This is a genomic window from Bifidobacterium sp. LH_416 (assembly GCF_056357055.1).
Genome location: NZ_JBKEVJ010000001.1, coordinates 460,906 through 922,278 on the forward strand (window position 1 = coordinate 460,906; position 461,373 = coordinate 922,278).

Below are 461,373 nucleotides of genomic sequence, written 5' to 3' on the forward strand. Positions count from 1 at the left end.
TCCTTGAGCGTAAACGCGCCAGAAGCACCAGGGAACACCAACACCTCGAGATGCACCGGATTATCGACGGAGTTCTCGCGACCATTCAGCTCATCCAGCTGCTGCAACGGCACGATGCCGCCCGCCTTGGCAAACACCGGCATACCATCAAGCCCGCGCCACACCTCGAATTTACGACCGTTGGCCGAACGGGATTCATAGCGACGCCCGGTAAAGAAGTCGAACCAGGTGCCCTGCGGCAACCAGACATCCGCTTTGGCCAACTGCACATCACGGTCGGCAGGCGTGACAATCGGAGCTACAACCAGTTCCGTACCGAAGCGGAATTCCTGCTCCACACCGTAGGCGTTCGCATTCTCAGGAGATTGCCAATACATCGGCTCAACCAGAGGGCGGCCTTCAGCCGCAGCACGCCAATTCATCGTGTACAAGTACGGCAGGAGCATGTGGCGAAGTCGCAGCGCCATATCCATTGCCGCTTCCGCCTCAGCATGGAAGTTCCAGGGTTCCTTGCCATTGAACGGCGAATCAGTGGAGTGAAGTCGGTTAATCGGGCTGAATGTGCCGAGCTGATACCAGCGGGCTTCGAGCTCCTCATCGCGGTAGCCGAACATGTGGCCGCCGATGTCGTGGCTCCACCAGCCATAGCCGATGTTGGATGCGGTGGAGGTGAAGTACGGCTGGAATTTCAGCGATTCCCAGGTAACCACCGTGTCGCCGGAGAAACCGACCGGATAACGATGCGAGCCCGGGCCTGCGTAGCGGGAGAAGGTGAGCGGCCAATGGCCATCACGCCCAGAATCAAGGTAATGCATATGGTTAAGCATCCACAATGGATCCAAACCCTTTTGACGGGTCACACCGCCCTGCTGCCAGTCAAGCCACCAGAAATCGGTGCCCATGTTTTCAAGCTTATGATGCAGCTGGAAGTACGCATCCATGAATCGTGGGCTGGTCAAATCGAATTCCACCGGCTCTTCGCTCTTGGGGTCGATTCCCATATGCTCAGCCACTTCGGCGTAGCCATCTTCGAAAGCACGAATGCCATCGCGCGGATGAACGTTCAGCGTGGTTTTGAGGCCGTGCTCGTGCAGAGTGTGCTGGAATCGTTCGGGATCGGGGAAGAACTTGCGGTTCCAGGTGTATCCGGTCCAACCGGAACCGTATTTGGAATCCACGTCATCCACGAGATGCCAATCCATGTCGATAACGGCGGTGGTGAACGGCAAACCCTCCTGTTCGAAGCGATCTACCAGCTCCAGATATTCGGCCCCGGTGTAGCGATGGTAGCGGCTCCACCAGTTGCCAAGAGCGAAACGCGGCAACAGCGGAGTCGGACCGGTCAGGCGATAGAAATCCTGCACAGCTTCAATGAAATGGAGACCATAACCAAAGAAGTACAGGTCGATGCCATCGTTGTCACGCGGAACCACCCAAGTGCCGAACGGATTGGTCTCGCCTTTGACTTCGGCAGCCTCATCGCCATCAACGATGATGTTGGAAGCTGAGTCGTCGATAACCGCCCAGCCATCATGCGAGATCACGCCGAGGCCAAGCTCCGTCTCGCCATTCACTTCATCGAGCGTGCGAGCCGTTCCCCTTAAGTTACCGCGCTGCACATCCCCGTAATGCCAGGTGTTCATCTGGGAGTTGGACACGCCTTTGACCACAATGCTCAGGCCTTCCTTGCTGAAAGGCCGCATATCATAAGTCAAACGCAAAGACGGCGTATCAACGATAAGCAGCCCATCGCGAACGGCTTGAGTGAAGCATGGGGTCTCACCAGCAAAGTTACGGTCGACGACCATTTGCGTGGCATGATTCTCGAAGTGGCCGTCGCCTTGCCATTCGAGGCGGATAAGCGATTCCGTAAGGATGCCAATACGCCAGTGGTCACCTTGAATCACCGCAGCCTGGTTCATGCCGGGATTAGTCGCAAGTTTCGGAAAGGCCATGCCGAGCTCCTTCGCATAGTGACGCCTGAATTCATGACAACGATATCATTCACAGTCGCCAAATCATGGCATCAAACATATCGCGCAACAGTGCAACTCGATTATAAAGTTGTTCATCATATTGTTCAATTATCCTGCATATAGTAATATCGAATAATATATTTGACATTTTATAAAATCAGGAGGATAAAATGAATCAGCTCAATAACCCTATTACCCCTGGTTACATTCCCCGCCCGGATTTATTGAATCGAGTGCTCGCCCATCGAAACACACCGGATATCAAGGTCATTATCGGAGTCAGGCGCTGCGGTAAATCGACGGTGCTCGCCATGCTGGCCGACGCTTTGACTTCCGATGGCGTTCCGAGCCAAAACCTGTTCTACAAGCGATTCGACGCATTCGACATTCCTCTTGATTACGATGCCACAGATTTACATGAGGAACTTATCCAGGCGACCGAACGCGCCGATACAGCCTACCCCTTTACCGTAATGCTCGACGAAATCCAAGACGTCCCCGGATGGGAAAAGGTCGTCAGACGTCTGCATACGCGCGAAAACACTGACGTCTATATCACTGGATCCAATGCCAACCTGCTTTCCAGCGATCTGGCCACCTATCTCACCGGTCGATATATTGAAATTCCCACATTCCCTTTGTCGTTCAGCGAATACCTTGATTTCTCGCACAGCACCAAAGAAGCACAGGACCGTTCCCAAGACGATTTACTCGCCGACTACTTACTCTATGGCGGCATGCCAGGCCTCTTCGCACTGCGAGAAAGAACCACGGAATCCATAGGAGCCGAGCTACGCGATATCTATCAATCTATCTTGTTCAAAGACGTTGCCCAGCGATACAACATACGCGATCTTAATAGTCTAGAAAAACTGAGTCGGTTCTTGTTCTCCACCTCTGGTTCGCTATTTTCCGCGCGCAACGTGGCCAATACCATGACCAGTGCCGGACAGTCCATCAGCGCTGGAACCGTCATCACCCAAGTTGATGCTCTATGCCGCGCATTTCTGCTGTATCGGGCCAACCAAGAAGGCATGCAAGGTAAAACAGTGCTACGCCCGCTGAGCAAATACTACCCAGTCGATAATGGTTTCAGGGGACTCGCAACAGGATTCTCTCCACGCGATGTTGGCGCCCGTTTGGAATGTGCCGTGTACATGGAACTAATCCGCCGTGGATATACGGTCAGCATCGGGACCAGCGATACATCGGAAATCGACTTCATCGCATCGCGCATTGCATCAGGTGGCATGCAAAAGCAATATATTCAGGTCACCGCAAGTTTATTGGACGAAAACACCCGTGCACGTGAATTTGCCCCACTTGTATCCCTCACCGACGCCTTCCCCCGAATCATCATCACCCTTGACCCGTACTCGGCCGGAATCAGCGAGGAAGGCATCACCGTGGTCAACGCTAAAGATTGGCTACTCCGCGATTAGACAATATACACATACTGCCCATAAGAAACTGCGCCCTGATTGTTGGGTCGCAGTACTGCAACAACAATCAGGGCGCGGTTCATTCAGGATGCTGAAATCAATCAGTCAAGCACGAAGGTGTTGAAGGAGCGCGGGGCGAGCGTGACCTTGAGGCCGCGGGATGCGTCGGCCGGGTCGGCGAACTCGAACGGCATCTCGTTTTCGAGTGCGTTCTGGGCCACCACGACCACCGTGCCGTCCGGGTTGCGGAAAGCGATGGCCATTGAGTTGAAGTGGCCGGTGGTGCCGAGCAGCTTGGCGCCTGGACGCACGTACTTGGAGAAGTGGCGCATCACGTAGTATTCGGGGTTGCGGCGCACTTCGTGCGTGTCGGCGGTGATGGTGAACAGGGAGTTCTGCCACCAGCCCCAAGTGGAATCCTGATCGTCCAGGATCATGTTCCAGTAGGTGTAGGCGGTGGCGCCGTTGCGGAAGTAGTGGTTGATCAGGTGGAATACGTATTCCGCGTACTCCCAAGTGTTCTGACCGTCGCCGCACTCGGATTCGGACTGGATGAGCTCAATCTCCGGCCAGGATTCGTGGGTGCGGGCGATGCAGTTCTGGCCAGCCCACTGGTAGGCAATGCCCTTGATGTAATGGCGGGCGCCGTCATCGAAGAGAATGTTGTCCACAAAACGGTTGTAGTTGTTGAGGGCCATGCCGTAGCCACCGCCGGTCCACTTCATGTCTTCCGGGCCGTTGAGGGTGCCCAGCCAGATGTCGGTGTCGAGGCCGGCTTCATCGAAAGCGGGGCCGAGGTAGTCGCGAATGAAGACCTTCAGGGCTTCAGCGTCCCACAGGGCGCTCGGGAACTTCTGGTCGGCGAACACCTCGTTCTGCACATGCAGCTGGTTCACGGTGATACCGTGCTCGGCGTAGGCCTGAATGTACTTGACCAGGTACTTCGCGTAGGCCTTGAGGTTTTCCGGAGTCTGGATAAGGCGACCGTAGTTGTAGGCCTTCGGGCGCTTCATCCAGGTCGGCGGAGACCACGGGCTGGAGAACAGGCGCATATCCGGTTGCCATTCCTGAGCACGGTGGATGTATGGAATCAGAGTTTCCTCGTCGCGCTCGACGGAGAAGTGCTCCATGTCATAGTCGCCTTCGACCTCGTCGTAGCTGTACCAGTGGTCAGCGAAGTCGTTGGCGGCCACGGGTGCGCGGTTGAACGTGAAGTTCATTTCTTCGGGGTCGAAGAGCTCCTTGATAATCTGATCGCGTTCAGCTTCGGTCACGGTCTGCAGCGGCAACCAGCCGAGTTCGTTGAAGCAGCCGCCGAAGCCGCGCAACGACTGGTATTCGTTGCCGTCGAGCTGCAAATCGGCAGCGGCAGTCGCACCAGTGGCTGCGACTTCGGCCGAACGATCCACAAGCTTGGCGTCCGGGATGGTGGCGATCCATGTGGTCATGATGGATTTCCTTTCTTTACTATGACTTTGCGCGGCGAATCAGTCGCGCACTCTTCGTTGAGTTATGTCATTCGTCACTAGCTGACTTCTTTATCTAGTAACTACTAGATAAATGATAGCGCAAGAAAACAGTACGACACAACGGCGTGTCTTAATAAAAGCAATATCAGCGATTATTTTTATCTACTTTTTAGTAGTTACCAATGCTGACTGATATCTGCAGGTAAGAAAAAGGCTCCCCTTCTCTCGAAAGGGAGCCAGTGAGGCGGATTGTTATGCGAGCGCGATGCGTACCGTGTTTACGGAAGCCGGAGCCAGTTGCACGGTGACTTCGCAGGTCGAACCGGAAGCCGGGCGTACGGTGACGCGGTCGTCAACGGGCACGTTGTGCACACGCACCAAATCGGGCTCGTCAACCGTATTGCAGTCGTGCGGGTCAGCCGAAGCGAGCTCTTGCATTTCCTTGACTTGCGCACCAGCCGGCAGCACCAGCGTTGTCCCGGCCGCATCAGCCATATGCGCATTAGTAAGGTTGATAAGAATCTCACTGCCATCGGCGGACTTGGACGCAAACACATACACGGACTCATCATCAGCGTCAGAGCGAGGAATATCGAGAGCCACTGCCCCACGATGTGCCTGATACATCATGAACACGTCGTAGTTCGGCGTCAGGATGGTGGACTCGCCTTCGGTCAGAATCAGCGAATTGAGCACGTTGATGGTTTGCGCATTGCAGGCCATCGACACCTTGTCGCAGTTGCGCTGCAGCAGGTCCAGCGTCAGAGCGGTGGTCACTGCGTCACGCATGGTGACTTGCTGCTTCAACGCCGGGCGCGCGAAGAAGGCCGGCTTATGCCAGTTGCCCCATTCGCCGATAATCAGATCGACATGTTCGAGCTTGGTATCCATGGCCACTTCAGGCTCGTGAATCAAGGCCAAACCATCGTTCATCAGACGCCATTGGTCGCGCAGAATGTCTTCCAGTTCAAGGCATCCGGCGATGACCTTGTTCCAGCCGGCTTCGTCGAATTCCGTAGGCGTATCCGCGTCATTATCCACATTCCAGTTATAGAAGTGCAGATCGTAGCCGTTGATGGGCGGCTGGCGATATTCGGCGAGACCACGGAAGAAGTCCTCGGTCCACTTCACACGTTCGCGCGGCTTGTTGCCGTCCGGACCGCAGGCGATGGCGTACATCGGCGAGGGCGCAAACACATCCGTAGTGAACGATGGCATGGCCGAAGCAAAACGACGGTATTCATCAAGGTAGGTGGACGGGGTCATGGTGCCGCCGCCTGCCCACACTTCGTTGCCGATACCCCAGTATTTGACGCCATATGGAGCCGGGTGGCCATTCGCCGCACGCTCGCGAGCCAGATCGGTGGGCTGCTCGCGGTTGCAGTACTCCATCCAATCCTTCATTTCGGCAACGGTACCGGACAGCATGTTGATGTTGATCCACGGTTCGGCACCGAGCATCTCGCACAGGCGCAGGAATTCATCCGTACCGAATGAGTGGTCATCCAGCTCATAGGTGGCGAAATTCTCGTTGAACGTGGTCTTGCGCTCCTCGCGCGGGCCCACGCCGTCATGCCAATGATAGGTGTCGGCGTAGCAACCGCCAGGCCAGCGGATGACCGGTGGCTTCAGGGCGCGAAGTGCATCCAGCGTGGCCTTGCGGTAGCCGTTTTCGTTCTCGATCGGGGAATCCTCCCCCACCCACAATCCTTCATCGATGCATTCGCCGAGGAATTCAATGAATTGACCGTGGAGTTTGGGGTCAATACGCCCAATCTCTTGGTTGGGGTTGATGAATACCGTCATGATGAAATCACTTCACCTTCTTGATGAGCATGATGAACACGCAGCCAACCACAGCCAGGGCGATGGCGGTCGGGAACACCAGTGCATAGGATGCGGTTGCCACAACGATCGAGGAGGTGACGATCGGGCCAACCATCTGACCAAGCGTGGTGGCGATGTTGAGGATACCGAGGTCCTTGCCGGCTTCTTCCTCATTCGGCAGCACATCGACGTTCAGAGCCTGATCCACGGAACCGTACATGCCATAGCCGAAGCCACCGATGGCGGAGAAGAGAATCATACCCATGGCGTTGTGCAGCAGCCACGGCATAGCGTAACCAACGGCGAGCAGGAGGCTGGCGGCCACAACCGGCACCTTACGGCGGCCGATCTTATCGGAGATTGGGCCGGCAGACAGTGCGGAAATCAGGGAGACGATCATCAGCACGATGGACATGATGGACAGGGTGGAGCCAGCGGACTTGTCATCGAGACCGATGTAATCCTGCAGAATGTAGAGCTGGTAGTTGAGGATCATGTAGTAGCTGAAGAGCAGCAGGGAGCGGCCCACGAAGGCCAGCCAGAAGTCGCGAGCGCCCTTGACCGGGGGCTTGAAGCTCACGAGGATGCTCTTGAAATCAGCCTTCTGCTTGGGCATATCCTTGCTGGAAGCCTCGCGCGGCCAGAAGATGACGGTCAGAATGCCGGAGAGCGCCATCACCACACCGGAAACAACGAAGCCAGGCATCATCATGGTGATGAACTGGGCGCCAACGATCTGGCCCAGAGCGGAACCGAACAGAGTACCAGCGGAGATGAATGCGGACATGGTGCCGCGCATATCTTCAGGAACACGATCAGACAGGGACGCAACGACCGGAGCGATCATCATGTTGAGGCCGACCATAGCAAGGCAGTAGCTCACGCCGATGCTCACACCATCCGGCAGGAAGCCGATGAGGAACAGGGTGACGCCTGCCAGCAGACCACCGGAGGCAATCCACGGGGTGCGGCGGCCGAAAACGGAGCGCGTGCGGTCGGACATGTTGCCGACAACAAGGTTGGAAATGAGGGAAGCCAGTGCGGTGGCTGAGTTCAGTACACCGAAGATCGCGTCCTTGGAATCAGGGGCGATGATAGACAGACGCTGCGGCAGCAGCACGGCGGCAACGACCTGCAGTGCCAGCATCCAGCAGAACGAGAACACGAAGAACGCAACGCAGAAGCGGGTCTTGTCGATCTTCGAGAGTGGATTGGAAGCGGGCTGCACAGCAGCTTCCTGAGTTTCCTGAGACATGCTATCTCCTTATACTTCTTTTTCCCTACGGCATTGCACCCTTCTTCGGGCGGAGCGATTTGCCATAGCTCAGACAAACATCCTTGATCTGTCTGACTCATGTATCTTATATCTTAAAAATATAAGATAGCGCATCGGCGTGTCGAAAATAGTGCTTAATTCGCCCATATAGCACAGCGCAGTAAGCCATACTGACTGCATCATTACAGCCTTACGCCTCCGCATACATCATCTAGACAATTGCCGGTGATACCCTCGTGGACGAACAAGAAGGAGTCTCTGATGGTTTCAATTCCCAACCCACTGCGACGCCGTACGCGGCTCACACCGGAGCAACGCCGGGAACAGATCGCGCAGGAGGCTGTGAAAATCATCGCTCAATATGGGTCGTACGGATTCTCCATGCAATTGCTTGCCGACGCTGTGCACATGACGGTTCCCGGGCTCAACCATTACGTTTCCAGCCGCGAGGAAGTGCTGTCGCTTGTTATTGAGACGTACTACGATTCCGGAACCGGCTCCTATGCCCCATTGCCGGAAACAACGCCCAGTGCTGCCGCTGGCACGCATCGCGTCAGCATGCCTGCATATATGCGCGCCCTGGTCGAGAGCAACGCCAAACGCCCGGAAATGGTGGCGCTGTTCATGCAGCTGGCTATTGAATCAGCAGATCCGCATCATCCCGCCCACGCGTTCTATCGGGATCGACATATCACCATTCTCAAAGACATGATGAAGGTCGATTGGAATCTGCCGGAATGCTATCGCGAACCGGAAGCGCTGCATGATCTCATCGTCACGGTATTCTTCGCCATGGATGGCGTTCAGGTGCAGGCGATGACCAATCCCAACGAATCGATGACCGATCTGTGGAAGCGAGCCGAGCGGATTCTCTTCCCTTCTCCCCTCTGGGATGATTATCGGTAAGTGATATTGGTATGCCGCTGGCAAATTACCAGCGGCATACCAATATCAAGAAGTGTTACCTCATCAGTCGATTCAGTCGATGATGACGGCAAGGTTCCAACGCGGGATAGTCAGCTCATCGCCAACCTCAACCAGATTGCCAGACTGGACGGCAAGCGCGGCAGATGCGACTTCATCCACAGTGCCGTCAGCTCCAATAACCTGCGGGGCCACGACTACGGAACCAGCCACCGGGCTCGGGAATACAGCATCCTTATCAGAGTAGTTGAGCAGGTAGGTCACGGTTTCGCTAGCTTGGTTCACACCTTGACGCACAGTAACAGTGCCGGCAAGCGGCAGACCGACCGGTTCAAGACCGGCATTGGTCACAGCTTCGCGAATCACAGCACGCATGGTATCGGCATCGAGCAGCGTGCCAATCCATTCGGCACTACCCTGACCAAACTGGTGACGAGTCACGGCAGCATAGGATTCCCAAGCATAGTGACCATAGCGGGCAAGCACCTGAGTATCAGCCTCAGCATTCACCTTCAACAGTTCGATCAGCGCCTCAGCCGAAGCGGATGGCGTACCAGCGAGCGCGGCATCATCCGCAAATTCAACTGAAACACGGCCCTTCGGACGGGTGAACTGGTTGTACGTCAGGCCAAATACATCCGTCAAATTATGCGGCGCACGGTCGTTCCACACAGTCACTTCATCATCGGTGACGAACGAACGCATCGTGGAAACCAAATGACCGCCATTTGCCACGAATTCGCGCAGGTTGGCGATGGTTTCCGCCGGAGTGCAGTAGAGCGCCGGGGTCACAATCATGGAGTATTGCGCAATGCGATCGGCCGGTGCATCCACTGGCAGGAAGTCGCATTCCACATTGAGCTGGAAGAATGCATCGTAGACACGGCGAACAATGTCGTTGTAGTTGACGCCCTGACCATCCGGGAAGCCGGTTTCCACACGGAACCATTCCAGTGCGGAAAGCGCCTCGTTGGAGACCATGATGGCAACCTTGTTGCGCTTGGCCAAATGGACCAGCCTACCGCCCACGGCCACATCTGCGACCTCGCGACCGAAGACGCCAGCTTCCTCATAGGTTGGGTTCGGCTCCATATCGTGGGAGAGCAGACCCTTCCAGTAGGTTTCGAACGAGTTGTGGATGGAATGCCAGTGCCAGTACTCCACCATATCCGCGCCGGAAGCAAGATGCGAGTAAGCCTGCAAGCGCAACTGGCCCGGGAACGGCACCCATCCGTGCTGGCCCTGCGCCTCGGTTTCGAGCACCAGATAGTTGGCACCGTTCTTAGTGGAACGGGTCACGTCGCCGCCGAAAGCGATTTCGGTGCCGGTCAGCTCATCTTCAGTGGGGTGATAAATATCCACGCCGGTGATGTCCACGGCCTTGGACGCCTTGAAATGGTCGACGGCCGGCTGAATGCCGTAGGAGTAGCCTCGCCATTCGAAGTCGAAGTTCTGCGTGACGAACTGGTCATCACGAGCGTATTCGCGCACGATATCCGCCTGCCAGGCCAGGAATTCGGCAACCTGAGCACGGCGGAATCGATCAAATTCACCGCGCAGCGACTGATTGATGGTGTTGGTCACATCCGGGAAGTCCTCCCAGGAATCCACACGATTCGACCAATAGTCAAGACCAAAGTGAGCGTTCAGCGCATCAAGATCATCATTGAACTTGTCTCGCAGGTACTTGATGAACAGCGCCTGCATATCGCGGCTCACGGAATCGTAATACTTGGTTTCATTGTCCACCTGATAGCCGATGACAGCCGGGTGAGTGGCCACGTGAGCGATCAGCTTGCGAATCACGCGCTCACCGTAGTAACGGTAGGCTGGATTGACAATATCCATAATCTGGCGTGGGCCGTACTTGCCTGGGCCAGCAGGAGTGTCTGCGAGCACATCCGGATGCATCCTGACCAGCCATGCAGGCACTGCATAGGTTGGCGTGCCGACGATGACAGCGACATTGTGGCGCTGTGCTGCCTCCAATGCACGGTCAACATGGCTGAAATCGAATACGCCCGGCTGCGGCTCGCAAGTGCTCCAAGTCGATTCGGCGATACGGATTACATTGATGCCGGCCGCATCCATCATGCGCATATCAGTTTCGATGCGATCGGTGCCCTTCGGCATGTATTCGTCATAATATGCCGCACCAAACAGAATGCGGTCTACGCTGTGCTTGCTCATCGGTAGGTCACTCCCCTGTGTTTGTACTACGTGGATTTGTGAGTTGTGCTGTTTTTCGAATACGGCAACGGCCGGTCCACAGGATTGGATTCGAGCGGACCGGCCGAAGCCGTAGATGGTGTGTGAGGCTTACTTGACGCTCTTGATCATCATGATGAACACGCAGCCGAGCAGCGCGAACACGATGGAGATCGGGAAGGCAGCGGCGTAGCCGATGGTTACGGTGATGACGGACATGAGGACCGGGCCGAGCATCTGGCCCAAAGTGGTGGCGAGGTTCAGCACGCCGAGATCCTTGCCAGCCTCTTCCTTGTTCGGCAAGACGTCCACGTTCAGAGCCTGATCCACGGAGGAGTAGACGCCGTAGCCAAGGCCTGCGATGCCTGCGTAGAGGAACATACCCATGGTGGTCGGCATAATCCACGGCATTGCCATACCGATGGCGAACAGCACGGAGGCTGCGACAACCGGAATCTTACGGCGGCCAATGAGGTCGGAGATCGGGCCAGCGACCACAGAACCAGCGAGAGAAACAACCATGGTGATGACGGACATGGTGGCCATGGCGGCGCCAGCGGCGGTGTCATCGAGACCGATGTACTTCTGGAAGATGAGCAGCTGGTAGACGGTGATCATCTGGTAGCTCAGGAGCATGCAGATACGGCCAGCGAATGCCTTGTAGAAGTCGTGAGCGGTGGAGAACTTCGGCGGGGTGAAGCTGCGGAGCACGTCGGATGCCTTGCCTTCGTCCTTCGGCAGGAAGTCAGCGGAGGATTCCTTCGGCACAATGATCACGGCGACAATACCGCCGAGGAACATGAGGATGCCTGCGAGGATGAAGCCCGGGAACGGGTTCAAGATGAAAGCGGAGCCAATGAGGGTACCAATCGGGGCACCGCAGGTCTGGCCAGCACCGAAGAATGCGGACATGGTGCCACGCACGTTCATCGGGATACGGTCGGAAATCATGGCGACCAACGGGGCGATCATGGCGTTCAGACCGAACATGCACAGGCAGTAGATGATGGTGATGGCCACGGCGTTAGAGACCATGCCGGTCAGGAACAGGGTCACACCACCGAGGATGGCGCCGAGCACGATGAACGGAGTACGGCGGCCCCACTTGGAACGGGAGCGGTCAGACAGCGTACCGAACAGCAGGTTGGAAACCAGGGACGCCACTGCGGTACATGCGTTGATCACACCAGTCAGACCTTCGACATCCGGTCCGAAGATGGACTGCAGGTGCTTGGTGAGCAGCACAGCGGAAACGATTGCCAGACCGCTCATCCACAGCAGACCGAAGACCAGAAAGCCTGCACCAAAGCGGAACAGGGTGACCTTGCTCATCTGCTTGCCGGTTTCAGGAGACAGCGACGGATTCTTATCCGCCGCCTCGATGTTTGCATTAAAGGCCGCCAGACGCTCGTCTGCGGACATTGCGGTTGAAGCACTCATCCTTGACCTCGTGTTTCCTTGCTTCCATTGTCTACTTTGACATGTATCTAACATGCATTAGATATGCAATAAGCATAAAACCGAATCGAGCGATTGTCAAATTTATATATAACAATTATTAGATAATGGAAAAGCCTGAAATTCCAATGGATTTCAGGCTACTATGCAGTATCTCGACACGCCCGAGCGCAATTATCTACTAGAAATTATTTGCCCAGACAGTGAAGAGTTATCTTCGTGCAGTATCAGCGATAGTTGTCCCACAACGGCGAGGGGAAAATCAACGTTTCAAACGTCAGCCATTCGTCATACAAATCCACCGGAGGTTGGCGCATCCAGCGCAGCTGAACGCCATCCATGGCTTCGATGCACTGACGCACAATAGGCTTCATGGAGTCCTCCCACGCCCCCAATTCAGGCGGAATCACCCACGGGAAACGGGAGTAATGGTCCCAGACTGCGGACGGCCTGTTCTCAAAGTAATCAAACAGCGGATGTTCCGGGCTGAATGCCTCGGATTCAAGATTCATATACAAACGAACCATTTCGCGGCGTTGCGCATTAAAGCGAACCAGATAGCGCAGGTATGAAGGGAACAGCAGTCGATCAGGGTCGCTACCCGGCAAACCGGATTGCATAAAGTCGTCAGGCGTGCCATATGTATCGTAATTGTCGGTGATAAGCATCGACAGCAGGCCTTCTTTATTGCCGATATAATGCAACAGGCCCGGCTGGCTCATGCCTACCGCATCAGCCACGTCTTTTAGGGATGTGCCATAATAGCCCTTCTCCCCCACCAGACGTACTGCGGCTTGCGCAATCTCGCTGCGCCTTTCCTCGGGACTTTTACGCACCCTCTTCTGCTTCGCTGCTACCATGCGAGCCATTATATCGAATGTTTATTCGATAAGCGTCATTCTCTACAAAAAGATGTGGCTCTCCTTAGACCGAGGAGAGCCACAAAGTCAGCTTTCAATCGTCAACTACAGACGAACAAGCTCGCCACCGTCCGCCGCCTGTTTGACGGCGTTCAGCACTTCCAATGTTTTAATCGCATCCTCAGGAGTGACCAGCGGCTCCTCCTCTGCACGAATCACACGCTCGAAATGCTTCAGTTGCAAACGGTGCGGCAGTCCTTCGCGCACGCCCTGCACCTCGCATACGAACGGCTTGGTCCAATCGCTCACGCCACCGGCATGAGAGAACAGGTGCAAGCGCGGCAGGGAAAGCGAGGCCTTGGTGCCCATGATGTAGTAGGCGTCGGTGTCATATGGGGCAAAGAATGGATTCTCGCGCGCGGTGGATTCCCAATTCCACGGGCTGGCCGCCGAATCAGACAAGGTAATGGTACCCAATGTGCCGTTGGCGAATCGCACGGTGGCCACAGCGGAATCCTCCACTTCGAAGCCACGCGCCGAATTTGCGGACATGCCTTGGATTTCCACCGGCTCGCCGATGAGATAGCGCATGAGATCCACATCGTGCACCATGTTCACCAGAATCGGTCCCGCGCCTTTTTGCCTGCGCCACGGAATGTCATAGTAGGTATCCGGCTTGTACAGGTTGTACAGGATTGCAACGGTCACGATTGTGCCGAGTGCACCAGATTCGATGATTTCCTTGGCACGGCGAACCTTGGGATTATGGCGGCGATGCTGGCCCACCAGCACCGGTACGCCGGAGGCACGTGCTTTGTCGGCAAACGCGCGGGCGTCATCCAAATCATCGCTGATCGGCTTCTCCACCAAGGTCGGAATGCCACGCTTTACGGTTTCGCGGGCCATCGGCACATGCAGATGGTTCGGGGATGCGATGACCACACCATCCAGTGCGGTGCATTCCAGCATTTCCTTATAATCAGCGAACCACGGCACTCCGGCATCCTTGGCCACTTGCTCGGTGGCGGGTACCGGATCGGCGATAGCCACCAATCGCGCGTCGGCATCGTCCTGAATGTAACGGATATGGTCGCGTCCCATAGCGCCTGCGCCAATAACGGCCAGTCGAAGTTGTTCTGTCATCATTGCTCCTTAATTGACACTTCTTTACTTCCTCACCGGCATCATCGTGCCGGCTTTCTTAACGTGGGCGGCAAGCAGCAGCACAATCACCAAGCCAAGTACGGTGATGCCGGCAGCCGCATAGAACGCGATGCGGTATCCGTAAGCTTCGGAGTGCAGGCCGGTGGCTAAGCGGGGACCAATCCATGCGCCGAGCGCATAGCCGAGGAACATGATGCCGTAATTGACACCAAGATGCTTGGTACCGAAAGTTTCACCGGTCAACGGCGGATAGATCACCAGCAGTGCGCCGAATGCGAAGCCGAGCACAATCACGCAGATCATGAAGAACACAGCGTTATAGGCGAACGACATGGCAATCATGGCGAGCGCGGTGACTACCAGCATGAGCGATAGGCATTTGAATGCGCCGAACTTGTCATACAGTGCACCGAACGTCAGGCGGCCTAGGAAATTGGAGATGGTGGAGATGGATACAGCCATTGCGCCGAATGCGGCCGCGGTCATGGTACCCACAGCTCCAACATGCTCCTGTGAGATGGAGGAGACGGCACCCACGAGCATGGTGCCAGAGGATGCCGCCATAGCATAGACGGCGAGCAGAATGTAGAAGCGCGGCGAGGCGAGCATGGCTTTGAAATCAAAGCTTCCATCATCGCCGGCCTTGGTCGAAGCAGCAGCTGCCGGCTTGTCGGCGACTGGCGGCTCCCAACCCTTGGGGCGGTAGTCTGCCGGAGCTGGATGCACGAACAGCGAGCCCAAGGTGATGGTCACCCAGAAGGTGACGCCGAGAATCTTCAGCGCATTGGATACGCCGAATGCACTGGACAGGGCGTTGGCCACCGGAGCAAGCGTAGCCGGTCCGATGGCAGCTGCGGCCAAGAGGATGCCGGATGCTTTGCCTCGAATATCCGGGAACCAGCGCTGTGCGGTGGTGAGCGCCGGGTTGTACACCAAACCGTTGCCCACAGCTGCAATCAAACCGTGGCAGATATACAGCATTGGCAGACTGTCGGCAATGCCGGTCAGGAACCAACCGAGACCGAAGACGAAACCGCCGACAAGCATGACTGTACGCGGGCCGAATTTATCGGAGATGCGCCCGGAGAAGATGCCGGTGACGGCCATAACCGTCTGGAAAATAGAGTATGAGAGGCTGACTTCGGCGGGCGTCCACCCGTGTTGTTCGGAAAGCGGGTTCAGGAAGACACTGAACAGTGCAATGGAGGCCACGAAGAACATGACCACGAATGCGGCAGACAAGACGCCGTAACGGTTGGGCTCATGTTTGGCAGCCGCATTGGAGCCGGAAACTGCTGTAAGGGAAGTCATTAAACAATCCTTTCTGCGCTGTGGTGGAATTGCGATCCAAGCGTTGACTTTGGTGGGGTGGATTACAGCAGTCCGCGCTGCTTCAGGGAATTGATGGCGAACTGACGGCGGCCGCCCGGCTTGGGTGTGAGATCTCCCATCATGAGATGGAATCCGCCGTCTACGCTGATTTCATCGCCGTTGACGAAGTCGGAGCGCTTGGATGCGAGGAACGCCACTGCATTGGCGATATCCTGAACTTCGCCGATACGGCGGGATGCAATCAATCGTTCGCGCTCTTCGGTCACCTTGGGGTCGGCGTAGAAGGATGCGCTCATCGGCGTTTTAACGAAGCATGGGCATACGCAGTTGGAACGAATGCCAAACGGTCCCCATTCCGCGGCGATCATTTTTGAGAGCATGCCAAGGCCGGCTTTGGCGCATGAATAGGCACCGGAGAAGGTTTCCGGCGAATGCGAGGCCACGGTAGAGATGTGCACAATGCGTCCGGTCTTATGCTCCAGCATCACTTTGCCGAAGGCTTGCGAAAGAATGAATGCACCAGTCAGATTCACATTGATGACATCCTTCCAATCGGAAAGCGGCAGATCTTCCAACGGAGCGAAACGCAGAATACCAACCGTATTGACGAGCACATCTACAGTGCCGAAATCCTCAACGACCTTATTTTTAAGAATCTCCACATCATCGGCATCGGAAACGTCGCAACCGTAGCCTCGCGCTTCAACACCATATTCGTCGGCAAGTTGCGCTGCATATGCGGCAGTATGTTCTTCGCTGATATCAACCAATGTCAATCGGGCTCCGGCGTGAGCCAGCTCGGCTGCAATAGCGGTACCCATGCCGCCTACCGCTCCGATGACTACGCATACATCACCGGATAATCCCAGCCAACTATTGTCTTTGTGCTCCTCCATGAGCGAACCTCCTGTGTTCGATCACTGTTGTCAGCGCACGCCACCGTGCGCTTATGTGCCAGGCTCGGCCGCATCCTCATTGATACTGCCGGGCTTGGTAGCTGCGATGCTAAACTTTGCCCCGAGGGTAAGGTCAAATTCACAAGGGTGACAAAGGAGTGTCATCAATGCGCGATGATGATGAGCTGCTGACCATCGGCGAAGTCTCCAAGCTTGATGGCACCAGCGCCAAAGCGTTGCGCTATTACGATGCACACGGCATTTTGACGCCTTTTGCAACCGACTCGCGTACTGGCTACCGGTATTACACGCCCGATCAGATGCTGGAAATGGATGTGATTCGACTGTGTCTGGACGCTGGCATGCCGTTGGAGTCTATTGAATCCTTCCGCGCGAAGGACGGCATGCTTGATTGGCGTGCGCTGATGGAAACCGGGCGTGAACGGGTGGCACGGGAAATCACACGCTTGCGCACCTTGGAGACGAGCCTCAATGATTATTTGGGCGAAGTGACGCGTAAAGCTCGCACACCTGCCGATGGCATCGTATGCTCAGATCTGCCACCCACATGGATGCTAGGCAAGCCTTGGCCGTTTTTTGGCGGTTCATTCCAGTTGAAACCGTATTTGAGGGCGATGACCGCGCTGCGTGCGGCCGTGCATGAGGCTGGATTGCCGAGGCTTTTGCGACGAGGCATTCTGGTGGACCTTTTGGAGCATAAGGCATACGCCTATCAGCAGTTCGAAGCTGACGCTCCAGATGCATCCGCATCATCAAACTCATCGCATGATGGCCACAGCGTCTCCGCCACCGAATCGTGCGGTTCGGATAATGCCGTTGATTTCGAATTCGACTCTTCATTGACCGTTTTCCATCCCACGGGAGGGCCGGCAGAAGGTCAGGTCATCGAACGGGAATCCTTAACCGCATGCTTCGATGAAGCGCTCACAATGGCCACGAAACTTGATTCCAATGAATGGCGGCATGTCACCATCTGCGAGATCTGGGGCAGTCATACGCCGGAAGGCTCAATGCGAGTACGCTACACCCGGCACCATTGCGATGCCGGGCGCATGTAGGAATCCGTATTACTCCTGGAAGACGTCCGGGTGATTCGGATCGCCGGGGATGTCCGCGAGCAGACCTTCGAGCCCCAGGAATTCCTTCCAGAATTCAAGCGGCTGGCCATACGGCGAAGCCTGACGACCGTGAGCTTGAATATTGGCCTTGGCCTCGTACACTTCTTCTTCGGTGATGCCGTCGAAGTAGCTTTCGAGTCGTTCACGGTTCTCCGGCACGTAGAACAGCGAGGAGACGATTTCCGTCAGACGTTCCGCACGCTCGATCGGCAGCGAGTCCCAGTGGCGCAGTTCCACGAAGTTCTTCAAGCGCACATCATTGAAGTGCGTGGAAATGATGTGGTTGATCTCGTATGGGTTGAGCTCACGATCCGGGTACACGTCGCCGGCGTTCTCACGGAAGGCCGGACGATGCAGCTCTTTCGGGCTGGCTCCGGAAGCCACAGCTTCGGGTGTATGCGTCAAATCGGCGAACATCAATGGCGTGGAGAGCACATCAATCGCGTAATCCTCCCAGCCAAATCGCGGGTCAAAGAGCCCCGGAATCACATTGGTGCGCTGGAAGTCAAGGTAGTCCCACATGCGCTGGCGCAGCAGCGGCCACGGGTTCGGTTCGCCTTCAAAGTATGGGGTATTGCGGAAGAAGTATGCCAAAATCGGGCCGATCACCGTGCCCAAACGCATCTTCTCGATGGCATCATGCTCATCCACAAAGTCGATGCTGACCTGCGTGGAGGCAGAGCAACGCATCATGCATGGGCCGAACTGGCCAACGCGGCCTAGATAGTCGGTCATTGCATCGTAACGGTCCTTGGGATTCACCGGCACATCGGCGAAGCTTGACTTGGGCTGGTAGCCATAGTTGACCAAGCGGAAGTCGAGATCCTCCAGAATCGGATCTACTTCGCGGCGGAACTTGGTATACAGGGTAATCAGATCACTCGGCTTTTTCAGGATGCCGATGGAGGTTTCCACCTGGCCACCAGGCTCCAAAGAAACCGAGACCCCCGGGCGCCCCAGACCTACCAGATGACCGTTCTCCCAATACTCCTTCTCTTCGTCATAGTAAGGAGCGAGTCGTTTGAGCAGCGTCTCAATACCATTCGGCTCGTAATAGCTGACGGCGGTATCGCTGCCGTTATGCACCGGCAGATGCTCGATTTCCACACCGAATCCACCCGTGCCTCGCTGGGCGCGGCCGCTTTCGAAGAACTTCAGCAGGCTTTCGACATGCTTGGGGTTCGGCTTGGCAAGCAAATGCGCATAACTAATCCTCGGAGTAACCATAATCGGTATGGTAAGCGAGACAGGCTCTGGCCGCGCCCGAATGCCCGCCAATCGGCTATATGAAAAACCGATAGCGAGCACTATGCAATTCGGCGGCGTTGAACCCACAACACCCCCGAAAATATCTCAATAGATTTTCCGCTATACTTACTACTTTGTAAAGTTTATTTACATATATCGGCAACGTAGCTGATTACGACGTCCCTGCATCACCTCTTTGTCCATCTCGATTACCCGCATCTCACACAGTAAGGAAGCTCCTATCACGCGGGCCACAGCAATGTTGCATTCGATCTACACGCAGAGGACGCCCACACGAAAGGAAGAAGACATGTCACTGCCCACTTCTGGGCATGGCCCTAAAACCATTGCGGCAGTAGTCGCTTTGGGAACTGCGCTCGCCTTCGCCACACCAACGGCGGCATTTGCGCAGCAAACCACCTCCACCAAGGATTCCTCCAAGGGCACCACCTACTACGTGTCATCCGAACACGGTAGCGACGACAATGCCGGCACCAGCCAGAAGAGCCCGTGGAAGACACTCAACAAAGTTAACGAAATCGCTTCCGATCTTGAACCTGGCGACAGCGTTCTGCTGGAGTACGGTTCCGAGTTCAATGATCAATGGCTGCATATCCACGATACAGCCGGCACCCCGGATGCTCCGATCACCATTTCCGCCTATGGCGATGAAGCTGAAGGCAAGCCGCTTATCGCCTCCAATGGCGTGGAAGGCAGCCAATGGTACCAGGATTACCGTGCGAACGTAGGCAACCATAAGACCCGAGGCACCGTATCCACAACGTTGCTGCTCAAGGACGTCTCATATATTACGGTCTCGAATCTGGAGATCACCAACGATGATGAGAGCGTTTACGATCCCATCGATACCTGGCAGTGGACCGACACCGCCGACGCAGACGGCACGAGCCTTGACCGCAGCGCCGATCGTATGGATCGCACCGGTGTGGCCGGCATCGCCGAAAACGGCAGCACGATGAGCCACGTCACACTCGACAACCTCAACATCCACGACGTGGACGGCAACCTGTACAACAAGCACATGGCCAACGGTGGCATCTACTTCATGGCCCACCTGCCCAAAGAGCGCACTTCGGCCGCCGACGATGCATGGCTCAAGGAACATGTCTCTCGCTTCGATCACATCACCATTCGCAACAGCACCGTCAAGGATGTTGACCGTTGGGGCATCGCCGTGGGATACACCGCGTACCTCAACTACATCGATAAGTCGTCCAGGTGGCAGAACGACTTCGATTACGGCGACGGCACCATCGATGATGATCTGATCGCCAAATACGGCGCAACGAACGTGCTGATTGAAAACAACACGATCATCGGCGCTGGCGGCGACGCCATCACCACCATGTACTGCGACCGTCCGGTCATTCAGCACAACGTCGGCGATCGCGTCTCCAAGCACATCAATTCGGTTGATTACACGGCGAACGTGCTCAACAACACTGGTAACGCGGGCGTTGGCTATGGTCGAGTCGCTGCCGGCATCTGGCCGTGGCGTTGCAAGGATCCTGTGTTCCAGTACAACGAAGTGTACTCGAATCTCAACGCCGACCACGGCAATGGAGACGGCCAGGCATGGGATGCCGACTATGGCGACGGCACTCTGTACCAGTACAACTATTCGTACGGCAACAGCTTCGCTTCGCTGATGATCTGCAACTGGAAGGCCGTCAACACGACGTTCCGCTACAACATCTCGCAAAACGATAAGCGTGGCGTGTTCGATCTGCCCTCCAACGGCCCGGGCAACCACATCTACAACAATACTGTTTACGTAGATGCCGATAGCCGCGTGCTGACCACCCGCTCCAATTCGCAGGCACAGTTCGAGAACAACATCTTCATCAACGCGACCGACGAGAAGAAGACCGAAGAGTGGAACATCGGCGGCTACTACGGTGGTCAGGTGTACGACAACAACCTGTACGTCAACTATGCGAATACGCCGGCTTCCGACGCCAATGCCATTGTTGCCGATGATGTGGCCGACGTGCTCGAAGACGCTGGTTCCGCGCCGACTGCCGCACAGGCTTCCGGTGCCGAATACTCCCGCAAGGGCAGCACTACCGTGTTCGATGGCTACAAGCCGACCACCAACTCCCCTGCGATCAACGCAGGCAAGGTTGTCTCCGATCTCAATGATTACGCAGTAGAGCATGATTTCTTCGGCAACACCATCAAGGGCAAGCCTGATCTGGGTGCCGTAGAAAGCGGCGTGGCCTCGGCCTCAATGACCTCTTCGAAGTACGAGACAACAACCGTTGACGGCACGAAGGTCATGTACGTGACCTTCACCGACAAAAATCCGGTGACCGTCAAGAAGCTGCTGTCCAACGTTTCCGCTGATACCGGTGCGGACAAGGCCGTCTACCGCAAGTCCACCGGAGTGCTCAAGCAACTGTTCTCTCTGCTGGCTGGTTCGGATGCGGCATTGACCAAGCTCGACAATAATGAAGCCATTCAGGAGGGCGATATTCTGCGCTTCTCTGTCGATGGTTCGACGGCAACCGATGACTACACGATTGTGCAGCGCATCAACTGGGATTGGGTCGCCGATTACGAGCAGGGCACTGCCGACCATGATTGGAAGGCACAACGTCAGACCAGTGCAGGCGGCGCTTGGCAGACCATCACCACGTACGACAGTGACTGGCCGCAGACCAGCTACAACCAGTGGTATGGCGTGGGCTTGGATTACGACGCCTTCAACACCAATGGTCATAAGCTGCCGGCTTCCGATCAGCGTGGCTCCATCCACGGTCTTATTGCCGAGGATCCAGCCACTGCAGGCGGTGCTGCAATGGCTTGGAAGGCTCCGGAATCCGGCACGGTGAAGGTGTCCATCAAGGATGACGAACCGTATCTGCGCCAAACCGGCAACAATGGCAAGGCCATGACGTTGAAGCTCATGCATAACGACAAGGAAATCTGCTCGGCCGACCTGACCGTCTCCAAGCAGCAGTCCACTGACTTCGCACAGTGCGTCGCACAGCATGGCACCATCACCGTCAATGAGGGCGATTGGATTCGCATCACCGCCGATGCCGAAACCGGCATGACAAAGTCGTCCGCGCATATCAGCCCTGTCATCTCCTATGAAGATGTTGAGCCACCTGCTGAAGCTGAAGCCAAGCAGTACACGGTTTCCTACGATTCCGTAGCGGCAACCGTGGGTGCCGAGGCCAAGGCAGTGGCCGCGTTCACCAAAGACGGCAAGACGGTCAACGCTCCGGCTGGCGTCACGTATGCCATTGCCGGCGAGAGCGATGGTGTGACCATTGACGAGAACAGTGGTGTGGCTACGTTGACTCCTTCCGCCGACCAGTACGGCGCAACCGTCACCCGAACGGTGACCGTTACGTATGCGGATGGTTCTTCCACCACCACTACCGTCACGTTCACTGTGGCTCAGTCGTACGCACAGCGTTATGACGTGCGCTACACGAATGTTGCGATGAACGCGGGCTCCACCGCATCCACTCGCGCACCTCGCTTCTTCGTCAAGTCTGATGGCGCTGCGGCCGCTAAGCCGGAAGGCACTGTTTTCGCTCTTGACGGCAGCGTTGAGGGAGCAAGCATCGACACTGAAACCGGTGCAGTGACGTTCACAGCCGGCGCTGTTTCCGGAACTGTGTCGGTACCGGTCACCGTGACCTATCCGGGTACGCAGGGTGCTACGAGCACCAGCGTGACGTTTACCGTCAAGCAGCCGGCCGCTCTCAGCTCGTCCGAGCTGGAAACCGGTACTGCCAATGGCGTCAAGGTCATGTATGTGCCGATTGCCGCCGACAGTCCGATGAGCGTTGCCCAGCTGCTTGCCAAGGTGAAGACCGATCCGGCTAACGCCGATAAGGCCGTCTACCGCAACGGTGAGGCTCTTGATGGCACTGCCAACCTCGCGGCCGGCGATGTGCTGCGCATCTCCATTGCTGGTTCCACCGTGGCTGACGAGTATGTGGTGACTGCGAAGACCAGCTGGAACTGGGTCAATGATTTCAAGATCAACGAACAGGGCCCCATCTGGTACGGCCAGCGTCAGACTGCCAAAGACGGCGAATGGACTAACATCTCCGGCTTTGACGGCACGTATCCGAACTGGATGTACGAAACCTACTATGGCCCAGGCGTCGATTATGCCAACCATGATCTGCCTGCCGACCGCAGCGCCATCCACGGTCTGATCAGCGACTCCCCTGCTTCCGCAGGTGGTGCCGCGATGGCTTGGAAGGCGCCGAAGTCCGGCACGGTGAAGGTGTCCATCAAGGATGACGAACCGTACCTGCGTCAGGATAACAACAACGGCAAAGCTCTCACGTTGAAGCTGATGCACAATGATGAGGAAATCTGCTCGGCTGATCTCACCGTTTCCAAGCAGCAGTCCACTGACTTCGCACAGTGCGTTGCCGAACATGGCACCATCACCATCAGCGAAGGCGATTGGATTCGTATCACTGCTGAAGCTGCGAGTGGCATGAGCAGGCCGTCCGCGCACATCAGCCCGGTTATTGACTATGTGGCTGGAGAAACTCCGAAGCCGGAAGTCAATAAGGATGAGCTTCAGACTGAGTATGAGAAGGCTCTGCAGTTTGATGAGTCGAAATACACGGCGGATTCCTGGGCTGATTTCAAGGCAGCCCGTGATGCCGCCAAGGTGACGCTCGATAACGCCGATGCTTCTCAGGAGGATGTCAACACCGCGCTGAAGACACTCAAGGCAGCCATTGAATCCCTCGAGGAGGAAAAGCAGCCGGAGCCCGAGCCGGAGCCGAAGCTCAACGAACAGTATGAGCCTTCCTACCCGACCACTGTGGAAGCAACGGTTGGTAAGGAAGCCACTGCCGAGGTGTCGTTCGTCAAGGATGGTGAAGCAGCCGAGGCTCCCCAGGGCACCGCGTATGCCGTGGCTGGTGATGGTTTCACCGTGGCTAAGAACGGTACGGTGACCTTCACTCCGAGCGAAGCCGACTACGGTCAGTCCCGTACGGCGCAAGTCACTGTTACCTACAGTGATGGCACCACGGACACCGCTACGGTGGTGTTCAAGGTGGCAGACAAGGCAGTGACGCCGGACCCGGATCCTGACCCGACGCCAGACCCGGATCCTACCCCAACTCCGGACCCGGACAATAAGCCAACGCAGCCGACTGACAAGCCCACGACCAAGCCGACCGACACCAAGAAGCCGACTATCAGCGATACCGGCTCCAATGTCGCCGCGGCAGCCATCGCGGTTGTACTGACCACGCTTGCCGGTCTCAGCCTTGCAACGGTTGCCCGTCGCCGCAAGTAATCGCATCATGCAGGTGGCCAATATCGCATAATCGACGGCGGTCACCTGCATGACCGGCAAACCTGTCCGCCACGGGGCTTTCGCGGATCATTCCACGAAAGCCCCGTTTCTTATATCACTTACTTCCAAGGAATACAGTTAGCATGAATCGCATGAACCATCAGCACCATGTCATCATCGGCATTATCGCAGCCCTGCTCGTTATAGCACTAGCGGCAGGATTGGCCATTGCCTATGTTGCGCGCTCCGGCACCAATGCCGGCAATCATGCGGATATCAATGATGCATCGACCTCAGCCAGCGGTTTTCCCACCATCACATTTGGCAAAACCGTTATCGAACAACAGGAATACGTTAAAGCAATGAAAACGCAGCGCGCAGCCGCGCTGAACCATTTCAAGCAACAATACGATGTGAGCCTCAGTTCTGCCGGCTGGACCGGCGACTACGACGGCGAAATCCCTTATCAGTGGCTCGCCAAACAAACCATTGAAACGCTGAAAAGGCGCCACGCCGCTTATCTCATCGGAGTGGAACAAGGACTTGTGGATGATGATTCATATGCCGCCATCGTGCAGCGCATGAAGAACGTCAACCAGGGCAACGCCTCCGCCAAGGCCAACGGGAACATCGTATATGGTCGAACAACGTTTGATATTGACTCATATATCAGTTACGAGGTCAGTGCATTAAAGAACAGCTACACCAGCAACGATTCCAACCCGGATATGTCGTTAAGCGACGAAGACGTGCAAGCCTATTACGACGCCCATGATTGGACACTCGAAGGAGTGGAGGGCAAAGCCCCGCTCGATGAGATACGCGGCAACGTCAAAGCCCAAATGCGTTCCGAACGATATGACGCCTTAGTGCAATCCAAGGCTGATGCAATCGCTGTCACCATAGCGTGGAAAAAGCTATACAATTTCACGCTTCAGAAAGTTGCCTGATTATGTGTTGGGCCCCGCCACTGAACAGTGGCGGGGCCCAACACATAGTGTATGCATAGTGCTATCAGTCAGCGGAGGTGAATCCCTGCGGCTCTCCCGCTTCTGAGAACTTCGCCAGATGGGCTTTCTTCGCGGCTGCAATCATCAGCTTGATGCGGTTGAGCTGGTTCGCCTCGGAGGCACCCGGATCATAGTCGATGGAGACAATGTTGGCTTCCGGATGCAGTCGGCGAATCTTACCGAACATGCCGCGGCCGGTCACATGGTTCGGCAGGCAGGCGAACGGCTGCGCGCAAATCACATTCGGGCAGCCCTGTTCGATAAGTTCCAGAATCTCAGCCGTAAGCAGCCAGCCTTCGCCGGCCTGTACGCCGATGGAGGTGACTTCGCCGGCCTTCTGAACGAGTTCAGGCATTGGATCATCCTGCTTGAACTTGCCATGAGCCAGCGCAATGGCCTTCTTGATCGGCGCATTGTACATGTCAAGGCCCCAGCGCATCAGTGCGTACAGCTGCTGGTTGCCGCCCATGCCGAGGTTCTTCTCGTTCCAGTCGGTGATATAGGGGCGGGTGGTCATGAATTCCATGATGCCGGGCACCACGGCCTCGCAATCCTGCGATTCGATGACGTCCACCACATGATTGTTCGCATCAGGCTGGTACTTGACCAAGATCTCGCCCACCACTCCGACGCGCACCTTGCGCGGGATATTCTTAAGCGGCAACGCATCGAAGCTCTTCACGATCTCCTTGGCGAGCGTGCCGTACGGCAGGTAGCCCTTCTTGAGCCACGGGGTCTTGGCCGCGGTCTTGGAGAAGCCGTGATGCTCGATGGTTTCGCGCACAATGGTGTCCCACTGCTCGTAGAGCTTGTTGGCAGAGCCCTGCTCGGCTTCATACGGACGCACGCGGTACAGGCATTTCATCAGCAGATCGCCGAGAATCAGTGCCTTGATGGCGCGATGCAGCAACGGCACCGTGGCCTTGAAGCCTGGATTGTCTTCCAAACCCTGAGTCGAGATGGCGATGACCGGAATCTGCGGGTACCCGGCATCAATCAAAGCCTTGCGAATCAGACCGAAGTAGTTGGTTGCACGGCACATGCCACCAGTTTGGGTGATGGCGAGGCACACTTTATCCGGATCGTATTTGCCCTGCTGAATGGCGTCGATCAGCTGACCGATCACCATGATGGCCGGGTAGCAGGCATCATTGTTCACGTATTTCAAGCCGGTTTCCACGTCGTCGCGGGAAGCGTGCTTCAAAATATCGAACTTATAGCCACCGGAACGGATCACGGATTCCACGAGCGAGAAATGAATCGGGCTCATCTGCGGGGCCACGATGGTGTAGTCGTGCTTCATGTTCTTCAGGAACTTCTGGCGATGGGCGTAGCGGCTCATCGTGGCATTGTTATGCGCGTTCTTCTTGGCCTTGCCCTGCTGGGAAGCAGACTGGTCGATGGTGCCATTCGAGCCGGCGAGCACGTTCTTGGCGTTCACTGCCTCTGTGAGATCACGCTGTGCGGCCTTCTTGGAAGCCTCACGCATGGCTTTGGTGAGCTTCGGGTTGGCTGCCATTGTGGTGTCGAGCAATACCTGACGACCTGGAGTCGGCGCCTTGGAGCCGGTTTTGCGGAAGCCCATCGGCTTGGGACCAGCGGCCGGCTGGGTTTCGGCCTGCTCGGCTTTGACCTTGGCTTCGGCGGCTTCGACTGCGGCTTGTGCTTCGGCAAGCGCGGCCTTGGCAGCAGCCAAGTCGGCTTCAGCCTTGGCGGCTTCGCGAGCCTTGACTGCTGCCTGATCTTCCGCTTGAGCCGCGGCAGCTTCGCGAGCCTTGTTCGCCTCACGCTCCTCGACTGCGGCCTTGAGCGAACGCAGTCGAATCTTGGCGGCACCAAGGTTGGAGACCTCATCAATCTTCAGCAGCGTGTACACGTCGGCCTTGTCGGCGAGGATTTCGGCCACCTGATCGGTGGTAATGGCATCGAGGCCGCAGCCGAAGGAGTTGAGCTGCACGAGCTCGAGCCCCGGATAGGAGGCCACGAAGTGTGCCGCCGCGTACAGGCGGGAGTGGTATGCCCACTGGTTAGTGACGCGCAACGGCATCTTGGTCACCGTGCGATCGCCCACATGGCGGAATCCTGCCGCGTTCTTGGCGCGCGGATCGGATTCACCTTCCGAAAGGAATGCAGTGAGGTTGAGCTTCTCCCCCGGCTGCAGTTCGCAGATGGAATCCTCGGAAAGCACCACCATGCCGAGCGAGCAGATGGTTTCCGGGATGCCGTGGTTGATTTCGGGGTCGATGTGGTATGGACGACCTGCGAGCACGATGCCTCGGCAGCCGTGCTCCTTCATGTAGGCGAGCGCGGCGAGGCCTTCCTGCTGCACGTCGTGCTTGAAGACCTTGTCTTCGGCGTAGGCGGCCTTGACTGCGGTTTCGGCTTCCTCGCGGGTCACGTTGGCCCACGCGAATTCCTCAACGATGCGGTCCACCATGAGTTCATGGTTGGCAAGGTTGAAGTACGGGTGCATGTAGCGCACGTCCGGGTCGCGCAGTTCAGGCATGTTCGCACCAACAACCAACGGATAATTGGCCACCACCGGGCAGTTGTAGTGATTGTCAGTGTTGGGGACCAGATTGTCCTCGTAGCTCACGCACGGGTAGAAGATGGTCTTTACACCCTTGTTGAGCAGCCACTTGATGTGGCCGTGCACCAGTTTCGCCGGATAGCAAATGTTCTCAGAGGCGATGGATTCGATACCTGTTTCAAACAGCTCATGGGAGCTGCGGCCGGAAATCATCACCTTGAAACCGAGTGAGGTGAGGAGTGTGAACCAGAACGGGTAGTTCTCGTACATGTTGAGCGCGCGCGGAATGCCGATTTCGCCACGAGTGGCCTTCTTGTCGGTCAGGCGACGGTAGGCGAAGCAGCGCTTGTACTTGTAGTCGTAGAGGTTCGGGCGGTCGGAACGCTTCTTCTTGGCGTCGCCGCCGCGTTCGCAGCGGTTGCCGGTCACGAAACGGGAACCATCGGAGAACGTGGTGATGGTGAGCTTGCAGTGGTTCTGGCATAGCTTGCACACGTCACGCTCGGTGGTCATCGACATGTTGTCGAGCGCTTCGCCGGTCAGAATGGAGCTGGCGGTGTGTGCCACACCGTCCACAATCACGGTATGGGTTTCCGGCTCGGCTGCAGCAGCGGTTTTCTTGAAACCTTCAGTCTGAGTGTCGTTGGTCGGCTGCGGCTCTTCTTCGCTACCGTCAGCCTTGACCACTGCATCCAGATGGTCAGCCTCGTCCTGATAGTGCATGCGGGCAGTCAGAGCAGCGCCGAATGCACCCATCAAGCCAGCAATATTAGGACGGGTAACCTCGCGCTCAGTCAAGAGTTCGAAAGCTCGTAGCACGGCATCGTTGAGGAACGTTCCGCCCTGCACCACCACAGTGTCACCAAGCTCGCCGGAATCACGCAGCTTAATGACCTTATATAGTGCGTTGCGCACCACGGAATAGCACAGGCCAGCCGCGATATCTTCAATCGAGGCGCCTTCCTTCTGCGCCTGCTTGACCGAGGAGTTCATGAACACGGTGCAACGGGAGCCCAGATCCACCGGATGCGTGGATGCAAGCGCCTTCTGCGTGAATTCCTGAATCGTCAAACCCATTGACATGGCGAAGGTCTGCAGGAACGAGCCGCAGCCGGAAGAGCAAGCTTCGTTGACAGCGATGGAATCAATCACACCATCAGTGATGGCAAGATACTTCATATCCTGGCCGCCGATGTCAATGACGGCGGTGACGCCGGGGCTCACCATTTCGGCACCGCGATAGTGGGCCATAGTTTCCACCACGCCCTCATCCAAGTGCAGGCCGGTGGTGATGAGGCCTTCACCATAGCCGGTAGCACAGGAGCGCGCAATCCACGCGCCTTCAGGCAGTTCGGCTTGAATCTTCTTGACGATATTGATGGCGGCGGTCAGCGGGCTGCCTTCATTGTTGGCATAGCTGGACCAAACGATTTCGCGATCGTCGTTGACGAGCGTTGCCTTGATGGTGGTGGAGCCTGCGTCGATGCCGAGGAAGTGCGGACCATGAGCGCCTTCGAGCGTACCGATGTGGATGTGTTCCTTATGGTGGCGCTTGTTGAACGCTTCGCGGTCGGCTTCGGTGGGGAACAGTGGTGGCATGGTGGGCGTATTGGAAGGCAGGTTTTCCAGCTCTTCCAAACGTTTCAGGATTTCGGCACAGGTGTGTGCTTCGAAATGATGACCTTCATCGTCGGCATCGATATCCGCCTGCAATGCGGCACCATAGGCTACATACAGGTGTGCGTTGGTGGGCACGATGAACTCGTCCACCTTGCCTTCAAGTGCGCGCTGGAATGCGGCGCGTAGTTCGGACATGAAGAACAGCGGACCACCGAGGAATATCACAGTGCCGTGAATCGGGCGGCCGGATGCGAGGCCGGCGATGGTTTGCGTGGCAACTGCGGTGAAAATGGATGCTGCAAGGTCCGGCTTGGCGGCACCATCGTTGATGAGCGGCTGCAAATCGGTTTTGGCGAACACGCCACAGCGTGATGCGATCGGGTACAGGTTCTCGTAGCTCTTGGCCATCTCGTTGAGGCCGGCTGCATCAGTGTCCAGCAGCGTGGACATCTGATCGATGAACGCACCGGTACCGCCAGCGCAGGAGCCGTTCATGCGCTGCTCGGGAGTAGGCTTCAGATACGTGATCTTGGCATCTTCGCCACCGAGCTCGATGATGACATCTGCCTGCGGGTATTCCTTATCGATAGCTTCGGTTTCAGCGATGACCTCTTGGATGAACGGCACATGCATGTTGTCGGCCAGCGCCAAACCGCCAGAACCGGTAATGGCCAAACGAATCGGCTCATCACCGCGACCAAGCTCTTCAAGCTTCTTATGAATATCTACGAGCAGGCCAGCCACGGTGGCACGCACATTGGCGTGGTGGCGGCGATAGTCGGAGAACAGGGTGGATTTGAGGGAATCAGACTGGTCAAGCACTACGGCCTTGACCGTGGTGGATCCAATATCCAGTCCCACGCGCAACGGCTTGACGGTCTTCGGAGCCGCCGCGTTGGCGTTTGCGGTGTCCGTGGTGCCCTCAGTCACGTTCGATGCGGTATCAACCATGTATTCCTCTTAGCTTCGGCCTCCGGGATGGTGCTTTGCCCCTCAGGCACCATGAAACCGTCTCGGACGGCTGGCAGGCACCCTGCGGACGGCTTCGCCCGGCTACTTCTTTGGGTTAGCTTAGTCTGACCACCTGCCCAACATGACACTCCCTATCGTGATTTCGCTCACGGAAAGCATGTTTCCCAACACTTTTCAAGATATTGCCGGTGTCGTGCACACAATATCCATAACTGCGCCGTTGCACCTCTCACCGCCAGGCCATTCCGTCATTGCGCGACGATGGCTTCGTCCACGTCCACCACGGAACCCAGCGAACCGAACCCGTGAACGCAAAGCCGCCTTCCCGGTAGCACCGTCGACACCGCCGGACGGCACACACCGGAAAGGCACTGTTCAGAAATGGAACCGATCATTCGCAGGATGGTTCCGGAAAACCGCAAGGACCAATCTTGCCTCCCGAATCACCCCTTCACCGATCCGGCAACCAGTCCGGAGACAATCCACTTCTGGCAGAAGATGAAGAAGACGAACACCGGAACCAGCGCGATCACCGTGATGGCCATGAACGCCGGCCAGTTGGTCGTGAACTGGCTCATGGAGTTGAACACCTGCAGGATGATCGTGCGATTGTCCGTGGAGGACAAGAACACATTCGGCTGCAAGAAGTCGTTCCACGTGGACAGTGTCTGGAACACGACCACGGTCGCCAGAATCGGCGTGATCATCGGAAGGACGATCGTGTAATAGATCCTGAACGGGCCAGCGCCATCGATGCGAGCCGCTTCCAGCACCTCCATCGGCAGCTTGCGCATGTATCCGACAATCAGGAAGTAGCAGAAAATCGAGTTGACCAGGTACAGCGCGATCAGACCCCATAATGTGTTGACAAGATGGAGGTTGGCTTCCATGCGGTACTGCGGGATCAGCGTGGCCTGCAACGGGATGCAGAAGGCTATCATCAGCACCGCGCCAACTCCGGCTGTGAACCAGCTTTTACGCAGGATCATGCCGTATGCGGCCAGGGAACCGATGAACAGCTGAAGGAATACCGCCACGACCGTGACGATCAGCGAGTTCAGGAAGCTGCGGGCGATCGGTAGGTTGGCGAAAGTGTCGATGTAGTTCTGGATGGACCATGTCTCAGGCAATCCGAACGGAGACTTCGCCATATCAATGGAGGTCTTGAACGAGTTGACGATGATGTAGTACAGCGGGAGCGCCATCACGATCGCTACGGCGTTGATGAGAATCGTACGCACCCACACGCCGATCTTCGCCCTGGTGCTTGGCTTGAGCTTATTCATATTACGCGAACCTCCTAGAGATAGCGCTGGTGAGAGCTGTCTGTCCGAGAACCACGATCAGACATGCCAGCGTGAACAGCACCGCCAGCGCCGAACCGAGACCATACTGCGACTGCGAAATACCGTGGACGATGATCGCCTGAGTGATGGTGTTGGTGGAATATCCGGGACCGCCCTTGGTCATGCCGAAGGGCAGGTCGTACACCTTCAGACCATTGGTGATGAGCAGGAACGTGGAGACCACGATTCCGGGGATGAGCTGCGGCAGCGTGATGTGGATGAACTTCTGGAATCCGCTGGCGCCGTCGACGGCGGCCTGCTCGTAAAGGTCTGCGGGAATCGCCTGCAGATACGCCAGATACAGCGTGGCATGCCAACCCACGGCAGCCCAGATGGCCACGAAGATCACACAGCCGCGAGCCAGGGTCTCATTGGCCAGCCACGGTACGGAATCCAGTCCCATCGACACCAGCACGGAATTGAGCGCGCCCGTCTTGAGCGGGGAGAGGATGAAGCTCCACACCATGCCCAGCACGATCAGCGAGGGGACACCCAAGAAGAAGAACAGTGAGCGGGCAAACGAGCGGCCGTAGAACTTCGTGTTGAGCAGCACCGCCAGGGGGATGGCGATAATCGTAGTGATCAGCGTGGTGGAAAGCGCGAACAGGATAGTGAATCCCAAGCCCACCAGCAGGGAGGGATCGGTGAATACCTTGCGGTAGTTGTCGAAGCCGACGAAATTCACATCGGGGTTGAATCCGGTATAGTCGGTAAAGGAGTAATACACCGTCTGGATCAAGGGGATCAGCGTCAGCACGACGAACACCGCGAGGACGGGAATCAGGAATCCGGTGGACGATGCCGATTCAACGAATCCGCGGGTCTTGTACCACGGCGTCTTGCGGACGCCATCGCGTCCACCGACCTTGACGTCGCCGCTGCTGTCGGACTGCCGCATCATTGCGGGGTTGCATGTTTGTGCCGTCATGTCTTTATTGCCTTTCCATAAGGAGTGTGTCGGGGCGAAACTTTCGAGGCGCAAAGGAGAGGAGAATCGTCAGGAGATTCACCCCGACCGGAGCGGCGGCTGGCACTGGAGTGCGGAACCCCAGCACCCAGAGAACCGGTCGCCGCTGATTTGCGCATTCGCTTTGATTGCGCATTCACACCAATCGAGTTACTTGGCGTTGGCCTTCCATGTCTCGTCCATGTGCTTGGCCACCGAAGCGGCGTCCGTGCTGCCCTGGATGAGAAGCTGCCACTGGGAGGTCATTTCCGTGGCCATCACGTTGCCGTTCTGGGACCAGTTGGTCCAGTAGTACTTGCCGGTGGCCACGTACTCGTCGTAGATGTCCTGCAGCTGCGGAGCCACGTCGGCGGCGTATTCGGAGGAGACGGAAATCTGACCGATGTTCTTTTCCTCGAGTTTGAGTCCTTCTTTGGAATTCATGAAGGCGAGGAACTTCTCGGCAGCCTTGAGCTTATCGCCATCGATCTTCGAGGAGATGGCGAACGGGGAGTCCGGCCCACCGCCCACGTACGGTTCGCCGCCTTCCACCGCGGGGAACGGAGCAGTGGCGTAGTCGACGCCGGAGGAGTTCAGATCAGGGAAGTCCCACGGGCCGGAACGGAACATGGCCAGCTGGCCGGTCATGAATTGCTGCTTGATCTGGTCGTTGTTCACGCCCACGACCTCCTTGGGCATGGTGCCGGATTCGATGAGCTTCTGCCATTCCTTGATAATCGGGGTCCACTGCTTTTCGAAGCTTCCACCTTCGCCCATTTCCGGCCATTCACTGGTATCGATGCCCTGCTTGGCGTAGTAGCCACCAAGCATCGGCTGGAACGAGCCGGAAACGACGGTCGGATCGTCCATGTACGGCGTGATTCCCGCAGCCTGCAGTTTCTTGCCCAACTCGCAGAATTCATCGATCGTCTCAGGCACGGAATCGTATCCCACCTGCTTGAGCAGGTCTTTGTTATATACAATGACGCCGACCCATGCGGTGGGGCTCATGCCATAGACCTTGCCGTCACGGGTATAGAGGTCCTTATTGGTGTCCGGAATGGAATCCATGAACGACTCATTAGTCAAGTCCTTGGCCAGTCCGGCGTCCAGCACTTCGTTGCGCGTCTCGATAGACATGTGGAACACATCGGGCAGCTGGTTTCCTGCAGCACGTGTGGTCAGCGTCTGCGCGTAATCAGCGGCTTCGCCCTGTGCGGTACTCAGATCGACCTTAATATCGGGGTTGGCTTTCTCGAAGGCCTCGATGATGGGCTTGACCTGATTCTCGTTGTTCCACGAGAAGTAGGTGATGGTAGTTTTGCCAGAATCAGCTGTTCCACTACCGCATGCGGCCAAAGGAACGATCATCGCCGCTGCCGCTACAGCCGCAATGACGGTCTTGGAGAACTTCATGGTGTTTCTTCCTTCCTGCGGCACCCGCTTTGGCGTCGCCAAGAACGTTGTGATCAAGCTCGGCTCGAACCGTGGGCCACTATGCCCCTCCATTGTGCACCGTCTTGATTTGTTAATACGTATTAGTGAATACGTGACTTCAGTATGCCACCAAGGGGCCGCGGCAGCAAAGCGGCGTGTCGCAATGGCACTAATTCCATAAAAGCCTTAAATATAGCCATTTAGAGCAGACCGCACCTCAGCAACCACTCTCCGGTTCACCCGAAGAGAAACACGCCACGCCGGATTTTGTAAATCGATGTCTTCATCGTAATAATACGTATTAGTTACATGCGGCACTGCAGCCGCGTCAGATGTTTACTGCACATAGGAAAGATCACCATGAACAACACGGCTCAATACACAACAATCGACCTTCTTCCCAATGAACTCTGGTGGGGAGGCCGCGCGGCGGACGGCCGACTCATGCCATTCGGCGCACAGCCGTTCTCCTGCGACCTGTCCACCTGGAAGCACGAGGACGGTCAGCTGCCCGAAGCCTCGAACCAGAGCGCGCCATTGCTGGTCTCCACCCGCGGCCGCTATGTATGGTGCGACAAGCCGTTCGCGTTCTCCTTTGAAGGCAAGCACCTAACCGTGCAGGCCGATCATGCCGTCACCGTGCATGGCGACGGCGACGGCACGTTGCGAGACGCCTTCCTCGCCGCAAGCCGGAGCCACTTCCCCCCGTCCGGCGCGACTCCCGCCAAGGCCATGTTCTCCAAGCCGCAATACAACACGTGGATCGAAATGCCCTACCGACCGACCCAGCAGGCGGTGCTCGCCTACGCCGACGCGATGCTGGCCGCCGACATGCCCCCGGGCGTGCTGATGATCGACGACAAGTGGAGCCCCGACTACGGAACCTGGACATTCGATCCGGCCACATTCCCGGATCCGCGGGAGATGCTCCGTCAGTTGCACGACAAGGGATTCGACGTCATCGTCTGGCTGGTGCCGTTCGTCAGTCCCGATTCCGCGGTGTTCCGCGAGCTTGAGACACGTGGGCTCATGCTGCGCGACCGCCACGGCCGCACGGCCATCCGCCGCTGGTGGAACGGGTTGAGCGCCGTGCTTGACCTGAGCAACCCCGAGGCGAGGCAGTGGATTCGCAGCCGGCTCGACGCGCTGTGCGAGCTCGGCGTGGACGGCTTCAAGTTCGACGGTGCCGACCTGTACGATTTCCACGACGACGATCTGCCGTCCACTCCGATGACGTCCAACGACATGTGCGAACAGTGGGCAGCTATCGGCGTGCACTACCCATTCAACGAGTTCCGCGCCTGCTGGAAGATGGGCGGTCAGCCGCTCGCACAGAGGCTTCAAGACAAGCCCGCCGCTTGGGATGGGCACGGCATCGGCTCGCTGATTCCGGAGATGCTGGCACAAGGCATGATCGGACAGCCGTTCGTCTGTCCCGATATGATCGGCGGCGGCGAGGTCAACAGCACCAAGCATTCGGACGTGGACCAGGAGTTCTTCGTCCGCTACGCACAAATCGCCGCGCTTTCCCCGATGATGCAGTTCTCCACCACCCCCTCCCGTGTACTAGACGCCGATCATCTCGAAGCCGTGCGCAAGGCATTGGCCATTCGCGAGGAATATCTGCCAACGATTCTGCGGCTTGCCGATCATGCGGCGCATACCGGCGAGCCGATCATCCGCCCGATGGCCTACCACTTCCCTGATATGGACACCGTCACCGACCAGTTCCTTCTGGGCAGTGACATCATCGTCGCCCCCTGCACACAACGACATGCGGTCTCTCGACGAGTATCGATTCCCGAGGGGCGCTGGCGTTCGGACGACGGGCAGATCATCGAGGGACCTGTCGTCATCAACACACCTTGCCCGCTCGACCGGCTGCCGCGTTTCACACGCGAAGGCTGATCGCATGACTCGCAAAGACCATCCCCTTCAGTCGATTGGATACAGCTAGCCAAAGAGGCCGGCAACGTAAGGGGTTAGCCGTACGAGCTAATATCGAATAGCGGCGTGGCGATGACGCGACCGCCGGCGCATCCCGCCGAAATACAACGCAAGAGGACCTCATGACCACCAGACAAGCCGGAACCCGACCGCCGACCAGCAAGGACGTTGCCGCCTTGGCAGGCGTATCCCAAAGCACGGTGTCGTTCGTCATCAACGGCAAGAACACCGTGTCCGAGGCTACACGACGGCGGGTCGAAGAGGCGATGCGCAAGCTCAACTACCAGCCGAACGCCGGCGCACGCACGTTGAAGACGAACCGCACCAACATCATCGCACTGTTCGTGGAGATGAGTGAGGCGATCGACGCCAACGAGACCACGCCGTACATCGACGCCATCGTGCGCAGTGCGCGTGCACGCGATTATGACGTCATCCTCACCACCACGCACGACGGCGTGGCCGCTCTCAAGCGCATGGCCGGCAAATCGATTTGTGACGGCTTCATTCTCATGGACGTCAGCCGTGAGGATCCCCGCATCCCCATCGCCGCCGAGCTCAGTCAGCCCGTCACGCTTGTGGGCCGCGCGAACAACGCACGCGGGTTGGACTGCGTGGACGCTGACGCCCGTCAGGCCGCACTGTTGGCCGTGGACGAGCTCGCCGACACCGGACATCACCATGTGACGATGGTTGGCGCGCAACTGGGAACCGATCTGAACGAGTACAACTTCGTTGACGAGTTCTACGACACCGCGCACCGGCGCGCGGACGAACGCGGGTTGGGATTCTCCATCGTGCAGCGACTCGGCGAAGGCTGGCTCGGCATTGAGAAGACCGTCGACCAACTGCTGCTGCACGCCGACGATCGGCTTGGCATTATCGTCCGCCAGCCCCAACCGACCGAATGGTTGCTGCGCACATTGCGCCGGCACGACGTGATTCCCGGGCAGGATGTCTCCGTAGTGTCGTACTGCTCGGACTACGCCGCAACATCATTCGAATGGCAGGTCACCAACGTATCCACCACACCTGAGCGGCTGTCCGAACGAGCCGCCGACTTGCTCTTCGACCGTCTCGAAGGCAATCGCGACCGTGACGCGCGATGCGAGCTGATCGCGCCGGCAGGCATCACACGACGTGCCACCACCATCGATTGGGACGCTCTCGATTAGGTCGCTTCTTCTGGTTTCCATCGCCCACAATGGGGCCGCTGGAAGCCTGGGAGTCAGTTGAACGTTCCTGAACCACCCCTGATATGGCATGATTCAGGACGCCTGCGAACCTTCGCCAGCTTCGCGGTCCTTCAGGTAGATTTCCGGGATGTCTCGCTCTTGATCGTGGAGCTTGGCCCAGATGATGGGTTTGCCGGCTTCGAGGGACTTCGGTACGTCGAGGATGCGCTGGTTTCTTGAGCCGCGAAATTGCAGCAGGGAGTCCTTCTGGTCTTTGAGGTAACGGCCATCAACCAGAATGTCGATAAGGTTCAACAGCTCGAGCTTGTCTGGTGTTTCGCCGGGGCGCATGAGTTCTTCCCACGTATACCCGGTCCAGGACCAGATGTCTTTGGTGTGACCGAATTCCGCACGAATACGCTGTGCAAGCGGCAGCAATACCGGAGTATTGAGGAATGGTTCACCGCCAAGGAATGTGATGCCCTGCACCCAAGGAGCTTTGAGATCGTCTATGATCTTGTCCTCGAGCTTCTGGGTGTATTCGTGACCAGCTTGGAAGTCCCAGATGGAGGAATTGAAACAGTCGACGCAGTGGAATGGGCAACCGGAGACATACAGGGAATTGCGTACGCCTTCCCCATCGGTGACGATAAAAGTCTTATAGTCGGCGATCATCCGCTTGGACATACGCCGCCCATCCCATTGGCCGGCCTTAGGATCGTTGGCAAGTCCACTGGAAGGAACGGAGGGCCCGCGTCCGGTCTCGCCCGCCGCAAAATCATGACGTTTTGTTTCATGTCTTTTAACGAGTTGAAACTCTTCCATCGACGGTTCTCCCTTTCGCTTCCGCCTAATCATAACGTTGAAGAACGGCAAACGCCGGTCGGCTGGGATGCATTGCTGGACCGTAAGCTTGGCCGAACGGCCTTGAGTGTGTCCAGCAATGCATCCCAGCCGACCGGCGCGACCAGATGATACCAGTAGTTACTTAACCTCTTCGAACCACTCACGCGTGGTGCCGTCGTTCAGGGTCACATGACCAGTTTCACCGCTCATGTGCTTGACGCGGTGGGCGATTTCCTCGTGGCGTCCGTGCACCATCGGGCGCTGAACCGGGCTGCCGAGGTAGCCGCAGGTGCGCTTGGTCACGTTGCACTTGTCCGGATCGGAGTTGCCGCACTCCGGGCACTTGAAGCCTTCCTCAGTGGGCTCGAAATCACCCTGGAAGCCACACACGAAGCAGTGGTCAATCGGAGTGTTGGTGCCGAGGTAGCCAATGCCGATGTTGTAGGCGTAATCCCACACGGCTTCGAGGGCCTTCGGATTGTCCTGCAGGCACGGGTACTCGCAGTAGTTGATGAAGCCACCGGAAGCGTAGTACGGGAAGTCCTTCTCATAGTTGAGCTTCTCCATCGGGGTGGGCTGCAGCCACACCGGGTAGTGGAAGGAGTTGGTGTAGAAGTCGTGGTCGGTCACGCCTTCAATACGCCCGAACTTCTCACGATCCATACGGTTGAAGCGGTCGGTCAGGGATTCTGCCGGCGTGGAGTACACGGAGTAGTGGTAACCCTCAGCCTTGCTCCACTGCTTGCACAGCTCGTTCATGCGCTTGACGATGGACAGCGCGAACTCCTTGCCTTCCGGATCCCAACCGTGATCACGAATCCAGTTCTTGCCGTAGAAGACAGCGGTGGTTTCAGCTAGACCGATGTAACCCAGGGACACGGTGGCGCGCTCGTTCTTGAAGAGCTGGTCCACGTTGTCGTTAGCTCCAAGGCGGCCGAATGCGCCGAAGCGGAACAGAGTCGGAGCGTTGACCGGGGTGGCTTCCTTGCAGCGCATGATGCGGAACTGCAGGGCCTGGTGAGCCACTTCCATACGCTCGTTGAACAGCTTCCAGAAGCGGTTCTTGTCGCCGTGGGATTCAATGGCGATACGCGGCACGTTCACGGTGACCACACCGAGGTTCATACGGCCGTCTTCCTCATCCTTGCCGGTTTCCGGGTTAATCCAACCCTGCAGGAAGGAACGGCAGCCCATCGGGGCCTTGAAGGAGCCGGTGATCTTAATGATGTTCTCATAGAACACCACGTCCGGGTACATGCGCTTGGTAGCGGATTCGAGAGCGAGCTGCTTCAAGTCGTAGTTCGGGTCGCTCGGGTCGCAGTTCACACCACGCTTGATGGTAAACACCAGCTTCGGGAAGATGGCGGTATGGTGTTCCTTGCCGAGGCCGCGGATACGGTTCAGCAGGATGGCACGCTGAATCTCACGGGAGAACCAATCGGTACCGAGACCGAAGCCCACGGTGACGAACGGGGTCTGACCGTTGGAGACTCGGTTGGAGTTGATTTGGTACTCCATAGTCTGCATAGCGTCGTAAATGGCCTTGCGAGTACGAATCTTGGCGAGGATTTCACGCTCCTGCTCAAGTTCGTCAACGTCCGTGTGGAATGGAACATCCATCGGCAGCGGTGCTCGGTTACCGAAGTGCAGCTTGGAAGGCTCGTTCTTCTTGGCGTTCTCAACCTGGCGGCGAGCGAACTCGACCGGCATACCATCCGGAATGGTTTCGCGAGCTTCCTCGAGGAACTTCTCATAGTCCTTGCGCGCATACTGGGCCAGGTGCTCGTCAGCACGGTTGGCGGTCTGGCCACCGTACTGGCTGGATGCCACATCCTTCATGATCTGGGTGATCTGGGTGGCTGCAATGGCGATGGACTTCGGGGATGCCATCGGAGCGTTGCCCAGAGTGAAGCCATTGGCCAGCATGTCCCAGAAGTTCGGCAGGGAGCAGTTGGACTGTGCAGTGAACGGGGAGTAATCAGCGTCGTGGAAGTGAATGTCGCCCTTCATGTGTGCGTTGGACACTGCCGGAGGCAGCATGTTGAAGGCAGCGGCCTTAGACACAGCGCCAGCGAGCAAATCACGCTGAGTGGCGTATACGTTGGAGTCCTTGTTCGCGTTCTCGTGAATCAGGGAAGGATCATGATTCATGAAGCGAGCCACGGCTTCGTTCACGTCAGTGGCCTTAGCACGCTGGATGTCCTTATCCAGGCGATAGTTCGTGTAGGCACGAGCCACGTCGTACAGGTGAGCGTCAATGAGGGCATGCTCAACAAGGTTCTGAATGTCCTCAATCTTGGCGGGGCCAGCGTAGCGCTCCTTGATCTCGCCTTCAACCTGGTTGGCGAAACCGCGAATCATGGCCTCTTCTTCTGGGCCCACTTCCTTGTCGAGATCACCGAAAGCGGACTTGACTGCGGAGATGATGTTGATCGGGTCAAAATCGACCACTCGACCATCACGCTTCTCCACGAGCACCACGCCGCCACGGACAGCGCCTCTCGTCTTGGTGGCGGTCTCTTCCATCACCTCTGCGCCCATCGGGCACCCCTTTCATCTCTACAACAAACAACTCACAGACACTCATTTTTGGCCGTGCTTACGCCAGCCAAGCATAATTACATGGGTGTCGTTTTCTTGAACCTCTAGAACAATACGGCAACCCCACCCCTATATCTAGTACCCCACTAAGGCGTGTTGAACTATTTATAGTGTTCTTCGGCTATTTTCCGCCAAAATCACAAGTGTGTGATTAAGGTAACGATTTTCCACTCGCGTGTTGTACTTGAAGTATCTCACAGCTTTTCAGAGGGGGTAAATTTTTTCCCTCACCCAAAAACGCACTTATAGTGGAAAGCATGACTACTGGAATGGGTTACTCTCACGCACCGGCAGCACCAACCGCTGCCTCATTAGCGGCTGCCGGATTTAACGCCGGGCAGGCCGCAGGCTCGAGCGACGCTATTAATCTGCCTGAAGGTCCACGCCCATTGGATCAGCTGCCGGCGCGTGCTGCGGAAACTACCGCACAGAACCCGTGGCCGGTCAGCGTATTGAGTCAGAAGTTCTACGGTGCCGTGGACCGCTGGCCTTCAGCTTGGGTGACCGGTCAGATCACGCAGATCAACACCCGCCGCGCTGGGTCAGCATATCTGACGTTGCGCGACGATTTCGAAGACATTGCCATGGAAGTCAACGGCTTCGGCCGGTTCGCCCAAGCAGCCAGCGAATTCGTACAGGGCGATCGTGTAGTCATTCACGGTAAGCCGAATTTGTGGATGAAGCGCACCTCATTGTCATTGCGAGGCGACACTATTCTGCGAGTCGGTGCAGGCGGCAGCCTCAAGGCCATGATTGATGAGCTGCGCAAGCGGCTTAAGGGCGAAGGTCTGTTCGACGCCGACCATAAGCTGCCATTACCGGAATTCCCGAAGACCATCGGCCTTATCTGCGCACCGCAGGCTCGCGCTGAGGGAGACGTAATCACTAATGTGAACCTTCGCTGGCCCGCAGTCTCATTCAAAGTGAAGCATGTTCATGTACAAGGTGAGCAATGCCCCGCTGACGTGGTACAAGCCATTCAGAACCTGGATGCGGACCCTGAAGTGGACGTCATTATTGTGGCGCGTGGCGGCGGTTCGTTCGAGGATTTGATGGGATTCTCCGATGAGCGCGTGGTACGTGCGGCATACGCCTGCACCACACCATTGATTTCCTCCATCGGACATGAAGACGATTGGACACTGCTGGATTTGGTGGCTGATTTGCGAGCCTCCACGCCTACCGATGCGGCAAAGCGCGTGGTGCCAGACGTGTTCGAGCAGTCGCAGCTTATTGAAGGAGCTATTGATCGCATGCGTTTGCGGGTGCGTTCTCGCGTTGAGAACGAAATCCGTTTGGTAGAGGGCTATGCTAATCGACCCAGTCTCACGCAACCTCACACCATGCTTGAGCCACATCAGCGACTTATCGATGATTCCTTGCAGCGGCTCGATATTGGATTACGCAGAATCGTCGATGACGCACAACTCACCATTGAGAAAGCCCATGCGTCATTGACCGCGTTAAGCCCCCAATCCACGCTGAATCGTGGATATGCGGTGGTACAGAATGCGGATGGACATGTGGTGGATGACGCATCACAAGTAGCAGTTGGAGACAACATCACCGTGACTCTGAAGAAGGGTACGGTTGTGGCCACAGCTAACACCATCGACCACGAGTAATCGACATCTTTCGTAAAGAACTACCCTCAGCATCGCTTCGTGAAGCAGCTTCACCGGTACGGGGAGCCAAGAAAAAGGAGAACATAATGACCGAACAGAAGACCACGAACACCGCTCCGGCTTCGTCTCTGAGCGACGAAGAACGCAAGCTCATCGCCCAAATGCCGTACGAAGAAGCACGCGACAAGCTTATTCAAGCCGTGCAGGCATTGGAAACCGGTGGATTGAATCTGGACCAGTCCATGCGTCAGTGGGAAATCGGCGAAGCATTGGCTCAGCGCGCACAGGGTCTGCTCAACGACGTGCGCGCTAAGCTCGATCAGGCTCAGGCCAACCAAGCCGCCAACGAAGCCACTGCGGGAACTCAGTCGAATCTCGACTGAGTTCCCCGTCGCGGCACAGCCGCTCCCCTCGCCTACGGACAGTCCACCGGACTGTCCGCCATACGGCTCGGCCCAGTCAACTTGGATTAACTCTTTGGCTCCCCTCGAGGAGGGGAGCCAAAGTGAGGGGATTACTTCTTCAGCGGTACGTAGATGACCTTGTCAATCAACTCCTGATAGTGCTTGACGATCTGCGCACGGCGGGTCTTCAGGCTTGGCGTCAACATGCCGTTGGCCTCAGTGAATTCGTCGGGCAAAATCTCGAACTTGCGGATAGACTCCGCACGGGAAACACCCTCATTGGCGGCGTTCACCGCACGCTCCACTTCGGCATGCACAATGGCGTTCTCGGCAAGCGAAGCCAAATCAGGTTCCGGCTTGGCACCCTGTGCTTCCAGCCACGCATTGGCATCCGCCAAATCCAAGGTCACCAATGCGGCCACGAACGGCTTCTTATCGCCAATCACCAGGCACTGATTCACCACTGGAGAGGTCATCACCGAAGCCTCAAGCAGTCCCGGAGACACATTCTTGCCGCCAGCGGTAATAATAAGATCCTTTTTACGACCGGTGATGGAGATGAACCCATCCTCGTTGATATCACCCAGATCGCCAGTGTGCAGCCAGCCATCAGTGATCTGCTGCGCGGTAACCTCAGGATTGTTGTGGTATCCCTTGCACACCAGCGGACCCTTGACCACCAGTTCGCCATCTTCAGCAATACCAGCGGTAATGCCGCACATCGGCATGCCGATAGTGCCGATGCGGTTATCTTCCGGCAGGCTCACACACACTGGTCCGCAGGTTTCGGTCATGCCGTAGCCTTCCAACACCGGCATGCCGATGCCGTTGAAGAAGTGGGACAATTCAGAATCCATCGGAGCGCCGCCAGTAATGGCAAAATCAGCGTTCGGACCAAAAATCGTACGAATCTTCTTATACACCACCTGCTCATAGAAGGCATGCGCAATACGCCCAGGCAGCGGCAGCTTCTCCCCCTGCTGCTCAGCACGCGACCACGCGCGAGCATTCTCAGCAGCACGAGCGAACATCTTGCCAGCAAAACCAGTACCAGCACGCTGAGAAGCCGCGTTATATACCTTCTCGTACACGCGCGGCACGGCCAGCAATAGGGTCGGGCCAAAGGTTTCGAAATCCTTGACCATTGTCTTCATATTGGAGCTCAATGCCAGCGTGATAGTGCCACCGAAGCTAAAGAACTCCATGAAGCGCGCGAACACATGGCTCAACGGCAGGAACAGCAGCAGACGGCGATCCGGCCAAGCACCAGCTCGCGGCATGTACTGCAATGCGGAAAGCACGAGGAACGCGAAGTTGCGGTGAGTCAGTTCCACACCCTTCGGAGTGCCAGTGGAACCGGACGTATACACAATAGTGGCCAAATCATCGCCATGGGAGGCGTTCTTATACTCCCAGAATTCCGCATCAGTCACCGATTCGCCGTATGCCTTGATAGCATCCAAGCCACCGGCCTCAATCACGAATACATTGCGCAGAGTCGGCACCTCATCGCGCACGGATTCAATCTTGTCGCGCTGGCCATCATCTTCGGCAATGGCAATGGTTACTTGAGAATCATTGAAAATCCAGCTGACCTGGCTGGCGGAATTGGTTTCGTACACCGGCACGGTGAGCGCACCAATAGACATAATTGCCAAATCAAGCGCGGTCCACTCCCAGCGAGTGTGCGACACAATGGACACCGAGTCGCCTTTCTTGACGCCAAGTCCAATCAGGCCCTTGGCCAAGTCGATGACCATGCGGCGGAATACTTCCGCGCTGTATGGATGCCATGAGCCATCCTCGCCCTTGTATTCAATCATGGCCCCTTCAGGGTCACGCTCGGCACGGCGATCAAGAAAATCGAACAGATTGATGTCGCTGTCGATCGGTTCCTTAACCGGGTTGGTGAATTGTTTGACGATCGTGGTGTCATTGTGCGCCACATCAGCGATATTTTCAGTCATACCTACTATGTAACTCCACAGAGGTTACAAAAAGGCCACATGCCCTCGACAGTCGACGTTATTTGAGCATGTGGCCTACCAAATCAATCGATTATTGATTATTTGTTGGATTCCGGCGTTGCAGCGGTCTCAATGCAGCGAATGGCGTTCAAGGTGCGCGGATAGCCGATGAACGGCAGGCATGCCGAAGCAATCTTCAGCAGGAATGCCTTGGTATTGCCGATGCGCATATTCGCCTTGGCATGAGCAATCAGCTGAGGTTCCACCCCGCCCTGTGCAGCCAGATAGCAGTAAGTGATTAGCTCACGTTCGCGCAGATTCAACGCACCGCGCGTGTAATAGTCGCCAAAGCAGTTCGCTGCGAGCCAACGGTTGATTTGCGGATATTCCGGATTGCCGGAAGTGGCAAATCCTTTCATCCCCTCACCGAAAATATCTACCTGAGCTTGTTCGCCAGCGGTCACGCGGCTCTCGAAATTCGGCTCGGTTGTCGCCTGGTTTTCAAGCGGCACAGTGATTCCAAGGGCAGTCAGTACGGCGTTCAATGCCTCGAAAAACGGGAATACACGTCCAATGCCGAGGTAGTCAACCGCCTGATAGACGATCTCTCTGGCTTCGGCTGGCTTTACACCCATATTCAACGCCGCGTCCAGCATTACACGGAATTGATCGACTCCTTGGCAGCCAAGCAAGGTAGCCAAGATTGCTATGAATCGCGTGCGGTCATCCAACGTCTCTTCACCATCTGGAGCACCACCGCTGATTACTTCGTCGAATGCGAAGTTGGCGAACCGCTCAGCGAATTCTGGATCGGTTGCGGCAAGTCCGGTTGCATCCCCATTAGGGAACATGCGGGAACAATAGTCACGCGCGGCATCGGTGAAGCGCGGCTCATACGCAGTATTTGACTCAGTATCTTGCACAGTCATGGAAGGTCCTTTCAATGGATTCCTTTCCATCGAACTGCGGATGGGTCATATAATCAAATACCTTTTATCTGTACCGCGGTATGCATTTCATGCATGCACAAATGCATAATGCCTGATTCGAGAACCAACTCGAATCAGGCATCCACAACAAAGACCAATGTCAGAACTGGATGTAATCCACTTCCGTATGCTCGCCGGTTTCCAGATACTTTGCCACGTCTTCCGGCCCGGCAAATACCATTTCCACCGCCTGCGCAACCATAAGGTTCACGCGATCCATCGGCGTCAATCCTTCGAAATAGCCATACACCGGGATGCCCAGTGCATGCGCATAGCCGATTTCAAACATGGTGCCAGCATCCTCATCCATGAGGTTGGCAATTACTGCATTGGCGGAATTAATACCGCGGATATCATCGTCGAAGCAGCCTTCTGGGCCCACTTCTTCGATTTGGCTGACGAATCGCGGCTTGAACAGCTTCTTGCCATGTTCTTCCAGCACCTTTTCCAGACGCTCCATACTCGAGGTCTGTTCAGGATCGAAGAACGGGCCGGCCACGTAAAAGTCATATTCCTTTTCGCTCATGACCTCCAGTCATAGCGCAGCGAAGGCAAGTTCCATACCAATAGCTCATTGTGTGGACAATATATCAGTATGCGAACACGCTAGGGCGTTTCGTCCAACAGACACGCATAATGCCCGCTCAACTCACGCAATCGACCCACTACTCAGCGCAGCCGACCCAATTCTCGAGTTCAGCCACGATTGACGATCTGCATAGCGCGACCATCTTCCATGAGATGGAACCCATGCTTTTGGTAGAACGGTGCGTTCTTGCTCTCCTCAGGCATGACCTCGAGGAACAGGTAATCGTGATACTTAGCCTTGACTCGTTCCACAAGCGCGCCGCCAATGCCGTGGCCGTGATACGCCGGGTCAACCAGCACCCAATGCATGTATGCCACCATCTCAGTGTCATCCAGCACACGCACCAGTCCTGCCAGATGGTCGCCATCCCACGCGCTAATCACCGTGTCAGAATGCTGCAAAGCCTTGAACAAGCGCTCAGGGTAATTCGCCGATTCCCAACCTACAGAACGGAACAACGCCTGAACCTGATCTTGAGTAAAACGCTTCTCTTCTGTGTATTCGATAGCCATGTGCGCTTATGTTAGCCTTCACATTCCGGCTGGATTAACATGATTCCGCATAGCGAAGCAATAATCAACGCCTCAAACTTATCCTCAAATCAGCGCACACAGCAGCTTCAATGCATGCTCTTGTGCGGCAATTCATACGCAACACAAAGTGCCCGAGACGCGATTCGAACGCGCGACACCCGCTTTAGGAGAGCGGTGCTCTATCCACTGAGCTACCCGGGCAACGACGTTTCATTGTACACGGCCTACAGCCCAGCAGGCAATTCGTACAATTCGTGCCGGTTTGGTGCGAACATCGGACAGCCCATGCCAAATCAGCGATGCATGCAGACTTACACGGTACAGTGGCAACTCGCAGAGTTGGTTCAGGCTGCCCAGCACAGCACATGCGAAGAAAAAGAACTCTGCAACAGCCAAATAATGCTAGTTCGCACAACGAGCAGGAAGGATGATATGGCACGAACAAGAAGCCTGCCGCAAGGCACGACGGGCACAACATCATCCCGCAAGCGCAATACCCGTGCCACCAATGCCCGCTCCACCAATGCTCGTTCCTCGGCATCAGCAAAGTCATATGCCAAGAAACAACCGGCTCCTCGCAAACAGCGTCGATTTCTTGGCTTAATTGCAGGGATTTTCGCGATTGCAGCACTGATATGCACAGCAGCACGCGCGCTGCCCTCCGATTTACAGGAACTGCCGTATGTGCCGATTATTATCTCGGCAACTCCTTGGTTCGCGTTGCTCGGTCTTGTCGCACTACTGCTGGCTATTCTGTCTCGCAAAGTGCTCGCAGCCTTGATTGCTATTGCTGCAGTAGGGCTTAACGGCTACTGGCAGTACCCGTTCTTCTATTCCACAACTCCGCTTCCCCAGGCTGCTTACAATGCCGTGGCTGCAAGTGAGGCGAATACTTCCGATGCATTTGCTCGCGTGATGACCTTCAATGTCTATAAAGGGCAAGCAGATGCACAGTCCATCGTGGATACGGTACGCGATCAACGAGTCGAAGTGCTCGCTTTGCAGGAAACTACCGATGATTTTGTGAAAGCCTTGAAAGACGCAGGCCTTGAACACTACCTGCCATACTCCAATATCTCGTCCTCCGATGGCGTGTATGGCAATGGTTTATGGTCCGCCACTCCCCTCGCTCAGCCGGTGGATGACGAAGTGAATTCCAGTGCTTCGTTTATGCCATCAGGCACTGTGGATATGGGAGGCAATGCGATTCGATTCGTCTCCGTGCACACCACAGCCCCTGTACCTGGTTACTGGCGGCAGTGGAAACGTTCGCTGGACGAGCTCGGGTTGATGAGATCGCACACTGATACGCGCTACATTTTCATGGGCGACTTCAATGCCACCTATGATCATGCATCATTCCGAGAGTTCCTAGGCAACCGGTTTATCGATGCCGCACGAATCTCCGGGCACGGATTCACGTTCTCTTGGCCCACGAACAAGACTGGATTGCCAATGTTCGCCGGCATTGACCATGTGGTACTCGATCAGAGCATGCGAGCCGGCCAGTGCAAGGTAGTGAAAATTGCCGGCTCAGATCATGCGGCATTGCTGGTTACTGTGGATGTGATGCAGTAGCGGCTAGAAGCCGAGGCGGGTGCGGCCGAACTGGTCGAGCCAGCGCAGGATGGCACCTTCACGCAGAGCCCATGGGCAGATTTCCACTTCCTGAATGTTCAGGGCTTTCATGATTTCGTCGGCTACTACGGCACCGCCCACAATCTGCATCGTGCGTTCGGGCGTAATACCAGGCAATGCCACACGCTGCTCAGGGGAAATCGCCGCAAGGCGCGGGATCCAATCCTCCAACTGTTCACGCGTCATAATCGACGTATCCTCACGCCCCGGCTGGCGTACCACGGCACCACACAGGCGAGCCAGCGAACGGAAGGTCTTCGAAGTGCCCACAGCATGATTCGGATGCTTGGACTGCGGGAATACCTTAACCATCGGCTCCAAAATCTTGCGCACGTTCTTGCGCACATCTTCCAGTTCCTCGGGCGTTGCCATACCGGACGGCAGGAATTCCGTGGTCACACGGCCCGCGCCGGCCGGCACAGACAAGGCCACAGTCGGTTCCTCATCAGAACCCATGGCCACTTCCAGCGAGCCACCACCGATATCCAGCACCAGCAGACGGCCGGCATCCCAGCCATACCAACGGCGTGCGGCGAGGAAGGTCAGTCGCGCTTCATCAGTGCCGGAAAGCACAGTGACACCTTGTCCAATCATTTCCTCGATCTTGTGAATCACCTTGTTACCATTCGGCGCTTCACGCAGTGCAGACGTGGCCATAACCAGCAGCTGAGTAATCTCATATTCCTCAGCAAGCTTCATGCATTCGGATACCGCCTCGAGAATCGCCTCGATACCGGACTTCTTGATGGAACCGTCTTCCTTGAGGTATTTCATCAAGCGCACGGTGGACTTGGTGCTGGCTTCAGGATCAGGACGAGCGCCAGGAGCCGCATCCACAATCAGCATGTGAATGGTGTTCGAGCCGATATCCAAGACGCCAAGTCGGGTGGTATGCGAACGCAGATTGACCATGGTTTCTGTCCTCAATTCACACTGCGACGTACCGATGCGGAAACCGACGACCGCAGTAAGCCTCTCAACAACCGCACGTGTCTGATCTCATCACCGCATATCAGGCACGCCGGTATTCCTAACATTCCAAACGTGATTACTGTACACCACGCACGCCGGTTACAGCGATTTCACAAACCGTCCCAAGCGCTCCAATCCTTCACTCAATGCTTCACGAGAAGCCGCATAGCTCAAACGCACATGCGTATCAGCAGTGGCGGCACCGAAATCACGGCCTGGAGTCAATGCCACATGAGCTTCGTCCAAGGCTCGCTCGCAGAACGTCCATGCACCCAAACCGGTGCGGGAAATATTGAAGTACGCATAGAATGCGCCATTCGGTTCCACTTCGACTGGCAGTCCGATGCGTTGCAATCCGTCAATCACAATACGGCGACGAGCCAACAACTCCTGACGACGCGCCTCACATTCAGCGAGGCTTTCCGGAGTAAAGCATGCGAGCGCCGCATGCTGGGTCGGCGTGTGAGCGCACAGATAGTAATTAGTGGCCAAATCATCCACGGCTTCCAGCACAGTGGAATCGTCAGGCAGAATGGCCCAACCGAGTCGCCATCCGGTCATGCCGAAGAACTTGGAGAAGCTGTTGCACACAATGGCGCCTGGGTCGCAGGCCAATACGGACTTGACTTCAGTGCCGTCCGGTTCGCGGTCCGCCAAATCCAGATAGGTTTCGTCCACAATGCGCCATGCACCGCGCGTTGCGGCAAAGCGGCATACCGCGTCCAGCACGTTGAAATCAATGGTTGTTCCCGTAGGATTGGATGGCGAGGTGATCATCACGGCCTTGGTGCGGTCGGTCCAATACTGTTCGCACAGCGCGGCATTCAAATGGAATCGAGTCGCCGCCGAAGTCGGCACATCAATCACATTGCCTTCAAAGGAACGCACCAGTTCGCGGTTGCATGGATAGGAGGGATCGGCCACCATCACATCATCGCCAGGATCGACAGTAAGTGCGGTTGCGAGCAGCAACGCCGCAGAACCGCCGGCGGTTACGCAAATGCGCTTGGGGTCGATATCCACATCATGACGATCATGGTAGAAATCGGCAATCGCCTGACGCAATTCCGGCAATCCCATGGCTGCAGTGTATGGCAGTGCACGGCCATCATATTGTTCTCGCATCGCGTCGCGCACTGCGGGTGGCGCACCGAAATCCGGCTCGCCAAGGCTGAGCTTGATCACACTAATACCGGATGCAATCATCTTGTCGGCTTTTTCGCCGAAAACCATGGCTCGGAATGGATTGGCCTCACGCGCGCGACGGGACATAACTGGAACCGGTGGAACCGGCGAGATAGGCTGCTGCACTGCTTCATTTTCCATATCTCGGTTTTATCCGTCTGTTGGGACAAGAGGCTTCTTCTATAATTTTCTTGGGGAACATCCCAATTCGAGGAGGAATAATGAGCAGACTTAATGGTAAGCGAGCCGAATTCGAGGCCAGTGGAGACAAGGTCAATGTCGCGATTCTTGGCGCTGGCAATATCGCCCATACCATGGCCGATACGTTGACACAGATGGCCGCGAATTCTCAGTACGCGCATCTGATTCACCCGTATGCGGTGGCGGCGCGTAGTGCGGACCGCGCTCAAGCGTTCGCTGATCAATGGCATTTGGATAAGGCATACGGCTCCTATGAGGAGCTGATGGAAGACCCGAATGTGGATTTGGTGTATATCGCCACGCCGCATAGCCTGCATGCCGAGCAATCGATTGCTTGCATGCGCGCCGGCAAGAATGTGTTGGTGGAAAAGTCCTTCACTGCGAATACTGAGCAGGCTCGTGAAACCCTTGATGTGGCCAAGGAAACCGGCATGCTGTGCACTGAGGCCATTTGGACGCGCTATATGCCAAGCCGTGCGCTGATTAACGAAATCATCGAATCCGGTGAGATTGGTGAAGTACAGTCGGCGAGCGCCAACCTGTGCTACCCGGTGTGGCGAGTGCCGCGTATGACCGATCCGGAGTGTGCCGGCGGCGCATTACTGGATGTTGGCGTTTATCCACTGAACTTCTTGGATATGGCTATTGGTGCCGATCATGGCCGCAACGTTGCACGCATCAGCACGTCGATGGTGCCGTATGAAACCGGCGTGGATGCTCAGAATTCCACTACGTTGTATTACAACGACGGCACGATGGGCGTGGCCACCAGTTCGATGATGGTTACTTCTGATCGCGGCGGATATGTATGGGGCACTGAAGGCTACTTGGTGGTGACCAATATCAACAATCCTGAAGCCATTGATATTTATGACAATGACCATAAGCCTGTGCGCAGTGTTGCGGTGCCGCCACAGTTGACCGGTTATGAGTATGAGGTAGCGGACGCCGCAAACGCTCTGCTTGATGGCAAGATTGAGTGTGAGGCTATGCCGCATGCGGATACGATTCGCATTATGGAGCTTATGGACCAGATTCGTGACGAATGGGGTTTGAAGTTCCCGTTTGAAGCGTAAGCGTGGGCACAGCAATCGCACTGCGTGCCATACCGTGACCGCACTGTGACTAGACTTGCGAACCATGACTGATCTTACGATTCGCAGGGCCACGGCGGCCGATATGCCTCGCATCAACGATTTGCTGTTCCAAGTGGCGCAGGTGCATCATCAGGGGCGGCCCGATCTGTTCAAAGGCGGGGCCAAGAAATACACGGATAGCGAGCTTGCCGGCATTCTCCGCGACGATACCACTCCAGTATTCGTGGCAGAGAATGCCGATGGGCTTGTGCTCGGATACGCGTTCTGCGTTTTCCAGCATCATCCGGATAATCATGTGCTCACGGATATCACAACGTTGTATATCGATGATTTGTGCGTGGATGAGCAGGCTCGCGGTGAACATGTGGGTTCTGCTTTGTACCATTATGTGCTTGATTTTGCGCGCGAATCCGGCTGCTATAACGTGACGCTGAACGTGTGGTCCTGCAATCCCAGTGCTCAGGCGTTCTATGAGCGCATGGGATTAACGCCTTACAAAATCGGCATGGAGCAGATTCTGTAAGGCTTCAGCCCAACAAATCGAGCAAATCGTCGCGGGTGAGAGAGGCGATGGATGGCGTGCTGGCTGCGGTGAACGAGCCGGTTGCAGCCTCTTCGGAGGCCAGTGATGCGTCGGTGAATTGCCGTGCCAGTTCGCTTTTCGTATGTTGCAGCTCCACAATACGTTCTTCGATGGTGTCCTTGGCCACCACCTGATACACGTTCACGTCTTCGGTCTGCCCGATACGATGCGCACGATCGGTGGCCTGATCCTGCGCAGCCGCATTCCACCACGGATCGGCATGAATCACCACACTGGCTCCGGTCAGGTTCAGACCGGTGTTACCGGCCTTCAAGGAAATCAGGAACGCCGGAGTATCGTCCGCATTGAAGCGATCCACCAGTTCCAAACGGTGTTTCTTCGGCGTGGAACCGGTGATGGTGTAATACCGCAACCCCTGACTGTCGAAACGTGCGGCAATCAGTTCCAAGAAACTCGTGAACTGCGAGAAAATCAGAGCCTTCTTGCCCTCGTTCACGCAGGTTTCCACCAATTCCGCGATAGCAGCAAGCTTGGCAGACTGGTCCTTGGCATCGGCGTACACCAGTCGCGGATCGCAGCAAATCTGACGCAATCTGGTCAGTTCAGCCAAGATACGAATCTTCGACGTGTTGAAGTCCACTTCCTCACTATGTTCCAGTTGCATACGCAAGCGCTGCTCATGCGCGGCATACAGTTTGCGCTGCTCACCTTCCAGCTGCACAGTCAGCGTGGTTTCCAACTTGTCCGGCAGATCGGTAAGCACCTGACGCTTCAGTCGACGTTTGATAAATACGCCTACCAAAGCCTGCAACTTATGTGCCACGCGCGCGGATTCCGGGTTGACTTCGGCTGCCGCTCGCCCTTCGGCAGTAGTACTGTCTGCCGCGCGAGCGTTGGAAATCGGCAATTCGTACCGTTCACGGAATCGCTTATACGAGCCCAGCAATCCGGGCATCAGGAAGTCGAAAATGCTCCACAGCTCCGACAGTCGGTTCTCAATCGGAGTACCGGTAAGCGCAAATCGATGGTCTGCGGCCACAGATTTGACGGCTTTCGCGATTTTCGTAGTGTGATTCTTAATGTACTGGGCTTCATCCAAGGCCATAATCGCGCACCGGCGCACACCATCCGACTCATCATCGGCAGTCACACTGCCGGCATCATCAGCCGTGTATTCCTCCACATCGCGGCGCAGGAGATCATATGAAGTGATCAGCACGGTTGGCTCATCGGCATGGAATGCGCGGGCGATCGCGTTGCGACGTTCCGTTTTTGAACCAGCCACTACTACTGCGTTAAAACTCGGCGCGAATTTAGCGAACTCAGCCGCCCAGTTATAGACCAGCGATGCCGGGCATACAATCAGCGATGGCTGCAATGGCTCTGCCTTACCTGACGCCTTAGCCTGCTGATATCGCGAAAGAATCAATGCAATCAGCTGCACTGATTTACCCAGGCCCATTTCATCGGCCAGAATACCGCCAAATCCCTTATCGCATAACGTATTCAGCCAACGGAAACCATCCGCCTGATATGGGCGCAGCACGGATTTCAAACTGTCCGGCACTTCGTAAGATGCTGGATCAATCACCGCCAAATCATCAATGTATTGAGTAAAGGACGCGTCTTTGACCACATCCGAACCATCATCCGGCAGCTCACCATCCAGCAGGAATGCCTGATTGCCGGGTAGTTCAATCGGCCCCGCATCAAGCTGCTTCTCACTGAGATCCAAGTCCGTGGCGAGTTTGTCCAATGTGCTTAAGTCAGCGCCATCAAGCCGAACCAGAGTACCGTCCTTCAGCTGATGGAACTTTTGACGCCTGCGATACGACGCTAATAACGCACCGACTTCATTCGGCGGCACTTCGTCTGCAATCGGCGAGATTTCCACCAGATTGCCTTTGATGGACAATCCCACGGTCACGCGTGGCGCTCTAGGTGCCACCAGCCGGTCGAACGCCGGCGTAGTGAACACACTGCCTACCTCATGCAAGGCTTGCAAGCCGTCATCGAACAGGCGCACGATTTGCTCGGTATTGTCTCGGTCGATGGTTGCGGCACCCGATTGTGCAGCCCGCAATTTAGCAGCCCGGCGTTGAGCGGAAATGCGCGCAGTTTTAGTGGTAAATCCTTTGGCACCAGCGTTCGCACCGGCAGCAGCACGGATTGCGGCCTCCGGCATATCGAAGAACTCTCGCACCACATCCATAGCCAAATGCTCGGCATCATAATCACGGCCAACAGCACCTGCTGAGCGGGCCGAGCCATCTGCCGAAACTGCTGCACCAGACGGCAGCAGCGGCACAATCACATTGCCGTATCGGGCTTTGACTTCGCATTCCACACCATGCTCGGTGCGGTCCAGATAAAACTCACTCTGACATTCCGCAGGGCTCAGTTCAACCAGTTCGCGAGGAATCTCCTGCTCATCCAACAATCCCGCTTCAACCAATTGCGGCAGCAACGTTCGAGCGAACAGTGCCATATCATCGCCAGCAATAACCTGACCTTCACTGTCTGGTGCGAACAGTTCGCCAATAAGTCCGCGAATCGGCAGCAATGATTGAGGGCAGCGCACAAACCGGCATCCTGCCGCACTTTTGCGCTGCGATTGCACCATCATATGAGATACAGCAGCTGCCGGCTGTTGCGCCGCCAGCAATAACCACGATTGATTGCCTGCATTGATGACGGTTTCCACACTAGGCATACCTTGTAGCAGGTAGCCAGCATCGTCGCCGTATACACGATAGTCCCGGCGCGTAAGGGTCATCGATAATTCCGGGTCGCCGCCATCTACTGGCACTGCAGCCGGTTGGCTGGAAAACCATGTATCCAGCACAAGGTGCACACCCTTGCCCTCGCACAAGGTGAGCAGCGCTGCAACCTCCTGCTCGGAAAGCGTCAACCGCCGATCAATGGCGATATGCCCGTAATAACGATCCTGTTGTTCCGCTGCATGGCGCACGGCGAGCGCGGTTTGCAGGAATCCCAGCAACGGTTCGGAATCCGCATCCAGCATTTCCGGAGTATGCGTGAAAGCAAGCTTTTTGCCGTATTCCACATGCTCTCCATGTTCCATGGCCAGCACGAACTGAGGAATTGCTTTCATCACATAGCTTGAACCGTTGGCCGGAGAGCCGATCTTGAATTCCACGCTCCAGATGCCTTCGATGAAGCTCAGGATAGGGGTCAATTGCACTTGCCCCGGCAATACGGTTTGTTGAGGCCCCTGATAGCCTTGCCGACTGCGCCCAGCACGACCGGCAGAACCTCGTTTTGCGGATTGAGTATCACCAAAGCGCTGCAGCACAGCCGTGCGCCGGCGTTCCTTGGCCTGCGTTTGGCGCTTATCCAAACGTTCCATGTATGTGATTACCGCTCGCGATGGGCGTATTGCTCCCGCATGGTAGCCGTCGAAGCGTTGCGGATCGTCGCAAAAAGCCAGCGCGACTGCCACCATATGCTTGCAGATACCGTATCCACGGTCATATGCGGGGCAGGTGCAGGAGCCGCCGTTCACTTCACCAGTGTCCAACGAAAACATCAGCTCCGTGCGGTACCGGCTCGATGGACTGGTCGAGCCTCGCAACGTGGCATTGAGCTGAGCATAACCAATACGTTCGTTACTGCTATACGTAGGCCCAATCATCATGATGCCGGCATTATTGGCAATCGTGCGAGCTCTCATAATCACCGCTCGCGATGTGGAGGCCAGCACATCCTTGCGCAGCGCATCCACAGGAATCTGATGCTGCACCGGCGCACGCGTTGGAATCTGCATCATCGATTCAGCGGAATCATCATCAAACCATACGGATTTGCCAGATCCGTGAGCATACGGAACCGGATAATCCTCTGCAGTCAGTTGGCTATTACTGCCGAACACAGCAGTATCAGCAGAGTCAGTCGCATCGGCAGAGTCGATATCAGCATCCGAATCATTCTTGCCTCGCGAATTGCGCCGGCGTTGAATCCAACGACGTGCAGATTCATCGAACTCGTCGCCCAAGTCATCGCCTAGCGCATCGCCGTATGCATAATCATCGTTAGCATCATCAAAGGCATCGGAGACATGCCCGAACACACCATAGCCGCTCACCACAGGCGCATCTCCTCTCCCCTCAGTCTTATCCAAACTCAATCAGAAGCCCAACATTCCTATCCTAGACGAAACCGCGGTAGCCTTGGCAGTATGAATGCGGAACATGCGAATGATTCAACCAAGCGCAAAACCTATGCGGGCAATAGCGCATTGGAAATCTTCGAAGTGTTGTGGAAGCACAGTTATTTTGGCCATGGGCTTAGTGTGCGTCAGATTCTTGATGAGTTAGCGAAGCTGCATCATATCGATGATCCTAGCGAACTGCCCACGCCAAAAACTGTGCGCAATCAGCTGAAGAAACTTGCCAACAGTGATTTTCTCGGACGCCATGTTGGCTATCTGACTGAAAACGATGCTGAAAACATTGAATGCAAAGACCCGCAACCCGGCTGGTATCTGGACGCGTTTCTTTCGCCTGCAGAAATGCGGTTACTTGCCGACAGCCTCACACTGTCGCGCATCAACAGCGAGACGTTAGACGAATTGGTGGGCAAAATCCGCGAACTTGCCGGAGCTGCTGGAGACTCTATTGATTATTTGGAACATGTGACCACATATACACATATCAATAACGAATTCCTGTCAACCATCGATCAGCTCAACCAAGCCATTGAAGATGGGTATGCAGTCACCTTCCAATACTGCGACTATGGCCCGGATGGCACTATGGTGCCGCATACCAGTCATTCGGGTCTTACTGGCAAGGCTGCTCATGCTGGCTATGCCAGTCATGCTGACTATGCTGGCCATGCGAGTGGCCGCGACGGCATGTACACCGTTGATCCGTATCAAATGGTGTATAAGAACGGCCGATATTACCTCATCTGCCATCTGCACGGAGAACAAGGCTTACGTATTTTTGTGGTCAATCGCATTGCGGAAGTCAGTATGCAAGGGGCGCATGGCCCAATTCCTCTTGAGCAACCAGCCCCAGATGATTTCGACGCCGTGGAATTCATGCGGCACCGGCCCTACCCTGTGGCCGACGATCCGGTACGCATTCGCATGGCCATACGAGATAAATCCATGCTAAACAATGTGTTTGAATGGTTCGATACTCCGCATATTAAGCATTCGCGCGATGGCGAACAATTCGAGGTTATTGTAGACGCCCCAGAGCGAGCCGTATTCTGGTGGGCGCTGCAATATTCCTGGGACGGACGCGTAGTGATTGTCGAACCTGAATCGTTGCGAAATCGCCTGTACGAGGCGGGCATGCACATGGCCACCATCTACAAACCCGCGCCATAACCTGAACACCGCTTATGCCGGTGCTGCACCACCCATTAAGCTGGGCAACAGTGATTCGTTTCACATACGCGCAATACACAAAGGAGCAATACATGAGCGAACAGCGCACAGCATGGGGCTGGGGTCTGGCCAGCGTAGATGCTGCCGGCAACACCCTGGATGTTTGGTATCCGGAACTCACCCTCGGCGAGGCATCGGCAGAAGCCGACCGGCCAAACCATAACTTCGGCACTCTGGCACACGAGGAAGCTGATGCCCGCGGCATTCGCCGCATTCCCGTGTTCGCTGTCAGCCAGTTGGATGAGCCGATCAGCTCCGCAGCCGACGCCTATCTGAAGCTGCACCTGCTCAGTATGCGCATGGCCAAGCCGAACACGCTGAACCTAGACGGCATTTTCGCGCAACTCAACAATGTGGTGTGGACCAACTATGGCCCGTTCGCCGTGGAAGACTTCACTCTGCGCAAGGCCGATGTGGAACGCGTGGCCACCGACGCTGCTCTGGCATTCGCCACTCAGGCAGGTCTTCCGGCCGCTGCCCCTGCCGCAACCGTTAACGTGTTCGGTGTCGACAAGTTCCCGCGCATGATTGATTACGTGGTTCCTACTGGCGTTCGTATCGGCGACGCCGACCGTGTGCGTTTGGGTGCATACCTCTCCGCAGGCACCACCGTGATGCACGCCGGTTTCGTGAACTTCAACGCCGGCACCCTCGGTGTTTCCATGGTTGAAGGCCGCGTTTCCCAAGGTGTTGTGGTGGGTAACGGCTCCGATATCGGCGGCGGCGCATCCATCATGGGCACCCTGTCTGGCGGCGGCAAGCTGCGCAATTCCATCGGCGAGCATTCCCTGCTCGGCGCCAACGCCGGTATTGGTATTTCCCTGGGCGACAACTGCGTCGTTGAAGCCGGTCTGTACGTGACCGCTGGCACCAAGGTAACCATCTGGGACAAGGCCAAGGCCGCAGCCGGCGAACCGCTCGACGTGGTCAAGGGTGCCGACCTCTCCGGCAAGGACAATATCCTCTTCATCCGCAACTCGGTAAATGGCCGTATTGAAGCCCGCTACCGCAAGGTGGGAATTGAGCTCAACGAAAAGCTGCATAAGAACTAACGAAGTCAGTTCTTATGCAGCCGTCGCAGCATAGCTGCTCCCCCTCGCCTGAGGACAGCCCACTGGGCTGTCCTCTATACGGCTCGGCATAAGAACTGAAATTGGAATAATGGAGCGTTAGCTTCGTTGCTCCTCGGTCGACGTACCTTCGTACGCCTTCCCTCGGTGTGCCTCGCTACCGCACACATTATTCCAATTCCACGCGCATGCAGCAGCGCGCGCTCCACCTGTTGATTAAACGCCTCGCTGAATCTCTCAGCGAGGCGTTTATTCATATAGCTCGAGGTTTTGCCCCGCTGAGAGGTTCTCAGTGAGGCAAAGCCTCAAGTAAGTCAATGAATCGGCCCGCTCATGCTCGTCAGCAGGGCATAACAACAATTAACCCGAGATTTTGCCTTGCTGAGACTATGCTCAGTGGGGCGAAACCTCGGGTGAACCGATATTTCATACGCTTAGTACCACATATCGAGCAAAAGCCGATCGCTTATTGGATTCACAACCGGTGAGGCGACTTATCGCTCCTCGAGTGGCACGTAATCGCGTTCCACTGGGCCGGTGTAGACCTGGCGAGGACGGCCAATCTTCGTGTTCGGATCGGCAAGCATCTCGCGGTATTGTGCAATCCAGCCCGGAATACGACCCAACGCGAACAGTGTTGTGAACATAGCCGGGTCGAATCCGATGGCACGGTAAATCAAGCCGGTATAGAAGTCCACGTTCGGGTACAGATTGCGGGAGACGAAGTATTCATCGCTCAAAGCAATGCGTTCCAGCTCCACGGCCACATCGAACAATGCACGCTCATCAGCTGGCAGCTTGGACGTATCCTCACGTTCCATAATCTTCTCGAGATACTTCTTCGCGATGGCTGCACGAGGATCATAGGACTTGTAGACGCGGTGGCCAAGACCGGAAATCTTTTGACCGTTCTTCTTGGCTTCTTCCACAAACTCGGCCACGGTCTTGCCGGAATCGCGAATTGCCTTCAACTGGCGGAGCACAGCCTCATTCGCGCCACCGTGCAATGGGCCCGACAGTGCGTTGACGCCGGCGGCCACTGCGGAATATAGATTGGCGTGAGCGGAACCAGCGATACGCACCACGGAAGTGGAGCAGTTCTGCTCATGGTCGGCATGAATAATCAGCAAACGGCCCAACGCGTGCACATACAGCGGATCGGATTCAAACGGCTCGTACGGTACGGCAAAGCACATGCGCAGGAAATCATCGACGTAACCGCGCGCATAATCCGGGTACAGCATCGGCTCATCACGGCGACGACGGAAAATATACGACACAATCGTACGCACTTTAGCCATGATGATGACCGCGGCCTCGTCCAACTGGTCAGAGTCGGAGATATCCGTGGTATCCGGGTAGAACGTGGCAAGCGCATTGATGGCGGAGGCAAGCACGCTCATCGGATGCGCGGTGCGCGGGAAGGAGCCCATGAAGGTACGGAAGTCCTCGCCCACCATCGTGCGATGGTTGATGTCCGAAACGAACCTCTCGTACTGCTCCTTGTTCGGCAGCTCACCGTGGCGCAACAGCCATGCTACTTCCAGAAAATCAGATTGGTCACACAGCTGCTCGATTGGGTAGCCGCGGTAGCGCAGAATCGAATGTTTGCCATCAATATAGGTGATTTTCGATTCGCACTGAGCAGTGGTCAAGAATCCGGGGTCAAGTGTCACCCAACCGTCATTGCGCAGCTTGGAGACCACGATGCCATCCGCACCCGCAGTTGCTTTCACCACGGGCAGGGTGTACTTGCTCTCGTCCACATTCAGTTGGGCTGTTGCCATACTTGTCGCTCCCTCATAACTGGGGCCATTCGGCTCAAAAGTATGGCTTACTATATGGCACAAGTGTTTCTACGCAAGTCAGCGTCTCAAAAATAGCTGCATATGGAATCGGCCTTCATAGGCCGATAGATTTTTCACGCGGTTTGCAACCGCTACACTGCTACCCCTCAGTCGGCTCCGCCGACAGCTCCCCTGTCAAGGGGAGCCTAAGAATCCGAGAATAAGCATTACATACGACTGAGGGGAGTTCTGTTTGATACAGAACTCCCCTCAACACTAATCTGCTAAATCACAGGTTGGTGCGATCGGTGAAGATGATCGGGCCGTTTTCAGTGATGGCGATGGTGTGCTCGGAGTGAGCACCACGAGAGCCATCCTCGGAACGCAGCGTCCAGCCATCCTTCGGATCCTGGTAGATCTCGTCGGTGGTCTTCAGGAACCACGGTTCGATGGCGATGACCAAGCCTTCGCGCAGCTTGTAGCCGTGGTGAGCCTTGCCGTCGTTCGGCACGTGCGGGTCGCCGTGCATGATGTGGCCCACGCCGTGACCGCCGAATTCGAGGTTGATCGGGTAGCCGTAGGTGCGGGCTACATCACCGATGGTGGAGGAGATATCTCCCAGACGGTTGCCCGGCTTGGCCACGTCGATGGCGGCGGCGAGCGCCTCTTCGGTGCACTTGATGAGTCGCAGATCTTCAGGATCAGGATCCTTGCCCACCACGAAGCTGATAGCGGAATCAGCGACCCAACCGTCTACGGAGATGGCGAGATCTAGAGAAACCAGATCGCCGTCCTTCAGGTTGTAGTCATACGGAATGCCGTGCAGTACAGCATCGTTGACGGAGGTGCAGATGTAATGCGCGAACGGGCCGGTGCCGAAATCCGGAGCGTAATCCACGTAGCAGGATTCCGCACCCTTACGGTCCACGATCTTCTTGTGAACGAATTCGTCGATTTCCAGCAGGTTGGTGCCCACCTTGGTGGTTTCCTGCAGTTCCTTCAAAATGCCGCCGACAAAACGGCCGGCAGGCTTCATTTCCTCGATTTCACGAGGGGTTTTCAGTTCGATCATGCCTGCCAGCCTACTCAGCCCGCCCTACTTGCGCGGTTTGCCGAAAGTGAATGCACGCACAACGGCTGTAATTCCCATGACCACCATGGCGCAACCGCCGAAGACGATCATGAACACCGTGGAGTCCAAAGGACTCATCAGCACCACGAAACCAGCAATGATGGAGATAATCGCATACGCGATGGCCCAGCCGGAACGCGGGATGCGCCAGGATTCCACCAGCGCCATCACACCTTCCACAATCCAGCCGAAGCCTACCATCAGTGTGATGAGCAGCGCCAAAGTCTGGCCGGTAAGGCCATAATTGCGCACTACTACCATGCCGCCGAAGGTAAGCAATATGCCCACCAGCACATCAAGCACACGCCAGCCGCCCGGCAATCCTGGTGTTACCAGGGAGCTCACGATGCGCACTACGCCGGAGATGACGAAGTACACACCCAGCAGCAACGCCGCCAATGCCAGCGTCTTGTTCGGCACCAGCAGCAGCGCGACGCCCAGCGCAATAGCGGCAATACCCACTACACCGTAAATCACGCGAATGGTGGTCTTGGCGCGCTGTGGCAACCATTCCTCAATCAAGCGGAATGGATTGAAATTGCCGGCGTACCAGTTTGGCTGGCCGGCAAACGGATTGAAGTCTTGGCCGCCATCATTGCCTCCGCCATTGGGCGAAGATGGTCCGGACTGGCCATAGCCACCGTACGGCTGCTGACCGTACGGTGCATACTGACCGTACGGCTGACCATTAGGATTGGTGGCATAGGGGCCGTAATACGGATTTTGCGCACCTTGGCCCGGCTGAGACTGGGACTGGGACGCATTGTCTTGCGGTGGGTACTGACCGCCATGATTAGTGTCACAGGCGCCATATTGCGGCTGGCCCGGCTGCTGCGAGCCATATGGATTCTGGTTGTTGATGTTCGGGTCGCTCATTGCAAGCTCCTTCCAATTCATGTTCCAGTCACCGATTTTAGACAAACTGCCTAATTCGCACCATCGACATCATTAGGCAGAGTGTCTAATTATTGAATTCAGCACTGCAGAATAAGCCCACAGCCCAATATTCTTCGCCCGCTTCTCCCCCATCATGGTTTAGGCTTGGGAACATGACTAACGAAACCGCAACAACGAAGTCGGGCATCGACCCGTCATCCTTCTCATCCACCATCAAACCGGTCAATGATTTGTTCCGCTATGTTAACGGGCCATGGATTGACACGTATCGGCTGCCTGACGACCGTTCTCGTTACGGCTCGTTCGATAAGCTCGCCGAAGATGCCGAAAATCAGGTACGCGACATTTTGGAAGACAATGATTCTTCCGCCGTGAAATCTCAGGCCCTGTATCGTTCTTTCCTTAACACTGAAGCCATCGAGGCAGCCGGCCTTGATCCGATTCGTGATGAGCTTGACCTCATCGATTCCGCCATTGACAAGGCTGCACTGACCCGTGTGCTCGGCACCATCAATCCCGCTGGCGGCCCTGACCTGTTCGGTTTGGCCGTGTATGGCGATCCAGGTAATCCTGACCTGAATATCGCGCATATCGAACAGGGCGGCATCCTGCTGCCTGATGAAGCGTACTACCGCGAGGATCATTATGCTCCTGTTCGTGAAGCCTATGTAGCCATGGTGGCCGCTCAGTTGGTCAACGCCGGTTATGCTCCTGCCGCCGAATCTAATGGTGGCGATGAACTACCGCAATCTGAGGAATCTGACGGAGAAGCCCTAGCAGTGGTTCCGAGCGAAGCCGCACTGGCCATGGCCCGTCACTTCCTTGCAGTGGAGACCAAGATTGCCTCTCATCACTGGGATAATGTGGCAACCCGCGATTCCGTAAAGACTTACAACCCCACTGACTATGCCGATCTGGCCGCAACACTGAAGAGCTTCGATCTGGCATCGTGGATTGACGCATGGCAGTCCGCGTATGACGCAACCACCGCAGCCAAGGCTCAGCCGATTGATTTCAAGTCAGTGTTCGCTCGCACGATTGTGCATGAACCAAGCTTCCTGACTGGCCTTGATGCCTTCTGGACCGAGGCTGATTTGGCTGAGCTTAAGCTCTGGGCTCGCGTGCATGTGATTGTGGGTTCTGCAAGCATGCTTTCGCACGTGTTCGATTCCACGAACTTTGACTTCTTCGGCAAGGTGCTTTCCGGCGCTAAGAAGCAGCGCGACCGTTGGAAGCGCGGCGTCAGCCTGGTTAACAGCATCTGCGGCGAAGACGTTGGCCGCGAATATGTGCGCCGCCACTTCCCGGAAAGTTCCAAGAAGCGTATGGAGCAACTGGTGGCCAACCTCATCGACGCATACCGCGTATCGATCACGAACTCCGATTGGCTGGGCGAGGCCACCAAGGCCAAGGCATTGGAAAAGCTTTCCAAGTTCACGCCGAAGATCGGATACACCAACCACTGGCGTGATTATGCGGCATTGGATATGCATGCGGACACGGTGCTTGCCGAGAACATGAAGGCCGCAGCCTTGTATGAGACCGGTTATCAGCTGGCCAAGGTGGGCAAGCCCGCTGATAAGGACGAGTGGCTGATGAACCCGCAGACTGTGAACGCCTACTATGAGCCGAGCATGAACGTCATCGTGTTCCCGGCCGCTATTCTGCAGCCTCCGTTCTTTGATCCAGAAGCCGATGACGCCGCTAACTATGGCGGTATCGGCGCTGTTATCGGCCACGAAATCGGCCACGGCTTCGACGATCAAGGCTCACAGTATGACGGCGACGGCAAGCTCAACAACTGGTGGACCGACGAAGATCGAAAGAACTTCGAGGAACGCACTAAGGCGCTTATCGAACAGTACAACGCCTTCGTACCGCAGCAGCTGGCTGAAAAGTATGCTGACGAACCGGATAAGGCTCCGCATGTCAATGGCGCACTGACCATCGGCGAAAACATTGGCGACTTGGGCGGTGTGAATATCGCGCTCAAGGCATATGCGTTTGCTCTTGGCAAGGAAGAAGGCACCATTACCAGCAGCGGTGATGAAGACGGATCTCCTGAGGCCATCAAGGCATTACTTGATACAGCTCCGGAAATCGACGGCTTCACTGGTTTGCAGCGCTTCTTCCTGAGCTATGCCTCCATCTGGCGTACCAAGAACCGCGATGAGCTGGCCGAGCAGTACCTGCAAATCGACCCGCACTCCCCTGCGGAGTTCCGCACCAATGGCATCGCCAGCAATGTGGACCTGTTCTACGATGCGTTCGGCGTGCATGAAGGCGACGCCATGTGGCTCGCACCAGACAAGCGCGTGCGCATCTGGTAAGCCCGCCAAACATTCACGGCGGCCAGCGCACTAAATGAATTGATGGTGTGGTGTAAATCAGCTCCCAGATTTACACCACACCATCATGTTTCTCACTACATCCCAGGATTGTCTCCAAACTCATCGTCAACTGGCGCGTCTTGCCGCTGATTCGGCTGATTCGACTGATTCAGCTCTTCCTCCGGTCGAGCCGAGAGCGTAACGCCCTGAACTACGGAGTTTTCGGTTTTATTCTCCTGATTGGTACGAGGCACCTTCGTCAACGTGGTCGTTGCATAGTTGAAATCGTGGCCGATGTTGCTGGCTTCCAGCACCGTACGACTGCGCGTCTCACCTTGCTCCGTTTTCCATTGTTCGGTGGTCAGCGTTCCAAGAACAATGAGCTTATCCCCCTTGCGAATGGATTTGTGGGTGTTTATTGCCAATGCTCGGAAGGCTTTAACAGAAATCCAGCATGAACCGAAGTCCTTCCACTCTCCTGTAGTCATGTCAAGACGTGTTCTGCTCGATCCGATGCGGAAGTTCAATACGGAAAAATTCGGTGTTTCCGTCAGCACGGGATCGGTTGCCACAAAACCGGTTATCGTAACTGTTGCCTGTTGTATTGCCATGATTGGTCCTTTCGTTGATTATTACGCCTTGGACCGCCAGATGATTCGCTATCGTCATCGATCAACGAATTCGGCGGTACCTCCACTGTGAGGCATGTTGATTCAACAGCACAAGGGCAACTGGCAAATGTGGATACTATGACGGGGTTTGAAGCCCTGTGGATAACTTTTAGTTATCCACAATAACGAAAGCGTCACCTTGCATTACTGCAAAGTGACGCTTTTCAACCCCTCCTTGAGGGGAGCACATAGCCGTATTACAGACGCTCGAGCAGCGTCTTCACAGCCTCGTCAGCCGGAACGGCGACCTTGTTTTCGCCATTGCGGTCGCGAATCTCGATCGTGCCGTCGTTGACGAAGTCACGGCCCACCACGGCGATAGTCGGCACACCGATCAGCTCGGCATCCTTGAACTTCACGCCCGGAGAGACCTTCTTGCGATCGTCGTAAATCACTTCAACGCCGTTAGCCTCAAGTTCTTCGACCAGCTTTTCGGCGCCTTCGAATGCCTGAGCATCCTTACCGGTGGCTACCACGTGCACCTGAGCCGGAGCAATCACTGACGGCCAGGCCAGGCCAGCCTCGTCATGATGCGTTTCGGCGATGCAGGCCAGCACGCGGGACACACCAATGCCGTAGCAGCCCATCCACACCGGCACAGCCTTGCCGTTCTGGTCCAGAACCTTCAAGTCCAAGGCCTTGGAGTACTTCAAACCAAGCTGGAACACCTGACCGATTTCCACGCCGCGTTCGAAGCTCAACGGACCGGAACCATCCGGGCTCATATCGCCGTGGCGAACCTCAACGGCCTCAACCACGCCGTCAGCCTTGAAATCACGGCCATAGACCAGGTTGTAGTAGTCCACTTCATGCTCATCAGCACCGGTGTACCATGCGGAACCCTTGACCACGTGAGCGTCCACGAAGTAACGGCACGGGTTCTTAACACCGGCAGCTTCAGCCTGAGGGCCAAGCACCATAGGTCCGATGTAACCAAGCACCAGTTCCGGATGAGCTTTCAGGTCATCCTCATTGGCTTCTTCGATTTCAGCCGGAGCGAACTGAGCCTCAAGACGCTTCATATCAACCGTGCGGTCGCCGGGCACACCGACCACCACGACTTCGCGCCACGGCTTGTCGTGATCCTCGTCCTCAGCATGCTTGATGGTGATGGCCACGTTCTTCAGAATGTCGGAAGCAGCCCATTCGCGACCATCGGTACGCGGATGATCGGCGTTGGCGCGTTCAATCATCTTGTCGATGGTCTTGGCATCCGGCGTGCTTTCCTTGGTGGCAGCCGGAGTGTTGGAAGCGTCAATCTCCGGCAGTTCCGGAGTGTGCAGCGCCTCAACATTCCAAGCCTTGCCGGAAGGGGCAAGTGCAAAGGTATCCTCACCAATCGGCATCGGAGCCAGGAACTCTTCGGATGCGGAACCGCCCATCGGGCCGGACATGGCGAACACCGGCACATACCTCAGGTCAAGACGCTGGAAGACACGCTCGTAAGCGCCACGCTCGTCGTAGTAAGCCTTCTTCAGGCCCTCTTCATCGATGCTGAAGGAGTAGGCGTCCTTCATCACGAACTCACGGCCGCGAATCAGGCCTGCACGCGGGCGGAATTCATCGCGGTACTTGGTCTGAATCTGGTACAGAGTCAGCGGCAGGTCCTTATAAGACGAGTACATGTCCTTGACCAGCAGGGTAAACATTTCCTCATGAGTAGGGGCCAGCAGGTAATCAGCCTGGTGACGATCCTTCAAACGGAAGATATTGTCACCGTATTCCTCCCAGCGGTGGGTGGCCTCATACGGTTCACGCGGCAGCAGAGCCGGGAAATGCACTTCCTGAGCGCCGATACCATTCATCTCCTCACGGATGATGGCCTCAATCTTGTTCAGGACGCGCAAGCCGAGCGGCAGCCAAGTCCAAATGCCAGGAGCAGCCTTACGAATATAACCAGCACGCTGCAGGAGCTTGGCGGAATCAACGTCCGCGTCTGCCGGGTCTTCGCGCAAAGTGCGCAGGAACAAAGTAGACATACGAAGAGTATTGGAAGTCATAGGTTTAAAGATATTCAGTCGAACCGACAAGCCTGCATATGTCGGCTGCTAACCTTCCGCGCTGTACCAACGTACAGGAATCACGGATAACTCATGTAGGATTCACCATCTTGGTTTTCAGCCCTCGCCATGCGACAATGAAATGGCAATGAAGGGGCAGGGGGCATACAATGACGCAGCCGCAATATTCTCCATTCCAGCCACAACCTGAGCCGGAACATCCGCCGATAAACAGTCAGACACAGCCGTCGCCATATTTTTCACCGCAGACGCAATTGGCACAACAATCGGTACGACAATCGGCACCACAATCAGTGCCGCAACCTCTGCCGCCAACCGCGCAAGGGCCATTCCCGCAGCAGCCAAATCAGCCAAATCAACCCACGCATTCCAGCATTCAAATATTGTTGCTGATTCTTGGCGTAGCTTTGGTGACTATTGCAGTATTGGCGTTTGCTTCGTTCGCTTATGGACTGCTTGGCGATATCGGGCGTGCTGTATGCATTGGTGTTGTCGGCATAGCGGCACTTATCGTCGGCATGCTACTCACCAAACGTCTTCGAGTCACCGCCGAGGGCCTCACCTGGGCTGGTTTGGCCGCCTTGACTATTGACGCAGTGCTTATTAGCGATATTCCGCCAGTGGCGCTTCTGGTTTCCGATGGCATTTCCTCAGGCATCATTATTTTGCTGATTACTGCGCTGGCATATGTTTTGCGCTTGATTGCAGCGCATATGCCTGATGCGTCACGGACCGCAAACACAGACAGCAATCAACCCGCCGCCCACGAATTCAGCAACGAAAAAGGTTCGGCACAATCCTTGCCGCTCAGAGCCACCACACTGTACGCGATGTGCGCACTGCCATTCGCCGTCATGTCTCTGTTTTCCGCGCTGCATATTCCCAATCGCGATGTGCAGTGGGTATTGGCACTTTCTGCTGGAGCTGCGGCTTCCATGCTATGTGCTGTTCTCGTGCGCGTATCTCCTCGCGCCCGATATGCAGATTTTGAATGGATGGCTTCCATCATCGCTGCCATGATTGCACTGGGCATTATTTCCATCTTCGGATACACGCCAATCGTTGATGCCGATCCCCTCTGGTTGGCAGTAATCGTCTGCGCTATTCCGCCAGTACTTTGGGCTGTGATCCTAGTGATACTGCACACCAAGAAAGCAGCCCATACTGGCGCATTACTGCATCCGGGGCATCGCGTTGCGCCGGTGCTCGGATTCTTCTGGTCGTTGGCTGAGGGAACGGAATCACTATTGCGCCGCGTATTAAGCGATGCTTTAGCTGATAACCAAGCCGGTCGTACTATTGCCGATCTTGTTATGGTTGCCATCTGCATATTCGCGATAACAGCTGGCGCACTGATGGCACGACAATCCTCTCGTATCAGCACGCAGGAACGCGTTTCCGCTAGCATCATCGGCTCTTTGATGCTGCTGATTATCACTGCCGGCGATTTCCCCAATGGCAGTCCTCTGCCGATGGTGGTGTCCATTGTGGGATATACGGCGATACTCGCGGTGTGCACTATCTCGTGGATGCTTGCCGCACGGCCGGCAATTGTTCAACCTGTTGAAACTGCTCCGTATATTCCTGATATCACGATGATGCAAGTACCGCAGCAGAACGTACCGGTACGCCCTGCTTCCGGCTCATTCATACCATCGCCATTTATTCCGGCACGAAGCACCCAGCCGAATCCGGAAACAATGCGAACGCGCCCATATCCACCAGCTCCAGAATTTGTTGCGCCCCAATCGCAGCCTGCCGTGGGCCAGTCGCGGCCAGCCGTGCCTTGGCCTGCGCAGCCTATGGCTCAACCCCAGTCGATACGGCAAGTGCCTCCAGCACCTGCACCATCGCCAGCATCATCCCAAAGCAGAATCACTCACTTGCTGACGCCTGCGCAGATTATTGTGACGTGCGCCACCGTAATCATTGGCATAGTGCTACTTTTCCTGGCTGGAACTAATCCGCAACCGTATGCTCCAGTGGATCTTTTCTCGATTCTTTCCGGTGCTGCAGCGTTGATTATTGGCATCCGTTGGCTGCGGGTGAGGCCGAGCTTGCGCAGTTGGCCTGCACTGTGGCCGGCGCTAACACTGCTGATGGTGCCGTCGCTCCTGATGAGCTGGACTGAGACGCCGTCATTGCCGCGCACGCTTGCGCTGTTCACCATCGCTGTGTGTGCGCTGCTGGTCGGTGCGATTATTGGTTTGCAGGCACCGTTGATATACGGCACGGTAGTGCTCATCCTCCATATATTGACGGTGATTTGGCCCTGGCTGGCAGAATTCTCCCGCCACTATTGGTGGGTATGGTTGCTCATCGGCGGTGTGATTCTGATTGCAGCCGCGGCGCGGTATGAAGCCAGTCTCAAATCCATGCGCACGTTGGCTTCCCGCATCAGCGATTTGCGGTAGCTGACTGAGCGTCCGAATCCACGCCGCACTCTTGAAATAGGTTCGTCATTATGAATGGCGAACCTATTGTGGTATCGCAGTCGTTTCGCAATCGCTTACCGCTGTTATAGAGAGCCGCACAATGTGCGTTACCAGCGCCCGGCAATAGACGTGCCACATTCAGGGCAACGACCATCTGTGCCGCTGAGCTTATCAGTGATAATGCGATACCAGTCGCGTTCAATCAGCACTGCCTTGCAGTGTGCGTTCGGACAATATGTGGTGTCTCCCTCGCGATCATGCACGTTGCCGGTATACACGTAATGCAGCCCTTCAGCAAGCGCAATATTCCGAGCCCGCGTAAGCGTCTCATGCGGTGTGGGCGGCACATTCTGCATCTTCCAGGCAGGGTGGAATGCCGAAAAATGCAATGGCACGTCAGGCCCCAGATGTTCACGAATCCACGTGCATTCGGCGTGCAATTGCGCATCATCGTCATTTAATCCCGGGATAAGTAACGTGGTGAGCTCCACCCACACATGCTCGCCGTTCGGAGTGCGTGCTTCGTTGACCGCGTAATCAATAGTGTCCAGCACATCCTGAAGATGCGTACCGGTCACTTTCCAATAGAAATCCTCAGTAAAGCCTTTCAAATCAATGTTCGCCGCGTCCATTACCGCATAAAAATCAGGCCGAGCTGCGGCACTCATATATCCTGCAGTCACAGCAATTGGATGGATACCGAGCGCGCGGCAGGCTACCGCTGTGTCTATGGCATATTCGGCGAACACAATCGGATCATTGTAAGTAAACGCCACCGAATCGATGCCGCGAGCATGCGCCACCTGCGCAATCTTCTCAGGGCTTGCCTCAACACCAAGCCTATCGAAATCGCGAGCCTTGGAAATATCCCAATTCTGGCAGAATCGACACCCGGAATTGCAGCCGGCAGTACCGAAACTCAGCACGCTGGAGCCGGGATGGAAGTGATTCAATGGCTTCTTTTCCACCGGATCGATGGCGAATCCGGAGCTGCGGCCGTAGGTGTCGGAAACAATGGTTCCGTTGTGATTCGAACGAACAAAGCAGAAGCCGCGTTGCCCAGGTTTCAGCACACATCGACGCGGGCAGAGTTCGCAACGAGCGCGCTGGCTGCCGTTGTTGAATCGGGTTTGCCAGCGACCGATGGCGGCGTGCGGTATTGAGCCTAGTCCTGCGTCCGGTACGGCAGTGGTTTTCGCGGTGTCACCGAGCGGCCGAGAAGATTGCATATCAATGCTCGGCATATGCTCTCACCTCGTACCGTTCGCATTCAATTTCGCCGTTATTCCAGTCATATGAGGGATTGATACCGGCTTTGGCCAGCAGATGAGAAACGAAATCATGCGGGTCGGGCAATTGCTCCCATACTTGTGGCAGGAAGGTGGCTCGCCTGCCGCTGCGATCGGAGAGAATCACACCATCATGATCTGGTTGCAGTGTTCTTTCCAGTTCAGCACGTGAGTTCACGGCCATGGGAATCGGCTTGCCGAGTACGGAAACCTCTACTTCCAGCAACGGATATTCTTCCGGTTCAACGGGGAAGAATCGCGGATCGTGAGCCGAGGCATCAACGGCATGGTCTGCCACATCCCTGCCGAGGGAACGATACGCTTCAAGCGTGCCGATGCATCCGCGCAGCTGGCCATGCTCGGTCAACGTGACGAAACTGGCACCAAGCTCGTTTAGCCAAGGATGCTGTTTGATAATGGTGTCCGGCTTGTCTTCAGCAGTGTCATCCAATCCCAGGTGCTCACGAATCGCGGCGCGAGCAAGACCGAGCAGAGTCTTGCCACGTTCTGTCTCTATTGCCTGAGCCGCTGACGTAGCCATATCTTCAATCTCCTCCGCCGACTGGTTCTCCAAATCTTCAGTCTTATCTCCGTTGCCCTTGTCGCCCTGCCCCTGCCATACGGCAAACGATGCATAGCCCACTACTGGTTCATCGGGGTCATTCATCGCTGGACGCGGATGGCCTGCGAGCGCCACTACCCCATCGTCGCCAGACGTGCTGCAGCCCAGCAACCGCAAGTCAAAATGCGTTGCGTTGCTACTTTCAGCAAAATAGCCCTCGGTTTCATCAGCATTCGTTGTTTCACGGCTTGTTCCACGATTCGCTGGTTGCAATCCGCGCACTAGCACGTCCAACAATCCATTAATTGGATACGCTCCGCATGCGCGCCTCGGGTGGATGGGCAGCTGCTGATGCGCAATATCGTCGATGGTTTCATCGTCAAGCTGCCGTGCATATGCTTCGGGATGATAGTGCGACAAATCGGAGCTGATGATGATTACCGTCTCCGGCCCGCCCCACAATGCGCGCAACACATCTCCCACTTCATCTGGAGTTGCGTCACCGGCATTCAATGGCACAATGCCCAAATCCGGACCGAAAATAGTTTGCAGGAACGGAATCTGCACTTCCACCGCATGCTCTTGCGCATGCGTTGGATCATTGACAATCATTGCCAAATCCAAGCCCAGCGCTTGACGCTCAGCCTGTATATCCACCGGCACGATGCCCAGCGGCGTCTTAAATGCACTGGCACTCGAGCAGGCCACTCCGCGCACGGCCACACGATGAGTCGGGCCAACAATCACCGCGTGAGTTATTGTTCCGCGCCCGCGCTCGAGCAACGCGTAAGCAAGCGCTGCAGTTGTACCGGAGTACACGTATCCGGCATGTGGCACAATCACCGCCTTCGGAATCCCTGCCGGCAGCTGCTGTTCTAGTTGCTTCAATAAACCTCGGCCATAATCAAGCTGCTGATTGATGAGCTGCTTGAGCGCAACCCTGTCCGCTGGATAAAACGCACCAGCCACCGCCGGCTCACGCACATAGCCTTGCCTATCTCGCCTACTGCTTTCGCCCTGAACATCATCGTCCAGCAGGAAGCTCTTACGAAACATATCGGAACGCATCATAACGACCACCCCTACTCCCCATGGTAGTCGTTCTGATATTGGCGTATACCGTTGAAGAAATTATCTAGGCGGAATAATTCGGGAACCTGTTAACGGATAAAGCATCGTGCCAGCCTGCTGAATCGAGCGGCTGGAAATGCTTACGTTGCGTACTGTTCTCGGTGCATAAACATCAGCATCTGGATCAACCGGCTGTTCATCAGTCAGAGTCACACCAACGCACCAGTTATCGGAACCAAAGAAATACCGATAATCCTTACTAACTGAGTCTGCTATACGCTCCACACTTTCTGGAGTTTGTAACATCAATGGCAGCACAGACAACTTATCTTTGGTAATACCTTTGTTATGCGCGTGGCGAATACCTAATTCTTTATATTTGCCCGAAATCAACGAATCGAAAAACACTTCGGACTTCACGGGCCTTGCACCTTGCCTATAGAAACGTTGCGAAACACTACAGTCCAAACCGCACAGATGCATAAAGTGATGTTTCTTCCAATAGACATCAAATGCAGTGTTACTAAATTCCAGAATTACATGGTGGTCAAGGAAATCGCTAGCATAAATTTCAGCTAAAAGGCGTAGCCGATTAAGCAATATAGGAATATCATCATCCCTGCGGTTCACCATCGAATGCCCCTTCACCCCTAAAAAATATAAGCCGGAGGAACGCGACCTTTCCCCCGGCCCCGCTGTTGGGAATCCATATTTATATTGCCCTCTGCTAGGCGATCCGTGACGTGAACGGATCTACGGGAGGTTCACCCTTTCAGATGTTTCGCCTTCTCCCAAGACTAGATGTTCCTTCGTGGCTGCCGACGACAACAGCTGCGAACATCACGGCAGAGGATTCCATTTTGCGGTAAGCTCAAGCTACAGCCCCGACCTCCCGGACGGAAAGAGGAGCATGGGCTAAGCTATATCTTCAAACTACCGTGCACTGTTCCTACCGTCAAGCAGCTATGCTCAAGGCGTCAAATAATGTATCGCGACTTTTTGGTGTAATTGGTTTGGATGGTAACGCGTACGCATGGGGACTGGGAATTAGCATTCACCCTTCTTGATAAGCTTGTGATCCGCGACGACGACACGGGAGCCATGCTGGGAATTAGCATTCACCCTTCTTGATAAGCTTGTAATCGTCAACCGCGCGTTGTTGTTCGGGCTGGGAATTAGCATTCACCCTTCTTGATAAGCTTGATCATGGCCTGCCTGTTCGCTATCAGATGCTGGGAATTAGCATTCACCCTTCTTGATAAGCTTGTAATCGTCAACCGCGCGTTGTTGTTCGGGCTGGGAATTAGCATTCACCCTTCTTGATAAGCTTGGCCCGGCAACTGCATGCCTTGGGCTTACGCTGGGAATTAGCATTCACCCTTCTTGATAAGCTTGTTAACGGCATTGCACCACCTTTCAAACTGCTGGGAATTAGCATTCACCCTTCTTGATAAGCTTGGTTCTGACCTTTTATCGGCGCGTTGTTTGCTGGGAATTAGCATTCACCCTTCTTGATAAGCTTGAGGGTGTGCGTGACCACGCCGTTCGGAGGCTGGGAATTAGCATTCACCCTTCTTGATAAGCTTGGTCCGAACGAAAGCCCGCAGCGGCTCGCGCTGGGAATTAGCATTCACCCTTCTTGATAAGCTTGCCTGACCTCGTTGGCCTTCTTCAGACCGGCTGGGAATTAGCATTCACCCTTCTTGATAAGCTTGAGCCGACGGACATGGATCAAACGATGGCGCTGGGAATTAGCATTCACCCTTCTTGATAAGCTTGCCGGCGTCAAACGGGTCATCATCGCCGCGCTGGGAATTAGCATTCACCCTTCTTGATAAGCTTGCCGTCATGGAGACCGAACCCAACGAATTGCTGGGAATTAGCATTCACCCTTCTTGATAAGCTTGATAGCCTATCAAGAAGGGCTATTTTTCAATCTTTTCAGACTTTCCTACGTTCAAAAAAGCGTGAGAAAGTCAGGCGTTTCTTCCTCAATTTCACGTTTTCCAGAAGAAAATCGGGCCGCCGTGGACCATTGATGATCACTAATATGCAAAATTCTAACTAAGCCGTTAGCTGGCAGATTGTCTTTAATCATTTTGACCGTCGCCCTATTACCCGATTGCGTAGGCGTATACCGCACATATACGGAATACTGCACCATTCCATATCCCATGTCGAGCAACATATTTCTAAAGACAGTTGCAGCATGCCGTTGCCGTTTTGTCTTGACCGGCAAATCAAACATCACCAAGCACCACATGCCGCCACTGTCCTCATCGCGTTTCATGACTCGCCTACATATTCGGGAACCTGCAACCTGTCGATTTTGCCTTCGCAATATAAACCAAATTGCTGCGCAAAATCATTCAATGAGCTCGGTATAGTCAAACCGGAACCGTTGAATTGTTGATTCACAGCATCTACCAAATGCTTCTTTACTGCCTTCTCCTGCAACGAGTCTTCATCATTCAGCAGTGAGACTCTGTAATCCACTGCCGGCCTGTATACCTCCAACAGATCATCTGCAAGACAGAAATAATTGCCGCGCCCGTGATGATTCACACCCAAAGATGGGATCAATCCTGCCGCTATCACCGCTTTAACCGCGAATCCTCGCAGCACCATATAGGCATAATCCAACTGTGCATTCCGACCATAACCCTGACCCGGAATCCTTCTGAATTCCTCATCTTGAGGAAACATTCGCTTCCAATATTCACGTGCAGCATGACCTTCGCAATTGGAAGGATCACCCGAACGAACAGAGGCTGCAATACCTCGTAGCAAGCCTCCACCTTCGAGTTTTGATGAATCGAGGCAAGCAGCTTGTCCACGAATCTTCATCTGTACAATACGAGCCCACGCACTTTTCTTGCGAGGAAGAGACATGTTCGACTGCGCCAATTGCCGCGTGGTAACTGTGGTAGGCGTGTCAGTCCATGCATGCAACGCAGCGTCAGGAACACCACGCCAATCACAGAGCATGACTGACACGCCATACCGTGCCATCTCATGTAATACCGCAGCCGAACATCGTACATGCAACCCCAGTAGCACTACTGCAATCTGAGCAAGTGGCACATCTGTGCACTCTCCTGTATCGTTCTTGACGACTCGCATCCTTCCTCGTTCATAGGAAATGGAGCCGTCAAGATCGGTACAGTCGATTACACGCCACTGATTTTGCATGATTTACTCATGCTTCCACGGCCACGAGCAAGGCATATGGCTTTTGACAGACATTCTCGGCTCGCCAAACACATTACGTCTTATGGTATATGCAGCGGCCCCGCCTGCTACATTAACTTCAGCAATCCACCCTTGTCCAGCTATAATCTTCGATACCCCGTCAGGAATATCAATATCGGTAAAGGCTTTTGTTAAACCTTCTGCTGCAATATACCGAGGGCGTAATCGTAACTTTGATTCTGTGGAGAACCCATCAATCACCCAGTGCCTGCACGCAATATCACCCCCGCCAAATTGCGAGAAGAACTGCACATAGTCCTTTATTTTTCCGCTGCCTGTTGTCGACGAGAAATCCATTTCAATCTCATCACCAACAACCAATGATCCAAGATATTGCGCTTCACCGCTTCGTATCGCTTGCACTACCTTAGTATCGCCATACCGCATCGAAATAGACTGCGGGGGCAACGGCACCGTAAATAAATCATCATGCCTAGCCCGCAGTAAATCATTTTGGAACACACGAATCATGCCATAGAAATATTTACGGACTCCCTTAGCATTCGTCTTCCAGCACCGATACACACGGGCATGATGAATCGCCGAGCCGATATCGGCAGACCCTTGTTGTACAGCAATCTGCGCAGCTTGGGACGCAAAGAATCCCATCTCATCGTCAGCGGAATACCAAGTATCATGCACTCGTATTTCACGATGCAAATCTTCCGGCAATCCCTCATGCTCGTCATAATCCGGCAAACGTGTCAATGCACACCACAAGGCAGGTGTGGAAGCACGTCGAATAAGATCAGCACTCATCGCCGAGCCTAACGGCACTTTTTCGAGTGAATGAATAGTGGCATCATGCGCTATAGAGTTGCCAAGGACATAGCGTTGTGGCTGCATGACAACAATGCGATCATTGTCTAACGCATCATTAAGCAGCTCAAGCAAAACGTCCATATTATCCAGCCAATGATGGAACGATTCATACCGTGAAGTGCCCTCATAAGGGTATTCCTTCCATGATCGTTCACCCGGCATAAGACGTCCAATCAAACGCTGCGATTCTCTCAATGATTCACGTTCCATCAACGTCTGCGCAGCAGCCGTGTTCATCATCGCGATAACGGAAGCGTCCACCGCATGATGTCGGCGGTCCAAACGAGTCTTTGCTTGCTGGCCAATAAAGTGTATCTTCCCTTCAATGCCAGCAGCACGCCTTGCAGATGCCGTGACACGACCCTGGAATACAGACACCGTGGTTTTCATCGTCTCGACTTCAGCATCATCGATCGAATCAGGATTTATATACTGCTTCGCATTAAAATACCAATCGATACGGCGGTGAAGCTCATCAGCCATCCACGCCACCGATTCGATGGAACGATTGTCAATAGCGTCATCGTCTTCTGTTTGCTGCAACCTTGCAACGACTGCTTGCTTAAACGCTTTTATTTCCCGAGGAGCATACGACTTGGGATTAAAGGTAAACATTGCTACACGTTTTTTAGCCTCAGCAAGACTTACTCCTCGAGCTTGGGCCTCCTCACTTCTTACCCAAACCGCAAATGGAATATTCGATTTCATACGGTTGCATTCAGCACACACCGCAGCAAAATTGGTTCTTGTGTTAGTAGAACCAACACCTTTCCTGGGAACAATATGATCCATTTCGCAAGTATGGAATGTAATCGTTCGACCGCAATATAGGCACTGACCGTTTTGCCGCTGAATGGCTTCTAATCTCCGCAAATCGGATTCACGCACTTTTTCAATCTGCTCATCCACGCGAAGTTGTTCATTCAACGAACGGCGGAATATCGAACGCTTCTCATTGTTCTTTTCATATTCACGTTTGTCTTTGCGGGCAAAGGCAACCGACGAAAACGAAGACCGCACATGTTCAATGTTCACTGAAATGGGATTACCCCAACGTTGCTGGCAGTTGACAAGATAGCGGTTGACGATTTTCAGTACACGGTCAACTGATGGATTTCCTAGAGGTTCTCCGATTGGCTCTGCCGGCGGCCGCCAATTATCCGTAACGTTGAATAATGTCTTACGAGCTTCATGCAAATCATCATCAGTAGTCAGCATCTGACGAGTTAGTTTTTGCAGGGTTCCAACACTATATGCGGCACGGCCGGAGGGAAGATCAACGGAGTCAAGCTTGGTTAAAGCATCATCATCCAATCCATCGATGAATTCAATTGCGGAAGCGTACGCCACGTCTTCACGCACTTTATCGATATCCACCGTATTAGACAGCAGACGAATCATCGCCTCATGCTCATTGTCAGACGCGGATTTCCACCAGATCACCAAAGGCTTACGAATCTTATTGTCTGAATCATAAATACGCTGGACTGAAGTCAATCGAGGCGGACGGCTTGAGATACGTTCCTCTCCATCCTCGGTAAGACTACCCACTCCTTTCAGCTGACTCCGTTTGAGACCAAGAAAATCACATAAATCAGACCACGAGATATCTTCCGAAGAAGGCGACACAAGTTGATCAAAAATGCTTTGCTTCTCATCAACAGTAAGTTTGCGGAGATCCGCAGAGGCATCCTTGATTCTTAGGTTCGTAATCACATTCGCGATACGATACTCCTGAAAAGCCAAAGAAGCCTTTAACGCTCGTGGCTGTCCCAGCGCCAGAGGGTCTTGACCGACACGTTGTTCTGCGGAACCTTTAGGAGACACCGCATAAAATACACAACGGAACAGCGACTTCCACTCATCTGCAGGAACCCTCTGAACCTTGAATATTTGCTTCAATTCGTTAGCGTTATCTTCCTGCATTAAACGTACCGGCAAATAGCCCTCTGCATCCGGTTTTTTGGAACCAGTACGCCAGCGCAGTCGTGGAGCTTCAGCATATCCAGCATTCAACATCGCTACTACTAATTGAGCAGGAGTACTCTCTTCCGCAGAGGCTGCGTCATTGTACGCCTTTGCTTTTTCTTGTAGTTCGCCATACTGCTTTGAATATGGGTTATCGCTGATTAACGAGTCCACCTGGCGATAAGGATTGCGCCATCCACGATGTCTCGCTATATGCCTCAGCGCAATAGAAATATTCTCTCGACGCAATTCATCATCTTCGATGTATCGTGTAGCCAGTTCAGCCCTTACATACCACTCTTCAAATGGCTTATCCAAGGTTTCCGACTCAATAATGGGGTACCCGAATTGGTTGAGAAGCACATCGAGCTTATGCAAGCGTTCACGCTTCCGACGCCTCATACGCCGCGTACGACGAGCAACACCCGACATGTTCTTTCGAGTAATCGCTTCCTTATTCTTTTGAGGATCTACACCGCCATCGTGAATCACACTTTGTGCATTCAAGACACGCACCGGAACATCTGTATCCGACACTTCTATCGCAGCAAGTCCTACCGAATTCAGCCCTACATCGATTCCAATCCGATAGCGCTTCCCGTGCATAAAAACCCTTTCACCGCAGTTACAATGCACATCATTGTTTTGAACATTGTAACTATATGGAACGGGGCGAGCTGGATAAGCTCGCCCCTAGCAGTTGCCTGCTGAGCATTCAAAGTGGCTATCAAGTCCACTCTTACTGAGAATTAGCTGTATTAGTATATCGCAAATTCTCTTATTGTCATAACACGAATCAATCAGAACAATGCTTCTTGGGCGAAGTCATCGTCTTCGCTATCTAACGCGGTGGCGGATGGTTTGAAGGCTGAAACACCGTCTTGAGCCAATTGGTCGCTGGCAGTGGCGGACGCTTCGCGTAGATCACCGTCCAGCACCACCGCATCCGGTGAGACCAGGAACATGCGCTCGTTAACGCCGGCCAAATACAAACCGCCCAACGACTCCACGCGAGACAATGCCACGTATCCCATGCCGGGAGCAAATGTGCGGCGCAAATCCATAACCGCACGGTCGAGCGTCATGCCCTGCGATTTGTGGATTGTGATGCCCCACGCGCAACGCAATGGCACCTGCGAAACTGATGCCAGAACGGTCTCACCATCCATCATTTCCCATGTGGCCGGCTTCATCGTGACGATATTACCGTTCTCGAATTCCACAATCGGCCAGCCGCCTTTAGCCTCCGGTGCAAAGCCGCGCACAGTACCGAGCGAACCATTCACGAATTGGCGGTCAGCATCATTACGCAAAGCCATGACGGCAGCGCCTTCCTTCAGCACCAATCGTTCCGGGGCCAGCATGTTCTTTTTCAGCCTGTCCACCAAGTTCGCGGGACCAGCTGTTTGGGCAAAGTACTCATGACTTTCACTAGCGATCTGCTGCAATCGCAGATTATTCAGTCCATCAGCTTGCCGATTTACCGGAAACAGATGAACCGCCACCTTACCGGGCTCAGGTACGGCACCCAAGCGGGTGACCAGCACATCACGGTCGGCTTGCGTCACAGCACTGCGGCGAATATCGGTCAACACCGTGAGCAGGTCACCGGTATCCTGACGATGCTGCTCAGTGAGATAGCAAATAACAGGATTCAGCTCATCCCATACCAGCGATTCAGTAACAAAGCCTTCTGGATTCTTACCAGCCTTGGCATACTGCTCACGAGCAGCCACAAATTCCGGCGTCGGCGCAATCACATCATTATTGCGTCCTGATACGGAAACGGGCGGTAGCTGGAAAAAATCACCGGAAAGCACCACTTGGATGCCACCAAACGGCCTGGGATTGCGGCGAACCGCGCGGCATACCTGATCGATCATGTCGAACAACCAAGCATGCAGCATGGAGACTTCGTCGATAACCAAAATATCGGTGGCTTGAATCTTGCGTTTACGGCGCGAGCGGATGAGCTTCAGAAGATTGGAAGTCAGCGAAGTGGCCACACCAATACCACTCCATGAGTGAATGGTCTGGCCGTTGATATGCGTCGAAGCAATACCAGTAGATGCAGTGACCGCTACTTGAGCGCCATCTGCGCGCGCCTGACGAATGAATTCGTTCAGCGTATAGGTTTTACCTGCACCCGGAGCACCGGTAAGAAAGACATTGGCTCCGGCGCTCAGAATGGACAGGGCTTCGCTTTGACGCATAATCTCAAACTTTCTACCGCAGTGAATGGTTCTCAATTCTTGATATACAGCAATATGAAGTAATTAAGAATCATTCACTGCGGGGAGCTCACTTATTCAGCAGGCTGGTCGCCACGATTTCGGCGGAAATGGCTTTAGCCTCAGCCTCATCCGGACCTGGAACCGGAGCCATGAACGCCTTGCGATAGTAACGCAGCTCATCCAAGGATTCGATGATGTCTGCAAGCGCGCGGTGGCCGCCGTTCTTTGGCGGGCGGTTCTCATACACAGCCGGGTACCAGCGGCGAGCGAGCTCCTTGAACGTGCTCACGTCTACGCTGCGGTAATGCAGATGGCTCATGAGATTCGGCATGTAATGGTCGAGGAACTTCTTATCGGAGCCGATGGTGTTGCCGGCGAGCAGGGGCTTGACGCCTTCCGGAGTGAAGCGCAGCACATAATCGGTGACCTTCTGCTCGGCCTCGGCCAGGCTCAGACCGTGCTCCCACTCATTGATCAGGCCGGAGCGGGTGTGCATGTTGCGCACGAAGTCGTTCATGTGATCGACTGCCTTCTGGCTCGGCTTGATGACGAAGTCCACGCCTTCATCCAGCACATTGAGATCAAAATCTGTAGGGACCACGGATACTTCGACCAGCTCGTCGCCGCCGAAAATATCCAGTCCGGTCATTTCGCAATCAATCCAAATCAGGCGCGAATCCTTCGCGCTGTAGGTTTCTGCATCATGGCTGTCAACCATGCCTGTGCCTCTTTTCGTCATGTCGCCCATTAGGTAAGAACAGTTCAGACTATACCCCAGCGCATACAAGCCGATGTGTGCTCACATATTCGCAACATCCCTCCAATCTCCCTCTGACTGTAGGTTTTCCGCCACCGACTGACGGTTTTTCTTCATTGACTGTAGGTTTTCCAACACTGACTGTAGGTTTTCCAACGTATTTTGTCCGAAACCCTACAGTCAGTGTCAGATTCCCTACAGTCAATGTTGGAACTCCTACAGTCGGTGTTGGAAAACCTACAGTGATGGTGCGATTGCTTGCAGTCAACAGGTCAACAAAGCAACAGATCAACAAAACCGCAAATCAACAAACCCGCAAATCAACAAACCCGCAAATCAACAAACCAACAAACCCGCAAGTCAACAAATCAATCAATTAGTTCTTGCCCATATACGCAAAAAGGGCCCGCAAAGGGCCCTTTCCGTCAATCAGCTTCGGTCAGCAAGAACCGAAACCAGTCAGATCAGTCAGATCAGTTGTGGAAACCGGAGTAGTTCGGAGCTTCCGCGGTCATCACGATGTCGTGCGGGTGGGATTCGCGCAGACCGGCGTCGGTGATGCGGATGAACTTGCCGCGTTCCGGCATTTCGGCGATGTTGTGGGCGCCGATGTAGAACATGGACTGGTGCAGGCCGCCGAGCATCTGGTAGAGCACGGCGTTCAGCGGTCCGCGGTACGGCACTTCGCCTTCCACGCCTTCCGGCACAACCTTATCGCTGGAGGTCACGTCGGCCTGGAAGTAACGGTCCTTGGAGTAGGACTTCTTGCCACGCGGAGCCATAGCGCCGAGGGAGCCCATGCCACGGTACAGCTTGTACTGTTTGCCGTGCAGCAGGACCTTCTCACCCGGAGCTTCCTCGCAGCCTGCGAGGGCGCCACCGAGCATCACAGAGGATGCGCCAGCAACCAGAGCCTTGGCGATATCACCGGAGTAGTGAATACCACCGTCGGCGATGCACGGCACGCCAGCGGCACGGCAGGCCTGAGCGGCCTCGTACACGGCGGTGAGCTGCGGCACGCCAACACCAGCAACCACGCGGGTAGTGCAGATGGAGCCCGGGCCGATGCCGACCTTCACAGCGTCAGCGCCAGCATCGATCATGGCCTGAGCACCAGAACGGGTGCCGACGTTGCCGCCGATGATCTGAACGTTGTCGAATGCGGAGTCATGCTTCAGGCGGGAAATCATGTCCAGAGCCAGACGGGCCTCACCGTTAGCGGTGTCGACCACGAGCACATCCACGCCAGCTTCCATCAGAGCGGAAGCGCGCTGCCAAGCGTCACCGAGGAAGCCAACGCCAGCAGCCACACGCAGACGACCCTGCTCATCCTTGGTGGCATCCGGGTACTGTTCGGTCTTAACGAAGTCCTTTACGGTAATCAGACCGGTCAGATGACCTTCGGAATCAACCAGCGGCAGCTTCTCAACCTTGTGCTGGGCAAGCAGACGATGAGCGTCATCCTTGGAAATGTTGGACGGACCGGTGACCAGATTCTCCTTGGTCATCACGTCCTTAACCTTCAGGGTGTCGTAATCCTCGGAAGCGATGAAGCGCATATCACGGTTGGTGATAATGCCAACGAGCTTGTTTTCCTTGTCCACCACTGGCAGACCGGAAATGTGGAACTTGCCGCACAGCTTATCAAGATCAGCCAGAGTGACTTCCGGGCTAACGGTCAGCGGATCGGTAATCATACCGGACTCGGAACGCTTGACCACATCGACCTGAGCGGCCTGATCATCGATGGAAAGATTACGGTGCAGCACACCAATGCCGCCGTTACGAGCCATAGCGATAGCCATCTCGGACTCGGTCACGGTATCCATAGCTGCGGAGAGCACTGGGGCCTTCATCGTGATCTTACGGGTCAGATGGGTGCTGGTATCCACCTCGGAAGGAATGACATCCGTCTCGTTCGGCAGCAGCAGCACATCGTCATAGGCAAGGCCGAGCTTGGCGAAAATCGGGGGAAGAGGGGCGTACGCCGATTGGGCGTTCAATTCATCAAGGTTTGTAGCCATGTAAACACTATATGAACATGCGCTGACCTCTGGCGACACACTGCTGTTAGCGGTCACGATATCGACAAATTATAGCTATTTGTCAGTACGCTCTGGCTGAGCGATCTCAACAACCTCAGTCTTTTCGGGAGCCTTTCCAGCAACTTCTGTCATCTCAGCCGTGTGCATTGGTGCAGCTATATGCTGCGCCCCTTCACGCGCCGCTTCCATTGCACGGCCTTCAGCCTGCATTTCCGGAATACGATGCTTGAGATACGGATACATAGTGGCTACAGTCAGCACCACCACGGCAATTATCATGCCGATCAACACATGCTGCGCTTTAAAGAACAGAATCATCAGCGAACCAAAGGCGATAAGCGCCGCCCAACCCCATAGAATCAGCACAGCGCCTCGCACCGAGTGACCGATGCGCAACATTCGATGATGCAAATGCATGCGGTCCGGATGCATCGGCGATTGTCCCTTGGCCAGTCGGCGCACAATTGCCAGGCACATGTCAAGCACCGGCAGGAACAGTACCAGAATCGGCAGCAGAATCGGCATGAACACCGGCAGATAGATACTCGGATGAATGGATGCCGGATCGAGGCGACCCGTCATCACAATCGAAGCGCAGGTAATGAGATATCCCAGTAGCATTGAGCCGGAATCACCCATGAAGAGTTTGGCGGGATGCCAATTGTGAAGAATGAATCCCACGCAAATGCCAACCATCATCACATCAATCAGGGTGGCCAGAGAAGCATAACTCGGCGAATAGCGGGCAATGATATAGGAGTAAATCGCAAATGCGATGCCGCCGATGGCCACAATGCCGGAAGCCAGACCATCCAAACCATCTACAAAGTTCACCGCGTTGATCGAAGCCACAATCAGGAATGCGGTGATAGCCATAGACAGGCTTGGCGAAGCGGTAATCAGCGAGCCTCCAAGCGGCAGGGAGATAATCTGCAGACCGCCCCACGCCACGAACACCGAGATGAGCAGCTGGCCAGCTAGCTTGAGCATCCAATCCAGATCCCAAAGATCATCGGCCATGCCCAGCAGACTGATCATGATGCCACCTGCCAGAATCACCCACATCTGGTAATTGCCAGTGAACAATCCGGAAAGGAACATGGTTTTACTGGCGAACACGGTAGCTACGGTAAATCCAATGAGCATGGCGAGGCCGCCCATGCGCGGCGTTGGAATCGTGTGCACATCGCGTGCACGGACTTCACCCACAGCACCGATTTCAATAGCCACATGACGTATCAGCGGAGTCACCAACCAAGTAACACCGCCGGCAATAGCCGCAATCAGCAGATAGATTCTCACGCGCCCAGTCCTCCGCCGTTCAGGTGAAGAGCCTTGCGAATCATGCTTTGCGCAATGACTCCCTCACGCAGGATTTCAATGCCGTCGCGCCCATAAGGGTCGGCTTTTACCACAGTGCTGGAAACATGCCCCGGAGTCGGGCCGCCGTCCAGATACAAATCAACATCGCCGCCAAATGCGCGCATGGCTTCTTCAACACTTTGCGCACTTTCCTCACCCGAACGGTTCGCGCTGGATGCGGCAAGCGGACCTGTGGCGCGCAGAATGCTCAAGCACAACGCCGAGTTGGGAATACGAATACCTTGGGTTCCCGGTCGGCCTTCCCCGGTATCAGCCAACGTTGCCAATGTGCAATCTGGGCGGGCAACGGCAATCGGAGAGAATGCGCCGGGCAGAAAAGCCGCAGACAGACGGTTCAATGGCGACGGCAAATCCAGTCCAAGCTCGTCAAGTTGGTCGATGGAAGCCAGCAGCACCTGCAACGCCTTATACCGCGGACGGTGCTTCAGCTCATAGACGCGCGAAATAGCGTCGGTATTGCGCGGGTCGCAGGCCACACCATACACGGTATCCGTAGGAATAACGACCAGTCCACCCTCATTCACGATGCGCGACGCCAACGCCAGCGACTCATCCGTGACTTTCAATGTTTGCGTGGACCCCATGCCTGTCATCTCCGTTCACTACCGTATGCAACAATCTACCATTGCATCATCGAACCACGACGTGCGTCAAGCATACGCTTGCCCGCATTGCATGACTTCAACACATGGTCACCCCATCGCCCGCACTCCCCTGCACTTATACAATGGACAAGATTTTTGTTTCTCAAGGCAAATAAAGGAGTGACGTTGTGAGCAACGAATCCATGAACGAGCTGCCTCCCGTTGAACCGCGTATGCCGCGTGCCAGCGAGCGCGAAGAGATGCTAGCTGGCAAACTCTATAATCCCGCCGACCCTGAGCTTGTTGCTCTGCGCGATAAAGCCGCCGATCTGTGCACTCGATTCAACGCCACCTCTCGCGCCGATCATGCCACCCGCAACGCGATTCTTGACGAACTGCTGCCAGGACACGGTAAGGGACTAGATGTGCTTGGACCGATTTTCTTTGATTACGGCTGCAATACCACTATCGGTGAGCGCGTGTTCGCCAACTTCAATTTCACTGTGCTTGATTGCAATCCAGTGACCATCGGCGATGATGTACTCTTCGGCCCGAATGTTTCTCTACTGCCGCCGATGCATCCGCTGCGCTGGCAGGATCGCAATGTGCGCCAGGCCGCTGATGGTTCGATGTATGACTATGAATACGGCAAGCCGATTGTGATTGGCTCGAACTGCTGGTTTGGCGGCAATGTGACCGTGATTGGTGGTGTGACGATTGGCGAGGGCTGCGTAATCGGTGCCGGCTCGGTGGTAACGCGCGATATTCCGCCGCACACGGTGGCCGTGGGCAATCCTGCGCGCCCGATTAAGGAAATCACCGATAAGGACGCGTCTGTTCTGCAGTATTACGCGCAGTGAGTGATCATATTAATGATGATTGTGGGACGCAATTGCAATTTCGACACAATTGCAATTGCGTCCCACAAATCATAAGAAGCAACTATTTTTCCGCGAACAGGTATCGATCGCGTCCGGTCCAATCCTTGCCAGTGGAAGCGTTAGCAAACCCAGTGGCTCGTGCATAAGCCACAAGACGATCGCCTTGGCTGATATCATGCTCCATAACCAGCGCACCACCCGGCTTCAACAGACGGAAAGCACGCTCGATGATGCGCTCGGGAATCAATGTGCCATCCGCTGAGCCACCATATAATGCCAATTCCGGATCCCAATCACGCACTTCAGGCTGCTCGGGAATATCAGTTTCGGGAATATATGGCGGATTGGTAATCACCATGTCCACAGTGCCGTCAAGCTGCGCCAAAGTCGCCAATGATGTGGCATCGCCGACTTCCAGCTGATAATTTGAGGCGATGGAAGGATACTGCTTGGCAGTGCGCACCAGATTCTTCTGCGTCCACTCAGCAGTTCTCGGCGAAAGTTCCACAGCCCACACCTGACTGCCCGGTACTTCCGTAACCACGGCAAGTCCGATAGCACCAGAACCGGCGCACAGATCAACTACGCGAGGATGCATGAGTCCGCGCTGGGTCATCCAATCAAGCCCTGCCTGTACTACGGTTTCCGTTTCCGGGCGAGGGATGAACACACCGGGACCGACTGCAAGATCCAGATATCTGAACGGAGCATGGCCCACGATGTATTGCAACGGCTCACGTTTGGCACGGCGTTCAAGCATCGTTTGGAATCGCGCAGTGTCAAAGTCGATTGGCTCCCCCATCAGCAGAGCCTTGTCGATATCGCGCAGTTCGATGTCTGCGGCCTCAGCCAACAGCAGTTTCGCATCATGCTCGGGCGTTTCAATTCCAGCTTCGCGCAGCTGAGCCGTTGCGTTCTGAATCACATCACTGACGGTCGTCACTCATTCATCCCATCCGGCCGCAGATGTTATATATCAGCACAGGAGGGGTTGGCGGGGCATGTGATGTGAGACCGTAAGCTTGGCCGAACGGCCTTGAGTGTGTCGAACATCATATGCCCCGCCAACCCCGGCCAAACTACTCTGCTGAACTTAATAAGGAATTACTTCTGATTGGCCAGACGATCGGCTTCGTCAGCCTGAATATCCGAGTCGATGACGGCCTGGAGATCGCCATCGAGCACAGCATCCAAGTTGTATGCCTTGTAATTGGTGCGATGATCGACGATACGGTTCTCCGGGAAGTTGTAGGTACGGATTCGCTCGGAACGGTCCAGCGAACGCACCTGGGAGTGACGCATATCGGCGGCTTCGGCGGCTTCCTGCTCATGCTTCATGGCGAGCAAGCGGCTCTTGAGCACGCGCAAAGCAGCAGCACGATTCTGGATCTGCGACTTCTCATCCTGCATGCTCACCACGATGCCGGTGGGAATATGGGTCATACGCACGGCGGAATACGTGGTGTTCACCGACTGGCCACCGGGGCCAGAGCTCATGAAGATATCAATCTTCAGATCCTTCGGATCGATCTCGATCTCATCATCGTCTTCATCGGCTTCCGGGAACACAATCACGCCAGCGGCGGAGGTCTGAATACGCCCCTGCGATTCGGTAACCGGCACGCGCTGCACACGATGCACGCCGCCCTCATACTTCATGGATGCCCACACACCATCTTCCGGAGCGGGGGTGCCCTTGGCGCGGATGGCAATCTGTACGTCCTTGACACCGCCAAGCTCGGTGGTGTTCTCGGACTGAATGTTCACGGTCCAACCGCGCTTTTCGGCGTAACGCGTGTACATGCGCAGCAGGTCGCCGGCGAACAGTGCGGCCTCCTCGCCACCAGTGCCAGCCTTGATTTCCATGATGGTATCGCGCGCGTCATCCGGGTCACGCGGAATCAATGCGGTGCGCAGCTTCTCTTCGGCAGCAGGCAACTCGGCTTCCAGCCTCTTGGCCTCCTCGGCGAAGTCGGCATCTTCGCCGGCCATTTCCTGAGCGGCTTCAAGATCATCCTTAATCTGCAGCCATGTTTTATAAGCGCTTACAATAGCGCCCAGTTCGGCGTGACGACGGCCCAGCTTGCGCAGCTTATCAGGATTCGACACGATTTCGGGGCTTGCCATCTGCTCTTCGATGGACTGGTACTCCTCAAGTGCGGTTGCCGCCGCTGGGAACTGTTCGTCTGCCATAACGTTTCTTTCCAAAGTCAACAATCAGTCAACAATCAATACTGAACGGTTTCAGATGCCTATAGATACAAAAACGCCAGTCCTCGGAAGGCATGCCGAAGCATGCCAAACCCATCGGACTGGCGTGAAGTATGCTACTTGCTCTTCTTGCCGTAGCGCTTCTCGAAGCGAGCAACACGACCACCGGTGTCGAGAATCTTCTGCTTGCCGGTGTAGAACGGGTGGCACTGAGAGCACACGTCAACGAACATGTGATCTTCCTTGCCAGCGGTGCGGGTCACGAAGGTGTTGCCGCAAGAGCAAGTCACCTCAACTGGGTGATAATCAGGATGGATACCCTGCTGCATTTTACGTCTCCTATGGATTCGGGGGACCCGGGTCGCAATGCCCCTATGGCAAAGCGTGAACCGGAACCTGAAAGATAATACTCGCGTACATGGACGTGCAGTCCATGCCCCGCTGAAAAAAATGAGTGGGGCCGCAGGGGCTTGAACCCTGGACCGGGCGATTATGAGTCGCATGCTCTAACCGACTGAGCTACGGCCCCACATTGGTTTGCATCGGCAAAAGCCAACTTGGATAGTGTAGCATGCCCCTGCCCCGCCGACTTACTCCATGTATTGCAACGGATTCTCAATGAAACGCCGGAGTCCCATTTCCGCTGCTCCATAGAGTGACGGATGTTCCGCAACAGGCGGCACGAAAACGCGGATTTTCACGTTCGGGTAGCCAAGAATCTCGGAGCGCAATCGGCCTTCAAGCACATTGCCAAGCTCGTCTCCGAAATGCGTCCACAATCCGCCGAGCAATACGGTATCCACATCCACCATGTTGACGGCGGACGCAATGGCGGAAACCAGCGCATCTGTAGCCTCATCCACCACCTTGGCCACCACCGGGTCACCTTGCCTCCATCGTTTCAGGAATTCCTCGATGGCCTTGGTGCTCGTGGCCTCCTCGTCTTCAGCGATTTCCGCAGCTTCCACCAGTGCTCGGCGGCCCGCGAATGCTTCCAAGCAACCGTGGCGACCGCAGCGGCAAAGTGGCCCATCGATGGATACGGACATGTGGCCGATCTCCCCGGCGAACCCATGCGAGCCGGACACCACGGCACCATCGCGAACCACAGCGCCACCGATGCCGATATCAGTGGAAAGGTAGATGAATGAATCCATACGGTCCACCACGTTTAAAAAGTCCGCTCGCTTGGTGGCATACCCTGGAATCTGCGCAATAGCAGCCATTTTGGCCTCATTGCCGGCCACCACATCCAGCCTGCGCACAACATTGAATCGAGTCAGATTCACATTTTCCCAGCCAAGGTTGCGGGCCACGAGCAGCCACATGTCTTCAGTCACAATACCGGGTAAGGCGAGTCCGGCACCTACCACTTTGCAGCCACGCCTTTTGAGACGGTTTTCCAAAGGAAAAGTCATCGCATCAAGTTTGGCGAAAATCTCATATGGATCAGTACCGGTCATGTCTTCGCTGACCCATTCCTGACCTAAGGTATCGCCGTTCAGATCAAGAGCCAAGCACCCATAGCCGTCGGTATTGATCTGCAATCCAATGCCGGCCACGCTGCCGCCTCGAATTTCCAGCGGTGTGCTAGGGCGTCCATATGCCGTGGAAACTACCGGATCACCTTCACTGATTACTTTGCTTTCCAGTAGCATTGAAGACAGCAATGACATCGTAGCTTTGGTCAGACCGGTTTCCTTAGCCAAATCAGCGCGGCTCATCGGCTTGGGCGCACGCAGCAAGGCATCGAGCGTTACCGAAAGATTATGATTGCGCAGATCTTCCTGATTGATTCTGCGTAGATTCGTCATGGTACCTCACCCCTTCGTTGCTGTTGCATTATGAACCGCTGACTTCTAGTGAACGCTCACATCTGTTCGACTCATTATGCATTATGCGTCATCCCACGCATAGGAAAGCGCATCGTTGCGTGTTTCCGTTTGCATTCAGACGTTGGAATACAGTATAGTTTAATCGTCTAACTTATTGGTCAAGACGCGCCGAACACAAGCGCTTTAGCCTCATTGAGGAGGAATTCATGGCAACGATTTTGGTCGCTGGCGTCGATACGTCAACCCAATCAACAAAAGTTCGCATTACAGACGCCGCAACCGGCAAATTGGTCCGTTTCGGTCAGGCCAAGCACCCAGATGGCACTTCAGTCAACCCTGAGTTCTGGTGGAAGGCATTCCAGGAAGCCGCCGAACAGGCTGGCGGGCTGGACGATGTGGCCGCTTTGGCCGTGGGCGGCCAGCAGCATGGCATGGTGATCCTGGACAAGCAGGGCAATGTTATTCGCGACGCCATGCTGTGGAATGACATCAGCTCTGCACCGCAGGCTGCCGCTTTGATTGAGAAGCTTGGCGAAGCTCCTGCCGAAGACGGCGAACCGGAAGATGTCATCGCTCGCGGCAAGCAGCGCTGGGTCAAGGCAGTCGGCTCCTCCCCTGTGGCTTCCTACACCCTCACCAAGGTGGCTTGGGTTGCCGAAAACGAGCCGGAGAACGCTAAGAAGATTGCGGCCGTCTGCCTGCCACACGACTGGTTGAGCTGGCGCATTGCCGGCTATGGCCCTGTGGCCGAAGGTGAGGACGCTCATCTGGAGGCCCTGTTCACCGATCGTTCCGACGCCTCCGGCACCATTTACTACGATGCCGCACACAACGAATACCGCCGCGATTTGATTGCTATGGTGTTGGCCGCAGCAGAAGGCGAAGAGGCGGCCAAGGCTCACGCTGACGCCATCGTGCTTCCCACCGTGCTCGGACCGACCGAAGCCGCCGCCGTCAAGGCATCTCCTGCCATTGCCGGCAAGGATGTTGAAGGTGGCTGCATTCTGGGCCCTGGCGGCGGTGATAACGCTATGGCTTCTCTGGGCCTTGGCATGGGCGTCGGCGACGTGTCCATATCGCTGGGCACCTCCGGCGTGGCCGCAGCCATCGCCGAGAACCCCGTCTATGACCTGACCGGCGCCGTGTCCGGCTTCGCCGACTGCACCGGCCACTATCTGCCGCTGGCCTGCACCATCAACGGCTCGCGCATTCTGGACGCCGGCCGCGCGGCGCTCGGTGTGGATTACGACGAGCTGGCCGATCTGGCGTTCAAGTCCGAGCCGGGCGCAGGCGGCATCACGTTGGTGCCGTATTTCGACGGCGAGCGCACGCCGAACCGCCCGGATGCCACGGCGAGCCTGACCGGTCTGACCTTGCACAACACCACCAAGGAGAATCTGGCGCGCGCGTTCGTTGAGGGCCTGCTCTGCTCCCAGCGCGACTGCCTTGAGCTGATCCGTTCGCTCGGCGCCGAGATCAACCGCATTCTGCTGATCGGCGGCGGCGCAAAGTCCGTGGCGATTCGCACGCTGGCCCCCTCTATCCTCGGCATGGATGTGACCCGTCCCGCCACCGACGAGTATGTGGCCATCGGTGCTGCACGTCAGGCCGCATGGGTGCTTTCCGGCGAATCCGAGCCGTCGGCTTGGAAGCTCACCATCGAGGGCGTGGAAACCGGAGAGCCCACCGAAGCCGTGTACGCCACCTACGCCAAGGCACGTGGCTGAACCTGACTCGCAACGCTGATAACAACTGCTGATAACAACTGAATAACGATTGCCCCACCGATGCCGCCGAGTGAGTCCCTTTGCAGCAGCCATTCTCCGTGATGGCCTGCCGCAGAGGGTTCGCTCGGCGGCATTGCCATATGCACAGAGTCAGGCGATGCGGCCTATAATCAAGTCATTTGGATAACGTCTGGAGAAATCGATGAATGATCGCTCACGCATGATGACGTATGCCCTGGTCGCCATGGCATGCATCGTCTGGATCTGGCAGTCCGTCAAAGAAGCGGTATCGAACGGTACCGCATTGGGCACCACGACCATCATCTTCCTGGTGTGCATCGGCATCGCCGCCGTCTATTGCATCGTCAGCGCATTGGTATTGTGGTGGCGCCAGCCCGGTAGGAATGACGAGGATTCCGCTAGCCAAGACAACGAAAAGAACACCCAAGCCGGAAGCGGAGCGGAAGACGGCAACGAAGAAGACAGGGCCAGCTCCGACATCTCCGATCACGCTTCCCGGCAGGAACACTAAACGCAATGGAGGCAACTGCAACCATGTCAACCATCATCAGCATCGTTTTGGCCGTTGTCTGCATTCCATGCGGACTGTTTCTGGGACTGATCCCGATGAAGGCCAGCGAAGTGACCACCAAGCAATCCAAGGCGTCGCAGCTCATCAGCTTCGTCATCGCACTGGTATTCATCGGCCTGCTGGTCGCCGGCCACGATCTGGAGACCTGGGGCATCGTCATCGGTCTGGTCATCGGCTTCGCCATCGGCAAGATTCCGCCGCTGCACGCGTGGGCGCTGGCCAAGTGGCCGTTCCTTGAGCCCAAGAAGCCCACCGCCGCGCCGAAGCGCGTGAAGAAAGCCAAGAAGAAGTAGGCTTCTTCCTGTTTTATATATAACAAGGCGTTATGCGCGTGGTTTCATGAGATACCATGCGCATAACGCCTTTTCGCATCTGAATTATTGCCGCACCCGCCACATCCTCATCCGAGACCGGCGCGAAGCAATACCTCGAGACAGTTCAGCAGGATTCCTCCGCTTCGAACAGCGCGAGGAACTTGGGCCTCCAGACATACCGGGTCGAGACAAGCACAAGGCCGGCGGCGGTGAGCACAGCACCGACCGGAGCTGCGATCGGCGCCACAAACAGCAGCACGACATAGACCACGGCAAGTACAGCGAGCGCGAACAGCAGCTTCTGATGAGCGTTCATGACATTATCTCCATTGACGTTGCAGGTGTTGCTTGAATGATCACGTATTTAGTTCGATGATTTAACCATATAGCATGATTGCAATCAACGCAAGCCGAAACGCCCTGCCGTCCACCCGTATAATCCGGCAGACGGCAGTGAATCATTCGGCTATCATCAGCGGCTGCAAATGACCCGGGCGCCTGCAAGGCATCCCACGAATCCTCCCGCCCACTCTGTACTTAGGAAACGCGCATCGCATTGTCCCAGCAGGCGAGCCTTCGAACCATCGGCATGGATGATCATCGCCACATCTCGATCAGCATTGTCGACGTCCGCAGCCGATACCCGACTGGCGAGAAATTGCAGACAGTTATTCCGCAAACGCACACCGAACCATTCTCCTGGTTCGGCATGTCCCAAATCCAACAGGGATTCTTCGCCCCGATCAACAATGGATGCCTGCAGCCGGTCATCAACAAGTCTCATCGTCACGGCATGCGTAGAATCCTGATGCAGCATCAGCTCATGCCCCGGGCGAACCATAACCGCATAGTCCAGTGAATCCACGCGCATGAACCGATAGCCGTCACGTCCGCGGACGCTGACCGAGCGATTGTCTTCCGAACCGATACGTTCAGCGCAGATGTACGAGCCACGAGCATCATCCGTGGTTTTCCCCCTCCCCTGCACAAGAGAGTCCACGGCATGCAGCGAACCGTCGTCGTCCACAGTAACGAAGATTACGTCCGGTAGACGTCCTAGACCGGGAGCGACCACCGGCCAACCGGGATCCGCAGCATCGTCCTGCTTGGTGGGGCCATTGCCCTCCAGCTTCCATGAAACAGGGTTACGCTCCCAAACAACCGGCGCGACGAATGTCTCCCTGCCCAGATAGCTGAATAACTCCCCTTGCTCAGCCCCGGGCGTTTCACGCACACCAAGGCAAGCGAGCAACCAGCCAGCCTGAGGATGGCACAGCAGATCGGCATGGCCCACACACTGAATCAGTTCGTCATTGCCCAGATGACGATGCGTAAGTATCGGATTCTTCTTGCACGCTTCGAACAGGCGATCATATTGCCCCACGACGCTGTGTTCGGTTTCGCGCGCCGGCTCGATCCATGTATCGCGAGCGGCAAGCTCACGCTCGAACCCATGAAGCGCCGCCGCAAATCCACGGGGCGCATAGGTGCGCATCATCATCTCGCTATGCTCGAAACTCGTGCCACCTTCGGCGGTCATCAGATACAGCCATTCACCCAAACGATACAGATGCGGCCCTTCAGCCCATACCGCGTTGACGCCATATCCACGCCAGATCACGGTTTTATGGCCTTGCAGCATCCATGTGTCTGGGTCGATGGGTTGCGTCCAAACCTCGGTTTGCCCCTCCCACTGCGGCTTGACCGCCGGACGGGTCTGTGTCCACCAGACCGTGCCATCACTGTCTTCGAAGATATCCGGGTCGATGCCTTCCGCACCCGCAACCCAATACGGGCCATGCCATGGGCCCTCCAACGCATCCGACGTAATCACGAAATTGCCTTGCGCGGCACGGCACTGTTCGATGTCTTCCGGCGCACATCCGGCGGCAAGCGCCTTCGGCTCGTTCACACGCGCCACAGTGCAAACAATCGCATATCGCTTGCCGATGCGCCGAATGGTCGGCGCGTACAGGCCACCGGAATCCTCGACCCCGTCGATCAGCAGCCGATGGGCCATCGCAGCATCCACCGCATCGCCAACATGTTCCCAAGACACCAGGTCCCGCGTCACATGAATAGGCAGCCCCGGCGTCAGCTCGAATGACGAGTTGACCAGCACGATTTCACCACGCATGTCATCCCATATCCATGAGGGATCCGGATACATGCCCCGCAGCACCGGATTGGCTGCTATGCGCGGGCGCACGTCTGAAGACAATGATTGAAATGTTTCGTTATGCATACAGATAGAACCTTTCTCTCATATCGACGTATGCGATGCTCTGTTCTCGTTTACAGCAATTCAGGTGTTGCTTCCGGCCCAAAGAAACGAAAAGCGCTGAAGGCGGCCGAACCGCCGCATTCCTCGGTCGGCAGCAGAAACAGACCTATTCGACAGCCGATGAAGTAGTCCAGCGTGTAATACAGGGGGTGTATGCCGCCCAGACGCGTCCAGCATGGAATTGGTGATGCGGGATCCAAATACTCGAAAGCGACCTTGTCTTTCTTGTCGGTGAAGTCATAAATGGCTTTCAACACCACTGAAGAACCACGTAATTCCGCCGCATCATATTCGGTAGCGGGGCTGTCGTAATCACCATCGCCCCAGATGGACTCATCCGTACGAGGTTTGCCCTGCACACTCACTCTGAATACGCCGTCGCTGGCTTTGGTCACTGCAATGAACCGGTAATACCCCTGCACTGCCGCCAAACCTGCGAAGTCACCGGTCTTCAGCATGGAGGCGTCGACTGCAACCTCCGCCATGCACCGTGGACCGACTGTACGCTGTGTCAACGTATTCCAGGCATGGCTGAAACTCTGAGTCACTGTGCCGCCGCGCAATAGCAATGAGCCAGGTTGATCAGTAACCGACCAAGCGTCACGATGAGGATTGTGGTTGAACTGCCAGAACGGCTTCAGCATACCGGACGAGACTTCACCATCCGCATTGGAGTCATAGAGGAAATCATCATCGCCGTTCAGCGGCTCATAGCATCGTTCCGCATCATTGGTTGGCGTATGTATTTCAAACGGAACTTTTCCGTTGATGCCAAGTACTGGAAAACCATCCTTTCCAAACCGCATCGGCATGATCGTAGGCACTCTGCCGACCGCTCCCCGATCATGCATCATGAAGGCATACCATTGGCCGTCCGGCGTATCGACCATGCCGCCCTGAGCATCGCCCAGACCGTGGAATCCAAGATCGTCATCAAGGATCTCCCGTGATACAAACCGCCCGTCCAAAGCATCAGACATCAGACACACTTCGGTTTTGCGGTGCCCCCGTCTGTAATGGCAGGTCCATACGTAGTAACGGCCTCCATGCTTGTAGATGTGGCTCCCTTCATAACCAAGATCGGATTCGGGATCGTCCTGTGCGATGACCCGATTGAGCCCTCCTGGCTTTGGCCGGCTCAGATCCGGCTCCAATTCCGTCAGATGCAGCTGCATATTGCCGTAGACGATATATACGCGGCCATCGTCGTCGTACAACACGCTGTTGTCATGGTAGAAGCCTTCAATCACGCGCTTCGACCATGGGCCTGCCGGATCGGCGGCTTCCAGCACATATGTCTTCTGCGTATCGTTGGCGGTGAACACAATGGAGAACGTCCCATCGTGATAACGCAACGAAGGCGCCCACATTCCGCAGCCGTACGCGTTACGCCCAGGCTCCTCCAGTCGTTCGGCAGCGGTGCTTTCAAGTTCGTCATAGGCATGCGCCACAAATTCCCAATGAATCAGATCAAAGGACCGAAGAATGTCGCACCCAGGCATAAGGAACATCGTGGTGGACGCCATGTAGTAGACGTCATTGACCCGAATAATGTCAGGATCCGGGAAATCACTGTATATGACCGGATTACGGCCGGCAATACCAGTCGCCGCGATGGTCCCTTTGGCGCCGCTCATATCCGCTCCCCGACACCATTCGAACCGATAGACGCCACTCAACGCCAGAACGGCAAAGGCATAGAGGAAATTGTCATAGTAACGACGATGTCCCACACGCATAGGCGTGTTCCACAACATATGAACCCAGACCCGCGCATTGGCCACAGCATCCGGTTCCGCCGAATGCATCGCCGCCAAAGACCCCTGGGCCGTAGCGGCAAGGAACCCGACCGGGTGCAGCACCCGCTCATCAATCGGAGTGCCATCCACCGCATATGCGCACGTACGATCGTGAGTCAGGAAGAAACGCTGCAATGCGGCAACACGATCGCACAGTATCGGATCGGTGACGCCATTCCAGCTTGCATCCAGACCGATATTGGCTGCGGTCCGGTAGGCATCCGAAAAGAACCAATCATGCCGCCCGAATCGTGCTTCGGTATGCGGCGTGCCATCATAGAGCGCATATTCAGGATTCATGCCGGTCCGGGCGTCACACGCCGCCTCCAGATATGCGCGACTTGCGGAAGCCGCCTCATGCCAGAATTCACGATCCTGTTCATCTGCATGCGCAGCGAATACTTCATAGAAATGTGGCAGATGATATGACGGATCACTCCATTCGGTTTCGGGAATGAACTTGATGAGCTTGTTGCCGGCATTCCACATCGGTTCGCCGGATTCGTCACGCCCTTTGTGCACGCAATAGTGCAATAGCTCACGAGCGCAGGCGGCGTAATCATAGATGCCATCACGGCTACCCCAACGGCGGTCGGCAAGGAACAGATCCATTGCGAAGTATTCCTCGCCATCCGGCGCCGGACCGTCCGCACGCTCGGAACCATCCGGCCGCACCGACCAGGAGAAGTAATGGGCGTGATGTCCGTCGGCCATGTACATGTACTTCATGACCCAGCCCCATAAACGGTCGAACACATCCTGTCGGTCGTATTGCACAGCGAGCATCATCGCATAGCTCATGCCTTCGGTGCGTACATCATTGTTGCCGGTGTCCATCACATAACCGAGGCCATCATCTGTCTGCCAATAGAATTTGTTCGGCCCCTCGAAAATCTCATGCCAGACCTGCGCCACACGCGCGTCGATCTGGCTGCGAGAGTATCCGCATGTGGCGAACAGCGACTGCACCGCACCGTTGGTAGTCATCACGATCTCCTTACCGTAACTTCCTTGTTGTTCTTATTGTTCCTCACAGGATTGCCGCGGCCACCCTGCGGCAAGGTCGCGCAAACGCAATCGGAACGGTGCCACCAAGACGCCATATTCATTGCAGAGCAACCCGTCATCCGGATTGTTGCGCCACGCATAGCGCAATTCATCAGGCGTGCGACTCGGCATCGACAAGGTTACTTGACTGCCTTCTATTGTTGCGTTTGCCGACACAGTACCGCCATCGGACCAGACAAAGGTGAATTCTCCGGGTTCGTGTCCGTCAATGGTGGATATGCGGCTGGGTGCCGATTCCGCAGCAGTAGCAGCAGCGACCCTGTTCGAGGCAATCGGACAATCCCCGAAAGTAAGCACCATGGACCCATCTGATGCCTTGGCTTCGGCCAGTCGAGGCTGCCTGACCGACAACGGTTCGCCGTACACCAGTTGCCGAGCCGCTTGGAAGAGACGCTCTGCAATCGGTTTTTTGTGCGCCGGATGCAGGTCATTCCAATCGCCGGCATCAAGAGTGACGACAGTGGCCGCGTCAGGCACCATTTGGGAAACCTCCCACTGCGCCTCGCGCACTACCGGCCAGCCACCATCCTCTCCAACACAGTCGATGGCAAAGTTCGGTAGCTGGACGATCAGGAACGGCAAACGCTCCTGATTCCACCCGACCCGCCACATCCCAATCATGGAGGCGAGCATATCCCGATAGAGATCCGCCCAATCACCGGTGTTCGACTCGCCTTGGTACCACAGCACCGCACGGATACGGTACGGCAGGCATGGGGCAAGCATGGCATTGTACAATCCGACCGGCTTCCATCGGACAAAATCCTCCCACGGACAATCCTGATCCGCCTCGTGAAGCACGGCATAGCGCCATCTGCCGCCAAGATCATGCACATCATCGCCAATGGCCATGGTCATGGCCTTTCCGGGCGTCACACGGCCGGCATCATGCTCGCATACAAGTCTGATGAGCAGTTCATTGCGGCCTTCTCGCAGTACGCCGGCTGGAATGCTGTAATCGCGGGGCTCATACTGGTTCGTCCGCCCGCCCAGCAGCTGGCCGTTCAGCCACGTGTGTTCGGCGTCGGACATGGTGCCCAGTTGCAACGACGCCGGCTGTCCATCCGCAGAGGCCGGAAGATATATGGTTTTTCGCAATTCGAGTTCACCACGGAAGCCCGCTAGGCCTTGATCCGAGAAGAAGTTCGGCAATGACATCGAACGCCACTGCAGGAGCTTCGGATCCGTATCAACGCTCGTGTCATGCTGCCAATCCCATTGACCCAACGGCAGCCAGCTTCCTGTCTGGGGCGCCTGGTCATATCCAAGCTGCCGATACCAATGGTCCCGAGCCGCTATGCTCTTGCGGCTGCGCGCTTCGGCAACGCCTTTCCCCATATATGGCTGCAGCGTCTGCAGTATTTCCGGGAAATCCTGCAACGACTCTGCGCTCATCCACGATTCAATGGGAGACCCTCCCAAGGAGACGTTCAATAGTCCCACCGGAACACCGAGATGCTCTCGTAGCATGCGGCCGAAGAAATAACCGATCGCACTGAAGCCAGGCAGACCTTGTTCATCGCATACCGACCAAGCCGCCTGCTCATGATCTTGCCGAGGCCCCTCGAAATCGTACCGGGGAGCGACCTTGTATTGCCGTAGCAGAGCATCAGGTTCACGTTTGAATTCGCCGGGATATTCCGCTTTCACCCATGCCATGGGAAGTTCCATGTTGGACTGACCGGCGCACAGGTAGACCTCACCCACATAGACTTCACGGTCCATGCGCTCGGAATCCTCAGCCTGCACGGAGAGCGTATATGGGCCGCCGCTAGTCAACGGGTCCAATTCCACGGACCAGGAGCCATGTCGGTCTGCCGTCCCGGCAACGGTTTGACCTTGCAATCCAACCGATACGCGGCATCCGGGCTCCGCCCACCCCCATATGGCGACCGGCATGGACGATTGCAGTACGCAACCGTCATCCAACAGCTTTGGCAATCGCAGCATATGTCTTTCCTTCCGTACGAAGAGACCGGCGAGCGGCGTGTTTGTGCGTCATGCAATCCGTCGGCTGCGGCCATCTGCCGCACAGTGTGCGCGAGCAGACGGCCGCAGTCAATCGAATCAATTCCGGATACTCAACTGTTTCACAGCGAATGCCTACGCAAGGCAGTCAGCGCACCGGCAACGGCGAGCAGCGCAATCGCACCCGCCAGCAATGGCAGCACACTGGAACCGGTGTCGGCGATGGACACGCCATCCTGCTTGGCGGCGGTGTTGGAATGTTTGTTGTCCGCATCGCCGGCATTGTTATCGCCGGCATCTTCCTTGCCGTCATCAGGGTTGACTGGCTGCGTCTGCTTCTCGGTGACAAGACGGGCGACACCCCAATCTTCGGCGGTCTTGTAGCCGTCGCTCTTGAGATTGGCCCAGTTGAGAGTGCCCACTCGGGCGCCGTCCTTGGCATCGTTGATCTGGAAATCAAGACCCTGGAAGGTTCCCGCATGGTCGCCTTCGCCCAGGTCAATGGCCATTTCGACCGAATAGCCACCATCCACGATCTTCGCACCATAAGCGACCCTTGCGGCTTGCACATCCGTTGCGGCGCCGGAGCCGAAGGAGAGTTCCTTGCCGTCCGCGGAGACACGAATCTGCTGGATGTCATCGGTGTATGCCGTGCCCTTGGTATTGCCACGGTCGATGAACACTTCGACGGAGTCCTTCTCCCACGGGTTGCTGTTGGTCAGGCTCACATTCGGATCCTTGACCTGCACCAGCGCATAGAGCTTGTTGCCTTTCCACAGTGTTTTGGCAGTGGCCTGGGCTTCTACCTGACCGACACCTGAGGTGACCGCGTCCAGCGATACCTCATTCGCCTGCTGCCACACGGCATCCGTACCATCACCGTCAACAACCGGCGCTTGCGCATCCGCCGGCACCGCATTGGTCTCGGTGTAGTACAGCTGCTGAATCAGCGACATGGTGCCCTTGACGTTACCTGCATTCCACCCATTGGTCTCATTGGTGGCGGCATCAGTGGCTTGCACATTGGCGTCGATGGTCGTGTTTTCGGCAGTGGCCGCAGGTACGGTCACCACGGTCTGATATCCAGTGCCGTCAGCACGCTCGACGACAGCAGCAGTGGCACCGTTGTCGGCCTTGCTGGTAAGACGGTCGACCACATATCGCGCATCGCCGACCGTAATGGTCACGGCATCGCCTTCGGATCTGGTCGCGTCGTTGATATCCGCATAAGTGGTCAAAGTGCCGTCATTCCAGTACGACAGGAACTTGCCGGTCACCGCGCCCTCGCTCTTGGAGAACGGTACCGAAGGAAGCTTCGACCAGATGGAGGCCGATCCTGCCGTGGTGCCATCGGAAGGCAGCGCCGCATCCACAGTGGCTTCGGCGGATTTGAACACATTCATCGTCTTGATGGTCTCAGGCAGATTGTCCTTGTCGCCAATGAAACCGGTGTAGGCCGGCTTGGCCCGATACTCGTCGTTGAACAGCAACGGCGCGCCTTCGGAGTTTCGCCATGACCTGCCATCATTGACGCCCCACACGCTCACCGAGAAGAACTGGTGATGCTTCTCCTGTTGCTCTTTGATGATCTGGTTCATCTTGTAGTAGAACTGGCCTTGCTCAACCAGTTTGGCCTGTGTGACGGGAGTGCCGGTGGCAACATCCAGCTCGGTGATGGCCTGCTTCTTGCCGAAAGCGCTCATGGTCTCAAAAGCGTTCTCCACATTGGCCGTGCTGGTGGTCAATTGGATGTGCATCTGATGACCGATGCCGTCGAAAGGCACGTTGCGCTCGACCAGTCGTTTGATCAATGACTGATAACGTCCCAGCTTGCCGGCGCTGTCGGTGTTGTAGTCGTTGATGAACAGCGTCACCGGATGGGTTACGCCAGGTTCGGCGTATTCGCCGTTCAGGTACTGGTTGGCGTATTCGAATGATTTGTCGATGTAATCCTCGCCGGTGATTTGGTACCACAGCGAGTTACGCATGCCGTTGGTTTCCGGACTATCACCGTCATTGATGGTCTCGTTCACCACGTCGAATGCCTTGATCGGATTCGTGTCACTGCCGAATTTGCCGAACTCGTCAGTGATGGCCTTCGCGACATTTTCGATGTGCACACGCTCACGCTCCAGCATCTGGTCCTTGCTGGCCAACGCGCAGCCTTCGATAACGCCCGCAGTCGGATTCTGATCCTCGCAGTTCTCGTCAGCCTGGAAGAACCAATCCGGTGTCTGACTGTGCCAAGCCAACACGTGACCATATACCGCCAGACCGTTGTCCGCAGCGAAATGAAGCAGCGTCTTCGCGTTTTCGGGCATGCTGAACTCGTGAGCATCGTTGTACCAGTATTCAGGCTTCATATCGTTTTCCGCCGTAATCTGGTTGAAGTTCTTCAGCACGACCTGTTTGGCCGCATCATTGCCGACCTCACGGGTATCGATGGCCACGCCGGCATTCATACCGAGCGCGCCATAGGCGTCCTTGATCGAACTTGGAGTCTCGAACACCGCCGTCGGCTCTTGTGCATAGACGCTGGGAGCAAGTGCGCCACCCATCAGCAACAACGCCGTGGATGCGGCGATCGCAATGCGGGACCATCGTCGCATCCCACCATTCCGATACTCTTGACTGTGCTCCATGCTTGTCTCCTTTCATTTTGGCAACATGGATGCGTTGTTCCGGCTCCATCGGAACAACGCTTGGAGTCATGCCCCACGCACGGCTCCAAGCTTGCGGATTCCATAGGAATCCTTTTATTCGGCTTCGGTCTCCCGGTAATCGAAGTAATCGAATACGGCCTCCTTGCCATAGCCGGCGAGATCCACTGCGGCAAGGCCCACAAAGGCACCGGTGAAGAAGCCTCCATAATGGCTGGCCACATAATCATCGGAAAGCACTGCGGCATCCAGCGTGACCGGAATCTCATGCCAGGATTCTCCGTCGAACGAGTACTCGTAGGTGTAGGTCTTGGTGCGCACCTTGGTACGAAGCCATATGGATTCGACGTCATCCGGTATTGCGATGGCCTTGTCTTTGAGGAATGAGGTATACCCGTCGAAATCGTTCTGGGCGACTTCAATTACCCGCTTGCCGCAGTCCTCGCACCAAGTGACGAATGCCCACGACCAGCAGATATGGTTGTAGAAGTTCACGAGTCCGGCCATTTGCATGTAGTTGTCCGGGGTGAAGGTCACCTTGGTTTCGGCATCAAAGTCGAAGGCCTGCCAACGGCGGCCGATCAGCGAAAGCTCGAACAGGTTGGACAGCGACCCCTGCCCGCGTAAGGTCAGCGCACCGCCGCCCACACGTCCCATGGCGTCAGTAAACGGCACACGCAGAGTGTTCCAATTAGGATCGAGAACATCCGACTCGAACTCATCATGCTGGGAATGGTCTATAGGGGCATCAGTGACGATGGCATCATGCGGCGCTTCGACAAACCGTTCACCGGCATGTCCACCGACCACATATGGCCAACCGTCTTCATCCCATTCGACTTTCTGGATTGAGGTTTCCCGTCCGAGCGTGCACCATCCGCGCACTCCGTGGGACGATTCCGTATCATGTCTCCAAGGACGCCCGCACAGGGAGGCGTAATACCATTCGCCACCGGTGGTCTCCACCAATGCGCCATGTCCTTGCTTCTGCAGGTAAGTGTCAGGCGTATCGAAATTGGAGATGAACGGGTTATGCGGGTCGCCCTCGAAGGACTCGGCATCCAGCGTACGGGAGCGGGCCACGGATTCCTGATGCTCATACTGGGTGCCGCCCTCGGCGCAGAACAGGTAATACCAACCGTTGATCTTGTACAGATGCGGCCCTTCGACAAGTTTCACTGCCGTGCCCTGCCAGATGGTACGAGCCGTCTCCGGTTTCAGACGCATGGTAGCAGTGTCGAATTCGGTCAGCGTGATGCCATCGAACGCATGATGGTATTCGCGGAAATCCCAGGTCTGCTGAACCAGATACTTGCGGCCATCGTCGTCATGGAAGAGGCTGGCGTCGAAGCCCACCCCGTTGATGCGGATCGGTTCGCTCCATGGGCCGTGGATGTCTTCGGCGGTGACCAGATAATTCGCACAATCCTTGAACGCCCCGTTGACGATTTTCACGTTCGAGTAGACCAGCCAGAACCTTCCGTCCGCATATGACAAGTCCGGGGCCCAGACACCTCCACCGGATGGGTTGCCTTTCATGTCCAATTGGGAGACGCGGTTTAGGGGGCTGGGCAGCAGATTCCAATGGACCATGTCCTTGGACTCATGCAGCCTCACGCCCGGCCACCAGTCGAATGTGGAGTTGGCGATGTAATAGGTGTCGCCTACACGGATCATCGAGGGGTCGGCATTGAATCCGGGAAGCACCGGGTTGGAGATTTTCATGTTCTTCTCCTCATTGAAAAGAATCGGCCGTGCCGCGGGAAGGTTCCGAGAAAGGAGGAGGCGCAAAGGAATCACCCCGAAAACAGCTCGGAAGCCGTCCTTCCCGCAGCACAGGTATGGAATGTGATGATTGATGGGCGAAGTGTGATTGCCGGTCACACGATTCAGCCCTTGACCGCTCCGGTCAGACCGCCCACGATCTTCTTCTGGAAGATGGTGAAGCAGATCAAGGCGGGCAGCATGGCAAGCGAGGTGAAGGCCAGCACTCGGGCGGTGTCTACGGAGTGTTCCGAGCTGAACATCTGCACACCGAGCGGCAAAGTGTATTTGCTGTCGCTACTGAGCACGAAGAGCGGGAGCATGTACGAATTCCAGCTGCCGACGAATGTCAGAATGCCTGTGGTCGCCACACCGGGCATGGACAGCGGAATGACCATGCGGGCGAAGAATCCGAGACGCGAGCAGCCATCCAGAAGCGCCGCCTCCTCGAGCTCCATCGGAATGGATTGGAGGAATGGCACCAGAATGATGATGGTCTGCGGCAGACCAAAGGCGATCTGCGGCAGAATGATGCCTGCAAGCGAGTTTGACAGTCCTAGGTTGCGAATCATCAGATACAGCGGAGTGATACCGACCGTCATCGGGAACATCAGGCCTGCGGAGAACAGCGCATACATCAGCGGCGCGTAGCGGAAACGGTATCGGGCGATGACGAAGCTCACCATGATGCCGAGCACTACCACACCTATCATCGTCGAGATGCCGACGATCAGAGAGTTGACCAATTCACCCCAGAAGATGTCGCTGGTGATCACCTCGACGTAGTTGTCGATCACCCAAGGATTCGGCAGTCCGGCAGGATCGTTCGTGATCTGGGAATTGGTGCGGAAACCGCCGAAGATGATATACAGCACCGGAGTGACGCAGATGGCGACCAGAACCAGCGAGAAGAAATACACGGCAGGGTTGCCCCAAGGTGTCTTGGATGAAAGCCGGTATCCGTTCTTGGCGGTGTATTTTGTTGACGTGGAGATTGCAGCTGACATTTCACTTACCTCGTTCACTGTGCGGCCTCAGCAAGACGCTGGGCTTCCTTGGCGCGCTTCGCCGCGCGCTTCTTCGCTTGCTTCTGCTCGGTCAGTGCACCGTCCAGATCACGGCTCAACACGAAGCGCTGATATGTCAAAGCCACAATCAGGGAGATGATGAAGATGATGAGGGCGACTGCGGAACCATAGCCGTAGTTGCCGGCCCCTCGGCCTTCACGCACCATGTAGGTGGCCATGGTGGACACTCCTGCCGTGGTGGATACGTACTGACCCCAGATGATGTAGACCAAATCGAACAGCTGCAGGGAGCCGATCATCGACAAGAACACCCAGATGCGCAGGGTCGGTGCCAGCAGCGGCAGCGTGATGCTCTTCTGCATCTGCCAGAAACCGGCGCCATCCACCCTGGCGGCCTCATACAGCTCCTCGGGGATGGACTGCATGCCGGCGAGCATGAGGATGACGGCAAAACCGATGTATTTCCAGCTGATCAGCAACAGCAGCGTCCAGATTGCGATTTTCGGATCGGCCAGCCAGTCCGGCCCTTCGATGCCGATTTTGCCGAGCAGCTGGTTGACTGCTCCGGTCTTCTGCAGCAGCAGGCTCCAACCAGTGCCGACGATGACTTCGGACACCACATAGGGTACGAAGATGAGGGTGCGGATCAATGCGCGGCCTTTGAATTTCTGGTTGAGCAGCAATGCGAACAGAATCGCCAGCGGCGCTTGGATGACTAAGGAGCCGACGACGATTTCGAAGGTGTGCAGGATGGCCGCTTGGAAGTTGGGATCGCTCAGAGCGGTGACGTAGTTCTGCAACCCGACGAACTTTCCGTTCTTCGAGGGGGTGCCGAAGCCCTTCCACTTATAGAATCCGTAGTACGCGCCCAAAATGATGGGAAGAATCACAAAGGCACAGAACAGGATGATGGCCGGTGCGGAAAGAATGAAGATCTCGATGTTGCGGCGTACCTTGCCGTCGGTGACGCGCTTGCTCCGATGTTTCACGGATACGTTGGTGTTGCTTGTACTCGTCATGCTCTTACTCCACAGATGTTGTTAGCGATTCATCGAATGGCGGCTGCGGAAACGGTGTGACAACCGCATCCGCAGCCAGCCTTGCGATGGTGATCAGCCCTTGGCCGCAGCGTCCTGCATAGCCTTGACGATGTCTTGCGAAGAGCCCTTGCCAGACAGCATGTTGACCACGCCAGAGTTCAAAGCGGTACCGATATTGGTGCCCAGATCGGTGTCCATCCACAGCTGCATGGAAGAGGACTGGTTGAGGAACTCGAGCACCGCCTTGAGGGATTCATCAGTCACGGCTCCGCGGGCTGCGGTCGAGGCGGGGATGGTGGAGAACGCGGTCGCGTACTTCTCCTGATTGTCCTTTTCGGCCATGAAGTTCACGAAGTCGACGGCGATGTCGGGAGCTTCGGGGTTCACCTGGAAGTAGGTGACGCCACCCATCAGAGCACCGTCTTCGCCCTTGCCGCCGTCAACGGAGGGGAAAGCGAAGAAGCCGAGATCGGCCATCGGCTGCTGGTCAGGGGTGAGATCCTTCAGCACGCCCGGCTCCCATGCGCCCATCAGTTCCATAGCGGCCTTGTGGTTTGCCAGCAAGCCGGCGGAGGAGTTGGCGCCCTGCTGGGCCGTGGTGGTCATGTATCCTTCGTTGAAGACATCCATGTCCGCCAATTCCTTCAGATCGTCACCGGCCCGAGTCCAGCACTTGTCGGAGAAGTCCTGCTTTTCTGTGCCCTTGGAGTATACGGACGGCGAGCATTCGCGCAATGCCAGCCAGTAATACCAGTGCGCCGCCGGCCATGCGTCCTTGCCGCCCAGTGCAATCGGCGTGATGCCCGCATCCTTGAGCTTCTGCGCGTCGTCCTTGAGCTCGGAGAAGGTGGTGGGAGCCTCTGTGATTCCCGCCTGCGTGAACAGGTCCTTCGAATACCAGATGCCGCCCGGCTCAACGGAGACCGGAACGCCATAGACCTTGCCGTCAAAAGTGGCTGCGGAAAGGGTGGTCTTCATATCGGTCTTGACGGTATCGGAGATCTTGTCCGTCAAATCCAAGGACTGGCCTGCGTCAATCATCTCCTGGGTCTTCGCGCCGCCAAGAGACATGTACACATCAGGGCCGGATGCAGGATCCTGCATGGCGGTCTGGAGCTTGCCAGCGAAGTCTTCGTTCTGGATGGCCTGGATCTCGATCTTCACGCCCGGGTTCTTCTTTTCGAACGCAGCGGCAAGATCGGCCCAATACTGCTTGCCGTCACCGGACGAGGCATTGTGCCAGAACGTGATGGTCTTATCGTCATTGGCATTGCTTGAAGTGCCGCAGCCAGCCATGCCGATCAGCGTCGCAACGGCCAACGTAGCAGCTGCAATGGTCTTGAACTTCATTGTCGTCTCCTTTGTATGTTCACGCCATTAGACATGTACATTATCGAAAGTTTCGAAGTGTTTTCAGCAGCGGATTTATTGAGCAATGCAAGTAATTACGCGGATTACGCAATAACCAACAGGCCTCGTTCACCATCTGTGCCGTTGACACCTTCTTCAACTCTGTCGAAAACCAACTTTGTATTTTCGATATCTCTATCATAAAACCGACTTAGTTTAATGAGCAAACTAGAGCGGTACGTGTTTACAATCAGAAAAATGGCTTAATATCAACCTTTTTGAAGTATCGAACTACTCAAATACCGAAAATTGACTTTCCGAAAGTTTCGAATATACTATTGCGTAGTACAACGATAAGGGTGATTACCAATGAGCGCTACACCGCAGAAACCAACAGCCGAAAACAAAGTCAAACTTTCGGACATCGCCAAACAGACCGGATATTCCCTGGCCACGGTCTCCAAAGCGCTTAACGGCAAGGCGGACATCTCGGACACCGCACGCAGGACCATCGACAAAGCGCTCAAAGACAGCGGATATGTCCGCAGAATCTCCCCCGAGCGCAAGCAACAGACCATCGAGGTGGTATTCAGGGATTTTGAGACCATCTGGGCCTTGGAGGTGCTCAGAGGCATCATCCGGGAGACCAAGCAGCATGGCATCAACGTAATGGTGGCCGAAAGCGGCGACCGTCAGCATCCCGATTCAGCATGGGCGGAGGGGCTCATCGAGCGTCATCCGATTGGCGCCATCCTCGTGTTTTCCAACCTTACCGAAAAGGAACGCGATCTCTTCAAATCACACAACATCCCATTCGTCGTTTTCGATCCGTCCGGCAGCCCGACATTGGATGACCTCTCCGTGCAGGCGGACAACTGGACAGGAAGCGTCATCGCCACACGTCATCTGCTGGAGCTAGGCCATAAAAGAATCGGCATCATCACCGGACCGGACGAGATGCTATGCTCTCGCGCCAGGTTGGACGGCTATTCCGCGGTGTTGGCCGAACGCGGCATCCCCACATCCCCTGAACTCATCGCAGAGGGGGATTTCACCACGCCCGGCGGCTACGAAGGGGCAATGGCGCTGCTCGAAGACGAACACAACCGCCCCACCGCCATCTTCGCCGGTAGCGATCTGCAGGCCATGGGAGTGTATGAAGCGGCAAGGCAGCTGAAAATCCGCATACCCGAAGACTTGTCCGTCATCGGCTTCGACGACATCCAGACCTCCGCTTATATGGGCCCGGCACTTACCACAGTCCGCCAACCGCTGCAAGACATGGCGTCCACCGCAACCCGGATGATCATCGACACCACTGAAGGCCGCACAATTCAGAAACGTGTGATTCTTTCCACCTCGCTTGTGGTTCGCGACAGCACGCGGCGTCTAACCCACGCCAAGGCATAGCTCCCTGATCATTCGGGCGTACAACGAGAGCCGCTGCCGACAACAGTGTCGGCAGCGGCTCTCGCGGAGGAAGGAAGAAGAAAGGAAGAAATCAGAGAAGATCTTGAGCGGTCATGAATCCACCAGACAGACCCACGACCTATTACCGTTGGTATGTGCGCGGCTCAACGATTGCGACGCGCACATATAAACGATTTTGCTGTCATTATCCTTTGTATGTGCGCACCGCCTTCGTGATGGTGCGCACATACAAAGGAATTCAATTCATAGACGAGTCAGTCGCAGCTCACTCGACTTCGGACAGGGCGTCGATGATGTAGTTGTTGATCGTCGCCTTGACGGACTCGAGGTGATCGGACTTGGTGGCGGCGATGAGCTCGGACTGCGGCTTGTCAAGGCTGTAGGCCTCGAGGTCGGCCAGGGTGACGTTGCCCTCGTCGATGTCCTTGCCGATGCCGGAATCGTAGGAGCTGTAACGCTCGGCCATGAGATCCTGGATGAAGTGATCCTGGTTCATTTTGTCGGCGACCAGCAGGCCTGCGGCGTAGGAATCCATGCCGGCCACGTGGGAGCGGAACAGATCCTCGGCGTAGAAGGAGGTACGACGCGGCTTGGCGTCGAAGTTCAGGCCACCGCGCGGGCCGATGGAGCCGGCCTGCAGGACCTCCCACATCACGGCCACGGTCTCGTAGAGGTCGGTCGGGAACTCATCCATATCCCAGCCGATGAGCTTGTCGCCCTGGTTGGCGTCGAGGGAGCCGAGGAAGCCGGATTCGCGGGCCACGCGGATCTCGTGCTGGTAGGTGTGGCCGGCCAGGTTGGCGTGGTTGCCTTCGAGGTTCAGCTTGAACACGTCGGTCAGGTCGTAGGTGCGCAGGAAGTTGATGGCGGTGGCTGCATCGAAGTCGTACTGGTGCAGCGTCGGCTCCTTCGGCTTCGGCTCGATGAGGAACTGGGCGTCGAAGCCGATCTCCTTGGCGTAGTCGGCGCACATGTGGAAGAACTTGGCGATGTGGTCGGTCTCGCGCTTCATCTCGGTGTTCCACAGGTTCTCATAGCCTTCGCGGCCGCCCCAGAACACGTAGTTCTCGGCACCCAGGCGCTTGCCGATCTCGAGGCTCTTCTTGAGCTGGCCGCCGGCATAGGCGTAGATGTCGGCGAACGGGGAGGTGGCGGCGCCGGACACGAAGCGCGGGTTGGTGAACAGGGAGGAGGTGTTCCACAACAGCTTGACGCCGGTGGCCTTCATGTTCTCCTCGATCTTGTCGACGACCTTGTCGAGGTTGGCGTCGGTCTCGCGCAGGGTGTCGCCTTCAGGGGCGATGTCGCGATCGTGGAAGCAGAAGTACTCGACGCCGAGCTTCTGGAACAGTTCGAAAGCGTAATCGACCTTGGCCAGAGCCTGATCCATCGGATCGGTGTACTTGTAGTACGGACGGTGTGCGGTGCCGGTGCCGAACGGGTCGACGAGCTCCTGGTTGAAGGTGTGCCACCAGGCGACGCCGAAGCGCAGCCAGTCCTTCATCTTCTTGCCGGCGACGACCTTATCGGCGTCGTAGTAGTGGAAGGCGAGGCCCTCCTGAGGTCCCTTTTCGCGACCAACGTACTCAACCTTGTCAACATCCCACAGACCCATTTGGGCGCTCCTTTGCAGTAGTGGTTCAACGGATTACGGGATAAATAATAAAACGAATGAACTATGTTTGTCAAATGATTGAATTAATCTCGCTCCACTCAGCGTGTTGCCTGCATTTCCAACGATTTGGGCATGTCTAGATTACTTACACAACACTCTGCATCAACAAAAATGGCGGACTATCCCCCTCCGATAATCCGCCACACCTCGCAGTAGAGCCTTCCCCGCAACTTATCTCAAATAATCCACCTCAAGCGCTCCACCCAATCAGCAACTGAGGCAATCGGACTTCATAAGACTTTTAACTGCGGGCACGCTCCATAATGGCTCGCAATGTGCCATTCTTACGCGCAAGCTCCATATCTTCCCAATCAAGACCGGTGTCTTTTGCGCGGCCATAGTAGAACCGCACCAATCCCGGGAAATCAGGCCGGTACCCGGTATCTCGGAAACTCTGCGCTATGGCTTCGCCCACCTCCGGCCCATCCGGCTGCCGTGCTTCATAAATAGGAATTGCGCAGAACCGCCATACGCCACGCACACGTGCGATACGGTTGGCAATCATTCCGCCATGAGCACCGTCATATTTCGCCACGGACTCACCACCAAACACCTGGTAACGCCCGCCGTGAATCACATCCTCCAGTACCATTCGGCCTTGTGCCGCATTGGCATCATGGATCCAGAAAATCGACGTGAAATTGGTTTCATCCACTTCGCGCAAATCATGAATCTCACGGTCGCCAATTCGCGGATCAGTCTCATACAGGTATTCGCTCATCGAACGAAAAGGCGATACACCGTCAACGGAATCAGGCTGCAACAGCATGCGCATATTCTCTGATTCATCATCGCTGATGTCACTGCTCACCGCGCAATCATAAGCAAACCAATCCCAGAACATCCATTCAAGAAAGCGCATCAAACCCTCGGAATATGACTTGAATGGATTGAGATTCACTTCGCGATAAAACTTACGCCGCGCTTCGGCATATACGGCAAGACTGCATCGTTTGAATATCTCGGCAATATCTTTGGTATCCAGCATTACCGGAGAATCAGAATCATCAACAGCGGTCATAGTCATGGTCATCAGCCCCTTCAACAACGATGTGGACGGCGGGCTTCGTTGCCCGCCGTGAAGCACACTGTACGAGGCTTGGAACTCTCAATACAAGGACGATTGCCGAATCAGTGGATAAGTGGAAAACCTGCCATCTGCAACATTGCATACTTGTGCATAACTGCATTGCGTAGCAGTGGATAACCCTCTCTTATGCACCATCACATGAAGTAGTTATCCGAGTATCCACCGCCTCATCGGCGTGTTATCCACCGTTTGCCCTCGCTAGATGTTTCAGATGATAACGCCGTTGCAGTGATCGACCTCATGCTGAATAATCTGCGCGGTCCACCCAGTGAATGTGGCGTGATGCGAGCGGAATCGACGGTCTTCAAAATCGACCTCAATACGGCGATACCGCATCGTATGGCGTTCACCGGTTAAGGAGAGGCATCCTTCCTCGGTTTCAAATGCACCATCCGAGGCAGTGATCTTTGGATTGAGCATCACGGTGATGCGTCCGCCGAGCTCATCATCCACAAAAGCGATGATGCGTTTGTTCACGCCGATCATGTTGGCGGCCATACCTACACAACGTGAACGATTAGCTTCCAAAGTGTCCACAAGATCCTGAACGGTTGCCGAGTCATTGAGCCCGGCAGTCTCACCTGGCATACGCAGGAATGAACGTGACGTCATAATCGGTCGTTGCATATCTTGCTCTTTTCTCTACTTTCACTGTTTTCAGGCAGAACTCGACAGAAAACGAAGACGGCCCTGGCGAGCGTATCGCACAGGGCCGTCAGAAGGAATGAGTCGCCAGCGTTATTAGCGCAATGCCAGGTTGGCTGCACCAATCAGACCAGCATCCTGGCCAGCAGTGGCAGCCACAATCTTGGCGTGGCCACGGTAGGCGCTACCTTCCAGGAAGCGCTGGTAGTTGTAGCGAGCCGGCTCAAGCAGAATGTCGCCAACGGCCACCACGCCGCCGCCGATTACGAACAGGTCCGGATCCAGCACAGCGGAGACGGCAGCCATGGTACGGCCAAGCCATTCGCCAATCTTGCCGAATGCATACAGACCCAGCTCATCACCTTCCTGAGCAGCCTGGGAAACCATCGGGCCTTCCAGCTTGGTCACGTCACCGCCGCACAGCTCCAGCAGACGCTTGGCATCCTGCGGGCGACGACGCACAGCGGACTTGGCGAAGTTTTCCAGCGAGGTGCCGGAGGTGTAACGCTCGGCGCAACCGCGCAGACCGCAACCGCAATGATCACCATCCGGAACCATCGGCAGGTGGCCGATTTCCGCTGCCATACCGAAGGAACCACGGTAGAGCTGGCCGTTGATGACGATAGCGCCACCGAGGCCAGTGCCCACCGTCAGAGCCACCATGTTTCGGCTGCCCTGACCGGCACCATGCACGTATTCGCCCCAACCAGCGCAGTTGGCGTCGTTCTCCACAACCACCGGCACAGCGTGATCAATCAGTGCACCGACGTGCTCAGACAGGTTGTAATCAATCCAAGCCGGGATATTTGCGGCGAAGGTCAGCGTCTTACGGTCGGCGCCCACGTTGCCTGCAGCAGAGATGCCGATGGCCTGAATATCAGTGTGGCCAGCAGCAACAGCTTCGTTGTACACATTGGCGATGTGCTGGTTGATAGCATCCGCATCCATCGGCGTGGGAACACGCCAACGCTGAACAATGTTATCGTTTTCATCGCACACAGCAGCGGCGATCTTGGTTCCTCCGATGTCTACGGCCAGTGTAGTCATGACTCGCTCCTTGAGTACAAAATAACTGTTAAGATACCGGAATGATAACGAAAAGCACTGACTTAATTACCACTAGGTACATAATCTGCACCATAGGCAGCATGTTCTGTTGTGCATGCCCAGCACCTTCAGCCTTGCAAAACCAACGGTTGTTAACGCAAACGTTAGCATTCGGTTTTGCACCAGATTCATGACGCAATGGCGTGTCGCGCAGAAGGATAGTTTGCCGCTGCGCTGCCGCACCGAAGGCATCGAAGACACGGCGAACATGAAAGAACAGGAATCAGACAAAAACAAAAAAGCTTCCGAATGATTCGGAAGCTTGGTGGCGACCCCGGCCGGACTTGAACCGGTGACCTCCGCCGTGACAGGGCGGCGCTCTAACCAACTGAGCTACGGGGCCGTTGTGTTTCGCAATGAAGCACGAGTGGATATATTACAGAAGAACGCCCCGTACGCCAACTCTCGGCGTGTCGCGCCATAATCTGCCATTTGCGGCAACAATCACCACTCTGTCCAGACACACCACAACGACATGCCACAATACATGCCTCGACAATATGCTGAATGTATGCTGAATCTCAAACCCTCCATGAGGTAGAAGGAGACGATCGTGCGTGAACTTAATTGGGCTACGCTAGGATGCGGTGTCATCGCCAACCAACTCGAACAGGCATTGGAGGGCGAAGGTCGAAAACTGTATTCGGTGGCGAACCGAACCCACGATAAGGGTGTTGCTTTCGCTGAGAAATACGGAATCGGCAAGGTGTACGACACTATTGATGACGTGTTCGACGACCCGAACGTGGATGTCATCTACATTTCCACCCCGCATAACACGCATATTGAATTCCTGCGCAAAGCACTTGGCTTGGGCAAGCATGTGCTGTGCGAGAAATCCATCACGTTGAACAGCGAGGAGCTGAACGAGGCCGTTGCCCTCGCCGCCGCGAATAATGTGGTGCTCGCCGAGGCAATGACGCTGTACCACATGCCGCTGTATAAGAAGCTCAACGAGGTTATTAGCTCAGGCAAGCTCGGCGACCTGAAGCTGATTCAGATGAACTTCGGCTCCTATAAGGAGTACGACATGGCGAACCGCTTCTTCAACCGCAATCTTGCCGGTGGCGCCATGCTGGATATCGGCGTTTACGCGCTTTCCTTCGTGCGCTGGTTCATGAGCTCCACACCGAATCAGATTCTTTCCCAAGTCAAGCTGGCACCCACCGGAGTAGATGAGCAGGCCGGCATTCTGCTGACCAATCCGGACGGTCAGATGGCTACGGTCACACTGTCGCTGCACGCCAAGCAACCGAAGCGTGGCACTATGTCGTTCGATAAGGGATATGTGGAAATCTACGATTACCCTCGCGGCGAGCGCGCCACCATCACGTATGTAGAGGACGGCCATACCGAGGTAATCGAGGCCGGAGAAACCGCTAAGGCACTGGCGTATGAGGTGGCCGATATGGAGGCCGCTATCGCCGGCGACCGCAGCATCATGCATCTTGACTACACGCGTGACGTGATGGACATGATGACGCTGATTCGCCGCGCCCAGTGGGGCCTGACCTATCCGGAAGAAGAGCAGGATTAACGTTTCCGTTTTCTTATGAAATAGTGGACAGCGCGCTCCTCATCAAAGAGAAGCGCGCTGTCCACTTTTTTATTGCGGCGTCACTTCCGTCAATTCCGGCGGCCGGCGCGTGGAGTAACGGAACATCAGCGAGGCAAGCAGTACGCCAACGATGGCCATAGCACCAATCACCCACATACTTTGTGAGAATGCGTGCACATAAGCATTGGCTGCGTTATCTCCAGCAGCACTTCGCGCCGCCGCAAATTCAGTAATCAATGTACTGGCCACAGCAGTACCGATTGCGCCGGCCATCTGCTGCACAGTGTTCATTACTGCCGAACCATCAGCATTCAATTGGCGCGGCAGCTGATTCAATGCGTGCGTCTGATCAGGCACCAGCACAAAGCCGGAGAACGCCATGAATACTGCGTACGCCACGGCAATCAGCCATATATTGCCGGTCGCGATGATAAATACCGCATCCATTACCGTGACCACAATAAAACCAATCACAATAAACTTTGGCGGAAAATGATTCTTCAGTGAATTGCCGATCAACGGTGCTGAAATCGCACCGACCACAGCGCCCGGCAGTAGAGTCAAAGCTGCCGCCAAACTGCTCATTGCAAATCCGCGTTGCAGCAGAATAGGCAGCAGGAAGTTCAAGCCCAATACTCCACCGGAAGCCATCAGCAGAATGAGCATGCCAAGCGAGAATCCTGAATAGGTGAATACGCGAACTTCCACGAGCGGCTTGCTCATCTTCAGCTGCACAATCACAAATACTGCGAGCACAGCTACGCTCACAGCAAGCACCAGCCAGAATCGCCAATCGCCATTCCAACTGGCGAAGAAGCTTACTGCCACAATCAATGCGGACAATCCAACAGCAGCCAAAAGCAACGATGGCACGCTGATGCTCGCCTGTTCTTTATCGCCAGGATGGCGGATTTCCGGCACTGTAGCCATGCCAAGCAGGAACGATACAACCAGGAATGGCAGCATCGTATAGAAAATCCAATGCCAATTGGCGTATTCCATAACAATGCCACCGAACACCGGGCCAATGGCAGGAGCGGCACAGGTCACGAGGCTCACAATGCCGAGCATGGCTCCTCGCTGCTCAAGCGGCGCTTTCTCGAGAATAATGTTGGTGATCAGCGGCAGCGAAATACCTGTGCCTAATGCCATCACCAATCGTGCGGCGAGCAGCATCGGGAAGTTGACGGCAAATGCACCGAGCACTGTGCCGGCAGTGAAAATCGCCACTGCGGCGACAAACAGCGCTTTCGTGGCAAAGCGACGCACCATGAATGGAGAGGCTGGAATCGCAACGGACAGCAATAGCAAATAACCAGTGGTCAGCCACTGCACTACGGAGGCATCGATTGCAAACTCCTGCATCAACGTGGAGTATGCAATGTTCAGCGATGTTTCCGAAAGAATCCCCAAAAACGTGAGTATCGCCAAGGAAACCACTGCGATAACCAGCTTTGACTGCACTGGCTGCTTACCACCATCAGGCAACTGTTCGGACGCACTGCGTTCGTTCATTGGACTCCGTTCGCCTTAGATTGTTGTATATCAAACAATTGGATATCCTATCGCCAAATGTTTCGCGAAACTACATGCATCGCCGCGCGCCGCAGCATTCCAGCCCTTCCGATAGCATGGTGGGCGGTAGTTTGACGGGGATTCGATCGTAATGTGGACAGGCAGAGCACCGCTTGGGCCAGTACGCCGAAATCTCACGGAAGCATCACGAGTTATGCTGCAACGCACCGGATGCCCGTGCTCCGATCAGACAACACGACAAGACTAGAAACGGCGAAATTCCAACCTTTCTAAGGAGCAACTGCACCAATGGCAGAATTCGTATTCCAGATGATCAAGGCACGCAAGGCATTCGGCGACCGCGTGATTCTTGATGACGTGACCCTGAGCTTCCTGCCGGGCGCGAAGATCGGCGTGGTGGGCCCCAACGGTATGGGTAAGTCCACCCTGCTCAAGATCATGGCCGGCCTGGAGACCGTGAGCAACGGTGAAGCCACGCTGACTCCGGGCTTTACCGTGGGCATCCTGCAGCAGGAGCCGCCGCTGGACGATACCAAGACCGTGGGCGAGAACATCAAGATGGCATTCGGCCCGATTGCGGAGAAGGTCGCTCGCTTCAACGAAATCGGCGAAGAGATGGCCAACCCGGATGCTGACTTCGACTCCCTGATGGAGGAGATGGGTAAGCTCCAGACCGAGATTGATGCCGCCAACGGTTGGGATCTCGATTCCCAGCTCGAGCAGGCTATGGATGCTCTGCAGTGCCCGGACCCGGACACTCCGGTGAACGTGTGCTCCGGTGGTGAACGCCGCCGTGTGGCACTGTGCAAGCTGCTGCTCGAAGCCCCCGATCTGCTGCTCCTCGACGAGCCCACCAACCACTTGGATGCTGAGTCCATCCTGTGGCTGGAACAGTTCCTGCACCAGTACAAGGGTGCCGTCATCGCCGTCACCCACGATCGTTACTTCATGGACAACGTGGCCGAGTGGATCTGCGAGGTCGACCGCGGCCACCTGTACCCGTACAAGGGCAATTACTCCACCTACCTGGAGACCAAGGCCAAGCGTATGGAAATCCAGGGTGCCAAGGACGCCAAGCTGGCCAAGCGCCTCAAGGACGAACTCGACTGGGTGCGTTCCTCCCCCAAGGCCCGTCAGGCCAAGAACAAGGCTCGTCTGGAGCGTTACGACCAGATGGAGCAGGAGGCACGTAACAACAAGAAGCTCGACTTCTCCGAGATTCAGATTCCGGCCGGCCCGCGTCTGGGTTCGATGGTGCTCGAAGCCAACCATATTCACAAGGCATTCGGCGACCGCGTGCTTATCGACGATCTTTCCTTCACCCTGCCGCGTAACGGCATTGTGGGTGTGATCGGCCCGAACGGTGTGGGTAAGTCCACCCTGTTCAAGACCATCGTTGGCTTGGAACCGCTCACCAGTGGCGAACTGAAGATCGGCGATACCGTCAAGATCAGCTACGTGGATCAGAACCGCGAAGGCCTCGACCCGAACAAGAACCTGTGGGAAGCCGTTTCCGGTGGCCTCGACTTCATTGAGGTGGCTGGCGTGGAAGTGCCGACCCGTGCCTACGTGGCCAGCTTCGGCTTCAAGGGTTCCGATCAGCAGAAGCTCACCGGCGTACTCTCCGGTGGTGAGCGCAACCGTCTGAACCTGGCCTTGACCTTGAAGCAGGGCGGCAACCTGCTGCTCCTCGACGAGCCCACCAACGATTTGGATGTGGAGACCCTGGAAAGCCTCGAAAACGCACTGCTCGGCTTCCCGGGCTGCGCTGTGGTAATCTCCCACGATCGTTGGTTCCTCGACCGCGTGGCCACCCACATCCTCGCTTGGGAAGGCGACGATGAGAACCCGGCCAAGTGGTACTGGTTCGAAGGCAACTTCCAGGCCTATCAGGAGAACCGTGTGGCTCGTCTCGGTGAGGACGCTGCTCGTCCGCACCGTCTGCACAAGAAGCTTGTGCGTGGCTGATTCATTCCGTAATTAGCCTTGCAAGGCCGTCATCGTTCTGCGATGACGGCCTTCATTATTACCGTAGGCCGTTTCATGCCCTCAGCACGGGCACAATTCCCTCCCACAATCCTCCCACAATCCCTTCCACAATCCCCCTTGACTGTCATCGGTTTTATTGACTGTCGGTTTTCCAACACTGACTGTAGGAGAACCAACATTGACTGTAGGAAACCTGACACTGACTGTAGGGAAACCGACGTTTTTCGTCGTAAAACCTACAGTCAGTGTTGGTTCCCCGACAGTCAGTGTCAGATTCCCTACAGTCAATGTTGGAAAACCGACAGTCAGTAAGGGTAACGGCAGGGAAATCAATGGGACGCGGGAATAAAGAAACATATGCGGCCACAATCGGGACCGCATTGTGGAACATGACCATATCTAACCGGTAATTAACCTTCCTCACAGGCTCGTTACATCATGCTGCCATGACTCTTAATCCCCTATGCGTAAACTGCCAAGCAGTATCGCAATACGACCGCTATCTGAATCGAGGAACGCCATGACGCAAGCAGCCACCGTCACTCCATTGGACCATCTGGTGAAGGTGTTGCAGTTAGGCGAACCTTCCGCCTACCGCAATCACACCTATATCAACGGCGAAAGCATGTTCTTCCCCACCGGTCGCGTATATGGCGGCCAAGTCATCGCCCAATCGGTAATTGCCGCTTCCAAAACCGTGCCAGCTTCCCGCCTGCCGCACTCCATTCATGGCTACTTCATTGCGGCCGGCGATATTCGCCAGGATCTGCTGTTCGATGTGGAAACCTTGCGCGACGGACGTTCATTCTCCGCTCGCCGGGTAAACGTCACGCAGGCTGAAGGCTCGATATTGACCGCCATCGCTTCCTTCCAGGAAACCGGTCAGGAAGGCGTGGAATTCGCCGACCCGATGCCGGAGAATCTTCCCGATCCGGAAACGCTGACCTCGGCGAAGAAACTAATGGAACCGTTTGCCGAGAAATCACCGTTCGCCAATTATTATGCGGAAAAATCTCCGTTTGATATTCGCCATATCACCCCAACGGTGATGCTTAAGGCTGATAAAGATTCCGCTCAGCATGATTCCGGTAAGCAGATGGTATGGATGCGCGCTGATGGTCATGCCGAGGTACCGCAGGTGATGCATCGTGCGCTGTTGGCTCTCGGCTGCGATCAGCTCATGATGGAGCCAGTACTACGCCGCGCTGGACTGTCGATTTCCACTCCGGGTATTTCCTACGCGTCCATTGATCATTCGATGTGGTGGTATCGCGATATCGATATCAATGAATGGCATTTGTATGTGCAGGATACGCCGATTGCCGCGCATGGCCGCGGCCTCGGCACCGCGAAAGTGTATTCACAGGATGGCGAATTGGTCGCTGTGATCTCACAGGAGGCTATGGTTCGCGTACCTCAGCAGTGAGGTAACACACTGGGGCTCCCCTCAGTCTCACTATGTTCGACAGCTCCCCTCTCTTGAGGGGAGCCAATAAAGGTAATTACTGCTTGCGATAGGCCTGGGCCACGCCTTGACGGCGCTTGGCCTCGGCCATCTTAGGATTCTCTGGGCCTTCGTTTGGCGGCAATTGGCAAAGCCATTCGCCGATGATGCCGATAATCATGTCTGCAATGCAAATCACTGCGGTGACTGCGCACTCGATAATCGCATCATGGTAGAACGGCGCTTCAAAATGACTGACGCTCATCAGAATCTGCCCCGCATACCATCCAGCAAGCGTGGCACCGGCCAATCCCAGTGCTTTGGACAGCACCAGCGTATTCACTGCGATGGTCGGGTTAATAAAGCTATGTGGACGCTTCTTGGGGTCGGTATTGGCATACTTATGCACCTGAAGCGCCAATATCAGCACAATCAATCCCAGTATGGCGAGCAGACCAGCAACCACCCAAGGGGTGCCGATCAGCGACAATCCTGACTGTTCGCCATAGGATGCAAGCCCCATACCGGCCAACAATCCCAGCGCGGCACCAATTGCATACTGCCACCACGGTGTTCGACGTACTTTCACGCCCACGCTCCTTGTTTACGCTTCACTTAACGCCAGCATATGCAGCGTCACTCGCCCATAATCCAATTATCAGACAGCATTCCCACCTGGCCAGCATCCGGTGCCATAGCCAAAAGGAACGATACCGGCTCTGAACCCAGAGTAGCTTCCGGATCCATATCCATCCAAGGAGCCAGCACAGACGCATGCTCCTTAGCGCTTGGCCACGGTACTCGGCATGTCGGCGTATCCGAAGTCACACCATCCATGTCCACCAAATCAAGATCGATGCGCCCGTCATGCGCTGTTTCAATACTGCCGAGCACGGCAATCACATCAGCGGCTGGCAGCTTGGTTTCAATCTGAATGACTGCGCTCAATGCATCTGGACCATCAAAATGACTCACATGGTACAGCGGCGAAATACCCTGCACTTGGTTGCCGGGAACGCTGTCTATAGAGACGATGGATTCGCGAAACAGTCGCTCGGCCTCCTGCGCGGTGGAATCCATGGAAATCACAGCCTTGCGCGAAATTGGCGCAGTCTCGGCAGGAGCGTTGGCAGTAACCGAAGATTCTTGAGCGACTGCATTGTCCGCGCGACCACCGAGCATCCAATCCTCGCTAGCCAATTGCACGGCGTCCCGATCGGCGGCGGCAGCCAGCAAATCGGAAACCAATCCACCATGTGCACCAGCAAGTCGTGCAGAAGGATTCAACGCCAGCCATGGGGCAAGCACGAATGCTCGCTGCCATGCACGCGGATGTGGCAAAGACAGGTCAGGATCCGCGCTGGTAACGCCATCAAAATCGATAATGTCAAGGTCAAGAGGGCGGGAATCCCAATGATTTTCTCGATTACGACCATGAGCACGTTCAATGCCCTGCAACGCATCCAATAATTCATGACTGCCAAGCGTGGTTTCCAGTTCCACCACTGCGTTCAGAAAGTCCGGAGTGCCCTCAGCCATACCCCACGCAGCTGTGCGATACAGCGGCGAAATACCAGCAACCTGAGTGCCCGGCAAACCATCCATTTCACGCACTGCGGCACGCAACGTGGATTCCACATCTCCTACATTGCCGCCAAGTGCTATTACCGCCTGATGCACAGCATTCTGAGTATTCCGGCCAATTTCACGGCTCTGCTCCCCCGCTGCTGCATCCGACAGTGGAACTACAGCACCTTGTGCGTCGCGCACACGAGTGATGGAAACGGCAACATCAGCAAACGGTACGGTGATCGGTGCGTGCGGCTTATGCACTGTGACATCAACCTTGGCGATGGCGGGAACAGCGAGAATGCGCTCGGCAATACGCTGTGCCAGCTTTTCAATCAGGTCGACGTGCTCGCCTTCAATAACCGCCACAATATCTTTGGCCACACGACCGTAATCAACGGTATCGTTCAGGGCATCGGACTGCCCAGCCGCGAACAAATCAAGGTACAGCGTGGCATCCACGATGAACGGCTGTGCACGTTGATGTTCGAAATCAAGCACGCCGTGAGTACCGTTGGCGCTCACGCCAGTCAGTCGAATTATGTCCATGATTGACTCCTATCGTCTTCCGCGGTTCGTCTCCTTGGAGCTGACCGCCGTTGGGTTGAGGGGTCCTGCATCATATCCCTCAACCCAACGCCTCCAACCAGTTACTGTGCGGTGTAATCGCGCCACAGGTTGCCGGCGATGACTGCTGCACGGCTCTTGGCAACATCGTGTACGCGCACAGCCCATGCGCCATGTTCGGCACTCAATGCGGAAAGTGCTGCAGTCACATCGTCACGCTGCGCCATTGTGGGCTCGGCAATACCGTTATCGGCAAGCATGGCTGAGATGAAACGCTTGCGAGACTGACCAATCAGCACTGGGTATCCGGTAGCGCGGAAAGTATCGAGACCAGCCAACAGCGGCATGTTATGTTCGATGCCCGGCTTGGAGAATCCCAGACCCGGATCAATAATGATGCGTTCTGGTTTGACGCCTGCAGCAAGCACCCCATCCACTTGCCGCATCAGTTCATCATGCACATCAGTCAATACGCCATGTTCGTACACGGACGTGTCCTGATCAGGGTTGGCACCCTTGGAACCAGCCAACCAGCCACGCCAATGCTGCACGATATACAGACAGTCGTGATCAGCGACCACATGCGGCAGCTCGACGTCCAATGTGCCACCGGAAACGTCATTGATGATTTGAGCCCCGCCTTGAAGCGCGGCAGCAGCCACTGAAGCACGCGTGGTATCGATGGAAAGCACAGCTCCTGCCGGAATCAGAGCGTTTACCGCTCCTGTGATGCGGTACAGTTCGTCTTCCTCGGATACGCGCTTAGCGCCAGGCCTTGTGGATTCGGCACCGATGTCAATGATGTCGGCGCCGGCTTCCATCATGTCACGGCCATGCTGGGCTGCCTTATCCGGATCGAGCCAGAGGCCGCCATCCGAGAAGGAGTCCTCGGTGATATTGAGCACGCCCATTACTAGCGTGTGTGGCGCGTCATGTAGCGCTTGCAAATCGGTCATCGTTCCCCTTTCACTCCCGCTGGCGGGAGCCATTTCTTATGATGAGTCTCTCCCCCACCCGGCCTACGGCCGGGAGCCCCCTCGTCAGATGGGGCCGAGACTATGGTCATTTATCCAGAATCAAGCTCATGGCTTCGGCGCGGGTGGCGGGATTGCGGAGCAATCCGCGCACTGCAGAAGTCACCGTGCGGGCGGAAGACTTTTTGATGCCACGCATCGACATGCACAGGTGCTCACATTCGGTTACCACAATTACGCCACGGGCACCCGCATACTCCACCAAGGCGTCGGCAATCTGCTGCGTCAAGCGTTCCTGCACTTGCGGGCGGCGAGCATATACTTCAACAAGTCGTGCCAGCTTGCTTAAACCCATCACGCCATCTTTGGCCGGAATATAGCCCACATGCGCAACGCCGTGGAACGGCAGCAGATGGTGTTCGCAGACGGAATATAGTTCAATGTCCTTCACTAGCACCAGCTCATCGGTATCGACATCGAAGTGCTTTTCCAGCACATCAGCCGGGGAAGAGTGCAAGCCGGAGAACAATTCCTTGCAGGCTCGGGCAATACGATCCGGCGTTTCCACCAGTCCCTCACGTTCCGGATCTTCGCCAATGGATTTCAAGAACAAGCGGACGGCTTGGCGCACACCTTCCTCATCGTACTGAGCGGCGCGCTCGATGCCTGTCGATTCCTCGGTCATATCTTCTCCATCCACGTTGTCTCAATGAGTAAGCCCACAGCCTATCCTGCAAGACAGGTTAGACTGCGGGCTTGTTACTGCATTACAAGGTGCTTTACTTGTCTTCAGGTTTCATGCCCACGGAGCGCTTCAGGCTTTCGGGGATTTCCACCGGCGGTTTATCGGAATCAGGACGACGATCGTTAGACAGCCACACCTGACGTTCCGGAGCCTTCTTAATTGGAGCGAAGATCTCCGCGAGTTCCTTCTCGTTCAGCGTTTCCTTCACCAGAAGCTGGCGAACGAGCTCATCGAGAATTTCACGGTTGTCGTTGATGATGTTCCATGCTTCAGTGTGTGCGGTTTCCACCAGCTGGAGCACTTCTTCATCAATGATCTCAGCAGTGCGGTTCGAGTAGTTGTGCGGAGCAAGGCTGCCCAAATCACCGCTCTGATCTTCGTCATCAGCCCACTTGATGGCACCAAGCTGCTTCGAGAAGCCATACTGAGTCACCATCGTGCGAGCGATATTCGTGGCCTTCTCAATATCGTTGGAAGCACCAGTGGTCGGATCGTGGAACACGATTTCCTCTGCGGTACGGCCACCCATGGCGTATGCCATTTGATCGAGCAGCTGGTTGCGGGACTGCGAATAACGATCCGAAGTCGGCATCACAGCGGTGTAGCCCAAAGCACGGCCACGCGGCAGAATCGTCACCTTGGTCACCGGATCGGTGTTGTGCAGGGCTGCGGCAACCAGTGCATGACCACCTTCGTGATATGCGGTGTTGCGCAACTCATCCAGAGCCATGCCCTTGGACTTGCGGCGAGGACCAGCCTGAACACGGTCGATGGCCTCATCGATAGCGCGGTTGTCGATCAGCTGAGCACCAGCACGAGCGCACAGCAAAGCGGCTTCGTTCAGCACGTTGGCCAAATCAGCACCGGTGAAGCCCGGCGTGCGTACGGCCACCATGTGCAGATCCACATCAGGCACGAACGGCTTGCCCTTGGCGTGAACCTTCAGGATTGCCTCGCGGCCTTCCAGATCAGGAGCGGCCACACCCACCTGGCGATCGAATCGACCAGGACGCAGCAGTGCCGGATCGAGCACATCAGGACGGTTGGTTGCAGCGATGATGATGAGGTTGGTGTCGTTATCGAAACCATCCATCTCCACCAGCAGCTGGTTCAGCGTCTGCTCGCGTTCATCATGGCCACCGCCCATACCGGAGCCACGCTTGCGGCCCACAGCATCAATCTCATCAATGAAGATGATGGCAGGAGCGTTCTTCTTGGCCTCATCGAACAGGTCACGCACACGGGAAGCACCAAGGCCCACGAACATCTCAACGAAGTCGGAACCAGCCATAGCGTAGAACGGCACGCCAGCCTCGCCTGCGATAGCGCGAGCCAGCAGCGTCTTACCAGTTCCAGGAGGGCCGTACAGCAGCACACCGCGAGGAATGCGAGCGCCCAGCGCCTTGTACTTGGACGGATCCTTCAAGAAGTCCTTGATTTCCTCCACTTCGGCGAGCGCTTCATCTTCGCCAGCCACATCGGAGAACTTGGTGGTAGGCGTCTGGCCTTCGAGCAGCTTGCCGTTGTTCTTCTTGCCGCCCATGCCCAGCATGCCGCCTGCACCGCCCATGCGGCTCATCAGCCACCAGAACAGTGCAAAGAAGATAAGGAACGGCACAATGGAGGTGATCAGATAGCTGATCATGCTGGTTTGCTCGATATTCGAGGTCCAGCCCTTCTCCAAATCACCGTCTTCCACAGCCTTGGCTACCTGTGCACCTTGGGCGAAGGTGTAGTAGAACTGCACGTCCTTGCCATAGTTGGTGGTCTTGCCAGTATCCGGATTCTTCTTGGTGAAGTCATCCTTCAGCTCAAGACGCACCACTTGCTTGTTATCGGTGATTTCTGCATAGGTGGCTTTGCCCTGCTTGATCAGCGCGAAGCCGTCCTTGGTGTCGATGGTTTTGGTTGCACCGGTGGTGAACATCTGGAACATCAGCACAGCCATAACCACCAGCACCGCGCCCCACAACCACGGCGACTGCCAGAATGGGCGGTTCTCATTGTTGCCGCCGTTCTTCTTGTTGCCGTTATCGCCACGATTGAACGGATTAGTAAATGGGTTGCCGTTATTACGGTTATTCGGGTTCGGATTGTTTCCGTTGCCCTGCCCAGGACCCTGGGGGAAGGTCATGCTTGTTCTCCTTGGTAAACGGACGGCTTCAGTACCGCAATCGATTCGAGATTGCGGTAATGCTCGTTATAATCGAGGCCGAAGCCTACAACGAATTCGTCCGGAATCTCATAGCCCGGGTACTTCACATCCACGTCCACTTCTCGGCGAGAAGGCTTGTTCAGCAGTGCGAATACTTCCACGGAAGCGGCACCGCGACGCTTCAGTTCGTCAACGAGCCATGCGAGCGTACGCCCTGAATCGATAATATCTTCCACAATTAAAATGTGCCGGCCGCGAACATCGGCAGACAAATCCTGGCGAACTGTCACAGTACCGCTGGACTTGGTTCCAGCGCCATAACTGGACAAGCTCATGAAATCAATTTGTACTGGGATGCTCAAGGCTTCGGTAAACGCCACTAGCGTGTTCACGGCACCCTTCAGCACTGCGACGACCAGCGGATTCTTATCGCGATAATCATCGCTTACCCGCGCAGCCATCTCCTGAATTTTGGCATCGATCTGTTCCCTGCTGACCAGCTCGTGGTCAATATCTTCCTTAACGTCAGCGATTCGCATGCGCTCTATCTTGGCACACGCGAATGACGTGTTTCTTGCGGTTCGCTGAATATCCACTGGGAAGATACACAGCTGACTGGCCATGCCAATCAGTAATCAAACGGTCAACGGCTTCGACTTGTGCAGCACTGGCTTCGATTCCCGCTTCGCTGAACGCATGAGCCAGTACGCGCAGGCGAATCGCAGCGGGCTCGTTCTCCAAAAGGAGAGCGTTAATCGCAACTGTCATATCGCGCGAAGTTGCGGCATCAGCAGTAAGAGTTACTGCCTCAGCTTTCACCGCATCAGCCTGCTCGTCAAGATACGCCTTGTCTATTTGCATGAATCGTGCACTGTCTGCAAGATGACGTGCCACATCAGCGCCGGCAAACTGCGCGATAGCAGGCAACAGATCATGCCTGATCCGCGATCGCAGCGGGTAATTGCTTGGCAGTGGACCTTCCCAACCCTCGCCATTGGTTGGATCATCCCAATATGCAAGGTTGAGATCCTCGCAGATGCCCGTGGTGTCCGCACGGGTCAGGTTCAACAGCGGGCGCACAAAACGTACGTTGTCTCGAACGGTTACTGGCGGCATACCGGCAGCCATGTCAAGACCATGCCCGCGCAGCAGTCCAATAAGCACGGTTTCAGCCTGATCATCAATCGTGTGCGCCAGCAATACACAGTCGGCTTGCTGCTCATGTGCCGCATCACACAGTTGGCGGTATCGCGCTGATCGAGCAGCAGCTTCCAGCCCTTCTCCCCCATCATGCACGTCAGCTGTACGAACTAGTACCGGCTCGAGGCCCAGTTTGCGGCAGCGTTCAGCTGTCTCTTCAGCAACCTGGCTGGAACCTGGCTGGAGTTGATGATCCACAACAACGGCTCCGCAACGCACTCCCAGAGATGCGCATACGATCTGGCTGACCGCAGCCAAAGCCGTCGAATCACGACCGCCCGAGCAGGCGACTAGCACCAGAGGTGCGTCTGGCAACGGCTTATGTTCGCCATGCCGCGCAAATTCAGGAGACTGACGCTCCAATCCAATACTCGCCAATGACGCACGCACCGCGCCTACCGCTTTGCGCAGTCGAGGTGAATACACCATAGGAATCCTTACAAATCGGCAAGTTTGGTAATAAACATATTGATAGCAGTGCGAGCAGCCTCATAATCAGCGGGATTATTGACTACTACTGCAAAGGCCAAGGCTCCCCCATTGGTTCGGGAAATGTTGCCGGCCATGGAAGTTACCTGTTCGAGGCTTCCGGTTTTCACACGAATCAGGCCAGCTACCTTGTCATCGGTGTAGCGGTTTGCTGCCGTGCCGGTCAAACCAGTAATAGACAGTCCTTCCGCTGCCGCTGCTCCGCTGCTTTCGCTCAGGTTATGTTGCTGTACTGCGGCCAGCGTGCGCACGGTCAGCTGTGACCCTGGTGACAGGCCTGAGCAATCGGCCATCGTGAGACCGACTGTGTTCAGTCCTAATGATTCCAATTGTGTGCGTACTGCTCGAGCGGCACCTTGCGGATCATTCGACGGATTGCTATCGGCAAGTGCTACGAGTCGGCCAAATTCTTCAGCCAACGTATTGTCAGAATGACGCAGCGTATAGGCGAGCACTTCCGCAAGCGTCGCAGAGCTGACTGACGCGACTGCGCTCACTCCGCTGGGAACGGCAGCAGCCACCGGTTCGCCTTCCACGGTTATGCCATTAGCTTGCATTAATTGCACAAACTGTTCGGCGGTATCGATTGCTGTATGTTGGGAAAGTTCAGGGTAGCCGATTGGCTCATCGGGATTACTCGGCGCTGGGTTGGCATCGCTGTATTGGCGTCCGCCATCAATCGCCATGGATGAGATGGGCGTGTAATACATGGTGTATGCGCCAAGTACTGCGGAACCATCAGACAAGCCTTGTGGAATGCGCTGATCTCCGAATAGCGTGTCGTCATAATGGAGGGCGATGCTACTAATACCGCGCTGGGCAAGGGCTGCAGCCGTGGCTTGAGCCAATGTTGCCAGACCAGCTCGTCCGTTGATGTGGTCGGGATCGGATTGGCCGGCAGACAGCAGCATATCGCCGTTGCCTTTTAGCGTTACCACAGTGCCGTTGTCATTGAAATCGATGAAGGTCTGCGTATCTAATGTTGCGGCCATGTTGAGCTTGGTGGATGCGGCGAGCGCAGTAAGGGTTTTCATCGTCGACGCCGGTTCGCGCGGGGTATCCGCCTCATGTTCCGCGGCAACATGGCCTTGCGCGTCTTCAATAACCACCGATACATCCTGCCCGACACCTTCAGCGGACAGCAGCTCATTCATCAGGTTTCCAGCCTGTGATGAATCGATGGTTTTGCTGCGATCCAGCTGGGCAACAATGGTGCCGCCAGCTTTGGCTTGTTGAGCATCGGGAAAGCTGACTTCCGCGACCGGCTTCAATGTAAGCAGTCCGGGAACAACATCAGCGATATCTGCTATGCAGTAGCCCGCAAACAATGCGACCGTGATAATCGAGGAAAGCGCCACTGTGAGTCGACGTCCAGCGCGAATTCGATTCAGTGACGTGTACTGGCGGTTGCCGGGCCTCGCCTTGGAAACCATGAAGGTACTCTCCCTGATGACGTTTGCTAATGCTGCAATGATGCGAATGAATCAAGAGTGCTAACAATCGACAGCATTCGCGCATCCATTAGCTTACCGCCCAGCCATGTCCCCAATATCAACATGCCGACACCATTAATCAACGTAACCGGAATCAATAGCCAGAACATTGCGCTCAACATGCCGGTAAGGAACAGCACCAGAGCCACAATACCGGTGGGAATCAGCAGCAGGAATGTTCCGAACAAATAGATGAATGGGAAGAATCCCTGTGCCATAGCGCGGCCTTGCGGAGAAGAGAACGGCTTATCCATGGAAGGTACCGGATACATCAGTATCGTGGACGTCACCTCAGCCAAACCAATACCGCACAGTGCCACAGCAATACCAAGTGCCCAGAACAGCAGCGCCACCATGCGGCGTATGGGATGAGACCAGTCACCGGTAGCAATCATGAGCACAACGCCCAGCACAATAAGGTATGTCAGCGCAATGATTGCATAGATGCGCACGCGTCCGATTCTGTCTTGCACGCCGCGAACGCCGGCAATCACCTGCATAGTGAATCCGCGACCGTCATAGGCGATGCCATTGCTTTCCGCGATGGCGAGCAACCAGCCAGCCGTGATCAACGACGGCCATATAGCCAGACTTTCACCACGTGACTGCACAGCAAACAGTACGACGAACAGCACCGGCATGATGAACAGCATTGCTTGGCGCGGATCACGCTTGAGATAGGTGATCAGTCGAGCTGATATTGCACCGGACACGGAATCCGGCATGTGCTTGAAGGCACCAAGACCAGCAATGGTGACTGTGCGAGACGCGGCACCGGCAATGGTCCGTTCATGCCGCAAGCACCACGTGCATCCGGCAAAGCACAATGCCCACGTGACCGCCAACACAACAAGGTGCCCGGCCAATGCCAGTATGTTTCCAGTGGCTGCATCGAACGGCAGTTGGAACGCCGCTCCAAACGGAGTCCAAGACACCACGGTGGCTAGCATCGCAATGCCGGTTCCACGTTCTGCCAGACTGGCTGAATATAGAGCATCGGAGCTGAGTACCAGACTCGGCATCTGGCATAGAACTATGAATACCAGCAATGTGACGATGTAGAACAAGGCTTTGCCGCGCTTGGAGGTGACCAATGTGGTGCACAGTGAAATCAGTAATTTCGACAGACTGATCATGGTGAACACGGCGAGCACGGCCGATATCACTGATACGGCGACGGCGGCGAATCCCATATGCCTGTAGGATAACGTCCACAGCCATAACGAAAGCACGCCGGTTATGGCCGGCAGACCCGACATACCTGAGAGCAGCAGGCCTAGTTGCAAGGTGCGGTCCGGGATGCCGTACAACGCGAATTTCTTAGGGCTCATGGTGGAGCCATCGCCGAGCATCATCAGTTGGATGAAAGCCGCCATAAAAGTGACAACAGCGCCCACAATAATGGTCAAGCTTCGCACGAACGCGAAATGGCCATAGTCGGCAGGAAGCAGACCCTGCTCAACGGCACGGTCCAAGCCGCCAATGAACCAGGCACCCATGCCTACACTGATTACAGTAGCGGCAGCAATAATAATCGCAATCACATAGCCAACAGTCTGCCATACCGATCTGCGCAGTGTAGCCCAGGTCAGCGCCCATCGCAGTCGTACCAGAATTAATGCGGTACTCATACGCTGACCTTTCCGTTGTCAGCTCCGCCATCCAGCCAGGCCAAGTGCGCTGCCTCATGGCGACCGCCAACCAGTTGGAGGAAACGATCTTCCAGGTCTTCACCGGCAGCCACTTGTTCAACTGTTCCCGCGGCACATACCTGCCCGTTATTGATTACGGCCACATGCGTGCACATTTTCTCGACCAGTGCCATCACATGCGAGGAGATGATAACCGTGCCGCCAGTTTGTGCATATTCGATAAGGATGTCTTTGAGATTGGCGCTGGATACCGGATCGACGGATTCAAAAGGCTCGTCCAGTACCAGAATGCGGGGGCTGTGAATCATAGCTGAAGCCAAGCAAATCTTTTTGGTCATGCCGGCTGAATAATCGGTGACCATCGTGCTGGCAGCACCCTGCAAATCGAAGGCGGCGAGGAGATCATGGGCACGAGCTGTGGCTTCCACACGCTTCATGCCGCGCAGCATGCCGGCATATACCAGCAGTTGAAGCCCGGTGAGGCGGTCGAAAATCTGATCGGGTTGCGGCATAACGCCAATAGAGCGTTTGATCGCGTTAACGTCTTGCCATACGTTTCGACCCAGAATCATGGCAAGACCAGCATCCGGGGTGAGTAGGCCGGTCACCATATTCAGCGTGGTGGTTTTGCCGGCACCGTTCGGCCCTACCAACCCGTAGAACGAGCCCACTGGAATATCCAGCGATAGGCCATTGACAGCAATTTTGTTGCCGAATCGTTTGAACAATCCTCGTATCGATACCGCAGCCTCAGGGTTCGGCGGTATTTGCTGCGGTGCATAGTGCGGTTGAACCGGCTGCGGCATCGGAACCGGCGAAAAATTGACATTTCCTTGGGGAGTGTCTGTGCTCATAGTCTTAACTCTAGCCTACGAGCACAGCAAACCCAGGAATATTCAGCAGTATCAACCTTTGTGGGTAATCGGCTTCCACTGAGCCTTGGCGAAAATCGCCTGGAAGGAAATCGGCACATAGCTGAGCATATAAATCGGGAAGCTCAGCACATATGCAAGCAGCTCCTTATTCGAAGCACCAATTTGACCGCGTTCCACAATAATGGTTAATGCGGCGAGCGCCATCAGACCAAGCACGGACGTGATAATGCCGTTCGACCATCCCACCAGCGACTGCCATTGGCTTGCCCAGCTGACGAAGCCAAAAGCCGCAAACAGCACGCCCAACAGAACGCGCGCCACACCCAGCACGGTGAACGGGCAAAGCATCAGCGTGAAGTCAATGCAGGAGAAATCACGTTCGCGAACAGCTCGCTTCAATAAAGCCGGTCCATAGTAGCGGAACACTTGCAGGAATCCCTTGCTCCAACGCAAACGCTGACGCCAACTTTGGGCGAAAGTGACCGGCTGCTCATCGTAGAGAATTGCGTTACCGCAGTATCCGATGCGGTCGCCGTGCAGAATCGAATCCATCGTGAATTCAAGATCCTCGGTGAGCAGATGGAATTTCCAGCCACTGTTACGCTTCATCACTTCGCGGGAGAACATGAAGCCCGTGCCACCCACATGGCAGGAGGAGCCCAGAATCATGCGGGAATTCGAAAGGAATCGTGATTCACGAATGAACCACAAGGCAGAGCCGGAAGAGACCCAATTGTCGGCAAGATTGACTGAATTGCGGTAGCTGGTCAGAATCTTGAAGCCGGCGCAGAAGCCCTTGTTCATTTCTTCGAAGTAATGCTTATCGAGCTTGTTATCAGCGTCGAAGACAAAGTACGCATCGTAATCATCGGCTACGCCAGTGTCGAGCATATGGCCGAGCAGATAGGTCAGAGCATAACCTTTACCGACCTGCTCCATATTATGGCGTTCCAGCACATGGCAGCCGCGAGCGCGTACTACGTCGGCGGTATTATCCGTGCAATTGTCTGCCACCAACCAGATATCAATCAATTCAGATGGGTAGGTTTGTGCACGAATCGAATCAATGAGGTTGCCGATAACGTTCTCCTCATTTCGGGCGGAAATCAGCACGGCATACCGATTGGTCATGGGGGCTTCCGGGAATCGCACAGGCTTGGCGAACAGGGACATCACAATGCAGACGCCTTGATACACCATGCCTGCGCCGCCTACGATGAATAGCAGTACATCAAGTACGGTAAGCAGTGTCATTAGCGCCACCCCGCTCTCGGATTGCTCGATACAGTTGAATCGTCTTCCGTATTCTTGTCGTTCTTGTCGACTGCTTCAGTAGTTTCTGGCTCTTTAGCGTCCTCTTCAGCTTCCTCGGTGCCGCGCAATCCCTTCTCGGTTTTGCCGGACAGCACATGCTTCGGAATGGCCACAGTCGCAGAATCCTCATCGTCCGGAGGCAGCGGACCGCCCTGTTCGATGGCATACAGTTCCTGTTGCAGTCTACGCAGCTCCTCATCCATAGGCACCTTCTTGGTGGAGCCCTTGGCGGCACGCGGCACATGTTCGCCAATCGGATGCAGCACGTGTTCACCGAACGCTTCAGATGCCTCGACGATCTTGGATTTCTTCTCCGGCACCGGGTCATACATCAGTGGCGAGTCAACCAGTTCGTACCGTCTGGTGTAAGCGCGGAAAATCACCTGAATCGAAGCAGTGACCGGCAAAGCAAGGAAGGCGCCCAAAGCGCCGAACAGCGAGCCGAACGCGAGCACGGCGAGGAAGGCCAATGCTGCATTGATGTCCATAGTGCGCTGGGAAATCTTCGGGGAAAGAATCAGGTTTTCGATCTGCTGGTAGATGATGATGAATACCAGCACAGCAAGCGCATAGGTCCAACCGCGGTTACCCCAGGCGAACAGCACCGGCAGCGCACCGCCGATATACGTACCCACAGTAGGAATGAACTGGGAAACCACACCGCAGAACAGGGCTAGCGGCAACCAGTATGGCACTTGCAGCACTTCGAGGAATATTGCCGTGCATGCGGCATTAATCAACGCCAGAATCGAGCGCGAGAACAGGAAGGAGGAAATCTGATCCTGAGCCACAGTCCACACCAGTAGGAATCGACGCTGTGTGTTCGGGGCCAGCCAACGGCAGAATGAACGGCGCAGTTTTGGACCAGCTGCGGAAATATAGTAAGTGGTCATCACTACGGTCATCAGATCCAGCAGGAAGCTCAGTAATCCGCCCACAGTGCTCATGGCAGTACCAGCAAAGTCGGTAACCCATGAGGTTTGAATATTATTGAGAATTTCCGAACCGAGACTATTGATTTCCGGCAGCTCAAAACTACTGTACTGGCCGACGAAATCACGAATCTGATCGTACATGGCCGGCAATCCGCTGACCATGGCGATCATCTGGGAAACAAACATGTTGCCGAACAGGGTCAAGAGTACGCAGATGATGATGGCAAGACCCACAAGGCCCACTGCTGATGCCACTCCGCGCTTCCAGCCATGTTCCACCAGCGCCACCACCAACGGTTCAATGGCGAGCGCTAGGAACAGCGAGATAATAATGTCCAGCACCAGGTAGGAGATCTGGCCCCACGAGCGCCAGCAGAAGCTGAACACAACAATGGCGATGGCCACATATAGTAATGCGCGTCCGAACCATTCCGGTGGTCTGCGAGGGTCTCCGTGTGCGGGGAATAATGATCCTAAATCGATACGGTTCTCGTCTGGGGACTGGCTGACGGACTGAGAGGTATTGCCCTCATTGCTACCGGAGCCGAATGCATTCATGGTACGCGCGCTTTCGCTCATGGCTCCCCATTGTAGCGACTGGTTCGATGTTGGCTTTGCTCTAGCCGTAAATGGTATTGGGTGTATCGCTGAAATCCAACATCGCCAATGCGACTGTCTGGTCACTGTCTGGCTACTGACTGGATAGTTGAACATCAGTTGAATATCAGCTGGATATCGGCTCGGCGTACACCCGCTTTCCTATTCTTGAAGTCATGCTTACCGTTTCGATCATCATCCCAGCATGGAACGAAGCCGAACGTATTCGCGATTGCCTGCTGAACGCTACTCGGCAAACCATCATGCCACATGAAGTGCTCGTGGTGGATAACCGCTCCACTGACAACACATGCGAAATCGTGGAACAGTTCATTGCCGAGCATCCCGAAGCTCCAGTCAAGCTGCTGCATCAGGATGATGAACAAGGATTGATTCCTACTCGCAATTTCGGGCTGAACCATGCCACTGGCGATGTGTTGGGCCGTTTTGATGCCGATTGCATGATTCGACCGGATTGGGTGGAGGTTGTCAGCGGCATCTTTACCGAGGATCCCGAGGCCATGGGAGCCACCGGCCCGGTGATGTATTACGATATGCCGTCGCGTCATTTCGGTCTTCGTGGCGATAATTCATTGCGCAAGCGCATCTATCGTGCCGATGGTGGCCAGCCTCTGCTGTTCGGTTCGAATATGGCGTTGCGCGCTTCGGCTTGGCATCAGATTGCGGATGAAGTGTGCCGTGATAAGGCCGATATGATGCATGAGGATATTGATATTTCCCTGCATTTGATGGGCAAGGATTTGAAGACTGTGTATTCGCCGCGCATGATTGCTGCGATGAGCGCCCGCCGCATGGATACGTCGCTGAGCTCGTTCCTTACCTACATGCGCCGCTTCAAGAACACGTTCAATGCGCATCCGCAGCATTGGCGCAAGCACAAGCCGGAGATTCTGTTCACCGCTATGTATCCGGCAATGCACCTGTTCTATCCGGTATGGCAGAAGGTTTTGAATAGCGCTGATATCAATCCAGCTGAAGCAGCCTGGATTAACGAGCAGATGGAACTTGCCGAGGCTGAAGGCAAGAAGCTCTATGATGAGACTCCCACTGATGAGGAGTACGACGAAAAGCACGAAAAGTAGAGCACATATGCGCGCGTTTGAATGCGCATATGTGCTCTGATACCAGTAATGGCCCGCTCGAATGAAGCGGGCCATTACTGTATTTACATAAGCAGCATCATGTGATTCATCACATCAGCGACTTGTAGATGGCGAGGATGTCCTCTTCGGTGGCCTTGCGCGGGTTGCCCGGAGTGCACACGTCGTTGAATGCGTCGTGAGCGAGCGGCTCCAGATCAGCCTCGGTGGCACCAACTTCGGAAATCGTGGTCGGGTTCTTCAGGTCGACGGTCAGCTTGTGCACGGCCTGAACAGCCTCTTCGCGAACCTTCTCGAGATCGCCGGTGTAGGCGTCCTCAACACCGAAGGCATCAGCGATGTCACGGTACTTCTCGCCGGTGAAGTCCTTGTTGTATTCCATAACCGGAGCCAGCAGGATGCCGTTGGCAACACCGTGGGCAACGCCCAGACGGCCGCCCAGCGGGTGTGCCATGCCGTGCACCAGGCCGAGGCCGACGTTGGAGTAGGCCATACCGGTGATGTAGGAAGCGTATGCCATCTGCTCGCCGGCCGGAACGTCACCGTTTGCGGACTTGGCGAGGTTCTTGGCAATCATGCGGATGGTCTGCATGGACAGGCAATCAGACAGGCTCCAAGCGCCAGGGGTGATGTAGCCTTCGATGGCGTGGGTCAGAGCGTCGAGACCCGTGGCGACCTTCAGGCCGCGCGGCATGGAGTCGGTCAGATCAGGATCAACGAATGCGACAATCGGGATGTCGTGAGGATCGACGGCCACAAACTTGCGCTTGTTGGCGGTGTCGGTGATCACGTAGTTAATGGTGGTCTCGGATGCGGTGCCTGCGGTGGTCGGCACGCCGAAGATCGGGACGGACGGGTTCTTGGTGTCGGCAACGCCTTCGAGGGACAGCACGTCGGAGAACTCCGGGTTGGCGGTGATAATGCCGATGCCCTTGCAGGTATCCTGCGGGGAGCCGCCACCCAGGCCAATCAGGAAGTCGGCACCGGAGGCGGCGAACTTCTCGACGCCATCCTTGATGCACTCGACCGGCGGGTTCGGCTTAACGTTGGAGAAGACCTCGTACGGCAGTCCTGCCTCATCCAGAACCTTGGTCACCTTTTCTGCGGTGCCAGTTTCCAGCAGAACCGGATCGGTAACAATAAATGCCTTGGTGAAGCCGTGCTGCTTAGCGACAGCGGGGATTTCCTTGATGGCGCCGCGACCGAAATATGCAGTCTGGTTGAAAATCATGCGATAGACCATAGGTGCTCTCCTTTTGAGCTCGTACCTGTTTCAAGCCATTCGTTCATTGAATGACCTAACGGTTTCTTAGTCTAGCGCCGTCTGTGAGCGTTAACCTGAGAACACGCTGAAAACATACTTTACAATTTGCATTTCTCTGAACGATGAGATTGCAACGTTGAGTCTTGTCGGGCAAATATTTCCCGAATGCCTAAGCATTGTTCCGCCGATAGCGATCGCTCAACCTGACGCTGGATGTAACGACCCTAACCGCACAAACGCGGACTAGGATACGAACACAGTTGGGGTTTCAAGTTCATCTAGTCATCTAGAAGAAATCGAGGTGGGGTGTATGGCAAACGGTAAATCAATGACCGTGGCGGAAATGGTGGAACTCTTCGTGGACCGTGCAGCGCCGGTACGCGTCGATGCGTTCGATGGCTCGCATTTCGGGCCCAGCAACGCCGATCTGCATATTCGTATTACCAGTCCGAACTGCATGTACCAGCTTTTGGCGCATCCGAATGAAATCGGCGTAGTTCGCGCCTATGTGCTTGGCGACTTTGATGTGGATGGCATCGATTATGCCGACCCTTACCCTGCTATGCGCAAGCTAATCGCTTTGGCTAAGTACGTCAAGCCGATTACGCCGCTATCAATGGCGCGCGTATCCGCAGGCATTTTGAGCCACGGATTCAAGAAGCCTCCTGTGCCCACCACTGAAGGGCCGAGCAAGTTCGCCCGCATCAAACAAGGACTCATGCCGCACACCGAGAAGGCTGATTCCGAAACGGTGAGCTTCCATTACGACATGTCCAACGAGTTCTATGCAGATTTTCTAGGTCCATCCATGACCTACACCTGCGCGGTATTTGACGATGAGCAGATGAGTTTGGAAGATGCACAGGCCAATAAGCTACGACTGATTCTGGATAAGCTCGGATTGCAGCCCGGAGAACGATTGCTGGATATCGGCTGCGGCTGGGGCTCGATGGTAATCACCGCAGCTCGCCGCGGCATCAAGGCGCTTGGCGTCACACTATCCAAGGAGCAGGCAGCATATGCCAATGATTGGATTCAGCGTGAGGGACTGCAGGATTTGGCTGAAGTGCGCGTGCAGGATTATCGCGAAGTACCGGAGCGCGATTTCGACGGCATTTGCTCAATCGGAATGATGGAGCATGTGGGTACCAAGAACTATCAAAGCTACTTTGAGGAAATGTTCCGCCTGTTGAAGCCGATGGGCCGACTGCTCAACCATCAAATCACCATTAGTCATGACAAGCCGAACGGCAAACCTGGCACTGACGAATTCCTTGACCGCTATATCTTCCCCGATGGAGATCTCGGCGCCCCGGGATTCATCGAATCCTGCATTCATGATGCTGGTTTTAACGTGGTGCATCAGGAGAATCTGCGCCAGCATTATGCGCTGACCCTGCATCATTGGAATCATAATCTTTCCGAACATTGGGATGATGCGGTTAAGCAGGTTGGTTTCGAGCGTGCCAAAGTCTGGGGTCTCTATATGGCCGCCTGCGCACTGAACTTTGAGCTTGACGGCATTCAGATTCATCAGTTCCTGGCAGTCAAGCCGGATCGCGTAGGTCATCCGGACGGCAAGTGGTATCCGCTGCGTCCGTGGTGGAAGGCCTGAGACGAAAAAAGCCCTGCACTGTACAGGGCTTTTCTTGTGGTGGCTCCGAACGGCGTCGATCCGTTGACCTAGCGATTTTCAGTCGCTCGCTCTACCAACTGAGCTACAGAGCCATTTGAACGGCATAAACTTGAGAATCAAGTTAATCCCATCCAAGCGACCCCGGCCGGACTTGAACCGGTGACCTCCGCCGTGACAGGGCGGCGCTCTAACCAACTGAGCTACGGGGCCGTGTTGTTCCGTCTTGCGACAGGCAACAGATAGATATAATACTGAAAATCAGAACTTACGCAAACTTCGGCGTGTCCATTGAATTTTCAACGTTTTACTGCACTTCACACTCATTCATCGCTCATAGCAATGCTTCACCACATCAACCAGCTTGGCATGGCGGGTGGCACAATGGTCAGATAGCGAATCACCCATTAAGCAGCCCGCGGGCAATATTTGTGACGAAAGGCCAAGCATCATTATGACCGACTCCCAAGCCCCCATCGAATCAGCGCAAGACAGCGTCAACGCAGCGCACGTCAGCGATGGAGCCGCAGTACCATCTCACCCAATCCACAAAGTACTGTCCTTCGTCCGCCGTTCCGCACGACTTGACACCCGCCTGCAGCGCGCATGGGACAACTATGCGGATACCTATCTGCTGAACATTGCCGCCGGCAACGCTCGACTCGACGTGCGCGAAGGTTTCTCCCTGACCAAGGCATACATCCAGTCCACATGGGGCAATAACAACCCGCTGATTGTGGAAATCGGAACCGGGCAGGGCGAGAACGTCGTAGCCGCGGCCGCAGCCCACCCAGAAATTAATTTCCTGGCACTTGAGGTCTACGATCCTGGCGTGGCGCACACACTGCTGCTTGCAGGCAAGCAAGGGCTCACCAACATTCGCATAGCCCAGGTCAATGCAGCCGAGCTGTTCAAGGTCACCGAGCCGGGAACCCTTGCCGAGGTGTGGACCTTCTTCCCCGACCCTTGGCCGAAGAAGAAGCATCACAAGCGACGCATTGTGCAGCCCGAGCTGGCTGGAAATATTCATAACGCGCTTACCGAAGACGGCGTATGGCGTATCGCCACTGACATCGAAGACTACGCCCTCCACGTGCATGAGGTTATGGATCACCTCACCGGATGGAAGAATATCGGCACTGTGACCGTCAGCCTGCCATTGGAGCATGTCGGCAAGGGCAACGCCGACCTGGCCGCCGATATGCCGCACGCCGACTTCACTGAGTCCGAACGGTTTGACGGCCGCGTGCTGACCAACTTCGAGAAGAAGGGCCTTGACGCCGGCCGCGTGATTCACGACTTCACGTATCAGGCAATCGCACTCCAGTAAAACTCAGCTCCGCACCTCAACGCAATCGCAGCGGAAGCACAGCGGATATGCCTGCAAAATATGCCCACAAATGGCTAATTTGCAGGCATATCCCGGTATGAACACACAGCGCGACACGCCGAAGCGCCGTCAGATTTGCACGAATAGCAAACCCTCACTATAGTTAGACGAGTTGTCCGCCCCCATCGTCTAACGGTTAGGACACCAGACTTTCAATCTGACAACGAGAGTTCGACTCTCTCTGGGGGTACTTCAACAAAACCCTTGAAAACATTGGTTTTCAAGGGTTTTTCTTTTTGCTTTTGATACAGGTTTGATACAACCGTCCACGGTCCCAGCACGAGGCGCAATCCGCCCCCACTTCATTCGGAGCGCAATCGGAACACAATCAGAACAGCAGAAATGGCGGAATTCCGCGTTTAGCACATTCGGAACACTTGGAACACCGGTCACTCGCCGCCTGCGTCCATCTTCCTCGCGTATTCCTCCATGTCGCTGTCGTAGAGGTCGGCGTAGGTCTCCATCGTCTGGGAGAACGTCTTGTGGCCCGCCACGCGCTGAACGAGCTTCGGGCTGACCTGCATGTGGATCGCCAGGCTCACCGCCGTATGGCGCAGATCGTGCAGCGTCATCCAGTCGGGCACCCCGTCCGTCAGCCTCACGGAGGTCGTGAACCATCCGGTGCGGGAGTCGGGATGACGCATGTAGTCGTCCTGGGTCAGCGATCCGCCATCGTTGACCGCTCCGGGGCGCTCGAACACCAGAGCATCATGGTCCTTGCCCTCCATGCGTTCCCTGAGCCTCTCCTGAAGCCGGTTCGGAGGGAAGGGGACCGTCCTTTCCTCATGGTTCTTCAACGCCCCGACCTCGAGCCCGCCACCGGTCCACACCGCATTCTCCCTGACCCGTATGCGGTGGTTCTTCAGATCGACGTCTCCGACCCTGAGAGCGGTTGCCTCGCCTATGCGAAGTCCCGTCAGCCCCATGAAAAGCACCAAGGTGCCGTATTTGTTGCGTCTCCTGTCGGCTTCGGCGCTAAGGGCCTCCAACTGGGGCATCTCCAGATACACCCTTCTTTTCTCGGTATGAGGGACCGGGACTCGGACCCCTTTGCATGGGTTGGACGGAATCCTTCGGTCGTATACCGCCGATTCGCATATCTGACGCAGGACCCCCAACGCGTAGCCAACCTGTTTTGCGCCGACCGACTCGCTGATCTCGCTCACCCACTGCTGCACGTCGCTACGGCGAATCTCGGAGACACGGGCCAACCGCCACTTCGGCATCACCCAGTTCTTCCACACCCCGGCATCCTTGACGTAGCTCGACGGGGCCACGACGCCCTTGCGACCGAGAAGCCAGGCTTCGCCGAGCTCCCCTATCGTCACGCGCCCGCTGTCCGGATCCCTGTAGCTGCCATTGTTGAGAGATGAGCGGATTTCCGCAAGAAACGCTTCGGCGTCACGCTTGAGCCGGAAACCGCGTTTAACCCGCTGCCGATGCTGGTTGTCGGTGTACTTGACCATCCAGCCGATGCCGCCAGGAAACTTCTTGGCCTTGTAGGAGTAAACGCCCGTGGTCATCGAGGCGTCCTCTCACCGGTAGCGGGAACAGGGGACGAGCGGCGTCTGAACAGGGCATCCTGAGCCTCATCGCCGGAATCCGGAAGTATCCCATGACGGGACAGGCAGAGGCCCCATCTCCAAACGTCAAGCGAATTCGGGGATTCCGGCAGCCCGGTAATCATGCAGTCCACCTCGGCGGAGGCCGTTTCGGGAAGCAGTAGCGACAGCGGCGACACCTCGAGAGCCACGGCAAGCGCTGTCAGGTCATCGACCGTGACGCGGCGAAGCCCTATTTCGATGTTTCGCAGCTGGGTGTGGACGATGGGATGGCCGGCATCCGCCAGCCTTCCAGCCAATGTTCTGTATGAGAGCCCCAACGCCTTCCTGTACCTCGACACGTTCGCGGCGACTATGCTGCCCGTGGCCTCGTTTTCTCTCTGCGTCATGCCATCCATCATAAGACACCGATATCGAATGGCCCGTGCGTGAGCTACGTGACAATTGACCACCATACGTAATGTATGTAATATAGTTACATTCGTTACTGTTTTAGTTACATTTAGGAGGCAGTTCATGTCGGAGCAGCTGATAACCCGTTCCGAAGCCGCGAAAATGATGGGGAGGACACCGGGATACCTCGCAACGATGGCCTATCGGAAGAAGGGGCCGCGCTTCATCCGCATGTCACGTAGATGCGTGATGTATGACCCGAACGACGTGAGGGAATGGATCGAATCCCACAAGGTTGAGACCGAGGAGTAACCGTGCTGGACCAGAAGAGCGCCGGGGCGGCACGCGAGTTGACCGGAGCGGCGGACGGATCGGACGGCTTGGTCTTCAAGTTGGAGAGCCGAGCGGATGTGCACGTCACCAGCCTCTACTACATCATGTATCCGTGGCTTGTGAGAGGCGGGCTCAATGTGCTGTCCGGAGCTGGGGGCAGCAGGAAGACGATGTGGGCGCTGTTCGTTCTCGCCCAGGCCACACGGGGGCTTCTGAAGGATGAGAACGGCGACAGGGTTCCTCCGATGAAGGTGCTCTACGTCCACCAGTACGAGGACGTGCCCGAGTCGATCATCTATCCCAGATTGGATATGATGCATGCGGACTCGTCAAAATACCGCCTGTTCTCGATGAAGCAGAGATCACCGATAGACGGTTCCCTCATTCCCGCCTATCCACAGGCTGAGGAAATCAAAAAAGGGCTTGAAAAAGCCGTTCTCGAATGGGATCCGGATTTCATCATCATCGACCCGATTACCCTTCTCATCGATGGGGACACGAATTCGAGAAAGGACGTGCAGCCCGCTCTTGTCTTCTGCAACGCCCTGGCTCAGGCGAAACGGCCGAGGGCCATACTCGGAATACACCACTGGAACAAGGCAGGGATATTCTCCGGAAGCCAGAAATTCGAGGACACCTCGCGTTCGTTCATGGATATAGCCGTTGACCCAACAAAACCGGAGTCGTCCATCGTGACCATCGGGAAGGCCAACAACAATGGGAAACGTTCGATGCGAATCATATCCGTCACCCGCCCGTATACCTTCGACGACGGCAATGTAAGGAATATCCAGATCATCGAAGGAATGGAGGACACGGAACTGACGGTGGATGCAATCCGTCAGATAAGAGCCAGCGGCGATGATACGGATGATGTTCTGGAGCAGGATGCATGGCTCCGTGATTATCTGGGAAGTCACGGGCGAAACGGGGCACCGAGAAAACAGGTGATTGAAGAGGGGGCGAAGAACGGATTCTCCGAATCACAGCTTAAACACGCGCTAAACCGGATAGGTGGGAAATCGCAACGAGTGCGGAAAGTCGGGGCGGGATGCCTCTGGGTACTACCGCAGAGACAAGAGCCATAAGAAGAAAGCTGCCACCAAAGCCGTTGGCGTCCAGACAAGACCCGGAATCGGGAGGGTGCAGGAACGTGGACGGTTCAAGACTTTCCCGACTGCTTGGTGGCGTCAAAGACCATGTTAATCAGGCACTCCACGCCATTGATATCGGTTCCAATCTTGACGCAACGCTCCCAGAGATCCTGCTGCATCCCCTTCCGCAGCTCAGCCAGCTGCTCTTCCCATTTCTCGGTGGAGGGGAACAACGCGTAATTCCCGAGCAGTTCGCTCTTCTCTCCCTGGGGGAGCATCACATCAAGGTCGTGCGGCAGCACAGGACCCCTGTGGCGTCTAGCGGCGAGTCTGCGCCGGTTCGGCCGACCATCACGTCGTGACAACCGGTGCTCGAGGTCTATGACGCCCTTCTCTTCGAGCCTCCTCGCGGCCCTGCGCAGGCTCGAAGCCTTCGACGACGGGGTGGAATCAGAGATGAGGTAGACCCACTTGCCGGGATGTCTGTCAAGTATCGTCAGGATCTGGCTCTCCCTCGAAATTCGATGGCGAGGCATAAACGACCTCCATAATGTTCCATGAAGCATTAATTTAATGTTTCATGGAACATTTTAAGCCAATTAGTTCGACATCAAGTCTTTCCAGTCATATCCAGCCACCCTCCAACGCAGTAGCCGGTGTGCTTTTCGTCTGGTTTCCGTGATGGCGTGGCTCTCGTGGCCCTCGTGGCCCTCGTGGCCCTCGTGGCCCTCGTGGCCCTCGTGGCCCTCGTGGCCCTCGTGGCCCTCTTGGATCATTGGTGGCCCTTTGGCTCGAGGCTCCACCATCCGTGGTCCAACCGGTTTCTGCCGTGGTGGTCCTCGTTCCAGATGCGGTCCACGACCTGGACCATGTCGATGACGGTGCCTTGGTCGTCGGCGTGGTCCAGGTCCGCGGTGTAGGCGGGCCAGTCGTCTGGCCCGATATCGGGCCAGAGGGCCACGAGCCTCGTGGATCCCTCTGGCTCGATATCGGGGTCGATGGTCCAGGGCCTGGCATCGATCCATCCGGTGAGGTCCGCGATCCGGTCCATGCCGTTCCGGCCGATATCGCGCGCGAGGGCCACGAGCCATTCCTCGCGCCAGTCGACCAGGATCATGGGCGTGAGAGCCATGACCTCGATCATGAGCCTGACCTTCCAGTAGCATTCCTCCACCGCGGCCCGGTTGGCCTCGTCCGCCTTCCGGTTGCGCTCCCTCACAGCGCGAACCAGGCCCTTCGCCGCGAGAGCCGCGTCCCTTCTCGCTGCCAGCAGCTCGGCCTCGGCCCTCATGCGACGCCGATACTCCCTTTCGTCCTCTCGGCGGTGAGCGTCCCGTCTTTCACAGATTCGGTGCACTCTCCTATACCCGGGCTTCCTCCTGTACATCTCCAGCACTTCCAGCCCGCATACGGGGCACACGGGAGGCTTTTCCACGCTGTTTTCATCGTTCATGAGCCTTCCACCCGAGCCTCCTGCGGACCCCGTTCGATATCGTTTCCCCGATATCGGGGTCGAAACTCACGAGGGACGCTAATTTCGTTGGAATTCCGCCGAAAGGCGGTGCCCTGAAGGGCATGGGTGCAAGAAGTGCATGTCGTTTGATTTTGAGGTTGGGTTCTCTTATTTTGATGGATTTTTCTTTGTGATGTGGTTTTGATTGGCTGTTCTTGTTGTTTGGTTGGCTTGTCTGTGTTCTTTTGGTCTGGTTCTCGCTGTTGTATTGGTCTGGCTTGTTTCCTTTGGGATGGTGCTTTTCTTCACTCCCCTGACATGACCCCGTTGGCCTTCGTTTTCTCCCGGTGCCGGAACGCTCCGGCTTGTCGTCTGCGCCGGGGTGTTGGGATGCCGTTGTCCGCTGGTGCGTGATTGTTCGCCCGATGCCTGCGGTTTCCTGTTTATGCCACGTCATCGCATGCCCGCGTTTCCGTTTCCGACCTACGGCAGTTGGATATGCCAGCTGCCGCGCGAAAGCCCTACGGCCTGACGGCCTCCGGTCTGCTTTCGCTTGCCTCCAATATTCCTCGGTTCCAAAGCGTAAACAGCTTTAATTCGTTCTGAATGCGAAAACGCATACGAACACTACAGAGCCAAATATGTACTAATTGCTCTATATGTTGTTATTACTTACTTTCTTGGTGTTCTGATTGGTGTTCTGATTGCGTTCTGAATGGGCTGATTGTTTAGAACACGTTCCGTTTCGGAGTCATTCACTTTTTGATACAGATTTGATACAGATAGACGTGATTTACTATGCTTTGCGTCATATATGTAACATATGAAATCCTTGATATGGCGGGGTTTTACGGAATCACGAAGCCACCTTCACGAGTTCGACTCTCTCTGGGGGTACTTCAACGAAAAGACCTCGACCAAACGGTCGAGGTCTTTTCGTATGTTCGCATGCGTATTGCATCGCGGCACACATGGTACTGATTACACACAGTTGGGGAACATATGGCACAAGAACAGGAAACATCCGCCGAGCCCACTTCACCCGCCAGCAATCGAGCTGAGAGCCGCGGCACCGGCGCGTGCCTTACTGCGTTCAAAACCGCGTTCCCGCTCACCATTCCTATTTGCCTGGGGTTCCTGTTCCTAGGCGCCTCATACGGCATTCTGATGGGCACCAAGGGCTTCTCCTTCGTGTGGCCCATGTGCATGAGCGCGTTCATCTTCGCCGGCTCCATGGAATTCGTCACCGTGAACCTGCTACTCTCCGCGTTCAACCCGATTGCCGGTTTTCTGCTGGCGCTGATGGTGAATGCACGACACTTGTTCTATGGCCTGTCCATGCTGGGAAAGTTCAAGGGACTTGGCTGGAAACGCCCGTACCTGATTTTCGGCATGTGCGATGAAACCTATGCCATTAACTCCACTGCGCGCATCCCGAACACGGTTGACCGCGGCTGGTTTTATTTCTGGGTGACCGCGCTCAACCAATGCTATTGGGTAACCGGTGCCACGGTAGGCGGCATTATCGGCTCGCATCTGCCATTCGACACCACTGGTCTTGATTTTGTGCTGACCGCCCTGTTTCTGGTGATTTTCCTCGACCAATGGATTGGCGGCAAGCATCGCGAACGAATCTCCGCTGTTATTGGCGTGCTTGCCGCACTCGCATGCCTCGTGGTATTCGGCGCGGATGATTTCATGATCCCCGCATTGATTACCATGCTGGTGTTGTTCACTGTGCTACGCCCTCATCTGGATACGCTCAACATCGAATCTGCCGACAACGCCGGCGATAGTGGCAATGAGCAGCGCGCTCATGCACAGGGTAAGGAGGTCCGCTAATTATGACTATGACCATCTGGCAAGGCATATTCACCATCGTGGCTGTTGCAGCTGGCACTATGCTTACCCGATTCCTGCCGTTTATAGTGTTCCCCGAGTCCAAGGAACCGCCGCGGTTCATCAGTTATCTCGGTGCCGTACTGCCTTATGCAATGACTGGTCTGTTGGTGGTATATGCGCTGCGCAATACGCCGATTCTCACCGGTTCTCATGGTATTCCTGAGCTGATTGCTTGCGCGGTGATTGTGGTACTGCACTACTGGAAGCGCAATATGCTGCTTTCGATTGCCAGTGGCACGATTGTGTACATGCTGCTCGTACAGCTGGTGTTCTGATTGTTTTGATGCGTAGATACCGAAAAAGGCTCCATATGGAGCCTTTTTCATTGCATCAGTTAGTTTGCATCAGTCCTTGAGCTGCTTTTCCACCCAATCAACGATGTAGGGAGCAACTTCTTCGATCTGGTCGATGGCGACCTCAAACTCATGCTGGCCGCCGTACCAGGGGTCGACCAGATCGATCTGATCTTCGCGGCCCGGCTTCGGCTTAGGCAGGTTCGGGTCGAAACTGCGGTACATGTGCACTTCGGCGCGCTTGCCAGCCGGCAACATGCGCAGCAGGGCGCGCATATGTGAAGCGGTCATCGGCAGGAACAGATCCGTGCGATTGATTTCATCACGAGAAATACGGTGCGCGAAATGGTCACGCGGAATCTCATCGCCATAACCGCGCTCACGCAACACGCGCACAGCGCGAGGATCAATCGGATGGCTCCATTCCTCATCGGATACGCCGCTGGATTCCACGTTCACCTTATCACCCAGACCACGTTCGTTGAAGAAGTGGCGCAGGATAATCTCTCCCATTGGAGAGCGGCAAATATTGCCGGTGCAAACGGTCATGACGGTATAAGGATGGGTCGTGGTGCTCATCGGCTCTCAATCTTGTTGTAATGCGGCCCGATAGGCCTTGTACTACTTGGTTTTCGTCAGAATGAAGAACTGGTAGGACGCAATACCGCAATCGGGATTGGCTGGCGTAAGCTTCTCCCCTACTTCAGCTTCCTGCCACAAGCCAGCTTCAATCAGCGACTTCATATCAGGAGCGTAGGAGTCGGCATCCACCTGAGCGTCCAGCAACGTTATGTATGCCTTATTGGCGAACGGCAGTGCCTCAGCGAACAGCTGAGCCCCACCAATCACCCAGATTTCAGAACGATCCAGACCGTCATCCGGAATCGCTTCCTGACGGGCGAGGTCAAGGGCATCATCAAGGCTCGTCACCACTGTGGCACCGGGGGCGCTGTACAGCGGGTCGCGAGAGACAACGATATTGTCTCGGTTCGGCAGCGGACGATACTTCAATCCCAATGATTCCCAGGTCTTACGACCCATAATCACCGGGTGAGAGACGGTCAGCTCCTTGAAATGCTTCATGTCTTCGGCGCAATGCCATGGCATGCCACCGTTAAAGCCGATGGCACCCGGACGACCTTCTTTGTCTCGTGCCTCAGCCCAAATCAAATTCACCGAAAAGGTCTTGGGGAAATCATCTCCCCAATCCTCTTCGCTAGCAGACAGCCCGGCAGATCCGGGCTCGGGTTCGTGATAGCCGCTACGGCTACTGTCATGCTCCATTTCGCTTTACTCCTCCTGGAATTCACGGAACTGGGCTTTAGTGTAGTTGATGTGTCAGACTGCCGAACCATCAAAGGAACAGTCCAGTGGACTGTTCCTAGGTGAGGTGAGGCCCCGCACCACAAGCGGGGCCGAAGGTTGCGGGCTGACGAAGTCAGACCGCAACGGGTGCTTTGATGGTGGGGTGATGCTGGTAGCCGACGATGGTGAAGTCTTCGTACTGGTAGTCGAAGAGCGAGTCGGCCTTACGGATTTCAATCTGCGGGTACGGATACGGCTCGCGGCCCAGCTGTTCCAGCACCTGCTCAATGTGATTGTCATACACATGGCAATCACCGCCGGTCCAGACGAATTCGCCCGGTTCAAGACCGGCCTGTTGAGCCATCATCAAAGTCAGCAGCGAATAGGACGCCACGTTAAACGGCACGCCCAGGAACATATCGCAGGAACGCTGATACAGCTGGCAGGAAAGTTTGCCATTGGCCACATAGAACTGGAACAGTGCGTGGCACGGAGGCAATGCCATGTTCTCCACTTCAGCCGGATTCCAAGCGGAAACTACCATGCGGCGGGAATCCGGATGGTTCTTGATCAAATCCATCACATTGGCAATCTGATCGATGGTGCGGTTCGGATCGTCAGGCGTGGGAGCCGGCCATGAACGCCATTGCGCGCCATACACCGGACCCAAATCGCCGTTCTCATCCGCCCATTCATCCCAAATATGCACATTATGCTCCTGCAACCAGCGCACATTGGTAGAACCCTTCAGGAACCAGAGCAGCTCATATGCCAGGCCCTTGAAAAACACTGTTTTGGTGGTCAGCAGCGGGAAATAATTGGAAATATCAAATCGCATTTGCTGGCCGAATAAAGAAATGGTGCCAGTGCCGGTACGATCGGATTTCAACGTACCTTCGGTCAAAATCTTACGAACCAAATCCTCATAGGGCATAGGGATGCCGGTTTGAGGACGAGCGGGAATACGCGAACGGATTTCTGCAAGTTGTTCTTCGGTCAAAGCCATGCCCACCATGGTAGCGGCAGGGGCTCGACCTCGACGAGTCTCGTGCGCCATGAACGACAACATATCACGCTAACAGTGGACCATACTGCCCGAAAAGCCGCACTCGAGGCATAATGGAACAGTCAATCAATGCCATGAGATGCCGTAAGGAGGCACACTATGGGTAAGCGACTGTGGGTGGAGCGCAACAAGGACGGTTCATGGGATGCGTTCAGCGATGATGGCGCACATATCAAGTTCGGCAAGGACCGCGGTCAGTTCACGCCCGGCGATCTGATGAAGGTGGCTCTGGCCGGTTGTGCAGCGCTGTCCAGCCAGTTCGCCATTGAGCACACGCTCGGCGAAGGCAAGGGCGCCAAGATTGTGGTAGATGGCTCTTACGATCCAGAAAATGACGCTTACACCGGCTTTGACGAACAGGTTGTAGTAGATGCTTCCGATGCCGGTCTTTCGGATGAGGATGCCGAAAAGCTCAAGGAGCGTATTACGCGCCATATCGATAAGGGTTGCACGGTAAAGCACACTTACGTGCAGGAAACCCCCGTGCGCATGAATGTGACTATCAAGCGCTAAGCACGAGACAAAATAGGCTCCCACCAGCGGGAGCCTATTTTTATTCATGCAGACCTTTACTGACGCTCAGGATCGATAGTCTTTTCGATCTGCTGAGCGACTTCCGGCTCGGCCTTGTCGACCGGAATTTCCTCGACGCCGGCAATCTCCTCCAGCGACTTGGTCGGCACTTCAGCCGGCGAGCTTGGCACCGTATCAAGACGAGACTCTGCAGCCTCCACATACTTGCGCGGCACCACATATACCGGGCCCACAGCGTGCTGCAGCAGGCCTTGGCTGGTAGAGCCAAGCAGCAGGCCGGTGAAGCCGCCACGACCGCGAGAGCCGACTACAACAACATCATGGTCATAGCTGGCCTTGGTCAAAGCGCTCACTGCCGGACCGGACACAATACGCTTGTTGATCTTCAGGTTCGGATGAGATTCCTGCAGAGGCTTGATGCGCACTTCCAAATCATCCTCATAGGACTTCAACACATCATCCTCACCGTCCACACCCTTCAGGTTTGGCACAGCGGAGAGCACATCAAGCTCGGCATCCCAGCACGTGGCGAAGTCGGCGGCAATCTCCAGAGCCTTCAGACCCCACTTGGATTCATCGGAACCGACTGCCACCTTGGTGATGGTGTTGTTCAAATGCATCAGGTTGCCATCATCATCGGTGTACGGCACCACGACGATCGGGCAGTATGCATATGCCGGCAGCGAGGACGAAGTAGTGCCCAACAGGCGTTCAGCCAAACCGCCCTTGCCACGGTTACCGATAACAATCAGGTTGTAGTTGCGGGAAAGTTCCACGAACACGGATGCCGGGTCCCCGGTCACAATCAGCGTGGCTGCTTCTACACCCTGTTCGTCTGCGATGGCCTTGGCCTTGGACAAAATCTCCTGAGCATCGGAATGCGCGGCGTTATCGTCCCCCATCGCCGTGTATGTAGCATCAAAGGACACAGCAGCATAGCTGGGCAGGGAATACGCACAGACAATCTGCAGCGTGAGCCCGGCATGCTTGGCATAATTTGCGGCCCACCATGTTGCCTTATAGCTCGCATGCGACCCGTCAACACCGACGAGAATGGCCTTGTCGTTAATCATGACGACCTCCTTGAAGTTATTACGGCATCAATACCGCATAGCTCCAACAATACCCCGCGACACTCGCATTAGCCGGTAACGAATATGCAAAATCGTTCACAAAAACAGTGAGCTGGGCCATAATCACGACCATAAGCAAAGGGCTCTGCAACCATGTTTCCATGCTCGCAGAGACCTTGCATCAAGCTTTATCAGCTGAAAAAACTTACGGAATACGCACCACAGTGGTGAGCTTATTCGGAAGAGTGCCAGCCAATGCCACTACGCCACCGGTCCAGCCACCGTGAATGGCCTTACCGCCGCCAACATACAGTGCCACGTGATCATAGTGCACGCCACCGTTAGTACCATTGGTGTACTTGTAAATCAGAATGTCGCCAGGCTGCAGAGAACCGTCAGTCACCACATAACCGCCCGGCACATTGACATATTCTTCAGGCCAACCATGGAAGCTGATACCACGTGCAGCAAGCGCCTGAGTCACAAGTGCCGTGCAGTCCATGTACGAGCCAATCAGCGAATATGCACGATCAATTGAAGCAGCAGCACCGGCAGAAGCTTCGGTACCCGAATCAGAGTAGCTCAGCGTAGAACGGGAGTCGCTACGGCTGGCTGCCTGAGATTGAGTTTGAGTCTGTTCAGAGGCCTTCTTTGCGGCTTCTTCCTGAGCCTTCTTTTGAGCCTCAGCATCCTTCTCCGCCTGAGACTGGGTCTGCGGAACGTTCAGACTTTCCACATCGCCCCAGCTGGCGTCGCTGTCCACATCCGTAGAAGTGGCTTCAGCGGTGAAATCCTTACGCACCTGCGTATATGCGGGGAAGGATTTGGTGGAAGTGACGGTTGTTCCCTCCGAAGCTGCAGAAGCAGCCGGAGCGAAAGCAAATAGGCAAGCAGCTGCGGCGCACACCGCCACCACAGAAGAAATCACAGATTTGGTCTTCATAGAGCCCCCACTTTACACTGCACCACTTAACAAGCCTTGCTCAGAGCGGAATGCCAGACCATGCAAGAGCACATGTTCTCCGGCGTGTCGCGCAGCAAAGTCAGCATAACCACTGCTATACGAAAAATAAATAAAAGAATCATCTCAATGCCGGCAAGCAATACCAGCAGCGGAGATCAGTAATGAATGTACTGGAACGTGCTTGCCTGCTCGGCGGTGAACGAACGGCTGGAGATTACACCCAAACCCTTGTAGTTGGATTCGGAAATCTCGATGGAACCGTCGGAATTCACCTTCTCCACCACGCCGACATGGCCGTAATAGGAATCAGCATTTTCCTGGCCAGGTGCAAACACCACTACATCGCCAACATGGCGAGGCGTGTTATCCACCCAGTATCCGCGAGAGCTTGCAGAGTTGGCCCATGAACGGGCGTCACCGAAGCTACCGCCAATCGGCAATCCCAGCTCGGTACGGCGCTGGTATGCATACCAAGTGCACTGACCCCACGGGTAGGTGTTCTGATTCTTGCCAGCATCGTGATTCGGGTTGAAGCCAGCGGGCAACGAACCTTGATCCTGGTCCATCAGAGCAGCCACTACAGCATTATTAGCCGTATTACGGTTCATCAGATTGGTATCCAATGATCCATCGGAATTGCTCAAATCCCAGCTGCTGGAAGATGAAGCCGAAGTGGACTGCGTATTAGACGAGCTTAAATCCGTACGAGCCTCGGAACGGGAAGCCGAACCTGCATCGCTCACACGCTTGATCTGCGTAGTTGTAGTGGCGTTATCAGCAAGAGTCAAATCTTCTTCAGGGCTAGCGAAAGCCATGGCACCAGCTGCAGTGCCCACCAAAGCAGCCAACGAAGCGGAAGCCAGAATATGGCTGCGGCGTTCGGCAGCACGTGCAGCTTGACGAATGGAGCGGCGAGTCTGCGGAGCGATCTCGTTAATCTTTGCGGCTACTGCGGGATCCAGACCCAGCACGGCAGCGTCATCACCAGCAGACTGTACGGCACGAACAGCACGGATGGAATGCCCACCCTTGCCGGAAGCGAATAGCGCTTTCGCTAAGCTAAACTTCTGGCGCGAAACCTTGGTCGCTTTATGCGAAGCATGCTTCATACTTAATAAACTCCTTGAATGGCTTACCAGCCACGCTTCATAATCAAGCGCGCTGTACCGGCACTGCCCACTACTGTACAACAGATATGAGTCATTCGGGAATCGATTGCCGGTTTCTGAGGTTACGTCAAACGATATACCTGGGTCTCTACCGAACTGAATCAATCCGGTAATCGAGCAGACTCTGGTGTTCTTCGCACTTACTGATTACCCTTGTTTCCCGTGACTATGACAGTAAAGATTCCTGATTCCATAAAGCCTGAAGACGGCCGTTTCGGCTCTGGCCCCAGCAAGGTGCGCGCAGAGCAGGTTGCTGCGCTCGATGCCGGCGCAACCACGCTTTTGGGCACCTCTCACCGTCAAGCACCAGTGAAGCAGCTTGTCGGCTCTATTCGCGAAGGACTGCATGATTTCTTCCGCTTGCCTGACGGCTATGAGATTGCTTTAGGCAACGGTGGCGCCAGCGCATTCTGGGAAATCGCCTGCGCATCTTTGATTACCCGCCGAGCGGCATTCGGCACCTACGGTTCGTTCAGCTCTAAATTCGCCGCATCCGCTGCCAACGCACCATTCTTGGAAGAGCCGGTAATCTTCTCATCGGAACCCGGCACATACCGACTTCCTGAGCTCACTGACGATGTGGACACGTATTGCTGGGCGCATAATGAGACCTCCACTGGCGTTGCCGCACCAGTGCGCCGCATTCCCGGCAGCGAACAGGCCGGCGCCTTAACCGTTATCGATGGCACCAGCGCAGCCGGAGCACTGCCTGTGGATATCAGCCAGACCGACGTGTACTACTTCTCTCCGCAGAAGGCTTTTGGTTCCGATGGAGGACTCTGGATTGCCGTTCTCTCCCCTGCCGCCATCGAACGTGCTGCAGGAGTGGAATCCAGCGCCCATTTGGATGGCGCACGCCGTTGGGTACCGCCATTCCTGTCGCTGACCAAGGCATTGGAGAATTCTCGTAAGGATCAAACACTGAATACGCCTTCCGTGGCGAACCTTATTCTCATGGAAAATCAGGTTCGTTGGCTCAACGATAACGGCGGCCTTGATTGGGCCACTACACGCTGCGCGAAATCCGCTTCGCTGCTGTATTCGTGGGCCGAGCATTCTGATTACGCGCAACCGTTCGTCTCAGATCCTGAAGCACGTTCACATGCTGTGGTCACTATTGATTTGGATGAGCGCGTGCCCGCCAATCAGATATTGGCATTGTTGCGCGAAAACGGCATTGTGGATTGCGCCGGTTACCGCAAGCTCGGCCGCAATCAGCTGCGCATCGGCGTGTTCCCCTCAGTGGAACCTGCGGATGTGGTGAATCTGACCAAGTGCATCGACTACGTGGTTGAGCAACTGTAAATTCAGCACCTATTAAGGAAACGTAGTAAAGAGGAATGTTTGACGTTCCTCTTTACTACAGTCTGTGACTATGAAGTTTGCGCCTATTATCGATCCAGCCGTTCGCAAACCCGCCCCTAAGCCGGTGCGGGTTGATTTGCGTAAGGTTTTTGGCATCGGCACCGGCCTGTGGGCTGTGGCGCTTATCGTCGCCCTGATTCTCACGTCCTTAGGGCACGGCACAGAATCATTGGTTATTTTGTGCGCGTCCGGCGTCATCATCGGACTACTGCTGCTTATCTGGGAATTCTTCGACCGCTGGGACTATCGACGCTTGGGCCTGTAGTTCCGCTTACTGAGCAATCGGCAGGCTCAGGCTGAACGTACTCCCCTGGCCTTCTGCGCTCCATACGGTAACGTCACCATGATGCGTGAGGGCAACATGCTTGACGATGGCCAGACCGAGTCCCACACCGTCTGCAGTACGGTCAGTTTGCGAAGCACCGCGATAGAATCGCTCGAAAATACGAGATTGATCGTTTTTGGCAATTCCTGCACCCTGATCAATCACACGAATCACAGCACGGTTGCCATCTTTGGATGGCGATGCCGACACACTGACCACACCATTTTCCTTGGAATAGCCAATGGCATTCTCCACCAGCTTGGTCACCGCGCTATCGATTTGGTCAGCCAATCCATTGATTACCAAAGAATCATCGCCCTTAAGATGCAGCTGCACACCAGCCTGTTCAGCTTCAGGCTGCAGACGAGATATCGTAGCTCGCAACTGCTCCATAACATTCAATCGGTTCGCAGAAGATGGTGTAATCGGCTCCTGCGCACGAATCAGCAGCAGTAAATCAGACACCATATGATTCAGTTTGTTGCAGCTGGATCGCACTTGGCGAGCATCAGCAGTGATGCGCTCACGGTCAAGGCCGCCTTGTTCCAGCGAATCAGCCAACTGTGAGAGCGCTTGCGTAGGCTTGAGCAACTGTTCCGACACATTCGTAATGAATGAATCGCGAACCTGACCAAATCGCACTATCTCGCTGACATCAGTGATCAGCACAATGACGAATTTCTCACTGATGCGCGCCACCGTAACTTTCAGCCAATTGGGCCGGCTCACGGACTTCGTCTGCACATGATCAGACTTGGATCGCTCTTCGACATACCGTTCAGGAGTGGATGTAGTCAAGTCAAACTGGCGCTTGCCACCGGATTTGCGCGCTTCATGCACGGCATCAAGCACCGTGGCGTCCACGATGGCATCTTCCTCTACCACACCAAAGTGATAGGCAGCCGGACTGCACCGCACTACTCCATCATTGGAGTCCACCACAATCGAGGCCCCCGGCATCATGGACAGCAACGCAGCAGTATCGTCCGATAAATCATCGGTATCGTCGCCATCATCATGGCCAAAGTTCAATGTTATTTTTTGCGTAATCACTCCGACAACCACAAGAGCAATCACAATCAACAGCGCAACGGATAAGACAATAAGTGCGACCACGGCGGCGAACGGCATCTGTGACATGCCTACTATTGTTCCACACTCGGCGCGCCGGACATTACTTATAGCCACGGCGCGCCGATAAGATGAATAGCGAGTGAACAACCCAATGAACAGTTGAACAACTTGAGGTTGCGTTTAACTACGTTGATGTAGCGAGCATGAGTTGGAATAATAAACTGGTACAGGTTGCAACAAGCAAGCATGAAAGGCTAGAGAAATGCGCGTTATTTTCAACGAGGAGCTGAAGCAGGTTGCCGACGACCTCGACCATATGGCGCAGGATGTACGCAAGGCGATTAACGGTGCCGGCGAAGCCCTGCTCAAGCAGGACGTCGAGGCTGCACAGACCGTAATCGACGGCGACATCGAGATTGACGCCCTTGAATCCTCCGTCATCGACCAGTGCGTGAAGCTGCTCGCCAAGCAGAACCCGGTGGCCACTGATTTGCGCGTGGTGGTTTCCACGCTGCGTCTGGCCTCCACCTTCGAGCGTATGGGCGATTTGGCCCGTCACGTGGCAGAAGCTGCTCGCCGCACGTACCCGGCTTCCCCGCTGCCTGAGTCCGCTCAGCCGGTGTTTGCCGAGATGATTGCTTTCCTCAACAACACCGCGGATGAGCTGGTCAATCTGCTCAACAACCGTGATGAGCAGCATGCGGAAAGCATCATCCTGAACGATGACAAGCTCGACGACCTGCATCACAAGACCTTCGAGCTGGCTCTCTCCGATGATGTGACCCGTCAGCAGACCGTGGATATCGTGCTGCTGGGCCGCTTCCTGGAGCGTCTTGGCGATCACGCCGTCTCCGCTGCACGCCGCGTGGCTTACATTGTTTCCGGCTTCGATCCGTCCAAGAAGCCGACCCGCGATGAAGGCACCGACATCGACTGAATAGCGATAGCTACTGATAATTCAAGACCAATCCCCTAGGGGATGCCCGAAACGGCGATCCGGTTACGACTGGACGCCGTTTTCTTTTTGCCCTCCCCTCAGGCTCCCCTTGTCAGGGGAGCTGTCGGCGACAGCCGACTGAGGGGTAGTCACACTGAATATGTCAGCCAAACCGTACTTTGCCAGCATTTGCTGCTCACATAGAAAAAGGGACTGCACACGGATGTGCAGTCCCTTAATGTCTTGCAAGCGCCAGGCGCTTCAGATCACTTCTGGCCCTGAGCAGCGACGGCAGCGGCACCGGCAGCAGCAGCTTCCGGATCCAGGTACTCGCCACGCGGCTTGATCGGCTTGAAGTCCTCGTCCAGCTCGTACAGCAGCGGGATAGCAGTCGGGATGTTGACCTTGGCGATCTCTTCCTCGGACAGGTTATCCAGCATCTTGACGATGGCACGCAGGGAGTTGCCGTGAGCAGCAATCAGAACGGTCTTGCCAGCCTTCAGCTCCGGCTCAATAGCGGACTTGAAGTACGGCTCAACGCGCTTGACCACATCGGCCAGGCACTCAGCTTCCGGAACCGGGTCGCCGGTGTAACGCGGGTCGTGGTTCTGGGCGTACTGATCGTTCGGATCGATCTCGGGCGGCGGGGTGGCGTAGGAACGACGCCACAGCATGAACTTCTCGTCACCGTACTCTTCACGGATCTCGGTCTTGTTCTTGCCCTGCAGAGCGCCGTAGTGACGCTCGTTGAGACGCCAGTTACGCTCAACCGGAATCCACAGACGATCTGCGGCATCCAGTGCGATGTTGGCGGTGTTGATGGCGCGACGCAGCAGGGAGGTGAACACGATGTCCGGAAGGACGTTCTTCTCCTTGAGCAGCTCGCCACCGCGCTTGGCTTCGGCTTCACCCTGCTCGGTCAGCGGTACGTCGACCCAGCCGGTGAACTGGTTGGTTTTATTCCATGCGCTCTGTCCATGACGGAGCAGTACTAGTTTGTAAGACATACGGCCAGTCTACCGCCCAAACACGCCAAATGCGAGCATTCATCTTATGTTTTATGCATCGAAACCGTAACGTTACGAGATAATCGCGGCAATGGCCACAATCACCGCAAACAGCAGCGTTTGGAATCCTGCATCGCTTAACGCCGTACGGAATTGATGCTTTGGCACACTGGAAATCATACGAATGGGCACAGCAATGCCAGAAAGCAGCAAAATACCGCCCCATGGCATCCATAGATACATGCAGAGGAACAATCCGAGAATCCAAGCCACAATGCAACAGACCATCAGCAGTATCGTGGCTCCATGCTCTCCAAGGCGCACGGCCACCGTGAGCTTACCATGCTCACGATCGCTATCAATATCACGCAGATTATTGACCATCAGCAACATAGCAGCATTAAGACCACAGCAGATGGCCGCCGCAATACCCAATGCATCAACCGTGCCAGCCAATGCATATTCGGTACCCAAAACTGCGGCAAGTCCGAAGAACAGGAATACTGCCACTTCGCCGAACCCGGCATAGCCATACGGATGCTTGCCGCCGGTGTAGAACCAACCGGCAATCAAACCGAGCACACCAACCACCAGCAGCCACCATGCCTGCGAAATCAGCACTGCTGCCAATCCGCAGATGGCAGCCAGCGCCGCAGCAATGCCGGCAGCAGTCAGCACCTGCTTCGGCGGCACGCCAGAAGCCACCAAACGCTGCGGCTTTGCGCCTCGCTCATTCGGCGCTGATGTTGACTGCGATGCCGATTCCGCAGTATCCCGCCCGTCATCAGTGCCACGGATGCCATCGGAGTAGTCATTGGCGAAATTCACGGCAATCTGCAGGAACAGCGCCACGAGCATACATAGTATGGCGACTGGCCAAAAATGCGCAGATAGCACATCAGCTACAGCGCGATTATCAACACATTCCTGCGGCATTGGGGAAACTTCAATGCATGTGCCTAATTGGTTTATATGCTGCGAAGCCAGTGCCACACCGACCAACACCGGCGCAATCGAAGCGGGCAGGGTTTTAGGGCGAAGTCCGCTCAACCACAAACGTAGATTCATGCTTCCCAGCGTAGACCATGCAACCTGCTCAATATGCAAAAACCTCTCATCCACAGCAATCGGATGAGAGGCTTTTGCTTAAGTAAATCAGCTATATCAGCTGAACATCAGCCAACCAGCGGCTTGACCAGCGGGAAGGTGATGGTTTCACGAATCGTAGCACCGGTCAGTGCGATGAGCAGTCGGTCGATGCCCATGCCCATGCCGCCTGCCGGAGGCATGCCGACGCCGAGGGCCTCCAGGAAGTCCTCATCGATATCACATGCTTCCTCATCGCCGGCGAGCGCATCCTTGGCCTGGGCCACGAAGCGCTCACGCTGTACAACCGGATCGTTCAACTCGGAGTAGCCAGTGGCCAGCTCGAAGCCGCGCACGTAGAGATCCCACTTCTCCACCACGCCCGGCTTAGTACGGTGGCCCTTGACCAGCGGGGAAGTTTCAACCGGGAAGTCGCGCACGAAGGTGGGCTCGTAGAGCTTGTCCTCGTAGAAGTGCTCCCACAGGTGTTCGACAAGCTTGCCGTGGTTCTCTACGTCGTCACGCTCCACGCCGAGCTTGTCGGCGATTTCACCGAGGTGCTCAACGGAGGTGCCGGGGTGCTCAGGGCCGCCGTTCGGAATGATCTCCTCGCCGAGGGCTTCGGAAAGGGAATCGTACATGCTGATGGTCTTCCACTCGCCGCCGAAGTCGTATTCGGTGCCGTCGAGCAGGGTGACCTTGTGAGAGCCGTAGACGTCCATGGCGGTCTTCTGCACCAGTTCCTTGACCAGCTGGCCAATGGAATCGTAAGTGCCGTAAGCCTGGTATGCCTCGACCATCGTGAACTCGGGGGCGTGCGTAGCGTCGACGCCCTCGTTGCGGAAGTCGCGGTTGATTTCGAACACGCGATCAATGCCGCCCACCAAGCAACGCTTCAGGAACAGTTCCGGAGCAATACGCAGGTAGAGGTCAAGGTCAAAGGCGTTCATATGCGTGGTGAACGGGCGAGCAGCCGCGCCACCGTGCAGGGTCTGCAGCATCGGGGTTTCAACCTCGAGGAAGTCATGGCTGGCGAACGTGTTGCGCAGGGAAGCCACGGCCTTAGAACGGTTGCGCACCATGTTGCGAGTCTTCTCGTCCGCGATCATGGCGATATACGGCTTGCGAGTGCGGGTGTCTTCGTTCAGATCCTTATGCAGGGCCGGCAACGGCTGCAGAGCCTTGGAAGCGATGGCCCATTCAGTGGCGAATACGGACAGTTCACCAGTCTTGGATGCGATTACGCGGCCCTTCAAGTACAGGTGATCACCAAGATCCACCAGCTGCTTGAACTGCTTCAAGGAATCAGCGCCAATCTCCTTCTTGGAGATCATGCCCTGAATCTTCGTGCCGTCGCCTGCAGCCAGCTGCACGAAGCACAGGCCACCGGCGTTGCGCAGGAACAGCACACGACCAGCGATGCCGACCATGTCTTCGGTTTCCTGACCGGCTTCGAGCTTGCCGTCATACTTAGCGCGCACAGCTTCAATAGTGCTCGTCACATCCAGATGCACCGGGTAAGGGGCAATGCCGGCGTCCAGCATCATCGCGCGCTTAGCCACGCGCATCTGTACCTGCTCCGGGTGGGCCAGCGGACCAAATTCCTTGTTGGACGGGTCCACAGCTTCATCCAGCGTGGCACCAGCCTTGATCTTTTCAGTAATAGTGGCGTCCTGCTTGAGCAGCATTTCCGCACACTCAACGGTAGTCATCTGCGGGACTGCCGGGGTTTCGTTCTCGATATTTTCGGTATTTTCTACAACTTCAGCCATGGTTCTTCAGTGTACGCAAGACCGGCGATTAAGAATTCGCCCCAAAATCCTGCCGCGACACGCCGATTTTGCAACCCAACCAAAATACTGTAATATCTACGTCTGTTGCCAAAACGGGCTGTAGCGCAGCTTGGTAGCGCGCTTCGTTCGGGACGAAGAGGCCGCGGGTTCAAATCCCGCCAGCCCGACAACTCAGAGGGCCATCGGTGAAAGCCGGTGGCCCTTTTGCTATGTTTGCTACGTGTTTGCTATGTGCCCCATGGCACAATCACAGAGGAGAATCAGAATGAAGAAAAGCTTGCTTGCACTTGCTTCGGGCGCCTTCATCCTCGGCGCGGCCGAATTCGTCATGATGGGCATCTTGCCGCAGGCCGCCGAAGCCACACACGTTTCCATTCCAACCGCGGGCAACTACATCTCCGCCTACGCCATCGGCGTGTGCATCGGCACGCTGATCTTGGTGTTCGGTCGCAAAGTTCCGCCACGCAATCTGATTGTGCTGTTTATGGTGATTGCGCTCGTGGGCAATACCATGTCCGCATTCGCGCCGAACGCCGCTATTCTGATCGTAGCTCGCTTCATCTCCGGCCTACCTCATGGCGCATTCTTCGGCACCGCTACATTAATCGCCAAAACACTTGCCGATAAGGGCAAAGAGGCACAGGCCGTATCAATCATGGTGACCGGTCAGACCGTAGCCAATATGCTCGGCGTACCGGCTGGAACCTTGCTGGCCGAATATCTGAATTGGCGACTGGCTTTCGGCGTGCTTGCCGCTTGGGCCGCCATGACCATCGTGCTCACTATCACGATGATTCCGTATGTGGCACCAATCAAGGATGCCGGCATCGCCGGTCAGTTCAAGTTCCTAACTCGCCGTGGCCCGTGGGTGATTCTGGCCGCCGTCTTCACCGGCAATGCCGGCGTATTCTGCTGGTGGAGCTACGTCTCCCCCTGGCTGCAAAAGACCGGCGGATGGCCGTCTTCTCTCGTGCCGTTGATGATGATGCTCGCTGGCTTCGGCATGGTGGTCGGCGGACTGATCGGTGGCCGTATTACCGATCGTTGGCGTCACGCCGGTACTGCCGCGCTTGGCCAGACTATTTCTGGCATCGGTCTGCTTATGGTGCTGCTCTTGCCGGGCAATCATTTCACTACGGCTTTGCTCACGTTCTGGATTGCGTTCGGCCTGTTCTTTATTTCCGCTCCGCAGCAGTTGTTGATGACGGAAGCCGGCCAGGGCGGCGGCGAGCTTATCGCAGGCGCTGCCGTGCAGGTGGCGTTCAACTTCGGTAATGCAGTCGGTTCGATTATCGGCGGCGCCATGTTGACCGGATTCTCGATGAATTACCGATTCACTGGCTTGGGCGGCCTGCCACTGGCCATTTTGTCGGTCGGTTTGCTCACCTTCTACTCCTGGCGTTGCGAGGGAGACACCGAAGCCGTTCACCGCATGCGCGAAATCAAAGTCGACTGACGGTTGACTGTAGGTTTTTCGACACTGACTGTAGGTTTTCTAGCATCGACTGTAGGGAAACCAACACTGACTGACGGTTTTTGGACAGAAAACGTCGGTTTCCCTACAGTCGATGTTGGTTTTCCTACAGTCAGTGTCAGCTTCCCTACAGTCAGTGTCGAAAAACCTACAGTCATGGATAAAAGTCACAGATAAAAGCCCTAGATAAGCCACAGATAAGTCAAGGATAGACAGACAGAAGTGTTGGCTAGGGGCTAAGCCACAGGTTTATGGCGCAAAATGCTGAGGCTGCTACAGACAGAAGCGTCGGCTGAGAGCTAAGTCACAGGTGATTATGGGTATGCACACTTCCGCCTGCCTCTAGACTGGTACAGGAATCGGTCCAAGGAGGTACATGGTGGTTGACGAAGACGCATTGCTCGAGCAGTTTGCCGCACAGTTCGCACATGGTCCCGGAGATCTGGACGATACGGCCGGTCTTCAGGATTCAGCCGAGGCAACTGAAAACACTGAAGAGGCGCCTGCCACCTTTGATGTCAATGATTTTCTGCATGGTCTGGACGATATTTTCAACCGTCACGCCGCTTCCACCGAAGCCGGTCCATATTTAGAGCAGGCAGCCATCGATGCGGAGAACGCTGGCGATGAAGCGGGTCTTCTGACCGTATTAAACGAAACTTTGGGTTTCAATCGTTCGCAAGGCAAGCACAAGGAAAACCAGTGGATTGTGCAACGCACCATTGAGCTGGCGTTACGCATGGGTTTGGAAGGCTCCGAAGTCTGGGCCACCACGCTGATTAATTGCGCTACAGCCATGCGCGCGGCTCACCAGTACGATCAGGCCGAAGACCTGTATGGCCAAGCGTTGACCTGCGCCCAAAAGGTGTATCAATCCAACGACCGCCGCCTGGCTGCACTTCACAATAATTATTCCATGCTCTACAGCGAAACCAATCGTTTGCCGCAAGCTGAAGATGAATTGCGTAAGGCTCTGCATATCATCGAAGCATCAAGCGTCAACCCGGATGAAGATATTGATGTAGCTTCGTCCAACACCAATCTGGCATTAGTTCTGCTGCAGGAAAACAAACTCCAAGATGCGCACGTGCACGCGGCCAAGGCCCTGACCATCTATGAAAACGGCAAGCTGACCCATAGTGCTCATTATGCTTCTGCATTGGCTGGATTCGCCCAAGTCCTGTACGCCGAAAAGCATTACAGCGAGGCAGTTGCACATTATCGCAGCGCTTTGGCTGTAATTGCCGAATGCTATGGCGAGGATACGGATTATTACCGTATTACCGCAGAGAATCTGCACGAGGCTGAGGCAAAAGCCGGTAGTACGGATGATCTCTCGGATACGAACACGGCAGATAACATAGCAGACAACACATCCAATGTGCACAATGCTGGTATCGCAGCATCTTCTGCCGTCTGCCCGGTATCTGGTCTCAAATTGGCTCGTGAATTCTGGACACAGGTTGGCAAACCAATGGTTGCACAGCGTTACCCAGACTATGCTTCCCGCATTGCAACCGGTTTGGTTGGCCATGGTTCAGAATGCTATGGGTTCGATGATCAATATTCTCAGGATCATGATTTTGGTCCGCGATTCTGCCTGTGGTTGTCTGACGAGGATTACGCGGCTATTGGAGAACAGCTGCAGGCCGATTATGAGGATCTGCCACGTGACTTTGCCGTAGATGCAAACGGTACTGTACGTTTCGAGGGTTCAGATAGCAACAACAGTACTGCTGCGAACAAATCTGATTCCGCTACTCAGCACTTCTCCCCCGCCACTCCGCGCGCACAGGGCGCAAACCGACGCGATGGCGTATTCCGCATCGGTGATTTCTTCGCATCGATTACTGGCTACGCTGCCGCTCCCGCTCAAGATAAACCCCACGAATGGCTCATGATTGATGAGGCTACGCTCGCAGCGGCGACGAATGGAGCAATATTCCAAGACCCGACCGGCGCATTTTCCAAAGTTCGTCAAGGGTTCAAGGACATGCCGGAAGACGTGCGTTTGTCGCTTATTTCCAAGAGGCTCGGCATGATTGCACAAGCCGGGCAATACAATCTGCCGCGTTCCTTGAAGCGTGGTGATTCAGCCGCGGCTTGGCTGTCCATCAGCGAGTTCGTGAATGCCACAGCTTCGTTGGTCTTCCTTATTAATAAGCCATTGGTGGCAGGTTACTTGCCGTATTACAAGTGGCAGTTTGCCGCATTACGTAAACTGTCCGGTTCAATGTTCGCGCTCCTGCCGGATATCTGTGAACAATTGGAGACGGTGATGCGCCTGAGTTCGGCAGCCTGCTTTGGCGGAGCTGGATTCGGTGAAGGCGGCAAGGGAGCAGGGCCCGCTGCGGCCACCATTCAGGAGACAGTGGAACGCATTGCTGCTGCCATCGTCAAGGAATTGCGGCGCGAAGGACTCACTACGTCTGAGGAAACATTCCTTGAATGGCAGAGACCGTATGTAGAGGAGCATATTCAGTCCGATAATCCTGTATTGAGGAGTTTATGATGACCATCGAGCTCAATGATGAGGAACTGCGCGAGAATATTGTGCGCCATGAATGGAACCAGTTCCAGAACACTAATAATGAAGGCGGTCGCGCGGCCTGCCAAGGCAATTGGCCAGTGTTCCATCAGATGCGATTGGCTCAATTCCTCACGTGGAATCATGATTTGCTGATCAGCTATGAGGCCGATTTAACGGCCGCGGATACTGTAGATCGCAACCTTATTACCGAGAAATACGGTCGTATGATGGCATCTACCGCGCCGGAAGAATTCAAGCGCAATATTGAGCCGTTCATTCCGCAACTGCCTGCAGAACGCATTGCACGCCAAGAGCAGGTTATCAAACAGCAAGTGGCGTGGGCTGCTGATTTTCGTGCACGATATCCTAAGCTTGGGCAAGCCATGCGCGTACTGACTACCGATGAGGACACTGCTCAGGCAACCTCGTTTGAGACCTATCTGCGTGGCGAACTTGGCACCTATTCGGCCGCCACGTTCAATCTGTATGAGGCGATGATTCGCGAACGCGCTGCAGCTACTCCCGCACGCAATATCACCGAGGAAACACTACTCCACACCGTGCAGCTCGGTGGATTCTCCAGTCTTGAGGAGGCAGAAGCCATTCAAGCGGCTCACTAACTGAACAATCCCCAGAAAGCCATGGATAGTAGGGTGCAGCAGGCGGCGGCAACAACCAGTAGACAGACCGCACGGCGCATACCGGTAATAACGTGTCGTTCCGACCACAGGTATTCTCCACCCCAGGCGAGCATGACAACCACGAATACGGCGATCAACTGCAACACATGCCATCCTATGGAGAACATGTGCGGTGCCGGCGTCATGGCAAACACCGCCGCGGTACCTACAGCAGCCAAATAGCCATACAGCAATACGGACGCTGCTGCCAGTGCAATTCCCACTGCCCAGCAAGGTTCAGCGATACTAATCACTGCTGTGTCATGCATAGGCAATTCGGATGCCGTGTGCAGGGATGCGCGCTTGCCACGCATCCAAACATCTGCGCTGCTTCGTCTGCGCAGCATTGTTTGAACCGCCACAATACCGCCGAGCACTACTGCGGCCGCCAATAATGCCGGGCCTGCGATCATAACGCCGACCAGTACTCCTAAAGATCCGATGATTCCGGAATTCGTTCGGCGCGGTGCTGCAAATTGTTGGTTTGGCGTAGCACCAGCCACCTGCGGTGTGGCCCAACCGGTGGTTTCCGCACCAGCAGCGACACCGTTCACCCAATTTTCCAATGCTTGCGTATATCCGTCAGCCAATGGCAAACCTGGAGCGAACAGTCCTTTGCCGGCACGCATCTGATGGTTACCGGCAAAATAGCGCACAGTGACGTGATTATTGCCGTGACGCGCCGCCACTCGCATAATGCGCTGTGCGCCCTGCTCGATAGGCATGGCAGTGTCGTATATGCCGTAGCTCACCAGCACCGGCATCGTGAGGGATTGCAAGTATTCGTCAGCATCAAAATCGGCATATTGCAAGCCGAAAGGCCGGTAATCCAAAGACAGCAGTTTCATCGTGTCTGTAATTACCGGCCGCGGAGCGCCAGCCTCGGAAGTATAGGCGCTCATGGCCATGGCCATCTGCTCGCGCCCTTTGAACACAGGCGCTGATGTGAGTGCGGCGAAAGCGATATCATGCCGCTCAGATGCCAGAATCGTGGCAATCCATGTACCTTCTGATTCCGCATAGATACCAGTGCTGGATTGATTTACACTGTCAACTTCTCGCAGAACATCCAATGCTTTACTGTATTCGCGGGCGAATCGTTGGTAGTCACGGTGGAACACCGTATAGTTTTCATTGCTTTTGGCTGGGACTAATGTCACGATGCCTGAGGAGGCCATCGCATTGGCAATATCACCGAAATCTTCGGCACCGCTGGTTCCGGAACCGTGAATGAATAAACATGCCGGACGCTTGCCAGGTGCATTCACTGGCTCGCGCAATACTGCGGGTAATACCATGCCGCCGCCAACATTGATGGATAGCTGGGTTTCGCGGGTTTTATACCGCCCCTCATGATTGATATTCGCTTGAGCGGGAATGATGGAGGGATCAGATGATGCCACAGTGATGTGGTCAGTATATGGTTTGGTATTCCACCGTGGCATCATCGCCCAGCCGAGTAATGCGCAGATCAGCAGAAGTATCAGCGCAACACCAGCAATGCGCACTACTCGTTTCATCTATCCTCCCAATGCATGAACCAGGCACAGGTGTACTCGCATCACTGCCCAGATGACCGTTGTTTCTTTTTGGCGGATCCCATAACGGCCCAGATAATGGCCACAAGAACCAGAATCACACCCATGGCACCGCAGATAACGGCAATCAATACGCGCGGATCAATGTAGAAGCTTTCAATCAGCAGGCCTGGGAATGCCCAGCCGAATGCCAGTCCGACAACACCGATCAGCATGCCCAGCACACCGAAAATAACAGTCGGAATACTGGCTCCGCGTTTAGGCGCCTGCGTATCTTGAGGCTTCGGCTGCACAGGTTCCGATTGCACAGGTTCCGATTGCGCAGGTTCCGATTGCGCAGGTTCCGGCTGAGCAAATGCTTCTGTCAGAGGGACGTTCAAGTCAGGCTTGGCTGCAGGTTCAGATGCTGCTGGAATCTTCTCTGCGGCAGTACCCTCGAGCTTTTCGGCATCTGCTGACTCTTCCATGTCAGCCACTGATTGCAGCGCAATAGTGTCTGCTTCTGGTTGCCCATCAGCTTGTCCATCAGTCGGCAGTACCTGAGTTTGCTGCTCATCATCCGCCGTTGGCAATACCTGAGTCTCACTGCCATCGGCCACGGACTCGAACACCTTGGTCTCGCCATCCTCCGACTCCATAGGAATCGTCTGGGTTTGAGAGATGTCCTGAACGGACTGGAACACCTTGGTTTCGTTGACTTCGTTGCTCATTGTTCCGTCTCCTTATTGGAGCTATTGGAGGATTTGGAGTCTTGGCCGCTGTTGGCGTAACCGGATTCAGCATCTAGATAGCGTTGACGTTCTTTATCTCCGGATTCGGTGCCGTAGCGGTCGGCGTATTCACGGAAGGTGTAATCCTCCCAATCAGAGGCATAGACCACGTTGATACGGCCTTCTACGGTATAAGGCACATTGATCAGTAATTCCGGACCGTTTTCCGGCATCAGATCACCGTTCATCATCCATTCGTAATTCTTCCCGGCGTTGGAATTGTAATCCCACGCGCCACTGTCATCCAATGAAATATTGAAATGACTGTTCAGATCATAGACCAGCGAGTATTTGCCACCTACGCCGGTCGGTCCGACTATGTAGCCATAGGTGCCGGAACCAAAGCCATAAGAGCAGCCGTCCGGCAGGATGATATGCGTCTGCGCGCGTACCGCACCCACCGTAATCGTGCCCACAGGGCAGTTGCTGGTAATGGTATTGCCGTTATACAGCTTCACCTGATGAGGCTGATGGGTATCCGACCAAGCAGACATGTCAAGGATCGCTTTGCTTTCCTCATAACTATCACCATGGAACGTAACGCCTTGCTTCAATGTGTTGAAGGTGCGATCGCTGGAATCAGCCACAAGGGTACGGCCAACCTGAACCTCATTCATGTCATATGCGTTTTCAGAACCATAGTTTTTTGTGAGCTCAATAGACTGCAGCGTATATTGCCTGTCTGCAAGCGTGTAGTTGTACCAAGAGGCAGAGTATGTGCCGCACAACATAATCATGCAGACTGCGCAGAACCCAGCGATAAGTCCCAGTGGAATCAAGCCTCCGGCACGCCGGCCTTTCATGCCCAAAACCACTACGACGATGCCCATAACAACGCACAAGGCAGAGATCCACAGTGTGCCGATACGGACCAATGATTCAACGCCGAGATTATCGAACCATACCCATCCCATAATCGCAGAGAACGAGATGAAGGCAATGCCCAGTATGCTCAGCACCACAATGGGTCCAGCTGGCTTGCGCCGGGTGGATTTGGCAGATGGCGAGGAGTTCGCGGAAGCCACAGGATACGCTGAGGCAACCGGAACAGAACGTGAAACACCCTGTGAAACATAAGGTGGCGTTACTGGGGTAGCCGGTGGAATTGGCGCGGTCGGTGGAATCTGAGGTGAGAATGGCCCTGCAGTACCCTGCGGCATAACCGGATTCGACTGTGGTGCAACCGGATTCGACTGTGGTGCAACCGGATTCGGCATAACCGGCTGCGGCTGCGGCTGCGGTGGCATGCCATACCCATTATTTTGCGCGTACGACTGGGGAGAGCCATACGGAGCAAACGGCCCGCCAGTCATGCCGCCTTGCATCATGCCAGGATTGCCTGCGTAATTCGGACCAGCTGGCCCAGACTGGTTAAATGGCATGTTCTTTCGCGCCCTGCGATACCCGAAACCGTATCCTTCGCGCTGCCGAATACCGCTTTTAGCCAACCACCAGAGGGTAGCCGCCGCCAGCACAATGCATATCCAACCTGCTCCCGGAATCACCAGAGCCACAGCGAGGAATACAAAGCAACCGAGGCAAGTCCAATCCCATCGCCCAGCAATAAGTTCTTCAGCAAGGATGCGCCCGTCTCTCGAATCCGGCATCAGGAACCATCCGAATGCATACAATGCTGCACCAAATCCAAAGAGCAAAGTGGCGACAATAATCAGTGCGCGCACCAGCGTAGGACTCCAACCCAGCCGAGCGGCAATACCACTGCATACACCGCCAATCCACCGGTCATCGCCGCGCATCAGACCGCTGGACCGGATCCAAGTAAAGAATCGCTGCGCAATACCTTTGCGCGGCGGTTTGTTGTAATTCATATTGGAAGTGCTCATGGTTCCATTACAGCGCGCGGAACGTGCCATACTCCCCGTGAAACACCCTGATTCATCCCTGAACCTTGGCTTAAAACCCCGTGATGAATCCCTCAGCGCGGCACAATAGACATATGACCTCCCGTACTTTGTCAGCTGCTAAGCCCTTGCTGCCAGCTCGCCTACCGCTTATGCGGCCGAAACATGGCCGCTGGCTGACAGGCGTATGCCAAGGTATCGCCTTGCACTTGGGTATTTCCGTATCATGGGTGCGTTTGGCGTTCATCGTTTTAACAATGCTGTACGGGGTAGGCATTATCGGCTATGTATTCCTGTGGATTTTCGTCCCCGCCGGCGATCCCATAGCTGCCGCAGCAGCCCGAACGGGAGCCATTCCAACCGATCAGGCGCCGCTGTCCAAAGGCAATCAACCTGTAGATGCACGCGGATCAGCGATTCCTATCGAAGACACCGTTGCCGGAACTAATGAATCCCTTGCCGAAGCAGTACAGCGAGCGCCAAAACCAGCACTTGTTGCTTTGGGCGGATTCGCATTGATGGCCATTGGTATGGTGCTGATGAGCGCGGGTGTTGACAATGCCATTATCATGCCCCTGCTGTTGGCGTTCGCCGGCATTGCCTTGGCTTGGATGAATTTGGCTCCTCGAGGCATACAACTGCTTTCCATGCTCGGCGGCTTAACCCTGATTTTTATTGGCTGGACTACGTATGTGTCCAATGTGTCGTTCATTGGATGGGGCACTTCGCCAAGACGCATTATGGTTTCCGGTTTGGTGATGATTATTGCCATGGTGGTGGCTGTGCTGCCTTGGGCTAATGCGATGATTCAGCAGCTTTCACGCGAACAATCTTTGAAAGAGCGCGAAGAAGAACGTGCTGATATGGCTGCTCATTTGCATGATGGCGTGCTGCAAACGCTGGCTTTGATTCAGCTGCATTCAACTGAGCCTGAAAGCGTGTTCACTTTGGCTCGCGCGCAGGAACGCGAACTGCGCGAATGGTTGTATCAGGAGCGAGTCACATCCGATCGTTCGGTCAGCGCAGGCCTGAAGGAAATCGCCGCTGAAGTTGAAGACGGGCACGGCAAACCTATTGAAGTGGTGACTGTGGGCGACGCTCGCCCCAGTGCGCAAACCGATGCGCTGCTGGATGCCACCCGCCAAGCGCTGGTTAATGCGGTGACTCATGGTGCTGAGCCGATTTCCTTGTATTGCGAGGCGAATGCTTCACTGATTGAGGTGTTCGTGCGTGATCATGGCAATGGCTTTGACATCAATGCCGTGCCGAAAGATCGGTTGGGTATCCGGGAATCAATTATCGGCCGAGTTGAACGCCGTGGCGGTACAGTGGAAATCGTGTCCAGAGCAGGATGGGGAACCGAAGTGCGCATGCATATGCCGATTGCGCCAGTACATCAGGGAGAGAAGGAATGAGCGAGGAAACCAGTACCAAGATTCGTATTGCCGTGGTGGATGACCACGAGATGTTTCGCGCGGGCGTTATCGCTACATTGCGTGATTCGTTCGATATCGTGGGTCAGGCCGCCGATGTGCCGACTTCAGTATCGATGATTGCTCAAGTTAAACCGCAGGTCGTGTTGTTGGATGTGCATGTGCCGGGCGGTGAAGGCGGAGGCGGCGCTGAAATCCTGCTGAAATCACGCCCCTACTCCCCCGATACCGTGTTCTTGGCATTGTCTGTTTCGGATGCGCCTCAGGATGTGGGCTCGGTGATTCGCGCCGGAGCGCAAGGATATGTGACCAAAACCATCACCGGAGCTGATCTGATTTCCTCCATCAAGCAAGTGCATGAAGGATACGCCGTGTTCTCTCCGAAACTGGCTGGTTTTGTGCTTTCCGCATTCCAAGGCGGTTCTTTTGGTTCCTCTGATGCGCCTGTGCATGATGAGGAATTGGATAGGCTTTCCGCTCGAGAACAGGAAGTAATGCGATTGATTGCCCGTGGATACACGTATAAGGAAGTGGCTGCGGAGCTGTTTATTTCGATTAAAACCGTGGAAACGCATGTGAGCTCGGTGCTCAGAAAGCTGCAGCTTTCGAATCGCACCGAGCTCACGCGCTGGGCCGCCGATAGGCGGATTGTGTGATGGCTCCCTGTTTTTGTTAGGTCTCTCCCTCAGTCAGCTACGCTGACAGCTCCCTCGTCAGAGGGAGCCAGAAGGGGATAATCACTTGGCGTCGCGGAAACCGTTGGGGTTCTTGGTCTGCCAGTTCAAGGAGGACTTGGCCATATCGTCGATGGTCAGCTCAGCCTTCCAATCCAGCTCACGGGCCGCCTTGGAGGCATCAGCGTAGCAAGCAGCGATGTCACCGGGGCGGCGAGGCTTGATCACGTACGGAATCGCGTGGCCAGCTGCCTTTTCGTAAGCCTTGATGACCTCAAGCACGGAGTAGCCATGGCCAGTGCCCAGGTTGTAGGTGAACACGCCGGACTTCTCGATGTGATCGATAACGGCCACATGACCCTTGGCCAGATCAACCACGTGGATGTAATCGCGTACGCCAGTGCCGTCAGGGGTGTCGTAATCGTCGCCGAAGACCTGCACAGCCTTGAGCTCGCCGATGGCGACCTTGGCCACGTACGGGGTCAGGTTGGCTGGGATACCCTTCGGATCCTCGCCCAGCAGGCCGGACTCGTGAGCACCAACTGGGTTGAAGTAACGCAGCAATACGATAGTCCACTCCGGATCAGCAACGTGCACGTCACGCAGAATCTGCTCCTGGAACAGCTTGGAGGTGCCGTATGGGTTGGTGGTGCCGCCAGTCGGAGTTTCCTCGGTAATCGGCAGTTCCTTCGGAGTGCCGTACACGGTGGCGGAAGACGAGAAGATAATCTTCTTAACGTTGTGTGCGCGCATCACCTTAAGCAGCACCAGCGTGGAGTACAGGTTGTTGTCATAGTACTCGATCGGCTTGGCCACGGACTCGCCCACGGCCTTGAGGCCAGCGAAGTGGATAACCCAGTCAATCGGATTCTCGTCGAAGATCTTGTTCATCAAGGCTTCGTCACGCACGTCGCCGTCGTAACGCTTGATCTTCTTGCCGGTGATCTGCTCAACGCGGTCGAGAGCAATCGGAGACGAGTTGCCGTAGTTGTCTACGGACACCACATCGTATCCCTTATTCAACAGCTCAACGTCAGTATGGGTGGCAATGAAGCCCGCGCCGCCCGTAACCAGAACAGTGGTCATGTCTTCTCCTTGAAGAATGTGCACTTCTGTTTCCACAATGTGCACTTTTGTTCTTTCATGTATGAGTTTACTGCACTCGGTGACAAAATCAAGCGCAGTAAGCGGTTCTTGTGTTCCTTTTTGTTCACAAAAACAACATTGGCTCCCCTTCCGAAGAACAGGGAGCCAATGAGTAGATCAGGCGTTGCGCCAGGCGATGCCGCTGCCTTCAAGGTCGAAGGTCTCGCTGCTGCCATCGGCAAGCGTGACGGTGGTGGTCTGTGGCTGATCCGTGTTGTTGATCACGCAGTACAGACCCTGCTCCGGGAAGTGAGCGACTTCGCACTCCGGGTTCGAGGAGCTCCAAGCCGCGTACTTGTCTTCGTTGTGGGAAGCCCAGAAGAGAATACGCTCCAGCAGGCGTGCGTTGGCCGCCGAATACGGCAGACCGGACACATATACGCCACGACCCTTACCGTACTCGTTGGTTGCAAGCTGCACCTGGCCGTTATCGGCACGCAGCAGCGTCACATCCTCGTTAATCGGATACGTGTTCAGCACCGGCTCACCGAAATCGATGCCACCCAGCGGCTCGATGCCCTGACCGCCACCGCAACCGGACAGCGGGATGCGGTAACCGGCCTTCTGCCATGCTTCACGAGCCTCGGCGTCCACCGGCACATCTTCGGTGATGAAGTGGTCCGGGGTGACCGGCGGGAAGTACTTGTCCACAGACAGAGTCTGGTAACGCTCTTCGTCCACACCGAACACGTCGGCCAGCTGGAAGAAACGACCAGCCTGGAAGCGCGGCAGAGAGCTCGGCTCCCCCACGCCGACCAGTGCGCCACCGCCACGCACCCATGCACGCAGCGTTTCGGCCAGCTTCGGATTGTCCCACACATCACCGCCAGTGAACGCGGTGTCGACCGGACCACCGGTGACAACAACGTCGATATCGTCATCAACGCCATGCTCGAGCACGTCATCGAAGCTGATGAAGCGCACGTTCACACGCATACCGGAGAGGGATTCCAGAATGCCGTAGTACGAGTAGGTCTGCTTGTTCGGCAGCGCGTGGGCCACGGTGAATGCCATCCAGGAGCGCATCTTGCCCCAAGAGTTGAGGATGGCCACGTTCAGTTCGCCTTCTGCAGCCTTGCCCTCCGTACGATCGTGAATATCACGGAACTCATTAGCGATATGGGTAACCGTGTCCACGAACTTCGGGAACTTGGCGGCCAGAGACAGGTAGCCGCCGTATCCCATGCGGGAGATCGGGGAACGCAGGATGGCGCGACGAGCCTTGCGCCAGTTATCCAGGCCTTCAATACTCGGATCGTTGCCCTCATAGAAGGTATCCGGGAAGAAGTACGGCAGGAAGCGACCTTCCGTGTACTTGACGCCTGGGATATCAGCGATCATACGAGTCGTGGTGCCGTCGCCGATGGAGCCGACCACTGCGTCGAGGCCAAGCTCGTCGAAACCGTCCTTGTACGGCTCGGTACCGATCCACTGGTCACCGAGGAACATCATCGCTTCCTTGCCTGCAGCATGGGACATGTCGGCAAGCTGCTTCACGTTCTTGCGAACGAATCCGGACAGGAAGTCAATCCAATCGCGCTGGGCCTTGCGCGGCACGCGCCATGCGGAGTTGTAGGCACCGCCGTCCACGAAGTCTTCCGGGCGCAGACGGTAACCGTATTCCTTCTCGAAATCATCGAGGGCAGCCGGGCTCACCGTGCAGGCGCAGCCGAACCAGTCGACGATCTTTTCGCGATGCTTCGGATCGAACAGCAGCGTGAACTGGTAGAAGAAGGTGGTGAAACGCACCACATCCACCTGCGGATTGTCCTTGAGCCACTGCTCGAACGTATCGAACACGAACTTGCGGGTGGCCGGGTGGTAGATGTCGAACGGAATCTCGTGTTCCTTATCACCCCAGTTGTTGGTCAGGTGGTTGTACATCTCCACCGGATCCCAGATGATATAGGCCAGGAAGCTCACCGTGTACTCATGCCATGCAGTTACGCCGGATACATGTACGGTATCGGTATCCGCATCAAGGGTCCAATTGCTCGGATCCACGACCTCGCCGGTGGTACGATCCACCACTTCCCAATACTTATGCGGGTCGGCATCACGGTTCGGCTTGAGCTGCTCGGCAAAGAACGATTCCATCAGCGGAATATCCACAGAATCGGACTCGGCAAGAATACGATCGGTCAACAGATATACCTGCGGGGTTTCATCCATGTGCAGGGTAATCCACTCGTTATGCGCACGAGTCGGGAAGTAAGCGCTGTAAATCTTCTTACCGAGGGCAAGTACAGCCTCATCCAAGTGCGTACCATCAGAGTTGCGGATTGCATCCGCACCCCACAGCTCGGCAAGTTCCTTAGTCTTCTCGGCAAAATTCTCCTCGCTAGGCAAGGTGAAGCGGCCGGTACTGGTCATGGTCTCTCCTTTGAGGGCATTTGTTTATTGGATAATTAAATTGTAAACAATATATGCATATAAACAAAACAGCCGGCGCCGCCATCGGGCGTCGAGGATTCTGACTGCATAAATCCTGGTGCGCCCTACGGCAACGCCGGAAGAGCGAATCAAGCATTGCCGAACTTTCCCGTTGACTTTTCCATAACAACAAACCGGAAAAGTCAACGGTTCAGCGATGCATGTGCGTGCTACTTGATTGGGAAGAAGCCGCCCGGCACCGGAAGGAGTAGCACGAGATGCCGGGCGGCGGAATTGATGGGATTGGACGTGCGCTTAACGCGTCAGCCAGCAAGAACAGACTTCGCTACGCGAAGACTCAAACCGACCTTCGCTCGACTACCGTCTCGCTCAGGCTGAGCCTACGGACAGTCCACCGGACTGTCCGTTTACGACTCAGCCTTTGACTGCACCTGCGGCGAGGCCGGCCTGCCAGTAGCGCTGGAGGCCGAGGAAGAGCACGATTACCGGCAGCACGCCGAGCAGAGCACCCATCATCAGAGCGCCACGATCAGTGAACGTAGCCAGCGAGACCATGCCGTACAGACCCAAGGTCACCGGCTTCAGCGTGTCAGAAGACACCATCATCAACGGCAGCAGGAAGTTGTTCCACGTGGCCACAAACAGGAACAGGAAGATCGTGACCATTGCCGGAGCCAGAATCCTCAACACAATCGTGAAGAAGATTCGAGCTTCACTAGCACCATCAATACGGGCTGCCTCAAGCAGTTCGTTCGGCACTGAAGTCTGTGCGTACACACGGCCCAGGAAGAAGCCGAACGGAGAGACGCAGCACGGGATGATGATGGACAGCATCGTGTTGGTCAGGTGCAGGGCATGGAAGATGGAGTACTGCGGAATAGTCAACAGGGCAGCCGGCATAAGCATGCAGCCCATGATGATGCCGATAGCAAGATTCTTGCCACGGAAGTTGAACTTGGCAGTAGCATAGCCAGCCATCACGGCGACCAAAGTACCCACAAAAGCGGAGACACCTGAGTACACCAGGGAGTTGAACACCCAGCGCCAGAACTGGCCGCGGGTCCAGCCAATCAGTTTGCCGTAGTTCGTGGCGATTGCATCAGGCAAATCACCGAGGCCTACAGCAAACCACAGACCATTGCTACCGGTCATCTGGCTCGGAGTCTTGGTCGATGCGATGATTGCCCAGTAAATCGGGAAGAGGAAGTAAATCAGCGCAAAGACCAGAATAATGATGGTAATGGTTTTGACCAATGCGGAAGGCTGCATGGAACGAGGCAAGTCGTTAGCATGCTTGTCGCGAATCTTATCAGCCTTCTTACGCGCGCGTGCGGCAGCGCGAGATTCCTTATCAACTGCTTCTACGGAGCTCATTCTGCGTTCACCTTCCTTTCAACAAGCGTGTACACCACAGCAAGCACGCCGGCGATCAATGCCATAACAATTGCCACTGCAGATGCCGGACCATCACCACCCGGGGTCAACGTGCCCTGAGAAGTATTGAGTGCCATCATCATTGGCGTGTACGACTTCGAGATACTCGGGTCGGAAATAGACATCACCTGAGGCTCGTTGAACAGCTGGATAGTACCCACGATGGAGAGCAGCATGGCCAGCAGGGCGGCAGCGCGCACATTCGGCAGCTTAATCTTCATGGCAATCTGGAAACCGTTGGCACCATCGATACGGGCGGCCTCATACAGATCATGCGGAATAGCCTGCAATGCAGCGAGGAAGATCAGCATGTTGTAGCCGGTAAACGTCCATGTAGTGATGTTAGCCATCGAACCGAGGACAACATTATCGGCGAAGAAATCAACCTTAATGCCGATGGCAGCAAGACCCTTGACAATCGGGGAAATCTGACCGTTGTACAGGTACACCCAGATGATGGATGCCACAACGCCCGGAATTGCGTACGGCAGGAAGTAGCTCAAGCGGAATGCGGTGATGTGCTTAACAATGTAGGAATCGATGAGCATTGCCAGAGCCAATGCACCGATAATCATGACCGGCACCTGAACCAAGGTGTAGAGGATAACCCTTCCCACACCAGCCCAGAAGTTGCTCGAGGTGATTACGTACTGGAAGTTCTGGAAACCAACGAACTTGTTGACCAGCTCGCCGCCACCGTATGCGCCACCACCCGTGGTGACCTGGCGGAAGAAGCTGGAATAGATAGCCCAAATAATCGGAAGAATAAACACAAGAGCGAAGAGGATACCGAACGGTGCCATAAAGGCCCAGCCGGTGCGGTTCTCGCGCTTGGCGGCATTTGAAGCCTTTGGCTTCGCGGCACGCCTGGCGACTCCCGTCTTCGCCGTTTTAGTTGTTGCAGTCATAGGGAAAACCTGTCTTTCAAAAGAACAGTGAAAACAGTGAAAGATGAAAGCAATGCGTACGACTCTCAGTGCAGTCAGTTATAGAGATCCGTACTGTGGTGCATAAGGAAAGGCCGGAGTGTCGAGCTCCGGCCTTTCGATGTGTGATTGAGGAGATTAGCGGCTGGAAGGAACCTTAGCCGTTAATGTCACTCGGAAACAGACAGGCCGAGGTTCTTCAGCGTATCCACGGAAGTGGTCTGTGCTTCGGAGAAGATGTCTGCAACCTTGCCGGAGCCATCGGTGGCCTTGGCAGCGGTTTCGTTCATCTTGGCGGCAACTGCGGAGAAGCCAGGCATGTAGGTGAAGTCACCCATGTTGTTGTTGGCGTCCTTGAATTCCTTCATGATGTCCTGGCCGCCGAAGAAGGTGGACCACTCTTCAGGGGTCTTGGCGTCTTCAGTGGTAGCAGCCGGAACGAGGCCCTGGGAAACCAGATCGGAAATCTGAGTGTTGAACCAGTCCAGGAACTCCATAGCTTCCTTCGGGTGCTTGGTGTTCTTCAGCACGGCCACAGCGGAACCACCGTCAGGGCCGGTCTTGCCGGAGTTGCCGAACCAATCGCCGACCTGGGCGACCTGCCACTCACCGGAGCCAGTGCCACCGGAGGAGGTCCTGAACAGCGGGGCTTCCCAAGCGGCAGCCACGGTGCCGATCAGCGAGCCATCCTTGATGGAAGCATCGAAGGACGGATCCCAACGCGGGTTGGTGGTTGCGGCGTTGGCGTCGAGCAGCTGCTGGTAGAAGTCAGCAACGGCCTTGGAGCCATCGGTCTCGGTGTTGACGACCCAGGAGTCGCCCTTCACCTTGTACCAGCCACCGGAAGCACCGGCCAGACCGGAAATCATGTTGCCGGCCTCATCAGGCTGGTAGGACATGATGTACTTGCCAGAGGCGGCAGCGGTCTTGGCCGCGGCGATGAACTCGTCGGCAGTCTGCGGGATCTCAGTGATGCCGAGCTTCTCGAACTCGGCCTTGTTGTAGAAGTACACGAGCGGGCCGGTGTCCTGCGGCAGACCGTAAGCCTTGCCGTTCACCTGAACCAGGCTGTACGGGCCGGATGCGAAGTCACCCTTGTACTGCTCGGCGTACTGGGTCACGTCCTGGAGCAGGCCCTTGGTGAAGACCTCAGGCAGCTCAGCGTAACCGACCTGAGCCAGATCCGGAGCCTCGCCGGACTTAACGTCGGTCTCAAGCTTCTTGATCATTTCAGAGGCCTTGCCATCGAACTTGGTGGCCTTAACCTGAATATCCGGATGCTCCTTGTTCCACTTGGCAACGATATCGTTGACCAGAACCATGCCGTCGGAATCCGGAAGACGGTGCATGTAGGTAATCGTGACCTTGCCACCGTCGTCGCTGCTGTCGGTGTTGGCGGTGTCGCTACCGCAACCAGCAAGACCCATACCCATAGCAGCCACTGCGGCCAGTGCGGCCACCAGACGCTTGTTATGCGATACCATATCTCTACTCCTTCGTTATATGGTCTCATCACTTCCCTGTGACGAACAATTGCTAATTTATGCCCTCCGCAGCGAATTGTCAACTTTGCTAACAATTTCCGCGCGCCTCCCGCAAAAACGTTGTGTTTCAACGGTTCAGCGCACATAAGGTCAGTTAACATAGCTGACTTCACGGCACATAAATTTTTTATTCGCTTGGTTGTGTGACCGGTTACATGGTATCACAATGCTTTACCTTAGCAACAACGGCGTGTGTCCAAATTATGAAGAAACCGTGAAGGCGCCTACATGTGAGCAGCGCTCCCCTCGACGCGCACATCATTATGTACGCGTCTCAACGAAGCACCCGCAAACATAATGACGATTTGAAGACCAAAAACGTCATTATGTTTGCGTGGCACTCGTTGGGCCGCATACTTAGTGATGCTTTACCCGCCAAAATCGTCATTATGTACGCGGCATACACGTTGGCACGCGTACTTAGTGACGATTGCCCCCCTCGCAACAGAGCCTCGGAACCCTATATCCCGAATCTGGAAGCATCACAGCCCGCGGGCCACAAACGAAAAAGGCTCCGAACTGCTGTTCGGAGCCTTAATATGCGGACAGAGCGAGATTCGAACTCGCGGAGGGTTGCCCCTCAACGGTTTTCAAGACCGTCTCTTTAGACCGCTCAGACATCTGTCCCTTGCGCGCTTCTGCGGAACACCGCGAAGCGCACGATGTTCAATTATACATATGGTAGGGAGAATGCTGCTGATCTATCGCGATAATCAGCGACAAATCTGCGGCTTCGCCGGCTTCTCTCCCTCCGGCTCTTCGAGCCACCTCCCTCATCAGAGGGAGGCAACAGCGGAAACCAGCCTGATGAAATCAGGCCTTCCATGTGACGGACAGTCCAGTGGAGTGTCCGTAGCAGCGTGCAGCGATAGCGTCGCGCGCGTCGCAGGGAAACAGCAGGCCTAATGAAATCAGGCCTCCCATTTAGTGGGCTCGATGACTTCCTTGCCGCCCATGTACGGACGCATGGCCTTCGGAATCTCGATGGAGCCATCCTTCTGCTGGTGGTTCTCAAGGATGGCGACCAGCCAACGGGTGGTGGCCAGCGTGCCGTTCAGCGTGGAAACCGGGCGGGTGCCGCCGTCTTCCATGCGTTCGCGGATGTTCAGGCGGCGAGCCTGGTACTCGGTGCAGTTGGAGGTGGAGGTCAGCTCACGGTAACGGCCCTGAGTCGGCACCCAAGCCTCGCAATCGAACTTACGGGCTGCGGAGGAACCGAGGTCGCCGGCAGCGGTATCGATGATGCGGTACGGCACCTCGACCTTGGCGAGCATTTCCTGCTCCATAGCCAGCAGGTGCTCATGCTCCTTGTAGGAGTCCTCCTGCTTGGCGTAGACGAACATTTCCACCTTGTCGAACTGGTGGACGCGGATGATGCCGGAAGTGTCCTTGCCAGCAGCGCCAGCCTCACGGCGGTAGCAGGAGCTCCAACCGCAGTAACGCAGCGGGCCGTTGCCGAGGTCGAGAATCTCGTTCTCGTGCATGCCGGCCAGAGCCACTTCGGAAGTACCGACCAGATACTGCTCATCAGGTTCACGCAGACGGTAAATCTCATCGGCGTGGGAGTTCAAAAAGCCAGTGCCGCGCATCACTTCAGGACGCACCAGCGTCGGGGTGATGGCCAGCACGAAACCGTGCTCTTCAGCCTGATCCACAGCCATGGTCAGCATGGCGATCTGCATACGAGCCACAGCACCGCGAAGGAAGTAGAAGCGGGAGCCGCCAACCTTCACACCACGACGCATATCGATACCGGCAACTTCAGTGCCGAGAGTCAGATGATCCTTCGGTTCGAAGCCTTCAGCTGCGAAGTCACGAATCTGGCCAACCTTCTTGACCACCACGTAATCATCCTCGCCGCCTTCGGGAGCTTCCGGCTCCACGATGTTGGAGAGCTTCCACATGGCGGTGGTGTATTCCTCGGCAGCGGAGTCCGCAGCGGACTTGTATTCGGCAACCTTCTGGGAGAGTTCCTTGGTTTCGGCAATCAGCTTGGCCTTTTCTTCTGCCGGAGCTGCGGCAACCTTCTTGCCGATTTCCTTCTGCTGGGCGCGAGCCTCTTCAAAAGCCTTCAGCGCCTCACGACGTGCGGTATCGGAGGAAAGAACCTCATCAACGAGTTCCACGGACTCGCCGCGCTTGCGCTGGGATTCCTTGACGATATCAGTATGTTCACGGATGAATTGAATATCAAGCATGCGCCCAACACTACCGCCGTAAGCCGACACGCAACAGCCTATTTACCCCATTAATCTCACTAACCGTGCAGGAAATGTTCACGAACGGCGTGGCATTAGACGCAACAATCAATCTGCCACTACAAATAGGAGTCATGTCTCAAACCGCTTCCACAGTGATCATCGTCATCGTTGCAGTGCTCATCCTTGCGGCGTTCATTGCAGCCATAGTGCTGGCCGTCCGCGCTGAGCGCCGCCGCCGTCTTGCCTTGACACTGGAAAAGCGTAGGGATGACGAAGTGCAATACGCCTTCGTTATCAACCCGTCCAAGCCTCAGGCCGCCACTCAGCGTCTGCATATTCAAGAGTTCTGCCGCTCCAAAGGCTTGAATCGTATTCGTTTCTACGATACGCAGCTCGATAAGGATGGCCGCGCCTGCGCTTTGGAAGCCCTCGAAGATGGCGCTGATGTGGTGATTGCAGTCGGCGGCGACGGCACTGTGCGCACGGTGGCGAGCGCGGTGTCCGGTACCGGTCATGCACTTGGCATTATTCCGATTGGCACCGGCAATTTATTCGCCCGCAATATGGGCATTCCTGTAGATGATATTGATGCGGCTTTGACCGTGGCCACTTCGCACGGCTCTCGCTTGGTGGATATGGGCCGACTCCATTTGCTGGATCATCCTGAAGATGATCATGGCCATGCCTTCCTCATCATCGCTGGCATTGGATTCGACGCGGCCATGATCGATGACACTGACCCTGCTTTGAAGGCTAATATCAGCTGGCTTGCATACTTCGTGGGCGGTATTAAGAATCTCTTTGCTCCAAAGTTCCGTGGTGATCTGACTATCACCAGCGCTGATGGTTCCACTCACTCCATTAGAAACCTTGATTTTCGCACGATTATGGCCGGCAACTGCGGTCAGATTCCTGTGTTTTCTCTGATGCCGGCAGCCTCGTATGACGATGGCATTCTTGACTTTGAAATCATCGATACCACTGGCGGCATTCTTGGCTGGGCAAACCTGTTCGGCGACGTAGTGCATCAAACCATTACTGGCAAGCCGGAGCAGAACCCGTTGTCTACCAATTCCACGGTGGAGCAGGTGCAGGGTATTACTGCGGAAATTACGCTGGAGAAGCCGGCTAAGGCTCAGGTGGATGGCGATATGCTGCCGGAAACCAGGCACATTCGTTTCGCAGTGGATCAGCGGGCGTTGATTGTGCGTGTACCGGATGCCTCCACGCTCAAGACTGCACAAGCTGCGGCCGCGAATGCTACGTCTGATTTTGCGGAGACAACGAGTATTTTAGAGCCGGTGAAGTAGGGCACTACCCCTCAGACAGCTTCACCGCCAGCTCCTCTGACAAGGGGAGCCAGAAATCAGGAACGCGCGTCGGCGGTGACTCGAGCTACGTGCATGGCGAGGTAGGCCACTTCGTCGTCGCTCACGTCGGCGTCCAGACGAAGTTCCAGAAGCCGGCCGATGGTTGAGGCACAGCGCAAGGCTTCCGGATAGGCTTCACGAATCGCCGCAACTATTGGTGCCGGCTCATCCGTAAGCTGCTTCTGCTGATGAATACGGATGAACAGGTACCGCAAATGGGTGATAAATCGCCCCACATTCACTGATTCGCGGTCTAATTTCAGCCCATACGCATGCTCGATAATGTCAAGCATCTGTTGGATTACGCCGGTCATCGTATACGTGTACGTCAAATCCCCGGTAGCAAAACCAGCGTTCACCAAATGCATAGCCAATGAAGTCGCTTCACCAGCCGGCAGTGGAGCGGCCAGCTTACTATTCAGCTTCTGCAGCAGTACCTGGCCCTGCTCATATTCCTTTGGATAGAGGTTGCTGACCTCTCCGACCAGTGGATATTCGACGGTAATACCTCGCTTGAGTCGTGCAATCGCACCGGCGATGTGATCAGATAGTGCCATAACCAGTGTGGTACTGCCGATTTCGCGCTCCCCTAGCCCGGCTTCCTTCATCGCAGTGACTACTATGCGAATGATTTCAGGGTCGATATCGGAAAGCATCTGCGCCAAATGATCCGGGTCGCGGCCGTCCGATGGCACAAAGGTGCGCACGATTTTTGATTCGTCAACGCTCTGACCAGGCTTGGCCTGGAATCCCAATCCACGGCCGGTCAGAATTACTTCACCGCCATCGCCATCTTTGGCGAGCACCACATTATTGTTGAATACTCTCAGTATTTCCATGACGCACCTCCCTTCCGCTTACCGTTCTACATCGATAATAGGTTCTCCAGCGGCCACTTTGCGCAGCTCACGATTGGATACCAACGGAGTTACCGAAGTCATCGCTGATGTATTGACTACTGTCACCACTGTCACCGGATTATGCCCGGCACGCACGATGGCGGAGATATCCACATCCAACAATGGTTGCCCGGCCGCAACACGATCGCCTTTTGCCGCATGTACCGCGAATCCTTCACCGTTCATGTCCACGGTGTCAAGCCCCACATGCACCAGCACTTCCACGCCATCCTCGGTTTTGATACCGAATGCATGGCCCGTTTTTGCCACGGTTTTCAATATGCCGCTTACTGGAGCGTGCACTGTCGCCATGCCAGACGTGCCGGAATCATCCGGCATGATGCCCACACCTTCGCCAAGTGCTTTGGACGCAAACACTGGATCGCCTACTGCATTCAAGTCAATAACCGTGCCAGCAATCGGGGCAACTACTGCATGGGAAATAGACTGAGCGGCAATGCCGGCGCTTTCTCCAGTAGCTCCCGCAATCGGAGTAGAGGAATCTCCAGACTCGGTATCGCTGGACTCCTCTGCGCTGTGCTGCCTCACACCTTGCGGTGCGCGATAACCGCAAACGATCACCAGAATCATCGCTACAGCGAATGCGACTGCAATCGAAATCGCGTACACCCAGGCACGATTGAACACAGGGATGGTCAGCAGCGAAGAGAACGCGAATGCTGTAGTCGTCACCCCGTGAATCACCTGACCGGAAGCCAATACGGAGGGAAACAGCCAGCTCAGCACTGCACTTGATAAACCGCCTGCCGCACAACCGACGAGCAGCCAGCGGTAAATGCGTCGATGCTGCAAGTGAATCCCATACAGGCTGAGTTCGGAAACGCCGCCGAGCAAACCGGCGAGCAACGCGCTGAGCGAAGTTTGCCGCATCGCTGAATCCTTATCGCGAATCGCGAGCACCAGCACGCCAGCGGTCGCCCCAAAACAGGCGAAATTCCATACGCCCATCGGGCCTTGGACGAAGTCGTACCCCAAAGTCTGAATGTTCATCAGCATCAATGCGTTCAATGGCCAGTGCAATCCCAGCGGCACCAAGAACGGGTAGAGCATCGGAATACACAAGGCGAAAAGGAATGGCACATGCGCATTCAGCCAGGCGATGCCTGTTCCCAAGCCATTCCCAAGCCACACACCCAGCGGACCAATCAGCAGCACAGACAGCAGATAGACTGCAACCAGCGAGATGAACGGCACAAACACCAATTGCACACTGTCGGGAATCACCCGCTTCAAACCGTGGTAAATCAGTCCCAGCACAGCCACCATAAGCAACGGCACAACAATGCTGCCGCTGTAGTCATGAATCGGCACGCGGACGCCGAATACCGTGACATCGCCGGTCATACCGGCCAACTGTGGAGCCAGTAGAGCCGACATGATTGCGCCGCCGAGCCAAGGATCCACATTCAGTTTGCGCGAGGCATTCGTGGCGATCATGATCGGCAGCATCACGAACATGACTTCCCAGATTGCTTTGAGCGCCTTCCAGCCATCGGCAGTGTTGCCATCCGGAATCAGACCAAGGGCCACTGCAACGTTTGCCAATGCTATGACAATAGATGCACCCAGCAGCACGCCTAGTAACGGTCGGAAGGAATCGGAAACATAGTCAAGAATGGCGCTAATCCATGCGCGCGGAGAACGAGGCACTTGGAATTCAGCAGATTGCTGCGGCTGGGTCTGCTTCTGAGACTGCGCTTGCTGCGAGTCGGCAGGAGGCAAAGCAGCAGACACTGTTGCACTGGGCGAGTGCGCCGCACGCATGCTCATTATGCTTATCATGCGTTCATATACCGCAGCCACTGCGCCGCCAATGATGATTTGATAACGATTGCTGCCACGCGGGAATGCACCCAGTACGCCTGGAATGGATTCAATGCGGTGCGCATTGGTTTGCGATGCGTCGACCAAGGTGACATGCAGTCGCGTGGCACAATGGGTGAGCTCCTGAATATTGCCCACACCACCAAGAGCGTCGATAATCTGCGAGGCCAGTGATACTGGCTCACCAACTGCAGCGTTCACAGCCCCTCCTCTTCCACGGTTCCCGCCATTGTCCCGCATTGGTTCCACGTTGTCCATTTGACGAATTCGTCAGACAACAAACGTTTGCAAAAAATGCGACGCTTCGGAGTGTCGCGGTAAGAAAAGTCGTATTCTTTTCTTCACACGTTGCGTAGCAGGGTTGTTACTTGGAAACGAGGCAAGACCTGGAGTGATGTGGAATTTGCGTACCCAAATCATTATGGATTTGGCATATGCATGTTCCACATTGTTCCAGGTCTTTTTTGTTTTCAAGCAACATGTGGCAATCGGAGCCAACTGCACGCGGCACAGGGGCACGGCGAGCGTGCCCGTCAATGGCGATGAAAGGAACAGGACATGACGACGGCAACCACACCGGCAGCAGCAACGCAGGCTGCAACCGAAGCCATCGAACAGGGCGCTAGCACTGTGGCAAATATTGCAACGAACACTATCGAGACCATTGAAGCCGCAGAATCACGCGGATTCTCCTCTCGTTTCCCGCTCAACAGCTCGTTTATTTTCACATTCGGCGCATTGGGCGGCATGCTCTTCGGCTTCGACACCGGTATTATTTCCGGCGCTTCCCCGCTGATTGAATCCGACTTCGGTCTAAGCGTTTCCCAGACCGGCTTTATCACCTCGTCCGTGTTGATTGGCTCCTGCGCTGGCGCACTGTCCATCGGCGCATTGTCCGATAAGTTCGGCCGCAAGAAGCTGCTTATTGTTTCCGCCATCCTGTTCCTCATCGGTTCCGGCATGTGCGCTACTTCCACCGGCTTCCTGATGATGGTTGCCGCACGCATCATCCTGGGTCTTGCCGTGGGTGCCGCCTCCGCTTTGACTCCGGCTTACCTGGCTGAGCTCGCGCCGAAGGAGCGCCGCGGCTCGCTTTCCACGCTGTTCCAGCTCATGATCACGTTCGGCATTCTGCTGGCCTATGCATCCAACCTCGGCTTCCTGGGCCACAATCTGCTCGGCGCCCGTGATTGGCGTTGGATGCTCGGTTCCGCACTAGTGCCGGCCGCACTGCTGCTCATCGGTGGTATTCTGCTGCCGGAATCCCCGCGTTACTTGGTGAATAAGGGTGACGAGCGCAACGCATTCAAGGTGCTGACCCTGATTCGCAAGGATGTTGATCAGGCACAGGTGCAGCTCGAGCTCGACGAAATCAAGGCTGTCGCCGCCCAGGACACCAAGGGTGGCGTGCGCGAACTGTTCCGCATCGCCCGCCCGGCACTCATCGCTGCCATCGGCATCATGCTCTTCCAGCAGCTCGTTGGCATCAACTCCGTGATCTACTTCCTGCCGCAGGTGTTCATCAAGGGCTTCGGCTTCCCTGAAGCAGACGCCATCTGGGTTTCCGTGGGCATCGGCGTGGTGAACTTCGTCTCCACCATCGTGGCCACCATGATCATGGACAAGTTCCCACGCAAGGGCATGCTGATCTTCGGATCCATCGTGATGACCGTTTCCCTGGCCATTCTCGCTGTGATGAACTTCGTGGGCGACGTTGCTGTGCTCGCCGTGCCGACCATGATTCTGATCGCCTTCTATATCCTCGGTTTCGCCATCTCCTGGGGTCCGATCGCCTGGGTGCTGATCGGTGAGATCTTCCCGCTGTCCGTGCGCGGCATCGGCTCCTCCTTCGGCTCCGCCGCCAACTGGCTGGGCAACTTCATCGTCTCCCAGTTCTTCCTCGTGCTGCTCGACGCGTTCGGCAACAACGTAGGTGGCCCGTTCGCCATCTTCGGCGTGTTCGCCGCGCTCTCCATCCCGTTCGTGCTGCGCTTCGTGCCTGAGACCAAGGGCAAGTCGCTGGAGGAAATCGAGAAGGAAATATCCCGCCACTGATTCCTTATCACCATTAGCTGATAGCCGGTATTGCCTCGATTATTTCGGGATGCAGTACCGGCATTACTTATTTTTGCCATGTTTTGCAGAGGAAGTTGGCGCTTCTCGGCCGCATGTCACCGCCTCTTTTTTCGCCATTCGCACAGAAGTTGACAACTCTTAACATAGCTTCGCCCAAAACGTTGAAATCCGTGGCACAATAGGGAAGCATGGTAGCAAAAAATGCGGGCTTACCCGCCACCCCAGCAGATCTGATCAACGTCGATGAGGTCATCGGCAAGTACTATGACCTTGTCCCCGATCCGTCCGTTCCGGAGCAGCGTGTCATCTTCGGCACCTCCGGCCACCGCGGATCGTCCCTGAAGACCTCGTTCAACGAGGCTCACATCATCGCCATCTCCCAGGCCATCGCCGAATACCGCAAGAAGGCCGGCGTCACCGGCCCGCTGTACCTCGGCTCCGACACCCACGCGCTCTCCGGCCCGGCCAAGAAGACCGCCATCGAAGTGCTCGTGGCCAACGGCGTGCACGTTCGCGTCGATTCCCGCGATGATTTCGTGCCGACCCCTGTGGTTTCTCAGGCCATCCTGACCCACAACCGCGCGGCCGACGGCACCCAGCGCTTTGAGGGCGAGGGCCTTGCCGACGGTATCGTCGTCACCCCGTCCCACAACCCGCCGACCGATGGTGGCTTCAAGTACGACCCGGTCACCGGCGGCCCGGCTCCGGCTGAGACCACCAACGCCATCGCCGCTCGCGCCAACGAGCTGCTCGGCGACTACAAGAACATCAAGCGCGTGCCTTACGAGGAAGCCATCAAGTCCGAGTACGTCGAGGGCTTCGACTTCCGCGAGCACTACGTTGACGATCTGAAGAACGTCATCGACTTCGATGTGATCCGCAACTCCGGCGTGCGCCTCGGCATCGACCCGCTCGGCGGCGCTTCCGTGAACTACTGGCCGCTCATCAACGAGAAGTACGGCCTGAACATCGGCGTCGTGCGCCCTGAGGTCGATCCGACCTGGCGCTTCATGACCATCGATCACGATGGCAAGATCCGCATGGATCCGTCTTCCCCGTACGCCATGAAGGGCTTGGTTGATGAGCTCAACGCCGGCGCTTGGGATAAGTACGATCTGGTTGGCGGCACTGACCCGGATGCTGATCGTCACGGCATTGTCTGCCCGAACTGGGGCGTTATGAACCCGAACCACTACATCGCTGTGGTTGTGGAATACCTGTTCGGCGGCAATCGCCCGGATTGGCCTGCTGGCGCCGGCATCGGCAAGACACTGGTCTCCTCCTCCCTGATTGACCGCGTGGCCGCTTCCATCAACGCCAAGCTGGTCGAGGTTCCGGTCGGCTTCAAGTGGTTCGTTGACCCGCTGTTCACCGGTGAGGTTGCCTTCGGCGGCGAGGAAAGCTCCGGCATGAGCTTCCTGCGTCGTGACGGCCGCGTGTGGACCACCGATAAGGATGGTCTGATTCCTGACCTGCTGGCAGCTGAGATCACCGCCAAGACTGGCAAGAACCCGGCTGAACTGCACAAGGATCAGGTGGCTCGCTTCGGCGAATCCTGGTACAAGCGCGTTGACACCCCGACCACCCTTGAGCAGAAGCAGAAGTTCGCCAAGCTCACCGGTGACGATGTAACTGCCACCCAGCTTGCCGGCGAAGACATCACCGCCAAGCTCACCGAAGCTCCTGGTAACCACGCCAAGATCGGTGGTCTGAAGGTCACCACCAAGGACAACTGGTTCGCAGCCCGTCCTTCCGGCACCGAGAACATCTACAAGGTGTACGCCGAGTCCTTCGAGAGCCCTGAAGCTCTCGACAAGGTGCTCGACGAGGCCAAGCTCGTGGTCGATAAGGCTCTGAGCGAGTGATGTCCCGCTAAATCCTAGAGCGTTAGGGCGTTGGATTGTGATTCACAGTCCAACGCCCTTTTACTGTTGCGAGCATTCTCACAACGCATCAGCCGCATCCGACGCCCTATGCGATAGTGTGGGCACATGACTATTACCGTATCTACAGACGGAAGCGCGTTGGGCAATCCTAATGGTCCAATGGGGTGGGCGTGGGCCGACCATGCGAAGAATGCAGGCGGCACACCTGGCCACGAGCATGACGAGCATGGCTATGATGCAGGCGGCGCCACAAACGGCACGAATCAAATCGGCGAGTTGTGCGCGGTGCTTGAAGCACTGCGAGCGCACCCCGGTTCCGAACCGCTGCTCATCGAATCCGATTCACAGTATGCGATCAACTGCTCCACCACTTGGGTGAAGGGTTGGAAGCGCAACGGTTGGAAGAATTCACAGAAGAAGCCGGTCAAGAATGTAGAGCTGATCAAAGCAATTGACGCTGAGATTTCACGCAGGCCGGGACCTGTGAATTTCAAATGGGTTAAAGGTCATGCTGGCAACGCCGGCAACGAGCTGGTAGACGAATTGGCTCGAACATACGCTGGTGACTGCCGTTCGGGTGCACGCGATGGATATCTGCCGATTGAAGGCTGGCAGTCGCTGCTGAATTCTGAATATGCGCATGGCACTGATGTTCCACCTGATGTACAGCTGGTGTTGGATGGTAAGGCTGACGCGGCTGATCTGCGCAAACCTGAAACCGGCTCATCACCTTCTGCCGGTGCCGGATCACAGGAACCAACCACACGAAAGCAATCAATCGCTGACCTACTGAGCGAGCCTGAGGGCGTACCGGATTTGGACTTTAGCGGTTCCACTGCCAAGCCGGCGGCAGATGCACCAGCAGAAGAGACTGATGCTGCACAGGTAGCCATCACAGCAGAACACAGCACACCAGCAGCTTCTGTAGCATCACGCTCAGCAACACCAAGCGGACTTACCGTCTCCGGCAACCTAATCTTCTCCCCCGCGCCAAAGACCAGCCCGTACTTCAACGGTCAGCCGATGCCAATCTCTGGCACCATTGCGATTGAAGGCTATGTAGACGGCGATGGGAATCTGACTATCACTAATGCACCCTTCTTCCGCAAATAAGCTTCCCATGTGTGCGACTCTGCGATAAATCTCACATCACACAGCCGCACGCATACGCATAGGAAACGGACACGAGGGCACAAATTCGCTCATCCGCGTTAGGATAAGAGAGAAGGCTTTACACCGTTAATACATACGGTTGACCCCAGAGAAAACAAAGGAGAACAACTCATGGATAAGGCTCAGCAGGACGCGCTGAAGAAGGCCGCCGGCATCGAAGCCGCCAAGCTCATTCAGGATGGCATGATCGCAGGCCTCGGCACCGGCTCCACCGTGAAGTTCCTGGTGGACGAGCTTGGCCGCCGCCATCAGGAGGAAGGCCTGGAGTTCACCGGTGTGACCACCTCCCGCCGCACCCAGGCTCAGGCTGAGAGCTACGGCATCAAGATCGTGGACATCGACGATGTGGACTTCGTCGACATCACCATCGATGGTGCCGACGAAGTGGACAAGAACTTCAACGGCATCAAGGGTGGCGGCGCTGCCCTGCTGTGGGAGAAGATCGTGGCCACCAACTCCAACCAGATCGTCTGGATTGTGGATGAGTCCAAGGTTGTGGACACCATCGGCAAGTTCCCGCTGCCGGTCGAGGTGATTCCGTTCGGTGCCGGCCACGTCATCAAGAAGTTCGAAGCCAAGGGCTACAAGCCGGTGCTGCGTCTTGATGCCGAGGGCAAGGAAGTGCGCACCGACGAGAACAACTTCGTGGTTGATCTACACCTGGATCGCATCGACCATCCGCAGGAGCTGGCCGAGGATCTCATCACCACTGTTGGCGTGGTGGAGCACGGCCTGTTCCTCAACATGGTGGACAAGGTCATCGTCGGCGACCCGAACGGTCCGCGCGTCATGACCAACTCCAACAAGTGAGCCGTTGCGGGCGCGATGCCCGCTACTAGCTGACGCAACACCAAGAGCCGCATCTGCACAACGCAGGTGCGGCTCTTTGCATTACTCGGCACAGCAGACGGAAGATAAAGAAACCCCGCAGCCAAACGGCTCGCGGGGTTTTCAATGCCTTAAATCGCTAAGTAAGACTACTTGCGCTGGTGGCGGGTCTTACGCAGCAGTTTGCGGTGCTTCTTCTTGCTCATCCGCTTGCGGCGCTTCTTGATGACAGAACCCATCTGAAGCCTCCATTTCGATTAATCGTAAAAGTTGCAACTCGCACTATAGTACACGTCTTGCCAGACAGAGAAAACCTGTGTGGCGCACAACGTAGTTGAGCGAGTCATCAGACGGTTTACAGCGGGAACTTCTGGTAGAAACGCTCAAGCGCCTGCTTGTTACCGCTGGCCTGGAACACCACCGTATCGTTCTGCCAAGTGGCCACAGCTTTCTTAGCATCTGATGCATCAGCCTTGACGGTGTACGAACCAGTTGCGTCACCGGACACCTTCACATTGCCGGAAGCCAGTTCTTCGCCAGTTTGAGCGGCAGCCAAAGCATCATATTGTGTCTTGGCATTGTCGGCGGTGGACCACTGGGCCACAATCAACGTAATATCCTTGGCCGTATCCCCAGTGGAGTAGGTCACCGTGTATTCCTCAAGAGGGGAAGCACTGCTCCATGAGGTAGAAGCCTCAGCCTTGGTACGAGCAAAGTTCAATACACTGTCCGGCATGGCCTTCAACAGCTCGCTTGCGTCATCCGGCAAAGCGGTAGGATCGATGGTCGGCTTAGTAGGCTCAGTATCCGTAGACTGCTGCTGAGTGGTCTGTGTAGCGTTGGTATCGTTTTTCGAAACGATTGCCCAGCCCGGCCAGATGAACGCCGAAAGTACTGCCAAAACGATAACCACAGCGGCTGCGATGACGACTGCGATCAACTTGCCGTGGGATTGTGTAGTCGAAACATTCTCGGAGTTAGTCATGCCCTTGATTCTCTCACAGCCGTGTGACGCTGCTCGATATATCAAGAGCATTACGGCGATTGTTGGAATCTTCACGCAGCATTGATCCCCTGAGGGGCTAGCAGGGAAAAATTTTACCGCGCCTCATATTCGGCGTTAGGGTGGAAGCATGGCGAAATCAACTGTGCAATACGTATGTTCCGAATGCGGGTGGAACGGCTCGAAGTGGTATGGCAAATGCCCTGAGTGCGGGCAATGGGGCACCGTGGAGGAATTCCACGAGGCTCGACCGGCTGCGGGTTCCAAAACGGCAGCCCCCGGCCGCACCTCGCGTACACAGTCGATTACCGTAGCCGATACTTCCCGTTCAGCAGCAAAACCCATTACTGAGATCGGCACAGAGACTGTGGAGCGGCTATCCACTGGGTTCAGCGAGTTCGATCGAGTACTCGGCGGCGGCGTGGTGCCTGGTTCGGTGACATTAATCGCCGGAGAGCCAGGCATCGGCAAATCAACTCTGCTGTTGCAAACGGCGGGCAATGTGGCCAGAGCTGTAGCAAGCGTTGATAACAGCAATGCGCACACCGTGCTGTATATTTCCGGCGAGGAATCACAAGCTCAGGTTCGACTTCGCGCCTCGCGCATCAACGCCGTGGAGCCGAATCTGCTGCTGGCTTCCACCACTGATTTGGCCACCGCGTTAGGATTGATTGAACAAACCAAGCCGGCTTTGGTTATTGTTGATTCCGCGCAAACCATTGTCTCTCAAGAGGTTGATGGCATTTCAGGCGGTTCCACACAAGTGCGCGAAGTGGCAAGCGCGCTTATCGATACTGCTAAAACTCTGGATATTCCAGTGTTTTTAGTGGGACATGTAACCAAGGATGGTTCTATTGCTGGCCCACGCACGCTTGAGCATTTGGTTGATGTGGTGTGCCAATTTGAGGGTGATAGCGAAACAGCGCTCCGTATGTTGCGCGCAATCAAGAATCGCTTTGGACCGACCGATGAGATCGGATGTTTTGATATGAGCGGCGAGGGTATTGAGGAAGTCACTGATCCATCAGGATTGTTCCTGTCTGGAGGCGGCCCTTCTACCACTGATTCCACACCGGTAGAAGGTACTTGTGTGACGTTCACGCTCGATGGTCATCGCAGTCTGCCTATCGAAGTGCAGGCATTGGTAACCAAATCAGTGTTGCCTACGCCTCGCAGAGCGGTTAATGGCGTGGATCCCAGCCGTATTGCCATGCTGACGGCGGTGTTATATCGTCACAGCAAGCTCAATCTATTGGCCAATGACCTCTACGTATCCACTATCGCCGGAGGGCAGGCTAAAGAACCCGGCTCGGATTTAGCCATTGTGAGCGCGTTGGCGAGCGCCGCAACCGCAAAGCCTATTGCGAAAACCACATGCGCGATTGGCGAGATTTCCCTAACCGGTCAGGTGAGGCCCGCACCACGTATGGAATATAGGCTGCGAGAAGCAGCTCGTTTGGGTTTTACCACGGCAGTTATTCCTCCGCTGCGTAAACCAGTGCACATCGATGGGCTCCGGTTGATTGAGGTGGGAACACTGACCGATGCTTTGGAGGCATTAGGCATTAAGAAATAAAAGAAGCTATTGGAACGATTATCAGCTCCAACAGCTTATATGCCTTTCTCAGCGTGAATCATAGGCGGCCGCTACGCGGTCAGACGCTTGGTTTCCTCAACGTTACGCTTGAGCTCTACAGTCAGTGCATCTACACCGTCAAACTTGACTTGTGGGCGGAGGAATCCGGTGAATTCCACGCGCACCTTGTGCCCATAAAGGTCAAGCCAATCATCGGTGATGCAGTAGGACTCCACCACGCGTTCGTTGAGACCGGTCTTCTCACTGAACGTGGGCTTGGTGCCGATGGAAATGGCGGCCGGCCAGCGTCGAGCAGACTGCTCCTCGGGTGACGCATCGGTTTCGGGCCGCTCGCTGGAATCAGCGTTTTTCACGCCCAAATCCACCAGCCAGCCGGCATATACGCCGTCCACGGGAATGTAGCCTTCGATATCAGTGCCAAGGTTCGCAGTTGGGAAGCCAATGGTACGGCCACGCTCTTCGCCATGCACTACTTCGCCTTCAATGGCATGAGGCGCACCCAAAATGGCGTTAGCTTCCTGAATACGGCCATGCGCCAAGAGGTAGCGCACATTGGTGGAGCTCCAGGCACGCATGGCCTTGGCTTGATGCTTCTTGCTCCAAGAGCGACGTTCCGCCTTGCTCAGCCCAGCCAGCGGATCGGCCGGCTCCCCCCATTCAGACGGCATTTGCGGCTTGAAATCACGGGGAATACGCACCTCGCCCGGACCACGATCATCCACCACATCCAGCTCGAACACGCCAGCGCCAGCAGCCAGATTGGCAATATGCTTGATGTCGCCTGCACGGTCTTTGCCCAAAGCAGCATCCTGACCAAGCACCAGCGTGCGCATGCCCAGCTTGCCAACCAGTCGGCCAAGGAAGAAAATGTACGACTTTGAAGCAAACGCCAACGTATAACGGACCACAAGCACATGATCCACACCAAGCTGCTCAATACGCTGCAGACGCTCATGCACACTGGTCAAAGCTTCGGCATCGATATTGGCCTCCGTAGGTTCCTGTCCATCGTGCTTGGCGGCCCATCCGTGCACAAAAGCCGGGCGCGGTTCAAAAAGAATCACCACGGAGAATGAATCGTGTTTCTTGGCAAGCTCCACTACACGCTTGATAACGGCTTGATGCCCCAGATGCATGCCGTCGAACGCACCGAGCGTCACCACGGCCTTCTTATCGTTATCGAACGAGGGCCAAGCGACTTCGCCCTGTTCATCCGGAGTCAGATAAGTAATTTCCATATCTCGTAGGATTCCTTTTATTCAAACTGGGCCGTACATGTTGTGCGGTCACGCTTTCGCGTGATCGCTTCCCTCATAAAGAGGAGCCCGAAGCATCAAACTAACCGCGTCTACTTTACGCGATGGGGAATACGGTAGCGGGCTTCGCCTGATGCGCATTGGCTCGCTCAACAATTGCCACTACATCATGAGTCTGCGGAACAATGGCGGCCGTAGGTTCGCTGATGGTGCGCTCGATGCGGCGTCCGAACCGCAGTTCCGCAGCCTCCTCGGTGGTGATATCCAATGCCGGCATAGCGCCTCGAGCGGCTTGTTCCATCGTCAGAGCATGATCCAGCAACCAAGTACGGCGATCATCACCAGATAACTCAGCGGGAGTATCCAACACGCATTTACTACGAGTGATGGTTTCGCCTTCGCGAGTGGTGAATGTTTTCGACTCCGTATGGGCAGTAATCGTATGTGTATGAGTTTCGCTCATGGCGCTATCACTAATCAGCCCGCTCGTATCGTCCGGCAACGCGAACCTACCGACTCGTGTGCGACGCAAACGAATCAAATGTCCGCCTACGCCAAGTTCAGCACCCAAGTCACGGGCCAGCGCACGGATATATGTGCCGGACGAACAACTGACTCGAACATCGACATCCACTACTGGAACCATGCCGGAAGGCATGTTCGTCTCGGCTTGCATAAGTGGTTCACCAGCGCATTTGCCCGGTACGAAGCCTCGGCGAACGGCCAAAACCGTAAACTCACCTATCGTCACCGGCCTGGCCTTCAACTCCACGTCCTTGCCTTCACGAGCCAAATCGTAAGCTCGCTTGCCATCGATTTTGATGGCGGAGAAGGTATTTGGCACTTGTTCAATATCACCTGTGAAACGACTCTCGATCGTCTCACGAATCAGTGATTCAGTAAGACCTTGCACATCAGTAGAAGCAGCCGCATGCACCAATTCGCCTTCGGCGTCATCGGTAGTGGTACCGAGGCCAAGGCGAATCGTAGCCTCATAGGTTTTATCGTGTGCCACAATCGCGTTCAATAAGCGCGTAGCATGACCGAATGCAATCACCAACGCACCAGTGGCCATAGGGTCAAGCGTGCCCGCATGGCCTACTTTTTTGATATGCAGTGCGCCACGTACTGCGGCCACCGCATCAAAACTGGTCACACCCTGCGGCTTGTCAATAATAAGCAGGCCGGATGGAGTGGATTGTGGCATGGTTCTCCTTCGCAAGAACAGAGGCGAGCTTCGCTCGATATGGTGTTCTTCGCCTTCGGCTGGGTTGACAGTTTATTCTTCGGAGGAGTCCACGGAATCGTCTTCGAAGTCGTCCGCATCATCATCGGAATCAAGGTCGTCTTCGAAGTTCGAATCGTCTTCAGGCTCATCATCGTGCTTGTATGGGTCGGCATCACCAGCGTATTGGGCGGTGGCGCGAGCCTTTGCGAGTTCCTCATCACGCTTGCGAGCCAAAGCCAGAATATCTTCGATCTCGTGAGCCTCGCCGGGCACTTCATCGAACACGAACTGCAGCTGAGGGGTCAGACGCAGGCCAGCTTTGTGACCGACCAGGGAACGCAGATGGCCTTTGGCCTGGTCAAGAGCCTGCTGAGCGCGCTTGCGTTCTCCTGCTTCCTTGCCTTCGTGGCCAAGCTGAGTCCAGTAAATCTTGGCAATCTGCAAATCGTTGGTCACACGCACTTCGGTGACGGTGATGTTGGTCAGACGCTTATCATGCAGCTCACGCTCGATGGAGGAGGCTACAACGCGCTGAATCAACGCTGCAATGCGTGCGGCACGGGGGTTGGTTCCTGCCATAAGGGTTTCCTTTCAATAATTTGGCCCCCTCTGATCGGAGAGGGCTGCCGAACGTAGGCCAGATGTGGGAAGAACCTATGAGAAAGGGCTCTCCCCCAGTCTGCCTGCGGCTGACAGCCCCCTCGTCAGAGGGGGCCTATACGCATCATGAACTACTTGCGTTCAACCTCGCGCATCTCGAAAGTCTCGATAATGTCGCCAAGTTCGATGTCGTTGAAGGTACCGAGGTTGATACCGGCCTCGTAGCCTTCCTTGACGGACTGGACATCGTCCTTGAAGCGACGCAGCGAGGAGATCTCGAGGTCGTTGACGGTGGCAACGCCATTGCGCAGAATACGGCACTTCGTACCACGCTTGACCTCGCCGTCCTGCACCATAACGCCGGCGATGTTGCCGAACTTGGAGGAGCGGAAGATCTCGCGAATCTCGGAGTGAGAGGTGACGACCTCTTCATATTCCGGCTTGAGCATGCCCTTGAGGGATGCCTCAATGTCTTCGATCGCACGGTAGATGACCGAGTAGTACTTGATCTCCACGCCCTCGCGCTCGGCGAGGTCGGCGACCTGACGGTTCGGGCGCACGTTGAAGCCGATGATAACGGCCTTGTCGACCGTAGCCAGGTTGACATCGTTCTGGGTAATCGCACCAACGCCGCGGTGGATAACCTGGATGCCGACTTCGTCGGACACCTCGATCTTCATCAAGGAATCTTCCAGCGCCTCGACAGAACCGGAGGAATCGCCCTTGATGACGATGTTGAGCATGTCGATCTCGGACTCGGCGAACTTCTTCTTGAAGTCCTCGAGGGAAACGACCTTGCGGCGCTTTGCCAGCTGGGCGGCGCGCTCGGTAGCCTGACGCTTCTCAGCAATCTGGCGGGCCGCACGATCATCGGAAGCCACGAGGAAGAGATCGCCTGCGGTAGGCACGGAAGTCAGGCCAAGCACCTGAACAGGTGTGGACGGACCTGCGGCCTCCATCGTGTGACCATTCTCGTCGAGCATGGCACGGACGCGGCCGTAGGAGGTGCCGGCCACGATGGCATCGCCAACGTGCAGCGTACCCTGCTGAACCAGCACAGTGGCCACAGCACCACGACCCTTGTCGAGTCGGGCTTCGACGGTGGCACCACGGGCGTCCATGTTCGGATTGGCACGAAGATCGAGCTCTGCATCGGCCGTGAGCAGCACAGCTTCGAGGAGCTTGTCCACGTTGATGTTCTGTTTGGCGGAAATGTCGACGAACATGGTGTCGCCACCGTATTCTTCCGGAACCAAACCGAACTCGGTGAGCTGGCCGCGAACCTTATCAGGGTTGGCGCCAGGCACATCGATCTTGTTCACAGCCACGACAATCGGCACCTTAGCTGCCTGAGCGTGGTTGATGGCCTCAACGGTCTGAGGCATCACACCATCGTCAGCGGCAACCACAAGGATGGCAACGTCAGTGAGCTCTGCACCACGGGCACGCATTGCGGTGAATGCTTCGTGGCCAGGGGTATCGAGGAAGGTAATCTTGCGGGCTTCGCCGTCAAGATCCACCGTAACCTGATATGCACCGATGCGCTGGGTAATACCACCGGCCTCGCGTGCGATGACGTTGGTCTTACGGATAGTATCCAGCAGTCGGGTCTTACCGTGATCGACATGGCCCATAACGGTGACAACCGGCGGACGAGGCTTCAGATCCTTATCATCCTGCAGTTCTTCCTCATCAAGGTTGATGTCAAACTGCTGGAGCAGCTCCTTATCCTCTTCCTCAGCGGAAACCAGCTGAATCTTCCAACCGATCTCATCGCCCAGAATCTGGAAAGTCTCTTCATCCAGTGACTGGGTAGCGGTAGCCATCTGGCCCAAGTGGAAGAGCACGGTCACCAGGGCAGCCTGATTGACGTTGATCTTCTCGGCCAAATCAGCCAGAGAAGCACCCTGACGCAGACGAATAACCTGACCATTGCCGTTCGGAATGCGAACGCCGCCAATGGTCGGTGCTTTCAGCTCCTCATATTCCTGACGCTTTGCCAGACGGTTCTTACGAGCCTTGGAGGACTTACCGCCCTGACGGCCGAATGCACCTGCAGCACCGCCGCGACCACCGCGGCCGCCACCGCGTGCGGGACCGTTGCTCGGAGCACCGCCGCCCTGGAAGTTGTTGCCACCGGCACCGCCGCGGAAACCACCGCGTGCGCCGCCCTGGGCACCGCCTTGAGCGCCAGCGCCCTGACCCGGACGGTTATGGCCCCACTGGCCTGGACGAGGACCGCCCTGGCCCGGACGACCGCCACGGAAGCCACGGCCCTGGCCTTGTCCCTGGCCCGGACGGCCTGGACGACCATTACGGCCACCTTCAGCAGTCGGACGAGCCATCGGATGCGGACGCGGAATATCACCCGGCGTAGGCGTATGCATGCCCTGCTTGCGGGAGAACGGATTATTGCCCGGACGCGGACCCTGAGCGTGCGGACGCGGAATAGCATTGGAGGCAGCGTTGTTGCCACCATTATTACCGTTGCCGCCAGCGTTGCCGTGCGGAGCCGGACGAGCGGAACCATTGCGGTTGTTCTGATGCTGACCAGGCTGGCCACCGTTCGGACGACCTTGGCCTGGACGTGCCGGACGAGCACCTTCACGGTTTTCGTGCTGACCGCCATGACGTGCCGGAGACGGAGCTGCCGGGCGAGCACCGCTCTGCGGGCGTGCATTGCCCTGGCCCGGACGTGCAGGACGAGCACCCGGAGTCGGCGTTGCGTGATGATTTTGAGTATTCTGGCTATTCTGCTGAGCAGCCGGCGTAGCCTGTGCGCTCTTGGCGCTGCGTGCAGCGGCAGCCGGAGTCGTATTCGGTGCAGCTGGCTTATGCGGATCTGCAGCTGCGGGCTTAGCATTGCCCTTATCGCCGCTCTTATCGTTATCCTTGGCGAATGCAGCCTTCAGACGACGAGCCACCGGCGGCTCAATGGTGGAAGAAGCGGACTTGACGAACTCTCCCATGTCCTTGAGCTTCTCAAGAACGGTCTTGCTGTCGACGTGCAAGTCCTTGGCTAATTCATAAACGCGTGGTTTCCCCACTAATTACTCCTATTCTGTGACCACGCGTACAAGAGCGCGGTCAGTTGGTGATGACGGCAAGCCTACCCTGTCTCATCGTTCGACCATGATCGTGTTACCTCGCTTTTGTGCGGGCGATTTTACGCACACTGCGACAACCCACATACGCCAATCAAGCATACTCATAGCGCTGGATAGCATAACAAAGACCGCGAGCCGTACCATTGTCGGTACAATTCGCGGTCTTTGGGCAGTCTATATACCTAACTTGCAGCAGATCACTCAGTTCTGCGGCTCGGCAGCCTCACGAGCTGCCTGCTCAGCGGCAACCTTCTTCGCATGAGCCTCAGCGGATTCGATGCCGATCTTCCAGCCGGTGAGCTTCGCGGCAAGACGAGCATTCTGGCCTTCCTTGCCGATAGCCAACGAAAGCTGATCGTCATGGATGAAGGCGATGGCGGTCTTGTTCTTTTCGCTAATCACCTGCACACCGGTTGCCACGGCCGGGGAAAGTGCAGCGGCCACGAACTTGGCCGGATCATCGGAGTAGTCAACAATATCGATCTTCTCCGGGCCAAGGTTTTCCATCACCGCACGCACGCGGGAGCCACCGGGGCCAATCAGTGCGCCCTTCGGGTTCACACCCTCGGTGTTGGCCTTGACGGCAATCTTGGTACGAGCGCCGGCCTCACGAGCAATGGCCATGATGGACACAGCACCGGAAACCAGTTCCGGCACCTCACGCTCGAACAGCTTGCGCACCAGCTCCGGATGAGAGCGGGATACCACGATTTCCGGGCCACGAATACCACGAGCCACGTTCACCACGTACACGCGAATACGCTCGCCGTGGCGGTAACGCTCACCCGGCACCTGCTCGCGGCGAGGCAGCAGGGCTTCAACATCGCCCATAGCCACATGCACGTTAGAGGAATCGGAAACATCCTGCTGCACAATACCGGTAATCAGCTTGCCCTTCTGACCGGAGAATGCACCGAAGATCTTTTCATCTTCTGCCTTACGGAACAGCTGGGTGATGACCTGACGCGCGGTGGCAGCGGCAAGACGGCCGAAATCATGCGGGGTGTCATCATATTCTTCACCCAGCTTCGGAGCAGGGTACGGGTCTTCTTCAGTGGGTTCCACCGGAATCTCATCGGCGGCCCACACGGTGAAGCTACCGGAACGCTCGTCCAGCTCCACGCGCGCATGCTTGGCCGCGTGCGGGGTCTTGAGGTAAGCGAGGCGAAGAGCTTCAGCCAGCGCCTCATCAAGAGTCTCCGGTTCGATTCCTTGCTCGGCTGCGAGCTTGTGCATTCCTGTCAGGTCCAGTTCCATCGATCCGTACCTCCTATGAAGTTATGTGGCGCATGGCCTTGAATGGTCACAGTTTGCTATTAGTCTAGTTTTCCATGCAGACACACTCCCCTAGTTCCGATTCGGCATCGCCCTGCACCGCCATTCGCAGGAGTGAAGACCCACACATCGGGAGTGCTCTATCATCTCTCATGCGTTATACCCAGCGCCACGGCGAACAACTAGTGGCCGCACTATGCGCCAGCGCTATGCTGTGCGCGTTATCCGCATGCTCCATGCCTCGTCTGGCTGGGCGCGCCGAAGCCGAACAACAGCTCAGTCCCTGCGAAAAAGCTCTGACCACGGCACGTGCCGGCAATACGCCGCCTCAAGGTACGCCGCAATTGCAGTATTACGTCACCGAGCTTGCCGCGCCATTGGCTTGGATTGATGTTGCCGGCCACTGCACGGATCGCTTTGCCGAAGGCACCTTGCACAATGCCCAATCCAAGATGGTAGTTGCTCTATTGGCGGATAAGTATGGCCAGTCTGCTCCTGAGGTGACTCCTGCTCGCCTTGATGGTGTCACCACTGCTTCCATCAGTGCATCGGCGCTGGATGCTATGGCTCTTGCTGAAGACCGTGCCGGCTTCGCTATTGAAGTTCTTGCCGCGCGCGGAGCAACCGCTGGAGCAACCTTGCCGTTGAGCGATATGCACAAAACCGCAGCCCAGCAATTGGTATCTCTAGTTGACACCATGCACTCCTCGGCGCATACCGATCCTCGTCAAAAGGTGTATGCCATCGAAAATCTGCTCGCCAATCCGGTCACCATTGCGGACAAAGCCAGTGAGCAGAACGTACCTACCACGGCGGCTATCGAAATGGATTGCGCCCGCGCCGAGATAGAGGCCGTGACCAGCACCAAAGCGAAGCCTGATACCGATACCACGATGATTCTGGCTGCATTGGTGGCCAAGCATGCCTATACGGCCATGCAGCTCGGCTATCCCAGCAGCGATGCCGCATTGTTTGAGTAACGAAACTCATAAACACAAAAAAGGGCCCCGGAAACCGGGACCCTTAAAGGCGGATGAAGCGAGATTCGAACTCGCGGAGGCTTTCACCTCACACGCTTTCGAGGCGTGCTCCTTAGACCGCTCGGACATTCATCCATGCTGCCCATAAAGGCAACTTGTTTATTATGCCATACTTTGCCGACGAGGCAAGTCGGGTTTGTCGCTCATCACGAAATCTGCTCATGCACCGAAGCATTGACCCATTGGGATTGCTCAACGTTATATCCAGAGAAGATACCGATATCGAGCATGCAATCACGGTAATCGCGACCATGAGCGATGGTGATGTAGTTATCGTCAACCATGCGGTTATGAGTCGGATCCAAGCCAATCCAACGACCGCCCTGATAGACCTCCACCCACGCGTGTGTGGCGCCTTCTCCCCCAAGCAGACCGGCGATGTATCGGGCGGTGAGCCCAACATGGCGGCATACGGACAGCATCACATGGGCATAATCCTGGCAGACGCCCTTGCGCTGAGCGAGCGCCTGTTCGGCGGTGGTACGAATCGTTGTGGAACCTGGCGTATACACGAAGGCCTTATAGACTTCGTCCATCACTTCAACGGCGCGCTGCACTGGAGTTGCATCCTCCGGGAGCTTGGCCAGACGCTTGCCGCACACATCAATCATCGCTTCCACGCACGGGCCGGGAATGGTCAGGGCGGAATTGAAGCGATACAGCGGCTTGTAGATTTCCTTCTTGATGTGCGCGTTGTCCACAAACGCAATACCAGTTACCGAGTAGCTGAACACATCATGCGGCTCAGGAATAAAACCTGTCATGACCACGGAATCAAAGGAATCAATCGTGGTATCAAGTTCAACGTCAGGCTGGAGTTTAACCTCCACATCAATCACCTGCTGGCGAGGGCCGGTAGCCGGAATGCAACGCAGCTGGAATCGATGATCGGTAACAGGAGAGCTGAACGAGAGCTTCATCTCATAGTCGAATACGAGTTTTTTCACAACTTCTCCTGCGATATCAGCAATATAGGTGATGCAATTCCAGTGGATGCGGCTCGCAAAGCTCCATTATTATGAGTAGCCCAGCCTGCCGCATCTCACCATAGCATTGCAACGCGTCAGAAGCGCTTGGCATCCATATTCATGGCGCTCAACGAGCCCATGTCCTTGATTGCCAAAGCGCTGACACGACCTGAATAGTCATCGAGATACTTCTTGAGCAGCGTAGCTACCTGATCGTAGCCGCGAGCCGGCAGCTGGCCCACCAGCCAGCTCAAGCCATCTGCGAAGCAGCTCGGCAATGGCATGCCGTCCAGCACCATCGAATAAGACGCGAGCTTCCGCAGCGGAGCATCCATTTCTTCCATCGACAGGCCGAAGCGCGTATACAGGTCGATACGCTCCAAGTACTTGCCAATGAATACGAACGCTTTCAGTGTGGGATCGACCGGCGAGTTTTCAATGCCTCCCCAGAAGGCGAGCATGTCGTCGGCGATGTCGCGCTGATTGTAAATATCATCCGCATCGGCGGCCTTCTTGGCTGCATCGGTGATGTTGGTCATGGCCAGCTCCACATACTGCAGCAGGCGAGAGCTCAGTTCCGGACGCAGGATCACCGCGTTATTGAATGCTGCGGTGACCGCGGAACGCACGGAATCGGGATTGGAGCCGTCGTAAAGGAAGCTCTTGACGAACTCGTCGAAGTCTTCAAAGTCTTCCGGCAAATCAAGCGCATGAGCAAACGGGCGGAAGGCATCCACATCAGTATCCATCACACGGTCATAGAACGGGAAGAACTGGTTCAGTGTAGTGAAGGCGCGTTCGGTGTAACGGCCTAGCCAGTACAGGTTGTCCGCCTTGGAAGCGGTCACCAAGGAGAGCGAATGGTGGCGGGACTGGCTCAACAGGTTCGCGATCTGTACCTCGGCACCGAGCTCATGTTCCACACCGGTTTCAGGAGCCAACACCCAAGTATCCTTGAAACCGCCGCCTTGAGAGGAGTTCACGATCATCTGGCCGGGTACCGACGAGTAGCGAGTCAGACCGGAATACCATACGTGAGTGCTCTTGCCGGTCACCACAAAAGCACGCAAATCGCATTTGCGCGGCGACATTTCGCCAGTTTGCGGGTCAACCACATCAATATCACGGAACTGGATGACCTCTTGTGCAATGAATCGGCGCGGATCTTCCTTGATGCGATCGGCCAGTTCCTCGCGTGCGGCGGCATCCAGAGAAGAGCCAAACACCACACCATAACCACCGGCCTCAGCCACATCCTTAATGACCAGCTCACCCATGCGATCGAGCACTTCCTTACGGTCAGCCTCGAACATTGGCATATATGTGGGCGCATTGTGCAGAATAGGCTCCTCACCGAGGTAGTACTTAATCATCTGCGGCACGAAGTAATAGATGGCCTTATCATCTGCAGCACCATTACCGGGCGCATTGACAATGGCCACATTGCCCGCGCGGTAGGCAGACAGGATTCCCGGCACACCGATCACAGAATCCGGGTTGAAAGCGAACGGATCCAAATACTCATCGGACAGACGGCGATACACCACGCCTACGCGGTGACGCTTGCCGGCGTAGTCAAGGAAGAACACCTTGTTGTTCACAACCTCAAGATCTTCGGGGAAGGCAAGGGCGGCACCGGTTTTCTCCGCCAAATAGGCGTGCTCAAAGAACGCAGAATTGTAGCGCCCTGGAGTCAACACCACAGCGATGCCTTCAGTGGAGACGAAATCCATAGCTTTGCGCAGCAGTCGAGGGTATTCACGATTGTCTCGAATACGCACATCGCGGAACAGTCGTGGAGAGATGCGGCGCTCGATATCGCGCACGAACAACGGGTAGCTGGCACCGGAAGGAATGCGCAGGTTATCTTCAAGCACCCACCAGCGCCCGTCCTCGCCCTGTACCAGATCCTCACCGGCGATATGCGCAAAAATCCCACCGGGAGGAGTGACGCCGTTCACCTGTGGGAAGTAACCAGCCGATGTGTACACATATTCTTCCGGCACTACGCCATCGTGGATGATTGATTTATCCGAATAGATGTCTTTCAGATAGGCGTTCAACGCATTGACGCGCTGCTTCAAGCCCTTCTCCAGCTCATCGAATTCATCGGATTCGATGATGCGCGGAACCGGATCATAAGGAAACAGTCGGTCGTGATACTCGTTGTTCTTATAAATGCCGAAACGCACACCGTTTCGAGACAACTCACGGTTGATCGCTTCGCGGCGGTTCACCAATTCATGGGCCAGCTTGTGTGCGGCTGATTCAATCATCGTGCCATGCTCCTTGCTGTTGCGGCTTTGGCGCGCGCTCACGCCTACCCACCGCGACTGGGTTTGATGGTTATAACCTAGGGCCGCACCGTTTCATCAAATGTGCTGGTTTGTTACGGGCAGGTCACTCGCGGCGCTGCTCTCGTTAAGATGGTGGGCTATGACACGACTGCGAATTGACCTTGCATATGATGGCGGCGGATTCTTCGGCTGGGCTCGCCAGCCCGAACTTCGTACCGTTCAGGGCACGATTGAAGACGCGTTGCATAAAGTACTGCGAGTGCCTGTAAATGATACCGATGAACCGTTGCGTCTCACGGTGGCCGGTCGCACGGATACCGGCGTGCATGCCTCGCATCAGGTGGCGCATTTGGACGTCAGCGATGATGTGTTGGCCCGCTGCATGGGTCATATGAATGTGTCGGTCTGCGAGGCTTTGGCACGACGTTTGAAGGCTGTACTGCCTGCTGACATTGTGATCCATCAGGTATCCGCGGCACCAGATGGTTTTGATGCACGATTCTCTGCTTTGGAACGCACATATGTGTATCGTGTGGCCGATCGCTCAAGTGAGGTTGATCCACGGTTGCGAGGCTGTGTACTGCGCGTGGATGAATCGCTGGATATCGATGTGATGAATCAAGCTGCAGCAATGACGATAGGGCTGCATGATTTTGGCTCGTTTGCAACGCCGAATCCTGGAGGTACGACGATACGCGAAGTGAAAACCGCATATTGGCGGCGGGTGCCGGCTACTCCACTGGTACCGGATGGTTTGGCGATGGGTGAAACGTATCGGACACCTTCGTTGGAGTCCGGTTTACTGGTATTTACGATTGTGGCTGATGCCTTTGCGCGCAATATGGTGCGCTCTTTGGTCGGTTCATGCGTCAAGGTTGGCTCCGGCCGTAAATCTTTGGATTGGTTCGCCGGAAAAATGGCTGACCCAGTGCGCGAGGGATCAAGTGGTCCGATTGCGCCGCAGGGATTGACGTTAGAGCACATTGCCTATCCTGCTGATGACCAGTTGGCCACGCGAGCCGAAGCCATCCGCGCCGTGCGCACACTGCCGTAGGCTCACCATGCAGCAAAAGCTCCACGGTGTGGTAAACCATTTATTCGCGGAACAGCATAAACCGCAGAATAAAGCCGTTTTGCAATACCACACCGTGGGAAAATTGCCACACCGTGGGAAAATTGCAGAGCTTTATGTGCGCATACGCAAAAGAGGGTTGGAATCACTTGGATTCCAACCCTCTTTGCTTAGCTAAGCGCTAATTCAGCGAGATGCTCACTCGGCGTTCTCGGCCGGAGCCTCAGCAGCAGCGGTCTCCTCAGCCGGAGCCTCGGTAGCAGCAGCTTCAGCAGCCGGAGCTTCGTCAGCAACCTTGGTAGCAGCTTCAGCTTCCTTCACGACAGCCTTCTTAGCCACCGGCTCGGTCACGAGCTCGATGATGGCAGCCGGGGAGGAATCGCCAACGCGCGGAGCGATCTTGACGATACGGGTGTAGCCACCTTCACGCTGTTCCATCTGCTCGGCAATCTGGGTGAACAGAACGTGCACCACGGACTTGTTGCGGATGACGCGCATCACACGACGGCGGGAGTGCAGATCACCACGCTTGGCGAAGGTGATCAGACGCTCAGCCAGCGGACGAAGACGCTTGGCCTTCGGCAGGGTGGTGGTGATGCGGCCGTTCTGGAACAGGCTGGTCGCCATGTTTGCCAGCATGAGGCGCTCGTGCGCAGGGCTGGAAGCCAGACGCGGGCCCTTCTTAGGTGTAGGCATTGGGTTTACTCCTTATTATCCGCCTGGCATGCAGGTGGGCACATGCCCGAACATCCGCATGCCATTACGGACGGTTTGTCAAAAGAGGCAGATCACTCGTCTTCCGGCGAGAAGAAAGTGCCACCTTCGAGATTATTGGTGTCGAAGGCCATCGGCGAGGACTTGAGGCTCAGGCCCAAAGCCTGCAGCTTCTCCTTGACCTCATCGATCGACTTCATACCGAAATTGCGGATGTCGAGCAGGTCCTGCTCGGTGTGGGAGACAAGCTCACCGATGGTGTGGATACCCTCGCGCTTGAGGCAGTTGTAAGAACGCTGCGTCAAGTTGAGGTCCTCAATCGGAACAGCCATCTCAGGGTTGGTCTCCTCGGCCACCGGGGCCGGACCAACTTCAACGCCTTCGGCCTGAGTGTTGAGCTCACGGCACAGGCCGAAGAGCTCCACCAGGGTCGAACCAGCGGAAGCCACCGCATCACGCGGGGAGATGGCGGGCTTGGTCTCCACGTCCAGAATGAGCTTGTCGAAGTCCGTGCGCTGTTCCACACGGGTGGCCTCAACCTTGTAGCTCACCTTGAGCACCGGGGAGTAGATGGAATCAACCGGAATGCGGCCAATTTCACCATTGTCCTGCTTGTTCATCTGAGCCGGCACATAGCCACGGCCACGCTCGACGGTGAACTCAATCTCGAGCTCGCCATCTTCAGCGAGGGTAGCGATGTGCTGATCCGGATTGGCAATGGTGACGCCGGCCGGCGGGGTGATATCCCCGGCGGTAGCTTCGCCCTTGCCGCTCTTGCGCAGGTACATGACCACAGGCTCGTCGTATTCGCTGGTGAGCACAATGCCCTTGATGTTGAGCAGAATCTCGGTGACGTCTTCCTGGACGCCCGGCAGAGTGGTGAACTCATGCAGAGCACCGGAGATACGCACAGAGGTCACAGCCGCACCAGGGATGGAGCTCAACAGCGTGCGACGCAGCGAGTTGCCGAGCGTATAGCCGAAGCCAGGCTCGAGCGGCTCGATGGTGAAGCGGGAGCGCTGCGGATTCAGGGATTCCTCGGTCAGAGTCGGACGCTGTGCAATAAGCACTGTGGTTATCCTTTCAGCTTGAACTCGGTGGTGCACTCACCGGTTAAGCGGTTTTGGATTGATTTGGTATTGCTGAGTGCTCAGACGCGACGACGCTTCGGAGGACGAACGCCGTTGTGGGCTTGCGGGGTGACGTCGGTGATGGAACCGACTTCGAGGCCCGCGGACTGCAGGGAGCGGATAGCGGTTTCACGACCGGAACCCGGGCCCTTGACGAACACGTCGACCTTCTTGACACCGTGTTCCATTGCCTTGCGAGCAGCGGACTCGGCAGCCATACCAGCAGCGTACGGCGTGGACTTACGGGAGCCCTTGAAACCGACATCGCCACCGGAGGCCCAGGACACCACAGCGCCGGACGGATCGGTGATGGAAATGATCGTGTTGTTGAAAGTGGACTTGATGTGAGCCTGGCCGACCGGGACCGACTTGCGATCGCGACGACGAGGCTTACGAGCGGCTTGCTTTGGAGCTGCCATTGACCCTCGTTTCCTAGTAACGAACTTTGTTGATTGTGCCCGGGCGATGGGATGACATTCATCCCGTGGCTCGGATCATGCCACTCTTACTTGGTGGCCTTCTTCTTTCCGGCGACCGTGCGCTTCGGGCCCTTGCGGGTGCGAGCGTTGGTCTTGGTGCGCTGACCGCGCACAGGAAGTCCCTTACGGTGACGCTGGCCTTGGTAGCAGTTGATCTGAATCTTGCGACGAATGTCCGCATCGATTTCACGACGCAGATCACCCTCAATCTTGTAGTTGGCCTCGAGGTAGTCACGCAGCGTAATCAGCTGCTCGTCGGTAAGATCCTTGACGCGGATGTCCGGGTTGATACCGGTCGCGGCAAGCGTTTCCTTGGCACGAGTGCGACCCACACCGAAAATGTAGGTGAGGGCGATCTCGATGCGCTTCTCATTGGGGATGTCGACTCCGGCAAGACGTGCCATTGCGATTCCTTCTTGTTGCCGTAGGTCTTGCACCCGCTCGCCCGGTAATCCGGCACGGGCCTACGTACCCGTGGTTCAGTGTCGTTCCCTTTCGGGAAGCACTGTGAGTGAGTGCCTTATTTACTTGTGCCGCTGGAGAATCTGCTCTCAGCCCTGACGCTGCTTGTGGCGAGGGTTGGTGCAGATCACCATGACGCGGCCGTGACGACGAATCACGCGGCAGTTTTCGCAGATTCGCTTCACACTAGGGCTGACCTTCATGGTTATCCTTTACTTGTACCTTTACTTATAGCGGTACGTAATGCGTCCGCGGTTCAGGTCGTAGGGGCTCATTTCAAGCACCACGCGATCCTGAGGCAGAATGCGGATGTAGTTCTTACGCATCTTGCCGGAGATAGTGGCGAGCACGATGTGCTTGTTTTCGAGCTCAACGCGGAACATCGCGTTCGGCAATGCCTCCACTACCTGACCTTCGACTTCAATCACACCGTCTTTTGCCATGTGCCTCTGGTTTCCTATCGTTGGACGAATTACTACGGGTGCATACGAAGACACACCAAATGTCAAATATATACAAGGGCGTATACAGAGGTACCCCTGCGCAACACTCGGCGTGTCGCACAGGGGTACGGAAAAGATTCTATGGTAATCGTATCGATTACTTCAAATCGGAAATGATGCGCTGGCTGATTTCGCTGATTTCACCTACGCCGTTCTCGAGAACCAGCAGGCCGCGGGACTTGTAGATGTCCAGCAGAGGGGCGGTTTCCTTCTCGTAAGTTTCCAGACGCTTAGCAATGGCCTCCGGCGTATCGTCGGCACGGCCCTGCTCGGCGGCACGCTTCTTCATGCGCTCCAGCAGCACTTCGCGGTCGGCTTCGAGAGCCACGACATGGTCAAGCGGAGTGCCCAGCTCTTCGAGCATCTGGTCGAGGGCTTCGACCTGGGCAGCGTTACGCGGGTAGCCATCAAGAATCCAGCCGTTGGCGCAATCTTCCTTGGCGAGACGATCCTTGACGATCTTATTGGTCAGGGAGTCCGGAACCAGCTCACCCTTGTCGGTGTAGCTCATGGCTTCAAGACCCAGTTCGGTCTTGTTCTTGATGTTGTAACGGAAGATATCGCCAGTGGAGATAGTCGGGATATTGAAGTGCTCGGCGAGCAGAGCAGCCTGAGTGCCCTTGCCAACGCCCTGAGGTCCCATGATGAGCAGACGCATGGTGGTCTCCTTTGTGTTTCGTTATCGGTTATGAGTTACGTAAAACGGCACGACGGTCTTTTTGACCTATCGTGCCGTCATCGTTACAGACTATTTGCCTTCGACGTGATCCACGTTCTCAAGCAGGAAGCCGGTGTACTGGAACTGCTCGGTCTGGGCCTTGGCCTGGCGCAGAGTATCGAGGCCGACGCCGGCAATAATCAGGATTGTAGTACCGCCGAACGGCAGCTGGGCGTTGAGGCCAAGAGCCATAATCAACACGGTAGGAATCAGTGCCACGAACAGCAGGTAGACGGCACCGACGGTGTTGAGACGGTTCATTACGTAGGTCAGGTAGCGGCTAGTGGCGTTGCCAGCGCGAATGCCGGGGATAAAGCCACCGTACTGCTTCATGTTGTCTGCGGTCTCGTCCGGGTTGAAGGTAATCGAGGTGTAGAAGAAGCAGAAGAACACAATCATCAGTGCGTACAGTGCGATGTACCACACGGAAGTGGTGTTTGCCAGGTTGGAGTTGATCCACTTGACCCAAGACTGGTCAGACTTGCCGAACTGAGCGATCAGCGTCGGGATGGCCAGAATGGAGGATGCGAAGATCGGCGGGATCACGCCAGACATGTTAATCTTCAGCGGCAGGTAGGTGGAGGAGCCACCGTACATCTTGCGACCAATCATGCGGCGGGTGTACTGAACCGGCACGCGGCGCTGGCACAGTTCCACGAAGTCGACGAAGATCAGGATAACGACGAGCACGGAAACCACGATGGCGAACTTACCCCAATTGCCATCGGTACCGTTGGTGCCGTAACCAATCTCCCACAGCTGAGGCAGGAAGCCGGCGCAGATGGACATGAAGATCAAGATGGACATACCCTGACCGATACCCTTATCGGTCACGAGCTCTGCCATCCACATGATGAAGCCCGTGCCACCGGTCATAACAAGTACCATCACAACAAGGTTCCACACGGAACCGTCCGGAATAACCTGATCGCACTGGTAGTTGAAGAGCGCGCCGGAGCGGGCGGTAACCAGAATGGTGGTGGACTGCAGCACAGCCAGACCGATGGTGAGGTAACGCGTGTACTGAGTGAGCTTGGCCTCGCCGGACTGTCCTTCCTTGTGCAAAGCCTCGAAGCGCGGAATAACCACGCGAAGCAGCTGCACAACGATGGATGCGGTGATGTACGGCATCACGCCCAAAGCAAAGATGGACAGCTGCAACATTGCGCCACCGGAGAAGAGATTCACCAATCCGATGAAGTTCTCTTGGGACGTGCTGCCAATCTTAGACATGCAGGAGTTGACCACATTGTAATCCACGCCCGGAGTTGGGATGAACGATCCAATACGGTAAATGATGATGATGAACAGGACGAAGAGAATCTTCTTCCTGAGTTCCTTGGTCTTCAGGGCCTGGATTAGTGTCCTCACCTGGGTTTCCTCCCCTATAACGTGCGACAAAGCACGCGAAATACACAAACTATCGAACGAGCATAGTCTAACGTACCTACTTAAAACACCGATGTCTCGAGATTTGTTATCAGACTATACAAATAAACCCCCGCTCACCAATCGGCGATCGGGGGTTTATTACTGAGCTATTTCAGCTCCCCGTAGGACTCTCAGTCCTCGGAGATGGAGCCGCCAGCAGCTTCAATCTTGGACTTTGCGGAAGCCGAAGCCTTCACACCCTTGAGGTTGAAAGCAACGGTGGTCTCGCCTTCGCCCAGAATCTTGACCGGGGCGTTGCCGCGAACGGCACCCTTAGCCGCCAGGTCAGCTGCGGTCACGTCGCCGCCCTCGGGGAAGATCTCCACGAGCTTGGCGATGTTGATGACCTGAGCCTCAACCTTGAACGGGTTCTTGAAGCCACGGAGCTTCGGCAGGCGCATGTACAGCGGCAGCTGGCCACCTTCGAAGCCAGGACGCACATGATTGCGCTTGGTCTGGCCCTTGGCGCCACGACCGGCGGTCTTGCCCTTGGAGCCTTCACCGCGGCCCACGCGGGTGCGGTCCTTGTTGGCGCCCGGAGCAGGCTTCAGGTCGTGCATCTGCAGGATTTCGTTATCTGCCATAATCAGTCAACCTCCTCAACGGTGACCAGGTGACGCACGGCGTTCACCAGACCACGGTTAGCCGGGGTGTCCGGACGGACAACGGTCTTGCCGATCTTGTTCAGACCGAGGGTCTTGGCGGTAGCACGCTGAGCCGGGGTACGGTTCACGAGGCCGTGGTGCAGGGTAATCTTCAGGTTCTTAGCCATGATAATCACTCACCGTCCTTCTCTTCGGCAGCCTTGGCAGCAGCCTCTTCACGAGCCTTGCGAGCCTCGGCAATGCCTTCGGCGCGGGCACGCAGCAGTGCATCAGGAGCGACTTCGTTGAGGGAGAGGCCACGACGAGCGGCGATCTCCTCCGGCTCCTCAAGCTGCTTGAGGGCGTCCACAGTAGCGCGAACAACGTTCACAGCGGTGGCGGAGCCCATAGACTTGGACAGCACGTCGGTGATGCCGGCGCATTCCATGACGGCGCGCACGGAGCCACCGGCGATTACGCCGGTACCCGGGGCAGCCGGACGCAGCAGAACGGTGCCTGCAGCATCGTGGCCCTGAACCGGGTGGGTGATGGTGCCGCGAACGCGAGGCACAGAGAACATGTGCTTCTTGGCGTCCAGCTGGCCCTTAGCGATGGCGGCCGGGACTTCACGGGACTTGCCGTAGCCGACGCCCACGGTGCCGTTACCATCGCCAACCACCACGAGGGCGGCAAAGCTGAAGGTACGACCACCCTTGTGGGTCTTGGACACACGGTTGATGGTCACCACGCGATCGAGCAGTTCGTCGCCGCGGTTTTCCTCACGACGGTTACGACGCTCGCCACGACGGCCTTCACCGCGCTGGCCACGACGACCCTTGCGGTCCTCGTTGTTGGATTCGGTCGCCACAGTGTTCTGAGTTTCTTCAGCCACTTGGGTTTCCTTTGCTTCGTTGTCGCTCACAGTGCAAGACCTCCCTCGCGGGCGCCTTCAGCCACAGCTGCGACGCGACCGGTGTACTTGTTGCCACCGCGGTCGAAGACGACCTCGGTGATGCCGGCAGCCTTGGCCTTGTCAGCGATCAGCTCGCCGACCTTCTTGGCAGCCTCAACCTTGGTGCCCTGGAAGCCGGCGAAGTCGGCCTGCAGGGTGGAGGCGGACACCAGGGTAATGCCCTTGGTATCGTCGACCACCTGGGCAACCATGTGGCGGTTGGAGCGGGTGACCACCAGGCGCGGACGCTCGGCGGTACCGGAGATGCGCTTGCGGATACGTGCGTGACGGCGCTTGAGGGCGACCTTCTTGCCCTTTCCGAGAATTGCAACGCTCATATCACTTACCAGCCTTTCCAGCCTTGCGCAGGATGCGCTCATCGGCGTACTTGACGCCCTTGCCCTTGTAGGGTTCCGGAGCGCGCAGCTTGCGGATGTTGGCGGCAACCTGGCCCACGGCCTGCTTGTCGGTGCCCTCGACGACCACGTGAGTGGGGTCGGTGACCTTCAGCGTGATGCCTTCAGGCGGGTTGACGGTGATGGTGTGGGAGTAGCCGAGGAAGAACTCGATGCCCTGGCCCTTGGCGACGGCGCGGTAACCGGTGCCGACGATCTCGAGGGTCTTGGAGTAGCCATCGTGCACACCCTTGACCATGCTGGCCATGATGGAACGAGCCAGACCGTGCTTTGCACGGGTCGGACGCAGGTCATCAGCCGGGGTAACGATGATCTCGTTGCCTTCAACAGCAGCGGAGACGCCTTCCGGAATCACGTAGGAATCAGAACCCTTGGCGCCCTTGGCCGAGAAGTTCTGACCTTCAATCTTGACTTCAACGCCAGCAGGAATGGCGATGGGGAGCTTACCAATATGCGATGCCATGTTTCAGCTCTCCTTTCTCACCACACGAAGGCGACAATCTCGCCGCCAATGCCTCGGTCGAGGCATTCCTTCTGAGTCAACAGTCCCGAGGAAGTCGAGATGATGGCGATGCCCAGGCCACCGAGCGGCATCGGCAGGGAGTCAGACTTCGCGTAACGGCGAAGGCCCGGCTTGGAGATGCGCTTGATGCCCTGAATGGAACGCTCACCGTTCGGACCGTACTTGAGGGTGACCTCAAGAGTCTGGCCGACCTTGGCTTCCTTGGCGGTGAAGTCCTTGATGTAGCCTTCACGCTTCAGGATCTCGGCGATGTTCGCCTTGAACTTCGAGTACGGCATATCCACGGTTTCGTGCTTGGCCGCGCTCGCGTTACGCAGACGCGTCAGCATGTCTGCGATCGGATCTGTCATTGTCATTTTGGGCTTCATGCCCTTTCTCGCCGTGGTTTCCGCCGCTGTTCCGCCCTCACGGGCGGAACGGGCCGCGGACCTTCAGCGTCGATGTTTACCAACTGGACTTCGTAACTCCGGGCAGCTCGCCGCGGTGAGCCTTCTCACGAAGGCAGATGCGGCACAGGCCGAACTTGCGGTAGACGGAGTGGGGACGACCGCAGACCTGGCAGCGCGTGTAAGCGCGGACCTTGAACTTCGGCTTGCCGGCCGCCTTGTTCTTAAGAGCGGTTTTTGCCATATCAGTTCTCCTTGAAGGGGAAGCCGAGGTGCTTAAGCAGTGCGTAGGCTTCCTTGTCGTCCTTGGTGGAGGTCACAACAGTGATGTCCATACCGCGCACATGATCGATCGAATCAGGATCGATCTCGTGGAACATGGACTGCTCGGTGAGACCAAAGTTGTAGTTGCCCTGGCCATCGAACTGGTGGCCGTTGATGCCGCGGAAGTCGCGGATACGAGGCAGCGCCAGAGTCAGCAGACGATCCAGGAACTCCCACATACGATCGCCACGCAGGGTGACGTATGCGCCAATGGCCTGGCCTTCGCGCAGGTGGAACTGAGCGACAGACTTCTTAGCCTTGGTGATCTTCGGCTTCTGACCGGTGATCAGGGTGAGGTCCTTGACAGCGCCTTCGATGAGCTTGGAGTCGCGAGCTGCGGCACCGACACCCATAGAGACGACGACCTTCTGGACACGAGCGACCTGCATCGGGTTGGAGTACTTGAACTCCTTCTCGAGCTCAGGAATGATCTGCTCGTTGTACTTGACCTTCAAGCGCGGGGTGGCCGGCGCTTCGACAGTGGTATCGGTCATGCCAGCTCCTTTCCGGACTTCTTGGCAACGCGCACACGCACGGTCTTGACCTTGCCGTCACGCGCTTCTTCCTTGATGGTGACACCCACGCGGGTAGGCTGCTTGGTCTCCGGGTCGATGACCATCACGTTGGAGCGATGGATCGGAGCCTCGGTGGCCACGATGCCAGCCTGCTGGCCCTGCTGGGTAGCACGCACATGCTTCTTGACGATCTGAACGCCTTCAACGATCAGTCGGTCGTTGGAGAGCACCTGCTTGACGGTGCCTTCCTTACCACGGTCCTTGCCGCGGATGACCTTGACCAGATCGCCGCTCTTAATCTTGGCTACCATGTCAGATCACCTCCGGGGCGAGGGACACGATCTTCATGAACTTGTGCTCACGCAGTTCACGACCAACCGGTCCGAAGATACGAGTGCCCTTCGGTTCACGGCCGGAGCCGAGAATAACGGCAGCGTTCTCGTCGAACTTGATGTAGGAACCGTCCGCACGACGGGATTCCTTGACAGTACGGACGACGACAGCCTTCACCACATCGCCCTTCTTGACCGACCCGCCAGGAATGGCGTCCTTGACGGAGGCGACGATCACGTCGCCGATGCCGGCATAGCGTCGCTTCGATCCGCCGAGCACTCGGATGGCGAGGAGTTCCTTCGCACCCGTGTTGTCGGCGACATGAAGCCGCGTTTCCTGCTGAATCATTGATTCTCCTTAGCCGAGCTGGTTCTCCCCATTTACCGGGGCACTTTGGTTTCCCGTAGTGCCCCGGTAAATGGCGAGCCTTGCCGAACTTTACTTACTTAGCGCGCTCGATAATGCTTTCGAGACGCCAGCGCTTGGTCTTGCTCAGAGGCCGAGTCTCCATAATACTCACGAGGTCGCCAATGTGGGCGTCGTTGTGTTCATCATGGGCCTTGACCTTGCTGGTGGAACGAACGACCTTGCCGTACAGCGGGTGGGTCGAACGCTGCTCGAGCTCGACGGTAATCGTCTTGTCCATCTTGTCGGACACGACGTAGCCGCGGCGAACCTTACGGAAGTTACGCTCTTCAGCCATAATCACTTCTCCTTGGATTCGGTAGCGGCCGGCTCCTGGCTGATGCCAAGCTCACGCTCACGAAGCACAGTGTACATGCGAGCAATGTCACGCTTGACAGCCTTGAGACGGGCGGTGTTGTCGAGCTGACCGGTCGCGTGCTGGAAGCGCAGGTTGAACAGCTCTTCCTTGGACTTCTTGAGGAAGTCTTCGATCTCCGCGTTGGTCTTCTCGTTCAGATTCTTGATGGAGTATTCAGCGGTACCGTTAGCCATCAGATGTCACCACCTTCACGTGCGATAATGCGGCACTTCATCGGGAGCTTGTCGATGGCGCGACGCAGAGCTTCCTTGGCGACGTCATCAGACACGCCACCGATTTCGAACATCACGCGACCAGGGCGAATGTTCGCAATCCAGAACTCCGGGGCACCCTTACCGGAACCCATTCGGGCGCCGAGAGCGTGCTTGGTCAGCGGACGGTCCGGGAAGATCGTGATCCACACGCGGCCACCACGCTTGATGTAGCGGGTCATGGCGATACGTGCAGCTTCGATCTGGCGGTTGGTCACGTAAGCCGGGGCAAGAGCCTGGATACCGAAATCACCGAAGTTGATCTCGTTGCCGCCCTTGGACATGCCAGAACGCACGGGGCGGTGCTGCTTGCGGTACTTAGTCCTCTTGGGGATAAGCATTCTTGCTCACTCCTTCGTTTCTGCTGCAGGAGCGGCCTCGGCTGCAGGAGCCTCAGCCTTGGCTGCGGACTGCTGCTGGGCGGCAGAACGGTTGCCACGGCGCGGACGGCGATCGCCGCGACGGCTCGGGCGGTTGTTCTGCTGAGCCTGCTGCTCTTCGAACTCGGATTCGGTCATGTCGCCCTTGTAGATCCACACCTTGACGCCGATGCGGCCGTAGGTGGTACGAGCCTCAAAGAAGCCGTAATCGATGAGGGCGCGGAGGGTCTGCAGCGGAACGCGGCCCTCGCGGTAGAACTCGGAACGGCTCATTTCCGCACCGCCGAGGCGGCCGGAGAGCTTGATGCGGATACCCTTGGCACCAGCGTGCATGGCGTCCTGCTGAGCCTTGCGCATTGCACGGCGGAAGGTGACGCGGTTGGTCAGCTGCTCTGCGATGCCCTGAGCGACGAGCTGGGCATCCAGCGCGGCGTTCTTGACTTCGAAGATGTTGAGCTGAACCTGCTTGCCAGTCATCTTCTCGAGCTTGGCGCGAACCTTCTCAGCTTCGGCGCCGCGGCGGCCAATCACAATGCCCGGACGGGCGGTGTGAATGTCCACGCGAACGCGGTCACGAGTACGCTCGATCACGATCTTGCTCACGCCAGCGCGCTCGAGGTCCTTGTTCATCTCCTTGCGGATCTGATCATCTTCCAGGACGAAGTCGCGGTAGCGTTCGCCGGCCTTGTTGGAGTCGGAGAACCACTTGGAGCGGTGGTTCTCAGTGATGCCCAGACGGTAGCCAAACGGATTGATCTTCTGACCCATCTTTAGCGGGCTCCTTCCTTGTTAGCCACGACGACCGTGATGTGGGAGGTGCGCTTGTTGATGCGAGCTGCACGGCCCTGAGCACGAGCGCGGAAGCGCTTGAGGGTCACGCCTTCATCAACGTAGGTCTCCTTGATGTACAGGTCGTTCTCGCGGAACGGCTCGCCGGCCTTGTCGGCCTTCACGCGAGCGTTGGCGATGGCGCTCTCCAGGGTCTTGCGAACCGGCAGGGCTGCAGACTGGGGGGCGAACTTCAAAATGGTGACGGCTTCGGTCGCCTTCTTGCCGCGGATGAGGTCGACCATGCGGCGAGCCTTGCGCGGCGTCACGCGGACGTGACGAGCGATTGCTTTAGCTTCCATGTTCTATTCCTTATCCTTTAGCGGCGGGCCTTCTTGTCGTCCTTCACGTGACCCTTGAAGGTCTTCGTGGGGGCGAACTCACCCAGCTTGTGACCAACCATGGCTTCGGTGACGAACACCGGCACATGCTTGCGACCATCATGAACGGCGAAGGTGTGTCCGATGAAATCAGGGGTGATCATCGAACGACGAGACCAAGTCTTAATGACGTTCTTGGTGCCCTTCTCGTTCTGCTCGTCGACTTTCTTCTGCAAGTGGGCGTCGACGAAGGGGCCCTTCTTGATGCTACGAGTCATCTTCTCGATACTCCCTTACTTGCGGTTCTTGCCAGACGGACGACGACGAACAATCATCTTGTTCGAAGCCTTCTTCGGACGACGAGTACGAACCTCGCCCTTGCCCCACGGGGAAACCGGCGGCTTGCCACCGCGGGTACGACCGCCGTGCGGGTGGTCAACCGGGTTCATGGACTCACCACGGGTAATCGGACGGTGGCCGATCCAACGAGCGCGGCCAGCCTTGCCGAGCTGAATGTTGGCGTGATCCTCATTGCCGACTTCGCCGACGGTTGCACGGCAGCGAGCATCGACGTTGCGGATTTCGCCGGACGGCATACGCAGCTGAGCGTAAGCGCCATCCTTAGCGACGAGCTGCACGGAAGCACCAGCGGAGCGGGCGATCTTAGCGCCACCCAGCGGCTTCAGCTCGATGTTGTGGACCACGGTACCGGTCGGGATGTTGGCCAGCGGCAGGTTGTTGCCCGGCTTGATATCAGCCTGGGCACCGGTCTCGATGACGTCGCCCTGCTTGATGCCCTTCGGTGCAATGATGTAGCGCTTCTCGCCATCTGCGAAGTGCAGGAGGGCGATACGAGCGGAACGGTTCGGATCGTATTCGATCTCGGCAACCTTTGCGGGCACGCCGTCCTTGTCCCAACGCTTGAAGTCGATGAGACGGTACTGGCGCTTGTGACCGCCGCCGCGATGGCGGGAAGTGATACGGCCGTAAGAGTTACGACCGCCGGTCTTGGACTTCTTGCGAACCAGCGACTTCTCAGGCGTGGAGCGCGTCAAATCGGAGAAATCCGAAACGGACGCGTTGCGGCGGCCTGCAGTCGTCGGCTTGTAAACGCGGATAGCCATAATGTAGTTCTTCCTTTAACTTTTCTCGGCTAGCCTTCAGTTGCCAAAGATGTCGATCGTCTGGCCCTCGGCAACGGTCACGATGGCGCGCTTCTGGGAAGCACGCTGGCCGAAACCAGTGCGGGTGCGCTGCTTCTTGCCAGCGCGGTTGAGGGTGTTGACGTTCGTCACCTTGACCTTGAAGATCTCTTCAATTGCCTGCTTGATCTGAACCTTGTTCGCATCCTTGGCCACCACGAAGGTGTACTGGCCACGATCGGAAGCGGCGTAGCTCTTCTCGGAGACGACGGGCTTCAGGATCACGTCGTATGCGGGCTTGTGAATAGCGACCATCTAAATCAGGCCTCCTTCGGCTCGGTCTTAGCAGCCACGAAAGCTTCGAAAGCTTCCTTGGTGAAGACCACGTACTGAGCGGTAACCACGTCGTACGTGTTGAGCTGATCGACGAAAATCGGGTGAACGGTCGGGATGTTACGCACGGACATCCACTCGTTGATGTTGTCGCGAGTGAACACAACCGTGGCGAACTTGTCCGAAGTGACCGGGGTCAGAGCGGCGAGAGCTGCCTTGGTGGACGGGGTATCGGTGATGCCGAAGTCCACAACGGCAACGCGGCCGGCGTTGGCGCGGTCGGAAAGCACGTAGCGCAGAGCTGCGGCCTTCATCTTCTTCGGGGTGCGCTGAGAGTAGTCGCGCGGCTGCGGACCGAACACGGTGCCGCCGTGGTACCACTGCGGGGCGCGGATGGAGCCCTGGCGAGCACGACCGGTGCCCTTCTGCTTCCACGGCTTCTTGCCGCCGCCGGAAACCATGCCACGAGTCTTGGTGGCGTGGGTGCCCTGGCGAGCAGCAGCGAGCTGAGCGATAACGACCTGGTGAATCAGCGGGACGTGAGCCTGCACGTCCTCAGCGGAAACGCCGAAGATCTCAGCAGGAGCTTCAACGGTACCAGCGGCCTGGCCCTTGGCGTCAGTGACGTTCAGAGTAACGTTTGCCATGGTTTATCAGGCTCCCTTCACTGCCGAACGGACGAGAACGATGCCGCCCTTCGGGCCCGGAATGGCGCCCTTGATGGCGAGAATGCCGTTCTCCACATCGGCGGAGACAACAGTCAGGTTCTGGGTGGTGGCGGTCACATGACCCATGCGGCCAGCCATACGCTTGCCCTTGAGAATGCGGCTCGGGGTAGCGCATGCGCCCACAGAGCCAGGACGGCGCTCGTTCTTGTGAGAGCCGTGAGAACGACGGTAGGACTTGAAGCCCCAACGCTTGATGGTGCCGGCGAAGCCCTTACCCTTGGTGGTGCCGGTAACATCGACTTCTGCACCCTCAGCGAACACTTCGGCGGTCAGCTCCTGGCCGGCCTCGAACTGATCGACATCGTCGGTACGCACCTCAACGAGGTGACGACGAGGGGTGACACCAGCCTTGGCGAAGTGGCCGGCGAGCGGCTTGGTTACCTTGGTCGGGTCGATGGCGCCGTAGCCGAGCTGGACAGCCTTGTAGCCGTCGGTTTCCTCGGTCTTAACGGCGGTCACCACGTTGGTGGACACGTCGACGAGAGTAACGGGCACGAAGAAGCCGTTCTCGTCCCACACCTGGGACATGCCGAGCTTCTTGCCCAGCAGAGCCTTGCGATTAGACATAATGCTTCCTCCTCCCTTTACAGCTTGATCTCGATGTTGACGTCTGCAGGCAGATCGATGTGCATCAGAGAATCCACGGCCTTAGGGGTCGGGTCTACGATGTCAATGAGGCGCTTGTGAGTGCGCATCTCGAAGTGCTCGCGAGAATCCTTGTACTTGTGAGGAGAACGAATAACAACAAAAACGTTCTTCTCAGTCGGCAGCGGAACGGGGCCAACCACAGTTGCGCCCGCGTTCGTCACCGTTTCGACGATTTTCTTCGCCGATTGGTCGATGACCTCATGGTCATAGGACTTAAGCCTGATGCGGATTTTCTGTCCCGCCATTGCCGTCCGCCCTTTCTAGCGATATTCGTTGTACTGTTTACCAACCTGCTTCTTCAGGGCACCGGCGCGCATGGCCTCCCTTGGACATACGTCCTCTGGCGGTCATCCGACATCAGTGCGCGGCTTCTGGTTTTCACCCTGAGGTGTTTTCTCCAGCCCGCGCTCGCTTTTTTTAATTCCAATTTGCGAGCCCAAATCAGGCAACTTGTTTATTGAACCATTGAGGCCGGACTAAATCCCAGCTCCATCCTTTCGGCGTGTTGCCTCATCAATCTGTAGGTGATTCGTGCACGCGAAAATACAGCACAGGTACTTTATTGAAGAGTGATACAAGTCACGACGAATTCCTAAGCCAAGCATTGTGAGCAGCCGCTTGCCGCATTAGGGTGAGCATCGTGACACAATCACTAGCCAAGAACATTCATCCGATTACCGAACATGGTGCCAATGTGCTGTATCAGCACGGCACGCTTGCTCTGCTCGTTCCAGGTCTGCTTGAAGGCACCACCACTATCGGCGAGCTGCTTAAGCACGGCGATACCGGAATCGGTACCGGCGAGGGATTGGATGGTGAGCTTATTATTCTCGATGGCATTGCCTATAAAGTCGGTCAGTCTGGTGTTGCCGAACGGATTCCCGATGATTTCACTATGCCATTCGCCAACAGCCATCGCGCTGCTTTCCAATATCAGTGCGAACGCAGCGATATCGGCCTTGAAGAGTTGAATAAGAAAATCGTCGAAGCTAATGGGCGCGCGAATACATTCTTTTCGGTGATTGTGCGCGGCACATTCAGTTTTATTAAAACTCGCGCTGTGATTAAACAGCAGGCTCCCTACCCCACATTGCTGGAAGTAGCTGACCGGCAAGCAATATTTCTGCGGCATGACGTCAAAGGCACTATGCTCGGCTACTTCTCTCCTGTGATGTTCCATGGTGCGGCCGTAGCCGGATTCCATGAACACTTCCTTTCCGATGACCATACGTTCGGCGGCCACGTGCTTGATGCAGTACTCGAGCGCGGCAAAATCTATAGTCAGGTATTCGATACGCTGGTCACTCACTTGCCAGTAGATGATCCGCAGTATCGCAATCATGATTTCAGCCAAGACAATATTGCCGAGGCAATCACCAGCGCTGAAGGCGATACGCACGCCAAATAGTTCTTTCTGATATTGTTCGCGTCTGCTCGGCTCTGGGCTCTGTTGTATTCAAGGCTCAATTGATACCTTATATATATGAGTGAGCAGTCTTTCCCGCAGCAACGCCGCACGAAGCGCCGTACTAGTGCCCGCGATTGGATTCCTGATCAGCCTGGCGCATGGGTGATGGCTCTTATGCCGGCTCTGGCAGGAGCGATATGGGGCACTGTATGGTCAATTACCAAGCCTGATTCATCCGTAACGTTAGCCGGTTGGTGGCTCGTAATGTGTTGGGCATTGTGCTATTGCGTGGAATTCACGGCTGCCCGTTGGCTGAAATCCAGATTCGCGCAACGATATCTCCCACCGGTTATCGGTTACTGCGTTGCACTCGCCGTTGCAGGACTTCCATTCCTTATTATTCATTCCGATATTGTGGTTTGGGCTCCTTTATATATAGTCCTGGCAGCGCTGGCATTCGTTGCTGCATGGTTGCGACGGGAGCGCTCGCTATGGGCCAATGCTGTTGCGGTAATCGCGGCAAGTATGATGTCAACCATCACATTCCATTATGGGTCCGGTTCGCCGAGCATTCCTCAGATATCGCTGCCCGGCTTGGTACTGGTGCTCTGCTTCGCCGCTACGCAGTTCGGCTCGGTACTGTTTGTTAAAACGATGATTCGCGAACGTGGCAAACGAGCTTACGTTGCCGCATCCTGGATTTGGCATATCGCGATGCTGGTTTGGTGGATTGCCCCACCTAATCGCAGCCCATATTTAGTCATCATGGGAGCGATACTACTGCTGCGCGCCATCGTACTGCCGATGGTCGCGCTCAAACGCCAGGTGAAACCGATGGTCGTCGGTATGACCGAATGCGTGACCAGCGTAATTGCGTTCGGTTGCATTCTTGCCAACGGGCTGCTTTACATAACCGTATGAGACTTCCGCTAGTAAATGAAATGAGTAAAGCCCATCCGTATGTGGATGGGCTTTACTCATGATTGGCTAGCAATCAGCTTCGCATCAAACGAATCAGGCTCAGACGCGCTCGGAGGCTTCCTCAGTGGCGGCCTCGCCTTCGCGCTCGACGCGAATCTGGTGACCTTCGGCCTGAGAGACACCGTAGTATGCAGCGATGGCGATGTCCTTCATGTCGTTGATCAGCGGGATGCGCGGGTTAGCCGGGGTGCACTGATCCTCGTAGGCGCGCATACCAATCTGGTCGAGCACGCTCCAGAAGTAGTCCTCGTCCACGCCGCAATCCTGGAAGCTCTTGTTCATGCCAAGCTTGTTATCGCGGTAGTCCTCGACTGCCTTGGCCAGGTTCTCAACGGCTTCAGCCGGGGTCTTGCCGGTGTCGATGCCGAGGTTGCGGGCGATGTCCTGGTAGCGCTCCGGAGCGATGTACTTGTTGTACTTCGGCCAGGAGGTGGGCTCCTCAGGAATCTGGCCGTTGTAGCGGATCACGTACGGCAGCAGGATGGAGTTGGTACGGCCGTGAGCGATGTGGCACAGAGCACCGATGGTGTGAGCCATGCCGTGGCACATGCCGAGGAACGCGGAACCGAATGCCATGCCGGCCATGGTGGCGGCGTTGTGCATCTTCTCCTGGGCGTTGGTCTTGGCCAGGCCGGGCTCGCCGTTGACGGACTCAGCCAGGTTGTCCCAGATGAGCTTGGCTGCGTGCAGTGCCATGCCGTCGGTGAAATCGTTGGCGTACACGGACACGTAAGCTTCGAAGCTGTGGGTCAGGGCATCGAAGCCGGCGTCGGAAGCCAGCTTGCGCGGCTGGGTGCGAGCCAGTACCGGATCAACGATGGCCACAGACGGGGTCAGGGCGTAATCGGTAATCGGGTACTTGTAGCCGGTCTTGTGATCGGTGATCACAGCGAACGGGGTGACTTCGGAACCGGTACCGGAGGAAGTCGGGATGCACACGAGCTTGGCCTTCTTGCCCAGCGGCGGAATCTTGAAGGCGCGCTTACGGATATCGAAGAACTTCTCGCGAACGTCGGAGAAGGCGATTTCCGGGTGCTCGTAGAGCAGCCACATGATCTTGGAGGCGTCCATCGGGGAACCGCCACCGACTGCGATGATGGTATCCGGCTCGAACTCCTCGCGCATCATCTCAGCGCCCTTTTCGACGGTCTCAACGGATGGCTCCGGCTCGACGTAGTCGATGATACGGAAGGTCACGCGGTTGGAACGTGCGCGCAGCTGGTCGATGATCTTATCAACAATGCCGAGCTGCTCCATGACCTTATCGCACACGATGACGGCCTTCTCGATGCCGTACATGTCGCGCAGGTACTTGATGGCGTTCGGCTCGAAGTAGGTCTTCGGCGGGATCTTGAACCACTGCATGTTGTTGTTCCTCCGAGCAATGCGCTTAATGTTGACGAGGTTCACGGCCTGCACGTTACCGGACACCGAGTTGCCGCCGTAGGAGCCGCAGCCGAGGGTCAGGGACGGAGCGATGGCATTGTAGATATCGCCGATGCCGCCGAGGGAGGACGGCTGGTTCCAGATGATGCGGCAAGCGTGCATACGGACGCCGTATTCGCGCACGAGCTCCTGGTTGTTGGTGTGGATGGCGGCGGTGTGGCCGGCACCCAGCTTGAGCATCTGCTCGCACATCTCGAAGGCCTGCTCCTTGTTGTCGGCCTTCAGAACGGCCTGCACCGGAGCGAGCTTCTCGTGGGTCAGCGGTTCGTTGTCGGAGACTTCCTTGCACTCGGCAGCCAAGATGGTGGCATCAGCCGGGATTTCGAAGCCTGCGGCCTTGGCGATGAACTGCGGGGACTTGCCCGGCACCACGGAGTTGAGCTTCGGGGTCTGGCCGGAACCTGCAGTGCAGCCGAACATGTACTGCTCAAGCTTGGCCTTCTCTTCAGCGTTCACGAAGTAGGCCTTGCGCAGCTTCAGTTCCTTGATGAGCGGAGCGTAGACGTCCTTGTGAGCGATGATGGCCTGCTCGGTGGCGCAGATCATGCCGTAATCGAAGTGCTTGGAGAGCACCAGATCGTTAGCGGCGCGCACAATGTCCACGTCGGAATCGACGTAGGCGGGGGCATTGCCAGCGCCGACGCCGAGGGCCGGCTTGCCGGAGGAGTAAGCGGCCTTCACCATGCCCGGACCACCGGTGGCAAGGATGGTGGCCACGCCCGGGTGCTTCATCAGGGCGCCAGTGGCTTCGATGGACGGGTGCTCAATCCACTGAATACAGTTTTCAGGAGCGCCGGCTGCGATGGCGGCATCGCGCACAATCTTGGCGGCTTCAACGGAGCACTTCTGTGCGCCAGGGTGGAAGCCGAAGACGATCGGGCAGCGAGTCTTCAGGGCGATCAGGGACTTGAAGATGGCGGTAGAGGTCGGGTTGGTGACCGGGGTGACGCCGGCGACCACGCCAACCGGCTCGGCCACTTCGTCGATACCCATAACATCGTCTTCGCGGATGATGCCTACGGTCTTCTGGCCGGCGAGGTAGTTGGTCACGTGCTCGCAAGCGAAGATGTTCTTGGTGGCCTTATCTTCCACGAGACCACGACCGGTCTCGTCCACGGCCATCTTGGCCAGAACCAGGTGCTTGTTCAGAGCGGCAATGGAAGCCTTGGCAACGATACGGTCAACCTGCTTCTGATCCAGCTCCTCGAAGGCGACCAGAGCCTTCTGTGCTTTCTCAACCAGTGCATTGACCTCAGCCTCAGCTGCTGCCTGCTTCTCTTCCGGGGTCGGCTTAGTGGCTTCGACCTTCTTTGCTTCTGCCAATTCGGGTCCTCCTCGATCTAACTTGGGGTGTTTGGCAAAGTATTCTGTTGTGTCACAGTCGCTGTGACCTGAGTCACAATATACCGAAGCCTTTTCTGGTCTGCACTCGCACAAAATCAACGGCGTTTCATGTTTGTTTTTGATTGATATTTGTTTGATTCTGTTATCTTTGACGTAAAAATACCCGAAAAAGGCCTCTTTTTGACCACTTTTGTTCGTTTTATTGCAAAATGAACAATCATTTTCAACCATCTACTTCGCAACTTTTATAAAGCTGTTTTCTAAAAGTTAGCTTTTCTTGCATATTTTCATAAAACGTGTTTATATAAGTGCCTGTAACCTACAGTATTGCAATGGTTTACGGCCTGTCCATACTTCGCGTATGCACTTGACGATTGCAATCCAGCCCAATGGAGGACATTATGAAGGCGCTGCCGCCCACACATGTAAAAGCGCATAATCGCAGTGCCATCATCCAGTATTTATATGCTCACAAGAGCGCCACCAAGCAAGATTTGGAACATGATCTTGGTTTGAGCCTGCCCACTATCACGCAAAATCTTCGAACCCTTGAAGTTGACCATATTGCAGTACAAGGCAGTTTGCAGGATTCTACGGGAGGCCGTAAAGCTCGAAATTACGAATTTAACCCCAACCACTGCATCGCCATCGGCGCAGGCATGTATCCGCATGAACTACGGCTACAGGCAGTCAACCTGTACGGAGCCGTTGTTGCTCAGCTCACTACCCCACTGCCCTATCGCAATACCAACGTGTATTACCAGCGCATTGGCGGCATTATCGATAACTTCGCCGGAGATATTAACCGCAAATTCGGGCAAGTGCTCGGTGTGGCATTCTCCATCCGCGGCATCATCGCACCAGACGGCTCACACGTTACTTTCGGCCCTGTTATGGGCAATACCGGACTCACACTCAGCACGTTGAGCCAATCAGTGCATCATCCATGCCTGATGATTCATGATTCAGATGCCTCTGCAATGGCAGAGCTTTGGTTCGATACTACGTTACGCGATGCAGTCTGCATGTATCTCGACCGCAGGCCTGGCGGTGCACTGATCATTGACGGCAAACTACATCAAGGGCCCAATCAGTGCAACGGCACCATCGAACACATGATATTGGTTCCGGATGGAAAAGCCTGCTACTGCGGTCAGCACGGCTGCATGGATACATACTGTTCTCTAGAAACACTTCCCGAAGATTACGAAAGCATTCCCGGCTTCTTTAGTGTGCTCGAACAGGGCGAGAGGCATCATCGCGAACGCATGAGCCAATGGCTTGACTACGTGGCTCAGGCTATTGTGAACGCGCGAGCAATCATTGCTGGAGACATTATTATCGGCGGAGAAGCGGCATCGTTGCTTTCCGATACGGAAATCAACGAGCTGCGCAACCGTGTTATTCAACGTAGCCCATTTGGAACCGAACATTTTACGCTCCGAAAAAGCTACTGCGCCGATGATTCTGACATCACCGGCGCAGCGTTGCGATATGCTCAGCAGTATCTCAATGAGCTGTTCAGCAGCTACTTCACTATCTGACAGAATTCGATGGTCTCGCCATTGGGTCCAAAGACATTGAAATACCGGATGCCATGCTCCCAAAACGTTGGAATTGACTGAATTTCAGTTTCACTGCACTTAAGCCCTAGTTCCTGAGCATTAGCCCATGCTGCTTCAATATCAGGAGTGTCAAAGGCCCAATGGTTGATAGCGCCTGCAATTCCAGGAGCGGGGTCTCCTTCCCAGGTTTCGATTGTCAAATGACCATATCGAAGAAATGCGCACCGATTCTCACCATTGGGGAATACGCCTAACAGCTCGAATCCAAGCACTTTGGTGTAAAACTCAATGGTTTCATCCAAATGTTCAGTAGGCATGCCTGAATGTTGCAGGTCAGTGGTGAATGCGGTCATGGGCTTAGCCATCGTGCTCTCCTTTGAACAATGAACGTGCATCGGCTTGTTTTAAGAATACTGATGCATACCCCATGTTGGCAGCATCAACATAGCTTCTCATTCCTAAAACGCCCGCACATACCCACGTCTACAATGGAGTCATGAGAAATCCACCGTTGCATCGTTATGCCACCCGCCCAGGTTTGTACTTCACTGATGACGGTGGAGCGGACGTCGTGGTGCGTTCAGAAACCGCCGACCAAGTCTGGCTGTGTGTGCTTGAGCCTATTGATAAGCCCAGCGCATTCTTCCAAGATGCGATTCGTCTGTTTTCAGACCCGAATACCTCTTTTATTCAACAAATTCATGAATTCCCCGTTTGCACTCGCATTCTTGAGCATCTGTATTTACGCGAAACTTTATTCCGCATGACCGGCCCCAATTACGGACTGTGGTATGTGCATCTGCCCAAGGCTTGGGATGGTATGCAGTACGGATACCGCGTGGATGGTGCGTGGGATCCGAAGCACGGCGTGCGATTCAATCCTTACAAATTCTTGCTTGACACATATGGCAAGGGTATTGAGGGCTCCATGGATCTCGACCCGGCAGCATTCTCGTATGAGTGCACGGTACAAGATCGCAAGGTAATCGGCTCCGCATATGGCACAATGAGCACCATCGATTCGCTGGGACATGTGCCTGTGTCTGTAGCCATTGATGATCGTGATGTGCATAAGCATGAAGGCGATCCGGATCATCCGCATGTGCCGTGGCGCAAAACCGTGATTTATGAGATGCATGTCAAAGGCTTTACCGCCAATGCTCCTTGGCTTCCCGAGGAGCTTCGCGGCACCTACGCCGGCCTTGCCCATCCTATTACACTGGCATATCTGCAGAACCTTGGCGTTACCTCTATTGAACTATTGCCGATTCAGGCTAAGCAGGACGAACTGTTCCTGCAAGAGCATGGGCGCAAGAATTATTGGGGCTACTCCACGCTCAGCTACTTCTCTCCCGAGCCCTCCTATGCCACCAAGGCAGCACAGGAGAAGGGTGCCACGGCTGTGCGGCAGGAAGTCATCGACATGGTGCGTGCCCTGCACGAGGCCGGCTTTGAAGTGATTATGGATGTGGTCTACAACCATACTTGCGAGGGCGGTGTGGAAGGCCCGACTGTCTGCTGGCGCGGTTTGGACGATCTAGCGTACTACCGCCATCAAAAGTCCAATGCCGGACGTCTTGAAGACACCACTGGCTGCGGCAATACGTTTGATTTCACTAACACTCATGTGGTGACATTCGCTATTGATTCGTTGCGCTACTGGGCCAAGCGCATCGGCATTGATGGTTTCCGCTTCGATTTGGGCGTGACTTTGGCCCGTTTGAACGGAGAATTCACCCAACATCATCCGTTCCTCTATGCCCTGCGCTCCGACCTGTTGCTTGGCAATCTCAAGCTCATTATGGAGCCGTGGGATCTCGGCAATCTTGGCTGGCGCACCGGCCAGTTCGGCATTCCGTTCGCTGAATGGAACGATCGATTCCGTGATACTGCTCGTACATTCTGGCTTGAGGATGTGGACGGCAGCATGGATTATGGGCGTACCAGTTTGCAGGAAATGGCTACACGACTGTGTGGCTCTGCTGATCTCTACGCCACCGACCCGGGCCGTGGCGCAACAGCATCGATCAACTTCGTGAGTTGCCATGACGGCTTCACTCTGACTGATTTGACTCGCTACCGTACTAAGCACAATGAAGCCAACGGCGAGCATAACAACGATGGTTCTTCAGTGAATCACTCCGCTAACTTCGGTGTGGAGGGTGTTACTGATGAGCCGGAAATCATTGCGGCACGCGAACAGGCCGCTATGAATCTGACCGGTATGCTTATGCTCTCGCTGGGCACTCCAATGATGCTTGCCGGCGATGAGTTCCGCAATACGCAGGATGGTAATAACAATGCGTATTGCCAAGACAATAACCTGACTTGGCTGAACTGGGATTGGCTGTATTCGCCGCATAAGACCCGTGAAATGCGTCGTCTTGAAACGGTTTCTCACCTGGTTTCGCTGCGCAAATCCCTTGATTTGTATCATCACGAGGACTTCTTCACCAGGCTCACTCAGCTTGGATTATTGAAGCCTTCAAGCCGTGTGAAGTGGTTCCTGCCTGATGGCTCCTCCCCTGTGGAACGCGATTGGTTTGATCTTGGCATCCGCAGCTTCACGATGCGGCTTCTCTCCAATACAGAAGTTGACGTGTGCATTGTGGTCAATGGCGTGGCGGAAAACCGCGACTTCCATCTGCCTGATGACAGCACATGGATTCCCAAGTGGTGCTCTGCCGAAGTCAACGGCCTGTGGCCTGGACAGGATGGACATATTCAGGCTGACAATGATGCGGAAGACATTAGTGTCTGGATGCAGCACGTTCAGAATGCTGATGAGACTGTGCGTCGCTTGGCTGAGGAGGCACGTGCCAAAGAGCAAGAGCGAGCCGCTCAGCAGGCCAAGAATGCTGCTGCTAGCCCAGCTCAGTCCACATCTTCGGTGACTACGCGTACTGCGCAATCGCATAGTTCTGCTCAAGATGATGATGCAGCATCTGCAGTGACTGCTCAGTTCGCTATTGTGAAATCTTCTGATAAAAGCACTGATAAGGCTGTTGATGACCAGGTTGCCGCTGCAGACAAGCCGATGACGGAAACCGAGCAACTGATGCGCGTTACTGAAGCGCTGAATGCGGTCGGCCAGTCCTCGGCGAAGCTCGTCAACAATGACGAACCAATTCAACCGGATGATACTGCGCGCGCCAATGTATGGACCATGCCAGCCTTGAGCATCACGCTGATGAAGCAGGTGTGAGCCCGCTCGGCGCTGAAACCAAAAAACCCCTTCGTGGATTTCCACGAAGGGGTTCTTTGTGCTCGGTAGAAACAGTTCGCAGCGAAATTAACGCTTGGAGAACTGCGGTGCGCGACGTGCCTTGTGCAGACCAGCCTTCTTGCGCTCCACGACACGGGAGTCGCGGGTCAGGAAGCCAGCCTTCTTCAGGGCGGCGCGGTTGGCGTCACGATCGATAGCGTTCAGAGCGCGGGCAACGCCGAGGCGGATAGCGCCGGCCTGGCCGGTGGTGCCGCCGCCGTCAACGAGAACGATGACGTCGAACTTGCCTTCGAGCTTGAGCAGAACGATCGGGGAGTTGACCTCACGCTGCTGCAGCTTGGAGGGGAAGTACTCCTCCAGGGTGCGGCCGTTGATGGTCCACTTACCGGAGCCCGGAACCAGACGCACGCGAGCGACGGCTTCCTTACGACGACCGGTGCCGTAGCCCGGCTCGATAGCGGAAGTACCGGTGCCAGCGCCAGCGTTGGTCTCGGTGGTGTAGTTGGTGAGCTCCTCTTCGGTCTCGACAACCTGGGAGTCGTTGGTGTTTTCAGCCATGATATCTATCTCCTCTCAGGTTTCACTTGGCCTGCTGCGAGATCTGAGCGATCTCGAAGGTCTTCGGCTGCTGCGGGGTGTGCGGGTGCTCGGCGCCGCGGAAGACGCGGAGACGGTCGAGCTGCACCTTAGCCAGACGGTTCTTCGGCAGCATGCCCTTGACGGCGGCCTTGATGATGCGCTCGGGGTTGTTCTCGAGCAGCTCGGCGTAGGAATCACGACGCAGACCACCGGGACGACCGGAGTGAGAGTAGAGTTCCTTGCCCATCTTGTTGCCGGTGAGAGCGATCTTGTCGGCGTTGATGACGATAACGTAATCGCCGAGATCAGCGTGCGGAGCGTAGGTCGGCTTGTTCTTGCCGCGCAGCAGGGTTGCAACCTGGGAGGCAAGACGGCCCAGCACCACGTCGGTGGCGTCGACGATGTACCAGTCGTGAGTCAGATCAGCTGGCTTCGGAGTGAAAGTTTTCACTGGAGTACCTTTTCTATATATTGTGTTCCGGGTCTCCGCTGTTTGGCGTGACTTGGTCAGGGCCGCATCCAAAAAGCTTTGAACCTCATTATCCGTGGGCTCCCTGAAAGTCCTCGATGGCGAGTGGGATAGCGCTTTGAAGGACCCCTTAGGGAAACACAACAATCCACTAGTATATCGCTATGCCTGACATTCCACACGCCGAGCCATAATCGGAACCGTCCTTGCGTCCGGTGCTATTTTTCCGCAGCCTACGGCCGCTCTCCTACTACCCCTCAGTCCCGCGTTCGCGGGCCAGCTCAGCAGCAATTAAGGACAGGCTACGCCTGCTTCTTGTTTGCTCACTGTCGTTCGCCTTCGCCTACAAACAGCACACCGTGCTGTTTGCTTTACGGCTCAGCCCAACAAGGGGAGCCAGAGTGGTCAGCTGTTGAAGATTTGGGCGAAGCGTTGGGCGCCTGGGGTGTCAAAGACTGCTTCGAGCGGCACTACATTGCCCTTGGCATCAGCGAGCGGAATGCGCCAGTTCGGATACTCATTATTGGTACCGGGCTGGTTCTGAGCACGCTTCTCCCCTACTGCATCAGTAATAGAAGCAGCAAACAGCTTGCACGGCGCACCCTTAAGCGCACGGTACAGCGCATCCACAATCTCCGATTCGTGAGCCTCGCGATCCTGCGCATAATCCGGATTCAGATAACCCTGATCAACCAGCATGGCAATCATGGAATCCTGCTCCGCCTTAGCAGAAGCTTCGAATTCCTCAGCCGGTCCGGTCAGCAGACCCAACCGTTCACGAATCTTGACATGCTCATACTCAAGGTATCCGGCAGCCGGCGGCAGATCATGAGTGTTCACCGAAGCCAGTGCATACGGGCGATACTCAGACGGCTTACGGAACACGCCATCATACTGCTCGAACCATTCCACAGCGCAGCCGAGAATGCCGTGGCCAGCCAACGAATCGGCAACATATTCAGGCACCACGCCCAAATCCTCGCCAACTACCACACCGTTTGCACGGCTGGCTTCAATAGCCAGAATGCCAAGCATGATGTTGGAGTTGTAGTACACATAGGCACCGTCCACGGCAGAATGACCTTCCGGAATCCACCAGAGACGGAACAGACCGAGGATATGGTCGATGCGCACAGCACCGGCACGAGCGAACATATCGTGCACCATGTTGCGGTACGTCTGATAACCAGTGGCCTCAAGATCCAACGGGCTTAACGGTGGCTGACTCCAGTTTTGACCCTGCTGGTTAAACATATCCGGCGGCGCACCAACCGTGGCTCCCTTAGCGAAGCGTTCCGGATTCCACCACACGTCAGCACCATACGGGTGCACGCCAACAGCCATATCAGACATGATGCCGATATGCATGCCAGCATCCTTAGCGGCCTGCTGAGCAGCAGCCAATTGCTCCACAGCCACCCATTCAAGCCAACGATAGAAGTCCAACGTGTCCGGGAACTGATTCTTCAGATTCGCGATTTCCTGAGAATCACGGTTCAGCGCCTGCTCCCAACCGTTCTTATCATCGGTGGGCGCACCCCACTTGTCGTAGCAGAGGCACCAAGTGGCATACGCTTCGAGATCAGAGCCGCTGTTCGCTTTGAAATCATCAAAAGCGGCCTGGCGTTCTGCAGTACGGCCAGACTTGAAGATAATCCACAATGCGTGCATCTTGCTACGCCACATGGCGTCGCGATCGATGAGCTGAGCATCACCATTCAACGGTTCCACATCAGCATGCAAGGCGTCTACCTGCTGCTTGACGTCAGCAGCAAGCGAAGCATACTCCGGCACGGATTCCGGTCGAATATACGTAAAGTTCACCAGTCGGCGGCTTACCGGCAGATACGGGGATGGCGTCAGCGGAGAAACCGGTTCGGCCGCATGCACCGGGTTGATGAGAATGAAATCAGCCCCGGTCTTCTTCTTGGCGTCAACCAGCATGGTCTTCAGATCTTCGTAATCTCCCACGCCCCACGAGCCAGAGGAACGAATCGAATACAGCTGAGCCATCCAGCCCCACAAGCTGCCATTCTTCATCGGATCGATAAGATCCACCTTGCTTGGTGCACTGATAAGCGTAGCGTCCTGAGTGCGGTTACCCACAGTGACGTGCAGCTTGTGGTAGCCGACCGGCACATCGGCAGGAATGATCAGCGCTGCAGTGGAAACGAATCGATCACCAAGATCAAAAGCCTGTGAACCGTCACCTGGGCCAACGCCCACAGTGCCGCTGTATGTTTCACCGCTTTCCAATGTGATGGTGGCGCTTGGAGTCTCCAGAATTCCCGTGTTCACCAGGACTTGGTCTTCCACACCTGCGGTATGCAGCACGGTAGGTGCCACCAGTCTGGAGTAACGTTCCTTCAGGATGCGCCGGATGGCGGCGTCTTGGCTATCTTCATCTCGGGCCTCAATGCCCAGAGCGGCCAGTATCTCGATCAGGACTTCGTCGTCGATTTCGTGATAATCATGGCTCATACCCACATAGCTGGTTCCGATGCCGACCAACTTGGCCAGACGAATCAGCGGGCGTGCCAGCCGCTCTTCATTCTCGGTATTCTCACTCATAGCCCCAGTCTAACGCCCTTTATGCGCGCCACACTGTAACGCAAACGCCTCAATGAGCTGAAATTTCCCTGTTATTCAATTGATTGGCATAATTTATCGCTCTGCGATGGCATTACGGACCTCTTGAGAGGGGTCGTTAGCCAATTTTTCTAACATCTGAGCGGAGGTATTCGGGTTCAGCGCCACTGCACGACGAACCATCGAAGCGAGCACTGCGGGAGCGCCTTCTTCAAGCTCGGTGCCAAGTTTGCCAAGGAAGTCCAACGTCTCCGCATCAGCGGTCGGATCTTGCGCGCCTTCGAGACGCATTTTCCAGCTCGTTCGCTTATTGCGCAGCGCATGGTCGCGCACAGCTGGCACTGGATCTTTGGTAAGTCGCCCTACAAGCCAATTCTTATCATCTTCGTTGGCGGCCACGGCTTGACGAACCGAGTCATCGGGATCTTCAGACAGCTTAACCAGCACATTCGGGAATGGCATGGTCGTAGCGAGGAACACTCGATCTTCAACCGGCGTATGACGATTGCCGGCCACAGCTTCCAACAATGCGGTAGCACGAGAGAACGCTGCCTGATTGGAACGGTCCGGCAATGGACGGCGCGCAAACTCCGAAAGTTCAGCGGAATCAGTAGAGTGACGCAGACGCTCATAGGCCACAGTCAGCGGTTCGAAGTCCTTGATTTCTTGTTCGTCAGTCATAGTTCTTCAGCTTAGTTGGTTGTTATTGACAATGCACAGCTCACGCACTCCGAGCTGTGCGAATGCCTCTCAATCAGGCAAAAGCACCGCAGCAATGCGGCTTAGTCAAGCGGAACAGGAATGTTGACTCTATCGAATGGGTCAGGAACCACCGCCGCATTGAACGTTTCCCGCACACGCTCCTCGAATCGCGTTGCGGCCTCCAATGGCACAACAGCAGTGAGTTCCACGTTCATGGTATACGACTCATCTTCTTGGTGGCCATCCACCTGTGCGAGCAACTGCTGGAAGCGGGCGAGCTGTGGATATTCCAATCGGATGCGGTACCGTTGAGCGGTCATGATTCGAGCCACATTCGCGGCCTTCATCGCCAACGATGCAGCCGATGAATACGCACGAACCAATCCTCCAGAGCCCAGCAGAATGCCGCCAAAGTATCGGGTTACCGCTACTACACAGTCTGTAGTGCCAGACTGCTTCAGCACATCAAGAATAGGTTTGCCAGCGGTACCGGAAGGCTCACCATCATCGCTCATACGTTCGGAGAGTCGCCCATCTGCACCACCGCACACGGCGGCATACGCCACGTGACGAGCCTTGGGATGCTGCTCACGGATGGATGCCACAAATGCGAGCGCCTCATCCAAAGTGTCCACGTGAGCGGCATCACCAATGAATTCGGATTTCTTCTCGACCAGAGCGTCATGTGCGGGAGCGTCAGGGGTGTTGAGAATCGTCTGCATATGAGTCAACAATCACATTCAATAATCATCAATGGATAGCTTGCCAGCTAATGTCAGCGTTCGGAGACAACGACGTTATAGTCTTCGCCAGCAAAGTAGGCGGTCAGGCATGCGATCATCTGGCGCGTAAGTTCCTTGAAAGCGCCATCGGTACGCCAGCCAACATGAGGCGTGAGCACAATGCCGGGCACCTGGCAAATTGCATCAGAGGCGGCTAACGGCTCATGATCGAACACGTCAAGTCCGGCAGGAATATCGCCTTTGCTCAGTCGCGCGAGCAGAGCACCAGATTCAATGACTTCAGAGCGAGCGGTATTGATGAACAGCGTGCCAGGCTTCAAATGCGCGAGATTCTCAGCGGTGACGATGCCGCGCGTGGCATTGTTCAGCGGCAAATGCACGGACACGATGTCGCTACTAGCAATGAGCTCGTTCAAATCATCAACCGGTTTGGCGCCTGAACGTTCAAAATGTTCGGCTGGCACATGCGAGTTCCATGCGCTGACTTCCATGCCGAAAGCGCGAGCGATACCGGCCACAGTGGACCCGATACCACCGAGACCGATGATGCCAAGCTTACGACCCGCGAGCTGTAAGCCATCGCCGCCAGCCCACGCCCAGTTACCAGCTTTGACATCTGCATCCAGCTGACCGGTGCGGCGAACCAGCTCAAGCATCAGCGCGAACGTGTGCTCGGCTACAGCATGGTCACCGTAATGTTCGGCATTGCAGATTCGAATATGAAGCGTGCGAGCAAGGTCCAGATTGATATAGCTAGCCACTCCAGTGCCGCAGAATACGATGCATTTGATATGGCTATGCTGGCTGAACGTGTTCAGCAAATCATCCGAGATATGATATCCGCCCACCAGCAGAGCGTCCGCATCAGCGCAACGTTCGGCGATAGTCGCCTCATCCGAAGTAAATTCCTCGAACATGCGCACTCGCGCAACATCCTTCAATGCCGGAAAATGCGCCTTAATAGGCTCAATCATCGATTCCAGTACGGAAGGCATAACCACCAGCGGCAAATCAGTGCGCTCAGGTTGCGTTTCAAAGATCTCGGTCATGGCCACCACATTAGGCGGGCGGTGGGAGAAAATCAGCTTATTCCAGCACCATTCAGGATTATTCCTGTGTGATATTCCACTCACGAACAACGTTCTGATCGGCACCCATGGAATAAATGACATTCCATATTCGCTGCCGAACCTGAGCATCTTGGCTTTCTGACCAGCATGTGCCTATGGGATGGTCACTGGAAATCGGACACCATCGATACGTGCCTTGCTGCTGATTTGCCGTGGGCAGCCAGTCGATGCGATTGACGCGCCACGAACCCTTGACGCCCTTCTTGCCGGCAAACTGAATACGCGCGGTAACGCCTTGATTATTCACAATGGTTGCAGCGGAAGCATTTTCGGTAACCGCATTGCCGAGGCCGTAAATAATCCATGTACCGTTATAGTTCTCGATGGGCTGCGCGCAATGGCATCCAGCGCCATAAATCACATCGAATGCACCAGTATCGGCAAGTTCGTGGGCTTCAGTAACCTGCCATGAATCAGCGTAATCAATGTATTCCACGACTGAATGCATAGCGATAGCCACCACATCAGCGCCCTGCTCACGAGCTTTGTTCGCCTTATCTACCGCTCGTTGAATATCGCTGGCATGATGAGGATCATCTGTGTCACGAAGTCGATCGACTCGCCAGTCAGCGTCTGCCACCTGCCCGTTCAGCGATACCGTTCCCGAAATCAAGCCAAGCTTGCCGCCACCAGTCGGAGAATCGATAACCAATGGCTTAAGGGAATCTTCTTCGGTTTTGTATGAACCAGTTTGGGCAATACCGTCAGCCTCGAGCGTGTCCCAGAGCCTGGCGATACCGTCAGCGCCTTGATCCCACGAATGATTCGTGGCATGCGTACAAGCGTTATAGCCCACATTGCGGGCGGCATCCGCCACCTCGGGAGGAACATTGAACACCGGATACGCTGCATACGGACCGCCACGTTGGGAAATCGGAGTTTCAAAATTGCACACTGCTATGTCAGAAGCTTGAATGTACTGCTTCATCGGCTCAAACAGTGGATCAAAATTGAATGCGGTACCGTCGGTCGCATTGATATTCGCGCCACGGAACTGGTTCCAAAGCCCCTCATGGAACAGCAAATCACCGTTGACCAGAAGAGCAATGCAATCTTGGTCCGGACAGTCCGGCGAATTGCCATGATGCTCAGCCACCGGCGTGGGCACATTCTGCGTTTTATTCAAAGTGGCATCTGACGCAGTATTGGACACAGTATTCGACATCTGCCTTGCATCCGACTGCGATGCCTGCTGATGATGCATGCCAAGCCACAATCCCACTGCCAGTGCAATAACCACTGCGCATACAAATACAATGCATACAGTCAAACGACTCTTGCCTGTTGGCGCCGGCCGGTGCTGCCCTTGACCGCGAATATGACCCATAGCGTTCATCCTTAAACGTGGCTGTTCAAACTTCTCTCATAGTCAGAATATGACACATTCAAGTCAAATGATGGTCTTTTTTCGTCGTGCCGTATTTGTCTGATGACTAGAATAAATCACGGAGACGGGCGGACAATGGCGTACCTCCGGCTCCGCTACATAAGAGGCAAGTGCAATCGGCACAGTCTACAGCAGGGCTGATTCCGCCCCCTGTTGGTTTATACTGAGATTGCCGCAAATCGCGGTGATTCATTTTGCAACCTTCGGTTAGAGGCTCAAGCCGATAACCTAGTAAAGGCCCGATGTTGGTAGCGTCGGGCCTTTATTTATTTCAGGTCATATGGGCGCCATTTTCGGCATGAAAAAAGGGTTTCGGGCGGATGCCTAAAACCCTTGATGGCGGAGTCAGAGGGATTCGAACCCTCGAGCCGCATACACGACTAACACCTTAGCAGGGTGCCCCTATCGGCCACTCAGGCATGACTCCACGTTGCACCTTGAGCGCAACAGCACATTACTGTATCACGACCTGCGGATACGGCATGCCGAACGTTGCAGCTTTTCCACGAATTGCATGCATTGCATGCACCGGCCGCATTATTTTCCTTTGGCCGGTGCGGCATCACCGGAGAAGGTGACAATCACCGCGAATATCACCAAAGCCACGCCCACAAGCTCACCAATGCCTGGAATCTCACCGAAAACCAGCCCCACAGCCACAGCAACCGCGGGGTTGATGGATTGCATTACCGAGAAAGCACCAGAGGTGGTGCGGCGCAATGTAATCTGTTCCACCACGTATGGGATAAACGATGCCATCAGCGAAATAACAAACAGCAACGCCAACAGCTTGAGCGAACCACCAGGCTCCAGCGCCCATGTGGCATCAGACTTAGGCCAAATCACATGCTTCACAGCCGGTACACCCAAGAACACAGACTGCACAATCCAACCAATAGTTACCGCAATGCACAGGTTGTCGAGCGAATTGCCGCCCGCAGCTACTCGCCGCCCGGTAACAATGTAAACACCCCACATCGAACCGCCGATCAGAATAGCAATCAAACCGACGAGGAAGCTACCGCTGCCGGCCGGGTTTGATAATGAGATACCAGCGAGCAGCACTACGCCAACTGCGGCGATGCTAATACCCAACCGCTCGCGCCAACTGCGGCCGGTAATCACCGCTACAGATAAGGGGCCGATAAATTCAATGGATACGGCAATGCCCATGTCCATATTGCTGATGGCAACGTAAAACATCGTATTCATCAGCACCAATGCACACCCGAGCAACACCACTAATCCCCAGCTGCGAGCGCTGCGATGGAATAAAGCGTTTCGCTTAGCTCGTTGCCAAGGTCTGCGCCAAGCGAGCAGCAGCAATGTCATGAATCCCACGCGATACCAGACCGAATACAGAGGATCGAGCTGGGTGAACGCCAGTTTGGCAATGGCCGTGGCCGTATAGATAATCAGTGCCTCTGCGATAACAATCAGTACTACAGGAACACGATTGAGGATGCTCACCACTGCCTTCTTCATATGACTCACGCTACTCGGAGAGTCGGGACAGTGTGGATTAGGCATGGACTGCGCCGGCATGCGGACATAGGCGTGAGATAAGACACGAGATTCGGACGGCATACCCTACCCGCACTACGTGCGCTGAAACGCATCCGTTTCACCGTGCAAGAACGTTTGCCGCAGCACAACTTACAATGAATGGCATGAGTACTGCACCAAGGCTGGCCGCTGCAAAACGCGATTGGGGTCATGATGAGACCGGCTGCACGGTGTTGCATATCGATATGGATGCATTTTATGCCTCACTCGAGGTGGCACGTAATCCTAAACTCAAAGGCAAGCCTGTGATTATTGGCACCGGACCGCGTTCAGTGGTGTCTGCCGCGAGTTATGAGGCACGGCGTTACGGCATCAATTCGGCCATGCCTTCGGCCCGGGCTCGTCAACTGTGTCCAGACGGCATTTTCCTGCCGGTGGATATGCGCTATTACCGCATGATGTCGCATCGCATCATGCATGAGGTGTTCCTGACTATCACCGATCGTTTTGAACAAGTGTCGGTGGATGAGGGATATATGGACGTTTCCGCTGCCCTGCTTCAATGGGGTAAGCCCAGTGCGATTGGCGCATGGATTCGCCAGCAAGTGTCCGAACGTTTTCATGTGACCTGCTCGGTGGGCATTGCCGCTAACAAGTTGGTTGCCAAAATGGCGTCTACGAACGCCAAGCCGGATGGCATGTTGCTGATTCCGGCAGCCCGTTCAGTGGAATTTGTGCAAATGATGCCTTTACGTGGCATTCCCGGCATCGGGCCTTCATTAGAGAAACGGTTGAATGCCTGGGGCGTTACTTCCGTGGCTGAGCTGGCGCAGATGGATGAAGCAGCGCTGACGCGCGCCACCGGCTCCCCCGCTACCGCGCGTGGATTATGGGCAGCCTCGCATGGATTGGATTCGCGTGAAATCACAACAGTTCGCGAGGAAAAATCCATTGGTTCCGAACGAACACTGCTGCAAGATACCCGCAGTATGCGCGTGGTGTGCAATGTGCTGCGTGCTGCCTGTGACGAGGTGGCTGCCACGCTACGGCGTAAAGGGTTGGTGGCGCGCACGGTTACGGTGAAACTGCGGTTCGCTGATCTCAGTTACCAAACCCGTTCGTTCACTATGGAGCGCCCGACTGATACGGCAGGAGCACTGTACCCCGAATGCGTACGGCAATTGCGTCTTATGCTTGGGATTTCCGCTGCCGCTGGGCCGGACGCCGTGCTGCCGAAATTAATACGTTTGGCTGGCATGAGCACATCGTCATTAAGTGAGGCTGCTACTACCGCCATACAACCATCATTAGATGACATGCTCGAAGAGGCTTCAGATACCCGCGGTCAGACCTCGCAGGCACGCCGGCATGATGCCGAGGCTGCTTTGGATGCCGTGCGCCGCAAATTCGGCAACAGCGCAGTGCAGTTTGGAGCGTGACGCTTCACCGCTACGAAAGCGTTATAGCGTCACAGCTGCATCACCGCATCACTACATCTGTGCAAGGCGCTGGCAGGCAGACTGGATGGCCTCGTCAGTAGCGGTGGCGGAGAATCGCAGGTATGCAGGGGCGCCGTAGAACTCGCCAGGGCTTGGAATAATGCCGATTTTCGCCAGCTCAGCCATATCCGCCCAGCAATCGCCTGACTTGGCCTTGACCCACACATACAATGCTCCAGCAGGCATGCGCACGCTATAGCCGTATGCCTTCAACGCCTCTACCAGTGCAGCCAAACGGTTGCGATAACGAGTCCATTGCTGGTGCACGGCGGCAGTATCACGCAAACCAGCAGCCATTGCCGCCTGCACGGGGCCAGGAATAATCTCGCCGATTTGCTTGCGATATTCGCTCATCTCTCGCACCAGACGGTAATCGCCAGCAATCAATGCCGTGCGATAGCCAGCCATGTTGGACTGCTTCGAGAGCGAGTACAGCACCAGAATGCCATCTGCCGAACCTTCGCAGACCTGCGGGCTCAGGGCGCATGGTGTGGCAGACAAGGTGAATGCACGATCTGCTGCTGCCGGTTCGTTGTTTTCCGGTTCAGCAGCAGATGAGCGTGCCGAACGCCAGTCCATCAGCGCATAGCATTCGTCGGATAGCACTGTTGCGCCAATACGACGAGCGGCAGCCACAATTTCCGCCAGCCAATCCGCGCTAATCACTTCGCCGGTCGGGTTGCACGGCGAATTTACCCAGATTGCCTTGACATTCGGCACATTGGCCCAAGAATCAACGTCAGTAACATCATCGACTTTAAGAACAGTCGCGCCGGCAAGCTGCGTGCCGATTTCGTAAGTCGGGTATGAGACGCGTGGCTGCACCACCACGTCGCCTGGCCCCAAATGTAGCAAGCTGGCCATTAACGCCACAGCTTCCTTGGAGCCGACGGTCGGCACTGCCGCGGCATTAATGGTTTTAAGATTCACGCCGCGCATGCTACGGAACCAAGTGTCAATAGCTTCTTTGAGATCTGCTGTGCCGGCAGTCACCGGGTAGCCATGTGCGTTCGCAGCATCTGCGGAAGCAATAAGAGCCTGTTGCACACTGGCAGGCACTGGGTCCACAGGAGAACCAACCGAAAGATCGATCATGCCCCCTGGCACGGCCTTGGCTGTGGTTTTGTAGCCGGCGATGCGAGACCAATCGTACGGGGAGGAATATGCGTGGAAGCCCATGAGAACCCTTTCTTCAATATGTTCCTAAGATACGACGAACCCCCGGCCTATCAGGCCGGGGGTTCGAGATGTGTCGTGAGGCTCCCCTCAGTCAACTCTGTTGACAGCTCCTCTCGCAGAGGGAAACCGGGAGCCAAAGGAAAACAAAATCACTGATTCTGCGGAGGCAGGGCAGCTACCTGCTCAGGATCCTTACCGATGGGGCCGTTGGCGGAAGCACCACCCAAATCGCCCACTTCAGCGAAGAAGCTCACAGCAGCGTCCTTGTACCAAGCCCACTCCTCCGGCAGATCATCCTCGTAGAAGATGGCTTCAGTGGGGCAGACCGGCTCGCATGCGCCGCAGTCAACGCATTCGTTCGGATTGATGTACAGGGAACGGGAGCCCTCATAAATGCAATCGACCGGGCACTCGTCCACACAAGCCTTGTCTTTGACGTCCACGCAAGGCTGAGCAACAACGTATGGCATGGAATCCTCCTTGAAAATAACGCTGTGTCAATTCTAGGCTCGCGGCCGGACTCGTTGACACAGCGTTAGTTTAAGGTTCAGGCGTCAGCCACGTCAGCCGTTGATGGCCTTGTCGGTTTCGTCGGAGAGCTTGTCAGTCAAGTCCCCAGTGCCGAGACGTGCGTGCCAGTATCCGTAGCCGAAGTAGATGGCGAAGCCCACCACAAGCCACACAATGAAACGGATCCAAGTGAGCACAGTGAGGTTCAGCATAAGCCACAGGTTTGCCAGACCAATCAGAATCGGCACCCACGGGTTGCCCGGAATCTTGAAGGCACGCGGCAGGTCAGGGCGCTTCTTACGCATGATCGGAATGGAGATGGCCACCAGCGTGAAGGCGGAGAGCGTACCGATGTTCACCATGTCGGAGAGCACGCCGATATCAAACAGGGCGGCGACCAGGGCCACCACAATGCCCACAGCGATCTGCAGGCCAGCCGGAGTGCCGTGCTTGCCGGTCTTGGACAGGCTGCGCGGCAGCAAACCGTCGCGGCTCATAGCAAAGACAATACGAGTCAGGCCGAGCAGCAGCACCATCACCACGGTGGCAAGGCCGAGCACAATACCGAAGCTGATAATCTTGGCAGCCCAGTTAGCGCCTACGAGCTCGAAGGCGGTGGCCAGAGACGGGCTGTCTTGCTTGGCGAGATCCTTGTACGACACCATACCGGTGGTCACAATGGCCACGAGCATGTACATCACAATGATCAAAGCCATGCCCACGCCGATGCCGAGCGGCACGTTCTTGTGCGGGTTCTTGGTTTCCTCAGAAGCAGTGGCCACCACGTCGAAGCCAATGAATGCGAAGAACACGAGGGCCGCACCAGACAGAATGCCAGGCACACCATAAATAGAAGGCACCATGCCAGTGGCCCACTGCCACAGCGGCTGACCCATCACACCGGAAACAGCGGCAGAGCTTTCCACGCTGGAAGCTGGTTCAGCCGGCGGAATGAACGGCGTGAAGTTGGAAGCCTTCACATAGAAGAAGCCTACAATCACCACGAAGAACACAATGGCAATCTTGAGCACAGTCATCGCACCATCCACGCGCGCACCAATCTTGGTGCCGAACACCAGCAACGTGGTGAAGAATGCCACGATGATAATCGGCGCTATATCAACGTGGAATGAGCCGATGGTCAGATTAGTGTTGGCATTCCAACCCATCAAACGCATGAAATCATTGAGGTAGACGCCCCAATACTTGGAAATCACGGAACCTGCCATCAGCATTTCCAGAATCAAATCCCAGCCGATAATCCAGGCCATGAGCTCACCCACTGTGGTGTAGGTGAAGGTGTAAGCAGAGCCTGCCACTGGAATCATCGAAGCAAACTCGGCATAGCACATCACTGCAGCGCCGCAGACGATGCCTGCAATCAGGAAGCTGATGATCACGGCCGGACCCGCGTGGAAGGCAGCTGCCTGCGCGCCCACGGAGAAGATGCCGGCGCCCACGGCGACGGCCACGCCCATAATAGACAGATCCCACCAAGTCAGGTTGCGCTTGAGCTTGCGGCCCTCTTCACCTGTTTCGGCAATGGTCTGTTCGACGGATTTCGTACGGAACAGTTGCATAAAGCCTTCTCTTTTCTCTCGGTAGCGCACCTGGAGCACGCAAAAAACATCGAGAATCGAGTATAGAAGAGGCCGTGTGACTTGTCTATTACCTTGTTGGCAACTTCCGCTTCTTATGCGCCAAGTACGCCCACGCAAACCGGCTCAGGAACCAGTTCGACACCGAATGCGTCACGCACGCGCTGCTGCACGGTACGCGCCAGTTGTTCGATATCTTCAGCGGTTGCCTTCCCTCGATTGGTTAATGCCAATGTGTGCTGGGTAGAGAGGCTGGCCGCCGCATTAGCTTCGATTGCGAACCCCTTATGGCATCCGGCATGGTCGATAAGCCATGCTGCGGAAGTCTTGATTCCGGGTTCACCGTTCGGCAGCACGGCATTGAATCGTGGCGCGTCCTCAGGAAAGTTCGATGCCTGTTCCGCAGTAAGAATCGGATTCATAAAGAATGATCCGCAACTGTGACGATTGTAGTCGGGAGCCGGCAAGCCATCGCTATCAAGAGCGATGCCAGCAGCATCATTGATTGCTGCCAGACGCTGCAAATCAGCCAGGATATTGGCTTCACGCTTAGCATGCGTCATGACCGGCAATGCGTAACGCGTGGGATCCTCGAGCATGCCTTTGGCCGCACGAACCTTGAGTACAGCTTCACGAATATCCTTGGTAGCCATGCGATCGCCGACTTCAACGCCGAGGGCCTTAGCAAGCTGACCATAGCCGACTGTGCCCTGCGCGCTGTGAGTCAGCGCGAATGTGACTGAAAGCACTACGTAGCGTGGGGTTGGGAAGAATTCTGCAGCAGGTTTGCCTGGAGCAGCGTACATGCTGGCTTTGAGCGCGGAGTATCGGTAGCCGAAGTGGAGATCTTCAGGCGTCAGATCTTGTGTGGTTTTGGTTTTGCGATCCCAAACTTCCACCGACTCTACTGAGGTGGCCACTTCCTGGCCGTATGCACCAATGTTCTGTACCACGGAAGCGCCAACTGTTCCAGGAATGCCAGACAGTCCTTCCACGCCTTCGAGTCCGATTTCAACGGTGAAAGCCACGAAATCATCCCAATTGGCACCCGCTTCAGCATTCACGTGCACGGTGCGGTCTTCGCCTTCTACAGGTGCGGCTTCATCCGGTACGGTGATGAGACGACGAGCGTCACGTACCACCACGCCGTTGAACGGCTTATCCGAGATAAGCATGTTGGAGCCGCCGCCGATCACCACCAACGGCAGGCCTTTGGAGTCAGCGTCTTCCACGGCCTCAATCAAGCCGACTCGCGTAGTCGGTTCTACGAAATGAGCGATTTCGCCGCCCACGCCCATAGTGGTGATATCTGCAAAGCTAGTCATGGTTCTCTATCCTACTGGTGCCGGAGGCATTTGCCGCTCAGCGCATAACAAAAAACCCGACCGGTAAGGGTCGGGTTTGAAGCTTAATGCTATGCGATCAACGAGTCTCGCGATGCACGGTCTGCTTGCCGCAGCGCGGGCAGAACTTCTTGAGCTCAAGACGATCTGGGGTGTTACGACGGTTCTTGGTCGTAATGTAGTTGCGCTCCTTGCACTCGGTGCAGGCCAGCGTGATGCCCGGACGGATGTCGGCGCTCTTAGCCATTCTCATTCACCTCTGTGTTACTAGGTATAATAAGCGCCCACCGGTTAGCGGGCGCAATTGTAGCGAGGAAGAGGCTCGAACTCTTGACCTTACGATTATGAGTCGTACGCTCTAGCCAGCTGAGCTACCCCGCCAGAGAGCCCCGAGTGAGAATTGGACTCACGACCTCTTCCTTACCAAGGAAGTGCTCTACCACTGAGCTATCGGGGCGTGGCGGATAGTGGATTCGAACCACTGAAGCACGAAGCGGCTGATTTACAGTCAGCTCCCTTTGACCGCTTGGGAAATCCGCCAGTCTGTTTCCCGCTGCGGTGTTTGACCTCAACAGGCAACTCGGATATATAAACACATCTGGCGGACGCACGCAACTCTGGAGTGGGTTTCGGCGTGTCGCGCAGCTCCCCTCAGAGAGGGGAGCCAGATTCTTTGCTTCTCTCCCTCAGTCAGCTTCGCTGACAGCTCCCTCATCAGAGGGAGCCGGAAAACCGAGCTGTCCGTCTCACGGCTCGGTCCCATCAGAGGGGGCACAGAGAGGGTTAGAAACCGAGGTCTTTGAGCTTGGCGCAGACGTCGATGACCAGATCGTTGGCTTCGGCCTCGCCGATGGAGATGCGAATGCCTTCGCCGGAGAATACGCGCGTCGACAAGCCTGCTGCCAGGAACTGGGCTGCGGCTTCGTCCGTCTTCTCCCCCAGCGGCAGCCAGAAGAAGTTGGCATACGGCTCCGGGAATTCCCAACCCTGATCCTTCAGTGCGGCAACCACACGGTTACGCTCGGAAATAATCGACTTCACTCGATCGGTCAGTTCATCGTAAGCATCCAGGCTGGCGAGCGCGGCAGTCTGCGCCACATCGGTCACGCCGAAGGGCAGCGCCACCTTGCGCATACCGTCAATCACATCCTCAGGAGCGATGCCATAGCCGATACGCAGACCTGCCAGGCCATATGCCTTGGAGAAGGTGTGTGCCACCACCACGTTCGGGAATTCACGGAACAGGTCCATGGCCACCGAGGTGTCGGCATCCGTGTTGAACTGGAAGTAAGCTTCGTCGAACAGCACCAGCACGTCGGACGGAATGGCTTCCATCAGTCGATGAGCATCTTCGGCCGCCACGGAAGTAGAGGTCGGGTTGTTCGGATTGTTGACAATCACCAGGCGAGTCTTCTCATTGACGGCGTTGATCAGTCCGTCGATATCATGAGAGCCGTCCGGCAGATTCGGCACTTGCACGCTGGTGGCACCCGCACCGGCCACAATAATCGGATATGCCTCGAAGCTGCGCCACGGGTAGACGACCTCGTCACCGGGGCCGGCCACTAGCTGCACCAGCTGAGTGATGACCTCAGTGGAGCCGCAGCCCAACACAATGTTCTCCGGCTTGACGCCGATTTCCTCAGCCAGACGTTCCACCACGGCCCAGCCGCGCATATCCGGGTAACGGTTCAGATGCGGCAGCGCGTGATCTTCAATAGCCTTGACCACGCTGGGCAGCGGGTCGAATGCGTTCTCGTTGCTGGAAATTTTGAAGGAGCGCTGACCCTCAACCTTGGGGGCCGGCTTTCCCTGCTTGTAGGAGGGGATGGTATCAATAATGCTGCGATGTTTGAAACTCATGGCCCTATCCTATACCGTTTTTCTTATACAGCGCTCAAAAAGCACGAATTCAAGCGGTTTTGGAGTGATTAGCCATACTTGCGCATCACGGTTGGCCGCTGGCATGCTAGGCACATGACTTCAGATCTTGTACATCACGGCCAATCCTTCGACGATAAGCCGCTCGGCTTCGGTACACTCTCCATTCATCTCGGCAACGGTGTTGACGCAGAAACCGGCGCAATCCGCCGCCCTATAACGCTTGCTAACGCCTACGCCCTGCCTTATGACCCTTCAGATATCAATTGGTCCAGCTCGGACGTGAACCTCTACACCCGTAACGGCCACCCAAATCAGCGGTACCTTGAAGAAAAGCTGGCCCGTTTGGAAGGCGCCGAAGACGCGGTAGTGCTGGCTTCCGGCGTGGCCGCGCTTTCCGCCACGTTCACCACGTTCCTTAATCGCGGCGATCATGCGATTTTCTCTGACACCACGTATATCGCCGCATATCGTCTGCTGAACCAGATTCTGCCGGAAAAGTACGGTATCGAGACCTCGATTGTGGACACTTCGGATCCGCAGAACGTGGCCGATGCCCTGCGCCCGAACACCAAATTGGTGCATATCGAGACGCCGGCGAACCCTACGCTGAAGGTGTCGGATATCAAGGCGATTGCCGATTTGGTGCATGAGCATGGCGAGCGGACCGGTACCGAGACGCTGGTCAGTGTGGATAACACGTTTAACACACCGTACAATGTGCGCCCGCTCGACTTGGGCGCGGATATCGTCATCGAATCGCTCACCAAATACATCAATGGCCATGGCGATGCACTCGGCGGTGTAATCGCCACTACTAAGGCACGCACTGACGAGATTCGCTTCACCGCGCAAGTGAACTTCGGCGGCATTATTTCGCCATTCAATGCTTGGCTGATTAACCGCGGTTCAGTGACGCTGCCGTTGCGTATCCGTCAACATAATGCGTCCGCGCTGGCTGTGGCCAAGCATTTGGAGTCGATTCCCGCGGTTCGTTTTGTGGCGTATCCGGGATTGGAATCGCACCCGCATCATGATGTAGCGGTGAGCCAGCTTGCCCGCCCGGATTCCGGCTTCGGCGGCGTGCTTTCGTTTGGCTTGGATACCGACCATGACGGACATAATCGGTTTGTTTCCAAACTCAATGTGATTACGTCAGCGGTGTCGCTCGGCCATGATGAAAGCCTTATTGTGTTCCTCGGCGAAGATGACGAACGCCAGTATCTGTATCCGCCGGAGTTCCACCGCGGCTTCTTCCGTTTGGCCATCGGCTTGGAGGATACCGATGATTTGATTCGCGATATCGATCACGCGCTCGCAGAAGCCGGATTTGCAGGCTGAGCTCCTCTGAAATGGAATCGGCCGCAGGCCGATTCTGTTTTTTCCACGGCCTGCGGCCGTTCTTCTACTACCCCTCAGTCCCGCTTCGCGGGCCAGCTCCCCTGGCAAGGGGAGCCAAATGAAGGTGCCATCAGTCGCCGGCTTCTCTGACAAGGGGAGCCGTAAGGGGTTCGGGGGTGCCGCCGAAGGCTTGGGCGGTGGCGTTGCGCGCGGCGCGGCGCGCAATATCAGCCCAAGCGGGGTATTGCGTGGCGATTCGTTGCGCGATATCCATATCGGTGTCGGTGGGCTTTGGTCGAGGGCGCAATTTAGCGGATACGCGAATCTCCCGCCATATAGCCTTCCAAGCCCGAGCCGCGAGCGCCAAATCATCCGGATGAGCTTTGGCTCGAGCAACAATATGCTTCACTCGTCGGCGACGCAGCCAACGCCACAGGTGAGGTGTTCCAGCACCAATGCCTGCGAGCGCCAGCGCAACGGCAATCGCCACAAGTACTCTCACCCACATCGGCCATGCCAAGAATCCTGCTGAGACCCGGTTCCACCAGTTCGAAGAACCATCAGCTGCCGCAGTAGTGTCAGCAGTCTGCTGATTATTGGCATTGTCAGATTTCTTATCAGCAGAATCATTCTGAGCGGAACTATTATTCGAGGATTCCTCAGACTGGCTGGTATCCGGACTAATAGTTGTCACTAGATCATTAGCATCATTGGAAGAATCAGCAGTGTTCGAGCTGCTCGCAGTATCGGAAGATGCCGAACCATTTTCCTCAGTGGCCGGCGTCACATCGAACGGAACCCAGCCCACACCATCCAAATACGCTTCAGTCCAAGCGTGCAACTGCTTGGACTGCACAGCAAAGAACCCGTCTTTGTTACGTTCCTCCACACCAGCGTTGTAGCCAAGCACAATGCGCGTGGGCACGCCCAGCGCGCGGCCAAGTACCGCCAATGCGGACGCGTAATGCTGGCAGTAGCCGGAATGCCCGCCATCATCCACGGAAGCGAGGAAATTATTGATGACTTCCAGATTGTCTCGCCCATCACCATCCGGAGCATCCAACGAATAAGTGAACTTATTGTCCGGATTGGTGAAGTATTCCACAAGCCAGCGCATCGCACGCACCTGATCGTCATAGCTTGCGCCCTTGGTCGGGATGCCAGCCGCTTTGGCCTGATTGATGACCGCACGGACGTTGGTGGGCAGCTGTGAAGGCAGCGACGTGTACCGTTCGGCATGCGCACGTTTGTCACTGCGCTCAACGTATTCTCTGAGTCGATCGGAGAACGGGGAGCTGGCATCAGTATCGCTCCCCTGCATCATCGTGTAGCCGGACAAATCAAAGTCGTTTTGCTCCAGCACAGCTATGGCCTGGCTCGCCCACAAATCCTGGCCGTAGAACGTGGCAATGCCGCCCTCCATGGTCTGATTATTGGATTGGGATTGGGCCGAAGCGGGGAATGCCAGTACAAGCCTGTTCCCAGTGCCTACGCCGATCACATAATCGTCTCGGCCGAAGCCAAGCTGATTGACAACAGTATCGTCGAAAATGATGCCGCCAGGCATGGAGATACGCTCCCCATCGCTGGTTTGTGTCTCACCGCCAGCGCCGCTAATTTTGCCGAGATGCCAGCCTGACGGGCCAGTAACGCTGTTGTCGCTGCCTATAGTGGCATTGATAATCAGCATATCGTCGCGGATTTCACCCAGTCCAGTATCTGTGAGATTGCTACGAGCCTGATACCAGGCCTTCTTTTCCGCTTCTCCAGCCACAGATCGATCACTGATCAGACTGTCTTTGGCGGCCACGATAGTGGAAAGCTCGCTGAAACCATTCGAGTTGGTGATTGGATCGATATACGACCCGTATGCCATGTATTCGGTGTCGGCGGATGTGCCAGCCGTACGGTTATATACCGTACCGTCCTGGTACATGAGCCAATCGTCGCCAGCGCCTTCTATATAGCTTGCCATGCCGGGAACGGGCAGGAATCGGGATTTGAGAGTGCTGATGCGCACATTGGCATTCATCATGAACTGTTCAAGTGTGTTCGAAGTAGCGGTGGCCACTATATAGCCGTCATAGCCGAGCACGTACATATACATGCTCAGCGGGCTCATACCGCGGCGCTGCTCGCGGGTCAGCTCGTCTTCGCTGTTACGACCAAGCTGGATGCCGGAACCGTATAGGCCGGCGTCCAGCGCGAGTTCACGATCATAGCCCCAGGAGTCGCCGTCGAAATTATCCAGCGTGGTCAGGCGCAGGTACGTGCGTTTGTATGCCTGGTAAGTAAGCACTGTGGTGTCTGAACCAGAGGTGATGTTTCGCTTCAGGTCAATCATCGGGCTGACGGTGTTCGATGTGAACATACCGCCACCTTCACCTATGGATAGTGGCACCCGATATGCCAGAGCCGCAGCCGGTGCGGTAAGCGGCAACGTGATGATTACAGCAAGCATGGCGGCGATTGCAGGGGTTGCGGCAAGAACAGCAGCACGCGGGTTCTGTATACGTACAGGCCAAGTGATGTTTATGCGCTTAAGCGTGTGCGCGCGAGACGCTCGACTGAGCAAATTCGCGCGAGATGTGCGCGTACGTTCAGGATGAGCCGCCCATAGCAGCCACGGGAATGCAACAATGCTCAACGCGATAGCCCACAATGGGGCCGTGTGACCGGCTAACGCATAATCCGCAGCGAGCGCGGACACCGGGAGAACCGCTATCACCGGGATAATAACTCGGCGAACAGGCTCCACAATGGTAAACAGGCGGAGGATGATTGCCGTTGCAGCGACTAACGCGATTACGAATAAATCAGCATGACCAGTGACCTTAAGCGGCGGCAATTGAAGGTTCAGTGTTTCAAAACCACTCTCGCATGTGGACACATAGAGTCTCCACGAATCCACAAGATTTGAGAAGGGGCTCCCTGATGTCCAGATTGCCGCAAGCGAAGTCCGCAGATGAATTGCAGACAGAATGCCCACTGCTAATACCGTCGCGGATACGAATGCAGCATATCGAATCAGCGAGCGCTTCATATTTATACTCGGAATTGCTGCGCTGATTGAGAAAACGGCGAACACCGCTGCGGCGAACGCGATCCACATGCCATCGGGGTCAATAAGGCCCGAAAGAGCGTAAAGGGTAATGAAAAAGGAAATGAACAGCGGGAGGCAGCCCCTCGTACGCAAGATAGCCTCGGTTGAAAGCGCTTTCTTGGGGGTGAACTTCGTTACAAGGGGCTGTACCGCGGTAACATCCCCCTTCATCAGCGACGCATTTTCCAAAATGTCGCACACGAGGACCTTCGTCGGCCCTTCGATGAGCCCCAAACGCGTTATGTCTACAACGTTGCTTTCCGGACGAACGGCCGCCAGGAATCGTTCAGCCTCGCCGGTCCCTTCATGCATGTGCGTGCCATCCGTAACGATAATGCGCTGCGAACGGTTCGCATGCCGAACAATGGGCAATAGCGTTGCCACCTGTACGTCGAGCTGGGTTTCGCTCACATCTGTATTCACTACAAGCACCAGTGTCGAGCGCGTATCACGGCCAGTTTCGCGGGTCATCAACTCACCACGGCGAGCTGTGTGCTTCCATGAAATAAGTTTTAGCGGATCGCCCGGCGTATAGGCACGTATACCGCCAGACTGCTCGTTCTGACTCAGTCCGGCTTTGCGTGCATCCCCAGCCATGTCGTTGACACTGTTTGCAGAATCAACCTCCGGCAAAATCAGCGTCTCATCCGTAGAGGGAACGATCTTTGTTGCCGAGAACAATCCCAATGGAGCTTGCCACCGCACAGCTTCGCTCACCATCACGTATCTGCCACGGCGATCGTAAGGAGGATCCCCAGCAAAACGAGATACAACATGTCCATGATGATCTCGTTGTTCAAACTGCGGGGTATGACGAGAACCACCGATGGCAATACTGCCAAACCATTGCAGCACTATCATCACCAGTGCACACAGCAGCACTACGGCGATGGCTATGGTGGCGTCCATCAGTGTGCGATCATCCAGCAGTAAGCCGCCAAAACAGCATCCGGCACCCACTGCCAGCAGAACCAGCCCACCAATAGTTGGCCTAATCAATCCGTGACGGCGGAATCGCTTTCCTCTCATCATTGCTGACCTTGTTGCAGTCAATCGGACATCACACGCGAGGCACAGCGGTGTTCGCCACGATATCAGCGATAATGCTGCGCGCACGGCTCAAATCCGTTGAGCCAAATCCAGCATCTTCCAGCACAAGACGATGCGCGAGCACTGGCGATGCTAATACTTGTACATCGTCTGGCAGCACATAATCACGCCCGTCGATGAACGCGCGAGCCCTCGCCATGGCAGCCAAATGCAAGCTGGCGCGCGGCGAAGCACCAAAGCGTACATCGTCACGCGTTCTAGTGGCACGGGCCAATGCCACGATATAGTTGGCTACCGTATCGGCAATAGTGACATCGCGCACAGCATCGCGAATCGCATTGGCTTCTTCAGCGCTGCAGATCTGATGTACGCGTTCAAGAGGATTGGACCAATCAGCGGAAGTAAGCATGGCCGCCTCTGCTTTGGCGGATGGGTACCCGAAACTCGTGCAGGCCATAAAACGGTCGAGCTGGGCTTCCGGCAACGGGTACGTGCCCTCAAGTTCGATGGGGTTTTGAGTGGCGATAACGAAATATGGGGTGGGAAGCGGGTGGCTTATGCCGTCAACGCTGACCTGCCCCTCGTTCATGGCCTCCAACATGGCCGATTGGGTTTTGGGATTAGCGCGATTGATCTCATCGGCTATGACGATATTGGTGAACAAGGGGCCAGGATGGAATTCGAAGGCCTTGGAATCCTGCGAATAGATGCTGACGCCGGTTAAATCGCTGGGCAGCAGGTCGGGAGTGAATTGGATGCGGCTCGCTTTGCCGCCGATAGTCTGGCTCATGGCACGAGCCAATGTGGTTTTGCCCACGCCCGGCACGTCCTCAAGCAGCAAATGGCCACCGGCCGCAAAGGTAGTGACGACCAGATCGATTACCTCACGCGAGCTGGATAATGCGGATTCCAGCGCATCGGCAATATGAGTAAGCGTATCTGCAGTGGCGTTCATCACAGCCTCTTCCATAGGGACCCCAATCCAAACCCAGTGTATGCGTCGAGTTACCACGAACTCAACTACGTCGCGCACATATGCTGCCATGCATATCAGGCATAGCTGAACGTTTGGTGGGAAATTTTCTGCGGTCCTGCTGCGCGGTTCGGCTCCCCTGCCATTAACTCCCCTCAGTCATCTACGATGACAGCTCCCCTCAGAGAGGGGAGCCGGAGAGGCGAACAAATAAAAAATCCCGACTGCTCGTGGAGAACAGTCGGGATGTAAGAAGTTCGCTACGCGATTACTCAGCCGAGGATGGCCAGCACGTCGCGGGCGCCGATGATGAGGTAATCCTCACCCTCGTAGTGCACTTCGGTGCCGCCGTACTTGGAGTACAGCACCTTGTCGCCAACCTTGACGTCCATCGGGATACGCTCGCCCTTGTCGTCACGACGGCCCGGGCCAACGGCCAGCACTTCACCCTGCTGCGGCTTCTCCTTGGCGTTGTCCGGAATGTACAGGCCGGATGCGGTCTGGGTCTGGGCTTCTGCCTGCTTGACGATGATCTTGTCTTCCAACGGTGTGAGCTTAATCGACACTGTGGGTCACCTCGTATCTGCTTGTAGTTCAGTTCGATAATGCCGCGCCAGAACGCCTCAAGAGGCTGACGATCACTTGCGTTGTCCCTTTGCGCTAGAACACATGGTAGCGCGATTGTTAGCACTCTGCCAACTCGAGTGCTAACGCTGTGAGAGAAAAATCAATCAGACGGTCAGTTGCCGCGGCGGGCCAGAATGGAATCAAGCCCAACGCTCAGCGATTCTGAAGTTGCTGCAGGAGCTTCGACTTCAGCATGTGCCTCACGCTCGCTGAAGGATTCCTGAGCTTCTTCTTGAGTCTTATCAGCAACCTCAACCGGCTGTTTTTCTTCGCTTTGAGCATCACTGGAAGTCTGGGCCGTAGCCTTCACCTTGGCCGCAGCCTGAGCATCATCAGCAGCCTTCACCTCACGAGCCTCATTAATCAGCTTGTCGGCGACTTCAGGAGCCACAGGTTCAGCCTTGGACACCTGACGAGTGGACTTGATTTCCAGGCTCTCGGGAGCATTGCCTTCATTACGAGGTTCGCCCAACGAGAAGGAGATGAGATCCTGAGAAGTGGCCATGTCGAAAACATCCAAAGCGCGAGCAGGCTTAACGGAAGCAAGCTCGGATGTGGCATCAGCAGCCTCGGCATCACGTTCATCACGAACCGTAAGCGACGGCTTCACCTTAGCCTGTTCGCCACCTTCGTTGCCAGCCTGTGCCGTAGAAGCTTGCTCGGTCTTATGCTCTGCAACTGCATCATTCTTCGAGGTCTCGCCAGCCTCCGCCTTCAACTGTGCTGCAGCATCACGGGCTGCTTTGGCTTTGGCCTGCTCGATTTCCGCCGCACGCAGTGCACGGCGAATCTGACGCTGCTCCATAACTTCAGTGGACACCTCATCGGTGGCATTCTGGCTTGACGATGCAGTATTCTTGCTGGCTTCAGCAGGTTCAGTCTCAGTCGCAGCAATTTGAGTCGATTCTGCAGCAGCCTTCTGCTGCTGGCGCTTAGCCAACTGAGCAGAACGACGGCGTGCCTGCTCGTAACGATGTACCTTACGTTCCCATTCACGGGCCTGGCGCGCAGCATTAGCACCCAAAGCCAGTACCACAACAGTCAAAGCAAACGGAATCAGGGCGAACAGCAGGCTGAAGTGCCATACAAACGAAAGCACTGCCACCACGACCGTTACAGCGAGCAATACACCGACCAGAATCTGACGACGCTTGATGGACTGCTTGCGCAGCTCACGCACATGTGCAATATGCGCCGGTGTCAGTTTTGCTGACGTTGTAGATGCTGGCATTGCTGCCCCTTTCGCCTCACGCGGCTTGACATCGCCAAATCGCCTGCCGTCCTCCGCTTCTACTATGCGTAGCGAAGGCGAGTAGCGATCCTGCCGGTGTTCGGCTGCACGCTTCATACCGTTGGCCGTACGCGCGGGCAGCCATACGGCAATCACAATCACCGCGATCACCAGCACGATAATGGTGCTTAATGACTCGTAACCCATAGAGTTAAGAATAGGAGACACCCCGACGAAGTTGGGGGTTACTCGCCGGGCGTGTCGGACGATGAACGCGATTGCAGCAGACGCGCCGAGAATCCAGGGCCAGCATCTTCGGCCAATAAGGCGAACGTAACATGGTCTCGCCAATGACCATTCACATACATATACCGCTCACGAAGCCCCTCATGGTGAGCTCCTACTTTACGTACCACCGCTAGCGAGCGCGCATTATCAGGCAAAATCGCAATCTCCAGCCGGTGCAGTGCCGGACCGAATGGGTCGGTAAGCGCCCAGTCCGCAAGCATGGATAAGGCCATTGGCGCAAAACCGCGACCGGCATAGCGCTGATCGACCCAGTACCCCACTACTCCAGTGCGCATAGCTCCATATGAGATAGCACCAAGAGAGATCTGACCCACAATACGCATCTGATATTCAATGGCGAACAAGGCACCCGAACCATGCTGCTCATTGCGGCGCATACGCTGCACCCATTGGTTGAAGGTAATTGCCCCAGAGTGCATCGGGTCTCCCGATTCCCATGGCGCCAACCATTCATTGTTGCGCCAACGCACTTCATTCCAAGCTTCCTCATCATCCATGGTCAGAGGACGCAGAACAATAGGAAAACCGGGATAGCTCAAACGGGGCATACGAATCTGATTATCCGGTCTGAGCGCCTCTTTTATGGACTGGAAAACTGACACGGCCTTTATTCTAGCCGTGCTAGGTTGTGCGATATGAGCGATGTAGAGATGGCGGACATGGATACTCACAATGCCGGCAACAAGGCGGCGCTGCGGCATACTGCCTTGGCTCGGCGAAAGCTCACATCACGTGACGAGCGTAGTGCGGCAGGGCAGCAACTGGTTCAGGCCATACCGGACTCTTTGGCGCAGCATATGCAGCCGAAAACTGTTGTGGCAGCGTATGTGTCGATGGGTACTGAGATTGAAACTCGTCCTTTACTGAGCTGGCTGTTGAAACGGCAGTGCACTGTATTGGTTCCAAATCTTGGAACGGGATTGGATATTGGCTGGAGTGTGCTGACTTCCATGGATGCCTTGCATGCGGTCGATGGGCATGGTCATCTGCGCCCAGATGAATCCGACGGTACCGTATTGCCGCCTGACGCGTTAGCTCAGGCTGATGTTGTGTTCGCTCCAGCTCTCGGCGTTGATTCGCGCGGCTATCGCCTTGGGCGCGGGGCGGGCTGGTATGACCGCGCTTTGGGCTCACGCAAAGACGGATGCCCGTTGATTGCCGTGTGCTGGCCGTGGGAGGTTTCAGAAGTCGACTTGCCCGCCGAGGAGCACGATGTTCCTGCGGACGCGGTATTGACGCCTGATACTTGGTTATCTCTGAATGAACTGTCATGGCAATGACTAGGATATGAACGGTTGCTTGGCACGGTATTGGACCGTGCAGAAAAATACTTGTGTGGAGGATTCCGTTGCCTACTTATCATTACCGCTGCAAGAACTGCGGATACGATTTCACTGAACAGCAGTCATTCTCTGATGACCCTATTACCGTGTGCCCGAAGTGCTCTGAAGAGCAGGTGCACAAGGTGTATTCTGCCGTGCCGATTGAGTTCAAGGGTCATGGCTTCTACCGTACGGATAAGTCTTCCAAGTAGTAGAGCGTAGTGAACTTTTAGCATCCGCATTTATATATGTGGATAACTTGGCAAGCTAGAACCACATAGGTCGGTTGGGCTTGCTTAGGTAACGATATTCAGGTCACCATGGATTCATGGTGACCTTTTCTGTTTTGGCAAAGCTCGGACTTCCACCGACTGGCTCATTGAAGTACCGCAGATGGATGCATGTGTTGCATCGAACTGCCGTTGCCTTATGCGTAGGGCTCGCAGTGTTGTTTGGGCTAGAAGCTGTGCTGAGGCACATTGCCACAGTACCGGTTGTGGTGGCGTCAGAGCATATTGCACGCGGCAACACTATTCAATCTGACAATGTAGCAATACGGTTCTTTCCCTCATCAGCCGTGAGTTCTTCGATGATCAGTTCGATTGATGATGTAGCAGGGCGCATCGCATATGTCGAAATAGAAAGTAGTGATCCCATACTGACACATATGGCTCGGGACGCTCCTGTGGTACCGAAAGGTACCACAGTGGTGGAAGTACGATTATTCAGCTCCGTTAATGAGCTGATGGTTGGAGACAGCGTGCAGTTGGTATCCGCTTGGGGATGTGATGCCAAAGCTGACAATGACGACTATGACGGCTGTGTGCTCGCCGAGAATGCTCTGGTGATGGAAATCAGTATGACTGCTGATACACCATATGGTGAAGAACGGCATTCTGTGTCGTTTGCAATGAAGCCTGATGCCGCCATGCACATTATGCAACTGCAAGAAGCCGGCGCCATCATAGCAGTAATGCAGTGAGCGTGGTTGAGGTTGACTACCCCTCAGTCCCGCTTCGCGGTCCAGCTCGTCCTGCAATTACGGACAAACTTCGTTTGCATTTTACTGGCGAGACTGTCGTCTCGCACATTGCCTACAAACAGCTCTGCTGTCTGTTTTCACGGCAATGTCCTGACAAGGGGAGCCAATTGGGGGGGCACTGGGGTGTGCTCAACGCTTTTCGTTGAACACAGCCCAGTGAGGCGGCAACTCGCCTAGGATGCGATTGTCGTCGTCTGCTTGGCGTTGCTGAGCGGTTTGCATGTCTCCGGGTTCAAGCTTGACGCCATCAGCATCAAACCGCTCAGTACCTTTCATCACCACGCGCTTGTGCTTACGCGGCGTACGCCTCGTTGCCGAATATTCAGCCATTGCTATTGGACCTCACGGTACATGTCGCTGATACGAGCCACGATGCGATCGACTTCCTTATCCGGGTTGACGAATGCAGCCACGCTCCAGACGGTCATAACGTTCCAGCCTAAAGACATCAAATCCTGGCTGCTCAAACGATGACGTCTACGCGTGGATTGCACAGACATGAAGTTCGCATCATCGGTTTCCACCGCGAGCGCGAACGGCTTGTCTTTAAGACCCACAACGAGAGGAATCTTTACGCCCTTATCGAAGCCGTAATTCACCGCTGCATCAAGTCCACGCGCACGCAAACGATCAGCAATGTCGTTGAACAATACATTGTCTCCAACCGCAGTGCGCACTGGCAGCACCGGACGATCGTCAAGCTGGCTGACCCAGCTCAACACGGTCTTCAGGAACTTCGGACCAGCTTGATGCAGACGCTCATCATCCATATCTTCCGGACCAAAAGCGGACACGATATCCAAGTTGCGATCAGCCAATGCCAGAGCATCGAGCAGCATGCCGCGTCCGCCATCGTTTTCAAGCACACCGAACTGCTGCAGCAAGCGTCCATGAACGGTTTTGGCATAGCACATGGAAAGAATCACATCAGTGGCCTGAGTGCCGGCAACATCGCGCAAAGGAACCAGACGAACATGGCGCAAGAATCGGCCCATTGGCTTGTTCTTAGAGGCCAGCGACTTTAATTCAGCGCCCAAACGAGTGCGGAACACGTCGGTCAACACCACAACCGCGAGAATGTAGCGCGATGGCACCACAGTGAAGCTGGCAGCACGCTCGGTAATAATGCGCACTACTTCTTCGATTTCCTGCTGGCTTGATTCCACCAAACCAGTAGTCATCACAGGCACACCATTGGCTTCGATGCGGTGGAATCGCACCATACCGGTTGCCGGTTCGGTAGCCACATCGTAATCCACCGAACCGTAGCCTTCAGATTCAAGGAATGCGGCAAGACGCGGAGCACGGCAGGATGGCTGAGATGCGATCTCAACGTGGGGCAGCATACCAATCAATTCCTTGACTGATTCGCTGGTCACCGTTGCGCAATGGCCAATAACCACCACTTGATGCACACGACTCAAGATTGACAGCAGTTCAATCGAGGGGATATGCGCGCAAGCGTCGATAATAGCCACATCGGCAAGCACACCGGGCTCGGTCAGTGCCGCCAAAGTGCCAGGAGCAGCCACAAGGATAGGCTTGGCGGCAGCCAGAATCTCCGGATGATCCCGGCGAATACGGCTGAGCGTCACATTCGTGCGGCCAGCAAGCACAGTGTGCAACTGGTTGGCTTCCTGCGTGCGGGAGAAGAGCATATCGCACAGTCGGCGCATGGATTCCTGTGCCACCATCGGACCAACAGAACGCACATGCTCAACATCCACCTGAATAAAACGATCGGATGCGGTTTGCAGTGCAGAACCATCCTGATTCGAGATGATTGCCGAAGAATGGACAATGTCATCGAACACCGTGGTCCACCAGGCGAGCTGCAGTTCGCCGCGCACCTGATCGACGCCCACATGGCGAATAGTCAAATCGTTGACAAGCTCAGTAAGGCCCACTGCGGCAAGCTCCTGCTCCAAACGGCAGCGCTCAGGCAGCATATCCAAAGCCTTACGATCGTCCAGCAATGACTTCAACCGTTCTTCAACGGTATTGAAGTCCGCGGTCTCCAGATTGCCGCCTATTGGCGTGGTCGCCAGAACGGTATCCAACGAGGTCATATTGCCGAGGAGACCATCCAGCGTAGTGATAATGTCATCCAACTTGGTAGGCAGCACCGGCCAGCCGCCGTGAGGCACAAACTGGCGCCACTGTTCACCTTGCTTGGCCACTACCTTCAAAGCTTCGTGCAGGTCTTCCACCTGAGCACCGACACGCAGCAGCGACTTGGCTTCCTTGATATGACGACGGCGCTCCCAGAAGCCCATCGCCGTACCTTCGGCCTTGCGCTGCGCCTTAGACATGGTGGCTTCAATCATCGAATCCACGTCACGTTCGAAGATTTCCGGCTGGAATACATCCAGCACGCGCCTCAAATTCTTGAGTACGGTAACCTGACGTTCCCATTCGCGCGTAGTGGTCGGAATGGGGAAACCGCAGGTCTGCACTGTACGAGTCACCTGCTCGCGAGTGGCTGGCAAGTAGCGGCGCAGCAAATCATCTACACGCTGGTACGCGTCAATAGCCTGATCTTCAGTAGTCAGATTAGCCTTATACCAAGCAGTGTCCTTGGGGCTAATCGTAAATTCGCCAAGCTCGCCAGCACGTTCCAGCTTGCTAATCCATGCTTCCATATCGCCGCCAACGGTGAGCGCGCTTTGTTCGCGAAGCCTCACATGGGTGGCAGGATGCGTAGGAAGTACGGAAATACGAGCCAGATTTTGGATTGTCTCGTATGCGGAAACATTCCACTTCTCATTCACACCGTGAAGGTCACCCAGATAGCGGGTCAGGCGAGAACGGACGCCTACAAGCTCATCCGCAAGCTGATCGAATCGCTGGGTGGCAACTCCCGGCTGGAATCCGACGGCAGAAATAAGCTGGCGGTCAATAACAGCATTGGCATGCTCATCAGCCACATCAAGCAGTTGAGCCTTCAGCTCATTGGCAGATGCAGCTTGCATGAAGCGACGCTTCTGCTCAGTGACGCCTGGCACATACAACACAGAGCGACCACTCATCAAGCAGCGGGAAGCAATAGCCACAGATTGCTCAGCAGCCCCCTTGGGGAAGGCGCCATCCACGACGATGCTATGGCCTGCAGCGGCAAGAGATGCAGCATACCGCACGGTATTATCCACATCGCCAACCTCGAATTCAGAATGCGGGTCGGAATCGAAGGGGCTGTATTGCGGCGGGTTCGTATCCTTCAATGAAGCGCGAGCGCTCTCATCGCCAGCAAGTGCATCAAGCAGCACGTTACCGGTAGCACCGTTTTCCAACTGATCAATAATCTGCTGGCTTTCGGCAACAATCAGTGCCGAAGGATCCATGAAGCAACCGACTACAATGTGGCGCTCAATAGCAAAGTCAGAAATATAATCGCGAGCCTCAGCGGTAATGCGAGCGAACATGGCAGAGGTTTCCGGAGTACCGCTCTCATAGCTGGAGCCGTCAAACAGGGAATCCTCGTCAAGATATACGCGCTGTTCACGCAGCACGTTCACAAACGCGCTGTTCAGCGTGACTCGGCCAGCGAATTGGATAGTCGGCGCAGAGCCTTCCTTAGGCACGAACACAGTAACCGGGTAGAGCAACACCGGCAGCGCATTGCCCTTCCACGTGGCTACACCCACGGCCATGGAGAGTTCCGCCACGCCTGCAATGCGGCGCTTGGCGGTCTGATCATCCAAAACGCGCGTAAGATGGCGTTCCGCCGCCTTGAGCATGCCGGTATCGCGGAACAGCGAATCCAGACGCACATGGCCTGACGCAAAAAGCTGGGCAATGCCCGAAGGATGGGCATGAGTCATGTCCAGCTTGGCCACCAACTGGTTCACGTCCTCCAATGGCGAGGGAGCCAGCATGGCACGATATTTATCACGCCAGCCACGAATACGGTTCAGTCCCAGAGCAACCTTCATGGGCTGCCCTGATTCTGACGTCTGGGATGTAGCAGCATTAGCAACAGAATCCGGCATGTTCTCTGCACTCAATTCGGGAGTCTGCGTTTGAGTCATCTCTCGGCTCACTTTCCAACCGCTTCGCGGTATTCCTGATAGCCCTTGTTGTGGGCCAGAGCTTCGTCAATATCAGCTTCACCACGGGCGGCAAGCCAAGCATACATATCGTCGTACAGATACGGGTTCATAGCCAGGAACACCAACAGTTCTGTATGGCGTGCGATCTCGAACTGAAGAGAGAAGTCCTGTGTGGTCTTCGCATCGTTGGAGTTCAGTCCATCAACTTCAACTACCGGCTCCTGAGCCTTCAGCTCGCCCTTGGCCACGCGATCGAACACTGACCCCGGCTCGAATGCTGGCGTATACGTGCCAGTGGCATCAGCATAATCTGCACTGTCTTGAGACACTGCTGCGCCTGCGCTAGCGCCGTCCGCCGCAGATTCTTGGACTGGTTCGTTTGCACCAGACTGTTCTTCCATGGGTACGAATACCAATGACTGCGGTGTTTCTGCCGGCGATTCAGCCTGCGGCTGCGGCTCTGTATGAGTCGGTTCCTCAGTAGCAGCATCAGAGCTAGCCTCAGCGTTGCTTTCTTCTGCGGATTGCTCTTCAGCCGAGGAAGTTGCGGAAGCCACTGTTTCTTCGGCTTGGGTAGTTTCAACCGTTGCTTCAGTATCCTGTGCCTCAGCGGCCTGCGTATCGGCATTGGTCTCACCTTGAGCCACATCAGCCTGAGGTGATACTGCTTCAGGTACGGCAGCATCCGGCTGCGTCTCAGATACCTGCTGTGCCTCGGACGCCTGCGGTGTCTCGGATACCGGCTCATTCACGGCTGCCGTTTGTTCCGCGGCCTGCTGAGCAGATGGTTCAGTGGCAGTCTGCGATTCGCTCGGTGAAGCTGCAGCTACGACTGGTTGTTCAGCATGCACCGGACGGACAGGATGCGCAATAGCATCAACCGGCACCAAACCGGAGATACGTACGCCTGGACGCAGCGTCGTCTGCGGATGCGATGTATGTTGCGGCTGCTCAGGCAGTGCCACAGCTTCCATTGCTGCCTTAGCTTTGTTCTGCTCCTCATCTTTCTGCTGTTGAGCTTCTGCGTCGGCAAACAAATCACGCGGAAGAGCCGGCTCTTCCGTCTTGCGATCCAGCTGCACAATATTCAGGCTGCCCAGCTCAAGCTCATCGACCTTATGCTTGACGCTTGCCGCACTGAAAATAGCGGTAGGCTCACCTGCTCGCAAATCAAGAATATCGTCTACAGACATGTCAGCAGCATCTGGCTCCTGCGGTACGTCGGAAGGAGCATAGCCAAACAAATCCGGCACCGGCTGACTGTCATCACTGTCCACAGTATCGTCGATACGAATAAAATCAGCCGGTACATCACCGAACTGCATACGCATCGGGGAAGCTGGCAGCAGAAAATCTGCATTCGGAGGCAAGCGCAGCAAGTCTCCATTATCGCGCACTACATATGAGCCATTCGTAGATCCGAGGTCACGTATGCTGGCTGAACCGTTCTCCTTAACGGTTAGCAGAGCGTGACGCTTCGACATTGATTTAGTCTGATCTGCAACGTCCAAACGTGCATTGCCATCTGAAGCAAGAGGACGCAACGGTTTACGACCTATCTCCAAGCTATTGCCAGGCTTGACGCTGACCTGATCAACCCCATTGATCCGCACCGTCCACTCGCTCACCGTGACCGCCTTCCTAAACACACTACTGACCACATTACGTGCAATTGTGTCATCTTGTGCTGATTTTCCGCGAATTATCAGACGAAGAGTTGCTAAGTTTTCGTATTATGGCGATTCGCCGCCATACAATACGCGACTGCATGCCTGCAGGGCAAGAATGTAGCCGCACAAATACGGGAAACCCCGCAACCCGAAAAGTTCAGGTGCGGGGTTCCTTAAGCTAACGAAAGCTTGTGATATGCGGCTTATGCCGCCAAAATCACTTGAGCTCGACGGTAGCGCCAGCCTCTTCCAGCTGGGACTTAGCCTTCTCAGCGTCTTCCTTCTTGGCCTTCTCGAGGATAGCCTTCGGAGCGCCGTCAACCATAGCCTTAGCCTCAGCCAGGCCAGCGTTGGTGATGGCCTTGACAGCCTTGATGACCTGGATCTTCTTGTCGCCGACAGCGGTCAGGACGACGTCGAACTCGGTCTTCTCTTCTTCTTCAGCGCCAGCGCCCGGAGCAGCAACAGCGGCAACAGCAGCAACCGGAGCAGCAGCTTCGACGTCGAACTTCTCTTCGAAGGCCTTGACGAACTCGGAGAGCTCGACGAGGGTCATTTCACCAAAAGCTTCCAGGAGCTCTTCGTTGGTGTACTTAGCCATGATGGCTTCCTTTCATTCTGGCGGTGGTCTACGCGACTTGGTGGACGCACCGTCTCAATGTTTTGTTTGTTTTCCGAATTATTCATGCGGCAAGCCGCATGGAAATCAAGCTGCCTTTTCCTGCTTCTCGCGCAGAGCGTCGATAGTACGCACAGCCTTGGTCGGCAGAGCGACGAACAGGTACGCGGCCTTGGAGGTCGTGGCCTTGAGGTCGCCAGCAAACTTGGACAGGAGCTGCGGGCGAGACATCATGTCTGCCAGCTTCTTTGCACCCTCGCCGTCGTAGACGGTGCCATCGGCATAGCCGCCCGAGATAACGAGAGCCTTGTTGGTCTTGGCAAAGTCACGCAGGACCTTTGCAGCCTCAATGAAGTCGCCCTTCACGAAGGTGATGGCGGTCGGGCCCTTGAGCAGGTCGTCGAGACCCTCAATGCCCGCTTCCTTGGCGGCAATACGTGCCAGCGTGTTCTTAGCCACAGTGTAGGAAGTATCGCGGCCTAGCTTTTCGCGCAGTTCGGAAACCTGCGGAACGGTAAGCCCGCGGTACTCGGTCAGGTAGACAGCGTCAGCGTTACGGAACTGCTCCGTAAGCTGTGCGACCACCGCTTCCTTTTCGGGCCTCTTCATGGCGTTCCTTCCTAAATCGGCCGTTGACTTGAAATCGGAACGCGCGCTGGGCAATAAAAAAGCCCTGCACGCAGGCAGAGCAACATAATCTCGTGAAGTGACTTGCACGAGCCCTTTACGGGCTTATATCTCTCAACCTGCGCTGGCTTGGCGAACCAAACTTCCGAAATGCGCTCACGCGCACTTCAACCAACGGTCTGTGGTTTACGGTCTGATAATTTACGTGCGACCGGCGACAACATCCACATCGGCGTGTCGCACTTGCAGAGGTCCCGATCAGCTATCACAGCGTGGCAGCATACTGCGCCACGGATGCGGTAACTTCCTTCAAATAGTCAAGGGAACGACGCCAATGGCCCGGTACTTCAATCGAATGATTGGCATCCGGATATTCATGCACATGCGGAGTCAATGCATTGGCACGAATGCGATCATAGAACGGGTCCGCGGTTCCGGCGCAAATCAGCGGAGCCGGACCGTTATAGCGTGAGCCTCGCGCATGAGAATTGCCAGCATGTTCGGAGCGAATCACCTGTGCTGCCTCATCTACGCTCGGCGCTTCATTCTCACCGACGATGTCATCACCCACAGCAGGTACAGGAATAACCCGGGCAGATGGGTCAAAGTCAGCATGATGCAGCACCGGAGTAAGCAATACAAACGGCAGACCATAGCGAGCGGACACATGAGGGTAAGTCATTGTTGTGAGCGATTTGCCGATAAGCAACAGTCGTGAAGCATCCACGGATTCAACCCAACCATCAATGGCCTCATTCAGTACCGGAATCACAGTGGATAAATCATCTGAAGCATTGCGCACATTCATGCGATCAATACGCCAGCCATTTTCCACCAATGCCTGTGCCGCCCAGTACAGGAGCGGACGGTCACAGTTGTATCCAGTGCCGGGCATCAGCAGCACGCGACCATGCTCCTGCCCGGGCTTTACTGTGTTTTTGCGCCACGATGTAATGCTGACTTCCACTGCTGGCTTCATGTTCGCTGTTGCTCCTTATTATTTGGCTTCGCCTCACAATATAGGTGCGCAATGTCACAAGGCACAAGCGAGGAGGAAGACTGAGGCTGACTACCCCTCAGTCGGCTTCGCCGCCAGCTCCCCCGACAAGGGAGTCAAGGTAAGGGGTAGCGCTGCGCAATGCCAGCGTTATAGGCGCAGGTTATAATCAGCCACGGTTCTGATTGAGTGGGCGTGCCGAGCGCGTGCGCCTAGGCCAATCAGGGCGAGTCGCAATTCTCGCCGGAGCCGCCGATGCAATCACTGCGCACAGACGTGCCAGCTGACGCGACAGGCTCCGCACAACCCAAGGAAGTAGAGAGTAATGGAGAAGTTCTTCCATTTGAAGGAGAACGGCACGACCGTCTCGACTGAGATTCTGGCCGGTCTGACCACGTTCTTCGCAATGGCGTATATCATCGTCGTCAATCCGCAGATTCTGAGCCAGACTGGTATGCCGTGGGGCGGCGTATTCCTGGCTACCATTATCGCAGCCATCATCGGCACCCTGGTTATGGGTCTGTTCGCCAATGTGCCGTACGCACAGGCTGCAGGCATGGGCCTCAACGCATTCTTCACCTACACGGTGTGCTTCGGCCTCGGTTTCACCTGGCAGCAGACCATGTGCATGGTGTTCCTGTGCGGTTTGATTAACATTCTGATCACCGTCACCAAGATTCGTAAGATGATCATCATGGCCATCCCTGAGGTGCTGCAGCAGGCTATCGGCGGCGGCATCGGCTTGTTCGTGGCCTACGTGGGCATGCTGAACGTCGGCCTTATTAAGTTCACTCCGGGCGACCCGAAGGCTGCCGCTAAGGGCGGTGCCGTGGCTGCAACGCCGGGTCTTGCCACGTTCAACGACAAGGTGCTGTGGGTCTTCCTCATCGGCCTGATTCTGTCCATCGTGTTCACCGTTATGAAGGTGAAGGGCGGCCTGCTGCTGGCCATCGCTATCACCACGGTGATTGGCATTCCGTTCGGCGTGACCAACTTCGGTTCCTCCGTGTCCATCGCCGACACCTTCGCTCAGCTGCCGCAGACCTTCGGTGCAATCTTCACCGCTGACGGCTTCCCGGCGCTGTTCTCTGACCCGGCCAAGCTGCCGCTGGTTATCGTGACCATCTTCGCTTTCTCCATGTCTGATACGTTCGACACGCTCGGTACCTTCATCGGTACCGGTCGCCGCACCGGCATCTTCTCCGCCGCTGACGAAGAGGCTCTGGAGAATGGCCACGGCTTCTCCTCCAAGATGGATAAGGCTCTGTTCGCCGACTCCATCGCCACCTCCATCGGCGCTATCTGCGGTACCTCCAACACCACCACGTACGTGGAATCCTCTGCCGGTATCGCTGCGGGTGGCCGCACTGGTCTGACTTCTGTGGTCGTGGCCATCTGCTTCGCACTGTCTGCATTCCTGGCTCCGGTGATTTCCGCTGTGCCGTCCGCCGCTACTGCAGGCGTGCTGGTGATTGTGGGCTGCATGATGGCAGCTTCGCTGAAGGAAGTCGATTGGGCCAACATCGATGACGCGATTCCGGCATTCTTCGCCGCCGTGTTCATGGCCTTCTCCTACTCCATCTCCTACGGCATCGCAGGCGGCTTCATCATGTACTGCATCGTGAAGACCTGCAAGGGCAAGGCCAAGGAAGTTCATCCGATTCTGTGGATCGTCTCCGCACTGTTCATTCTGGACTTCGTGTGCATGGCGATTCTGTAGTATTGCTAGTAATTGATTACTGAATAACTCCTTTGCAGTATTTCTGCAGAGGAGTTTTCTTATGGCCAGACAACTGCACCGTGTATTGGTTCGGGATTATAGGCTGTAATCAATCATCACTACATAAAATTTGTCTCGGTAGCAACGTCAAACGATTAATGTGCGAACCGGGACAGAAAAAATTGTCCCGGTTCTCGATTTTAGCTTTTTTACAATCACCGAGACAAAAGCAAAAAATAACGTGATACAAGGAATGGCGGAATAAAGCCAATCTTGTATTTTCGTTGCCGTCCCGGAAGATAATTATTGTGTCCCGGTTCATGAAAAACACTCGAAATTCTGTACCGGGACAACATAATTTGCCACGATATGTTAATCAAACGATTAGAACGCAAACCGGGACAGACTGGCTGGCACACTACATACGAGGAAAGCCCTCGCAACCGAATGATTGCGAGGGCTTTCCTATACCGAAAACCAATAACGGATCAGTCCTGTAATAAAAGACCGCCTTGCGGCGGGCTTCGGCTACCGCCTCGCTCAGGCTGATCCTACAGACAGTCCACTGGACTGTCTGCTTCACAGATCAGTCCTGTAATAAAAGACCGCCTTGCGGCGGTCTCAACATACCTTCGCTCGGCTACCGCCTCACTCAGGCTGATCCTACAGACAGTCCACTGGACTGTCTGCTTCACGGATCAGCCAAAGCGACCGGAGATGTAGCGCTCGGCTTCTTCGTTCTGCGGGTTGTTGAACATCGTGGTGGTGTCTGCGAAGTACTCGAGGTGACCCGGCTGGCCGACAGCCTTCAGGTTGAAGAAGGCGGTGTAGTCAGCGATACGAGCAGCCTGCTGCATGTTGTGGGTCACGATCACGATGGTGTAATCGTCCTTGAGCTCATTGATCAAATCCTCAACGGCCAAGGTGGAGATCGGGTCCAGAGCGGAGCAAGGCTCATCCATCAGCACGACCTGCGGGTGCACAGCCACAGCGCGGGCGATGCACAGACGCTGCTGCTGGCCACCGGACAGACCGATACCAGGGTTGTCCAGACGATCCTTGACCTCGTTCCACAGGTTGGCACCACGCAGTGCCCACTCAACCAGATCATCGGCGTCGGACTTGCTGATGTGCTTGTTGTTCAGGCGCACACCGGCGAGCACGTTCTCGCGGATGGACATGGTCGGGAACGGGTTCGGACGCTGGAAGACCATGCCGACGTCACGACGGACGGAGACCGGGTCCACATCCTTGTCGTACAGGTTCTTGCCTTCGAGCAGCACCTCACCCTCGACATGAGCGCCCGGGATGAGCTCATGCATACGATCCAGAGTGCGCAGCACGGTGGACTTGCCGCAGCCGGACGGGCCGATGAAGGCGGTAACCTTGTTCGCCTCAATATTGATATTCACATCTTCCACAGCAAGGAAGTCACCGTAGTAGATGTTCTCGTGGTTGACGTCAATACGTTGTCCCATGATGTTTCCTTATTCCTTGTATTTGAACGTTTTTAGCGCTCGGTCTTGACTGCGAAGATCTTGGCGACCAGACGGCCGATAAGGTTGAGCAGCAGCACGATAATGATCAGCACCAGAGCGGCGGCCCAGGAGCGTTCCATCGGGATGGTGGTCACGCAGGTGGCGTCGGCGCCGGCCGGGCAGTTAGCGTTGAGCTTGGAGTATTCCTGGTAGACATACACCGGCAGGGTGGTCATCTGGCCAGCGAACAGGTTCACGTTGGTGCTGGCGATGTAGCCTGCGGTCATCAGCAACGGAGCGGTCTCACCAATCACACGAGCGATTGCGAGGATGCAGCCGGAAACGATGCCAGGCAGTGCGGTACGCAGCACAATCTTGGTGATGGTGCGCTGCTTGGTGACGCCCAGAGCCAGGGAAGCTTCGCGCAAATCGTTCGGCACGATCTTCAGCATTTCCTCGCAGGACTTCACCACGGTAGGCAGCATCAGCAGGGACAATGCCACGGAACCTTCGAAGCCGTTGATGGTACCAGGTCCGAACACGATGGTGAACATCGAGAATGCGAACAAACCTGCAACGATGGAAGGAATACCGCTCATCACGTCGACCAGCAGGGAGATGGTCATGGCCAGCTTACCGCCGTGAGCGTACTCAACCAGGTACACAGCGCACATGATGCCGATCGGGATGGAGATGATCATTGCACCACCGGTAATCTCAAGAGTACCGATGATGGCGTGGAGCACACCACCATAGCCACCGGACGGAGTCTGGTTACCACCGACCACGCCAGTCATGTTGAAGGTCAAGAAGTTCAGGTTCAGTCGCTTAGCACCATTGATGATGGTGGTCCACAACACGGAGACCAGTGGAACACAAGCAATGACGAAGGCCAGAGCGATAACACCGTTCATTACCTTGTCTTTGATGTTGCGACGCTGCTCAGAGGAACGGGAAGGACGGAACTTATCGAAGTCGATGACGGGAGCGCCGTCAAGGTTCTTCTTCTTAGTTTCTTCGGCCATCAGGCACCCGCTTTCTCAGTGATCTTACGAGCCACGAAGTTCACGACGAAGGTGATGAGGAACAGGATCAGACCAGTTCCAATCAACACGGACACGCCGAGATCGTTGGCTTCAGGGTACTGGGCGGCAATGTTGGCTGCGATGGTCTGGTTCTGAGAAGCCTGCAGCAGCTTGAAGGAGTAGCTCAGGCCAGGAGACAGAATCATCAACACAGCCATCGTCTCGCCGAGTGCACGGCCAAGGGCCAGCATGGAAGCGGAGACGATACCGGACTTACCAAACGGAATTACTGCAAGCTTGATCATTTCCCACTTGGTTGCGCCCAGACCGTAAGCGGCTTCCTGCTGGAGGGTCGGGGTCTGGAGGAAGATGTCGCGGGACATGGAGGTGATAATCGGCAGCACCATAACGGCGAGCACCACGGCAACGGTGGCAACGGTGCGCTGTGGATTGGCGGCCGGGCCTTCAAACAGCGGGATGAAGCCCAGATGGTTGGCTACCCAGTTCCAGAACGGGTAGATGGCCGGCACCAGAATCAAGCCACCCCACAGACCGTAGATAACGGAAGGAATTGCGGCGAGCAGGTCGATGACGTAGCTCAAACCGGTAGCAATCTTCTTGGGGGCGTAGTGGGAGATGAACAGTGCAATGCCGATGGAGACAAAGAATGCGATCAGCAGGGCCAGCAGGGAAACAAGCACCGTACCGAAGAGCAGCGGCAGCACATAGCCCCAGAAGTTGGAAGCCTTGCCACCGGTAAAGCTGGAGATGGTCTCACTGTTGGCAGCCTGGTCACCGCCAATCAGCGGCCACGCGCGGAAGAAGAGGAAGAGGAACACGGCGGCAAGCACCACAAGGATCAGGATGCCGCAGGCGTATGCCACACCGCGGAACACCTTGTCGGCAGTTTTGCCGCCCGATGGTGCGAGAGCCGTTTTGTCTTGCGAACTCACGGATTCTCCTTAGCGAATGAACGAAGGAAATTGATAAGGATGAGGTCGGTCAGGGTTCGCGCGAGGCGCATGCCCCTTGACCCGCTTTGAGCCGCAGCCGTGATACTTACGACTGCGGCTCAAAGTTTAGACCATTGTGGTCTTATTCAGTTATCGGATCAATGATTCATGCGGATGGAACCCGCGTGGCTCACTTGGTCTTGATGGCTTCGATGGACTTGCTGATCTTGGAGGTCAGGCTGGACGGCAGCGGAGCGGAACCAGCGGCATCCTGAGCAGCCTTCTGGCCTTCGTCGGAGGTGACGTAGGTCAGCCAAGCCTTGGCGAACTCAGCCTGCTTGGTGTCCTTGTATGCCGGGCAGACGATGTCGTAGGAGACCAGCACGATCGGGTAAGCGCCCTTAGCCTCAGTGGCGTGGTTGATCTTGACGACCACACGGTTCTCACCGGTAGCGGTTTCGTCGAGCTGGGAATCCTCAATAACCTTGGAGCCAGCCTCAGCGGAGATCTCGTTGTAGGAGTCGCCAACCTTGATAGCAGCAGTACCGAGGTCGCCAACCTGGGAGAAGTCAGCATAGCCGATGGTGCCATCAGCCTGCTTGACGGTGGAGATCACGCCGGAAGTACCCTTAGCGCCCTGGCCAACTTCGTTCGGCCAGTTCTCGGACAGGTCGTAGGTCCAAGCGTCAGGAGCCTGATCCTTGAAGTAGGAGACGAAGTTCTGGGTGGTGCCGGACTTATCGGAACGGTGAACCACGGTGATCGGGGTGCTCGGCAGGGTCAGGTCCTTGTTCTGTTCCTGAATGGCCGGGTCGTTCCAAGTGGTGATCTTGCCGTCGAAGATCTTGGCAGCGGTGGTGGCATCAAGGTTGATGTGCTTGCCAGCGTCGGAAACGCCCTTCAGGTTGAAGACGATAGCAATCGGGGAAATGTAAACCGGCACGTCGAAGGCCTGGCCGGAAGCGCAGACAGCCTTAGACTTGGCGATATCGTCATCGGACAGAGCCTTATCGGAACCAGCCCAAGCGGTAGCACCGGTCAGGAAGGTGGTCACGCCAGCGCCAGAACCAGTCGGGTTGTAAGCAATCTTGGCATCCGGGTTGGTGCTCTGGAAGCCAGCGATCCAAGCCTCAACAGCAGCCTGCTGAGAGGTAGCGCCAGCGCCCTGGAAGTCGCCGGAAATCGGAGCGGCCTTGGTGGTCGACTCGGTAGAAGAGTTAGTGTTAGAAGCGGTGTTATCGCCGCAGGCAGCGACGGTGGCGAGCATCGCGATGCCGGACAGAGCGGCAAGGGAGCGAACGAAAATGTTCTTCTGCATGATTATTTCTTATTCCCTCTATCAATAAATCTCGGGCCAATGTTTAGCGATGTTTGAATTGCCGCACATCACCCGGTCTTTTGTGACAACTACAAGCGTATTGGCGATTTCGGGGGCTACAGAACGAAATCAGTAAACAGAAGATGAACACTTGCTGATATATGAAACTACGTAAATACTACGTAGTTTGCAGTTGTGCACAGCGATTAGCGGCGAATTGATATGTCATCTGATGTAACTACCTCTCAGCCGGTCCCTCGATAGAGAAATCAAAGCGCTGATGTACTACGAAAAAAGCGGCCGATAAAGGCCGCTTTTCTTAAGTAGCACTGAGTAGAAATAGTAATCCTGATTACTCAGCAGGAGTATCGATTTTGTATCCCAAGCCACGCACGGTGGTCAGGTATTTGGGATGTGCCGGATCCTCCTCGATTTTGGAGCGCACGCGCTTGACATGCACATCCAGAGTCTTGGTATCGCCCACATAATCGGAGCCCCAAATACGATCAATCAGCTGATGACGGGTCATTACACGACCCTTGTTCTGCATCAGGTATTCCAGCAGCTCGAATTCCTTCAGCGGGAAGAACACGGTTTCGCCGCGTACAGTCACCTGATGCTGACCAACCTGCATCGAAATATCGCCGCACACCAGTGGAATATCATCATCCACAGAACCAGCTGCCTGCGCAGTCGCTTGATTGCGGCGCAGCACAGCGCGGATTCGAGCCAACAGCTCGCGGAATGAGTACGGCTTGGTCACGTAATCATCGGCACCAATTTCCAAGCCAACAACCTTATCGATTTCCGCACTCTTAGCAGTGAGCATAATAATCGGCACTCGGCTCTGCTCGCGAATACGGCGGCACAATGCCGTGCCATCAATGCCCGGAAGCATCAAATCAAGCAGCACCAAGTCAATACCACCCTTGGTGAACAGTTCCAAGCCTTCCTCACCAGTGGCTGCAGCAGACACGTCATACCCTTCGCGGGTAAGTTGGTAGACCAGTGGTTCGCGATAGGATTCCTCGTCTTCGACGATAAGAATGCGTGTCATAGTTGCCTTTCTCGGGTAGGTGCCCGTTCGAGTCGGCGCAAAAATCTCAGATACCATCGTAACCATCTATTCTCTGTTAGCCTGCTGTTTGCCTAAAGTACGTAATTTATTGGTATACGCTACGCTTCATCCGTCGATGCGGCAGCAGGGAGCTCAATGGTGAACGTGGAGCCCTCACCCTGCCTTGACCATACTGAGATTTTGCCACCATTTTCCTGCACGCAATGCTTGGTGATAGCGAGGCCCAAGCCAGAACCGCCTGTCTGGCGCGAGCGGGCAGGATCGACGCGGTAGAAGCGCTCGAAAACGCGATCCAAAGACTCCTCAGGAATACCAATGCCCTGATCGACCACGCGAATGGTTACCTTGCCATCGCGCTCCCCCACATCGACTGCCACCGTGGTGTGTTCCGGCGAGTAATGGATGGCGTTTTCCACCAGGTTCTTGACGGCAGTTTGCATGGCATCAACGTCAGCGAGAATCATCAGATTCTTGGCTCGCTCAATATCTTCTGGAGTTTCATCACTGGAATCGAGCGGCGCGGGTTTGCCGTTGGCATTCAGGCGAATCTCCACATGATGAGCCTCAGCCTGCACTTGATTGTCTGCAATGCCAGCTCGTGCCACAGCCAGAGCAGAGATACGCTTCGCATTCACGATGCCTTGAGAGTTCTGTGCCCGCTGCAAATCAATCAGATGATGCACCAGTTCGGTAAGGCGAGCTGATTCCTTGGAAATACGGCCGGAGAAATACCGCACGGCATCCGGATCGTCGGCGGCATCAGTCACGGTTTCCGCCAGCAAGGAAATGGCACCAGCCGGAGTTTTCAGCTCGTGCGACACATTGGTCACAAAGTCGCGGCGCACGGCTTCAAATCGGCGCTGCTCAGACATATCGCTGATGAAAATGGCGTACAGGTCGTCACCGATATCTCCAATGCGCACACGCAAGTACAGGGTGTTCGAGGGGCGCAGCTGGCCAGCTTCAATGCCTTTGCCGGTCAGGGATGGGAATGGTCCGCGGTCAACCGGGAGTTGCACCTCACGTTCGCGCACACCGCCGTCAGAGGCCGCTTGGGTCAGGATATCTTCGACTTCACGCGAATTGATGCGCTTGCCGGAAACCAATCCGAACGGCACCGAGCCCGGGCTGGCATAGTGAACGAGGCCGTTACGATCAGTGACGATAACCGCTTCCGGCAACACTTCGATAAGACGACGCTCGGTGGGGCGCACAGGAACATCGTCGCCGAACAGGGACTTCGCATCCTCGTCTTCGGCTAACGCTTCCAATGCTGCAGCACGGCCTGCTGCACGGCCTTTGCCGTACGCGATGACGACGGCCCACGCCAACGCCAGCGCGACAATCGCCACGATCACAATGATTTGCCAGACATTCATGATTCCTAGAGTAAAACGAGAGACACGTAGCATTCCAGATAAACTACGTAAGTTCGCCTATTGTTCATTTGCGCGCACGCATGCTCATTGGCTGCACTTGGTGTATTACTTCATACAACGCAAAAGGCGCCTCCCAGATGGGAGACGCCATAGCGAAGGACCACTGAATCTATAACAAATACAGGCAGCTACAGATTCAGCGAATCAAATGATCACAGCTCGTAATCCTTGTCCTTGCTTTCCTTGATCAGGAACAGGGCGAGCAAAGCCAGAGCAGCCATCACAGCCACGTACCAGCCCACACCGGCGATGCCGAACTTGGAGGTGACCAGAGCCTGGGCGATGGTCGGAGCGAAAGCGCCACCGAAGATAGCGGCAAGGTTGTAGCTCAGGCCTGCACCGGAGTAGCGCACGTTCACGGGGAACAGCTCAGGCAGGTAGGCGCCGCACGGTCCGAACAGGCTGCCCATGAAGATGAAGCCCACGCACAGGAAGATCATGATGTGAGTGGCGGAGTGCACGAGCAGCATCGGGATGAAGAAGCTGAAAATCAGCGTACCGGTGGTAGCAACAAACAGCACCTTCTTGCGGCCAACCTTGTCGGCGTACAGGCAGGAGATGACGATGAATGCTGCGAAGAACACGGTGGAGCACATCTGCATAGCCAGATATTCAGGCTGCGAGAAGCCCAGGCCCTTGACGCCGTAAGCCAGCGACCAAGTACCGAGGATGTAGAAGATCGTGTAGGTGATGCCCATGGCCACAGTGCCGAGAAGGACTTCCTTCCAGTACGGCAGCAGGTCGGTCAGCGGGTGCTTGGAAGTACGCTTCTCTTCGGAAGCCTTCTGGAACACCGGGGTCTCAGACATGCGGGCACGCACGTACAGACCGATAATCACCAGCACTGCAGAGCAGAGGAACGGAATACGCCAGCCGAAGGAGACCATCTGCTCCTGGCTCAGGTTGGATTCGAGCAGCAGGTTCAGGCCGTAAGCGCAGAAGAAGCCAATCGGAGCACCGAGGTTCGGGAAGGAACCGTAGAGAGCGCGCTTATCAGCAGGAGCGTTCTCGGTTGCCACCAGTGCCGCACCGGACCATTCGCCGGCGAGGCCAATGCCCTGGCAAGCGCGGCAGATGCACAGGATGACCACAGACCATGCGCCGATCTGGTCATAACCCGGCAGGCAGCCGACCAGGAAGGTGGCGATACCCATGGTCATCAGAGCGACGACCAGCGTCTTCTTACGACCCATCTTGTCGCCGAAGTGGCCGAACAGCATAGAGCCGAACGGGCGGGCCAGGAAGGAGACAGCGAAGGTGACGAATGCCATCAGCGTAGCCAGTGCCTGGTTGGACTTGGCGACTTCAGTGAAGAACACCATGCCGAAGTAGCTAGCGGCTGCGATGGAGTAACAGTAGTTATCGTAGAATTCGATGGCCGTGCCGACCATGGATGCGGCGATGATCTCAGGAACCGAATCCTTCTTCACGGGTTCCTTGGATGCCGCGGTTGCGGTTGCAGTTGACATAATCCCTCTTCTCTCATGCTGCGGATGCTTGCAGCATCCCGGTTCAGCACGTGCCATGCACATGTGACATGTATGACATGTATGTGTTGATGCATGGCGTACAAGCGTGGAGCACAACGACCGGCATGCGGAGAGAAGACAGCTATTACGGCTTGTGGCCACAGCGACGTTCCTCCACACATCGCTGTGCCTGATGCATGAGTATGGCTCACAGAGCGAGGAGGGATGTGAGCGCGTTCACATAGTGAACGCACTGAGATGAAGTTTGTGGAATGTGATTGAAGTCGGGAGGCGACTCCAGGCTCCCCTCAGAAAGGGGAGCCTGAAACAATGGTTTTTACAGTCGCTTGACGATGTCTACAGCAAGGCGAGCAGCAGTGTCGGCGTATTCGGAGATATCGAACTCCTTGAACACTTCATAATCAGTATCAGCATTGTCGGAAAGCGCACGAATCACCAGCGCCGGCACATCATTGCGAGCGGCAACCTGAGCCACGGCAGCACCTTCCATCTCCACCGCATCGGCGCCAGTCAGTCGAATCACTTCCTCCACTTTTTCAGGAGTGTCCACAAAGTAATTGCCGGACGCAATAATGCCGGTGATATGCGTAATGCCAGCGTTGCTCAGCGCCTGATCGGCGACTTCCAGCAGCTTTGAATCAGAGAAGAATTCCTGAACCGGCTTATCTTCCGTGCCAGGCTTCCACTGACCGACCAAACGCATATCAGTGTCGAGGTAACGCAGCGTACCGCCAAGCACTACATCATTAATATGCAAATGCTTGTTGAGGTTGCCGGCAATACCGCTAAAAATCACGGCATCCGGGTTGAATTCATCAATCAGCAGCTGAGCAGTAGCCGCAGCATTGACCAAGCCCATGCCACCCACGGTAGCCGCAACCTTAATTACATCGGCACCGAAGGAATCCACCGTTCCCACAGCAATATCAAGGCTGCCTTTGGTCACATGAGTAACGTGAGTGAGTGACTTGGCAATCAGTGCCACTTCCTCATGCAAAGCACCAATAATCGCAACTGTTTTCATACCCATATATAAGCTCCTTTCACAACGCTTTACGTCTCGGATTAGAAGAACTACCCCTCAGTCTCACTCCGTTCGACAGCTCCCCTGACAAGGGGAGCCAAGAGGGCGGGGATGACGTCAAATCATCATGACCCTGACAGCTCTCACAGGGAGCCGAGAGGGCTCACTTCCAGCGACGGGCAGCTACGGCTTCGGCCAGCTCGTGCAGCAGCGCCTCAGTATCCGGCCAACTAATGCACTTATCGGTGATGGACTTGCCATACACCAGCTGGTCAAGCGGCGCTGCAGGCTGATTGCCGCCTTCGATGAAACTTTCCATCATGATGCCGGTGATGCCGCGCTCCCCCGCTGCAATACGGCGAGCGATATCGCGCACCACTTCAGCCTGACGATGCTCATCCTTGCCGGAATTACCATGCGAGCAATCCACAATCAGACCATGCGAAGCTGCAGAGTCGGCAGGCATTTCATCGCGGATAGTTTCCATAGCCTTGGCCACGGATTCAGCGTCATAATTAGGCCCATGAATTGAACCGCGCAGCACCACATGGCAATCGGGGTTACCAAGCGTCTCAACAGCACAGGCACGACCCAAATGATCAATACCAAAGAATGTATGCTGCTGAGCTGCAGCGAAACAGCCGTTCACCGCAGCCTTCACCGAACCATCCGTAGCATTTTTGAAGCCCACCGGCATCGACAGGCCGCTAGCCAGCTGACGATGCACCTGGCTTTCCGTATTGCGCGCACCAATCGCACCCCAGCTCACCGCATCAGCGATGAACTGCGGGCTCGTCGGCTCCAGGAATTCAGTTGCCGCAGCCAAGCCTTCGCCCAGTACGCCAAGCAACGTCTTGCGAGCCAGCAGCAAACCCTTCTTAATATGGTGACTGCCGTCAATATCCGGGTCGTTAATCAAACCCTTCCAGCCCACAGTCGTGCGCGGCTTCTCGAAGTACACGCGCATCACAATCAGCAGCTCGCTCTCAGTCTCCTTCATCACCTTGGCCAGACGATGCGCATAATCAAGCGCAGCAGCTGGATCATGAACCGAACAGGGACCCACAATCACCAGCAGGCGATCATCCTGGCCATAGAGACAAGCACGAATTTCATCGCGCGAATACGCGACGATTTCCTGAGCCGCAGCGGTAAGCGGCAATTCTGCCAATACCTGAGCCGGCGTGGGCAATGGTTCTAATTCCAGAACGCGACGGTTAATAATGCGGCTGACGCCAACCTGATCTTCCCATCGCGGCACATCGGTGGCAATCAGCGGATTCTTGCCCTCGCCCATAGCTTGACGAATGGCGCGAAGCTCCTCAGGCGTATTCAATGGCTGCGGGCCAACCTGCAATGGATTCTCGGCTGGCACGGCGCCTTGCTGCTGCTGCATGTCTTGTACTCCTTGTGACTATCCACACCAAGGATACATAACCATAGCGGCAAGGGTGCTGTGCCCAGCAACCGAAACTGCTGCCGCGACAGTTTACAGCGCGCGACGGGCGGTGACGGCGTCGGCCAGTGTATGCAGGAGCTCGTTGGTACGGTCCCACGGCACGCAGGAATCGGTGACGGACTGGCCGTAGACCAGCTGGTCAAGCGGAGCTGGCTTCTGATGGCCACCAACGAGGAAGCTTTCCATCATTACGCCGCTGATGCCCGGTTCGCCCTGAGCAATGCGAGCAGCGATTTCCTCAATGACTTCAGCTTCACGGTTCTCATCCTTGCCGCAGTTACCATGCGCGGCATCAATGACCAAACCATGCTCGCTCGGGCCGGAAGCCTTGGAAGCCTTCAATGATTCCAATGCCTTGCGCACCGATTCGGCATCATAGTTCGGGCCGGAGCTGGAGCCACGCAGCACCAGATGGCAGTCGGGATTGCCCTTGGTTTCAGCAGAAATCACACGACCATCCAAGTTGATGGACAGGAAATGATGCTCGAAACCAGCGGTATAGCAAGAATCAGCGGCAGCCTTGATAGAACCGTCAGTGGAATTCTTGAAACCCACCGGCATGGACAGGCCGCTGGCCAGTTCGCGGTGAACCTGGCTTTCCGTATTACGTGCGCCGATAGCGCCCCAGCTAATGGCGTCGCAGATGTACTGCGGAGTAATCGGATCAAGCCATTCGGTGGCAGCCGGCAAGCCCAGGCTCAACACATCAGTCAAAACCTTACGAGCCAGCCACATGCCCTTACGAATATTGAAACGACCATCCAAATCAGGGTCGTTAATCAGGCCCTTCCAGCCGATAGTGGTGCGCGGCTTCTCGAAGTACACGCGCATCACAATCACAAGTCGATCTTCAAGCTCACGCTTGACGGCGGCCAGCTTTTCGGCATACTCGTGCGCAGCCTTGGGGTCATGAATGGAGCATGGGCCGACGATAACCAGCAGACGATCGTCGCGACCATTGAGTACGTCGCGGATCTCCTGGCGGGAATGCAGTACCAGTTCGCTCATTGCGTCAGTGAGCGGCTGCTCCTTCAGGAATGCGCGAGGCGCAGGAATCGGGTCAAGCTGACGAATATTAACATCAACCGTCTCAGGAAAGACGGCCTGCTCCCCCAAACGACGTTCGTCCTCGGAACTATCCGGACCACGAAGTGCTGCCATGCCGACTCTCCTCTCTTTGTATCACATAAAGTCAGGCCTTCGCGCGCTTTGCACGAAGGCCTAATATAGCAGCTATCAGGCGAGCGCGCCCATCGGGTCCCATGCAGGGAGCATGGTGGCGGGCTCTTCTAGAGCGGCCTGGTACTCGGCGGGGAGCATGGTCTTCGGGACGGCTACCTCGTAGACGTACTCGGTGAACCAGTCGTCGGACATAGTGAAGTAGCCCTTGTCGGCAATCTTGGAGCCCCAAGAGTTCTCCACACGCCAACGACGAGTGGAACCATCATCGGCCACATCCACGCCAGCAAACGCCATGGCATGGTTCATTGCGGAATCACCAAAGCGCACGCGGGCTTCCTTATCGAGATCGAAGTCCACGTCGTAGACCTTGCCGTACTCGAACAGATCGGTGGCCCAAGCGCCATTCTCACGATCCATGAACGGGTGGCAGTCAGCGCCAAACCAAACCGGAATACCCTGCTCGACGAGAATCTTCTTCACGCAGTCCTTCATGAACTGGTTCGGTACGTTGAGATACTCGGTGGCGTCACCGCCAGCCACGTTGCCCAGATGCTCGATGCCAATCTTCTTGCCCTTGGCATGCTCAGCACGCGGATCATCCACGAGGCACACGTAATCTTCGAGACCAGCCGGGCCCACATACTTCTTCCAGAACTCCACCGGCGTGATTTCGCCGTCACGGTGGAACTCGCCGTCCTTATCGGTCCACTCCCAATCGAAGGAAACCGGCGGCTCACCCAGATGAATGGTAAGGATGCGGTGACCAGCAGCAGTGGTATCAGCAACAATCTGATCGATCTTGGCCTGATCGCCTTCAGCGGCGTACATGTGAGCCACAGCGGTGTGCAGCAGAGCACGCAGCTGAACGTTCATTTCGCGGGTGTTCTTGGAGGATTCGGTCTCCGGGAACAGGTCCTTCGGCACAGCGCCATACTTCTTGTACACGTTCATAGCCATGGTCCACTGACCACCATCGCCCATCACGTCAGCGAGCAGGTGCTGCAGCAGACGGGAATCGGACGGTTCACCAGCCTCAACCAGAGCGGCAACATCCTTGAGGAAGTAGTTCACGCGTTCGAGCTTGTCGTAGTACATCGCATAGTTCTGGGAGAACTCGAACTCCTTCAGGTTCATGTTCTTCTTGGCGATGAAACGAGCCACGTTCAGAGAGCTGAACAGCCAGCAGCGACCGGAACGATCCTGATGGGTGGCTTCGCCGTTGTCGACCACGGTGGAGAAGCGGCGCTGCAGCAGGCGGGCGCGGTCATAGTTACGGGCCACCTTTTCAATGCCAGCTGCGGTCACGGCGTTCATAGCCAGACGGCTGGTACCATCGGCATCGAATTCGTCACGCAGAGCGTTCAGTGCTTCGCCAGTCAACGGCGTCAGTTCACTCATGTCTACTCCTTCTTCGGATCAGTGCGCTTATGGCGCGGTTTTACAACGACTGCGGCACCTGGCGAAAGTGCACAGGTGCCGCAGTTCTTTGCCTCTAGCAGTGTAGTCGAAGGCTTGTCATTGGTTCTTAGTTTTCGGATTCGCCCTCAGACTGCTGCTCAATGGCCTGCGTGGATTCCGTATCCTCTGCCGATTCAGCGGATTCAGCAGCGTCCTGCTGCTCCGGAACCGGGTTGACTACCGGCAGGGACTGAGCGGATTCGTTCTTGTTGACGGCGTCAAATGCGAAGCCGGAGAAAGCCTGAGCGAACATGGAGCGCAGTTCGGAAACGCGCTGAGTAATAGTAGCCTCACGCTCCTGAAGATCAGCAATATGCTTGGTCAAGCTGTCAAGCTCGCTCTGAGCAGCAGCGCGACGCTCCTCAACCTGAGCATCTGCATCCTCGCCAGCCTTGTGCACAATAGCCGCAGCCTGCGCATCAGCTTCCTGACGCTTGTTAGCAGCGTAGGAATCAGCCTCTTCACGAGTGGTCTTAGCCTGGCCCACCAGTTCGTCGGCTTCCTTCTTAGCAGCTGCACGGCGCTCCTCAAGATGAGCGAGCAGTTCGTTGACCTTCTTGGTGGCCTCATCCTGCTGAGCGGCGATATCCGAGCGAATCTGCTCCACCTCGGCGCTGACCTGGCTGATGGTGTTCGTACGGTTCACCTCAGCCTCATCGGTGATCTCCTGAGCCTTGGACTTAGCAGTATCGATGATTTCGCCAGCCTTACGCTGAGCTTCGGTCATCATCTTGGAAACCTGCTCGCGCACGTCAGCCAGCTTCTTGTTGGCCTCGGCGAGAGCAGCTTCGATCTGATCATTGGAATCGGACTTCAGCTTGGAAATCTCTTCGTTAGCGTTCTTGCGCTGCTCAGCGATCTTGGCGGTAGCTTCAGCCTTCATTTCAGCCAGTTCGCGTTCCTGGGTGGCGCGCTCGGAGGAGAGCTTCTTATTATGCTCTTCACGAGCGTTGCTCAGCTCAAGTTCCACGGCCTGACGCTGTTCGGTGATGTTCTTGGTGGTTTCCGAACGCAGCTGATCAGTCTCCTCCTTGGCGGAAGAGGTCAGAGAATCAGCCTGGTTGTTGGCATTCTGCAGGATGGAGGAAGCCTTGGCGTTAGCGTCATCGAGAATATGCTGGGCATCGAGCTTGGCATTGTTGATCAGTGTCTCAGCCTGAGCTTGAGCAGCCATACGAGTTGCAGAAGCGTCCTGCTTGGCACGGTTCAGCAGCTCAGTGCTGGTCTGCTCAGCGGAAGCCAGCATCTGCTGAGCGTTGGCGCCAAGAGATGCAAAGCTATTGTTCTGCGGCTTCTTATTACGCTCCTCCTGCAACTGAGCCTGCAGCTGCAGAATACGGTCATCGTCTGCAGCAATCTGCTCGCGCATGCTGGCCAGCGTCTTCTGAGCTTGGTTCAGGCTGTCCTGGGCGGCGTCGAACGCTAAATCGACCTTCTCTTTGTCATATCCTCGCAACACCACCGGGAAACGATCCACCATGGCTGAATATCCTTTCACATCCATAAGCCTTTGGCATGTCCTCATGCACTGTAGCGCATGAGGACTCTGAAGACACCCATTGATATGCAATCGTTACAATGCGTGCGAATGATGTTCTAGTTTAGCGCCATTCGCGGCACTCCCCTCCGCCCCTACGGGGCACCTCCCCTCAGAGAGGGGAGGCAGAGAGAACCTGGAATAATGTTCTGATTTGAGCACCATCCGTGATACTCCCCTCCACCCCTCTTCGGGGCACCCCCTCAACGAGGGGAGGCAAGGGGAATCTGGGATGATGCTCTAATTCATCCCATGCGCAGAGAGACACGTTATGCGATGAGGATGTCGGAGCTGGAGGGCTTGAGATAGTAGCGCACGGCTTCGCGTACCACGTCTCGTCCTGCGGCAATCTGCTGGTCAAGTGTCAAGCCTTGCTGCGCGGAACCGGCCGGACGCACAGGTGGGAAGCTCACAAAACCACCCAAAACACGCTCCTGAGTGGCTGTCCAGTTGAGCAGGTTGTAGAACAGCGAGTTGCACACGAAGGTGCCAGCATCAGAGCTCAATGATGCCGCAATCGAATCATCAGTAAAATCCTGCAAAATCGAACGCAATGGCAAACGTGTCCAGTATGCGGCCGGACCATTGGGATCAATAGGTTTGCGACGCGGAATCACATTGTCTGCATCAGGGCGTTCCGCATCCATCAGATTCGTGGCGCAACGCTCCAGCATGACGCTTCGCGCAGAATGCTTCAGTCCTGTGGCGATAACGATATCCGGCTTGGCAACTTCGATGGCTTCCTTCAACATGGGCCAGGCCTTGGCAAAACTTACCGGCAACTGCACAGTATGAATATTCACCGAAACCTGATTCAGCACATCATCAACCCCGGCAGGAGCTCCAATTCCTTGCTCAGCAATGGCCTTGGGCACTTCGTATGCCGGATTGACGTCAACGCCGTCATAATGGTCGAATCCGGAAATCACCACATTGAGTTCGCGCATAGCATTCAGTGTAGCGTCTTATGTATCACATCGACTTATCGCATCTGACCAGCAGCCTGGGCAAGCAGCGCGTGCATGCGAGCGCGGGCCGCTTCCTTAGGATCAAAGCCTTCCAACTGCTCGGCAATACGCTCAGCGGTGGGAATATCTTCCAACGTGGTGATTTTCAGATTGGTTTCCGCACCGGAGACAATGGCCACAGGTTCGCCCGGCATGTAATCGACCACTACGCGCGTATCGTCCGTAGGGTGGAAGTCCGGATCGGCTGCCGCAAGCTCGTAGGCTTTGCGAATCGTGGCAAAGCGGAAGGACTGAGGCGTTTGCGCACGGTAGGTATTCGGGCGGTCAGGCACGGATTTGACTACCTTGAGATCGCCTAAGTCTTCAGTCAGCAACACAGTATCGGTAGAGGCAAAAGCCACGGTTGCCGCGTTGAACTGATCCAGCGCGTCAATCGAACCGTCGATGGCAGACTGCGCAACGAACGGACGCACAGCATCATGGATAAGAATCTTGGCATTGTCAGGAATACCGGCTGCAGCCAAGGTATCTAATGCTGCAGCCGTACTATCCACGCGTTCTGCACCGCCATCGATTACCACGCGTACTTTGCTGTAGCCCTGCTGATCGATTAACGATTCAACCTCGTTACGCACTTTGCTATTGACCACTACGACAATGTCACTCACGCGTGCGCACCGCTCAAAGGCTTCAATACTCCAACACACGATGGGCTTGCCGCCCACGGAGACAAGTTGCTTGGGATTCTCCGGGTCGAAGCGCGTGCCGAAGCCAGCAGCAAGCACTACAGCAACCACCGGCGCAGTCTGCGCTTTAGCCTGCGTCTCGGGGACGGCGGTCATCTCATCGTTAGAAGTCTCGTTCGTTCTCTCAGTCTCAGTCATAGGCACAACCGTAGGGTGAGGCATGGCCGTTCGTGACCTGCGTCACATGTTCTCCACGGAATGTGCGCGCTAGTGGCGCACAATGAGGGCGAGGAGACGGCCTTCGTGGGCTTTGCCAGCCAGAGCGGCGCGGCGATGCGAATACCACAGCGGGTTCTCAAGCGTGCACATGCTGTGGCTAATGTTGCCAATACGCTCAGCCAATTCGGCAGAGCCTTCGCCATCGGTACGGCACAGTTCGGCAAGCTCCGCGTCTGCTTCCAGATATTCGGTGGCGGCATGTACGCGAGGCATGGAATCAACTACCTGATGTACACCGGCGAATGCCAAGTCAATCATTGCGGCCTCGGCAATATCAATGCCAGCACCACCGAATCGGGTCTGGGTTTTGGTCAGAGGGAATCGCTTGATGAACTGATCGGCGATATCGTCACCGACTTCATAGCACTCACCGCAAATACGGGGGCCCAGCGTGGCGATAATACGGCTCGGCTCGGCACCCTTGAGCTTCATCAGTTCCACCGTGGCACCAATAATGCCGCGTTCCAGACCACGGCGACCACAGTGAGCAGCACCGATGATGCCGGTTTCCGGATCAGCCATCAGCACCGGCAAGCAGTCGGCAGCAAACATGCCCAGAGCAATGTCTGCACGCGAAGTAACCTGACCATCCGCTTCAATAACGGCTGCTGCCTCCTCACCGTGTGTGCCTGAGGCGTCGAAACCAAAATCAGTGTTCGGCTCATGGCCAGGCTCGTCGATATCAACGGCCACACCAGAGTGCACTTGGGAAACAAGCGACAGCGGAGCATGAATCGCATCGGCGAGCGCAATACGGTTCGACAACACAGCCTCAGGATCATCGCCGGACTTGCCGCCAAGGTTCAGATTGCCGTAATCGCCGGTAGACAGGCCACCGAGTCGAGTGGTGTAGACCACGGTGATGCCAGGCGCCAGAGCGATAGGAATGGTTACCGGAATCGGGCGACCATTGCGGTCGGTGGAGCTCATAGCACTGGAATCAATGATTTCTTCAGAGTATTCGGTCATAACTATCGGTCTTTCTTGCCAGAAGGCGAATTACTCAGCCTTCAACGTCGGTTTCTTGGTACGCGAGCGAATGGCGGCATTAATCGGAACCTGATGCGGGCATGGCATCGAGAACACGTGCGCCGGATTATTGATGGCGGGAACCGGCAATCCTTCGGCGTCACGCAATCCGTCTGCCGGCACGGTAAAGACCAGCGGACGTTCGCCGGGCAGCAGGAATTCGACTTCCTGGCCGGGCTCGATTTTATTGCGGCTCATCAGCGTTACGCGCCCGCCTTCATCGGCACTCCAGCTCAGCACTTCGCCAACCACCAGCCAGGAACGGAAGTAGGCGGAGCGATCGGTGTTCTGCGTCACCTTGTGCTCGGGGTAGTAGAAACCGGTGGAGTAGTCGCGATGAGCCACCTTATCGGTTTCCTCAAGCAGCCACTGCGGCAATTCGACATGCGGCGCCGGGCGTACTGCCGCATGCTTCCAATCGCTTTCAATGATTTCCACGGCCCTATTGGCCTTGCGACGAGTGGAGCGAGCGTGGGAGCTCATGCCGTCAGGCTCCGGCTTCGACTCCGACTTTGGCTGCTCGGTAGCAGCAGCACCATCGGCAACCTCAATCGATTCCGATTCCGGCGCGCGATCGTAGCCCTCATCTGCCACACCGGCGAATGCGGCGTCCGCATTGCGCATCACGGCATCCTCGGTATGCGACTCCTCATAATCAGGGTCGCTCGGGCGAATCACCCGGTCGCGGAAAGGCTTCAGCACTATGCCATCAGCGGTTTCGAATCCGCGTTGAATCATGTATTCGTTCACCGCTGTTTTATAGGCGTTGGTCATAGCGGCGATATAGTAGGCGCTTTTCGCACGACCTTCGATCTTCAAGCTTGTGGCACCGGAGTCAATCAAATCATCCAGATGCTCAAGCATGTTCATATCCTGCGAGTTGAACAGGTAGGCACCATCCTTGGTCTGTTCAATCGGGAAGTACTGACCAGGGCGCTTTTCTTCCACAATCGAATACTTCCAACGGCATGGCTGTGCACATTCACCATGATTGCCATCGCGACCGGTCAAATAATTGGAGAACAGACAACGACCGGAGAAGGCCATGCACATGGCACCGTGCACAAAGCATTCGATATCAAGATCATCGGGGATGTTCGCGCGAATATCGCGCACGGCCTGCAAATCCATTTCACGCGCCAGCACCACGCGGCGAGCACCGAGTTCATAGAACGCATTCGCAGCCTGGTAATTAGTGACGCCGGCCTGCGTGGACACATGCAATTCGAGGTTCGGAGCCACTTGGCGGGCCATCATCATCACACCGATATCAGAGACGATCAGCGCGTCCACACCGGTGTCTTTCAACTGACCCACATACTCACGCATGGCTTCAATCTCATTGTTGCGCGGCAGTACATTGCAGGTCACATATACGCGAGCGCCACGCTCATGCGCATAGCGAGAGCCTTCTTCGAAATCCTCGAGGCTCAGGTTCTTGGGAGCCGAGCGCATGCCGAAAGCCTTGCCACCGCAGTACACGGCGTCCGCGCCATAATCGACTGCAGCTTTAAGGCCGCGCAGGTTACCGGCTGGAGACAGCACTTCGGGCTTTTTACGTGTGGGGATTCTCATCGTCGTATTCATCAGGGTAATAGTGTAATGGCGGGTCTGTAATGCGCTGCCATGAGGCAGCCTCACACTCTTGCAAACGACTCTTCACGAGCGCGAAACCGCTATCCACGTTGATGGCCCCACGTTGATGGTCCCACACTGATGGTCATACGCTGATGGTCATACCGTCCCAATTTCATGACTGTCGGATTTCCAACACAAACTGTAGGTTTCCTGACTTTGACTGTAGGATTTCCAACACCGACTGTAGGGAATCGGACAAATAACGTCGGAAAACCTACAGTCGGTGTTGGAAATCCTACAGTCAAAGTCAGAAATCCTACAGTCAGGCCACATGATTCTTTATGGAAGGGTGACTGTAAGCTTAATGTCATGAAAATCGATATTGTGAGTGTGTTCCCCGAATACTTCGAGGTGCTCAATCTGAGCCTGATGGGTAAGGCCCAGTCCAAGGGTCTGCTGGAGATTACCGCGCATAATCTGCGCGACTGGACCCACGACGTGCATCATTCGGTGGACGATACTCCGGTCGGCGGTGGTGCAGGCATGGTAATGAAGCCTGAAGTGTGGGCGGAATGCTTAGATGAGCTGCTCGGATTGGAAACCCCCGCCGAGGACGATTCGTCAGAGGAACTCGTATTCCCCACTTCTGAATCTGCGGATTCCCCCGATGAAGAAATCCTTGATTTCTCTGAAATTCACGATGATACAGACGATGCTGTTGCTGATGATAATTCCGCAGATATCATCACGGAAGATGGATCCGTAGACAGTAGCAACAGCGACTCTGCAGACAGCGATGACACTGCAGTATCTCAGGAATCTGCACCCGTGCTGATTTTCCCGAACCCATCTGCTCCGCTGTTTACTCAGCGCGATGCCACTGAATTAAGCCGCGCTGATCATTTGCTGTTCGGCTGCGGTCGCTATGAGGGTTACGATTCGCGTATTCCTGATTATTACCGTGCGCAAGGCATTGATGTACGCGAATATTCCATCGGTGATTATGTGCTCAACGGCGGTGAAGTGGCGGTTTCCGTAATGCTTGAGGCGATTACGCGCCTCATGCCGGGATTCATGGGCAATCCTGATTCGATTGTGGAGGAATCCTATACCGGTGAGGGTGCGCTGCTGGAGCATCGTCAGTACACAAAGCCGGCTGTATGGCGCGGCTTGAAGGTTCCGGATGTGCTGCTTTCCGGTGACCATGGCAAGGTGGATCGCTTCCGCCGCGATGAAGCATTGACTCGCACCAATGAAATTCGTCCGGATCTTATTAAAGCGTTGGATTGCAAGGCTTTGGATAAGGCCGATCGTAAAACGCTGATGGCTCTGGGCTGGGAGGTTTCCGCCGCTCACCCGCGCAAACTGAACTAATACATACTGAGCACATACAAGAAGTGCGGTTCTCCAGATGATTGGAGAACCGCACTTCTTGTATAGCCGATATGCGTCTTACAGTCGTTCGGCGAGCCAGTCGAGCACTAAGCCAACAGCACGCTCACTGCGGAAGCCATAGGCAGCATGGCTGGCATTACCAAGCTTGTAGAAGGTTACGTCCTTACCGAGCGCCTTCATCGTGGCATACAGACGGCAACTCTGATTGAACGGTACCAGCAGATCACGGCCGCCGTGCATGATGAGCGTCGGCGGAGTCGGACGATCAGCATCCAAATAGGTCATAGGCGAGGCGTTGCGGCTTAAATCACGATGTTCCAGCACATTCACGCCACCGATTTCCATGCCCTCTGGGCATTCGGCCGGCGCATGGTTCTGGGAGCTCGGATAGTAGTTCATCATGGCGAAGTCGGTCGGACCATACCAGTCCACAATGCACTTCACCTCAGCGCTCACCGGCTGATAATCCGGAGTATCCGGCGCAGTATCCCCAGTAAAACCAGCCATCAGCACCGTGTGACCACCTGCGGAATCACCGAACAGACCAATGCGGTCTGCATCAATGCCAAGGCGTTCGGCATTGGCGCGCACATAGCGTACTGCGGTTTTGCAATCCTGCATTTGAGCCGGGAATGGCGCAACATCGCTCGGGCGGTATTCAGGAACCACTACCACATAACCCTTTTCCGCCAGTCGGATATACAGACTGTTGAAGCTTGACGGGTTCGGCTTGTGGAAGGCAGCTCCTCGCATGTATACAATCACCGGCCAGCCAGCGTCGGGCCTGCCATTCGGCATATTGCCGTCATCGTGGAACGGTGTGTAGATATCCATGGAAAGCGGCAGTTCCTCACCGTTTTCAAGCGTTCGAGTTACGTATGTTTCCTGGGTGATGTAGGTGGAATACAGGAAGTCATCCGTAGCAAGATTGTCAATGACGATGCAGCCTTCGGGTGTTTCCTCAGTCCGCGGGAACTGTGCAACCCGGTCGGGCGGCGTGGGAATAGGCGTGAGCGGCTCGGCAGCAGGCGCATCAACCATAGATTCGATATCAATGTAGGTCATGGGAATTTCCTTATTCAACATGTAATGCTCGGGAACGTACTGTCTTCGCGGAATCTACAGTCGATTCTTCAGCCAGTCGAACACAATGCCCAGTGCCGCATCGCTGCGGAAGCCGTAGCAAGCGTGGCAGGAATTGTCAAGCTTGTAGAAGGTTACGTCCTTGCCGAGCGCCTTCATCGTGGCATACAGACGGCAGCTCTGATTGAACGGCACGAGTTGATCGCGGCCACCGTGCATGATGAGCGTCGGCGGAGTCGGACGATCAGCGCTCAGATAAGTCATCGGAGAGGCTGCACGGTTCAGATCTGGGTGTTCGAGCACATCGACGCCACCGATTTCCACGCCTTCCGGGCATTCGGGAACATGATGATTCTGGGAGCTGGGGTAATGGTTCATCATGGCGAAGTCGGTCGGGCCATACCAGTCCACAATGCACTTCACCTCAGCGCTCACCGGCTGATAATCCGGAGTATCCGGCGCAGTATCACCAGTAAAACCAGCCATCAGAACCGTGTGACCACCGGAGGAGTCGCCCCACAGTGCCACGCGATCCTTGTTGGCGTGGAATCGTTCGGCATTGGCGCGCATGAAACGCACTGCGGTCTTGCAATCCTGCATTTGCGCGGGGAATGGGGCGTCATCGCTCGGGCGGTATTTGACTGCGGCCACCACATAGCCCTGTTCGGCGATACGCACATAGTAGTTGAGATAGTCGAGCACATTCTGCTCATGGAATGCGGAACCGCGCACGAAGACGATTACCGGCCAGCCGCCCTCTGGAATCTGGCCTTCAGGCATGTTATCTACACCAGGAGTGAACACCCACAACGGCATATCAACGGAGGTTCCGTCTGCGAGCTCACGGGTGACGTAAGTGACCTGTTCCATATCAACCGGGTAACCGAAGGAATCCTCAGTAGGTTCATCGAGCACGATGCAGCCTTCCGGCACTTCATCAGTATGGGGGAAGTTCTTGGTTTCCGGAATCGGAGTTGGGATGGGGTCAAGCGGCTGAGCAGACGGCGGTGCCACCATGGATTCGATATCGGGGGCAGTGTGGTCAGTGGTTGGGCAGTTCATGATGATAGTTCCTTAGCTTCGTTGCTGATAAACAATTCATTCAGGCGGACGTATTGGCGTATTGGATTGGCAGTGGCGTACCTGTTTATGAAGGTGGCGGCCATATGACCGCCACCTGTTGGGAATTCAATGCATAGGGCGGATGCCCTTACGATTCTTGGGTTTTGGGTTACTTGGCTGGCTCGGCTTCGACGGCTGCCGGCTTCTTCTTATCGAAGGCGTTGAAGACAAGCACCATGACGATGCAGATGATCATCATCACGCCGGCCTCGTTCAGCGACTTCCAAGTGCTGGTCAGACCAGTGAGAGCGCCAAGTGCAGCAAATGCGTACGTCGGCAGGAAGGAGCCAACCGAGTTGCCGAAGAAGGCGTAGGAGGTAGCCTGAGCGGAGATAGTCGGATCAGTGTGCTCGTTGACCAGGAAGTTCACGTATGGCATGAACCAGCAGAAGCCGACACCGAAGAGCACTGCAGCGGCATACCATGCGCCCAGGGATGCGGTGTTGGCCCAGAGGAACAGGCCTGCTGCTTCCATGGCGATGGCGATGATGCCGATGAACATGCCGACGAAGCGCTTGGCGAAGCCAAACAGGAAGCCACCGATGAAGGAGGAGATGGACACGACGGTCATCACGGTAGCGGCCTGGACGGCGGTGATAACACCGGTTTCCTCAGCGGCCAGGGACAGGTTCACCGTGTAGAAGCCGTAACCGGTGGCGAACACGATCTGCAGAATCATGCCGAAGTAGGCGCCGAACGGCATCTTGGTGCGCTTCGGCTTTGCTTCGCCGGCCTGCTCGCTCTTGTGGACCTTACCGATTTCGTTCACGCTGTTCGGCACGAACACCAGCACGAAGAAGAAGACCAGCAGAGCGAAGAAGTAGACGAAGTAGAAGTAGTGCCAGTCGAAGGTCATGATGCCGGCGATGGCGGAGGAGAAGATGGTGGCGCCCAAGCCCACCATGGCGGACTGGATGCCCATCATCGTATCGGCTTCACGGCCCTTGAAGCAATCGACGATCAGCGATGCGGACAATGGCTGAATCAGGCCAACGCCGAAGCCGCAGATAACTCGCAGCACAATCTTCAAAGTGAGCGACGGCACGAACATCGGCAGGAAACCACCAGCGAAGCACAGCAGCGTGCCCAGCAAGCACAGGTTCTTCTTACCAACCTTGTTAGCCAGGAAGCCGCCGACCAGCGTGGCGATGATACCGCCGATAACCGGCACGTTAACGAATGACTGCAGCTCCATAGTGGAGGCGTTCGGGAAGTCCTGCTTGAGGCTGGAGACCACGGCCATGGTCACGGAAACACTGCACAGCAGCAGGGACAGGGACAGAATCGCGCTTTTCAGCAGGGCGCGTGCGCCACCGCTTTGCGGCAGCGCGGCCACGGCATCCTGAGTGCCGGCGATTGCGGGTTCGTTGCTCATTATGAAGCTCCTTTGCTTTCAACCTATTTGCTTTCTTCTGCAAATGTGTTTTCAGCATACGGAGTTCACATAGTGTCAACTGGGCAAAAAATTGACCCTAATCCGTCACTTTGTGACTTGTTCGCGATAATGGCGGCGGAATACAGCCGGAGTCATGCCAAATCTGGCGGCAAAAGCACGAGCCAGCGAGCGCGGATGGGAGAATCCGTTGCGCTCGGCAACCTGTGCGATGGTGAAGTCGCCGTTCAATAAATCATCAACTGATGATTGCAATCGAATCTCCGTCAAATATTGGTCAGGGGTGATGCCAGAGCAACGTTTGAACATGCGAGAGAAATATTCACGCGAATATCCGAACTGTTGTGCGATATCGGCGATGGTAACATCGCTGGCAAAATGAGTGCTCATATAGTCGGTGATGTGCTGGATATCGCCGATGGCAGCAGTCGTAGAGGCTTCGTTATCATCAATGGTCCACTCATCATCGATGTGGCACAGCATCGCAAACAGCAGTTGGTTCATGCGAATCAACTGCATATCGGATTCATCGAATACGCAGTTAATCATGCGTTCGCATAGGCTGACCAGCTCATCAGCGGTACGTTTGCAGCCGCGGCCCAATGCCACACCTTGCAGCAGTTGCCGGTTGGATAGGCCAGTATTCAATCGGGACAGATATTCACCATCGAACGTGATGGATAGCGAACATTGCCCATCCTGATATGGGCGGGGATGAATGGAATGCAGGCTTTTCGGGCTGATGAGGCACAGCTGGCCATCATCAACAGTTGTTTGTTCACCATCCAGGAATATATCCACTCGCCCATGCCTGGAATAGATAAGCTCACTGCCTAAATGCCAGTGCAGTGGCACATCTTGTGCCGGCATTTCCGTATGCACGCGAACAATAGCGGGGCAAATCGGAGAGCATCCCCATGATTCGTGGCGGTCGCCATCGATAACCGCGTCATAATCAAGGTTCTGATCAATGTGGAACATCCGCTGCGAGGCTTCTGGCGTGAACATGAGGTCACTCGCCTTGTTCGGCTTGATCAGCTTGATCAGCTTGCGTTTCCGGCACAGCAGGCTCAATATAGAAGACTGCGGTTTCGCCATAGTTGCGTTGCTCGGTGATTTCCCAGCCTTCCGGAGCGGAAGGGTCATCAGAGCGAATCGAACGTTCGAGCATAATCACCGTATGCTCATTGGTGGCGGAACCGGCTGCCAAATCGGCAAGCAACTGGTCGCAGGCTTCGGTTTCGTAGGCGTACGGCGGATCGATGAAAATCACGTCGAACGGCTCGCCGAAGCCATCCGCCACCGCCTCAGCTTTTTTCACCAGCACGCGAGCGCGAAGATTATCGCTCCACGAACGATTCTTCTTAAGATCAGCCAACGTTTTGGTGATCAGCGCGGCAGCCGGGCGGGAGCTTTCCACGGCCACCAGTTCGCACGCGCCTCGGCTCAACGCCTCGATGCCAAGCGCACCGGTGCCGGCGAACAGGTCCAACACGCGGGCATCATCCAACACTCCCCATGAGTCAAGGTGGGAGAAAATAGCCTCCTTGGTACGGTCCGTGGTGGGGCGGGTGCCGGTTTTCGGGGTGGCCAGTGCCACGCCTTTGAATCGTCCAGAAATTACGCGCATGGCTATTAGCTTAGCCCGTGCCTATTCCTGATCGTCTTGGACGTAGATGGCCTGGGTGATTTCCTCGCGCAGCTTCACGAATTCGGGGGTGGCGCGAACCTTTTCCATATTGTCCGGATCATCCGGATCGCGCGGAATAGTGATTGGGATGTCCATTTTCACCGTGCCGGGATGTGCGCTCATCACGATGACGCGTGTGGCCAGGAAAATCGCCTCATCCACGCTGTGAGTGATGAAGAATACGGTGCTGTGGCGCTCACGCCAGATGCGCAGCAGTTCGTTTTGCAGCTTTTCACGGGTCAGGGCGTCCAAAGCGCCGTACGGCTCATCCATCAGAATCAAATCCGGTTCGGTGGCGAGCACGCGGGCGATCTGCGCACGCTGCTGCATACCACCGGACAGCTCGTACGGGCGGCGGTCCGCCGCAGACGTCAAGCCCACCAGATCAAGGAAGTGATCGGCCTTCTTCTTGCGCTCACCAGCCGGCACGCCCTGCATTTTCATGCCGAATTCCACGTTCTTGCGCACGGTGAGCCATGGGTAGAGCGGCGGCTTCTGGAATACCACGCCGCGCTTCGGGCTTGGGCCGTTGATGGCTACGCCGCCGGAGACCAGCTCGCCATCGGTGGGCTTTTCGAAACCGGCCAGCATGTTGAGCAACGTGGTTTTGCCGCAACCGGAGCGGCCCACCACGCAGATGAAATCATGCTTGTTGATGGTCAGGTTGATGTCGTGGAGGGCGGTGACCTGATCGCCCTGCTGGGTGATGAAGCGCTTGTTGACGCCTCGAATGTCGACGGCCACGCCCTGATCGTCCATGGTCTTCTTCTCGGTGAGCTCACCCCAGGTGAGTGCGTTGTTGTCAGCCATGATTACGTCCTTTCAATATTTCCTAAACAACTACCCCTCAGTCCGCTTCGCGGCCAGCTCCCCTGACAAGGAGAGCCTAAGAACATGCCCGGGGAGCCAGATATTGTGTTATTGCTTGGCTATTTGGTCGATGGCGTCGGTGTAGAGCACGCTGGAGTAGTCGTCGCTCACCTTGTCCAAGCTGCCTTGGGTTTTCAGGAATTCAGCGGTGTCTTTGAAGATGCCGGGCAGCTGGCCGTGGAAGATGTCGCTCTGTTCCTTGGCCTGCGGGTAGGTGTAACCCTTGAACTGCTTCTTCACGTCGGACACGGAATTGCCCAGAATCGTGGAGATGGATTCGGCAGAATCATCCGTCTTGCTGGAGATCAGGCCAGCTGCGTAGTTCTCCATGGCGGTCCAGGTTTCCATGACTTTCGGGTTGGCCTTGATGAACGAGTCAGTGGCGAGTTCCATGTCGTAGGTGGCGGAACCGGTTTTTGCGGTGGCCGCGCTGGAGGTCACGATGGTGCCGCCGTCTGCCTTCAAGGTGCTCAGCACCGGATCCCACACCCATGCCGCGTCGATTTCGCCACGGGTCCATGCGGCGGACATCTTATCCGGGTCCAGGTTGATGAGGTTCACGCTGGTCTCGTTCATGCCGGCGTTATGCAGCGCGGACAGCAGCGAGAAGTGCGATGTGGAACCGAACGGCACAGCGATGTTCTTGCCGGCGAGGTCCTTAATGGACTTGTAGTCACCACCGCGGGCCACGAGCGATTCCGCGTCACCGATGATGTCGTGAATCCAAATCACCTTGACCGGCAGGTTCAGCGGAGCGGATGCCGCACGCACAGCCGGGGAGGAACCGGCAAGGCCGATATCCAGCGAATTCGAGCCGAAGGCCTGAATCACATCACCACCGGAGTTGAACTGGCTCCACTGAATAGTGGCGTTCGGCAGGCATGCCTCCAGCAGACCCTTGTCTTTGACGATGAGGTCCGCGTTCGGAATGGCCTGCCATGCGATGCGGATAGTGCCCTTGAAGTCCTCGTTCTTGGCGGATGGCACTGGGCAATCGGTGACTGCTGCGCCCGAGGTGTTGCCGACGAGCTCATCGGCGGTGGGCATTTTGCCGCAGCCGGCAAGGCTGGTGAGCAAAGTGGCCGCTACCAGCAAGGCGCCAGCTTTGCGGATTGTTTCACGATGTGTTCCACGAATCATGCGTGAGGTTTCACGCGATGTTTCACGTTCATTGATTGCCGCAGTTGCGGTTGTGTTCTCAAGCATTTCCAAGTTCCTCTCTGATGACGCCCTACGTAGAGTCGAAAGGCGGTTGTTATTCCTTGCCCACCCACGGCGTTACGAGATGGGTGATGCCGAGAATCAGCCAATCAAGCAGCAGAGCCGCGATGCCGATGACGAAGATGCAGGCGATGGTCAGCGGCGTATTGAGCTCGGTACCAGAGAGATAGGCGAGTGCACCGATGCCCGGAATACCGTTGTTCAATTCGGCGGCCACCACGGTGGTCCATGCGAAGCCGACTGCCAGGCGGATGCCGTTCATAATGGAAGGCAATGCGCTCGGGAACACGACGAACAGGAATGCTTTGGGGCGGGAAGCGCCGAGGGAGAGCGCCGAATTCACACGGTCGCGGTTCACTCCGTTGATGCCGTCAACGGTAGCCAGCACAATCGGCGGGAATGCTGCGAGGAACAGCAACCAAATCTTGGTGGTGTCACCGATGCCGAACCAGACAATCAACAGACCGATGTATCCCAGCGGCGGCAGGGCACGAATGAAGTTGATGTACGGCAGGATGATGCGGTTGAGCCAGCCGATTTCAGCCAGAATGAAACCAACCAGCACGCCGACCACAATACCCAAGGCCATGCCAATGCCGATACGCTCCAACGACACCACCAGATGCTGCCAGAGGAAGTACTGCTGCTCGCCGCACACGATACGCGAGGAGCCTTCCGAGGCCGGGCGGCAGCTGTTGGCTTCGATAAACGCATCCCACACGGCCTTCGGGCCGGGCAGATACAGCGAGTTGATGAGCCCTGCCGAAGTGACTGCCCACCATACGGCGATGAGCAGTATCAGCGAAATCAGCGGCTGGATTTTCTTCGACTTCATCCATGCCGGCATAGGCTTGCGCTTAACCGTAGCCGCATTCTCCACAATCGAAGTGCCAGCTACTGCCGTACCGGCTACCACAGGAGTATCTGAGGCATTGGTGGTATTGGGAGTCGGTGTTGTTGCATCGCTCATAATCGTTCCTCTCTCCGTCGCATCTGCCTTATCGATATCGGAATCAATCGGTCAGTCGGTTGCCGCGAGGTGCTCGTACATGTCCTGCAGCATCTCATCAGTGATTTCGACTGGGTTGTTGTACAGGTTCGGGTGGCGGCTGATGCGCACTAGATCGGCAATCTGCTCAGCGCTCAGGTTGAGGTCTTTCAGTCCTGTGCGCAGTCCGATCTTGACCTTCAAGTCGTGGATGGCGTCCGCCATTGCGTCCACGTCCGCGAAACCGATGGCCTTGGCGAATTCCTGCACGCGGTCATGCTGGGCATCCTTGTTGATGCGGGCGAACCAGTCCAAGGTCAAGCCGCAAGCCTCACCATGCGGAATGCCGTGGATGTTGGTCAGCGGGAAGGAGCAGGCGTGCGATGAGGTGGTCTTCGGCAAAGTGAACGCCAGTCCAGCGATAACCGAGGCTTCGCACATCTTCTGACGGGCTTCAACGTTGTCCGGCTCGGCCACGGCGATGGGCAGGTACTTGAAGACCAGCGGAGCCGCGTGAATGGCGCAGGCGTCGCAGATGGGCTGGTGGCCTTTGCTCCAGTAGCCTTCAATGGCCTGGCTTAGCACGTCCATGCCGGTGGATGCGGTGACATGCGGCGGTACTGAGTAGGTGAGTTCCGGGTCGATGATGGCCACGGATGGGAAGAAGCCATCCGAGACAATCGGTGCTTTCTTGCCAAGGGCTCGGTTGGTGAGCACGGATACGCAGGTGACTTCGGAGCCGGTGCCCGCCGTGGTCGGTACGGCGATGATTGGCAGATGCTCCTGCGGCATAGGCTTTCCAGTACCGTGGTATTCGGTGATGGAGTCGTTCGTCAAGGCAATGCTGGCGGCCGACTTGGCAAGATCCATCGCGCTGCCGCCGCCCATGGCCACTACGAACTTCAGGTTCTTCTCGCGAATCAGGGCTGCGGCCTTGTCCACTTCGGTGACGTCCGGGTTGGGCGAGAAGTCAGAGAAGATTTCGGTGATGGCACCTTCGGAATCCTTGACGATTTTTTCGGCGGTGCCGTTCTGGGCGAAGAGGCGTTCGGAGACGAGCAGGCCACCTTCCGTCAGTCCCATTTCGGCTGCTACATCCTTGATTTCACGGACGCGACCATTACCGAAGCGTATCGCCACCGGCTGTTGATAATCCCAAAGCATTGTTATTCCTTTCTGCCTGTATTGGCTCCCCTCGTCAGGGGAGCTGTCACGAAGTGACTGAGGGGTAGTCAAATGTCATGACGTGCACCCTCCGACTACCCCTCAGTCAGCCTTCGGCTGCCAGCTCCCCTGACAAGGGGAGCCACAATAAGGTCTCAGTCGCAGAAGTTTTCGTCGACCCAGGTGAGCACTTCGTCGACCTTGGGCAGTTCGGCCTTGAGTTCTTCGGCGGTGATGGTCAGCGGCGGGCAGATGTTCACGTTGGTTTCACGGCCGAAGGTCAGGAAGCCCTTGTCTTTCAGCGCGCCCATGATCTTGCCCATCACCGGGTTGGCGGTGTGGTACGGGCTCATCAGTTCACGGGTTTCCTTGTTCTTGACAATGGTCATGGCAGAGAACAGGCCGACGCAACGGGATTCACCCACGCACTTGTGCTTGGCTTCCATCTCCTCGAGGAATGGTTTCAGAATGCCTTCCATCTCCTTGACGTGGCCAGCAATATCATGCTCGACGTAGTAGTTCACAGCGGCGACGCCAGCGGCGCAGGCCAGCGTGTGGCCGGAGTAGGTCAGGCCGCACTGCAGCACGTGATCGGTGAAGTAGTCGGAAATCTGCTTGGAGACCACCACGCCGCCCAGCGGCACGTAACCGCAGGTGACGCCCTTCGCGAAGGTGAAGATATCGGGCTTGATATCGAAGTTTTGCCAGGCGAACATCTTGCCGGTGCGGCACCAGCCGGCCATAACCTCGTCGCAGATCATCAGAATGCCGTACTTGTCGCACAGGGCGCGCACACCTTCCATGTAGCCTTCCGGCGGCAGAATCACGCCGTTTGCACCGACGATGGATTCCATCAGGATGGCGGCCACGTCGTCCGGGTTCTCATAGATGAGCTGGTCTTCAAGGCGCTTCAGATACAGGGCGGTGACCTTGGCGTCATCCTTGCCGCGCTCGAAGCCGTCCTCATACATGTTCGGGTTCATGAAGTGCACGAAGCTCAGAGCTGCACCACCGGCCTCAGTGGCGAAACGACGCCAATCGCCGGAGGCGAAGGATGCGCCGAGAGTAGAGCCGTGGTAAGAGCGGTAGCAGCTGAAGATCTTCTGACGGCCGGTGACCATGCGGGCCATCTTGATAGCGTTCTCGTTGGAATCGGCACCACCGTTGGTGAAGAACACACGCTGGTAGAAGTCGGAGCCAGCCAAATCCACAATCATCTTGGCGAGCTTGGACTTCGGTTCGGAAGCGTAGGCCGGTGCCATGAAGCACATCTTGTCGGCCTGTTCCTTGATGGCGTCCACAATCTCAGGCAGTTCGTGACCGAGGTTGGAACACACCAGCAGGGATGACATGTCGGCGTACTTGTTGCCGTCGTAATCGTAGACGTAGATGCCCTTGGCGGACTTGACCGGCATCACCGGCTCGCCCTGCTTGTGCCAGGACTGCATCACATACTCGCGGTGCAGCTCGGCAACTTCTTCGCCGGTCAGTTCCTTGGTCGCCAGTGATTCGCTCATCGTCTCATCCTTTCGTGGGCTTGTTCAGCCGAACGAATGAGAACAACGAGACAGAAATGTGCATGATACACAATCGAAACATTTGCTTCGCTGTGCACTACGTTGCGTTTCTGCATGTCATCCGTTCGGCGACTGCATGAAATCCTTGTGGATTCCGTGATTGCTTTGCAGTCTACGAGCGGACGAGCTCACGTTCTATATTGCAGAACCTAAAGATGATTGTGCTCCAGCACAATCACTGTGTTAGGCTCCCTCCTAACAATCCAGTACTTCGCGCACTTGCAATCCCACCGAAAGGAACTCGCGCGTGCGGAAATCAGACAAGCTGACACCCAGAATGTCTTCGATTTTGTTGAGTTTGTAGCTCACTGTGTTGCGATGCACAAACATGCTGGCCGCGGTTTCTTTCACCGACCCAGAGAACTGGAAATACGCATGCAGCGTTTCAGTCAAATCAGTACCGTTCACGCGGTCGTATTCCACCAAAGGCCCGATGCTGTCTTGGTAATAGTCTTCTAAGATCGCACGGTCGGAAACAGCCAGCAGCAGTTTGTCGATGCCGGAATTGTCATACAACGCCACTTCGCCCACGCGGCCACGCAAATGCTGCAATCGTTCGAGTTTGAGCGCCTGATTGTAACTTTTGCCAATGCATCGCGCGGATTTGGTGACTTTACCAACTCCGATATATGTGCGCTCCAGCACAATGCCACGGGCTCGAATCGCCGCCATGATCTCACGAACCATCATTTCCACTTGTTCGGCGGTATAGCGAGCGAACACCAGCACCAGTCGGTCTTCGATATGCACCACGGCCACTCGCCACTGATTTCTGGTAATCAGCGACTCCGCTTCACGCGAGTACTTGGCGATGCGATCGGCGTCATGCCCGCCTGCCTCACCGCAGGCGCTGAACACGGTGACGCAATAGTTCCAGTCTTTGCCGAATCCGGATTGTTCGAGATATTCGAGGTACATTTCTTCGCGGTCCGGGTGGAAAATGGCGTTTTCCAATGCCGCGGCCAGCTCCATGCTGTGTTTTTCACTCATCGTGATTGCCAAGCTGAAACTGTGCATGATCTGCGCCATATGCACACTCCACGGCACTTTAAACAGCGGAAAGTCATGTTCGTCACAGAAACGAATGGTTTCCGGGCTGATCTGGTGGATGAATGGGCCGATGTTCACCACCACACCTGTAGCACCGGATTCGTAAGCGCTTTTGACCAGCGGATAGAGGTCTTCCTGCATTTCCAAACCGATGCCTGTGGTGAAGGCGATCTCCTGGCCTTCCAGAAAGCTCGCAATCTCCTCGTTTTCAACCATATGCACCCAGCGCACCGGTCGTTCGAGACCGTTTTTGCCGGCCACCAATACCATGTCGCGGTCGGCGGCCTGCTCCACCAGATCCTTCAGTCGAACCGTCATTGTTCGCTCCTTACCACCTACAGCACAATTGAGGCGCCGGAAATCACCAATAGCACATATGTCAGTTTCAGGAATGCCTGCTGGCTGACGTGCCGCTGCAATCGATTGCCGATGATAATAGCCACAATCAACGGCGGAATCGACACCGCGCTGAGCATAAGCGCATGCGGCGTGATCACACCGGCCACACCTTGCTGCACAGTGAGCACCGAGTTCAATGCCACCCACACGCACGCCATCGTGGCGCGGAACTCATCCTTATCTTTGAGCCGCACTGCCGCATAGATCACCAGCAGCGCGCCACCGGAGATAAACATGCCATGAATCACGCCGGCCAGCAGCACAATAATAATCAGCAGCCAATGCGGCGGCTCACCATGCGAAGGCCAGATAAGGTTCTTCAGCGCAATCACGATGATGAATACGCCATACGCCTTCTGCAATGGAGCCAATGGCAGCACGGCATACAAGGCGATGCCGGCGGCCATACCGATGGCCATCAAACCCACCATTTCGCCGAGAATCCTCCAGCGAATATGCGCATGATGCTGTGCGGCGAGCCATAGGCAAGCTAATAATGTGGTGATATTCAACACTACTTTGGCGGTATCAGTGCCAAGCAGCAGCATGGAGAACGGCATGGCGAGCACGGTTCCCGCGAATCCTGTGATTGCTTGAATCACGTTCGCGGCAAACAACACGACCAAAAACAGCACATCGCGCGCAGTCTCGCCCATTGTTACTCCTTGAGACAAGTGTGAATGTTCGCAAGCTCACCGTAGCGAGCTCGCGTAAACAGGCGCGTTACCGTCTCAGCTGGAGGTCAGGAAGGTTTCGTTACCGCGAGTGAAGTCGAGCACGGCACCGGCAAGCTGCACGTCGTTCGCGAGCTCGGGGTCGGCGGCAAGCACTTGCTCAGCGCGAGCGCGGGCATCGGCAATCATGTCCGCATCCTTGACCACGCGCAGCAGCTTAAGACTGGACTTGCCACCGGATTGAGCGTCACCCAGCACATCGCCGGCACCGCGGAATTCCAAGTCCGCTTGGGCGATTTCCGCACCATCAAGCGAATTATGGATGACTTCGAGTCGCTGTTCGGCAACCGACCCGGGTTCGGCGCGGGAAATCAGGAACGCCCACGAATTGGTGCCGCCACGCCCCACGCGACCGCGCAGCTGATGCAACTGCGACAACCCGTATCGGTCGGCGTCAAAAATCACGATGCAGCTGGCTTGTTTGACGTCCACGCCGACTTCGATCACCGTGGTGGAAACCAGAATCGGCGTCTTGCCGGATGCAAAATCAGCCATAACCTGGGTTTTGACTTCATCTTTATCCCGTCCGGTCAACGTAGCGAACGCAATACCGGCGAATTGCGGGAGTTTCTGTAGTCTGCCGGCGATCTCCTCCACCGAGTGCAGTGGCGGGCGCGCCACGGTTTCGCCGTTGTCGTCGTAGGTTTCATACGGATTATCGATGCCGATAGCATCCGCTTCGCTCTGGATGCGGGAGCGGGATGAACCAGTGCGGGCAGAAGCAGAACTACCGCGCGCCGCAGCGGAAGCAGACTCCGCGGTGTCAGTATCGTCCTCATCAATACGCGGGCAGACGATATACGCCCGCTCCCCTGCGTCCACTCGCGCACGAATATGTTGGAACATGCGTACCATGGTCGGAGCATCGGCCTCGTTCACCACAACCGTGCGAATCGGCTTGCGGCCGCCCGGCAGCTCGGTAAGCCATGAAATATCCAAATCACCGAACCAAGTCATGGCGGCGGTGCGTGGAATCGGGGTTGCAGTCATCACTAGCAGATGCGGTGTGGTACCGTCATCGGTTTTGGCGTTAAGGCTTTCACGCTGTTCCACACCGAAACGATGTTGCTCATCGATCACCACCAAGGCCAGATGCGGGGCCTGGAAGGTTTTGGAGAACGCTGCATGCGTTGCCACGATAATGCCCGGCTCACCACTGGCCGCAGCAGCGAGCGCTTTACGGCGAGCGGCAAGTTTCATGCCGCCAGTCAGCAATGTGACCGGGACTGTTGGCGTGAGATGCTCGACCATCCGTCCAATGGTTTCGGCATGCTGTTCGGCCAGCACCTGAGTTGGGGCGACCAACACAGCTTGATAGCCGGCGTCTACGGATTGAAGCATGGCGGCGAGCGCCACTACGGTTTTTCCTGAGCCCACCTCGCCTTGGAGCAGGCGCTGCATCGGCCAGTCGCGGGCCAAGTCGGCGTCGATATCATCAATAACTTGCTGCTGCCCTGCAGTGAGTGTAAATGGCAAGGACGCGATGAACTGGTTGCGCAGACTATCGGTTGTCAGCGGGCAGGGGTGGGCCGCGGACTTATGAGCATGTGATCTGGCTTTGAGCAGCGATACTTGGGAGATAAACGCTTCCTCGTAGCGCAAGGTTTCGATAGCTTCGTTGAACCGGGCGCGCGAGTCAGGATCATGGATAGCGAGGAATGCCTCGGCGCGATGCATGAGATGCTTAGCTTCGCGCACTGTTTCAGGCAGAATATCGGGAATAGAGCGACTCAATGTGCCAGCTGATGATGTCTCGGCTGCATCAGATTCCGCGCTGTCATTTGGCTTCTCACCTTCGGCTAGATACTCCTCCCCCGGCTGCACAGCGATGCTATCGGTGGATGGCGGCGCCAGCGCTACAGCTCCCGGCGTGCCAAGCGCCTCCGGCGAAGTCGAGGTGCGCGCGCCCATCATCCACAGGATGTTCAAAATCGTCTCATGAATATGCTCCGAGGAAATGCGCGAACTGGCATGGTACACCGGTCGTGGACGGGTGACGCGCAGTAGTGCCTCATCCAAAGAATCCGCATCATATTTCAGCTTGACACCACCAGACTGCATCTGCGCAGCCATTTCAGGAGGTGCCACGGAAAGAAAATCAGGGTGCGTGAACTGCAATTGCCCCATGTATTCGCTGGGTGTGCCGGATACGACGAGTATCGGGCTTGTTTTAAGCCGCATGCTGACCCAGTCAATGTAATTTTTACGGCCACCGAAGAACGTGAGTTGCGCTGTGCCACCGGGCATATTGCGCGTCCGAGCGAAGTCAGCATCATCTACAGTGGCTACTACGCGAAACGTGCGGCCGGGCACCACGCGAACGTCGCGCACGGTAGCCATGAATGCCATCTGTTGGCCGATTTGTGCCTCGCGAATGGTCTGCAAACGTACTGGATCGGTCACACGGAAGGGATAATAGGTCAGCGCCTCCCCCACAGTGGTGATGCCAAGTGATTTGAGCGCGGACACGCGTCGCTTATTCGTAATCAGCGATGCCAATGCGGTGCTCAACGTGATGCTCATAGGGACCTATTCTATGCACAACAGATGAGCCACTACCATCAGCTTATGCCGATACCGTATGCATGCCCATGGCCGGCACTATATACATGCTCATGCCAGCACCATATGCCGCATGCACATTCTTCGCTCAACATGACTGTAGGTTTTCCAACACTGACTGTAGGAAATCCAACTTCAACTGTAGGTTTTCCAACACCAACTGTAGGTTTTCCAACGTTTTTCGTCGGATTCCCTACAGTCAGTGTTCGATTCCCGACAGTCAGTGTTGGAACTCCTACAGTCAATGTTGGAAAACCGACAGTCTTGGCCTATAACCGACAGTCTTAGAGTCGAGAAACCGCAAAACTAAAAAACAAAACCCGCCGAGCCGAAGCTCAAGCGGGTTTTGCATACGTTAGTACGTGATTCACGCGGCCACGCGCTGAACCTTGCCGGCCTTGAGGCACTTGCCGCACACGCGCAGACGAGTGTTCTCGCCGTCGATCGTGGTGCGCACAGACTGCAGGTTCGGGCGGAAGCTACGCTTGGTACGACGGTGCGAATGGGAAACGGTGTAACCGGTCTGCGGACCCTTACCGCACACTGCGCAACGAGCTGCCATGATGGACTCCCTTAAACCTTGATGTTTCAAGTCTTTCACGCGTTCAACCGTCGGTTTTGCCCGACATGCCGAACACACAACTTCACAAATATATAGCCCAATACCGACAACCGCAACCCTTGCGTGTATCATGCCGCAGCGATGGCGACTTGTCGGCTTGTCTGCGCCCTTACGCTACAGCATGCACTGGAATTCACGCAACACGCGCATCCCATCAGCCCTCACACCAGCTCGGCAAGCGTGGCTGTAGCCGCAGAGAACTCCTCAGGAGTCACATATGCATAGCTCAACCGCAGTGCGTTATTGCTCTCGAAGTCATAGATATCACCTGGATTAAGCAACACATCGTGTTCGAGCGCACGCTGGAACAATCGTCCCATCTTCACAGGTTCCTCGAATGTCAACCAAATATAGAAACCGCCGCGCGGCACATTCCAATGCGCACGCCCTGCGAACAATCGATCCAGGGTTTCCAATGCCGCATCCCGTCGGCGGCGCAGTTCAGCGCGCAGCATGTCTAAATATTCGGCATACATCCCGGAAGTCAGGAATCGCGCGAATACCCATTGGCTGAGCGTGCTCGCGCCATAATCCATCTGCATTTTGACGTCAGCCAAGCGATGCACAATGCGCTCATCCGCCACAATCCAGCCGATGCGCAGCCCCGGCGCCAATGATTTCGAAGCGCTGCCCAAAGTGATCACCATGCCAGTGGTATCAAAGGTTTTCAACGATTGCACCGGTTCTTCATCGAATACCAAGTCCTGATATGCGCAATCCTCAATAACCGGCAACCGTCGCTCCGCGCACGTTTCCATCAAAGCGCGGCGTCGCGGCAATGACATCGTAAGCCCTGTTGGATTGTGATTGGTCGGAATGGTGTACAGCACCGCGCCACCGCGCGCCTGAGCACTCAGCGTGGCGTCCGGCAAAGCGTCGCGCAATGCGTCCACATCCAATCCCTGAGCATCCATGGGCACTCCGGCAAGCTTCATTCCCGCTGATTGGAACACTTGCAGCGATTTGATATAGCTGGGCGCCTCAGCGTACACCGTCGAGCCCGAAGACAGCAGACTCACCGAAATCATTTGCAAGCCCTGCAGTGCACCGGAGGAAATCAGCACCTGCTCCGGCCGGCAGTCAATCCCCCACTGCCGCATATGCACGGCAATCGCCTCGCGCAGCACATCCAATCCTTCAGGCGGCGGATAGCCGAGCGCATCGATTTCTTCAGCCGCCTGCCCTGCCACGCGCCGCCACATATCGTGGGGAAACAGTCGCGGGTCGAGCTCGCCGGTTCCTAATCGCACTTTGGCGGAGTCGAATTCAAACCGATTGATGGCTTGGATGGTGGCATTGTTCGCTTTGAAGAAGCCAGACGATACGTAATCCGCCCAGTCTGGCGCACTGGACAGCATCAACGACCATGTATTACTGACAATGCGCGTGCCCGCACCATGGCAGCCTTCCACAATGCCGTAGTCGGCAAGTTCTTCGATCGCCGCGATGACGGTGGATCTGTTCACGCCGAATTTCTCGGCCATCGCACGCTGACTTGGCAGTCTGGAGCCGATGGGCCATGCGCCGGAAGCGATGCGCTCGCACAGGAAATCAACGATCTGGTCGGTAATCGGCTTGTCACTGGAGCGATCAGGCCGCCATTCGATATCCAATGGCGCAGTGCGTGCCATAGTCTCCTCCCAACATGTGCTGCAAATCGCCGGCAAATCACAGCGCTAAACCAATACCCAACCATGTCATCATATTTGGTTGGCTATCATTATCAGCATTTGGCTGGTTGCTCAACATAATCTACTGCATATCATAGAGCAACAGCATTGGAAAATAGCGATTTATCCACTAATTCCAAACAGATAACAAATAACACAGCAATACTATTTGGTTGGTTTTGGTTGGGTGACTATCAACCAACCAAATAGAGAACAGAGCAGAGGAAGCATCATGGGTCTGTATATTCAAGGATTGACTTTGGGACTGGCATACGTTGCCCCCATTGGCATGCAGAATCTGTTCGTCATCAATTCGGCGCTGACTCGCACGCGTCGCAATGCTGTTATTACCGCTTTTATCGTCATCTTCTTCGACATGGCGCTTTCGCTCTCCTGCTTCTTCGGCATCGGAGTATTGATGCAGGCACACCCGTGGCTGGAGACCATTGTGCTGGGACTAGGCGGACTGGTTGTGGTGCGCATCGGCATGGGCCTGGTACTGCCGAAGCGTGTGAGTAGCACCTCTGCAAACAACGAGGCTGTGCCCGCTCCGAGCAGCGCGGCCACAGCCAACGCCAACGCACAGTCTGCTCCGGCTAAGCATCTCGGCATGCGCGGCTTACTGGATACCATCGGCACCGCCTGCGCCGTAACCTGGTTCAACCCACAGGCCATCATCGACGGCACATTGATGCTCGGCGCGTTTGCCGCCACACTGAACGCACAGCAGACCACCCCGTTTATCACCGGAGTGGAAACCGCTTCTGTGTTCTGGTTCCTTGGCATCACGCTGATCGTCAACGCCTTCGCGCATAAATTCAGCCCAAAGATTATTGAGATTCTGAACCGTGTGTGCGGCGGAGTCATTACGTTATATGGCATCAAACTGCTGGTGGACTTTGCTTTTGCCCTGCTGTAAGCCCAGCAGCAGCTCCCTGAAATTCCCCTGAAACACCGCTGAACCATACACCTTATCCAATAAATTCAGCGCGTCTGTCCGTTTCCATTCCAGCGCGCTCTCATATAATTCGTTATAAGAACAGAGAGCGAAGGGGCTATCTGACCTTAAGCAACGAAGGAGACCGCAATGTTGGATCTCAGACGAGGTATTGGCACCCACCAGCCAAGTGTGATTTCGCTGGGGCAGGTGTGGGTAGACATCATGATGAACGTGGATGACATACCACCCCAGGGCGGATTCGCCGTAGCCGACCACCCCAAGCCGGCGATCGGCGGCAGCTACCGTGTTTTGGAAGCCGTTAGCCGCATGGGCATGCAGGCTGAGCATGCTGGCATTCTCGGCAACGGGCTGTGGGCTAATTTCATTCGCCAATCATTCCAAGACAACGGCATTACTCATGTTGGCCAGGATCGATTGGATGAAGATTCCGGATTCCGCGTAGTGCTGAGCTCGGGAGCACCAAAGAAAACCTTTATCGCCTCATATGGTGCCGAAGCTCACGGTGACGCTGATACGTTTGTGATGCTGGAGCCTCAAAATCATGATGTGGTGCATATCAGCGGCAATACTCTGATGGACCATACGGCAGCCGGCGTAGATAACTTCTTGCTGCGCGCAGGAACCGATCCGGCCACGCGCGATTATGCACTGGTCATTAACCCCACCAATACGCTGCGGCTCGTGAACGACCACATGCTCGAAGACCTGGTGTTAGCCCGCCCGATTTGGTCCTGCAACCGTCAGGAAGCCATGACACTGGCTGAGCGTCTTGGCGCGCCGATTGACGATAGCAAAGTCACTATCGGCGGCGGCTTGGATGATTTCATGCATCAGCTCTGTGAAGGACTTGGCACCACATTGCGCGCCCCGCTGGTAGTGCGCGTTGGTTCGCTGGGTGCCTGGGTGCGCGAGCCAGGTGGCGAAACCATGCATATCACCGGCTTCCCCACCAAGGCCGTGCACACCCGTTCGGCAGGCGGCTGCCATACCGGCGTGATGTGTGCGATGCTGGCCGAGGGTCGCGAACTTGCGGATGCGGTCAAACTGGCGAATGCTGCAACCTCTATCGCTATCTCCCGCAGCGTCAATGGCGTGCCGCAGTGCCCTGATTATGACGAGGCCGTTGCTTTGCTGAAAAGCTGACCGAACAAAGCTGATTCGGCAATCAGGCATAATACGAAAATAGGCTGGTTATCGATGGCGCAGAACCATCGATAACCAGCCTATTTATTTTCATGACTTACTGACTATTGCAGGCAAGCCTCGATATTGTTGCCATCCGGATCATGGATGAACGCGGCATAATATGTCGGGCTATAGTTCGGGCGCGGACCAGGCTGACCATTATCAACGCCGCCTGCTGCCAAACCAGCCGCGTGGAACGCCTTGACCACATCTTCACTAGCCGCATGGAAGGCCACATGAGTAGGAATCACCGGATTACCATCCTTCGGGGATTCCAGCCACACACTGTCGCCATCCTTCTCATTGGCGAAGCACACAGCACCCGGGAAATCACATACCTTCGCATATCCCAGCGGAGCCAGCAGCTTCTCATAGAAGGCGGCACGTTCGTTAGCATCCTTTACAAACAATCCAACATGATCAATCATGGCAACCTCCTTGCTGCAATTGGCCCACGAATCTCATAAGCCAACCTGACCACCATATCTAGTGTAGTGGGTCACGCCGTTTTCGTCGGATCCTTTTGGAGGAGGAGGAAGACAAGGGCCACGACCAGCAGAATGGCGATGGACAGCACACCGACACTCGCGTTGCCGGTCAAGCTCGTAGTGGTGGCCACCAAGAACGTGCCCAGAATCGAGGCAGTCTTGCCGAAGATATCGTAGAAACCGTAGTATTCGTTGGCGTGATCCTTCGGGATGATCTTGCCGTAGTACGAGCGGGACAGCGCCTGGATACCACCCTGGAACATGCCCACCAGAATCGCAAGAATCCAGAACTCAACCGCAGACTTCAGGAAGAACGTGGCAAAGAACACGATGCCCATGTAAGCCACCACAGCCGCGGTAATCATCGGTTTGCAGCCAAAACGACCAGCCAAGCGGCCGTACAGAATCGCGCACGGGAAGGCCACGAACTGCGTAACCAGCAGAGCCACCACCAGCTGCGTGGAATCAATGCCGAGCTGCGTGCCATACGAGGTGCTCATCGAAATCACCGTGTTCACAGCGTCGATGTAGAAGAAGAACGCAATCATGAACATCCACAACGGCTTGTTCTTCACAATCTTGCCGAACGTGGAACCAAGTTCGCTGAAGGTACCGCGAATGGCTTCGCGCGCATGCTCACGAGTAGCACGATAATGCACTTGACGATAGCTGGTGATCAGCGGCACAGTGAACGCCACCCACCACACCGCAGTAATCACGAACGAGGCGCGCGTGCAGGCAACAGTCGACCAACCAAACAGCGCAGGACCGCCGAAAATCAGCGCAATGCAGACGATGAATGGCACAGTGGAACCGACGTATCCCCAGCCATAGCCGTGCGAGGAAACCTTATCCATACGCTCGTTGGTGGTGGTGTCAATAAGCATCGAATCATAGAACGTCAGTGAACCGTTAAGGCCAATCGTGGCCAGCACGTACACCACGAGGAACGGCAGCCAAGTCAGCGGCAGCGCCATCGCGCAGCACATCACCACGCCAGTGCCGAAGAATCCAAGGAAGAACTTGATCTTCATACCCTGAACGTCGGCAATGGAACCGAGCAATGGCATCAGCAAGGCAATCACCAACGAAGCGATGGTTTGCGCATAGCCCCAAGCGGACACAATATTGCCGTCCGAAGGCATCAGCGACTTCGCATAAATCGGGATAACCGCCGTGGAAAGCAGCACGAATGCCGAGTTGCCCACATCGTAGACAATCCACTTCTTTTCGCGGGCAGACAGTTTGCCATTCGATGGCTGTGCCACAGTGCTGGCAGCGCTCATATAATCTCCTCACAAGTTCACAACTGAATCAATCGTAAAAGCGCCAAGCGCCAGCACAGCGCCGTTTTAGTTGAACGGAACGTGAACAATCCCGATGAAATGGCACCACGCGATACAAGCCTCGCCATTGCAAACACTGGTATGACGCTCACTATAAACAAGAATATGAAAAGATAGAAAAAGATATACAAAGATAAAAAAGGATAAACAAGGATATGAAAAGATAAAACACATCAGGGAGAAAGAGACATTATGATTAATCCGTTCAGGCCATCCGCAGGAGCAAACCCTCCTTATCTTGTTGGTCGAGATGCCACGCTTGATGAATTTGAAGAATCATTGGTCTCTGGCCCCGGCTCCCCTAACCGTCTTCTACGCATCACTGGAAGCCGAGGCTCCGGGAAAACCGTACTACTCAATGCCCTCGGCAAAAGGGCACATCAACATCACTGGGAAGTCATCGATGAAACGGCCACGCCCGGTTTTGTCAACAATCTTATTCTCACTTTGCGGGCGTCACAGTCGCGCAGCGTAAAATCCGTGGAGTTTCCCAGCATCGGCATTGATGGGTTAGGCAGCGCCGCTTTAGGCAAGGTGGAGTTTAATGAACAGACTCTTCCACTTACCTTGCGAACCACTCTGACCGAGTACATTGATCACATCAGTAAACGACATAACGATCGCGGATTGCTCATTACCATCGATGAAACCCAAGGAGCTTCTCCTGCGGAATTACGGGCACTGGCTACAGCCGTTCAACACCTCATCAGAGAAGACCGGAACATCGCCGTGGCATTCGCTGGCTTGCCTGGCATGACATCTACATTGCTACACGACAATATCATCACTTTTTTACGACGCGCAACACCCATTGAGCTAACGGACATTCCCTTAGATTTGGTCAGCGACGCTTTTGAAAGTGTCATCACTGATAATGGTCGCATGATTACCGAAGACGCACTGCGTATCGCAACGGAATCAACACACGGCTATCCATTCATGGTGCAACTTGTTGGATACAACATCTGGCGCAAAGCAACCGGTGACACCATAGATGCCAACGCCGCCCGTGCAGGTGCCGAAGCAGCGCGTATTCGCCTGGGAGGCACCGTACACGAACCTGCAATCGAGGATTTGTCCAGCGTGGATAAAACATATCTACTCGCCATGGCCCAAGACTCAGGACCTTCAAAAACCGGCGATATTGCACAGCGCATGGGTAAAGATCTCCAATATGCAGGACGTTACCGTGAGCGGCTTATTCAGGCCGGCATCATTTACGCTTCCTCATACGGATACGTCGATTACACCATTCCTTATCTTCGCCAGTGGCTACAGGAGCATGCTGCGACGTTGGTGATGGGCAGCATAGAGAACGGCGCGCCAACGGCGTAGCCCCTTACGCGTATACTGTTCCGGGCCGTATTGCGCGGCCATTTACGGAACGCACGCATGTCAGAGAGAGCAACATGAGTCAACCCGAGACCAACCAGGCGGTGCAGTCGCCGTCCGCACAGTCCGACAAGAGCACTGGCCCCACCGATACCGGCACTGAGCCGAACCATATCAGCGACAAGCACACCAAGCACGCGCTGCACACGAACCTGAAGCGCGGCATGGAATCCCGCCATCTTCAAATGATTTCGCTCGGCGGCGTGATTGGTACCGGTCTGTTTTTAAGCTCCGGATACACGATTCAGCAGGCTGGCCCGATTGGCACCATTCTGGCGTACGCCATTGGCGCGGTCATCGTTTACCTGGTGATGCTGACTCTTGGCGAACTTTCCGTGGCCATGCCAGTGACCGGCTCGTTCCATGTGTACGCTGAAAAGTTCATTGGCCCCGGCACTGGCTTCGTGATCGCCATTCAATATTGGATGACATGGACGGTGGCGCTCGGCTCAGAATTCACGGCAGCCGGCCTATTGATGCAGCGATGGTTCCCGGATACGCCTACTTGGGCATGGTCGGCGGCCTGCATTGTGCTTATCTTTACGCTGAACGCTCTATCTGTGCGGTTCTTCGCTGAGGCCGAATTCTGGTTCGCGTCCATCAAAGTGTTCGCCATCTGCGCATTCATTGTGATTGGTCTGCTCGCTATTTTCGGCATTATCCCGATGAAGGGCTATACGCATGCCCCAATGTTCGGCAATCTGGTGAAAGACGGCATCTTCCCGAACGGTTTCATGCCAGTGTTCGCCACGATTCTGACTGTTAATTTCGCCTTCTCCGGCACCGAGCTGATCGGCGTGACCGCTGGTGAGACGCGTGATCCGGAGACCGCTGTGCCGAAGGCCATTCACACCACGCTGTGGCGTTTGGTACTGTTCTTCATCGGCTCCATCGTGGTGATGTGCGCCTTGATTCCGTGGCGTCAGGCCGGTGTGGGCGAAAGCCCGTTCGTGCTGGTGTTCAGCTCCATCGGCATTCCGTACGCTGCTGACATTATGAACTTCGTGGTGCTGACCGCTGTGCTCTCCGCCTCCAACTCCGGTCTCTACGCTTCCACACGTATGGTGTGGTCGATGGGTCACGAAGGCATGATTCCGCGCTGGTTTGCCAAAACCAACCGTCATGGTGTACCGGTGCTGGCACTCTGCACTGCGATGGCTGGTGGCTTGCTGGCTCTGCTCTCTTCCGTGGTTGCCGCGTCCACTGTGTATCTGGTGCTGGTGGCGCTCTCCGGCTTGTCCGCCGTGGTGGTATGGATCGCCATCGCCTACTGCCAGATCGTGTTCCGTAAGCGTTGGATCGCCTCGGGCCACACTACTGAGGAGCTGAAGTACCGCACTCCTGGCTATCCGTGGACCTCCTGGGGCGCGTTCATCCTGTGCACCGCCTCGTTCCTGCTGGTCTTCTTTGACAAGGAGCAGCGGTTCGCATTGGTAGCGGAGCTGGTGTTTATCGTGTTGTGCTATGGCGCGTATTTTGTGCAGCGTTGGTGGCGGAAGAGTCATCCTCTCGAAGAAGATACGCCACTTCAGCTGCCATAAAGCCGTACAGCCGCCCTGCAGGGAGTTCGGAACTATAACCTCGCATGTTCCGAACTCCTCAATCAATATTCCTTTCGTCTCTGTCAAAGAAGCCAGAGGCAAAGGAATGCGAGGAAATAATAATTATGCAAATAGCTGGGCTCGCAATGAAGCAGCATCAGTGAAACGAATACCGTGAAGTCCGGCTGCAGTGCCAGCTTCAGCATTCCACGGTTTATCGTCCACGAATGCAGTACGGGCCGGATTCACGCCGAATCGCGCAATGGCGCGCTGGAAAATTTCAAGATCGGGCTTGTGAATCTCTTCAGCACTGGAAACCACTACATCGTTGAGCAGCTGCAGTGCCGGGAACATTGCACGGGCCGCTTCCACGTATTTGACCGTGAAATTGGTCAAACCCCAGCAGCGCACGCCAGCCGCATTCAGATCCTCGAGGATCTCAGGCATGCCCGGAAGCATGCCGACCAATGCCAGTTTTTGCCGATCAAAGTAAAGGCGGAATGCCTCGAGCGCCGAAGCATCCAGTCCCGTTCCGTCCTGCCCGTCAGCAGCAGCCACAGTCAAACCATGATGCTCGGCATAGTCAGCCAAAACCCGCTCTTCGCTCCAGCCCAAATCCGAGAGCTCATCGTAATGCCAGAAACCATACGGGTCATTGCGATCGAATAAACGGCTCATTACTGCCGCCGAAACCTGCCCCTCCAACGGCACCTGAGGTTTCCAATCAACCAAAACATCACAGAAATCGAAAATAACATCGGAATAGCGAGCCATAAACGGTAATCTACCGCACAATAATCCTCACTGTGTGAACTGAGGGTAGAGACAGCTCTACCATAAGTTGTATGACCGGTCGCATTAGCGCATGCCATTTTGGCGTCATCATGCTCAAGATATTCTGGTGGACCACACTTATCGCCACCATTGCACTTGGCACTTCCCTAATCACCATGCTCGCCACCGGCTGGCCTGCAGTCTGGAACACCGGCTGGCCCGTCTGGGCAATCGCGCTCGCCGCTACCATCATCATCGAATCCATCATCTTCTGGATTGGCATTATTACCGTTTACGTCACGTCCGTGCAGCTCGGCATCAAAATCCGCGTTATCGGCGTACTGTGCGGCTGGATTCCGATAGCAAATCTTATTGCACTGCGACTTATCATCCGCACAGTAGACGAAGAAGTCCGATTTGAGAGTGCCAAAGAGCAACTCAATCGCTCCCGAGCTGCAGCGCGCATTTGCGCCACGCGATACCCTGTGCTGCTCGTGCATGGCGTTTTCTTCCGCGACACCAATGTGCTGAATTATTGGGGCCGCATTCCCGCCGAACTGCAACGCAATGGTGCCACGATCTTCTATGGCAACCATCAGTCCGCAGCTTCTGTGCCAGATGCCGCACGTGAGCTTACAGAGCGAATTCGTCAGATTGTTGCCCAAACCGGCTGCGGCAAGGTGAACGTTATCGCACATTCCAAGGGCGGTCTTGATATGCGATACGCCATCGCCCGCTGTGGAGCTGCCCCGTATGTTGCCTCGCTGACCACTATCAACACACCTCACCGCGGATGTGGTTTTGCGGATTATTTGCTGGAGAAGATTCCTCTACCCGTTCAGCAGCAAGTGGAGGCCACGTATAACGCGGCGGCCTCACGACTTGGCGATGTGAAGCCTGATTTTATGGCTGCTGTACATGATTTGACTCAAGCTGGCTGTGCACGGCTGAATGCTGAGATTGGCGATGGGAATGAGCTCAGTGGCTCTGCGGCTCTTGCCGGCCCATTCGCCGGCATTGTTTGCCAAAGTGTAGGTTCCAAACTTGCGCATGCCACCACCGGTAAGTTCCCACTGAACTTCACGTATCCGCTGGTCAAATGGTTCGACGGGCCCAATGATGGCTTAGTGGCGCAACCGTCATTCCCATGGGGAGAACGATTCACGTGGCTTGAGCCCAATGGCAAGCGCGGTATTTCTCATGCGGACATGATTGATCTCAACCGTGAGAATATTCCCGGTTTCGATGTGCGTGAGTTCTATGTGCAGATTGTCGCAGCGCTGAAGCAACGCGGACTGTAGGGCGGTAGCGGACACACAATCGAGCACTGGCGGAAAACAAAAAATCCCGCCGAAACTGGCGGGATACGAAGGGTGGGCGATGTAGGAATCGAACCTACGACCCCTTCGGTGTGAACGAAGTGCGCTAGCCGCTGCGCCAATCGCCCGGTCTGCATAGAAAAACCGGCATAAAGCCGGTCTTATGCGAGTGGGCGATACAAGATTCGAACTTGTGACCCCTTCCGTGTCAGGGAAGTGCGCTACCACTGCGCCAACCGCCCGGGTCATCCTTCAGCCTTCCGGCAAAAAGAGAGCGGACAACGGGACTCGAACCCGCGGTCTCAACCTTGGCAAGGTTGCGCTTTACCAACTAAGCTATGTCCGCATATGTTGTTTTGAAGCAACAGGTGAATAAGATACGCTATTTGGCGGAAAAATGCATCATCCCCGCGTGTCTCCGCAGAATTTCAACGTTTTTGATATTGGCCGGACGCACATCAGCGAACCGACACACCCCTCCTCACATATGTTCATTTGTGGCTTTGACCACATCAACGGCGACACACGCCGAGCACTACGCTCAACGCGAAGACATTGTCAGGTAGAGCGGAGCACAATAGTGAGTGGTAAACACCTAAAGTACCGCGCAACGCAGCTGCACGAACGGCATACCGCTGGAATCATCAGCTGGGTTTCGCACCAAACATAAAGGGGATGCAATGACCAAGCTTCTGTTTGTTGTGGGCAGCCTGCACAAGAACGGCTTCAACCACCAGCTGGCCGAGGAGGCCAAGGCTCTTATCGGCGATCGCGCTGAAGTTGAGTTCCTGGACTACACCGATGTTCCATTCTTCGATCAGGATGTGGAGTTCCCGAACCCGCCGGCAGCCGTGAACGCTGCTCGCAAGGCTGTTGTTGAGGCCGATGGCGTGTGGATCTTCTCCCCTGAGTACAACTACAGCTACCCGGGCGTGCTGAAGAACCTGCTGGATTGGCTGTCCCGCCCGCTGGAGCCGTTCCCGGCTGAATCCGCTTCCGTGCTGGCTGGCAAGAAGGTTGCCATCTCCTCCGTGGCCGGCCAGTCCGCTGGTGCTGGCACCCGCGCCAAGCTCAACGAGGTTCTGGGCTTCAACAAGGCTGAGCTGCTGCCGGTTGACGAGCAGGCTGGCTTCACCCTGGCTCCTGAGTCTTGGGGCACCGGCGAGCTGAACCTGTCTGACGACGACAAGGCTAAGCTGGGCGCCGAAGCTGACGCTTTCCTCAAGTTCGTTGAGGCGTGAGCAATAGCTTTATAAAGCAACACATAGGAATCCCTGCCAGTCACTGACTGACAGGGATTTTCTTATTACGTGCGGAATATGAACAATAATGGACGCATGACACAATTGCCACAGTCTTCCTCAGTGTTTCGAGCCACCGCCGAAACGCCAATCGGCCAAATGATAATGGCTTCGGACGGCATATCACTCACCGAACTTTGCTTGGAAGATTGGTGGTGGGCACAACCTTCAGAAACCGCAGACACAGTAGCAAATGCCGTAGCAGACCCCGACTTGCCAGTATTCCAACAGACCCGCACATGGCTCGACGCTTATTTTGCCGGCGAGCGCCCAAGCATTGACGTCACTCCCCCACTTGCAGCACATGGCACACCTTTCCAGCATGAAGTCTGGCAACTGGTCGCTGAGATTCCTTATGGTCAAACCGTAAGTTACGGCGAGCTCGCCGCTGAGCTTGCCGAACGACGCGGCGGCGGCCGCATGGCTGCTCAGGCGGTAGGCGGCGCGGTAAAGCACAATCCAATCACGATTATTGTGCCATGCCACCGCGTAGTCGGATCAGGCCGATCATTCGGTGGATATGGGGGCCGTCTAGACGTTAAGGCCGAACTACTCGAGCATGAAGGCGTAGATCTCTCCCGATTCAACCTCGGCTAAACATTGCCCACACCCAACATCATCGCTAAAAATGATGGGAAAACCCATTGCGCTGTTCGCCGTGGGAGCACTCGCCGCAAGATTCAACCAGCAAAATCGTAATATTTTGATTTTAAGAGTGAATAATAGGCAGCAACGGTACGCATCACCAAGGAGGGCACGGCATGAGCGACATCATTGACTACGTGCACACCGAGGAACGCCCGTTCACCGAGCTGGCGTTCAATGAAGTTGATGCGCTTATCATTGCCACGCTGATTTACGAAGATGTGGCCAGTATCAGCCCCACGCTTATGCTGGATGAAACTCAGCCGCAGCAATCAGGGCGCTCATTCGCATCACGCCTGCGCGCTTTTGAGCCGAAACATCCGCTCATGTGGCTCAAAAACCTGTGGCATCCGGCCCTTGAATCGGTCAGTCTTGCTGAGGCGAATGAAGAACTGCACCATTCGCTCGGCACTCCCGATGGTGATAAGTCTCATGAGCCGCAAGTAATTTCCGTCATCGACCCTCATCTGACGCATACTTTATTCCAGGCATGTGCCGAATCGTCTCGCTTCCGCGATATTCAGCTTGGCGCAGTAGTGGAGCATGTCAACCGCGGCGAACAAACGCAGTTTGCTGCCGCGACTTTCCAGTTGCCGGACGGCCGCAACCGCCGCAATCCAACGCATAAAGGCACGCTGGTGATTTCCTTCCGCGGCACCGATGATTCCCTCATCGGCTGGAAGGAAGATTTCAACATGACGTTCCAGTACCCGGTTCCGGCTCAACGTGCTGCGAGCGCCTATTTGGATACGGTTGCACGGCTATGGGCTGGGCCGATTATTCTTGTGGGGCATTCTAAAGGCGGCAATCTGGCTATTTATGCGGCGATGAACGCCGAAGCCAATGTGCAGCGCCGCATTCAGCATGTGTATTCGCTGGACAGTCCTGGGTTTCCTTCGTATGTGGTGGCCAGCCCTGCCTATCTGGCTATTCAGCCGAAGGTGACGAAGATTGTGCCAAGCTCTTCGATTGTGGGCATGATTTTCGATACGCCGGAACCTTGCCGCGTGGTGGCTTCTGATTCGGAAGGCATTATGCAGCATTCCGCCTATACCTGGCAGGTGGATGGCGATGCATTCGTCACCGAGCCTGATGTGAGCTCGAGTTCTCAACTGTTCAACGAGGAACTGAATCAGTGGATAACGAATCTGACTACTGAGCAGCGCGAGCGCGCAGTCGACGCTTTGTTCACTGTTCTGCACGCTACTGGGGCCAGCAGTTTCAGTGAGATGATGAGCAAATTCCCTGCTTCGATTCCTTCTATGCTGGGAGCCTTTGTGGGTCTTACACCTGAGGATCGCCGTCATTTGACGTCTGCATTGATGATTTTGTTCCGCGCTTCCATGACCAAGTCGAAGCGCACGGCAACGGCGCAAACGCCAGCATCGCCATCACCAACATCAACGGCACAGACTCCAGCATCGCAGACTCCAGCAGCCGATTCCGCCCCTGCGCCTGAAACCCAACAACCAGCCGCGCAATAACGTACACATTCTTTCCTTATTGTCGCTTGCCAAAAATTAGTTGGACTGTATAATAATTCCCAAAATTAGACAGTATGACTACACGCCGTGAGGCTGACAGCCATAACGGAACCAGCAAGAGAGAGGGAACCAATGCCACGTCCACGCCATGACTCCGAAGTGCTCCCCGCCAAAGACAGGCTTGAAAACGCATTTTGGAACTTACTGCAAGACCGCGATTACCGTAAAATCACCGTCACCGACGTTGTGCACGAAGCCGGCGTAAATCGCAATTCCTTCTACTATCATTTCGCCAGTCTTCCTGAGTTGGCGGATTTCGCAATCATGCATCAGGTGGAATCCATTCCAATCAATCAGGCACCTGACCCGGACCGTAACCCTGAAGAACAGTGGCATGAGCGCGTCAGCGCATTGCTGTCTGATCCGAATCAGCGCCGGCGTCTTGACCGACTGGCTCTTATCGCCGGCCCACACAGCACTATTGAGCTCGGAGAATCACTCCGCGATTTTGCTCGTTTGCAAATGATCAGCATGCTGCAAAAAGATCCTGACCACCTTGATCTCAAAACCGATCTGATGGTCGAATTCTCCGTGGGCGGCATGCTGGCCGTATTGCAGCGCTGGCCAAAGCTCAACGGCACTATTGAGCTCAAGGACTTGCTTAAGGAAGATGTGGCAGTACTGGCCATGGGTATTTACTTGGCAATGAGCCGTGAGAATATGCTCACCTACTGGAATCGTATCTTCGCGCACGCCTCAATCGACTAACTGAGAGGTTTCTCACAAGGCGCAATCCGCGCTCAATGCTGGCGTTTCAGCCCCTAACACAGGAAGATGGGAACTATGAGCGAACAGACTAGAACCCGTGTAGAACATGATTGCATTGGCACGCTGGAAGTGCCGAACAACGTGTATTGGGGTATTCATACGCAACGCGCCATCGCGAATTTCCCGGTCTCCGGAATCACCGATGGCCAGCATCCTGAGCTGATTCGAGCCTATGCCACCGTCAAGCGAGCCTGTGCTATCGCTAACGAGGAACTGGGCCTGCTCGACCATACCAAAGCCGAGGCGATTCGCCAGGCTTGCCATGAGATCGAGCTCGGCAAACTTGCCGACCAGTTCCCGGTTGATGTGATGCAGGGCGGTGCCGGCACATCGGCGAATATGAACATGAATGAGGTTATCGCCAATCGTGCGCTGGAAATCGCCGGCCACAAGCGCGGCGAATACACGTACATTCATCCCAATGACGACGTCAACGAGTCCCAATCAACCAACGACACCTATCCGGCAGCCTGCAAGCTCGCGCTGATTGACGCGATCGGACCGTTGGCTGAGGCCACCAAGAAGCTCGCCAAAGCATTCCACGATTTGGCAGATAAGCATATCAATGATGTGACTATTGGCCGCACGCAGCTGCAGGATGCAGTGCCGATGACCTATGGACAGGAATTCCACTCTTTTGCCACACTGCTGAAGTCTGATTTGGCTGCATTTGACCGTGTGGTGCCGTTGCTGGCTCAGCTGAATCTTGGCGCAACCGCTATCGGAACCGGCATTTGCGCCGACTTGCGCTTCCGCAAATCCGCCACCCAGCATCTGGCGAACATCACTGGACTGCCTATTACTGCCGCCCCAGATCCGGTGGCAGCCATGACCGATATGGGCGCTTATGTGGCTACATCTGCCGCGATTAAAAGCCTCGCCGTGCATTTGAAGAAGGCCGCTGACGATTTGCGTCTGCTGAATTCCGGCCCTCGCTGTGGTTTCAATGATCTCAATGTGCCGGCCCGTCAGGCTGGCTCGTCGATTATGCCGGCCAAGGTCAACCCAGTGATTCCCGAATGCGTTAACCAGTGCTGCTTCAGCATTTTCGGCATGGATGTCACGGTGAATTGGGCTGTTGCTGAAGGTCAGTTGCAGCTCAACGCGTTCGACCCGCTCATGGTGCACGAACTGCTCACTGGCATGGCGCTACTGACCCGCGCTATGACCATCTTCCGCACCAATTGTGTGGAAGGCATTGAGATCAATGCTGAAATCGGGCGCGCATATGCACAATCTTCGCCGTCAATTTCCGCAGCACTCAACCATTACATTGGCTACGAGAAGGCTGCCGACATCGCCGCAGAAGCCGTGCATTCGGGTCGTTCGGTCCGCGAGGTAGCCGGCGAACGCACTGATCTGCCCGCAGAGCAGCTTGATGAGATTCTTGACCCGATTCGCTTGGCGCGTGGGCTTGGCCAAACCTGCCGCGAACATCAGGAGTAGCGATATGCGGCAGCTGTGACTCAACACAATCACTGCACGGCTGCCGTATCTGCCGCTGTATATTCAGAGAACCTCCACCATTCTCCATTGCTTCCACGAAAACGCCCGATACAGTGGGCACTATGGATAATTTTGAAGCAACTATTGCGCAATGGTTCCAAGCCAATACCGGCCGGTTGATTTGGTTGGTATTAATGATTGTGGTCGCCTGTGTGGCAGACCGTGTTTTAAGCCGACTGCTGAGAACGGTCTTGGATAACTCCCAGATTCCTAGTGCATCGATTTTCGTCAATCTGGCGCGTGTGCTTATTTGGGTAGCTGCCATCGCCATGGTGCTGCAACCAGTTTTCGGCATTAATCCAACTACTTTGGTTACTGCTCTTGGCGTCGGCGGCGTTGCCCTCTCCTTGGGCCTGAAAGATACGATTGCTAACGTTATCGGCGGCTTTGGCCTGATGCTTGGCCGTGTGATTCAGCCCGGCGATTTGGTAACGGTACAGGGCGTTACCGGCGTGGTGCATGATATTACGTGGCGCCATACCGCGGTTCGCACGCGTGGCGGCGACATTATGGTTATCCCGAATTCTGTGTTGAATACTGCTGCGCTCACCAAACTTGCGCCCCTGACTGAGAGCATGACGACGCTTGAATTCACTGCTAAAGCTTCCAGCGACCCGGATAAGGTGAGCCACGATATTCTCAATCTCGTCACTCGTGCAACCGAAGATATCGCTTTGGAAGGCCAGCCGCCACTAGTGAAGTTCACCGGATTCTCGCCCTACGGCATCACCGGTCAGGTATTGCTTTTCGCTCGCCAAGGCGTACTGCTGTCTACGATTCGCGACAAGGCAGCTCGCGCCATTGCTGAATCTGATCAGGATTATCTGGTTGAAGACGGTGGTTCTGCCGATAATCTATAAAACTCATACCTTCACACAATGAAATAGCCGAGGCCTCAATCAGGTCTCGGCTATTTCATTTCTCTTTCAATGATGTGATTGCTACGCTATGAGCATCCAGAGGGTAAGCGCCAAGGTAAGCAGCACATAGACGATAACGCCTGGGTTGAGGTATGCGGTACGGATTTTCAGCCCAGCAGGCAGCTCCTCAGGAGTCGGATAGAATTCCCAAAGCCGGCGCTTGAACCAACGCACTAGTAGCACAATGCCTGCAATAATCAGTGCGAACAGCGCCATGCCATACATGCCCAAAATTTCCAAGCCGCCTGAATTGCCGCTTTCCGCCATACGCATGATTTCCGCCTGAGTCAGGCTGCCATCAAACATTTTTGGATCCACTGCACGCAGCAGTAATGGCGCAACCACCGCGCCGTTCAGATTAATGATCATATGCATTGCTATGGTGTAGCGAATCTTCGATGTGCGCGTGTACACGTATCCAAGAATCAGACCGAGACCGAAAGCATAGAAGAACTGGAATAGATTCAGATGGAACAGCGCGAATGCAATGGACGAGAAGACAATCGCGGTTTTCTCACCATACCGGCGTAAACGTGAGATGATTTCCTTGCGGAAAATCCATTCTTCAAATATCGGCGCAAGAATGCCGATATACAGCGCGTTCACCCACCAATCGGAACCAAGAACCACGCTTTGCAGCCGGTTTGTGGCTTGCCCATCACTAAGCACAGCGGACATAATCTGGCCGATAATATTGCCCGCATACATCACCGGCACGCACATGATGAGCAATTGGATGAATTCATTGGGCTTCATCGAATATTGACGCGTGGCAATAGAAGGCACCAATGTAAAAACCAGCATGCTCAGCGGCATCGCCACGGCATACAAAGGGCCGGAAGACGCCAGCAAACTGGCCCAAGTAGGAACGTTGCCGCCAAACACATGATGCAGCGCTTCAAGAGCCAATACATTCAGCCCAATCCAGAACATCACCATCAGGCACAGCGCAGCTCCTACGAGAGTGAAGCGGCGGTGGGCCACGAACCACCAGTTGCGCTGTGGCTGAGGCTGCGATTGAGGCTGAAGCTGAGGCGCTGAGCCAAAATTAGTGTTGTTTCCCGTTGGCTGGCTCATACTTATCCCCTATTTCAGTACGGCATTATCTCTTCTACTTAGGATACGGCACAACATACGGCGACTTTCGAAAAAATAAGCCACTGAGTAGTACTCAGTGGCTTATATTCACGAAATCAGGACTCGCTGCGACTCAGCAGGCAAGTGCCGCAACCGGGCGCGGAGTGATAACGACTTCATCGCCCGAGGCAAGACCAGCCGGAAGCTCGTTAGCAGGCAGCTGCACGGTAACCTTGAGCTGCTCGCCCTTGTTCCAGCGCTGGAATTCACCGGAGGTAATCACAGTGTCCACACGAACCAGGGAACCCAGGAAGTGAATCACTTCCACGCGTGCGTGCTCGCCAACCTTGGAGTCGGTTTGGTCAGGCAGGCTCAGCGCAAGGTTCTCCGGGCGGACCAGCACGGCGACCGAGTCGCCAGTGGCGGAACCGGCGATCAGCGGCAGACGCTGGCCGAAGACCACAGCCTCCTCACCATTGGAAGCGCCAGGCAGACGGTTGGTCAGGCCGATGAAGGTAGCCACATATTCGGTGGCCGGACGCTGGTAGAGATCCTGAGGGGCTGCAATCTGCTCGATCTTGCCCTTGTTCATCACACCAATGCGATCGGCAACAGCCAGAGCCTCTTCCTGATCGTGGGTCACGAACACGGTGGTGGTGCCGGTGCTCAGCTGAATGCGGCGAATCTGATCACGCAGCTGCACACGCACCTTGGCGTCCAATGCGGAAAGCGGCTCATCGAGCAGCAGCACACGCGGCTTGATGGCCAGAGCGCGAGCCAAAGCCACACGCTGCTGCTGGCCACCAGACATCTGCTGGGTGTACTTCTTCGCCTGATCAGCCAAGCCGACCAGCTCAAGCTGCTCCATGGCGATCTTGCGACGCTCTTCCTTGCTGACACCACGCACTTCGAGGCCGAATTCCACGTTCTCCAGTGCGGTCATGTGCGGGAAGAGGGAGTAGGCCTGGAACACCATGGCCATCTCACGCTTGTTGACCGGCACGCCAGTCACATCCTGGCCACCGACCATGATGCGGCCGCCCTGAATGTCTTCCAGGCCAGCGAGGGAACGCAGAGCCGTGGACTTGCCGCAGCCGGAGCCACCGAGCAAAACAACCATTTCGCCAGGCTTGATGTCCAGGTTGAAATCGTCCAGAGCACGCTTGGTGGAACCGGGGTAGATCTTGACGACATCCTGCATCTGGATGGAGCCGCCACCGCGCTTGGCAGAGTCCTTAAGCAAAGCCTTGGCAGCCTTGGTTACGTCCTTGGCCTTCACGCCTTCAAGCGTGGCGGTTGGGTCGTTCTTAAAAGCGTCTTCGGCAGCAGCAGCGCTAGCGGCCACAGGAGCTGCAGTATTGCGTTCGAAAGTCATGGTTTACTTACCTTCCTTTGATTTGCGCATCGCGTCGGAAATCAAATCGAGCGCAACGAGCAGCACCACGCCGAAGAGCAGAGCAAGCAGCGACATGGCAGTAGAGATTTGAGAATTGGACTGGCCGAGCTGGTAGAGCGCGACCTGGAGGTTCATACGGCCAAGCAGCGAGGCGACAGTGTATTCGCCCAGCACCACGGCGATAGAGATGAAGGATGCCGAAAGAATGGACTGCCACAGGTTCGGGATAATCACACGGAAGAACACCTTGGGCCATGAAGCACCCAATGAACGAGAGGCTTCCACCAAGGTCTTGACGTCGATGGAGTTCAGGCCCACGGCAATCGCGCGGAAGGCGAACGGCATTACCAGAATCACGTAAGCGAAGCACAGCCAAATCGGGTTGGTGCTCAACACATCGGCAGACAGCCAACGGTAAATCGGCCCCAGGCCTACCACAAGCACGATGGCCGGAATGGTCAACGGCAGCGTAGCAACCCATTCAATAGCGCGCTCCAAAGCCTTGGAGCGAATGTGCACAATCACCATGGTCGGCACCATAAGCAGCAGCATGATCACCACAGTGACCACACACAGAGCAAGCGACGTGCCAAGGCCCTGCCACAGCACGGTCAGATCAGCGCCCAAGGATTCGCCGTTACCGGTGAAAATCGCAACCCATGGAGCCAGCGACCAGCGTCCAGACAGCGGGTGACGCAGCGTGAAGACAAGCATGGCCAGCAACGGCACGAACAGGAACGCCAGAGTCACAAACAGAATCACAAACTTGATGATGCTCTGCTTGCGAACGCGGGCGGCGCGCAGCTGCGGCGGCTTGGTTTCAGCGGAAGTTTCGGTAGTTACAGAAGTTTCAGTCACTGCCAACGTCCAGCCCTCTTTTCTACAGCGTGGCTCAGCAGCATCACAATGGCCACAACCACGATCATGGCGAATGCCAGCACCTGGGCGAAGCCCTGCTGGTTGGCATCCATTTCGTTACGCATAGCGCCCTGAATCATCAACGGCACCAGAATCGAACGCTGAGAGAACAGCGCGGCCGCAGTGGCGTAGGCGGAGAATGCGGAAGCAAACAGCAGCAGGAATGCGGAAATGAAGCGAGGCGTCAGAATCGGCAGCGCCACACGAGTCCAGTACTGGAACGTGTTGCCGCCCAAGGATTCGCAGGCCTCACGCCACTGCGGGCGAATGGAATCCACAGCAGGCAGGAAGATGATAATCATCAGCGGAATCTGGAAGTAGCAGTACACGGTCACCAGGCCAGGCAGTGAGCTCAACCAGTTGGGGTTGACCGTGAATCCAGTCAGGGTTTTGATCAGCATCGTACCGATACCGTTAATGCCGATAGTGGCGATGAATGCGAACGCAAGCATCACGCCACCGAACTGGGCCAGTACCGAAGAAATAGCGGAAACCAGTCGGCGCAACAGTCCATTCGGCTTGGCACCAATCACCAGCGCGTATGAGGCAAGGCCACCCACCACTGCGCCAATCACCGAGGAAGCAATAGAAACCAGAATCGAGGTGACGAATGCGGAGATGGTGTTCGGCGCGAACAGATTATTGAAGTTTGCAAGCGTAAATGCACCGTTGCGATCCTGGAACGCACCGATGATCACAATCACCGTTGGAGCCAGCAGGAAGCATGCAGTGTAGGCGAAGAACGGCAGGGTGACGGCAAAAGTGCCGAGTTCCTGACGATGCTTGGCCAGCGTGGAAGAAGCGGAAGTAGCGGATGGACCAGTAGCCTTGGAGGCAGCAGGCCCATTCTGTGCAATTGCGGCAGTCATAGATAATGCCTTTGCTTTCACAATGCTCGACTCCCCTCAGTCAGCTGCGCTAATCATTCAACTATGCTGACAGCTCCCCTCGTGAAGAGGGGAGCCGAGAGAGGAGTCAAACGTTAGACTCAGTTGCCGATGGTCTTGTCCCAGTTGTTCTGGAGCCATTCGGTGATGCGGTTGGCATCATCGTTGGAGTAGGAAACCGGAGTACCTTCGATGGTGATGGCATCCTTCAGCGTGGCTTGGTCAACAGTGCCATCCTGCTTCATGGAGTCGAGCAGCACCGGGTTTGCACCACCCTTGAACCACAGGTTCTGAGCTTCAGCGGTGTACAGGTACTCTTCCCAGAGGCGAGCGGCGGCCGGGTGCGGAGCATCCTTGTTGATGGCCTGGTTGTAGTAGCTGACAACCTGAGCCTTCGGGAAGGTCTTGTACTCCCAGTTCACACCCTTGGACTTGAGGTCCTTCTTGTAGGAAGCCTGGTTGTAGGTCCAGTCGAACACCACACCGGTCTGGCCGGAGTCGATGGTGCCGTTGGTCACGTCAACGGTGGTCAGGTTGCCGGCGTTCTTCAGCTTGACGAAGAAGTCAAGGCCAGGCTGCAGGTTGTTGATGTCGCCGCCAGCGAGCTGGTTGACCATCAGGTAGCCGTTGAAGGCTGCGCCAGCCTCAGCAGGCTTACCGTTCAGAGCCACAGTGCCAGCGAACTTCGGATCGAGCAGGTCGTCAAGCTTGGTGATCTCACCGTACTTGTCCTTGTTCCAGCCCACGGACATGATGCCGGTGTAGTCAGCGTAGTAAGCGCCGTTGGCGTCCTTGTTGGCATCCGGAATCTTGTCCCAAGCCTGGACCTTGTACGGAGCGAAGGAGTCGGTGGAGGTGGCGGCGATGGACTGGCCAACGTCGAACACGTCAGGAGCAGCGTCGGTGCCCTTGTTGGTCTTGGCAGCGTCGAGCTCTTCCTTGGAGGAAGCGTTCGGGTTGAGCTCGGTGATCTTGATCTTCGGGTACTTCTTCTTGAAGGTGCTGATGACTTCGCCGTAGTTGGACCAATCGTGCGGCAGAGCGATGACGTTCAGAGCGCCTTCTTCTTCAGCGGCCTTGACCAGGTCATCCATGGTGCCGAAGTCGGAGAGGGAGGTGGCCTTGGCGGACTTCTCGTTCACCGTTACAGCCTTGCCGGTGGAACCGTTGCCATCGGAGGAAGCATTGGAGGAGCCGCAGGCGGCCATAGAGAATGCGAGTACGGCCGCAACCGAAGCAACCGCAATCTTACGCAGGTTATTCATGTTCTTCTTTTTCCTTCTATTCATCAGGATTGTCAGGAAACGAACATAAGCGCCCATAATGTACCGACATTAGCCTTGAGATGAACATCGTTCATCATTTGAAGTACAGCTGCTGAACAAAAGAAAACTAAAAGTGAACTAGTGACAGTTGGTGATGATGTGTCAATGATGGAATCCCGAAAATTTAAGCCACTGACGGTCTGCCAGTGGCTTAATTTCACGAGATTAGGACTTTTCTCGAAATTTTAGGACGCTTAGCGCAGCACGCCTTCGATAAGACGAGTGATGAGCTCGGTGTAGCTCACTCCGGTGGCTTCCCATGCCTTGGGGTACATGGAAATCGGCGTGAAGCCCGGCATGGTGTTGATTTCGTTAACCATCACCGTACCGTCCGGAGTCACGAAGGTATCCACTCGGCTCAGGCCGGCACCATCTACAGCCTTGAACGCACGGCGGGCCACGTCACGCACATCTTCAAGCACGCTAACCGGCAGGTTAGCCGGCACTTCCACATGGCTTGCGGATGCATCCATGTACTTGGAATCGAAGTCATAGAACTGATCATCATCCTGATGATCGAGCACAATCTCACCCGGCCAGCTTGCCTCAGGCTCTTCACCAGCCTTCGGGCACAGCACTGCACATTCGATTTCACGGCCATCGATACCCTGCTCGATGAGCACCTTCCAGTCGTGCTCGCCAGCAGTGGCTACTGCGGCAGCCAGCTTATCCTGCTGAGTTTCGCGATCGTCAGCCTGCTCAACCTTGGTTACACCAAAGCTGGAGCCAGCACGAGATGGCTTGACGAACAGCGGGTAAGCCAATCCTGCGGCCTCAATCTGATCCAGCACATCGGACGCAGTGAAGTTGCGAGCATCCACCATAATGCCCGGAGCTGTAGGAATGCCAGCAGCGTTAAGCACAATCTTGGTGTAGTGCTTATCCATGCAAGCGGCGGAAGCAAAGACGCCACAGCCCACGTACGGCACACCCATCATTTCCAGCAGACCCTGCACAGTACCGTCTTCGCCATAAGGGCCATGCAGAATCGGCAGTACAGCATCGACATGACCAAGAGAAGTCAGTACATGATGCATTTCCGGATCATTGAGGCTCACAAAGCTGGTGCCAAAACCGGCATCGCCACTGTTGGCGCTGCTCAAATGCTCCGGCTCACCAGCAAAGAAGCCATCCTTGCCACGGGAGGGATCAATCATCACAGGGCGGGATTCCGGCGTGATCTTCACCGTCGGCAGTTCGCCGCCGTCCAGTGCCCATCCGCGCGGATCCTCACCGTTCACAATCCACTTGCCGTCTTTGGTGATGCCGACCGGAATCGGCTCAAAACGTTCGGTATCCAATGCGTTGAGCACACCAGCAGTGGAGATGCACGAAATAGAATGCTCGTCCGCGCGACCGCCGTACAGGACCACAATACGCTTCTTGGCCATAACCATCCTTTGAATAACTACTTGAGATTACTCGTGACTATTAGCGAATCAACCTACTGGTAGCCTACTCGGCTGTGATCTCACGACCAAACAATCCAGATAACATTTCCGCACAAGAAATGCCTTCGTTGAGTACGCGGCTCATCTGGTAGGCCAGCGGAGTCGGCACGCCAAGCTCCTTGCCAAGCGCCACAACAGCGTCAGTGGTGGGCACGCCTTCAGCAACACCATTGCTCACCTTGGTGGCTTCTTCCACGCTCATGCCCTTACCGAGGTTGGAACCGAACGTGTAGTTGCGGGACAATGGCGAGCCGCAGGTGGCGATCAAATCGCCCACGCCAGCAAGACCAGCGAACGTCTTCGGATCGGCGCCAGCAGCAGCACCGAGCGCAGTCAGCTCCGCGAGGCCGCGGGTTTCAATCATGGCTGCAGTGTTTTCGCCATAGCCGGCGCCACGAGCCATGCCCACAGCGAGCGCGGTCACGTTCTTCAGACTGCCGCACATTTCCAGACCGATAACATCATTGGTCACAAACGGCTTGAAATAGCTGGTAGTGCAGGTTTCGGCAACCTTCTTGGCATTGTCAAGGTTTGCACAACCCACCACGGTGGCTGCAGGGTGGCGGTCAGCGATTTCCTTAGAAAGATTCGGGCCGGAGATAGCAGCGAAACGCTCGGCTGGCAGATCAAGGGCTTCACGCACCACTTCATCCATGCGCTTGTTGGTCTTGCGCTCAATGCCCTTCATCAGGCTCACCACAATGGCGTTCTCAGGAATCAGACCCTTGAATTCAGTCAGTGCCACGCGAGCGAACTGGGCGGCAATGGCTACCACAATGATTTCAGCGTCTTTGACGGCTTCAGCGCGATCGCTGGTAGCGGTCATGTTGCTCGGCAACTGCTCAACGGATGGCAGTCGGACCGCATTGCGGTGATGATCGCGAATACCTTCCACGATTTCTGGCTCAATAGCCCACATAGTCACATCGTTGCCGGCGTCGGCCAACACCTGGCCGAAGGCGGTACCCCATGCTCCTGCACCAAGAACCGTTACTTTTTTACCCATACTATTGTTCCTCCGTTTATTGCATGGAGTACCCTCGGCTCCCCTTGTCAGGGGAGCTGCCATCGACAGATGACTGAGGGGTAGTTACTCGCTGTGCACTGTTATACAGCATTTGGCTGTATTGACGCTATTCCCTATGCCTACTCCACTTGGCCAGCTGGGAAAGGGCCACCAGCTTCTGGCCATGGTTTGCGAGACATGCTGCGGTAATCCCAGTAGCCTTCGGCAGGGAACTGCTCGCCGCGAATCTCCGCCAAAACCGTATTCATGCGCTTCAGTACACGCCACATCAGCTCATTAACCAGCTCGGCAGGAGGCTCTTCGCCCCAAGAATCCATATCCGTGAGCAGATCGGAGTAATCAAGCTGCTGGTCATAGCACATGACCACATTCTTGCGCGGCCATGGCCACCAGTGGTTAATCGAAGCCGCACCCCACGTTACCGCTGGGAACAACGGCACCTGATGCCCGAGTCGACGAGAAGATTCCAGTGCGATATAAGCCGCACCTTCCTTGATGCTCATCACCCATTTCTTCGGATCACGAGTCACTGTACCCTCCGGCCAGACCGTGAGCGGACGGCCAGAAGTCAGAATATCGATAGAGGTTTCCTCAATTTGCTTAGCTTTGCCCGAATGGCGCTGCACCGGCTGCATACCGACTAATTGGAACCATTTGCCAATCAATGGCCACTTTGCCATCTCAGCTTTGGCCATATACCGCGGACGGCGACCCATATGAAACAGGCTTGCCATTGGCACGAATACATCAAACATCGTTACATGGCTAGCGGCAGTAATAAATGGACCGTCTTCGGGCACGCGGTCAAGCCCCCAGGCACGCGTTTTGCAACTGGCGTTGAACACTACATCCACACCAGTGAGCAGACGCTTAGTGGCTTTAGGATTCTGCGCATTGATTTCTTCGATTTTGGCTTTGCGATTCGGGCCGGTGGGGAAATCATGCATGGGATCAACAAGCTCATGCGTTTTCGCTAGCGTAGCGACTTGTGCGTCAGATAGTGGGCTGACCGCAGAACGCGGTGACGGTTTTCCTTTGGATGCCATGCCCACTATTGTTGCACGCCCCGGGCCCGAAGCCGAGCCCGGAACTCATAATCATTGTTACAGCGCTGCGATGGCGTCGATTTCTACGAGAGCACCCTTAGGAATCATGTTGTTGCCGAATGCCACACGAGCCGGCTTCACCGAGCCAATGAACACTTCGGCATAACGAGCATCCACTTCCTTGAAGTCTTCAACGTTCTTCAGGTAGATGGTTGCGCGCACCACATGCTCAATGCCCGTACCAGCCGTATCGAGAATATGCTTGATGTTCTTCAGTGCCTGAGCAGCCTGCTCACCAGCGGTTTTGCCAGCCAGCTCACCGGTAGCCGGATCAATGCCCAGCTGACCGGACACGAACACAAAACCGTTCGCCTTGACTGCTTGGCTGTATGCGCCCAGAGCGGCCGGCGCCTCAGAAGTAGCTACTGCTTCCATCTTTTCACTCATGATGAGTCCTCTCGTTGACTATGCCGATTATGGAGCAGTTTAATTGCTTCTGCTATACCCGCGATCGTCGATGCCCGCCATACGGCCATGCCACGGCGAACATCGGCAATCACCAGAGAAACTTAGCGCCACACCGGATGAGGCATACCTGATTCGGTTTCGCCGGCGTGCATGGTAATTGCAAAGCGGCCAGCAAGCTTGCGTACGCTCTTAGCGCTGGAACCCAGCACACCATCCGCACCCATTTTCAGGCACCGGCCGCCTTCCGCGTAGTTGCCGCTCACACCAGCATAAATAGGAACATTGTCGCGGCTAGCGCGTTGCACAACAGCATTATCCATGCGATCGCCACGCATCACCACAAAGCTCGCATCCTGCGGCCAGCCTACTTCCGGATGCCCAGCCGGGCTTACGCATTTGCCGATCTGCCAGTCAGGATGCAGTTTGCGCATATCTTGAATCGCGTCATCGTTCACAGCCATAACCATCACCCGGTCAGCAAAATCACGCTGTTCAATCACCTTTGCAACTGCATGGGTGAGTTCAGGAGCACCTGCAGAGCCAGTCTTCAAATCAAGCAACAAACCCAGATGATCATTGGCATGCTGCGCGGCCATAATGGCTTCATCCAATGTAGGCACATGGAAGTTCTCATCGTGCTGACGCATAATCATATGCTGCAATTCGTGGGTGTGCAGCGAGCTCACCGGCACATTGCTCCCATCGGCGGCAAGACGGCCGGTCAGTCGATCATGGAATACCACGGGCACACCATCGGCATCCAAACGCACATCGATTTCAGCGTAATCAGCGCCATTTGCACCAGCATTCGCAATAGCATGTGTGGAATTCTCAGGCGCTGAATCATCGCCCCTATGAGCAATAGCAAGCGGCTGCACCTGCCAGCTGCCCAGTCCGTCCTGTTCCTTGCGACGCGTACGAATTGCGGACATCATGCCTACGCCAAGTACCAAAGCCAACGACAGCGCCAGAATCAGAATCTGCGCAATCCAACGCCGATTCATACGCTGAGTCAATCCTCGAAAACCGCCGAATCCCGCCATCTTGCACCTCCATCAATGGCATCCGGACATGCGCTATTGCGCGTATCAATACCACCTTCATTATGTGATGAAAAGCCAGTCTCAACGCCGGCTTTCATGGCAAACTCATGGTTATCTCAGGGAAATCTCAGGGTATGGATTTGGCTGCAATAATGCACAAATCAACCATGCGCAAACAAGCAGAAAGTCCTGCCTCTGCGCAAGAGATATGCAAAGACAGGACCTTATTCGTGGGCTCGAAGGGGTTCGAACCCTCGACCTTCTGTTCCGGAGACAGACGCTCTATCCACTGAGCTACGAACCCGAACAAACTCATTACTGTACACCACGCAGCGGCCAGACTCCACAATATGCAAGCCAGTTCCCCAGCAATCGTGCGCGTTCGCTCTACAATGGGGCTATGTCGGAACTTACAGATGACTTCGAATACGAACGCCGGTTCTTCTGCCGCGAGCTGCCGGCAGAATATGACGACGGCGATACGCCTACGCTCATCATCCAAAGCTATTATGTGCACGCCGACAATTACGCATTACGCATACGCCTGGCTTCGCATACGCTGCACCTTGATATGACGCCAGATGTTGATCCGCTTGATGTTCTCGAACAGTACCGTGAGCGTTTCACCGAAGCCTATGTGACAGTTAAAGGTCCGTCCGTAGGCGGTACGCGATACGAAGTAGAACGCGAAATCGATACGCGTATCGCCGCGGAATTAGTTAAACGCGGCGGCGAAGTGATTATTAAGAATCGTTACTCCGTATGGATTGCCGAAGATGGCTGGAGTATTGACGTGTTCGGCGGCGCTAATGCACCGCTCGTGGTGGCCGAAGCTGAACGTTCAGGGCCTGTAACGAATCTTACGATTCCGAAATTCTGCATTACTGAAATTACCGATCAACCCCGTTTTAACAATGACGGGCTTGCTGCGCGACCATTCAACGAGTGGGCCTCCGATTTCGAGGCCGAACTCGCTGAAAACGGCCCGCAATTCCAGCCATACTTCGGCAAAAACCGTATGGTGTAACTACTTCTAGTACATCAGCGTGGCAAGGCGGCGACGAGCGCGCTTGAGTCGCTCATCGGTCGGCTCAGGAATAGCGAAGTATTCGAGCAGACGCTTACGTACTGGCTCGATATCGGCCTTGTGGCCGGCAGCGAGGAAGTCCAGCAAACGGTCGAAAGCATCCTGAATCTGGCCGCCAATCATGTCAATATCAGCCACGGCCAGCTGTGCTTCCACATCATCGGGAGCGGCAGCTGCGGCGGCTCGTACTTCACGTACATTGGCCTGACCCGAGCGAGCCAACAGCAGTGCCTTCGCGCGTTCACGAGCGGCCAGAGTATCTCCCGGATTCATTTCCAATACACGGCTATATTCAGCTGCCGCGCCGGCATAATCGCCTTCTTCGGCCAGACGATGTGCCTCGGCATGCTCAGGCGGCACCTGAGCAGCGGCACCAGCTGCGCCAGCACTCTTGGCGGCATCAGAATCCGGATCGCCGGAATAGGGAGCAGTACCACTTACACCGGCTTGGGCTGCGGCCTGAATAATCTTCGGAATCACTTCGTCGCACAGCTGCTTGAGTTCATCGTCGCCGGGCAATCCCTGCAGCAACGGCATCGGACGGCCGCCAATCAATGCGAACAAAGCCGGCGCACCGGTAACCTGCAATGCCTGTGCAATGGATGGATTGGAAGCGATATCAATACGAGACAGCTGAATCTTGCCGTCCAAAGTGTTCACTGCGTCGCCCAGTGCACGTGCCATCGGGAAGAGACGATCATCGGTCGGCACCCACAGCAGCATCAAAATCGGGAAGGTCGCAGACGTCTGCACCATGGCCTGGAAGGTGTTCTCATTGGTGTCGATTACATAGCCGCCAGCTGCAGGAGCGCCACCAGCTTGACCCGGTTCAGCTTTTACCTGATGCTTCAACGCTTCCAAATCGACAGCACCTGCCAAAGACACTCCAGGATTGAACTGCTGCTGATCAGCCATACTTTGCCTCCACATATGCACGCGGCGTATGCAATGCGCCTAACTCAAGCGCATACACCGCATATAACAAAACGATGCTGGAACTGATTGTAGTTCCAGCATCGAAATTGAGCGATGATTCGCTCTCCACTCAGCGATAGGCGGACAGAACACGAGCGGCTATGCCGCCGCTGTATTCCATCAACTACCCCTCAGACCCGCTTTGCGGGCCAGCTCCCCTGACAAGGGGAGCCAAAAGTTGCCGTTACAGTGCCTCAACCTTTACGGGCTGTCGGTCAGCACCTACGGCAGTGATCTGTGCACCGTCGCCAGCCTGCGGAATATACAGGGCCACCACATTCACATACGTGACCTTCATCGTGCTGGTGTATTGGTCGCTGTTATAGAGAATCTTTTCGTCATCGGAAGCCGGCTGCGATTCACGGCCGTCGCCGGCTTGGCGCGTCCATACAGAATCGATACGGCCCACAACCAGATCACCGCCGTCAGCCGTACGCATAATCCACATCTGATCCGGCACTGCAGTAAACGTCTGCTCCTGGGTACCGTTGTTGCGTGCGATGCCTTCCTGAACGGTGCTGGTCAACGTGGCAATGCGCTGACGCAGCATATCGTCGGTGAAGGTCGATGCGTACTTGCTGTCCGAGCCGTTCTGCAGCACGTCAGCATATTGCGTCAGCGCTTCAGTAGGCGTAGTTACCAGACCCTCATCTTTGGCGGTTCCCATCTGAGAGCCGGAAGTAGGCACTTCGAACTTCGGCATGCTCACACCGTCAAACAGGCGGGCCATAGCCACCAGTTTGTAGTTTTCGCGTGCACTGTTCTGATCCAGTACCAGCAGACGCTGCGATTGCTGGTCTTCAGTGGTCGTAGTAATCGTGAACACCGAGCGAGGCCAGCCATCATCCGTAGGAATCACTACCTGAGCGATATCCTTCGGAATTGTGGCGTATTTGTTCATACTGCCGCTCTTTTGAGCGATAGTTACCTGGCTCGTACGAATTTCAAGCTGCGGGCCGCCCATCACCGCTTTGTATCCATCGGCAGAGCGCGCTTCATCAGCCTGATCCAATGTTTTCAGGATCTTGGTACGAATCTTCTTTTCCTGCGCCTCAGTCAAATCTGGAGTGGCTTTGGAAGAAGTTGAAGCAGTTACGGTTGGCAGCTGACCTTCGCATGCGCCTAGGGGCAGAACCAAAGCCACGATTGCGGTGGCAGCTACGCCAAGTCTTTTCAGATTATTCCAGCGTTTGCTCATCGGTTCCCCTCCTCTGCTTCAAACTGTTGGCCATCAGACTGTTGATTATCGCCGGAATCATCACCGCTACCGGCACCGGCTGCAGCCTCATTAGCGTTCTGTACTTCCTGAGCCAAGCGCGCGAAGTAGGCTTGCAATTCATCGTTTGTAATAACCGAAGTCGCTTCATCATCAGGAGCGCTGAACGTTGTTTCCGCTGCAGCATCAGACGAAGCAGCACCAGATTCGGCTACCGACTCAGTACCCAACACCTCTGCCGCAGAAATAGGCTCCCCGCCAGCAGCCTGCTGATCGGCAACCAAATTGCGAGCAGCCGGATCAATAATCACCGGAGATTCGACCGGTGATTCCTGAGCCTCAACCACAGACTTACCGCCACGGCGATGTGCTGCATGACGATGACGCTTACGAGCCGGCACAGAATCAGGCAACTTAGCGCCAATAAGACCCTGCTCGGCACGTTCAGCGAACGACAGATCAGTATGAATAGTGGCCTTGCCTTCCACCACGCGCTTGCGGCGCTTATGCGGCGGCATGGCGAACACGGAAGCGCACAGCACAGCCACTACAGCCAGCAAGCCACCAGACAGATAGAACGGCATAGCAAAATCAGGAACCTGCGAGCGAACCCATCGCATCGACACATCCGCGCCCCTGCTGCCGCCACCTTGGCCGAGATCAATAATCGCCATGGTGGAGTCGCTGGTTTTCGTGCTGGTCAGCGTCACGCTGCTCTTGCCACATTTAACCTGAGACCACATGTCTGAATCCTTGAATGCAACAGCATCCGACTCATCAGGAGCTGCAGTCTGGCTCGTGGACTTACCTTGCTGTGTGGCAAGTGTGGACCACGAAGCCAATCCGGTAATGCGCTGGTATGACGTTTCAGAGGCCACCCAACCGGCCACGTCTTTTGCGGAGCCCAGCGCCACGCAAGCCTGCGTTGAGGAAGAAGCCGGGTTTACCGTCACCGTGACGGTTTGGTCCAGCAAAGGCAGCACACCAGGATCGGTCACAATATAACGCGAACCGGTAATGGTGGAGGTAGCCGTAATCTGCGAGGACGGCTTCCATATCGTGGCGTTCAAAATCCCCAACACCACGGACGCCACAGCCAGCAGGCCGAAAATCGGCGTCACAATACCGCGCATGATCATGGCATGACGAGTCGGACGCGCGGCACGCTTGGGCTCGCCGTCCTTGTTCTCTCTGGAGTCGCTCACAGCGGAATCATGCTCCACGGAGTCGTTCTTCAGAGGATCGATGACGTCCTGATCAGGACTCATGGTCTGTTCTTGAGCACTCATAACGTCACCATTCTACAATCTTCACCTGTCTATTACCTTAGAACGCGAAAAATCAGGGTTTGCCGGTACTGTGGTATGCCATGCGTAAGTCTTACTTCCAACCCTTGCTCAAAGCCGCCGCTTTGGCATGCTCGCTGGTCATGTGTGTATCGCTGGCCGCTTGCTCCAGCTCTTCCTCTTCTTCTTCCGATTCCAAGGATTCTTCGAAGTCTTCCGCCAATCAGATTGCTGGCGTAACCGCTAAGGGCAAGCTTGGCGAAAAGCCGACCATCTCCTTCAATACTCCGATGACAGTGTCTGATGGCTCTTATGTAGTGCTGCAAAAGGGCGATGGAGACACTATTGAAGATGGCGACCGCGTCTGCGCTCAGGGCATTGCTCTTAATGTCAAGGACGGCACCGAGCTGATGGACACCTGGACCAAGAACACTCCGGATTGCTCGCTTAAGGTGGATTCCTCCACGCTCTCCTCCACCTACTACAACCAGATCAAGGGTGCCAAGATCAACACCACTATCGGTTTCGGCGTCAATGATTCCGATTCTTCCGGCTACTCCTATATTCTGGCGATGACCTTCGTCTCCAAGTCCAAGGATCTTGAGAAGGCCACCGGCGAGGAGGTCAAGGATGTGCCCGCCAATCTGCCGAAGGTGACTCGCGCCAAGAACGGCCAGCCTTCGATTGATATGAATGGTCAGGGTTCCGTGGATTCGTTGATTTCCCAGACGCTGATCAAGGGTTCCGGCAAGGAGTTGACCGATAAGAACACTGTGGTGGTCAAGTACACTGGCTGGCTTACCGATGGCACCCAGTTCGATTCCTCCTGGACCAAGAACACCACCATTGATGCTGATCTGTACTCTGGTGGTCAGCACACGGTAATCACCGGCTGGCAGAAGGGTTTGATTGGTCAGACCGTTGGCTCTCAGGTGCTGCTGGTGATTCCGCCAGATGATGGCTACGGTACTTCTGCTCAGAGTTCGATTCCCGCGAATTCTACACTGGTGTTCGTCATCGATATTCTCGCTGCGTACTGATTGCTGTAATCGTTCTGCAGTCTTTTGACTTTGGGCTCCCTTAACGGGAGCCCTTTTGTTATGGATTACGTTACAGTGGGTGCCTATGCGCATTATTGTTGCCGACTGCTCGGCCGAATATTCCGGCCGACTCAACGCCACACTTCCGCTGGCCAAACGTGTACTGTTGATTAAGGCTGATTCAAGCCTGCTGATTTTCTCTGAGTTGGGCTCCTATAAACCGCTCAACTGGATGACCGCGCCATGCACGATCAAGGAAATTGTGCCGGATACGCAGGATGTGCAAGAGGCCGGAGACGAACAAAAGGTTGCCGAGAAAGTGCTTCGCGTCACTGCGGATAAGGGCTCGGATGTTTTGGAAGTCACGCTGAATCATGTCTATTCCGACCAAACCTATGATTTAGGCGAAGACCCAGGCCTGATCAAAGATGGTGTGGAGGATCATTTGCAGCGTTATCTTGCCGAGCAGATCGAGCGCATCGGCAAGGGTGCGAAGCTGGTGCGTCGCGAATACCCAACTGCTATTGGCCCGGTGGATATTATGGCCATCAATGCTGAGGGTGAGCATGTGGCCGTGGAAATCAAGCGTCACGGCGGTATTGACGGCGTTGAGCAACTGACCCGTTACTGCGAACTGCTCAATCGTGACCCGCTGCTGGCCCCTGTGCATGGCATCTTCGCCGCGCAAACCATCACACCGCAGGCCCAGGTCTTGGCCAAGGATCGCGGTTTCACCTGTCTGATTCTTGACTATGACGATATGAAAGGCACCGAAGACGATTCGCTGCGTTTGTTCTAACGCGGCTAACGTGGCTGTTCCAACATGAAAGAGGGGCTTTCTCTGATGGTTCAGAGAAAGCCCCTCTTTACGCTATGTCGCGCTAGCTGCGAGCTCAGTCCTCCGTGCTGGAGTACTGCACGTCACGGCCGCGCTCGACCGCCACGGTGAGCTTGTTCGAGTCGAAGGAGATGAATCCGTCTGTCACCTCGAACATATGGCGATTGCCATCGGGCTCAACCACGGTGAGCGTACCCTGCTTGATTACCGTGAGCACAGGCTCGTGATCCGGCAGGATACCCATGCCGCCCTCAGAGGCGGGAATGGTCACGCTGGATGCTTCGCCGTGCCACACAGGATGGTCGGCAGCGACGATGTTCACCTTCATCGTGGTCTTTTCCGATTCAGCCATCACTCACCCAGTTCCTTCTGCATGTTGTGCCACTTCTCTTCGAGATCGTCGATGCCGCCGATGCCGGAGAATGCCTGCTCAGGAACGTCGTCGTACACGCCGTCGCAGATGCGGGTGAAGGCTTCGATGGTCTCATCGGCCGGCACGTAGGAACCCGGACGACCGGTGAACTTCTCAGCCACGTAGAAGTTCTGGCCAAGGAACTGCTCGATACGACGAGCACGGTTCACAGTGGTCTTATCTTCCTCGGAGAGCTCGTCGATACCGATCAGGGCGATGATGTCCTGCAGCTCCTTGTTACGCTGCAGAATGGCCTTGACGCGGTTGGCGCACTCGTAGTGAGCCTGGCCCACGTAACGCGGATCGAGGATTCGCGAGGTGGAGCTCAGCGGGTCCACTGCCGGGTAGATACCCTTGGAAGCAATGTCACGAGAAAGCTCGGTGGTTGCATCCAAGTGAGCGAAGGTCGTGGCCGGGGCCGGGTCGGTGTAATCATCGGCCGGCACGTAGATGGCCTGCAGCGAGGTGATGGAGTGGCCTCGCGTAGAGGTGATGCGCTCCTGCAGAGCACCCATCTCATCGGCCAGGTTCGGCTGGTAACCCACAGCGGAAGGCATACGGCCCAGCAGCGTGGACACCTCGGAACCTGCCTGCGTGAAGCGGAAGATGTTATCGATGAACAGCAGCACGTCCTGGTTCTGCACGTCACGGAAGTACTCTGCCATAGTCAGTGCGGTCAGCGGCACGCGCAGACGGGTACCCGGCTGCTCATCCATCTGACCGAAGACCAGAGCGGTCTTCTCAAGCACGCCAGCCTCGTCCATTTCGCCAATCAGATCGTTACCCTCACGGGTACGCTCGCCGACGCCTGCGAACACGGACACACCGCCGTGGTTCTGGGCCACGCGCTGAATCATTTCCTGAATCAGCACGGTCTTGCCCACGCCTGCACCACCGAACAGACCGATCTTGCCGCCCTGCACGTACGGGGTCAGCAGGTCGATGACCTTAATACCAGTCTCGAACATCTGGGTCTTGGATTCCAGCTGATCGAATGCCGGCGGGTTGCGGTGGATAGGCCAGCGCTCGGTAACGGTGATCTGCTCATCCGGCTTCTTGTTGAGGATGTTGCCGGACACGTCGAAAACGTGGCCCTTGGTCACATCGCCGACCGGCACGGAAATCGGAGCACCGGTGTCGTACACAGCGGCGCCGCGCACCAGGCCGTCAGTCGGCTTCAGTGCCACGCAGCGCACGGTGGAGTCACCGAGGTGCTGTTCGACCTCGAGAGTGATCTCGGTCGCCTTGGCCTCGCCTTCCTCCTTGGCGCCCGTGTTGACGATGGTCACATGGAGGGCGTTGTAGATGTCGGGCATATGGCCGACCGGAAACTCAACGTCGATAACCGAACCCTGGACTCGGGTGACGCGTCCGTGAATCGGCTCGCCGTTGGTCTCGGAAGCCACAGTGGTCTGATTCTCAGCCATAGTGCGTTCCTACTCTTCCTTTGTGTTCAGTGCATCAGCACTGCCGATGATTTCGGTAAGTTCCTGCGTGATCGAGGCCTGACGCGAAGCATTGAGCTTACGAGTAAGGTCGTCGACCAGATTGCGTGCGTTGTCCGTTGCCGTGTGCATGGCGTTCTGACGGCTTGCAGTCTCAGAGGCCGCAGCAGTCAGCAAGCATTCGTGGATACGAGACTGAATGTACTTCGGCAGAATTGCGTCCAGTACTTCGTCCAGGCTCGGCTCGAAGGCGTACAGCGGAGGAATATCCTCTGATGCCTTCTCATCCTCCGGATCGGGGACCTTGGCTTCGTTCCCCACGATTTCCACGGGCAGCATGCGCAGCACACGCACCTTCTGAACCACCATGTTGATGAATTCGGTGAAGACGATGTAGAGCTCGGAAACTCCACCCTTCTCAGCCGGCTTCATGTAGGCGTCCATCAGTGTGTTGGAGATCGTCTCGGCGATCTCGACGCCGGGCTGATCGGTGTCGCCCTCCCATGTGGCCGCCACGTCACGGTTGCGGTACTTGTAGTACGTCGAACCACGACGGCCGTACACGAACAGCTCCGGCTGCTTGCCATCCGCCTCAAGGCGGGCCAGCAGCGATTCCGTTTCACGGATAATCGAAGAGGTGTACGGGCCGGCCATGCCACGATCCGAGGTGAGGGCGAGGACAGCCACGCGAGGGTTGTCCTCGTCCTTCACAGCGATCGGATGCGTGATATGGGTATGCGCCACCAATGCTTGCACGGCATCGAAAATCGCATCGGTGTACGGCTTCGCGTTCAGGGCCACATCGCGGGCCTTGGCGATATGCGAAGACGCGATCATCTCCTGAGCGTTGAAGATCTTCTCCAACGACTCAGTGGAGTGGATGCGTGATTTCAATGCGAGTTGCGAGCCCATGGCTTACTTCTCTCCCGCCACGATCTTTTCCTGTTCGACCGGAGCGGCCTTGGAAGTGTCAGGCTTCTTGTCGACCAGCGGCTTACCGCTGGAGGTCACGAAGGTGGCACGGAAGGCATCCACAGCCTTGCCGAGGGCAGCCTCGGTATCGGCGGTGAAGTCCTCGGTCTCGCGGATGGTCTTGAGGATATCGGTGTTGTGGTCGAGGTAGTCCAGCAGACCCTGCTCGAACGGGAGCACGTCCTTCAGCTCGAGATCGTCGAGCTTGCCGTGGGTACCAGTCCACACGGAGACGACTTCCTGTTCCATCGAGTACGGGTGGAACTGCGGCTGCTTCAACAGCTCGGTCAGGTGAGCACCACGGGTCAGCTGAGCCTTGGATGCCGCATCCAGATCGGAGGCGAACATGGCGAAGGATTCCAGCGAGCGGTACTGCGCCAGGGAGATCTTCAGCGTACCGGAGACCTTCTTCAGTGCCTTGGTCTGTGCAGCGCCACCGACTCGGGAGACGGAGATACCGACGTCCACAGCAGGACGCTGGTTGGCGTTGAACAGGTCGGACTGCAGGAAGATCTGACCGTCGGTGATGGAGATCACGTTGGTCGGGATGTAGGCAGACACATCGTTTGCCTTGGTCTCGACGATCGGCAGACCCGTCATCGAGCCACCACCGAGGTCATCGGAGACCTTGGCGCAGCGTTCGAGCAGACGGGAGTGCAGGTAGAACACATCACCCGGGTAAGCTTCACGCCCCGGCGGACGACGAAGCAGCAGGGAAATCGAACGATAGGCTTCAGCCTGCTTCGACAAATCGTCGAAGACGATGAGCACATGCTTGCCGTTGTACATCCAGTGCTGGCCGATGGCGGAACCGGTGTACGGTGCAATGTACTTGAAGCCTGCGGAATCGGAAGCCGGGGAGGCCACGATGGTGGTGTACTCCATAGCGCCGGCATCTTCCAGGCTCTGCTTCACCGATGCGATGGTGGAGCCCTTCTGGCCCACGGCCACGTAGATGCAGCGCACCTGCTTCTTCGGGTCGCCGGATTCCCAGTTAGCCTTCTGGTTGATGATGGTATCGATCGCGATGGCGGTCTTACCGGTCTGGCGGTCGCCGATGATGAGCTGGCGCTGGCCACGACCGATTGGGGTCATTGCGTCGATGGCCTTGAGGCCGGTGGACAGCGGCTCGTCGACCGGATGGCGGTGCATCACGTCCGGAGCCTGGGCTTCGAGGATGCGGCGGCCTTCGCTCTTGATCTCGCCGAGGCCGTCGATCGGCTTGCCCAGCGGGTCCACGACGCGGCCGAGGTAGCCGTCGCCGACAGGCACGGAGAGCACTTCGCCGGTACGGCGCACTTCCTGGCCTTCCTCAATTCCAGCGAAATCGCCGAGGATAACCACGCCGATCTCACGGGCGTCAAGGTTGAACGCCAGGCCGAGCGTGCCGTCTTCGAACGTCAGCAGCTCATTGGCCATGCAACCAGGCAACCCCGTCACGTGGGCAATGCCATCGCCTGCCGTGGCGACATATCCCACTTCCTGGGTGGGGGTGTCGCTCGGCTGGTAGGACGACACGAAGTCATCCAAGGCCTTGCGAATCGAGGCGGGATCGATGGTCAGTTCTGCCATGATCACTCCTTCTATTGGTTATTGTTCAGTCAAGTCTTTGCTTGTGTTCCGCTGCGCGGAGGGTGCTGATGCACCGACCACTCAGTTAGTGCCCGCTTTCACGGTGCGGTTCAGATGCTGCAGCTGGGCTACCACGGTGTTATCCGTGACTTCATCGCCCACCTGAATGCGCATACCGCCCAGCACGCTCGGATCCACCACAGAATTGATGTGCACCGGACGTCCGGCCTTGGCCGAATAGACCTTGGTCAGGCGTTCGATCTGCTCATCCTTCAACGGGGTTGCGGTGGTCACTGTGACCATCGATTCGCCCATATGGCGGGAGAACTTGTTGATGAGCCACTGGATGGTTTCCAAGTAGCGGCGGCGACGCAGGTTGCACGTAGCGTGTTCGGCGAGCCTCATCGTGATTTTGTTCAGTCCCTTACCGTCGAAGATTTCACGGAAGAGCTTTACACGAGAATCACTGGAAGCTTGATCGTCATACAGCTTGGCGCGCACAACCGGCAGGGTCAGCAAGGCCGAATGCAGCTGCGAGAGTTCGATGGACACCTGCAACGTGGCGTCGGTGGCGTCAGCGTAGTACATCATGGCGTCCACACCGAAGTCCTCCACTGCGTTGGCGATATCCCGAGCGCGGCTCCAACGGCGGGCAACCAGATCGGTCATAATCTCCACCGTCATCGGATGAGCTTCGCCCTTGAACAGTTCGTTCAGTACTGCGACCTTATCCGCTTGGGGGCGGGAGGGATCAGTCAGCGCACGCTCCAACGCAATGTTGTGATCGAGCACGCTGGTGATCTTGAACAGTTCATTGCCGATTCGCCATGCATCCTCACGGGTGTCACGCAGCTTCGGGGCCAGCGAATCACGCGACTCGCGGTCTGCAATACGAGATGCCTCTCCTCGCATGGTCACCTCCCTTTCTGGTTACGGATGTTCCTGACGATGTTCACGGTCACTTCTTGGCGTCCAGGTCTGCGATCATGGAGTCAATCATCGAGGACTGCACATCGCTGTCCTGGAGCTTGGCACCAAGAATCTTGCCGGCCAGAGCGGTGGCCAGAGCGCCGACCTCGCCCTTGAGCGAGACCATAGCCTGCTGCTGCTGGGATTCCAGCGAACGCTGAGCGTTGGCGGTAATCTGAGCGGCATCGGCTTCCGCACGGGCACGAGCATCGGCAACGATATGCGATGCCTCGGCGCGGGCGTCGTCACGAATCTTGGCGGCTTCCACGCGGGCGTTGCTCAGCTGGCTCTCGTACTTGGCCTTGGCTTCAGCAGCTTCCTTCTGAGCCTGTTCAGCCTTGGCGATACCGCCCTCAATCTTGGCGGTACGCTCATCGAAAATGGCCTGGAACTTCGGCATGAAGAACTTGTAGAAGAACACCGCGATGATGGCCAGAATAACCAGCGACCATACGATGTCGTAGACCTCGGGGATGAACAGGTTAATACCGTTTTCCGCTAAAGTCATTGCCGTTCTCCTTTCATAGCTTCATTTCCGTTTGCGATTGCTTTCTTGCGTTGCCACCGATCGGCTTGCACCGTGCGATAGGCAACGGCCACAATCACTGGAAGATGAAGCCGGCCACCAGTCCGAGGAGGGCCAGAATCTCGACGAATGCCAGGCCCAGGAACATCAGGGTCTGCAGACGGCCGCCGAGCTCAGGCTGACGAGCGGTACCTTCGATGGTCTTGCCAATCAGAATGCCCAGACCGATGCCAGGGCCGATGGCGGCAAGGCCGTAACCGATTGCGTTGAGATTACCAGCGACCTCAGCGAGGGTGATGATATCCATGGGTTTTTCCTTTCTGGTTTTTCTTCTGTAACGAAGGAAATCTTGAAAATCTTTAAGGGGTACCGGTGATTGGGGCCGAAGTCCTCAAATCACTCGGTTTCCGGGTAGCTCATGTTGATGTATGCGGTGGTCAGCATGGCGAAGATGAATGCTTGCAGTGCTGCGACCAAGATCTCGAACAGGGTCATAATCAGGCCTGCGGCAAGCGTGCCGACGCCGAGGATGGACCACAGCTTGTTCGGGATTTCGATAAGGAACCACTGGGTGGCGGCAAGGCACACGCCAACGGTGATGTGGCCGGAGACCATGTTGGCGAAGAGTCGCAGGGTCAGGGAGACCGGGCGAATCACCAGAAGCTCCAAAATCTGAATCGGGGTCAGCAGGATGTAGATCGGAGCGGGCACGCCCTTCGGGAAGAGCTCATCCTTCAAGAAGGAACCGAGACCCTTCTCGCGGATGCCAGCGATCCAGTACTGGCAGAAGCACCAGCCAGCGAAGACCAACGGCATGGTGATGGTAGCGGTGGCTGCAATGTTGAAGCCAGGGATGATGCCGCACAGGTTGAACACCAGAATGGTGAAGAACATGGTGGTAATCATCGGCAGGTAGCGCTGACCGCGCTCCTTGCCCATCACCTGGTAGACGATCTGGTCACGCACAAATTCGATGACCCATTCCACGGCACCCTGCCAGCGGCCAGGAATCAGCTTGGCTCGTGCGGCGGAGATGCCGAGGATGACCAGCATGATTACCGTGGCGATGATGCGCACCATGATGATGCGGTTCATCGCAAACGGGGTTCCTGGGAAGATGATCTGTGGAAGAAGGAAGTCGTTAACGGTCGGGAATTTCGGACCGTCTGCGGCCAAAGCTAACCCGTTCAAAAGGGCTTCGTTCATTCTCACGCCTCCTGCTTCTTCAATGTCAGGTGTCAGTTTAGACCAGCGGGACGCGCAAATGTGACGTATTGGTTACTTCCGCTCCCCGCTCCGGGGCCTGCCGTGCGGGGACAGGAGTCGACGCTGCGGCATTCGACTCCGAATGACTGAAAGGTGATTATTGGCCTGACTTGGGACAAAGTCAACGGCATTCGGGCGTGTCCGCCATCGCCCTTACTGCCATAAGGGTTTTATCATTTCGTTATGTTCCGATTCCCTATTAGACGTTTGCTCTGGAGCTGCCGAATTTCGTTTATTTAAGCGTCCAAATAATGAACATCACTACGTCCGCGGAGCGGTCACATAACGACACGAATACCCTAGAGCAGGCCCATCAACCCCGTTGAATCACGCCGTAGCCGTCATGCAGGAATGGCTCGAAGTTGTCCTTGCGTGGACCTCCCGGCAAATGCCGAATCGAGCGATCGGTGCCGAGCTTCTTCTCTTTCCTCAGCTCCGGGACCTCGGTCAGGTCATATGGCGTGGTCTGATACACCCAGTTCAGCCAGTTGCGCCACAACAGATTGCCGTGGGCACGCCAGCTGAACAGCGGTTCCAAAGACGGGTCATCATGAGGGAAGTAGTTCTTCGGGAACGGCACGTTGGTCATGCCCTTGGCCATATCGCGCTCATACTCTTCAGCAAGCGTGTATTTGCCGTACTCCCAATGCCCCAGCGCGAACACTTCGGAAAAGTCACGCGTAGCCACTAGACCCGGGCCGGACTGCGGCCCCCAGGTCAGCACTTGAAGCTCCTGCTTCTTCAGCGCCAAATCAGCCTCGTTTACGCCAGCCAGGCGCGAATGCGGCTGCAAAGCGATTTCATCAAAACCATTAGTCAAGAAGCAGTACTCATCCTGCAGATATTGCGGGAACACACCGAAGATCTTTTGCGGATAGTCCACCTTGCGCACACCATAGCGGTAATACAGCGCGCCCATTGCGCCCCAGCACAGGTACATGGTGGAGAACACATGGGTGGAGGCCCAATCAAGAATGGTCTTGAACTCCTCCCAATAGTCCACTTCCTCGAACGGCATATGTTCCACCGGAGCACCGGTAACCACAAAACCGTCATAGTAATTGTCTTTGAACGCATCCAATGTTTCGTAGAACTTCACCAGATGGTCGGCGGACACATGCGTGGCCTCATGCGTGGAGGTTTTCATAAAGTCAATCTCCACCTGCAATGGGCTTTTGGAGATGAGCCTCAACAGCTGCGTTTCGGTCTCAATCTTCTTGGGCATCAAATTCAGGATTACCAGTTTGAGCGGGCGTACGCGCTGACGCTCCGCTTCGGGCTTCTCGAGAGCAAAGATGCGCTCGGAGTCGAGGATGGCTCGGGCCGGCAGGCCGCTGGGAATCTTGATAGGCATGTCTTCATTATGGTCTTGTTCCGGATATGTTGCACTCCCGAGACGCCTCTAATGCCATGCAGAACACATAGATTGCGGTTATAACGCACTATAAACATTATGAATTCCCCGACACCAGTAATGCGACACGCCGAAGAAATGCATTCATGTTGACAATATTTGATTCATCAGTAAATTAGGTAGAGCTGTCTGAAAGACAAGCCGACGCGGGGTGGAGCAGCTCGGTAGCTCGCTGGGCTCATAACCCAGAGGTCACAGGTTCAAATCCTGTCCCCGCTACTGCGGGCGGAGGCCGTCACGATTATTCGTGGCGGCCTTTCGTTTATCCGCCGTGCCCTACAGGGCCAAACACGCTGAACGGGCGATGATGTCCTGTGAAAAAACAATATCCAAGCCCGCTCTGGGCAGAATCAATCAATTCATGGCTCGACTCCCTCAAGGCGGCGGGCTACTCCCCCAACACGATCGGCACTCGCCGATGCCAGATGTCCGCACTGTCGAGGGCGCTTGAGGGCGATCCGAGGGACGTGGAGGGCGACGACCTGCTCGCCCACTTCGCCGGCAAGGAATGGAAGCCGGAGACGCGCAAGGGCGCTAAGAACGCCTGCGTCAGCTATTTCCGATGGCTCAAGGTGTCAGGCCGATCCGAGTGCGATCCGAGCGAGTTCCTGCCGACCGTGAAGCGTCCCGAGCCGCATCCCCGCCCATGCCCGGACATGGTGATACTCGCCGCGCTGCGCAAGGCCACGGAAGGCGAACGGCTCATGCTCAGGCTCGGCGCTGAATGCGGGTTGCGCCGCTTCGAGATCGCCAAGGTGCACAGCCGCGACGTGATGCGCGACCTCGTGGGCTGGAGCCTCGTCGTCGTAGGCAAGGGCGACAAGCAGCGCATCGTGCCGATCGGCGACGACCTCGCCCTGCTGATCCGATCCGCCCACGGCTACTGCTTCCCCGGCCGATGGTCGGGACACGTCGAGTCGAGCTACATCGGCCGGCACCTCTCGACGCTGCTCGGCGACGGATGGACGGCCCACAGCCTGCGCCACCGATACGCCACCACCACCTACGCCGCCACACACGACCTACTGCTCGTCTCCAAACTCCTAGGCCACGCCTCGGTCGAGACCACGCAACGATACATAGCCATGCCAGACGATCGATTGAGAGCCGCGGTCGCCGCCACTCGCCTCGCCGCCTAGCCCCATATACGACGAAAAGCCCCCGAACCTGCCGCATTGGATGCGATGGGTTCGGGGGCTTTGTTTTGTCAGTGCTTGGTGGCGTATGCCTTGAGGGTGCTTGCGCCGATGACGACGCCGATGGTCAGGGCGACGGCGTTGATGGTCGTCGCGGCCGGATCGGCCCACGTCCAGCCCCAGACGGGGCCGAGGGTCTGCACGAGCACGCCGATGGCCGGCAGCACGATCAGCGCGAGCCATTTGAGCACGTCATAGGCTCGGTTCGGCAGCAGCCAATCAGGCACGGTCGGCTCCGTGCTGGCGGTCTTCGGTTCGGTGTTTTCGTCGGTCATATTGTCCTCGATTCTGTGATTTGGAACCTAGGAACCTCGCCCAGTATCGGGTGCAAGGTTCCTAGGTTGGGTTCGGGTTGGCTCTCAGTAATGCAGAACTTCGCCGGGGTAGATCACGTTGGGGTTGCCGCTGCGATAGCCGGTGAGCTGCGTGTAGCTGATGCCGAGGCGGGCCGCGATGCCGCTGAGGGTGTCGCCGCTGCGGACGGTCACGGTACGGGTCGCCGGCGGCGCATTGCTGCCGGTGGCGACGCTGCCGCCGCCGTTGTAGGCGACGACCTGACCGGGGTAGATCAGGTTAAGGTTGCCGCTGGGCACGCTCCACTTGGACAGCGGCCACAGGCCGGTGCGGGCGGCGATGGCGCTCATGGTGTCGCCGCTGCGGACGGTCACGCGGGTCGTGTTGGCCTGCGTGGTCTGCTGCGGCGCTGCGGTCGCGGTGCCGGCGAGGCGTTGGTTGACGATCGCCATTACCTTGTCGTAGTTCGCGCCGAGCGCGTCGCGCCGCTGCTGGCCGTTGCCGTAGTCGCCACGGATCGTGGCCGTGGCGAGGGCCTGTAGATCGACGGTCTGGGTCGGCGGCTTCTCGACCTGCGGCGGGGTCGTGGTCTGCGCCTTGCCGGCCGGGTTGGCGTAGGCCTGCCACTGGGATGCGTCGCCACGGAAGTAGTTGAGGTCGAGCGGGCCGTTGTAGCCGCTGATCCAGCCGTTGGAGGTGTACTGGCGCATGGCTTCGCCGTACAGGCTGTAGTTCCACGGTCGGCTTTGGTAGCCGGTGGGCGCGTTGCTGGCGTACTGGGCGACCCATAGGCCGCAGTTGGCCTTGACGTCGCTGGGTATCTGGCCCAGCGCACTGGCCTGCACGTACACCATCGGCCATACGCCGGTGAGCGTGTGGACGCGCTGCACGAACTGGCGCACCCAGTTGCTGTTGCCCCACTGGGCGTTCTGGTAGGACTCCCAGTCGAGCACGAGCACGGCCTTGCCGATGTAGTCCCTCGCCTTGGCGACGAAGTAGTCGGCCTCGCTGGTGGCGTTGTTGCCGCCTGCGTAGTGGTAGAGGCCGAGGCTCTTGCCTCGGTCGGTCACGCATTTGGCCTGCGTGCGCCAACTGGAGTTCTCGAAGCCGATGCCCTGACTGACCTTGACGACGGCGAAGTCGTACTGCGCGGTGCAGGTGACGTTCGCGGCCTGCCAGCCGGACACGTCGATGCCCACCATGTCGGCCATTGCGATGGCCGGCGCGGTGGCGAGCAGCATGGCGACGATTGCGGCGATGAGCGCGGTGATCGGCTTGCTTTTGTTCTTGTATTTGCCCAAATTCTTATCCTTCCTGTGTGTTGGGTGGGCATGAAAATAGCCCCCGCCGGGATCGGCGAGGGCTAAACCTGTGGTTTTTTCGGGGCTATCGGCATGTTCTGGATGTCGTTGTTGACTTGGGTGCCGTGCCCGTTGCCTCCGAGTTGGTGGTAGGCGTCGTAGACGGTCTGGGCGCGGGCCTTGGTCTCGTTGTCAGCGGTGGCCCCGCCTGCGACGAGTTCGCGTTGCTGGCGTTCGAGTTCGCATAGGAGCAGGACGCGCACGCCCACGTCCATAGCGCCGTCGCGTTTGATGCGGCTGCGGCACCATGCGATCGCGTAGCCGGCGATCGCTCCGATGATGCCGGTGGCGGCCCAGACGGTGAGCTGTTGGGCTATGGGGTTCACTCGCCGCCCTCCCCCGCGAGGCCGTCGATGTATGCCTGTACGGCTTCGCGGCCGGCTTCGGGTACGTCGTCGATGGTCTTGCGGCCGGCGATGACGAGGCGGGCGTAGACGCGGATCATGGCTTTGCTCATGCTTCACCTCCTGCGAGGAGCTGGTAGATTTCGGCCAATGCCTCGTCCTGATCGAGGCTGGACGCCTCCAGTTCGCTGAGTCGTTCGCTGTCGGTCTTGGAGGCTTGCAGGCAGTCCAGCCATATCGAATCGGCTTGTTCGATGGCTTCCTGCTCGGTCAGGTCGCGCACGGTATAGGCTTCGTCGGCGGTGTATTCCGTCCATGCGGTATCGCCGTCCTCGTGCAGGACGGTGGCGAGGTTGCGGCGGATGCGGATGTCCGCGAGGCCGTCGCCGCGCGGGTAGTAGCTGACCTCTTCGAGGGGTTCGGGGCTGGATACGGTCTGGAGCATTGGTTTGCCTTCCTGTATTGGGTGGATAGGTGCCGGGTGGCGCGGCGCATGGTGTGGTCGATGCGGTGGCGTCGCCGGTATCGGATGCTGTCGCTGTTGCGCAGGTATCCGTAGTAGGAGCAGCAGCGTCGCGCGAGGAACACGCTCATTGGCCGACGTCGGGCTTTGTTGAACGTTCGGCGGGCGCGGAGGAACACGCCGCTGCGGATGTTGACGCGGCCGTGGGGCCGGAACGTGTAGCCCACCATGTCGATGGGTTCGAGGTCGAGGCGTTTGCAGTTCCATTCCTCGTGCACGTCGAGTCTGAGCCGGTCTCGCAGGTAATGGACGATGCGGCTGGCGGCGATCTTGAGGTCTCGTTTGGAGGTGCCGATGAGCAGCAGGTCGTCCATGTACCACAGTTGGTGGGTGACGAGCCGGCGGCGGGTGATCTCGCCGGTGCGCCGGCTGGTGCGTTCGATGGTCATGGCCGGCGATTCGATCCAGTGGTAGGCATGGCTGAGGTAGTAGTTGGCGAGCCATTGGCTGAGGTAGCTGCCGATGTTGAGGCCGTTGTCGCCTTGGTACCGGTCGATGAGGTGGAACACGAGACGCAACAGGATCGGATCGCCGACGTCGCGCGCGAGCATCGCCTTCAATGTGGGGCGGTCGATGCTGGGATAGTATTTGCGCACGTCGAGTTTCACGAACCATTTCGAGCTGCGTTCGCGCGTCCATCGTTTGATCGCGCGGCGGGCGTCGATGGTGCCGCGTCCGGGGATGCTGGCGGTCTGCCATCGGCCGACCTTCGCATCGAGCAATGGCTGGAGCGCCATGACGGCCACATGGTCATAGATTTGGTGGCGCACCGATTCGCGACCGATGACGCGATGCTTGTTGCTGATCGGTTCGACGCGGTTGAAGTAGATGATCCGGGTGTCGCGGTATCGGCCCTCGCGTATCTCGTCGCCGATCCGCTCGGCGAGCCGGTCGAGGTCGGGGTGGGTTTCGAGGAAGCGCGTAACGTCGCGGCGCGATCGTTTGCCCTTGAGGTAGTGGTCGATCGCCGTGCGGACGAACGTGGGGGTTTCGCATCGGGTGTGCTTGCAATGGGTTTTCAGAGCTTTTCCTATCTGGACTATGCCGGCGTTCGACGGTGCTGGCGGGGGTCGTCTACCGGCCGGGTGCTCGGTTTGATTTTCGGCTGGGCCGTGGCTTGCCCTCTCACTGGCTGGCGTGGAGGGTAGTTGTGGCGTAATGGCTTATGTGATGACAGGTTCCTGATATGCGGCCCCCGATGTTCCACCTGCGATTCGCGAGGTCGTTCGTGAGGTTCACGGCGAAAGCGCCGCAGGCAGCCCCGTTCCTGAGGTTGCCGAAGCGCTGCACCAAGCGCACGAACGTCGGAGGCGTACCGCCACAAATCCCCAAGACGTTGCGAAACGTAGGAGGGGGCTTTCGCCCCCTCGCTTCGCTTCACCCCCATCGCACTGCGGCTACGCCTTCGTGCGACCGAGCGCAGAAAGGCGGCCCCCGATGTACCACCAGCGATACGCGAGGCCGGGCGAGAGGTTCACGGCGAAAGCGCCGCAGGCAGCCCCGATCCAGAGGGCGCCGAAGCGCAGCACCTGTCGGAGGCCTTGGGATGTGAGCGGGTTGGCGTATACGCCATCGCACAGGCCGGTGGTGCTGGTGGCCGCGATGCCGGTGGGGATGAGCACACCGTTGGACAGCGTGAAGTCCTCGGCCTGTTTCCACGAGTTGTCGGTGTCTTTGGTGCGCGCCGGGAATTCGCCGATCTTGGTGTAGTTCGCCGTCGATGCCTTGGATGCCTTGGTGATGTCGAACACGCGGTAGAGTTCGACGCGGCCGGCGTCGTCGTTGTCCTTGATGGCGTTGGCGATGAGGTCGGCGTCGGTTTCGTAGATGCCGTTGAACAGTTCGATGCCTTGCAGTCGGATGGGTTGGCGAGTGGCGTTGGCGGTTGCTGGGCGGCCGTCGATGCCGAGTATCTTGTCGGTGCTGCCGGTCTTCCACGGCATGACGCTGACGAAGCATGCGGTGGTCGTGGTGATGGCGTCGCCGTCGAGGTTGAGCGCGGTGTTGCTGGCGTCGATGGCGGTCTTGCTCAGGACGGTGCGGGCGCGGGCGGCGCTCCAGTTGGCGGCGTTGTTGCGTTCCTTGTCGGTGCCGATGTTGACGGTGGTGCCGATGTCGATGCTGGCGGCGGTTGTCGTGGCGATGATGACGCGCTTGGCGTTGGTTTCGGCCGTGGTGACTGCGGCCTGCGTGTTGTAGTTCCAGCAGCCGCCGAGCACGTCCGAGTTTTTGGTGGCGTACTTGAGCATGAGCATAAGCTGGGTATAGAAGTTGTCGCCGGCGCAGCGGCCGGCGTAGCCCTTGCCCTTCTTGAGCGCGTAGTCGATCGCCCTGTTTTGGGAGCCGAATTCGCGGTCGATCTCCACGCCGCTGATGGACAGCGGCCGCAGGCTGGAGTCGAGCGATGCGGCGTATTTGGCGTAGAGCATGCAGCCGCGTTTCGATCCGTCGGGCAGCAGCACGCCCGGCATGGGCGTGTATCCGTCGTACTGGGTGTCGCTGTAGAGGAATTCGTTGTGGGTGCCGCTGCTGTCGAGCTTGTAGTAGCCGGGGCATGTCATGACGTATACGTCGCCGTTCGAGCCATCGCGTTTGAAACGGTTGTCGAGGCCTTCGATGGCGGTGACGTGGGGCACGCCGTCGTCGTCTACGGTGGCGTTGACGTCCCATACGCGGAAGGCGTTCAAGGCCGCGTAGTCGTCGCGGCCGGCCTTGTCGTTGGTGCTGATCTCGATGGTCAGGTTGGCGTTGTCGCGGGTCTTCACGCCGGTTGGCGTGTTGCTGTACGTGTATTTGGGGAATTTCACGCCGTATACCTTGCCATCCGTGTGGGCGGTGAAGTAGGCGGCGAGGTTGCCGTATTCGCCCTTGGCGGTGTCGTATTCGAACTTCGCGCCGCCTGTGGCGTTGGCGTGGACTTTGGCGATGAGCTTGGCGGTGTCCTCCAAGGTCATGACCTTCTGTATGTTCGCCATGATGGTTCCTTCCTACTGGTTGATGATGCCGAGCGCCCAATCGATGTCGTCTTGGGTGAGCGGAGGGATGTTGTCGCCGCCGAGGGCGGGTTCGATCACCGATTCGTATTGGGCGTCGATTTCCGCCTGTGTGGCGAAGACGACGCCGGCGGATGCGCTGGCGGCGATCTTTTCCTTGCAGTCGTCGGAGAGCTGTGAGTATTCGATGGTGCTGGTGCGGGCGGCTTCCGCCGCGTCCCTTGCGTCGCCGGCGGCGCTTGTCGCCTTGGCCGCCGCGTCGTTGGCCTTGCCGGCCGCCGTGTTCGCGGCCGTGGCGGCCGTGTTGGCCGCCGTGGCCTTGTCGTTGGCATTGGATGCGGCCGTGGTGGCCGAGCTTGCCGCGCTGGTTGCCTTGGATGCCGCCGTGTTCGCGGCGCTGGTGGCCGTGTTGGCGTTCGTGGTGGCGGTGTTGGCCTTGCCCGTGGCGGTGTTCGCGGCCGTGGCCGCCGTGTTCGCCGCCGTCGCGGCCGTGTTGGCCTTGCCGGATGCGGTGTTCGCCGCGCTGGTGGCCTTGTCAGCGTCGAGGATGAGCTGTTCGATCCGGCCGAGCTTGTCGTCGATGTCCGGCGAGGTGGCGTCGAACACGGCGCGTTCCACAAGCCCGTAGAAGTTGCGCGAGCACACCTTGTTGCCGCCGCTGCTGATCTCGATGCCCAACAGGATGCGTCCGGGCTTGACGAGCGCCTTGCGGGGCACCGCCGCGCGGAACGTGGCCGTCGCCGCGCCGCTGACCGCGCTCATGGTCACGCGGTCGCCGAGGTCGCTGCCGGGACTGGTGTTGTAGGCGAGCGCGCAGGTGATTCCGGTGGTGTCGGTGATGGGGGTGCCGTTGTCGGTGAGTTCGACGGTGATGGTGCGGCCGTTGATGTCGCCGGCGTTGAGGCGCACGTCCGGCACGTAGTCGTTGGCGAAGTCGAGTTTGAGTGGGTCGCCGCTTGCGGTGCGGAATGCGTCAAGCGTTGCCATTGCCGTCGTCCTTGTTTTCGAGCTGGCTGCGGAGTTCGGCTATCTGCGCGTCCTTGATGTCGCACATGGCGGCGAGTGTGGCGATCTGCCGGTTCGCGTCGGCGAGTTGTTCGGAAAGCTTCTGCGATACGAGTCGGTCGAAGCTGACGTACTGCTGGTCATCGTTCATTTTTCTACTACCTTTCATCTGGTTATTGGTTGCGGCATGAGGCTTGCGTAGAAGCTTTCCTCGGCGTTGTCGATGGCATTGGCAACCGTCTTGTCTGAGAGCAGGTCGGAAAGCGCCTGTGCGTCAACGCAGGACGTGTCTATGCCGGTTCCGGCGTCTGAGTCTTCGAGGGCGTATGTCGATACCGATTGCGCCTGTTGCGGGATGGTTGGTAGGTACATGCCTTTTCTGGTGTCGTTGCGGGCTACAGTCAGCGGATCGTTCTGGACGGTTCCGTCATCGGCGAGCATTGACATGTCCGCCGCACTGTCGTTCAGCGCCGCTTCGAGCGCTTCATAGGCCTCCGTCCAGACCCCCCTGCCGGTTGACGGATCGTATCGCGTCGTGTCCTCGACGCCTTGCATTATCGCGGCGACTGCTTCGGCTGTGGATCCAAGTCCGAGCAGTGCCGTCCAGGATGCAATGGTTCCTGGGGAGAACACGAATTGCTGGTATCCGTTGACGGGTTCGTCACAGTTGACGATGATGTTCCCGTCGTTCATGGTCATGGTTTGTTTCATGTTCGACCGTCCTTATTTAACGAGCCATCCGAGCGTCTCGCACCACATCGTGACCGAACAAGGGTTTCGGTCAGCGTTGTACAGTTGGATGTCCCATCCCGATTGGCCTCCGGTGTTTTTGACATGCATGACGATGCCACCCCATTCGCCATCGGCGTTTGCGACGGCGTAGTATCTTCCGTATTTGGCTGGCGACCCTGTGGAGAAGTGCACGGAGACGCTTTCGCCGACCGATATTGATCCGCCATTCGGTTTCCATGCCTGCCATGCCTCGGATCCCACGAACGTGTGACGGTTCGTGTATCCTCCGAGAAAACCACCCATGTAGAGGTATCCCGTGTTGATGTCAGCCTTTACACCGACGACGCCGTTCGGATCCCATGATGCGATCTCCGCGTATGTGTCCAAAGCGTCGGTCGCAGGAGATGCGAGGGACACCAGTCTCGCGCCGGAGCTTTTCGCGCCACTGGACTCCACGCTGTAGTCGCGCAAGGCGAGCGCTTGGAATATAGCCTCTTTCTTGTTGTTGTTGTTTTTCGTGCTGCCAACTCGCACGAAGGCGCCCGGATCGGTGTCCGCCCGACGGCCGCCGTTGAACGTCAGCGTCGAGATCTCGCCCAGTTCGGAATTCGTGGACTCGGCAGCGATGTATGGATGCTGCGCCGCCGTGGTTGCGTGGATGAACGAGACGCCGGCGCCGGTGATGTCGGCGGTTCCGCCGACTGGTGTCTGCTTGAAGCTCGGGCTCATCCACAGTCGTGAGCCGGACGTGCCAGTCTGGAAGGTGCCGGTGAGCGTGTTGTGGCTGCCGTTGCCGTCGAGATGAACCGTTTCGACTCCGTTCGCGTCGCTCATGCTGAAGATTCCGGTGTCGAGGTTCCAGTAGCTTCTCGCGCCGCTGATGATGCCGGACCGCAGGTATGTGGCATTGACGTACAGCAGGTTGTTGCTCATGTAGAGGCCTTGGAGTTTGCCTCCGTCGGTGAGCTTGTTGAAGATGTACTGCTGTGTGAGCGCCTTTTCGAACGTGTTCACATGGCTCGTGGCCGTGTTGTCGGCATACGATTTGGCGGCTTCGAGCGTGCTGGTGTCGCCGTCGGCTGCCGCCTTCTTGGCGGCTTCGAGGGCAGCGTTCGCCTTGTTCGTCGCGTCCGTCGAGGCGGCTTTCTTGGCGTTGGCTTCCGCGCTGTTCGCCTTCTTGGTAGCATCGGCGGCCGCAGCGGATTGCGCGGCGTTTGCTTTGCTTGCGGCGTCGGCCTTGGCTGAGGTGAGCGTGTCCGTTCCGATGCCGTCGGCGTACTTCTTGGCCGCAGCCTCGGCTTCGGAGGTGAGCCGCTGCGCCGCCGTGGTGGTGGCGAGGTCGCTCGCCTTGTTGCCGGCAATGGTACTGGTTCCGGCCAGTCGGAATTCGCCGGTGGTCATGTCCCAGTACTGCAAGCCCTTCTTGTCGGTCAGGATGCCCGCCTTGACGAGGTTCGCGTCCAGGACGCCGGACTTGACGTAGGACGCGTTGGCATACAGGTTGCCGTTCTGCATGAACAGGCCTTGGATCTTGCCGTAGTTCGTGAGCCGGTCGAACACGCTCTTCTGCCCAAGGGACTCGTCCAAGGCGTCCACGTACGCCTGCGCCGCCTTCTTGGCGGCTTCGAGGGCCGCGTTCGCCTTGTTCGTCGCGTCCGTCGAGGCGGACGCGAGCGCGTTCTTTCGGGCCTCTTCGGCTTTCGCCTGCGCGTAGTCCTTGGCAGCGGCGAGGTTGTCGAGGTCGGTCTGGTCGGACTCACGCTTCATCTGGTCGGCGTACTTCTTCGCTGCGGCGAGCGCTGCCGACGATGAGTCTCCGGCGATCGCGTCGACCGTTTTTCCTCCGACCGTCGTCCGTGCGGAGAGTTTGAAGTCGCCGGTGTCGAGGTTCCAGCTGTTGTAGCCTGCGGCATCGGAGAGCAGGCCGGTGTAGATCGCGTCGGCGAAAATGCCTTTGCCGTTGGCGAGAGAGCGGAAGTCCCAGTCTCCGTTTGGTTTTTTGGATGATGTGATGCGCCAGAAGCCGCCGCCGATGTGGATGCATTGGGTGGGGTTCTGGTCTTCGGGCTTGTCGTACACGTAGATGCCTTGGCCGGGTTTGAGGTACGTATATCCGCCGGTGGCGTTCATGATCTGGTTGATCCGGTCGATGAGGTCCTTCATGTACGGGCCGGTGCCGCCGGCGGCGCTGTTCCATGCGCCGGAGTTGGAGACGAGCTTGTCGAGCGCCTGCTGTTGGGCGGCCATGCGCTGCGTGTAGGTTTGCCGGATGTTGCCGAGGGTGATCTTGGTGTCGGCGAGGCTGCCGGCTAGGTCTTCCTCGATCTGGAGGATGCGTCCTTCGAGGCGCAGGGGCGTGGTGAAGCTGGTGTCGATGATCTGCACGCTGTCGCCGACGTCCGAGCCTTCCGTGCTGAGGCCGGCTTGGCCGAGGGCGGCCACGTCTGCGGTATAGGAGACGACGGGCGTGGTGCGGGTCTTGAGCGCGTTTTTGGTGAGGGTGAGGAGTTCCTTGGGGTCTTCGCAGTCGGGGAAGTCCACGGCGGCCTCGCTGTGGTGTTTGGTGCCGTCGGGGCCGGGTATGCCCCAGTTCGCCAGCGCGTTGTCGTCTTGGACGTAGGGTTTGCCGTCGTTGACGTCGGCGAAGCTGATTTTGCGGCTGTATCCGCCGGTGGCCTCGCCTTCCTCGTTGGTCTGTTCGACGCCCTTGCCCCACCCGTAGAGGCGGGTGATGACGTCGCCGCTGTCGATGTCTCGTTTGATCTGGGTGAGGTCCTTGCCGTATTCGAAACGTTTCGTGGTGTTGGCGGAGCCCCGGTGTTCGATGAGGTGGATGATGCGCCGGCCGATGCGGTTGCCGTTGGCGTCGGGCTGGTATTCGGTCTGGACTTCGAGCCCGTAGGTGTCGGCGGTTTTCTGGACGGCTTCGAGGGCGGTGCAGTGGTAGAAGGCGAGGTCGGCCATGCCGGCGAGGGTGCCGGTCTCGACGGTGCCGACGCTCCAGCGGGTGCCTTCCAATGCCTTGGTCAGGCAGGCTTTGGCGTTGGCGTTGCGGTTGCGTTTGTCCTCGATGTACGTGCGGGACAGTTCGGCGATGCTGCCGGTGCAGTAGGCGACGGTGACGGGCATGCCTGCGGCGCGCGTGGTGTCGGTGGACTGGCACAGGTATTCCGCCCAGCGGCCCATCGAGTCCCTGAATACGATGCGTTCGTCCTTGTTGATCTCGCCGATGGTGGTGATGTCGAGGGTGTCGGTCGCGTCGGTGGCTCGGGTGCGGATGGCCTTGATGGCATAGGGCAGGTCGCCGAGCGGGTTGCCCCAGCGGTCGAAGATCATGTAGCGCAATGTCGTCTCCTAGATGAGGGTGAGTGGATGGTAGGCGAGGCTGGCGGATGCGATGCCGGTCAGGGTGATCGTGTTCGCGCCGGGCAGCAGGGGGAAGTAGTCGCTGTCGAGGGTCGGGGCCGTGAGGTTGCCGTTGATGCGCAGTTCGCGCGAGTCGGGCGTGGTGTCGATGCTGATTCGTCCGGTGATGACGCTGGTGGACGTTACGGCGAGCTTGTGGCCGTGCGCGTCTTGGAGGCTGATGGTCTTGGCGCCGGATGCGGGGGTGATGGCCCATGCGGGCCAGCATGCGCGGTTGCCCTTGATGCGGATGGTGTTGGCGCCGTTGTTGAGGATCAGGCCGGTGGTGCGGCCGATCAGGTAGGGGTGGGCGTCGATGCTCATGGTGACTGTGGTGGCGATCTGGCGGGGGCCGGCCCATTTGTCCGTCCATGCGCCGAGGCTCATGCGGCCTCGGTATTCGCCGGGCAGGCTGCGCCATGAGAGTGAGACGATGGTGCCGGCTAGGGCGGCGAGGCGTTGTTTGGCGGCGAGGATGTCGTCTTCGCCGCCGATGGCGTACAGGGTGAGCGTGATGGTGCGGTTGCCCATGTACGCGGCGCCGGTCGGGTCGGTGAGGGTCAGGTCAAGCCGGCCGTCTCGGCCGGGCATGTCCTGCATGCTTACCGTGGGTTCGGCGTTGTCGATGGTGACGCCGTCGGAGGTCAGGGACAGCATCATGCGCTCCAGCGGCGTGCCGTTGAGCGTGGGGTCTTCGATGCGCGGCAGGCGCATGCGCCGCTGGTAGAGCATGATGCTGTCCTTTCTCCTATCGGTTTCGCATGGCGAGGCTGTTGAGCTCGTAGCTCATTGGTTTGGCGAGTTTGCCGGCCATGACCTCGCCGCCACGGTCGTTGAGGTTGAGCGTGATGCCGGCGGCGAGGGCCGCGTCGATCGCGTCGATGATGTCCTGCTTGGTCGCGTATTCGGAGGTTCGGTCGTCCATCGTGTACGCGATCCGGCCGCCGTTGACGGTGCCGTGGTATGCGAGCGGGGTTTCGAGCCGGCTGGTGTCGGTCTTGAGGCTGACGGTCGGGACCATGTCGGTGAGGCCGTCGATGCTGTCGGCGACGAGGCCGCTGGCCTTGTCGATGCCTTGGGCCATGCCGGCGGGTATCCATTTGCCGACCTCGTCGCGGAAGATTCTCGATGGCGAGTGGATGCCGAGCACGCCCTTGGCCCAGCCGACGAGGCTGCTGCCGAGGTTGCTGATCGTGTTCTTGACCCATTGGAACGCGCCGCCGATGCCGTTGATGAGGCCTTGGATGACCTGACGGCCGGTGTCGTACAGCCATTGTCCGGCGCCGCTGACCGCGCCGAGCACGGTGCTTTTGATGCGGCCGACGGTGTTGCTCACGCTCTGGATGCCGTTGGATACGGCCGACGTGATGCCGTGCCAGATGTTCGACAGGTGCGAGCTGACGGAGTTCCATACGCTCGTCCATACGCTCTTGATCGCGTTGAGGACGGTGCCGATGGTGTTGCGCACGTTGTTGATGTACGAGGACACCGCCGAGCTGATCGCCATCCATACGGTGGATGCGACGGCCTTGACCGCGTTCCACACGCTCGTCCACACGCTCTTGATCGCGTTGAGGACGGTGCTGATCGTGTTACTGATGCCGTTGATGATGGGCGCGAAGAACGCGACGATGTTGTTCCAGATGCACGTGAAGAACGTGCTTACGGCCGTCCATACGGTCGCCCATACGCTCTTGATTCCGTCGAGGATGTTCGACAGGAATGCTTTGATGCCGTCCCATGTGGTCGTGAAGAACGATTTGATCGCGGTCCATGCGCCGCTCCAGTCGCCCTTGAGCAGGCTGAGGAACACGACGATGATGGTGCGGATCGCGTTCACGACGGTCGAGATGTAGCCTCGTATCAGTCCGAAGATCGTGGACACGACGTTGTAGATCGCGGTCCAGATGGTGCTCCATACGGTGTTCGTGCTGTTCATCTGTTGGGTGATGAACGACAGTATCCAGTCGAACACGGTGTTGATGCCGTTCTGGATCGCCTGCAAGGGTGCGACGATGAGCGCGCCGAGCACGGTGAACACGTTGACGATGAAGTCGCGGACGCCGGTGAAGATCGTCGTGGCGGTGGTGCTGATGCCGGTCCAGATGCCGCTCAGGAACGTGGTGATGCCGTTCCACGCGCTCTGCACGTTCGTGCTGATCGTCGTCCACAGGCCCGTGAGGAATTCCGCGATGCCGTTCCATGCGGATTGGACGCCGCCCGTGATCCCGGACCATAGGCCGGCGAAGAATTCGCCGAGCCCGTTCCACAACGCCTTCGCGCCTTCCACGAGCGCCGTCCATGTATCGGAGAGCCATGAGGTGAATGCGGCCCATGCCTTGCGTCCGGTCTCCGTCTGGGTGAAGAACCATACAAGTCCGGCGACGAGGGCGGCGACGGCCGTGATGACGATGGCTATGGGGTTCGCCATGAACAGCGCCCATAGTGCCTTGAGCGGGCCTCCGGCCGCAGAGACGACGCTTGAGAATTCCATGGCGAGCGCCTTGGCGTTGGCGATGCCGGTGGTGAATGTGCCGATTGCGGTGGTGACTCCGGTGACGGTGGCGTTGATGGTTTTCCATGTGGCGAATGCGGTGCCGAAGGCGATGATGAACGGCATGAGGCCGGGCAGTATGTCCGAGAGTGTTTTGAGTATGTCGGCGACGAGTTTGATGGCGGTTGCGGCTCCGTCTGGCGGGATGAGTTTGAGCCAGTCGATGACGAGGCCTGTCAGTTGTTTGATGATGTTGACGATGTTGTCCCATGCCGCTTTGAATGATTGGAGTGCGCCGTTGTCTTGGATTTTGCCGTATAGCTGGATGAGCCAGTTCTTGACGCCTGTGACCATGTTGGCGGCGGCGTCGCCGATCTTGCCGAATTGCGAGCTGAAGTTGTTGATCGCGCCGGCGATGTTCTCCACGCCGACGGCTTCGATGACCTTCTGGACGGCCTTGGCCACGCGGTTGCGGACGTTCTCGAACGCGGTGCCGATGCCTTGGGTGGCGTCCTTGGCCTGTTGGGCGAAGCTCGCGTACTGGGCGAAGCCTTGATCGTTGAGGCGCATGACGGTCTTGTTGAAGTCGTCGAACGAGTAGGTTCCGTCCTTCATGGCCTCGTACAGGTCGTTTGCGTTGTGGCCGGCGCCCATCATGGCTTCGGCGACCTGATTGAGCTGGCCGGGCATGGCGGCCTGTACGGATCGCCACGCCTGCATGTCCACCTTGCCGGCGGATAGCATCTGCGTGTACTGGGTGAGCGCGTTTTCCTGTTCGATCGTGCTGGCGCCGCCGGCGAGCATGGCGTTGTTGAAGGCAAGCGCGATGTTCGTGGCTTCGTCGAGGTTGCTGGTGAGCGGTGCGAGCTGTTGGACCATGCCGGTCATGGCGGAGCTGGTGGTGGGCAGTCCGTCGAGCGCGGCGCTAATTTTCTTGATGCTGGCGGCTGCGTCTTGGGATGAGTACCCGAGGTTTTTCATGACCTTGGGGAAGTTGTTCATCTGGTCGGCGCGGCCGATGGCGCTGTTGAGGCTGGATGCGACGACGCCGGCGACCTTGTTGAACACGCTGGCGGTCACGCCGGCCACGGCTCCGATCTTGGCGGAGAAGCCGGAGGTGAAGTTTTTGCCGGCCTGCGTGCCGCCTCGGTCGCCGGCTGAGCCGAAGGCGTCCTGTATTGTCTTGCCGACGCCGCTCATGGATGGGACGATCTGCACGTAGGCGTGGGCGAGTGCGACCATGTCGTTCTCCTTTGGTCAGGTTCGGGGCATGCGTAGGATGCGCAGCATGTCGTCGGGCGCGAGTTTCTGCACGTTGGCCGTTCTGGGGAAGCCGGGGCGTTCGATCGCGCCGTGCCATTCGCCTTGTTTGGCGGCTTTGGTTTTGGTCCATGCGAGGAAGCCGGTGTTGTCGGCGATGGTGGCGAGCAGGTGTTTGGCGGTGCCCCATGTGGCGCGTTCGTCGATGCGGCCCCATGTGAGCGCGTCGTCGGGGAGGTTTGCGGCGAGGTCTGCGGCTCGGCGCGGCCGCAGCGTGTAGCCGAGTTCGTCCAAGTCGAGCCCGTAGAAGCGTTGGAGGTCGGCCCGGAGCGCGTCGGGCGCGGCCTCCATCATTTCCACGAGCGTCAGGAGTTTGGGTTGAGCTGTTCGATGAGCTTCTGGACGAATTCGCCGACCTTTTCGAAGGGGATGCGCCCGGTGTCGTCGCGCAGCGCGTTCTTCACGTTCGCATAGTCCTTGCCGCACAGTTTGCGCAGGAACGGGACGATCGCGAAGCCTCCGTCGTCGCTGTCGGCGGCGTGCTGGAGGTCGTAGAGATATTCGACCATGTCGAGGTCGTCGAGGATCGAGGGGTCTATGGTCAGGGTCGCGCCCATGACCTCCACCTTGCGGGGCTTGTCCTTGGGCTGCTTGTGGTCCTGCGGGGTGTTTGCCGTCATTGGTCGTCCTTTCGTCTGGTATGGAAAGGCCGGCCGGAGGTGGTTCCGGCCGGCTTGGCTTGTTTGTCGGGGAGCGGTCACGCGGCTTGGTCGAGCGCCTGCTTGAGCGCCTTGGTGGCCGCCTTGGACAGCGGGGCGATGATTTCCTTGCTGGTGGCCCCGTTGATGAGGTCGGACGGGTTGGCGCTGTAGGTGACGTCGTATCCGATGACCTCGGTGCTGGAGTAGGTGATGTCGCCGACCTCGCTGATGGTCGCGTCGGGGATGATGATGCGCTTGACGCGGTTGCCGGTCATGAGGATTTCGAAGACCCATACGCAGGATTCGCCGTCCGGCATGGTGTGCAGGACGGTGAGGGTCTGCGCGCCGTCGTCTCCCGTGGCGGTGACGTTGTCGTCGCCGTAGCGGGCCTTGAGGCTTTCGGCCCGGGTCTCGATCATGATGAACTGGTAGGTCTCGGCGTAGCTGCTGATCTCGTTGATGACCTGCACGCCGCCCATGTCGTTGATGGTGGTGTTGTCGGTGTCGGTGGCGTTGGTGATGCCGTCCTCGCCGAGGAAGCCGACGCATTCGTATGCGGCGGCGAGCGCTGTGGTGGCGTCGGTGGGCAGTGCGGTGCCTGCGGGGGCGCGGTAGGCGACGCCGGCGACCATCGGTTTGCCGAGGCTGACGTTTTTCTTGTTGTTCTTGGTGGTTGCCATGGTGGTTCCTTAGGTGGTTGTGGTGATTTCCGCCGTTATCTGGTAGCGGGGCGTGACGGGCGGACCGTTGAGGCTCGTGTCGGCGATGCTGTGTATTTCGACGTCGGCGATCTCGGGGAGCTGCCACATGTCGAGCAGCAGGTCGGCCACTTGTTCGGAGGTGGCGGCGGCTTGGCTGCGGGTGGGGGCGTTGACTTGGATGGCGAGCATGGCGTCGTCCTTGTATCGGCCTCTAATGCCGCCGGTTCGTTGGATGGTGATGTACCGTTCGGGTCTTGGGTCGGGCGTGCTGCCGTGGGCCGTGTATCCGTCGGGCGGGTGTTGGTTGAGCCATTGGATGGCGGTTGCGGCGATGCTTGGCATGGGCGGCTCCTACATGGTTTTGAGGAGGGTGTTGTTTTCGGCGTTGTCGAAGCGGGCTTCGATGTTGCCGGTGTGGACGAGGGCGACGCTGCCGTGGTCGGTGTTGGCGGCGGGCACCGCCTCGTATTCGGCTTTGCGGCGGCGTTTCGATGCGGTCGCCCTTGCGGCCCATGCCTGCGCCTGTTCGTCGAGTGCGGCTTTGACGGTCGGGTCTCGACGGTAGACGCGGAAGGCGTTGTGGTCGAGCTTGACGCGGGTTTTCGCCATGGTCAGGCCTTCTTCGTGCTGACCTGCACGGCGACGGGCCAGTGGCCGGTCGGGGTGAGGTTGGTTTGGACGGGGTGGGGGTCGCCGAGCACCCAGTAGTCGGTGCCGTCGATGGTGATGCGGGCGCCTTCGAGGCTTTGCCACGGCCACGTTCTCGGCAGATAGATGGTTCGCGCCGTGTCCACGCCTTGCGGCCGGTCGCTTTCCGTGGCGTTGGCCTGCGCGCCGTCGGCGACGATCACGTCGGCGATGGTCTCGTCGGGCAGGTAGGCGACCGTCTGCTCGTTCATCTCGTCGGGCAGTTGGTAGGTTTCCCGGCGGGCTACCCGGATTTCGATGCCTTGGATGCGTTTCATGGCTTGGCTCCCTCGAACGGGTCGTAGCTCCATGCCTGTTGGCGTCCCACTCCGAGCTCGCGTTCCTCGCTGGGCCACAGGCGCATGTCGGCCCCCGCGTTCCCGAACGTGTAGCTCTGCGACACGGGGCCGACGGTCTCGCTCATGTTGGTGACGTTGCTGCTGAGGTCGCTTTCCTCGTTTTCGAGGGTGCGCCGGGCCACGGCGCAGCATATGCGGCGCAGCGTGGCCTCGGTGCATCTTCGGTGTCCGGGGTATCGGCGGATCAGGTCGCTGGCGTCCTCAAGGAGGACCTTGACGTGGTCCTCCTTGTCGGTGCCGGCGAACTTTCGCCCGTACCAGCGTTTTTCGAGGTCGGCGACGGTCGCGAACGGCTGCTGCTCGGTCTCGTCGCTCATGGTCAGGCGCTCACGGTGACGGCGACGGTGGCGACCTTCGCGCCGTCCTTGGTGGTGGCGGTCACGTTGGCCGTGCCTGCGGCGACGCCGGTGACGACGCCGGTGAGCGGGTCTTTGGCGTCGGCCTTGACGGTGGCCGTCGCTGCGGCGCTGCTGGCCCATGTGACGGTCTTGTCGGTCGCGTCGAGCGGGCTGATGCTCGCCTTGACGGTGTTGGTGGCGCCGACCTTGACGGCCATGGTCTTCTTGTCGAAGGTGACGCCCGTGACCTTGGTGGACGGTGCGTTGGCTCCGACGGTGAGGATGGCGTGCGCCTTCTCGTTGCCGTATTCGAGGCCGATCTCGCCGTAGAGCTGCACCTTGTCGGCGGCTCCGGTCTTGGCGAGCGGTTCGGCGAAGAAGTGGCCCTTGCCGGGGATTTCGAGGAAGCGGGGGGCAAGTTCCTCAAGGCTGAGGACGAGCAGCTTGTCCTTGGGAACGTAGGGGTCGAGCATGACGTTGAACCGGCCGAAGTCGGTTTCGATGGTCTGGAGGCTGACGCCGCCGACGTTGCGGGTTTCCTCGCGGTAGTTGCGGTCGGTGACGAACGCGCGGGTCAGGGCGCGCTTGAGGGTCGAGTTGACGACGATGGTGCGGGTCTCGGTCTCGCGGATGCCGCCGTTGTCCCATGCGAGCTGCGCGAGGTCGAGCACGTCGTCGGCGGTGAGCTGTTCGGCGGTGTGTTCGGTGCTGCGCGAGTTGGTGGTGATCGCCTCGATCAGGCCGCGCGTCTTGCGCGGCGTGGTGTTGTCGGTCGGGTTCTGGTAGGTGCCGGTGATGAACGACGCTTCGACGTCTCGGCTGATCTGCTTGAGCTGCTGGGTGATCTGCCAGCCGAGTTCGTCGGCTGGGATGACGGTGCCGCCGACGCTGACGGTGGGCATGCCGTCGGTGGAGCGGTTGCCGGTCGCGCCCTGCTTCGTGTAGCTGATCTCCACGCTTTCCTGATGGATTTCGACCACGTTGTTGGCGTGGAAGCGCACGCGCGCCTCGCCTTCCGGCGCGTCCGCGCCTTCGAGGCGCTGGCGGTTGACGTCGGGGTCTCGCAGGTCGTAGCCCTGCCATTCGAAGAGGGTGCTGGTGGTGGATCGGCCGCCGGTCAGTCCGCCGATGGCGGACAGCAGCGGGGTGTCCTCGCGGCTGACGGCGAACAGTTCGCCGACGTAGTTGGGGAGGTTGTAGGTGGTTCCCTGACCGGTGATTCCGGGCATGATGGTTCCTTTCGGGTCTGTTGGTTAGTTCTTGTCCGCGAGCAGCATGCTCTTGAGCGCGATGGCCTTGGCGGTGTCGCCGTTCCTTTCGGCCGTGTCGATGAGCTCGTAGATGGTCTTGCTGCCGGATGCGGCGGGCCGCGTCCCCTCGCTCGGCACGGTGGCGGGGCGGGTTTCGCCGGCGGGTTTGGCGCCGCCGATGAGTTTGGCGACCTTTTCGGCGGATGCGTTGACGGCTTCCTCGTCCGCGCCGGTCACGAGGTCGGCGTATTCGGAGGGGATGCCGTGCGCGAGGCATGCGTCGGACACGAGCTTGCCGTGTTCGAGCTGTGCGATGCGTTCGGCCTGCTTGCGGTTCTGGTCGGTGAGCTTCTGCGTCTCGGTCTTGTTGGCCTCTTCGGCTTCGTCGTAGAGCTTGGCCTTGCGGCGCAGCTCGGCGATGTCGCCCTGCTTGGCCCGCTCCCTTGCCAGACGGCGTTCCACGAGCTCGTTCACCTCGTCTTGGGTGAACGTGCGCGTCTGTTCGTCATTGGGGGCTTCTCCCGCCTGTTCGGCGGTGGTTTCGGACGTGCCGCCCGCCTCGCCGTTGTCGGCGACGATCGTGCGGATGCGGTTGATCCAGTTGTTTCGGAACATGTCGTTTCCTTTCCGGCTGTCCGGCCGTCGGTTGATGTGGTTCCACGCATTGCGGTGCGAGTGCCGCCGCGATCCGTTCGGGTCGCGGGAAAACTAGTTGTCGGTGTAGGCGTCCGGGTTCAGTACGCGCATCCAGTGGGCAACCTGCGCGTCGGTCGCCCCGTATCCGCCGGCGGCGTCCCATGCGGCCTTGTACCGCGAGTAGTACAGGTCTGGGTCGTAGCCGGCGATGTGGGTCTCGTCCTTCTCCCATTCGGGCACGATCGAGCAGTCGCATTCGTCGTGCCAGTGGGCGAGCGCGCCGGCGGTTTCCTTGGAGTAGTAGACGAAGCCGCGTGAGCAGAGCATTTCGCACCATGCGCAGGTCTTCGTGCCGCTGGGTACTCGCGCCCATCTGGGTTTGTATGGGTCGTGGTCGCAGTTTCGGGCGATGGTCTGTCGGCCGACGTATCTGATCCAGCGTTGCATCGCTCCGGCGAGGAAGTCGAACGCCTGCTGCGGGTTGCCGCTGAGGATCATGGGGTAGGCTTTGGCGTCGATGCTGCCTCGTATGGCGTCGGGGTTGAAGCTGCCGTAGGTGAGGGCGTCGAACGCTCCGCCGGTGTTTTCGAGGCGTGTGGCCTCGTACCATTCGGCTGCGGCGGTGCCGGCGATGTCGCCGTATCTGGCGGCGAGTTGCGGGATGGCGTCGAGCAGAAGGTCGTGCTGCCATTCGGGGGTGAGCTCATTGAGCGTCGTCCACAGTTTGCGCATTTCCGTTATCGCCAGTTTGACCGCCTGCTGCTGCGTCAGGTTGAGTTGGTTGAGCTGTGTCCTGCTGACCATTGTCGGGAGCCTCCTGCTGTTGCGAGGTGAGGGCGGCGAGCATCTGCGTGGCGGTGGCGGTGGCTTGGTTGCGTCGTTTCTCGGCGAGCAGTCGGGTGATCTGCTCGTCGGTGAAGCCGGCTTCCTCCAGTGCGACGCTGGTGTCGGCGAGCCACGGGAACGCGCCGATGAGTTTGACGATCGCGTCGCCGCTGTCGATGACGCTGGGCAGTGCCGGCGAGCGCCATCTGGCGGTGATGCCGGCCATTTCGTCGGTGATCTCGGTGGTGTTGTCTCGGATCATGATGATGTCCTGTGCGATGCGGCGCAGGGCGGCTCCGTAGACGCGGTTGGCGGCGGCGCAGTCGATGACGAGGTCTTTTTCGGCTGCGTGCATGGCTTCGGCGCTGGATGGGTTGTCGGTGACGACGCCGAGGCTGGAGACGGGTACGTTGGTTTCGCCGGCGAAGCGGCTGGCGAGTTCGCGCATCTGTTCGACGTGGGGTTGGACGCTTTGCTGGCTGATCTGCTGGACGGTGGGCACGTCGCCGTTGTCGTCGCGGCTGATGGCGTTGATGCGGCCGATGATGAATTCCCATACGGGTATCGGGTTGCCTTTGTCGTCGAGGAAGCTGTCTTTGTCTGCTCCGAGCAGCAGCAGTTGGGGCGCGCTGTAGAATTCGGCGCTGACCTCGGTTCGCATGACGGTGCGAACGGCGTCGTCGGTGATGCTCATGACGGGGCGGCTGACGATGCTTCGGCCGAAGGGCCGGTCGATGTCGGGCCGGTAAGGCAGGGCCTCCATGGGGACTCGGCCGAGGTTGTGGCGCCATACGTTGCTTACGATCCATTCGCGTTCCAGTTTCAGCGTCGTCACCTCGCTCGGCGTGTAGACGCTGTACTCGGTCGGCATGGCGTAGTCGTCCACGTTGTTGACGACGAGGCCGGCCTTGAGGCTGCGGGTTCGGAAGTTCCACAGGCCGGCGGACCATTGCGCCGAGTAGGGCATGACGATCACCGGCGGCTCGTCCTTCGTCCTGTCGCCGGGGGTGACGGTCATGAACGCGACGGAGTGGGTCATGCTGCTGCGGATCGTCTGCGGCAGTTCGAGGTCGAACCGGTTGGCGGACAGGATCGCGTCGAGGTCGAAGGGGTCGTCGTTGGCGCTGGGGCTGACGAAGCCGTCGAACATGCAGCGTTCGGCGTGGGCGGCGACGGCCTTGGCGGGCCATCCCACGACCTCTTCGATGTGGCGCATGGCGGGCGGGATGGAGAAGCCGATGTGGTCGAGCCGGTGTCTGCCGTCCGCGTAGGCGCTGCGCAGCATGTTGCGGGCGCGTTTGCGGTTCCATACGGCGAACAGGGGGAACATGAGCCGTTCGGTCTCGGGGTCGAGGCCTTCCACATGGCTCGGTGGTGTGAACCATTGCGGCCCGTGGGAGAAGTCCGTGACCGGGGTGAGTCCGTTCATGCGAGTCGTACCATCCTTTGCTTGCGGTCGGGGTCGCGGCGGCTGGTCTTCTGGTTCCAGTAGGCGAGCGCTGCGGCTTCCAAGGGCATGACGTCGGTGTTCTGGTCGCCGGGCTCGTATCCGTAGCCGTCGCCGATCCTGCGGTGTTTGGCGTGGGCTGCGGCGTCGTTGAGGCCGGGTTGGTCGAAGTGGGTGAGCCTGTGGTCGTTGATGGCCTGTTCGAACATGCTTACGGCGTCGGCGACTTGGCGGCTGGTCGGGGTGACGATGACGCGGCTGGAGACGCCTTGGTCTTTGAGCATCTGGACGAGGGTGGGCGCTCCCACGCGGCCGTCGATGACGATGCCGATGGTTTTGCGCCATCGTTGTTCGAGGAAGTCGGCGAGCCACATGACGCCGTTGCGCATGCTGCGCACGTCGATGAGTTCGATGTGCGGCTTGAGGTCGCTGCCTTTGGGCGGGCGGACACATGCGACGAGGCTGGCGGTGGCTCCGTCGGGGCTGAATTTGACGGCGAAGCTGTTGCGGCCTTCCTGACATGGTTGGTCGGTCTTGCATGCGGCCCAGTCGTCGGGGTTGATCTCGGTGCCGTTGGACTGGGATTCGTCCCACCATCCGAGGCGTTCGCGGGCGAAGCCTTCGGGGGTGAATTTGGCGACCTCGCTTTCGATGACGGTTTCGACGAGGCGGATGCCGAGGCTGGGGTTGGCCTGCGCCCAGCGGGTGCGGTCGTGGATGTCGCCGATCTCTTCGACGCCCCATTCGTACCAGCATGTGCGTTTTGGCTTCGTGGTGCGGGCGTTGCGGCGGATGCGTTCGAACACGGTGCCGGGCGAGTGCGGCGGGGTGGGGGTTCCGGCGTAGATGGTCTGGGGGTTGCCGCTGGGTGCGGACGAGGTGGCGGGCTGTATGGCCTCCATCTGTTCGTCGGTGAGTTCCTGCGCCTCGTCGCATACGAGGATGTCCACGGTGAAGCCTCGGCCGGAGCTTTTGGAGCGGGCGATGAATTCGATGCTGCCGCCGTTGGTCAGGACGATGGCTTCCTGTCCGTTCGTGTTCCTGATGTAGTCCACCGCCTCCGCTAGCTCGGGGTACTGGCGGGCGTTCTCGAAGTAGTTCTTCATTCTCAGGAAGTGCTTGCGGCAGGTCTTGACCTCGTGGGCGGTGTGCAGGATTTTCAGGCCGAGTATGGCGGTGTCGTACAGTTCGAGGAATTCGATGACGCCGTTCTTGCCGTTCTGGCGCGGCACGCTCACGCCGCAGTCGCCGGCGGCCCATCGGCCGTCCTTGAGGGTGCCCATCCAGCCGTCGAGGATGAGCCGCTGCCACGGGTCGGGCGGCATGCCGTAGCCTTCGGCGAGCGCGGCGGCGTCCGGCCCGTAGCTGTCCGCGTGGCGCGGGGTGAGCTGGTAGCTAGGTTGCTGCCTTCCTTTGAGCCTTGCCGCCATTTCTGACCTCCAGTCTCAGTTCGCGGGCGCGTCGGGCGCGTTCGAGCGGGTTGTCGCGCTGCGCGGCCTTGGTTTCGCGGCGGATGAGGGCGGTGTCGCCGCCGTCGGCGAACAGTTGTTTGTTGAGCGCCCTGATTTCGGCGCTGGCCTGTTTCATGGTGGCGATCTGGGGCATGGCCTTGACGTCGCCCTGATCGTTGACGTAGGCGACGTGGGTGCCGTCGTCGGCGCTGATGTCGCGCATGCATTGGTCGAGGATCGCGTACCAGTTGACTAGGAGCGTGAGGGTGGGCACGGCTGCGGGGTCGATGTCCGCGCCGGTGGTCAGTTCGTCCCATTTGCGGCTTTTGTACGGGTCGGCGGCGATGAGTTCGGGCTTGAGGTCGTCCATGCGTCGCCGCCTCCCTTGTGTCAGGCCTTGCGGAATTCGTACTGGTAGCCGTATTTCTTCTGGTTGGCGGTGAGCCATTTGTCAACGGCGTCGTCGTAGCTGGTGCCTTGCATCTGCGCGGTCTTGACGCCTTTGGCGAACGCTTTGGCCTTGAACTTCTGGGTCTTCCTCACGATGTAGCTCCCCTTCGCGCCGGTCGCGACGATGCCCTTGGCGGGGGTCTGCGCGGCGGACAGAAGGTCGCTGTCGGAGAACGCGCCGCCGCTGGGGTGGTTGTGGATGACCATCTGGCCCTTGCGGCCGGCGATCTGCACTGCGGTGCTGCCGCCGTGCTTGTATTGGTGGACGTATCCCTGTTCGTCCACGGTGATCGCGTATTCGGTGTCGCTGTCGGCGTGTTTTTTGCGGAACTTGGCTAGGGCCTTGTCGAACGACTGGGTTTTCTCGCCGTCGTTGAATTCGGCCGGGAACTTGCTTTGCGACAGGTTCTCGCCCTTGCCGTGGGCGGCGTGGCCGAACTTGAAGGTCTTCATCTCGCCCTTGGTGCTGCTGGATGCGCCTCGCCCGCCGTTCTCGTCGATCAGGACGCTGCGCATCTTGCCCACGCTCTCGGCGAAGCTGTACGCGCCGTCCCGGTAGGCGAAGGCCGTGTCCCAGTCGGGGAAGGTGACGGTCTTGGCGTCCTGCGGGTTCCACAGTTCCATGTCGTCGGCGGTGAAGAGGCGGCCGCCGACCTCGCAGAATTCCACGAGCCTTGAATCGGCTTCGAATTGGGAGCGCTCCATGTTCTGCGTCTCGCTTTCTGGCAAAGAAAAAGCCACCCCGTGGGGCGGCTTTCGTTTGGTTTGGTGGCGGTCAGTAGTCGAAGTCGATGGTGCGCACGCCGGCTGCCTCGCGCAGCTCGCGTTCCATGCGCCGCTTCACTTCCCGGTAATGCCCCGCGCATTCGGGGCACAGGTGCCGGCCGGTCTCGACCTCGATCCAGTCGCGCCATGCGCTTTCGCGGTGCAGGATCGACGATGAGAACGGGCTGGCGACGTCCGGGTCGATGTCGATGCGCGCGCCGCACTTGTCGCACAGGATCGCGGCCTTTCTGATGTGTGTCACGATGTTCCTCCTATGCGAACAGGCATGCGTCGATGACGTCCCGGCCCCGCAGTTTGGCGATCCATTCGGCGGGGATGCCTTCGGTGCCGTAGACGATGCCGGCGAGGCCGCCGGCGACGGCTGCGGTGGTGTCGGTGTCGTCGCCGAGGTTGACGGCCTTGAGCGCACAGTCCGCGTAGTTGTCGGTGGTGATAAGGCACCAGACGGCGGCCTTGAGCGTGTCGAGCACGTACCCGCCGGAACGGATCGCGTTCTCGGGCTCGTCGGCGAGCGCCGGAGTGTAGCCGGCCTCGCGGATCGCCTCGATGGGCGTCCGTCCTTCGATGAGTTCGCGGGCGTAGTGGATGAGTTTCACGCAGGCGTTGGTGCTTGTGGGGTGAGCGTGGGTGATGGCGCTGACCTGTCGCACCTGTTCGTCGGTCGCGGTAGTGAAGGCGAGGGGGATGGTGCGCATGAGCGATCCGTTGCCGTTGTCCCAGTCGTCGGTCATGCCGTGGCCGTATCGGAGGGCTTTGACGGTGGTGTTGCCGATGTCGAAGAGCCCGTCGATGGTGTATTCGCCGCGCCGGTACCAGTCGTTGAACCGTTGGCGCATGTCGTCGGTGTCGATGCGGCCGTGGTTGGCGCGGATGGAGTCGCAGATGGCGAGCGCCATGCTGGTGTCGTCGCTCCATGTGCCGGCGGGCTGGTTGTGGGTGCCGTGGCCGGTCATGGCGGTGGCGTGGAAGGTGCCGCGCGGGCGGAATTCGTAGGGCACGCCGAGCGCGTCGCCGACGGCTTGGCCGAGGATGGCGTCGGTGAGGGTGACGGTCATTTGGTGTTCTTCTTCTTGTCGAGGCCGAGGGCCTTGGCGTTGCCCTTGATGAAGTCGAGGCCGTCCTGACGGCCGCGCTCGGCCATTTCGCCGCGTCGGCGGGTGTACTGCTTGGGGTGCGACCAGTCTTCCGATGCGGTGGTGGTCTTCTTGGTGGTGTTCTTGGCGGTCATGTCTAGCTCTCCTTTACGTAGACGTAGGTGTATGGGCTGCCGGGTTTGGTCGAGATGTTGGTGACGGTGTATTTCGCGTTCTTGGACACCAGCACCTCGTTTTCCTTGGTGAAGTTGCTGATGTGCTTGATCGAGGTGCCCTTGCTCTGGGTCTGGCTGACGAACACGACCGGTTTGTCGCCGCTGCTTGATTTGGCGAAGTTGCGGGCGGTGCTTTCCTGCGTGCTCCATGAGGCGGTGCCGAGGTTGACGTCGAACGTTCCTCCGACCTTGAGTCCTTTGACGGCGGACGCTGGAAGGCTCATGCCTCGGTAGGTGACGCCGCCTCCCCATTTGGGCGCTCGTTCGATGTAGCCTTCGATCCGTTTGGCCTCGCTGTCGTACTTCTTTTGCAGCTCGGGGATGTCGGACGCCTTCTCTCCGCGTTGTGCGCGTCGGATGCCCGAGTATGCGCTGCCCGTGAAGTCCTGCACCGCGTCGAACATGTCCTTGGCTTCCTGAACGGTCGAGCCGATGTATTTGGCGGTCTCTTCGGCGTTCTTGGGGATTTGGTCGCCGGTGAGGTGGCCTTTCTGCCGTGGTTTTTCCTTGGCCTTGGTTTTGCCGTGGCTGCTGGTTGCGCCTCGTCCGCCCATGTCGGGTACCTCTTTTCAGTTTTTCAAGCAGGCTTGCGCCGGGGTTTACGGCGGTTTGTCGCCGGCCATGCGGTCGGTGACGGTGTTGGCGTATTCGATGGTCTCGATGCCGTGCATGTCGTGGCCGAGACTGCCGCCGTAGAGCAGCACGCGCTTCGGGCGCACGCGGGCGATGGCCTCGTCCATGCCGGCGTGCCAGAGGCGTTCGCGTTCCTCGTCGCCTTTGACGCCGATGGTGCTCACGGCGACGGTGGAGCCGGTGGGCAGGCCGTTGAAGCAGTATTCGTAGCTGTTCTCGTCGCTCCATGAGAGGGTCGGCACGACGGTCAGGCCCTGACGCTGCCACCAGTCGCCTATGGCGCGGCTGCGGTAGACGTTCCACTGCTGCATTGGTCGGGGCATGTCGAGGTAGAGGCTCCAGTCGGGCGTGCATGCCATGTCGAAGCCCTTGAGCAGTCCCATGTACTCCTCGGGCTTGTTCCACACTCGTTCGAACTGGTAGTCGTCGAGGAAGAAGTGGATGCCGACGCCTTCCTTGGGCTCCTTCCAGCTTTTGGCGTAGTTGAAGCCGATGAGGCGGGCGGGTTGGATGTCGCTGGGGGCGAGCATGGGCATGCCGTCGGGGCCGCATTGGTCGATGTCGCACAGGCGCAGGTTGTAGTAGTCGTCGGTGCGGGTTCGTTCCGCGCCGTAGGGCTTGACCTTGCTTTTGAAGTCGAAGCCGTAACGGGCGAAGTCGAGTTTGCCGTTGAGGCGTTTGGCCTCGCTTTTCAGCAGGGCGACGTTCCATGTGGCGATCTCGCCGGTCTTGTTGTCGATGAGGCGGAAGGCGTCGATCTCGTCTTGGGTCAGGCCGTCGCAGTATTCGACGTGTTCGTCGGGCACTTCCGTCCAGCCGAGGCTTTTCATGGCGGCGACTCGGGTGTGTCCGCATACGATGACGGGGTTGTCGCGCGATTCGAGGACGATGCTGCCGCGCAGGCCGAATTTCTGGATGCTTTCGGCGACCTTGGGTATGGCCTTGTCGTTGTGGCGGGCGTTGCGCTCGTAGGGGATGATGTCATTGATGAGCATTGCGCCTCCTTTTCGGGTTCCACTTGATGCCGGTCATGCGGATGAAGCGGCCGTGGCTGTAGAATTCCACGCCGTCGTGCCTCCAGCTCGGCGCGTCCGAATGGACGAACAGGTGCAGGCCTTCGCCGCTGCTGCTGATCTCGGCGAACAGGCAGCCTTCGCGTTCCAAGCGTTCGAGGATGATCCGGCCGGGATGGCCGGGTTTGACGCGGCCTTCCTTGTCGAGGATGTGGTCGAGGTCGTAGCAGGCGAGTCCGTCGCCGAGCATGATCCCGTATCCGTCGCCTTCCCCGGTGTTCGCCACTTCGTCGAACGCCGACCATGTGGCCTGATCGGTGCTGGATGCAGGCCGGCCGTCGGGTCGGATGGGTCGTTTGCCGTCGGCCCTCACCCACCGGTGCAGCGTCTTCATCCCCTCGGGTATGGCCTTGCGCCGCCGGTAGGCTTCGACGCGGCAGCGGCCGGAGCATACGCGCTGGCTGCTGCCGCCGTGGCCGTTGTCGTCGGCCATGTATGTGCCGTCTATCTCGCAACGCCTTCCCATATTCAAGACTATATCATGTTTTGTAACGCTTGACAAGCGGTATTGCAACGTTTTCGAGCGCTTCGAGCGTGGTTGCTGGCATGCGAGGCCGGCCGTTCGTGGCCGATCGGCGCAGGCCGGCGAACGCGGCCGATCATGGCAACAAAGCCCCGGAACCGCCGAAACGCGGCCGAAACGGCCATACACGGTGTTTCCGCGCCGTCGGGCGGAACGCCCTGCGGGGAGGTTCCGTGGAAAAAACAGTGCCGGGGGTATCCGAAGCCCTATGGCCCGAGAAGGGCTAGGCCCCCGAGGGAGGGTATACCGCCCCTACCATTGGCGCGACAGCGGGATCGGCTTGGGCGTGCGGCGCTGTGCCTGCGTCGCCGGCTCGGCGTCGAGTCTGGTGTATTGGTGGTTGCCCTTGCGTTGGTTGCAGCGTCGGTGCGTGAGCTGGCAGTTGTCCAAGTCGAACGGGTCGCCGCCCTTGGAAACGGGCAGCTTCTCGTCGATCTCCATACTGCCGGGGTGCGGTGTCCTGAGGCTGGTGTCTATGGGCTGGCCGCACAGTGCGCAGATGGGCCGGCCGTTGGCGCGTGACAGCAGACGCTTGCGGATGCGGGCCCGTGCGGCCGAGTTGGTGCGACGAACGTTCACAGCAGCCCCCACACCAACGGCCTAAGCTCACTCGGTATGGGTACGGCGTGGTATTTGACCACCGGCTCGCCGTCGCGGATCACGGGCCCGCCGGTATGGGATCGTATGCAGGTGGGCGCGTACAGGTGCCCCCTGTCATAGCGGCACATGCGCAGCGGCACGCTCACGGGGATCATGCCACGCCAGTCCCCCGCCCAATACCGCACCAACGCGCTCAGCAGCCGCATATGCGCCGGCTTGCTGGAATCGAGCGTGTTCAACCGCCCCCAATTCTTCGGGAAACGCTTCAGAACGCGAATGCAAGCCATCAGTGTAGCCTCCCAGCCTCATAGGAACAACGGCGAGGCGGCCGGCGGGAGAAAGGAGAGGAAAAGCCCGCCGGCGCTCGCCGCTTTGTGGTGGTGTTCTCGGGTGCCGCATGGCCGACTGTGCACTGGCGTCGGCGGCGGCCGGCGGATGGTGCGGGATTCGAACCCGCGAGGCATGAGGCTTGTATCATGCCTGCCCGCTTAGCAAGCGGGTGCCTTCGACCGCTCGGCCAACCATCCGGATACGAGAAAAGCCCCACCCGGCGGGTGAGGCTTTTTCGATACTCCGATTACACGCGACAGCGTAACACGAAACTGTCTCACGTTCAAACGTCGCCGGCGTCCCGTTCGGCGCGATCCTGCGCACACGCCAACAGCTCCATGATGTTCCACTCCCAGTAATGCCGGTCGATGCGCCGCGTGGACGGCATCTTGCCCCGGCTGCGCCAGTTCGCCAAGTCCTTGCCGCTTACGTTGACGCCGGTGTTTTCCCTGATCCATCGTGCGGCGTCGGATTGGGTGCGGGTGATGTGCATGATCCCGGCGCTGCGCAGGTATTCGAGCCGCACGCGCTTCAAATCGAGCCATGCGCCACATTCGGGGCACACCGCATACCGCGCGTTATGAGCGGCGTAGATCGGCGTGCGCACCGGCCTCCCATCATCCCCCACCATGTTCAGGCAGTCTGGGCATACGCCGACAAGACGGCGCTCGCCGGCTCGCGTGGTGGCAGTTTCGACCTTCTCCGATAGGCGGATCAGGTCGGCGTATAGGTCGCCGGCCGTGTCGAGGCGTGCGAGGTCGTGCATGTGATGCAGCAGCAGGCGGGTGATGTCGGCCCACTGTCGGAGGGTGCGGGGGCGCTCGTACCGGTCGCGGCCGATCGGTTTGACGCCGAGCATGCCGCCCGCGAGCTGCAAGTGCGTTTCCACCGTGGAGTAGAGCGCTTGGGCGGCTTCGTTGACCGGCGGGGCCGCATACGCGGCGTTGCCGTGACGGGGCGAGCGTTCGCGGGTGGTGGCTTGCTTGTAGGCGATCTGTTGGAGGGCTGGCATGCCGGCCTTCAACAGCCATGCGAGGCGTTTCGCCCAGTCCTTGACGCATTCGTCGCACAGGTTCGCGTCGCCGGCCGGTTTGCCGCAGGCCGCGCATGCTCGTTGTTCCATCATCCCCGCCCTCGTTGGTGCTAGACTTGCCTACTGGACAATGTGCAAGGCCTTCACCTTCGGGTGGGGGCTTTTACTTTCCCCGAAGCCGTCCCCGGTGTGGTGGATTGGCCGGGAACGGCTTGCTTTCAACGATCCGCTAACTTTCCTTAACTGTCTCTCCTATTGTCGCCGATGCCGGCGGTTCTTCCAGTGCAGGCAAGCGGGGTTCGAGGAATTCGGGCCGTTTCGGCTGCGCGGGTGCCGGATGGGCTTGCAGGATGATGGCCTTCACCTCGTCGATGGGGATGCGCAGGGATTGCGCGGTCTCTTCCGGCGGCACGCCTTTGCCGTGCCATTCCACAATGATCTTCCTGACGCCTTCGGTGACTTTCATGCTTCGGCCTCCTGCCTATCGAGCTGTTCGCATGCGGAGTGCTTGACGCACATGATCGCGACGCGGCGCATGCACTTGCGGATCGCGCTCCCATAGGAGAGGGCGATGACGGTGAACCGGCCGAAGCATTCGGGGTGCGCCACCCTCGTGGTGGGCGTGGCGGTGCCGCGCATGATGACGACCGGCCCGATCTGATAGGCGGTGACGTTGGTGTCGATGTTGTTCATTCTCGTGTCTTTCTCTGCCGGTTCGTCCGGCCGTACTGCTTGCCGCCCCATATGCCCTGCAACGGGTAGCCGTTGATCCGATCGTGCCCGTCGGCGAACTGGCGGCACTCGTCGATGACCGGGCAATGCCGGCATATGGCGAGCGCCGCTTCTTGTTCGTGTGGGTTGTTGCTGAACCAGAGTTCGGGGTCGGCGGTGCGGCATGCGGCTTGGTGTCGCCACATGGTTATCGGTCTCCGTCTCGGTAGGGGTTGATGTGTTGGGCTTCCTTCATGCTGTCGAAGCGGCCGTAGCGTGCCTGCATGAGTTGTTTGCCTTCCTCGTAGGCCTGAATGGCTTCCTGATTGGTGCGGGTGAACGGATAGGCGTCGGCGGCGATGGCGTTGACGTGCACGTTGGTGAAGCCTGCGGCTTCGAGGCGTTGCTGGATGGTGAGCATGCTGTGGGCGGGCGTGTGGGCGGTGAAGCTGACCTGCATCAATGCGTCCTTTCCTTGTTGGTGAGTTGTTTGGCGACGTGTTCGCCGAGCGGGGTGATCTGCCATCGGCCCCATGTGACGTGTTCGATGTAGTCACGCTCTTCGAGGGCTTCGAAGGTGCGCCGTTGGTTGCGATCCGCCGGGTAGGCGCTGCCCTGCTCCCAGATTTCGAGCAGCAGGTCGCGCATGGCCGGAGTGAGTCGTATGCGATCGCTCATCGCGTGGCCTCCGTTCCGTTGATGATGTCCAAGGCGGTGGCGGCGAGCCGCACCCACCAGTCGAATACCTTGTCGGCGATGACTTTGTCGCTCTCGTAGACAATCGGGCAGTCGCCAACCTCGTCGCGCAGTCGCATCGCGAGCCGTTCGGCCTCGTCCGGGCTTGCCGGCCTATGGTTGATGGCCTGTTCGATCTGGACGGCGAGCGCGAGCGCGTCGTCGTGCCCTTGGGTGTATCCGATGACGTAGGCTTCGGCCGGAGTGTCGTTGCCGAGGCCGGCGTCGGCGAGCGCGTTCAACGCTTGTTGTGTCAGGTCGATGCTCATGCGTCTTCCTTGGGTTGGTTGGTGATTTGGCTGAATTGTTCGAGATGGCTGATCCAGCGCAGTAGGGCGAGGGTGATGGTGTCCCGGTACATGTCCTGTGTGAGGCTGGGGTGCGCCGAGTAGAGCGTGTCGCCGGTCTCGCTGGTTTCGATGGTGCCGAGGTTGATGGTGGTGCCGTCCGTCTGATCGCACATGATGCGAATGCGTGTCATGCGTTCGCCTTTCTGTGTCGTCGTTCCGCCCGCCATTTCGGGTGGTAGAGCAGGAACGCTTTGAGTGTGCTTATCGGCTCCCAGAAGTCACCGTTGGGTAGGCCGAGCCGCCACCATTGCCCGCAGACCGGGCAGCGCCATACCGGATCGCTGCCCGTGGGTTTGCAATACTGGCTGCTCACTCCCCCGCCTCCAGTTCGCTGATGTCGGTCGCAATGCCGCCCAACACGTACATGTTGTTCGCTATCGCCTTGATGTCGTTCCGACTCACCTCATACACGGCCGGCGGCGTCAACGACTCACTGACCATATCCAAGGCGCTCGCGAGCGCGGTTTCGAGCATGCGCCGCGTGAATATCTTCCCGACCTGTTCGCTCATTTCAGCGCCTCCGTCCGTGCGGCAGTGATCGCCAACCGCGCCAACCTCCGGTATTGGGCCTTCGCATCGGGGTTCATGTCCGGCCACAACGGCAAAACCTCCTCTGTGCTCATACCCGACGTGCCGGTGTAGATGGCGAGCGCCGCCATATCGATCTCACGATCCGTGGGATTCCTCGTCGCCCCGGCCCTATACGCCTTCCGCGACGCCAAACACGATCCGAGCCTCGTCTGGGTGACGGGGCGCTCGCCGTTGTCGGGGTAGGGGTAGCGTTCTTCGATCTCGTTGGTGATGATGCTGCTCATGCGGTTTGTCCTTTCTGGGCTTGGGGCTGGTATTCGAGCTTGTATGGGGCACCGGGGAGCGTGAGGTCTCGGCTGATGTCGAGCCGGCCGATGGGCGTGCCGTTGAACGAGGCGGCGCACTTGGGGCATATGTCGATCTCGATTTCCTCGATCCGGCCCATAGTGGTGCGGTTGGCCGAATAGCCCGACAGGTGGAATCGCAGGGCGTCGCGCTCGCTGGTTTCGGTGTCGCATTGGTCGCAGTAGATGCGTGTGCTCATTGGTTGTTCCTTTCCTGTTCGATGAGTTGGTCGAGGTGGGTGAGGGCGGTGTCGGGGTCGCTTTGTTGGAGGTCGGCCCATATGGTGGTTTCGGTGGTGAAGTCGGTGGGTTCGTGGGCGAGTTTTTCGAGGATGCGGCGTTGTTGGCGGGTCCATGCGATCTTTTCGCCGTAGTCGATCAGGCGGCATAAATACCATCGGGCTTTTTCGAGGTCTTCGATGGGTCGGCCTTTGCTCTTGTAGCGCCAGAGGTATTTGATGGCGTTGCCGAGGCAGAAGGTGGTGTCGGCGGTGAGGTCGATGCATTCCATGCCTGGGTGTGAGTCGGTGTAATGCTTCGGGCTGTTGATGGGGTCGTTGATCCAGTTCATTGCGTGTCCTTGGTTTGCATGTGGTCCCAGTCGCAGGATGCGCCGCTGCCGTTGCTCCAGCATTGGACTCTGGCTTTGTGGTCGGGGGTTTCGTACCAGTTGATGTATCCGGTTTGGGGGTTGCCGTAGGTGCCGCTGTCGTCGTTTTCCGGGGTTGCGCAGCCGGCGAGCGCGAGGATGGCGAGGGTGATGTCGAGCGCCGTGATGTGTTTTCTCATGGTGGTTCAGCCTGCCACGTATTCGCCGAGTTTTTTGGTTTGTTTGGCGAGGTCTTTGAGGTTCTTGGACTCGGCGGCGATGAGCGGGGCGATGTCGAACAGGTCGCATTCGTCCACTACTACGTCGGTGAGCTGCTGGGAGTAGGCGATCAGGGATGAGGCGGAGTGCTGGAGCGCTACGGCGATATTGAGCTGTTCTTGGACGCGGTTCATCGTTCGTCTCCTTTGTGGGCGGTGCGCCATTGGTCGAGGTAGGTGGCGTAGTCGTTGATGTCCCTGCGGATGCAGTCTTGGACTCGGTGGGTGCCTGCGTGGTTTTGGTAGGGGTCGAGGCCGAGGGCTTGATCCGTGAGGCGCAGGGTGGTGAGGTCGAGTTTTCGGTGGTGGAGTCCTTGGGTGATGGGGTGTTCGAGGTGTCGGCTGAGGTGTACGTCGAGCTGGCGCAGGTCGAAGTCGATGTTGGTGCCGGCTGGGTGGAGCGTGTATTGGCTGAGTTGGTCGTTGAGGAATTCGTGGATGTTGAGCGCGGTGTGCTTGTAGTCGTAGCCTTCCTTGGGTGCTTCGGCGCAGGCGAGCATGAGTCCGTTGGCGAGGTGCATTTCGTAGGCTTTGAGCATTTCGGGGTGCATGGTCCAGTTGCGCACGTTGTCGGGGTGGACGATCAGATGCAGTGAATCGCCGTGGGTTTCGGCTTTCATGTCGGTGATTTGCATGCCGACTTCCAAGAGTTCGCACTGATGTGGGTCGATGCCGGTGGTTTCGGTGTCGATCCAGAGGAGCATGTGGGGTTTCTTCGGGGGTCGTGGCGGGTCGAGCGGGATGGTTTGGCCGCTGACGGTCATGGTTTTCATGGCGGTGTTCATTCGTTGGTTCCTTCCTTGATGTCGGGGATGTATGCGGGCATGTCTTCGGGCGGTGCGACCGGGGTTCTGGTGCCGTCGTCGTGGAGTTGCTGCCAACCGTGTTGCCGGTAGTAGACGGGTGTGCTGGTGGGGTCGGCCCATGAGTGGACGAGGTAGCCGAGCCGGTAGGCGCGTTCCGGGTTGTCGTGTACCCAGCCGTGGCAGCCGGTGCTGCCGCTGCCGCAGATGGTGAGCAGGTTGCCCGGCTCGTGCAATCCCGTGTAGTCGCTGCCTTGGCTGCGCATTCTGCGGTGGTGGATGCTGTACCCGCTCCAGTTGGTGTCGATGGGTTGGCCGCAGATGGCGCATTTGAAGCCGTCCCGGTGGAGGACTTGCCGGCGGGTTTCGGTGGTGGGTTTTCGTTTTCGTTTCATGGTTTTCCTTTCCGGTTGAGTTCTTGGACGACTCGGTTGGCGGCTTCCTCGGGGTCGGTGCCGGCTTTGACGTTGGCCCAGAAGCTGCTCGCTATGCTGCCGGTGAACGTGCCTTCGGGCACACGGCTGAGGATGTGGTCTTGTTGCCATTGCTCGGTGCAGATGCCCCATTCGTATCGGGGTTTCGGCGGTTTGGGGAGGTGGTCGCGGTAGGTGCCGTTGGTGAGCCATCGGCTCATGTTGGGCGCGTATCGGGGTTGGTCGCAGGTTCGGGCGTAGGCGATGACCGCGCCGATCAGGGCGGCGGGCGATACGGGCGGCAGTCCGTCGTGGCCTTCGATGGCGGCCTGCCATGCGGCTTCGGCCTCGCGTCGTGACCCGGTGTGGCGCGGGTAGGCGTTCCACGCGGTGGCGAACGGGTCGGCCATCGCCTTGGCCTCGACGTCGGCGAGCGACACGACCCGGTTTGCTTCGATTCCGGCGTCGGAGGGGTTAGGGGAGGAAGAAGGCTTGGTTAGGTTAGGTATGGTAGTGCTTCCTGTTTGCTCCGTTGAAGTTGAAGCAGTCTGCTTCGAGTCTGCTTCGTTTTGCTTCGTTTCCGCTTCGGCTTTGGCGCGCCTGACGGCGCCGGACGCCTTGCCTCCTGCCTTGCCGGCCGCGACCTTCTTTTCGTGCAGTTCGGCGGCTTCCTCGGGCGTGAGCGGCTTCCTCTGGTTCTTGAAGCTGCCGAACACGGCGAGACCGCGACGGGTCACGACCCTGTACATGCCTTCGCCGGCCTCTTCGAGGAGGCCGTTTTCCACGAGTTCGCGCACGAGTCTGGCGTTTCCGCCCACGCTTCTGACGCGCTTGAGGTCGAAGGTGCCGTCGAACGAGTCCGGTCGCGTGTATATCTGGTGGTCGCACCACGTCACCATCGTCGCGTACAGGCCGCGAGCGGCCATGCTGCTGTCCTGCACGCCCGGATCGAAGCCGAAGGTGCTGTCGAAGTTCACAGACACGACGCACCATCCCGTTTATTTGACTGCTGCATATAAGCCTCTCTCAATGTGATGGGTTATTTGATCTCGCCGGTGTTCGGATCGACGGCCTCCCCGCCGTCTTCCCCGTCATCGGTGGTGGGCAGCTCGTGGAACGGGTCGAACGATCGTTCGAGGTCGTCGCGCATGATCCGCCGGCGCGTGTCGGTCGGGTAGGTCATCAGGTCGTCCATGAGCGTGGCTTCGTCGATGATGTGCTGCGCGGCGGCGTCCGCGTCGTATAGGGCTTCGACGTAGGGGCTGATGCCCTTGTACTTCTCGATGTATTCGGCCTTGTCCTCGCATTCCAAGAGGCGTGCGGCCTTGACGCGGAACGCGCTGGCGGCTTTCTTGATCGCGCCGGCTGCGGCCGATAGGGGTAGGAGCTGCAACGGGGTGATCTCGTCGGGTATGAGCGAGTCCTGTATCCCCTTGTCCTTCTTTTTCGCCATGAGAGCGTCCTTTCTAGAATTCCGGTTCGCTGGCCGGATCGGCCGGGGCGAATGAGTCCGACGTGTAGCCGCTGCCGCCGTTGGCCCGCGGATCGGATGCGGGCGGCTGCGACGGCGCGGCGTTCGGATGTGGAGTGGCGGGCGGGTTGCCGGCGGGGTTGCCGTAGGTGGTGCCGCCCGAATACCCGCCGTGATTACCGCCGCCCTGTTTCGTGACCTGCGCGGTCGCGTACCGGAGGCTGGGGCCGATCTCGTCCACGGTCAGCTCCATGACGGTGCGGTTCGTGCCGTCCTGAGCCTGATAGGAGCGTTGCGAGAGCCGGCCTTGGGCGATGACTCGCATGCCCTTGGTCAGGGTCTTCGCACAATGGTCGGCCAAGTCTCGCCATGCCGAGCAGCGCATGAACAGGGCCGGCCCGTCCTCCCACTGGTTCGTCTGGCGGTTGTGGTTGCGGGGCGTCGAGGCGATCGTGAAGTTCGCTACCGGGGCACCGCCGCCGGTGGTGCGTATCTCGGGGTCGCCTGTGAGGTTGCCGACGATCGTGAGCAGGGTTTCGCCGGCCACTAGTCCTCGTCCTCCATGTCCTCGATCCAGTCGCCGACGAACGTGGCGAGGGTGTGCGCGTCCTTGGCTGCGCTGCTCGCGATGCCCCATGCCACGTCTTCGCGGCGGTTGTGGCAGTGCAGGGCGAGGTCGGAGAGCGCCGTATAGGCCATGTCGGCCACGTCGCGCATATGCTCCAGCTCGGCAAGCTCGCCGTCATCATCCGGGCCGTCGTCCTCTTCCTCGTCGTCGTCATCGGCGTCATCGGTGACGACGAACTGCGGTTTGACGTTCTTGAACATCTCTTCGAGGAAGTCGGACACCTCGGCCGGGTTGGGCGCGACGTACACGCCGGCCTTGACCGGCTTGCACAGTTCAACGCCGGCGTCCTTGAGAGCGTCTTCGAGCGAGTCCTTCACGTTGGCGATGTCGTCCACGTCGCCCTCGGTGTAGCCGAGCAGCCGGCCGGCGAGGCTACGGGCCAAGCGCTCCTCAAGCGAGATATCGGTCATTTCTTGGTTCCTTTCATCTGATAGTCGGGCTTGATCTTCCACATGCAGCGCGCGGTGATCTGCCGGCGTCCGCGATCCACGACCACATCGCCGAAGCGGGGGAAGATCAGCGTGCGATCCCATTGCGGGTCGCTGTTGAGCCTGCGGATCGTGTCGATGAGCGAGTCCAAGAGCTCGCCGGCACCCATGTGCAGCGCCTCGTCGCTCAGGGGCCACTCGAACAGGCTGCATCCCTCTTCCCTGTGGTCGTATTCGTCCGGTGGCGGCTGATGCACCATGTGCGCGTTCCTTTCTGTCGGAGTATGTGGGTTGCGGTCGCGCTGGACTCGGTGGTGCGGCCTCAGGAGTCGAAGCCTGCCGTGTCCATCGCTCCCCGCTCGCACGGGCATTCCGCGTGTCCTGTCAGTGGCGTGCGAGGGGGCGACGTTGACGCGATCGCAGTGGACGGCCGTGGAATCGAACCACGTCCCGGCTGGTTGCCGACGCCACCACTGCGCCGATCTTGGCCGGGGGCGAACCTGCCCGCCCGTACCGCACGCCGCCGGAAAAATGTGGGGAGCCGACGGCGCGCGGGGTTTGAGAGAGGTGGTGTTAACGACTTTTCCTTGTCGCCGCCCGCCATATTGGAAGGGAATGCAATGATGGCGGGCAAGCCTTTTAGATGGTCAGCACGGGGACGTTCACGCCTCATCCCCCGCTTCCTCGGCGATGGCGATGAACAAGGTGGGCACGACGACGAACGCCCACCACGCGGCCAAGCCGTTGCCGAGCGGGTGCATGCACGCCTCATGCGTGAGCAGCCACGCTATGCAGCCGATGAACGAGATGACGGCCACGAGGCCGATCGTGTACGGATAACGCTTGAACATGACCGCCTCCTTTACTTGGTCTGGACGAGCGTGTCAGCGCCGTCGGGGACGACGACGAGCTGATCCGCGTTGGACAGCGCGTCGATGTAATGCTGTTTGAGCACGTTGTCGGTCAGGCTTTCGTTGAGCACGGCGTTCGCGTCGGCCTCGCCCTGCGCCTTGATCTTCTTGGTCTCGGCCTCGGTCTTGGCGACTTCTTGCTCGTTCATGGCCTTCTGCTTGTCGATCTCGGCCGCTTGGGCCTCGTTGTACTTCTTGACGATCTCGTCGCCATAGCGCACGTCCTGCACGCTGACCTGTTCGACGGTCAGGCCGATCTTCTTCCACTTGGCCGCCAGCGCCTCTTGCACCGCCTTCGTGTATTCGCCTCGGTTGGTGAGCATCGTCAGGGTGTCGAACCGGCCGGACTGTTCGCGGGCCGCGGAACGCAGATCGTTGCTGATGTAGTTCTGCGTGAACGTCTGCTGTTTGCCGTACTCCGAGTACAGGTATTCGGCGGCGCTTGGATCGAGGCTGTAGTTGACTTGGATGTCGATGTCTGCGGAAGCTCCGCTCTTGTCGTTGATGGTGACTTGCTTGCCGACCGCGCTGCCGCCGTCGTACTTGTAATCGGTGTCTTTGTAGAAGTTGATGAGGTTGTTGCGGGTGTCGTATTTGACGATGCTCTGCCACGGCGTCTTCAAGTGGAAGCCCGCGTCTTCGGAATGGCCGGCCAGACTGCCGCCCATGTTGCGGATGACCGCGACCTCGCCCACGTCCACGGAGTACAGGCATGAGGGGATCAGCAGCAGCAATCCGATGAGGCCCGGAATGAGGCCGATGCCGGCCCCCTTGACGTTGTTGGACAGCGCGACGCCGGTAATGACGGCGCTGAAGAGCAGCAGGACGATGGAGATAATAAACCAGATCATGAGGGTTCCTTTCAGGAGTAAGGCCCTTTCCCCGTGCCGGTAGGCTTGAAGGTGCCACCGAAACAATCCGCACGACAGCGGGGAAAGGAAGAATTTTCAATGCAGACACAACGAGAGGCGCTTAACGAAGCGCTCGATAATCTCCGTGTCGGAACCAGTAGCGCCGCGTGGCTCCGGGATCATGCAGAAAGCGAAGAGGTGAGGAAACTCGCCCGCGCCGTTCATTACATCGGTTTCGGCGCTCAGCAGATTGCCCTCGCCCTCACCGACCGGAGCAAGACCAAGGACTTGTAGAAGGAACAAGGACACCGCGTCGAGCTGCGCCAGCAGCGCGCGCCTGTCCAGCTTCTCCGAGATTCGCCTGTATTCGGAGTCTCCCAGCGCCTCGCGCACGGCATCCTCCGAATACAGGGACGCTTTCATGCGCAGCATTCCGGCGTCCTGAAGATTGTGCTGCAATGCCTCCAGAGAGGACAGCAATACGGGTTCACGATTGGACTCGCTCATGCCGTCGCCTCTTCCGGTTGGGGGTTGTCCACCGGCCACGGGTCAAGGGTTCGACCCATGAGGTAGTCAACACTGGTGTTGAAGAAGTCGGCGAGCGCCTTGTAATCCTTCGCAGAGAAGGGGCGAAGGCCGTTCTTCTTGTTGCTGTAGGTCTGTTCGAGCATTCCTATTCCAGCCGCGACTTCGCGCTGGGTTAGATGGCGAGCGCCCTCTAAGTCATTGAGACGCTTCGCAGTCTCGTGTGTAACTAAACGTTTTTCATTAGCGGTCATGGCTGTCAATATAGCATCGCTAAGCGATTTCGTTTAATTGGCGTGTCGCATTTAGGTGAATATCTCTACAGACACGCGAAGTAAAGAGCATCCCAATCTAAGCAAACTTGCGTAATTAAGCATATTCGTTTAACATTGCCTATATGACCGCAACACTCACAGCTCCGATGGCGCGAGAACAGGCAACCGACCCTCAGTCGATCGCACTGCGCAACATCGATATGCTCATGCACCTCGAAGGCAAGTACCGCAAGGACTTAGCCAAGCACCTAGGACGAGTCCCACAGGCTATTTCTAGGATGATGAAAAACGAAAGCTCATGGAGCTTCAACGACATGTACCGCACCGCCGAATTCCTCAGCGTGTCCGTCAATGACCTATCTGACCCCGATCTGTCTCCAACGAAGGCAGTAGAGATAATCAATGCGTCCAAGGATGACGGAAGCGATGAGGGCGGCGAGCACCGCACTGAATGGTCTTGGTTGACCACAAACAAGATTGGAGGTTTGCCAGTCGTCAACGATGACGACTTCCGCCTAGGTGGCGGGGCATGGAAGACCCCGGCAATGGTTCTCGCGGCTTAGTTTTACGCCGTTTGGGATCATAACCCAGAGGTCCATGGTTCAAATCCATGCCCCGCTACCAATAGAAACCGGAATCCGAATGGGTTCCGGTTTTTTCATATCCACTGGCCAGAACCGACTAGGACTGCAGAGACTAGCACCGCAGTCCGCAGTCTATGACCCGCACAGTCCTCAGCTAAATACGTCGCTTACTAGCGATGAACAATACAGCGCCACCGATAAGTACGGCCGCCACTGCGACGCTTAACAGAGGAATCATGTTGGTGCCCGTATTCGGCAAGGATTCTTCCGGTTCCGGCTCTTGGGGCTTCTGCGGTTCCTCAGGTTCTTGCGGTTCCACTGGCTCCTCCGGTTCTTCGGGATCGCAAGGTTTCTCAGGATCACATGGCTCAGTCACACGAGTGCGTTCCCAAGCATCGTCATATCGACTTGCTGCGGGCATCACGCGATCATCGCCTTTGAATTCCCAAACGAACACATACCAGCCATGCTCCTGTGCCGTAATAGTCATGGGATCGCCATAAGCGTCAAGAGCACCAGCACCAATCTTGAATGTGCCATTTTTTGCCGGAATATTCCATGTAATCAGTTTGCGATGATGACTATCTTCCTGAGGTACTGCAGCACCGGTTGGCTTGTATTGCTCATCATTCGCTGGATTATCCGAATCACCCGCCCACCACACGCTTACTTGTGCATGGAGTCGATCGGCACCGAACCCAAAGTCCTCGTTCCCGGTGAAACTACCGTGATCATCAGGAAAACCGGAAACCGTAATAGTGTCGCTCAACTCAGAGCCGACGTGAGCGGAATGCTCAGTCACAGTAGATTTCACAGTAAGCTCACTGCGATTCGAGCCGCTTTCCGAAGCCTCCAGGAAACCGCTGTTCCAATCGCCAGTAAGATACTCCTGAGCTTCCTTGCTTTGCTTGGATTTGCGGAACACCCACACCCATGTGCTGAACCCGCCAGGCGAGCGAGTCACATATGGCGTGCTGCCATCTGGCGTGGTCATGGCTTGTACGTGAGCGACTTGGTCGGGACCAGTGAACGATGCACTACCGTATGCGACCGGCGAATATCCGTCCTGCTTCAAGCGCGCTAGATAATCATCGGTTTGTTCGCCAGTTGTAGGCGCTGCTATATGCGCCAAATCATCAACGCTAAGGCCAGCGAAATAGTAGCCTTGAGCTTCCAACAACAAATCCGGCACCCAGTGGCTCTCCGAGCCCGTCACACCGCTGGTCACTTCATCAAACACAGTGGCACCTGCGTCCAAGACTTTGCTGGACACTTGTGTGATCACTGATGGCGTGAAATCTTTGCGGACTTTGAAGGTCACGGCCTCTCCCGAAGTGGAGCTGAATGAATCAAACGTCCGCATATCCTGACGTGCATCCATATGTTTCATTCGAGGAATGTCATACGTAATGCTTGCTTTCACCTCACCACGCCCGGTAGCTTTCCATGCATAAGCCTTTGACTCATTTGTGGAAGTCTTGGTGAGCGTCTTTTGGCCGTTTTCCTCAAATACCGCAGGACCATCCAGCGTAATGGTGAACTGCACACCGGCAACCGGAGTTGCTTGCTGGGCATCCCCGCTGACCACAGCTGCCTTGACTTCGCCTTGGCGCAAGCCTTCGGCATAAGTGCTTTCAATTACGGCATTGGACGGCGTCCCATTCTCCGCCTCCTGCCACAACTCCTGCGCCCGAGTGAACACTTCCGGATACTTCCCCACAAGATAGGCGCGCTGAGGCTGCCACTGCTCCTGATTACCGATCTTGTCTTGAACCAGCGATGCAATTGCCGCGTAATCATTGGTTGATGCGTCGTGATAACGGTCGAACAGCCATGCCAAACGGCGTACTGTCATATTGTCGTCAACTATCCAAGTAGGGCCAATCTGATAATTCGTAATATTGGCCGCTTCAATACAGTAGTAGTGATTTCCTTGTGCGTCGTTGGCAATAACGCCTAGTTCAAGGTTCACATCGTTGAATTTAAACGGTATTTTTTGATGATCAGCTGAAACAGCGAGATCTGCCGCGTATGCATGAATCGGCATTCCGACGATTACGCCCAGCATCATCGCCAAGCCCGTCAGCATTGCCCCTATTGCAATCAGGCGCTTCCGCCACCATGATGCCACCATGTCCGTTCCTTTCCTTCAGGTTTGGATTCGCCCGCGTCATTGCGTGCGGATAGGCCACGAGCATGGCAGATTTTCGGCGTTCACCGACCGGTTTTTAGGCAATGTGGTTCGAGCTTGCCGTCTGCCGGCGAGTTGTGGATAACTTGCACGTTGAGTTATCCACTTCAAGCCATTTATCGAACGTTCATCCAAAAGTTGTCCACAATGCACGCCAAATGTCGGATTCCCCTTAGAATGGGCCGTATGGCAGTACAACATAGCGCGGATTCGCGCACAAATAATTCCGAAGAACCTCTCAAGGCCGCCCAGGCCGCTCAGACCGATAAGGTCTCCAAGCCTTCCAAGGCAGCGAAGTCAAAGGCGACTTCCCGATCCAAGGCCGCTAAAACCACCAAAACCACTCGCAAGCGCGTCGATGCTGAAACCGCACGTGCCAATGCAGCACTCAAGGGCCTGACCGGCGAAGCTCCGGCCCCGTCCATTCCAGCAGAAGAGCTTGGCCAGTTCGGCCGCATCAACGTTATGGACATCACTCCCGCTGAGGAGCGTGGCATCTACCCGGCTCGCGTGGAACTCGGCGAACCGTTCACGATGACCGCTCAGGTGTTCATCGAAGGCCGTACCAAGGTGGGTGCCACGGCAATTGTGCGCAACCCGCGCGGCAAGGAAACGCTGCGCCGCGCCATGACCTGCACCAACCCGGGCTTGGACCGTTGGGAAGTCACCCTGAAGTGCGGCGATCACAGTGATCTGAAGCCTTGGGAAGACGGTTACGCTGCAGTCAAGCGTCAGCTTGGCGAGTGGACGGTCACCATCGAAGGCTGGGAAGACACGTATAAGTCCTGGCTGCATGACGCACGCATCAAGGTGCGCGTCATGGATGATGTGGATAACGCATTGAACTCCGGCGCCGAATTGCTGGCTCGCTGGGCCGTGACCCCGGATGCTGGTCTTCCTGCCCGCGAGCGCAAGACGCTGCAGCAGGCCGCCGAGACCATGGCCGATGAATCGCTGAGCGCTGAGGAGCGTCTGGCAGCCGGCGATAATCCGCATATTGCAGCCCTTCACGAGTCCAACCCGCTGCGCGACGGCATTTCTCCAAGCCAGCCGCAGCGTTTCAAGGTAGAGCGTCCGAAGTCCAGCTTTGCGGCTTGGTACCAGTTCTTCCCGCGTTCCGAAGGTGCCACGGTTGACCCGAACACCGGCAAGATTATTCAGGGCACACTGAAGACTTCCTTCGCTGGCCTTGAACGCGCTAAGGAAGAAGGCTTCGACATTGTCTACCTGCCGCCGATCTTCCCGATTGGTGTGACGAACCGTAAGGGTCGTAATAATTCGCTGGTTGCCGGACCTGACGATCCAGGTTCCCCGTTCGGCATTGGTTCCGAGCTTGGCGGTCACGATACTGTTGATCCGCTGCTCGGCACTATGGATGATTTCAAGGCTCTGTGCGCCCGCGCTCACGAGCTGGGACTGGAAATCGCCCTTGATTTTGCTCTGCAGTGCTCGCCGGATCACCCGTGGGTCAAGCAGCATCCGGATTGGTTCCGCCACAAGCCAGACGGCACTATCGCCTTCGCTGAGAACCCGCCGAAGAAGTATCAGGACATTTACCCGATTGACTTCAACGCGGATATGCCCGGTATTGAAAAGGAAGTCGAACGTGTGCTGAACCTGTGGATTGATGCAGGCGTCACCATCTTCCGTATCGATAACCCGCACACCAAGCCGGTTCGTTTCTGGCAGGACGTAATCGCCGCTGTGACCAAGAAGCACCCGGAGATTCTGTTCCTGGCTGAAGCCTTCACTCGCCCGGGCATGATGCGCGCATTGAGCTACGTGGGCTTCACTCAGTCCCACTGCTACTTCCCGTGGCGTAACACCAAGGAAGAGCTGGAAGAGTACCTGCCGGTTACCAATGGTGACGACGGCTACTATCAGCACAACACCTTCTGGCCTACCACGCCGGATATCTTGACTGCTTACGTGCGCGACAACGGCATCGCCGGTCACTGCGTGCGCGCAGTGCTCGCCGCCATGGGTTCCCCGAGCTGGGGTATTTACAACGGCTTCGAGCTGATTGAGAACAAGCAGCGCCCGGGCTTCGAGGAGCAGATCGATAACGAGAAGTACGAGGTCAAGGTTCGTGATTGGTCCAAGGCCCAGCGTTACGGCGTGGCCAAGATGCTCACTGCGCTGAACAAGATCCGCCGCTCGCATCCGGCTGCATTGAGCTACCATAACCTGACTATTCTACCGACTTCCGACCCGAATATTCTGGCATTCGCTCGCCATACGCCGGCCGAGCTGACCGGTACCGGTCAGGCGGATACGCTGATCGTAGTAGTCAACCTCGATGGCCATAACGCGCATCAGGCTATGGTTCATGTTGAGTTGGGCGAGCTGGGCCTGCCCACCGACCGTCCACTGACCGTACGCGATGAGCTGACCGGCCGCGAATTCCAGTGGGGCTGGGACAACTTCGTCTCGCTCGCCCCGTGGGCTGACGTGGCTCATATTCTGACTGTGCAGTGATTGCTTGCGAGCCGTCACACTGCGTGAAGCAACGCAGTGTGACGGCTCGCACAGTCGGTAGTAGTGTGTGTAACGAATAGTTTCCAAACAAGGAGATAAACAATGGCAGAAACCTTCAACGTTGTAGTCGAGATTCCGCGCGGCTCCAAGAACAAGTACGAAGTCGATCAGGAGACCGGTCGCGTCTTCCTGGATCGCGAGCTCTTCACCGCTATGGGTTACCCGGATGATTACGGCTACATCGAGGGCACCCTGGGCGAGGACGGCGATCCGCTGGACGCTCTCGTGATGGTCAAGAACTCTGTGTTCCCGGGCTGCGTCATCGAGTGCCGCGCCGTGGGTCTGTACCACATGGAAGACGAAGAGGGCGGCGACGACAAGGTGCTGTGCGTGCCGGCTGACGTTCGCTACGACGGCATCAAGGACGTCAAGGATGTCAACGAGTACCACCTCGCTGAGATCAAGCACTTCTTCGAGCAGTACAAGGCTCTGGAGCCGGGCAAGGAAGTCAAGCCGGGCGACTACTGGACCGGTGCTGACGTGGCAGAGAAGGAAATCGTCGAGGCTCGCGAACGTCTCGCCGCTTCTAAGTGATTTCCGCTTCCTTCGGCTCCCTCTGATGGGATCGAAGGATAGATTTTAGCAATGGCTCCCTTTTGGGAGCCATTGCTGTATAATGGCGTCTTGTCTTTTCAACTAGGCGTAGGCGGCGTGTGGGAGCGCTGGTCGAGGCCCATCGCATGGCGGTAGCCAGTGATGAACCTTCTCAATATTCATGATTGCCATAATCATTCAAACCTTGTTGATTTCTGTTTCTGTTGCTATGGATGCGTTTGCCGTATCCATTGGAAAAGGCCTCACGGTCCAAAAAGTTCGCACCCAAGACGCCATTAAAACCGCACTCTGGTTCGGCGGATTCCAGGCTTTGTTCCCCTTGCTTGGCTATTTCGCTGCATCGGCGTTCAGCTCATACGTCACCGAATTCGACCACTGGATTATCTTCGGCCTGTTAGTGTTCATCGGCGGCAACATGGTGCACGAAGCATTCGAAGAGCCTGAAGAGAACGCTAAGGAAACCCCGCAATTCGACTGGAAGCATATGCTGCCGCTAGCCGTGGCCTGCAGCATCGATGCTTTTGCCGTGGGTGTGAGCCTGGCGTTCATGAAAACCAACGTCATCTTCTCTGTTACCTGCATCGGCATCGTGACTGGCCTGTTCTCCGCAGCCGGCCTGTATATCGGGCGCGTATTCGGCTCTCGTTGGCAGCAACCCTCTCAAATTGCCGGTGGTGTGGTGCTGATTCTTATCGGTGTCAAGGTTCTGCTGGAGCATCTCGGCATCATCGCCTTCTAATAACGCACAAAGCGCACAAATCGTCATTATGTACGCGGCTCAACCATGTACCCGCAAACATAGTGACGATTTTCCCCTTCAAAACGTCATTATGTTTGCGGTACTACCGTCGAGACGCGTACATAGTGACGTTTTTGGCCGCATAACCGTCATTATGTACGCGGCACCTTGGTTGGCCCGCGTACATAATGACGAATCAAAGGGCGGCAAACCCCGCCTTCCAGCGAACGGCGTAGGATTAACCCCAGCAATGACTTTTTGGAGAGGTTCACATGAGCGAGATCACTCAGAGCAACTGGAAGCACAAGGCACTCAGCATGCTGCTGGCACAATTGACGGCTTATGTGCTGTTGATCGCAGCCACGGCCATCCCCACGCCAGGCCCGCTGCCTGAAGCCTCACTGATTGTTTCGGCTTTAACGCTGGGCATGCTCATCCTGTTCTGGCCATTCCGTGGCTCAGTGTTCGATCGCGCTATCACCATGATTTTTGGTGCGGTCTCCCTGCTCTTTGTGGTTGTGCCGTTCCCTGTTCATGAAGTTCCACCGCAAATGAAAACTGAAGATAGCGGCGTACTCCCTTGGTATTCCTGGGCTCTGGCCGTGGGCATGCTGCTTGTGGTACTGGTGGTCTTCTCCTTCGGGCGCCAAATGGCTCGCAAGGAACGCTCTCATCTGATTCGTGCACTGTCTCATGCGGTTACCTCTGGCGTGGCAGCTATTGCCGTCGCTGGCTGGTGCTTCCTACCTAATCTCGCCGAGCTTGTGTCGAAGGGCACTACTGAAGGCAATATCGCCGTCGCTGTGTTGCTGGTATTGGCCTTGGCTTTGGCTGCAGCTTCTGTGCTTTGGGTGCGAGATGCCGATCCTGATCCCACCACCCGCGAACCGTGGATTGGAACCGGTCTGCTGCCAGTGATGCTGATGGGCGTTACGATTGCTGCTGCAACACTGCTGTTGACCAGATTCCTTGCATGATTTTGTTCACAATCATTACTGATTCTGTATCATTTTCGCAACGATGAAACTTTAGTGTCCCATATCGGCGCGTACAATGATGGAAAATTTGCGATTGCACATGTAGCGCACACCGCTTAACACGCAGTCGCAGTCGTCGATTGCAATACATTCGCCAAGGGGGATCAGCGTGACGGATTTAACGTTGATGACATTCGCTAACGATCCCGCGACTGTGCTGCCATCGCTCGCATTGTTGTCTCACCGAGTTCGCGTGCTGCCCATGGACGCAGCCAGCTTGGTGAAAATGCCGGAAAACACCATCCTGTTTCTCGATGCCCGCGATGATTTAGCCACTGCTAAAACCCTGTGCCGTCTCATTCACGCTTCTGGACTCTCCACTCCGATTGTGCTGGTGCTCACCGAAGGCGGCTTTACCGTAGTCAACTCCCAATGGGGTATTGCCGATGTGGTGGTCACCACCGCTTCCCCAGCTGAGGTTGAAGGCCGACTTCGTTTGGTTTCCGAGCGAGGCAATGCTCCAGCCACGAGTGCTTCTGGTTCGGCGAGTGAGCCTACTACCACTGTCGAAGATGGTCAGATTCGTTCCGGCGATCTTATTGTGGATACCAATGGGTACACCGCTTCCCTGCATGGCCGTCCAATTGATTTGGCGTACAAGGAATTCGAACTGCTTAAGTATTTGGTCCAGCATCCTGGCCGTGTGTTCACGCGCGCCCAGCTTCTACAGGAAGTGTGGGGATACGACTACTACGGCGGCACGCGTACCGTTGATGTGCATATTCGACGCCTCCGTGCCAAGCTCGGCGGCGAATACGAGCATCTTATCGGCACTGTGCGCAACGTGGGCTACCGCTTCGACCCACCTGAAAATGATAAGGGCGATGCCGCAGCCCAAGAAGCTGCAAAAGCTAGTCAGCATAGTCTGATCTCTGCTGACGATATTGAAGATTGATTCGTATGCGCGAAAGCAAAACCGCGCGTTTAGCACGTATGCACGCTGAATATGATGTGCTGTGCCAAGTGATTCCAGCGCCAAAATGTGCACTGAATTTCACATCTCCCCTTGAATTGCTGATTGCCACAGTGCTCAGCGCCCAAACCACGGATAAACGTGTCAATACGGTGACGCCCGAATTATTCGCCACCTACCCCACTGCCGCCGCATTGGCTGCCGCTAACCCCAGTCAGGTTGAAGACATTATTCATCCGCTCGGATTCTACCGTTCTAAAACGCAGCATCTTATTGGCTTAGCCGCCGCTTTGGAGGAACGATTCGATGGCGTTGTGCCGCACACCATGGCGGAATTGACCAGTTTGCCAGGCGTTGGCCGCAAAACCGCGAATGTGGTGCTTGGCAACGCATTCGGTATCCCCGGTTTCCCCGTTGACACTCATGTAATGCGAGTGACCGGACGTTTGCGTTGGCGATCTGACTGGCGGTCTGCCCACCCGGATCCGGTCAAAATCGAACATGAAATCACAGCCTGCTTCCCGCCTGAGGAATGGACTGATCTCAGTCATCGTCTGATTCTGTTCGGCCGCGCAACCTGCCATGCTCGCAAGCCTGATTGTGAACACTGTCCACTGGCCAATTCGTGCCCGAGTTTTGAACCATCCGCCAAGCGGTAGCATGCCATCGTTAGACTGAAAGCCATGCGCAGCAAGCAACATCGCAAGCAGAACAGCGGACTGGTCAGTTGGGGAGTCTTTATTGGAGTCGCTCTCATTTTGAGTGCGTTGGTATGGGCCGGCTGGTCTATCCTGCAGCATCGCAGTATTGCCGACGATCTCGGAGCAATTGAGCACTCCCCTACGACAAGCGTCACCGTAGGCGTCAGTGATATGCCGCAATCACTGGATGTTCGCGCTTCAAGCTCGTCAGCCGCCGAACGCCTGTTGATCGACAACGTCTATGAAACACTCGTCACAGTGGACCAGCAGAATCAGCTTCAGCCTGGGCTGGCCACCAAGTGGAGCATCTCCAAGGACGGTCTCACTTATACGCTGACTATAGCCAAGAACGTCACTTTCTCTAACGGACATACGCTGGATTCCGCAGATGTGGTCTGGTCGCTGCAGCAAGCCGTCACCAACAAATATGCGGACGTGGATGATCTCGGTGATTTGAAGTCCATTACGAATCCCGATGCTAATACTGTGATTATCACGCTGAATCAGACGAATCCCACATTGCTGCGCGCACTATCCGGCCGCTTGGGCATCGTATATGATTCCGAAGCCGGCGATACTGATTACGCCAAGCAGCCCATTGGTTCAGGTCCATTTACTGTAAGCGCATTTACCGCAGCACAATCGCTGACGTTGAAGTACAACAGCACCTACCATGGCACCAAAGCCAAGGTGGGCACTATTACTTTCAATCAATATTCCGATGAGAACAAACTGTCTGAAGCACTGGTCGACGGCAGCATTGACCTTGCCATGCCTACCACGGCAACCGTCGCTTCCGCAGCACAGGATAAGCAGAATCTTAAGGTGAGCGAAGGTGCCACTACTGACAAAGTACTGCTGGCATTCAATAACGGCACTGATTCGATTATGTCCGATGAAAAAGTGCGCACCAGCTTCCGCTACCTTATCGATGCTGCGTCCATCGCCTCGTCTCAGCCGGATTCTGCGGGAGCATTAGGCGGTCCTATCAGCCCATTGGAACCTGGATATGAGGATTTGACTGGGCTCTTCCCCCACGATCTGACTCAAGTCCAGTCAATGACCTGGTATTTCGGCACATATTTGACCACTGTGGACTTTGTAGTCACCGAACAATATCGTTCGATGGCAGAAAACATTGCCCAGCAAATCAGCCAAGTGCCGCGCCCTAAGGTGAACTTGGAAGTCGTTTCTAATGATGACTATGCCAAGCGTATTCAGGATGGTTCATGGGAGCTCACGATTACGAATATGAACGGCACCGATGACGCTGGCATATTCGCCGACCCGAATTCCATGTTCCATTACGATCATTCTGAAGCTGAACAAGCGTATGCTTCCGCGCGCGCTGCTACGAATGATCAGGAATACGCCGACCGAATGAAAGCGTACGCGAAGATTATCAGCCAAGATGCTGCCAGCGATTGGCTGTACACGCGCAAATGCTTCACCGTGGCCAATACTGCGCTTTCCGGCTACCCAACCGGGCTGATTGATACGCGCATGCCATTGGTAGCGTTGGAGAAGCAGTAGGCCTCACTTCGGCTCCCCTTGTCAGGGGAGCTGTCACTGTAGGTGACTGAGGGGTAGTCTCACACCATATGTGAAATCATCGGTTGCACTACCTCTTCAACCAGTTTTGCCGACATATTTCCTTGTCATACAACATGCATAAACTTTGGCTTTATGACTGAAGGCAATTCCATCATTAACGCCAACCTCACCCCGTTGCCCGACAAGGTCGGAGTGGACGGTCTTGAGGACAAGTGGCGCGCCGTTTGGGATGAGAACGGCACCTATAAGTTCAACAACACCCGTGACCGCAAGGCTGTGTATTCCATCGATACCCCGCCGCCCACCGTTTCCGGCTCTCTGCACGTGGGTCACGTGTTCTCCTACACGCATACCGATGTGATCGCCCGCTACAAGCGTATGCGCGGCTATGACGTGTTCTACCCGATGGGTTGGGATGATAACGGTCTGCCGACCGAACGCCGTGTGCAGAACTACTACGGCGTGCGCGTGGACGTTTCCCTGCCGTACGACCCGGACTTCAAGCCGCCGTACGAGGGCACTGACGGCAAGAAGATCCAGGCCAAGGATCAGGTGCCGATTTCCCGTAAGAACTTCATCGAACTGTGCGAAAAGCTGACCGCTCAGGATGAGAAGCTGTTCGAAGCGCTGTGGCGCAAGCTGGGTCTTTCGATTGATTGGTCCCAGACCTACCACACCATCGGCGAGCACCCGCAGCGTGTGGCTCAGAAGGCCTTCCTGCGCAACCTGGCCCGCGGCGAGGCTTACCAGCAGGACGCTCCTGGCCTGTGGGATGTGACCTTCCAGACCGCAGTGGCTCAGGCCGAGCTGGAATCCCGCGAATACCCGGGCTTCTACCACAAAATCGCCTTCCGTTTTGAGGATGGCACCCCGATTTACATCGAGACCACTCGTCCGGAACTGCTGGCAGCCTGCACCTCGCTGATCGCCAACCCTGAGGATGAGCGTTACAAGAAGTACTTCGGCCAGGAAGTCTATTCTCCACTGTTCAAGGTCAAGGTGCCGATTCTGGCTCACCCGGCCGCCGAGATGGACAAGGGTGCCGGTATCGCCATGTGCTGTACGTTCGGTGATGTGACCGACGTTCAGTGGTGGCGCGACCTGAAGCTGCCCACCCGCTCCATTATTCAGCGCAATGGCCGCATTGTGATGGACACCCCGGATTGGATCACCGACCCGGCTGGCCGTGAGATCTTCGCTGAAACCGCTGGCAAGACCACGTTCTCTGCCCGCAAGATCATTGTGGACAAGCTCGCTGAGTCCGGCGATATGGACGGCGATCCGACGCCGACCAAGCGTATGACGAACTTCTACGAGAAGGGCGATAAGCCACTCGAAATCGTCACCTCTCGTCAGTGGTACCTGAAGAACGGTGGCACTGACCCTGAGCTCAACGCCCAGCTGATTGAGCGCGGCAAGGAGCTCAACTTCCACCCGGACTTCATGCGCGTGCGCTACGAGAACTGGGTACATGGTTTGAACGGCGACTGGCTGATTTCCCGCCAGCGCTTCTTCGGTGTGCCATTCCCGCTGTGGTACCCGGTCAAGGCCGACGGCTCCGCCGATTACGATCACCCGATCACCCCGTCCGAGGATCGTCTGCCGATCGACCCGACCATCGATGTGCCGGAAGGTTTCGATGAGTCCCAGCGTGATGTGCCCGGTGGCTTCACCGCCGAGAAGGACATCATGGATACGTGGGCCACTTCTTCGTTGACCCCGCAGATCGTGACCCACTGGGCTGAGCCGGATGAGGCTTCCAAGGCCCTGTTCGCCTCCACCTTCCCGATGGACCTGCGCCCGCAGGGTCAGGACATCATCCGCACCTGGCTGTTCTCCACCGTGGATCGTGCGCACCTTGAGAACAAGTGCCTGCCGTGGGCTCACGCCACTCTCTCTGGCTGGATTCTGGATCCGGACCACAAGAAGATGTCGAAGTCCAAGGGCAACGTGGTGGTGCCGAACGAACCGATTGAGAAGTTCGGTGCCGACGCTGTGCGTTACTGGGCTGCTGCCGCTCGTCTGGGCCTGGACGCCACTTACGACGTTGGTCAGATGAAGATTGGCCGCCGTCTGGCCATCAAGCTGCTCAATGCCACTAAGTTCGCTCTGGCTATCGGCCGCGAAGATGAGAACCATCATGTGGGTGATTCCGCTGTGGCCGCTTGGAATCCGGCTGATGTGACCGAGCCGCTCGATCGCGCTGCCATGGCTAAGCTGGCTCATGTGGTTCGCACTGCCACCGAAGCTCTGGAAGCTTACGAGCACTCCAAGGCTCTGGAAGTTATCGAAAGCTACTTCTGGCAGTTCTGCGACGATTACATCGAGCTCGTGAAGAACCGTGCTTATGGCACTGCCGACGAGAAGGGCAATGCTCCGTCTGAGAAGGCTGTGAAGTCCGCTCGCACCGCTCTGGGCCTGGGTCTTGACGCCTTCGCCCGTCTGCTGGCCCCGTACCTGCCGTACGCCACTGAAGAGGTGTGGAGCTGGATGCACGCCGGTTCTGGTTCCGTGCATCGCGCTGCATGGCCGACTCCGGAGCCTTACGTGCAGGCTGCTACCGGCGTTTCCCCGGAGGTGCTGACTTGGGCTGGCAAGGCTGTGGAGCAGCTGCGCAAGATCAAGTCCGAGGCTAAGGTCTCCATGAAGACCCCGATTCTCTCCGTGGCTCTGACCGCTGCTCAGGATGGCGTGGATGCTATTCATTCTGCACTGGGCGATATTGCTCAGGCTGGCCGCGTGGTGGGCAAGTTCGATCTGGTTGCCAAGCACGTTGCCGAAGAATCCGCCGAAGACGCTCCCGAGACCGAGGTGGCCGTAGCCTCCAGCGAACTCGGCGAGCCGCCTGTTAAGAAGAAGTAAGACCTCTTCTTAACAGGCGGCCTTCGCGGCTGCTTATAGTGCAGCCGCTCACCTCGCCTGCGGGAAGCCCACTGGGCTTCCCGCTATACGGCTCGGCCTGTTAAGAAAAAGTAAGCGGCTAGCTCCCTTTTCCGAGCGAAGCTCACTGAGGGGAGGATAGATAAAGGGCTCTGACTGTTATCAGTCAGAGCCCTTTATCTATCAATTCACCATCACCAGCACCATACCCACTATTCATCTCAGCAGCTAAATTCACGAAAACAGGAATGTGCTCAAAAAACTGCTCCCACATTTTTGGATCCTTAAATGTGTGTGACTCCCACATTTTTGGATGATAAAATGTGGGAGTCACACACATTTCGGTAGGGGTAATTATGGTTGAGAAGCTCCAACGCACACTCATGCACAATCTGGAAGCATGGAAACAGCGCCCCGACCGCAAACCGTTGCTGCTACGCGGAGCCAGGCAAACCGGCAAAACATGGATAGTCAACGAATTCGGAAATCGAGAATACAGCAACATATTGCGTATCGACTTCATGCGCAATACCGAAGTCCACAGCTTATTTGAAGGCAATCTCGACCCTCACATAATCCTCAGCAATATTGCCTTGTATACCGGCGTTGACATCACCCCCGGCAAAACACTTATCTTCTTCGATGAAATTCAGGAATGCCCGCGCGCACTCACATCCCTCAAATACTTCTGCGAAGAAACACCAGAGCAACACATCATCGCCACCGGCTCATACATGGGCATATCAAAACATCCCAATGCCTCCTTCCCCGTCGGCAAAGTCAACATGCTCACACTCCGCCCACTTACCTTCTTTGAATATTTGAACAACGCCGGGCAAGCATCACTGGCTTCCATAATCCACGAAGGCAAAATCGAACAAATCAATGCACTGTTCGGCAACCGCCTGCAAGAGATGCTCAAACAGTATATGTTCGTCGGCGGTATGCCGGCAGCGGTTGCAGCACATCTCAACAGCGCATCCGCCACAGCAGTACGCAATATCCAACGCGAAATCCTCGATGCCTACGATCTCGACTTATCCAAGCACGCTCCAGCACGGCTCGTAGACCGTATCCGAATGGTCTGGCATACGCTGCCCGCACAACTCTCCAAAGAAAATCGCAAATTCGTGTACGGCGTAGTGCGACCGGGAGCTCGCGCGCGCGACTTCGAAGAAAGCATCATGTGGCTGCGTGATTACGGCATCATTCATCAGATATATTGCACGTCAGCTCTCCGTGAGCCGCTCGACAGTTACATCGACACATCCACATTCAAAATGTTTGCATCCGACATTGGTCTACTGGGAGCACTCGCCAATCTTGCGCCAGCCGTCATCACCGAGCAAAACCGCATATTCACCGAGTTCAAAGGCGCCCTAACCGAACAATATGTATGCCAGCAACTTACGGCAGACGAATTCTCCCCCACATATTGGTCGAATCCAAATGGACGGGCGGAAGTCGATTTCTCCATCAGCCACAACGGTGCAGTGTATCCCATCGAGGTGAAGGCCGAACAGAACCTTCACGCAAAAAGACTGCACTTCGCCTATGATCATTTTGACCTGTCACATGCCATCCGAACAAGCCTCGCGCAGTACCGCGATGAATCATGGGTGGCCAATATACCTCTCTGGGCGGTAAACGGGCTGAAACCGTATATCGAACAACATGAGCAAGCGTGGTTGGGTGAACACACGGCAGTAACGGATAAGGTCAGGGCATAGTCACACCGTAGGAATGACGATAAGATAGCTGGGCTCGCCTGACGAGGATTGCTGGCGAGTGGCCGACGAATTCAGTTGTGCTATAGCCTGAGTAATCAGTTCGCCGGCGTCACCGATTTGCACCGTTTCGCCAATCAGTGTGCTGTAATCATGCGTAAGCAGCGTGCCGTCTTGCCCGAAGCCGAAGAGGACTGGCGCAGAATCGCTCTGAGATGCAGTACTGTGCGTATTCGCATCAGAAGTTGCGTCAGATGATTGAGTATCCGAAGAACCAGCATTATCGGACGTATTACTGGTCTTTCCCCCGCCAAGAGCGGACGTCAATCCGTTGGCATAGCTCATTACATCGCTAGCAGCCATGGACATCGTGTCATCAACTAAAGAAGCATTGGAATCCTGAGCTTGCTGCTGTTGGGCTGCTTGTGCCTGCTTGAGCGCAATCGCAGCCTTGCGCTTTGCCTGAGCTGCTTTGGTTAAGCCATAGAATGACTGAGATTGTGGATCTGCTAAACCTTGCGTAGAAAGACGAGCAGTAGAGCCTTGCGCTGCGCCCTCACTGGATGGCGTATCTGCGCTTTCGAACTGGTCAGAGAACCGTAACAGAATCTGCTTTAACGCTTGAGACTTGCCCGTGTGCTCGCAGGCAACGGCAAGCGACGCCATCGCAGCGTCCACTTTGGCCTGCGCATCTTTGAGGTCATCGCTGCCGTTGGTTTCGTTGATGGCCTGCTGAGCGTACGCTGAGGCATTGGCTGAAGAGCCGCCCGTTAATGCGCTGAGATTTGCAGTGTATACGTCCGTATATTTCATCGAATACGGAATCATCGCAGCAGAAAGCTGCTTCTGCCCTGCTGAATACTGCTTGGAACCCTTAGTAGCTTCCTCTGCCACTTCCTGAGTCAAATCATCGATAAGTCCGGTAGTGCCTTGCTGCTGAACGCGGCGAATCACCTCGTTTAAGGCGTCCACTGCCCCGGCATGCATATGAGCGGCACTCACATTGTTCACCGCGTCAGCCAAATCAAGCACTGCTTGAGCCAACGGAGTATTGCCGGAAAGCTCACCAGCCGTTCCCATCAATGCCGGCAACTGCGTGGAAGAACCAATCGAGCCGGAAAGATGCGTGGTGTACGAGCCCACATACGCTGCCATGTAGTTCTGGAACGTTTGCTTATGAGCTGCTGTGCGCTCAGAGGTCACTGTTGCGTCAAGCTGCTGTTCATTGTCGCGCAATGCTTTGAGCTGGTCGATAAGCTGCTGGTGTTCGCTGGATCCGGCATCGGTCAAGGAATCAACCAATGTGGACGCTGTAGTAATCAATTCGGTGACATTATTCTGCGCTGCTGAATCAGCAGAATCAGAGGAATCAGCCGGCAGTACTGCGAGCGCAATGGAACTCATTGTGAAATGCTTGGCATTCATATAGCAATTGAATTCCAGTGTCGAATCAGCTTTGCCTGCAGCAGCAATCAGCGTGTTCGTTCCCTGTGTGCTCACTGATACATTGTCATCCACGGAAACATCATCTGCTACTTGGCTTGGAATGGTGAAAGCCACAAGCGGAATAGTTTGGCCGCCGCTTGTACCAGCAGTATTAGCCGGACGGACTGTAATGTGCACGCCCACTAATCCTGAAGCATTCGATACCTCAGCTGCAGAAACATTAGGACCGTCGAGCGAATAGCTCACATTGACAGTCCAAGGCAATTGCATTGCGTCAGCTGGCATACGGCGCACTGAGGAAGCATTATTAGAGGTTTGCTCACCAACTACATAGAATCGTGTGGGTTCATTGTCTTCATCGGTTACGGCATAAATATCACTGGCAGACTTGATGAGCGCTTTGTAATCAGGCTCTGGCGGACGACTAAGCCAAGCACCGCCCACGGCACTGGTTACGCATAATGCGCAGCTCAGCACGGCAGCAGTAAGCTTCATCCTATTCCCCATCCACACAGTACATCGTTTATCGCGTCGCTATGATTCCCACGAACTGCATACCAATGTAGTGGACACGACGAGCCTAGAGTATAGGCACTTGGCTTACAAGTAACTAGTAATTGCTTATGTTTCGGCAATACCGGCGCACTATCAGCGCAATATCAGTACAATATCAGTGCACTGTCGAAGCCAATCAGCGTTACGCGAACACGTCGAGCACGCCCGGGTCTCCCCCGGCATCGGCGATGCGCTGATGGCGCTTCTTGGCCTCAGTCACCACAAATTCACGGTATTTTTCAGCGATTTCCGGGTCCAAGCCAGCCTCAATGGCAATGCGGTGAAGGCGCTCGATCTGGTAATCCTCACGCTTCATATCCTCAGGCGCGAATCCGGCATTAGCCTTCAAAACACCCACCTGCGATGTGGTTTTGAAACGCTCAGCGAGCAGGGAAATTACAGCGGAATCGATGTTATCGATGGATTGACGCAATGCTTTAATCTGCGCCACAGCCTTCGCGGTCTCCGGATGGGCCTCCGCCTGGGCGGAATCAATGGTTGTTCTCTGCCAGTCACTGCTCGTTTCGCTCATAACCTCGAGGATACTCCATTCACTGCAATTTACAGGGCAAGCGCTGTCACAGCTCGTAATCGCCGCTCGGACCAATGCTCAACGCATCGTCATGCGTGCGACCGGTATGAATTGCTGTGTTCACCGCTTCAATTTCAGCTGGGTCATACTCATATGGTTTGCCATCCAGCTCGTTAACCGGAATCACCCAACCGCCATGAACCATGTAAAGTCGGTCTGCTTCACGCAGCTCAGCAAAAGGCAATTTCTTGTATTGCGTATGCTGCCCTTCTTGCTGAGCCCATGCGAATAATTCACGCTGTGAAGTGCCATGCAAAATACCGATACGCGGATCAGGTGTGATCAACGTATTGCCGAATCGCGCCACAATCGAGGAATTCGGACATTCCAACGTGTAGCCGTCTTCCGTGTACAATACGGCATCTCCGACGCCACGGCGAGCGCACTCGCGATGTACCGCGCAATTGAACGCATAGCTCAATGTTTTAGCGCCATTGAGCAGCCAAGGCGCGCGGGCGGTGATATCCGAAGGATAGCCACGGGTCATGGATGCCATGGAAATAGGATCTGTTTCATGCAATGCGCCCTTGGCGTCTTCGAAGATGAACACTGTTGGAGCATTATTACCGGCGTCAGCGGCAGCCCTGCCCACCCCAGTTTCCATATCAAGGCCACGAGAGACGATAATGCGCAGCAGTGGGCCAGGTTCTGGATCATCGTACGCTTCCAGAACCTTGTGAATGCCGCGGGTTAATGCATCAAGATTCGGCGCGGGTAAATCCATCAGGGCAGCAGAATGAGTCAATCGATGCAGATGGTTCTCTATCGAAACCGGAAAGCCTTTCCACACTGTGGTTGCTTCGAAAACACCATCACCACGCAGCACACTCAAGTCAAAAGCGCTGATGTGCACGCTATTGGGATCCACTAATTGGATTAAATCATCATCTGGCACATTGCTCACATCAGCATTGCCGAACATGTATGCGCCATTGCCCATTCCCAATACGATTGCACTCATTACGCGGTCCTTTCTGGTGCTCGACGTTTTGTCTGAACCATTGCGTTCCACGTTACGCAAAGGGGTGAATACCGGAACAATCCGATATTCACCCCTTGTGTCGCGTCATATTGGTTATGCTACGGCGATCAGTTGCCGTTTGTGGCGTTGCCGTTGTTGGCCTGCTGCACAATGGCGGCGAGGAAGTCGCGGTTGGTGGCGGTCTTCTTGAGGCGCGGCACCAGAGTCTGGTAGGCCTGCTCGGGTTCCATGCCGCCCAACAGTCGACGCAGACGGTAGATAATCGGCAGTTCCTTAGGCTCGGTGATGAGCTCTTCGCGACGGGTGCCGGAAGCGTTGATGTCGATGGCCGGGAACAGGCGCTTGTCTGCGAGTTCGCGGGAGAGACGCACTTCCATGTTGCCGGTGCCCTTGAACTCCTCGAAGATCACCTCGTCCATCTTGGAGCCGGTTTCCACCAGCGCAGAGGAGATGATGGTCAGGGAGCCACCGTTTTCGATGTTGCGGGCAGCACCGAAGAACTTCTTCGGCGGGTAGAGTGCCTGGGCGTCCACACCACCGGACAGGATTCGGCCGGAAGCCGGGGCGGCGATATTGTAGGCGCGAGCCAGACGGGTCATGGAGTCGAGCAGCACCACTACATCCTGGCCAAGCTCCACCAGTCGCTTGGCGCGCTCGATGGCGAGCTCAGCAACCGTGGTGTGGTCGGAGGCCGGACGGTCGAAGGTGGAGGAAATAACCTCACCCTGAACCGTGCGCTCCATGTCGGTGACCTCTTCAGGACGTTCGTCCACGAGGACCACCATCAGGTGTACTTCCGGATTGTTGGTGGTGATGGCGTTAGCAATGTTCTGCAGCGTGATGGTCTTACCGGCCTTCGGCGGGGAGACGATCAAGCCACGTTGGCCCTTACCAATCGGAGCCACGATATCCATGATGCGGCCGGTGAGCTTGTTCGGCGTGGTCTCCTGCTTCAGACGCTCCTGCGGGTACAGCGGAGTGAGCTTGGAGAACTGCGGGCGGTTCATGGCCTCTTCCACGCTCTGACCGTTGATGGAGTCGATGGACTGCAGCGGCACGAACTTCTGACGCTGGTTGCGGCGGTCGCCTTCACGCGGGGCACGGATGGAACCGTGCACGGCGTCGCCCTTGCGCAGGCCGTACTTCTTGACCTGGCCCATGGAAACATATACATCGTTCGGACCGGGCAGATAGCCGGAGGTGCGCACGAATGCATAGGAATCAAGCACATCGATAATGCCGGCTACCGGAACGAGGTCTTCCTGCGGCTCTTCGCGGCGGTTGTCGCGAGCATCGCGGTTATCGCGGGTATCACGACTGTCACGAGTATCGTCTTCGACGGTATTATCGCGATCGCGACCACGCATACGGCGGTTGCGGCGATCGTTGCGATCACCACGATCGTTGCGATCATTGCGTTCTGCGCGATCACCACGGTTACGGTTGCGGCGAGTGAACTCACCACGATCCTCGTCCGTATCCTCTTCTTCAACAGGCTCCTCGCGCTTCTGCGTAGGCAGCGTGGCGAGAATATCGTCAAGATCGCGGACGGTTTCTTCGTCCTGATCAGCACGATGACGGCGGCGCGGCTCATTGTCTTCATCATCGCGAACGCGACGAATCAGCGGAGCTTCCTCATCATCACGGCGACGGCGACGCTCGTTGCGGTCTTTACGCTCATTCGGAAGCGAAGCTTCAGCAAGATTAAGGCTTGCCAGCAAATCATCAGCGGATGGGAGGGAATCCGTGTGCTTACGAGTCTTGCGACGTGCAAAATCTTCTTCATCATCACCGCGCTTGCGGCGAGCACGCTGATCAATATCAAGGTTAGTGTCAGCATCATTGGTCTTGCGACGAGCGCGACGCTCACCCTTATGCTCAACTTCCGGGAAATCGATCTTCGATTCGATGGAAGCAGTCTGTTCTGCGTTATTCTGCGGTTCAGACTGTTCGGTAGCAGTCTGGGGCTGAGCAGCCGGTGCAGCTGGCTCTTCGATTACAGGTTGAGCAGCCTTGGCAGCCTTAGGAGCACGTACAGTTACGCCAGCTGGTGCTTCGCCACCATTGCGAGCAGCCTGCAAAGTGGCGAGAAGCTCGGGCTTTCGCATGGTCGAAGTGCCGCGCAATCCCATCTGCTTAGCAAGCTCTTTGAGCTCAGGAAGCTTCATATCTTCTAGATTCTGGCTGTTTGCCACTGGTTGCCCTTTCCATACCGAACAGGCATATGCCTACTTACGGAGTTAAGAGTGATTTGCGGGTATACCGCTCATGAATGCTCGCTGCGTCTTAAGCGCCCTTGCGAACTTCGAATACTCTACAACGCCTCACCGACCAACGCAAAACGGCCTACCGGATTATTCCGGTAGGCCGTTTATTAGAGAATATGGAGTCAGCTTTGGCTGACATATTTATTACGCGGCAAGCCGCGCTTCTCTCCCTCAGTCTCACTGCGTTCGACAGCTCGTCCAGCAATTACGGACGGACTTCGTCCGCAGTCTGCTGGCTTGACTATCGTCAAGCACCTCGCCTACGGACAGTCCACTGGACTGTCCGCTTTACGGCTCGGTCCCATCAGAGGGAGCCATCCTGAGACACTTTTGCGTAAACAGAAGTAAATAATGTGTGCGGCCTCTAGGAGCACCGAGGGAAGGCGTACAAAGGTACGCCGACTGAGGAGCAACGACGAGGACGCTCCATTATTTACTTCTGTTCGTGGTAGGACTTTTCGGTGTTGACAGACCACACGTTCTTCTTGGAGGTCTTGCCGGTCTTGATGTTGCCCACGGCCTCCATGGCGGTTGCCATGGAATGATCCATGTTGTTGTAACGGTGCTGGCCGTTACGACCCACGCAGTACAGGTTGCCGAAACCATCGAGGTACTCGATGAGCTCGTCCATATGCTCGTAGGTGTCGAAGTAGGCGGGGTACGCCTTCTTGACACGCTCGCGATGGGAGTCGATGACCTCCTCCGGACCGTTGATCACACGCATGCGGGTCAGCTCGGAGATCGCGAACTTGGTCACATCCTCCTCGGACATGTTCCAGAAGGAATCGCCCTCCTCGCAGAAGTACTCAAGACCGACCCACACGGTGTCGTCCACATCCTTGACCAGGTACGGGCTCCAGTTGTTGAAGATCTGCAGACGGCCGACCTTGTAGCCCGGATCCTGCACGTAAATCCAGCAATCCGGCACGATCGGCGGGTTGCCGAGGGTCGGGATGTCGGTCGTGTTCTTGAGCTTCAGATGCTTGACCAGAAGACCCACGGTCACGAAATCACGGTACGGCAGGCCGTTGGCCACGGCCGTCATGTCGGCCGGAGCGGCCTTGGAACCCGTGGCCTGCGGATCGGCGCCGGCAGCGTCGATCGCGTTGACCAGGTCCTTGACCGGCATGGAGGAGATGAACTGGTCGCCCGCAAGCTCGCTGCGGTTGCCCTCGGAATCCACGTACACCACGGAGGAGATGGCACCATTGGTCTGACGCACCTCGACCACCTTGGCGTCGGTCAGTACCTTGACGCCGGCCCCCTCGCAGTTGGCCTCAACGGTCTCCCACAACTGGCCCGGACCGTACTTCGGATACCAGAACTCCTCGATCAGGGAGGTCTCGACCTCGGCGTTGGAACGCTTCTTCGGCAGCAGCTTCTGGAACGCGTTCTTCAGCACGCCCATGATGCTCAGACCCTTGACGCGCTGGGCGCCCCAATCAGCGGAGATCTGGGAGGGATGACGGCCCCACAGCTTCTCCGTGTAGCCCTCGAAGAACATGGAATACAGCTTGCGGCCGAAACGGTTGATGTAGAAGTTCTCCAGATTGTCCTCGGGCAGCTTGTGGAACATCGACTTCAAGTAGCTGAAGCCCGCCACCAGCGTGAGCTTGAAGCCCATCGCCTTGAACGTGTTGACGCTCAGCGAGATCGGGTAATCGAAGAAGCGACGGTTCCAATAGATACGGGACACACGATGGCGCTTCAGCATCACCTTGTCCTCGACCTCGGGATCCGGGCCGCCCGGCTCCATGTCGTGCTCGCGGCCGAGCTTCTTGTCATCATAGGAGGGAGCGCCCTGCAGCGGCAGCACGGTCTTCCACCAATCCATGATGCGGTCGTCCTTGGAGAAGAAACGATGACCGCCGATGTCCATGCGGTTGCCGTTATGCTTCACGGTACGCGAGATACCACCGAACTCGCGGGTCTCCTCGAGCACGGTCACGTCGTACTTGTCAGAGCCGCCATCCTTGACGAGCTCCCACGCGGCAGTCAGACCAGCGGGACCACCGCCGATAATCACCACAGATTGCTTTTCGCTCACTTGCATCTCCTTGATAAACAAAAATCAGAGACAGTCTACTAAAAGACTCGGAATCGCACACGGAAGGATGATCGAATGCTTACAGAATTCTCCCGATATACAGCTGTGAGCATTATGCCACACACTCAGGATTGCGCCCATAAAGACCAATTTCAGGACAGCAACAACCACGAAAAACGCCGATGCGCCCATCTGCAATATGCAAACGGGCGCATCGTGCGTTAATCGTCATCCAGAGCGGATGTTAGCGGCGGACCTTCCGCAGGCTCAAGCAGATGCCAGCGAGAGCCAGCAGTACTGCAGCCCCAGCGATACCGCCAATCGCAACACCGGTGTTCTGCAGCTTGGCAGCACTGCTTGGCTTGTTCGCCTGGCTGGTGTTGTGGTTGGTGGAACCAGGCTTCTCGGTATCCGAGGACACAACGACGCTCGGCTTGTTCGCAGACTTGACAGCGATGACCTCACCGGCCTTGTTGAGCGTCACAGTGGCGCTGAGCGCGGTGGCCAGATCAATGCGCTGCCAACCTTGAGAGGAGGCGTCCAACGGGTAGCCGGAATCGATAGCCGTCTTGGCGAGCACCGCGTTACGCTGTTCATCGGTCAAAGATGGGTATGCAAAACGCAGGAGCGCGGAGGCACCTTCAGGAGCGGTGAACGACTTGCCGCCTGCAGTCACCTGCTTGAAGCCGTAGGTCATACGAGCCTGATAGGCAGCAATGGCAGATGCACGGTCATTGACCGGCTTGGTGGAGACCACATCGGTGAAATCGTTGGCGTATCCCTTGGTGGAGTCGGCACCAGTGTTGGTGATGCACTGCTCCAACGTATCGCCTAGACCATCGGCCTTGCAACGGGCGGCAAGGTAGGTGGTGAGCTGGTTGGAAGCGGCGGCAACTTCATCGGCGTTGGCGTTCATGTAAGCGGCCACTGACGCCTGACCGCCGATACGGCCGGCCATCACGTCCAGCGGGTAATGCACACCAAGTACGATGCGGTTGTTACCGGCCTCGGAGGTACGGGCCAGAATCTCAGGGGCGAGCTGTGGAACCAGAACAGCGAGCGCCACGCCACGAGAGTAGGCCTTGTTGGTGTGGCCGGATGGGAAGGAACCCTCGTAAGAGTTCTTCGGGTAGTCCGGTGCATGCAACTTGCCATCGGAGCCCAAGGCCTTGCCATCCGCATCGGTGTTGACCTGGATGATGTTCAGGCTAGTGGGCAGTCCGGAAAGGTCATTGGAACCGGTGTTCTGGTTGAAGCCGGTGGATTCGTCGGCAAACGGCGCCCAAGTGCTGCGATCTGAGACATATGGGCGGGGGAACTGGTTGACGTTCTTGGCAGGGTTGCCGGACCAACCGTTGTTGTTCATAAAGGCGACCACCTTGTCAAGGCTGCCGTCGTTGTAACCTTGCTCGAAGTATTTGCCAAGGGGACCGAAGCCATCCTTGAACGCGGTAGCCACGTCCTTGTCGGCGTCACGGTCGGAAAGAGCACGCTGCTGCTGTTCGCTCGGCGTGGTGTCGGTGGCCCCTTCGGCGGCCTTGTTGTTAATGGCCACGACCGTCTCATCGTTTTCGGAGAGCACCTGCTTGTTGAGAACCTTGCCGGCGCTCTTCAGAGTGCCGTCATCGTTGAACTGCGGTGCCTGCCAGTAGTTGCCGAATTCAGAGACGAGGCTGACCAGCGGGTTGGAACCGTCAGACAGCAGAGCGTTGTCGCCGGTGGACTGATGACCGGGTTCCAAGCAGCTCTTCAGCTCGGTGAGCTTGTACCACGTGGAGCCTTTAGCGATGGGCTGGCATTCGGAACGGAAGGCGATCTCATTCTCGTTATAGAGCATGCGCACCAGCGGTGTGTAGGCACGGCCGGTCTTCGGATCATTGCCGGGCTTGACTGCCACATCCCACTGCACGTTGGCAGCCATAGGCGTCACCGATTCGCCACGCCACTTGTTGTTTTCATAGGTGTACACGTCGGTAGTGCTTGCCGGTGCCTGCTGGGTGGAACCGGGCAGACCGAGCAACGCGGCGAACGGCATAATCGTTTCGGCATGGGCGAAGCGGAAGGTGGCCACGGTGGTGCCACCGTTGACGCGCTGGTCAATGGTGTTGAAGAAATCATCGAGCAGCAGCTGGGCAATCTTATAGGTTTCGTCCTGGCCGGTATAGCTCGGGCCCTTCTCGTAGAAGTCTTCAGCGTCGAGCGCCCATGCGAACAGTCGTGCATCACTGGCTTGCTGACCCTGGAAATACTGGTTGAAGTCGAAGGTGTGGCTTCCAGTGTTTTCGTTCTGCATATCAGCGGCAATGATGTACAGGTTGTACAAATCCATCGCGGCATCGTATTCAGAGGCAATCTTCTTCTTGGCTTCACCGCAGGCGTCTGCATCCTTGCTCGGATCAGCACCCAGAGCGCAATTCACATCGCCCTTCTTGGTGCCATCGACGGTGTTATACCAGGTGTAAGTGCCATCGTATAGCTTGTTGAGGAAGTCATCGGTGAAAATCTGGGAGAGCAGGTCGTGGGATGCGGTCTTGATATCGCTATTTTCAGAGATGGTTTTCTCTGCACCGGCGATAATCGGGTCGTTCTCCACGAAATTCTGATAGTTGTCGGCGAGCGTCTTCGCTTCGCCAGTCTTTTCAGTGCCATCAGGATTCTCGGCCTTATGGAAGTACAACGTGTTCGGAGTCTTGTCGAATACGCTGGCTTCGCCAGTACCTGCGGGATTAGCCGGAGTCACCGTGCTGTTGGCGAGCTCGTTGTTCGAGGCAGCGTTGAAGCCACGAGCAAAGTTCTCGCCAGATTCGGTGGCGCGGGCTTCACCGGAGGATTGGTAGGCGATCTTGCCACCATTCTGGGCGGCGCTGTCGAACAACGTCTTATTGCGCTCGTAAGCACGTGCACCGATACCCTGATGCTGATCAGCACCCTGCCCGGTGAGCATGCCATAGCCATTCTCCACATTTGCTGCGGTGATGGCGGAAAGGTTCTTAACGAATTCGTTCTTGATGTCATCGGACTTGAAGCCATTGTCCTTTTCCGCGGCTTCAGCCATCTTCATCAGCAGCGCATCATACTTGTAGCTGGACAGGCCACGAGAACCGTGGCGGGCCATTGATTCGGTGTACACCGTCTCATATCCCGCAGGAGCCTGACTGTAACCGGCCGTGGTCTCCTGGCTGGGAGCCACGTATGGCTGCTTACTGCTGTAGTACTGGCCGTCGCTCTCCAATGCAGCGGCGTGGGGCACGTTCATCACGCCGCCTGCCAACAGTGTGGCGGCAGCGACCAGGCATGCAAGAGATGCCTTGATTCCTTGATATGTATGCTGTGTGTTCACACGACATGTTCTATCAGCCACAAGCAAACGGGACACACACCATATAGGTTATCAACCTGAATTTTCCCTGTGTCCTCGATGAACAATGCATGACAATGAATGTGTTTTGACGTTTTCTACAATAACGTCAAAACGCAAGCTGATAATCACAGCAGCCAGACCACAACACCCTTAGTTGATATCGTCAGGGATGTCGATGTCGGTTTTCTGCACTTCTTCGACGTTGACATCCTTGAAAGTCACAATGCGCACGGACTTGACGAAACGGCTGGAACGGTACACATCCCACACCCATGCGTCAGTCAGCTGCACATCAAAATACACGTCCTGCCCAGCAGAGCGGACGTTGAAATCAACTTTGTTGGCCAAGTAAAAGCGACGCTCAGTTTCTACAACATATGTGAACAGCTTGATAACGTCGCGATATTCCTTGTACAGGGCGAGCTCGGCATCGGTTTCGTAGTTGTCGAGATCCTCAGCGCTCATGCTTGGTTCACTTCTCGCTTTCCGTATCGCGCTTGCGGCCGCGGCCCAACGTGCGCCACCATGCTTCCTTGGAAGCCTTGCGCTCGTTTGCTCCGTACGGCCAATTGCTTTCTTCTTCCCGGCTCAAACGGGACTTTTCATGTGCTGTGTGCTGCCCATCAGCATTCATTTCAGTTTCAGCTGCCGATGTATCAGCAGACTGCTGTGCAGCTGAAGTATCAGCGATCGCAGCATTGGTCTGTTCAGCGGCATCAGCATTACCGGCTGCGGATGCTGCGTTCTGTCGAATGGCAACAGAATGCTCACGCGCTGCCAATGCTTCCTGCACACCAGGATTGTTTTCGATCAGATGCATGCCGAATGCATCAAGCGAACGAATCGGATCGTATTCGTCCACCAAAGTATCCATCACAATCAAATCTTGATATTTGCTGTTCTCGGCATCCCACAGTGCGTCACGCGAAGTACCGGAAGGCACAAAACCAAGCGACTGGTACACCGAAATCGAACGCGTATTGTTCTCCGGAACAGCCACCCAGATGCGGTGCATGCCAAGGCCTGCCGGCTCGGAAGCAAAGCCATAGGTCATTACGCGAGGCATTGCGTCACGGGAGTAACCGCGACCGCGGTAGTCGCGGCCCAGCACAATCTGAATGCGGGCGGAGCGAGACCATCCATCAATGTCGATCAGGAAAATCATGCCGATGACATTGTCGGTTGCGGAAGCGTCGGTCTTGCCGTCTTCATCATGATCAGCATCGGTCACTACCGCCCATGCGATAGTGCGACGCGACTCAGGATCGCCTACGCCGGACTCCGCCGGGGCAAGACCAGATTCCCATGCTTGAGAGCGGCGAACCCATGTATGAATCATCGAACGTTCAGTGGCCGCATCCTTGCCGGTGATTTTGGAAGCACCATAGAATGCGTCAAGTTCATCAAGACGCGGTAAATCTTCCAACGTAGCCGGGCGTAGATGCACCATTTCGCCTTGAATAGGCGGAATGACGATGCTTTGAGGCAGGTCTCGATTGACCTGCGCGTCCGCGGCAATGCTCAACGTCTCGTTGGTCTCGGTCATTGAAGTTTGTCCCCTGTTTCGGCTCATGATGGCTCACGATTCAGTGCCGAACATATCTTACTCTGCTGGGTGAACGCTGGAAAGCCGCTGGGATAGTGAGACTGACCACAGAATCATCGAATCGTCATTATGTACGCGCGCGAACGAAGCCGCCGCAAACATAATGATGATTTTGGGGTCTAAATCGTCACTATGTACGCGGACGTTTCGTTGAACCGCAAACATAATGACGATCTGCAGAGCAAAACAGGCTGCATGTACGCGGCAACATCGTTGACACGCGCGCATACAGCCTGTTTGGGCTATGAGAAGATGGCTCAGGCCTTGAGCTTGCCCATGACCACCTTGGTGACAGCCTTGGCATCGGCCTGGCCACGGGTGGCCTTCATGACGGCACCGATGATGACACCCATCGGCTTCATGTTGCCGCTCTTGAGCTTCTCGACCACGTCGGGGTTGGCTTCGAAGGCTGCATCGACAGCGGCTTCGATTGCGCCATTATCCTCAACGATCTTGTAGCCGTGCTTCTTGACGACCTCATCCGGGGTGCCTTCGCCCTTAAGCACGCCTTCAACGGTCTGCTTGGCCAGCTTGTCGTTGAGCTTACCGTCGGCGATGAGCTTCTCCACCTCAGCCACATCGGCCGGGGTAATCGGCAGCTCCTCGAGGGAAACACCCTTGGCATTGGCAGCGCGAGACAGCTCGCCCAGCCACCACTTGCGGGCGCCGGCAGCCTTAGCACCGGCCTTGACAGTTTCCTCAATCAGGTCGAGAGCGTCGGCGTTCAGGATGTCACGCATCTGCAGATCCGTCAGACCCCATTCGGCCTTGAGACGGTTGCGGCGTTCGCGCGGCATCTCCGGCATCTGAGCCTCGATTTCAGCGATGTGCTCCTTGGTGATGTGCAGCATCACGAGATCCGGATCCGGGAAGTAACGGTAATCGTCAGCGTCGGACTTCACGCGACCGCCAGCGGTGGTCTGCGTAGCCTCATCCCAGTGGCGGGTTTCCTGCAGAATCTCCTTGCCTTCATCCAAACGAGCGGCCTGACGGCGAATCTCGTACTGGATGGTCTTTTCAATGCCACGGAAGGAGTTCACGTTCTTGGTTTCGGAACGAGTGCCGTACGGGGCATCGGCGGACGGACGCAGGGAGACGTTTACGTCGGCACGCATGTTGCCCTGCTCCATACGAGCGTGGCTGATGTTCAGCGCACGAACGATGTCGCGGATGGCACGCATGTACGCACCGGCGATTTCCGGAGCACGGTCGCCCGCGCCTTCAATCGGCTTGGTCACAATCTCGATCAGCGGCACGCCTGCACGGTTGTAATCCACGAGGGAGTGGTCAGCGCCTTCGATACGGCCGTCAGCGCCACCAACGTGGGTGTTCTTGCCGGCGTCGTCTTCGATGTGTGCGCGCTCGATCGGCACGCGGAACACGGTGCCGTCTTCCAGCTCGACATCCAGGTAGCCGTTGCCGTTGGTCGGCTTATCGTACTGGGAGATCTGGTAGTCGCGCGGCATATCCGGGTAGAAGTAGTTCTTACGAGCGAACTGGCTCCACTCGGCAATTTCGCAGTGCAGGGCAAGACCCAGCTTGATGGCGTAATCGACGGCGGTCTTATTGATTACAGGCAAGCTGCCCGGCAGGCCCAGGGAGACCGGGGTCAGCTGGGTGTTCGGTTCGCCGCCGAATTCGATGTGAGCCGGGCAGAACAGCTTGGTGTTCGTGCTGAGCTCAACGTGGGTTTCCAGGCCGAAGACCACATCGTACTTCTTGGTGGCATCGGCGTACTTCATCAGTTTTTCAGCCATGATGTATTCCTTGAATCCTTCCGATGCTTCACTTGCTCAGGCCGTCAAGCCACGGGGTCTTGAGGTTGTTCCAAATCGGACCACCCCAGCTTTCCTCAAGAGCCGCCTCAAGAGCTGCTGCCGGCTTGTACATAACCTCGTCACGCTGCTGCGGAGCAATGAACTGGAAGCCCACGGGCAGACCATCATCGGACAGGCCAGCCGGAATGGACATGGCCGGCACACCGGCAAGGTTGGCCGGAATGGTGGCGATATCGTTCATGTACATGGCCAGCGGATCATCCATCTTCTCGCCGAACTTGAAGGCGGTGGACGGAGAAGTCGGGGAAACCAGAACATCAGCCTGCTCGAAGGCAGCCTTGAAGTCCTGAATAATCAGCGTACGAACCTTCTGAGCAGAACCGTACCAAGCATCGTAGTAGCCAGCGGACAGTGCGTAAGTACCAAGGATGATACGACGCTTAACCTCGTCGCCGAAGCCGGCCTCACGAGTGTAGGCCATCATGTTGGCGGCAGTCTGCGGAACACCGGTCGGCGGCATCACGCGCAGACCGTAACGCATACCATCGTAACGAGCCAGATTGGAGCTCACCTCAGACGGCATGATGATGTAGTAAGCACCCAGGGAGTAGCCGATGTGCGGCACGGAGACCTCAACAACTTCGGCACCCATCTCCTTGAGCTTTTCGACAGCCTCATTGAAGCGAGCTTCAACGCCAGGCTGGAAGCCATCGCCGCTGAGTTCCTTGATCAGGCCGACCTTGAGACCCTTCAGATCACGCTTGGCACCTTCGCGAGCGGCAGCAACCATCGGGCGCGGGCCTTCCGGAATGGAGGTGGAGTCGCGGCGATCATGGCCACCGATGACTTCCTGCAGCAGTGCGGAATCGAGCACAGTGCGGGAAACCGGGCCGATCTGATCGAGGGAAGAAGCCATGGCGATAGCACCGAAGCGGGAAACACCGCCATAAGTTGGCTTGACGCCAACGGTACCGGTCAGAGCACCCGGCTGACGGATGGAGCCGCCGGTATCGGTACCGAGGGCCAGCGGAGCTTCGAAAGCGGCCACTGCGGAAGCGGAGCCACCACCGGAGCCACCGGGCACACGCTCGGTATCCCACGGGTTGTGGGTGGTCTGATAAGCGGAATGCTCGGTGGAGGAGCCCTGAGCGAACTCATCCAGGTTGGTCTTGCCGAGCAGCGGCATGCCTGCAGCCTTGAGCTTTTCAATAACAGTGGCGTCGTACGGCGGCACCCAGCCTTCGAGAATCTTGGATGCTGCGGTGGTTTCGATGCCCTTGGTGACAATCATGTCCTTGATGGCGATCGGCACACCGGCCAGCTCAGGCAGAGCGGCCTTGTCTTCGGCAGACCTGGCGTCGAATGCGTCGGCCTGCTCGAGGGCCACATCGCCGGAGACCTTCAGGAAGGCCTTGATGGACGGCTCAGCGGCCTCGATAACCTGCAGGTGTGCTTCGACCAGCTCGCGGGAGGTGACGTCGCCCTTCTTGATGGCGGCGGCCTGCTCGGCAGCGGACAGCTTAACGAGAGTTGCGGTTTCGTTGCTCATCGATCTCACTCCTCGCTTCCCAGGATTCGCGGTGCCACGAACATACCGACCTCAGTCTTCGGACCGCCGGCGAGCGCCTCTTCCTGCGTGAGCGGGGTTTCGGCAACATCCGGGCGCAGGTAGGCTTCCAGCGGAACCGGGTTTGCAGTGGGCTCGACGTCGTCAGATGCGACTTCCTGAACCTTGTTGATGGAGTCTGCGATGACGTTCAGTTCGCCCTGCAGACGGGTGATTTCCTCATCGGTGAGCGCGATTCGGGCAAGATCGCCCAAATGCACGATTTCTTCGCGTGAAAATGTTGGCATGCGCCTTACTATACGAGCGGTTTGTGACACGCGGTTATCCGGAAGGCTCATGTTCCCACCTGTTGAAGCCCTTCACGGTGGCAGGAGCGAGGCGCTAGCTTGAGCAGCCCGTGGTTTTGCTCCGCTGACAGTCCCTTTAGCGGGGCAAAACCTCGGGTTACCCGATAATCCGTCCCACCAGCCGCCTCTCAACGGGGCAAATCATCGAGCAGACCAAGGGAATACCCCATTAGCAGTTCCTCACCGAAGCAAATCCTCGGTTAGGCCAGGGTCTTACCGCACTGTCCACCTCTCACCGAGGCAAAACCTCGGGCTAGCCATGAAAATGCCCTGCTGATAATCCCGTATCGGGGCAAAACCTCGGGTTACCCGATAATCCACCTCATCAACAGCCCCTCAGCGGAGCAAATCATCAGACAGACAGAGGAAACACCCCACTGGATGCCTCCCACCAGGGCAGAACCACGGATTAGTCGAGGATTTGCCCCACGCATTGCCCGTCATGGAGGCAAATTCTCTGCTAGCCCGAGGAAATACCCCGTTGACGGCTTCCCACCGAGGCAAAACCGCAACCGACCCGCAGAAATGCCCCGCTCCGAGCTGCACAATCACCTCACAAGAGCCAATCGAACATATGCACGACCACCGGCATCAAATATCTCGTCAGTTATCCACATTCACCCGTATGAAGAACAGAACCAAGCACCACGCAATCGGCCATAATCCGCCAAAATCATTAACAGCACCACCAACCGATAAAGCTGGAACCACATTGCCTCGCGCAAGTGGACTCCATACCTTTCATTGCCATACCGTCGAGCTATGAAACATCACAAAGAAGTAGACGCCCTTATTGCCCAAGCCGAGGCAGAGCACCGATGCGCTTATGGAATAACCAAAGCACACCGCTCAGCACTGGCACGACGCGTGCAGGCGCTCGAGCTCAAGCGCGTATCCCCCAACATGTACGCGAAGCAGGAATACTGGGATTCGTTAAAGCCTGACGAGCGCACAAGGCACATAGCCCGCACGCTTCATCTCAAGCATCCCCATTGGGTTTTCGCCGGAATCACAGCGGCCGCCATCCATGGTCTTGAACATCAGTGGCATCTTCATGATGGCTCCATCTCTATCATCACCACATCGCAGGGGCCCAATGCCAGTAGCACACAGGTGAAACGGATATCTGCGTCACATTGCATACCGGAATATGTCGGGGAATTGCCTGTCACTAGCAAGGCCAGAACAGTGGTGGATTGCGGTCTAACTACAGAGTTCCGTTTTGCATTGCCGATTATCAATTCGGCGTTGCGCAAAGGAGTCACCGTTACAAATATTCTGAATATTTGCGGCGCCATGCGGCACGATTGTGCACCCATATTCCGTTTGCTGCATTATGCCAACCCCGCAAGCGAAAATGGCGGCGAATCACTTGGATTAGGAACCATTATTGAAGGCGGGCTCATGGTTCCTGACTTGCAACAGGAAATCATCGACCCGCAAACCGGAGCCATCTATAGAGTGGATTATCTCTGGCGGCTGCCGACCGGCCGTGTTGTTGTGGGCGAATTCGACGGTTACGAAAAGTATGTGAATCCGGATATGAATGATCGAAAAGGAGTTCGCAGTGCAGTTCAGGCAGAAAAAGAGAGGGAAACCGGACTCTATCGGGCCAAAGTTGATGCCATAGTTCGATTCACGTATGAGGATGTGATGAAAAGGCACCCAATGCTCAACAAGTTGCGGGCAGTCGGGATACCTCGTGCCACGACGACAATGGGATTGGGATAGCGAATGCAGCACAGCGCCAATGTACATCCAGTATGCGCAACACAGCAGAATCGCGTTTCGAATTACCAGTGACGCCGGCATAACAGATTCCACGCAGCACCGCCGCAACGCAGCAACATACGTGGTGCAAAGCACTACAACCCAAGCGTTATTTGATATCGGCTTTTTGCGTGACGAGGAGACCGCCAATCCATGCGGCGGCGGTCCATACGGCAAGGATGAGGCCGGATTGCCACCATTCGGGGATCCAATAGTTTGGTTTTGTAGCTTCGGCAAGCGTTGCTTGCGCAGAGCTGTCGATGCCGGCGCCGAGGAAATGATTCATGGCTGAGTCTGGCGTGAGGTATGACAATGTGCCAAGCCATTCAACTTTGCTCACCGCCAGTGAGGTTATGGACAGTACCGATGACAGCACCATGAACAGAACCACTAAAGCACATACTCCGCCTACGGTGGAGCGGGTAAGTCCGCCGAGCCCTTGGGCAAAGAGCGCAGTAAGCACGATGGCTACCGGGAAACCGATTAAGGTGACCGGAATAATGCGCCACTGATCATCCGCAAGAGCCGTGACGTCATGGCCGTTGGTGAACAGCCAAAGTATTCCGGCAGCCAGCGCAATACCGACGATTCCTGCGGCGAGCGCGAAGAGTGCGACGGCTATGGATTTGGTGACGTAGAACATGCCGCGCCTGGGATTGACGGTCAGGCTCGACTGCACAGCTGATGTGGTGTATTCGCTGGTGATGGCCATGACACCGAAAATGCCGATAACCAGTGCGGCGGTGGAACCTGAGGATGCGAGGACTGCCCACAAGTCGGCTGCGGCGATGGGCTTGGGAGTGTCAAGTGCTTTGCCGGTGTTCAGATCGGTTGATGCTAGGAAGGTTACGCTCCATGAGCTCAGTGCAGACATGGCAAGCATCAGTACAACGGCAATGCCAAGCAGGACTTTGGTTGAGTTCAGTGACCAAAGCTTCAGAAGTTCCGCTTTGAGGGAGCCTTGGAAGGTGAGTCGTGCGCGGCGGTACATGCGATTGGCGCGACGGCTGGGAGCGCGGCGTACGGCGGATGCGCTAGAGCCGGTGGCAGGGTTGGAGCTATTGGTGCCGTTGGCGCTGTTGTTCATTACCCGACCTCCTTGGCGCGGTATTCGGCCTGGTTATGGGTCAGCGCCATGTATGCCTCTTCCAGGGAGGCGTGTTCTTCGACGAATTCGTAGGTGACCAGTCCGGCTTGGGCGAATACTTGGGCTGCGGCGGCAAGGTCTGCGCCGGTGATGCGGAACACTTCGCCTATTGGAGGATCGTTAGGCGTGCGTGTATCGGGCGCGACGGTAACTTCGGGCGCGCGAGCAAAAATGGCATGAAGCTTGCCTGGTTCGGGAGTCACTACGCGAATGGATTTCGTGGAATGTTCTGCAACAAATGAGTTGACTGTTGTGGTTTCCAGGATATGTCCTTGGCCAATAATGACCAGATTGTCGGCAGTAAGCGCCACTTCGCTCATCAGATGGGAGCTCAACAATACGGCTCGACCTTCCGAAGCGTAGTAGCGGCATAAGTCTCGTACCCATTTGACGCCTTCGGGGTCGAGCCCGTTAATCGGTTCGTCCAGTACGAGATTATGTGGGTCGCCCAGCAATGCGGCTGCAATGGATAAGCGTTGGCTCATGCCCAGAGAGAATTGACCGGCTTTCACATTAGCCACTGAGGCTAGGCCGGTCATGTCGATGACCTCATCCACACGTTTCTTTGGAAGATTATTCGTGTATGCCAAGGCTTGTAGATGGACTCGTGCCGTGCGAGATTTGTGTGCGGATTTGGCGTCAAGTACTGCACCGACCGCACGCATCGGCGCGCGCAATGAGGTGAATGGTTTGCCGTCAATCAATGCATGGCCTTGATCTGGGTGGATGAGGCCAAGGGCTGCGCGCATGGTGGTTGATTTGCCAGCGCCGTTAGGGCCCAGGAAGCCTGTGACTTTGCCATCTTCGGCGGTGAAGGTCACGTTGCTCAGCGCTTGCTTGGTTTTGAATCGCTTGCTGAGCCCCTCAATCTCAATCATGATTCAACTGTAGACGATAAACCGACACAATCGCCCATAGTGTCAACAGATTATTGCGTGGGATTACATTCCACTATGAAATCACACGGCATGCTGTGCAATCCAAGCATGCATGGCTACGGCTGCTGCGGCTCCGGCATTGATGGAACGCACTGATCCGAATTGGGAAATGTACACCACATCATCGGCCAGTTCGAGAGCTTTTTGGCTCAGTCCTGGTCCTTCTGCTCCGAACAACAGCAGGCAGCGCTTAGGGAATCGGTAGGTTTCCATTGGCACTGCGCCGGGGATGATGTCCAGTGCGATGACGCGGGCGGCTTCCAGTTCCTTGATGCGATTATCCGCGTCTGCAAGTTCGGCCATAGCAGATTGCGTGGCTACAGCCCCGCCGCGGAACGCATCTGCGATAGTCGATGACTCTGATTGTTCAATATGACCAACGCCCGGCACGGTTGGCGCAGCGCCTAGCTCGTGAATATGGATTGCTGCCGCGGCAGCACGAGCACGTTCATAAGCAATTTCACCGGCGATACGATGATGCCAGCATTCCACGAGTTCAGCGATGGAGGGATGATGCTCCACATGCTGGTAGAGCTCGGTCATGAGCGCGCCTTTACGGTTCCACTTGTGCGGTCCGACGATGTGTACGCGCTTGGCTTGGAATGCGTTAGCGGTACGCACCATGGAACCGATGTTGAAATCGTGGGTCCAGTTTTCTACTGCCACTTCAAAATCGTGACGGCCCCGAGCGTCCAAATCGCTTTTGATGGCTTGCACTGACCAGTACCGGTAGCGGTCGAGCACATTGCGGCGATCACCATTGTCCAGCAGTTCCGAATCGAAACGGGCATCATAATTCGGGGATGCTGGATTGTCTGGGCGAGGTTCGCCGGGATGAGTTTCGCCCCACGGGCCTACACCGACTTCACGGAATTCTGGTTCGCCGGATGCCTTGGCAGCCAAGGAAATCTGGTTGGGTGCGTGCACGCTTACTCCTCTTAATGCCTAACGCAGCTCGGATTCGTCGAAGACCTGAACGAATGGCAGTACCTGACTGTCTCCCGTGGCAGGGTTGACCACGTTGATTTCTTTGGCTCCGCCGCCAACCAGCGATGCGATGGCCACTACCTTGGCACCGAGTTGTTCGACAATACCGAAGTCCAGACTGAGCTCATTACCGTTACGCAAGGTAACGAGCGAGCTGGTCTGCACATAGGATTTCTCAGACAGCCAAGCATCCAGCAACACTACACGGCGGCCTTCGATGGACGGCCCCTTGATGGAGGGATACACGAAGTCCATTACGAATCCGTCCAAATCCTCACCTCGGGAGGCCGCGGCCTGAATCATGGCGGATACCATCGGCACGGCAGCAGCGGTCAGTGCGCCTACTGCATCGAAATCATCGACCGAATATCCGGCATCTTCCAGTGCATCAATCAGCACATGACCCATGATGGGAGCGGCATGATGATCGAATGTCACTGCAGCCAATTCGGAGAACGGGCGGCCCACCACATGCTGCTTCAGCAACGTGGCAAGCTGTTCACGCGGCTCCATCATCGCGAAATCGGCGGTGTTCTTTGCACCGGCAAGGTCCGGGGTGCCAGTCGGGCGGAATCCAGATTCAGTCATGCTGTAAGCCTATCGCCTGAGGGGGTCAGCAGTAGCAGATTCGGTATCAGAGGGAACAACTTCTGGGGCGGAAAGCTCGGTGATGTTGCCCTTGTCTGATTCGATGAGCGGCACTTCTTCGATGACCTTGGTTGGCTCGATTTTCTGCAGCTTGCGGGCAGTCGGAAGCACACGGCGTTCCAAGCTCGCGGCGAACTTGTTGTACGCTCCGACCGTCTTGGAAATCTGCGTACCCAACTTGGTGGCATAGTCGCCCAACACAGCAAAGCGCTCATACAATTCACGGGACAAGTCGAACAGCTGCTTGGCATCATCGGTCAGCGACTGCTGCTGCCATGCGTACGCCACAGATTTCAGCACGGCCCATAGCGTGACCGGAGAGGTCAGCGCCACCTTGCGGGAGAATGCGTCATCCATCAACGTGGGATCAGCTTCGAGCGCGGCCTGCAACAACGCCTCATTCGGTATGAATGCCACCACAAAATCAGGCGCAGTCTCAAAAGCGTTCCAGTATGCCTTTTCACCTAAAGCACGCACGTGATCACGCAGCGCCTTGGCATGCGAGCGCAGCAGATCATCACGTCGAGCCAAATCTTCAGGGCTAGCTGTTTCTGGAATCTCGCATGCTCGCTGGTAATCGGCATACGGCACCTTGGCGTCAATCGGAATTGTCTTGCCGCCAGGCAAGTGCACGATCATATCCGGTCGCAATGTACGGCCATCGGCACCCGTAACCACCACCTGCGTATCAAAATCCACATGTTCGAGCAAGCCTGCGGATTCCACAATGTTCTTCAGCTGCGCCTCTCCCCAAGCTCCGCGGACTTTATTGTTGCGCAATGCGGCGGAAAGCGAGCTGGTCTCCTTATCCAGACGAGCTTGCTGATCATTAAGCCCCTTGAGCTGAGCCCCCAGCGCACCCATCTCCTGCTTGCGGCCTTCTTCAATTTGGGTGACTTTATGCTGCAATGCATCAAGGTTTTTGGCCACAGGAGCCAGCGCTTCCAGCACCTTGCTCTGCTCTTTGAGTCGAGCTTCCTGTTCACGGCGCTTGGTTTCAGCAGCCTCAACTTGAGCCAACCGCTTTTCTTCAGCCGCCTTGGCCTCAGCCTGACGGCGTTCTTCAGCCTCTGCAGCCGCGCGTTCACGCTCATGTTGAATACGAATCTGCTCAGCCTGCTGCGCTTGCGTCAATTGTGATTTCACAAAAGCGAGCTGCTGGTTCAGTCCCTCAATTTGCGCGCGGGCAGCAGCATTGGCGGAACTTAATTCAGCCGCATCATTGCGAGCGGTTTGCAGCAGAGCTCGCGACTCCTCCAACTCTTGCGTCTTGGCACCACGAGCCATCTCCTGACCTTTGTGACGACCAAGCACAAAACCTGCGAGGAGCCCGAGCCCCGCGCCAATTACCAATACCGCAATCACCAGGATTACGTTTCCCGTTTGTTCAAACATGCACCCAGTATCGCATCACTTTTTTGAGAGGGAAAATTTTTTCCACCCCTACTATTTCGGGTGCATGATAGGAGGGAGTCTTACGGCTCACGACTTCACTAATCTCGCAATGGCTGCCGAAGCTTCCGCCAGTTTCTCATCAGCCACTGCCCCGCCCTCAACCGACGCCTGACGAACGCAGTGACCAAGATGATCATCAAGCAACAACAACGCCACAGATTTCAACGCCGAATTCGATGCAGAAATCTGCGTGAGGATATCAATGCAGTATTTGTCATCCTCCACCATTTGCTCTATCGCACGCACTTGGCCTTCAATGCGGCGCAAACGAGCCACGAGTTTTGCCTTGTCCCCGCTATAGCCATGCATAATGTGTCACCCCTTATTCCACAAGCTGAACACAACCGATTATATACCCTATAGGGGTATTGGGTATACACTGTCAGTCAGTACAATAGAGGCAGGAAGGAGTCATCATGGGGTTCAACGTATTCGCTCTGGCTGTGGCCATTGTCTTGGCCGCGGTAGCGACATGGGCAATTATGCGATTCTTCTTCGCACCGCAACAAGGAACTTCCGGCACTATCAATGGAGGGCAGCAACAGGCGACCATCACTGTTAAAGGCGGCTACTCCCCCGCCGTAGTGAATATGAAAGCCGGTATGCCAATCACGCTGACGTTTGACCGCCAAGAAACCGGCGAGTGCACCTCGCATGTGGTGTTCGGCGATTTAGGGCTCGATGCCATGCTTCCTGGCAACACCAGCACCGATGTGAAGCTTCCGGCACTTCCGGCCGGCGAATACCCGTTTGCTTGCGGCATGAATATGGTGCATGGCCTGCTGCGCGTGGAAGGCGACTCCGATATTTCCGCCGTGCAAGCTACTGCAGCACCAGAGGCTCCTCACACGCCGACGATTGACGCAGCGGAAGCCGAACGGCGTGAATCCCAGGAGCGCCGCAATGAGATCACTTCACTGACGAAATTGGTGATTATTGGTGCAGTCCTTACCATTCCGGTATTCGTGACCACCATGCTCCATATGGCGAATCCTGCGTTGGTGCCGCATTGGATGGTTAACCCGTGGCTTCAAGCCATTCTGATCACGCCGGTCATGTTCTACTGTGGGCATCCGATTCATAATGTCGGCTTCCCTGCTTTGGCGCATCGTTCCCCGGATATGAATTCGCTGGTATCGCTGGGTACCACCGCCGCATACGTGTACAGCCTGGTCACGTGCATTGCACCGTGGGTGTTCCCCGAAGGCTCGCGCGAGCCCTATTTTGAGTCCGTGGGAGTAGTCATCACTTTGGTATTGGTTGGGCGTCTGCTGGAGAACAAAGCTCGCGAAGGCACTGGCAAGGCAGTACAGTCGCTGATCAAGCTTCGTCCACGTACCGCGCATAAGCTCAACGATTCCGTTGCCACCGCTATCGGCAATATAAGCGCAGGCGAGGCAACCACCGAGTTCTCTGATGCGCATTCTGATGCGCAATGGCTGAACCCGGCGAACAGCACAGACATCGACGCGGATGCGATTACCGTTAACGATCTGCTCGTGGTACGCAATGGCGAACGTATACCTACAGACGGTGTCGTAGTTGCAGGCGAGGTCATGGTGGACGAGTCGATGATTACCGGCGAATCCAAGCCGGTACAGAAGACTGCCGGCACGCAGCTTACCGGCGCGACCGTTCTGCTGAAGGGCAACTGCGTTATGCAGGCCACGCAAATCGGAGCAAATACCGTGCTCTCGCAGATCACTACGATGGTGGCGCGTGCACAGGCCACTAAAGCCCCGGTGCAACAGTTGGCTGATCGTATTGCCAAGTATTTCGTACCGGCTGTGATGATCATAGCCGTGTGGACGTTTGCGATTTGGATTTCAGTTGGTCCGAGCCCGCAATTGGCACACGCTCTGGTTACCGCAGTGAGCGTGTTGATTATTGCGTGCCCGTGTGCGCTGGGGCTTGCCACACCGCTTTCCGTAACCGTGGCATTGGGTCTTGGTGCCACCAATGGCGTACTGGTTACGTCCGCAAAAGCCTTGGAACAGGCACGCCGCATCGGCACAGTGGTATTCGATAAAACGGGCACCATCACCCGCGGCGTGGTCGACAGTACTGCAGACTGGGATAAGCCGAGCTACGAGCAGGACACCATTAAAGACGGTTCTATCGAAGCGATTGCGGCATTGCGTGCACGTGGCATTCGCACGGTGATGTTGTCTGGGGATAAGGCGGATGTTGCAGGCCGTATCGCGCGCGAGGTTGGCATCGACACCGTAATTTGCGAGGTCAAACCTGATGGCAAAGCCCATTGGATCCAGCAACTGCAACGTGAACGTGATGCTCAGCATGGCATAGAGCAGCACAACGGCAGTACCAATGCGACTGGTAATAGCGCGAACGGCAGCAATGCCGCGAGCGGCAATAGCTCAGGCAGTAGCGCAGCCAAGAAGCAACCGGAAACCAATCTGATTGCCATGGTGGGCGACGGCATTAACGATGCTCCAGCTCTGGCTCAGGCCGATCTCGGTATTGCCATTGGCACCGGCACGGATGTGGCCATGCAATCGGCTGACGTGACGTTGATGAGCGGCGATTTGCGCGGCGTAATTAAGACCATCAATCTCTCGGAAGTCACCATGCGTAATATACGAGAAAATCTCGGCTGGGCGTTCGGATACAACGTCATCGGTATTCCGATTGCCGCAGGCGTATTGTTCCCGTTCACCGGCTGGTTGCTCAGCCCGATGATCGCCGGCCTGGCCATGGCGTTAAGCTCCGTTTGCCTTGTGCTGAATGCAAATCGTCTGCATATGGCAACGATTACCAATGGCATCGGCCGTGATACGGCAACTTCGACAGCGACAGCGTCGGCTACTCCCAACGCGAACAATCCTGTGCCGGCGCATCATGAACCCACTATCATCGTCGATGATCGTACCGAGCTCACACACTTGTCCGGTCAAACACACAACACCAAGGAGAATCCTATGGATATGAACATGCACATGCATCACGCCGCCCCTGTGGATGGCGAAACCGCGACCGATCCGGTATGCGGCATGACCGTAAGCGTGAACGCAGACGCCATCACGCGTGAGTTCGAAGGTAAGACCTACTACTTCTGCGGCGAACACTGCGCCAACAACTTCATGAAGGCTCCGCAAATCTTCCTGGAGAAGTAATCGAATAGCTCTAATAACACAGAGGACCTCCGCCGATTACGACGGAGGTCCTCTGCTATGTACGGCTTCTAGCCGATATTCAATAATCAGGCGCCGAAGAAGAACACGAACATCCAGCAACCGATGATGGCGCCCACAATCGGAGCCACAACCGGAATCCAGGCCTCACCCCAGCGAGAGGAGCCCTTGGACGGAATCGGCAGAATGGAGTGCAGCAGTCGCGGCATAAGGTCACGAGCCGGGTTCAGGCCAGGGCCAGTCGGACCACCCATGGAGGTCACCAAGCCCCACACAATGAAGCCGACCACGATGGAAGCAGCAGCGTAATCCTGCTTGCCCCACGGCAGGGAAAGGCAGCACAGAGCGCCAAACACCAGCACGAGGGTGCCGAACATCTCGTTGAGGAAGTAGTTGGCCTTGTCGTTGTGAGCGTCGGTGGTGCAGAAGGTGCCAAGAATGGCCTCGGCATCCTCAGTCTCCTTGTAATGCGGCCAATACGTCAGGTAGACGATGAACTGGCCCAGAGCAGCGCCGAGCATCTGCGCAATGATGTATGGCAGCACTTCGTTCCACGGGAACAGGCCGTTGATGGCCTGAGCGAGAGTCATAGCCGGGTTGATGTGTGCACCGGAAACGGCACCGAACATCAGTACCGGGAACATCACACCAAAGCCGTAGCCCATGGCGATGTTCAGCCAGCCAGCGTGATGGCCCTTGGTGTTCTTCAGTTCGACGTTGGCCACAGAGCCGTTGCCGAAAATCATCAGAATGGCAGTACCGAAGAACTCGGCAGCCAGCTTGGTAAAGAGGGAGTATTCCACTGCTTCTTCTTTTCTTCCTAATTACTTGGGGTGATGAGACTACTTTGCGAAAAGCATTCGAAAAGCAGGAGTCAAGCAAACTAGGCAAGTGTACGCCGAGGGCTGAACGTGCAACAAAGCTATACGACTCGCAAATGGAACTGGGACGAACGGTTAAAATCAAGAAAAAACGGCGGCGATGCTTCATGGCAAGTGACTCAACATTGATGCGGTGAGCTCATACCGGTCGCCATACATCGTCCAATGCAACGGAAGCTCCAGCTGGAAATTGCCGTCGTTGATGAATCCGAGTTGAGCCTGCAACCGTGACAAATCGCGGTGAGCTTCTTCCGATTGCATCACCGGGGCTCGGACGTCAAGGAACGTGCGCAGGTAGGTTGCCTCGTCGCCTCCTCGGGAGGGCGTCTCTGCAGCCTTCATTGCCGTGGCGCGGATCGCCTGAAAACTACTTCTATCATCCGCGGACCCAGGCCCATGGACTACTAATGCGTCGTAATAGATATATTGCCCTAGCGGTGAGAGCCCGTCCTTCCGCGCGTATCGGACGGCAGGATCGAGGTATTGCTCGCGCACGATGTCGTTCTGAGCCTCGATGAACTTCCGGTCATTGGCCGCGCGTTTCCACGCAGCAGTGAAATTGTCGCCCAGTCCCTTGTGGGTGTCGGTGCCGTTGGCGTCGGCCAGCGCGGGCAGGAATCGCACGAGCCGATTGTCTGGTTCAATCCGCGTGTATCGACGCACCACGTCGAGCATGTCGCCGGTGCCGGAGGTGAACCCCACGATGCCGCCCGTGTATCCTCGCCCGTCGCCGATGTCCTCGATGTATGAATACGCCCGGGAGTAGTCGGCGGTGCTGTTCTCGGCGCTGGAAACAAGTGCATACACGGTCTTGCGCAGGTCTCCAGCGCCGATGCTCTGCCCAACGGAGTGCGGGGATTGCACCGATGTGGACGCTGCTGCTCTGATGTTTCGCAGCCGCACGACTGATTGCGACGCGGAGCACCAGGCACCAGATAGAGCGATAATCACAGCTACGGACGCGACGCCCCGCATGCCGGCATGCGTCGGCAGGCGGGGCGAGTCATTTTCCGGTGTCGATGGTGTGGTGCCGTTCATTACTCAGTGGTTGCGGATGGCGTTGCGCAGGGGCAGGACGCTGGTGGGCGAGACGGACAGTTCGTCGAGTCCGATTTCGAGGAACGTGTCAGTCAGGCTCAGGTCCGCACCAAGTTCGCCGCAGATGCCGCACCAGATGCCGTGACGATGCGCCGCTTCGGTGGCCATGCGGATCATGCGCAGCACGGCGGGCGAATGTGGATCGGCGAAGCGTCCAAGGTTCGGGTTCTGCCGGTCGCAAGCCAGCGTGTACTGGGTCAAATCATTGGTACCGATGGAGAAGAAGTCGACCTCGGCGGCCAGTTCGTCGGCCATGATGACCGAGGCGGGCGTCTCGATCATGATGCCGACCTGGATGTGTTCGTTGAAGTCGACGTGCTCGCCGCGCAGCTCGCTCTTGACCTCGTCGAGGATCTGCTTGGCGTCACGCGCCTCCTGGACCGAAGTGATCATGGGCAGCATGATGGCGATATTGCCGTACACGGAGGCGCGCAGCAGGGCACGCAGCTGGACCTTGAAGATCTCCGGGCGGGTCAGGCAGATGCGGATGGCGCGGTAGCCGAGCGCGGGGTTGTCCTCGTGCTCCAGGTTGAAGTAGCCGACCTGCTTGTCCGCGCCGATGTCGAGCGTGCGGATGACGACCAGACGGTCGCCCATCTTCTGCGCGACCTCCTTATACGCCTTGAACTGGAACTCCTCGGTCGGGTAGTCCTCGCTTTCCAGGTACAGGAACTCACTGCGGAACAGGCCGATGCCTTCGGCGTCATTGGCCAATACAGCGGTCACGTCGGAAGGCCGGCCGATATTGGCGTACAGACGAACCTTTTGACCATCCTTGGTCTCGGTGGGCTTGCCCTTGAGCTCCTGCAACAGGCGCAAGTGCTCCTCGTACTTGGCCTTCCTACCCCGGTATTCGTCCAGCGTGGCCTCATCCGGGTCAACGAACACCAGGCCACTGGTGCCGTCAATCACGGCGGTGTGTCCATCGTCTGCCGGATTGAAAGCGTCACCGATACCGATGATGGCAGGCAATCCCATCGTGCGGGCCAAAATCGCGGTATGCGAGTTCGCGGAACCCTTGGCAGTCACGAAGCCCAGGACCTTGGCACGGTCGAGCTGCACGGTCTCGCTGGGGGCCAGGTCCTCGGCAAGAATAATCCGACTCTCGCCGCCTTCATCATCCGCAGCAGCTCCACCACGCTTGCCTTCAAGCACATTAATCACGCGGCGGGAGACGTCCTTGACGTCGGCTGCGCGAGCCTGCATGTACGAGTTATCCATCGCGGCGAACATAGCAGCGAACTGTTCGGCGGTGCTGTTGACCGCATACTCGGCGTTCACCTTACTCGATGTGATCAGGTCCTCGATGCTTTCCACATAATCCGGGTCCTGAAGCATGAGCTGGTGGGTGTCGAATAGTTCGGCCTTGCCCTCGCCAAATTCGGCGGCGGTCTTATCACGCAGCTGCTTCAATTGGGCGACTGCCGCATCACGGGCCGCGCGGAATCGCTCTACCTCGGCTTGCGGGTCGTCGACCACACGGCGCTCGACAGCATGGTCGGCGGTATCAAGCACACGGATCGCACCGATGGCGATGCCGGCGGAGACTCCAACGCCTTGTATCGTCCGCATCACAGGTTCTCCTTGAGGAACTGCTCGAATTCGGCGGCGGCCTTAACCTCGTCGTTACCCTGCACCTTGACGATGACCTTGTCGCCCTGCTTGACGCCGAGCCCCATGACGCCGAAGATACGCTTGGCGTCCACGGACTTGCCGTTGTAGGAGACGATGATGGTCGAATCGTATCCCTGTGCCTTGGCGACCAGCAGGCCTGCGGGGCGGGCGTGCATGCCCTCGGGGTCGGATACGGTGAACGTGAATTCCTGAGACATGATGATTCCTTTATGCGTTTGATGTGTTGCGCTTGAAGCGCCTTGTATACGTGCTGTGGTTTACAGCTGTTCGCCGTTGGTGGCGATGACCTTCTGGTACCAGCCGAAGGATTTCTTGCGACGGCGTTCGAAGGTGCCGTGGCCTTCGTCGTCGGCGTCGACGTAGATCAGCCCGTAGCGTTTCTTGAATTCGCCGGTGCCGAAGCTGACCAAGTCGATGCAGCCCCACACGGTGTAGCCCATGACCTCCACGCCGTCGAGGTCGATGGCCTTGCCGACCTGTTCGATGTGCGCGCGCAGGTAGTCGATGCGGTCGTCGTCGTCGATGGTGCCGTCCGGGTTGACGGTGTCGTATGCGCCGTAGCCGTTCTCCACGATGAAGATCGGCTTGCGGTAGCGTTCGTACAGGACGCTCAGCGCGTAGCGCAGGCCGACGGGGTCGATCTGCCAGCCCCATTTGGTGGCGGGGATATATGTGTTGCGCACCACGCCGGCGATGCCGGAGTCGAAGTCGCCGGGGGTGGAGTCGTCAGCGGACAGGGCCATCGACATGTAGTAGCTGATGGAGATGAAGTCGACGGTGCCTTCGGCGATGGCCGTCTCGTCTCCCGGCTCCATGTGCGGGGCCACGTCCTCGCGGGCCCACATGTTCCTCGCATAGTTCGGGTATTCGCCGTTAACGTACACGTCGCCGAACACGAGCCGGTCGCGCATGGCGACTTCGGCGCGCATCACGTCGTCGGGGTCGCAGGTGGCCGGGTAGATCGGCACGATGGCCAGCATGCATCCGATCCGGAAGTCGGGGTTGATCTCGTGGCCGCGCTTGACGACCAGGGCGCTGGCGACGAACTCGTTGTGCACGGCCTGCCAGACCTTGCGCTTGCGCTCGTTAATCGTATCTGTCTCGGAGAACCGAATACCGGAGTCGGTGTAGGCGAAGATCGGGTTGTCGAGGTTCATCTGGTTGTTGACCTCGTTGAAGGTCAGCCAGTACTTCACCTTGGTCTTGTAGCGTTCCATGACGGTGAGCGCGAACTTGACGAACAGGTCGATGAGCCTGCGGTCGGTGAATCCTCCGTATTTGAGGCTCAGGTTGAGCGGCATCTCGAAGTGGGAGAGCGTCACGACCGGTTCCATGCCCTTGGCCTTGAGGTCGTCGAACAGGTCGTCGTAGAACTTCAGTCCGGCCTCGTTGGGCTCGTCCTCCTCGCCGTTAGGGAAGATGCGCGACCAGGCGATGGAGGTGCGGAAGCATTTGAAGCCCATCTCCTGGAACAGCGAATCGTCGCCGCGGAAGCGGTGGTAGTAGTCGTTGCCCCAGTGGTTCGGGTAGATCTTGCCGGTCTCGACGCTATCGGTGATCTGCCGGGGCACGCCGTGCGCGCCCGCGGTCATCACGTCGGCGATGGATACGCCCTTGCCGTCTTCGTTCCACGCACCTTCGAGCTGGTGGGCGGCCACTGCGCCGCCCCACAGAAAGTTGCTTGGGAAACCCATGTTGTGTTCCTTTTCCTGATAAGCCCTGTGGATCAGTTGATCTTCTTGTACAGCGCGATGAGCTCGTTGACCAGCAGTTTGACGGTCTCCGCGGCCATCATCTGGTCCTCGACATGCGTCATGAGCAGGCTGACCTCGATTTTTTCGCCCGCCGCCTCACGCTGCACGAGATTGGTGTGCAAATCGTGGCCGGTCGCGAAGCTTGCATCACCGCTCTTGATGAGCTCGTCTGCCTTGTCGTATTTGCCGGCCTTGGCCGCCTGCAGCGCCTCGATGTAGTCGGATTTGGCGCTTCCCGCGGCCGTGATCATCTGGAAGCAGAGGGTCTCCCAATCAAAGTCTTTGTTGTCATCTGCCATTGTGTTGCCACCCTTGATTCGTTGTTTTGGCTATCTGTTATCTGTCTGTTGGCGCCGGGTTACTTGGCGGCAATGGCGATGGCGTGTTCGAGTACCTTGTCTCCGCGCACCATGCCGTAGTCCTGCGGGTTGATGGCCTCGACCGGCTTACCGGGCAGCAGTTTCTTGACGTGGTCGAGCTCGTAGCGCACCTGCGGTCCGAGCAGCACGGCGTCGGCGTTCGCGGCCTTCTCCTCGACCTCGGAAATCGGGTAGGCGTCGATCTCAGCCTCGACGCCCTTGGCTTCGGCGGCGGCGCGCATCTTCTTGACCAGCATGCTGGTGGACATTCCGGCATTGCAGCACAGTACGATCTTCATGATGTTTTCCTTTCAGTGGGCCCCACACCAATCGTGGAGCGGTTGGTTGTTGGGATGTATTTAAGTGTTGATTAGGGAGGGAGCCCGGCAAGGGTGGTTGCTCATACCGGGCTCCCATGCTTCCGGCTGTTGCCAATCGGAAGAGTTGGACCGTTCGATACGGCGGCTCAGGCCTTGGCTGCTGCAGCAGCGGTTTCGAGATCGGCTTCGTTTGCGGCCTGTTCAGCGATCCATGCCTGATCCTGCTTCTTGACGAACGGCAGGTAGACAACCACGGAGATCACGAGGATGATGAGCTGGATGAGCGCGCCCTTCCAGCCGCCCAGCAGGAAGCCGGAGATGATCACCGGGGTGGTCCACGGCACCTGGACGGCGCCGAACGGAGGCATGAAGCCGATGTACATCGCGCCGTAGGTGATAATCATGGCGATCAGCGGGACGACGATGAACGGAATCAGGAAGAACGGGTTGAACACAATCGGCAGGCCGAAGATGACCGGCTCGTTGATGTTGAACAGGCCGGGCACGATGGACAGCTTCGACATTTCCTTCATCTGGCTGGACTTGGCAACGATAAGGCCGGCAATGAGCAGGCCGAGGGTGATGCCGGTGCCGCCGAACTTGACGAAGCAGTCGACGATCTGCGGGGTGAGGATGTGTCCGCCGTCGGCGGTGGTCACGGCCTTACCGGCGTCCATGAGGGCCTGGTTGGCCACGGAGTTAGCGGTCAGCAGCGGAGCCATGATGCCCATGACGACGTTCGGGCCGTGGATGCCGCACCAGAAGAGGATGGAGATGAGCAGCGTGATGATGATTGCGCCAGCCCAGTTGTCGGTGAGGTTCTGCATCGGGGTCTGCAGGATCTTGAAGATGAGCTCGGTAAAGCTCACTCCGCCGAGTGCCTGGCACAGGTGGTAGATGACCGCGGAGCCGAGCACCACGAAGAATCCGGGAATCATGGCTGAGAATGCGTTGGACACGCCTTCGGGCACGGAGTCGGGCAACTTGATCTTGAGGTTGTGCTTCATGCACTTGACGAACACCAGACCAGACAGTAGGCCAACGATGATGGCGGTAATCACACCGTTGCCACCGGTCCACGAAGTGGAAATCGCGCCGGACACGGAGGCGGTGGTACCCTCCTTGATTGCGTCGACGGTACTGTGGTCGATGCTCACTGATGATGGAGAGAGGATAAAGAAGGCGACCAAGGCCAGCAGGCCAGAGGAGATGCCATCTTCCTTCTCATTGCGTGCATAGGCGTAACCGATGCCGACCGCGATGATGATGGCCAGGATGTTGAACGTTCCAGCGGAGACCTGATTCAGACCGATGTTCCACTTGTCGGTCAACAGGTTGTTCATGAAGTCCGTGTAGCCCTCGAACGGCAGGTTCGCGAGCAACAGGAACAGCGAACCCACCAGAGTGGCCGGCATCGTGAGCACGAAGCCATCCTTCAGCGCGGTGACCGCCTTGGTCGTCGCGAATTTCATGAAGCCGTTGAGCAGTTTGTTGCCGAACTCCTTCATTCTCGTCCTCCTTTGGACTGGTGTAACACCCCGGGCTGAGGCAAGTTAATCAGCCCGGTTTCTCAGTATAGAATCAGGTCATTCGAATGAATAGGCAACATTCGAATGACTTGACTACAATATATGACGTTCATTCGACTGTGTCAAATTCATTCGAATGATTTTTAGGTATAGCGTGTCGCCTATCAAAAAGGCACGTGGGGCGATACGACTGCCGCCATGCCACCCCACACACATGCAAACGTTTACTTCAAATCGGCGAAATTAAAAAAAGTGGCCTTCTTGTAGTGGTAGTAGACCGTACCGGCGTTGAACATGCGGCCACTGGCCAGATAGGCATCATCCTCGACCACCAAGGCTGGGTCACCCGCCGACAGACCAAGTAGATCGGCCTGGCCGTGATCCAGCTCGCGCGCGTATATCAGCTTGTCCGCGAAGCCTGTGCTCAGCCCCAAATCCTCACGAATATACGCATAGATAGAGCCGCTGGCGATCTCCTCGTTGAGGTATGGAACGAATTCCTTGAGATACAGGGCATATTCAATGGCGAACGGCTCGTCGTCCAATAGACGCAGGCGAGAAACGCTGTAGACCTTGGCATCGGAAGCGCACTTAAGGCGCGCAGAGTCCCCTCCCGCCTCGCGCTGCTCCAGCTTGATCAGCTTGGAAGACACGGAATGGCCGGGGAACTCCGAGGTCATACCCCTCGTGCCGTTGATGTTGAGACACCCCTCCCGCCTGTTTTCACGCACGAACATGCCGCTGCCCTGCACCGGATACACATCGCCGAGCTCAACCAGGAGGGCGATGGCGTTGCGCACACAGTAGCGGGTCACACCATACTGTTCCATGAGTTCAGGCTCAGTAGGCAGTCTGCCCGTATCGTGGTATTTGCCCTTGTCGATATCCACCTTGAGGATCCTTGCCAATTCCCGGTATTTCATATGCCCTCCAAAAACCACATCATTCAGCAGTGTCGCATCACCGCGACTTACAGCATTCATATTATCGCATGACTTATATTCATTCGGATTTATAACACGAACAACAGCCACTCATTGCGTAATTCATTCGAATGAATTACGCTTAGAGGTATACGCACAGCGCAGACATCGCAGTCAGCATTTCACAGGAGCACACACATGAGCAAGACCAAACTGGTATTCATCGACATCGACGGCACGCTGCTGGACAGCCACCACCGCATTCCCGAATCGGCGCGCGAGGAATGCCGCCGCGCACAGCAGGCCGGCCACAGGCTGTTCATCTGCTCGGGCCGCGCGGCACTGGATATCGATCCGCCGGTTCTCGAACTCGGGTTCGACGGCATCGTGTCCGACGGAGGCGCATGCGCCGAGCTCGACGGCGAGACCATCATCGACGAGCACATGCCCACGGAATCCGTCCGCAAGGCGACCTCGTTCTTCGCCAAGCATGCCATGCCGTATGCCTGGCACTGCCCCGACGGCATGCACGCCACCGAACGCTACCTGTACCGGCTCGGTATCTGGAAGAAACTGGTGCGGCATCCGCAGATGCGCGGCTCCTGGCACACCATCGCCGACCATTTCGCCCCTCTTCCGCCGGTTCGCAAAGGCACGTTCTACGTCCCCGAGGATGGCAGTCTCACCGTGGAAGACGTACGACGAGAGCTCACCGGCTACGCGACCATCATCCACGGATCCATCAACGCATCCAGCGACGATAACGGCGAAATCCTCATCCCCGGAGTAGACAAAGGCACAGCACTCGTGAAAGTCGCGCAACGACTCGGAGTACCGCTATCCGACACGATCGCCATCGGCGACAGCGACAATGACCTTGAGATGATCCAGGCCGCCGGCGTCGGCGTCGCTATGGGCAACGGCACTGCGGCCGTCAAATCGGCGGCCGACATGATCGCCCCGAACGTCGATCGCAATGGCCTCGCAGCGGCGCTGCACCAACTGCTCCGCTAGTCGAAGCCACCGAAAAGTACGGGCTAGACCAGAAAAACAAAAACCGGAATCTTTCGATTCCGGTTGTCTGTGCCCCCGCAGGGATTCGAACCCTGGACACGCTGATTAAGAGTCAGCTGCTCTAACCAACTGAGCTACAGGGGCGTTGGTTAGTTGTTGAAGTGTTCCTTGCAACGAGTGATAAATATACTCAGATTCGTCTCGAGCGCAAGCCTCGGCGTGTCGCCTGGAATTTCAACGTTTTTATTTTGGTGATTTTTGAGGGTTGCGGGATTGAAGTGGTGATACATGAGGAGTGTTCTTTTTGTTTTCACAAAAAGAACACAATTTGCCCGCGGCCTGAGGCCGCTCTTCTTCTCTCCCTCAGTCAGCCTTCGGCTGCCAGCTCCCTCATCAGAGGGAGCCGAAATCAGAGAGAGCCAGATATAACGAAAACCCCGTGTGCAATCTCATATTGATTGCAGCACGGGGCTTTCAGATGCTTAAGCTCAGACTTTTAGCCTGAAATATTCCAGCGGGATGCTGGAATGGTTCACTCGGCCACGACCTTCACGAAGAAGGAAGCGGTAATCTCCGGGTGGAGGGCCACCTTGGCGGGGAAATCGCCGGTGGTCTTGATGGTCTCAACCTCGATGGCCTTCGGATCCACAGGAGCCTTGTCAGCCAGAGCGATGGCGATGGCTTCCTTGGAGATGCCACCGAACAGCTTGCCGGACTCGGAAACCTTGGCAGCGATCTCGACAGTGGTGCCCTCGATAGCAGCCTTGGCAGCCACGGCGTCTTCACGGGTGGCAACAGCCTTGGCCAGACGAGCGCGCTTCATAGCGGTGATCTGAGCCTCAGCGCCCTTGGTCCAAGCGAAGGCCAGGTGCTGCGGGAACAGGTAGTTACGAGCGTAGCCAGACTTGACGGTGACAACGTCGCCCGGGTGACCCAGGTGAGCCACGGTCTTGGTGAGAATAACCTTAGATTCAGCCATTGTTCAAGCCTTTCTAACTCAGCGACCGGAAGTGGCGTACGGCAGCAGAGCCATCTCGCGGGCGTTCTTGATAGCCTTAGCGATCTCGCGCTGTTCCTGAACGGTCACACCGGTGATACGGCGGGAACGAATCTTGCCGCGATCGGAAATGAACTTGCGCAGCAGGGCAACGTCCTTGTAATCGATCTCGGTGATCTTAGCAGCCTTCAGTGGGTTCGGCTTCTTCTTGAACGGCTTGACCGGCGGTTGCGGCCTCTTACGGGACATGATGTTCTCCTTATAAATCTTTAAATTTGATTGCTGCTGTTACAGCTGTGTGCAGTAATTCGCGTCAGTTAGCAGAATCCAGAACGCAGAATTTAGAATTCCGGATCGTTATCATCGCCACCGAACTCGGAAGATCCACCAAAGGTGAAGCCACCAGTATCAGCGGCACCAGCGGAGCCAGAGCTCCACGGATCGACAGCAGGCGCGGGCTGAGCGGCCGGTGCAGACTGGGCAGGCTGCTGGGAATATCCAGCACCACCCTGATAACCACCGTTATAACCGCCCTGGCCTTGACCACCGGCGTAACCGGACTGGCCACCGTTGTAACCACTACCAGCACCCTGGCCAGCCTGATTACCGTAGCCCTGACCGGGCTGACCACCCTGGAATCCGCCCGAACGGCCCTGGAAGCCACCCTGGCTGGTCTGGCGAGTCACCTGAGCGGTGGCGCGAGACAGCGCTGGGCCAATCTCATCGACGCGCAGTTCAACAACCGTGCGCTGGCTTCCATCTTGGGCCTGGTAGGAACGCTGGGTCAGACGACCCTGAGCAATCACGCGCATGCCCTTGGACAGCGTGCTGGCAATGTTGGAGGCCAGCGACGAAGCGCGACCATCCCATGCCGAGCAGTTCATGAACAGCGTGTCGCCATCTTCCCACTGATTCGTGTTGCGGTTGTACTGACGAGTGGAAGCAGCGATGGTGAAGTTCACCACCGTCGATCCACTGCCAATAGTGCGCAGCTCAGGATCACGGGTAAGGTTACCGACCACGGTGATAATGGTTTCGCCTGCCATGCCATGCCTTCTTACTTGCGTGTTGCTCTTACTTGCACATCAGCTCTTCAGCTGACTAAACGCTAAACGCTGTGAATTCAGCCCTTACGAAGAATCTTCGTACGGATCACGGATTCGTTGAGGTTCAGAACACGGTCGAGCTCATCGCTAGTTGCGGGCTCAGCGGTGTACTTCACGACGACGTAGTTGCCTTCGGTCTTACCGGCAATCTCATAGGCGAGCTTGCGACGGCCCCAGTAATCGGGCTCATCGAAAGAACCGCCTTCCTTGGTGACGAGTTCCAGATACTGCTCGGTCAGCTTCTTCAGACCGCGCTCATCCAGCTCAGGATCGGCGATGAACATCAGTTCGTACTTGTGCGCAGACATCACCCACCTCCTTCGGACTATTCGGCCACGGACGTTCCGTGGCAGGAGTGTGTATACGCTTGCCCCAGGTTCAGTACTGTGTAGTACAGCGCAGTGCAGGCGCACTACTCCCATTTGGGCAACTTGCACATCTTATGGCCAAGGCCAGACAGCAAACGCCTCAACACAATCATCACATTCCGGCGCTGCTCGCTCAGGGGTGCTTGTACACTAGATGAGGCTGAAATTCACAACAACACAAAAGGATGCGAAAGCATGTCGGCAATTCTTGAAGGCACTCCGGATAAACGACTCGTTCTGGTCACGGGCCGCGCCTACCCCGAGCTGGCTGAGAAGGTGGCCGAATGCTTGGGCACCGAGATTCTGGAGACCACTGCATACGACTTCGCCAACGGCGAGATGTACGTGCGCTTCGCCAAGCCGGTGCGTGGCGCGGATGTGTTCGTGCTGCAGTGCCATTCAGGCGATATCAACAAGTGGATCATGGAACAGCTCATCATGATCGACGCCCTGAAGCGCGCCTCCGCCAAGTCCATCACCGTGGTGGCTCCATTCCTGGGCTATTCCCGCCAGGATAAGAAGCATCGCGGCCGTGAGCCCATCACCGCTCGCCTGATTTTCGATCTGTTCCACGCTGCTGGCGCCGACCGTATTATGACTGTCGATTTGCATGCCGCTCAGGAGCAGGGCTTCTTCGATGGCCCGGTCGATCACCTGACCGCTATGCCTGTGCTGCTTGACTATGTGCGTTCCGCCGTGGATCTGAGCAACACCACCATCGTCTCCCCGGATGCCGGTCGTATCAAGGTGTCTGAGCAGTGGGCCGCCAAGCTCGGCAATCTGCCGCTGGCCTTTATTCACAAGCAGCGCGACATCACGCGTCCGAACCATGCCGAGGCGCATGGCATTATCGGTGATGTGGATGGCCGTGACTGCGTGGTGGTTGACGATATGGTCGACACCGCCGGCACGATTTGCGAAGCCGTACGTACGCTGAATGAATCCGGCGCCAAGTCGGTGACGCTGGTGGCCACGCACGGTCTGCTTTCCGGTCCAGCTGTTGAGCGCCTGAAGAACTGCGGCGCACATGAAATCGTGTTTATGGATACGGTGCCGATTCCGGAATCCAAGCGTCTGCCAAATATGACTGTGCTGTCTGTGGCTCCGCTGCTCGCTGCTGGTATTCGTTCTGTGTTCGAGGAAGGTTCTGTGGCGATTCTGCTTGAGGGTCTGCCGGAGGATATGCGTCCGCGCAATATTTACGCGTGATTGATTGGTATCGGTCTTCGACCGATGCTGTTTTGTGAAAGGCGACCTTTGGGTCGCCTTTTCTTCTCTCCCCCAGTCTCACTTCGTTCGACAGCCCCCTCGTCAGAGGGGGCCAAGAATAAGATTCTCCCTAATCCTCGGAATTATCCGATATAGCACACTCGTCAGAGGGGGCCTCAGCTACTAGATGAAGGCTCGTTCGCCGAAGATGGCGGTGCCTACGCGCACGATGGTGGAACCTTCTTCGATGGCGAGTTCCATGTCATGGGTCATACCCATGGAAAGTTCAGTGCAGCCCGCCGTGCCTTCGGCCCCGGAGGCGAGAATCTGATCACGGGTGCGGCGCAAATGCGCAAAACCAGCACGAATCGTACGCTCGTCATCCACATGGGCACCGATTGTCATCAAACCTTGCAATTCCAGTCCGCCCATGGCAGCAATGCGCTTGGCCAAATCAATGGCATGGCTCGGCGCACAACCGGACTTGGATTCCTCACCGGATTCGTTGACTTCCAACAGCACGCCGACCGTAATGCCTCGCATCGTGGCACGGCGTGCAATCTTCTCCGCAAGTTCAATAGAATCAACCGACTCGATGGTGTTCACGACCGGCAGCACTTTGCCGATTTTATTGGCCTGCAGCTGGCCAATCAAATGGAATGGAATATGCTGAGCAGCATCAGTCACAGCATCAGACGCAGCACCAGCCCCATCATCTTCGTGAGTTGCACCCAAAGTAAATCCGCGCTCCCCCAGCAGCTTCGCCAAGCCTGCAGCTTTAGCCACGACTTCCTGCGGACGGTTCTCTCCAATCATGCGCACACCGGCATCGATAGCAGCCAGAATTTCACCGACATCACGGGTTTTGGTAGCAGCAAGCAGCTTCACAGAACCGGCTTCGCGCCCCGCAACGGATTCAGCTGCTGCAATACGGTCAAGCACACGGTGCACACCATCCGCGATTTCTTGCGCTCGAGACGAATCGATAACCTCGTTCGCTAAATCCTTGTGATCCATGTATGCCGTCATATATGCTCCCCCGAGATGTGATTCCTCACTATCGTAACCGTATTTGCGCACAGTTATATGGCAAACTGTGCGCAAATGACAATCACGTTTGGCGATAGTTGAAACAATGAGCCCCACTCATCGGAGTGGGGCTCACAGGGAATCAGGCGGAGTGGTGGGCCGAACCGTTAGTACCGGACTGGCGGCGCTTCAGGATAGTCACACCTGCGGCGGCGAGCAGCACGGCCACGGCAGCCACAGCAGAAACTGCGGCACCGGTGTCGGTCAAGTCACCCTTGGTGTTCTTGTTGTCGGTCACACCAGGCTGCTGGGAACCAGGCTTCTGCTCACCCTTGGTGTTGTAGAACGCCTTGTCCAAAGCATCCTGAGCGGCATCAACTTCAGCCTGCGTGGCATCGGCGTTATCAAGCACTTGCTGAGCTGCCTTGATGGCATCCTGCAGAGCATTCCAAGCCTTCTCGGTGTACTTCGACTTATCAGCCTTGTTGGCACGGTCAATCGAAGACTGGAGATTATCCTTAACAACCTTCTTAACGAGGGTCTTCAAGGAAGCTTGCAGGCCAGCGGTAGCACCAGAGACCTCAGTAGCGAGCGCCTGATCGTCCTTGGCGAGCGCGGCCTCACCGGCAGCGATGGCTTCGTCCAGCTTAGCGGCCTTGAACGAATCCTCGGTGTACTTGGAGGAATCGGTCTGAGCCTGCTTGGCCTGGTCGATGAGCGTCTGCAGATCAGTCTTGGCTTGTTCGTCGGCCAGGGTGTAGCCCTTGAGCTTGTCCTGGGCGGCGTTCAGAGCTTCGACTGCCTTGGCTACATCCTCGGCGGTGGCGTCGGCAGCATCGTAGACAGCTTGCGCATCGACGATGGACTGCTGGAACTCGGCGTATGCGTCAGCGGCGAACTTGGTTCCGTCGAGGCTGTTGGCTGCGTCCAGGGCAGTCTTAAGCGCAGTCTTATCGACTGGTTCAGGCTCCGGCTCAGTCTTGTCAGCAGCATGCACGCCCCACTCGGCCACGGCTGCACCGAAGGTGCCGGTACCGGTGTGCGGAGTGAGCACGAGACGCAGCGACTTGGTGGTGACTGGCTCGAAGGTTACTGTGCTCCAGCCATCGTTGTCGGTGGCACGAGCAGCCGGCGAGTTGCGCACAGTGTTGTACGCACCGTCAGCGGTCGGAACCACGTCCTGCCAAGTGCCGTCTTCCGCAAGGTACTGAATCTTCCAAGCGTCCGGAATCTCCAAGCCTCCCTTGGCGTCATCGGTTTCGCCGAAGTTGGCCCAGAACTGGGCACGGCTGGAATCAACCGTCACGTCCTGGCCGAAGTCGTACTGAGCGTACATGCCGTCAACGGCTGCACCCCAGGAGCCCCAGACCTTGCTGTTGACATCCTGATCGTCAGTATCGGGCCAAGTATCATCGACGACTACGCCGTCGTTGAGCTTGCCTTCGGCCTTGGACCAGCTGGCTTCAGCGGAAACGGAGGTGTTCGTGGCCTTGCCTTCAATCCAACCGGTCAGCGGTTCAGGTTCAGGTTCTGGTTCGGAGGAACCGTTTGGATCGGCTACGACGTGAACGGTCAACGTTGCGGAAGCGTCGGAGGAACCGTCCTTGACGGTACCGCTGACCTTGTAGTCACCGATAGTGGTCAGATCGATGGCTTTAACATCGGCATCTGTCCACGTGACTTCGCGGTCATCATTCACACCGTTCGGGAACTTGACCGGAACTGTGGTGGGCAGATCAATGGACTTGGCGTTCTGGTAGACGGTTTGTTCAACCAGCTGAGCGTTACCCTTGGTCTGTGCATTGGCATCGGAGCGAACGGAAACGTGAGCAACCGAGCCGCTCAAAGCACCGGCAACAGTACCCTTCACATCGATGTTGGCACCATCGACAGCGAGCTGGTCATCGGTCACATTGCCCCAAGTGACAGCGAGGTCGCGGCGGGAGCCATCAGTGTAGGTAGCGCTTACGGTCTTCGGCAGGTTCAGATCAGCAGCCTTGGTGCCGGTTTGAACCATGCGGTTGACTTCGTCCACGGACTGCGGCTCAACAGCGTATGCCTCGAACTCGGAAGCACCAACAATCGCACCCTTCGGGAAGACGACGCGCAGCTTGTCGGTTTCCACAGTCTCAGCGAACTTCACTTCGTTGCCCTGGTTCTGAACCGTGGTGTAGGACTGGCCGTCAGCCAGCTTGACATCCTGCCAATTGCCATCCGCATCGGCGTACTGCAGCTTCCAGGACGTGACCATCGGCACACCGCCGCCATCAGTCCAGAAGTACAGCTTGGCTTTCTTCAGCGGCACCTTGCCGGCCCACTTGAGCTGCAGCCACGGCTCAACGCCAGTGTTGTCGCCCCAGTTGTTCCAGGTTTCGTTCGGAGTGTTGGTGTAGACCACCTGACCGTCGACAACCTTCTTGGCGTTATCGGACGGCTGGTAACCGTTGGTGTAGCTGGCGGTTGCGGAGGCTTGCGAAGCCACGTTCACGGTACCGTCAGACGGAATGCCGTGCACGGTAATCTGCTTGTCAGCGCTCAGTTCGCCGTCGGAGGCGGTGAGCTTGAGCACATAATCGCCTTCCTTATTGAAGGTGACGGTGGTGCTGGCAGCAGTATCATCCACAAACTTGGCAACGCCGTTCTCCGGTCCGGAGACCATCTCCCACTTGGTGGTGATGTCGCCGTCTGCCGGCAGACCGTCATCCTTTACCGTGCCAACCAGCGTGGCACCGGATGCAGTGCTGGAGGAAACGTAGGCGTCGACTTCAGGAGCTTGGTTCTCGGAGGTGGCGGTCGGCTTGATATCGGTGTTGTATGCCTCAATTTCCTTGAGACCCACAGCCATGCCGGCTTGCGGCGTGAATGTGGCGCGAATAGCCTTGGCCTTCACCTTGGTGAACTGGATGCGGTTGTAATTGGCGCTGGCATAGTTTGGAGTGCGCACCTGGCCTTCAATCGGAGCCCATGTGCCGTCTTCCTTCTGATATTCCAGCTTGTAGTTGGCGGGTTCTGCATAACCGGAGATCGTCTGGCTGGACGAGGTCTGGTAGTAGTAGAGGCGGATATCGTCGATATCCTGAGCGCCGTCCTTGAACGTAACAGTCAGGGAATCAGTCTTGTTCTTGGAGCCCTTGGTTCCCCAGAACGATTCCATAACGGTCCTGCCATCAACAGCGTTCTCCTTGCCGTAGCCCTTGGCATCGTTGTAGGTGGCCTCAGTGGTGCCATCCTTGGCAACGTTGGTGGTGGAGGTGGAAGCAGAGTCAACGTTGGCGCCAGCCTTGGCGAACAGGTCGGTTACGCGCTGGTCGGAAGTGAAGGTCACCTCGTTGGCAGCCTTGAGCGTGGAGCCCGTTGCGCTGGTGATGGTCACACCGGCATTGTCGGCATCCTCAACCGTGCCCGTGGACGGATCGTAGATGAGGTGTGCGAGCTTGTCGGAGGTGAAGGCCAGCTTGCCGCCCACATAGAGGCTGTAGCCTGCTTGGCCACCGTAGTGGCTGCCGTCCTTATCCCACACGATGGAAACGTCCTGATCGTGGTAGCTCAGGTTATTCACCGTGAAGTAGTCCCATCCGGGGATTTCGATCGGGTTGAGCTCGATCTTGTTATCCTCGCGCGGAACCATGCCGGCAACGTCCTCGATCATCGTCCAGTTCGTGGTGCCGAGCTGGGTGTGGTGGATCCAAGAACGGTAGGTAATCTTGCCGCCGTTCTGTGCGGCATCAAGGTTCTTATCCTGATTGTTGACCTTGCCGTCGCCGTTCAGATCGCCAACATTGTTGTTGTCCTCATTCCAGAACTCGTTCTGGTCTGGGTACTCGTTGTTGCCTCCCTGATAGTGGGCGAATGCCACCCAGTACAGCAGCTTCTTGAACTGTTCGTTGGTGATGTAGCCGTTCGTGTTGGCATCGTAGTTACGAATGCCAGCCGAGTAGACCTGCAGCAACGGTTGAGCGTTGATGATGGAGAAGTTGTTGGAACCCGGGAAGTTCAGGGCTGCCTTATCCGCCTGGTTGGCGGTGAAGAACGGGAAGATCGGGAACTCGTCGGAATCCGCGAACAGACGCAGCGCTTCGTTGTAATCGCTGTTGCCGGTTGGCATCAGGCCTTCGGAGTACGGGTAGTAGTTGTTGATTTCCTTGTACTTGGCGAAAGCGCCATCCTTAAGCCACTTGTGCTTGAGCAGATTATCAGAGGAATCCCACAGGTTGTCGAGCACATCCTGCTTGATATCATCAGCGATCTTCTGCATCTTCTCAGCGTTGGCGGTGTCGCCGGCTGCCTTGTATGCCTGGGCTGCTGCGTTGGCGTTGGCCCACATGTTGGCAGAACCATCTGCACGATCCATGCGCTGGCCAGAACGGCCAGGCTCGGAGAAGGAAACAGCATCCGCATCATTGCCGGTCATTGACCACCAGGACCAGTCAATCAGGCTGTTCTTATTGCTGTTCTGATTGTCGTTATTGTCCGGCTCGGTGCTGGAGTTGAGCAGACCCTGCACATCCTCGGCACCTTGATCGGCGAGCTTTTCAGCCACAGTGGATGGACCGCCGTGCACCTTGTAGGAATCCCAACCAGCACGCGTGATGTACTGCGTGTAGGAATGATTCCAGTTGGCCGGATCGCCCGGATTGTCATGGTAGTAGTAATAGCCGGACTGGCCCTTCTTGGCAGTGTCTCCAGCGGACAGCCAAGTGCCGTAGGAATACTCCGGGTTACGGAACCACTTGGTGTCCATCATGAACATGCCGGAGGTGAGCACGATCTGGTTGTTGTAGCCGAGCACGCCTTCGATGGAGGTCGGGTATTGGAAGGTGTTGCCAGGCATGTTGGCGTCGAGCATGTTGAAGCGGCTCAGCCACCAGCGGTACACAACGGTTTTGTCGATGTTGTCTTCCGGAGTGTCCACGTAGGGAGCGTTATCGACCCACCACTGGTTGTATGCGGTGACGGAATCCTTGTAGGAGGCTGCCGGATCCTTGAGATCGCCGGTGTAGCGAGCTTCGTACTCGGTGGTGGAGTCCGGCAGTTCGTTGGCGATAAGGCCCAGCTGCAGTTTGGTGGTCTGAGCATCTCCTGCCTTGAGCGACAGCGTGGAGGTGAGCTTGCCGCCAGAGACGGTGAAGTCGTTGCCGGAGAAGCGTGGATAGATGGTGGTCAGATTGTTCTTGACATTGAATCGACCGGTCAGTTCGGTAGCGCCATCGTCACCGGTGGTAGCGAACGGCGAGGCTGCGGTAATGGTTACGTCGCGGTCAGTGGTGCTTTCCACAGTCAGGTTGGCCACCATCACATTGTTATTGGTGATGTATTTGACTTCGGTGATTTTCAGCGTCTTGCCGCTGGTTTGGAAAACAGTTTTGAAGTAGCTCGGGGTTTGCTTGCGCTGTGAGGTATCTTCGTTGAGCGTCTGGGTCTTGCCATCAGCTTCTACCGTGATGGTGTAGCCGTTCTGGCTGGTCTGATCCCAGTACGCAGTATCACCCACGAAACCAAGCCGACCTGGAGTGTGCGTGTACATGTAGGCGGCACGGCCACGGGTGAACAGGTAATTGTTGCCGTCCGAACCTTCATAGGTGTAGTCGCCACCATCATTGGAGCTCTTGCCAGTCGGCTGTGCACCTGTGCGGGCCAGAATGGAGTCGATCCAGAAATCATGATCAGTGTCTGTACCGGCGAGATTGGCTTGATCCTGCTTAAACGTCTCGGCCAAGTAGCTGGTAGTCGGGTTGTATGTAACCTTGTTGGCCGCCGTCTTCATGGGATCACTGGAACCGGTGAATGTTGGATAAGCCACGTCCGCATTGGGATGGCTTACTGTGTCCGCCGCATTCGCGGTGAACGCGCCGCCAGTGGCTAACGTGGCGACTGCAGCAACTGCGCCTACTGACGCAAGCCACCGCTTTCGTGTTGATTGATGCATTCCTGATGAAACCTCTCTGTTCCGGCCTCTCGCCTATTTGCTTGAGAAGCATGCCGCAGCCGTGCGGCCGGAACCTCTACTGTGGGCATCGGACCACGCAGTCCGTTATCCACCAGTTATCCTTCATTGGTTAGGGGTTCTGGAATGAGGGTTCGGCAGGCCTGGTTAAGCATCCGGTCTTTAGAAGCTTAGGTTGGAGCGACCTTGCCAAAACTGATTTCATATCATACCAAGCGAATACGGTTTCGCAAACTTTTCCCTGTAATCGCAAGGATAAAAACAAACAAAAACCGTGTTATTTTCATGTTTTCGCACCGTATTTTCGCAAAAGTACTGCGTGTCTACAAAACCAATACCGGCAAAGCAGCATCAAACAGCATAAGAAAGGCCGCCGTTGCAGATAGTAATCACCATCTGCAACGGCGGCCTACTGCCGTCATCTACGAGCGAGCCCGTCAGTCACGGCGACGGCGGACCACAATGAGTCCGGCGCCAACTGCTGCGGCAAGCACAGCGAGCTTGATTATCATTTCCACCGAGGAGCCGGTGTTAGTCAAGCTGCCCTTCTTGCCAGCATTGGAGGCATTGTTATGGTTATTGCCACCCTGCTGAGCAGGAAGCTTGACCAATGCATCAAGAGCCTGCTGCAATGCCTTAGCTGCGGCATCTACCTGCTCCTGCGAGGCCTTGCCCTGTGCAGCATCCGCCGCAACAGCCTTGGCACGACTCAACGCCACGCCCAAAGCCTTGAAGGAATCCGGCGTGTACTTTGCAGAGTTCACGCCTTCTGCCTTGGCAATAAGATTGTTGAGCTCGTCCACATTCACCGTGTCTCCGGGCTCTGGACCAGGCCCAGGCTCAGACTTCTCTTCAACCGTGATGGTCACCGAGGCGGAGACTCCGCTACCATCATTCGCAGTCGCGGTAACCTTGGCAGAGCCAACAGCAAGAGCCGTGATCTCGCCCTTATCGTTCACCGAAACGGCCGCAGTGTTATCGGAAGACCAGCTTACCGTCTGATCCACGGCATCATCGGGCGTCACCTTGGCAGTCAACACGGCAGTATCACCCACCTTCAGCGCACCGTCTGGAGCACCTTCAATGGCGATCTGCGTAACCTTGGCCGGCTTCTTCAATGCGGCAATCGCATCGTTAAGCGACTTGACCGCAGCATCGACAGCCTGCTGATCAACCTTGCCGTCCTTGGCATCCGCCTGCACTTGCTTGGCCTTATCCAATGCAGCCTGGAACTCATCCCAACCGGAGACATAATCTTCGGCCTTGAGCTCTTCGGCATCGGTGATGGCCTTGTCGAGTGCAGAGGTATCCAGCGTATCGGCAGCGGCATAGGCGGCAATCTCGCTGACTCCAATGGCGGCGTAGTTGGTGCCATCGGTGTTCGCATCGATTACCACGCGCAGCTTGGAGGTGTTCACCGCGTCAAATTCGACCGTGCTGGCCTTGTCCTTGGCAACCGTGTAGGCAGAGCCATCGGCAAGGGTGACATCCTTCCAATCGTTTGCCTCAGCATCCCAGTACTGCACAGTCCAGCCCTTGGGCAGCGGTACGTTGGCGGCAGTGTTGTCTGCCTCATTGTCATACCAGAAGTAAGCGGATACCTTGTTCAGGTTCACCGGGTTCTCCCAGTCGTACTCCATTGACTGCTGCGCAGGGTTGCTGGCGGACCAGGTGCCCCATACCTTCGGGTTATCGGTATCAGTGTTGCCAGTCGGAGTGAAAACCACCTCACCATCATTGACAGCTTCGGCCTTGTTCCAACTGGTGACGTAGGACGGATTCACCGTGGCATTCGGGGCTACGTTGCGCGGAGCCGGGTCGAGCTTATCGCCGAGATCGGCAATGGCATCAGTAATGGCCTTGGCAGCAGCGTCAACGTCAGCCTTAGTCGCGGCACCATTGGCGAGCACGCGCTGGCCATCGGCAAGCGCCTTATCCAATGCGTCGAGTTTGGCCGAGTCATAAACCGAATGATCGGTCTTGGCCGCCTTGTCGACTGCCTCGGAAAGCGCAGTCTTGTCGACCGGAGTCGGCTGTGGGGCTTCGCCGCCCTTGCCCTCAATCACGTGGACTGTGAGCTTGGCAGTCGGCTGATCGCTGGGGTTGATGTCGCTGGTGGCAACGCCATTGACCACATAGTCTCCGACCTTGTTCAGATCGATGGCCTTGACGTCTGCATCATTCCACTTGACCGGCAACATATGGTTGTCACCCGAATTGGAGACGCCCACAACCTGCTTGGGCAGATCGATGGACTTGGCGCCCACGTAGACGCTCTGCTCGATATCAACCGTGGCATTCATCGTGCTTCCTGGCGAAGAACGCACCCAGATGTGTGCTTCAGCAGGCAGTGACGAACCCTTGAGCGTACCGGCGATGGTGAAATCACCATCATTGGTCAGCTTGCTGGAATCAATCTTGTCCCAAGTTACCGGCAAGGCCACGCGAGAACCGTCGCCGTAGTACACGTCCACGGTTTCAGGCAACTTCGGCTGCTCACCAGTCTTGACTGCGACCTCCACCGGGTCAACACCCAATGGATCTTCGGCATAGGCTTCGAACTCGGATACGGCGATGGAATAGTAGCTTCCGCTAGCGTAGAACGTGGCACGCAGCTTGCTGGTAGTGATGGTGGAGGCAAACTCCACATTATTCATCTGGTCAGCATTCGCCGGGTAAGATGTGCCTTCCTTCAACGGTACGTCAACCCAGTTGCCGTTGCCGTCGTCATACTGCAACTTCCAGCTCTTGGGCACCATAGTGCCGCCGCCGTCATACCAGAAGGCCACGGAAGCGCGGGTCAGACGCTGCGGAGTATCCCAGTCGTACTGGAGCCATTCGCTTTCCTTGTTGTTCTCGTTCCAAGTACCCCATGCATTAGTGGAGTAGCCTTCATTCTGGTTGTACACAATCTTGCCGTCGTTAACGGTTTTGATGTTGTACCAGTTGGTAGCCGTGTAGCTGGCGGATGGCGTAGCGTTAGGCGCCACGTTGACAGTGCCGTCGGAAACAGTGGCCTGAACGGAGACGTCGAATGAGCCGGTCTTATCACCATCGGAAGCGGTCAGACGCAGTGTGTACGTGCCTTCCTTGGAGAACTTCACCACGGTGGTCACAGCATTCGGATCTTCGATGGAAGCTTCGCCGCCTTCAGGTGCGGAAACCACGCTCCACTCGGTGCTGAGCTTGCCGTTCGGCAGGCCATCGTCCTTGACGGAACCGCTGATTTCCACACGGCCAACGCGAGTGTCCTTCACGTAGGCATCAACCTTCGGCGCAGCATTGCCAGTGGCTTCAGCCTTTTCGCCCGTGTTGTACGCCTCAATTTCCTTGAGGCCCACCGCATAGCCGGACTGTGGGGTCACAGTCACGCGAATCTGCGAAGTAGTAACAGGCGTGAACTGCACTCGGTTGAGGTTGCCTTGTGCGATAGCCGGAGTACGAGCCTGATCAGGCACCGCCTTCCATTGGTTATCGGCAGAGTCGAGGTATTCCACCGTGTACATCTGCGGCTCGGCATAACCGGACGTCGTGGCGGAGGTCGTGGTCTTGTAGAAGTACAAGCGCACATCGTCGATAGTCTGGTCCTTGCCGAAGTCCACCGTAAGTGTATCCGTCTTGTTTGGAGTGCCCTTGGTGGCCCAGAAGTTGTTGTTCGATGTGGTTCCATCAACGGCGTTCTTGGCTGCGCGAGTGGAATCGTTAGCTTCGAACGTTGCGCTTACCTTGGCGCCCTTGGCCACGTTGGTAGCGTTGGTCTTGTCAGCGTTGTCATTGACAGCGTTGACGCCAGCTTTGGCCAGCACCTGAGTGACGCGGTCGGTGGCCTTGTAGACCACGCCCTTGGCATCAGGCAGATCAGACTTGGCATTGGAGGTTATCTTGGCGCCGGAATCATCCTTAACCGTGACCTTGCCGGAAGTCGGATCGTACACAACATGTGCAAGTTTGTCGGAAGTGAAGGCAAGCTGGCCTCCAATGTAGGCGCTGTAGCCCTTCGGCGCAGTGGAGTAGTGTCCGTCACCGTTCCACACCACCGTCAAATCCTTGCCGTGGTAGCTCAGATTGTTCACGATGAAGTGATCCCAACCGGGAATGGCGATCGGATACAGTTCGAGCTTGTTGTCGGTGCGGGTGCGCACGCCGGCCACGTCTTCCACAACAGCCCAGTTGGTAGTGCCCAGCTGAGTGTGGTGAATCCAGGAACGGTACTGAACCTTGCCACCGTTCTCGGTGGAGGCGTTGTTCCAGAACTCGTTCTGGTCGGTCAAGCGGTTATCTCCGCCCTGATAATGCGCAAATGCATTCCAGTAGAGCAGCTGCTTGAAGTTCTCTGGTGTCACGTAACCCTTATCGGCAGCGTGATACTTGCGGATGGCTTCAGAGTAGGCGCGGAAGTACAGCGTGGAGTTAATGACGGAGAAGTTGTTCGTCGGCTTCTTACCCAGCTCACGCACCAGCTTGTCGTCCGCTTGGTTCGCCGTGGCGAATGGGAAGATCGGATGCTGGTCGGCATCGCCGAGCAGACGCAACGCCGATTCGTAATCGTCGTTGTAGTCCTTATCATCCTCGGACGGCATCAGATCAGTGAAGTACGGGGTGAAGTTGTTGATTTCCTTGTACTTTGCCTGTTGACCGGCCTTCTCACCGTTGGCGAACTGGTGACGAATCAGCTTGTCATTGGAATCCCACAGGTTACTGAGCACGCTTTCCTTAATCTTGGCAGCATACTCATCCATTTCCTTGGCCTTGGCTTCGTTGTCGGCACCGCCCACTTCGCGGTAGGCTTCAGCTGCTGCCTTGGCTCCTGCATACACAGTGGCGCTTTCGGCTCGGTCAAGGCGAGCGCCGCTCACTTCATCGAAGGACACAGCGTCAGCATCGTTACCAGTCCAAGCGTTCCAGTTGGTATCCAGCAGATAATCACCATCGGAATCAAGAGAAGCAATCTGGCCCTTGGTGTCACCGTACGCGTAATCGGCAAACTTTTGCGCGATATCCGCGTCACCGCCGTGAATCTGGTAGGACTTCCATGCAGCTTCGCTAATCCACTGGGTGTGGCTTGCGCCCCAGTTCTGTGGATCGGCCTGGTTATCGCGATACTGACCGTTTTCACGAGCATTCTCACCCATGTTGAGCCACGGACCGTAGGAGTATTCAGGGTTGCGCATCCACTTGAGATCGTCGATGAACATACCAACGGTCAGATCGATGGCGTTGTTGTAGCCCAGCACGCCTTCGATTGAGGTCGGGAAGGCCATTGGACCGCCAGGAATGTTGGCGTCAAGATAGTTGAAGCGAGACAACCACCAGCGGTAGAACAGCGTCTTGTCGATGTTGTGCTCAGGAGTTTCGATGTAAGGAATGTTGTCTACCCACCACTGGTTGTATTCGGTCACGTGCGTGGTGTAGCTTGCGGCTGGATCCTGACGCTCCCCACTCTTGGTGGCATCATACTCAGTATGGGATTCTGGGATTTCATCAGTGACAAGACCCAGCTGCACCTTGGTACGCACTGGATCGGCGTTGGCACTCACATGCACAGTGCTGACCAGCTTGCCGTCCTGCGGGGTAAAACCATTGCCGGAGAAACGCGGATATACGGTGGTGAGATCGTTCTTTGCAGCAAAGCGACCGGTCAGTTCATCCCCTTCGGCAGTGGTAGCGAGCGGCGCATTAGCAGTCAGCGTCACATCCTGATCCACAGTGCCGGTCAGCTGCAAATCGGTCACAAGCACATTGTTATTGGTGATGTACTTGATAACCGTGATAGTCAGCGACTTATCCGCATTGGTGTACACGCTGGTCCAGTAGCTTGGAGTCTGCTTGCGTTGCGCAGCGTCTTCCGTGAATGCCACCTGCTGGCCGTTCACCGTAGCAGTAATGTCATAGCCTTCTTCACCGGTCACATCCCAGTAAGCCAGGTTGCCGCCGAAGCCAATCACGGACGTATCGTAGGTGTACATGAACGCGGCTCGACCGCGAGTGAACAGATAGCTGTTACCGTCAGGACCGTTGTAGGAATACTTGCTACCGTCAGCAGCAGTGCCTTGGGCAACGGTGTATTCAGGTCCGTATGGTCCCTGCACCGGATCAGCACCGCTTACTGCTTGTGGCTCGTTGCCGGTACGGGTGAGCATGCGGTCAATCCAGAAATCATGGCTGGTATCACTGCCAGCACCATTCGCTTTGTCTTGATCGAATATTTTCTGCAGGTAACTTGTTGCCGGATTAATGGAATTAGTAGCAAGTCCATCGACTGCCGGAATCGGATCTGCATCACCTCGGAATGTTGGATACCCCAGAGAAGTATTGGTTCTGCTTACGCCATCTGCTGCCACAGCAGTGGTGGTAAACGGCATCACCATTCCCACACTGAGCACACCAGCGAGAGCAATCGTCGCCGATCGCCTCACTAGAATGTGTCGCTTCTTTGCAACCATATTGACTATGGCCTTTCTTCTCGTTCCAAAGACATGAAGTCGTGGAATACGGAAAGCCTCATACGCAGATGAGGGATGCATGACGAACATATCGGCAAGTGATACACCGAACCACAGCTGTGGTGAACTACTGCTGTATTGTCGTCTATCTCCCAACAGACGCTTACTATCCGCACGATTCATCGACGACTTAGTCGATGACTTCATATCTTGTATTGCTCTTGCGGAACAAGTAGTTCAATAGACCTGTATACATCTTTGGAGCGGTCCATCAAACGTGAGGCTAGTATATCTCTGCGAATAGGCTTTCTCAAGTTTTCCCCAGCAAATTCAATAGTTACAAACA

The 461,373-nt window shown here is 56.6% G+C and carries 401 protein-coding genes, 21 tRNA genes, 4 pseudogenes and 1 CRISPR repeat array (1 of these 427 only partly in view); of the genes and pseudogenes, 95 read left to right on the forward strand and 331 right to left on the reverse strand.

Annotation, left to right across the window (positions count from 1 at the left end; genetic code table 11):
- A protein-coding gene (locus AC1AY0_RS02030; protein ID WP_476525662.1) for a glycoside hydrolase family 31 protein crosses the window boundary here: on the reverse strand, window positions 1-1,955 show its 5' portion. 550 nt of this gene lie to the left of the window's left edge; the window shows 1,955 of its 2,505 coding nt (coding positions 1-1,955); the start codon lies at window positions 1,953-1,955; its stop codon lies off the left edge, out of view.
- 191 nt (window positions 1,956-2,146) lie between these two features.
- On the opposite strand from AC1AY0_RS02030, the gene AC1AY0_RS02035 reads away from it, so the two are divergent.
- Window positions 2,147-3,418, forward strand: coding sequence for an ATP-binding protein (locus AC1AY0_RS02035; RefSeq protein WP_101625179.1), 1,272 nt, complete (start codon window positions 2,147-2,149; stop codon window positions 3,416-3,418).
- Between the two features lie 101 nt (window positions 3,419-3,519).
- Here the strand turns inward: AC1AY0_RS02035 and AC1AY0_RS02040 are convergent, their stop codons facing one another.
- From AC1AY0_RS02040 to AC1AY0_RS02050, 3 genes are all read right to left on the reverse strand, one after another.
- Complete coding sequence (locus AC1AY0_RS02040; protein WP_476525664.1) at window positions 3,520-4,866, reverse strand: glycoside hydrolase family 30 protein; 1,347 nt, start codon at window positions 4,864-4,866, stop codon at window positions 3,520-3,522.
- 273 nt (window positions 4,867-5,139) lie between these two features.
- Window positions 5,140-6,693 carry an alpha-N-arabinofuranosidase gene (locus AC1AY0_RS02045; protein ID WP_476524268.1) on the reverse strand — a complete coding sequence of 518 codons (1,554 nt, stop codon included), beginning with the start codon at window positions 6,691-6,693 and terminating at the stop codon, window positions 5,140-5,142.
- A gap of 7 nt (window positions 6,694-6,700) precedes the next feature.
- Window positions 6,701-7,969: an MFS transporter gene (locus AC1AY0_RS02050; RefSeq protein ID WP_476524270.1), complete on the reverse strand. Its 1,269-nt coding sequence runs from the start codon at window positions 7,967-7,969 to the stop codon at window positions 6,701-6,703.
- 282 nt (window positions 7,970-8,251) lie between these two features.
- Here AC1AY0_RS02050 and AC1AY0_RS02055 point away from each other — a divergent pair, with 282 nt between their 5' ends.
- A complete protein-coding gene (locus tag AC1AY0_RS02055) occupies window positions 8,252-8,896 on the forward strand; it encodes a TetR/AcrR family transcriptional regulator (protein ID WP_476524271.1) in 645 nt (214 codons plus the stop codon).
- Between the two features lie 72 nt (window positions 8,897-8,968).
- Here AC1AY0_RS02055 and AC1AY0_RS02060 read toward each other — a convergent pair whose 3' ends face one another.
- The 6 genes from AC1AY0_RS02060 to AC1AY0_RS02085 all read right to left on the reverse strand — a co-directional run bounded on the left by AC1AY0_RS02060 (window position 8,969) and on the right by AC1AY0_RS02085 (window position 16,832).
- The gene (locus AC1AY0_RS02060) at window positions 8,969-11,104 is read right to left on the reverse strand and encodes a beta-galactosidase (RefSeq protein ID WP_476525666.1); all 2,136 of its coding nucleotides are present in this window, start codon (window positions 11,102-11,104) and stop codon (window positions 8,969-8,971) included.
- Between the two features lie 129 nt (window positions 11,105-11,233).
- Entirely contained in the window at window positions 11,234-12,562 is a 1,329-nt protein-coding gene (locus AC1AY0_RS02065) for an MFS transporter (RefSeq protein WP_476524275.1), read from the reverse strand.
- A 245-nt stretch (window positions 12,563-12,807) separates the two neighbouring features.
- Complete coding sequence (locus AC1AY0_RS02070) at window positions 12,808-13,440, reverse strand: TetR/AcrR family transcriptional regulator (RefSeq protein WP_476525668.1); 633 nt, start codon at window positions 13,438-13,440, stop codon at window positions 12,808-12,810.
- 105 nt (window positions 13,441-13,545) lie between these two features.
- On the reverse strand, window positions 13,546-14,586 hold the full coding sequence (locus tag AC1AY0_RS02075) for a Gfo/Idh/MocA family protein (protein ID WP_476525670.1): 1,041 nt from the start codon (window positions 14,584-14,586) through the stop codon (window positions 13,546-13,548).
- 21 nt (window positions 14,587-14,607) lie between these two features.
- The gene (locus AC1AY0_RS02080) at window positions 14,608-15,915 is read right to left on the reverse strand and encodes an L-lactate MFS transporter (protein ID WP_033891346.1); all 1,308 of its coding nucleotides are present in this window, start codon (window positions 15,913-15,915) and stop codon (window positions 14,608-14,610) included.
- Window positions 15,916-15,977: 62 nt separating this feature from the next.
- On the reverse strand, window positions 15,978-16,832 hold the full coding sequence (locus AC1AY0_RS02085) for an SDR family NAD(P)-dependent oxidoreductase (protein WP_033891347.1): 855 nt from the start codon (window positions 16,830-16,832) through the stop codon (window positions 15,978-15,980).
- A 167-nt stretch (window positions 16,833-16,999) separates the two neighbouring features.
- Between AC1AY0_RS02085 and AC1AY0_RS02090 the strand changes: the two genes are divergently transcribed.
- Window positions 17,000-17,911, forward strand: a complete 912-nt coding sequence (locus AC1AY0_RS02090) for a MerR family transcriptional regulator (RefSeq protein ID WP_033891348.1) — start codon at window positions 17,000-17,002, stop codon at window positions 17,909-17,911.
- 9 nt (window positions 17,912-17,920) lie between these two features.
- Here the strand turns inward: AC1AY0_RS02090 and AC1AY0_RS02095 are convergent, their stop codons facing one another.
- Entirely contained in the window at window positions 17,921-19,198 is a 1,278-nt protein-coding gene (locus tag AC1AY0_RS02095) for a glutamate-cysteine ligase family protein (RefSeq protein WP_033891349.1), read from the reverse strand.
- Between the two features lie 331 nt (window positions 19,199-19,529).
- Here AC1AY0_RS02095 and lnbX point away from each other — a divergent pair, with 331 nt between their 5' ends.
- Both lnbX and lnbY read left to right on the forward strand, forming a co-directional pair.
- Window positions 19,530-24,530, forward strand: a complete 5,001-nt coding sequence (gene lnbX / locus AC1AY0_RS02100) for a lacto-N-biosidase (protein WP_081890074.1) — start codon at window positions 19,530-19,532, stop codon at window positions 24,528-24,530.
- 143 nt (window positions 24,531-24,673) lie between these two features.
- Entirely contained in the window at window positions 24,674-25,480 is an 807-nt protein-coding gene (lnbY, locus tag AC1AY0_RS02105) for a lacto-N-biosidase chaperone LnbY (RefSeq protein ID WP_051917424.1), read from the forward strand.
- A 64-nt stretch (window positions 25,481-25,544) separates the two neighbouring features.
- On the opposite strand, the gene AC1AY0_RS02110 is transcribed toward lnbY, so the two are convergent.
- The 5 genes from AC1AY0_RS02110 to AC1AY0_RS02130 form a co-directional block, all read right to left on the reverse strand.
- Complete coding sequence (locus AC1AY0_RS02110) at window positions 25,545-30,641, reverse strand: acyl-CoA dehydratase activase-related protein (protein WP_476525673.1); 5,097 nt, start codon at window positions 30,639-30,641, stop codon at window positions 25,545-25,547.
- Between the two features lie 269 nt (window positions 30,642-30,910).
- Window positions 30,911-31,057, reverse strand: a complete 147-nt coding sequence (locus AC1AY0_RS02115) for a hypothetical protein (RefSeq protein WP_476525674.1) — start codon at window positions 31,055-31,057, stop codon at window positions 30,911-30,913.
- A gap of 48 nt (window positions 31,058-31,105) precedes the next feature.
- On the reverse strand, window positions 31,106-31,948 hold the full coding sequence (locus tag AC1AY0_RS02120) for a carbohydrate ABC transporter permease (RefSeq protein WP_476525676.1): 843 nt from the start codon (window positions 31,946-31,948) through the stop codon (window positions 31,106-31,108).
- A 1-nt stretch (window position 31,949) separates the two neighbouring features.
- Window positions 31,950-32,936: a carbohydrate ABC transporter permease gene (locus tag AC1AY0_RS02125; protein ID WP_476525678.1), complete on the reverse strand. Its 987-nt coding sequence runs from the start codon at window positions 32,934-32,936 to the stop codon at window positions 31,950-31,952.
- A gap of 189 nt (window positions 32,937-33,125) precedes the next feature.
- On the reverse strand, window positions 33,126-34,370 hold the full coding sequence (locus AC1AY0_RS02130) for an ABC transporter substrate-binding protein (RefSeq protein WP_476525680.1): 1,245 nt from the start codon (window positions 34,368-34,370) through the stop codon (window positions 33,126-33,128).
- Window positions 34,371-34,751: 381 nt separating this feature from the next.
- Between AC1AY0_RS02130 and AC1AY0_RS02135 the strand changes: the two genes are divergently transcribed.
- Both AC1AY0_RS02135 and AC1AY0_RS02140 read left to right on the forward strand, forming a co-directional pair.
- Window positions 34,752-36,299: a glycoside hydrolase family 31 protein gene (locus tag AC1AY0_RS02135; RefSeq protein WP_476525682.1), complete on the forward strand. Its 1,548-nt coding sequence runs from the start codon at window positions 34,752-34,754 to the stop codon at window positions 36,297-36,299.
- A gap of 161 nt (window positions 36,300-36,460) precedes the next feature.
- Window positions 36,461-37,513 carry a LacI family DNA-binding transcriptional regulator gene (locus AC1AY0_RS02140; protein WP_476525683.1) on the forward strand — a complete coding sequence of 351 codons (1,053 nt, stop codon included), beginning with the start codon at window positions 36,461-36,463 and terminating at the stop codon, window positions 37,511-37,513.
- 93 nt (window positions 37,514-37,606) lie between these two features.
- On the opposite strand, the gene nrdG is transcribed toward AC1AY0_RS02140, so the two are convergent.
- On the reverse strand, window positions 37,607-38,338 hold the full coding sequence (gene nrdG, locus AC1AY0_RS02145; RefSeq protein ID WP_476525685.1) for an anaerobic ribonucleoside-triphosphate reductase activating protein: 732 nt from the start codon (window positions 38,336-38,338) through the stop codon (window positions 37,607-37,609).
- A gap of 159 nt (window positions 38,339-38,497) precedes the next feature.
- The gene (gene nrdD, locus AC1AY0_RS02150) at window positions 38,498-40,900 is read right to left on the reverse strand and encodes an anaerobic ribonucleoside-triphosphate reductase (RefSeq protein WP_476525686.1); all 2,403 of its coding nucleotides are present in this window, start codon (window positions 40,898-40,900) and stop codon (window positions 38,498-38,500) included.
- A gap of 317 nt (window positions 40,901-41,217) precedes the next feature.
- Here nrdD and xseA point away from each other — a divergent pair, with 317 nt between their 5' ends.
- Both xseA and AC1AY0_RS02160 read left to right on the forward strand, forming a co-directional pair.
- Window positions 41,218-42,585 carry an exodeoxyribonuclease VII large subunit gene (gene xseA, locus AC1AY0_RS02155; protein ID WP_476524296.1) on the forward strand — a complete coding sequence of 456 codons (1,368 nt, stop codon included), beginning with the start codon at window positions 41,218-41,220 and terminating at the stop codon, window positions 42,583-42,585.
- Window positions 42,586-42,671: 86 nt separating this feature from the next.
- Window positions 42,672-42,968: an exodeoxyribonuclease VII small subunit gene (locus AC1AY0_RS02160; RefSeq protein ID WP_476524298.1), complete on the forward strand. Its 297-nt coding sequence runs from the start codon at window positions 42,672-42,674 to the stop codon at window positions 42,966-42,968.
- Between the two features lie 131 nt (window positions 42,969-43,099).
- Here AC1AY0_RS02160 and AC1AY0_RS02165 read toward each other — a convergent pair whose 3' ends face one another.
- The 5 genes from AC1AY0_RS02165 to AC1AY0_RS02185 form a co-directional block, all read right to left on the reverse strand.
- Window positions 43,100-44,956: an AMP-dependent synthetase/ligase gene (locus AC1AY0_RS02165; protein WP_476524300.1), complete on the reverse strand. Its 1,857-nt coding sequence runs from the start codon at window positions 44,954-44,956 to the stop codon at window positions 43,100-43,102.
- A 98-nt stretch (window positions 44,957-45,054) separates the two neighbouring features.
- On the reverse strand, window positions 45,055-45,807 hold the full coding sequence (locus tag AC1AY0_RS02170; protein ID WP_476525150.1) for a carboxymuconolactone decarboxylase family protein: 753 nt from the start codon (window positions 45,805-45,807) through the stop codon (window positions 45,055-45,057).
- A gap of 238 nt (window positions 45,808-46,045) precedes the next feature.
- Window positions 46,046-46,471, reverse strand: coding sequence for a nucleoside 2-deoxyribosyltransferase (locus AC1AY0_RS02175; RefSeq protein ID WP_476524576.1), 426 nt, complete (start codon window positions 46,469-46,471; stop codon window positions 46,046-46,048).
- 170 nt (window positions 46,472-46,641) lie between these two features.
- Window positions 46,642-47,046: a GNAT family N-acetyltransferase gene (locus tag AC1AY0_RS02180; protein WP_476524575.1), complete on the reverse strand. Its 405-nt coding sequence runs from the start codon at window positions 47,044-47,046 to the stop codon at window positions 46,642-46,644.
- Between the two features lie 149 nt (window positions 47,047-47,195).
- Window positions 47,196-47,268: transfer RNA gene (locus AC1AY0_RS02185), tRNA-Arg, on the reverse strand.
- Between the two features lie 231 nt (window positions 47,269-47,499).
- Between AC1AY0_RS02185 and AC1AY0_RS02190 the strand changes: the two genes are divergently transcribed.
- Window positions 47,500-48,645, forward strand: coding sequence for an endonuclease/exonuclease/phosphatase family protein (locus tag AC1AY0_RS02190; RefSeq protein WP_476524574.1), 1,146 nt, complete (start codon window positions 47,500-47,502; stop codon window positions 48,643-48,645).
- A 3-nt stretch (window positions 48,646-48,648) separates the two neighbouring features.
- Here the strand turns inward: AC1AY0_RS02190 and AC1AY0_RS02195 are convergent, their stop codons facing one another.
- Both AC1AY0_RS02195 and AC1AY0_RS02200 read right to left on the reverse strand, forming a co-directional pair.
- A complete protein-coding gene (locus AC1AY0_RS02195) occupies window positions 48,649-49,617 on the reverse strand; it encodes a Ppx/GppA phosphatase family protein (RefSeq protein ID WP_476524572.1) in 969 nt (322 codons plus the stop codon).
- 159 nt (window positions 49,618-49,776) lie between these two features.
- Window positions 49,777-51,003 carry an aminotransferase class I/II-fold pyridoxal phosphate-dependent enzyme gene (locus tag AC1AY0_RS02200; protein ID WP_476524571.1) on the reverse strand — a complete coding sequence of 409 codons (1,227 nt, stop codon included), beginning with the start codon at window positions 51,001-51,003 and terminating at the stop codon, window positions 49,777-49,779.
- An 80-nt stretch (window positions 51,004-51,083) separates the two neighbouring features.
- Here AC1AY0_RS02200 and AC1AY0_RS02205 point away from each other — a divergent pair, with 80 nt between their 5' ends.
- Entirely contained in the window at window positions 51,084-52,139 is a 1,056-nt protein-coding gene (locus tag AC1AY0_RS02205) for a Gfo/Idh/MocA family protein (RefSeq protein ID WP_476524570.1), read from the forward strand.
- 64 nt (window positions 52,140-52,203) lie between these two features.
- On the forward strand, window positions 52,204-52,683 hold the full coding sequence (locus AC1AY0_RS02210) for an N-acetyltransferase family protein (RefSeq protein WP_476524568.1): 480 nt from the start codon (window positions 52,204-52,206) through the stop codon (window positions 52,681-52,683).
- 4 nt (window positions 52,684-52,687) lie between these two features.
- Here the strand turns inward: AC1AY0_RS02210 and AC1AY0_RS02215 are convergent, their stop codons facing one another.
- Window positions 52,688-56,812 carry a DEAD/DEAH box helicase gene (locus AC1AY0_RS02215; RefSeq protein ID WP_476525688.1) on the reverse strand — a complete coding sequence of 1,375 codons (4,125 nt, stop codon included), beginning with the start codon at window positions 56,810-56,812 and terminating at the stop codon, window positions 52,688-52,690.
- A 90-nt stretch (window positions 56,813-56,902) separates the two neighbouring features.
- On the opposite strand from AC1AY0_RS02215, the gene AC1AY0_RS02220 reads away from it, so the two are divergent.
- The gene (locus AC1AY0_RS02220; protein WP_476524565.1) at window positions 56,903-58,063 is read left to right on the forward strand and encodes a helix-turn-helix transcriptional regulator; all 1,161 of its coding nucleotides are present in this window, start codon (window positions 56,903-56,905) and stop codon (window positions 58,061-58,063) included.
- A gap of 92 nt (window positions 58,064-58,155) precedes the next feature.
- Window positions 58,156-59,175, forward strand: coding sequence for a 2,3,4,5-tetrahydropyridine-2,6-dicarboxylate N-succinyltransferase (gene dapD, locus AC1AY0_RS02225; RefSeq protein WP_476524563.1), 1,020 nt, complete (start codon window positions 58,156-58,158; stop codon window positions 59,173-59,175).
- Window positions 59,176-59,687: 512 nt separating this feature from the next.
- Here the strand turns inward: dapD and AC1AY0_RS02230 are convergent.
- The 3 genes from AC1AY0_RS02230 to AC1AY0_RS02240 all read right to left on the reverse strand — a co-directional run bounded on the left by AC1AY0_RS02230 (window position 59,688) and on the right by AC1AY0_RS02240 (window position 62,988).
- Window positions 59,688-60,980, reverse strand: coding sequence for a citrate synthase (locus AC1AY0_RS02230; protein ID WP_476524561.1), 1,293 nt, complete (start codon window positions 60,978-60,980; stop codon window positions 59,688-59,690).
- 289 nt (window positions 60,981-61,269) lie between these two features.
- The gene (gene map, locus AC1AY0_RS02235; protein WP_476524559.1) at window positions 61,270-62,052 is read right to left on the reverse strand and encodes a type I methionyl aminopeptidase; all 783 of its coding nucleotides are present in this window, start codon (window positions 62,050-62,052) and stop codon (window positions 61,270-61,272) included.
- 24 nt (window positions 62,053-62,076) lie between these two features.
- A complete protein-coding gene (locus AC1AY0_RS02240; protein WP_476524557.1) occupies window positions 62,077-62,988 on the reverse strand; it encodes an HdeD family acid-resistance protein in 912 nt (303 codons plus the stop codon).
- 173 nt (window positions 62,989-63,161) lie between these two features.
- Between AC1AY0_RS02240 and AC1AY0_RS02245 the strand changes: the two genes are divergently transcribed.
- Window positions 63,162-65,339 carry a M13 family metallopeptidase gene (locus tag AC1AY0_RS02245; protein ID WP_476524555.1) on the forward strand — a complete coding sequence of 726 codons (2,178 nt, stop codon included), beginning with the start codon at window positions 63,162-63,164 and terminating at the stop codon, window positions 65,337-65,339.
- Between the two features lie 95 nt (window positions 65,340-65,434).
- Here AC1AY0_RS02245 and AC1AY0_RS02250 read toward each other — a convergent pair whose 3' ends face one another.
- The 3 genes from AC1AY0_RS02250 to AC1AY0_RS02260 form a co-directional block, all read right to left on the reverse strand.
- Window positions 65,435-65,950 (reverse strand): single-stranded DNA-binding protein, encoded by a 516-nt coding sequence (locus AC1AY0_RS02250; protein WP_476524553.1) that lies wholly within the window; start codon window positions 65,948-65,950, stop codon window positions 65,435-65,437.
- A 257-nt stretch (window positions 65,951-66,207) separates the two neighbouring features.
- Window positions 66,208-68,010: a proline--tRNA ligase gene (locus AC1AY0_RS02255; protein ID WP_476525690.1), complete on the reverse strand. Its 1,803-nt coding sequence runs from the start codon at window positions 68,008-68,010 to the stop codon at window positions 66,208-66,210.
- A gap of 117 nt (window positions 68,011-68,127) precedes the next feature.
- Complete coding sequence (locus AC1AY0_RS02260) at window positions 68,128-68,385, reverse strand: hypothetical protein (protein ID WP_476525692.1); 258 nt, start codon at window positions 68,383-68,385, stop codon at window positions 68,128-68,130.
- A 56-nt stretch (window positions 68,386-68,441) separates the two neighbouring features.
- Here AC1AY0_RS02260 and AC1AY0_RS02265 point away from each other — a divergent pair, with 56 nt between their 5' ends.
- On the forward strand, window positions 68,442-70,445 hold the full coding sequence (locus AC1AY0_RS02265; protein WP_476525694.1) for an SCO7613 C-terminal domain-containing membrane protein: 2,004 nt from the start codon (window positions 68,442-68,444) through the stop codon (window positions 70,443-70,445).
- A gap of 128 nt (window positions 70,446-70,573) precedes the next feature.
- Here the strand turns inward: AC1AY0_RS02265 and amrS are convergent, their stop codons facing one another.
- From amrS to AC1AY0_RS02320, 11 genes are all read right to left on the reverse strand, one after another.
- Window positions 70,574-71,710, reverse strand: a complete 1,137-nt coding sequence (amrS, locus tag AC1AY0_RS02270) for an AmmeMemoRadiSam system radical SAM enzyme (protein ID WP_476525696.1) — start codon at window positions 71,708-71,710, stop codon at window positions 70,574-70,576.
- A complete protein-coding gene (amrB, locus tag AC1AY0_RS02275; RefSeq protein WP_476525698.1) occupies window positions 71,697-73,388 on the reverse strand; it encodes an AmmeMemoRadiSam system protein B in 1,692 nt (563 codons plus the stop codon). Before amrB ends, amrS begins: the two co-directional genes overlap by 14 nt.
- Before the next feature lie 60 nt (window positions 73,389-73,448).
- On the reverse strand, window positions 73,449-74,021 hold the full coding sequence (locus AC1AY0_RS02280) for a PBECR4 domain-containing protein (protein WP_476525700.1): 573 nt from the start codon (window positions 74,019-74,021) through the stop codon (window positions 73,449-73,451).
- A gap of 406 nt (window positions 74,022-74,427) precedes the next feature.
- A CRISPR array of direct repeats spans window positions 74,428-75,295; the repeat unit is 36 nt; unit sequence GCTGGGAATTAGCATTCACCCTTCTTGATAAGCTTG.
- A gap of 50 nt (window positions 75,296-75,345) precedes the next feature.
- The gene (gene cas2 / locus AC1AY0_RS02285; RefSeq protein WP_008782899.1) at window positions 75,346-75,678 is read right to left on the reverse strand and encodes a CRISPR-associated endonuclease Cas2; all 333 of its coding nucleotides are present in this window, start codon (window positions 75,676-75,678) and stop codon (window positions 75,346-75,348) included.
- Window positions 75,675-76,580: a type II CRISPR-associated endonuclease Cas1 gene (cas1, locus tag AC1AY0_RS02290; RefSeq protein WP_476525702.1), complete on the reverse strand. Its 906-nt coding sequence runs from the start codon at window positions 76,578-76,580 to the stop codon at window positions 75,675-75,677. The genes cas2 and cas1 overlap by 4 nt, the downstream gene beginning before the upstream one ends.
- 3 nt (window positions 76,581-76,583) lie before the next feature.
- Window positions 76,584-80,036: a type II CRISPR RNA-guided endonuclease Cas9 gene (gene cas9 / locus AC1AY0_RS02295; RefSeq protein ID WP_476525703.1), complete on the reverse strand. Its 3,453-nt coding sequence runs from the start codon at window positions 80,034-80,036 to the stop codon at window positions 76,584-76,586.
- 194 nt (window positions 80,037-80,230) lie between these two features.
- The gene (locus tag AC1AY0_RS02300) at window positions 80,231-81,643 is read right to left on the reverse strand and encodes a PIF1 family DEAD/DEAH box helicase (protein WP_476525704.1); all 1,413 of its coding nucleotides are present in this window, start codon (window positions 81,641-81,643) and stop codon (window positions 80,231-80,233) included.
- Window positions 81,644-81,731: 88 nt separating this feature from the next.
- Window positions 81,732-82,382, reverse strand: coding sequence for an oligoribonuclease (gene orn / locus AC1AY0_RS02305; RefSeq protein WP_476525706.1), 651 nt, complete (start codon window positions 82,380-82,382; stop codon window positions 81,732-81,734).
- A gap of 512 nt (window positions 82,383-82,894) precedes the next feature.
- On the reverse strand, window positions 82,895-84,445 hold the full coding sequence (gene guaB / locus AC1AY0_RS02310) for an IMP dehydrogenase (RefSeq protein WP_476525707.1): 1,551 nt from the start codon (window positions 84,443-84,445) through the stop codon (window positions 82,895-82,897).
- A gap of 75 nt (window positions 84,446-84,520) precedes the next feature.
- Entirely contained in the window at window positions 84,521-85,768 is a 1,248-nt protein-coding gene (locus AC1AY0_RS02315) for an MraY family glycosyltransferase (RefSeq protein WP_237746150.1), read from the reverse strand.
- The gene (locus AC1AY0_RS02320; RefSeq protein ID WP_420308767.1) at window positions 85,765-86,433 is read right to left on the reverse strand and encodes an L-threonylcarbamoyladenylate synthase; all 669 of its coding nucleotides are present in this window, start codon (window positions 86,431-86,433) and stop codon (window positions 85,765-85,767) included. The genes AC1AY0_RS02315 and AC1AY0_RS02320 overlap by 4 nt, the downstream gene beginning before the upstream one ends.
- A gap of 203 nt (window positions 86,434-86,636) precedes the next feature.
- On the opposite strand from AC1AY0_RS02320, the gene AC1AY0_RS02325 reads away from it, so the two are divergent.
- Window positions 86,637-87,293: a sugar O-acetyltransferase gene (locus tag AC1AY0_RS02325; protein ID WP_033892039.1), complete on the forward strand. Its 657-nt coding sequence runs from the start codon at window positions 86,637-86,639 to the stop codon at window positions 87,291-87,293.
- Window positions 87,294-87,375: 82 nt separating this feature from the next.
- Here the strand turns inward: AC1AY0_RS02325 and prmC are convergent, their stop codons facing one another.
- The 5 genes from prmC to AC1AY0_RS02350 form a co-directional block, all read right to left on the reverse strand.
- Window positions 87,376-88,257: a peptide chain release factor N(5)-glutamine methyltransferase gene (gene prmC / locus AC1AY0_RS02330; RefSeq protein ID WP_033891955.1), complete on the reverse strand. Its 882-nt coding sequence runs from the start codon at window positions 88,255-88,257 to the stop codon at window positions 87,376-87,378.
- 161 nt (window positions 88,258-88,418) lie between these two features.
- Window positions 88,419-89,507: a peptide chain release factor 1 gene (gene prfA, locus AC1AY0_RS02335; protein WP_033891956.1), complete on the reverse strand. Its 1,089-nt coding sequence runs from the start codon at window positions 89,505-89,507 to the stop codon at window positions 88,419-88,421.
- A gap of 134 nt (window positions 89,508-89,641) precedes the next feature.
- Window positions 89,642-89,854 carry a 50S ribosomal protein L31 gene (gene rpmE, locus AC1AY0_RS02340; RefSeq protein WP_003830110.1) on the reverse strand — a complete coding sequence of 71 codons (213 nt, stop codon included), beginning with the start codon at window positions 89,852-89,854 and terminating at the stop codon, window positions 89,642-89,644.
- Between the two features lie 126 nt (window positions 89,855-89,980).
- Window positions 89,981-90,054 (reverse strand) — tRNA-Ile (locus AC1AY0_RS02345).
- 61 nt (window positions 90,055-90,115) lie between these two features.
- Complete coding sequence (locus tag AC1AY0_RS02350) at window positions 90,116-91,339, reverse strand: ROK family protein (RefSeq protein ID WP_033891981.1); 1,224 nt, start codon at window positions 91,337-91,339, stop codon at window positions 90,116-90,118.
- A 227-nt stretch (window positions 91,340-91,566) separates the two neighbouring features.
- On the opposite strand from AC1AY0_RS02350, the gene AC1AY0_RS02355 reads away from it, so the two are divergent.
- The 3 genes from AC1AY0_RS02355 (at window position 91,567) to AC1AY0_RS02365 (ending at window position 93,972) form a co-directional block, all read left to right on the forward strand.
- Entirely contained in the window at window positions 91,567-93,087 is a 1,521-nt protein-coding gene (locus AC1AY0_RS02355) for a xylulokinase (protein WP_476525711.1), read from the forward strand.
- Window positions 93,088-93,289: 202 nt separating this feature from the next.
- A complete protein-coding gene (locus AC1AY0_RS02360) occupies window positions 93,290-93,619 on the forward strand; it encodes a hypothetical protein (RefSeq protein ID WP_101626158.1) in 330 nt (109 codons plus the stop codon).
- Between the two features lie 5 nt (window positions 93,620-93,624).
- Window positions 93,625-93,972 (forward strand): hypothetical protein, encoded by a 348-nt coding sequence (locus AC1AY0_RS02365; protein ID WP_101626159.1) that lies wholly within the window; start codon window positions 93,625-93,627, stop codon window positions 93,970-93,972.
- A gap of 145 nt (window positions 93,973-94,117) precedes the next feature.
- Here the strand turns inward: AC1AY0_RS02365 and AC1AY0_RS02370 are convergent, their stop codons facing one another.
- The 9 genes from AC1AY0_RS02370 to AC1AY0_RS02410 form a co-directional block, all read right to left on the reverse strand.
- The gene (locus AC1AY0_RS02370; protein ID WP_101626160.1) at window positions 94,118-94,309 is read right to left on the reverse strand and encodes a hypothetical protein; all 192 of its coding nucleotides are present in this window, start codon (window positions 94,307-94,309) and stop codon (window positions 94,118-94,120) included.
- 156 nt (window positions 94,310-94,465) lie between these two features.
- The gene (locus AC1AY0_RS02375) at window positions 94,466-96,238 is read right to left on the reverse strand and encodes a glycoside hydrolase family 43 protein (RefSeq protein ID WP_101626161.1); all 1,773 of its coding nucleotides are present in this window, start codon (window positions 96,236-96,238) and stop codon (window positions 94,466-94,468) included.
- A gap of 50 nt (window positions 96,239-96,288) precedes the next feature.
- Window positions 96,289-99,063: a glycosyl hydrolase family 8 gene (locus AC1AY0_RS02380; protein ID WP_242689588.1), complete on the reverse strand. Its 2,775-nt coding sequence runs from the start codon at window positions 99,061-99,063 to the stop codon at window positions 96,289-96,291.
- Window positions 99,064-99,096: 33 nt separating this feature from the next.
- Window positions 99,097-101,094, reverse strand: a complete 1,998-nt coding sequence (locus AC1AY0_RS02385) for a sialate O-acetylesterase (RefSeq protein ID WP_101626162.1) — start codon at window positions 101,092-101,094, stop codon at window positions 99,097-99,099.
- A 140-nt stretch (window positions 101,095-101,234) separates the two neighbouring features.
- Entirely contained in the window at window positions 101,235-103,754 is a 2,520-nt protein-coding gene (locus tag AC1AY0_RS02390; protein WP_476525715.1) for an endo-1,4-beta-xylanase, read from the reverse strand.
- Between the two features lie 114 nt (window positions 103,755-103,868).
- A complete protein-coding gene (locus AC1AY0_RS02395) occupies window positions 103,869-105,497 on the reverse strand; it encodes a glycoside hydrolase family 43 protein (protein WP_476525717.1) in 1,629 nt (542 codons plus the stop codon).
- A 164-nt stretch (window positions 105,498-105,661) separates the two neighbouring features.
- On the reverse strand, window positions 105,662-106,543 hold the full coding sequence (locus AC1AY0_RS02400) for a carbohydrate ABC transporter permease (RefSeq protein ID WP_101626189.1): 882 nt from the start codon (window positions 106,541-106,543) through the stop codon (window positions 105,662-105,664).
- 14 nt (window positions 106,544-106,557) lie between these two features.
- Window positions 106,558-107,583, reverse strand: a complete 1,026-nt coding sequence (locus AC1AY0_RS02405) for a carbohydrate ABC transporter permease (protein ID WP_101626165.1) — start codon at window positions 107,581-107,583, stop codon at window positions 106,558-106,560.
- Between the two features lie 93 nt (window positions 107,584-107,676).
- Window positions 107,677-108,954 carry an ABC transporter substrate-binding protein gene (locus tag AC1AY0_RS02410; RefSeq protein ID WP_476525718.1) on the reverse strand — a complete coding sequence of 426 codons (1,278 nt, stop codon included), beginning with the start codon at window positions 108,952-108,954 and terminating at the stop codon, window positions 107,677-107,679.
- 369 nt (window positions 108,955-109,323) lie between these two features.
- On the opposite strand from AC1AY0_RS02410, the gene AC1AY0_RS02415 reads away from it, so the two are divergent.
- Complete coding sequence (locus AC1AY0_RS02415; protein ID WP_476525720.1) at window positions 109,324-110,364, forward strand: LacI family DNA-binding transcriptional regulator; 1,041 nt, start codon at window positions 109,324-109,326, stop codon at window positions 110,362-110,364.
- Window positions 110,365-110,650: 286 nt separating this feature from the next.
- On the opposite strand, the gene xylA is transcribed toward AC1AY0_RS02415, so the two are convergent.
- The 4 genes from xylA to AC1AY0_RS02435 all read right to left on the reverse strand — a co-directional run bounded on the left by xylA (window position 110,651) and on the right by AC1AY0_RS02435 (window position 114,842).
- Window positions 110,651-112,000: a xylose isomerase gene (gene xylA, locus AC1AY0_RS02420; RefSeq protein WP_476525721.1), complete on the reverse strand. Its 1,350-nt coding sequence runs from the start codon at window positions 111,998-112,000 to the stop codon at window positions 110,651-110,653.
- Between the two features lie 301 nt (window positions 112,001-112,301).
- A complete protein-coding gene (locus AC1AY0_RS02425; protein ID WP_476524527.1) occupies window positions 112,302-113,093 on the reverse strand; it encodes a hypothetical protein in 792 nt (263 codons plus the stop codon).
- 264 nt (window positions 113,094-113,357) lie between these two features.
- Window positions 113,358-113,777, reverse strand: coding sequence for a peptide deformylase (locus tag AC1AY0_RS02430; protein WP_476524525.1), 420 nt, complete (start codon window positions 113,775-113,777; stop codon window positions 113,358-113,360).
- Between the two features lie 114 nt (window positions 113,778-113,891).
- On the reverse strand, window positions 113,892-114,842 hold the full coding sequence (locus AC1AY0_RS02435) for an ROK family glucokinase (RefSeq protein ID WP_476524523.1): 951 nt from the start codon (window positions 114,840-114,842) through the stop codon (window positions 113,892-113,894).
- A gap of 190 nt (window positions 114,843-115,032) precedes the next feature.
- Here AC1AY0_RS02435 and AC1AY0_RS02440 point away from each other — a divergent pair, with 190 nt between their 5' ends.
- The gene (locus AC1AY0_RS02440) at window positions 115,033-115,155 is read left to right on the forward strand and encodes a hypothetical protein (protein WP_476524521.1); all 123 of its coding nucleotides are present in this window, start codon (window positions 115,033-115,035) and stop codon (window positions 115,153-115,155) included.
- A 13-nt stretch (window positions 115,156-115,168) separates the two neighbouring features.
- Here AC1AY0_RS02440 and AC1AY0_RS02445 read toward each other — a convergent pair.
- Window positions 115,169-115,245, reverse strand: a tRNA-Asp gene (locus AC1AY0_RS02445).
- A gap of 210 nt (window positions 115,246-115,455) precedes the next feature.
- Here AC1AY0_RS02445 and AC1AY0_RS02450 point away from each other — a divergent pair.
- A complete protein-coding gene (locus AC1AY0_RS02450; protein ID WP_476524520.1) occupies window positions 115,456-116,439 on the forward strand; it encodes a Gfo/Idh/MocA family protein in 984 nt (327 codons plus the stop codon).
- Between the two features lie 69 nt (window positions 116,440-116,508).
- Here the strand turns inward: AC1AY0_RS02450 and AC1AY0_RS02455 are convergent, their stop codons facing one another.
- Window positions 116,509-117,975 carry a DHA2 family efflux MFS transporter permease subunit gene (locus AC1AY0_RS02455; RefSeq protein WP_476525723.1) on the reverse strand — a complete coding sequence of 489 codons (1,467 nt, stop codon included), beginning with the start codon at window positions 117,973-117,975 and terminating at the stop codon, window positions 116,509-116,511.
- A 309-nt stretch (window positions 117,976-118,284) separates the two neighbouring features.
- On the opposite strand from AC1AY0_RS02455, the gene ettA reads away from it, so the two are divergent.
- Both ettA and AC1AY0_RS02465 read left to right on the forward strand, forming a co-directional pair.
- Window positions 118,285-119,964: an energy-dependent translational throttle protein EttA gene (ettA, locus tag AC1AY0_RS02460; RefSeq protein WP_476524518.1), complete on the forward strand. Its 1,680-nt coding sequence runs from the start codon at window positions 118,285-118,287 to the stop codon at window positions 119,962-119,964.
- Window positions 119,965-120,505: 541 nt separating this feature from the next.
- Window positions 120,506-121,411 carry an acyl-CoA thioesterase gene (locus AC1AY0_RS02465; protein WP_476524517.1) on the forward strand — a complete coding sequence of 302 codons (906 nt, stop codon included), beginning with the start codon at window positions 120,506-120,508 and terminating at the stop codon, window positions 121,409-121,411.
- 76 nt (window positions 121,412-121,487) lie between these two features.
- Here the strand turns inward: AC1AY0_RS02465 and AC1AY0_RS02470 are convergent, their stop codons facing one another.
- The 12 genes from AC1AY0_RS02470 to AC1AY0_RS02525 all read right to left on the reverse strand — a co-directional run bounded on the left by AC1AY0_RS02470 (window position 121,488) and on the right by AC1AY0_RS02525 (window position 135,955).
- Window positions 121,488-122,018, reverse strand: a complete 531-nt coding sequence (locus AC1AY0_RS02470) for a DUF3180 domain-containing protein (RefSeq protein WP_476524516.1) — start codon at window positions 122,016-122,018, stop codon at window positions 121,488-121,490.
- 47 nt (window positions 122,019-122,065) lie between these two features.
- On the reverse strand, window positions 122,066-123,547 hold the full coding sequence (gene folK, locus AC1AY0_RS02475) for a 2-amino-4-hydroxy-6-hydroxymethyldihydropteridine diphosphokinase (protein WP_476524515.1): 1,482 nt from the start codon (window positions 123,545-123,547) through the stop codon (window positions 122,066-122,068).
- Window positions 123,548-123,648: 101 nt separating this feature from the next.
- A complete protein-coding gene (gene folP / locus AC1AY0_RS02480; RefSeq protein WP_476524513.1) occupies window positions 123,649-124,521 on the reverse strand; it encodes a dihydropteroate synthase in 873 nt (290 codons plus the stop codon).
- 106 nt (window positions 124,522-124,627) lie between these two features.
- Window positions 124,628-125,224 carry a GTP cyclohydrolase I FolE gene (gene folE, locus AC1AY0_RS02485; RefSeq protein ID WP_476524512.1) on the reverse strand — a complete coding sequence of 199 codons (597 nt, stop codon included), beginning with the start codon at window positions 125,222-125,224 and terminating at the stop codon, window positions 124,628-124,630.
- A 94-nt stretch (window positions 125,225-125,318) separates the two neighbouring features.
- Window positions 125,319-127,418: an ATP-dependent zinc metalloprotease FtsH gene (gene ftsH, locus AC1AY0_RS02490; protein WP_476525724.1), complete on the reverse strand. Its 2,100-nt coding sequence runs from the start codon at window positions 127,416-127,418 to the stop codon at window positions 125,319-125,321.
- Entirely contained in the window at window positions 127,415-127,978 is a 564-nt protein-coding gene (gene hpt, locus AC1AY0_RS02495) for a hypoxanthine phosphoribosyltransferase (RefSeq protein WP_476525726.1), read from the reverse strand. The genes ftsH and hpt overlap by 4 nt, the downstream gene beginning before the upstream one ends.
- Window positions 127,965-129,068, reverse strand: a complete 1,104-nt coding sequence (gene tilS / locus AC1AY0_RS02500) for a tRNA lysidine(34) synthetase TilS (RefSeq protein ID WP_476525728.1) — start codon at window positions 129,066-129,068, stop codon at window positions 127,965-127,967. Before tilS ends, hpt begins: the two co-directional genes overlap by 14 nt.
- Before the next feature lie 8 nt (window positions 129,069-129,076).
- Entirely contained in the window at window positions 129,077-130,561 is a 1,485-nt protein-coding gene (locus tag AC1AY0_RS02505) for a D-alanyl-D-alanine carboxypeptidase/D-alanyl-D-alanine-endopeptidase (protein WP_476525730.1), read from the reverse strand.
- A 26-nt stretch (window positions 130,562-130,587) separates the two neighbouring features.
- Complete coding sequence (locus tag AC1AY0_RS02510; RefSeq protein WP_476525732.1) at window positions 130,588-132,252, reverse strand: ABC transporter permease; 1,665 nt, start codon at window positions 132,250-132,252, stop codon at window positions 130,588-130,590.
- Complete coding sequence (locus tag AC1AY0_RS02515; RefSeq protein WP_476525942.1) at window positions 132,249-133,079, reverse strand: ABC transporter ATP-binding protein; 831 nt, start codon at window positions 133,077-133,079, stop codon at window positions 132,249-132,251. The genes AC1AY0_RS02510 and AC1AY0_RS02515 overlap by 4 nt, the downstream gene beginning before the upstream one ends.
- Window positions 133,080-133,178: 99 nt before the next feature.
- On the reverse strand, window positions 133,179-134,402 hold the full coding sequence (locus AC1AY0_RS02520; protein ID WP_476525734.1) for a glycosyltransferase family 2 protein: 1,224 nt from the start codon (window positions 134,400-134,402) through the stop codon (window positions 133,179-133,181).
- Window positions 134,402-135,955: an AI-2E family transporter gene (locus tag AC1AY0_RS02525; protein WP_476525944.1), complete on the reverse strand. Its 1,554-nt coding sequence runs from the start codon at window positions 135,953-135,955 to the stop codon at window positions 134,402-134,404. The genes AC1AY0_RS02520 and AC1AY0_RS02525 overlap by 1 nt, the downstream gene beginning before the upstream one ends.
- A 215-nt stretch (window positions 135,956-136,170) precedes the next feature.
- Between AC1AY0_RS02525 and AC1AY0_RS02530 the strand changes: the two genes are divergently transcribed.
- Complete coding sequence (locus AC1AY0_RS02530; protein ID WP_476525736.1) at window positions 136,171-137,097, forward strand: glycosyltransferase family 2 protein; 927 nt, start codon at window positions 136,171-136,173, stop codon at window positions 137,095-137,097.
- Window positions 137,098-137,206: 109 nt separating this feature from the next.
- Here the strand turns inward: AC1AY0_RS02530 and fucO are convergent, their stop codons facing one another.
- Complete coding sequence (gene fucO / locus AC1AY0_RS02535) at window positions 137,207-138,358, reverse strand: lactaldehyde reductase (RefSeq protein ID WP_476525737.1); 1,152 nt, start codon at window positions 138,356-138,358, stop codon at window positions 137,207-137,209.
- Window positions 138,359-138,689: 331 nt separating this feature from the next.
- On the opposite strand from fucO, the gene AC1AY0_RS02540 reads away from it, so the two are divergent.
- Window positions 138,690-139,994 carry a class I SAM-dependent methyltransferase gene (locus tag AC1AY0_RS02540; protein ID WP_476525739.1) on the forward strand — a complete coding sequence of 435 codons (1,305 nt, stop codon included), beginning with the start codon at window positions 138,690-138,692 and terminating at the stop codon, window positions 139,992-139,994.
- 37 nt (window positions 139,995-140,031) lie between these two features.
- Here the strand turns inward: AC1AY0_RS02540 and AC1AY0_RS02545 are convergent.
- A tRNA-Phe gene (locus AC1AY0_RS02545) sits at window positions 140,032-140,107 on the reverse strand.
- Between the two features lie 44 nt (window positions 140,108-140,151).
- A tRNA-Asp gene (locus tag AC1AY0_RS02550) sits at window positions 140,152-140,225 on the reverse strand.
- A 241-nt stretch (window positions 140,226-140,466) separates the two neighbouring features.
- On the opposite strand from AC1AY0_RS02550, the gene trmB reads away from it, so the two are divergent.
- Complete coding sequence (gene trmB / locus AC1AY0_RS02555) at window positions 140,467-141,342, forward strand: tRNA (guanosine(46)-N7)-methyltransferase TrmB (protein ID WP_476524504.1); 876 nt, start codon at window positions 140,467-140,469, stop codon at window positions 141,340-141,342.
- Between the two features lie 178 nt (window positions 141,343-141,520).
- A tRNA-Glu gene (locus AC1AY0_RS02560) sits at window positions 141,521-141,592 on the forward strand.
- A gap of 199 nt (window positions 141,593-141,791) precedes the next feature.
- Here the strand turns inward: AC1AY0_RS02560 and AC1AY0_RS02565 are convergent.
- Window positions 141,792-142,925 carry a tyrosine-type recombinase/integrase gene (locus AC1AY0_RS02565; protein WP_476524502.1) on the reverse strand — a complete coding sequence of 378 codons (1,134 nt, stop codon included), beginning with the start codon at window positions 142,923-142,925 and terminating at the stop codon, window positions 141,792-141,794.
- Window positions 142,922-143,263 (reverse strand): hypothetical protein, encoded by a 342-nt coding sequence (locus AC1AY0_RS02570; protein ID WP_476525741.1) that lies wholly within the window; start codon window positions 143,261-143,263, stop codon window positions 142,922-142,924. Before AC1AY0_RS02570 ends, AC1AY0_RS02565 begins: the two co-directional genes overlap by 4 nt.
- 217 nt (window positions 143,264-143,480) lie before the next feature.
- On the opposite strand from AC1AY0_RS02570, the gene AC1AY0_RS02575 reads away from it, so the two are divergent.
- Together AC1AY0_RS02575 and AC1AY0_RS02580 are read left to right on the forward strand one after the other, a co-directional pair.
- The gene (locus AC1AY0_RS02575; RefSeq protein WP_101626202.1) at window positions 143,481-143,669 is read left to right on the forward strand and encodes a helix-turn-helix transcriptional regulator; all 189 of its coding nucleotides are present in this window, start codon (window positions 143,481-143,483) and stop codon (window positions 143,667-143,669) included.
- 2 nt (window positions 143,670-143,671) lie between these two features.
- A complete protein-coding gene (locus tag AC1AY0_RS02580; RefSeq protein WP_476524498.1) occupies window positions 143,672-144,778 on the forward strand; it encodes an AAA family ATPase in 1,107 nt (368 codons plus the stop codon).
- 74 nt (window positions 144,779-144,852) lie between these two features.
- On the opposite strand, the gene AC1AY0_RS02585 is transcribed toward AC1AY0_RS02580, so the two are convergent.
- A complete protein-coding gene (locus AC1AY0_RS02585; RefSeq protein ID WP_476525743.1) occupies window positions 144,853-145,320 on the reverse strand; it encodes a hypothetical protein in 468 nt (155 codons plus the stop codon).
- A 236-nt stretch (window positions 145,321-145,556) separates the two neighbouring features.
- Window positions 145,557-146,237, reverse strand: coding sequence for a hypothetical protein (locus AC1AY0_RS02590; RefSeq protein WP_476524495.1), 681 nt, complete (start codon window positions 146,235-146,237; stop codon window positions 145,557-145,559).
- Window positions 146,238-147,239: 1,002 nt separating this feature from the next.
- Between AC1AY0_RS02590 and AC1AY0_RS02595 the strand changes: the two genes are divergently transcribed.
- Both AC1AY0_RS02595 and AC1AY0_RS02600 read left to right on the forward strand, forming a co-directional pair.
- A complete protein-coding gene (locus AC1AY0_RS02595; protein ID WP_476525745.1) occupies window positions 147,240-148,079 on the forward strand; it encodes an AzlC family ABC transporter permease in 840 nt (279 codons plus the stop codon).
- Window positions 148,080-148,081: 2 nt separating this feature from the next.
- Window positions 148,082-148,414, forward strand: a complete 333-nt coding sequence (locus AC1AY0_RS02600) for a branched-chain amino acid transporter permease (protein ID WP_476525747.1) — start codon at window positions 148,082-148,084, stop codon at window positions 148,412-148,414.
- Between the two features lie 69 nt (window positions 148,415-148,483).
- Here the strand turns inward: AC1AY0_RS02600 and AC1AY0_RS02605 are convergent, their stop codons facing one another.
- The 3 genes from AC1AY0_RS02605 to AC1AY0_RS02615 form a co-directional block, all read right to left on the reverse strand.
- Window positions 148,484-149,011: a low molecular weight protein-tyrosine-phosphatase gene (locus tag AC1AY0_RS02605; protein WP_476525749.1), complete on the reverse strand. Its 528-nt coding sequence runs from the start codon at window positions 149,009-149,011 to the stop codon at window positions 148,484-148,486.
- Window positions 149,012-149,053: 42 nt separating this feature from the next.
- Window positions 149,054-149,716: a dihydrofolate reductase gene (locus AC1AY0_RS02610; RefSeq protein WP_476525751.1), complete on the reverse strand. Its 663-nt coding sequence runs from the start codon at window positions 149,714-149,716 to the stop codon at window positions 149,054-149,056.
- A 154-nt stretch (window positions 149,717-149,870) separates the two neighbouring features.
- On the reverse strand, window positions 149,871-150,671 hold the full coding sequence (locus AC1AY0_RS02615; protein ID WP_476525946.1) for a thymidylate synthase: 801 nt from the start codon (window positions 150,669-150,671) through the stop codon (window positions 149,871-149,873).
- Between the two features lie 231 nt (window positions 150,672-150,902).
- Here AC1AY0_RS02615 and AC1AY0_RS02620 point away from each other — a divergent pair, with 231 nt between their 5' ends.
- The gene (locus tag AC1AY0_RS02620; RefSeq protein ID WP_033889839.1) at window positions 150,903-151,316 is read left to right on the forward strand and encodes an OsmC family protein; all 414 of its coding nucleotides are present in this window, start codon (window positions 150,903-150,905) and stop codon (window positions 151,314-151,316) included.
- 56 nt (window positions 151,317-151,372) lie between these two features.
- Here the strand turns inward: AC1AY0_RS02620 and AC1AY0_RS02625 are convergent, their stop codons facing one another.
- The 3 genes from AC1AY0_RS02625 to AC1AY0_RS02635 form a co-directional block, all read right to left on the reverse strand.
- The gene (locus AC1AY0_RS02625; protein WP_476525753.1) at window positions 151,373-152,410 is read right to left on the reverse strand and encodes a universal stress protein; all 1,038 of its coding nucleotides are present in this window, start codon (window positions 152,408-152,410) and stop codon (window positions 151,373-151,375) included.
- Window positions 152,411-152,615: 205 nt separating this feature from the next.
- Complete coding sequence (locus AC1AY0_RS02630; RefSeq protein ID WP_476524418.1) at window positions 152,616-153,353, reverse strand: NlpC/P60 family protein; 738 nt, start codon at window positions 153,351-153,353, stop codon at window positions 152,616-152,618.
- 176 nt (window positions 153,354-153,529) lie between these two features.
- On the reverse strand, window positions 153,530-154,483 hold the full coding sequence (locus AC1AY0_RS02635; protein ID WP_476524419.1) for a CHAP domain-containing protein: 954 nt from the start codon (window positions 154,481-154,483) through the stop codon (window positions 153,530-153,532).
- Between the two features lie 222 nt (window positions 154,484-154,705).
- Here AC1AY0_RS02635 and serC point away from each other — a divergent pair, with 222 nt between their 5' ends.
- The gene (serC, locus tag AC1AY0_RS02640; protein WP_476524421.1) at window positions 154,706-155,848 is read left to right on the forward strand and encodes a phosphoserine transaminase; all 1,143 of its coding nucleotides are present in this window, start codon (window positions 154,706-154,708) and stop codon (window positions 155,846-155,848) included.
- 70 nt (window positions 155,849-155,918) lie between these two features.
- Window positions 155,919-156,173, forward strand: a complete 255-nt coding sequence (locus AC1AY0_RS02645) for a DUF2530 domain-containing protein (RefSeq protein WP_476524422.1) — start codon at window positions 155,919-155,921, stop codon at window positions 156,171-156,173.
- Window positions 156,174-156,179: 6 nt separating this feature from the next.
- On the opposite strand, the gene AC1AY0_RS02650 is transcribed toward AC1AY0_RS02645, so the two are convergent.
- Window positions 156,180-157,373, reverse strand: coding sequence for a sensor histidine kinase (locus tag AC1AY0_RS02650; RefSeq protein WP_476524424.1), 1,194 nt, complete (start codon window positions 157,371-157,373; stop codon window positions 156,180-156,182).
- Window positions 157,374-157,569: 196 nt separating this feature from the next.
- Between AC1AY0_RS02650 and phoU the strand changes: the two genes are divergently transcribed.
- Window positions 157,570-158,244 (forward strand): phosphate signaling complex protein PhoU, encoded by a 675-nt coding sequence (gene phoU / locus AC1AY0_RS02655; RefSeq protein WP_476524426.1) that lies wholly within the window; start codon window positions 157,570-157,572, stop codon window positions 158,242-158,244.
- Between the two features lie 266 nt (window positions 158,245-158,510).
- Here phoU and AC1AY0_RS02660 read toward each other — a convergent pair whose 3' ends face one another.
- The 3 genes from AC1AY0_RS02660 to lysS form a co-directional block, all read right to left on the reverse strand.
- Window positions 158,511-159,251: a phosphoglyceromutase gene (locus AC1AY0_RS02660; RefSeq protein WP_476524428.1), complete on the reverse strand. Its 741-nt coding sequence runs from the start codon at window positions 159,249-159,251 to the stop codon at window positions 158,511-158,513.
- Window positions 159,252-159,323: 72 nt separating this feature from the next.
- On the reverse strand, window positions 159,324-160,319 hold the full coding sequence (gene menA / locus AC1AY0_RS02665; protein WP_476524430.1) for a 1,4-dihydroxy-2-naphthoate octaprenyltransferase: 996 nt from the start codon (window positions 160,317-160,319) through the stop codon (window positions 159,324-159,326).
- A 107-nt stretch (window positions 160,320-160,426) separates the two neighbouring features.
- Window positions 160,427-162,109, reverse strand: coding sequence for a lysine--tRNA ligase (gene lysS, locus AC1AY0_RS02670; RefSeq protein WP_476524432.1), 1,683 nt, complete (start codon window positions 162,107-162,109; stop codon window positions 160,427-160,429).
- 114 nt (window positions 162,110-162,223) lie between these two features.
- Here lysS and AC1AY0_RS02675 point away from each other — a divergent pair.
- From AC1AY0_RS02675 to AC1AY0_RS02690, 4 genes are all read left to right on the forward strand, one after another.
- Window positions 162,224-162,297: transfer RNA gene (locus AC1AY0_RS02675), tRNA-Pro, on the forward strand.
- A gap of 98 nt (window positions 162,298-162,395) precedes the next feature.
- Window positions 162,396-163,586 carry an MFS transporter gene (locus AC1AY0_RS02680; protein WP_476524434.1) on the forward strand — a complete coding sequence of 397 codons (1,191 nt, stop codon included), beginning with the start codon at window positions 162,396-162,398 and terminating at the stop codon, window positions 163,584-163,586.
- A 394-nt stretch (window positions 163,587-163,980) separates the two neighbouring features.
- Window positions 163,981-166,116: a DUF4037 domain-containing protein gene (locus tag AC1AY0_RS02685; RefSeq protein WP_476524436.1), complete on the forward strand. Its 2,136-nt coding sequence runs from the start codon at window positions 163,981-163,983 to the stop codon at window positions 166,114-166,116.
- Window positions 166,116-166,754, forward strand: a complete 639-nt coding sequence (locus AC1AY0_RS02690; RefSeq protein ID WP_476524488.1) for a DUF4125 family protein — start codon at window positions 166,116-166,118, stop codon at window positions 166,752-166,754. The genes AC1AY0_RS02685 and AC1AY0_RS02690 overlap by 1 nt, the downstream gene beginning before the upstream one ends.
- Here AC1AY0_RS02690 and AC1AY0_RS02695 read toward each other — a convergent pair.
- Genes AC1AY0_RS02695 through AC1AY0_RS02705 form a run of 3 tightly spaced genes read right to left on the reverse strand, consistent with a single transcriptional unit; the run spans window position 166,751 to window position 170,966 of the window.
- Window positions 166,751-168,334, reverse strand: coding sequence for an alpha/beta hydrolase family protein (locus tag AC1AY0_RS02695; RefSeq protein ID WP_476524437.1), 1,584 nt, complete (start codon window positions 168,332-168,334; stop codon window positions 166,751-166,753). The genes AC1AY0_RS02690 and AC1AY0_RS02695 overlap by 4 nt on opposite strands.
- A gap of 41 nt (window positions 168,335-168,375) precedes the next feature.
- Entirely contained in the window at window positions 168,376-169,062 is a 687-nt protein-coding gene (locus tag AC1AY0_RS02700) for a hypothetical protein (RefSeq protein WP_476524439.1), read from the reverse strand.
- Window positions 169,059-170,966, reverse strand: coding sequence for a PspC domain-containing protein (locus AC1AY0_RS02705; RefSeq protein ID WP_476525755.1), 1,908 nt, complete (start codon window positions 170,964-170,966; stop codon window positions 169,059-169,061). The genes AC1AY0_RS02700 and AC1AY0_RS02705 overlap by 4 nt, the downstream gene beginning before the upstream one ends.
- Window positions 170,967-171,079: 113 nt before the next feature.
- Here AC1AY0_RS02705 and AC1AY0_RS02710 point away from each other — a divergent pair, with 113 nt between their 5' ends.
- Together AC1AY0_RS02710 and AC1AY0_RS02715 are read left to right on the forward strand one after the other, a co-directional pair.
- The gene (locus AC1AY0_RS02710; RefSeq protein ID WP_476524443.1) at window positions 171,080-172,399 is read left to right on the forward strand and encodes an ATP-binding protein; all 1,320 of its coding nucleotides are present in this window, start codon (window positions 171,080-171,082) and stop codon (window positions 172,397-172,399) included.
- The gene (locus tag AC1AY0_RS02715) at window positions 172,396-173,073 is read left to right on the forward strand and encodes a LuxR C-terminal-related transcriptional regulator (protein WP_476524444.1); all 678 of its coding nucleotides are present in this window, start codon (window positions 172,396-172,398) and stop codon (window positions 173,071-173,073) included. Before AC1AY0_RS02710 ends, AC1AY0_RS02715 begins: the two co-directional genes overlap by 4 nt.
- Before the next feature lie 81 nt (window positions 173,074-173,154).
- On the opposite strand, the gene galE is transcribed toward AC1AY0_RS02715, so the two are convergent.
- The 7 genes from galE to serS all read right to left on the reverse strand — a co-directional run bounded on the left by galE (window position 173,155) and on the right by serS (window position 182,733).
- A complete protein-coding gene (gene galE, locus AC1AY0_RS02720) occupies window positions 173,155-174,177 on the reverse strand; it encodes a UDP-glucose 4-epimerase GalE (RefSeq protein WP_476524446.1) in 1,023 nt (340 codons plus the stop codon).
- Window positions 174,178-174,354: 177 nt separating this feature from the next.
- A complete protein-coding gene (gnpA, locus tag AC1AY0_RS02725; RefSeq protein WP_476524447.1) occupies window positions 174,355-176,610 on the reverse strand; it encodes a 1,3-beta-galactosyl-N-acetylhexosamine phosphorylase in 2,256 nt (751 codons plus the stop codon).
- A gap of 435 nt (window positions 176,611-177,045) precedes the next feature.
- Window positions 177,046-178,005, reverse strand: a complete 960-nt coding sequence (locus AC1AY0_RS02730; protein WP_476524448.1) for a carbohydrate ABC transporter permease — start codon at window positions 178,003-178,005, stop codon at window positions 177,046-177,048.
- On the reverse strand, window positions 178,002-178,973 hold the full coding sequence (locus AC1AY0_RS02735) for a carbohydrate ABC transporter permease (RefSeq protein ID WP_476524449.1): 972 nt from the start codon (window positions 178,971-178,973) through the stop codon (window positions 178,002-178,004). The genes AC1AY0_RS02730 and AC1AY0_RS02735 overlap by 4 nt, the downstream gene beginning before the upstream one ends.
- Window positions 178,974-179,161: 188 nt before the next feature.
- Entirely contained in the window at window positions 179,162-180,475 is a 1,314-nt protein-coding gene (locus AC1AY0_RS02740) for an ABC transporter substrate-binding protein (RefSeq protein ID WP_476525757.1), read from the reverse strand.
- Between the two features lie 602 nt (window positions 180,476-181,077).
- Window positions 181,078-181,162 (reverse strand) — tRNA-Ser (locus tag AC1AY0_RS02745).
- Between the two features lie 284 nt (window positions 181,163-181,446).
- Entirely contained in the window at window positions 181,447-182,733 is a 1,287-nt protein-coding gene (serS, locus tag AC1AY0_RS02750; RefSeq protein WP_476524452.1) for a serine--tRNA ligase, read from the reverse strand.
- A gap of 134 nt (window positions 182,734-182,867) precedes the next feature.
- Here serS and AC1AY0_RS02755 point away from each other — a divergent pair, with 134 nt between their 5' ends.
- On the forward strand, window positions 182,868-184,046 hold the full coding sequence (locus AC1AY0_RS02755) for a diacylglycerol/lipid kinase family protein (protein WP_476524454.1): 1,179 nt from the start codon (window positions 182,868-182,870) through the stop codon (window positions 184,044-184,046).
- Window positions 184,047-184,102: 56 nt separating this feature from the next.
- Here AC1AY0_RS02755 and AC1AY0_RS02760 read toward each other — a convergent pair whose 3' ends face one another.
- Together AC1AY0_RS02760 and AC1AY0_RS02765 are read right to left on the reverse strand one after the other, a co-directional pair.
- Window positions 184,103-184,945 carry a PRD domain-containing protein gene (locus AC1AY0_RS02760; RefSeq protein WP_476524455.1) on the reverse strand — a complete coding sequence of 281 codons (843 nt, stop codon included), beginning with the start codon at window positions 184,943-184,945 and terminating at the stop codon, window positions 184,103-184,105.
- An 18-nt stretch (window positions 184,946-184,963) separates the two neighbouring features.
- A complete protein-coding gene (locus AC1AY0_RS02765; RefSeq protein ID WP_476525948.1) occupies window positions 184,964-187,090 on the reverse strand; it encodes a glucose PTS transporter subunit IIA in 2,127 nt (708 codons plus the stop codon).
- A gap of 318 nt (window positions 187,091-187,408) precedes the next feature.
- On the opposite strand from AC1AY0_RS02765, the gene AC1AY0_RS02770 reads away from it, so the two are divergent.
- The 4 genes from AC1AY0_RS02770 (at window position 187,409) to rpiA (ending at window position 192,795) form a co-directional block, all read left to right on the forward strand.
- Window positions 187,409-188,905, forward strand: coding sequence for a sugar porter family MFS transporter (locus AC1AY0_RS02770; protein ID WP_476525759.1), 1,497 nt, complete (start codon window positions 187,409-187,411; stop codon window positions 188,903-188,905).
- A 209-nt stretch (window positions 188,906-189,114) separates the two neighbouring features.
- Entirely contained in the window at window positions 189,115-190,791 is a 1,677-nt protein-coding gene (gene pgm, locus AC1AY0_RS02775; protein WP_476525761.1) for a phosphoglucomutase (alpha-D-glucose-1,6-bisphosphate-dependent), read from the forward strand.
- A gap of 180 nt (window positions 190,792-190,971) precedes the next feature.
- On the forward strand, window positions 190,972-191,925 hold the full coding sequence (locus AC1AY0_RS02780) for a ribonuclease H family protein (protein WP_242689720.1): 954 nt from the start codon (window positions 190,972-190,974) through the stop codon (window positions 191,923-191,925).
- Window positions 191,926-192,096: 171 nt separating this feature from the next.
- Entirely contained in the window at window positions 192,097-192,795 is a 699-nt protein-coding gene (gene rpiA, locus AC1AY0_RS02785) for a ribose-5-phosphate isomerase RpiA (RefSeq protein ID WP_476525763.1), read from the forward strand.
- Window positions 192,796-192,962: 167 nt separating this feature from the next.
- Here rpiA and AC1AY0_RS02790 read toward each other — a convergent pair whose 3' ends face one another.
- Both AC1AY0_RS02790 and AC1AY0_RS02795 read right to left on the reverse strand, forming a co-directional pair.
- Window positions 192,963-193,052 carry a 30S ribosomal protein bS22 gene (locus tag AC1AY0_RS02790; protein WP_004268639.1) on the reverse strand — a complete coding sequence of 30 codons (90 nt, stop codon included), beginning with the start codon at window positions 193,050-193,052 and terminating at the stop codon, window positions 192,963-192,965.
- 116 nt (window positions 193,053-193,168) lie between these two features.
- Window positions 193,169-193,798, reverse strand: a complete 630-nt coding sequence (locus AC1AY0_RS02795; protein WP_033889894.1) for a hypothetical protein — start codon at window positions 193,796-193,798, stop codon at window positions 193,169-193,171.
- 148 nt (window positions 193,799-193,946) lie between these two features.
- Between AC1AY0_RS02795 and radA the strand changes: the two genes are divergently transcribed.
- Entirely contained in the window at window positions 193,947-195,392 is a 1,446-nt protein-coding gene (radA, locus tag AC1AY0_RS02800) for a DNA repair protein RadA (RefSeq protein WP_101625705.1), read from the forward strand.
- A 71-nt stretch (window positions 195,393-195,463) separates the two neighbouring features.
- Here the strand turns inward: radA and ribF are convergent, their stop codons facing one another.
- The 5 genes from ribF to nusA all read right to left on the reverse strand — a co-directional run bounded on the left by ribF (window position 195,464) and on the right by nusA (window position 202,861).
- Window positions 195,464-196,651: a bifunctional riboflavin kinase/FMN adenylyltransferase gene (ribF, locus tag AC1AY0_RS02805; RefSeq protein WP_476525765.1), complete on the reverse strand. Its 1,188-nt coding sequence runs from the start codon at window positions 196,649-196,651 to the stop codon at window positions 195,464-195,466.
- A 115-nt stretch (window positions 196,652-196,766) separates the two neighbouring features.
- On the reverse strand, window positions 196,767-197,876 hold the full coding sequence (gene truB, locus AC1AY0_RS02810; protein WP_101625703.1) for a tRNA pseudouridine(55) synthase TruB: 1,110 nt from the start codon (window positions 197,874-197,876) through the stop codon (window positions 196,767-196,769).
- A 72-nt stretch (window positions 197,877-197,948) separates the two neighbouring features.
- Window positions 197,949-198,476, reverse strand: coding sequence for a 30S ribosome-binding factor RbfA (gene rbfA / locus AC1AY0_RS02815; RefSeq protein ID WP_101625702.1), 528 nt, complete (start codon window positions 198,474-198,476; stop codon window positions 197,949-197,951).
- Between the two features lie 152 nt (window positions 198,477-198,628).
- On the reverse strand, window positions 198,629-201,544 hold the full coding sequence (gene infB / locus AC1AY0_RS02820) for a translation initiation factor IF-2 (RefSeq protein ID WP_476525767.1): 2,916 nt from the start codon (window positions 201,542-201,544) through the stop codon (window positions 198,629-198,631).
- A gap of 261 nt (window positions 201,545-201,805) precedes the next feature.
- Entirely contained in the window at window positions 201,806-202,861 is a 1,056-nt protein-coding gene (gene nusA / locus AC1AY0_RS02825) for a transcription termination factor NusA (protein WP_033890491.1), read from the reverse strand.
- Window positions 202,862-203,115: 254 nt separating this feature from the next.
- Here nusA and AC1AY0_RS02830 point away from each other — a divergent pair, with 254 nt between their 5' ends.
- Window positions 203,116-203,859, forward strand: a complete 744-nt coding sequence (locus AC1AY0_RS02830; protein ID WP_476525950.1) for a hypothetical protein — start codon at window positions 203,116-203,118, stop codon at window positions 203,857-203,859.
- Window positions 203,860-203,909: 50 nt separating this feature from the next.
- Here AC1AY0_RS02830 and AC1AY0_RS02835 read toward each other — a convergent pair.
- From AC1AY0_RS02835 to AC1AY0_RS02845, 3 genes are all read right to left on the reverse strand, one after another.
- Window positions 203,910-203,994 (reverse strand) — tRNA-Ser (locus AC1AY0_RS02835).
- 71 nt (window positions 203,995-204,065) lie between these two features.
- Window positions 204,066-204,866 (reverse strand): transglutaminase family protein, encoded by an 801-nt coding sequence (locus AC1AY0_RS02840; protein WP_033890494.1) that lies wholly within the window; start codon window positions 204,864-204,866, stop codon window positions 204,066-204,068.
- Between the two features lie 116 nt (window positions 204,867-204,982).
- Entirely contained in the window at window positions 204,983-207,163 is a 2,181-nt protein-coding gene (locus tag AC1AY0_RS02845) for a circularly permuted type 2 ATP-grasp protein (RefSeq protein WP_033890495.1), read from the reverse strand.
- Between the two features lie 160 nt (window positions 207,164-207,323).
- On the opposite strand from AC1AY0_RS02845, the gene truA reads away from it, so the two are divergent.
- Window positions 207,324-208,238: a tRNA pseudouridine(38-40) synthase TruA gene (gene truA, locus AC1AY0_RS02850; RefSeq protein WP_033890496.1), complete on the forward strand. Its 915-nt coding sequence runs from the start codon at window positions 207,324-207,326 to the stop codon at window positions 208,236-208,238.
- Window positions 208,239-208,454: 216 nt separating this feature from the next.
- Here truA and rplQ read toward each other — a convergent pair whose 3' ends face one another.
- The 29 genes from rplQ to rpsJ all read right to left on the reverse strand — a co-directional run bounded on the left by rplQ (window position 208,455) and on the right by rpsJ (window position 223,385).
- On the reverse strand, window positions 208,455-208,952 hold the full coding sequence (rplQ, locus tag AC1AY0_RS02855) for a 50S ribosomal protein L17 (RefSeq protein ID WP_033890498.1): 498 nt from the start codon (window positions 208,950-208,952) through the stop codon (window positions 208,455-208,457).
- A 92-nt stretch (window positions 208,953-209,044) separates the two neighbouring features.
- On the reverse strand, window positions 209,045-210,040 hold the full coding sequence (locus AC1AY0_RS02860; protein ID WP_033890500.1) for a DNA-directed RNA polymerase subunit alpha: 996 nt from the start codon (window positions 210,038-210,040) through the stop codon (window positions 209,045-209,047).
- Window positions 210,041-210,120: 80 nt separating this feature from the next.
- Entirely contained in the window at window positions 210,121-210,519 is a 399-nt protein-coding gene (gene rpsK, locus AC1AY0_RS02865; protein WP_003829907.1) for a 30S ribosomal protein S11, read from the reverse strand.
- An 86-nt stretch (window positions 210,520-210,605) separates the two neighbouring features.
- On the reverse strand, window positions 210,606-210,983 hold the full coding sequence (rpsM, locus tag AC1AY0_RS02870) for a 30S ribosomal protein S13 (protein WP_014484255.1): 378 nt from the start codon (window positions 210,981-210,983) through the stop codon (window positions 210,606-210,608).
- Window positions 210,984-211,130: 147 nt separating this feature from the next.
- Complete coding sequence (rpmJ, locus tag AC1AY0_RS02875) at window positions 211,131-211,244, reverse strand: 50S ribosomal protein L36 (RefSeq protein WP_003814578.1); 114 nt, start codon at window positions 211,242-211,244, stop codon at window positions 211,131-211,133.
- A 21-nt stretch (window positions 211,245-211,265) separates the two neighbouring features.
- The gene (gene infA, locus AC1AY0_RS02880; protein ID WP_003808114.1) at window positions 211,266-211,484 is read right to left on the reverse strand and encodes a translation initiation factor IF-1; all 219 of its coding nucleotides are present in this window, start codon (window positions 211,482-211,484) and stop codon (window positions 211,266-211,268) included.
- A 157-nt stretch (window positions 211,485-211,641) separates the two neighbouring features.
- A complete protein-coding gene (locus AC1AY0_RS02885; protein WP_033890502.1) occupies window positions 211,642-212,202 on the reverse strand; it encodes an adenylate kinase in 561 nt (186 codons plus the stop codon).
- Window positions 212,203-212,292: 90 nt separating this feature from the next.
- Complete coding sequence (gene secY / locus AC1AY0_RS02890) at window positions 212,293-213,633, reverse strand: preprotein translocase subunit SecY (RefSeq protein ID WP_476503818.1); 1,341 nt, start codon at window positions 213,631-213,633, stop codon at window positions 212,293-212,295.
- A 191-nt stretch (window positions 213,634-213,824) separates the two neighbouring features.
- On the reverse strand, window positions 213,825-214,277 hold the full coding sequence (rplO, locus tag AC1AY0_RS02895) for a 50S ribosomal protein L15 (protein ID WP_034534735.1): 453 nt from the start codon (window positions 214,275-214,277) through the stop codon (window positions 213,825-213,827).
- 2 nt (window positions 214,278-214,279) lie between these two features.
- Window positions 214,280-214,465, reverse strand: coding sequence for a 50S ribosomal protein L30 (gene rpmD, locus AC1AY0_RS02900; protein WP_033890761.1), 186 nt, complete (start codon window positions 214,463-214,465; stop codon window positions 214,280-214,282).
- 5 nt (window positions 214,466-214,470) lie between these two features.
- Window positions 214,471-215,199, reverse strand: a complete 729-nt coding sequence (gene rpsE, locus AC1AY0_RS02905; RefSeq protein ID WP_034534734.1) for a 30S ribosomal protein S5 — start codon at window positions 215,197-215,199, stop codon at window positions 214,471-214,473.
- A complete protein-coding gene (gene rplR / locus AC1AY0_RS02910) occupies window positions 215,196-215,567 on the reverse strand; it encodes a 50S ribosomal protein L18 (RefSeq protein WP_033890505.1) in 372 nt (123 codons plus the stop codon). The genes rpsE and rplR overlap by 4 nt, the downstream gene beginning before the upstream one ends.
- A gap of 1 nt (window position 215,568) precedes the next feature.
- Window positions 215,569-216,108 (reverse strand): 50S ribosomal protein L6, encoded by a 540-nt coding sequence (rplF, locus tag AC1AY0_RS02915; protein WP_033890506.1) that lies wholly within the window; start codon window positions 216,106-216,108, stop codon window positions 215,569-215,571.
- Between the two features lie 17 nt (window positions 216,109-216,125).
- Window positions 216,126-216,524, reverse strand: a complete 399-nt coding sequence (gene rpsH / locus AC1AY0_RS02920) for a 30S ribosomal protein S8 (protein ID WP_003829896.1) — start codon at window positions 216,522-216,524, stop codon at window positions 216,126-216,128.
- Window positions 216,525-216,612: 88 nt separating this feature from the next.
- Complete coding sequence (locus AC1AY0_RS02925) at window positions 216,613-216,798, reverse strand: type Z 30S ribosomal protein S14 (RefSeq protein ID WP_003814530.1); 186 nt, start codon at window positions 216,796-216,798, stop codon at window positions 216,613-216,615.
- Window position 216,799: 1 nt separating this feature from the next.
- Entirely contained in the window at window positions 216,800-217,372 is a 573-nt protein-coding gene (rplE, locus tag AC1AY0_RS02930; protein WP_007053039.1) for a 50S ribosomal protein L5, read from the reverse strand.
- A complete protein-coding gene (gene rplX / locus AC1AY0_RS02935; protein ID WP_033890508.1) occupies window positions 217,369-217,704 on the reverse strand; it encodes a 50S ribosomal protein L24 in 336 nt (111 codons plus the stop codon). The genes rplE and rplX overlap by 4 nt, the downstream gene beginning before the upstream one ends.
- A 1-nt stretch (window position 217,705) precedes the next feature.
- Window positions 217,706-218,074: a 50S ribosomal protein L14 gene (gene rplN / locus AC1AY0_RS02940; RefSeq protein WP_003829893.1), complete on the reverse strand. Its 369-nt coding sequence runs from the start codon at window positions 218,072-218,074 to the stop codon at window positions 217,706-217,708.
- 94 nt (window positions 218,075-218,168) lie between these two features.
- On the reverse strand, window positions 218,169-218,429 hold the full coding sequence (gene rpsQ / locus AC1AY0_RS02945; RefSeq protein ID WP_007055338.1) for a 30S ribosomal protein S17: 261 nt from the start codon (window positions 218,427-218,429) through the stop codon (window positions 218,169-218,171).
- Window positions 218,430-218,431: 2 nt separating this feature from the next.
- Window positions 218,432-218,683 (reverse strand): 50S ribosomal protein L29, encoded by a 252-nt coding sequence (gene rpmC, locus AC1AY0_RS02950; RefSeq protein ID WP_033890510.1) that lies wholly within the window; start codon window positions 218,681-218,683, stop codon window positions 218,432-218,434.
- On the reverse strand, window positions 218,683-219,102 hold the full coding sequence (gene rplP, locus AC1AY0_RS02955) for a 50S ribosomal protein L16 (protein ID WP_476525769.1): 420 nt from the start codon (window positions 219,100-219,102) through the stop codon (window positions 218,683-218,685). The genes rpmC and rplP overlap by 1 nt, the downstream gene beginning before the upstream one ends.
- A gap of 6 nt (window positions 219,103-219,108) precedes the next feature.
- Window positions 219,109-219,909: a 30S ribosomal protein S3 gene (gene rpsC, locus AC1AY0_RS02960; RefSeq protein WP_476525771.1), complete on the reverse strand. Its 801-nt coding sequence runs from the start codon at window positions 219,907-219,909 to the stop codon at window positions 219,109-219,111.
- A 2-nt stretch (window positions 219,910-219,911) separates the two neighbouring features.
- Window positions 219,912-220,271 carry a 50S ribosomal protein L22 gene (rplV, locus tag AC1AY0_RS02965; protein ID WP_100493466.1) on the reverse strand — a complete coding sequence of 120 codons (360 nt, stop codon included), beginning with the start codon at window positions 220,269-220,271 and terminating at the stop codon, window positions 219,912-219,914.
- Between the two features lie 17 nt (window positions 220,272-220,288).
- Window positions 220,289-220,567, reverse strand: coding sequence for a 30S ribosomal protein S19 (gene rpsS, locus AC1AY0_RS02970; RefSeq protein WP_003814508.1), 279 nt, complete (start codon window positions 220,565-220,567; stop codon window positions 220,289-220,291).
- Between the two features lie 15 nt (window positions 220,568-220,582).
- Complete coding sequence (gene rplB, locus AC1AY0_RS02975; RefSeq protein WP_033890516.1) at window positions 220,583-221,413, reverse strand: 50S ribosomal protein L2; 831 nt, start codon at window positions 221,411-221,413, stop codon at window positions 220,583-220,585.
- Between the two features lie 36 nt (window positions 221,414-221,449).
- Entirely contained in the window at window positions 221,450-221,746 is a 297-nt protein-coding gene (rplW, locus tag AC1AY0_RS02980; protein ID WP_033890518.1) for a 50S ribosomal protein L23, read from the reverse strand.
- Window positions 221,747-221,751: 5 nt separating this feature from the next.
- The gene (gene rplD / locus AC1AY0_RS02985; protein WP_033890519.1) at window positions 221,752-222,411 is read right to left on the reverse strand and encodes a 50S ribosomal protein L4; all 660 of its coding nucleotides are present in this window, start codon (window positions 222,409-222,411) and stop codon (window positions 221,752-221,754) included.
- A gap of 6 nt (window positions 222,412-222,417) precedes the next feature.
- Window positions 222,418-223,059: a 50S ribosomal protein L3 gene (rplC, locus tag AC1AY0_RS02990; RefSeq protein WP_033890520.1), complete on the reverse strand. Its 642-nt coding sequence runs from the start codon at window positions 223,057-223,059 to the stop codon at window positions 222,418-222,420.
- A 17-nt stretch (window positions 223,060-223,076) separates the two neighbouring features.
- Complete coding sequence (rpsJ, locus tag AC1AY0_RS02995) at window positions 223,077-223,385, reverse strand: 30S ribosomal protein S10 (protein WP_003808013.1); 309 nt, start codon at window positions 223,383-223,385, stop codon at window positions 223,077-223,079.
- A 395-nt stretch (window positions 223,386-223,780) separates the two neighbouring features.
- Here rpsJ and budA point away from each other — a divergent pair, with 395 nt between their 5' ends.
- Both budA and AC1AY0_RS03005 read left to right on the forward strand, forming a co-directional pair.
- A complete protein-coding gene (gene budA, locus AC1AY0_RS03000) occupies window positions 223,781-224,548 on the forward strand; it encodes an acetolactate decarboxylase (protein WP_476525774.1) in 768 nt (255 codons plus the stop codon).
- 75 nt (window positions 224,549-224,623) lie between these two features.
- Complete coding sequence (locus tag AC1AY0_RS03005; protein WP_476525775.1) at window positions 224,624-225,469, forward strand: YwiC-like family protein; 846 nt, start codon at window positions 224,624-224,626, stop codon at window positions 225,467-225,469.
- A 99-nt stretch (window positions 225,470-225,568) separates the two neighbouring features.
- Here the strand turns inward: AC1AY0_RS03005 and adhE are convergent, their stop codons facing one another.
- Window positions 225,569-228,298, reverse strand: coding sequence for a bifunctional acetaldehyde-CoA/alcohol dehydrogenase (adhE, locus tag AC1AY0_RS03010; protein ID WP_476525777.1), 2,730 nt, complete (start codon window positions 228,296-228,298; stop codon window positions 225,569-225,571).
- 422 nt (window positions 228,299-228,720) lie between these two features.
- Between adhE and AC1AY0_RS03015 the strand changes: the two genes are divergently transcribed.
- Entirely contained in the window at window positions 228,721-229,863 is a 1,143-nt protein-coding gene (locus tag AC1AY0_RS03015) for an ROK family protein (protein ID WP_476525778.1), read from the forward strand.
- Here the strand turns inward: AC1AY0_RS03015 and AC1AY0_RS03020 are convergent.
- Window positions 229,848-230,249 carry a VOC family protein gene (locus AC1AY0_RS03020; RefSeq protein ID WP_476525780.1) on the reverse strand — a complete coding sequence of 134 codons (402 nt, stop codon included), beginning with the start codon at window positions 230,247-230,249 and terminating at the stop codon, window positions 229,848-229,850. The two genes, AC1AY0_RS03015 and AC1AY0_RS03020, sit on opposite strands and share 16 nt — an antisense overlap.
- Window positions 230,250-230,380: 131 nt before the next feature.
- Here AC1AY0_RS03020 and glgX point away from each other — a divergent pair, with 131 nt between their 5' ends.
- Window positions 230,381-233,089, forward strand: coding sequence for a glycogen debranching protein GlgX (gene glgX, locus AC1AY0_RS03025; RefSeq protein ID WP_476525782.1), 2,709 nt, complete (start codon window positions 230,381-230,383; stop codon window positions 233,087-233,089).
- An 87-nt stretch (window positions 233,090-233,176) separates the two neighbouring features.
- Here the strand turns inward: glgX and rpsI are convergent, their stop codons facing one another.
- From rpsI to AC1AY0_RS03070, 9 genes are all read right to left on the reverse strand, one after another.
- Window positions 233,177-233,668, reverse strand: a complete 492-nt coding sequence (gene rpsI, locus AC1AY0_RS03030) for a 30S ribosomal protein S9 (protein ID WP_476525783.1) — start codon at window positions 233,666-233,668, stop codon at window positions 233,177-233,179.
- 22 nt (window positions 233,669-233,690) lie between these two features.
- On the reverse strand, window positions 233,691-234,140 hold the full coding sequence (gene rplM, locus AC1AY0_RS03035) for a 50S ribosomal protein L13 (RefSeq protein WP_033890532.1): 450 nt from the start codon (window positions 234,138-234,140) through the stop codon (window positions 233,691-233,693).
- Window positions 234,141-234,563: 423 nt separating this feature from the next.
- On the reverse strand, window positions 234,564-236,729 hold the full coding sequence (gene malQ, locus AC1AY0_RS03040; protein WP_476522833.1) for a 4-alpha-glucanotransferase: 2,166 nt from the start codon (window positions 236,727-236,729) through the stop codon (window positions 234,564-234,566).
- Window positions 236,730-236,822: 93 nt separating this feature from the next.
- Window positions 236,823-237,428 (reverse strand): AbrB family transcriptional regulator, encoded by a 606-nt coding sequence (locus AC1AY0_RS03045; protein ID WP_476525785.1) that lies wholly within the window; start codon window positions 237,426-237,428, stop codon window positions 236,823-236,825.
- A 101-nt stretch (window positions 237,429-237,529) separates the two neighbouring features.
- Window positions 237,530-238,171, reverse strand: coding sequence for an IMPACT family protein (locus AC1AY0_RS03050; RefSeq protein ID WP_476525952.1), 642 nt, complete (start codon window positions 238,169-238,171; stop codon window positions 237,530-237,532).
- A gap of 53 nt (window positions 238,172-238,224) precedes the next feature.
- On the reverse strand, window positions 238,225-239,241 hold the full coding sequence (locus tag AC1AY0_RS03055) for a D-2-hydroxyacid dehydrogenase family protein (RefSeq protein WP_476525953.1): 1,017 nt from the start codon (window positions 239,239-239,241) through the stop codon (window positions 238,225-238,227).
- Between the two features lie 58 nt (window positions 239,242-239,299).
- Window positions 239,300-240,649 (reverse strand): CapA family protein, encoded by a 1,350-nt coding sequence (locus tag AC1AY0_RS03060; protein ID WP_476525787.1) that lies wholly within the window; start codon window positions 240,647-240,649, stop codon window positions 239,300-239,302.
- A gap of 397 nt (window positions 240,650-241,046) precedes the next feature.
- Window positions 241,047-241,136, reverse strand: a tRNA-Ser gene (locus tag AC1AY0_RS03065).
- Between the two features lie 110 nt (window positions 241,137-241,246).
- Window positions 241,247-242,194 carry an EamA family transporter gene (locus AC1AY0_RS03070; RefSeq protein WP_476525789.1) on the reverse strand — a complete coding sequence of 316 codons (948 nt, stop codon included), beginning with the start codon at window positions 242,192-242,194 and terminating at the stop codon, window positions 241,247-241,249.
- Window positions 242,195-242,379: 185 nt separating this feature from the next.
- Here AC1AY0_RS03070 and dinB point away from each other — a divergent pair, with 185 nt between their 5' ends.
- Complete coding sequence (gene dinB / locus AC1AY0_RS03075; RefSeq protein ID WP_476522840.1) at window positions 242,380-243,654, forward strand: DNA polymerase IV; 1,275 nt, start codon at window positions 242,380-242,382, stop codon at window positions 243,652-243,654.
- Between the two features lie 51 nt (window positions 243,655-243,705).
- On the opposite strand, the gene dapC is transcribed toward dinB, so the two are convergent.
- The 9 genes from dapC to AC1AY0_RS03120 form a co-directional block, all read right to left on the reverse strand.
- The gene (gene dapC / locus AC1AY0_RS03080; RefSeq protein WP_476522842.1) at window positions 243,706-244,893 is read right to left on the reverse strand and encodes a succinyldiaminopimelate transaminase; all 1,188 of its coding nucleotides are present in this window, start codon (window positions 244,891-244,893) and stop codon (window positions 243,706-243,708) included.
- A 149-nt stretch (window positions 244,894-245,042) separates the two neighbouring features.
- A complete protein-coding gene (gene fdxA, locus AC1AY0_RS03085) occupies window positions 245,043-245,363 on the reverse strand; it encodes a ferredoxin (RefSeq protein WP_163232876.1) in 321 nt (106 codons plus the stop codon).
- 93 nt (window positions 245,364-245,456) lie between these two features.
- Entirely contained in the window at window positions 245,457-246,983 is a 1,527-nt protein-coding gene (locus AC1AY0_RS03090; protein ID WP_476522844.1) for an amino acid permease, read from the reverse strand.
- Window positions 246,984-247,096: 113 nt separating this feature from the next.
- Window positions 247,097-248,326 (reverse strand): UDP-N-acetylmuramate dehydrogenase, encoded by a 1,230-nt coding sequence (locus tag AC1AY0_RS03095; RefSeq protein WP_476525791.1) that lies wholly within the window; start codon window positions 248,324-248,326, stop codon window positions 247,097-247,099.
- Window positions 248,327-248,423: 97 nt separating this feature from the next.
- Window positions 248,424-248,591: a 50S ribosomal protein L33 gene (gene rpmG / locus AC1AY0_RS03100; RefSeq protein ID WP_007053013.1), complete on the reverse strand. Its 168-nt coding sequence runs from the start codon at window positions 248,589-248,591 to the stop codon at window positions 248,424-248,426.
- A gap of 60 nt (window positions 248,592-248,651) precedes the next feature.
- Window positions 248,652-248,725 (reverse strand) — tRNA-Met (locus tag AC1AY0_RS03105).
- A 4-nt stretch (window positions 248,726-248,729) separates the two neighbouring features.
- Window positions 248,730-248,801: transfer RNA gene (locus tag AC1AY0_RS03110), tRNA-Thr, on the reverse strand.
- A gap of 1 nt (window position 248,802) precedes the next feature.
- Window positions 248,803-248,884: transfer RNA gene (locus AC1AY0_RS03115), tRNA-Tyr, on the reverse strand.
- A 243-nt stretch (window positions 248,885-249,127) separates the two neighbouring features.
- Entirely contained in the window at window positions 249,128-250,207 is a 1,080-nt protein-coding gene (locus AC1AY0_RS03120; RefSeq protein ID WP_476522846.1) for a histidinol-phosphate transaminase, read from the reverse strand.
- Window positions 250,208-250,321: 114 nt separating this feature from the next.
- Between AC1AY0_RS03120 and AC1AY0_RS03125 the strand changes: the two genes are divergently transcribed.
- Window positions 250,322-251,566 (forward strand): trans-sulfuration enzyme family protein, encoded by a 1,245-nt coding sequence (locus tag AC1AY0_RS03125; protein ID WP_476522847.1) that lies wholly within the window; start codon window positions 250,322-250,324, stop codon window positions 251,564-251,566.
- Window positions 251,567-251,696: 130 nt separating this feature from the next.
- Here AC1AY0_RS03125 and AC1AY0_RS03130 read toward each other — a convergent pair whose 3' ends face one another.
- The 5 genes from AC1AY0_RS03130 to AC1AY0_RS03150 all read right to left on the reverse strand — a co-directional run bounded on the left by AC1AY0_RS03130 (window position 251,697) and on the right by AC1AY0_RS03150 (window position 259,461).
- The gene (locus AC1AY0_RS03130; RefSeq protein ID WP_476525793.1) at window positions 251,697-255,701 is read right to left on the reverse strand and encodes a transglutaminase domain-containing protein; all 4,005 of its coding nucleotides are present in this window, start codon (window positions 255,699-255,701) and stop codon (window positions 251,697-251,699) included.
- Window positions 255,702-255,729: 28 nt separating this feature from the next.
- Window positions 255,730-256,689, reverse strand: a complete 960-nt coding sequence (locus tag AC1AY0_RS03135) for an AAA family ATPase (RefSeq protein WP_476522850.1) — start codon at window positions 256,687-256,689, stop codon at window positions 255,730-255,732.
- Between the two features lie 275 nt (window positions 256,690-256,964).
- Window positions 256,965-257,258, reverse strand: coding sequence for a co-chaperone GroES (gene groES / locus AC1AY0_RS03140; protein ID WP_033890546.1), 294 nt, complete (start codon window positions 257,256-257,258; stop codon window positions 256,965-256,967).
- A 173-nt stretch (window positions 257,259-257,431) separates the two neighbouring features.
- Entirely contained in the window at window positions 257,432-258,757 is a 1,326-nt protein-coding gene (locus AC1AY0_RS03145) for a magnesium transporter (RefSeq protein ID WP_476522852.1), read from the reverse strand.
- A gap of 38 nt (window positions 258,758-258,795) precedes the next feature.
- Window positions 258,796-259,461: a GNAT family N-acetyltransferase gene (locus tag AC1AY0_RS03150; protein WP_476522853.1), complete on the reverse strand. Its 666-nt coding sequence runs from the start codon at window positions 259,459-259,461 to the stop codon at window positions 258,796-258,798.
- 33 nt (window positions 259,462-259,494) lie between these two features.
- On the opposite strand from AC1AY0_RS03150, the gene AC1AY0_RS03155 reads away from it, so the two are divergent.
- From AC1AY0_RS03155 to AC1AY0_RS03165, 3 genes are all read left to right on the forward strand, one after another.
- Window positions 259,495-260,139, forward strand: coding sequence for a 5-formyltetrahydrofolate cyclo-ligase (locus AC1AY0_RS03155; protein WP_476525795.1), 645 nt, complete (start codon window positions 259,495-259,497; stop codon window positions 260,137-260,139).
- 68 nt (window positions 260,140-260,207) lie between these two features.
- The gene (locus AC1AY0_RS03160; protein ID WP_476525797.1) at window positions 260,208-260,393 is read left to right on the forward strand and encodes an FmdB family zinc ribbon protein; all 186 of its coding nucleotides are present in this window, start codon (window positions 260,208-260,210) and stop codon (window positions 260,391-260,393) included.
- Between the two features lie 116 nt (window positions 260,394-260,509).
- Window positions 260,510-261,163 carry a flagella basal body P-ring formation protein FlgA gene (locus tag AC1AY0_RS03165; protein WP_476525798.1) on the forward strand — a complete coding sequence of 218 codons (654 nt, stop codon included), beginning with the start codon at window positions 260,510-260,512 and terminating at the stop codon, window positions 261,161-261,163.
- Window positions 261,164-261,352: 189 nt separating this feature from the next.
- Here the strand turns inward: AC1AY0_RS03165 and AC1AY0_RS03170 are convergent, their stop codons facing one another.
- The 6 genes from AC1AY0_RS03170 to AC1AY0_RS03195 all read right to left on the reverse strand — a co-directional run bounded on the left by AC1AY0_RS03170 (window position 261,353) and on the right by AC1AY0_RS03195 (window position 269,167).
- Window positions 261,353-261,553: a hypothetical protein gene (locus AC1AY0_RS03170; protein WP_476525800.1), complete on the reverse strand. Its 201-nt coding sequence runs from the start codon at window positions 261,551-261,553 to the stop codon at window positions 261,353-261,355.
- 2 nt (window positions 261,554-261,555) lie between these two features.
- A complete protein-coding gene (locus AC1AY0_RS03175; protein ID WP_476525954.1) occupies window positions 261,556-265,155 on the reverse strand; it encodes a helicase in 3,600 nt (1,199 codons plus the stop codon).
- A 104-nt stretch (window positions 265,156-265,259) separates the two neighbouring features.
- On the reverse strand, window positions 265,260-266,900 hold the full coding sequence (locus AC1AY0_RS03180) for an FHA domain-containing protein (RefSeq protein WP_476525802.1): 1,641 nt from the start codon (window positions 266,898-266,900) through the stop codon (window positions 265,260-265,262).
- Window positions 266,901-267,159: 259 nt separating this feature from the next.
- On the reverse strand, window positions 267,160-267,543 hold the full coding sequence (gene rplL, locus AC1AY0_RS03185; RefSeq protein WP_476522861.1) for a 50S ribosomal protein L7/L12: 384 nt from the start codon (window positions 267,541-267,543) through the stop codon (window positions 267,160-267,162).
- 105 nt (window positions 267,544-267,648) lie between these two features.
- Window positions 267,649-268,170: a 50S ribosomal protein L10 gene (gene rplJ, locus AC1AY0_RS03190; protein WP_476522862.1), complete on the reverse strand. Its 522-nt coding sequence runs from the start codon at window positions 268,168-268,170 to the stop codon at window positions 267,649-267,651.
- Between the two features lie 283 nt (window positions 268,171-268,453).
- A complete protein-coding gene (locus AC1AY0_RS03195; protein WP_476522864.1) occupies window positions 268,454-269,167 on the reverse strand; it encodes a hypothetical protein in 714 nt (237 codons plus the stop codon).
- A gap of 343 nt (window positions 269,168-269,510) precedes the next feature.
- Here AC1AY0_RS03195 and AC1AY0_RS03200 point away from each other — a divergent pair, with 343 nt between their 5' ends.
- Window positions 269,511-270,905 carry an NCS2 family permease gene (locus AC1AY0_RS03200; protein ID WP_476522866.1) on the forward strand — a complete coding sequence of 465 codons (1,395 nt, stop codon included), beginning with the start codon at window positions 269,511-269,513 and terminating at the stop codon, window positions 270,903-270,905.
- Between the two features lie 698 nt (window positions 270,906-271,603).
- Here AC1AY0_RS03200 and pstB read toward each other — a convergent pair.
- From pstB to AC1AY0_RS03280, 16 genes are all read right to left on the reverse strand, one after another.
- Window positions 271,604-272,383 (reverse strand): phosphate ABC transporter ATP-binding protein PstB, encoded by a 780-nt coding sequence (gene pstB, locus AC1AY0_RS03205; RefSeq protein WP_100493425.1) that lies wholly within the window; start codon window positions 272,381-272,383, stop codon window positions 271,604-271,606.
- A gap of 32 nt (window positions 272,384-272,415) precedes the next feature.
- On the reverse strand, window positions 272,416-273,408 hold the full coding sequence (pstA, locus tag AC1AY0_RS03210) for a phosphate ABC transporter permease PstA (protein WP_476525805.1): 993 nt from the start codon (window positions 273,406-273,408) through the stop codon (window positions 272,416-272,418).
- Window positions 273,408-274,361 (reverse strand): phosphate ABC transporter permease subunit PstC, encoded by a 954-nt coding sequence (gene pstC / locus AC1AY0_RS03215; RefSeq protein WP_476522870.1) that lies wholly within the window; start codon window positions 274,359-274,361, stop codon window positions 273,408-273,410. The genes pstA and pstC overlap by 1 nt, the downstream gene beginning before the upstream one ends.
- A gap of 190 nt (window positions 274,362-274,551) precedes the next feature.
- Entirely contained in the window at window positions 274,552-275,679 is a 1,128-nt protein-coding gene (gene pstS, locus AC1AY0_RS03220; RefSeq protein WP_101625661.1) for a phosphate ABC transporter substrate-binding protein PstS, read from the reverse strand.
- Between the two features lie 352 nt (window positions 275,680-276,031).
- Window positions 276,032-276,736 (reverse strand): response regulator transcription factor, encoded by a 705-nt coding sequence (locus tag AC1AY0_RS03225; protein WP_033890565.1) that lies wholly within the window; start codon window positions 276,734-276,736, stop codon window positions 276,032-276,034.
- A 119-nt stretch (window positions 276,737-276,855) separates the two neighbouring features.
- Complete coding sequence (locus tag AC1AY0_RS03230; protein WP_476522872.1) at window positions 276,856-278,136, reverse strand: sensor histidine kinase; 1,281 nt, start codon at window positions 278,134-278,136, stop codon at window positions 276,856-276,858.
- A gap of 212 nt (window positions 278,137-278,348) precedes the next feature.
- The gene (locus AC1AY0_RS03235; RefSeq protein WP_476522874.1) at window positions 278,349-279,665 is read right to left on the reverse strand and encodes an MFS transporter; all 1,317 of its coding nucleotides are present in this window, start codon (window positions 279,663-279,665) and stop codon (window positions 278,349-278,351) included.
- Window positions 279,666-280,002: 337 nt separating this feature from the next.
- Window positions 280,003-280,716 carry a 5'-methylthioadenosine/S-adenosylhomocysteine nucleosidase gene (gene mtnN, locus AC1AY0_RS03240; RefSeq protein WP_476522876.1) on the reverse strand — a complete coding sequence of 238 codons (714 nt, stop codon included), beginning with the start codon at window positions 280,714-280,716 and terminating at the stop codon, window positions 280,003-280,005.
- Window positions 280,717-280,873: 157 nt separating this feature from the next.
- Window positions 280,874-282,106, reverse strand: a complete 1,233-nt coding sequence (locus tag AC1AY0_RS03245; RefSeq protein ID WP_476522878.1) for a 3-deoxy-7-phosphoheptulonate synthase — start codon at window positions 282,104-282,106, stop codon at window positions 280,874-280,876.
- Window positions 282,107-282,199: 93 nt separating this feature from the next.
- Window positions 282,200-283,330 (reverse strand): 3-deoxy-7-phosphoheptulonate synthase, encoded by a 1,131-nt coding sequence (locus tag AC1AY0_RS03250; protein ID WP_476522880.1) that lies wholly within the window; start codon window positions 283,328-283,330, stop codon window positions 282,200-282,202.
- Window positions 283,331-283,405: 75 nt separating this feature from the next.
- Window positions 283,406-284,749: a C1 family peptidase gene (locus tag AC1AY0_RS03255; protein WP_476522882.1), complete on the reverse strand. Its 1,344-nt coding sequence runs from the start codon at window positions 284,747-284,749 to the stop codon at window positions 283,406-283,408.
- A gap of 127 nt (window positions 284,750-284,876) precedes the next feature.
- Complete coding sequence (locus AC1AY0_RS03260) at window positions 284,877-286,289, reverse strand: cell division protein (protein WP_476522884.1); 1,413 nt, start codon at window positions 286,287-286,289, stop codon at window positions 284,877-284,879.
- Between the two features lie 326 nt (window positions 286,290-286,615).
- Window positions 286,616-287,293, reverse strand: a complete 678-nt coding sequence (locus AC1AY0_RS03265) for a pyroglutamyl-peptidase I (protein WP_476522885.1) — start codon at window positions 287,291-287,293, stop codon at window positions 286,616-286,618.
- A 35-nt stretch (window positions 287,294-287,328) separates the two neighbouring features.
- Window positions 287,329-288,156, reverse strand: coding sequence for an IspD/TarI family cytidylyltransferase (locus AC1AY0_RS03270; protein ID WP_476523096.1), 828 nt, complete (start codon window positions 288,154-288,156; stop codon window positions 287,329-287,331).
- A gap of 111 nt (window positions 288,157-288,267) precedes the next feature.
- Window positions 288,268-289,248 (reverse strand): purine nucleoside phosphorylase YfiH/LACC1 family protein, encoded by a 981-nt coding sequence (locus AC1AY0_RS03275; RefSeq protein ID WP_476522887.1) that lies wholly within the window; start codon window positions 289,246-289,248, stop codon window positions 288,268-288,270.
- 30 nt (window positions 289,249-289,278) lie between these two features.
- On the reverse strand, window positions 289,279-290,883 hold the full coding sequence (locus AC1AY0_RS03280; RefSeq protein WP_476525956.1) for a peptidase U32 family protein: 1,605 nt from the start codon (window positions 290,881-290,883) through the stop codon (window positions 289,279-289,281).
- 372 nt (window positions 290,884-291,255) lie between these two features.
- Between AC1AY0_RS03280 and trmD the strand changes: the two genes are divergently transcribed.
- On the forward strand, window positions 291,256-292,260 hold the full coding sequence (trmD, locus tag AC1AY0_RS03285) for a tRNA (guanosine(37)-N1)-methyltransferase TrmD (RefSeq protein WP_476522889.1): 1,005 nt from the start codon (window positions 291,256-291,258) through the stop codon (window positions 292,258-292,260).
- Window positions 292,261-292,338: 78 nt separating this feature from the next.
- On the opposite strand, the gene AC1AY0_RS03290 is transcribed toward trmD, so the two are convergent.
- The 15 genes from AC1AY0_RS03290 to AC1AY0_RS03360 form a co-directional block, all read right to left on the reverse strand.
- Complete coding sequence (locus AC1AY0_RS03290) at window positions 292,339-293,346, reverse strand: alpha/beta hydrolase fold domain-containing protein (RefSeq protein WP_476522891.1); 1,008 nt, start codon at window positions 293,344-293,346, stop codon at window positions 292,339-292,341.
- A 54-nt stretch (window positions 293,347-293,400) separates the two neighbouring features.
- Window positions 293,401-294,426 (reverse strand): alpha/beta hydrolase fold domain-containing protein, encoded by a 1,026-nt coding sequence (locus AC1AY0_RS03295; RefSeq protein WP_476522893.1) that lies wholly within the window; start codon window positions 294,424-294,426, stop codon window positions 293,401-293,403.
- Between the two features lie 169 nt (window positions 294,427-294,595).
- Window positions 294,596-295,861 (reverse strand): MFS transporter, encoded by a 1,266-nt coding sequence (locus AC1AY0_RS03300; protein WP_476522894.1) that lies wholly within the window; start codon window positions 295,859-295,861, stop codon window positions 294,596-294,598.
- A 105-nt stretch (window positions 295,862-295,966) separates the two neighbouring features.
- Window positions 295,967-296,887, reverse strand: coding sequence for an AraC family transcriptional regulator (locus AC1AY0_RS03305; RefSeq protein ID WP_476522895.1), 921 nt, complete (start codon window positions 296,885-296,887; stop codon window positions 295,967-295,969).
- Window positions 296,888-296,891: 4 nt separating this feature from the next.
- Window positions 296,892-297,509, reverse strand: coding sequence for a 16S rRNA (guanine(966)-N(2))-methyltransferase RsmD (gene rsmD, locus AC1AY0_RS03310; protein ID WP_476522897.1), 618 nt, complete (start codon window positions 297,507-297,509; stop codon window positions 296,892-296,894).
- Between the two features lie 21 nt (window positions 297,510-297,530).
- Window positions 297,531-298,379 carry an ABC transporter ATP-binding protein gene (locus tag AC1AY0_RS03315; RefSeq protein WP_476522899.1) on the reverse strand — a complete coding sequence of 283 codons (849 nt, stop codon included), beginning with the start codon at window positions 298,377-298,379 and terminating at the stop codon, window positions 297,531-297,533.
- Window positions 298,380-298,487: 108 nt separating this feature from the next.
- On the reverse strand, window positions 298,488-299,645 hold the full coding sequence (locus AC1AY0_RS03320; protein WP_476522901.1) for a taurine ABC transporter substrate-binding protein: 1,158 nt from the start codon (window positions 299,643-299,645) through the stop codon (window positions 298,488-298,490).
- Window positions 299,646-299,694: 49 nt separating this feature from the next.
- Window positions 299,695-300,630, reverse strand: a complete 936-nt coding sequence (locus AC1AY0_RS03325; protein WP_476522903.1) for an ABC transporter permease — start codon at window positions 300,628-300,630, stop codon at window positions 299,695-299,697.
- Between the two features lie 51 nt (window positions 300,631-300,681).
- Window positions 300,682-301,812, reverse strand: coding sequence for an iron-containing alcohol dehydrogenase family protein (locus AC1AY0_RS03330; protein WP_476522904.1), 1,131 nt, complete (start codon window positions 301,810-301,812; stop codon window positions 300,682-300,684).
- 155 nt (window positions 301,813-301,967) lie between these two features.
- Entirely contained in the window at window positions 301,968-303,329 is a 1,362-nt protein-coding gene (locus tag AC1AY0_RS03335; RefSeq protein ID WP_476522905.1) for an aminotransferase class III-fold pyridoxal phosphate-dependent enzyme, read from the reverse strand.
- Window positions 303,330-303,584: 255 nt separating this feature from the next.
- Window positions 303,585-304,757: a PucR family transcriptional regulator gene (locus AC1AY0_RS03340; protein ID WP_476522906.1), complete on the reverse strand. Its 1,173-nt coding sequence runs from the start codon at window positions 304,755-304,757 to the stop codon at window positions 303,585-303,587.
- A gap of 17 nt (window positions 304,758-304,774) precedes the next feature.
- Entirely contained in the window at window positions 304,775-305,494 is a 720-nt protein-coding gene (locus AC1AY0_RS03345; RefSeq protein ID WP_476522907.1) for a sulfite exporter TauE/SafE family protein, read from the reverse strand.
- 75 nt (window positions 305,495-305,569) lie between these two features.
- Window positions 305,570-308,095, reverse strand: a complete 2,526-nt coding sequence (locus tag AC1AY0_RS03350; protein WP_476522908.1) for an ATP-dependent DNA helicase RecG — start codon at window positions 308,093-308,095, stop codon at window positions 305,570-305,572.
- Window positions 308,096-308,501: 406 nt separating this feature from the next.
- Window positions 308,502-308,696, reverse strand: coding sequence for a 50S ribosomal protein L28 (gene rpmB / locus AC1AY0_RS03355; protein ID WP_476522909.1), 195 nt, complete (start codon window positions 308,694-308,696; stop codon window positions 308,502-308,504).
- A gap of 221 nt (window positions 308,697-308,917) precedes the next feature.
- A complete protein-coding gene (locus AC1AY0_RS03360; RefSeq protein ID WP_476522910.1) occupies window positions 308,918-310,387 on the reverse strand; it encodes an aminotransferase-like domain-containing protein in 1,470 nt (489 codons plus the stop codon).
- Between the two features lie 271 nt (window positions 310,388-310,658).
- Here AC1AY0_RS03360 and AC1AY0_RS03365 point away from each other — a divergent pair, with 271 nt between their 5' ends.
- Entirely contained in the window at window positions 310,659-311,345 is a 687-nt protein-coding gene (locus tag AC1AY0_RS03365; RefSeq protein ID WP_476522911.1) for a LysE/ArgO family amino acid transporter, read from the forward strand.
- A 168-nt stretch (window positions 311,346-311,513) separates the two neighbouring features.
- Window positions 311,514-312,530, forward strand: a complete 1,017-nt coding sequence (locus AC1AY0_RS03370) for a PfkB family carbohydrate kinase (protein WP_476522912.1) — start codon at window positions 311,514-311,516, stop codon at window positions 312,528-312,530.
- Between the two features lie 104 nt (window positions 312,531-312,634).
- On the opposite strand, the gene AC1AY0_RS03375 is transcribed toward AC1AY0_RS03370, so the two are convergent.
- Window positions 312,635-313,000 carry a VOC family protein gene (locus AC1AY0_RS03375; protein ID WP_476522913.1) on the reverse strand — a complete coding sequence of 122 codons (366 nt, stop codon included), beginning with the start codon at window positions 312,998-313,000 and terminating at the stop codon, window positions 312,635-312,637.
- A gap of 71 nt (window positions 313,001-313,071) precedes the next feature.
- Window positions 313,072-314,346: an MFS transporter gene (locus tag AC1AY0_RS03380; protein WP_476522914.1), complete on the reverse strand. Its 1,275-nt coding sequence runs from the start codon at window positions 314,344-314,346 to the stop codon at window positions 313,072-313,074.
- A gap of 252 nt (window positions 314,347-314,598) precedes the next feature.
- Between AC1AY0_RS03380 and AC1AY0_RS03385 the strand changes: the two genes are divergently transcribed.
- Window positions 314,599-315,741, forward strand: a complete 1,143-nt coding sequence (locus AC1AY0_RS03385) for an AAA family ATPase (protein WP_476522915.1) — start codon at window positions 314,599-314,601, stop codon at window positions 315,739-315,741.
- A gap of 74 nt (window positions 315,742-315,815) precedes the next feature.
- A complete protein-coding gene (locus AC1AY0_RS03390; RefSeq protein ID WP_476522916.1) occupies window positions 315,816-317,339 on the forward strand; it encodes an amino acid permease in 1,524 nt (507 codons plus the stop codon).
- Window positions 317,340-317,462: 123 nt separating this feature from the next.
- On the opposite strand, the gene AC1AY0_RS03395 is transcribed toward AC1AY0_RS03390, so the two are convergent.
- The gene (locus tag AC1AY0_RS03395; RefSeq protein WP_476522917.1) at window positions 317,463-318,113 is read right to left on the reverse strand and encodes an HAD-IA family hydrolase; all 651 of its coding nucleotides are present in this window, start codon (window positions 318,111-318,113) and stop codon (window positions 317,463-317,465) included.
- 71 nt (window positions 318,114-318,184) lie between these two features.
- Here AC1AY0_RS03395 and AC1AY0_RS03400 point away from each other — a divergent pair, with 71 nt between their 5' ends.
- The gene (locus AC1AY0_RS03400; protein WP_476525807.1) at window positions 318,185-319,414 is read left to right on the forward strand and encodes an esterase/lipase family protein; all 1,230 of its coding nucleotides are present in this window, start codon (window positions 318,185-318,187) and stop codon (window positions 319,412-319,414) included.
- A gap of 73 nt (window positions 319,415-319,487) precedes the next feature.
- Here the strand turns inward: AC1AY0_RS03400 and AC1AY0_RS03405 are convergent.
- The 3 genes from AC1AY0_RS03405 to AC1AY0_RS03415 form a co-directional block, all read right to left on the reverse strand.
- A tRNA-Val gene (locus AC1AY0_RS03405) sits at window positions 319,488-319,560 on the reverse strand.
- 42 nt (window positions 319,561-319,602) lie between these two features.
- Window positions 319,603-319,674: transfer RNA gene (locus AC1AY0_RS03410), tRNA-Val, on the reverse strand.
- Window positions 319,675-319,705: 31 nt separating this feature from the next.
- Window positions 319,706-319,778 (reverse strand) — tRNA-Gly (locus AC1AY0_RS03415).
- Between the two features lie 334 nt (window positions 319,779-320,112).
- Here AC1AY0_RS03415 and AC1AY0_RS03420 point away from each other — a divergent pair.
- From AC1AY0_RS03420 to AC1AY0_RS03445, 6 genes are all read left to right on the forward strand, one after another.
- Window positions 320,113-320,673 (forward strand): NADPH-dependent FMN reductase, encoded by a 561-nt coding sequence (locus tag AC1AY0_RS03420; RefSeq protein ID WP_476522919.1) that lies wholly within the window; start codon window positions 320,113-320,115, stop codon window positions 320,671-320,673.
- 96 nt (window positions 320,674-320,769) lie between these two features.
- Window positions 320,770-321,330, forward strand: a complete 561-nt coding sequence (locus AC1AY0_RS03425) for a methylated-DNA--[protein]-cysteine S-methyltransferase (protein ID WP_476522920.1) — start codon at window positions 320,770-320,772, stop codon at window positions 321,328-321,330.
- A 164-nt stretch (window positions 321,331-321,494) separates the two neighbouring features.
- Window positions 321,495-322,862: a DUF2974 domain-containing protein gene (locus tag AC1AY0_RS03430; protein WP_476522921.1), complete on the forward strand. Its 1,368-nt coding sequence runs from the start codon at window positions 321,495-321,497 to the stop codon at window positions 322,860-322,862.
- A gap of 132 nt (window positions 322,863-322,994) precedes the next feature.
- Window positions 322,995-323,630, forward strand: coding sequence for a TetR/AcrR family transcriptional regulator (locus tag AC1AY0_RS03435; protein WP_476522922.1), 636 nt, complete (start codon window positions 322,995-322,997; stop codon window positions 323,628-323,630).
- Between the two features lie 66 nt (window positions 323,631-323,696).
- Window positions 323,697-325,136 carry an aspartate ammonia-lyase gene (locus AC1AY0_RS03440; RefSeq protein WP_476522923.1) on the forward strand — a complete coding sequence of 480 codons (1,440 nt, stop codon included), beginning with the start codon at window positions 323,697-323,699 and terminating at the stop codon, window positions 325,134-325,136.
- A 122-nt stretch (window positions 325,137-325,258) separates the two neighbouring features.
- On the forward strand, window positions 325,259-326,056 hold the full coding sequence (locus AC1AY0_RS03445; protein WP_476522924.1) for a mechanosensitive ion channel family protein: 798 nt from the start codon (window positions 325,259-325,261) through the stop codon (window positions 326,054-326,056).
- 81 nt (window positions 326,057-326,137) lie between these two features.
- Here the strand turns inward: AC1AY0_RS03445 and AC1AY0_RS03450 are convergent, their stop codons facing one another.
- From AC1AY0_RS03450 to AC1AY0_RS03500, 11 genes are all read right to left on the reverse strand, one after another.
- On the reverse strand, window positions 326,138-327,193 hold the full coding sequence (locus AC1AY0_RS03450) for a lysostaphin resistance A-like protein (RefSeq protein WP_476522925.1): 1,056 nt from the start codon (window positions 327,191-327,193) through the stop codon (window positions 326,138-326,140).
- A gap of 133 nt (window positions 327,194-327,326) precedes the next feature.
- On the reverse strand, window positions 327,327-328,568 hold the full coding sequence (locus tag AC1AY0_RS03455; RefSeq protein WP_476525809.1) for an ABC transporter ATP-binding protein: 1,242 nt from the start codon (window positions 328,566-328,568) through the stop codon (window positions 327,327-327,329).
- A 3-nt stretch (window positions 328,569-328,571) separates the two neighbouring features.
- A complete protein-coding gene (locus AC1AY0_RS03460) occupies window positions 328,572-329,447 on the reverse strand; it encodes an ABC transporter permease (RefSeq protein WP_476522927.1) in 876 nt (291 codons plus the stop codon).
- Entirely contained in the window at window positions 329,444-330,376 is a 933-nt protein-coding gene (locus tag AC1AY0_RS03465) for an ABC transporter permease (protein ID WP_476522928.1), read from the reverse strand. The genes AC1AY0_RS03460 and AC1AY0_RS03465 overlap by 4 nt, the downstream gene beginning before the upstream one ends.
- Window positions 330,377-330,495: 119 nt before the next feature.
- On the reverse strand, window positions 330,496-331,659 hold the full coding sequence (locus tag AC1AY0_RS03470; RefSeq protein ID WP_476522929.1) for an ABC transporter substrate-binding protein: 1,164 nt from the start codon (window positions 331,657-331,659) through the stop codon (window positions 330,496-330,498).
- A gap of 254 nt (window positions 331,660-331,913) precedes the next feature.
- Window positions 331,914-333,110 (reverse strand): D-alanine--D-alanine ligase family protein, encoded by a 1,197-nt coding sequence (locus tag AC1AY0_RS03475; protein WP_476522930.1) that lies wholly within the window; start codon window positions 333,108-333,110, stop codon window positions 331,914-331,916.
- A 64-nt stretch (window positions 333,111-333,174) separates the two neighbouring features.
- Window positions 333,175-334,176, reverse strand: coding sequence for an NAD(P)H-dependent glycerol-3-phosphate dehydrogenase (locus AC1AY0_RS03480; RefSeq protein WP_476522931.1), 1,002 nt, complete (start codon window positions 334,174-334,176; stop codon window positions 333,175-333,177).
- Between the two features lie 140 nt (window positions 334,177-334,316).
- Window positions 334,317-335,243 carry a lysophospholipid acyltransferase family protein gene (locus AC1AY0_RS03485; protein ID WP_476522932.1) on the reverse strand — a complete coding sequence of 309 codons (927 nt, stop codon included), beginning with the start codon at window positions 335,241-335,243 and terminating at the stop codon, window positions 334,317-334,319.
- A 57-nt stretch (window positions 335,244-335,300) separates the two neighbouring features.
- Window positions 335,301-335,690 (reverse strand): Rid family detoxifying hydrolase, encoded by a 390-nt coding sequence (locus tag AC1AY0_RS03490; protein WP_476522933.1) that lies wholly within the window; start codon window positions 335,688-335,690, stop codon window positions 335,301-335,303.
- A 122-nt stretch (window positions 335,691-335,812) separates the two neighbouring features.
- Window positions 335,813-336,754: a glycerophosphodiester phosphodiesterase family protein gene (locus AC1AY0_RS03495; protein ID WP_476522934.1), complete on the reverse strand. Its 942-nt coding sequence runs from the start codon at window positions 336,752-336,754 to the stop codon at window positions 335,813-335,815.
- Window positions 336,755-336,985: 231 nt separating this feature from the next.
- Window positions 336,986-337,058, reverse strand: a tRNA-Arg gene (locus AC1AY0_RS03500).
- Between the two features lie 96 nt (window positions 337,059-337,154).
- Here AC1AY0_RS03500 and AC1AY0_RS03505 point away from each other — a divergent pair.
- A complete protein-coding gene (locus tag AC1AY0_RS03505; protein WP_476522935.1) occupies window positions 337,155-337,781 on the forward strand; it encodes a CYTH domain-containing protein in 627 nt (208 codons plus the stop codon).
- A 6-nt stretch (window positions 337,782-337,787) separates the two neighbouring features.
- Here the strand turns inward: AC1AY0_RS03505 and AC1AY0_RS03510 are convergent, their stop codons facing one another.
- The 3 genes from AC1AY0_RS03510 to AC1AY0_RS03520 all read right to left on the reverse strand — a co-directional run bounded on the left by AC1AY0_RS03510 (window position 337,788) and on the right by AC1AY0_RS03520 (window position 341,171).
- On the reverse strand, window positions 337,788-338,756 hold the full coding sequence (locus tag AC1AY0_RS03510) for a tetratricopeptide repeat protein (protein ID WP_476522936.1): 969 nt from the start codon (window positions 338,754-338,756) through the stop codon (window positions 337,788-337,790).
- A 244-nt stretch (window positions 338,757-339,000) separates the two neighbouring features.
- Window positions 339,001-340,014 (reverse strand): DUF8094 domain-containing protein, encoded by a 1,014-nt coding sequence (locus AC1AY0_RS03515; protein WP_476522937.1) that lies wholly within the window; start codon window positions 340,012-340,014, stop codon window positions 339,001-339,003.
- Window positions 340,011-341,171: a hypothetical protein gene (locus tag AC1AY0_RS03520; protein WP_476525958.1), complete on the reverse strand. Its 1,161-nt coding sequence runs from the start codon at window positions 341,169-341,171 to the stop codon at window positions 340,011-340,013. The genes AC1AY0_RS03515 and AC1AY0_RS03520 overlap by 4 nt, the downstream gene beginning before the upstream one ends.
- A gap of 230 nt (window positions 341,172-341,401) precedes the next feature.
- Between AC1AY0_RS03520 and AC1AY0_RS03525 the strand changes: the two genes are divergently transcribed.
- Together AC1AY0_RS03525 and nucS are read left to right on the forward strand one after the other, a co-directional pair.
- Complete coding sequence (locus AC1AY0_RS03525; RefSeq protein WP_101625618.1) at window positions 341,402-342,358, forward strand: FKBP-type peptidyl-prolyl cis-trans isomerase; 957 nt, start codon at window positions 341,402-341,404, stop codon at window positions 342,356-342,358.
- An 85-nt stretch (window positions 342,359-342,443) separates the two neighbouring features.
- Window positions 342,444-343,157, forward strand: a complete 714-nt coding sequence (gene nucS, locus AC1AY0_RS03530) for an endonuclease NucS (RefSeq protein WP_033890617.1) — start codon at window positions 342,444-342,446, stop codon at window positions 343,155-343,157.
- 94 nt (window positions 343,158-343,251) lie between these two features.
- Here nucS and AC1AY0_RS03535 read toward each other — a convergent pair whose 3' ends face one another.
- From AC1AY0_RS03535 to AC1AY0_RS03575, 9 genes are all read right to left on the reverse strand, one after another.
- Entirely contained in the window at window positions 343,252-343,548 is a 297-nt protein-coding gene (locus tag AC1AY0_RS03535) for a F0F1 ATP synthase subunit epsilon (RefSeq protein WP_033890619.1), read from the reverse strand.
- A complete protein-coding gene (gene atpD / locus AC1AY0_RS03540) occupies window positions 343,548-345,035 on the reverse strand; it encodes a F0F1 ATP synthase subunit beta (RefSeq protein ID WP_033890620.1) in 1,488 nt (495 codons plus the stop codon). The genes AC1AY0_RS03535 and atpD overlap by 1 nt, the downstream gene beginning before the upstream one ends.
- Before the next feature lie 9 nt (window positions 345,036-345,044).
- The gene (locus AC1AY0_RS03545) at window positions 345,045-345,965 is read right to left on the reverse strand and encodes a F0F1 ATP synthase subunit gamma (protein ID WP_033890621.1); all 921 of its coding nucleotides are present in this window, start codon (window positions 345,963-345,965) and stop codon (window positions 345,045-345,047) included.
- A 3-nt stretch (window positions 345,966-345,968) separates the two neighbouring features.
- Entirely contained in the window at window positions 345,969-347,597 is a 1,629-nt protein-coding gene (atpA, locus tag AC1AY0_RS03550) for a F0F1 ATP synthase subunit alpha (protein ID WP_101625617.1), read from the reverse strand.
- Window positions 347,598-347,678: 81 nt separating this feature from the next.
- The gene (locus tag AC1AY0_RS03555; protein WP_033890623.1) at window positions 347,679-348,509 is read right to left on the reverse strand and encodes a F0F1 ATP synthase subunit delta; all 831 of its coding nucleotides are present in this window, start codon (window positions 348,507-348,509) and stop codon (window positions 347,679-347,681) included.
- 46 nt (window positions 348,510-348,555) lie between these two features.
- Window positions 348,556-349,074, reverse strand: a complete 519-nt coding sequence (locus AC1AY0_RS03560; RefSeq protein WP_033890624.1) for a F0F1 ATP synthase subunit B — start codon at window positions 349,072-349,074, stop codon at window positions 348,556-348,558.
- A gap of 94 nt (window positions 349,075-349,168) precedes the next feature.
- Window positions 349,169-349,399, reverse strand: a complete 231-nt coding sequence (gene atpE, locus AC1AY0_RS03565; RefSeq protein ID WP_033890625.1) for an ATP synthase F0 subunit C — start codon at window positions 349,397-349,399, stop codon at window positions 349,169-349,171.
- A gap of 89 nt (window positions 349,400-349,488) precedes the next feature.
- Window positions 349,489-350,298 (reverse strand): F0F1 ATP synthase subunit A, encoded by an 810-nt coding sequence (gene atpB / locus AC1AY0_RS03570; protein ID WP_033890627.1) that lies wholly within the window; start codon window positions 350,296-350,298, stop codon window positions 349,489-349,491.
- 373 nt (window positions 350,299-350,671) lie between these two features.
- The gene (locus AC1AY0_RS03575; RefSeq protein ID WP_476525813.1) at window positions 350,672-351,712 is read right to left on the reverse strand and encodes a homoserine O-succinyltransferase; all 1,041 of its coding nucleotides are present in this window, start codon (window positions 351,710-351,712) and stop codon (window positions 350,672-350,674) included.
- Window positions 351,713-351,917: 205 nt separating this feature from the next.
- On the opposite strand from AC1AY0_RS03575, the gene AC1AY0_RS03580 reads away from it, so the two are divergent.
- A tRNA-Met gene (locus AC1AY0_RS03580) sits at window positions 351,918-351,991 on the forward strand.
- A 95-nt stretch (window positions 351,992-352,086) separates the two neighbouring features.
- Window positions 352,087-352,911, forward strand: coding sequence for a tyrosine-type recombinase/integrase (locus AC1AY0_RS03585; protein WP_169241686.1), 825 nt, complete (start codon window positions 352,087-352,089; stop codon window positions 352,909-352,911).
- Between the two features lie 68 nt (window positions 352,912-352,979).
- Here the strand turns inward: AC1AY0_RS03585 and AC1AY0_RS03590 are convergent, their stop codons facing one another.
- From AC1AY0_RS03590 to AC1AY0_RS03615, 6 genes are all read right to left on the reverse strand, one after another.
- Complete coding sequence (locus tag AC1AY0_RS03590; protein WP_476525815.1) at window positions 352,980-353,243, reverse strand: phage holin; 264 nt, start codon at window positions 353,241-353,243, stop codon at window positions 352,980-352,982.
- 84 nt (window positions 353,244-353,327) lie between these two features.
- Window positions 353,328-354,563, reverse strand: a complete 1,236-nt coding sequence (locus AC1AY0_RS03595) for a GH25 family lysozyme (RefSeq protein WP_476525817.1) — start codon at window positions 354,561-354,563, stop codon at window positions 353,328-353,330.
- 62 nt (window positions 354,564-354,625) lie between these two features.
- Entirely contained in the window at window positions 354,626-354,949 is a 324-nt protein-coding gene (locus AC1AY0_RS03600; RefSeq protein WP_101625613.1) for a hypothetical protein, read from the reverse strand.
- Window positions 354,946-355,080 (reverse strand): CD1375 family protein, encoded by a 135-nt coding sequence (locus tag AC1AY0_RS03605; RefSeq protein ID WP_278251017.1) that lies wholly within the window; start codon window positions 355,078-355,080, stop codon window positions 354,946-354,948. The genes AC1AY0_RS03600 and AC1AY0_RS03605 overlap by 4 nt, the downstream gene beginning before the upstream one ends.
- The gene (locus AC1AY0_RS03610) at window positions 355,077-355,250 is read right to left on the reverse strand and encodes a hypothetical protein (protein ID WP_165781903.1); all 174 of its coding nucleotides are present in this window, start codon (window positions 355,248-355,250) and stop codon (window positions 355,077-355,079) included. Before AC1AY0_RS03610 ends, AC1AY0_RS03605 begins: the two co-directional genes overlap by 4 nt.
- Window positions 355,238-356,236: an RNA-directed DNA polymerase gene (locus AC1AY0_RS03615; protein WP_476525820.1), complete on the reverse strand. Its 999-nt coding sequence runs from the start codon at window positions 356,234-356,236 to the stop codon at window positions 355,238-355,240. Before AC1AY0_RS03615 ends, AC1AY0_RS03610 begins: the two co-directional genes overlap by 13 nt.
- Between AC1AY0_RS03615 and AC1AY0_RS03620 the strand changes: the two genes are divergently transcribed.
- Window positions 356,237-356,638: a hypothetical protein gene (locus AC1AY0_RS03620; RefSeq protein WP_476525821.1), complete on the forward strand. Its 402-nt coding sequence runs from the start codon at window positions 356,237-356,239 to the stop codon at window positions 356,636-356,638. It begins immediately after the preceding gene.
- A gap of 249 nt (window positions 356,639-356,887) precedes the next feature.
- Here the strand turns inward: AC1AY0_RS03620 and AC1AY0_RS03625 are convergent, their stop codons facing one another.
- The 55 genes from AC1AY0_RS03625 to AC1AY0_RS03895 all read right to left on the reverse strand — a co-directional run bounded on the left by AC1AY0_RS03625 (window position 356,888) and on the right by AC1AY0_RS03895 (window position 392,333).
- Window positions 356,888-358,465, reverse strand: coding sequence for a hypothetical protein (locus tag AC1AY0_RS03625; RefSeq protein WP_476525823.1), 1,578 nt, complete (start codon window positions 358,463-358,465; stop codon window positions 356,888-356,890).
- Between the two features lie 12 nt (window positions 358,466-358,477).
- Window positions 358,478-359,470: a hypothetical protein gene (locus AC1AY0_RS03630; RefSeq protein ID WP_476525824.1), complete on the reverse strand. Its 993-nt coding sequence runs from the start codon at window positions 359,468-359,470 to the stop codon at window positions 358,478-358,480.
- A complete protein-coding gene (locus tag AC1AY0_RS03635) occupies window positions 359,457-359,639 on the reverse strand; it encodes a hypothetical protein (protein WP_022527298.1) in 183 nt (60 codons plus the stop codon). The genes AC1AY0_RS03630 and AC1AY0_RS03635 overlap by 14 nt, the downstream gene beginning before the upstream one ends.
- A 14-nt stretch (window positions 359,640-359,653) precedes the next feature.
- Window positions 359,654-360,199, reverse strand: a complete 546-nt coding sequence (locus AC1AY0_RS03640; protein WP_095346233.1) for a nitrate reductase — start codon at window positions 360,197-360,199, stop codon at window positions 359,654-359,656.
- Between the two features lie 12 nt (window positions 360,200-360,211).
- Window positions 360,212-363,556 (reverse strand): phage tail protein, encoded by a 3,345-nt coding sequence (locus AC1AY0_RS03645; protein ID WP_476525959.1) that lies wholly within the window; start codon window positions 363,554-363,556, stop codon window positions 360,212-360,214.
- A gap of 18 nt (window positions 363,557-363,574) precedes the next feature.
- The gene (locus AC1AY0_RS03650; protein ID WP_476525826.1) at window positions 363,575-364,357 is read right to left on the reverse strand and encodes a phage distal tail protein; all 783 of its coding nucleotides are present in this window, start codon (window positions 364,355-364,357) and stop codon (window positions 363,575-363,577) included.
- Between the two features lie 16 nt (window positions 364,358-364,373).
- Entirely contained in the window at window positions 364,374-367,361 is a 2,988-nt protein-coding gene (locus tag AC1AY0_RS03655) for a tape measure protein (protein ID WP_476525828.1), read from the reverse strand.
- Window positions 367,362-367,376: 15 nt separating this feature from the next.
- Window positions 367,377-367,733: a DUF5361 domain-containing protein gene (locus AC1AY0_RS03660; protein WP_476525830.1), complete on the reverse strand. Its 357-nt coding sequence runs from the start codon at window positions 367,731-367,733 to the stop codon at window positions 367,377-367,379.
- A gap of 11 nt (window positions 367,734-367,744) precedes the next feature.
- Entirely contained in the window at window positions 367,745-368,059 is a 315-nt protein-coding gene (locus tag AC1AY0_RS03665; RefSeq protein WP_476525831.1) for a hypothetical protein, read from the reverse strand.
- 77 nt (window positions 368,060-368,136) lie between these two features.
- Complete coding sequence (locus AC1AY0_RS03670; RefSeq protein WP_476525833.1) at window positions 368,137-368,760, reverse strand: phage tail tube protein; 624 nt, start codon at window positions 368,758-368,760, stop codon at window positions 368,137-368,139.
- Window positions 368,761-368,769: 9 nt separating this feature from the next.
- Entirely contained in the window at window positions 368,770-369,123 is a 354-nt protein-coding gene (locus AC1AY0_RS03675) for a hypothetical protein (protein WP_476525835.1), read from the reverse strand.
- Between the two features lie 9 nt (window positions 369,124-369,132).
- Complete coding sequence (locus tag AC1AY0_RS03680) at window positions 369,133-369,390, reverse strand: hypothetical protein (RefSeq protein WP_476525836.1); 258 nt, start codon at window positions 369,388-369,390, stop codon at window positions 369,133-369,135.
- A 2-nt stretch (window positions 369,391-369,392) separates the two neighbouring features.
- On the reverse strand, window positions 369,393-369,746 hold the full coding sequence (locus AC1AY0_RS03685; protein ID WP_476525838.1) for a hypothetical protein: 354 nt from the start codon (window positions 369,744-369,746) through the stop codon (window positions 369,393-369,395).
- A complete protein-coding gene (locus AC1AY0_RS03690; RefSeq protein ID WP_476525840.1) occupies window positions 369,743-370,144 on the reverse strand; it encodes a Gp19/Gp15/Gp42 family protein in 402 nt (133 codons plus the stop codon). The genes AC1AY0_RS03685 and AC1AY0_RS03690 overlap by 4 nt, the downstream gene beginning before the upstream one ends.
- A gap of 2 nt (window positions 370,145-370,146) precedes the next feature.
- The gene (locus AC1AY0_RS03695) at window positions 370,147-371,394 is read right to left on the reverse strand and encodes an SU10 major capsid protein (protein WP_476525842.1); all 1,248 of its coding nucleotides are present in this window, start codon (window positions 371,392-371,394) and stop codon (window positions 370,147-370,149) included.
- Window positions 371,395-371,418: 24 nt separating this feature from the next.
- Window positions 371,419-372,030 carry a capsid assembly scaffolding protein Gp46 family protein gene (locus tag AC1AY0_RS03700; RefSeq protein ID WP_476525844.1) on the reverse strand — a complete coding sequence of 204 codons (612 nt, stop codon included), beginning with the start codon at window positions 372,028-372,030 and terminating at the stop codon, window positions 371,419-371,421.
- Between the two features lie 93 nt (window positions 372,031-372,123).
- The gene (locus AC1AY0_RS03705; protein WP_476525846.1) at window positions 372,124-372,855 is read right to left on the reverse strand and encodes a VG15 protein; all 732 of its coding nucleotides are present in this window, start codon (window positions 372,853-372,855) and stop codon (window positions 372,124-372,126) included.
- Entirely contained in the window at window positions 372,755-374,305 is a 1,551-nt protein-coding gene (locus tag AC1AY0_RS03710) for a phage portal protein (protein ID WP_476525847.1), read from the reverse strand. The genes AC1AY0_RS03705 and AC1AY0_RS03710 overlap by 101 nt, the downstream gene beginning before the upstream one ends.
- Window positions 374,302-375,753 carry a terminase gene (locus AC1AY0_RS03715; protein ID WP_476525848.1) on the reverse strand — a complete coding sequence of 484 codons (1,452 nt, stop codon included), beginning with the start codon at window positions 375,751-375,753 and terminating at the stop codon, window positions 374,302-374,304. Before AC1AY0_RS03715 ends, AC1AY0_RS03710 begins: the two co-directional genes overlap by 4 nt.
- Entirely contained in the window at window positions 375,719-376,144 is a 426-nt protein-coding gene (locus tag AC1AY0_RS03720; protein WP_101625599.1) for a hypothetical protein, read from the reverse strand. The genes AC1AY0_RS03715 and AC1AY0_RS03720 overlap by 35 nt, the downstream gene beginning before the upstream one ends.
- A gap of 20 nt (window positions 376,145-376,164) precedes the next feature.
- The gene (locus tag AC1AY0_RS03725; RefSeq protein ID WP_476525850.1) at window positions 376,165-376,929 is read right to left on the reverse strand and encodes a hypothetical protein; all 765 of its coding nucleotides are present in this window, start codon (window positions 376,927-376,929) and stop codon (window positions 376,165-376,167) included.
- A 70-nt stretch (window positions 376,930-376,999) separates the two neighbouring features.
- On the reverse strand, window positions 377,000-377,251 hold the full coding sequence (locus AC1AY0_RS03730) for a hypothetical protein (RefSeq protein WP_169241843.1): 252 nt from the start codon (window positions 377,249-377,251) through the stop codon (window positions 377,000-377,002).
- 10 nt (window positions 377,252-377,261) lie between these two features.
- Window positions 377,262-378,065 carry an ADP-ribosylglycohydrolase family protein gene (locus AC1AY0_RS03735; protein ID WP_476525852.1) on the reverse strand — a complete coding sequence of 268 codons (804 nt, stop codon included), beginning with the start codon at window positions 378,063-378,065 and terminating at the stop codon, window positions 377,262-377,264.
- Window positions 378,062-378,238 (reverse strand): hypothetical protein, encoded by a 177-nt coding sequence (locus tag AC1AY0_RS03740; protein WP_476525854.1) that lies wholly within the window; start codon window positions 378,236-378,238, stop codon window positions 378,062-378,064. The genes AC1AY0_RS03735 and AC1AY0_RS03740 overlap by 4 nt, the downstream gene beginning before the upstream one ends.
- A gap of 2 nt (window positions 378,239-378,240) precedes the next feature.
- Window positions 378,241-378,873 (reverse strand): ADP-ribosyltransferase domain-containing protein, encoded by a 633-nt coding sequence (locus AC1AY0_RS03745; RefSeq protein ID WP_476525855.1) that lies wholly within the window; start codon window positions 378,871-378,873, stop codon window positions 378,241-378,243.
- Between the two features lie 45 nt (window positions 378,874-378,918).
- On the reverse strand, window positions 378,919-379,947 hold the full coding sequence (locus AC1AY0_RS03750; protein ID WP_476525856.1) for a DUF4417 domain-containing protein: 1,029 nt from the start codon (window positions 379,945-379,947) through the stop codon (window positions 378,919-378,921).
- Window positions 379,934-380,458, reverse strand: a complete 525-nt coding sequence (locus AC1AY0_RS03755; RefSeq protein ID WP_476525858.1) for a bifunctional DNA primase/polymerase — start codon at window positions 380,456-380,458, stop codon at window positions 379,934-379,936. The genes AC1AY0_RS03750 and AC1AY0_RS03755 overlap by 14 nt, the downstream gene beginning before the upstream one ends.
- Before the next feature lie 342 nt (window positions 380,459-380,800).
- Window positions 380,801-381,139, reverse strand: a complete 339-nt coding sequence (locus AC1AY0_RS03760; RefSeq protein ID WP_476525859.1) for an HNH endonuclease — start codon at window positions 381,137-381,139, stop codon at window positions 380,801-380,803.
- Window positions 381,124-381,435 carry a hypothetical protein gene (locus AC1AY0_RS03765; protein ID WP_476525861.1) on the reverse strand — a complete coding sequence of 104 codons (312 nt, stop codon included), beginning with the start codon at window positions 381,433-381,435 and terminating at the stop codon, window positions 381,124-381,126. Before AC1AY0_RS03765 ends, AC1AY0_RS03760 begins: the two co-directional genes overlap by 16 nt.
- A gap of 145 nt (window positions 381,436-381,580) precedes the next feature.
- Window positions 381,581-381,675 (reverse strand) — tRNA-Ser (locus AC1AY0_RS03770).
- An 86-nt stretch (window positions 381,676-381,761) separates the two neighbouring features.
- A complete protein-coding gene (locus AC1AY0_RS03775) occupies window positions 381,762-382,604 on the reverse strand; it encodes a hypothetical protein (protein WP_476525863.1) in 843 nt (280 codons plus the stop codon).
- Between the two features lie 136 nt (window positions 382,605-382,740).
- Window positions 382,741-382,977: an RNA polymerase subunit sigma gene (locus AC1AY0_RS03780; RefSeq protein WP_476525865.1), complete on the reverse strand. Its 237-nt coding sequence runs from the start codon at window positions 382,975-382,977 to the stop codon at window positions 382,741-382,743.
- Window positions 382,974-383,204, reverse strand: coding sequence for a hypothetical protein (locus tag AC1AY0_RS03785; protein ID WP_476525867.1), 231 nt, complete (start codon window positions 383,202-383,204; stop codon window positions 382,974-382,976). Before AC1AY0_RS03785 ends, AC1AY0_RS03780 begins: the two co-directional genes overlap by 4 nt.
- Window positions 383,201-383,428, reverse strand: coding sequence for a WhiB family transcriptional regulator (locus tag AC1AY0_RS03790; protein ID WP_476525868.1), 228 nt, complete (start codon window positions 383,426-383,428; stop codon window positions 383,201-383,203). The genes AC1AY0_RS03785 and AC1AY0_RS03790 overlap by 4 nt, the downstream gene beginning before the upstream one ends.
- Before the next feature lie 2 nt (window positions 383,429-383,430).
- Complete coding sequence (locus AC1AY0_RS03795) at window positions 383,431-383,682, reverse strand: hypothetical protein (RefSeq protein WP_476525869.1); 252 nt, start codon at window positions 383,680-383,682, stop codon at window positions 383,431-383,433.
- Window positions 383,682-383,900, reverse strand: coding sequence for a hypothetical protein (locus AC1AY0_RS03800; RefSeq protein ID WP_476525871.1), 219 nt, complete (start codon window positions 383,898-383,900; stop codon window positions 383,682-383,684). Before AC1AY0_RS03800 ends, AC1AY0_RS03795 begins: the two co-directional genes overlap by 1 nt.
- Complete coding sequence (locus tag AC1AY0_RS03805) at window positions 383,897-384,226, reverse strand: hypothetical protein (RefSeq protein WP_476525873.1); 330 nt, start codon at window positions 384,224-384,226, stop codon at window positions 383,897-383,899. The genes AC1AY0_RS03800 and AC1AY0_RS03805 overlap by 4 nt, the downstream gene beginning before the upstream one ends.
- Window positions 384,223-384,438 (reverse strand): hypothetical protein, encoded by a 216-nt coding sequence (locus tag AC1AY0_RS03810; protein ID WP_476525874.1) that lies wholly within the window; start codon window positions 384,436-384,438, stop codon window positions 384,223-384,225. Before AC1AY0_RS03810 ends, AC1AY0_RS03805 begins: the two co-directional genes overlap by 4 nt.
- Before the next feature lie 178 nt (window positions 384,439-384,616).
- Complete coding sequence (locus tag AC1AY0_RS03815; RefSeq protein ID WP_476525875.1) at window positions 384,617-384,817, reverse strand: hypothetical protein; 201 nt, start codon at window positions 384,815-384,817, stop codon at window positions 384,617-384,619.
- A complete protein-coding gene (locus AC1AY0_RS03820) occupies window positions 384,814-385,122 on the reverse strand; it encodes a hypothetical protein (protein ID WP_476525876.1) in 309 nt (102 codons plus the stop codon). Before AC1AY0_RS03820 ends, AC1AY0_RS03815 begins: the two co-directional genes overlap by 4 nt.
- Window positions 385,119-385,382 carry a hypothetical protein gene (locus AC1AY0_RS03825; protein ID WP_101625582.1) on the reverse strand — a complete coding sequence of 88 codons (264 nt, stop codon included), beginning with the start codon at window positions 385,380-385,382 and terminating at the stop codon, window positions 385,119-385,121. The genes AC1AY0_RS03820 and AC1AY0_RS03825 overlap by 4 nt, the downstream gene beginning before the upstream one ends.
- Entirely contained in the window at window positions 385,379-385,753 is a 375-nt protein-coding gene (locus tag AC1AY0_RS03830) for a DUF3310 domain-containing protein (RefSeq protein WP_476525877.1), read from the reverse strand. Before AC1AY0_RS03830 ends, AC1AY0_RS03825 begins: the two co-directional genes overlap by 4 nt.
- Entirely contained in the window at window positions 385,750-385,971 is a 222-nt protein-coding gene (locus tag AC1AY0_RS03835) for a hypothetical protein (protein WP_476525879.1), read from the reverse strand. Before AC1AY0_RS03835 ends, AC1AY0_RS03830 begins: the two co-directional genes overlap by 4 nt.
- 6 nt (window positions 385,972-385,977) lie before the next feature.
- A complete protein-coding gene (locus AC1AY0_RS03840) occupies window positions 385,978-386,184 on the reverse strand; it encodes a hypothetical protein (protein WP_476525881.1) in 207 nt (68 codons plus the stop codon).
- Window positions 386,181-386,834: an exonuclease domain-containing protein gene (locus AC1AY0_RS03845; RefSeq protein WP_476525883.1), complete on the reverse strand. Its 654-nt coding sequence runs from the start codon at window positions 386,832-386,834 to the stop codon at window positions 386,181-386,183. The genes AC1AY0_RS03840 and AC1AY0_RS03845 overlap by 4 nt, the downstream gene beginning before the upstream one ends.
- Window positions 386,831-387,247, reverse strand: coding sequence for an HNH endonuclease (locus AC1AY0_RS03850; RefSeq protein WP_476525885.1), 417 nt, complete (start codon window positions 387,245-387,247; stop codon window positions 386,831-386,833). The genes AC1AY0_RS03845 and AC1AY0_RS03850 overlap by 4 nt, the downstream gene beginning before the upstream one ends.
- A complete protein-coding gene (locus AC1AY0_RS03855) occupies window positions 387,244-388,242 on the reverse strand; it encodes a hypothetical protein (RefSeq protein ID WP_476525887.1) in 999 nt (332 codons plus the stop codon). The genes AC1AY0_RS03850 and AC1AY0_RS03855 overlap by 4 nt, the downstream gene beginning before the upstream one ends.
- A 62-nt stretch (window positions 388,243-388,304) precedes the next feature.
- The gene (locus tag AC1AY0_RS03860) at window positions 388,305-388,718 is read right to left on the reverse strand and encodes a hypothetical protein (RefSeq protein WP_476525889.1); all 414 of its coding nucleotides are present in this window, start codon (window positions 388,716-388,718) and stop codon (window positions 388,305-388,307) included.
- A 13-nt stretch (window positions 388,719-388,731) separates the two neighbouring features.
- Window positions 388,732-389,283, reverse strand: coding sequence for a single-stranded DNA-binding protein (locus AC1AY0_RS03865; protein WP_476525890.1), 552 nt, complete (start codon window positions 389,281-389,283; stop codon window positions 388,732-388,734).
- On the reverse strand, window positions 389,283-389,774 hold the full coding sequence (locus tag AC1AY0_RS03870) for a hypothetical protein (protein ID WP_476525892.1): 492 nt from the start codon (window positions 389,772-389,774) through the stop codon (window positions 389,283-389,285). The genes AC1AY0_RS03865 and AC1AY0_RS03870 overlap by 1 nt, the downstream gene beginning before the upstream one ends.
- Window positions 389,771-390,052: a hypothetical protein gene (locus AC1AY0_RS03875; protein ID WP_150335841.1), complete on the reverse strand. Its 282-nt coding sequence runs from the start codon at window positions 390,050-390,052 to the stop codon at window positions 389,771-389,773. The genes AC1AY0_RS03870 and AC1AY0_RS03875 overlap by 4 nt, the downstream gene beginning before the upstream one ends.
- Window positions 390,053-390,454: 402 nt before the next feature.
- Window positions 390,455-390,643, reverse strand: a complete 189-nt coding sequence (locus tag AC1AY0_RS03880; protein ID WP_476525894.1) for a hypothetical protein — start codon at window positions 390,641-390,643, stop codon at window positions 390,455-390,457.
- Window positions 390,644-390,654: 11 nt separating this feature from the next.
- A complete protein-coding gene (locus AC1AY0_RS03885; protein WP_476525896.1) occupies window positions 390,655-391,554 on the reverse strand; it encodes a prohibitin family protein in 900 nt (299 codons plus the stop codon).
- A gap of 96 nt (window positions 391,555-391,650) precedes the next feature.
- Entirely contained in the window at window positions 391,651-392,061 is a 411-nt protein-coding gene (locus tag AC1AY0_RS03890; RefSeq protein WP_476525898.1) for a hypothetical protein, read from the reverse strand.
- Window positions 392,058-392,333: a helix-turn-helix domain-containing protein gene (locus AC1AY0_RS03895; protein WP_476525899.1), complete on the reverse strand. Its 276-nt coding sequence runs from the start codon at window positions 392,331-392,333 to the stop codon at window positions 392,058-392,060. Before AC1AY0_RS03895 ends, AC1AY0_RS03890 begins: the two co-directional genes overlap by 4 nt.
- 143 nt (window positions 392,334-392,476) lie before the next feature.
- Between AC1AY0_RS03895 and AC1AY0_RS03900 the strand changes: the two genes are divergently transcribed.
- Together AC1AY0_RS03900 and AC1AY0_RS03905 are read left to right on the forward strand one after the other, a co-directional pair.
- The gene (locus tag AC1AY0_RS03900; protein WP_476525900.1) at window positions 392,477-392,917 is read left to right on the forward strand and encodes a helix-turn-helix domain-containing protein; all 441 of its coding nucleotides are present in this window, start codon (window positions 392,477-392,479) and stop codon (window positions 392,915-392,917) included.
- A tRNA-Met gene (locus AC1AY0_RS03905) sits at window positions 392,876-392,978 on the forward strand. Before AC1AY0_RS03900 ends, AC1AY0_RS03905 begins: the two co-directional genes overlap by 42 nt.
- A gap of 114 nt (window positions 392,979-393,092) precedes the next feature.
- Here the strand turns inward: AC1AY0_RS03905 and AC1AY0_RS03910 are convergent.
- Window positions 393,093-395,072, reverse strand: coding sequence for an LPXTG cell wall anchor domain-containing protein (locus tag AC1AY0_RS03910; protein ID WP_476525901.1), 1,980 nt, complete (start codon window positions 395,070-395,072; stop codon window positions 393,093-393,095).
- Window positions 395,073-395,306: 234 nt separating this feature from the next.
- Between AC1AY0_RS03910 and AC1AY0_RS03915 the strand changes: the two genes are divergently transcribed.
- From AC1AY0_RS03915 to AC1AY0_RS03955, 9 genes are all read left to right on the forward strand, one after another.
- The gene (locus AC1AY0_RS03915) at window positions 395,307-397,607 is read left to right on the forward strand and encodes an alpha-1,4-glucan--maltose-1-phosphate maltosyltransferase (RefSeq protein ID WP_476525903.1); all 2,301 of its coding nucleotides are present in this window, start codon (window positions 395,307-395,309) and stop codon (window positions 397,605-397,607) included.
- Window positions 397,608-397,709: 102 nt separating this feature from the next.
- Window positions 397,710-398,201 (forward strand): inorganic diphosphatase, encoded by a 492-nt coding sequence (locus AC1AY0_RS03920; RefSeq protein WP_476522941.1) that lies wholly within the window; start codon window positions 397,710-397,712, stop codon window positions 398,199-398,201.
- Between the two features lie 181 nt (window positions 398,202-398,382).
- Window positions 398,383-398,961 carry a manganese efflux pump MntP gene (locus AC1AY0_RS03925; RefSeq protein WP_476522942.1) on the forward strand — a complete coding sequence of 193 codons (579 nt, stop codon included), beginning with the start codon at window positions 398,383-398,385 and terminating at the stop codon, window positions 398,959-398,961.
- Between the two features lie 272 nt (window positions 398,962-399,233).
- The gene (locus AC1AY0_RS03930) at window positions 399,234-399,938 is read left to right on the forward strand and encodes a hypothetical protein (protein WP_476525904.1); all 705 of its coding nucleotides are present in this window, start codon (window positions 399,234-399,236) and stop codon (window positions 399,936-399,938) included.
- Between the two features lie 187 nt (window positions 399,939-400,125).
- Window positions 400,126-400,893 carry a winged helix-turn-helix transcriptional regulator gene (locus tag AC1AY0_RS03935; protein ID WP_476523098.1) on the forward strand — a complete coding sequence of 256 codons (768 nt, stop codon included), beginning with the start codon at window positions 400,126-400,128 and terminating at the stop codon, window positions 400,891-400,893.
- Between the two features lie 5 nt (window positions 400,894-400,898).
- Entirely contained in the window at window positions 400,899-401,570 is a 672-nt protein-coding gene (nth, locus tag AC1AY0_RS03940) for an endonuclease III (RefSeq protein WP_476522944.1), read from the forward strand.
- Window positions 401,571-401,594: 24 nt separating this feature from the next.
- Entirely contained in the window at window positions 401,595-403,145 is a 1,551-nt protein-coding gene (locus tag AC1AY0_RS03945) for an ABC transporter substrate-binding protein (protein WP_476522945.1), read from the forward strand.
- Window positions 403,146-403,298: 153 nt separating this feature from the next.
- On the forward strand, window positions 403,299-406,028 hold the full coding sequence (gene valS, locus AC1AY0_RS03950) for a valine--tRNA ligase (protein WP_476522946.1): 2,730 nt from the start codon (window positions 403,299-403,301) through the stop codon (window positions 406,026-406,028).
- 374 nt (window positions 406,029-406,402) lie between these two features.
- Window positions 406,403-407,776 (forward strand): ATP-binding protein, encoded by a 1,374-nt coding sequence (locus tag AC1AY0_RS03955; RefSeq protein WP_476522947.1) that lies wholly within the window; start codon window positions 406,403-406,405, stop codon window positions 407,774-407,776.
- Here the strand turns inward: AC1AY0_RS03955 and AC1AY0_RS03960 are convergent, their stop codons facing one another.
- The 11 genes from AC1AY0_RS03960 to gatC all read right to left on the reverse strand — a co-directional run bounded on the left by AC1AY0_RS03960 (window position 407,777) and on the right by gatC (window position 424,261).
- The gene (locus AC1AY0_RS03960) at window positions 407,777-409,714 is read right to left on the reverse strand and encodes a hypothetical protein (protein WP_476525906.1); all 1,938 of its coding nucleotides are present in this window, start codon (window positions 409,712-409,714) and stop codon (window positions 407,777-407,779) included.
- 202 nt (window positions 409,715-409,916) lie between these two features.
- Window positions 409,917-410,306, reverse strand: a complete 390-nt coding sequence (locus AC1AY0_RS03965) for a chorismate mutase (RefSeq protein ID WP_476522949.1) — start codon at window positions 410,304-410,306, stop codon at window positions 409,917-409,919.
- Window positions 410,307-410,352: 46 nt separating this feature from the next.
- Complete coding sequence (locus AC1AY0_RS03970) at window positions 410,353-411,327, reverse strand: aminodeoxychorismate lyase (RefSeq protein ID WP_476522950.1); 975 nt, start codon at window positions 411,325-411,327, stop codon at window positions 410,353-410,355.
- Window positions 411,328-411,455: 128 nt separating this feature from the next.
- Window positions 411,456-413,543 (reverse strand): transcription termination factor Rho, encoded by a 2,088-nt coding sequence (gene rho, locus AC1AY0_RS03975; RefSeq protein WP_476525908.1) that lies wholly within the window; start codon window positions 413,541-413,543, stop codon window positions 411,456-411,458.
- A gap of 505 nt (window positions 413,544-414,048) precedes the next feature.
- Window positions 414,049-415,662 carry an NAD(P)/FAD-dependent oxidoreductase gene (locus AC1AY0_RS03980; RefSeq protein ID WP_476522952.1) on the reverse strand — a complete coding sequence of 538 codons (1,614 nt, stop codon included), beginning with the start codon at window positions 415,660-415,662 and terminating at the stop codon, window positions 414,049-414,051.
- 244 nt (window positions 415,663-415,906) lie between these two features.
- Entirely contained in the window at window positions 415,907-419,002 is a 3,096-nt protein-coding gene (locus AC1AY0_RS03985; RefSeq protein WP_476525910.1) for a histidine-type phosphatase, read from the reverse strand.
- Between the two features lie 171 nt (window positions 419,003-419,173).
- On the reverse strand, window positions 419,174-419,488 hold the full coding sequence (locus AC1AY0_RS03990) for a DUF2469 domain-containing protein (protein ID WP_044089362.1): 315 nt from the start codon (window positions 419,486-419,488) through the stop codon (window positions 419,174-419,176).
- Window positions 419,489-419,495: 7 nt separating this feature from the next.
- Entirely contained in the window at window positions 419,496-420,569 is a 1,074-nt protein-coding gene (locus AC1AY0_RS03995; RefSeq protein WP_476522954.1) for a GNAT family N-acetyltransferase, read from the reverse strand.
- 317 nt (window positions 420,570-420,886) lie between these two features.
- Entirely contained in the window at window positions 420,887-422,386 is a 1,500-nt protein-coding gene (gene gatB / locus AC1AY0_RS04000) for an Asp-tRNA(Asn)/Glu-tRNA(Gln) amidotransferase subunit GatB (protein ID WP_476522955.1), read from the reverse strand.
- Between the two features lie 28 nt (window positions 422,387-422,414).
- Window positions 422,415-423,956, reverse strand: a complete 1,542-nt coding sequence (gene gatA, locus AC1AY0_RS04005) for an Asp-tRNA(Asn)/Glu-tRNA(Gln) amidotransferase subunit GatA (protein WP_476522956.1) — start codon at window positions 423,954-423,956, stop codon at window positions 422,415-422,417.
- Between the two features lie 5 nt (window positions 423,957-423,961).
- The gene (gene gatC / locus AC1AY0_RS04010; protein WP_476522957.1) at window positions 423,962-424,261 is read right to left on the reverse strand and encodes an Asp-tRNA(Asn)/Glu-tRNA(Gln) amidotransferase subunit GatC; all 300 of its coding nucleotides are present in this window, start codon (window positions 424,259-424,261) and stop codon (window positions 423,962-423,964) included.
- Window positions 424,262-425,083: 822 nt separating this feature from the next.
- Here gatC and AC1AY0_RS04015 point away from each other — a divergent pair.
- Window positions 425,084-426,052, forward strand: coding sequence for a hypothetical protein (locus AC1AY0_RS04015; protein WP_476522958.1), 969 nt, complete (start codon window positions 425,084-425,086; stop codon window positions 426,050-426,052).
- Between the two features lie 148 nt (window positions 426,053-426,200).
- Here the strand turns inward: AC1AY0_RS04015 and AC1AY0_RS04020 are convergent, their stop codons facing one another.
- From AC1AY0_RS04020 to AC1AY0_RS04050, 7 genes and pseudogenes are all read right to left on the reverse strand, one after another.
- A complete protein-coding gene (locus tag AC1AY0_RS04020; RefSeq protein ID WP_476522959.1) occupies window positions 426,201-427,178 on the reverse strand; it encodes a permease of ABC transporter system in 978 nt (325 codons plus the stop codon).
- Complete coding sequence (locus AC1AY0_RS04025) at window positions 427,178-428,116, reverse strand: ATP-binding cassette domain-containing protein (RefSeq protein ID WP_476522960.1); 939 nt, start codon at window positions 428,114-428,116, stop codon at window positions 427,178-427,180. The genes AC1AY0_RS04020 and AC1AY0_RS04025 overlap by 1 nt, the downstream gene beginning before the upstream one ends.
- 81 nt (window positions 428,117-428,197) lie before the next feature.
- Window positions 428,198-428,467 (reverse strand): annotated as a pseudogene (locus AC1AY0_RS04030) (TrmH family RNA methyltransferase); the annotation flags it as partial.
- 119 nt (window positions 428,468-428,586) lie between these two features.
- Window positions 428,587-429,103: pseudogene (locus AC1AY0_RS04035) on the reverse strand (RNA methyltransferase); the annotation flags it as partial.
- An 18-nt stretch (window positions 429,104-429,121) separates the two neighbouring features.
- Window positions 429,122-429,751: a type I phosphoribosyltransferase gene (locus AC1AY0_RS04040; RefSeq protein WP_476522961.1), complete on the reverse strand. Its 630-nt coding sequence runs from the start codon at window positions 429,749-429,751 to the stop codon at window positions 429,122-429,124.
- A gap of 9 nt (window positions 429,752-429,760) precedes the next feature.
- Entirely contained in the window at window positions 429,761-431,206 is a 1,446-nt protein-coding gene (locus AC1AY0_RS04045; protein ID WP_476522962.1) for a DNA recombination protein RmuC, read from the reverse strand.
- Between the two features lie 87 nt (window positions 431,207-431,293).
- On the reverse strand, window positions 431,294-431,575 hold the full coding sequence (locus AC1AY0_RS04050) for a metal-sensitive transcriptional regulator (RefSeq protein ID WP_476522963.1): 282 nt from the start codon (window positions 431,573-431,575) through the stop codon (window positions 431,294-431,296).
- Window positions 431,576-431,682: 107 nt separating this feature from the next.
- On the opposite strand from AC1AY0_RS04050, the pseudogene AC1AY0_RS04055 reads away from it, so the two are divergent.
- Window positions 431,683-434,040: pseudogene (locus tag AC1AY0_RS04055) on the forward strand (HAD-IC family P-type ATPase); the annotation flags it as partial.
- Between the two features lie 84 nt (window positions 434,041-434,124).
- Window positions 434,125-434,400, forward strand: a pseudogene (locus AC1AY0_RS04060) (YHS domain-containing protein); the annotation flags it as partial.
- An 86-nt stretch (window positions 434,401-434,486) separates the two neighbouring features.
- Here AC1AY0_RS04060 and AC1AY0_RS04065 read toward each other — a convergent pair.
- From AC1AY0_RS04065 to AC1AY0_RS04105, 9 genes are all read right to left on the reverse strand, one after another.
- A complete protein-coding gene (locus tag AC1AY0_RS04065) occupies window positions 434,487-435,221 on the reverse strand; it encodes an MIP/aquaporin family protein (protein ID WP_476522964.1) in 735 nt (244 codons plus the stop codon).
- Between the two features lie 183 nt (window positions 435,222-435,404).
- Window positions 435,405-436,163 carry a chitosanase gene (locus AC1AY0_RS04070; protein ID WP_476525912.1) on the reverse strand — a complete coding sequence of 253 codons (759 nt, stop codon included), beginning with the start codon at window positions 436,161-436,163 and terminating at the stop codon, window positions 435,405-435,407.
- Between the two features lie 177 nt (window positions 436,164-436,340).
- Window positions 436,341-437,969 carry a phosphoenolpyruvate--protein phosphotransferase gene (gene ptsP / locus AC1AY0_RS04075; protein ID WP_476522966.1) on the reverse strand — a complete coding sequence of 543 codons (1,629 nt, stop codon included), beginning with the start codon at window positions 437,967-437,969 and terminating at the stop codon, window positions 436,341-436,343.
- On the reverse strand, window positions 437,969-438,229 hold the full coding sequence (locus tag AC1AY0_RS04080; RefSeq protein ID WP_476522967.1) for an HPr family phosphocarrier protein: 261 nt from the start codon (window positions 438,227-438,229) through the stop codon (window positions 437,969-437,971). The genes ptsP and AC1AY0_RS04080 overlap by 1 nt, the downstream gene beginning before the upstream one ends.
- Before the next feature lie 60 nt (window positions 438,230-438,289).
- Window positions 438,290-439,726, reverse strand: a complete 1,437-nt coding sequence (locus AC1AY0_RS04085; protein ID WP_476522968.1) for a 6-phospho-beta-glucosidase — start codon at window positions 439,724-439,726, stop codon at window positions 438,290-438,292.
- 32 nt (window positions 439,727-439,758) lie between these two features.
- Window positions 439,759-440,085: a PTS sugar transporter subunit IIA gene (locus tag AC1AY0_RS04090; protein WP_476522969.1), complete on the reverse strand. Its 327-nt coding sequence runs from the start codon at window positions 440,083-440,085 to the stop codon at window positions 439,759-439,761.
- Between the two features lie 59 nt (window positions 440,086-440,144).
- On the reverse strand, window positions 440,145-440,444 hold the full coding sequence (locus AC1AY0_RS04095) for a PTS sugar transporter subunit IIB (protein WP_476522970.1): 300 nt from the start codon (window positions 440,442-440,444) through the stop codon (window positions 440,145-440,147).
- Between the two features lie 167 nt (window positions 440,445-440,611).
- On the reverse strand, window positions 440,612-441,973 hold the full coding sequence (locus AC1AY0_RS04100) for a PTS sugar transporter subunit IIC (protein WP_476522971.1): 1,362 nt from the start codon (window positions 441,971-441,973) through the stop codon (window positions 440,612-440,614).
- 245 nt (window positions 441,974-442,218) lie between these two features.
- Window positions 442,219-442,917 carry a GntR family transcriptional regulator gene (locus AC1AY0_RS04105; RefSeq protein WP_476522972.1) on the reverse strand — a complete coding sequence of 233 codons (699 nt, stop codon included), beginning with the start codon at window positions 442,915-442,917 and terminating at the stop codon, window positions 442,219-442,221.
- Window positions 442,918-443,115: 198 nt separating this feature from the next.
- Here AC1AY0_RS04105 and AC1AY0_RS04110 point away from each other — a divergent pair, with 198 nt between their 5' ends.
- The gene (locus tag AC1AY0_RS04110; protein ID WP_476522973.1) at window positions 443,116-443,931 is read left to right on the forward strand and encodes an HAD family hydrolase; all 816 of its coding nucleotides are present in this window, start codon (window positions 443,116-443,118) and stop codon (window positions 443,929-443,931) included.
- A gap of 70 nt (window positions 443,932-444,001) precedes the next feature.
- Here the strand turns inward: AC1AY0_RS04110 and AC1AY0_RS04115 are convergent.
- The 5 genes from AC1AY0_RS04115 to rpsF form a co-directional block, all read right to left on the reverse strand.
- Window positions 444,002-444,075 (reverse strand) — tRNA-Lys (locus AC1AY0_RS04115).
- Window positions 444,076-444,463: 388 nt separating this feature from the next.
- Window positions 444,464-444,910, reverse strand: a complete 447-nt coding sequence (gene rplI, locus AC1AY0_RS04120; protein WP_476522974.1) for a 50S ribosomal protein L9 — start codon at window positions 444,908-444,910, stop codon at window positions 444,464-444,466.
- Window positions 444,911-444,928: 18 nt separating this feature from the next.
- Window positions 444,929-445,177 carry a 30S ribosomal protein S18 gene (gene rpsR / locus AC1AY0_RS04125; RefSeq protein WP_476522975.1) on the reverse strand — a complete coding sequence of 83 codons (249 nt, stop codon included), beginning with the start codon at window positions 445,175-445,177 and terminating at the stop codon, window positions 444,929-444,931.
- 92 nt (window positions 445,178-445,269) lie between these two features.
- On the reverse strand, window positions 445,270-445,974 hold the full coding sequence (ssb, locus tag AC1AY0_RS04130; RefSeq protein ID WP_476522976.1) for a single-stranded DNA-binding protein: 705 nt from the start codon (window positions 445,972-445,974) through the stop codon (window positions 445,270-445,272).
- 77 nt (window positions 445,975-446,051) lie between these two features.
- Window positions 446,052-446,342 carry a 30S ribosomal protein S6 gene (gene rpsF / locus AC1AY0_RS04135; RefSeq protein WP_003828111.1) on the reverse strand — a complete coding sequence of 97 codons (291 nt, stop codon included), beginning with the start codon at window positions 446,340-446,342 and terminating at the stop codon, window positions 446,052-446,054.
- Window positions 446,343-446,597: 255 nt separating this feature from the next.
- Here rpsF and AC1AY0_RS04140 point away from each other — a divergent pair, with 255 nt between their 5' ends.
- A complete protein-coding gene (locus AC1AY0_RS04140) occupies window positions 446,598-447,611 on the forward strand; it encodes a ribose-phosphate diphosphokinase (protein ID WP_476522977.1) in 1,014 nt (337 codons plus the stop codon).
- A gap of 183 nt (window positions 447,612-447,794) precedes the next feature.
- On the opposite strand, the gene AC1AY0_RS04145 is transcribed toward AC1AY0_RS04140, so the two are convergent.
- From AC1AY0_RS04145 to AC1AY0_RS04155, 3 genes are all read right to left on the reverse strand, one after another.
- Window positions 447,795-448,640 (reverse strand): YggS family pyridoxal phosphate-dependent enzyme, encoded by an 846-nt coding sequence (locus AC1AY0_RS04145; RefSeq protein ID WP_476522978.1) that lies wholly within the window; start codon window positions 448,638-448,640, stop codon window positions 447,795-447,797.
- Between the two features lie 142 nt (window positions 448,641-448,782).
- Window positions 448,783-454,566: a beta-L-arabinobiosidase HypBA2 gene (gene hypBA2, locus AC1AY0_RS04150; RefSeq protein ID WP_476522979.1), complete on the reverse strand. Its 5,784-nt coding sequence runs from the start codon at window positions 454,564-454,566 to the stop codon at window positions 448,783-448,785.
- A 455-nt stretch (window positions 454,567-455,021) separates the two neighbouring features.
- Window positions 455,022-460,946 (reverse strand): Ig-like domain-containing protein, encoded by a 5,925-nt coding sequence (locus AC1AY0_RS04155; RefSeq protein ID WP_476522980.1) that lies wholly within the window; start codon window positions 460,944-460,946, stop codon window positions 455,022-455,024.
- Window positions 460,947-461,373: the final 427 nt, after the last annotated feature.

Bases quoted from the DNA above. Each gene is read 5' to 3' on its own strand.
- AC1AY0_RS03480 (WP_476522931.1), bottom strand. From the start codon at position 334,176: ATGGGTAAAAAAGTAACGGTTCTTGGTGCAGGAGCATGGGGTACCGCC.
- rsmD (WP_476522897.1), bottom strand. From the start codon at position 297,509: ATGCGCGTAATTTCTGGACGATTCAAAGGCGTGGCACTGGCCACCCCG.
- AC1AY0_RS02710 (WP_476524443.1), top strand. From the start codon at position 171,080: ATGACCTCCCGTACTTTGTCAGCTGCTAAGCCCTTGCTGCCAGCTCGC.
- fucO (WP_476525737.1), bottom strand. From the start codon at position 138,358: ATGGTCTATCGCATGATTTTCAACCAGACTGCATATTTCGGTCGCGGC.
- AC1AY0_RS03915 (WP_476525903.1), top strand. From the start codon at position 395,307: ATGGGCCGTATGGCAGTACAACATAGCGCGGATTCGCGCACAAATAAT.
- AC1AY0_RS03300 (WP_476522894.1), bottom strand. From the start codon at position 295,861: ATGAGCAACGAACCCGCAATCGCCGGCACTCAGGATGCCGTGGCCGCG.
- phoU (WP_476524426.1), top strand. From the start codon at position 157,570: ATGCGCGTTATTTTCAACGAGGAGCTGAAGCAGGTTGCCGACGACCTC.
- AC1AY0_RS03520 (WP_476525958.1), bottom strand. From the start codon at position 341,171: ATGATCATGCGCGGTATTGTGACGCCGATTTTCGGCCTGCTGGCTGTG.
- AC1AY0_RS03675 (WP_476525835.1), bottom strand. From the start codon at position 369,123: ATGCCAAGCATCGCCGCAACCGCCATCCAATGGCTCAACCAACACCCG.
- AC1AY0_RS03510 (WP_476522936.1), bottom strand. From the start codon at position 338,756: ATGGCTGATCAGCAGCAGTTCAATCCTGGAGTGTCTTTGGCAGGTGCT.
- AC1AY0_RS02180 (WP_476524575.1), bottom strand. From the start codon at position 47,046: ATGGCTATCGAATACACAGAAGAGAAGCGTTTTACTCAAGATCAGGTT.
- nrdD (WP_476525686.1), bottom strand. From the start codon at position 40,900: ATGGGCGCAGAGGTGATGGAAGAGACCGCCACCAAGACGAGAGGCGCT.
- rplB (WP_033890516.1), bottom strand. From the start codon at position 221,413: ATGGCTATCCGCGTTTACAAGCCGACGACTGCAGGCCGCCGCAACGCG.
- AC1AY0_RS03715 (WP_476525848.1), bottom strand. From the start codon at position 375,753: ATGGCGGCAAGGCTCAAAGGAAGGCAGCAACCTAGCTACCAGCTCACC.
- nusA (WP_033890491.1), bottom strand. From the start codon at position 202,861: ATGGAACTGGACCTGACAGGAATGCACAAGCTCGCAGCCGAGCAAGGA.
- AC1AY0_RS03005 (WP_476525775.1), top strand. From the start codon at position 224,624: ATGAGTGAGCAGTCTTTCCCGCAGCAACGCCGCACGAAGCGCCGTACT.
- AC1AY0_RS02255 (WP_476525690.1), bottom strand. From the start codon at position 68,010: ATGACTTCCAATACTCTTCGTATGTCTACTTTGTTCCTGCGCACTTTG.
- AC1AY0_RS03725 (WP_476525850.1), bottom strand. From the start codon at position 376,929: ATGGAGCGCTCCCAATTCGAAGCCGATTCAAGGCTCGTGGAATTCTGC.
- AC1AY0_RS03120 (WP_476522846.1), bottom strand. From the start codon at position 250,207: ATGAGTTTCAAACATCGCAGCATTATTGATACCATCCCCTCCTACAAG.
- AC1AY0_RS02365 (WP_101626159.1), top strand. From the start codon at position 93,625: ATGGAGGCAACTGCAACCATGTCAACCATCATCAGCATCGTTTTGGCC.
- AC1AY0_RS03270 (WP_476523096.1), bottom strand. From the start codon at position 288,156: ATGACCGCCGTCCCCGAGACGCAGGCTAAAGCGCAGACTGCGCCGGTG.
- AC1AY0_RS03920 (WP_476522941.1), top strand. From the start codon at position 397,710: ATGGCAGAAACCTTCAACGTTGTAGTCGAGATTCCGCGCGGCTCCAAG.
- rplP (WP_476525769.1), bottom strand. From the start codon at position 219,102: ATGCTTATCCCCAAGAGGACTAAGTACCGCAAGCAGCACCGCCCCGTG.
- AC1AY0_RS02115 (WP_476525674.1), bottom strand. From the start codon at position 31,057: ATGATCGGTTCCATTTCTGAACAGTGCCTTTCCGGTGTGTGCCGTCCG.
- AC1AY0_RS03370 (WP_476522912.1), top strand. From the start codon at position 311,514: ATGTTGGATCTCAGACGAGGTATTGGCACCCACCAGCCAAGTGTGATT.
- AC1AY0_RS03605 (WP_278251017.1), bottom strand. From the start codon at position 355,080: ATGAGCAAAGCCATGATCCGCGTCTACGCCCGCCTCGTCATCGCCGGC.
- AC1AY0_RS04155 (WP_476522980.1), bottom strand. From the start codon at position 460,946: ATGCCGTTTACCACCACTGCTGTGGCAGCAGATGGCGTAAGCAGAACC.
- AC1AY0_RS04080 (WP_476522967.1), bottom strand. From the start codon at position 438,229: ATGTCTCAGGAATTCACGTTCACCGTATCCGACCCCGAGGGCATGCAC.
- AC1AY0_RS02650 (WP_476524424.1), bottom strand. From the start codon at position 157,373: ATGTCACAGATGCCGTTCGCCGCCGTGGTCGCACTTATTGTCTTATCC.
- rpmJ (WP_003814578.1), bottom strand. From the start codon at position 211,244: ATGAAGGTCAGCCCTAGTGTGAAGCGAATCTGCGAAAACTGCCGCGTG.
- gnpA (WP_476524447.1), bottom strand. From the start codon at position 176,610: ATGACCAGTACCGGCCGCTTCACCTTGCCTAGCGAGGAGAATTTTGCC.
- amrS (WP_476525696.1), bottom strand. From the start codon at position 71,710: ATGCCGAGCATTGATATGCAATCTTCTCGGCCGCTCGGTGACACCGCG.
- AC1AY0_RS03845 (WP_476525883.1), bottom strand. From the start codon at position 386,834: ATGAACACCGCCATGAAAACCATGACCGTCAGCGGCCAAACCATCCCG.
- pgm (WP_476525761.1), top strand. From the start codon at position 189,115: ATGGTAGCAAAAAATGCGGGCTTACCCGCCACCCCAGCAGATCTGATC.
- AC1AY0_RS03830 (WP_476525877.1), bottom strand. From the start codon at position 385,753: ATGAACTGGATCAACGACCCCATCAACAGCCCGAAGCATTACACCGAC.
- AC1AY0_RS03195 (WP_476522864.1), bottom strand. From the start codon at position 269,167: ATGAAGCCAGCAGTGGAAGTCAGCATTACATCGTGGCGCAAAAACACA.
- AC1AY0_RS03680 (WP_476525836.1), bottom strand. From the start codon at position 369,390: ATGGCGAAAACCCGCGTCAAGCTCGACCACAACGCCTTCCGCGTCTAC.
- AC1AY0_RS03750 (WP_476525856.1), bottom strand. From the start codon at position 379,947: ATGCTCATCAATGACATCATCCCCTACGAGCGCAACGCCCGCCACAAC.
- AC1AY0_RS03090 (WP_476522844.1), bottom strand. From the start codon at position 246,983: ATGCAACTGTTCCGTACGAAATCCGTCGAACAGACCATTGCCGAAACA.
- AC1AY0_RS03045 (WP_476525785.1), bottom strand. From the start codon at position 237,428: ATGACTGACGAACAAGAAATCAAGGACTTCGAACCGCTGACTGTGGCC.
- AC1AY0_RS03840 (WP_476525881.1), bottom strand. From the start codon at position 386,184: ATGAACCGCGTCCAAGAACAGCTCAATATCGCCGTAGCGCTCCAGCAC.
- AC1AY0_RS02715 (WP_476524444.1), top strand. From the start codon at position 172,396: ATGAGCGAGGAAACCAGTACCAAGATTCGTATTGCCGTGGTGGATGAC.
- AC1AY0_RS02065 (WP_476524275.1), bottom strand. From the start codon at position 12,562: ATGAGTGCTTCAACCGCAATGTCCGCAGACGAGCGTCTGGCGGCCTTT.
- AC1AY0_RS03620 (WP_476525821.1), top strand. From the start codon at position 356,237: ATGGTCATAGATTTGGTGGCGCACCGATTCGCGACCGATGACGCGATG.
- AC1AY0_RS02600 (WP_476525747.1), top strand. From the start codon at position 148,082: ATGACTATGACCATCTGGCAAGGCATATTCACCATCGTGGCTGTTGCA.
- amrB (WP_476525698.1), bottom strand. From the start codon at position 73,388: ATGATGCGTTCCGATATGTTTCGTAAGAGCTTCCTGCTGGACGATGAT.
- AC1AY0_RS03200 (WP_476522866.1), top strand. From the start codon at position 269,511: ATGGAGAAGTTCTTCCATTTGAAGGAGAACGGCACGACCGTCTCGACT.
- AC1AY0_RS03700 (WP_476525844.1), bottom strand. From the start codon at position 372,030: ATGTTCCGAAACAACTGGATCAACCGCATCCGCACGATCGTCGCCGAC.
- AC1AY0_RS02070 (WP_476525668.1), bottom strand. From the start codon at position 13,440: ATGGTAGCAGCGAAGCAGAAGAGGGTGCGTAAAAGTCCCGAGGAAAGG.
- rpsH (WP_003829896.1), bottom strand. From the start codon at position 216,524: ATGACAATGACAGATCCGATCGCAGACATGCTGACGCGTCTGCGTAAC.
- AC1AY0_RS03135 (WP_476522850.1), bottom strand. From the start codon at position 256,689: ATGGAAGAGGCTGTGATGAACGCCACTGCAGATACGCTTACTCATATT.
- AC1AY0_RS02380 (WP_242689588.1), bottom strand. From the start codon at position 99,063: ATGACTACCAACGGTGCGGTGCAGTCGCTGTTCGCCACATGCGGATAC.
- AC1AY0_RS02765 (WP_476525948.1), bottom strand. From the start codon at position 187,090: ATGCGGGACAATGGCGGGAACCGTGGAAGAGGAGGGGCTGTGAACGCT.
- AC1AY0_RS03050 (WP_476525952.1), bottom strand. From the start codon at position 238,171: ATGCAGACGATTCTCAACACCCCTGACGCTCCCGCACATGACGCTCTG.
- AC1AY0_RS03775 (WP_476525863.1), bottom strand. From the start codon at position 382,604: ATGATGGAACAACGAGCATGCGCGGCCTGCGGCAAACCGGCCGGCGAC.
- AC1AY0_RS02230 (WP_476524561.1), bottom strand. From the start codon at position 60,980: ATGGCAACAGCCCAACTGAATGTGGACGAGAGCAAGTACACCCTGCCC.
- AC1AY0_RS02525 (WP_476525944.1), bottom strand. From the start codon at position 135,955: ATGAATGCATTCGGCTCCGGTAGCAATGAGGGCAATACCTCTCAGTCC.
- AC1AY0_RS03765 (WP_476525861.1), bottom strand. From the start codon at position 381,435: ATGGCTTGCATTCGCGTTCTGAAGCGTTTCCCGAAGAATTGGGGGCGG.
- AC1AY0_RS04025 (WP_476522960.1), bottom strand. From the start codon at position 428,116: ATGATTGAGATTGAGGGGCTCAGCAAGCGATTCAAAACCAAGCAAGCG.
- AC1AY0_RS02780 (WP_242689720.1), top strand. From the start codon at position 190,972: ATGGGGTGGGCGTGGGCCGACCATGCGAAGAATGCAGGCGGCACACCT.
- AC1AY0_RS02355 (WP_476525711.1), top strand. From the start codon at position 91,567: ATGGCAACGATTTTGGTCGCTGGCGTCGATACGTCAACCCAATCAACA.
- AC1AY0_RS04100 (WP_476522971.1), bottom strand. From the start codon at position 441,973: ATGAAGGAGTTCGGCAACAAACTGCTCAACGGCTTCATGAAATTCGCG.
- AC1AY0_RS03125 (WP_476522847.1), top strand. From the start codon at position 250,322: ATGACTTCAGATCTTGTACATCACGGCCAATCCTTCGACGATAAGCCG.
- AC1AY0_RS03055 (WP_476525953.1), bottom strand. From the start codon at position 239,241: ATGACCGAGATCTTTGAAACGCAACCTGAGCGCACTGATTTGCCGCTG.
- rpiA (WP_476525763.1), top strand. From the start codon at position 192,097: ATGGATAAGGCTCAGCAGGACGCGCTGAAGAAGGCCGCCGGCATCGAA.
- atpE (WP_033890625.1), bottom strand. From the start codon at position 349,399: ATGGATATCATCACCCTCGCTGAGGTCGCTGGTAATCTCAACGCAATC.
- AC1AY0_RS03875 (WP_150335841.1), bottom strand. From the start codon at position 390,052: ATGGTGCATCAGCCGCCACCGGACGAATACGACCACAGGGAAGAGGGA.
- ptsP (WP_476522966.1), bottom strand. From the start codon at position 437,969: ATGCGGACGATACAAGGCGTTGGAGTCTCCGCCGGCATCGCCATCGGT.
- AC1AY0_RS03400 (WP_476525807.1), top strand. From the start codon at position 318,185: ATGACCGGTCGCATTAGCGCATGCCATTTTGGCGTCATCATGCTCAAG.
- AC1AY0_RS03320 (WP_476522901.1), bottom strand. From the start codon at position 299,645: ATGCTTGAGAACACAACCGCAACTGCGGCAATCAATGAACGTGAAACA.
- ssb (WP_476522976.1), bottom strand. From the start codon at position 445,974: ATGGCAGGCGAAACCATTATCACCGTGGTCGGTAACCTTACCCGTGAT.
- rpsF (WP_003828111.1), bottom strand. From the start codon at position 446,342: ATGTCTGCGCACAAGTACGAACTGATGTTCATCGCCGATCCTGAGCTG.
- AC1AY0_RS02200 (WP_476524571.1), bottom strand. From the start codon at position 51,003: ATGGAAAATGAAGCAGTGCAGCAGCCTATCTCGCCGGTTCCACCGGTT.
- AC1AY0_RS03175 (WP_476525954.1), bottom strand. From the start codon at position 265,155: ATGAAGGTTGCTCTGGGACTGAACCGTATTCGTGGCTGGCGTGATAAA.
- AC1AY0_RS02845 (WP_033890495.1), bottom strand. From the start codon at position 207,163: ATGATTGAATCAGCCGCACACAAGCTGGCCCATGAATTGGTGAACCGC.
- AC1AY0_RS02395 (WP_476525717.1), bottom strand. From the start codon at position 105,497: ATGAAAATCTCCAACCCGGTGCTTCCCGGATTCAATGCCGACCCCTCG.
- truB (WP_101625703.1), bottom strand. From the start codon at position 197,876: ATGCCACAATCCACTCCATCCGGCCTGCTTATTATTGACAAGCCGCAG.
- AC1AY0_RS02385 (WP_101626162.1), bottom strand. From the start codon at position 101,094: ATGCTGCGATTGCCAAAGCTGTTGGATGACGGTTGCGTACTGCAATCG.
- AC1AY0_RS03425 (WP_476522920.1), top strand. From the start codon at position 320,770: ATGACACAATTGCCACAGTCTTCCTCAGTGTTTCGAGCCACCGCCGAA.
- AC1AY0_RS03990 (WP_044089362.1), bottom strand. From the start codon at position 419,488: ATGAGCGCTGAGGATCTCGACAACTACGAAACCGATGCCGAGCTCGCC.
- AC1AY0_RS02625 (WP_476525753.1), bottom strand. From the start codon at position 152,410: ATGATTAACGACAAGGCCATTCTCGTCGGTGTTGACGGGTCGCATGCG.
- lnbX (WP_081890074.1), top strand. From the start codon at position 19,530: ATGTCACTGCCCACTTCTGGGCATGGCCCTAAAACCATTGCGGCAGTA.
- rplD (WP_033890519.1), bottom strand. From the start codon at position 222,411: ATGGCAAACGTTACTCTGAACGTCACTGACGCCAAGGGCCAGGCCGCT.
- infA (WP_003808114.1), bottom strand. From the start codon at position 211,484: ATGGCAAAAGACGGTGTGATTGAAGTCGAAGGTCAGGTAGTGGAGGCA.
- AC1AY0_RS03260 (WP_476522884.1), bottom strand. From the start codon at position 286,289: ATGGTGGATCGTTTCCCGGTGGTGTTGCGAGGATATGACAAAGAGAAG.
- AC1AY0_RS03515 (WP_476522937.1), bottom strand. From the start codon at position 340,014: ATGAGCAAACGCTGGAATAATCTGAAAAGACTTGGCGTAGCTGCCACC.
- glgX (WP_476525782.1), top strand. From the start codon at position 230,381: ATGAGAAATCCACCGTTGCATCGTTATGCCACCCGCCCAGGTTTGTAC.
- AC1AY0_RS03340 (WP_476522906.1), bottom strand. From the start codon at position 304,757: ATGACGGTTCGACTGAAGGATCTGGTGGAGCAGGCCGCCGACCGCGAC.
- AC1AY0_RS03445 (WP_476522924.1), top strand. From the start codon at position 325,259: ATGGATAATTTTGAAGCAACTATTGCGCAATGGTTCCAAGCCAATACC.
- AC1AY0_RS03705 (WP_476525846.1), bottom strand. From the start codon at position 372,855: ATGGTCAGCAGGACACAGCTCAACCAACTCAACCTGACGCAGCAGCAG.
- AC1AY0_RS02195 (WP_476524572.1), bottom strand. From the start codon at position 49,617: ATGGTCAATCTGCGTTCGCATACCACCCGACTTGGCGTCTTGGATATC.
- AC1AY0_RS03995 (WP_476522954.1), bottom strand. From the start codon at position 420,569: ATGACCGAGACCAACGAGACGTTGAGCATTGCCGCGGACGCGCAGGTC.
- rpsC (WP_476525771.1), bottom strand. From the start codon at position 219,909: ATGGGTCAGAAGATCAATCCGTTTGGCTACCGTCTGGGCATCACTGAG.
- AC1AY0_RS03450 (WP_476522925.1), bottom strand. From the start codon at position 327,193: ATGAGCCAGCCAACGGGAAACAACACTAATTTTGGCTCAGCGCCTCAG.
- AC1AY0_RS03970 (WP_476522950.1), bottom strand. From the start codon at position 411,327: ATGAGTGCAATCGTATTGGGAATGGGCAATGGCGCATACATGTTCGGC.
- guaB (WP_476525707.1), bottom strand. From the start codon at position 84,445: ATGGCTACAAACCTTGATGAATTGAACGCCCAATCGGCGTACGCCCCT.
- AC1AY0_RS02430 (WP_476524525.1), bottom strand. From the start codon at position 113,777: ATGCAACGACCGATTATGACGTCACGTTCATTCCTGCGTATGCCAGGT.
- AC1AY0_RS03275 (WP_476522887.1), bottom strand. From the start codon at position 289,248: ATGACCGAATACTCTGAAGAAATCATTGATTCCAGTGCTATGAGCTCC.
- map (WP_476524559.1), bottom strand. From the start codon at position 62,052: ATGATCGAACTGAAAACCCCTCGTGAAATCGAGGAAATGAAGCCTGCC.
- AC1AY0_RS03805 (WP_476525873.1), bottom strand. From the start codon at position 384,226: ATGAGCATCGACCTGACACAACAAGCGTTGAACGCGCTCGCCGACGCC.
- ribF (WP_476525765.1), bottom strand. From the start codon at position 196,651: ATGGAAATTACTTATCTGACTCCGGATGAACAGGGCGAAGTCGCTTGG.
- AC1AY0_RS03250 (WP_476522880.1), bottom strand. From the start codon at position 283,330: ATGGCAGCACTTCGTGGTCCGGATAGTTCCGAGGACGAACGTCGTTTG.
- valS (WP_476522946.1), top strand. From the start codon at position 403,299: ATGACTGAAGGCAATTCCATCATTAACGCCAACCTCACCCCGTTGCCC.
- AC1AY0_RS03265 (WP_476522885.1), bottom strand. From the start codon at position 287,293: ATGCGCGAACTCAATGTGGTGATTTCCGGATTCGACCATTATGACGGC.
- rplN (WP_003829893.1), bottom strand. From the start codon at position 218,074: ATGATTCAGCAGGAAACGCGGCTTCATGTCGCCGACAACACGGGTGCG.
- AC1AY0_RS02630 (WP_476524418.1), bottom strand. From the start codon at position 153,353: ATGAAGACCAAATCTGTGATTTCTTCTGTGGTGGCGGTGTGCGCCGCA.
- pstA (WP_476525805.1), bottom strand. From the start codon at position 273,408: ATGGCCGAAGAAACTAAGAAGAAGAACCTTGACGGCGCTCCCGTCATC.
- AC1AY0_RS03015 (WP_476525778.1), top strand. From the start codon at position 228,721: ATGAAGGCGCTGCCGCCCACACATGTAAAAGCGCATAATCGCAGTGCC.
- atpA (WP_101625617.1), bottom strand. From the start codon at position 347,597: ATGGCAGAACTGACCATCGATCCCGCCTCGATTCGCAAGGCCTTGGAT.
- AC1AY0_RS02735 (WP_476524449.1), bottom strand. From the start codon at position 178,973: ATGACTGCAACAACTAAAACGGCGAAGACGGGAGTCGCCAGGCGTGCC.
- AC1AY0_RS02060 (WP_476525666.1), bottom strand. From the start codon at position 11,104: ATGAGCAAGCACAGCGTAGACCGCATTCTGTTTGGTGCGGCATATTAT.
- AC1AY0_RS02300 (WP_476525704.1), bottom strand. From the start codon at position 81,643: ATGCGTCAAAGCGAAGCCCTGTCCATTCTGAGCGCCGGAGCCAATGTC.
- AC1AY0_RS02140 (WP_476525683.1), top strand. From the start codon at position 36,461: ATGACCACCAGACAAGCCGGAACCCGACCGCCGACCAGCAAGGACGTT.
- AC1AY0_RS02410 (WP_476525718.1), bottom strand. From the start codon at position 108,954: ATGAAGTTCAAGACCATTGCAGCTGCTACGTTGGCCGTTGCGACGCTG.
- lysS (WP_476524432.1), bottom strand. From the start codon at position 162,109: ATGGCTGAAGTTGTAGAAAATACCGAAAATATCGAGAACGAAACCCCG.
- AC1AY0_RS03655 (WP_476525828.1), bottom strand. From the start codon at position 367,361: ATGGTCGCACTCGCCCACGCCTACGTGCAGATCGTCCCATCCATGAGC.
- AC1AY0_RS03695 (WP_476525842.1), bottom strand. From the start codon at position 371,394: ATGCCCGGAATCACCGGTCAGGGAACCACCTACAACCTCCCCAACTAC.
- AC1AY0_RS02645 (WP_476524422.1), top strand. From the start codon at position 155,919: ATGAAGTTTGCGCCTATTATCGATCCAGCCGTTCGCAAACCCGCCCCT.
- AC1AY0_RS02830 (WP_476525950.1), top strand. From the start codon at position 203,116: ATGCCTCGTCTGGCTGGGCGCGCCGAAGCCGAACAACAGCTCAGTCCC.
- AC1AY0_RS03645 (WP_476525959.1), bottom strand. From the start codon at position 363,556: ATGATCTTCGACCGCTGGGGCAACCCGCTCGGCGACCTGCCCTATGCC.
- rbfA (WP_101625702.1), bottom strand. From the start codon at position 198,476: ATGGCAGGAACCAACCCCCGTGCCGCACGCATTGCAGCGTTGATTCAG.
- AC1AY0_RS03870 (WP_476525892.1), bottom strand. From the start codon at position 389,774: ATGACCGATATCTCGCTTGAGGAGCGCTTGGCCCGTAGCCTCGCCGGC.
- AC1AY0_RS02240 (WP_476524557.1), bottom strand. From the start codon at position 62,988: ATGAGCGACCCGAACATCAACAACCAGAATCCATATGGCTCGCAGCAG.
- AC1AY0_RS02440 (WP_476524521.1), top strand. From the start codon at position 115,033: ATGACGCAATGGCGTGTCGCGCAGAAGGATAGTTTGCCGCTGCGCTGC.
- AC1AY0_RS03485 (WP_476522932.1), bottom strand. From the start codon at position 335,243: ATGGCATCCAAAGGAAAACCGTCACCGCGTTCTGCGGTCAGCCCACTA.
- AC1AY0_RS02130 (WP_476525680.1), bottom strand. From the start codon at position 34,370: ATGAAGTTCTCCAAGACCGTCATTGCGGCTGTAGCGGCAGCGGCGATG.
- serS (WP_476524452.1), bottom strand. From the start codon at position 182,733: ATGCTTGATATTCAATTCATCCGTGAACATACTGATATCGTCAAGGAA.
- AC1AY0_RS03495 (WP_476522934.1), bottom strand. From the start codon at position 336,754: ATGGCGGGATTCGGCGGTTTTCGAGGATTGACTCAGCGTATGAATCGG.
- AC1AY0_RS02465 (WP_476524517.1), top strand. From the start codon at position 120,506: ATGACGCAAGCAGCCACCGTCACTCCATTGGACCATCTGGTGAAGGTG.
- AC1AY0_RS03885 (WP_476525896.1), bottom strand. From the start codon at position 391,554: ATGATCTGGTTTATTATCTCCATCGTCCTGCTGCTCTTCAGCGCCGTC.
- AC1AY0_RS03555 (WP_033890623.1), bottom strand. From the start codon at position 348,509: ATGCGAGGAGAGGCATCTCGTATTGCAGACCGCGAGTCGCGTGATTCG.
- atpB (WP_033890627.1), bottom strand. From the start codon at position 350,298: ATGAACGAAGCCCTTTTGAACGGGTTAGCTTTGGCCGCAGACGGTCCG.
- AC1AY0_RS03380 (WP_476522914.1), bottom strand. From the start codon at position 314,346: ATGAGCGCTGCCAGCACTGTGGCACAGCCATCGAATGGCAAACTGTCT.
- atpD (WP_033890620.1), bottom strand. From the start codon at position 345,035: ATGGCTGAGAATCAGACCACTGTGGCTTCCGAGACCAACGGCGAGCCG.
- AC1AY0_RS03290 (WP_476522891.1), bottom strand. From the start codon at position 293,346: ATGACCTACATTGATATCGAATCTATGGTTGATGCGCCTGCTGCCGAG.
- AC1AY0_RS03295 (WP_476522893.1), bottom strand. From the start codon at position 294,426: ATGAACTGCCCAACCACTGACCACACTGCCCCCGATATCGAATCCATG.
- AC1AY0_RS02405 (WP_101626165.1), bottom strand. From the start codon at position 107,583: ATGACGAGTACAAGCAACACCAACGTATCCGTGAAACATCGGAGCAAG.
- folE (WP_476524512.1), bottom strand. From the start codon at position 125,224: ATGACCGAGGAATCGACAGGCATCGAGCGCGCCGCTCAGTACGATGAG.
- AC1AY0_RS04045 (WP_476522962.1), bottom strand. From the start codon at position 431,206: ATGTTTGAACAAACGGGAAACGTAATCCTGGTGATTGCGGTATTGGTA.
- AC1AY0_RS02415 (WP_476525720.1), top strand. From the start codon at position 109,324: ATGAGCGCTACACCGCAGAAACCAACAGCCGAAAACAAAGTCAAACTT.
- AC1AY0_RS02540 (WP_476525739.1), top strand. From the start codon at position 138,690: ATGGCAAACGGTAAATCAATGACCGTGGCGGAAATGGTGGAACTCTTC.
- radA (WP_101625705.1), top strand. From the start codon at position 193,947: ATGGCGAAATCAACTGTGCAATACGTATGTTCCGAATGCGGGTGGAAC.
- AC1AY0_RS02615 (WP_476525946.1), bottom strand. From the start codon at position 150,671: ATGCCCTATGAGGATTTGGTTCGTAAGATTTTGACCGAAGGTACGTTG.
- dapC (WP_476522842.1), bottom strand. From the start codon at position 244,893: ATGGGCTTCCACGCATATTCCTCCCCGTACGATTGGTCTCGCATCGCC.
- truA (WP_033890496.1), top strand. From the start codon at position 207,324: ATGACACGACTGCGAATTGACCTTGCATATGATGGCGGCGGATTCTTC.
- AC1AY0_RS03235 (WP_476522874.1), bottom strand. From the start codon at position 279,665: ATGTCAACTGCAACCGCAACCGCGGCATCCAAGGAACCCGTGAAGAAG.
- AC1AY0_RS03955 (WP_476522947.1), top strand. From the start codon at position 406,403: ATGGTTGAGAAGCTCCAACGCACACTCATGCACAATCTGGAAGCATGG.
- AC1AY0_RS03630 (WP_476525824.1), bottom strand. From the start codon at position 359,470: ATGGCAACGCTTGACGCATTCCGCACCGCAAGCGGCGACCCACTCAAA.
- rpmC (WP_033890510.1), bottom strand. From the start codon at position 218,683: ATGGCTAACGGTACCGCTGAATACTCCATCAAGAATCTGAACGAGAAG.
- AC1AY0_RS03935 (WP_476523098.1), top strand. From the start codon at position 400,126: ATGACATTCGCTAACGATCCCGCGACTGTGCTGCCATCGCTCGCATTG.
- rplE (WP_007053039.1), bottom strand. From the start codon at position 217,372: ATGACCGATACCACTGTCGAAGCGCCGGCCACCCCGCGCTTGAAGGTC.
- AC1AY0_RS03350 (WP_476522908.1), bottom strand. From the start codon at position 308,095: ATGAGCATCACGTTGAGCACCGCATTGGCATCGCTGATTACGAATAAG.
- rplI (WP_476522974.1), bottom strand. From the start codon at position 444,910: ATGGCTGAATCTAAGGTTATTCTCACCAAGACCGTGGCTCACCTGGGT.
- pstB (WP_100493425.1), bottom strand. From the start codon at position 272,383: ATGGGACAACGTATTGACGTCAACCACGAGAACATCTACTACGGTGAC.
- trmD (WP_476522889.1), top strand. From the start codon at position 291,256: ATGAAAATCGATATTGTGAGTGTGTTCCCCGAATACTTCGAGGTGCTC.
- AC1AY0_RS03095 (WP_476525791.1), bottom strand. From the start codon at position 248,326: ATGACTAGCTTTGCAGATATCACCACTATGGGCGTGGGCGGCGAAATC.
- AC1AY0_RS03255 (WP_476522882.1), bottom strand. From the start codon at position 284,749: ATGAGTGAACTGACGCCGTTGACTGGCGAAGCACTGAACGCTCTGCGT.
- dapD (WP_476524563.1), top strand. From the start codon at position 58,156: ATGAGCGAACAGCGCACAGCATGGGGCTGGGGTCTGGCCAGCGTAGAT.
- AC1AY0_RS03490 (WP_476522933.1), bottom strand. From the start codon at position 335,690: ATGAGTGAAAAGATGGAAGCAGTAGCTACTTCTGAGGCGCCGGCCGCT.
- AC1AY0_RS03930 (WP_476525904.1), top strand. From the start codon at position 399,234: ATGAGCGAGATCACTCAGAGCAACTGGAAGCACAAGGCACTCAGCATG.
- hypBA2 (WP_476522979.1), bottom strand. From the start codon at position 454,566: ATGCATCAATCAACACGAAAGCGGTGGCTTGCGTCAGTAGGCGCAGTT.
- AC1AY0_RS02075 (WP_476525670.1), bottom strand. From the start codon at position 14,586: ATGATGACAGAACAACTTCGACTGGCCGTTATTGGCGCAGGCGCTATG.
- AC1AY0_RS03850 (WP_476525885.1), bottom strand. From the start codon at position 387,247: ATGAAACGAAAACGAAAACCCACCACCGAAACCCGCCGGCAAGTCCTC.
- AC1AY0_RS02370 (WP_101626160.1), bottom strand. From the start codon at position 94,309: ATGAACGCTCATCAGAAGCTGCTGTTCGCGCTCGCTGTACTTGCCGTG.
- AC1AY0_RS03390 (WP_476522916.1), top strand. From the start codon at position 315,816: ATGAGTCAACCCGAGACCAACCAGGCGGTGCAGTCGCCGTCCGCACAG.
- AC1AY0_RS03665 (WP_476525831.1), bottom strand. From the start codon at position 368,059: ATGACGGCAAACACCCCGCAGGACCACAAGCAGCCCAAGGACAAGCCC.
- rpsS (WP_003814508.1), bottom strand. From the start codon at position 220,567: ATGACTCGTAGCATCAAGAAGGGCCCCTTCGTCGACGCCCACTTGCAG.
- AC1AY0_RS02205 (WP_476524570.1), top strand. From the start codon at position 51,084: ATGAGCAGACTTAATGGTAAGCGAGCCGAATTCGAGGCCAGTGGAGAC.
- AC1AY0_RS02080 (WP_033891346.1), bottom strand. From the start codon at position 15,915: ATGACTTCCCTTACAGCAGTTTCCGGCTCCAATGCGGCTGCCAAACAT.
- AC1AY0_RS03435 (WP_476522922.1), top strand. From the start codon at position 322,995: ATGCCACGTCCACGCCATGACTCCGAAGTGCTCCCCGCCAAAGACAGG.
- AC1AY0_RS03790 (WP_476525868.1), bottom strand. From the start codon at position 383,428: ATGTGGCGACACCAAGCCGCATGCCGCACCGCCGACCCCGAACTCTGG.
- AC1AY0_RS02510 (WP_476525732.1), bottom strand. From the start codon at position 132,252: ATGAGTACCGCATTAATTCTGGTACGACTGCGATGGGCGCTGACCTGG.
- dinB (WP_476522840.1), top strand. From the start codon at position 242,380: ATGAGTACTGCACCAAGGCTGGCCGCTGCAAAACGCGATTGGGGTCAT.
- AC1AY0_RS02250 (WP_476524553.1), bottom strand. From the start codon at position 65,950: ATGGCAATACAACAGGCAACAGTTACGATAACCGGTTTTGTGGCAACC.
- AC1AY0_RS02730 (WP_476524448.1), bottom strand. From the start codon at position 178,005: ATGAGCTCCGTAGAAGCAGTTGATAAGGAATCTCGCGCTGCCGCACGC.
- AC1AY0_RS03635 (WP_022527298.1), bottom strand. From the start codon at position 359,639: ATGAACGATGACCAGCAGTACGTCAGCTTCGACCGACTCGTATCGCAG.
- AC1AY0_RS03465 (WP_476522928.1), bottom strand. From the start codon at position 330,376: ATGACTGCCGCAATTGCACAGAATGGGCCTGCTGCCTCCAAGGCTACT.
- AC1AY0_RS03795 (WP_476525869.1), bottom strand. From the start codon at position 383,682: ATGCAGGTCAGCTTCACCGCCCACACGCCCGCCCACAGCATGCTCACC.
- AC1AY0_RS03965 (WP_476522949.1), bottom strand. From the start codon at position 410,306: ATGAGCGAAACGAGCAGTGACTGGCAGAGAACAACCATTGATTCCGCC.
- AC1AY0_RS03835 (WP_476525879.1), bottom strand. From the start codon at position 385,971: ATGAGAAAACACATCACGGCGCTCGACATCACCCTCGCCATCCTCGCG.
- rpsQ (WP_007055338.1), bottom strand. From the start codon at position 218,429: ATGGCTGAAGAGCGTAACTTCCGTAAGGTTCGCCGCGGCTACGTCGTG.
- AC1AY0_RS03345 (WP_476522907.1), bottom strand. From the start codon at position 305,494: ATGGGCGAGACTGCGCGCGATGTGCTGTTTTTGGTCGTGTTGTTTGCC.
- AC1AY0_RS02695 (WP_476524437.1), bottom strand. From the start codon at position 168,334: ATGAAACGAGTAGTGCGCATTGCTGGTGTTGCGCTGATACTTCTGCTG.
- AC1AY0_RS02135 (WP_476525682.1), top strand. From the start codon at position 34,752: ATGAACAACACGGCTCAATACACAACAATCGACCTTCTTCCCAATGAA.
- AC1AY0_RS03525 (WP_101625618.1), top strand. From the start codon at position 341,402: ATGCGTAAGTCTTACTTCCAACCCTTGCTCAAAGCCGCCGCTTTGGCA.
- AC1AY0_RS02125 (WP_476525678.1), bottom strand. From the start codon at position 32,936: ATGACGGCACAAACATGCAACCCCGCAATGATGCGGCAGTCCGACAGC.
- AC1AY0_RS03890 (WP_476525898.1), bottom strand. From the start codon at position 392,061: ATGAGCGAGTCCAATCGTGAACCCGTATTGCTGTCCTCTCTGGAGGCA.
- AC1AY0_RS02705 (WP_476525755.1), bottom strand. From the start codon at position 170,966: ATGAGCACTTCCAATATGAATTACAACAAACCGCCGCGCAAAGGTATT.
- AC1AY0_RS03230 (WP_476522872.1), bottom strand. From the start codon at position 278,136: ATGAATGTCTGGCAAATCATTGTGATCGTGGCGATTGTCGCGCTGGCG.
- lnbY (WP_051917424.1), top strand. From the start codon at position 24,674: ATGAATCGCATGAACCATCAGCACCATGTCATCATCGGCATTATCGCA.
- ettA (WP_476524518.1), top strand. From the start codon at position 118,285: ATGGCAGAATTCGTATTCCAGATGATCAAGGCACGCAAGGCATTCGGC.
- malQ (WP_476522833.1), bottom strand. From the start codon at position 236,729: ATGAGTGAGAATACCGAGAATGAAGAGCGGCTGGCACGCCCGCTGATT.
- AC1AY0_RS03130 (WP_476525793.1), bottom strand. From the start codon at position 255,701: ATGATGAGAGGAAAGCGATTCCGCCGTCACGGATTGATTAGGCCAACT.
- AC1AY0_RS02755 (WP_476524454.1), top strand. From the start codon at position 182,868: ATGTCTCAAACCGCTTCCACAGTGATCATCGTCATCGTTGCAGTGCTC.
- nrdG (WP_476525685.1), bottom strand. From the start codon at position 38,338: ATGGAAGAGTTTCAACTCGTTAAAAGACATGAAACAAAACGTCATGAT.
- AC1AY0_RS03145 (WP_476522852.1), bottom strand. From the start codon at position 258,757: ATGGGTTACGAGTCATTAAGCACCATTATCGTGCTGGTGATCGCGGTG.
- rplO (WP_034534735.1), bottom strand. From the start codon at position 214,277: ATGGCAGATAACGAAATCCTGCAGATGCACGACCTGAAGCCTGCTCCG.
- AC1AY0_RS02575 (WP_101626202.1), top strand. From the start codon at position 143,481: ATGTCGGAGCAGCTGATAACCCGTTCCGAAGCCGCGAAAATGATGGGG.
- AC1AY0_RS02530 (WP_476525736.1), top strand. From the start codon at position 136,171: ATGCTTACCGTTTCGATCATCATCCCAGCATGGAACGAAGCCGAACGT.
- nucS (WP_033890617.1), top strand. From the start codon at position 342,444: ATGCGCATTATTGTTGCCGACTGCTCGGCCGAATATTCCGGCCGACTC.
- AC1AY0_RS03560 (WP_033890624.1), bottom strand. From the start codon at position 349,074: ATGACTTTAGCGGAAAACGGTATTAACCTGTTCATCCCCGAGGTCTAC.
- AC1AY0_RS03375 (WP_476522913.1), bottom strand. From the start codon at position 313,000: ATGATTGATCATGTTGGATTGTTTGTAAAGGATGCTAACGAACGTGCC.
- AC1AY0_RS04050 (WP_476522963.1), bottom strand. From the start codon at position 431,575: ATGCATGGCTATAGCGGGGACAAGGCAAAACTCGTGGCTCGTTTGCGC.
- AC1AY0_RS03420 (WP_476522919.1), top strand. From the start codon at position 320,113: ATGACCAAGCTTCTGTTTGTTGTGGGCAGCCTGCACAAGAACGGCTTC.
- AC1AY0_RS02095 (WP_033891349.1), bottom strand. From the start codon at position 19,198: ATGGTTACTCCGAGGATTAGTTATGCGCATTTGCTTGCCAAGCCGAAC.
- nth (WP_476522944.1), top strand. From the start codon at position 400,899: ATGCGCGAAAGCAAAACCGCGCGTTTAGCACGTATGCACGCTGAATAT.
- AC1AY0_RS03945 (WP_476522945.1), top strand. From the start codon at position 401,595: ATGCGCAGCAAGCAACATCGCAAGCAGAACAGCGGACTGGTCAGTTGG.
- AC1AY0_RS02685 (WP_476524436.1), top strand. From the start codon at position 163,981: ATGGTGGTTGACGAAGACGCATTGCTCGAGCAGTTTGCCGCACAGTTC.
- AC1AY0_RS04110 (WP_476522973.1), top strand. From the start codon at position 443,116: ATGAGCAAGACCAAACTGGTATTCATCGACATCGACGGCACGCTGCTG.
- AC1AY0_RS02690 (WP_476524488.1), top strand. From the start codon at position 166,116: ATGACCATCGAGCTCAATGATGAGGAACTGCGCGAGAATATTGTGCGC.
- pstS (WP_101625661.1), bottom strand. From the start codon at position 275,679: ATGCAGAAGAACATTTTCGTTCGCTCCCTTGCCGCTCTGTCCGGCATC.
- AC1AY0_RS03170 (WP_476525800.1), bottom strand. From the start codon at position 261,553: ATGGCTGAATATTCGGCAACGAGGCGTACGCCGCGTAAGCACAAGCGC.
- AC1AY0_RS02120 (WP_476525676.1), bottom strand. From the start codon at position 31,948: ATGAATAAGCTCAAGCCAAGCACCAGGGCGAAGATCGGCGTGTGGGTG.
- AC1AY0_RS02170 (WP_476525150.1), bottom strand. From the start codon at position 45,807: ATGTTCCCTAATGGGGATGCAACCGGACTTGCCGCAACCGATCCAGAA.
- AC1AY0_RS02620 (WP_033889839.1), top strand. From the start codon at position 150,903: ATGGGTAAGCGACTGTGGGTGGAGCGCAACAAGGACGGTTCATGGGAT.
- rpmD (WP_033890761.1), bottom strand. From the start codon at position 214,465: ATGGCTAAGAACCTGAAGATTACCCTGCACCACGGCCTCGTGAACCGT.
- AC1AY0_RS03590 (WP_476525815.1), bottom strand. From the start codon at position 353,243: ATGACCGACGAAAACACCGAACCGAAGACCGCCAGCACGGAGCCGACC.
- AC1AY0_RS02245 (WP_476524555.1), top strand. From the start codon at position 63,162: ATGACTAACGAAACCGCAACAACGAAGTCGGGCATCGACCCGTCATCC.
- tilS (WP_476525728.1), bottom strand. From the start codon at position 129,068: ATGGTGTATTCACCTCGACTGCGCAAAGCGGTAGGCGCGGTGCGTGCG.
- AC1AY0_RS03330 (WP_476522904.1), bottom strand. From the start codon at position 301,812: ATGCTTTGGGATTATCAACAGCCGGTGGCGATACGCTTCGGTAATGGT.
- AC1AY0_RS03335 (WP_476522905.1), bottom strand. From the start codon at position 303,329: ATGAGCGAATCACTGGCGACCAAGGAACTGACCGGCGAAGAAGTTGCC.
- AC1AY0_RS03245 (WP_476522878.1), bottom strand. From the start codon at position 282,106: ATGCAGCAGCAGCAAGGCGCCGTGCCAGCCGAGAATCCATTGCAGGTT.
- AC1AY0_RS03070 (WP_476525789.1), bottom strand. From the start codon at position 242,194: ATGAAGAAGGCAGTGGTGAGCATCCTCAATCGTGTTCCTGTAGTACTG.
- AC1AY0_RS03800 (WP_476525871.1), bottom strand. From the start codon at position 383,900: ATGAGCGATCGCATACGACTCACTCCGGCCATGCGCGACCTGCTGCTC.
- rpsM (WP_014484255.1), bottom strand. From the start codon at position 210,983: ATGGCACGTCTTGCCGGAGTCGACATCCCCAATGAGAAGCGCATCGAG.
- AC1AY0_RS02375 (WP_101626161.1), bottom strand. From the start codon at position 96,238: ATGCATAACGAAACATTTCAATCATTGTCTTCAGACGTGCGCCCGCGC.
- AC1AY0_RS03720 (WP_101625599.1), bottom strand. From the start codon at position 376,144: ATGGACGACCTCAAGCCCGAACTCATCGCCGCCGACCCGTACAAAAGC.
- AC1AY0_RS03060 (WP_476525787.1), bottom strand. From the start codon at position 240,649: ATGGGTCATATTCGCGGTCAAGGGCAGCACCGGCCGGCGCCAACAGGC.
- trmB (WP_476524504.1), top strand. From the start codon at position 140,467: ATGACCGACTCCCAAGCCCCCATCGAATCAGCGCAAGACAGCGTCAAC.
- AC1AY0_RS02160 (WP_476524298.1), top strand. From the start codon at position 42,672: ATGACCGAACAGAAGACCACGAACACCGCTCCGGCTTCGTCTCTGAGC.
- AC1AY0_RS02110 (WP_476525673.1), bottom strand. From the start codon at position 30,641: ATGGTTGATACCGCATCGAACGTGACTGAGGGCACCACGGACACCGCA.
- rpmE (WP_003830110.1), bottom strand. From the start codon at position 89,854: ATGCAGCAGGGTATCCATCCTGATTATCACCCAGTTGAGGTGACTTGC.
- AC1AY0_RS03625 (WP_476525823.1), bottom strand. From the start codon at position 358,465: ATGGCGAACATACAGAAGGTCATGACCTTGGAGGACACCGCCAAGCTC.
- cas1 (WP_476525702.1), bottom strand. From the start codon at position 76,580: ATGCAAAATCAGTGGCGTGTAATCGACTGTACCGATCTTGACGGCTCC.
- rpsJ (WP_003808013.1), bottom strand. From the start codon at position 223,385: ATGGCGGGACAGAAAATCCGCATCAGGCTTAAGTCCTATGACCATGAG.
- AC1AY0_RS02760 (WP_476524455.1), bottom strand. From the start codon at position 184,945: ATGGAAATACTGAGAGTATTCAACAATAATGTGGTGCTCGCCAAAGAT.
- rpmG (WP_007053013.1), bottom strand. From the start codon at position 248,591: ATGGCTAAGAGCGCCGACATCCGTCCGGGCATCACGCTGGCCTGCACC.
- AC1AY0_RS02770 (WP_476525759.1), top strand. From the start codon at position 187,409: ATGACGACGGCAACCACACCGGCAGCAGCAACGCAGGCTGCAACCGAA.
- AC1AY0_RS03545 (WP_033890621.1), bottom strand. From the start codon at position 345,965: ATGGGCTCGCAACTCGCATTGAAATCACGCATCCACTCCACTGAGTCG.
- AC1AY0_RS04090 (WP_476522969.1), bottom strand. From the start codon at position 440,085: ATGGCAGATGACAACAAAGACTTTGATTGGGAGACCCTCTGCTTCCAG.
- AC1AY0_RS02045 (WP_476524268.1), bottom strand. From the start codon at position 6,693: ATGACGGTATTCATCAACCCCAACCAAGAGATTGGGCGTATTGACCCC.
- AC1AY0_RS04040 (WP_476522961.1), bottom strand. From the start codon at position 429,751: ATGACTGAATCTGGATTCCGCCCGACTGGCACCCCGGACCTTGCCGGT.
- AC1AY0_RS04015 (WP_476522958.1), top strand. From the start codon at position 425,084: ATGAAACATCACAAAGAAGTAGACGCCCTTATTGCCCAAGCCGAGGCA.
- folP (WP_476524513.1), bottom strand. From the start codon at position 124,521: ATGACCGATTTGCAAGCGCTACATGACGCGCCACACACGCTAGTAATG.
- AC1AY0_RS03325 (WP_476522903.1), bottom strand. From the start codon at position 300,630: ATGAGCGATGCAACAACACCGACTCCCAATACCACCAATGCCTCAGAT.
- AC1AY0_RS02040 (WP_476525664.1), bottom strand. From the start codon at position 4,866: ATGACCACATGGATCGCCACCATCCCGGACGCCAAGCTTGTGGATCGT.
- AC1AY0_RS02090 (WP_033891348.1), top strand. From the start codon at position 17,000: ATGCGCGATGATGATGAGCTGCTGACCATCGGCGAAGTCTCCAAGCTT.
- AC1AY0_RS02585 (WP_476525743.1), bottom strand. From the start codon at position 145,320: ATGCCTCGCCATCGAATTTCGAGGGAGAGCCAGATCCTGACGATACTT.
- AC1AY0_RS03825 (WP_101625582.1), bottom strand. From the start codon at position 385,382: ATGAGCACACGCATCTACTGCGACCAATGCGACACCGAAACCAGCGAG.
- AC1AY0_RS03440 (WP_476522923.1), top strand. From the start codon at position 323,697: ATGGGAACTATGAGCGAACAGACTAGAACCCGTGTAGAACATGATTGC.
- AC1AY0_RS02605 (WP_476525749.1), bottom strand. From the start codon at position 149,011: ATGAGCACCACGACCCATCCTTATACCGTCATGACCGTTTGCACCGGC.
- AC1AY0_RS02700 (WP_476524439.1), bottom strand. From the start codon at position 169,062: ATGAGCAACGAAGTCAACGAAACCAAGGTGTTCCAGTCCGTTCAGGAC.
- AC1AY0_RS03280 (WP_476525956.1), bottom strand. From the start codon at position 290,883: ATGAGAATCCCCACACGTAAAAAGCCCGAAGTGCTGTCTCCAGCCGGT.
- AC1AY0_RS03505 (WP_476522935.1), top strand. From the start codon at position 337,155: ATGTCGGAACTTACAGATGACTTCGAATACGAACGCCGGTTCTTCTGC.
- AC1AY0_RS03740 (WP_476525854.1), bottom strand. From the start codon at position 378,238: ATGACCGCCAAGAACACCACCAAGAAGACCACCACCGCATCGGAAGAC.
- xseA (WP_476524296.1), top strand. From the start codon at position 41,218: ATGACTACTGGAATGGGTTACTCTCACGCACCGGCAGCACCAACCGCT.
- AC1AY0_RS03780 (WP_476525865.1), bottom strand. From the start codon at position 382,977: ATGAAAGTCACCGAAGGCGTCAGGAAGATCATTGTGGAATGGCACGGC.
- AC1AY0_RS03755 (WP_476525858.1), bottom strand. From the start codon at position 380,458: ATGGCCGACGACAACGGCCACGGCGGCAGCAGCCAGCGCGTATGCTCC.
- AC1AY0_RS03535 (WP_033890619.1), bottom strand. From the start codon at position 343,548: ATGGCTGAATCGGAAAAGACCACGATGAAGGTGAACATCGTCGCTGCC.
- AC1AY0_RS03690 (WP_476525840.1), bottom strand. From the start codon at position 370,144: ATGAGCGACGAGACCGAGCAGCAGCCGTTCGCGACCGTCGCCGACCTC.
- AC1AY0_RS02210 (WP_476524568.1), top strand. From the start codon at position 52,204: ATGACTGATCTTACGATTCGCAGGGCCACGGCGGCCGATATGCCTCGC.
- AC1AY0_RS03385 (WP_476522915.1), top strand. From the start codon at position 314,599: ATGATTAATCCGTTCAGGCCATCCGCAGGAGCAAACCCTCCTTATCTT.
- AC1AY0_RS03430 (WP_476522921.1), top strand. From the start codon at position 321,495: ATGAGCGACATCATTGACTACGTGCACACCGAGGAACGCCCGTTCACC.
- AC1AY0_RS02360 (WP_101626158.1), top strand. From the start codon at position 93,290: ATGAATGATCGCTCACGCATGATGACGTATGCCCTGGTCGCCATGGCA.
- AC1AY0_RS02435 (WP_476524523.1), bottom strand. From the start codon at position 114,842: ATGACTACACTGGCCGTAGACATCGGAGGAACCAAGATCGCCGCTGCT.
- AC1AY0_RS02565 (WP_476524502.1), bottom strand. From the start codon at position 142,925: ATGACCACGGGCGTTTACTCCTACAAGGCCAAGAAGTTTCCTGGCGGC.
- AC1AY0_RS03225 (WP_033890565.1), bottom strand. From the start codon at position 276,736: ATGACACGCATTCTTATCGTCGAAGACGAGGAATCCTATCGCGAACCA.
- galE (WP_476524446.1), bottom strand. From the start codon at position 174,177: ATGACCACTGTTCTGGTTACGGGCGGCGCGGGCTTCATTGCCACCCAT.
- AC1AY0_RS03155 (WP_476525795.1), top strand. From the start codon at position 259,495: ATGAGCGATGTAGAGATGGCGGACATGGATACTCACAATGCCGGCAAC.
- rplF (WP_033890506.1), bottom strand. From the start codon at position 216,108: ATGGCATCGCATATTGGTAAGCTCCCCATCGCCATTCCTGCTGGCGTT.
- folK (WP_476524515.1), bottom strand. From the start codon at position 123,547: ATGGACATAATTCGACTGACTGGCGTGAGCGCCAACGGTACTCACGGC.
- AC1AY0_RS03650 (WP_476525826.1), bottom strand. From the start codon at position 364,357: ATGCTCTACCAGCGGCGCATGCGCCTGCCGCGCATCGAAGACCCCACG.
- AC1AY0_RS03475 (WP_476522930.1), bottom strand. From the start codon at position 333,110: ATGGCCAAGAAGCGTATTGTGGTCCTGTACGGCGGTCGCGCGGACGAG.
- AC1AY0_RS03810 (WP_476525874.1), bottom strand. From the start codon at position 384,438: ATGACACGCATTCGCATCATGTGCGATCAGACGGACGGCACCACCATC.
- rplV (WP_100493466.1), bottom strand. From the start codon at position 220,271: ATGGAAGCTAAAGCAATCGCTCGTCACGTCCGCGTGACGCCGCGCAAG.
- AC1AY0_RS02740 (WP_476525757.1), bottom strand. From the start codon at position 180,475: ATGGTATCGCATAACAAGCGTCTGGTGGCCGCACTGGCCGCAGTGGCT.
- AC1AY0_RS03660 (WP_476525830.1), bottom strand. From the start codon at position 367,733: ATGATGGAGGCCGCGCCCGACGCGCTCCGGGCCGACCTCCAACGCTTC.
- AC1AY0_RS03895 (WP_476525899.1), bottom strand. From the start codon at position 392,333: ATGACCGCTAATGAAAAACGTTTAGTTACACACGAGACTGCGAAGCGT.
- rplR (WP_033890505.1), bottom strand. From the start codon at position 215,567: ATGAGCGTTGCAATTCTCGGAAAGGGCAAGAAGGTCGCCCTCAAGCGC.
- AC1AY0_RS03960 (WP_476525906.1), bottom strand. From the start codon at position 409,714: ATGAAGCTTACTGCTGCCGTGCTGAGCTGCGCATTATGCGTAACCAGT.
- rplL (WP_476522861.1), bottom strand. From the start codon at position 267,543: ATGGCTAAGTACACCAACGAAGAGCTCCTGGAAGCTTTTGGTGAAATG.
- rpsK (WP_003829907.1), bottom strand. From the start codon at position 210,519: ATGGCAGCTCCAAAGCAAGCCGCTCGTAAGCCTCGTCGTCGCGATCGC.
- AC1AY0_RS03925 (WP_476522942.1), top strand. From the start codon at position 398,383: ATGATTGCCATAATCATTCAAACCTTGTTGATTTCTGTTTCTGTTGCT.
- AC1AY0_RS03305 (WP_476522895.1), bottom strand. From the start codon at position 296,887: ATGTTCACGCCAGAAGCCTCGCAGCGGATGTTCCACATTGATCAGAAC.
- AC1AY0_RS02660 (WP_476524428.1), bottom strand. From the start codon at position 159,251: ATGTCTTACAAACTAGTACTGCTCCGTCATGGACAGAGCGCATGGAAT.
- AC1AY0_RS03900 (WP_476525900.1), top strand. From the start codon at position 392,477: ATGACCGCAACACTCACAGCTCCGATGGCGCGAGAACAGGCAACCGAC.
- AC1AY0_RS02425 (WP_476524527.1), bottom strand. From the start codon at position 113,093: ATGACCATGACTATGACCGCTGTTGATGATTCTGATTCTCCGGTAATG.
- orn (WP_476525706.1), bottom strand. From the start codon at position 82,382: ATGGTTGACAGCCATGATGCAGAAACCTACAGCGCGAAGGATTCGCGC.
- AC1AY0_RS02390 (WP_476525715.1), bottom strand. From the start codon at position 103,754: ATGGAGCACAGTCAAGAGTATCGGAATGGTGGGATGCGACGATGGTCC.
- AC1AY0_RS03685 (WP_476525838.1), bottom strand. From the start codon at position 369,746: ATGAAACGCATCCAAGGCATCGAAATCCGGGTAGCCCGCCGGGAAACC.
- mtnN (WP_476522876.1), bottom strand. From the start codon at position 280,716: ATGGGTATGAAAACAGTTGCGATTATTGGTGCTTTGCATGAGGAAGTG.
- AC1AY0_RS04020 (WP_476522959.1), bottom strand. From the start codon at position 427,178: ATGAACAACAGCGCCAACGGCACCAATAGCTCCAACCCTGCCACCGGC.
- prfA (WP_033891956.1), bottom strand. From the start codon at position 89,507: ATGGCAGACGAACAGTTCCCAGCGGCGGCAACCGCACTTGAGGAGTAC.
- gatC (WP_476522957.1), bottom strand. From the start codon at position 424,261: ATGCCAACATTTTCACGCGAAGAAATCGTGCATTTGGGCGATCTTGCC.
- menA (WP_476524430.1), bottom strand. From the start codon at position 160,319: ATGAATCTACGTTTGTGGTTGAGCGGACTTCGCCCTAAAACCCTGCCC.
- AC1AY0_RS03880 (WP_476525894.1), bottom strand. From the start codon at position 390,643: ATGTTCAAGCGTTATCCGTACACGATCGGCCTCGTGGCCGTCATCTCG.
- AC1AY0_RS03815 (WP_476525875.1), bottom strand. From the start codon at position 384,817: ATGAGCGAACAGGTCGGGAAGATATTCACGCGGCGCATGCTCGAAACC.
- AC1AY0_RS03455 (WP_476525809.1), bottom strand. From the start codon at position 328,568: ATGACTTTCGAACGCAATACTGCAGCTCCTGTGGCCGCTAGCGCTGCT.
- AC1AY0_RS02885 (WP_033890502.1), bottom strand. From the start codon at position 212,202: ATGCGTCTGCTCATCATGGGACCTCAGGGCGTTGGCAAGGGCACTCAG.
- gatA (WP_476522956.1), bottom strand. From the start codon at position 423,956: ATGAGCAACGAAACCGCAACTCTCGTTAAGCTGTCCGCTGCCGAGCAG.
- AC1AY0_RS03165 (WP_476525798.1), top strand. From the start codon at position 260,510: ATGGTGACCTTTTCTGTTTTGGCAAAGCTCGGACTTCCACCGACTGGC.
- AC1AY0_RS02325 (WP_033892039.1), top strand. From the start codon at position 86,637: ATGAACGAGCTGCCTCCCGTTGAACCGCGTATGCCGCGTGCCAGCGAG.
- AC1AY0_RS03020 (WP_476525780.1), bottom strand. From the start codon at position 230,249: ATGGCTAAGCCCATGACCGCATTCACCACTGACCTGCAACATTCAGGC.
- AC1AY0_RS02610 (WP_476525751.1), bottom strand. From the start codon at position 149,716: ATGGAGCATGACAGTAGCCGTAGCGGCTATCACGAACCCGAGCCCGGA.
- rpmB (WP_476522909.1), bottom strand. From the start codon at position 308,696: ATGGCAGCTCGTTGCGCAGTGTGCGGTAAGGGTCCGCAGACCGGTTAC.
- rplW (WP_033890518.1), bottom strand. From the start codon at position 221,746: ATGGTCGCTATTCACAAGCCCGCATACGACGTGATCCTGAAGCCCGTC.
- AC1AY0_RS02190 (WP_476524574.1), top strand. From the start codon at position 47,500: ATGGCACGAACAAGAAGCCTGCCGCAAGGCACGACGGGCACAACATCA.
- rplJ (WP_476522862.1), bottom strand. From the start codon at position 268,170: ATGAAGAGGCCCGAAAAGGAAGCGGTGGTCGCACAGCTTACGGAGCAG.
- AC1AY0_RS02520 (WP_476525734.1), bottom strand. From the start codon at position 134,402: ATGACACTGCTTACCGTACTTGATGTACTGCTATTCATCGTAGGCGGC.
- AC1AY0_RS03360 (WP_476522910.1), bottom strand. From the start codon at position 310,387: ATGGCACGCACTGCGCCATTGGATATCGAATGGCGGCCTGATCGCTCC.
- AC1AY0_RS02280 (WP_476525700.1), bottom strand. From the start codon at position 74,021: ATGGTGAACCGCAGGGATGATGATATTCCTATATTGCTTAATCGGCTA.
- xylA (WP_476525721.1), bottom strand. From the start codon at position 112,000: ATGGGTCTGTGGGATGTTGACAAGGTTGAGTACGTTGGTCGCGAAAAG.
- cas9 (WP_476525703.1), bottom strand. From the start codon at position 80,036: ATGCACGGGAAGCGCTATCGGATTGGAATCGATGTAGGGCTGAATTCG.
- AC1AY0_RS03365 (WP_476522911.1), top strand. From the start codon at position 310,659: ATGGGTCTGTATATTCAAGGATTGACTTTGGGACTGGCATACGTTGCC.
- AC1AY0_RS02925 (WP_003814530.1), bottom strand. From the start codon at position 216,798: ATGGCAAAAACCGCTCTTAAGAACAAGGCGGCCGGCAAGCCGAAGTTC.
- AC1AY0_RS04085 (WP_476522968.1), bottom strand. From the start codon at position 439,726: ATGGGTTTCCCAAGCAACTTTCTGTGGGGCGGCGCAGTGGCCGCCCAC.
- rplQ (WP_033890498.1), bottom strand. From the start codon at position 208,952: ATGCCTACACCTAAGAAGGGCCCGCGTCTGGCTTCCAGCCCTGCGCAC.
- AC1AY0_RS03640 (WP_095346233.1), bottom strand. From the start codon at position 360,199: ATGAAACAAACCATGACCATGAACGACGGGAACATCATCGTCAACTGT.
- AC1AY0_RS02350 (WP_033891981.1), bottom strand. From the start codon at position 91,339: ATGACGAATCTACGCAGAATCAATCAGGAAGATCTGCGCAATCATAAT.
- gatB (WP_476522955.1), bottom strand. From the start codon at position 422,386: ATGGCTGAAAAACTGATGAAGTACGCCGATGCCACCAAGAAGTACGAT.
- AC1AY0_RS04095 (WP_476522970.1), bottom strand. From the start codon at position 440,444: ATGAAGATCGTACTGTGCTGCAATGCCGGAATGTCCACCAGCATGCTG.
- rpsR (WP_476522975.1), bottom strand. From the start codon at position 445,177: ATGTCCCGTAAGAGGCCGCAACCGCCGGTCAAGCCGTTCAAGAAGAAG.
- AC1AY0_RS02790 (WP_004268639.1), bottom strand. From the start codon at position 193,052: ATGGGTTCTGTCATCAAGAAGCGCCGCAAGCGGATGAGCAAGAAGAAG.
- AC1AY0_RS02590 (WP_476524495.1), bottom strand. From the start codon at position 146,237: ATGAACGATGAAAACAGCGTGGAAAAGCCTCCCGTGTGCCCCGTATGC.
- AC1AY0_RS03860 (WP_476525889.1), bottom strand. From the start codon at position 388,718: ATGGCGAAAAAGAAGGACAAGGGGATACAGGACTCGCTCATACCCGAC.
- AC1AY0_RS02035 (WP_101625179.1), top strand. From the start codon at position 2,147: ATGAATCAGCTCAATAACCCTATTACCCCTGGTTACATTCCCCGCCCG.
- AC1AY0_RS03910 (WP_476525901.1), bottom strand. From the start codon at position 395,072: ATGGTGGCATCATGGTGGCGGAAGCGCCTGATTGCAATAGGGGCAATG.
- fdxA (WP_163232876.1), bottom strand. From the start codon at position 245,363: ATGCCATACGTTGTTGCTCAGCCTTGCGTGGACGTCAAAGACAAGGCT.
- cas2 (WP_008782899.1), bottom strand. From the start codon at position 75,678: ATGAAACGCGATGAGGACAGTGGCGGCATGTGGTGCTTGGTGATGTTT.
- AC1AY0_RS03710 (WP_476525847.1), bottom strand. From the start codon at position 374,305: ATGAACGGACTCACCCCGGTCACGGACTTCTCCCACGGGCCGCAATGG.
- AC1AY0_RS02400 (WP_101626189.1), bottom strand. From the start codon at position 106,543: ATGTCAGCTGCAATCTCCACGTCAACAAAATACACCGCCAAGAACGGA.
- AC1AY0_RS02085 (WP_033891347.1), bottom strand. From the start codon at position 16,832: ATGGAGGAGCACAAAGACAATAGTTGGCTGGGATTATCCGGTGATGTA.
- AC1AY0_RS02455 (WP_476525723.1), bottom strand. From the start codon at position 117,975: ATGAACGAACGCAGTGCGTCCGAACAGTTGCCTGATGGTGGTAAGCAG.
- AC1AY0_RS02680 (WP_476524434.1), top strand. From the start codon at position 162,396: ATGAAGAAAAGCTTGCTTGCACTTGCTTCGGGCGCCTTCATCCTCGGC.
- AC1AY0_RS02795 (WP_033889894.1), bottom strand. From the start codon at position 193,798: ATGACTAACTCCGAGAATGTTTCGACTACACAATCCCACGGCAAGTTG.
- AC1AY0_RS02220 (WP_476524565.1), top strand. From the start codon at position 56,903: ATGAATGCGGAACATGCGAATGATTCAACCAAGCGCAAAACCTATGCG.
- AC1AY0_RS03575 (WP_476525813.1), bottom strand. From the start codon at position 351,712: ATGCCTATCAAGATTCCCAGCGGCCTGCCGGCCCGAGCCATCCTCGAC.
- AC1AY0_RS02055 (WP_476524271.1), top strand. From the start codon at position 8,252: ATGGTTTCAATTCCCAACCCACTGCGACGCCGTACGCGGCTCACACCG.
- AC1AY0_RS04105 (WP_476522972.1), bottom strand. From the start codon at position 442,917: ATGAAATACCGGGAATTGGCAAGGATCCTCAAGGTGGATATCGACAAG.
- AC1AY0_RS02320 (WP_420308767.1), bottom strand. From the start codon at position 86,433: ATGGGGTCCACGCAAACATTGAAAGTCACGGATGAGTCGCTGGCGTTG.
- rpsI (WP_476525783.1), bottom strand. From the start codon at position 233,668: ATGGCTGAAAACACCAACGACTCCCAGGTTGTCGAGACCGAAGAGGAG.
- AC1AY0_RS03785 (WP_476525867.1), bottom strand. From the start codon at position 383,204: ATGAACAACATCGACACCAACGTCACCGCCTATCAGATCGGGCCGGTC.
- ftsH (WP_476525724.1), bottom strand. From the start codon at position 127,418: ATGACCTTCCCCCAGGGTCCTGGGCAGGGCAACGGAAACAATCCGAAC.
- AC1AY0_RS03395 (WP_476522917.1), bottom strand. From the start codon at position 318,113: ATGGCTCGCTATTCCGATGTTATTTTCGATTTCTGTGATGTTTTGGTT.
- hpt (WP_476525726.1), bottom strand. From the start codon at position 127,978: ATGCGAATCGCTGACGTTAAGGAAGATATTGACCACGAGCTGGTCAGC.
- AC1AY0_RS02595 (WP_476525745.1), top strand. From the start codon at position 147,240: ATGGCACAAGAACAGGAAACATCCGCCGAGCCCACTTCACCCGCCAGC.
- AC1AY0_RS02165 (WP_476524300.1), bottom strand. From the start codon at position 44,956: ATGACTGAAAATATCGCTGATGTGGCGCACAATGACACCACGATCGTC.
- AC1AY0_RS03735 (WP_476525852.1), bottom strand. From the start codon at position 378,065: ATGACCGTCACCCTCACCGACGCCATCCTCGGCCAAGCCGTCGGCGAC.
- AC1AY0_RS02050 (WP_476524270.1), bottom strand. From the start codon at position 7,969: ATGTCTCAGGAAACTCAGGAAGCTGCTGTGCAGCCCGCTTCCAATCCA.
- AC1AY0_RS02505 (WP_476525730.1), bottom strand. From the start codon at position 130,561: ATGGTTTCCAAGGCGAGGCCCGGCAACCGCCAGTACACGTCACTGAAT.
- AC1AY0_RS03745 (WP_476525855.1), bottom strand. From the start codon at position 378,873: ATGGGCGGACGAGGCGCAACCAGCAGCCACGGCAAAACCAAGGCCAAG.
- rplC (WP_033890520.1), bottom strand. From the start codon at position 223,059: ATGTCTAATCGCAAGGCTCTGCTGGGCAAGAAGCTCGGCATGTCCCAG.
- AC1AY0_RS03820 (WP_476525876.1), bottom strand. From the start codon at position 385,122: ATGAGCAGCATCATCACCAACGAGATCGAAGAACGCTACCCCTACCCC.
- AC1AY0_RS02175 (WP_476524576.1), bottom strand. From the start codon at position 46,471: ATGAGCGAAAAGGAATATGACTTTTACGTGGCCGGCCCGTTCTTCGAT.
- AC1AY0_RS04140 (WP_476522977.1), top strand. From the start codon at position 446,598: ATGTCGGCAATTCTTGAAGGCACTCCGGATAAACGACTCGTTCTGGTC.
- AC1AY0_RS03315 (WP_476522899.1), bottom strand. From the start codon at position 298,379: ATGGCTGACAACAACGCACTCACCTGGGGTGAGCTCACCGAGAAGAAG.
- rplX (WP_033890508.1), bottom strand. From the start codon at position 217,704: ATGGTAGCCAAGATTAAGAGCGGCGATCTGGTCAAGGTCATCCGCGGC.
- AC1AY0_RS02635 (WP_476524419.1), bottom strand. From the start codon at position 154,483: ATGAAGCATGCTTCGCATAAAGCGACCAAGGTTTCGCGCCAGAAGTTT.
- AC1AY0_RS04145 (WP_476522978.1), bottom strand. From the start codon at position 448,640: ATGACGGCATACATGGATCACAAGGATTTAGCGAACGAGGTTATCGAT.
- AC1AY0_RS03470 (WP_476522929.1), bottom strand. From the start codon at position 331,659: ATGAATAACCTGCGTAAGATTGCGGTTGCTTCGGTTGCGGCCGTACTC.
- AC1AY0_RS03670 (WP_476525833.1), bottom strand. From the start codon at position 368,760: ATGGCAACCACCAAGAACAACAAGAAAAACGTCAGCCTCGGCAAACCG.
- AC1AY0_RS02515 (WP_476525942.1), bottom strand. From the start codon at position 133,079: ATGCCGCAGCCGGTTCAACCGCACTATGCACCGCAGCAAATACCGCCG.